Source organism: Microbacterium sp. NPDC057741 (assembly GCF_042798735.1).
Classification (GTDB): domain Bacteria; phylum Actinomycetota; class Actinomycetes; order Actinomycetales; family Microbacteriaceae; genus Microbacterium.
This window is the reverse complement of the sequence record NZ_JBHVJW010000004.1, coordinates 54316-424051: the sequence shown is the minus strand read 5'-3', so window position 1 is coordinate 424051 and position 369736 is coordinate 54316. Positions and strand designations below refer to the sequence as shown.

The following is a 369736-nucleotide window of genomic DNA, read 5'->3' as shown; positions in this document are numbered from 1 at the left end:
CGCCAGATGTCGGACGGTTCCGCAGAACGCGTCCGACATCTGGCGTGTCGGCCCCCGAAGTGTGTTCGCCGCTTCAGCGACTGAGCGTCACCGCCAGGTCGAGGAACAGCGCGGCCGACCAGCCGAACGCCGTGGTCGCCCGCTCGGCCTTGAAGCCGGTGCGCGGGTTGTAGTACTCGTGCGGCCCGCCGCCGTGGACGACAAGACGCACGGTCTGCTCGCGCAGCTGACGCGCGCGCTCCGCAAAGCCGGATGCCTCCAGCCCCTCGGCGACGAGGGCGCTGGTGTTGATCCAGATCGGCCCGCGCCACATCCGTTCCGGCGAGAAGTCGGGATCGGATGCCGCGACGGTGGGCAGTCCCCACTCCAGCGCGAAGCGGGCCGCGTCGTCGACCGCCGCGCGCAGGGCGTCGCGGATGCCGTCCGGCAGCGTGCCGGTGAGCAGCGGCATGAGCCCGACCACCGTGTCGCTGTCGATGCGCTGGCCGTCGCCGAAGGCGAGGAAGCGCCCGGCCTCGGCATCCCACATGCCGTGCAGCAGCTGCTCGGTGCGCTCCGCGCGCTCGGAGAAGCGGCCGGTCGCGGCAGCCGGCTCGTATCGCGAGAGCAGGTCCGCGATCTCCCTGTCCTGACGCACCAGGTACGCACCGAGATCGGGTGCCGCCGTCGGGATGGGCCCGTCGAAGATCGGGCTGTCGTCCAGCCCCGACGAGTACGGATGCCCGTACTCCGGCATCCCGTCGCCGTCGAGGTCGGACCCGGCGAACCACCAGTCCTGCGATCGGATGACGGTGGCGAGCTGCGCACGCGCCCACTCCGGAGCATCCTCGGCCTCGAGCACCTTGCGCAGCGCCCACGCCGCCAGCGGCGGCTTGGTCAATGGCACCGGCGCGCTCGGGTCGGCGACCGCCGAACCCGTGCGGCGCAGCTTCGCCCTGTCGCCCTCGGGCAGGTCATCGCTGGATGCCAGCACGCCGAGTTCGTGCACGACGTCGGGCAGCTGCCCGTCCGCACCGGGGAAGCGGAACGCGATGTCGAGCTGCTCGCGGGCGAGCTCGGGGTCGCCGTGACGCAGGCCGACCGCGATGAAGTACGCATCCCACTGCCAGACACCGACGTAACCGATCTTCGACGGCACGACGCCGCGCGCGTCGCCGAGGGCGGGCAGCGAGACGATGTTCGCCCCGAGCACCCACCAGCAGAACGCCGCCATCTGCTGCAGGTCGTCGCGCACGACCGGACACTTCGCGAACCAGGCATTCCACTGCGCCGCGCATGCGGCGAGCGCTGCCGCATGGTCGCCGGACTCGACCACCACCGAGCGATCCGCGGCGACGACGATGCGCAGTCCGGCGCCGAGGGGATGTTCCTCCACACGGCCGTCCGGACGGGTCAGCCGCACGCGCGCATCCGATGAACCCCCGAGGCTCAGCGCACCCGGCCCGTCGAAGGTCAGTGACGCGTCGTCGCCGAAGGCGATCCGGTGCGGGAGCACGTCCGTCACCGGAAGCACGGCGCCCGCGGCATCCAGCACCGTGAGGCCGTCGAGCACCCGGCAGTCGTCCAGCCAGCGCTCGTACTCCGAGGTGTGCACGCGCAGCGCGCCGTCCGCGGCATCCTCATCCCTGAACACGAGGATGCGCGACTTCGGCAGCGTGAACGGGGAGGTGACCAGGTCGAGGTGACGGCCGGCGAGTTCGGCGAAGCTCATCGTCCCCCCAGTCCCGACGCGGCCATGCTGTTCAGGATCTTGCGCTGACCGATCACGAACACGATCAGCATCGGCACGGTCGCGATCGCAGATGCCGCCATCACCAGCCCGTAGTTGATCGACCCGAACTGGCTCTGGAACGAGGTCAGCAGCAGCGGCACGGTGAACAGGTCGGGCGAGTTCAACAGCACCAGCGGGAACAGGAACGCGTTCCAGACGCCCAATGCCGTGATGATCGCGAGCGCCGCCAGACCGGGCTTCAGGTTCGGCAGCACGATGCTCCAGAAGATGCGCCAGCGGCCGGCGCCGTCGACCAGTGCGGCCTCCTCGAGCTCCTTCGGCAGCCCGAGCACGAACTGCCGCATCAGGAACACCGCGAACGGGTTGGCGATCATGCCGGGCACGATCAGCGCCAGGTGCGAGTCCACCCATCCGAACTGCGTCATCAGCAGGTAGAACGGGATCAGCGTGACCTGCGAGGGGATCATCTGCGTCGCGAGGAAGATGATGAACAGCGTCTTGCTGCCCTTGAACCTGATGCGCGCGAAGGCGTATCCCGCCATCGACGCCGTGATCAGCGTGCCGATCACGACCAGCACGGTGATGTAGGCGCTGTTCAGGTAGGCCTGCGCGAAGGGCACAGCTTCCCAGGCATCGACGTAGTTCTGATTCGTCCACGGATTCGGGAAGAACGACAGCGGGTCCTTCAGCAGCTGCGGCAGCGTCTTGAACGACGTCAGCAGCATCCAGATGAACGGGAAGACCATCGACAGGCCCGCGATGATCAGCAGGATGTGCAGCACGATGCTGCCGCTGCGGCGTTTTCCGCCGCCGGTCGGGCGTCGGCGCTGCTTGCGACCGGGGGCGATCAGCGCGACGGTCGAGTCGGTCGCCGGGAGCAGGGTGCCGTCGGAGAGGCTGGGGGTCGTGGTGCTCATTCGGGATCGTCCTCGTAGTGCACGAACTTCTTCTGCGCGCCGAACTGGATCGCTGTGATGATCAGCGTCAGGATCAGCAGGATGATGGATGCCGCGCTGGACGGCCCGAACTCGAAGCGCCCGAAGCCGAGATCGTAGATGTGGTAGACGATCGTGCGGGTGGCGTTGTCGGGGCCGCCGCCGGAGACCAGCACGTAGACGATGTCGAACGTCTGCAGCGACGAGATGAACGCGATCACCGACGAGAAGAACATGATCGGCGACAGCAGGGGCAGGCGGATGCTCCAGAACAGCCGCCAGGCGCCGGCGCCGTCGATGCGCGCCGCCTCGATGACCGAGGGCGAGATATTCTGCAGGCCGGCCAGGAAGATGATGACGTTCAGGCCGAGCGACGACCAGATCGCGACGATGCACACGGCGATCAGGGCGAGCTTCGGGTCCTCCAGCCACGCGGGCGGAGCGATGCCGAACACCTTCGAGATGAGCGCCGACATCACACCGTCGGAGCGGAACATCTGCTGCCAGATCATCGCGATCGCGACTGTGGAGGTCATCACCGGGGCGAAGAACAGCAGCAGGTAGAGCGTGCGGGTCTTGAGCTTCTCCAGCGCCACCGCGACGACGACCGCCAGAGCGAGGCCGACGGGCACGGTGATCACGGCGATGATCATGGTGTTCAGAATGGAGCGCCAGAGCAGGGCATCCTGGAACTGCGACGTGAAGTTCTCGAAGCCGACCCATTCCAGGTCGCTCAGGCCGTCCCAGCGCGAGAACGCCAGCACCAGGCTCGCCGCGAACGGCAGCACCACGAACAGGAACATGCCGATCAGCTGGGGGCTGACGAAGAAGTACCCCCACAGTCGATCGCGGCGGCGCCAGGCCGCCTCCTTGCGCATCACAGGGGCGGATGCCGCAGGCGTGACCTGCGGCATCCCCCCATCCGTCAGAAGAGCGGACATGTCACTTGGCCGAACGCTTCTTCACCAGGTCGGCGACGTTGTCCATCGCCTTCGGGGCGTCTTCCTTGCCCTCGTAGAGCTTCTGGAACTCCTCGGCGATCGCGACCGGCAGACCGGGGATGCGAGCTTCGGCCGCGTAGTTCACGAAGCCGATGTCACGCATGTCGAGGAAGGTCTGGGCGTGCGCGGGGTAGTTGTCCTCGAGCACGACGTCGTCGGCGCCCTTGATGGACGGAACGGCGTTGCCGTTGCCCTGCAGGCGGAAGGTCTGGCCCTCCGCGCTCAGGAACTCGGTCCAGAACGTGAACGCCGCGTCCTTCACCTTGGTCTTGCCGTTGATCGCGAGGAAGCTGGTCGCGACGCCGGTCGGGGCGGCCTTGCCGTCAGGAGTGGGCCAGCGCACGATGTCGTAGGAGTCGTTCTTCACGTCGGCACCCTCGAGGGAACCGATCGTGTAGCGCCCCTGCACGAAGAAGCCCGCCTTGTGGGTGACGAACTGGCTGTCGGCTCCGGCGGTCTCGGGCATGGTGTCGGCGACCACGAACGTCTTGCTCTGGAACAGGTCGCCGAACTCCTGCATCAGCTCGACCGACTTGGCGTCCTTGTTGGCCGTGAACTCGCCGGCGTCGTTGTAGGGCTGCTCGGCGCCCTGCGACGAGAGCCAGCTCCAGTGCGTCGCCCAGTAGTTCCAGAACATCGAGCCGATCAGACCCTTGTCGTGGAGCTTCTTGTTCATCTCGAGGTACTTGTCGGTGGTCCACTCGCCCTTCTCGGCGAGGGCGGCCGGGTCGTCGGAGATGCCCGCGGTCTTCAGCGCCTCCTTGTCGTACCAGAGCACGTCGGGGTTGGAGTCGTTCGGTGCGGCGTAGTACTCGCCGTCCTTCTCGGCCGCGCCGAAGAGGCCGGGGAAGAAGTCGTCAGGCTTGGTCTTGCTGGTGTCCGACTCCATCAGCTTCTTCAGGGGCATGAGCCGCTTGGAGTCGACGAACTGGCCCACCATGTCGTCGCCGACGTAGAACACGTCCGGCGCGGTGTTGCTGGTGAGCTGGGCCAGCAGCTTGGAGTGGTAGTCGCCGTAGCCGGCGACCGGCTGCAGCTTGACGGTGATGTCGGGGTGACGCTTCATGAAGTCCTGGTTGAACTCCTTGTACCGGCTGAGCTCGTCAGCCGAGCCCCAGGTCGACCACACCACGGTCGCCTTGCCGTCGGCGCCGACGCTGCCGCCGCCCGAGTTGCCGCCGCTGCACGCGGCGAGTCCCACGCCGAGCGCGAGGATCGCGCCGAGAGCGAGGGATTTCCTGATCGTTGCACGTGAGATGGCCAACGCTCTACCTCTTTCGTCCTTGGAAGGGGCCGGTCGGGATGCCCGGCGGTGCATCAGTATTCTGTATACAAAACGCAATCCCTGTCAAGAGGCCGAGATCAAGTCGTGACGAAGACAGGGTGGGCGGCATGCCGCCCACCCTGTTCAGAGCACTTTGGAGAGGAAGCGCCGGGTGCGCTCGTGCTCCGGTTCTGCGAGCACGGATGCCGGATCGCCGCGCTCCACCACCACACCACCGTCGATGAAGGTGAGCGAGTCCGCGACCTCACGGGCGAATCCGATCTCGTGGGTCACGAGCACCATCGTCATTCCGCCGAGCGCCAGGGACTTCATCACCTCGAGCACCTCGTCGACGAGCTCGGGATCGAGTCCGGAGGTGGGCTCGTCGAACAGCATCACCGACGGCTCCATCGCCAGCGAGCGGGCGATCGCCACGCGCTGCTGCTGGCCGCCGGAGAGCTGGTTCGGGTACTTTCCGGCATGGGCCGCCATGCCGACGCGCTCCAGCTGGTATTCCGCGTTCCCGCGGGCGTCGGCGCGCGACATCCCCTTCACCTTGACCTGCGCGCACACGACGTTCTCCAGCGCGTTCATGTTGTTGAACAGGTTGAACCGCTGGAACACCATGCCGATGTCACGGCGGAACCGGGCGAACTCCTTCGGACGCCACTCGTGGAAGCGGTCGCCCTTCCGGGTGTAGCCGACGTCGTCTCCGTTCACGCGGATCAGGCCGGAGTCGATCCGCTCCAGTGCATTCAGGCAGCGCAGGAACGTCGACTTGCCCGAGCCGGACGGCCCGATGATGCATGCCACCTCACCCCGCGCGACTTCGAAGTCGATGCCGCGCAGCACCTCGGCATGCCCGAACGACTTCCGCACACCCTCGGCGACGACGATCGGCTCGGACCCGGTCATTTCAGCTCCTCCGTGGTCGTGGTGCGGATCACACCGGTGCGGAACAGGCCGCCGGTGCCGGACGGGAGCGGCGATCGCCGCCGGGTGCCGGCCGGAGGCAGGTTCGCGTTCCCGAATCGCTTCTCGAGCTTGCTCTGGAAGTAGGTGGCGATGGCGGTGAGCAGCATGTACCAGAGGCTCGCCACGATGAGCAGCTCCATGATCTTGCTGTTCTCCTTGTAGATCTGGCTGGCGTTGGTCATCAGGTCGTTGCCCGCGACGACGTAGACCAGCGAGGTCGTCTTCAGCATGCCGATGAACTCGTTGCCGAACGGCGGGATGATGATCCGCAGCGCCTGCGGGAGCACGACGATCCGCAGCCGCTGCGACGGCGTCATGCCGACCGAGCTCGCGGCCTCGGACTGCCCGATGTCGACGGCCTGGATGCCGGCTCGCACGATCTCCGCGGCGTAGGCGCCGAGGTTCAGCGCCAGACCGAGCACGGCGGCGTTGAACCCGGTCATCAGCACGTTCGTGTCCCACTGGTACCCGATCGAGGTGCCGGGGATCGCGATCACCAGCTTCGGGAACAGGAAGGCGAGGTTGAACCAGAAGATCAGCTGCACCAGCACCGGGGTGCCGCGGAAGAACCAGATGTACAGCGTGCTCAGCCAGCGTGCGATCGGGTTCGACGAGAGCTTCATCACCGCCAGGACCACGCCGATCGCGATGCCGATCACCGTCGAGATGATCGAGAGCGCGATCGTCACGGCGACGCCGGAGAGGATCTTCGGGAAGAAGACGTAGTACGCGACCGAGGACCAGGACAGGTTCGGGTTCGTCGCCAGCGCGTAGACGAACCCGGCGAGCGCCGCGATGCAGACGAGGGCGACGATCATCCGCCCCGGATGCCGCAGCGCGACGATGTTCGCGGGGTTGGGCCAGCTGCCGGCCCGGGGGTCGGCCGTGTCGGCGGGAGCCGTGGTCATGGTCAGTTCCCCTTGTTGATCGTGGCCTCGTCGATCGCCATGCCGCCGAGGTCCCACGCCCCGAGGATGTCGCCGTAGGTGCCGTCCTCCATCAGGCCGTTCAGGGTGTCCTGCGTGAGCGCGATGAGGTCCTCGTCGTCGGGTGCGATGCCGATGCCGAACAGCGCCTCACCGGGGATCTCGATCGCCTCCAGCGCACCCTCGGACTGGCTCACGCGGTACTGCGCGACCGGGAAGTCGTTCATGCCGGCATCCGCCCGGCCGTTCTTCAGCTGCAGCAGCGCCTCAGGATCGTTGGCGAAGCCCATCACCGTGATCTTGCCCTTGCCCGCCTTCGTGCAGTCCTCACTGAACTGCTGCGCGAGCTGCATGTAGTAGCCGTTGTCGAGGACTGCCATGGTCTTGCCGCACAGGTCGTCCGGCCCCTTGATGCCCTTCGGGTTGCCCTTGGGCACGACGATCGCGCCACTGGACTTCGCGTAGTCGACGAACGACACCTTCTCGCGGCGGGCGGCCGTGTCGTTCAGACCGGAGATCACGACGTCGTAGCGCCCGGAGGCGACACCGGGCACCATGGCGTTCTGGTCGGAGTTCTCGATCTTCACCTCGACTCCCCAGAGCGCGCCGAGGGCGCGGGCCAGCGACATGTCGACGCCGATCATGGTCTTGCCGTCCTCGTCGAACATCTCCATCGGCGGGTATCCGTCGGCGGTCGCGACGGTGAGACCGTCCTTCTTGATCGAGTCCGGGACGCGATCGGCCAGCTTCTGGTCGACCTCGAGCGTCTTCAGCACATCGGCGGCGAGGTCGCCCGCGGGAATCTCGACGGTCGCAGCGGCCTTCGAACCCGACCCGGCATCTGCGGCCGCACCGCCGATCGGCTCACCGCCGCATCCGGCGAGGGCGAGGATGCCGGTGAGGGCGATTCCGGTCAGGACGACTCTGGCCTGGGTGGACTTCATGATGCTCTCTCTTCTTCCTGTGTTCGGGCGATGCGATCTGCGGCATCCCAGCGGATGACCCCGCCGGTGATGGTCTTCTGCACCCGGGCGTCCGGGTCGCGCGGGCTCCCGTCGAGCACGATGAGGTCGGCGAGCATGCCGGGTGCGATGCGGCCGCGATCGGCGCGGCCGGCAGCCGTGGCGGGGGCGACCGTGTACGCGCGCCACGCCTCGGATCTGCTGATCCGCTCGTGCGGCTGCCAGCCGCCGGCGGGTGTGCCGTCCGTGCGGGTGCGGGTGGTCGCGGCGCGGATGCCCTCGAGCGGGTCGATGCCCTCCACCGGGGCATCCGAGCTGAACGCGATCTCGACGCCGCGCTCGCGCAGGCTGCGCCAGCCGTACGAGATCACGTCGCGGTCGCCGAGCCGCCGCTGCACGGAGGCGATGTCCGAGATGCAGGACTCCGGCTGCATGACGACGAGAACGCCGGAGCGCGCGAGCACGCGGAGGTCCTCGCGACGGATGTGCTGCCCGTGCTCGATCCGGTGCGGGATGGTCCCCCTGGGCGCTTCGGCGATCGCGCCGGCGGCGTTGCGCACCGCCGCGTCGCCGATCGCGTGGATGGCGACGGTGAAGCCGTGGTCGGCGCAGCGCCGGATGGCATGTCGCAGTCCGTCGGGATCGATCGCCTCGATGCCGGTGACACCTGGCAGGTCGGCGAACGGCTCGGTCATGTGGCAGGTGTGCGACCCGAGGGACCCGTCCGAGAACAGCTTCACCCCGCCGTAGTCCAGCCAGTCGTCGCCGCTGCCGGTGCGGACGCCCTGCGCGGCGACCTGCTCCAGCTCATCGTGCAGAGTCAACTTGTGCACGCGCAGCGGAAGTGCCCGCTCCCGGTGCAGGCGACGGAAGAAGTCGGTCGCCCGGTGGTCGTCGATGTCGTGGATGCCGGTCACCCCGACGGCGAGGAAGCGCTGCAGCACGTCGGTCATCCGTGCCTCGAGTGCGGCGCCGATCTGCCGCTCGATCTCGTGCTGCGCGGCGAACGCCGGCTCCTCGGAGATCAGTCCCTGCGGGGCGAGCCGCGGATCGATGCCCAGTCGCGCGATCGCCGCGGAGTTCAGCCAGTAGGTGTGCAGGTCGGCCGCGTGCAGCGCGACGGCCCGCGGCCCGGTCAGTGCATCGAGGGCGGCGGGGTCGGCGGGGCGGCGGTCGCTCCAGTCGCCCGCGTTCCATCCGCCGGCGAGGAACCAGCCTGACCCGGCATGGCCCGGGGCGGCGAGGTCGCCCAGCGCGGTGTGCACGCGGGCGGCCATCGCCTCGAAGCCGTCCGCGGCCGCGACGTCGAGTTCGAGGGACCTGGTCGCCATCTGCACGGTGTGCACGTGCGCGTCGACGAACCCCGGCGCGAGATGCCCGCCACCCAGATCGATGCGTTCCTGCGGACCCGAGACGAGGTCTCGGCACTCGGCGACCGTTCCGACAGCCGTGATCCGTCCGTCCGAGACGACGACGGCATCCGCGGTCTCACCGATCGCTGCGTTCTCGAAGATCGTCGTCGTCATGCGCCTCATCCGTCGAGCGGGCCGCCGCGTCCATGCGCCGACCTGCAGTCATGGTGCGGCGGGTCGCCCCGAGCACCCTTGCTCATCTGAATGCAGAATACAGTATTCGATTCCGAAGGCAACCGCTCGCCGGCCGGGACTACGCTCGGAGCCATGCCCCTCGTCGTGACCGTCCCCACTGCACGTCTCGCCACCGACATCGGCGCCCTGCCCGACGGAGTCGAGCTGCATGTCTGGGACTTCACGACGCCGCCGCCGGCATCCCGGCTCGACATCGTCGTGCCGCCCTACATGGGGTCGGCGGGGGCACTCGAGAAGCTCGCGGGCCTGGACGTCGGGCTCGTGCAGAGCCAGTCGATCGGCTACGACGGCGTCGCCGATCGACTGCCGGCCGGGATGACGTTCGCCAACGCCGCGTCGGTGCATGAGGCGTCGACCGCCGAGATCGCGGTCGCGCTGATGCTCGTCGCGCAGCGGCAGTTCCCCAGGTTCGTGCGCGCGCAGGACCGCGGCGAATGGTCGCCGGTGTTCACCGAGAGCCTTGCCGACCGGCGCGTGCTGCTGGTCGGCTTCGGCGGCGTCGGCACCGCGACCGCGCGTCGCCTCGTGCCGTTCGAGGTAGAGCTGACCGCGGTCGCGAGCAGTGCACGGACCGAGCAGGTCGACGGTGTCGGCGAGGTCGCGGTGCACGGCATCGAAGAGCTGCCCGCGCTGCTTCCGGATGCCGAGATCGTCGTGGCCTCGCTGCCCGACAACGATGCGACCCGGCATCTGTTCGACGCCGACATGCTGGCGCACATGGCCGACGGAGCCCTGCTGGTCAATGTCGGCCGCGGACCGCTGATCGACCCTTCTGCACTTCTCGCCGAGCTGCAGGCCGGACGGCTGCGCGCCGCCCTGGACGTCTTCGAGCCGGAGCCGCTGCCCGCCGGGCATCCGCTCTGGTCGGCGCCCGGCCTGGTCGTCAGCCCGCACGTCGGCGGCGCGTCGACCGCGATGAACCCCCGCATGGCGCGCCTCGTGCGCTCGCAGATCGAGCGGATGCTCGCCGGCGAGGCGCCGCGGAACGTGGTGCTCCCGGCATCCTGACCCCCGGGCCCGCCCCCGAGTCGCACTTCGTCACGCTTCCGTACCGCCCCGCCCGTTCGGGTCGCACTTCGTCACGCTCTCTCGCCCGCATTCCGGGACCAACTGCCACCTGAACGAGAATGCGACCGCCATTCCAGGACCAACTGCCACCTGAGCACCGAGGACGTCGGCGCCGAGTCCAGGTCGCACTTCATCACGCTCACCAGCCGCATCCGACAGCCGAGTCGCACTTCGTCACGCTCTCCCGCCCGCATTCCGGGACCAACTGCCACCTGAACGAGAACCCGACCGCCATTCCAGGACCAACTGCCACCTGAGCACCGAGGACGTCGGCGCCGAGTCCAGGTCGCACTTCATCACGCTCACCAGCCGCATCCGACACCCGAGTCGCACTTCGTCACGCTCTCCCGCCCGCATTCCGGGACCAACCGCCACCTGAACGAGAACCCGACCGCCATTTCGGGACCAACTGCCACCCGAGCGCAGTGGCGGGCGCCGCGGCCGGGCGGAGCGGGCACCCGCCCGCCGTTACGGTTGAAGGATGACGATCACCGCCGCCGCAGACGGCTCCGCCCTGGGCAACCCCGGCCCGAACGGCTGGGCCTGGTACATCGACGACGCGAACTGGGCGGCCGGCGGATCACCGCACGGCACAAACAACCAGGGCGAGCTGCAGGCGGTGCTCGAGCTGCTGCAGTCGACCGCCGACACCTCCGAGGACCTGCTGATCCTGTGCGACAGCAAGTACGTGATCGACTCGATCACCAAGTGGATGCCGGGCTGGAAGCGCCGCGGCTGGCGCAAGTCCGACGGCGGCGCCGTGCTCAATCAAGACCTGATGAAGGCCCTCGACGAGGCGATGTCGGGGCGCGACGTGCGCTTCGAGTGGGTCAAGGGCCACGCCGGTCACGACCTGAACGAAGCCGCCGACGAGCGCGCGAACGCCGCGGCGAAGGCCTACCAGCAGAAGCAGGAGCCCCGCCGCGGGCCGGGCTTCACGATGAGCACGGCGGGCGCGGCAGCCGCGACGTCCACGAACCGGATGCAGGGAGATCCGACGGATGCAGGGCGACACGCCGCCGATTCGCCCACCCTCCCCGCATCCACCCCTGCAACTGCGCCGGCCGCCACCGCCGTGGCCCCCGCGGCGATGCCGCTCTGGGCCGAGGCATCCGATCTTCTCGAGGGACTCGACGACAGCCCAGCTCCCGCTCCCCTCGAACTGCGCATGACGCTCTCGGCACAGGAGCACGCTCGCCTGCGCGATCGCGCCGACGCCCAGGGCGTCTCGCTCGAAGAGGCTCTCCGCCGCCTGATCTGAGCGCGCCGCTCCGGCCACCTGCAGGGCGAGACGACATCGGCAGGGCGACACGCCGCGCAGCGGCCCTGCATCCGGGCATCCGCCCTGCAAGTGTCGCCGAGAATCCTGCATCCGAATCGATTCGAAGGCACCCCTGGCGCGACTGTAAGCGTTTGCAGTAGCCTGAGTGCATGACCCTCGAGCAGATCGCCGCCCCCGGTTCCGAATGGTGGCGCAGCGCCGTCATCTACCAGATCTACCCCCGCTCCTTCGCGGACGCGTCCGGTGACGGCATCGGCGATCTGCCCGGCATCACCAGCCGGCTCGACTCCCTCGAGGAGCTCGGCGTGGACGCCATCTGGCTGAGCCCGTTCATGACCAGCCCGCAGCGCGACGCCGGCTACGACGTGGCCGACTACCGCGACGTCGACCCCCTGTTCGGCACTCTCGCCGACTTCGACGAGATGCTCGCGCAGGCGCATGCCCGCGGCATCCGGGTCATCGTCGACCTCGTGCCGAACCACTCCTCCGACCAGCACGTCTGGTTCCAGGAGGCGCTGAAGGCGGCGCCGGGAAGCCCCGAGCGCGCGCGCTACATCTTCCGCGACGGCAAGGGCGAGAACGGCGAGCTGCCCCCGAACAACTGGGAGTCGGTCTTCGGCGGCGGCCAGTGGACCCGCGTCACCGAGGCTGACGGCACGCCCGGCCAGTGGTACCTGCACATCTTCGACCCGTCCCAGCCCGACTTCGACTGGACCAACGAGGAGGTGCGCGAGGAGTTCCGCAGCATCCTGCGCTTCTGGCTGGACCGCAGGGTCGACGGCTTCCGCGTCGACGTCGCCCACGGCATGATCAAGAAGGACGGTCTGCCCGACTACACGCCGCCGGCCGACGCCGACTCGATGGGCGGCGGCGAGGACGACGTGCCGTACTGGGGCCAGCCCGGCGTGCACGACATCTACCGCGACTGGCACAAGGTCATGGCCGAGTACGACGGCGACCGCGCACTGTGCGGCGAGGCCTGGCTCCCCACGCTGAAGCAGACCTCGCTCTGGGTGCGCCCCGACGAGATGCACCAGACCTTCAACTTCCCCTACCTGATGACGCCGTGGGATGCCGCGCAGCTGCGCGCCGTGATCCGAGAGTCGCTCGACGAGTTCGGCGGCGTCGGCGCCCCGAGCACCTGGGTGCTCTCGAACCACGACGTGGTGCGGCATGCCTCGCGCCTGGCGCTCACCGCGGACAACCCGCAGGGCGAGGGCATCGGCCCGAAGTCGGCAGGCAAGCCCGACCCGGTCATCGGCCTGTCCCGCGCACGCGCGGCGACGACGCTCATGCTGTCGCTGCCCGGCTCGGCGTACCTGTACCAGGGCGAGGAGCTCGGCCTGCCCGAGGCGATGGAGATCCCGGACGAGTTCCGTCAGGACCCCACCTGGTTCCGCACGAACGGCGAGCGCTACGGCCGCGACGGATGCCGCGTGCCGCTGCCCTGGACGGCGGATGCTCCGGCCTACGGCTTCAACGACAGCGGAGACTCCTGGCTGCCGCAGCCCGATGAATGGGCGCGCTTCGCCCGCGACGTCGAGGAGGGCGATGGCGGCTCGACGCTCAACCTGTACAAGCAGCTCATCGAACGGCGCCGTGAGCACGGCCTCGGCACCGGTTCGCTGGTCTGGGAGGATGGCGGTGAAGACACCGTGGCGTTCCGCCGCGGCGACATCCACGTCGTTGCCAACCTCGGCACCGCGCCGGTGGAACTCGGCGACGACGCGACCTTCCTGGTGCAGAGCGAGGTCTTCACCGGCACGGCTCTGCCCCCGAACACGGCCGCCTGGTTCACGAAGGCCTGACCGGCTGCCGAGAAACCACTTCCCGCGCGAGAAACTGTTCAGTGAACGTTTTCTCGCGCGGAAGATGGTTCCTCACCGACGATTGAGAGTGCGATGACGAGTATCGACGAGGTCGCGAAGCTCGCGGGCGTCTCCACGGCGACCGTGTCGCGGGCGCTGAGCGGACGAGGGCACGTGTCCGCCGCCGCGCGCGAGCGCGTGCAGGAGGCTGCAAATCAGCTCGGCTACGTCGTCTCATCACGGGCATCGAGCCTGGCATCCGGCCGCACGCGCAACATCGGCGTGATCGTGCCCTACCTCGATCGCTGGTTCTTCGCGACCGTGCTGTCGGGTGTCTCGTCGGCCCTGATGAAGCAGGGCTACGACATCACGCTGTACAACATCACGGCGGATGCCGCGGTGCGGCGCGAGGTGTTCCACACGGCACTGCGCCGCCAGCGCGTGGACGCCGTGATCGCCGTGTCGATCGAGCTGGACGACGACGAGTCGGCCCAGCTGCTCGCGCTCGGCCTGCCGGTGATCGCGATCGGCGGCCCGAACCCGCAGCTGAACACGCTCACCGTCGACGACACCGCCATGGCGCGGCTCGCCACCGAGCATCTGCTCAGCCTCGGCCACCGCGACATCGCGCACATCGGCGCGAACCCGGAGTTCGACCTCGACTTCCATGTGCCCAGTCAGCGCCGGCTCGGTTTCGAGCAGGCGCTGGAGGATGCCGGGGTACCGGTCAACCACGCCTTCCTCGAACCGGCGGACTTCACCGTCGACGGCGGCTTCCGCGCGGCGAAGCAGCTGCTCGGGCGGCCCGGCCCCCGGCCGACCGCGATCTTCGCGGCATCAGACGAGATGGCGATCGGCGCGATCCTCGCCGCCCGCGACCTGGGCTTCCGGGTTCCGGAGGACCTGTCCATCATCGGGATCGACGGTCACGAGCTGGGCGAGTTCTTCCAGCTCACGACGGTCGACCAGTTCCCGCTCGGCCAGGGCGAGCGGTCGGCCGCAGCCGTGCTGTCGCGGCTGGAGGAAGACCCGGGGCAGACCCCGCAGACGGCGCTGCCCTACGAGCTGATCGTGCGCGGCACGACTGCGCTTCTGCATCCGCGCACCCCGTCGTCCCGGCGCTGAGCGGACCTGAACGCCGGCTCCGGTCCCACCCGATGCGGGTCGGCGCCTGAAGCCCGGGCCGCCCGCCCGGCTCCGGTCGCAGTTGATGCGGGTACCACGACGAGACACACCCGCAAGCGGTGGGACCGGAGCAGCAAGACACAGCCCCTTCCCCCAGCTCAGGTCCCACCCGATGCGGGTGCGGACGCCGCCTCACCCGCAACTGATGAGACCGGAGCAGAGGAGGAGTGTCAGAGCACCGGCTTCTTGTCGCCGCGCCGGATCAGGATCAGGTGAACCGTGAGCGACATCGCCAGGAACACGGATGCCAGCGGGATGAGCATGTCGGCGGGCAGGCCCGCGGCGAGCGCCGCGCCACCGGTCGCGCTTCCGATCGCAGAGCCGAGCATCATGCCACTGGTGTTCAGCGCGACGACGAGCGCGACCGAGTCCGGCGCCATCATCGCGAGCCGTGACTGCAGCGAGACACCCGATCCGCCGTTGAACGTGGCGGTGCCGAGGAACCACACCAGAATCGAGATGACTCCCCAGACACCGGGCAGGGCGAGCCCGGCGGTGCCGAGCAGCATGAACCCGATCAGCGCGATGATGATGGTCGTGATCACGCGGTCCGGGCCGCCGCGGTCGATCGATCGTCCGGCGATCATGTTGCCGACCAGGCTGAACACGCCGTAGCCGAACAGCGCACCGACCATGGGCAGGCCCAGCCCGGTGCGCGGACCGATGATCAGCGCCGCATAGGTGAAGCACAGATAGCTCGCGCCCATCAGGCCGATCGGAACCAGCAGAGCGGCGAGGATCGGCCCGCGGGTCAGCGGGCGCAGCGTCTCGCGCAGCGGTAACGAGGGCAGGTGCAGCTTTGGCACGAAGGCCAGGATGCCGATCAGCGCGACCGTGCCGATGCCGGCGACGATGAACAGCGGGATGCGCCAGTTCGCCTCACCGAGGAGAAGCCCGACCGGCACGCCGAGCGCCGTGGCCGCGAGGAAGCCGCCCATCACGATCGACAGGGCCCATCCGCGGCGCTCGGGCGGGGTGATCGCGATGACGTACGCCGCGACGACCGCACTCAGCAGCGCGCCGCCGATCGCCGAGATCACTCGCCCGGACATCGCCCAGGCGTAGGTCGGCGCGAGCCCGACGATCACGTTGCCGACCACGAAGACCGCGAGCGAGATCGCGATGGTGGCCCTGCGCTCGAACCGTCCGGTGAGCGCGCCCAGCACGGGGCCGGTGAACGCGCTGGTCAGCGCGAACACGCTCATCAACTGTCCGGCGGCGGCCTCTGGCACGTGCAGGTCGCCGGCGATCTGCGGCAGCAGCCCGGTCAGGACATAGCCGTCGATCCCCATGGAGAAGTTCGCCAGGAACAGCCAGAGCAGGGCGCCGATGCCGGCGGCGCGCCCGGCGCCGCGGTTAAGTGAGTGCACCTGACAATCCAACCAGCATCCACCGACACTGATTCCCGCCAGGCGGGCGGAAGACGTCAGATTGCGCGCAGCGCGGCGGCGGCGGCGTCCAGCGCCGGCTGGACGACGCGGAAGTACGCCCAGCGGCCGCGCTGTTCACGCGTGACGAGACCCGCGTCGGCGAGCAGCCTCATGTGATGCGACACGGTGCCCTGCGACAGTCCGACGGGTGCGGTGAGGTCGCAGATGCAGGCCTCACCGCCATCTCCTGCCGCGATCAGCGAGAGCAGCCGCACCCGCGTCGAGTCACCGAGCGCCTTGAACACCGTGGCGACGCGTTCGGCCTCCTCGGCGGAGGGCGCGTCGGTGACGCGCGGCATGCAGCACGCGGTCTGTTCGATGGTCGCGGGAAGAGTCACGTCGATAGTCTTACACGTATTGACATTCTTCGATAGGTACGGGAGTGTTCTCGTATTGAAGTTCTTCAATTTGAGGAGATGCCAGATGTCCGAGCTGCCTGTCGTCGTCATCGGAGCAGGGCCCCAGGGCCTCGCCGCTGCAGCACACCTGACCGAGCGCGGTCTTGATGCGATTGTCGTCGAGCGCGGCCCATCCGCGGGCGCAGCTGTGTCCGAATGGGGGCACGTGCGCTTGTTCTCCGGCTGGCCGGAACTGACAGATGCCGCGGCGCGACGCCTGCTCGAGCCCTCCGGCTGGACGGCTCCGACGAGCGGCTATCCGACCGGAGCCGAGTGGGCCAGTGACTACCTCGTGCCGCTCGCTGACGCGCTGGCAGATCGGGTCCACTACGGCATGACCGTCACCGGCATCGCTCGCCAGGGGCGGGACAAGGTGGTCGCGAGCGGCCGCAGGGCTCAGCCGTTCGTCGTGCACACGGTCGACCAGGACGGCAGGGACGGCCGCATCCTCGCCCGCGCCGTGATCGACGCGACCGGCACCTGGGCGCTCCCGAATCCGGCCGGCGCCGACGGATATCCGGCGGTCGGCGAGGCAGCAGCGACGGAGCGAATCTCGTACCGCATCCCGGATGACGTGTCCGAGCTGGCCGGCTCGCACGTGGTCGTCGTCGGCGCCGGCCACTCCGCGACGCATGCAGTGCTGCGCCTGAGCGAGCTTGCGCGTCGCGAACCGGGCACCAAGGTGACCTGGCTGCTGCGCCGAGGGAGTGCGACGAACGTGTTCGGCGGCGGAACGGGGGATGAGCTGCCCGAGCGGGCCGCGCTCGGCTCCCGCGCGCGCAAGGTCATCGAAGCAGGCGTGGTCGAGGTCGTCACCGGGTTCCGCGTCGCCGAGTTCCAGCAGGACGGCGACACGCTCACGATCCTCGCCGAGAACGGCCAGGAGATCTCCGGCGTTACACGCGTCTTCGCCCTCACCGGGTTCCGCCCCGACACCAGGATCCTGCGAGAGGTGCGCATCGACCTCGACGGATCGCTGGACGCGGTGGCCGGGATCGCGTCGGACATCGACCCCAACATCCACTCCTGCGGCTCGGTCGGAGCGACCGGAGCGCGCCAGCTCGCACAGCCGGAGAAGGATCTGTTCATCGTCGGTGCCAAGTCCTACGGCCGCGCCCCCACGTTCCTCGCGCTCACCGGCTACGAGCAGGTCCGCAGCGTGGTCGCGCACCTCGCGGGCGACCACGAAGCCGCGGACCGCAACGAGCTCGTCCTGCCGGACACCGGGGTGTGCGGCGGCGCCGGCGGCTTCGACGCCGAGGATGCCGGATGCTGCGCGGCGCCGGCGGTGCTGCAGATCGGATCGCGCCCCGTCACCGTCGGCTGAACCGCGACACAGAGAGGCGACCGCCCCACGGGCAGGTCGCCTCTCTGGTGAACGGCGGGTGAACCTTCACCTCCGGGATTGCAGTCTGATTCGATGACTATCAATATAGAAGTGTGTCTATTCAACCGGGAACGGCGCGCATGACCTCGTCGACCACGCCCGCCAGGGCAGCAACCCGGCGGCTCTCCACACTGGACAGGTGGCTGCCGCTGTGGATCGGTCTCGCCATGGTCGCGGGTCTGCTCCTGGGGCGCTTCGTCCCCGCCCTCTCCGGGCTGCTGACGAAGCTCGAGGTCGGCGGCATCTCGGTGCCGATCGCGCTCGGTCTCCTCGTGATGATGTACCCGGTGCTGGCGAAGGTCCGCTACGACCGGATCGCCGCCGTCACGGGAGACAAGAAGCTCCTGATCTCCTCGCTGGTGCTGAACTGGCTGGTCGGCCCGGCGGTGATGTTCGCGCTGGCGTGGATCTTCCTGCCCGACCTGCCCGAGTACCGCACCGGCCTGATCATCGTCGGGCTCGCCCGCTGCATCGCGATGGTCGTGATCTGGAACGACCTCGCCTGCGGTGATCGTGAGGCGACCGCCGTGCTGGTCGCGATCAACTCGGTGTTCCAGGTGGTCGCGTTCTCGCTGCTGGGGTGGTTCTACCTGACCGTGCTGCCCGGGTGGCTCGGGCTGGACACCCAGGGGCTGGAGATCTCGGTGTGGCAGATCGCGCTGAACGTGCTCGTCTTCCTCGGCGTGCCGCTGGTCGCCGGCTTCGCGTCCCGGTGGCTCGGCGAGCGGCGCCGCGGCCGCGACTGGTACGAGGAGAAGTTCCTGCCCGCGATCGGCCCCTGGGCGCTGTACGGTCTGCTGTTCACCATCGTGCTGCTGTTCGCTCTGCAGGGAAAGCAGGTGACGTCCCATCCCCTGGATGTCGCGCGCATCGCCATCCCGCTGCTGGCGTACTTCGCGATCATGTGGTTCACCGGCATCCTCACCGGCAAGGTGCTCGGGCTGAATTACGCCCGCTCCACGACGCTCGCCTTCACTGCAGCGGGCAACAACTTCGAACTCGCGATCGCCGTCGCCATCGGCACCTTCGGCGCCGCCTCCGGCCAGGCTCTCGCGGGGGTGGTCGGCCCGCTCATCGAAGTGCCCGTCCTGGTCGGGCTCGTCTACGTGTCACTCTGGGCGGCCCGAGCCTGGTTCCACACCGATCCGTACACCGGCGAAAGGATCACCTCATGAACCTCACCCTCACCGGCACGGCCGACGCCTGCAGCCCGGTCGCCACGCACGCCATCGGACAGGAGGCCGCCGGCACGGTGGCCGCGACCCTGAAGGCACTCGCCGACCCGCTACGGCTGCGGATGCTGTCGGCGATCGCGTCGGACCCGCGCGGCGAGTCCTGCGTGTGCGACCTCGCCGAGCTCGCGGACGTGTCACAGCCGACGGTGTCGCACCACCTGAAGGTGCTCAAGGACGTCGACGTGCTCACCTCGGAGCGTCGAGGCACCTGGGTCTGGTATCGCATCGCCCCGAGCCGACGCGGCGCCGTCACCGCACTGCTGGAGTCGTTCGCCCCTGCCGCCGTCAACCGTGCCGAGGGCCCCGAAGCGACCGCGCGGCCTGACTTCGACATCCGGATCACTCACCTCGCAGCCGAACTGGCGGCTGAGTCCCCCGACCTGAAGCCGGAGACGGTGCTCAGCATCGTCCGTGAGTCCTACACCTCGCTCGCGCGGACTGCGAAGATCACCGGCTCGCTCGTGCCGCTCACCGAGCGCTTCGCCCGGCAGCGCCTCGCCGACATGGCCCGTGACCGCGACACGTCTGTCCCGCAGGTGCTGTTCGTCTGCGTCGCCAACGCCGGCCGCTCGCAGCTCGCCGCTGCCCTCGTGAATCAGATCGCCGGTGGCCGGGTCGTTGCCCGTTCGGCCGGCTCCAGCCCAGCCGACGTGATCCACCCGCACGTGCGCTCGGTCCTCGCCGAGATCGAAGGCGATGCCGCGGCCGCGCGCTTCCCGAAGCCGCTCACCGATGACGCCGTCCGCGCGGCGGATGTCGTCATCACCATGGGCTGCGGCGACGTCTGCCCGATCATCCCCCGGGTTCGCTACGACGACTGGGCCGTCGGCGATCCCGCCCTCGCCTCGCGCGAAGGCGTCGAAGCCATCCGCGATGACCTCGCCGCACGTGTCCACGTTCTCGTCGACGACCTCACAACTGCCGCTGAACAGGAGCAGTCATGACCAAGCCCTCCGTCCTCTTCGTCTGCGTGCACAACGCAGGCCGCTCGCAGATGGCCGCCGGATTCCTGCGCGACCTCGCAGGCGATCGCATCGAGGTCCGCTCCGCAGGCTCGATGCCTGCCGAGCAGATCAACCCGGTCGCCGTCGAGGCCATGCGCGAGGAGGGCATCGACCTCGCCACCGAGCAGCCCAAGGTCCTCACCACCGAAGCGGTGCAGGCCTCCGACGTCGTCATCACCATGGGCTGCGGGGACGCCTGCCCGTTCTTCCCCGGCAAGCGCTACGAGGACTGGAAGCTCGATGACCCGGCCGGGCAGGGCCTCGATGCCGTCCGTCCGATCCGCGACGAGATCCGCACCCGCGTCGCCGCACTCGTCGACGAACTGCTCGACTGACCGGCCGATGGCCGTATTCCGCGTCGGGATACGGCCATCGGCGACCTGACTCGGGCAGAGCTCAGCGCACCGTGAAACCCGCCCGCAGCAGGACGTCGTCACGGGAGGATGGGCCCACCAGCAGCTCGAAGTCTCCGGGCTCGACGACGCGTCGCCCGCGGGCATCCACGATCGAGCAGACCTCGACGGGCAGCTCGATGCGCACCCGCTGCGACTCCCCTGGCGCGAGCTCCACCTGGCGGTAGGTCTTCAGCTCCTTGTCGGTCCAGCTGACGCTGGTGACCTCGTCGCGCACGTAGACCTGCACGGTCTCGCGCACCGGCCGGGTGCCCGTGTTCGTCACCGTCACGTCCGCGACGAGCGTGTCGTCGAGCCCGACCGATGTCGACACCAGCCCCAGCCCGGAGTACTCCACGGTCGTGTACGACAGGCCCTCGCCGAACCTCCAGGCGGGCGCCTGAGTCAGGTCGGCGTAGCGGTGCCCGTGCTGCCCTCGGATCTGGTTGTAGTACGTCGGCTGCTGACCCACGTGCCGTGCGAACGAGATCGGCAGGCGCCCTGAGGGCTCGATCGCCCCCGAGATCAGCTCGGCGACCGCACGGCCGCCGTGCATGCCCGGGTTGGCCGCCCAGATCACCGCGGCGGCCTGCCCGGCGGATGCCGGCAGCACGAGCGGCTTGGAGGCGAGCAGCACGATCACCACGGGCTTGCCCGTGGCGATCATCGCGTCGAGCAGGGCGTTCTGGCCGCCGACCAGCTCCAGCGTCGCGGTGGAGCGGCCCTCGCCGACCAGCTCGATGCGGTCGCCGACCACGGCGACGATCATGTCGGCGGCGTTCGCCGCGCGCACCGCGTCGGCGATCATCCGCTGGTCCGGCTCCGCAGGCACGACCACCGGCGGGCGCGGCTGCCCGTCGGGGAAGGTCGCGCCGAGCGGGTCCTGCTCGAGGGTCAGGATGTCGGCGCCCTGCGCGTACCGCACGGCGTAGGCGTCCACCTCGCGCAGCCCGTCCAGCACGGTGGTGATCATCCCGCGCGGCTGTCCGTCCAGCCACCCTGCCTGGCCGGATCCGCCGGCCCAGTCGCCGAGCTGGTTCTGCGCGTCGTCGGCGAGCGGGCCGACGACGGCGACGCGGATCGGCTCAACCTCTGCGAGAGGCCCGGATGCCCCGAGCGGCAGCGTCCCGTCGTTCTCGAGCAGCACCAGCGATCGCCGCGCCACCTCGAGATTCAGCTCGCTGTGCGCGCCGCTGCCGACCACCGTGTCCATCTCCGAGGAGGGCAGACGCGGGTCCTCGAACAGCCCGAGGTCGAACTTCAGGGTGAGGATGCGCGCGACCGCCGCATCGAAGGCGTCAGCCGGCAGCATCCCCTTCTCCACCGCCTCGAGAGCTCCCTCGAAGAAGTGCGGCGTGGTCATGGCCATGTCGTTGCCGGCCTTGACCGCCGCGGCAGCGGCGTGCGCGTAGTCGGGCTGCACGCGCTGCTCCCACACCATCCGGCCGACGTTGTCCCAGTCGGTGACGAGCGTGCCGGTGTAGCCCCACTCGCCGCGCAGCACGTCGTTCAGCAGCCAGTCGTTGACCGTGACCGGCACGCCGTCGGTGGTCTGGTAGCCGAGCATGAAGGTGCGGCACCCCTCGCGGGCGACGCGCTCGAAGGGCGGCAGGAACCACGACCGCAGCTTGCGCTGTGAGATGTCCGCCTCCGAGGCATCCCGTCCGCCCTGCGTCTCGGAGTAGCCGGCGAAGTGCTTCGCCGTCGCGAGGATCGCTGTCCTGTCCTCCAGCCCATCGCCCTGGTACCCGCGCACCATGGCGCTGGCCAGCTCGCCGATGAGGAACGGGTCCTCGCCGAAGGTCTCGTCCACGCGTCCCCAGCGCAGGTCGCGGGCGATGCACAGCACCGGCGAGAAGGTCCAGTGGATGCCGGTCACGGCGACCTCTTCGGCGGTCGCGCGCGCGACCCGCTCCAGCAGATCGGCATCCCAGGATGCCGCCATGCCGAGCTGGGTCGGGTAGATCGTCGCGCCAGGCCAGAACGAGTGGCCGTGGATGCAGTCCTCGGCGACCAGCAGCGGGATGCGCAGGCGGGTCTGCTCGGTGAGCTCGCGGGCCTGCAGGATGCGCTCCGGGGAGGTGTGCAGGATCGATCCGGTGTGCCGGGTGTGCACGGCGTCCACGAGATCCTCGCGGGCGTCGAGCTGCAGCATCTGGCCGACCTTCTCCTCGAGGGTCATCCGCCCGAGCAGGTCGGCGACCCGTTCGGCGGTGCTCAGTGTTGCGTCGCGGAACGGCACGGTCTCGGAGATCTGGATGGTCATGACTTCGCGTTCTCTTCTGCTGCGGAGGGGGCGTCGGGCTGGTCGATGCGCACGGCGGTGACGGCGTCGTTGACCTTCAGCCCCTTCTTCTTCATCGCGCGGGCCCGCTCGCCGGCCGACCGCAGACGCGGGTTGACGTACTCGTCGATGCCGAAGTTGATCAGCGCCAGGCCGACGCCGAGCAGCGAGATGCACAGACCGGCGGGCACGTACCACCACCAGTAGTCCGGGAACGCGCTGTTCTGCTGCGCCCAGAACAGGATGGTGCCCCAGTTCAGATTCGACACCGGGATGACCCCGATGTACGCGAGCGTGGTCAGACCCAGCACCGCGGCGGTCATCGTTCCGACGAAGCTCGAGGCGATCAGCGCCATCAGGTTCGGCAGCATCTCGACGAGGATGATGCGGTGCAGCGGCTCGCCGTTGGCACGGGCCGCCTGGATGAAGTCGCGGTTGCGCAGCGACATCGTCTGCGCGCGCAGCACGCGCGCGCCCCAAGCCCAGCCGGTCAGGCCCAGCACGATCGCGATCAGGAACAGCGGCGGATCCTCGAACTGCGAGGCGATGATGATCATCAGCGGCAGCGCCGGGAGCACGAGGAACACGTTCGACAGTGCCGACAGCGCCTCGCTCTTCCAACCGCGCAGGTAGCCGGCCGTCACGCCGACGACGATCGCCAGGACGGTGGCGATGATCGTGGCGAGGAACCCCACCACGAGCACGCCCCTGGTGCCGTAGACCAGCTGGCTGAAGATGTCCTCGCCGATGTGCGTGGTGCCCATCAGGTGCTGGAATGACGGCGGCTGCAGGGTCGCATCCAGGTTCTGCTCGGTCGGGTCGTACGGCGCGATCCACGGCGCGAAGATCGCGACGAGGGTGAAGACGCCGAAGATGATGAGTCCGGCTGCCGACTTGCGGTTGCTGAACATCGCCATCGAGGCCTTGAACTGACCCCAGAAGGTCTTCTTCTTCGGCGCTGCACGGTCGGCGGTCAGCACGACCGCCGTCTCGGGGGCGCCCACACCCGCGGGCTGCACCGTCTGCGGCGACTTGTCTGCAGGAGCGTTCATGGTCAGGCCTCCGTCTGACGGGTACGGGGGTCGAGGATCGCGTAGACGATGTCGGCCAGGATGTTGGCGACCAGCACGGCCAGGACGAGCACCAGGAAGATGCCCTGCATCAGCGCGTAGTCCTTCGCGTTGGTCGCGCTGAGCAGCAGCAGGCCGATGCCGGGATAGGAGAACACCATCTCCATCACGATCGTGCCGCCGACGATGAAGCCGAGGGCGAGGGCGAAGCTCTGGATCTGCGGCAGCACCGCGTTGCGTGCGGCGTACCGCCACAGCACCCGGTTGTTCGGCATGCCCTTCGCCTGCGCGACCGTGATGTAGTCCTCGTCGAGCACGGTGAGCATCATGTTGCGCATGCCCAGCAGCCAGCCGCCGATCGAGGCGATCACGATCGTGATCACGGGCAGGACGGCGTGCGAGATCACCTGTGAGATGAACTCGGCGTTCCAGCCCGGCTCGACGCCGACCTCGTAGGCGTGCCCGGCGGGGAACCAGCCCAGCACCGACGAGAAGATCGCGATGAAGATCAGGCCGAGCCAGAAGTACGGCACGGTGCCGAAGAACGTGGTCACGGGGATGAGCACGTCCAGCTTTCCGCCGCGCCGCCAGCCGACGATCGCGCCGAGGACGGTGCCGACCACGAACGAGATGATCGTGGCGACCCCGACGAGGCCGAGCGTCCAGGGCAGTGCCGCGGCGATCGCGTCGCCGACCGGCGCCATGCCGGTCGAGATCGACACCCCGAGGTCGCCGTGCAGCAGCATCCCCCAGTAGTCGAGGTACTGCTGCCAGAGCGGGACGTCGGTGCCGACGCCGAACAGGGCGCGCAGCGCCTTCTCGGCCTCGGGCTGCAGCTGGCCCTGGCTGCGGGCCATGTAGGACGTGACCGCGTCACCCTTCATCATCCGGGGGATGAAGAAGTTGATCGTGATCGCCGCCCACGCGGTGAACAGGTAGAACGCGACGCGTCCGCCGATGAAGCGCCACGGCACCCGCACACCCCGCCGTTCGGCGGTGGTCGCGGTCGTGCCGACCAGCGTCGGATCGACCGGTGCGGAATCGGGGGATGCCGGATCAGCGGATGCCGGATCGGTGGATGGCGCCGTGCTCGTGCCGGCGCGCGTGGTGTCGGTGCTCATCGCGTGCCTCCGGGGGTCTGGGCGGCGAGGGTTCGGAAGAACTCCTCCGGGTCGGGCGAGGCCGCACGCAGCTCGCGCGTGTAGGGGTCGGTCGGATGCAGGATCACGTCGTCGGCGGGTCCGTGCTCGACGATCCTGCCCTGGTTGAGCACGATGATCTCGTCGCTGAAGTGCCGCGCGGTGGCCAGGTCGTGCGTGATGTAGAGCACGCCGAGCCCCTCCTCGCGCTGCAGGTCGGCGAGCAGGTTCAGCACGCCGAGGCGGATAGACACGTCGAGCATCGACACCGGTTCGTCGGCGACGAGCAGGGCGGGGCGGGAAGCAAGGGCGCGGGCGATCGCGACACGCTGGCGCTGTCCGCCGGACAGCTCGTGCGGGCGCCGCTCCATCACGGCATCCGGGTCGAGGCGCACGCGCTCGAGCAGGCGTCGAACCTCGGCATCGATCTCCTGCTTCGGAACGACATGGTCGAGCCGAAGCGGGCGCTCGACGTGGTGCCGGATCGAGTGGTACGGATTCAGCGAGGCGAACGGGTCCTGGAACACCATCCGCAGCTGCTGCCGGTACTTGCGCAGCCCCTTCCCGCCGCGCGGGATGGGCTTGCCGTCGATGAGCACCTCACCGCGGGTCGGCGTCTCGAGCTGGGTGAGGATCTTCGCGATCGTCGACTTGCCGCTGCCAGACTGGCCCACCAGGCCGATGGTCTGGCGCGAGTGCAGGGTGAAGCTGACGTCGTCGAGGGCCTTGATCTGTCCGGATCCGCGGACGTTGTAGATCTTGGTGACGTTCTTGAACTCGAGGGTCGTCATCGCGCGACCACTCCCCTCTCTCCGGTCAGGCGCGGGAACGAGGCCAGCAGGCTTCGGGTGTACTCGTGCCGCGGGTTGGTCCAGATCTGCTCCGCGGTGTCGAGCTCGACGATCTCGCCCTCGCGCATGATGGCGATGCGGTCGCTGATCTCGAGCAGCAGCGGCAGGTCGTGGGTGATGAAGACCACCGAGAAGCCGAACTCGTGCCGCAGCTGCGAGATCTGCCGCAGGATCTCGCGCTGCACGAGCACGTCCAGCGCGGTGGTGGGCTCGTCCATGACCATCAGCTGCGGGCGCAGAGCGAGCGCCATGGCGATCATCACGCGCTGGCGCATGCCGCCGGACAGCTCGTGCGGGTAGGACCGGTAGCGCTGCCGGCCGACCTTGACGATCTCGAGCAGCTCGTCGACGGCGGCGCGACGCTCCTTCTTGCTCATGCCGGGGCGGTGGATCACGAACACGTCGTCGAGCTGCGAACCGATCGTCGCGACGGGGTTGAGCGCGTTCATCGCACCCTGGAACACCATCGAGATGCGATCCCAGCGGAACTTCCGCATCTGCTCGGCATCGAGCGAGTGCAGATCGATGTGCTCGCCGCTCTCGTCGTGGAACACGACGCTGCCGCTGGTGATCACGGCCGGGGGCTTCAGCAGCCGCTGCACGCCGTAGGCGAGCGTGGTCTTGCCGCTGCCGCTCTCGCCGGCGAGGCCGACGATCTCGCCGCGCTGGATGTCGAGGGTGACGTTCGATACGGCGCGGACCGGCGGGTCCACGTCGTACACGACGGAGAAGTCGCTCACGGAGAGGAGGGATTCAGTCATTGCTGGCCTTCAGCTCGGCGGTCGTTGAGCGCCCCCATCCGCGGCTCCTGAGCGAGCGGAGCGAGACGAAGGGCGCCCAACGACCGGAGGGGATTACTTGACGGGCTTCAGCTTCATGACGACCTGGACCGCGGACGGCTGGGTGGGGTCAGCCGTCGCGTACTGGTCGTCCTCGCTAGGCCATCCGGTGTAGTTCCGGGTGTTGTACTCGGCCAGCTGCGGGTGCGTCCCGATCGGGATGGCCGGCACGTCATCGACGAAGATCTTCTGGATCTTGTTCAGCGCGTCCGTGCGGGTCGCGTCATCGGATGCCTGCTGGTACTGCTTCAGCAGGGCGGTCGCCTCGGGGTTGTTGTAGCGCCCGAAGTTGTCGGACACCTTGCCGCCGGAGGCCTGCTCCAGGTACGCGCCGTTCATCACGTCGTCGTAGATGTGCCACGGGTTCGAGCCGGAGCCCGACCAGTGCAGCGCCGCGTCGAAGTTTCCGGTGGCCATGTTGCTGAACCAGGTGTCGGCGTCAGGGGTGGCGACCTTCGCGTCGGCACCGAGAGTCTTCTTCACCTGCGTGGCGACCAGCTGGATGCCGGTGACGTAGTCGTTCCAGCCCTGCGGGTCCTGCAGGGTGAAGGTGACCGGCTTGCCGGACGGGTCGATCAGAGCCTCGCCCTTCCAGGTGTATCCGGCATCCGTCAGCACCTTCTTGGCGCCGTCGACGTCGATCGAGAAGTTCTGGTCCTTGTACTCCGGGGCGATGTACTGGTCTCCGGTCGGCTGCGGGATGCCGGTGACGTTGGTCAGCTCGGGTCCGGCGTTGCTGCGCGCCTTCTCGGCGTGCGCCTTGCGGTCGACGACCATGTTCACGGCCTTGCGGAACGCGACATCGTTGAACGGGGCCTTCGTGGTGTTGACCAGGATCATGTCGGGGCTGAGCACGTTGGCACCCCAGAACACGTTGTGCTTCGGGTCCTTGTCGACGTAGTTGGTCTGGTAGTCGGTGATGAAGATCTGCGCCCAGTCGGTCTCGCCGCTCTGCAGCGCCCGGAGCAGGCCGGTGTTGTCGTTGTACTCCAGGTACTTCAGCTGCGGCACCGGCACTGCGCCGCCCCAGTAGTCCTTGCGCGCGTCGAGCACGACGCCCTGCGACGAGAAGGTCTTGATCTTGTACGGGCCGGTGCCGATGGCGTCCTTGACGGCGTCCTTCGACGGGTCGGCGATGTCCTTCCACTGATGCTCGGGCACGATGCTGATCTGCAGCACGTCGCCCTGCTTGACGAACTTCGACTCGCTGAAGGTCATGACGACGTTGTCGCCGTCCTTCTTGATGTCGGCCAGCTTCAGACCGCCCAGGTCGAGTGCGGGCGTGTTCTTGATCAGGTTGAAGGTGAAGATGATGTCATCGGCGGTGAAGGGCTCGCCGTCGTTCCACTTCACGTCCTTGCGGGGCGTTACCGTGAGCTGGGTGTAGTCGCTGTTCCACTCCACCTTCTCGGCCAGCCACGGGGTGGTCTCGTTCTTGCCGACCGGATTCACCATGGCGAGCGGTTCGTAGATCATGCGGTCGTAGCCGAGCGACATGCCCGACCCGGTTCCGATGAACGGGTTGTTAATCTGCGTCGAGAGGACGCCGGCGCCATCGGGTTTGGCGACGGTGAGCGCGGGCGAGGCACCGCTGCTCTTCTCGCCGGAGCCACCGCCCGACGAGCATCCGGTCAGCACCGTGGCGCTGAGGGCGGCGATCGCGGACACCGCGATCAGGGTCTTCCTGAGCTTCATTGCATCTCCTTGGCACGGTCCGTTGTGCTGTAGGTCAACCGGTGCGGGGGCATCCGGCCATTTACTTACTTACGAGAAAGTAAGCTAGCGTGAGATTACTCATCAGTAAGCTGAACGCGCAAGTGCAGGACGACGTCAAACGAGGAGGTGTGACCGGAACGTGATGAAAGAGAGCACCCGCCTCCGCCGTGAGGAGGAGCGTGCGCGCAAGCGCACCGAGATCCTGAAGGCTGCCGTCGAGACCTTCGGAACGAAGGGGTCCGCCAACGGCACCCTCGCCGACATCGCCCAGCAGGTCGGCATGACGCACGCCGGCGTGCTGCACCATTTCGGCTCGAAGGAGAACCTGCTGCTCGAGGTGCTCGAGTACCGCGACCGCACCGACGTCGAGGGTCTCGCCGAGAAGCACATCCCCGGGGGTCCGGATCTGTTCCTGCACCTGGTGCGCACGGCCTTCCTGAACGCGCAGCGACCGGGCATCGTGCAGGTGTTCACCGTGCTGTCCGCGGAATCGGTCACCGAGGAGCATCCGGCGCGGGAGTACTTCGAGAGGCGCTACCAGAACCTGCGGAGCGACGTGGATGCCGCATTCCGCGCGCTCTGCGCGCAGGAGGGCGTGACCGATCAGTCCATGATCGGCATGGCCTCGGCGTCCATCCTCGCCGTGATGGACGGCCTGCAGCTTCAGTGGCTCCTCGATCCCCAGACGGTCGACCTCGGAGAAGCCAGTGAGTTCGCCATCCGCTCGATCGTGAACGGGGTTCTGAACCCGGGGGCGCAGCTCGGCACGTACAAGCACTGACGCGCTCTAGGCTCTGACCTATGACGATCGACCTCGACGCGCTGTACACCGATCTGCACCAGCATCCTGAGCTGTCCTTCCAGGAGACGCGCACCGCCGCCATCGCCGCCGGCCACCTGCGCGCCCTCGGCCTGGAGGTGCACGAGAACATCGGCGTCACCGGAGTGATCGGAGTGCTGGCCAACTCCTCGTCGGACTCAGGGACCGAAGCGCCCGTCGTCTGGGTGCGTGCAGACATGGACGCGCTGCCCGTCAAGGAGGACACCGGCCTGCCCTACGCGTCGACCGAGACCGGCGTCGACCCGGACGGCGAGACCGTGCCGCTCATGCACGCGTGCGGCCACGACATGCACGTCACCGCGATGATCGGCGCCGTCGAGCGCCTCATCGCCGACCGCGAGCAGTGGCGTGGCACCCTCGTCGTCGTCATCCAGCCCGCCGAGGAGTACGGACAGGGCGCCAGGGCGATGCTCGACGACGGCGTCCTCGATCGCTTCCCCCGCCCCGACGTGGTGCTCGGACAGCACGTCGGACCGCTGCCTGCGGGCACGATCGGCATCCGGCCGGGCCCGCAGATGTCGGCATCCGACGGTCTGCATGTGGTGCTGCACGGGCGCGGCGGCCACGGCTCACGCCCTGACTCCACGATCGATCCGATCGTGATGGCCGCGGCGACGATCATGCGTCTGCAGACCGTCGTCTCGCGCGAGGTCGACCCGACGGAGCCCGCGGTCGTGACCGTGGGGTCGGTGCACGCCGGCACCAAGAACAACATCATCCCCGCCGAGGCGGTGCTGGATCTCAGCCTGCGCTACCCCGACGACGCGGCCCGCGAGCGGGTGCTGGCGAAGGTCGAGCGCGTGATCCGCGCCGAGGCCGCGGCATCCGGCGCCGAGCGCGAACCCGAGATCACCACGCTGCACACCCTGCCTGCGACGATCAACGACGCAGCCGCCACCGCGCGGGCCACCGCGGCGTTCCAGACCGCCTTCGGCGAACAGGCGGTCATCGACACCGGTCTGATCACCGGCAGCGAGGACGTCTCCTGGTTCGCGCGGGATGCCGGTGTGCCGCTCGTCTTCTGGTTCTGGGGCGGGATCGACCCGGCGAAGTTCGCAGCGGCCGCGCAGAACGGCACGATCGAGCGCGACATCCCGACCAACCACTCGCCGTTCTTCGCGCCGGTGCCGCACCCGACCATCGAGGTCGGCGTGGATGCGCTGGTCACTGCGGCCAGGGAGTTCCTGGCTTGAACGGACAGCGGCGCCGGCGCCGGCTCGCGGCGGCGGTGCTCGCGTCCGCCGCGCTGCTCACGGGATGCGGCGACGTCAACGCCGGCACGGGAGCGGAGGCGAGATTCGTCGCCTACATGGCCGGGACGCCCGGTGTGACAGCCGTCGAGGGGTACATGAGCAACAACCTGCCGTTCATGGGATCCGGCGACCTCATCGTGGCCCTGGACGCGTCCGCCGACGAGCGAACCCTCGACGCCGCCCTCGATCACGCCGCGGCGTTCCCTGTTCCCTCCGGCGTCAGTATCGACCGCCTGGTGACGCGTATGGCTGGAACGGGTGGACCGGTCGAGGACCTCGATGACCGCACGCCCGGCATCCGGATCGAGACCCTCTGGGGCGACGAGACAGACGGCATCGCCGGACGGGCACTCGACCTCAGCCGCGTGCCGGCCCTGTACTCCTACGACGAGGAGCTCGCTGATCTCTACGGCGACGATCCGACGTCGACCACTCACACGGTCATCATCGGAGAGACCGACTACCCCTGCCTCATCGTCCACGCGGTCGCAGCCGCCGCCGGGGCCGACGTGAGCGACATCTCGGCGCAGCAGGGCGACGAATGGCAGAACGAGGACCTCATCTGCGGCTGATCACGCCTCGAGCACACGGTGGTTGATCTCGTGCGCTTCGCGGTGCAGCCGCTCCATCCGCTGATCGAGTTCGCCGGCCGCTTCGGCGGCGTCCGTCAGGCTCTGCACCAGGTGCCCGGGCACGCGGCCATCGAACTTGTAGTGGATCTTGTGCTCGAGGCTGGCCCAGAAGTCCATCGCGATGGTGCGGAACTGCACCTCGACGGGCACCGGCACGGGGCCGGTGGAGAGGAACACCGGGATCTCGGCGATCACGTGCAGGCTGCGGTAGCCGTTCGGCTTCGGGTCTGCGATGTAGTCCTTGATGACCTTGACCGTCACGTCGTCCTGCTTGGTGAACAGGTCGAACAGCCGGTACACGTCGCTGACGAAACTGCAGGTCACGCGCACACCGGCGATGTCGGTGATCTCACGACGGATGCTGTCGAAGTCGGGGTCGATCCCCTTGCGAGCCACCTTCTCGACGATGCTGTCCGGCGACTTCAGACGGCTCTTCACGTGCTCGATCGGGTTGTAGGCGTGGTTGTAGAGGAACTCGTCACGCAGGATCGAGATCTTCGTCTCGACCTCGCGCATGCCGAACTCGTACTCGCGCAGGAATCGCTGGAACTCGTCGCGCAGCTGCTTGGCCTCTTCGATCGTCTCGTCCGAGACGGGTGCCGTGCTCATGGCTTCGACGTTACGCATCCGTCTTCAGAGTCGGCTGGGTGTTCCGGATGCCGCGGGCACGAGCGACCGCGACCAGCGAGACTTCCCCTCCTGCAGGGCGCGGCGTCGCCGCGATGCAGTCTCGTGTCGGCGGGGAAGTCTCGCGGATGCAGAACGATGCGATCAGTTCGCGGGACCGGCGGGCGCCTCGGCGGCCGGAGCGTCCGCGACCGGAGCGGCCGGGGCCGCGGCATCCACGGGAGCAGCCGGCGCCTCGGCGACCGAAGCCTCGGCGACCGGAGCCTCGGCAACAGGAGCGGCCGGGGCCGTGGCATCCGCTGCCTGAGCCGGTGCCGGCGGAACCGGGGTGCCCTGCGCCTCGTAGCCCGGGGGCACGGGCTGGTAGCTCTCCGCCGGCGGGACCCGGGAGAAGCCTTCGCCCTGCACGGCGCCGAAGGTCGACGGGTCGTTGGGGTCGTAGGCTGCTGCCGAGCCCTCGCGACGAACCTTGCCTGCGGCGATGAAGTACTGGATGACGCCGACGATCGAGAGCACGACGCCGATGGCGAGCGGGTACCAGAAGATCCGGATCTCGTACTGCCCGCTCGCGTCGGGCTGGGCGAAGACGATCTGGAAGAACGGGATCGCCGCACCGACGACGAACACGGCCGCCCACAGCACGACCATCCAGCGCAGCTTCTTCAGCGACGACTGCTGGATGTTGCCCTTCTTGTCGGCCTTGGCCGGCAGCAGGCCCTGCTGCTTGCGGGTCAGCAGCGCGAAGAGAAGCGCGAGGATCAGGAAGACGACGGCCACGATCAACACGATCAGCCAGCCCATGTAGGTGGGATCACCGGCGGTCTTGAGGTACTCGTTGAGCTTGTCGGCGGTGGCGTCGTAGTCGTCGAGTGCGTCGCTCATCTTCGCGTCGGCCTCGGTCAGCGCTGCCTGATCCTGGTTGGTGATCCCGTCGGCGATGGCACCGGCAGCGTCGGCCATCTCACCAGCGTCCTTGGCGAAGTCCTTCGCGTACTCGGCGACACCGCTGTTGCCGTCGGCGAGCGCCTGGAACTCTTTTTGAGCGGCCTCTGCCTCGGACTGGAACGTTTCCGCGGCCGCCTGGATGTCCTCCGCGGTCGCGGACTGGTCGTTCAGAGCGTCGCTGAACGTGGTCAGCGAGGTGCCGAGCGCCTTGTCCGCGGCGAGCACGTCATCCGCCTCGTCGGCCGATGCCGGTGCAGCCGCACCGAGCGCGAGCGCCATGGCCGCGAGGATCGCGATGATCCACACGCGGGCGCGTGTCATTGTCAGAGCCATCAGGCTTCTCTCCCTCATCCGCTCATCGCGGGCAGTCGTCGGCGGCATTCGCCGCCCGTAGAACCCTATGCGATAGCTGGGAGTTTCCCGAACAGGTTGCATGGGGAGAACTGCCCATGCCGGACCGGTTCGAAGCGGATGCCGCTACGCGTCGCGCGAGCGCCAGAGCAGCCAGACGAAGTACGGGGCCCCGATGAGGGCGACGACCAGTCCTGCGGGCAGCTGGGCGGGAGCGAGCACGGTGCGGCCGATCGCGTCGGCGACGCCGACGAGCACGGCGCCGAGCACGGCGGCGACCGGGATGACGCGGGCGTTGCGCGCGCCGACCAGAGCGCGGGCTGCATGCGGGGCGACGAGTCCGACGAACCCGATCACGCCGACCGCGACGACGCTCAGTGCAGCGAGCACGGCGGCGGTGATCAGCAGCCCGAGCCGCACCGGCTCGAGGCGCACACCGACCAGGCGCGGGGTGTCCTCGTCGAGGGCGAGCACATCCAGCTCACGATGTCGCATCATCGCGAACGGCAGCGCGATCACCAGCGCGATGGCGAGTGGGATGACCTGCTCCCAGATGCGCCCGTAGGTGGTGCCGGAGAGCCAGGTGTAGACCTTCGGGGTGTCCCAGGGGTTGCTGCGCAGCAGCACGAACGTGGTCAGCGCGGTCGTGCCGTACCAGACGCCGATTCCGATCAGGATGAAACGATCGGCGCCCAGTCCGCCCTTCCAGGCCAACAGGTAGACCAGCGCGAAGGCCAGCAGTGCGCCGGTGACGGCTGCGGCGAGCATCCCGAATGTGGAGGCGGTGGCGCTGGTGATCACGAGTACGGCGCCCAGCCCGGCGCCGCCGGTGATGCCGAGCAACCCGGGCTCCGCCAGCGGGTTACGGCTGACCGCCTGCGTGATTCCGCCGGCCACGGCGAGCGCGGCTCCGGCGAGCACAGCGGCGATCACGCGCGGGGCGCGCTCGTCGAGCGCGAAGCCGATCTGGGGCGGCGCGAGTCCCTGCAGCCAGAGCAGGATGTCTCCGGTGAGCAGCGGCGTGCTGCCGAGCAGCAGGCCGCCGATGATGACGACGACGAGCACGGCGATGCCGACGAGCAGCGTGACCCGGTAGCGCACCGCTCCGCGGGTGCGGAAGCGGATGCTGGGCGGCTGACGCGTGGGGCCCGAGTCGCGCAGTCGTCGGGCCATGACGATCAGCACGATCGCGCCGAGCACGGTGGTCGCGACGCCGGTCGGCACGGCGATCGCGCCCTCGGCGCCGATCAGCAGGCGCAGCACGGCGTCGGAGCCGATCACCACGATCGCGCCGATCAGCCCTGCCGTGGGCAGCAGCAGGACGTGCTTGCCGAGCGCGGGCACCAAGCGGGACAGCAGGCGGGCGAGCACCGGCGCACACAGGCCGATGAAGCCGATCGGGCCGGCGAGGGTCACGGCGGTCGCCGTCAGCACGACGGCGAGCAGGATGCCGGATGCCCGGGTCGACCGGATCGGCACGCCCAGCGACGAGGCCGTGTCGTCGCCGAGCGCCAGCACGTCGAAGCGGCGGGACATCACGAGTGCGAGCACGGTCGCGATGACGACGACCGGCGCGGCACGCAGGAACGACTCGAGTCCGAGCTGCGACAGGCTGCCGCTGCCCCAGGCCAGCAGGCCCTTGGTCTGCTCGGAGAACAGGATGAGCATGGTCGCGGTGCCGGCCTGGAAGGCCATCGCCAGCGCGGAGCCGGCCAGCACGAGGCGTGTCGTCGAGGTGCCCGCTCCCCCGGCGAGGCCGAGCACGAGCACTGCGGCACCGAGTCCGCCGGCGAACGCGACGAAACCCGAGGCCCAGAACGGCACCGAGATGCCGAACGCGGCCACCGCCGTCACGGCGAAGTACGACCCTCCTGTGACGCCGAGGGTGTCGGGCGACGCGAGTGCGTTGCGCGACAGCGACTGCATGATGAGCCCCGCGACGCCGAGCGCGAACCCGACCGCGACGCCGGCCGCGAGCCGCGGCACGCGCGACCCCCACAGCACGTCCCCCTGCGGCCACACCGCCCCCGACGTCCCCTGCGTCAGGTGCCACGCCGAGACCCCCAGCAGCACCACGACGAGCCCGACCAGCACACCGAAGGCAGTCAGCTTCCCGGCGGCAGGGCCGCCGACATCCCTCGATGGGATGCCGACGGCCTCCTGCACCTCGCTACTCGCGTTCACGACTACTTCTCACCTTCCGAGCGAAGCGATGGACACATCCGGGGAGCTGGCATCGGGTCTGGCGGGAGCCCGGAGCCCCAGCGGAGGGCGGGGGCATGTCTCCCCGGATGTGTTCATCGCGTAGCGCACGCGACCCGACCTACCGACATTTCGTCTCGCTCCGCTCGCTCAATGTCCGGGGAACGAGCTCAGCCGACCGCCTTGGCCGCCGCCACGAAGCCGTCGACGATCTGCTCCGCAGAACGCGGGCCGCCGAAGGTCCAGATCCCCGCCGGGAACGCGAAGGTACGGTCGTCCTTGACTGCCGGGATCGACGCCCAGGCGGGGTTCTTCTTGGCGGCGTCGATGAAGTTGTCCGAAGCGGTGTCCTCGGTGCCGGTGTAGAAGAGGTTCGCGTCGCCGATGGTGGTCATGCCCTCGATGTCGGTCTTGCCCAGGCCGTAGGCCGGGTCGACCTCGCCGGTCCAGGCGTTGGTGAGGCCGACTGCCTCGCCGAGCTCACCGATGAGCGAGCCCTGGCCGAAGGGGCGGATGGAGACGTTGCCGCCGTCGACCCAGCCGTCGATGTAGACGAAGTCGGTGCTCGCGGGCTTCGCGTCGGCGATCTCTGCCTTGGCATCCGCGAGGTGCTTCTCGAATTCGGCGGTGACGTCCTCGGCACGAGCCTCGCGGCCGGTGGCCTTGGCGATGAGGTCGAAGGTCGACAGCATCTGCTTGATCGGGTCCTTGGCGTCGGCACCGAGGGTGGCGAGCACCGGCACGCCGTACTTCTCGAGCTGGCCGATGATCGCGTCGTCACGGGTGTATGCCTCGACGATGACGAGGTCGGGCTTGGTGGCGAAGATCGCGTCGAGATTCGGCTCCTGGCGGGTGCCGACGTCCTTGACGTCCTCGGGGAGCTTCTCGGCGGTGTCCCAGGTGCGGTAGCCGGCGGCATCCGCGACGGCGACGGGCGTGACGCACAGCGTCAATGCGTCCTCGACCTGCTGCCACTCGAGCACGGCGACCCGCTCGGCGGGCTTGTCGAGCTTGACGGTGCGGCCGAAGGCATCGGTCAGCTCGACCGGACCGGTCGAGGTCTTCACATCCTTGCACTGGTCACCCGCTGCGGCAGGTGCCTTCGATGAGGTGGGTTCGTCCACGGACGTGGTGCCGCACCCGGCGAGTGCCAGGGCCAGGGTTCCGAGGACGGCGACGGCGGCGAGGGACTTCTTCATTCGGGTTCCTTTGCGTGAGAAGTGCAGGTCGTGGTCGGGCATGGTTCGCCGGGGCCTTGAGCTGTCAGGGCCCCTTCGCGGCGGCGCGGTCAGGCGGTGGCGTGGATGCTGGCGGGTGGCGCGGATGCGGCGCGCTCGCGGTGCCGGCCGCGCGGGATGACCCGCACCCGGCCGGTTTCGGCGTCGAGCACGGTGTCGATACGCAGGCCGTACACCTCGGTGAGGTGCTCACCGGTGAGCACGTCGGCCGGGTGTCCGGCCGCGTGCACGCGCCCCTTGTGCAGCAGTACGACACGGTCGGCGACGGATGCCGCGTGGTCGAGATCGTGCAGCACGACGCCGAGCGCGGTGCCGTTGTCGGCCAGATCGCGCACCAGGTCGAGGGTCTCGATCTGGTAGCGCAGGTCGAGGTGGTTGGTGGGCTCGTCCAGCAGCAGGATGCCGGTGCTCTGCGCCAGCGAGGTCGCCAGCCAGACGCGCTGCAGCTCACCACCGGAGAGCTCGTCGACGGGGCGATCGGCCATCTCGGCGAGTCCGGTCAGCTCGAGGGCGCGGGCGATGGCCGCGCGGTCGGCGTCGGCGAAGCCGGAGAACCGGCTGCGGTGCGGGTGCCGGCCGTAGGCGACGACATCGCGCACCTCGAGTCCGGAGGGGTGCGGACGCGACTGCGACAGCATCGCGACGGTGCGGGCGAACTCCTTGGCGGAGAGGGATGCCGCGTCACGGGCATCCGTCTCGGAGCCGGTGCTCGTGCCGACGCGGACCGTGCCCGAGTCGATGCCGTGCAGGCGGGCGAGGGCGCGCAGCGCCGTCGACTTACCGCTGCCGTTCGGGCCGACGAGGGCGGTGACAAGGCCGGGCTCGAGGTGAAGGGAGACGCCGTGCACGACCTCGGTACGGCCGTAGCTGAGCACCAGGTCGTCGCCGCGCAGTTCGTCGGCGAGAGCGTCTCGGGAGTTCTCGTGGTCCTTCACGTTAGGGAAGCCTAACCTATGATGGAAGAGTGAGCCACCCCGCCTACCGGACTTATTCCACGACCGTCAGCCGTGTCACCGCCCTCTCTCCGAATTTCACGCGCATCACGCTGACCGGAGACGACCTGGTGCACTTCGCCACCGACGGGCTCGATCAGCGCATCAAGCTGATCCTCCCCCTGCCCGACGGCACCATCACCGACGTGGGCCAGTTCGATGAGGGGTTCAACGGGGACTGGTACAAGCGCTGGCGGCAACTGCCTGATGAGAAGCGCAATCCGATCCGCACCTACACCGTTCGCGCAGCCCGCCCCGAGGCGCGCGAGATCGACGTGGACTTCGTGCTGCATGGAGTCGAGGGCCCGGCATCCGCCTGGGCGAGCGGCGCGGCCGAGGGCGACGCCCTGCAGGTCGTCGGACCGGACGCCCGCGCCGTGGAGCGCGGCGGGCTCGAGTGGAAGCCCGGCGACGCCGGCACCGTGCTGATCGCCGGCGACGAGACCGCCGCTCCCGCGATCTGCGCGATCGTGCAGTCCCTTCCCGCGGAAGCGCGCGGCGAGGTCTTCGTCGAGGTGCCGACGGCCGCGGATGCTCTCGAGCTGGACGCTCCGGATGGCGTGCGCGTGACCTGGCTCGGCCGCGACGGCGCCTCTCACGGCGAGCGGCTGACCGTCGCGGTGCACGCCTGGGGCGCGAGGCGTTCTTCGACACACCCAATGCCGGCTGCTTCGGTTCCTGAGCGCCCTTCGTCTCGCTCCGCTCGCTCAGGACCCGCGGGAGACGAAGGACGCTCAGTACCCGCGGGAGACGAAACGACCGAGGGGGAGGAGTCCGACGACATCCTCTGGGAGGTCCCCGAGGCGGCATCCGGAACCGAATACGCGTGGCTCGCCGGAGAAGCCGGCACGATCACGTCGCTGCGCCGGCACCTCGTGCGCGACCTCGGCATCGATCGCCGCTCGGTCGCGTTCATGGGCTACTGGCGGACGGGCCGCGCCGAGGCCTCCTGACGAGGCTCGCGGGCATCCTGCAACTGCTGGCCGGAGAGGATGCCGGGCAGGCCCCGGCCGTTCCGGGTGAAGAACAGCATCACCACGGCGACCACTGTGAGCAACCACGACACCGTGTCGAAGAATCCACCGAGGAGCCCGATCGCGGAGAGGCCCGCGATGCCGCCCAGCCAGCGCAGCAGCCGGGGAAGCGGCTGCGGCATCCGGCTGCCGGAGTACCGCAGCTGCACCGCGAAGTCGCCGATCGACTGACCCGTCACCAGGATCACGAACAGCCACAGCACGACCGCCGCGGCCGTGCCGATGAAGCCCGAGACCACGCCTTCGGTCATCGTCTGCCGGTCGCGCAGCACGTAGCCGATGAACAGCTGCGCGCCGATCGAGACGCCCACCGTCACGAACCAGAATCCGAGGCCGTCGCACAGCATCGCCAGCGCACGGCGACCGCGGGTGACCGGTCGCGGCATCCCGGCATCCGCCGCCGGTGTCATCCCGCGATACGCCCGCGGCACGATCAGCCCGGCGATCGAGCCGAGCACGGCCCCGGTCGTGTTGGTCATCAGGTCGCCGACGTCGAAGAAGCGATAGGCGCAGGGGTACAGCCCCCACACGCCGGTCAGCTGCGTGGTCTCGATGAACAGTGACAGCCCGAATCCGATGAACAGGGCGACCAGGATGCCGCGCCCGCCGATCACCCGCACGAAGAAGCCGAGCGGCGCGAACAGCAGCACGTTGAACACCGGTTGCAGGATCGCCGGGTTCGTGATGGTGCGGCCCGGCGCGGCGATCGCCTTACGGACGTCTCGCACCACCGACATAGGGTCGGTGATCGCGCCCACGCAGCGGATCGTGTCGGGATCGGGCAGCGGCAGCAGCGTGTAGGTCCAGATGGCCCAGAAGTAGATCAGCGCCGCCAGCCAGAGCAGCAGACGACCGGCGGACAGCCGTCCGCGACGCCGATAACTGACCGCGACGAACGGCACGAAGAGCAGGATGCCGATACCCAGCCCGATGGCGATGGCGAGCACGCCGAGCAGAACCTGATCCCCCATGGGACGAGTCTATTTCGAGGCCTTCCACCTCCCGGATTGCACGGCGCCCCGCGCAGGCGTAGTGTCGCCGTTCGTGGCAAATGACGAACGCCCGGCGGAACAGACCGCCAAGCGCCTGCTTCTGGGTGAGCCGCTCACCACTGAGGCGGCCAACGAGCAGCTGCTCCCGAAGCGCATGGCGCTGCCGATCTTCGCATCCGATGCGCTGAGCTCCGTGGCCTACGGGCCGCAGGAGATGCTGATGATCATGCTGATCGGCGGCACCGCGTTCCTGACGCTGAGCCCGTGGATCGCGGCGGCCGTCGTGCTGCTGCTGATCGTGGTGGTGCTCAGCTACCGGCAGATCATCAAGGCGTACCCGTCGGGCGGCGGCGACTTCGAGGTGACGCAGAAGAACCTCGGCGAGATCCCGTCGGTGATCGTCGCGGCCGCGCTGCTGGTCGACTACGTGCTCACGGTCTCGGTGTCGATCGCGTCGGGCGTCGACAACATCATCTCCGCGGTGCCGGGGCTGAACCCCGCGCGCGTCGAGCTGGCGGTCGGATTCGTCATCCTGATCGTCATCGTGAACCTGAGGGGCGTGCGCGAGGCATCCGCCGTCTTCGCCATCCCGACGTACATCTTCATCGGCTCGGTGCTCGTGATGATCGTCGCCGGCCTGGCGCGCACCGCCTTCGGTGACGCGCCGGTCGCGGCGAGCGCGGCGTACACGGTGCACGCCGACAGCCTGGGCCAGGCGGCGATGGTGCTGCTGCTGCTGCGCGCGTTCTCCAGCGGATGCTCCGCCCTGACGGGCGTGGAGGCCGTGTCGAACGGCGTTCCGGCGTTCCGCATCCCGAAGATCCGCAACGCGCAGACCACGCTCGCGATGATGGGCTCGATCGCCGCCTGCCTGTTCGCGGGGCTCACCGCACTGGCACTGATCTCGGGTGTGCAGTACGCCGAGAACGCCTGCGACCTGATCGGCTTCGACTGCTCGAACCCGCAGCCCAGCCTGATGGCTCAGGTCGCGGCCGCAACGTTCGGCCCTGGCAGCATCATGTTCTTCATCATCCAGGCGGCGACCGCCTGCGTGCTGCTGCTCGCCGCGAACACCGCATTCAACGGCTTCCCGCTGCTGGGCTCGGTCCTGGCGCGCGAAGGGTATGCACCGAAGGCGCTGAACACCCGCGGCGATCGTCTGGTGTTCTCGAACGGCATGATCCTGCTCGGCATCGCCGCGGTGGGCGTGCTGGTGGTGTTCCAGGCGAACCTGACCAACCTCATCCAGCTGTACATCATCGGCGTGTTCGTGTCGTTCTCACTGGGGCAGATCGGCATGGTGAAGCACTGGCGCCGGCTGATCCGCGAGCACCGGGGACGCGACGAGGCCGTGCCACGGGACATCTTCGTGAGCATGGGCGTGAACCTGGTCGGCGCGATCATGACGGTGTCGGTGCTGGTGATCGTGACGATCACCAAGTTCACGCACGGAGCCTGGCTGGTGTTCCTCGCGATCCCGCTGCTGGCCCTGCTGATGGTCGGCGTGAAGCGGTACTACCGCGACGTCGAGCACGAGATCGCGATCGACGACACCACGCACTTCGGCTCCGAGGGCGATGTCGCGATCGTGCTCGTGAACCGGCTGCAGAAGCCGGTGATCAAGGCCGTCGACTACGCGATGGCCGCCCGGCACGAGAAGACCGTGGCGCTGCACGTCGCGACCGACGCGCACGACGGAGAGCAGCTGCAGAAGGACTGGATCGAGCACCGCATCCCCGTGCCGCTGGTCATCGTGGAGTCGCCCTACCGCACCTACGCGCAGCCGGTCGAGGCGTACATCAAGAAGTACCGCGAGAAGCACGGTCCGTCGGTGATCACCGTGTACCTGCCGCAGTACATCGTCGGGCACTGGTGGGAGAGCGTGCTGCACAACCGTCGCGCCCGCCGCATGGCGAACCAGCTGATGCTGATCCACGGCGTGACCATCACGCTGGTGCCGTGGCTGCTCGACTCGTCTGAGCTGATCTACGGCCGCCGCTCCCGCCCGGTTCCCGGCCAGGAGCGCGCAGGCCGCCCCGTCACGCAGGCCGCCGGACGGCGCGCGCATCGGGATGCCGGGCCGCCGGACGACGACGCGAAGAACTGAGCCGAGATCGCGGCGAACCCCCGAGATCCCACTGAGACCCACGTGCTGCACGTGGGTCTCAGTTCGTTCCCGGGGACTCGCGCGGATCTGCTGCGAGCCCCGCTCCGTGAGTACCCCGTATGGGTCGTGAGGACGCCCGTAGGGATTCCGTGAGGATCCGGATGCCGGCCCCGTGAGAGCGGTGTGATCGGTGACGTGCTCGATCTCATCTATCTCGCGCTGACCGCGCTGATCTTCGTCCTGGTGTCGCTCGTCGCGACCGGGCTCGAACGTCTGTCCCCCCGCCCCCGCGCGTCCGCCGCACCTGAGGCGCTGAACCGGGAGGACCAGGCATGATCGTCTTCGACCTCGCCGCCGTGGTCCTCGGCCTGATCGCCGTCGGCTACCTGCTGGTCGCCCTCATCGCCCCGGAGAAGTTCTGATGAGCGCCGCGGACATCTGGCTCGGCGTGCTCCAGGCCGCCACACTGGTGGCCGTACTCGTGCTCCTGTACCGCCCGCTCGGCGACTACATCGCGCACGTCTACTCCGCCGCCCGGCATCTGCGCGTCGAGCGCGGGCTCTACCGCCTGATCGGCGTCGACCCGGCATCCGAGCAGACCTGGCGCTCCTACGCGCGCGGCCTGCTGCTGTTCTCGGTGGCCGGCATGCTGCTGGTCTACCTGCTGCAGCGGATGCAGCAGTTCCTGCCCCTCTCCCTCGGCCTTCCTCCGGTGCCCGAGGGCCTCGCGTTCAACACCGCGGCGTCCTTCCTGGCCAACACCAACTGGCAGTCGTACACCCCGGAGCAGACCGTCGGACACCTGGTGCAGATGGCCGGCCTCGCCGTGCAGAACTTCACCTCAGCCGCAGTCGGCATCGCCGTGGCGATCGCCCTGGTGCGTGGCTTCGCCCGACGCGGCTCGGCCACGATCGGCAACTTCTGGGTCGACCTGACGCGCGGCACCATCCGGCTGTTGCTGCCGATCGCCGTGATCGGCGCGATCGTCCTGATCGCCGGCGGCGTCGTGCAGAACCTGTCCGGCTTCACCGAAGTGCACACTCTCGTCGGCGGCACCCAGCAGATCCCCGGCGGCCCGGTCGCCTCGCAGGAGGTCATCAAGGAGCTCGGCACCAACGGCGGTGGCTTCTACAACGCCAACTCCGCGCACCCGTTCGAGAACCCCACCCCGTGGACCAACCTGTTCGAGATCCTGCTGATCCTCGCCATCCCGTTCGCCCTGCCGCGCGCCTTCGGCCGGATGGTCGGCGACGACCGCCAGGGCTACGCGATCGTCGCCGTCATGGGGGTGCTCTTCCTCACCTCGCTGACCATCCTCTCGGTGCTGGAGGCGAACGGCCAGGGCCCCGCCCCGCAGTTGGCGGGCGCCGCGATGGAGGGCAAGGAGCAGCGCTTCGGCATCCTCGGCTCCACGCTGTTCGGCAGCGCCTCGACGCTGACCTCGACCGGCGCCGTGAACTCGATGCACGACTCGTACACGGCGCTGGGCGGCATGATGCCGATGCTGAACATGATGCTCGGCGAGGTCGCCCCCGGCGGCGTCGGATCGGGTCTGTACGGCATGCTCGTGCTCGCCGTGATCGCGGTGTTCGTCGGCGGCCTGCTCGTCGGGCGCACTCCCGAGTACCTCGGCAAGAGGATCGGCCCGCGCGAGATGACCCTCGCCAGCCTGTACATCCTCGTCGTCCCGGCACTGGTGCTCGGCGGCACGGCTCTGAGCTTCGCGATCCCCGCCATCCGTGCCGACGTCGAGGGGTCCAGCATCCTCAATCCGGGCACGCACGGTCTCAGCGAGGTGCTGTACGCGTTCACCTCGGCGGCGAACAACAACGGCTCCGCATTCGCCGGACTGACCGCGAACACACCGTGGTTCAACACCGCCCTCGGCATCGCGATGCTGCTCGGCCGATTCGTGCCGATCGTGATCGTGCTGGCGCTCGCCGGTTCCCTGGCCTCGCAGCAGCACGTGCCCGAGACCGCGGGCACCCTGCCCACGCACCGGCCGCTGTTCGTCGGCCTGCTGACGACCGTCGCCGTCGTCATCACCGCACTCACCTACTTCCCCGTGCTCACGCTCGGGCCGCTCGCAGAAGGACTGGTCTGATCATGACCCTCACCGAAATCTCCCCGGCAGACACCACCCCGGATCCTGAGCGCCCTTCGTCTCGCTTCGCTCGCTCAGGATCCGCGACACGCCCGCGCGCCTTCGGCACCGCGCAGCTGATCGCGGCCCTCCCCGGCGCGCTGCGCCGCCTCAACCCCGCACGGTTGCTGCGCAACCCCGTGATCCTGCTGGTCTGGGCAGGCGCGGCGTTCACCACCGTCCTCGCGATCGCCGAGCCTCTGCTCGGGGCATCCGACCCCAGGATCCCCGCCGGGTTCACCTGGGCGATCGCAGGCTGGCTGTGGCTGACCGTGCTGTTCGCCAACCTCGCAGAGGCCGTCGCGGAGGGCCGCGGCAAGGCGCAGGCCGCGAGCCTGCGCAAGACCCGCACGACGACCATGGCGCGACGGGTGGCTTCCGGCGATCCGCTGGACGCGGTCACCGAGGAGGTCGCCTCCTCCGACCTGCGCCTCGGCGACATCGTGATCGTCACGGCCGGCGAGCTGATCCCCGGCGACGGCGACATCGTCGCCGGCATCGCGACCGTCGACGAGTCGGCGATCACGGGCGAGAGCGCCCCGGTCATCCGCGAGTCCGGCGGCGACCGCAGTGCTGTCACCGGCGGCACTCGCGTGCTCTCGGACCGCATCGTGGTGCGCATCACGTCGAAGCCCGGCGAGACGTTCGTGGATCGGATGATCGCCCTCGTCGAGGGCGCGAACCGGCAGCGCACGCCCAACGAGATCGCGCTGAACATCCTGCTGGCGAGCCTGTCGATCGTGTTCGTGTTCGTCGTGCTGGCGCTGAACCCGCTCGCCGGGTACGTCGCCTCACCGGTCGGCATCCCGGTTCTGATCGCCCTTCTGGTCTGCCTGATCCCGACGACGATCGGCGCGCTGCTCAGTGCGATCGGCATCGCCGGCATGGACCGGCTGGTGCAGCGCAACGTGCTCGCGATGTCGGGCCGTGCGGTCGAAGCCGCCGGCGACGTGTCGACCCTGCTGCTCGACAAGACCGGCACCATCACCTACGGCAACCGCCGCGCCGACGACGTCCGCCCCGTCACCGGAACGGATGCCGCGGAGCTGCTGCGCGCCGCCGCACTGTCGTCTCTCGCCGACCCGACGCCGGAGGGCGCCTCGATCGTGGAGCTGGCCGAGGCCGGCGGCATCCGGGTCTCGTCCCCCGAGGGAGCCGTGGCGGTGCCGTTCACCGCGCAGACCCGGATGAGCGGCATCGACCTGCCCGACGGGACGATGATCCGCAAGGGCGCAGGCTCCGCCATCCGCGCCTGGCTCGATTCCTTGGGATCGGATGCCGGTGACGCGGCCGACGAGGCGACCCGATTCGCCGACGACATCGCCGCCTCCGGCGGCACGCCCCTCGTGGTGGCCGTGGCAGTGGACGGCACCGCCCGCATCCTCGGGGTCGTGCACCTCAAGGACATCGTCAAGGACGGCCTGCGCGAACGGTTCGACGAGCTGCGCACGATGGGCATCCGCACCGTGATGATCACCGGCGACAACCCGCTGACCGCTGCGGCGATCGCGAAGGAGGCCGGCGTCGACGACTTCCTCGCCGAGGCCACTCCGGAGGACAAGCTCGCGCTGATCCGTCGTGAGCAGGAGGGCGGCCGGATGGTCGCGATGACCGGTGACGGCACGAACGACGCCCCGGCGCTCGCTCAGGCGGATGTCGGCGTCGCAATGAACACCGGAACCTCGGCGGCGAAGGAGGCCGGCAACATGGTCGACCTCGACTCCGACCCGACCAAGCTCATCGACATCGTGCGCATCGGAAAGCAGCTGCTGATCACCCGCGGAGCGCTCACCACGTTCTCGCTGGCCAACGACATCGCGAAGTACTTCGCGATCATCCCGGCCATGTTCATGGTCGCGTTCCCCGGGCTGAGCGTGCTGAACATCATGCAGCTGCACTCCCCGGCATCCGCTGTTCTCAGCGCGATCGTCTTCAACGCGATCGTGATCGTGTTCCTCATCCCGCTCGCGCTGCGCGGCGTGAAGTACCGGCCCGCGAGCGCCGCACGGATGCTGCAGCGCAACCTGCTGATCTACGGCGTCGGCGGCGTGATCGCACCGTTCCTCGGCATCAAGCTCATCGACCTCGTCGTGAGCCTCATCCCCGGCTTCTGAAAAGGACATCCCATGTCGAACCTTCGCACCAACCTCCGCAGCACCGGGGTCGCGGTTCGCGCCGTGCTCGTGATGACGCTGCTGCTGGGCATCGCCTACCCGCTCGTCATGACCGGCATCGGGCAGATCGCATTCCCGTGGCAGTCGAACGGCTCGGTCGTCACCGAGAACGGGAAGGCCGTGGGCAGTTCGCTGCTCGGGCAGTCCTTCAGCGACGAGAAGGGGAACCCCCTGCCGCAGTACTTCCAGCCCCGCCCGTCCGCCGGCGGCTACGATCCGACGGCCTCCGGCGGCAGCAACCTCGGCCCGTCCAATCCCGACCTGGTGAAGCAGATCGAGCAGCGCCGAGCGGAGGTCGCCGCATTCAACGGCGTCGCGCCCTCGCAGGTTCCCGCCGATGCGCTGACCGCCTCGTCATCCGGACTCGACTCCCAGATCAGTCCCGCGTACGCCCTGCTGCAGGTGCGGCGGGTGGCCGAGGCACGCGACATGCGCGAGGATGACGTGCGGGCGATCGTCGAATCGCACATCCAGGGGCCGGACCTCGGCTTCCTCGGAGAGGAGCGGGTGAACGTGCTGGAGCTGAACCTCGCCCTCGACCAGGCATCCGGGGCATCCCGATGACCCGAGGGCGACTGCGCGTGCTGCTCGGCGCCGCACCCGGCGTCGGCAAGACGTTCGAGATGCTCGCCGAGGGGCACCGCCTGGTCGCCTCGGGGCAGGATGTCGTGGTCGCCATTGTCGAGACCCACGGCCGCACCGCCACGGCGGCGCAGCTGATCGGCCTCGAGCAGGTGCCGCTGCGCACCGTGCAGCACCGTGACGTCGAGCTGCACGAGGTCGACCTCGAGGCCGTCCTGACCCGCGCACCGCAGGTCGCCCTTGTCGACGAGCTCGCGCACACGAACGCGCCGGGGTCGCCGCACGAGAAGCGCTGGCAGGACGTCGAGTCGATGCTGGATGCCGGCATCGACGTGATCACCACGGTCAACGTGCAGCACATCGAGTCGCTGAACGGCGTCGTCGAGAAGATCACCGGTGTCGCCCAGCAGGAGACCGTGCCGGATGCGGTGGTGCGCGCCGCCGACGACGTCGAGGTGGTCGACCTCGCGCCGCAGTCGCTGCGCGACCGGCTTTCGGCGGGGTACGTCTATCCCGCCGAACGGGTGGATGCCGCGCTGTCGAACTACTTCCGGCTCGGCAATCTCACCGCGCTGCGCGAACTGGCGCTGCTCTGGCTGGCCGACGAGGTCGACTCTGCGCTGCGCACCTACCGGGTCGAGCACGGCATCGACAGTGCCTGGCAGACCAGGGAGCGCGTGGTCGTCGCCCTCACCGGCGGACCAGAGGGCGAGACGCTGCTGCGCCGCGGCGCGCGGATCGCCGCCCGCACGGCCGGCGGCGAGCTGATGGCCGTGCACGTGCTCGCGCAGGATGGCCTGCGCGGCGGCGCGCCGGGAGCGCTGGCCGCGCAGCAGCGCCTGGTGGCCTCCCTCGGCGGCAGCTATCACCAGGTCGTCGGCGACGACGTGCCGAGCACGCTGGTCGAGTTCGCGCAGTCGGCGGATGCCACGCAGCTGGTCATCGGCGTGAGCCGCCGCGGCCGGCTCGCTGCGGCGCTGACCGGGCCGGGCATCGGCGCGGAGGTGATCCGCCGATCCGGCGACATCGACGTGCACATCGTCAGCCATGCCGCCGCAGGGGGTCGCGCCGTGCTGCCGCGAATCACCGGCGGGGCGCTCGGCTGGCGGCGGCAGCTGCTCGGGCTGGCGATCGCCCTGGTCGGCGGGCCGCTGCTGTCCTGGCTGCTGTACACGCTGCACTCCCCTGCGGCGATCACCTCCGAGGTGCTGGCGTACCAGCTGCTCGTCGTCGTGGTGGCTCTGGTGGGTGGGCTGCGGCCGGCGCTGTTCGCGGCCGTGCTGTCCGGCCTGACGCTGGACTTCCTCTTCGTCGAGCCGCTGTTCACGGTGACCATCGCCGACCCGCTGCACGCGCTCGCGCTGGTGCTGTACGTCGTGATCGCGGTACTCGTGAGCATCGTGGTGGACCAGGCCGCGCGGCGTGCGCGCGCCGCGCGGCGGGCATCCGCCGAGGCCGAGCTGCTGGCCGGCGTCGCCGGCAACGTGCTGCGTGGCGACAGTGCGCCGCTGGCGCTGGTCAGTCGCGCCCGCGAGGCGTTCGGATTCAGCGGCGTGCGGCTGCTCGACCGGGACGGCACGGTGATCGCGACCGACGGCGAGCCGGTGCCGGATGCCGCACCCGAAGTCGTGCGTGTCGGCGACCGCGCGACGCTCGAGCTGTACGGACCAGCGTTGGATGCTCCCGCGCGCAGGCTGCTCGATGCGATCGTCGCGCAGCTCTCGGCGGCGATCGAGCACGCCGACCTCGCCGCGACGGCTCGGCGAGCCGAGGTGCTCGACGAGACCGACCGGGTACGCAGCGCGCTGCTCTCGGCGATCAGCCACGACCTGCGCCGCCCCCTCGCCGCCGCGATGGCCGCGGTCGGCGGACTGCGGCAGGCGGATGCCGCCGACGCCGCCTCGGGTCCTGGGCAAGCTTCACACCCCACGGATCCTGAGCGCCCTTCGTCCGGCTCACGGACCCTGAGCGAGGAGCGCAGCGACGAGACGAAGGGCGCTCGCTCAGGACCCGGAGCCTTCCCCGCCCCGGATCCTGAGCGAGGAGCGCAGCGACGAGACGAAGGACGTGCTCCCGGCATCCTGTCTCGCGAAGACCGTTCCGCCCTGCTCGAGACCGCCGACGAGAGCCTCGGAACCCTCTCGAAGCTCGTCACCGACCTGCTCGACGTGAGCCGGGTCGAGGCCGGGGTGCTCGCGGTCTCGCTGGCTCCAGTGGATGCGGCCGGCGCCGTGCTCGCCGCCCTCGACGAGTTGGGCCTCGGTCCCGATGAGGTCGAACTCGGGCTGGATGCCGACCTCCCACCGCTGCAGGCCGACTCCGTGCTCCTTCAGCGCGTTCTCGTGAACGTGCTGGCCAACGCGAATCGGCACTCCCCGGCTGGCGGGCGGGTGCTGGTGACCACGAGCCGTCTCGGCACGACGGCCGAGATCCGTGTCGTCGACCGCGGCGTCGGCGTGCCCGCCGACCGTCAGCAGACCATGTTCGCCCCGTTCCAGCGCGAGGGCGACAGCGACAACACGATCGGCCTCGGCCTGGGCCTTGCCCTGTCGCGCGGATTCACGGAGGGCATGGGAGGTAGCCTGACCCCCGAGGACACCCCCGGAGGAGGGCTCACGATGGTGATCGCGCTGCCCGTCGCCGCGGACCCTGAGCAGACTCCACACCCCACGGATCCTGAGCGCACTCCACACCCCACGGACCCTGAGCGCACTCCACACCCCACGGACCCTGAGCGCACTCCACACCACGCGGATCCTGAGCGCACTCCACACCACGCGGACCCTGAGCGCACTCCACACCCCGCGGACCCTGAGCGCACACCACACCCCACGGATCCTGAGCGAGCGAAGCGAGACGAAGGGGCCACCTCATGAAGCTGCTCATCGCGGACGACGATCCGCAGCTGGTCCGCGCGCTGCGGATCACGCTCGCCGCGCACGGCTACGACGTGGTCGCCGCACCCGACGGCGCCGCCGCGATCCAGCTCGCCGCGCAGGCGCATCCCGACATCGTGCTGCTCGATCTGGGCATGCCGCACCTCGACGGGGTGCAGGTGATCCACGCGCTTCGGGGCTGGTCGAACGTGCCGATCCTCGTGGTCTCCGGGCGCACCGGGTCGGCCGACAAGGTCGACGCGCTCGACGCCGGAGCCGACGACTACGTCACCAAGCCGTTCCAGATCGACGAGCTGCTGGCGCGCCTGCGCGCGCTGTCGCGTCGCGCGGCTCCGGCATCCGGTGAGTCCACCGTCGCCTTCGGCGACGTGCTCGTCGACCTGGTCGCCAAGTCGGTGACCCGCGCCGGAGCGCACGTGCATCTCACTCCGACGGAATGGCGGATGCTGGAGCATCTGTCCCGGCATCCGGGTGCACTCGTGACGCGGCAGGAGCTGCTGCGCGAGCTGTGGGGCACCGAACAGGTCGCCGACACCGGCTACCTGCGCCTGTACATGTCGCAGCTGCGCCGCAAGCTCGAGCAGGATCCCTCGAACCCGGTGCACCTGCTCACCGAACAGGGCATGGGCTACCGCCTGATGGTCTGACCTTCCGAAGCTCCGATCTCACTCGTTGCGGGTGTTTCGGCTCAGAACCCGCATCCGTTGAGACCGGAGCAGGCGAGCCCCCGCATCCGGTGCGACCGGAGCTGGGAAGAGGGCATCCGCCCGCCTGCCCGGCTCCCCCGAAGCTCCGGTCTCACTCGTTGTGGGTGTTTCGGCTCAGAACCCGCCTCCGTTGAGACCGGAACCAGGGGAAAACTGGGATGTCGGTCAGAGGCCGCCGCTCGTAAGGTCGCCACCGCTGCGGGCGCGGGCGACGCGGATGCCGCGCTGGGATGCCGGGAAGCGGTCGAGCATCGCGCGCAGCTCGGCCGCGTCGACGTCGGCGCCGAAGGCCTCCGCGCCCGGCTCGAGCATGATGCCGGCGCTCAGCGGGCCCGCGATGACGGGATCGAAGCCGAGGGCGTCCACGAGCTGGGCGACGGTCTCGAGATCCGCCGGGTCGTCGCCGGCGATCGCGATCGCCTTGCGGTCGGCGGAACCGGATGCCCGGGTGTCGTCCTCCAGGTCGTGGAAGCCCATGTGGCTCAAGGCCTTCACCACCCGAGCATCCGACAGGTACGCCTGCACGGTCTCGCTGGTCGTGGTCCGCAGATCATCGAGCTCGGGGCGGATGCCGTCCGATCCCCACCAGTAGTTCATCGCGTCGATCACGAGCTTGCCGCGCAGAGCATCCGCCGGGATCGTGCGGTACTTGCCGAGCGGAAGCGCGAGGATCACGGCATCGGCCTGCTCGGCGACCTCGCGCGCGGTGAGCGCGGTCGCGCCGACGCCGCGTGCGGAGGGTCGGATCAGTGCGGGATCGCCCGACCCGGCCAGAAGCACCCGGATGCCGGCATCCGAAGCGAGCCGCGCGAGCACGAGACCGACCCGCCCGGCACCGAGGATTCCGAGCGTGCCGATCATGCCTCGATCGTATTGCCGCGGCGGAGTGTCGGGAGTAGACCTGTTCCCAGCACCACCTCCCCAGTGATCGGAGCAGGCCATGTCATACCGCATCGGATACCTCGTCGGAAGCCTCGCGAGCGACTCGATCAATCGGGTGCTCTCGAAGGCGCTCGTGAAGCTCGCGCCGGACGACCTCGACATGTTCGAGATCCCGATCCGCGACCTGCCGCTGTTCAACCGCGACGACGAATACAGCCCGACGCCTGCGGTCACGGCCTTCAAAGAGGCGCTGGCCGGCGCCGATGGGCTGCTGTTCATCTCGCCGGAGTACAACCGCTCGATCCCCGGCGCTCTGAAGAACGCGATCGATGTCGGGTCACGTCCGTGGGGGCAGAACTCGTTCGCGCGGAAGCCCACCGGCATCATCGGCGCCTCAGCCGGCGCGATCGGCACGGCGGTGATGCAGTCGTCGATGCGCGGTGTGCTGAGCTTCCTCGACGCCCCGCAGCTGAACGCGCCGGAGGCGTACATCCACTTCAACCCGGAGATCTACGGCGCCGACGGCACGGTCTCGGACGAGAGCACCGCGCAGTTCCTCGGGCACTACATGTCGGAGTACTCGGCCTTCGTCGCCCGCGTGCTCTCCAGCGCGCTGCCCGGCCACATGGGCGACTCCGACCCGGACGTCATGCACTGAGCCGTCCGGTTCGAGCTCCCGGCATCCTCGACCTCGCACCCGGAACAGAGCCTCCTTCGTCGCTCCGGTCTCAACGGATGCGGGTTGCGAGCCGTGAACACCCTCAACGAGTGAGACTGGAGCAGGGTTCGGCCCCGGCAACCTCGCGGGATACCCTGGCCGGATGAGCGACGACGCCTGGCCGATCCGCACCGCCCGCCTCGAGATCCGCCCGTGCGGCGCCTCCGACCTCGACGCGGTGTGGGAGTACCGGCGCCTGCCTGAGGTCAACCGCTGGCTCGGCCGGGCGCCCGCGACCCGCGAGGCGTTCCACGAGACATACACCGACCCCGATCGACTGGCGATGACCTTCGTCATCGAGCTGCTGCCCGGTGACGAGCAGGAGCGGCCGGTGATCATCGGTGACGTGATGGTACGCGTCGAGGACGGCTATGCGCAGGCCGAAGTGGCCGACGCCGCCCGCGCCGTGCAGGCGGAACTCGGCTGGGTGCTGCATCCCGAATTCGTCGGCCGCGGGTACGCGACCGAGGCGATCCGCGCGGTCATCGACACCTGCTTCGGTGCACTCGGCCTGCGCCGCGTGCATGCCGGATGCTTCGCGGCCAACGAGCCGTCCTGGCGCCTGATGGAGCGGCTCGGGATGCGTCGCGAGGAGGACAGCCGCAAGACCGCCCTGCACCGCTCCGGCGAGTGGATGGACGGCCTGAACTACGCGCTGCTCGCGGAGGAGTGGCCCGTGGCGACCGACCCAACCGTGTAATGCCAGTCACTCCCTCCGACGACAGGACGGTCGTAGCGTCGAAGGCATGACCAGCGACCACTTCACCCTGAACAACGGCGTGACGATGCCCGCCCTCGGTTTCGGCGTCTTCCAGACTGCGCCCGCGGAGACGGCGGACGCCGTGACCACAGCGCTGTCGACCGGGTACCGCCTCATCGACACCGCCGCCGCCTACGCGAATGAACGCGGAGTCGGCGACGCGCTGAAGTCGTCCGGACTGCGGCGCGACGACGTCTTCCTCGAGTCGAAGGTGTGGATCAGCGACTACGGCTACGACGAGACCCTGCACGCGTTCGAGAAGAGCGCCCGGAAGCTGCAGGTCGACGTCATCGACCTGTTCATCCTGCACCAAGCGCTCCCCAGCGACTTCGAAAGGACGCTCGCCGCCTATCGGGCTCTCGAGAAGCTCCTCGCCGACGGCAAGGTGCGCGCCATCGGAGTGAGCAACTTCATGACGTCCCACCTCTCGGAGCTGCTCGCCCAGACGGATGTCGTTCCGGCGGTGAACCAGATCGAGGTGCACCCCTACTTCGCGCAGCGCGATGTGCAGGAGCTCGGCACACAGCACGGCATCCTGACTCAGGCGTGGTCCCCGATCGGCGGGATCACGTCGTACCGCGGTGACCACAGCACCAGCACGTTCGCCGACGCGGCGATCCTCGAGATCGCCGAGGCCCATGACCGGAGCGCTGCTCAGGTGATGCTCCGCTGGCACCTGCAGCAGGGACGTTCGGCGATCCCGAAGTCGACCAGGCCGGAGCGCATCGCCGAGAACTTCGACGTGTTCGACTTCGAACTCACGGGCGACGAGATCGCCAGGATCGATGCGCTCGACACCGGCGTCCGCGGGGGCCCCGAGCCCGAGGCCGTCACGCTGGAGACATACGGCCGCGACATCCCCGAGGAGTGAGACTCGGCTCCGCAGGAGGAATACCGTGGCAGACATGAGCCACCAGAGCGAGGTGCGCGAGTTCCTCACCACCCGGAGGGCCCGGCTGACGCCCGATCGTGCGGGCATCATCGGTGGTCCGCGCCGACGGGTCCCCGGCCTGCGCCGCGAAGAGGTCGCGATGCTCGCCGGGATGAGCGTGGACTACTACGCGCGGATGGAGCGCGGTGACCTGTCCGGCGTCTCGGCCGAGGTGCTCGACGCACTCTGCCGGGCCCTGCAGCTGGACGACGCCGAGACGGCCCATCTCCACGATCTCGCTCGTAACGCGTCGCCGGCCGGACCGGGGAGGAGACGTCCGCGCGCGGAGAGCCCCGAGCTTCGGCCGGGGCTGCACCGGCTGCTCGACACGATCACCGCTCCGGCCTACATCGCGAACGCGCGGAAGGACTTCCTCGCGGTGAACGCGATGGGCCGGGCCGTGTTCGCCCCGATCCTCGACGACCCCGCCAACCGCAGCAACAACGCGCGCTTCACCTTCCTGAACCCGGCCTCCCACACCTACTACCCGGATTGGGAATCGGGAGCGAACAGCATCGTCGCCACTCTGCGCACGGCAGCAGGACGCGATCCGCAGGACCGGGGCCTCACTGACCTCATCGGCGAGCTCGCCACGCGCAGCGATGTCTTCCGCACACGATGGGCGGCGCACGATGTGCGCTTCCACCGCGCCGGCAGCAAACGCATCCATCATCCCGACGTCGGCGACCTCGAGTTCGACTACGAAGGGCTCGAGCTCCCCTCCGATCCCGATCTCATCCTCTACGTGATGACGCCTTCGCCCGGCACTCCGACGGAGGAGCGCCTGCGCCTGCTGGGCAGCCTGGCCGCCACGACCGCGTGAAGGACTCGCCCCTCGAACACCGCCGGCGCTGCCCCGGTTCCGGTCTCAGCGGATGCGGGTTCGAAGGCCGAACACCCGCAACCGTTGAGACCGGAGCACGGGAAGGACCGGGTCAGCGGCCGGTCATCCGCTCCGGCCGCAGATCCAGACGGCGCAGGGACTGGGCGTTGAGCGCCACGACGATCGTCGAGAGGCTCATCAGCACCGCGCCCACCGACATCGGCATCACGAACCCGATCGGCGCGAGCACGCCGGCCGCGAGCGGCACCGAGATCAGGTTGTAGCCCGCCGCCCACCACAGGTTCTGCTTCATCTTGCGATAGCTCGCCCGCGACAGCTCGATCACGGAGAGCACGGAGCGGGGGTCGTCGGATGCCAGGATGACGCCGGCCGAGGCGATCGCGACATCCGTTCCGGCGCCGATCGCGATCCCGACATCCGCCTGCGCGAGTGCCGGAGCGTCGTTCACGCCGTCGCCGACCATCGCGACCTTCTTGCCCTCGCGCTGCAGCTCGGCGACCTTCGCGGACTTGTCCTCGGGGCGCACGCCCGCGAACACCCGCTCGATACCCAGCTCGGATGCCACGGAGTGCGCCACAGCCTCGGCATCGCCGGTGATCATGACCACCTCGACGCCCTTCGCCCGCAGCGCCTCGACGGCCTCGCGCGACTCGGAGCGGATCTCATCGGCCAGCTTCAGCCCGCCGATCACCTGTCCGTCGCGCACGACGTGCAGGATGATCGCGCCGTCTGCGCGCCAGTCCGCGGCATCCGGCACCTCGACGGCCCCGATCTCGTCGAGCAGCCGAGGGCCGCCGACGCGCACCTCGTGACCCTCGACCGTCGCGGTCACGCCGACGGCGGGCGACGAGGCGAACCCTGTCGCGGTGGCCACGTCGAGGGCGGATGCCGCGCGCACGATCGCCTTCGCGAGCGGGTGCTCGCTGTCGGCCTCGGCGGATGCCGCGAGCGCCAGCACCTGGTCGGAGGTCCACTCCCCGACCGGTGCGACGCCGGTGACGGTGGGCTCGCCCTTGGTGAGCGTTCCGGTCTTGTCGAACAGCACCGCGTCGATGTCGCGCATGCTCTCGAGCGCCAGGCGGTCCTTGACGAGCACGCCCGCGCGGGCCGCACGCTCGGTGGCGATCGACACGACCAGCGGGATGGCCAGGCCCAGCGCGTGGGGGCAGGCGATCACGAGCACTGTGATGGTGCGGATGACGGCCTCGTCCGGCAGCCCGATGAACGACCAGACGATCGCGGTGATCGCCGCGGCGCCGAGCGCGAACCAGAACAGCCACGCGGCGGCCCGGTCGGCCAGACGCTGCGCGTGGGAGCTGGACGCCTGCGCATCGGCGACGAGCTTGCGGATGCCGGCCAGCGCGGTGTCGTCCCCAGTGGCGGTGACCTCCACGCGCAGGCCGGAGTCGGTCGCAACCGTACCCGCGGTGACGGAGTCGCCCATGCCGCGGGAGACCGAGCGGGACTCGCCGGTGAGCATCGACTCATCCATGTCTGCGCGGCCGTCGACGATCCGCCCGTCGGCCGGGATGCTGCCGCCGGGGCGCACGATGACGACGTCTCCGACGCGCAGGTCGGACGGCGAGACCACGGTGCCGTCCACCAGCTCCGCCTCATCGGGCAGCAGCGCGGCCAGCGAGTCGAGCGCCGAACTGGTCTGCGCGAGCGAGCGCATCTCGATCCAGTGCCCGAGCAGCATGATCACGATCAGCAGCGCCAGCTCCCACCAGAACTCGAGCTCGTGGTGCAGCAGACCGAGGCTCGCGCCCCAGGATGCCAGGAAGGCGACAGTGATCGCGAGGGCGATCAACAGCATCATCCCGGGCTTGCGTGCCTTGAGCTCGGAGACGGCGCCGGTCAGGAACGGCCGGCCGCCCCAGACGTACATGACCGTACCGAGGACAGGGGCGGTCCATCGCGCCCAGCCCGGGACCTCGTAGCCGAGGATCATCGCGAACATCGGCGAGAGAGCGACCACCGGGACGGCGATGATCAGGTTGATCCAGAACAGCCGCCGGAACTGTCCGACGTGATCGCCGTGGCCGGCGTGGCCGGCGTGCCCTGCGTGGGCGCCGTGCGCCTCATGTGCATCATGTCCCGCGTGGGCATCGTGACCCGCGTGGGCATCATGTCCCGCGTGGGCATCGTGACCCGCGTGGGCATCGTGACCCGCGTGGGCGTCGTGACCGGTGTGATCCCCATGCGCGTGCTGGGACTGTTCCGCCACTTCACTCAACGACCCGGTGGCGTGCCCGGTGTGCGTGTCGTGGCCCTCGTGCTTCTCCATGTTCACGACAACGAACATACCCCCCTGGGGTATTCCCTGACAAGGGTTCCCAGAGGGGTCTGGCCGCGAGCCGCTCAGCGGAATCGGCGCAGCCGCAGGCTGTTCCCCACTACGAAGACGCTCGAGAAGGCCATCGCCGCGCCCGCGATCATCGGGTTCAGCAGCCCCAGCGCCGCGAGCGGGATCGCCGCGGTGTTGTACGCGAACGCCCAGAACAGGTTGCCCTTGATCGTGCCGAGCGTGCGCCGCGACAGACGGATCGCGTCCGCCGCCGCCCGCAGGTCTCCGCGGACGAGAGTGATGTCGGATGCCTCGATAGCGACATCTGTACCGGTGCCCATCGCCATGCCGAGGTCGGCCTGCGCGAGCGCCGGAGCGTCGTTCACGCCGTCGCCGACCATCGCGACGATCCTGCCCTCATCCTGCAGGCGGGCGACGACCGAGAGCTTCTCAACCGGCAGAACCTCGGCGATGACCTCGGTGATGCCGACCTGCGCGGCGATGTGCCGAGCGGCCGCCTCGTTGTCACCCGTGAGCAGGATGGGCGTCAGCCCGAGCTTCACGAAGGACGCCACGGCCTCGGCCGAGGTCGCCTTCACGCGATCCGACACGACGATCACGCCGCGGGCCTCGCCGTCCCAGGCCACGAGCACGGCGGTCTGGCCGGATGTCTCGGCCTGCGCCTTCGCGTCGAGCAGGTCCCTCGACGGGTGCACGGCCCAGTCCTCGAGCAGCGAAAGCCGGCCGACGAGCACCGCGTGCCCGTCGACGACGCCGGTGACGCCGCGCCCCTCGACGTTCTGGAAGGACTCGACCTCGGGGAGTGCGACCGCACGCCCTTCGTCCCGCGCGTCCGCGGTTCCTGAGCGCCCTTCGACTCGCGGGTCCGCGGTTCCTGAGCGAGCGGAGCGAGACGAAGGGCGCTCAGGAGCCGGAATCGCGGGCGCCTCGGCTGCGGCCTTCGCGATCGCCTGGGCGATCGGGTGCTCACTGGCATCCTCGACTGCGCCGGCAAGGCGCAGGAGTTGCGCAGCATCCGTGCCCTCTGAGGGGATGACGGATGCCACCGACATGCGACCCTCGGTCACGGTGCCGGTCTTGTCGAGCACGATCGTGTCGACGCGGCGGGTGGACTCGAGAACCTCGGGTCCCTTGATGAGGATGCCGAGCTGCGCACCCCGGCCGGTGCCGACCAGCAGCGCGGTCGGGGTCGCGAGACCCAGCGCGCACGGGCAGGCGATGATCAGCACGGCCACCGCGGCGGTGAACGCCATGCTCCAGTCGCCGGAGATCAGCGCCCAGGCGACGAGCGTCACCAGGGCGATGCCGATGACGATCGGCACGAAGACGCCGGAGATGCGGTCGGCCAGGCGCTGCACCTCGGCCTTGCCGGACTGCGCCTCCTCGACCAGCTTCGCCATCTGCGCGAGCTGCGTGTCGGAGCCGACCCGCGTGGCGCGCACCACCAGTCGCCCGCCGGCGTTCACGGTGGCGCCGGTCACCGCATCCCCTGGCGCGACTTCGACCGGCACGGACTCGCCGGTGATCATCGACGCGTCGACCGCGGAGGTGCCGGTGGACACGACGCCGTCGGCGGCGATCTTCTCACCGGGGCGCACGACGAACTCGTCACCGACGCGGAGCTCCTCGATCGGGATGCGGGTCTCGACGCCACCGCGCAGCACCGCGACATCCTTCGCGCCCAGCTCGAGCAGTGCGCGGAGCGCTGCCCCCGCCTGCCGCTTGGCACGCTTCTCGAAGTAGCGCCCTGCGAGCACGAAGGTGGTCACACCGGCGGCGACCTCGAGATAGACGTTGCCCGCGCCGTCCGTGGGCGTGACCGTCCATGAGAAGCCGTGCGTCATGCCCGGCATGCCCGCGGTGCCGAAGAACAGCGCATACAGCGACCACAGGAACGCGGCCGACGTGCCGAGGCTGATCAGGGTGTCCATCGTCGCGGCGCCGTGCCGCAGATTCACCCACGCGGCGCGGTGGAACGGCCAGGCGCCCCACACGATCACCGGTGCGGCGAGGGCGAGGGACGCCCATTGCCAATAGGTGAACTGCAGCGCCGGGATCATCGCGAGCAGGATGACCGGCACGCTCAGCACGGCCGAACCGATCAGGCGCTGCCGCAGCGATCGCAGCTCCGGATCCTCGGCATCCGCCTCGTCGTCCGCGCGCTCCTTCTTGGTCGCCGGCACCTGCGCCGTGTACCCGGCGTTCTCGACCTCGGCGATGAGCACCGCCGGGTCGAGATCGCCGTCGACGCTGACCTGCGCCTTCTCGGTCGCGTAGTTGACCGTGGCGATAACGCCGTCGAGCTTGTTGAGCTTCTTCTCGATGCGCATCGCACAGGACGCACACGTCATCCCGCCGATGGCGAGTTCGATGCGGTTGTCTGCTGCTGCGGTGCTCATGTTCCGAATGCTCCGGTCTCGATGGTTGTGGGTGTCAGGCGGCGACGGCCGCGTAGCCGGCCTCGTCGACGGCGGCGATCACGGCTGCCGCATCGACGGATGCCGCAGAGGTGACGATCAGCTTTCCGGTCTGCGCACTGACGTCGACGCCCTCGACGCCGGCGACCTGCTGGACCTCCTTGCGGACGGACATCTCGCAGTGCCCGCAGGTCATCCCGGTCACCTGGAACTCGGTCGTGGTCATGGTTCGCACCTTTCTGTTACTGACTCCAGAGTACCCCCCTGGGGTACCGCTTCATCAGCATACAAGAAAATACCCCCCTGGGGTATTCCCAGAGGGGCACCAACCGCTCGCGCTCATTCCACGAGCTTGCCCTCCACCGCATCCGACGCCGACTCCTCGGCGAGCCCGCGGAACGATTCCGGCGCATCGGGGAGCGGCTCGAACTCGACGCCCCCGCCCGGAGTCCAGATCATGTTGCCGCGCAGCGCCGGGTCGGTCTCCGGAAAGTCGGCCCGGTTGTGGCATCCACGGGTCTCCCGCCGCTCGATCGCCGACTCGAGGGTGGCGCGCGCGGCGAGAAGCGATCCGAGCAGGTCGAAGGCATGCGCGAGATCGTCGAAGCCGGCGATGTCGGGATGCGCGGTGACGTTCTTCGCGCGCTCCTCGAGGACGGCGAGCTCGGCCAGTCCCTCCCGCAACGACTCCTCGGTGCGGATGACGCCGGCGTGCTCGGTCATCAGGTCGCGCACGGCGCGCTGCAGCCGCCGGGGCGTCTCGGTGCCGGTGCTGTGCAGGAATCCCTCCAACTCGGCGCGAGCCGCGGCCACCGCTGCCGGATCGCGACGCACCTCGGTGCGGCCGCGGACGTACTCGGCCGCGGTCTCGCCGGTGATCCGGCCGTAGACCATCAGTTCGATCAGCGAGTTGCCGCCCAGCCGGTTGGCACCATGCAAGCCACTGGAGGCCTCGCCGATCGCGTACAGCCCCTCGACGCCGGTGCCGTGGTCCTCGGCGCGCACCCACACACCGCCCATCGAGTAGTGCGCCGTGGGCGACACCTCCATGGGCTGCTCGGTGATGTCGAGCATCTGCAGATCGATCATCGCGCGGTACAGCCGCGGCAGCTTCTCGAGGATCTGCTCGCGCGGCAGGTGGGAGACATCCAGCCAGACGCCGCCCTTCTCGGTGCCGCGCCCCTCGGCGATCTCGGTGTAGTTCGCCAGCGCCACGCGGTCGCGGGTCGACAGCTCCTTTCGCTCGGGGTCGTACCGCTCCATGAACCGCTCGCCCTGCGCATTGGTGAGGATGCCGCCCTCGCCGCGCGCCGCCTCGGAGACGAGCGTGCCCGCGGCGTCGTCGGGCTCGAGCAGCCCGGAGGGATGGAACTGCACGAGTTCGGCGTCGCGGATGCGTGCGCCGGCCAGTGCGGCCAGACGGAACGAGTCGCCGGTGTTCTCGTCGCGCCGCGAGGAGGTGTAGCGCCAGATGCGGGTATGCCCGCCGGCGGCGAGGATGACCGCGTCGGCGTGGATGACGATCGGCGTGCCGTCGACGATGTCGAAGCCGTAGGCGCCGAACACCGTGCCGTCCGCGGTGAGGATGCGGGTGATGTAGACGGTGTCGATGATCGGCACCGCAAGCTCGGCCGCGCGACGCACCAGCGTGCGCTGGATCTCGAGACCGGTGTAGTCGCCGGCGTAGGCGGTGCGGCGGTACGTGTGCGCACCGAAGAAGCGCTGGCTGATGCGGCCGTCGGCCTCGCGCGCGAAGGGCATCCCCCATCGCTCGAGGTCTTCGATGCCGCGGGCCGCGTTCCGCGCGACGACCTCGACGATCTCGGGGTCGGCGAGGAAGTACGACTCGCGCAGCGTGTCGGCGGCGTGCTGCTGCCAGGAGTCCTCGGGGTCCATGGTGCCGAGGGCTGCATTGATGCCGCCGGCCGCGAGGGTGGTGTGTGCGTCGTGCTTGCGCCGCTTGCCGACGGCGAGCACCTGGATGCCACGCTCGGCGAGTTCGATGGATGCGCGGAGGCCCGCGCCGCCGGTGCCTATGACGAGGACGGAGGTGGTGAGGTGACGTTCTGCGTGCGGGGAGGAGAGCATGCGTTCCACGCTAGGAACGCCAGATCGATCCCGCCAATGCATAGTTTCTCTGCCTTCGATACGCTTTCTGCATGAGACTCGAGGAGCTCCGTTCATTCGAAGCCGTCGCGCGGCTGGGCCACTTCACCCGCGCCGCCGACGAACTGTTCCTGACTCAGCCCTCACTGTCGCGGCAGATCCAGGCGCTGGAATCCGATCTCGGCGCCACGCTGTTCCAGCGCGACCGCACCGGCGTCGCGATCACCACCGCCGGTGAGGCGCTGCTGCCGATCGCCCGGCGGATGCTGGCCGACGCCGACGCCGCACGGCAGGAGATGGACGAGCTGGCCGGTCTGCGGCGCGGTCGCATCCGCCTGGGCGCCCCGCCGACGCTGTGCGTCTCGGTGGTGGCGGAGGTGATCGCCGAGTTCCGGCGCGCGCACCCGGGCATCGACCTGCACATCACCGAGGCCGGGTCGCGCGCGCTCGTCGAGGCTCTCGGCGAGGGTGCACTCGACCTCGCCCTCACGATCACGCGGCCGAACGTGCGCGAAGACCCAGCGGTCGAGCGGGTGCCGCTGTTCACTGAGGAGCTGGTCGTCGCCTCCGCCGCCGACGCGGGCGACGTTCCCGACCACCTCACCATCACCGAGCTGGCCGCGCTTGCGCAGGTCGCGTTCAACCGCAGCTACGACCTGCGGGTCGCGACGGATGCCGCGTTCGAGGCATCCGGACTGACTCCCGCGATCGCCGTCGAAGGCGCCGAGATGGACGCGGTGCTGCGCTTCGTGGCCCGCGGGATCGGCGTGGCGGTGGTTCCCGCGACCGTGCTCCTGGGCAGGCCGGAACTGCAGGGCTCACAGCTGCGCGCTCCACAGCTCACCCGTACCGTCAACCTGTCACGCCGTACGGCTGTACGACCGAGCGCCGCCGTCGCCGCCATCGAGAAGACGATCTTCGACGTCGTGGCCGGCCTGATGCACGAGGACAGCGCCCTGCGCGACAGGATCACGCCGGTCTCGTGAGCGCCGCGAGAAACCACTTCCCGCACGAGAAACGACCTGGCGCACGGTTTCTCACGACGGAAGTGGTTCCTCACGGACGGCGGAACAGGGTGGGTTCAGACCCCGGCGCGCAGGCGCGCAGCGGCCTCGGTGCGCGACGAGGCGCCGAGCTTGCGCAGGATCGCCGAGACATGCACGCTCACCGTCTTGATGCTGATGAACAGCTCATCGGCGATCTCGCGGTTGCTGCGGCCCTCGCCGATCAGATCGAGCACCTGCCGCTCGCGCTCGGTGAGCTCGGCGCCGTCGCCGCGCGCGTGGCCGTTCGCCAGACCGGATGCCGCAGTGAAGTCGGCGACGTCGCGGGCGAGACGCGCATGACCGACGCGCTCGGCGATCGCGGATGCCTCGGCCAGCACTTCCGCGGCCTCGGTTCGGTCGCCGCGCTCGGCCACGATCGCGCGGGCCAGCTCCAGCCGCACCAGCACGGCGTGCAGCGCCTGGGCGTCCTCGTCTTCGGCGTGCACGAGCGCCGCCCGCAGCGCGGTGCTCGACGGCTCGAACAGGGCGCGCAGCACCGGATCCCAGTGCGGATGCCGAAGCTCGCCGGGCAGCGCGTCCCACGCGGCCAGCAGACGCTCCGCAAGCGCGACGGCCCGGGCGCTCTGTCCCTGTGCACGCAGCGCGACCACGGTCCACGGCGCCTCGCTGAGCGTCCGCGCCAAGTGCGCGGGCAGCCGCACCGGGGCGTCGAGCAGACCGTCGAGCAGGTCGGCCGCCGCCTCTGCACGTCCGGCGTTCATCTCGATCTCGAGTGCCGACAGCAGTCGCCCGTACCAGACCTGCGTCTCGACCTCGGCGGCGGCGTCGATCCTGGTGCGCCACTCGTCGCGCAGCGCCCTGGCTTCGTCGATGCGTCCGCGCCAGGCGAGCGCCTTGATGCGCGAGGCTGTGGTGTACACCCGGAAGATGCGGTGCGTGGGCATCGCCAGGTCGCCGGCGAGCAACTCTTCGGCACTGTCGATCCGGCCCAGGTGCAGCAGCGGCTCGACCAGGTTCTGGGTGAGGATCGATCCGCTGGTGCGCTCGAGGCCGAGCGCGCGGGCGTGGGCGACGCCCTCCTCGGCCACCCGGATGGCATCGCGATGCCGCCCGAGCAGGCAGAGCGCATCGGAGTAGTTGACCCGGTACCGCAGCTTCGCGTCGTTGTTGATCGCGTGCTGCTGCGCCCGCTCGAACCAGGCGTAGGCGCCGTCGAGATCGCCTCGCTCCATGGCGCAGATGGCGATGGTGGTCGCCGCCATCGAGATGACCGAGTCGACGCCAAGGCTCTCGCCGATGCGGATCGCGTCGGAGGCCGCGACCTCGCACTCGTCGAAGCGCGCGCTGATCATCAGCCGCCCGGCCAGCTGCACCAGCACCAGCGCCCGCAGCCGCTGATCGTCGAAGTCGTCGTCCATCAGCGCGAGGGCCTGCTCGGAGTACTCGATGGACCCGTGCCGTCCGGCGTTCTGCAGGTACATCGCCTTGTCGCGCAGCAGCCGCACGCGAGCGCCGAGCTCGATGCCGTCGTCGTTCTCCGCCTCTTGCAGCGCGAGGTCGACGACACTGAGCGCGCGCTCGCTGTCACCCGCGTTGCGCATGATCGATCCGAGCCTGGTGAGCAGCGTGATCCGAGGCATGCCCACCAGCTCCGCGGCATCCGGAACCTGATCCCAGAGCTCCAGCGCGAGTTCGCCGAACCGCGCAGCAGAGGAGAACGCGAAGTCGGTGCGCGCCTGCGTCATGGCCTGCACGGCCGCGGCGAGTGCGCGCCTGGCGTCGTGCGCCTGGTGCCAGTGGTAGGCCAGTTCGGACGCCCGGCTGCAGGTGCCCGGCGGACGCGCCTCGAGCGCCTCGGCATAGGCGCGGTGCAGCCGGCCGCGCTCACCGGGGAGCAGGTCGTCGTGCACGGCCTCGCGCAGCAGCGCGTGCCGGAAGGAGTAGGCGTCGTCGTCGCGCACCGCGAGGATCGACGCCGCCATCGCCTCACGAAGGGCGCCGTCGAGCCGCTCGTCCGGCAGCGCCGAGAGCGTCGTGAGCAGATCGTGCGACACCGAGCCGTCGGAGGCCGATGCCAGGCGAACGACCTTCTTCGCGTCGTCGCCGAGCCCGTCGAACCGCGCGAGCAGCACATCGCGCAGCGTCTCGGGAATGGGGCCCTCGGCGTTGCAGGCGAGCTCCTCGACGAAGAACGGCACCCCCTCGGAGCGCTCGAGGACGCGGGCGAAGGAGGCGTCGTCGACGCCGCCGTGCAGCGACTCCGCGAGCACGCGCACCGCCGCCGCGTCGAGCCTGTCGAGACTGATCCGGTCGAGCAGCCTGGCGCGCTCGGCGGCGACCAGGAACGACCGCACCGCACCGCCGCGGCCGATCTCGTCGGTGCGGCAGGTGAGCACGAACATGACCTGCTCGCGTGCGAGCGCGCGGAGCAGGAAGGAGAGGATCGAGAGGGTCGCCGGGTCGGCCCAGTGCAGGTCTTCGACGACCACGACCAGCGGATGCCGTCGCGCGGCGGCCTCGAACACATCGGCGATCGCCTCGCCCAGGCCCTCGGGCGGAATGGCGGCCCGATCGATCGGCCCCTCGCCCAGCTCAGGCAGCAGCAGTCGCAGCGCCGCCCGGCCCGGGCCCGCTGCTTCGGCCGACGGGTCGTCGAGCGCCTGGAGCGCGCCGCGCACGATCGCCGGCAGGGGCCCGTAGGGCACGGGGATGGAGCCGTAGTCCAGGCACCATCCGGTCAGCAGCGTGGCACGACCGTCGAGCCGCTCCGCGAACTCCGCGAGCAGCCGGGTCTTGCCGATGCCGGCCTCGCCGCCGATGAGCACGGATGCCGGCTCGCTGCTGCCCGCACGGTCGAACGCCCGCCCGAGCAGCCCGAGCTCGATATCGCGGCCCACCATCGTGGCGGACGGCGTGACGAGAGGCATGCCCCCATCGTGCCACCGGCCACCGACATCGGGCCCCGTGGTGACGACGCTCACAGCGGAACCGGCATCCGGGGTCGCCCGACGCGGCCATCCCGACGCCGGCCGGCGCCGTCCAGGTCGCGATTCGCCCCGAAGACGACGCCCCACCGGCATCCGGATCGCACTTCGTGACGGAATCCGCCCGGCAGAGCGGGACGAACTGCGACTCGAGCGGGACGAACTTCCCGCAAGCGACCCGACCGCCCGCGCCGCGGTGCGCGGCCTTCCCGCCACCCGACGCGGCCGTCCACCTCGCGTTTCGCCCCGGAAACAGCACCCCACCGGCATCCAGATCGCAATCCACTCCACAGAGCGGGACGGATCCCGACCCGAGCCGAACGGGCTCCGCGGTTCCGGGATGAACGGCGACGGGAAGCCGCCGCAACCGCGCGGAACGCGCGAGTCATGCGGCCGCCGGGCAATCCGCGCACGGCGTGATGTCGCGCGCCGGCGCCGGACGGACAGATGCCGGACGACCCGGCGCCTGCCCGGCGGCACTCGGGGCTGCGGCCGGCACCGCGGCGCGCGCGGCACGGCGGGCGGCGCGGGCCGCGCGCATCCGCCGGATCAGACCGTCCTGGTACTCCGGCACCCCGAGCCGCTCACGCAGCATCCGGTCGCGCTCGGCGGCGCGGGTGGCGTGCTCGGTCTCGATCGCGGTGATGCGGCCGTGGAAGAAACTCTGCTCGTACATGGCAACTCCTCTTTCGTGTGCATCCCTACACTCCGCTCTGAGGCGGGTGGGCAGCATCGGGAGGAATCCCTATTTCGCGACGGCCTCGTCTTAGAGGCCCCATCGCAGGACCGGGCCCGACGGTCCGCGCCCGTGACTAAGGTGTGAGACGACATGCGCATCGCAGTGCTGGGCCCCGTCCGCATCGTCGACGACGACGGTGCGGAGGTTCCCCTGCCGGGCAGGCTGCAGCGCCTGCTGTTCGCCGGGCTGCTCACGGCCGACGGCCGTCGCGCCCGCCTCGATGCCCTCACCGAACTGCTCTGGCCCGGAGACACCGGCGCGGGGGTCACACGCCGGGTCCGCGTGCAGATCCACCGTCTGCGAAAGGTGATCGGCGCGGCGCGCATCGAGTCGGATGCCGATGCCTACCGTCTCGTGCTGGACGACGACCAGGTCGACGCCGATGCACTCGAGGCCGCCGTCTCCGGTCACGGCGATCTCGCCGAGGCGCTGGCCGCCTGGCGCGGGGACCCCTACGACGGGCTGGAGCAGGAGCTGTTCCAGCGCGAGCGCCTCCGGCTGCGGGAGCTGCGGCTGACCGGTGCCGTGCAGCTGTTCCAGGACGGTCTCGACTCCGGTGAGGGAGGAGCGCTGGTACCGCAGATCCAGCGGCTCCTCGCCGAGGAGCCGCTCAGCGAGCGTCTCAGGGCGCAGCTGATGCTCGCCCTGATCCGCGCCGGACGATCCGGGCGGGCGGCCGAGGTGTTCCGAGAGGGGCGCCGACTGCTGATCGACCAGATCGGCGTCGAACCGGGCGCCGAGCTGCAGGCCGCGCACCGGTTGGCCCTGCGCACCGGCATCGCTGCCGGGTCGGCTCCGGCGGAACTCCCTCCGGCGGCCACGACGCTGATCGGACGTGACCCACAGCTGGCCGAGCTGGATCACCTGCTGCGGGCCGGGGAAGGCGCGCGAACCGGACTGATCTCCGGTCCGGCGGGCTCGGGCAAGACAGCGCTCGCGCTCGCCTGGGCACGCGACCTCCGCGTCGAGTTCCCGGACGGGCAGGTCTATGTCGACCTCGCCGGATTCAGCCCCGCCGGCCCCCGTTCCGCGGAGTCGGTGCTCGCGCACCTGCTCACGTCTCTGGGAGTCCAGCCCAGCGCCGTGCCGCAGCGGCTTCCGGAGCGCAGCGCGCTGCTGCGCACCCTGGTCGCCTCGCGCCGGATGCTGATCCTGCTCGACGACGCGGTGGACGGCGAGCAGCTGCGCCCTCTGATGGTCTCCGCGCCGGGCGTCGTGACGGTGGTCACCTCGCGCCGGGAGCTGACATCGCTGGCCGCCGGGATCTCAGCACGGCGAGTGCGCCTGGGGCCGCTCTCGCCCCGCAACGCCGCAGCGCTCCTCGGCGGGACCACCGACGGTGCGGGGCCCTCGACGGGTCGGGCTCCGGCCCCGGCCTTCGCACGACTCGCCGCGCTCTGCGGGCACCTGCCACTGGCCCTGCGCATCGCCGCCGAGCGCCTGCGCGAGTACGGCGGCTCCACGGAGGTCGCGGTCGCGGATCTCATCGCGGAGCTCGAGGACGAGCGCCTCCGCCTCGATGCGCTGGCGACTCCCGATGACGACGGCCGCGATGTCCGGGCCGTGCTGCAGGCTTCCTATGACGCTCTCACCCCGGACGACGCCTCGCTGTTCCGGCGGATCGGGGTGCTGGAGCATCCGTCTGATCTCGACACGATCGCGGCGGCATGGGGGCGCGATCCGCGCGACACCAGGCGTGCCCTGCAGACGCTCGTCGGGCTGCACCTCGCCGAGCGTCACATGGGGAACAGGGTCGGCCAGCACGACCTGCTCGCGGCGTTCGCCCGTGAGCTGCTGCACCGGGTCGACGGTGCGGACGTCGTCTCGGGCTCGCTGCGCCGCATCCAGTCGCTCTGGCTCTGGGGAGTGATCGACGCCTGCCGAGTGCTCGGCCTCGACGTCCCGCTGCGCGAGGATGATCTGCCGGATCCTGCCCTCAGGTCGAAGGCCGCGGGCTTCGCCGATGCCGCGGCGGCGGTGACCTGGCTGCAGGACATGTGGCCGGCGCTGATGTCGATGGCGGAGGGCGACGATGCTGCGAGCGGCTTCCGCACGGTACTCCTCGCCGAGCTCTCCGTCTACGCGACGATGCAGGGCGATGCGCAGACGATGCGCAGCCTCGGCGAACGGGTGCGCGACGACGCCGGCGCCGAGGGCGACGATCGCGCTCTCGCGTTGGCCGAGTGCGCTCTGGGCATCCTGATGGATCACCTCGGCGACCCACAGGCGTCCGTGCACCACCAGGAGCGCGCGCTGCATCTGAATCACCGGCTCGGCGACGTACGAGAACAGGCGATATCGCTGAACAACCTCTCCCTGGTCCTTCGCAGGATCGGGCGCGCTGCCGACGCCCGCGCACGCCTCCTGCAGTCGCTCGAACTGCTCAGGAACGGGCTCGAGGCCCGCGATCCGCGGGACGTCCGCCTGATCGCCGCCTGCACGGCGAACCTCGCCTCGGTCGAACTGGATCTCGCCCACCGGGACACCGCCGCGACGATCGCGGAGGCGCTCCGGCTCGCTCGAGCATGCGCGGATGCCAGGTCGGAGGGGACCGCACTTCTCGTCCTCGCCCTGCTCGAGCTGTCTCGCGGACGTTGGGATGCGGCAGCGGACGCCGCCCGACGGACGATGTCGCTGAGCCGGGACTCTGGACTGCGGCGACTCGAAGGCGCCGCGACCGAGGCATTGGCCGAGTGCGCCAGGGAGAACGCGGACTTCCCTGCCGCCCTCGACCTGCACGAACGCGCACTGTCGATCGCGCAGGAGGTGCAGAACGTGCAGTCACGGCTCGACGCGATGCTCGGCTGCGGGCTCACGCATCAGCGGATGGGCGACGGTTCAGGCGCCGCCGTCTACCTCCGTGAGGTGCTCGCCCTGGCGGAGGCGCGCGGCTACGACGCGCACGCGGACCGCGCCCGGCGTGCGCTGGGCGTGGAACGACCGATGCGTGTGCCCTGAGCGCGGATCACGCGTTTGTCTCGGATTCAGCGAATCCACTTCCCCTGCACAGGACTTTCACGGTAAAAGTGATCTTGCGCGCCTGATCGGCGCGCACCGCTCGCGCCGTTGCGACACCCCTTTCGCGCGGCGCGCGAAGGGAGAAGCAATGTCAGAACCAACCGGCCGCACGCGAAGGCGCGTAGTGGCGACGACCTCGGCGTTCGCGCTCGCGGTCGCCGGCGTCACCACTTTCGGCGTGATACCCGCCAGCGGCGCCCCTGCAGCAGCGGAGGCGGCACCGTCCTCACCCACGATCGGCGCCGACGAGTACTACATGAATTACGCCGCGCCGAACGTTGAGGGTGCTTTCGACGCATCCGTCGACTCGCCGGTCGCCAGCGCGAAGGGCTCGACCAAGGGTTTCAGCGGCGCCAAGGCGCTCGACCGCGCCAAGGCCTACGACCAGAAGTACGCGCAGGGAAACCCGAAGGCGGCGAAGCAGCTGGCGAAGGGTGAGGCCAAGGCGCAGAAGACCGGCAAGAGCCCGAAGAACCTGAAGCACTCCAAGAGCACTCAGCAGGCGAAGCTGCTCACGATCCTGGTCGAGTTCGACGGCACCGAGGACTTCAGCGACCTGTACGTGCCGACCGAGTTCGGCGCCACGACGTGCAAGCCGGGCGACGTGCAGGGACCCGTCCTGCACAACAACATCCCGAACCCGGCGGATGCCGCTCACAAGGACAACAACACCATGTGGGTGAAGGACTTCTCGAGCGACTTCTACAACAAGATGCTGTTCTCCGAGAAGGGCATCACCGAGCGCGTTCGCCCCGATCTGACCGGCCCCGACGGCAAGCCGGGCTTCGACATCTCGGGCTACACGATGAAGAACATGTACGAGGAGATGTCGCGCGGCGCGTACACCCTCACCGGTTCCGCCACGGCGTGGGTCAAGGTGCCGCACTCCGAGGCGTACTACGGCGCCACCGTCTGCCACCAGGACGAGAGCGGCAACTGGGTCGCCGGCCCCATGCAGGACATGCAGGGCCACCCCGACAACCCGCTCGGACCTGGCCAGCTGCCGATCGACGCCGTGGCGTCGCTCGCCGCGCAGAACCCGAACTTCCCGTGGGCCGACTACGACATCGAGGACCAGGGAGACCGCGACGGCGACGGCAACGTCAACGAGCCCGACGGCGTGATCGACCATGTCGTCCTGGTGCACGCCGGTGAGGACAAGTCCGGTGGCGGCGGCGCCCAGGGCACCTACTCGATCTGGGCGCACTCCTCCTCGGTCGCCGGCGGTGCCAGCATCCCCGGCACGAACCTGAAGCTGTCGAACTACATCGTGCAGCCGGAGAACTCCGGCGTCGGCGTGTTCGCACACGAGTACGGACACGACCTCGGCCTGCCCGACCTGTACGACACCTCGAACGCGGGCAACTCCGACATCGACTTCTGGGATCTGATGAGCTCCGGCTCGCACTCCGGCCCCATCTTCCAGTCGATGCCGACCCACATGGGCCTCTGGGACAAGTGGGTGCTCGGATGGGCCGACCCGCAGGAGATCAACCCCGGCGACAAGCCGACGACGGTCAAGGTCGGCCAGACCTCGCGCCCGAAGAAGGGCACGGAGGACGGCATCAAGGTGAACCTGCCCGACAAGAAGATCGTGCTCGCCGAGCCGCACAGCGGTTCGGAGATGTGGTACTCCGGTGCAGACCAGGACTGGGCTGACTCCCGTCTGACGCGCTCCATCGCAGGCGTGCCCGCCAACGGCAAGTTCTGGATGTGGAACAACTACATCATCGAGGAGGACTGGGACTTCGGCTTCGTCGAGGTCTCGACCGACGGCGGCAGCACCTGGACCGAGCAGAAGGTCTACAACGAGGCGGGCGCGCTGGTCTCGACGAGCGACACCTACGCCGACCCGAATGGTCGCATGAAGGACTTCGGCGGCAAGAAGTACGGTCTGACCGGCTCGTCGAACGGCTGGGCGCACGACTACGTCGACCTGTCGGCGTACGCCGGACAGAACATCCAGATCCGCCTGCGCCAGGCGACTGACGCGGCGTTCCAGGAGCGCGGCTGGTTCTCGGACGACTTCTCGCTCACCAGCGGCACCGAGTCGGTGTGGAGCGACGACGTCGAATCCGGCGACAACGGATGGACGGCGACCGCCGGCACATTCACCGACACGAGCGGCTCGGGCTGGACCCGCGACAGCGGCACCCAGATCAAGTCGCAGTACTACCTGGTCGAGTGGCGCAACCTGGACGGCTTCGACGAGGGCCTCAAGTACGGCTACACCACGGTGTACAGCGACGAGGCCTGGAAGGTCGAGAAGGTTCCCTACAACGCGCCCGGCGCGCTGGTCTGGTACCGCGACGCGGTCTACGGCACCTCGAACCAGGTCACCTCGAACCTGACGAACCTGCCGAGCTACGGGGCGAAGGGCGGTCTGCTTCTGGTGGACAGCCACTTCGATCCGCTGCGCCGCACCGGTGCTGAGGCCGCGCTCGACCCGTCTGTTCAGAAGAACATCTCGAGCCGTGCGCAGTCGTCGAACGCCGCGTTCGGCCTGCAGCCGACGTATCAGTTCAAGGACTGCCTCGTCGACGCCGCGTACAACGAGGCCTGCACCGTTCTGAAGCCCCAGGCGCCGGTGAGCACCTTCACCGACGACAAGGGCTGGGTCGCGGGCATCGAGCCGCTCACCGTGAACGGCAAGGTCGGGCTGTACAACCGTCTGCGCGACGCCTCGGTGGTCGTGCCCTCGGTCGGCGGTGCTCCGTACACCACGCGCGTAGTCAACCCCGACGGCACCCCGGCGACGGCGTACTACGGCACCGACCTCGGGTTCACTGTGCTCGGTACCGGCAACCCCGCCGACTCCGGCGTGGGCTACGGCACCGTCATCTCGGTGAAGAAGGCCATGCAGGGCAACACTGCGGCGCTCATCTCGGTGACGCCGCCGAAGAAGGGCTGATCGCCTGCTGAGCAGAACGCCGGTGCCCGACGAGAGTCGGGGCCGGCGTTCTCGTCCATCCGGTCAATCATTTCGCCCACTGGGAATGAACCTCGGATGGTAGCCTCGACAAATCGCATCGACCGGGGGGGGGTAATGATGAAGACATTGATGTCTGTTGCTCTGACGACGTTGTTGGCACTAGGCGGAGGCCTTCAGGCACTTGGCGGCCCTGACGCAGCAGCGACCCTGTCCAACGTCCCGCAGACTGTCGTCACACCGATGATGACCAAAGCTCAGTGCGATGCCCAGCTCGACCGAGACGGAGACATCTGCCGAGCGAAAGCGTCGTCACGAGATCGCGCACTGTGCTGGGAACGGGCGAACGAACGCTACGCCACCTGCCTGCGATACGCGGACTAGACCATGTCATCCTCACTGCTCGTGCGTGAACTGGATTCCGATCTCGGTGTTCTGCGCCTCGAGGTCCGTTCCGTGTCCGTGCCGGTCGACTACTGCTTCGAGTACCATTTGCTCGACTCGTCTGGACAACTGATGACGTCGACCGCGCTACACGGTGCGGACGAAATCCAGGCGCTGACCTTCTGCCTTGCCGCCGCAGGCGATTACATCGCGAAGTTCATCCCTTCGGCCCGGTGGGGAGCATTCGACAACGCAAAGCTCTTCGTAACTGTTCCTGACACATCGCCTTGGCGGGCGACAACCCAGTAACTCGAACGACGCCTACTGCAGCCGCGGGTCGTATGTCGGGTCCGGGTAGGCCCGCGGGCAGCCGTCCTGCGAGGCGGATACCCGGTACTCGAAGTGCCAGCGCTCGTTCGCGTGAATCTGGCACAGCCCGAAGTCGCTGCCGTGGTCGCCCATGGCCGCCTCGGCGCGTGATCCGTACGTCGCGATCACCTCGACGAGCAGTTGCTCCTGGTGCGCCATCCGCCGGCATCCGTCGTTCCGGCCCGGCATCCGGCTCCCAGTCATCCCAAAGAATGCAGTCGTGTAATATTGCGCGTCTGCAAAAATTCTTGACTCTCTGAAGGGCCGGTACATGACCGTCGCCTCCACCACCGGCTCCGCGCCGGTCTCGCCCCCCGAGGGCGCGAACCCGATCATGACGCACCGTCAGATCCTCTTCGTGATCTACGGGCTCATGGCAGGCATGTTCCTGTCGTCTCTCGACCAGACCATCGTCGGCACCGCCATCCGCACCATCGGCGACGATCTCAACGGGCTCGACCAGCAGGCCTGGGTGACCACCGCGTACCTGATCACGTCGACGATCTCGGTGCCGATCTACGGCAAACTCTCCGACATCTTCGGGCGCCGCCCGCTGTTCATCTTCGGCATCTCGGTGTTCATCATCGGCTCAGTGCTGGCCGCATTCTCGACGTCGATGCTCATGCTGGCCGGCTTCCGTGCGATCCAGGGCCTCGGCGCCGGCGCGCTGATGTCGCTGCCGCTCGCGATCATGGCCGACATCCTCGCTCCGCGCGAGCGTGCGAAGTACCAGGGCTACTTCTTCGCCGTCTTCGGCGTCTCCGCGCTGATCGGCCCGCTGGTCGGCGGCATCTTCGCCGGAGCGAACGAGATCCTCTGGGTCGCCGGCTGGCGCTGGGTGTTCCTCATCAACCTGCCGGTGGGCCTGATCGCGCTCGGCATGGTCATCGCGTTCCTGCACCTGCCCAAGGTCGGCGTGCACAAGAACCCGCGCATCGACTGGTGGGGAGCATCCGCCGTGATCGTGGCACTGGTGCCGCTGCTGCTGGTCGCCGAGCAGGGTCGCGAGTGGGGCTGGGGGTCTGTCGCCGCCATCTCCTGCTATGTGATCGGTGGTCTCGGCGCGATCGCGTTCGTGCTCATCGAGATCGCGATGAAGGACGACGCGATCATCCCGATCCGCCTGTTCCACTCGCATGCGTTCTCGTGGGCGACGCTCATCGGTGTGCTCGTCGGCTTCGGCATGTTCGGCGCCATGATGACCATCCCGCTGTACATGCAGATCGTCGCCGGGCTCACCCCGACCGAGTCCGGCTTCGCGATGCTGCCGATGGTCGTCGGCCTGATGATCTCGTCGATGGCCGCGGGTCTGATCACGTCGCGCACTGGCAGGTACGGCTTCTTCCCGCGCATCGGCACGATCACCACGGCGCTGGGCTTCCTCATCCTCACCTTCGTCTCGGCCGAGACCCCGATCTGGTTCATGATGATCGGGATGCTGGTGGTCGGCCTCGGCCTCGGCCAGCTCATGCAGTCGCTCACGATGGCCAGCCAGAACGCGGTCGAGGCGCCCGACATGGGCGTGGCGACCAGCGCGGCGACCTTCTTCCGTCAGATCGGCGGAACGCTGGGCACCGCGATCATGCTCTCGCTGCTGTTCACGCTGCTGCCGACGAACATGATGAACAGCATGGCCGACGAGGACACACTCACCGCGGCCCTGGACGCCGCTCTCGATCCGGCCGTCGCCGGCGCCGAGCAGAATCAGGCCGTGATGGATCAACTCTGGACGCCGATCGTCGAGCCGCTGCAGGAGAACATCCAGAAGCAGCTCGACACCGCGTCCCAGAAGGCCGAGTCCGCGGCATCCGCAGCCGTGACGAAGGCTGTCACCGACGGCGTGAACCAGGCCGTCGCAGCGGGACAGGTGCCGGCGGCCGCCGCGCAGACCGTGATCGACCAGAAGGTGGCCGAGGCCCTGCCCGCTGCCCAGGAGAAGGCCCTGCAGGCCGTGGCCGACAAGGCCCACGCATCCGTCATCGACGGCACCGTGTCGGTCGACTGGTCGAACGACGCTCAGCGCAGGTACTGGGTCGAACAGCTCGCACCCGAGATCTCGAAGAAGATCGACGAGGGCGACTCGAAGGCATCCAGCGGATCGAGCAGCTCGGTCAGCGACACCTCGTTCCTGAACGGTGCCGACCCGGCGCTCACCAAGCCGTTCATGGTCGGCTTCACGCAGGCCATCGACGTCATCTACTGGGTCGGCTTCGGGGTGCTGATGCTCGCGTTCGTGCTGAGCTGGTTCTTCCGGGCACCACCGCTGCGCACCCGCTCCGCGCTGCAGGAGCGTGCGGACACGGCCGGGGTGAGCGAGACCGGAACGATCAAGGTGCACAGCTGACATGACCGACGACCAGGCTGCAGGGGAGCCCGCTGCCGGACTGCGCGAGCGGAAGAAGAAGCAGCGCAGGACGGCACTGCATGAGGCCGCCCTGCGCCTGGTCGAACTGCAGGGGCTCGACGGCACGACTGTCGAGCAGATCTGCGAGGAGGTCGGCGTCTCTCCCCGCACCTTCTTCAACTACTTCCCCTCGAAGAGCGCGGCCACGCTCAACCTGCCCGAGCAGATCATCTCCCCCGCGACCGCCGAGCGCTTCCGCACGTCGGAGGGCGAGCTCATGCCGGCCATCTGCGATCTGCTCGCCGACACGATGAGCTCAGGCATGGAGAGACGGCGGCTGAAGCGGCTCATCTCGGAGCAGCCGCAGCTCGTCACGGAGTTCACTCAGTGGATGAGTGCGCTGAAGGCGGAGTTCCAGGAGCTGGTCGCCGAGCGCGCGGAGTCGGAGGAGGCCGCCGATGCCGCGATCATGCTCGCGCTGGCGTCCTTGCGCATGCTCATGCACCGGCCGTCCGATGACATCCGCCCCGACTCCGTCCGCCTGCTGGCGGCGATGGATCGGATGCTCGCCGTCCGGCACGCCGGGATGACGACTCCGCAGGGCTGATCCGCCTGTGAACCGGAACGCCGGTCCCCGACGCGCGTCGGGGACCGGCGTTCTCTGCTGTCGTCACATCCACTGCACCAGCTGCCAGATCAGACCGTTGGGGTCGGCGAACTGGCAGTAGCGCTCGCCCCATGGTTCGGTCTCGGGCGGGGTGACGACCCTCGCCCCCGCGGCCTGGATGCGCGCGAACTGCTCGTCGAGGTCGTCCACGACGAACACGAGCAGAAGGCCCTGCCCGGCTGAGCCGGCGATCTCGGCGGGCTTGAATGTGCCGAGCCCGGTGGCGAGGAAGATGAGGTTCGTCGCCACGGCGGGATGCTGCAGCGACACGAACCCCTCGGCGGCCATCGCCTCCTGGTATCCGAAGTGGGTCTTGGCGAAGTCGGCGGAGGCGTCGACGTCCGCGACGTTGAGCGAGATGGCGGTCTGGGTGATGTTCATGGTGTCTCCCGTCATAACTTCGTACAACGTACACTATTATTGAGATGTTCCCGAGGAGGTTCCGCGATGCCGAGGCCGTTGATCGATCTGCTGTGGCGTGACGCTCCGGGTGCGCCGTCGGGCGGGCGCCGCGGTCCGCGGCCGAAGCACTCCGTCGGCGAGGTCGTCGACCGGGCGGTCTCGCTGGCCGACGACCTCGGCCTGGCCGGCCTCACCGTGCGCGGCCTGGCCGATTCGCTCGGCATGACGACGATGTCCGTGTACACGCACGTCGGCAGCCGCGACGACCTGCTCGTGCTCATGGCGGACAGCGCGCACGCGCAGATGGCCTCCACGCCCTTCTCCGGCGCGGACTGGCCCGACCGGGTGCGCACCGTCGCCGAGGACAACCTGGCACTGCTCCGCCGTCATCCGTGGCTGCTCGATGTGCACGATCCTCGTACCGCGCTGGGTCCCGGCACGATCGCGAAGTACGACCACGAGCTGCACGCGTTCGATGGCACGGCGGTCGATGACGTCGCGCGGGATGCCGCCCTGTCGTTCGTCCTCGACTTCGTGCGCGCCGCCGCTCCCCGGATCGTGCGGATGCCGGACGACACGGGCTTCGGCGAGGCGTGGGAGCAGTCCGCCGGAAGCCTCGCGCGCTACCTCGGCGAGGACTTCCCGCTCGCGCGCCGTGTCGGCGGAGCCGCCGGAGAGGCGATGGGCGCCCCGTACGACGCCCGGCGCGCCTGGAAGTTCGGACTTGACAGGGTGATCTCCGGCCTGGCCGATCTCGACCGCTGAGAACGGCGACCCGGCGGGCTCGCCGGGTTCGCGTGTGCGGCCCTCGCCGCTGGGGCGATCTCGCACAGCACCTCCACCCCGACTTCACTGCCGTCACGTGCACACCGGGGAGTCCTTCGACAAGGACGGCTGGGTGCGGCGGATGACCGAGGTGTAGACCGACATCGCCCAAGTCGCGCCGGCGGGCACCCGACCGGCGGCCTGAGCCCGGGCGCGGTCGTCACTGCAGCCTGGGGTCGTGAGTCGCATCGAGGTACATCTCGGGGCATCCGTCCTGAGGAGCGGATGCCCGGTACTCGAAGTGCCATCGCTCGTTGGCGTAGGTCTGACACAGACCGTACTCCGCCCCGTTCTGCCCCAGCCAGATCGCGGCATCCAGATCTCCGACGTCGACGGCCTTGCCGTGCACGTGCGAGGACTTGTCGGCCGGGGCCACCCATTTGGCCGCCTCCTCGCGCGAGCCGTAGGTCGAGATCGCCTCGACCAGCAGCTGCTCCTGACGCTCCGGAGTGCGCCATCCACTGTTGACGACCATCTCGTACCCCTCCTTCTGCGCAGCCGTCGCGGCCTCGCGCAGCGCCCCGCGCAGCTCAGGAACGAGCTTCGCGACGGATGCATTCCGGTCATCGAACGGTGACGCCGGGCCGTCGACGAGCTCCGGCTCGGCGGACGCCGCGGCCGCCGGCGGTGCCGGGTCCCCACCCGGCATCCCGGCGCCCGGCGTCCCGCCGGCGACCTGCGCTATCACCCCGGCCATCACGACGCCCATCCCCAGCAGGGCGAGGCCGAGAGCCGAGACGAGGACGAAGGGGGCCCGAGGGCGCTGCGCGAGAGTGCTCATGCCCTCCACGCTCCCGAACCCGACGTTGCCGGGGCGTATGCGGGGGCGCATACGTTTTCGATACGTCCCGCTTTGTAGACTGCGAGCGTGCGGGTGCTGATCCTTGAGGACGAGCCGCTTCTCGCCGAGGCCGTCCGCGACGGCCTGCGGCTGGAGGCGATGGCCGCCGACATCGCGGCGGACGGGAACACCGCGCTCGAGCTGCTCTCGTACAACACCTACGACGTCGCGGTCCTGGACCGCGACGTGCCAGGCCCCAACGGCGACGAGGTCGCGCAGTGGATCGTGGCATCCGGCTCGGGCACCCCGATCCTGATGCTCACCGCGGCCGATCGGCTCGATGACAAGGCATCCGGGTTCGAGCTCGGCGCCGACGACTACCTGACCAAGCCGTTCGCGCTGCGCGAGCTGGTGCTGCGGCTGCGCGCGCTCGCGCGGCGCACCGCACATGCCGCGCCGCCGGTGCGCGAGCTGGCCGGGCTGCGCATAGATCCGTTCCGCCGCGAGGTGTTCCGCGATGGCAGGTACGTGCCGCTGACCCGCAAGCAGTTCGCGGTGCTCGAGGTGCTGGTCGCCGCCGGCGGCGGAGTGGTGAGCGCGGAAGAGCTGCTCGCGCGGGCCTGGGACGAGAACGCCGACCCGTTCACCAACGCCGTGCGCATCACCGTGTCAGGGCTGCGCAAACGGCTCGGTGAGCCGTGGGTGATCGTGACCGTGCCCGGCGTCGGATACCGGATCGACGATGACTCGTAGTCGCGGGATGTCGGTGCGGATGCGGCTCGCGCTGAGCTACGCGGGCGTCATCGTGCTCACCGGCGCGCTGCTGCTCGCCGTGGTCTGGCTGTTCCTGCTGCGGTACGTGCCGGACGGATCGGGGTGGATGCAGGGCTGGAACGGCCAGCCGCAGCGCGTGCCGAGCCAGCGCGACCTCGTTCGCGCGTTCACCCCGCCGACCGTGGCGATGTTCGCCGTGCTGGTGGTGTGCGGGCTGGTCGGCGGTTGGCTGCTGGCCGGGCGGATGCTGCGTCCGCTGGGCAGGCTGCACGAGGCGGCGGGGCTCGCCGCCTCCGGCTCACTCGCGCATCGCGTCTCGCTGCCGGGTCGCCGCGACGAGTTCACCGACCTCGCGGACGCGTTCGACCGGATGCTGGCCGAGCTGGAGCGGCATGTCGGCGAGCAGCAGCGGTTCGCGGCGAACGCCTCGCACGAGCTGCGAACGCCGTTGGCGATCACGCGGACGATGCTCGAGGTGGCATCCGCGGACCCCTCCACGGACCGCGACGAGCTGCTGGCACGGCTGGCGGCCGTGAACGCCAGGGCGATCGCCCTGACCGAGTCGCTGCTGATGCTGTCACGGGCCGAGGGCGCCGTGCGGTCGTCCGAGACGGTGGATCTCGCACTGCTCGCCGAGGATGCGGTCGAGACGCTGTCCCCGCTGGCGGCGAGCCGTTCGGTGGTGTTCGACACCGACCTGACGCCCGCGGTCACGACGGGCTCGCAGGCTCTGCTGCAGCAGCTCGCCACGAATCTCGTGCACAACGCGATCGTGCACAACCGGGCATCCGGCGGTGGGGTCGCCGTGCGCACGGCGGCGGCGGACGGCTCGGCCGTGCTCGTGGTCGGCAACGACGGAGCCTCCCTCACCGAGGCGGACGTCGCGCACCTGACCGAGCCGTTCCAGCGCGGAGCCCGTACGACCGAGCACGGTGACGGGGTCGGGCTGGGGCTCGCGATCGCAGCATCCATCGTCCGAGCGCATGCCGGGACGCTGTCCCTGGCGCCGCTCGACGGCGGCGGCCTGATCGTGACGGTGCGCCTGCCGGCCTGACGCTGCGCCTCGGATGCTCCGGTCGCACTCGTTGCGGGTGCACGCACCCGCATCCATCGAGACCGGAGCAGGAGGCGGGCGCGACCGGAGCGGGCGCCACACTTCGCGAGGGTGCGTAGGCTGACGGCATGACGGATGCCACGGTCGACAGCGTTCTCGCGGAGCTCGCCGCCCTCGACGACCCGAAGGCGCGCGCCGTCAACGAGCGGCACGGCGACGACCACGGCGTGAACCTCACGAAGCTGCGCGGCGTCGCGAAGGCCGCCGGAACCTCGCCTCAGCTGTCCCGCGAGCTGTGGATGACCGGCGAAACCGCCGCGCGGCTGGTCTCACTGCTCATCGTGAAGCCGAAGGAGTTCTCCGCTGACGACCTCGACCGCATGATGCGCGAGGCGAACGGCCCGAAGGTGTCCGACTGGCTGGTGAACTACATCGTGAAGAAGTCGCCGCTCGCCGAGGAGATGCGGCAGCGCTGGTTCGACGATGCAGACCCGGATGTCGCGGCATCCGCCTGGTCGCTCACCTCGACGCGCGTGATGAAGAACCCCGACGAGCTCGACCTCGACGCCCTGCTCGATCAGATCGAGCGCGAGATGAAGGATGCCCCGGAGCGTCTGCAATGGGCGATGAACGAGACGCTCGCGTACATCGGCATCTACGATCCGTCTCGCCGCGAGCGCGCTCTTGAGATCGGCGAGCGCCTTCAGGTGCTCGCCGACTATCCGACGGCGCCCGGCTGCACGAGCCCGTTCGCCCCGAGCTGGATCGCGGAGATCGTGCGGCGGCGCGAGGGCTGACGCCGCCGCTGACACTCAGGGATGCTGCCCGCCGAGCCGGCCCTCGAGCACCTCGGTCCAGGCCGCTCGCAGGGCGGCCTCGGTGGCCCCGCGGACGACGGTGTCCTCCATGAACGGAGACAGCTTCACCGACAGCGGCCCGAGTCCGAACAGCCCCAGTCGCCGCTCGAGCGCGGCGGTGAGCACTTCGCCACCCCTGGCCATCCCACCGGTGATGAAGACGTCGTGCAGGTCGAGGGCCAGCAGCACAGGAGCGAGAGCACCTGCGGCGACGCCCACCACCTCGTCGAGGACGGCTGCCGCGCCGGTCTCGCCCTGCGTCACCGCGTCGAAGAGGCCGACGATACCTTTCCCATGCCCCGCGACCTCACTCACGCGATTCGCCCCGACGACCCTTTCGAGCTGTGACGGCGCCCCGGACCAGGGGTCCTGAACCGGCAGGCCACCGAGCTCGCCCGCCGCACCGGCCGGACCGCGATACAGCCGCCCGTCGAGTACGAGGCCCGCTCCGAGCCGTTCCCCCCACTGCACGGTGAGGAACGACATCGGGGCCCCCGCGAGCCGGGTCATGGCCACGGCGGCGAGGTCGGCGTCGTTGTCGAGGTCGACGCTGGCCATCCCCCGCCCCAGCTCGTCGGGGAGGTCCACTTCGGTGAGCGCGCTCATCCCGCGCACCTCCCGCACCCGGCCGGCCCCGCGGTCGATCATCCCGACCGCACCGACCGTCATGCGCCGGATGTCCTCGCGGGCGAGTCCTGCCTCAGCGAGTACCGCGTCGATGTTCGCGCCCGCAAGGGCCACGAGAGACGCTCCGTCACGCAGCGCGTGCGGCGTGCTCCGTCTCGCGAGCACCGTGCCTGCAGCATCAGCCAGCTCGACGACAATGCGATGGAGACCGAGGTCGAGCCCGACGACATGGATGCAGGACGCATCTACGCCGTACCGCAAAGCGGGTCGCCCAAGGGCACCTTCGGGCGCGTGCCGCGACACCCATCCATCGCGCTCCAGCGCATCGACGATCGTCGCGACGGTCGACCGGGTGAGCTCCGTCGTTAAAGCGACCTCAGCGATGCGCAACGGACGGTCGGCCGCGCGCAGCGTGCCGAGCACGAGACCAGTGTTCTGGCGCTTCAGTCGAGCCGTGCCGACGATCGTGGAATCCATACGCCTCCGTTCTGGGAAGACTTTAGCGATCTCTTTACGATAAGACCTTGCGTAAGTGGCGCGGGCGCGGGACGATGGCAGCGCAAACACTGCATCCGCGGTGTTTCCTCCCCTTGGCGAAAGGCCCGATGATGCACCCCACGCCCCGAAGATTCCGACGAACAGCGCTCTCATTGGCGGCCTGCGCGACCGCAGCTGTGCTGATACTGACCGGTGCCACGGCCGCGAACGCGGACGCTCCCGCCCGGTTCGCGAAGCTCAATGTGCCAGCGCAGACGGCGGCGGGCTTCGATTCCGCCCGCGCTTCGCTCGAGCGGCTGCTCGGTCGAAACGCCGGCGGTTTCGACCTCGTCGCCCTCCCCGACGACGGAGCGGATCGCTACGAGATCACCAGCAAGCGCAACCATGTCCGGATCGCGGCCACCGACCCCGCAACCGCGATCAGCGCCGTGAACGCATACCTCGGCACCATCGGACAGTCCATCTCCTGGAACCAGCACAATGTCGACGAGTCGGCCCCGCTGCCCCTGCCCGCGAAGAAGCTCTCCGCCGAGGCGAACGTGTCGCACCGCTACTACGGCAACGACACCGAGGACGGGTACACCGGCGCCTATCGCAGCTGGGCGGAGTGGGAGCGCGAGATCGACGAGCTCGCCGCGCTCGGCTTCAACGAGCTGTTCATGCCGGTCGGCTCCGAGGCCGTCTATGCCGAGGTGCTGCAGCAGTTCGGCTACACCGACGCCGAGGCACGCGCCTGGATCCCGCTGCCCTCGCACCAGCCCTGGTGGCTGCTGCAGAACATGTCGGCATACCCGGAGGGCACCAGCGATGCCCTACTCGCGGAGCGCGCTGAGCTGGGCCGCAAGATCGCCGACCGTCTGCGCGAGCTCGGGATGACTCCCGTGCTCCCCGGCTACTTCGGCACGGTCCCGGCAGACTTCGCCGCCCGCAACGCCGATGCCCGGGTCGAACCGCAGGGCGGATGGACCGGTTACCAGAGGCCGGGTTGGCTCGATCCGAACAGCGCAGCGTTCCCCAAGGTGGCCTCGGCCTTCTACGACGCGTCCGAGCGCATCCTCGGCACCTCCGACGCCTACAAGATGGACGTCCTGCACGAGGGCGGCAAGCGCGGCTCCGTCGACGTGCCCGCGGCCACGCACGCCATCGAGGACGCGCTGCAGACCGCGCACAAGGGCGCGACCTGGGTGCTGCTCGGCTGGCAGAACAACCCGCCGGCGGACGTCGCCGCGGCGGTCGACCCCGCCACGACGTTCATCGTGGACGGGCTCTCGGACCGGTACGACGACCGCGGCGGTCTGGAGAAGCAGTGGAGCGGAGTGCCGTACGCCTTCGGCACGATCTGGAACTTCGGCGGCCACACGACGATGGGCGCTGAACTGACCACGTGGAACCAGCGCTACTACGACTGGCTGCGCAAGGACGGCAGCAAGGTCGACGGCATCGCCGCGATGCCCGAGGGCGGCCTCAACAACCCCGTCGCCCTGGACTTCTTCGCCGGCCTCGCCTGGCGCTCCGGACCGGTCGACGTGAACGACTGGTTCGACCAGTGGACCGAGCGCCGTTACGGCGTCGACGACCCCGACCTGAAGGCCGCCTGGCGCATCCTCGCCGAGACGGCGTACACGCTGCCGGACAACCCGAGCTACAGCGAGGCGCAGGACGGCCTGTACGGCGCGAAGCCATCCCTCAGCGCCTCCCGCGCGGCGTCCTGGTCGCCCGGAACCTTCGCCTACGACCCAGCGCGCTTCGCGGAGGCGCTGGATCACCTGCTCGCCGGGGCCTCGAAGGTGCGCGACTCGGCGACGTACCGATACGACCTGATGGACGTCTCGCGACAAGTGACCTCGAACACCTCCCGGCTGCTCCTTCCGCAGCTGCAGGAGGCATACGGGATGCGCGACCGGGAGCAGTTCACCGCGCTCAGCGAGAAGTGGCTCGCGAACATGGATCTGCTCGACGACATCGTCGGCACCCAGCCGCAGATGCTGTTGGGCCGCTGGATCGCTGATGCCAGGGCGGCAGCAGCGGACGATGCCGAGGCGGACCTCTTGGAGTACGACGCCAGGGCGATCGTCTCCACGTGGGGCGCCCGCAACGCGGTCGACGGCGGGCTGAACGACTACGCCAATCGGGAATGGCAGGGCCTTGTCGGCACCTACTACAAGGATCGCTGGTCCCGCTTCTTCCAGAGCATCCAGACGTCGTTCGACACCGGTAAGGCACCGGCGTCCATCGACTGGGCCGCGGTCGGCGCCGAGTTCACCGGTTCGACTGACACGTCCTCGTTCCGCACCGAGCCGACCGGCGACATCGTCACACTCGCGGCTGAGGCGCAGGCCGCGAACAAGGCGACCGCGCGGGAGCTTCCCGAGCCGCCGACCGCGGGCAGCCACTACCTGTCCGACCTGCGGTTCGCGTCGGCCTCGATCAACCCGGCCTACGGCCCGATCGAGCGCGACACCGAGATCGGAGAGGCGGCTGCCGGCGACGGCGCGCCGATCCGCCTCGCCGGCGTGCAGTACGAGAAGGGTCTCGGCACGAACTCGCCGACGACGATCGAATTCAACCTCGGCGCGAAGTGCACGGCGTTCCGAGCGACGGTCGGGATCGACGACATCATGAACAAGGCCGGCGCGTCGCCCAATGTCATCTTCCGCGTGTACACGGATGACGACCTGCGCTTCGACAGCGGCGCGATGACGAAGGGACTGGCCAAGGAAGTCGCGATCGACGTCACCGGGGCGAAGATCCTGCGGCTCGTGGTCGACCCGAACGCAGCCGGCTCGCCCGCGGGTCAGGCGGAGTGGTGGGATCGGGCTGACTGGGCCGACGCCCACGTCACCTGCGACTGACCCGCCTCGCGCGGGACTGCCCTCCCTCATCCGGGGAGGGCAGTCCCGCGCTCAGAGCACGCGCAGCGGCGAGCGCACCTCGGACGGGCGCGACACGTCGGGCGCGAGGATCGCGAGCAGACGCACGAGCGTCGACATCCACAGCAGGGCGAGGCCGATGACGACCGCCTCGAGCGCGGTGATCGGGAACAGGCGCAGCGCGAACGCGAGCACGACCGCGAGGATCACCAGCGCCACGACGGCGACAGTCGTCGCCCGCAGGGTGCGCGAGCACTCTTTCGGAAGCACCAGCGCCGTCGCGACTGCGGCCACCACGAACAGCACGAGCGCGGCCGTCGCGGCGATGAAATGCGGGGTCGGCACGCGAGTGATCGGCAGCAGCCCGACCGCGGCGAGCGCGGCACCGGCCAGCGCCCAGGCGATCACCACGAAGGCGATCCGGCGCAGTGCCCCGTCGCCGAGCAGCCGGTGCAGGTCGCGGCCGATGTACGAGCCGACCGTGGCGATCAGCAGGCCGGCGACCATGAGCGTGCCGTTGAACGCCCAGGCACCAACGCCGCCGCCGAGCTGCGAGAAGTTCTTCTGCCACCAGAGCGGATCGGCCGCCGTGATCATCGCGAACAGCGTGCCGATGATCAGGAACCCGAACATCAGCGCGGCGAGGTCGGTGGTGCGCAGGTCCACACCGGCCGCGTATGCCAGTCGCCCGCCGACGGCGGATGCCACGCCGGTGAACACTCCGCCGGCCAGTGCGACGAGGGAGACGCCCTGCAGGCCGCTCGCGAAGACTTCTGCGCCGAGCAGCACACCGAGGGCGGTGACACCACCGAACGCGATGGTCACGGCGACGGACGACACATCAGAGACCACGGTCTGCCAGCGCGGCATCCCACTGGTCTCGCCGCGACGGTGCTGCAGCGTGCTGACCACGAACGCCGCAGCAGCGACGACGCCGGCGACGAGCGCCGCAGGCATCATGATCGAGCCGGGCCCAGCCAGCGGGCGGGGCGGGCCGATCAGCAGCAGTGTGCCGAAGGCGGCGCCGAGCACGAAGCAGATCGTCGTGGCCCACAACCCGCGGTCCTGCTCCCGCAGCGCCTGCTCCTTCGCCTGCCGCTCCATGCTCCCATCGAACCATCCGTCGCCGACATGACCGCGAGCGGCGCTCCGGCGCGCTCTCGTCGCAATTCGTCCCGGAAAGACCCGCCCCGGGTCCGCTCAGGGCGCCGTCTGTCCCGCATCCACGCGCTCAGAGCGGGACGGATCGCAACCCGGATGCCTGTGGAGCGACCGATCGCGGAGCATCAGTTCTCGTCGCAGTTCGCCCCGGAAAGGCTCGACTCCGTCTTCCGGGTCACAGTTCGTCCGGCATCCGCCCGACGAGAACGTGATCACGTGCGACCCGGATGCCCGTGGAGCGGCGAAAACGGGACGAGCTGCGACCCGAACGGCGCGCACCGCCCCGCCACACACCGCGGCGCCGAATGCCGGGCCTCCGGCATCCGGCGCTGCGGATGTGCGATCACGCGGGCGCGACCTCGATCCCGCCGGAGGCGGCCGGGCTGTTCCCGGCCGTGACGACGACCTTCTGCTCGGCCCTCGTCCCGTCGGGGCCGGTCGCGACGAGCAGGTAGGTGCCCGGCGCGACTCCCGCGATGCGCAGCGACACCGAGCCGGCGCCATCGGCGTCGGTCGTGATGGTGCCCTTCGGGCGCGCAGCGCCGTCGAAGCCGACCTTCACGGTCGCCTCGGCGGGGAAGTCGGCCACCGAGACGGTCACCAGGGCCCCGACCTTCACGGCGTCCTTCCCGACCGTCACGCTGGGCGCCTTGTCGTGGAACGCGAGCTGCCAGCCCTGCGCCTCGAGGCCTGCGAAGACCTCCCGCGCGGTGCGGTCGCCGAAGGTCGGCGCCTCGTTCCCGCCGTACAGGTCCACGACGATCGGCTTCTCGTCGGTGCCGTAGCCCCAGAACGGGGTGTCCGAGTCGGCGCAGGTCGTACCGGCCTTCAGGTGCACGGCGGCACCAGGCGCCAGCTCGGTCTCGCGGAACTGCTCGAGCGAAGAGAACGGACGCGCCTCGGAGCCGTCGCCGGCCCGCTCCGCCGTGCAGTCCAGCCACACCTCGGCGATGCGGCCCGGATCCTGCGCCAGAGTCGGGTGCACCTTCAGGGCCGCGAGAGCGAACGCTCCGCGGGCCGAATCGATGACGACCCGGAACCTCTGAGCCGTGGTCGGGGCGGTCAGCGTCACGATGCGGCTGACTCCGATCGTGCCCGCGGCGCCGACCTTCTTCCAGGCGCCGTCCACCTCGGCCTCGATGTGGAACGCGTCGACCGACTGGCCTGCGACATCCACGCCCTCGGCGAGCGTGAGGCGGGTGACCGTCTGCGGCGACCCGAGGTCGACCGTGAAGGTGGCACCCGCACCCTCGCCCTTCCAGGCCGAGCGGCGGCTGCCGTCGGTGAGCGCGGCGGTGGTGCCGTCGGGCGCCTCGACCGGCAGGCCGAGCGCGAAGTCGGTGCCGAAGGCCTTGCGGCGCTCGGCGGCGAACGACTCCAGCGCCGACACGGATGCCGGAGCGAACGACCCGTTCGTCGTGGGCGGGTTGTTCAGGAGCATCACCGAGTTGCGGCCCACCGTGTTCAGGTAGTGGTTCAGCAGCGTCGGACCGCTCTTCGGGGTGTCGGTGGGGTGCGCGAACCAGCCCGGCGTGAGCTTCATGTCGGACTCGGTCGGCCACCAGTGCAGGGCGTTCGCCCCGCCTGCGGCACCGGCGATCAGGGTGGGCGCGGAGCCGACCTGCTCGAACGAGCCTCCGCCGACCACGCCGATCTTGCCGCCGTCGTCGGGCACGCTCACTGCCATCGGCGCCCACTCGTCCTGGCGGGCGGTGCCGGACTCGTTGCCGACCCAGCGCACGTCGCGCCCGCCGACGGCCACGACGGCGTTCGGCTGCAGCTTGCCGATCAGATCGTAGAAGGCGGGGTAGTCGAACAGCTCCTGCTTCTCGGTGTTGCCGTTCGATCCGTCGAACCAGACCTCGTCGATCTGGCCGTACTGGGTGAGGATCTCGTACAGCGAGTTCAGGAAGTAGGCGCCGTAGTCGGTCGCGTCGTAACTGAAGGTGGGGAGGTCCTTGCCCGCGCGGTCATCGCCCTCGACGAGGGTCGGGATGGTGCGGGCCGACTTGGGGCTGCCGTTGCCGAAGCGGCCGGTGAGCTCCTCGTGCGAGTCGGCGGGCGACATGTACAGGCCGACCTTCATTCCGTACTTGCGCGCCGCGTCGGTGAACTCCTTCACCAGATCGCCCTTGCCGCCCTTCCACGGCGTCGCGGCGATGTCGTAGTCGGTGTAGCGCGACGGGTAGAGCACGAAACCGTCGTGGTGCTTCAGCGTGAGGATCGCCATGCGGTGACCGGAGTCGCGCAGGGTCTTCATCCAGCCGTCCACATCGACGTCGCCGGTCGGGTCGAAGCGCGCCGGGTCCTCGGTGCCGTGGCCCCACTCCTGGTCGTAGAAGGTGTTGATGCCGAAGTGCACGAAGGCGGTGAGGCCCATCTCCTGCCAGCGCAGCTGCTGCGGGGTCGGGCGCACGAGCGTGGACTTCGCGATCACATTGGCGGGGCAGTCGTCGGCGGAGATCTGCACGTAGTTGCCCGGCTTCACGTCCGACATGTCGGTGCACGGGATGACGGGCTTCAGCTGCTGGTACTCGAACGACTTCGCACTGAACGGCTCGGTGAGCAGGGCGAACCGGGCACGGTCGATCTTGCCGACGAACGCACGGCCGCCGATGCTCGGAACCTCGTTGCCGAGGGATGCCGTGACGGTGACCCCCGTGTTGCGGGTGGAACGCTCGGCGGCCTTCACCGCCGGAAGCTCGACGCCGTCGAGCCAGGCGGTCAGCTGCGCGCCGCCACCGTCGGTCGGCTGATAGGCCACCGACACGATGTGCGCCTTGCCGTTCGCCGGCAGGCCGGTGATCGCCATGTGGTCGACCCACTTGCCGGACTGGTTCGAGCTGAAGCCGTACTGCAGGCCGTCGTTGCGGTATCGCACCGAGAAGTTGCCGCCGACGGCGGCGAGGGTGGCGAGGTCCTTCTGCGCCGCATCCGCGGTGAACTCCAGTTCGACCACGAACCCGGCATCCAGGCTCGCACCGGTGAACGGAGCATCGGATGCGGTGAAGTCGGCCGCCTGCGCGGCCGAAGTCAGCGCGAGGGCGCCGGACGAGACCGTCGCGCCGCTGCGCATCGCGAGCGCGCCGGTGAGGACGTCCCCGGCGGCGGCCTTGTAGGCGGTGCCGTCGAGCGTTCCGGAGAATCCGGCGTTCAGCAGGGTCTTCGTGACCGGCGCCGGCTGGTAGGTGTTCTGCGCCGGGTCGTAGGCGGTGAGGCCGGATGCCACGCGGATGCGACTCAGGTCGCCCTTGTAGCCGCGGCCGGTGGCTGCAGGATGCACGTCGTTGCCGAACCCGAACGAGGCGGCCACCACGTCGTTGATCGCCGCCGGCGCACCGGAGACGACGGGAGCGAGCTCGACGCCGTCGACGGCCAGGTGCAGCTCGGCGCCCGCGCCCGCGCGGATGTACTGCACCGAGAGGTCGTGACCGGTGCCGCCGGCGGGAGCCGGAGCAGTCAGTCGGTGCTTGGACCAGGTGCCGCCGGAGACGGAGTCGAAGCCGTAGACCAGCTGCCCGCCCTCGAGCCGCACGAACAGGTTGCCGCCGGCGCCGAAGAGCGTCGCCATGTCGGCCTGGCTCGCCTGCGGGGTGACCGAAAGCTCGGCGACGAAGCCGGTCGTGGCACCAGGGTCGGCGAGCGTGAACCCGGAGGCGTCGAAGCGGATGCCCTGGGTGCCGCCGCCGAGCGACACTCCGCCGCCGGGGAGCTGCTCCTCGGCGCCGTTCGTGCGATGCACGACGCCGCGCATCGTCTCGCCCTCGACGGTCGTGTAGGCGGTGGTGCCCACGAGCGAGCCGCCGAAGGCGATGTCGAGGTCGTCGGTCTCTGCGGCCGACGCCGCGCCGGGCGTCACGAGAGCTCCGGCGATGACCGCTGCGCTGAGCACGGCCAGTGATCTGTGCTTGAGAGTGCGGGGAACACGCATCCTTCTGCTCCATTGCGTCGAGGGTGGGGATCACGCAGGACGCTAACAGAGATCGGATGTCTCAACAAGGGATTCCCTTTCATTTGCTGAAACCGCCCGAATGTTTGCGCTTTCATCGGGTCTCTCTTCTGATGATACTCAGTGCCGGAACAGCCGCAGCCCGGTCTGCACATGCACGATGCCGTGCTCCGCCGCGGCCGCGGCGACCTCGTCGGTCCGCGCCGATCCGCCCGGCTCCACGATCGTCGAGACGCCGAACTCCGCGGCGTGATCCACGTTGTCTCGGAACGGCAGGAAGCCGTCCGACACCAGCGTGATCCCGTCGAGGCCCTCGCACCAGGCGTCGCGCCATCCGGCATCCGCGTACCGATCGGATGCCTCGGGGCCGAACAGTCCCGCGAACTCCGCGCGCTGCGCGCGGGTCATCTCGGCACCCGCGAAGCGGATCTGCCAGTTCAGCCGGTCCTGGCGCCGCATGCCGGTGACCTCGGGCAGCTCGCGCACGAACGGATGCCGCCGCAGCCACCACACGTGTGCCTTCGACCCGGCCAGGCGCACACAGTCGACACGGTTCTGCTGGCCGGCTCCGATACCCACTGCGGCGCCGTCCCGCACGAGCACGACCGAGTTCGACTGGGTGTACCGCGCGGCGATCATGCCCAGCAGCGCATCACGGCGCCCCGCCTCGTCGAGTGCGCCCTGCGGCAGCGCGGCGGCGACGTCGGCGGCATCGCGATCCTGCTCGAGCACCGCGCCGAGCAGCTCCCGTCGCTCGCGGAGCGGCGACTCGGCAGCATCCGCCTCGAACACGAGGAACCGGCCGCCGCGCTTCTCGCCGAGCAGCGCGAGCGCACCCTCCTCATAGCCGGGAGCGATCACGGCGTCGCAGATCACGGTGCGCAGGAACTCGGCCGTCGCGGTGTCGACGGGGCGAGAGAGCGCCACCACGTCGCCGAAGGACGACTTCGGGTCGGCGTCGCGGGCGCGCACGTAGGCGGAGATCAGCCCGCCGTCATCCGCCACCCGCCAGGTCTCGGATGCCACGTCGTCGATCGCCCCGGCGACGGCGGCGCCGGCCGGCGAGACGTGCTTGAAGGATGCCGCGGCGGGCAGTCCGGTGGCGGCATCCGCCTCACGCACCAGAGCCGACGCGTTCAGCGCGTCGAGGTAGTTGATCATCGACGGCTCGCCGTTCAGGACGGCCGGACCTCCGGTGACCTCGGCGGCCTGGTGCGGATTCATCCCGTATCGCATGTGTGCTCCCATCGTTCCGATGGGCACCCAGGCGGTCGATGCCGTACTCCACGCTCCCCGCCGGTCACCCGGCCACGCCAGTCGCGGTTCCAGGCTACGGCCTACGCTGACACCATGAGCACTCCGCACATCGCCGCAGCCCCGGGCGAGATCGCCCCCATCGTCCTGTTCCCCGGAGACCCGCTGCGGGCGAAGTGGATCGCCGAGACCTTCCTCGACGACGCCGTGCTGTACTCGCAGACCCGCGGGATGCTGGGCTTCACCGGCACCTGGGAGGGACACCGGGTCTCGGTGCAGGGCTCGGGCATGGGGCAGCCGTCGATGTCGATCTACGCCAACGAGCTGTTCGACCAGTACGACGTGCAGACCATCGTGCGGGTCGGATCGTGCGGCGGGCTCACCGAGCGGGTGGGCATGCGCGACATCATCATCGCCAACGGCGCCTGCACCGACTCGGGTATCAACCGGGTGCGCTTCCACGGGCTCGACTACGCCCCGGTCGCGGACTTCGGCCTGCTGCGGGCAGCCGTCGAGGCATCCGAATCGATGGATCTCGAGAGCGCCGTGCACGTCGGACTGCTGTTCTCGAGCGACCAGTTCTACACGACCCGCCCCGAGCTGAACGACCCGTTCATCGAGCACGGCGCGCTCGGCGTCGAGATGGAGACCAGCGCGCTCTACACGCTCGCGGCCTACCGGCAGCGCCGCGCGCTGAGCATCTGCACGGTCTCGGACCACCTCGTCACGCACGAGGCGACCACCGCGCAGGAGCGCGAGCAGACCTTCGGCGACATGATCGAGATCGCGCTGCGCGCCGCGACGGCCTGACCCGCGCGGCTTTCTCAACCGCGAGGTCGGAACGGGCGCCGCAGCGTCGGCGCGGCGGTGAAAGTGACCGGCTCGCTCAGGTCGCAGTTCGTCTCGGAAAGGCCGGCTCCCCGGCATCCGAGTCGCAGTTCATCCCGTTCTCCGGCGGAGAAGGCGGGACGAAGCGCGACCCGGATGACAGCGGATGCCGCGTCGCGGGACGAAGTGCGACCCCAACAACCACGGATGCTGGGACGCGGGACCAACCGCGACCCGAACGACCGACCGCCGCCAGGACCCGGCCCGTGTCTCCGGTCGCAGTTCGTACCGCTTTCCACACGCGAGAGCGGGACTGACTGCGACCTGAGCCGTGGCGGATGCGGGAGAAGGTGACCAATTGCGACCCGAACGACGGGGATGCCGCGGCGCTAGGCGCCGATGAACTCCTCGGACGCACCGAAGTCGGGCTGCTCGCGGATCTCGACCGTCGCGCCGAGACGGTCGGTGTCGAGCACGACGATCTCGTTGCGCCCCTCGCGCCACAACGGGCCGGGAGCGTAGAGCGTGACCTGCGGGCCGCGCTCCCAGTACCGGCCGAGCAGGAAGCCGTTCAGCCAGACCATGCCCTTCGCGCCGCCGGGGAAGGCGAGCCAGGCATCGGCCGGGTCGGTGACGTCGAAGGTCGCGGTGGCGAGGCCCTCGGGGCGCCCTCCGTCGCGCGGATCGGATCCTGAGCGTCCTCCCTCGCGCGGAACGGATCCTGAGCGAGCGAAGCGAGACGAAGGGCGCTCAGGACCCGGGGCAGGAGCCGGGGCGTCCTGCGGCACGACACGGTGCGTCCAGCCGTGCGCGAATCGGCGCCCGATGAGCACGCCACCGAGGATGCCCTTGTGCTGCCCGGTGAACGCGCCGTAGTTGATGCGGCCGAGGCTCTCGACGACGATCGTCAGCAGGCCCTCACCGCCCGCGGCGGGCAGCGGCAGCGACTGCTCGCCGTCGTGTTCGATCGTACCGAGCCGCTCTCCGTCGAGGAACACCGTCGCGCGGTCGTGCAGCTCGCGCAGGCTCAGCGTCGAGGACGCCGGGTACGACACGGATGCCTCGTATGCGACGAGCCCGTCCTCGACCCCGAGCTCCTCGAAGCTCAGCGGCATCGGCGCAGTCGCCACGACCGGCTGAGCACGCACCACGTCGAGCAGCGACGCCACCGGCTCGAGCACAGCGGATGCCGCGGACTGCCGCTTCGGGGCATCCGGAACCGCCGGCAGCGGCGACGAGTAGAACGGTGCGAATGCCGCACGCAGCGCGTGGAACTTGTCGTTCACGGTGCCGTCCTCGCCGATCGGAGCATCCGAGTCGTAGGAGGTGATCGTCGGCTGGATGACGCCGTCATGGTTGGCGCCGGCCCACAGCCCGAAGTTCGTGCCGCCGTGCGCCATGTAGATGCTGACCGACCCGCCCTCGTCGAGCAGCTCCTGCACGGTGCCGATCATGCTCCCAGCCGAGCGCACGTGGTGCTGCTCGCCCCAGTGGTCGAACCAGCCGCCCCAGAGCTCGCTGCACATCAGGTGGTGGTCGTCGCGGCGCAGCGCGACCGCATCCTGCACGCCCGTGCCGAAGGTGAAGGTGCCCATCGCGCCCTCGACACTGCCGTTACGCACCATGTCGGGCAGGGTGCCGTCGGCGGTGGTGAGCATCTCGACCATGCCGCGCGAGCGCAGTCCGTCGCGGAGGTGCGTCAGATATGCGGCATCCGATCCGAAGGAGCCGTACTCGTTCTCCACCTGGATGAGGCGGATCGGACCACCGTGCGCGGCCTGCAGCGGCTCGAGCTGCGGCAGCAGCGCGTCGTACCAGGCGTCGACGGCGGCGAGGAACCCGGCGTCCGAGGTGCGCAGCGCGCGCACCCGGCCGGACAGCCAGAACGGGATGCCGCCGTTCGACCACTCCGCGCAGATGTAGGGGCTGGGGCGCACGAACACGTCGAGCCCGACCTCGCCGGCGATGCGGATGAAACGGGCGACGTCGCGCCATCCGGTGAAGTCGTACTCGCCCTCCACGCGCTCGTGGAAGTTCCACGCGACGTAGGTGTCGACGGTGTTCGCGCCCATCGCCGCGAGGCGGCGCAGGCGGTCCTCCCACTGGTCGGGATGGATGCGGAAGTAGTGCACGGCACCGGACAGGATGCGGTGCGGTTCTCCGTCGCGGAGGATCTGGCCGTCGTGCCAGGTGAGCGAGGGTGCGGAACTGGTCAAGACGTCTCCCCGAAGTCAAACATGTTTGCGTTCACATCATCGCACATGTTCCTCGGGGGAACCCCGGAATCAAGGGGACGGGGCGCTACCATTGCCCCATGTCGCCCCGTCGCCCCAGCGCCACCCGCGCGCCCAATCAGATCGACGTCGCGCGCGTCGCCGGCGTCAGCGCCCAGACCGTCTCGCGCGTGCTCTCCGGCCAGCAGAACGTGCGCCCCGAGACCGCGCAGCGCGTGCACGCGGCCGTCGAATCGCTGGGCTATCGCATCCACGCCGCCGCCGCGTCGCTCGCCTCGGGCCGCACCCGCATCCTCGGCATGATCCTGGTCTCGACCGACCGGTACTCGTCGGCCGCTCTCGCCGCCGGCGTCGAGCAGGCCGCGGCCGCGAGCGGCTACACGGTCACGATGGCGGCGGTGCCCGACCACGCCTCGCCGGCGGCGTTCGTCGACGCGTTCGACCGACTGGAGCGGCAGGGTGCCGAGGGCATCGTGCTCGGCGTCCCGGTCGAGCTCGACTCCCCCGCCATGCGGATGCGCACCGAGCGCACGCCCTCCACGCGCACCGAGCGCACCACGCTCGACCTGGACGCCCCGCTCATCGTCGACCAGCACGCGATCGCCCGACTCGCCGTCGAGCATCTGCTCGATCTCGGGCACCCCACCGTCTGGCACGTGCCCGCCGACGACTACTGGCTCGAGTCCCGCCAGCGCCGCGAGACCTGGGAGCAGGTGCTCACCGAGCGCGGCATCACTCCGCCGCCGGTGATCCCCGGCGACTGGACGCCGGAGTCCGGTTATCGCGCCGGCCGTACGATCGCCGCGATCCCGGATGCCACGGCCGTGTTCGTCTCGAGTGACGAGATGGCGTTCGGGCTGATCCGCGCCCTGCACGAGGCCGGGCGACGGGTGCCCGAGGACGTCTCGGTGGTGAGCGTCGACGACATCGCGCTCGCGGCGTTCGCGTCGCCCGCGCTGACCACCGTGCGCCAGCCCTTCGAGGGCATGGGCCGCGCCGCGGCGCAGCGCCTGATCGCGCACATCGAGGGCCACCCCGAAGAGGCGGCCGATGACCTGCATCCCGAGCTCGTGATCCGCGCCTCCGCCGCACCGCCGCGCGCCTGACCCCGGCATCCCCCTGCCGAACCCGCGTGAGACCCCGAGATCCGCGCGAAACCCTGACGCCCGCGCGAGTTCCGCGCGAGACCCCGGGACCCGCGCGAGGCCCGCATCCGCACCGCGGGTCTCACGCAGAACTCGGGGTCTCACGAACTGACCGCGCCGGCGCCGCGCACATGAAGGAGCGGATGCCGCATCGCGGCATCCGCTCCCGGGTATCACCTGGCGTGTCGGGCCACCGTCATGTTGCGCAGGTGAACTTCGCGTCCGCCCAGTCGGCGTGATCGTTGCCGTTGCCGTCGCCGCCGTCACCGACGACGAGCTCGACGAACTGGCCACCGGTCACGTCGGCCGTGAGGTCGAACGTCTCGCTGGTCGGCTTCATCAGCGGCGAGGTGACGACCGTCTTGCCGTCGACCTTCACCGAGAACACGACCGATCCGCGTGAGGGCTGAGCGTCGTCGACGCCGACCTTCGCGGTGAAGGCGGTGCAGTTGCCGCCGAGGAAGTACTTCACGTTGCTCGGTGCGTGCGCACCCAGCCCCTTCGCGAAGACGACCCCGTTGAGCGTCAGCGGCGTGCCGTCGCCCTCGCCCTGCTCGCCGTTGGACAGGTCGCGCTCGACCGGGCCCCAGCCGTTGCTGGAGGTCACCCAGTCGTGGTCGCTGGCGTAGACCGTCTTCGTCGGCGGAGCCGGAAGGGTCTTCACCGTCACCGTGCCCGACGCCGTGCGCGGTCCGACCGGCTCCACCGTGGTGCTGTAGGAGCCCTTCACGGTGATGTCGAAAGAGCCGTCGGCCTCGGTCGGGGCGTACAGGTTCCACTTCGTGGTGAGCGTGCCCTTGGCGGGCAGCGTCGCCGCCGTAGCCGGGGTCACCGCCTCGGCCGTCCAGCCCTCGGGGAGGCCGAGGGTGACCGCGACATCCGAGATCGGGGCGCCCTCGTCCGAGGTGAAGGTGGTCGTGAACGGCGTGGCCTTGCCCTGCTGGATCACGTCCGCACCGAGCTTTCCGCTGACCTGCGCGCAGGCCGGGATCGCGTCGGAGGCGCCGAGGTCCTCGACCAGGAAGTCGTCCAGGATCATGTCCGCGCTGCCGCCGCCGACCCGCTCCAGGCCGACGAAGGTGTCACCGCAGGCGCTGGCGTCGATGACCTGCTCGAAGCGCGTGGTCTCGTGCACGGCGCCGATCGAGGTGCGCTGCGTGACCCGAGGGCCGTTCGCCGCGTCGTACCCGGTGACCCAGGCGTACTCGCCGGCGCTCGTGGACTGGTGATCGAACGACACCCTGTAGCGGTGCCCGGCCTGGAACGGCACGGAGTACTCGGACGTGCGGTACACGATCCCCGAGTTCTCGTCGTGCGCCATCAGCGAGTACTGGCCGTTCAGGATGTTGTCGATCTGACGACCGTTCCATCCCTTCTGGGTGTAGTCGTTGCGCTTGGCGATGTGCGTGCGCGGGTCGGTGCTGCCTCCGGCGGCGCCCTTGTAGAACGGACCCCATCCGGCATCCACGTCCTCGAAGTCCTCGCGGGAGATCACGCCGTCGCCGAGCTTCGGGGCCGCCGCCTTGATGATGCGGACGTCGTCGATGCGCACGGCGGCGTCTCCGGCGCCCGCCGCGATGGTCAGCGTGGTCTTGCCGTTGCCCTGCTTCGGCACCGTGAAGTGCACCTTGAGGCGCTGCATGGTGGTGCCGTGCCATTCATCGGCGGCCACATAGTTCTGCGCATTCGAGGAGTCGACCCGAACTGCCGCATCCGTCCCCTTCGGCACACTCACGCCGAGCTTCACATCGCGGGTCTTGTTCTTGTCGATGCCGACCCAGGCGCTGGCGGTGTACTGGCCCGGCTCGAGCTTGCCGAGCTGCTGCGAGATCGAAGCCTCGCCGGCGCCGATCTTCGCCGAGCGGCGACCGAGGCCGTCCCGCTCGATCGTGACATCACCGGCAGGATGCCAGGCATCCAGCGTGGTCTCGTTGAAACCGGGGTCGCTCACCGGGGTGTCCTGACCGAAGTCGGCGCTGCGCGGCAGCGCGCTGCCGGCATCCGCCTTCTTGCCTGCGGCAAGGACGTACGGCTGCCCCGCCTTGGCGTCGATCGTGACCTTGCCGTCCACGACGGGGACGTCGGCGACCTTGGTGCGGCCGCCGTCGCCGAGCTCGAACAGCTGCATGGTGGCGTTGCCGGCGAACTCCTTCGTGAGGGTCCACGTGGTGCTGCCGCCGGCGGGGTTGTAGTGGTACAGCTTGTCGATCTTGCCGCCGTCCTTCGAGGCCCACGGCAGCAGGTAGTTCGCGCCGTGCAGCACCTCGGTGCCGTCGACCGTGATCGACCGGCTCGCCGCATCCGTGCCGGTGACCCGGACGCCGTCCTTCAGGTCGATCGCCTCATCGGTCCAGCGGGTGATCTCGTGGTGCTGCAGGAACTTGGCCGGAACGTTCGCGGTCCACACGTTCTTCAGGAACCCGTTGAAGTCGTTCTGGTTGGTCCAGCCCTCGAACTCGACGATGTGGCTGGTGCCGAGCCGGGGGTCGGGGTTCCAGACGTCGGCTTCGGTGTTGTTCACGAAGCGCAGGATCTTCGAGTTGATGCCCTTGTTCGTCGAGCCGCCGTAGCTCTCGTCGTTGGCCCAGTGCGACCAGGTGTTGTTGGCCGGCAGCTTGTCGGCCCACTCCGAGCCGACACGGAAGCCGTGGTCGATCAACGACTCCTGGATCTTCTTCGCCAGCCATCCGTACTGGTAGTAGACGTCGACGTAGACGAAGTCGAGGTTGTCGTTCGTGGCGTCGGCGAGCTCGCCGATGCGCTTGTCGAGGCTGCCCGAGTTCGTGTCAAAGCGCTGGTCGATGTAGTACGACTGGTCGAGCCAGTTCCAGCCCTTCGACTTCGGGTTCATGATGTCGTCGCTGAACGAGTTCGCCTCGGGGTAGATCTCGGTGGCATTGATGTGCACGCCGAACGAGGCGTTCCACTTCTTGCCCGCCTCGAGCGCGTCGTTGAGCTCGTCCAGACCGCCGGCGCGCTCGTTGAAGTTGTCGCCGTAGTCGGTGTTGGCCGAGTCGTGACCCTCGCTGGTGTAGCCCTTCAGCATCGCGACCTGGCCGAGTCCGTCGGTGTTCAGCGCGATGCGCTTGACGTCGTCGAGGGTGCGCAGGAACGGGTGCGTGGCCTGCGATGCGAAGTTGAACGGGATGTGGGTGACCACGTTGTCGGGGGTCTGGTCGCCCTTGAAGGGTGCGACGCGCAGGTCGCGCAGGGCGGTCGCGCCGTCCTGCCAGTCGACGGTGCCGTCGCCGTTGGCGTCGGGGGTGATCGCGACCTTGACCCAGGGCAGCTCCTCGGGCTCGGGCGCGCCCTTGGCCCGGTACAGCCACTGGCCGCTCGAGATGCCGACCTCGACGTTCTCGCCGTCCTTCACGGCCTGGCGCCAGAAGTTGCCGCCGTCCTTGTTCGCCGGACCGCTGGATTCGTCGTACATGGCGTTGGTCGTGAACGCGGCGGCGAGCTGCCCGGTGTTCGCGATCACGGTGTTGGAAGCCACCGGCGACGCGTTGAGCGGGGTCTGCGGCGTGACAGGGATGAACGTGTCGCCCGAGACCGCGCGGTCGACCGAGAGGTTCGCCGCAGCAACTGCCGAACCGGCATCGGCCGACGAGACGGTCACCAGGTTCTGACCAGGGATCCGCAGGGTCGCGACCTTCTTGTCGGGATCCTGGATCTCGGTGAACTTCAGCGTGACGACGTTCTTCTTCACGCTGAGTCGCGCGGTCAGGAGCACGCCGTCGAGCGCGGTCGGCGTGAGCCGGTACTCGACCGTGCTGTCGTCGATCTTGGTGGATGCCACGGACACGGGCTGCGCTGTGCCGTTGATCTCGATCGAGGTCAGTGCGCTGTCGTTGCCGCGCATGGTCGCGCCACTCGCGCGGTCGATGTACTGCACGACCTGCGGGAAGGCGCTGGAGGCGCGCACCTCGAGCACGCCGGTGCGCAGCACCACCTGTCCGTCGTCCGCCGCTAAAGCGGGAGCGGTGCTGAAGGCCGAGAGGCCGGCCGCGACGACCGCACAGGTCAGGCCCACCCCCGCCCAGCGTCTCTGCGTTGTCTTCACCCTGGTTCTCCTTCGAATCGGCGTTCGGTCACGATGATCGCAGAGAATGTTTGCGGAAACAAGACTTGTTTCATGTTCATGTCCTTGCGAAATAGCGCAACGATCCGCGCCATGGGTCGAGGCCTGTAGAACGCAAACACGCCCGGGACGGGAAATCCCGCCTGACCAGGGGTGAGCACCGGGCCCCCACCGTCATGCATCGGATGATTGGCTCGGTTCGTTTAGGAATCTGCCAATCCTCCCTACCCGACTTGCCCTAGACATCGGATGAATCTGTGCGTAAGAATGCCCAGAGCGCCCCTCTGCGTGCGCCTCTCACTCCCCGATCGATGAAGCTCCGGAGGCATCCGTGCTCGACATCCCCCTCTCCCGCCGCCAGGCGCTCCAGGTCGGCGGCTTCGCCGCTCTGGCCGCCATGGCTCCGACGTTCCTGACCGCGCGACCGGCATCCGCCGCGATGGGTGCGCCGCACTCTGCGGCATCCGTCGCCGGGTCGCTCGCCCGTCCGCAGCTCTCCCCGTACGCGCTCTGGTACGGCACACCGGCCGCCGACTGGGAGTCGCAGGCGCTGCCGATCGGCAACGCCCGGCTCGGCGCGAAGCTGTTCGGCGACCCCGTATCCGACGTCGTGCAGTTCAACGAGCAGAGCATGTGGGGCGGCGTCAACGACTACGACAACGCCCTCGCCGGCCAGGGCGACGGCGCCTACGACACCTCGGTGACCGGGTTCGGCTCGTACCGCGACTTCGGCACCGTGACCGTCTCGTTCGGCGGCCGCACGGCAGTGACCTCTCCGGGCGGACCCTACAAGACCTCGGGCTCCGAGGGCGTCGACCGCAGCTATGACGGCGACTCCCGCACCAAGTGGTGCATCGACGGCCCGCCCGCACAGGTGCTCTGGCAGGTCGAGCTGGCGTCGGCGACCGAGGTCGCCTCGTACTCGCTGACCAGTGCGAACGACGTCCCCGACCGCGACCCGCAGCAGTGGACCTTCCAGGGTTCGGCGGACGGCGCGTCCTGGACGACGCTGGACACCCGCACCGGAGCACCCTTCGAGAGCAGGTTCCAGACCAAGAGCTACACAGTGGCGACGCCGGGATCGTACCGGTTCTACCGCTTCGTGTTCGTGCCGAAGGTCGGAGTGAGCCACTTCCAGCTCTCCGAGATCGGGCTGACCGGAGTCGCCCTCGCGGGCGGAGACGGCTGGTACGTCTCATCGCCGAGCGGCCACACCGACTCGCTGCTCGGCAGCGTCGACGGCGACGCCGGAACGGTCTGGCAGGCCGACGGCGCCGGTTCCGGCGCCACCTGGCAGCTCGAGTCCGCCGCGAAGCGGGCCTTCACCGGATACTCCCTCACCTCGTCCGCCGACGCCGGCCACGACCCGCGCGACTGGACTGTCGCGGGCTCCGACGACGGGCTCACCTGGACGACGCTGCACCAGGCGGCCGGCGAGACCTTCGCCGAGCGGGGGCAGACCCGCACGTTCGCGTTCGCGAACACCAAGGCGTACGCGCTGTACCGCATCGTCTTCACGGCTCCGGCGGCGTTCCGCATCGCGGGCATCGCGTTCACCGCCGGCGCGTTCAGCACCGCGGGCGCCCGCACGGTCGTCGACTATCGTCGCGCGCTCGACATCGCCGACGGCACCTACAGCACGCACTTCGCGACCACGGCGGGCACCGTGCTGCGCGAGGCGTTCGCCTCGCGGCATTCCGACGTGATCGTGCTGCGGTACTCGACCGACCGGGCGGGCTCGCTGAGCGCCGAGATCGGGATGAGCTCCGCTCAGGAGGCGAAGACCACGGCGGATGCCGCGAAGCGACGCCTGTCCTTCTCGGGAAAGATGGCGAACGACCTGAGCCACGCCGCCGTGCTGCAGGTCGCCGACACCGACGGCGAGGTCGCCGCCTCCGCCGACGGCCTGCGCATCACCGGGGCGACGTCGGTCACGCTGCTGCTCGACGCGCGCACCGACTACCTGATGGATGCCGCGAAGGGATGGCGCGGAGCCGCGCCGCAGCCCGGGATCGAGAAGGCCCTGTCCGCGGCATCCACCCGTTCCTTCGACGACCTGCGCGCGGCGCACGTCAAACAGGTGTCCGCACTGATGAAGCGGGCATCCGTCGACTGGGGACGCACGACGGATGCCGTGCTGGCGATGCCCACGCAGCGCCGACTGGTGCGCTATGCGAAGGGCGAGTCCGACCCGACGCTCGAGCAGACCATGTACGCCTACGGGCGGTACCTGCTGCTGAGCTCGTCGAAGCCGGGCGGCCTGCCGGCCAACCTGCAGGGGCTGTGGAACAACAGCAACCAGCCGGCCTGGGCCAGCGACTACCACACCAACATCAACATCCAGATGAACTACTGGGGCGCCGAGACCGCCGATCTGCCCGAGGCGCACGAGGCGCTCGCCGCCTTCATCGAGCAGGTCGCCGTGCCCAGCCGCGTCGCCACCCGCAACGCCTTCGGCGACGTGCGCGGCTGGACGGCACGCACCTCGCAGAGCATCTTCGGCGGCAACTCCTGGGAGTGGAACACCGTCGCCAGCGCCTGGTACGCGCAGCACCTCTACGAGCACTGGGCGTTCACGCAGGACAAGCGCTACCTGCGCGACCACGCCTACCCGCTGATCAAGGAGATCTGCCAGTTCTGGGAGGACCGGCTGAAGGAGCTCCCCGACGGCACCCTGGTGTCGCCGGACGGCTGGTCGCCCGAGCACGGTCCCCGCGAGGACGGCGTGATGTACGACCAGCAGATCATCTGGGACCTGTTCCAGAACTGCATCGACTGCGCCGAGGCCCTCGACATCGACAAGGACTACCGGGCGAAGATCGCCGACATGCAGTCCCGGCTGGCGCCGAACAAGATCGGCAAGTGGGGGCAGCTGCAGGAGTGGCAGACCGACCGCGACGACCCGAACGACATCCACCGGCACACCTCGCACCTGTTCGCCGTGTACCCGGGCCGCCAGATCACGACGGATGACGAGGAGTTCGCGGCGGCCGCACTGGTGTCGCTCAAGGCGCGCTGCGGCGAGAAGGAGGGCGTGCCCTTCACCGCCGGGACGGTCTCGGGCGACAGCCGGCGCTCGTGGACCTGGCCCTGGCGCACCGCCCTGTTCGCCCGTCTCGGCGAGGCGGAGCACGCGGGCATCATGGTGCGCGGCCTGCTCACCTACAACACGCTGCAGAACCTGTGGGCGAACCATCCGCCGTTCCAGTTGGACGGCAACTTCGGCATCACCGGCGCGATCGCCGAGATGCTGCTGCAGAGCCACGACGGTGCGATCCGGCTGCTTCCCGCCGTGCCGGCCTCGTGGGGCGAGAAGGGCTCGTTCCAGGGGTTGCGCGCCCGCGGTGGATACTCCGTCAGCTGCCAGTGGCGTGACGGCAAGGTGGTCTCGTACGACGTGGTCGCCGACCGTGCGCCGAACATGAGCAACGTCGTGGTCGTCGTGAACGGCAAGCGCCGCAAGGTGAAGCCCGCCAACCCGAAGGCCGGCAAGCCGATGCGCGACCTCGGCCCGGCCTGAGTCGCGCTCGCAGAGAGACACTTCGGGGGCCGACACGCCACATGTCGGACCGATCCTGGGATTCGGTCCTGCATCTGGCGTGTCGGCCCCCGATCCGTGCACCGCCTGCACGGTCCGGCACACGGCCCCGCGGCGCGTCGCGAGTACCGTTGTCGGCATGCGCATCACCGCCGCGATCCGCTCCGCGAAGCGCGCTCCCCTGCTGCAGGTGATCAAGTCCGCCGTCGCGACGATCGTCGCGTGGCTGCTCGCGGGCTGGCTGATCCCCGGCCCGCTGCCGATCTTCGCGGCGATCGCCGCCCTGCTGGTCGTGCAGCCGAGCGTCAATCAGTCGCTGTCGAAGGCGCTGGAGCGCAGTGTCGGAGTGATCGCGGGCGTCGTGATCGCGGTGCTGCTGACCCTGCTGCTCGGACCGCAGAGCTGGGTGGTGCTCGCCGCGGTCGTGGTGGCACTGGCGATCGCCTGGGCGCTGCGCGCCTCACCGGGCACGGGCAACCAGGTGGCGATCTCGGCGGTGCTCGTGCTGGCGCTCGGCTCCTCGAACCCCGACTACGCGCTGGATCGCATCCTCGAGACGCTGATCGGCGCCGCGGTCGGCTTCGTCGTGAACGTCTTCATCGTGCCGCCGGTGCTCAGCGGCCCTGCCCGGCAGGACGTCGGGATGCTCGGCCGCGAGGTAGCGGCGAGCCTCGACCGACTGGCCGCAGCGCTGCCCGTGACGCGCACGCCCGCGCAGCGGCAGGAGCTCATGCTCGAGGTGCGGCTGCTGCGCCCCATGAAGGATGCCGCCGAGGCATCCGTGAAGGCCGCCGAGGAGTCGCTCGCGCTGAACCCGCGCGGATCCTCGCATCGCGAGGAGCTGCGACAGGTGCGCGCACTGCTCGACACGGTCTCGCCGATCGTCACGCAGGTGATCGGCATGACCCGCGCCTACTTCGACCACTACGAGGACTCGCTGTCATCCGACCCGACGGTGCGCGCGATCGCCGAGCAGCTGCGCCGCGCCGGGCACGACGTGCGGCTCGCCGTGCAGGATGCGGATGCCGCACCCGAGCCTGATTCGCTGACGACTGCCATCCCGGCGCTGACCACTCCGCTCGTCGTACGCGCACCAGCATCAGATCACTGGATCCTGGTCGGATCGCTGATGGAGGATCTGCGCCGCATCCACGGCGAACTCGCCGGCGAGGCGTAGGCCCGGGCGGCGCCGACGCGCGCATGCCGCATCGCGACCTCCCGACTTCTGCACGAGACCCACGTGCTGAACACGGGCCTCACGCCGGAAGCCGTGTCTCGCCGCGATCTCGCGACGGAAGCCGGGGCTCACCGCGAACCAGACGCTGCCTCCTGCGACCCTCGCCGCGGGAACGACGCGCGCTTGCCGCATCGCGACCTCCCGACTTCTGCACGAGGCCCACATGCTGAACACGGATCTCACGCCGGAAGCCGGGTCTCGCCGCGATCTCGCGACGGAAGCCGGGTCTCGCCGCGATCTCACGCCGGAAGCCGGGTCTCGGACCGACGTCAGGCCGCGCCGCGCAGGATGGCGTCGACGGCGTAGCGCAGCTCGGCGCGCACGTCGGTGACATCCTGCTGCTCGGCTCCTGCGAGCCGCGGGAAGCGCTCGGCGACCGCCTGTCCGAGCCAGGCCGGCGGAGGAGTGCCGTTCGTGCTGCGCTCGAGCATCGCGTAGGTGCGGATCAGGCTGTCCAGCAGCATCGCGAGGCGCAGCGCGTCGACCGGCGCGTCGTCGGCGATGGCCGCGAGCAGCGCGTCGATCCATGCGTACGCGCGCGGCTGGGTGGGCATGCCGATCGGCTTCACGTCGCAGAGCCATGGATGCTGCGCGTACCTGTCCGCGAGCAGCTCGATCCACGCCCGGCAGCGGTCCTGCCATCCGTCGCCCTCGATGGCGGGCGGGTCGCCGACCGCCGCATCCACCATCAGGTCGATGAGCGTGGCCTTGGCGTCGACGTAGCGGTAGAGCCCCGTCGTGGTCATGTCGAGACGCGCGGCCACGCGGGCGAGCGAGATGGCGTCGAGGCCGATCTCGTCGGCGAGCTCGACGGCCGCGGCGGCGACCTCCGCGAGAGTCCAGCGCGCCTTCGGCCCCTTCGCCGCGGGCGGTTCGATCCCCCAGAGCTGACGAAGCGCGCGATCCCCTTGACTGTGCATGACATTCACTGTAACGTCTTCCTTCAGTGAACGACATTCACAGTAAGGCTTTCCAGATCAAGGAGCAGATCATGACGAACTTCCTCATCACCGGCGCATCCTCCGGCATCGGCGCCCGCGTCGCCGCGATGCTCGCCGCCCAGGGCCACAACGTCGTGGGCGCCGCCCGCAGCACCGCAGCGATCGCCGAGATCGACGGCGTCATCCCCGTGCCACTCGACCTCACCGACGACGCGACCATCACTGCGGCAGTCGCCATGGCCACCGCCGAGATCGGACCGATCGACGTGCTGATCAACTGCGCCGGCTACGGCGAGTTCGGCAGCGTCGAGGAGACCTCCCTCGACGACGCCCGCGACCAGCTCGAGGTCAACGTCGTCGGTGCCGTCGGCATGATCCAGGCCGTGCTGCCGGCCATGCGCGACGCCGGTCACGGACGCATCGTGAACGTCTCCTCGCTCGCCGGAGAGTTCGCCGCGCCGCTCGGCGGCTGGTACCACGCATCCAAGTTCGCCCTCGAGGCGATCTCCGACTCGCTGCGCGGCGAGGTCGGGCAGTTCGGCATCGACGTCACGCTGGTGCAGCCGAGCTACGTGGCCACCGACTGGCACGACACCGCGATGGACCGCCTCGGGCAGGCATCCGGCCGCGGTCCGTACGCGGCGATGGCGGCCGCGATGCGCAAGTACTTCGCCAGCCCCGCGCTGGCCAAGCAGATGTCGAGCGTGGATGCCGTGGCCGAACTGATCGTGAAGGCCGCGACCGTCTCCCACCCGAAGACCCGCTACCGCATCGGCCCCGGCGCAGGCATCGCCGTCGCCCTCGCCACGGTGCTGCCCGACCGCGCCTTCGACGCGCTGACCCGCAAGCAGTTCGGCTACGCCGCCTGAGACGCCGGTCACGGCATCCCGTCATCCCGGCATCCGCTTCTTCGACGCTCCGGTCTCAACGGATGCGGGACGTCGGCCGAAACACCCGCATCCATCCGAACCGGAACCCACGGGGCAAGCACGCGCCCGCGGCTCCGGTCTCAACCGATGCGGGTCTTTCGCGTGAACACCCGCATCCGTTGGGACCGGAGCCGCGGGGTCAGGCCGCGAGGCGCCCCACGGCGCGGGCACGGATGAGCACCTGCTGCCCGTCGGAGTACGCGGCGGGCAGCTCCTCGACCGCGACGACCTCGATCGATGCCGGGTCGGCGCCGGCCGACTGCGCACGCGAGACGGCATCCGCGGAGGCATCGGCACGGGCATCCCGGCGTCCCTGCTCCGTGCCGTCGACCCGGTAAATCTTCTCCACCTGCCCGGCGACGTCGCCCAGGGCGGCGCCCACCGCGTTGGCCGCGCCGAAGTGGTCGGGCTTGATGAGATCGCTCACGCCGTCGAGCGAGGCCGGGGCGATGATGCCGCCGCCGCCCACGAGGATCACCGGCACCGGCGCCGCACTGGGCTTCATCCGGTCGACGCTGTCCTCCAACAGGGCGCGGATGCCGGCCCAGGCCGCCTCGGCGACCTCCTCATCCACCGGCGGGGCGTCGACGCCCTCGATGCTGGCCGCACCGATGCGCAGCGCGATGTCCGTGGCCGTCAACGTACCGCCGCCGAACGCGAGCCCCTCCTGAGGCAGCCGGTAGCCGACACTGTCCGGACCGATCCGCTCGCCGCCGTCGCGCACGATCGTGCCGCCGCCGAGTCCGACCGAGAGCACGTCGGGCATCCGGAAGTTCGTGCGGATGCCGCCGATCTCCACCGCGTGCGCGGACTGACGCGGGAAGCCGTCCACGAGCACGCCGATGTCGGTGGTGGTGCCACCGATGTCGACGACGAGGGCGTCAGTGGCGCCGGAGAGGTGCGCGGCTCCGCGGATCGAGTTGGTCGGCCCGCAGCCGATCGTCAGCACCGGGAACTCCAGCGCATACTCCAGCTGCATGAGCGTGCCGTCGTTCTGCCCGAAGTACGGCGTCGCCGGGATGCCGCGGTCGCGCAGCGCGGCCACGAACCCGGAGGCCATCTGGGTGAGCGTGCGCATGAGCGCGGCGTTCAGCACGGTGGCGTTCTCGCGCTCGAGCAGGCCGAGCGATCCGATCCTGGCCGAGCGCGACACCGGAACGCCGAGCTCGGAAACGACGATCTCGGCGACGCGCTCCTCCTGGCTCTCGTCGATGGGCGAGAACACGCCGACGACGGCGACCGCGTCGACCTCACCGCGCATCCGCTCGCAGGCGGTGCGCACGGCGTCCTCGTCGAGCGGCGACAGGGTGCGCCCGTCGACCTCGAACCCGCCGTCGAGCACGTACGCGTGCTCGCCGATGGCGGCGCGCAGGTCATCCGGCCAGCCCTCCAGCGGCGGCACCGCGGTGGTCGCCGGCGCACCGAGGCGCAGGATTCCGACGCGGCCGAGACTCCGGCGCTCGACGATCGCGTTCGTGCAGTGCGTGGTGCCGAGCATCGCATGCGACACGCGCGCCGGGTCGACGCCGGATGCTGCGAGCACCGCGTCGATCGCGTCGGCCACACCGTCGCCGGTGTCGGTCGTGGTCGGCCGCTTGACGGAGGCCACCACGGCCAGGTTCTCATCGAGCACGACGGCGTCGGTGTTCGTGCCGCCGACGTCGATGCCGATCCGGTATCCGCTCATCGTGCGGCCTCCATCTTCTGCACGGCCAGTTCTTCGACCGGCATCCACTCCACGTCGTACCCGAAGTGCGCGGGTCCGGCGGTCTCCAGCCCCATCGGGGTGCGCCACTTGTCGTGGCAGGGAATCGCGATCACCGCGACGCGGGCGCCGTAGCGCACGGCGTCGGTGGTCATCGGCATGCCGGTCGCGAGATCGAGCACGGCGATGAGGTCGGGGGTGACCGCGGCGACCTCGCCGTCACGGCGGGCGAGCAGCATCTCGTTCTGGAAGTCGAGGCGGAAGGATGCTCCGCGGTCGGCGCCGATTCCGTCGAGCTCGGCGGCACCTCGGGTGAACCCGCCGTCCACCTCGCGCTGCAGGTCGCGCACCTTTCCGTCGAACAGCCGGTGCGCGCCGAGGTCAGAGCACAGGGCGTCGATGCGCTCGTCGTCGCGAAGCTCGCGCCCGTCGGCATCGTGGCCGCGCAGGATCGCGCCGATCCGCTTCGCGAGGGTGAGCGTGCCGGGGATCGCGCATTCGCGTGCGACGACCCCGCCGTAGGCGTAGTCGATCATGGTCGCCCCGCCGCCCATCTCGACGGTGATCGCGCGGGCCAGCCGCTCGGACCACTCGCCGTTCACCGGACGGCTGATCACCTCGTTGCCGAAGTGATCGACGAGCACCGTGGTGCCCGGTCCGTAGCCGGCGAGGTGGAACGTGACCATCTGCGCCTCGGGGAAGGCGCGGCCCATCGCGTCGCCGTCGACCACCGGGAGTCCGGCGAGCGCCGCAGCGGCGATGGGGATCATCGAGTTGCCGCCGCCGACCTCGATCGGCATCACTGCGGTGGGCTTCCGGCCGGTGCCGCGCTCGATCGCCTCGAGTGCGGCGAGCAGTTCCGACTCGGCCATGATGCGCTCCACGCTCACCGACGGAGCGCCGATGCCGCCGACCGGCACGACGAAGTCGTCGTCGGTGAGCTCGTCGACGGCGAGCATCCGCACCGGCCCGTGCAGGCGGATGAGACGCTTCGCGATCAGGGACCCGACGTGCGGGTCCCCGCCGCCGCCCGTGCCGAGCACGGCGGCGCCGAGCGCGATCTCGTCGATGTCGGCCTCGGTGATGAGGACGCTCATGCGTTCACCTCGTTCGCGGGGGTCTCGGCAGCGGCATCCGTCGGCGCGACCGAGCCGATCAGGCGACGCACGCCGAGCAGCAGCAGATAAACGACGAAGCCGACGATCAGGCCGTCCAGCGCCGAGATCGTGGTGAGCGTGAACCAGCCGAAACCGGGCCCGTCCTTCGGGCTCGTGGTGCCGAACGCCACCAGCACGCCCGCCGCCCAGGCGAGGATCGACCAGACGTCGACAGTGGGCACGGCGGCGCCGTGCGCCCAGCGCGCGGTGCGCCGGCCGGTGAAGAACGATGCGAGGTATACGCCGCCGTACGGGGCGATCAGGGTGCCGATCACGAGGATGAACGAGACGAAGACGTCGGCGGCGCCGATCACGCCGACCACGATGCCGATCACGGCAAGAACGGCGGTGACGGTACGACGGCCCAGTTTCGCCGAGATCGACGAGAACGCGAGACCCGCCGAGTAGAGGTTGGTGGTGTTGGTGGTCCACTGCGCGAGGATCAGCACGACCACGGCGACACCGCCCATGCCGAGCGTGAAGTACATCGTCATCAGTTCGGTCTGGTTGAGCACGCGGGCCAGCAGGATCGCCACGATCAGGATGATGGAGTTGCCGAAGAAGAAGCCCACGAAGCCGGCGGCCATGGCCTGCTTGGGGGTCTTCGCCCAGCGGGCCATGTCCGGCGAGAGCACCACGCCCAGGATGAAGATGCCCATCACCAGCGACACCGCGCCGCCGAAGGTGTAGGTCGCGTCGACTGGTGCGTCGAGTCCTGCCGTGCCGTGCGTGACGAACGCCACCACCACGCCGACGACGAGCAGCAGGAGCAGCAGCGGCACGGCCAGCGAGCTCAGCCGGTTGATCGAGCGGTATCCCCAGAACGCCGTGATCGCCATCAGCACTCCGCCGATCGCGTTGAAGATCTGCACCGGCACGTCGATGCCGGTGAACTCGGTGAACGCGATCTGCGCGTTCTGGCCGAAGAATCCGGTCTGCACGGCGAACCATCCGACCAGGCTGATCGTGATGGCGATTGCGAGCACGGATCCGCCGATCTTGCCGAACACCGCGCGGGAGATCATCGCGGTGGACAGGCCGGTGGAGGCGCCCACGTAGGTGCAGGCCATCGCGAGCAGCCCGAGCAGCAGCGATCCGAGCATCGTGGCCCAGATCGCATCCCAGAACGCCATGCCGGAGGCGAGTTCGATGCCGAGGAAGGCGCCGGAGAGGTCGATGCCGATAGCGATCCAGACGGCCGCGATCGACAGCCAGCCCTTGCGCTGGTCCTGTGGCACGACGCCGTGCTCGTAGTCGGTGGTTTCCATGTGTGTGTCCTTGCGGTGGGGAGAGGTCTCAGGGGCGGGTAATGGTCTCGGGCCAGGCGCTCGTGGCGCCGGCCCGTCGGGAGTAAGTGACGCGGCTGGGGCGCAGGCCCATCGAGACGGTGGCCTCGAGCAGACGCGTGGCCGCGGCGGACGGGTCGATGACCGGCACGTCGATGCCCTCGTCGGCGAGCAGACGCTGCACCTGGGCCGCCTGACCGGCCAGTCCCGTGCAGCCGAGCACGATCGCCTCGGCATGGTCGAGCTCCACGGCCTGACGGGCGCGCAGCACCATCACCTCGAATGTGCGGTCGGGGTCGTCCTCGAGTTCCAGCACGGGGATGTCGAGGGAGCGGACGGATGCGAGTCGCTGCTCGATGCCGAACCGGCGGGCCTGCTCGATCATCAGGGTGCGGTGGTGCTCGGCGACCGAGATCACCGAGAAGGCGTGCCCGAGCGTGGCCGCCAGATGCATGGATGCCTCGCACGGCCCGAGCACGGGGATGCCGACCACCTCGCGCGCGGCATGCACGCCGGGGTCGAGCATGCAGTCCACGGCGATCGCGTCGCAGCCCTCGGCCTCGGCCTCACGAGCCGCGAGAAGCACCCAGGGAGTGACGAGAGCCTCGTCACGGCGGCTCTCGATCGAAGGCGTGCCGGCGGGAATGGTGGCAACGCTCACACGGGTGCCCGGCGAGGCTGCGGCCTCGAAGAGGGCGAGCGTGTCGGGCACCCAGGAGGTCGTCGTAGTGGGGTTGATCACGCGCAGGTGCATCAGCCGACCCTCCTCTCGAAACGCAGCCCCGAGTCGGGCCAGGTGATGTCCTTCCGCGCGGGTGCGGGGTAGCCGGCGCCGCTGTGCGAGACACCGAGCCGCACCAGGGTGAGCGCGTGGTGCAGGGCTGCGGCGAGCGGGTCGATCACCGGCACTTCGACGCCCGCCGCGGCGAGGCGCGCGGCGGCGGTCTCGGTGCGGCCGCTGAGCATCGTGCAGCCCGCGATGATCGCGGCGGCGCCGTCCTGCATGACCGCGGCGAGCGCAGCATCCGAGAACAGGGCGACGGTCGCGTCCTCGTCATCGTGCAGGCCGAGCGGCCGCACGCCGAGCGCGCGCACCGACGCGCAGCGATGCTCGAGGCGGTTGCGCTCCACGAGCTCGCGGACGACCGGGATATCCTCGGCGAGGGTCGTGATGATCGCGAAGCGGTCGGCGAGGGTGAGCGCCAGGTGCATGCTCGCCTGCGCGGGGCCGACGACGGGGATCCGGACCACTTCTCGGGCCGCATCCAGCCCGGGGTCGTCCATGCAGTCGATCACGATCGCGTGGGCGCCCGATTCCTCTGCACGGATCGCCGCATCGAGGATGCCCGGGACGGCGAAGGCGTCGTCCCAGCGGCTCTCGATCGAGGAGGTGCCGGCGGCGAGGCTGAGGTATTCGGTGACGGCACCGGGGATGTCAGGTGCGGGCTCGAGCTGCTGCTCGCCCAGCACGACCGGCGCGATGATCGTGATGCGCACCGGGTCGGAGGGGTCGGGGTGGGGCATGGCGCGTGCTTTCGGGGCGCCTGCCGGGCCGCGTCGCGGCGGGGTCAGGCGGAGAGGATGGTGGACAGGTGCCGCCACGCGTCTTCGAAGCGCGCGCGGTAGACGTCCGGGGAGTAGTGCGTGAGCTGGAGGAAGAGCCCCTCCATGATCACGAACACCAGCGCGGTGAAGCCCTCGGGGTCGCCGGGCGCGAACGCTCCGGCGGCGACGCCGTCGTCATAGGCGCGACGCACGGCGGAGGCGAGGTTCGTCTCGGAGGTCAGGAAAATCTCGCGGAGCGTCTCGCCTGTGGGCCCGTACTCGGCCACGGCGGCGCGAAGGCTGAACTCGGCCAGCTCCGTGCGGTCGTGGTAGTAGGCCTCGATACCGCCGAGGAGGTGCCGCAGGCGAGGCAGCGGCTCCAGGTCGGTGCTGGTGCGCACGAGCTCATCGAAGAAGGCGGTGTGATCCACGATGACCTCGGCGTAGACCGCCTCGTACAGCGCTTCCTTGCTGGGGAAATGCGCGTACAGAGAGGGCGTCTTGATTCCGACGGCCTCGGCGATCTCGCGAAGACTGGCCTCGGCGTACCCCTTGCGCGCGAAGACCGTACGGGCTTCGGCGAGGATGCGTGCCTTGGTCATGTCTTCCTAACGATCATTAGTTAGGCAGAGATTAGCCGCAGAATCCCGGCCGCGCAAGCGCGGAGGACGGACGACGCGGTCAGCCGCGTTTGTCGTGGTACATCTCACGGTCGGCGCGGGCGAGGATGCTGTCGACCGTGTCGTCGCTCTGCAGCTGCGCGACCCCCCACGACCAGGGGTGGCTCGCGTACTCGCGGAGCCGACGCATCAGGGCGCGCGCCTGCTGGGCATCCGTGTCAGGGAGCAGCATGGCGAACTCGTCGCCGCCGAGACGACCGACGATGTCGGTGCTCCGCGACAGCGACATCCACTGCGACGAGACCGACCGGAGGATGTAGTCACCGGCGGCATGGCCTGCATCGTCGTTGACCGACTTGAACTTGTCGAGATCGAGCACGGCGACACTCAGCGGATTCCCCCGCCGGGTGGCGCGACGCATCTCCATCTGCGTCTTGGCGAGGAAGCCGCGACGATTCAGCGCACCGGTCAGCTCATCGGAGTGCGACTCCAGCCGGACACGGTGGCGCATGAAGATGCCGGCCTCCAGACACATCCAGGTGAACAGTGCCGCGCCGAGGAGGTTGACCGCCCCGAACAGTCCGTCGTCGCCGATGAACGGGCCGTACACGGCCGCCGCGCCCCCGAACACGAGGATCGCCAGCATCGCGATACGCACCGTTCTGGCGGGGTAGAACCAGGAGAAGTACATCGCCATGATCGGCAGCTCCTGCAGCGCCGCGATCGCGTTCTGCCGCTCGTCGGAGAAGCCGAGGTAGTACACCGACACCACCGCGTGGGCGATGATCATCGCGAATCCCACCCAGTGCGGCAGCGAGATGCCGAACGCCACGACGATGAGGAAGATCGCAACGCACACCAGTGTGGTGCCCGCGGAGAGGATCTGTTCGAACAGGGTCAGATCGTTCTCGAACAGTTCGAACACACCGAGCAGGCCGAAGTAGAGCAGCAGCGCCGACGTGACCACTGCGTAGGTCGAGGTGCGCTCCCGGATGGACTTCAGCCAGCCCAGACGCAGCCAGCGCAGATCCTCGGCGTCCTCCGCCCGGATGTCTTGAACGACCATGTGGTCCCCCGATCACTGTGCGGCGTTCGTCCGACCAGGTTATGGCCCCGCGCCGATAAGGTGAATCGTGATCAGGAACGGGCAAGAGGACAAGGCGGAGGTTCTCGCCGCATTTCGGAGCGCCCGGATCGTGTTCCAGCCCATCGTCGACCTGCACGCCTGGCGGATCAGCGGCTTCGAGGCACTGGCACGGTTCGCAGACGGCGCCCCGCCTCCGGTCTGGCTCGGACGGGCGGACGCGGTCGGCGCACGCGAGCAGATGGAGATCGTCCTCATCGAGTCGGCGATCCGCGCCGCGCACGCGCTGCCTGCCGGACTCGCGGTCGCCTACAACGCTTCAGGCGGAACGATGCTCCGCCCCGAGCTGCACGCCCTGTTCGCCGATCATGACCGGCCGTGGGGTCTCGAACTGGAGGAGCGCAGGACCACGGCGAATCTCCGAAAGGTGCGCGCGACGGTCACACGGCTCGGGGGCAGCCTGTACGTCGACGATGCCGGCGCGGCGAGCGCCGACGAGTCGCGGGTGGCGACACTGCGCCCCGACGTCGTGAAGATCGACCGGGATCTGTTCTGGCGGATCATCGAAGCCAACGACGAACCGTTGGTGCTCCTCGGGGGCCTGCTCGCGACGGCGCGCGCGACCGGAGCGAAGGTCCTCGTCGAAGGGGTCTCGGATGCCCCTCGGCTCGAGCTGGCACGCGCGCTGGGCGCCGACTACGCGCAGGGCTTCTATGTCGGCGTGCCCACCCCGCCGGAGGACATCCCTGCGCTGTTCGCCGAACTACACCGGCGCGTCGGGATGAATGCTCCGGGTCTCTGATCTGCGGCTCGCGCCGGTGTGACGTCGACGCGGGCCCGCCTTCGGCAGGGTCTTGATGATGCCGAGCACGACGTAGATCAGAGTGTTGATCGCGACGAAGGTCGCCAGCACACTGAACCAGTCGCTGTACAGCAACGACTCCGGCAACAGGATCCCCGCGTGCACGCCCCCGGTCATGCCGCCGCCTCCTTCGTCGCACCGTGGTCGACGTGCTTCCAGGTCGCACTCCGGCCGAACGCGATCTCGAAGACGCCCTTGAGGAACGCCAGGTTCAGGAAGCAGTCGTAGACGAGTTCCGGAAAGACCAGCGCGGCGACCACTCTGGCGCGCGGCCCGCCGCGCCACGCCGTGATCACCCGCTCGATCGAGAAGAGCACGCCGATGCCGAGCCAGAACGGGAACCACACCCAGGTGTCCATCGCGAGGATCATGAGTAGCAGCAGAGCGAAGTAGGTGAACAGCGCCAGCACGCCGTAGCCGATCGCGATCTGCTGCGACCAGTACCGCAGCGTCTGCGGGGTGAGCCCGTAGGCCCCGAGGTTCTCCAGGGCGCCGCGCTGCCAGCGCAGACGCTGCGCCCAGAGCATCCGCCAGGTGGGCATGAGCTCGGTGACCACGGTGCATTCGCTCGGTGAGATCGTGAGGGCGCCGAGCGACTTGAGCGCGATCGTCAGCTCGTTGTCCTCGGTGAGGGCGAAGGTGTCGTAGACCTCGCCCTTCCGTCCAGGGAGTTCGCTGCCGCGGGCATCCGCCACCGCGCGCAGGCCGGCCGCGCGGAACACGGATGCCGTGCCGGTGAGCACGAACACCCTTCCACGGCGGCGGCGGATCTCCCGCTGGTAGCGGATGTACTCGTTGCGCTGGAACTGGCCGAGCAGGCCGTGCCCTTCCTCCCCCTCGAACAGCCCGCCGACCGCCATCAGCGCCCGGTCCGCGGTGAACCGTCGGACCGCCTCGGTCAGGAAGTCGTCCCCGATCTGGCTGTCGGCGTCCATCACCATGACCGTGTCGTTGTCGCCGAGGCTCGGCAGCAGGTCCTCGAGCGCCTGATTGAGGGCGCCGCCCTTCTTGTGGGTGTTGCCGACCGTCTCGAAGACGTCGGCGCCATGCGACCTGGCGACCTCGACCGTGCGATCGGTGCAGTTGTCTGCGACCACGAGCACGCGATCGGGCGCCGTGCTCTGCTGCTGCAGCGACAGCAGCGTCGCGGGAAGAGAGGATTCCTCGTTGTGAGCGGGGATCAGCACCGTCACGGTCACCTCGCCGGCGAACACGCCACGGGTGCGCTCCATCACGGCGCGCGGGGCCAGCGGGAGCCTGGTGACCTCGATCCCCGCGCGCCGGTAGCGACTCGCGACGATGCGCTCGCTCACGACCACGAACAGCACGAGCAGCAGTGCCACAGCGAGCGCAACCGCGAGTACGCCCAAGTTGGGCAGCTCCGAGCTGTACAGCACCTGCCAGACCCCGGCCAGGGTCACGTGCACGGGATCCCACAACGTAGGCGGATCCGTCACGGCGATGCCCCACCACAGCAGTCCGGCGGCGAGCAGAACGATGAGAATCACGGCCAGCCCGACCGTGCGCTGAAAGAACCTGTTCACGACACCCCTCGCATGCGGCGCCTCCGCGCCGCCCCTCGCGAGCAACGATGCCATGCCGACGCCGGTCCCGGCCACCCCGGCCGCGACTCAGCCCTCGATCAGCCCGCAGCCCGAGCGACGTGGTCGCGGGCGTGTGCGGCCGCCGCGTCGAGGTCTTCGAAGAGGTGGTTCTGGTGCCGCAGGGATGCCAGCACGCCGACCCGCTCCGCCACCCGCAGGTGCTGCGGCTGGATGCCCTTGACCAGCACCGTGATCCCGCGCCGCTCCAGCGACACGATCATGTCGGTGATCACCTGGGCGCCCGTCGCGTCGAGGATCTGCAGTTGCGACATCCGGATCACGACGACCTCGATGCCCTGCAGGGTGCTCACTCGTTCCAGCATCCGCTCGGCCGCGCCGAAGAAGAGCGCGCCCTCGAGCCGGAACACGGCGATGCGCTCGTCGCCCGGTCGGGCCGCGCCGGGCAGCTCCTCGCGGCGCACGCCGCTGGCCTCGGCCAGTTGACGCAGCGCGAAGAAGCCGGCCGCGAGCAGGCCGATCAGCACGGCGTAGATGAGGTCGACGCTCACGGTGACGATCGCGGTGATCACGAAGACGACGGCATCCGACCTAGTCGACCCCATCACGGCGCGCACCGTCGACGGCGCGATCATCCGGCACGAGGTGACCATCAGCACGCCGGCCAGGGCGGCGAGGGGGATGTGCGAGACCACGGATGCTCCGACCAGCACGATCAGGAGCAGCAGCAGCGCGTGCACGATGGCGGCCACGCGCGTGCGCGCGCCGGCGCGGATGCTGACCGCGGTGCGCGCGATGGCGCCGGTGGCCGGCATCCCGCCGAAGAGCCCTGCGGCGATGGATGCCAGGCCCTGTCCGACCAGCTCGCGGTCGGCGTCGTACGGGCCCGTGTCGGAGATGCTCGCGGCGACGCGGGCGGCCAGCAGCGACTCGATCGCGGCGAGCGCGGCGACGGCCAGCGCCGGGCCGAGCAGGGAGCCCGCGTGCGAGAAGTCGGGCAGCGTCGGAGCGGGGAGGCCCGACGGCAGCTCACCGATCACGTCGACGGGAAGTCCGAGCAGAGCGGCGAGGAATCCGGTCACGACGATCGCCAGCAGCGAGCCGGGGAACTTCGGCGCGACCTTCAGCGAGACGAGCATGATCGCGACGACGATCGCGACCAGCATCAGCGACCAGCCGAGCTTCGGCCACCCCACCGTCATCAGCGACTGGACCGCGGCGACTGCGGCGTTCGTGCTCTCGCCCGGCTTCGTGCCGGTGGCGGTCGGCACCTGCTGCAGGAAGATGATCACCGCGATGCCGAGCGTGAACCCCTCGATCACCGGCCACGGGATGTAGCTGATCGTGCGGCCGAGCCGAAGGATGCCGGCGAGCAGCACCATCACACCGGCGATCAGGCAGATCAGCGCGAGCGCACCGGTGCCCTGCGACGCCATGATCGGCGCGAGCACGACCACCATCGCGCCGGTCGGGCCGGACACCTGCACGTTCGAACCGCCGAAGATCGCGGCCACGATGCCCGCGATGATGGCGGTGACGAGGCCACTCTCGGCGCCCGCTCCCGAGCTGACGCCGAACGCCAGTGCGAGCGGCAGCGCGACGATGCCGACCGTGACGCCGGCGAGCAGGTCGCCGCGCCAGGTGCGCGGCACCGCACGGTAGTCGGCGCGCGAGGGCAGCAGCGCGAGGAGTCCCCGGGGGTTCATGACGCGCGGGCTCCCGCGAGATCGGATGCCGCGGCATCCGGGATCTCGGGCAGCGCCTCGGCACCGGCGAACTCCTGCTGCGCGGTCTGCACGATCTCGCCGAGCAGCGCGCGGGCGACGCGCAGCAGGTCTGCGACCTGCGGGTAGGCGAGCCGATAGTAGACCAGACTGCCGCGGCGCTCGGACACGACGAGGCGGTTGCGGCGCAGCACGGCGAGGTGCTGCGAGACGTGCGATGCCTCGAGTCCGGTGTCGTCGAGCAGTTCCGAGACGGATGCCTCGGGCGCGGCCGACAGCACCTCCAGGATGCGGATGCGGATCGGGTGCGCGAGCCCCTTGAACAGGCCGGCCTTCACCTCGTACAGCGGACGGGTCGGGTCGCTCAGCATCGACGCACCTCCTGAAATGATGAATTCATCATATCGCGATATCATGGAGTCATGGCCGATCTGCTTCCCCTGTGCCCCGAGTGCTCCAGCGACCTCGCCTACGAGATGGGTGCGCTGCTCGTCTGCCCGATGTGCGGGCACGAGTGGTCGCCTGCCGAAGCAGCACCTGTCGACGAGGCCCCGGCCGAGAACGTCGTGAAGGATGCCGTCGGCAACGTGCTCGCCGACGGCGACACCGTCGTGGTCACCACGACGATCAAGGTGAAGGGCTCCCCGCAGGGCATCAAGGCCGGCACGAAGGTGCGCGGCATCCGTCTGATCGACCCGGTGAACGGCCACGACATCGACTGCAGGGTCGACGGCTTCGGCGCGATGCTGCTGAAGTCGAGCCTGGTCAAGAAGGCCTGACCGGCCGACGTGAAAGGATCGAGACATCATGACTCTCGATCCGAAGGCAGTGCGCGGCGCAGACCCGGATGCCGTGTACATGGCGTTCGTCGAATGGGCTGAGAGCACCGGCATCCAGCTGTATCCGGCGCAGGACGAGGCGGTCATCGAGATCGTCTCGGGCAACAACCTGATCCTCAGCACCCCGACCGGAACCGGCAAGTCGCTCGTGGCCGTCGGCGCGCACTTCGCGGCCATGGCCGAGGGCCGCCGCACCTACTACACCGCTCCGATCAAGGCCCTGGTCAGCGAAAAGTTCTTCGCCCTGGTCGACGTGTTCGGCGCCGAGAACGTCGGCATGGTCACCGGCGACTCGGCCGTGAACGCCGACGCCCCGATCGTGTGCTGCACGGCCGAGATCCTCGCGAACCTCGCGCTGCGCGAGGGGCCGGATGCGGTTGTCGGCCAGGTCGTGATGGACGAGTTCCACTTCTACGGCGACCCCGACCGCGGTTGGGCATGGCAGGTGCCGCTGCTCACGCTGCCACAGGCGCAGTTCATCCTGATGTCGGCGACCCTCGGCGACGTGACCGAACTGGCCGCCGACCTCACCCGGCGCACCGGTCGCGAGACCGCGGTCGTCACCGGTGTCGAGCGCCCTGTGCCGCTGCACTACTTCTACGAGGTCACGCCGATCCACGAGACGATCGATGATCTGCTGCACACCGACCGCTCGCCGATCTACATCGTGCACTTCTCACAGGCCGCCGCGATGGAGCGCGCGCAGGCGCTCGCGAGCGCCAAGGTCGCCAGCCGCGAGCAACGCGACGAGATCGCGGCACTGATCGGCGACTTCCGGTTCACGACGGCGTTCGGCAAGACCCTGTCGCGGCTGCTGCGGATGGGCATCGGCGTGCACCACGCCGGCATGCTGCCGAAGTACCGCCGGCTCGTCGAGCAGCTCGCGCAGCGCGGGATGCTGCGCGTCATCTGCGGCACCGACACCCTGGGCGTCGGCATCAACGTGCCGATCCGCACCGTGCTGCTCACGGCGCTGACGAAGTTCGACGGCACCCGGATGCGGCAACTGAACGCTCGCGAGTTCCACCAGATCGCGGGGCGCGCCGGCCGTGCGGGCTTCGACACCGCCGGCACCGTGGTGGCGCAGGCGCCGGAGCACGAGTCCGAGAACATCGCCGCGATCCGCAAGGCCGGCGACGACCCGAAGAAGAAGCGCAAGATCATCCGCAAGAAGGCGCCGGACGGCTTCGTGTCGTGGGGAGAGCCGTCGTTCAACAAGCTCATCGAGGCCGAGCCCGAGACACTGACCTCGCACATGCAGATCACCAGCGCGATGATGCTGAACGTGATCGGCCGCGGCGGCGACGTCTTCGGCAATATGCGCGCGCTGGTATACGACAACCACGAGCCGCGTGCGAAGCAGCGGATGCTGGCCCTGCGCGCCCTCGGGATCTACCGGACCCTTCGCGAGTCGGGCATCGTCGAGGACGGGCCGGACGGCATCAGACTGACCGTCGACCTGCAGCCCAACTTCGCGCTCAACCAGCCGCTCTCGCCCTTCGCGCTGGCCGCGTTCGAACTGCTCGAGCCCGACCCTTCGTCAGGCTCAGGGACCGGTCAATTCGCTCTGGACATGATCTCGATCGTGGAGTCCACCCTGGACGATCCGCGCGCGATCCTCTCGCAGCAGGAGTTCATCGCCCGCGGCGAGGCCGTCGCCGCGATGAAGGCCGAGGGCATCGAGTACGACGAGCGGATGGAGCTGCTCGAGCAGATCACCTATCCGAAGCCGCTCGACGAGCTGCTGTCGGCCGCGTTCGACACGTTCAGCGCCGCGCAGCCGTGGATCCGCGACTTCCAGCTGCGTCCGAAGTCCGTCGTGCGCGACATGTACGAGCGCGCCATGTCGTTCGGGGAATACGTCGCCTTCTACAAAGTCGCCCGGTCGGAGGGCGTCGTGCTGCGGTACCTCTCCGACGCCTACCGCGCCGCCTCGCAGACCATCCCCGAGCATCTCAAGAGCGAGGAGCTGCGCGACCTCATCGAATGGCTCGGCGAACTGGTGCGCCAGGTCGACTCCAGCCTGCTCGACGAGTGGGAGACCCTTCGTCTCGCTACGCTCGCTCAGGGACCGGTCGCACTGAAGCACGAGGAGGAACCGGTGGTGCCGCCTGCGCCGAAGCGCCTCACCACGAACGTCCGCGCGTTCCGCATCCTGGTGCGCAACGAGCTGTTCCGGCGGGTGCAGCTCGCCGCCCGCGAGGACCTCGACGCCCTCACCGAGCTCGACCCGGGCTTCGACGGCTGGGAGGCCGCGCTGGACGGCTACTTCGCCGAGCACGACGAGATCCTCACCGGGGCGGATGCCCGCAGTTCGGCGCTCCTGATGATCGAGGAGGGCTCATCTTCGTGGAGCATCCGGCAGATCCTGGACGACCCCCAGGGCGACCACGACTGGGGCATCTCCGCCACCGTCGACCTCGCCGAGTCGGATGACGCCGGAGAGGCCGTGATCACCGTCACCGCGGTGAACCGGCTGTAGCCGCCCTCACCATGCGTGCGACCAGTTCGGGATAGCCGATCCCCACGGCCTGGAACATCCGCGGCACCTGCGACTGCGCCGACATCCCCGGCGTCGTGTTCACCTCGTTGAGCACGGGGCCGTCCGCGGTGAGGAAGAAGTCGATCCGGGCGACGCCCGAGCAGCCCAGCGCATCGAACATGCGCACCGCCGCTGTGCTGAGCACTCTGCGCTCGGAACCGGTGAGGTCCGCAGGCGTGGTGAAGCGGGCCGAACCGTCGTATTTCGTCGCGGTGTCGAACATCGCCGACCCGTCGGCCGCCGCGGCATGGATCTCCAGCGGCGGGCTTGCCCATCGCGCCCCGTCCTCGCGCAGCACCGAGACATCGACCTCGCGCCCGTGCACGACCTCCTCCACCAGGATGCGGTCATCGAAACGCGCGGCCCGGTGCAGGGCGTCCTGCAGCTGAGCGGCCTCGGTCACCAGCGTCACACCGTGACTGGACCCGGCCGCGACGGGCTTCACGACCACCGGACCGTCGAACTCCACGTCGCCGATGTCTGCGCGACTGACCAGCACGCCCCGCGCGGTGCGGATGCCGACGGCCTCTGCGACCAGCTTGGTCGCCCACTTGTCCATCCCGATCGCCCCCGCCCGCAGATCCGAGCCGACCATCGGCACCCCCGCCAGCGCGCACAGGGCGGCGAGCGCGCCGTCCTCGCCGTTCGGCCCGTGCAGCACGGGGAACACGACGTCGACGCCACCCATCGTCTCCAGTGCCGGGCCCATCGACTGCACGGCCGACGCCCCCAGCACGGCGGCGCCGCGCCGCCAGCATCCGTCGCGGCCGATCGTGAGCTCCTCGACGCCGAACCCCCCTTTGCGCAGCGCCGCCGCGACGCCGGCGGCGCCGGCCAGCGACACGTCGTGCTCCGCGCTCTGCCCTCCGCCGATCACCAGTACTCGGGTCATGCAGTTCTCCTCACTACGCGTGATCCGATTCCGGTCACGATGGTGTGCGGGATGGTCCCCGCCCATTCGGCCCATTCCTGCACGCTCGGCGCCGCCCCTCCCGGCCCAAACACGGTGGCGATGCTCCCGCGCGGGCAGGAGAGATCGCCGGTGTCCACGACGATCTGGTCCATAGAGACCCGCCCGACGATGCGATGCCGCCTGTCGCCGATCTCCACGCAGGCCTCGCGCGACAGCTCTCTCGGAATGCCGTCGGCGTAGCCGAGTCCGAGCACCGAGATGTTCGTGCGCCGGTCGGTCAGATGCGTGCCTCCATACCCGATCCGGGTGTTCTCCTCGACCTGGCTGCTGTGCACCACCGGTGCGGTCAGGCGTCCTGCCTGCGCAAGCTCGACGGTTCCGGAGGGGTCGATCCCGACCAGCCCCGCCCCGACCCGCATCAGGTCGAATCGGGTGGACGGGTCGGTGAGCGCGGCCGCGGTGGCTCCGAGATGCGTGATCAGCGGTGCCAGCCCCGCCCTCAGCGCGGCGTCGCGCGCATGCCGCATCCGCATCACCCAGGGCACGTTCGCCGTCGGATCGGCGAGATCCGCGTCGGGCAGATGCCCCATCACGCCGACGACCCGCAGGCGCCCGGCGTCGCTGCCGCTGCGCGCGAGCGACAGCATCCGCTCCCAGTCCCGCACGGGGCATCCGCCGCGGGCCATGCCGGTGTCCAGGTGCAGGTGCACTCGAACGGGATCCGCCGCCCCGACCGCGGCATCCTCGATCAGCTCCGCCAGCTCGTCCGCCGATGCGACGGCCACATCCACCCCGTACGCGGCCGCGAGCGCTGCGTCGATCCCGGCGGGGTGCAGCCAGGCGAGGACGGGCGTCTCGATGCCGCTCTCCCTGAGCAGGACCCCCTCGGCCACATCGGTGACGCCCAGCCACTCGGCCCCGGCATCGACGGCCGCGGTCGCCACGGCGACCGCACCGTGTCCGTACCCGTCGGCCTTGACCACCGCCATGACCGGCCCACCGGCGCGCATCCTGCGCACGTTCTCGGCGACGGCGCCTCTGCTCAGATGCAGGGTGGGGCGTTCGAAGCTCATGCTCACCAGTCCACCTGCGCGCCTGTTGCAGGGGCGTATGCGCTTCTCGATACGCTCCCGATATGCCCGGAGCCGATGTCCGCGGCGACGCGTATCGTCGGGAACAACGACAAAGGTGATGAAGAAGATGATGAAGATGACGAAGACGTTCCCGCCCCCCATCCACCACAGCATCGTGCCGGCCTACCTGCTGGCCAGGCTCGCGCAGTCCGAGCGGTACTCGACGGCGGCGGATGCTGCGCGGCAGACGCTCATCGCCGGACGGCCACCGTTCCGTTCGCGGCTGGAGCTCTCGATCGATGAGTCCGGCGCGCTGGTCGCCGAGGTGACCGCCGCTCCCGATCGCACGATCTCGGATGCCAAGGGCACCGAGACCCTGCCCGGCACGGTCGTGCGCAGAGAGGACGACGCACCCGTCGCCGATGAGTCCGTGAACCAGGCCTTCGACGGCCTGGGCGCCACGTTCGACCTGCTGCTCGAGGCGTTCGAGCGCAACTCGCTCGACGGCGCAGGCGCGCCCCTGAACGCCACCGTGCACTACGGCCAGAAGTACGACAACGCCTTCTGGGACGGCGCCCGCATGGTCTTCGGCGACGGAGACGGCGAGGTGTTCCAGGGCTTCACCGGCTCGGTCTCGGTGATCGGCCACGAGCTCGGGCACGGGGTCATCCAGACCGCCTCCGGCCTGGAGTACCAGGACCAGCCCGGCGCCCTGAACGAGTCGATCGCCGACGTGTTCGGCGCCCTCACCGAGCAGCACCTGCTCGGGCAGACCGCCGATCAGGCCAGCTGGCTGATCGGCGCCGACCTGTTCACCCCGGCGGTGCAGGGCAGGGCGCTGCGCGACATGCTGCACCCCGGAACCGCCTACGACGACGACGAGCTCGGCAAGGACCCGCAGCCCGCCGACATGGCGCACTACGTGACCACCACCGAGGACAACGGCGGGGTGCACATCAACTCCGGCATCCCGAATCGTGCGTTCGCCCTCACCGCGACCACGCTCGGCGGGCACGCCTGGGAAGAGGCGGGCACGGTCTGGTACCGCGCACTGACCGGCGGGCTGTCGACCACGGCCACCTTCGCGCAGTTCGCCGACGCGACACTGGTTGCGGCGCGCGAACTGGGCGCTACCGTGGAAGAGGCGGTCCGCAACGCGTGGATCACCGTCGGAGTGATCAAGGATGGATCCGCAGGAACCACAGCCGGATGACGCGCCCGTCGGCGTGCTCGCGGTGCTCGTCGTGCGCACCGGCGGCATCGCCGGCATCCGCCGTCGGTGGCGGGTGGACCCCGCGCCCGATGACGAGCAGCGCTGGCTGGAACTCATCGAGAGCTGCCCGTGGGATGACCCGGAGCCGGAGTCGCCGCTCGGCGCGGACCGGTTCACCTGGCTGATCCGGGCCACCACGCTGCACGACGAGCGGCGGCGTGAACTGCCGGAGTCGGCGCTGGTCGGCGCCTGGCGCAACCTCGTCGATGCCGTGCGCGAAGAGCCTCGCGCCGACAGCGTCAGCGCAGAGGGACAATAGCGACATGGGTCTTTTCCAGCAGCGCCCCGAAGAGGAGCAGAACGAGTGGGCCGGGCTTCCGTCCGAACCACTCGATCCGCAGAGCGCTGCCGAGCAGCTCGACGCGCCGCCGACCGCGTCCGACATCTTCGGCCTCGGTGGCGGACCGCTCTACACGACCGTGGTGTTCCCCGTCGCGCCTCCGGCGCCCGAGGCCGCGGACGTCACGGCGAGCGGCGAGGACGAGGACGAGGACGACTAACCCCTCTGCCTCCGCAGGACCGCGGACAGCGCCGCCCCGACCACGCCGATCGCGGCGGCGACGACCACCGGCAGCCATCCGACCGCGAGTGCAGCCGGGAACACCTGCATGCCTGCGGCGGCCATCTCGCTGAGGTCGCCCGCCAGCACGCGTGAGCCGAGGGAGTACTGGATCGCGGTGAACGCGGCGGGCACGATCCACAGTGCGCTCAGCCCGAGCAGCCAGACGATCAGGCGCGTCGCGGGTCGCACCCCGCACCAGGCCAGGGTCAGACCGACCACGATCGCCGGCAGCCAGCGCAGCAGCAGGATGACGCCCTGCGGGACACCCGTCGTGCCCGCGAGCAGCTGCGCCCACATGCCGACCCAGCCTGCGAACGGCACGGCGGCGAGCGCGATGCCGAGGGCGGCCGGCCCATTGGACGGCCGAGAGATCAGCCAGAACCCGACCTGCGCGAAGCCGACCGCGATGATCGCCCCGAACAGCAGTCCGCCGAGGTACCACCAGGCCCGGCTGTCGTCGAGGTCGAGCCCACGGGCATCCGCGATGAAGCTCTGGACGACCGCGACGACGTGCCCGATCAGCACGCCGAGGGCTATCGGCCAGGCGCTCCAGGTGCGGGCGAGCAGGCGCCTGGCGACGCCGGCGAAGACGCCGCCCATCACGATCAGCACGAACATGCTGGTCGCGTAGTACTGGCTCACCGGCAGCAGTGAGAAGGGCATCTGGAAACGCTGCACCTCGGTGCGCCACAGGTTCTGCACCGGCAGGATGCCGCCGGCCGCGATCCACGGTGCGACGCCGGCGGCGACGGCCACGACTCCGAGCGCGGTGCCCGCGAGAGCATTGCTCTGCTGCGGGGCGTGCGCCGGGGCGTGGACACTCATGCCATCAACGGTGTCATGCCTGGCTGGGACGGGGCTGGGTCGCGCCGCCCTGGCCCCACGTTCGGGGCGCGGCTTGTCCCGCTTTCCGTGGCTCCGAGCGTGATCGATTGCGACCTGAGCGGATGATTCGGCTCAGGGGAGCTCCCCCGGGCTCGGCATCCGTTCGTCTCGGAGCGGCTGCGAACTTCACGGCCAGCGGCCGGTGCGCTCCTTGACCGAGATCGCGGCGAGCGCCGGCGACATGTCGAACACCATCGGGTTCACGCGAAGGCGGGTGCCGTCGGCGGTGCGCAGCTGCAGACGGGAGCGCCATCCCGCTTCCGCCACCGCGTAGGCAGTGACGTCGCGGTACGCGATCTCGTGCTGACGGCCGAGGAAGGTGCGGAACCGCACCTGCTCGGCGTCGGGCTGCACGTACCGGTTCCGGTGCAGCAGCAGCACGATCAGGCCGAGGACGAGTGCGACCACGGAGCCGATCCGCATCGGCACCGGATCGGTGCCCGCCCTGGCCGAGAAGCCGGCGAGACCCATGCCCACACCGGCGATCAGCAGCAGCCATCCGATGAGGGGCACGATGAGCGGCATCCGCTGCTTCTTCGGGCCGGTGTCCACCGGCCTGGTGGGCTTGCGGAACAGCCGCACGATCATGCCGATCGCCAGCGCGACGACCAGCAGGATCAGCAGGAACTTGACGACGATGCCCATGTGCCGGATCAGTCCCGGTCTGCGGTGAGGAAGTCGGATGCCGCGTCGCGGAACCCGCGCGAGGCCGGGGTGTTGAAGTGGTGCCGTCCCGGGACCTCGATCAGCCGGCCCTCCGGCGTGACCTCGGCCAGGCGTCGGGAGCCCTCCAGGATGGTGTCCTCGGTGCCGGTGACGAACAGCACGGGCACCTGCGGGGCGTTCTCGGGGTGCGCGATGATCGCGTCGTTGCGCATGCCGCGGGCGAGTGCCAGCAGGGCGCGCAGGTCGTTGCCCGGCACCCGCTCGGTGAGCTCGATGTAGCTCTGCGTGACGGGATCGTTGATCGGGGTGCCCTCATCGAGGTGCGCCTGCACCTCTTCGAGGACGATGCGGTCGAGGGCGGTGCCGTCGGGCACGCCGCCGAGCACGGCGCGGTCGATGCGGTCCTCAAGGTCGAGCATCACGTGCCATCCGACGCGTCCGCCGAGCGAGTATCCGAGGTACGAGGCGGTGTCTACCAGGTAGGTGTCGAGCACGGTCTCGACGTCGCCGGCGAGGGTCCGGAGACTGTACGCACCGGCCTCGTGCGGCTTCTCGCTGCGGCCGTGGCCGCGCTGGTCGATGCCGATCACCCGCAGACCGGACGCCGCGAGTCGGCGCTCCAGGCCGGTGAGCACCCAGTTGTCGTGGGTGTTCGACGCGAACCCGTGCACCATGACCACGACCGGGGCGTCGAGATCGCCCCAGGTGTAGGTCGCCAGGCTCGTTCCGTCGGCCGTGTACACGCGCTGGGGTTCTGGCATCTGCAGTGCGGAGATCGGAAGGGCCATGACATCATTCTGCCCCTGCGCCGGTCGGGCCGGCGGCAGGGGCAGAAGGGACAGCGGATGCTACGGCACGAGCACCGTGCGCTCGAGGCGGTCGTACCCGGCCTCCATGCCGTCGATCATGCCGGTGGCGAGGATCATGTCGCGAGTGTCCTTGTCGGGGTACTCGATGAGCAGAGTGATGAGTGTGGCGCCGTCCTCCTCGTAGAGGTTGAGATCGTTGAGCGTCGACGGGCCGTCGGTGCCGATCATCATCTCGGTGGTGACCGCGCGGCGCGGTTCGTCGATGAGCAGCACGTCGCCCTCGAAGCCGAACGGCTCACCCTCGGTGTCGCCGACCGGCGCCCATGAGGTGCGGTAGTGCTTGCCGACCGTGTCGGCCGGGACGTCCTCGGTCATCACCCAGCCGTCGGGTCCGGTCATCCACTGCTTGGTGAGCTCCGGGTCCATGTGGGCTCGCCAGACCACCTCGCGCGGACCGTTCACGAGACGCGTGATGCGCACGTGGGTGTCGTCCATCAGCTCGAGGCGGGTGCCCTTGCCCTGCGCGTACTCGCGCAGGTCCTGCAGCACGGCGTCGATCTGCGCCATCGCCATGCGGGTGCCCTCGACCATGCCCATCTCGACGGACTGCTGCAGCGCCTCGACCGAGTCGAAGTGCGTGACGCAGGTCATGCGGGTGGCACCGCCGTCCTCGGCGAAGCCGAAGACCATGCGCATCGCCGGGAACCCGCCGATCGGTTCGCCGGCCTCATCGACGAAGCAGTCCAGAACCTCGAAGCCGTGCGGCTCCTCGATCTTCAGGAACTCCCAGCGGCCGGAGGACTTCTCACCCTGCGGACTGGTCATGTGGTACTGCGCGAACCCGCCGGGCCGGTGGTCGAAGCTCGTGAAGCTCGCCGGCCAGCCCGGAGGGCCCCAGAACCGCTCGAGCTGCTGCGGGTCGGCGTACGCGTTCCAGACGCGCTCGACCGGAGCCGCGAACTCGGCCGTCACGGTGAGGGTGAGTGCCTCGGGGTCGTTGGTGATGTAGATGACGGGCATTGTCAGTCTCCTTGATCAGGTCGTGCGGGGTCGTTGCGGGGATCGGGCTCGGCGAGCAGGTCGTCGAGACGGGCGATGCGTGCGCGCCAGAGTTCCTCGTAGCGGGCGAGCAGCGCCTTGGCGCGGGCGATCATGTCGGGATTCGCGCGGACCAGCCGCTCGCGTCCCTCAGCGCGCTTGATGACGAGCCGCGCCTCTTCGAGGACGGCGACGTGCTTCTGGACCGCGGCGAACGACATGTCGTAGTCGCGGGCCAGCTCGGAGACGGACTGTTCGCGATCGATCGTCCGACGCAGGATGTCGCGCCGGGTCGACGTCGCCAGTGCGTGGAACACACGGTCGATCTCCGTCTCGCTCAGTTCTGTTTGTGCAACCATTTGGTTGTACGTTACGACGGGCGGATGCCGGTGTCAAGAGGTTCCTGCGCAGCATCCCCGTTGATGCCGAGCCGGGCCACACGCACGACGCCCCCGACCGGAGGGCCGGGGGCGTCGGATGCGAGGTTCAGGCGATCGCGGTGCGCTCCTTCGCACCGCGGATGACGAAGGCGACGACGGCCAGCGCGGCCAACCCGGTGATCGCGTACACGGGCGTACCGAGGGCTGCGTACTTTCCGGGAGTGCCGTGCTCGACGGCGAAGACCGAGAAGTCCCACAGTCCGTGCAGCACCATCGCCCAGATGAGGCTGCCGGTGGTGCGACGCAGGATGTAGAAGATCGTGCCTGCGATGAAGGCCATGCCCACCTGCTGCAGAGTGGTGAGCAGATCCTGCCCGGTCAGTGCGTTCATCAGGTGCATGAGCGCGAACAGTGCCGAGCTGAGGAACCACACCCAGCCCTCACCGAGCCGGCTGCGCAGTCCCACGATCAGCAGACCGCGCGTGGCCATCTCCTCGGTGAAGCCCACGAGCAGCAGTACGAGGGACGCCGCAAAGAAGCCACCGTCATAGGAACCCCAGTCGGTGTTCATGAGGTTGATGATGAGGGCGACCACCATCAAGATCGGCACGAAGATCGGCCAGCGCACGCTGCGGTGACGATCGAACAGCGCCGGACGCCACCAGCCCAGCAGGGTGGCAGTTATCACGAGGGCCACCGCTCCGACGATCAAGGAGAGGCCTGCGCCGAAGAACAGGTTCGAACCGCTGTCGCCGAGTGCACTGTAGGGCACGGAGGTGATCAGCTGCACGAGGAAGACGAGGAGTGCGTATCCGGCCCAGATCACGAGGCCGATCCACACCCGGGGGCGAACCTTCAGCGCCGGCCCCACCGTTGTCTCGGCGGGGGTTGCGCTGCGCTCTTTGTTGGTCATGGCTCAATATTGGCGAGAACCGCGCCGAGGCGGGAGCATCCGAGGTCTGTGTCGACCCCCGACTTTGGTCTACACCCGCGCGGCTCGCCCGCAAGCCGATCCGCTCGCCCGCGGCCCCGCGATCGGCAAGGATGGATGCATGCAGGTGGTCTTCGATGGATCGGTCTGGACGTCGTACGCCCAGGCGGCCCTGACCACCGGCGAGCTGGAGCCGCCGCTGCCCGACGACGCCTTCCGCGGCCAGAGCAACGGCCTCTGCGGCGCCGCCGTCGACGGGACGCTCTTCCTCATCACCGGCACGCACACCGGTCAGGTGCCGATCCGGGTGAGCCTTCACGATGAAGCACCCGACCTCGGCGACTGGGAGGAGATCGTCGAGGCCAGTCTGCTCCCGGCATCCGGTACCGCCGCGCTCGCGGGGTGGGCCGAGAACCCGGCCGTGCGCTTCGCCGTCCCCGAGCCGAGCTATCGCGCGCGCTGGAATGCGACCGGAATGGATGCCGGGCATCAGCAGGATGTCGCCGACGAGGCCGACCCGGCACCCGACTCGTACGAGCTGATGCTGTGGCCCGCACCGGCCGCGCCCGACGCGATCCTTCGGCGCACCTCGGCGCAGGCGTCGTACTGGCACGACCAGGGCTTCAAGAAGTTCGGCTGACGGGTGGCAGAGTCTCGCGGGCGGGTGTGGACGGGCGTCATTCGGGTGGCCCCGTCTCGCGGTGACCACCGCGTCGCGCTGCGGGCCGCCGTCAGTGTCGGCGTGCCGCTGCTGATCCTGTGGGCGATCGGGCGGCTCGACCTGAGCATCTACGCCAGCTTCGGCGCCTTCGCGGCGCTCTACGGACGCACCGACGGCTTCGGAGATCGTCTGCGCATGCAGGCGGGCGCCGGAGGCGTCCTGATCCTGGCGATGCTCGCCGGCACCGGATTGTCCTTGTCTGGAGCACCATCGCTGGTGTCGGTGGTCTCGGTCGCCGCGGTCGCGTCGGTGGTCACGCTGCTCGCCTACGTGATGCGGTGGCATCCGCCGGGAGGACTGTTCGCGGTGTTCGCGATCGGAGCGACCGCCAGCATCCCCGCATCCGGTGTCTCGTTCGCGAACGTGCTCGTCGTGGGAGTCGGGAGCGTGCTCTTCTCGCTGCTGGTGACCGCGACGCTCGCGGCGGCCGGCGTGCGGCGCCTTCCCGCGATCGAGATCACCCGAACCCGGCAGCCGATCGGCGACGTGGCCTGGGAGATGGCGGTCACGGTCGGTGCCGCCACGCTGCTCGGCGGCGTGCTCGGGCTGCTGCTGGTGGGATCGCACTGGTACTGGGCGATGGTGGGAGCGGCCGCGGCGGTCAGCGGCGCGCACCTCACGGCCCGGGTGATCCGGGGACTCCAGCGCCTGGTCGGCACGCTGCTCGGCGTGCTGGTCGCGGCCGGCATCCTCGCCCTGCACCTGCCTCCGCTGGCCGTCATCCTGATCGCGATCGCCTTCCAGGCCTGCGCGGAGATGTTCGTGGGCCGCAACTACGGCATCGCCATGGTCTTCATCACGCCGCTCGCGCTGCTCATGGTCGAACTCGCCGCTCCGACCTCACCCGACGTGCTGCTGCGGGACCGGATGCTGGAGACCGTGATCGGCGTGGCCGCGGGAACCCTGATCGCCGTCATCTCGGCGGCTGTTCGTCGCCAGCAGGTTGCACGCGGCTGAGCCGCGGCGATCCACTCCGAGGGTCGGCGTCGCTCCGAACCGATGCCGCGGTCGACCGCGTCGGCGCCGGTCCCCCAGACTGGGGAGATGGATGCCACGCTCGCCGCGCTCCCGGAGGACGCCGACCACCGCTCTGCCGAGCGCGCCTTCACGGATGCCGGATGGACGCGGGCCGGCGCCGGGGACTGGGCCATCGCGCTGCGCGCGCCGGACGGGTCGGCGGCGGTGCGGATCAGTCCCTTCGATCCGACCGGGCCGTACTCGGCGGAGCTGTACCGCGCGGCCGCGCGCACCCGGCTGGTCCCGGAGCTGTTCGCGCATCGGCGGCTGACCGGCGGTGGAGACCTGCAGCTGATGGAGTGGTTGACTCCGGTGGATGAGTCGGATGCGCACGCCTTCCACGGGTTGATCGCCGATCGTGACGAGGCCGTGGCCGAGCTGGTGGACATCATCGACGGCGTCCACGCCAGGGCGCTGCGCGAGCTGCCCTGGTGCGGCCCACTCGACACGAACCCGTCGAACGTCATGCGCGGGGCCGACGGGCGGCTCGTCGTGACCGACCTGTTCTACGCCGACGGACCGGCGCTGTACGCGACGGCGGGCAGCGATCCGGATCTGCTCGTCTCCCGCATCCCGGAGCCGGAGCGACGCTTCCTCACGGAGATCCCGCTCGCGGCATCCGGTCCATGGCCTGAGGAGTCGCGCGAGGAGATGCGCCGCGGCATCGCGGCGGCGGATGCCCGTGCCGCGCAGTCCGGGTCCTGAGCGCCCTTCGTCACTTCGTCTCGCTCCGCTCGCTCAGTACGGCGCTCGTCGCTGCGCTCCTCGCTCAGGATCCGCGAAGCGGCAGTCCGGGTCCTGAGCGAGCGAAGCGAGACGAAGGACGCCCAGCGCCTCGGAAGGTCCGCCATTCCGGGTCCTGAGCGCCCTTCGTCTCGTCGCTGCGCTCCTCGCTCAGGATCCGCGAAGCGAGACGAAGGACGCCCAGCATGTCGCGACGCTGCATCCCCGCTCCTTCGTCGCTCCGCGGGCGACCCCGCAGCCCGCGTCGCCCATACTGATGGAGTGAGGCTCGAGGTCCCGACGATCCGCGGCGATGCCGTGACGCTCCGCCCGTTCCGGGTGGACGATGTCGACGCCGTGCTCGACGCGTCCTCCGACCCGCTGATCCCCCTCGTCACGACCGTGCCCGCCATCGCCGACCCTGCGCTGGCCGCCGCATTCATCGAGAGGCAGCACGAGCGCGCGGCATCCGGCGCCGGGTATTCGTTCGCGATCGAGGCGGATGCCGCCTGCGTCGGTCAGATCGGACTCTGGTTGCGCGACGTGGACAGGGGGCGCGCGACGATCGGCTACTGGATCAGGCCGAGCAGCAGGCGCCGCGGCCACGCCTCGGCGGCCCTACAGACCCTCACGAAGTGGGCGTTCGAGACACTCGACGTCCCGCGCCTGCAGCTGTACGTCGACCCCGACAACACGGGTTCGTGGCTGACCGCCGAGAAGTGCGGCTTCGAGCGAGAGGGCCTGCTGCGGTCGTGGGAACGGGTCGGCGACGACCGCCGCGACATGTATTCGTACGGGTTGACTCGGGATGTCGGCGGTGAGGCGTAGCCTCGGCCGGGTGTCAGGAGACGAGATGCGCCGGCCGCGGGTCGTGATGATGTGCGGACCCGGTGGTGCCGGCAAGACCACCCATGCCAAGGGCCTTGAGCGCGAGGGCTGGATCCGCCTGTCGTTCGAGGTGGAGTTCTGGGACCGCGGGATCACGACGATGCCCTCCGCCGAGGTCGTCGCCGAAGTGGCCGCGGAGCTGAAGGACCGGCTGCTGCGCCATGTCGAAGCAGGGGACGATGTCGTGCTCGACTTCGGGTTCTGGTTCCGGCGACAGCGCGATGAGTACCGCGCACTGCTCGCACCGCGGGGTATCGTGCCGGCGACGGTCTACATCGCGACGCCGCTCGAGACCATCCTGAGCCGGGTCGGCGACCGGCACGGCAGGCAGGCGGACGACTGGCCGCTCACCGCACAGACGGCGAGGGAGTACTTCGAACGGTTCGAACCGCCGACTCCCGAGGAGGGACCGCTCGAAGTGGTCGGCTGCGCACCGCTCGGCGACACAGCCCTGTGATGGACTGTCACGCATGGGTTCGGAACAGCAGTTCGTCATTCCCGCGGAGGTCATCGGCGGCTTCGATTCCGGAGATGACACGACCCGAGAATGGCTGCGACTGCTGCCGTCGGTCGCCCGCGACCTTCTTCAGAAGTGGGATCTTCGCCCGGACGGTATGGTCCGGGCCGGCGAAGCGGGAGTCCTCGTGCCGGTGCGGCGCGCCGACGGGACGCCGGCCGCGCTGAAGCTGCAGCCGCCGAAACCGGAGACGAGCGCCGCGATCCTCGGCCTCATCGCCTGGAGCGGCCGGGGCACGGTTCTGCTCTTGGACAGCGACACCGATGCGGGCGGGATGCTGCTCGAACGGCTCCACGAGGATCGCAGTCTCGAAGCGGTCGATGACGACGACGATGCGGTTCACGTGGTCGGCGGCCTCCTCACCCGCCTGCACGACGCGCCCGCACCGGACGGACTCCCCCGGCTCGGCGCGATCGTCGCACAGATGATCGGTGACGCTCCTGCAGCGATGCGGGTTCTCGAAGCCGACGATCGGTCGCGCATGGATCGATGGGCCCGCCAGGTCGCCGAGGTGGAGACCGAGGCCGGTGATCGCCTCCTGCACTGGGATCTGCACTACGGCAATGTGCTCTCAGCCGACCGTGAACCCTGGCTCGCGATCGACCCGGAGCCTCTCGTCGGGCATCCCGCGTTCGACCTCTGGCCCGCTCTGGACAGCGAGTGGAGCACCGACCACTCCGTCTCGGACGCGCCCCGCATCGTGCGGCGGCGCTTCGACATCCTCACCGAGATGCTCGCCCTCGACCGCCACCACGCGGCCGCATGGACGGCGGCACGGCTGCTGCAGAACGCGCTCTGGGACATCGAGGACGGGCATCACGTCATCAGCGCATTGGCGAAGACCGTGGACGACGCCCTCGCATCGTTCAGCGGATAGGCCACGTCCCGCGACTCCCTGCGTTCAGACGCGGCGCAGCCGTTCCGCGCGACTGTCGTCGACGCCGCCGCGCCACCCGGACAGCGGCGGGGTGATGTCCGACCGGGGCCCGCCGGACCATGCCTCTTCGACCTCTCGGCGGGAGACGAATCTGTCCCAGCTGGGCGCGAGCGTGCTGGGCAGCACCCCGATCTCTGCGAGACCGATGAGGATGCCGTAACGCTGATACTTGTCGGTGCCAGGCACGATCCTGGCGCGGGCCACCGCCTTCTCCAACGCACTCGCAGTCGTCCCCGCGGGCTGTGCGGCCACCACCTCCAGCAGTGCCCCCATCCGTTCGCGATCATCCGCCGTCGGCGCAGGAAGCCCGGTCGCGGCCGCCGCCTCGAGATCGGGCAGGTACTTGTACGGCTGCTCGTTCCACGCCCATCCGAGCGCGATGCGCAGGAGCACCTCGGTCGTATCGATGGCGAATGCGTCTCCGTCGCGGGGCTCCAGACCGCAGTCCGGCAGGCCCGCGCCTGCGGCGACGGCGGCCGGCAGATGGCGGGCCCACCCGAACGAGATCGCGATCTGACGGCCGGACGGCGCACTGCCGAGCCCCGCCACGAACGCTCCCAGCACGGCCTCCTCGTCGAGCGCGGATGCCGCGGCGACCGACCTCTCGAAGATCTCGACCGGGGCGAAGCGCTCGACGGCGTGGATCGGCCATCCCGAGGACTCAGCGACGTCCACGTCATCCGCATCGAGTGTCGGCTCGGCGCCGGCCACCCCGCCGGTGCGGGTGAAGCGGTAGCCGTACAACCGCATCAGGCTGTCGAGTTCATCTCCGCGAGGAATGCGGCGCGGTGCAGTGGTCACGCCTCCAGGCTAGATGCGATGGGTGGCGGCCGAGACGCGATCAGGCCCGATCGATGAGCAGCTGCTCCAGCCGCGCGACCTCGTCGGCCGGCATCCCATACGTGTGCTCCACCGCGGGGTACGCCCGTGAGCGGACCTCGTCGGCATACGCCCGCACCCCGTCGATCGCGGCGCCGCGCAGCTCGGCGTAGCGCTTCACGAACTTCGCCTGCGGGCCGTCTGACAGGCCGAGCAGGTCGTGGAACACGAGCACCTGGCCGTCGGCATCCGCTCCGGCGCCGATGCCGATCGTGGGGACGCGCAGCAGCGGCCGCAGCGCCCGCGTGATCTCGGCGGGCACCGCCTCGAGCACGATGAGCGAGCATCCGGCATCCTGCAGGGCGAGAGCATCGTCGATCACGGCCAGCGCGCCCTCGGCAGTGCGGCCCTGCGCACGGTAGCCGCCGAGCGCGGTCGCGGTCTGCGGCGTCAGTCCGACGTGCCCGACCACCGGGATGCCCGAGGCGACGATCGCCCGCGCGCGGTCGACGGTGGTGCCGCCGCGCTCGATCTTCACCAGGTCGACCCCGGCCTCCTTCACGAAGCGCTGCGCGGTCTCGATCGCAAGGGCATCGGATGCCTCGTACGATCCGAACGGCAGGTCGCCGACGAGCAGGGCACGAGACAGCCCGCGCCGCACCGCGCGCGTGAGCATCAGCATCTCGTCGATCGTGACCGGCACAGTGCTGTCGTAGCCGAGCACGGTCATCGCTCCGGAGTCGCCGACCAGCACCATGTCGACGCCGGCCTCGTCGGCGATCTGTGCGCCGGGGTGGTCGTAGGCGGTGACCATGACGATCGGGTCACCGGCATCCTTCTTCGCCGCGAGGTCGCCGAGCGTCAGCCGGCGGCTCGCGGCGGGCGCGGCACTCATGCCGCCACGTCCGTCAGCAGCGCGTCCACGACGTCGTCGACGCGGATGATCCGGTTACCGCGGTCCACGTGTACGACGGTCGGCTCGTACTCCGCGAGGTCCTTGCGGGAGTACTCCGCATAGGAGATGACGATGATGGTGTCGCCCGCGTGCACGAGCCGCGCGGCGGCGCCGTTGACCTGCATCGCGCCGGAGCCGCGCTCGCCCGCGATCGTGTACGTGACGAAGCGCGACCCGTTGTCCACGTCGACGACGTGCACCTGCTCGTGCGGCAGGATATCGGCGGCCTCAAGCAGGGTGGGGTCGATCGTGATCGAGCCCACGTAGTTCAGGTCGCTGCCGGTGACCGTCGCGCGGTGGATCTTGGACTTCAGCATGGTGCGTCGCATCACGCGCCGCCTTTCAGGATGTGGTTGTCGATCAGGCGCGCGGATCCGACCTTGGCGGCGACGGCCAGCAGGGCCTCGCCGTCGAGCCGGTCGACCTCTCGCAGGTCGTCGTTGTCGCGCAGTTCCAGATAGTCGGGACGGATGCCGGCATCCGCCAGCACGCGGGATGCCGCGGAGACGAGCGTCGCGCCATCGCGCTCCCCCGCGTCGGCGAGAGCGGATGCCGCATCGAGAGCTCTGTTCAAGGCAGTGGCCCGCCGCCGGGCATCCGCGTCGAGGTAGACGTTGCGCGAGCTCATCGCGAGTCCGTCCGCCTCGCGGACGATCGGGCACGCCTCGATGCGCACGTCGAGGTTCAGGTCGCGCACCAGGCGGCGTACGACGAGCACCTGCTGCGCGTCCTTCTGACCGAAGTAGGCGACGTCGGGCCGCACGATGCCGAACAGCTTCGTGACGACGGTCGCGACGCCGTCAAAGTGGTGCGCGCCACGGCTCGCGCCGTCGAGCACGTCGGTGACGCCCGAGATGTGGATGCTGGTCGCGAATCCGTCGGGATAGATCTCCGCGCCATCCGGGGCGAAGAGGATATCGATGCCCTCGGCCTCGGCCATCGCCGCGTCGCCGGCCTCATCGCGCGGGTAGGAACCGAGGTCCTCGTTCGCGCCGAACTGCGTCGGGTTCACGAACAGCGAGACGACGACGAGGCCGTTGTCCTGGCGGGCCCGGCGCATGAGCGAGAGGTGACCCTCGTGGAACGCGCCCATGGTCGGGACCAGCCCGACGGATGCTCCGTCACTGCGGGCGTCGGCGACCGCGGCGCGCAGCTCGGCGATGGTGCGGATGATCCTCATGCGGTGGTGCCTTCCTCGGGTCCTGAGCGAGCGGAGCCCTCGCCCCCGGGTCCTGAGCGAGCGGAGCCCTTGCCCTCGGGTCCTGAGCGAGCGGAGCGAGACGAAGGACGCTCAGTCTCAGACCCTTCGTCTCGCTCCGCTCGCTCAGGGTGCGGGGCAGGGTGCGGGGCGGAGCCCGCCCCCACGGGGCGCGGGGTGAAGTTCGCTCGCTTAGTCTCAGACCCATCGTCTCGCTTCGCTCGCTCAGGGTGCGGGGCGGCCAGCGCACGGGTGGCGTCCGCAAGCTCGTCGAAGAGCGGGACGAGCTCGGGCCGGAGCGCCGCGCGCTGGCGAGCGACCGTGGCCTCGTCGCCACGGACGATCGGGCCGGTCAGAGCGGACGCCGCACCCTGCGACACCCAGTTGTCGACGGTGCGGCGCACCAGCGGGGCGAGCAGTTCACGCGCATCCTCGACCCCGGCATCCCGCGCGAGCTGCTCCGCGGCATCCAGCACGGTGAGCACGAAGTTCGACGCGAACGATGCCGCCGCGTGATAGCCCGCGCGGTCGTCGACTTCGAAGGGCCGCGCCCCGAGTCGCTCGGCGAGAGATGTCGCGACGGCCAGGGCCTCGGGCGTCCGCCCGGCGACGGCAGCGCCGATGCCGTGGAATGCCTCCGGCCCCTCAGACCCGGTGAAGGTCTGCAGCGGATGCAGGCTGAAGTCGACATCGTCCAGGCCCGTCGCTCCCGAGACATGGCCCACCAGACCGGCATCCATTCCGGTCGCGACTTCAGCGATCGCGGCATCCGGAACGCACAGCAGCACGAGGTCGCTCGCGGGCGCCTTCTCGCCGCGGCGCAGCGGCCCGTGCACGGTCAGTCCCGTCGCGCGCAGCGCGCCGACGAGCACGCCGCCGAGGCGTCCGGCACCGATGACGGCGACGGTCGGAGAGGGTTCGGGAGAGGTGCGCATGGCGCGTTGAGTATGACGCCGAAGGCCCGTCCCGTGCAAATTCAGAGATCAGATTGCCCGATGTAATCGGATCAGATCACGCAGTTAACTCAATGAATACGAAATCAAGCGTGCAGATCGCTCCCGCGCTATCTCCCGCCGCCACCGAACACACCCGCGGCCAGCGCATACAGCAGGGGCACGGCCGACACTCCCATCAGCACTCCACCCCAGGCCGCGCTCGTCGGCAGCAGCAGGATGCCACCGATCAGCAGTCCGGCGAAGAGCACTGCTCCGACCGCCCGGCGCACAAGCAGTTCGAGACGTCCCATCCGGCGCTCCAGCCGACTCAGGTCGAAGGTCAGACTGCCCTGTTCGAGCCTGGTGATCGCGGAGTCGATGCGTGCCGGCATCCGCCACAGCACGGCCGCGTTCTCGAGCGTCTGCTTGGCGAAGTCCTGCACGACATTGCCGCTCTCCTCGCGCAGCAGGCGCTTGGCGTAGGGCTCGACCGCGTCCCACACGTTGAAGGCGGGGTCGAGTCCGCTGCACATGCCCGAGGTCAGCGAGACCGCGCGGAACAGCATGAGCAGCCCCTCGGGCAGCTGGAACGGCATGGTGCGCATCACCTCGCCGAACTCGACGGCGAAGCCCTGCAGCTCCTGCGGGTCGACGTCGCGCAGCTCGGCGAAGCCCATGCCGCCGAAGCGCGAGAACAGCGTGGTGAGGGCGCGCTCGAGCTCGGCGTTCTGCGCCGAGGGCAGCAGCACACCCATGTCCTGCGCGGCGGCGACGAGCTTCTTGCCGTCGCGCGCGGCGACGGCGATCACGAGCGCCCGCAGGCCGTCGCGGATGCCGGGGGGCACCTCGCCCATCATCCCGAAATCCACGAACGTGAGCCGCCAGCCGGGCCCGTCCCCTCCCTGCTCCGGTCTCACTCCTTGTGGGTGTTCATTGGCGTAACCCGCATCCGTTGAGACCGGAGCTCCGGGGGCTCCAGCACGCAGGGGCGTCACGAAGACGTTGCCGGGGTGCGGGTCGGCGTGAAAGAAGCCGTGCGTGAAGAACTGGTCGAACATCACGTCGGCGAACACGCGCGCGACCTCGGCAGGGTCGATGCCGGCGGCGCGCAGCGCGTCCGTGTCGTTGATCTTGATCGCGGTGACGTCGGCGAGCGTGAGCACCCGACGGGTCGTCCGCTCCCAGGCGACCGCGGGCGCAGCGACCCGCGGGTCGCCGTCGAAGTCGGCCGCGAACCGCTCGCCGTTGGCGGCCTCGTGCAGGTAGTCGACCTCTTCGAGACTGGTACGGGCGAACTCCTCGACGAGCGCCGGGGCGTCGACGCGCTCGCGCACGATGCGGATGCGGCGCAGCCATCCACCCACCTTCCGCAGCGCGGCGAGGTCGGTGTCGATGATGCCGTCGATGCCCGGGCGCTGCACCTTCACGACGACGTCGGCGAAGCCGGCATCCTGCGCTGCGGCGGGCGAGAGCCGCGCGCGATGCACCTGGCCGAGGGATGCCGCGGCGACCGGCGTCTCGTTGAACCGCTCGTACGCGAGAGCGAGGGTGGTGCCGAGCTCGGCCTCGGCGAGCGCGCGGATGTCGGGGAACGGCACCGCCGGCACCTCGTCCTGCAGACCGGCGAGCTCCTGCGTGACCTCGGGCGGCAGCACGTCGAGGCGCGACGAGAGGAACTGCCCGACCTTGATCATCAGGCCGCCCAACTCGACCGCCAGGTCGTGGAAGCGCCGCGCGATGCGCAGCATCCGCGTCTCGCGCGTGCGATCCGCGGTTCCCGAGAACCCGATGCGCGGCAGCACGAGTTCGTACCACCACACCTGCACGAGCACGCGGGAGGCGAAGGCCAGGATGCGTCGGTAGCGACGGCGATGCGCCGACTGCGCCATGCGGGCTCCGATCAGTCGGCGGCGAGAATCGCGTACAGCTTACGTCGGGCATCCTCCAGGACGGCGACCGCCTGCTGCACCTGCTCGGGCGAGCCGGTGCGGCCCACCTGCGCGGCTGCCGCGGCGAGCTCCATGCCCGCCTTGGGCAGCGCGGCCAGGTGCGCGCCGGGGCGGGAGGCGGATGCCTCCCACGGTGCCTGCTTGTCCTCAGCAGTGGCCTCGCGACCGGCCTCGGTCAGCGAGTACGTCTTGCGGCCGTTGTCTTCGACCGCCTCGATGAGGCCCTCGTCGGCGAGCAGCTGCAGCGTGGGATAGACCGAACCGGCGCTCGGCTTCCAGGTGCCGCCGCTGCGCTCGGAGATCTCGTTGATGATCTGGTAGCCGTGCATGGGCTGCTCGGCGAGCAGCGCGAGCACGGCGGCGCGCACGTCACCGCGGCCCATGCGCGGGGTGGGGACTCGCTGCTCGAAGGCGTTGCGGAGCTGGTCCATGGCCTCCCAGATCGCGCCGCCAGGGCCGCCGCGGCCGCCAGAGCCGAAGTCGAAGGGGTTTCCGAACCCGTTGGAAGAGAACGAACCGTTCATGATGGCCTCCTCGGTTCTGCCTGAACGATGGTTAACGATATATCGGTAACCATCGTTCGGGAAGAGGTTCGCGGTCAGTTCTCAGGCTGCCGTCGCCCCTCGAGCACGCCCGCGAACAGGATCGCGACGAGGCCGGCGATCGGCACGACGAGCAGGCCGGCACGCAGGCCCGCGTTGTCGGCGATGAGGCCGACCAGCGGAGGGGCGAGCAGAAATCCGAGGCGCAGCAGCCACGACACGATCGTGAGGCCCGCGCCGTGCCGCAGGCCGGGCAGCGCGTCGGCCGCCTGCAGCGCCGCGGGGATGAGGGTGGCGACGCCGAACCCGGCGGCCATGAAGCCGACGATCGTGCCGGGCACCGTGGGGAACGCGAGCGCCAGCCCCATGCCGACCGCGACGATCGCGCCGCCCGCCCGAGCGATGGCGCGCTGCCCGAAGCGGTCGACGAGGCGGTCGCCGACGAGGCGTCCGACGAACTGCGCGCCGACAAGGGAGATGTAGCCGACGGCGGCGAGCGCCGCAGGCGCACCCAACGAGCTGCCGAGGTAGAGGGTGGCCCACGACATCCCGGCATCCTCGACGACGGCGCCGGCGATCGCGATGAGCACGAGAGCGAGCAGGACGAAGACGGTGCGGGCGCTGACGCGCGGCTTTTTGTCTGCCGCGGCGTGAGGCGCGTCGGGTGCCTCCCCCGCCTCGTCGCGGCCCGGCAGGCAGAGCCGGGCGGCGACGAGCGAGACGATCACGAAGATCACGGCCGAGATCGACAAGTGGATGCCGAGGGGCAGCCCGAGCGCGATCGCCGCGGCCGCCATCGCGCCGCCGAGCACCGCGCCGGCCGACCAGATCGCGTGGAAGGAGTTGATGATCGAGCGGGCGTAGCCGCGCTGCACGCGCAGACTGTGCGCGTTCTGCGCGACGTCGGTGATCGAGTCGGCGGCTCCGCCGAGCAGCAGGGCGAGGGCGAAGAGCACGGCCGAGGGCGCGAGCCCGGCAGCGAGCAGACTCAGGCTGACGATGACCGTGCCGACCACCGCGACCTTCGCCGACCCGAAGCGCCGGACGAACATCGCGGCGGTGAGACCGGCGGCGATCGCCCCGGCGGGGAACGCGGCGATCGCGAGGCCGTAGGTGGCGGCATCCAATCCGAGAGCGGACTTGATCTCGGGATAGCGCGGCAGGATGTTGGCGAGCAGCGCACCGTTCGTGAGGAACAGCAGCGCCGTACCGACGCGGGCGCGACGCAGGGCGAGGGACGGGGAGGAAGGCATCCGTTCCACGCTACCGACGAGTATGCCCGCCGATCAGACCGCGACCAGCTCCTGCAGGCGGTTCAGGGTGCGGCGCTTGTCGTCGAGTTCGTCGATGCGCTGCTGAACGACGTCGAGGTGCGCGCGCAGGGCATCGGCGACGCAGGCGTGCAGGCGCGCGCCGTCGTCGACGAAGCACTCCACGACCTGGGCAACGGCGGCCAGCGGCATCCCGGCGTCGAGGAAGAGGCGGATGCGGCGCACGTCCTCAACAGTCGACGGCGCGAAGCGCCGGTGCCCTGCGGTGGTGCGTACGGCGGCGATGAGGTCGTGCTGCTCGTAGTGGCGCAGGGCGCGCACGCTCACTCCCGTGCGCACGGACAGCTCGCCGATGGTGATCGCGTCGTTCGACATGGATTCCTCCGCGGGACTTGCATCTGACACTGGTGTCAGCTCCTACCGTCGTGGGCATGAGCACTGAAACCATCACAACGCGAACCGCCGACGACTTCTTCCTGCTGGGCGGTGATCTGCCGGTGCGGCGGATCGGCCTGGGCACGATGCGCCTCACCGATGCCACCGGCGACCACTCCCGCACCGGCGCGCACATCTGGCGCGGAGCGGAGGATCCCACCGAGCAGATCGCGCTGCTGCGCGGCGCCGTGGAGGCGGGCGTGCAGCTCATCGACACGGCGGATGCCTACGCGCTGGGCGACAGCGAGGAACTGGTGGCGCGGGCGCTGCATCCCTACGCCGACGACGTGCTGATCGCGACGAAGGTCGGCAACGTGCGGCCCTCACCGACCGTGTGGGTGCCGCTCGGGCATCCGGCGTATCTGCAGCAGCAGGTGGAGTTGAGCCTGCGGCGCCTGCGACTGGACCGGATCGACCTGCTGCAGCTGCATCGGCTCGACCCGAACTTCCCGATCGCCGACCAGGTGGGCGCGCTCGCCGAGCTGCGCGATCAGGGCAAGATCCGACACATCGGGCTGTCGGAGGTGACGGTGGATCAGCTGGACGAGGCGCGGCGCACCGCGCCGATCGCCTCGGTGCAGAACCTGTACAACCTGTCGGCGCGCGGGCACGACGCGGTGATCGACCATGCGGATGCCGCGGGCATCGCGTTCCTGCCGTTCTTCCCGCTCGCGATCGGCGAGCTTTCGGCGCCGGGCGGGGCTGTCGCCGATGTGGCGGTTGAGATCGGCGCGGAGCCATCGCAGATGGCGCTGGGGTGGCTGCTGCGACGCTCGCCGAACGTGCTGCCGATTCCGGGGACGGGGTCGCTCGCGCACGCGGTGCAGAACCTGGGCGCGCTCGAGGTGGAACTGAGCGAGGAGCAGTTCCGGCGGATCTCGGAGGGGTGAGCCACGTGGCCTCGGTGCGTGCCAGACTGGCGGCGTGTGGATCGGGTGGATCGAGTTCGACGTCCTGCTCGGCGACGTGCAGTCGCTGAAGGAGAAGCGCAGCGTGATCCGTCCGATCATCGCCGAGCTGAGCCGCCGCACCGAGGCCTCCTGCGCCGAGGTCGGCGCGCAGGACCTGCACCGCCGCACCGAGATCGGCATCTCGGTGGTCGCCGCGCACGCGACGCACGTGCGCGACGTGCTCGATCAGGCCGAGCGGATGCTGGTGGAGAAGCATCCGGAGGTGACGGTGCTTTCGGCGCGGCGGGGGTTGCGGTCGAGCGGGGACTGACCCGCTACCCGGCAGCATCCAGCGTGCTTCTCAAGAAAAGAGGATGCATGCATACTGTAAGCATGCCGAACGTGCTGATCAGAGACCTCGACCCGGCGGTGCACTCCGTGCTGTCGGCACGGGCCGAGGCGCGCGGGCAGTCGCTGCAGCAGTATCTGACTGCCGAGCTGACTGAGATGGCGTCGAAGCCGACGCTGGCGGAGCTGTTCGCTGAGATCGAGGCGCGCGACCCCGGCCCGGCGATCTCGCGGGAAGACATTCTCAAGGCGATCCACGAGGGGCGCCAGGGTCGATGATCGTCGTCGACGCCTCCGTTCTCGTCGAGGCGCTCCCCGCCATGGGGGAGCCCAATGCGCTCCGAGACCGTCTGGCCCATGAGCAACTGACCGCGCCTGACGTCCTGCCCCTTGAAGTCGCGTCCGCTCTTCGAGGTCTGAATCGCGCCGCCAAGCTGCCCGATGCCAAGCTCGACGCCGCGGTGAGGGACCTGGCCCGCCTGCGCATCGGACTGCATCCGTCGATGCCGTTGATCCCGCGCATCATGACGCTGCGACAGAACTTCTCCGCCTACGACGCGAGCTACGTTGCGCTCGCAGAGCTGTTCGGATGCCCGCTGCTCACCTTCGACAAGCGGCTGGCGAAGGCTGCGAAGAAGCATTGCATGATCGAGATCGCGCTCGAGTGACCCTCAGCCCGCGAGCGCCTTCCCCCACCGGGCGTCCAGCCCCGCCGCGCCGATCATGTCGAGGCACTTCCAGAGCGTGACGGCGACGGAGTCGTAGACGCGGGCTTCGGCGCCGGCCTCCAGCGACTCGACGATCGGGGCGCCGTAGAGGTTCGTGCACAGCACGGCCGTGCCCTGCACGCCGGCGTCGAAGGTCTGCTGCACGAGCGGCGCGAGTTCTTCGGGCAACACCCGCCCGAACGACTCGTTGTCCTCCAGACCGAGGTGCCGCTCGACGGTGACCTCGAGGCCGTGCCGGGCATACTCCGCCGCGACGCCGAGGTTCACGTCGGGTGTGTACGGCGTGACCAAACCCAGCTGCGTGACGCCGTTGCGCGCGAGCGCGTCGACGAGAGCGAGCGACGAGGTCGTCGCCGGGATGCCGGTGGCGGCGGTGATCGCGTCGGTGATGGCCTCGTCGTGCTCGAGCCCCAGCCACGACCCGGAGGTGCCGTTCCACGCGATGGCATCGACTTTGGCGGTGGCGAGCAGCTTGGCGGCATCCACCATGATCTGCTCGTCGAACTGCGCGTCGGCGTCGCCGTCGAGGGCGATGCGAGTGACCTCGATGCGGGCGAAGTGCACGGTGACGTCGGTGCGGTCGCCGAGCATCCGGTACGTCTGCGGCTCAAGACAGGTGTTCGAGGAGGGCACGATCATGCCGATGCGCCTGCTCATGCCGAGGCCGCCTCACGCGCGACGATCGACGAGGGCGACGTGGCGCCCGGGCGCTCCGAGAACGGCGCCTGGCCGATGTAGCGGCCCACGGGGCCCGGGTCGGCGAACTCGCCGGTATCCACCACGACGTGGCCGCCGCTGACGACGTAGCGCGGCCAGCCGGCCAGCTCCATGCCGTCGAACGGCGAGAAATCGCTGTCCTGGTGCAGGTCGGATGCCCGGACGACGCGACGGTCTTCCGGGTCGAACAGCACGATGTCGGCGTCGTTCCCGACGGCGACGGCGCCCTTGCGGTGCAGGCCGTTCACGCGCGCGGGGTTGGTAGAGAACAGGGCGACGAAGTCCTCGATGGGCAGCCCCTCCTCCAGCACCATGGCGGTGTAGCCGGCCGGCATCCGGGTGCCGGCGCCGGGCAGTCCGTGCGGCATGTGGCGCACGTCGTCGCTGTGCTCGCGCTTCTGCGCGAGGTCGTAGCTGGTGTGGTCCGAGGAGAGGGTGTCGACCAGGCCGCGGCGCACGCGCTCGCGCAGCCCCGCGACATCCGAAGAGCTGCGGAACGGCGGGCAGCAGGCGAACTTCTCCGGCGCTGAGCCGGCGTACACCGACTCGTCGTGCAGCAGGTAGTGCGGGCACACCTCCGAGAAGGCGTTCAGGCCGCGGCCACGCGCCTCGGCGACGGCATCCACCGCGGCCGGCGTGGACTGATGCACGAAGTAGACGGGGGCGCCGGTGTACTCGGCGACCGCGAGGATCTCGCGCACCGAGGCATCCTCCGAGATCTGCGGTCGGGACTCGTGCAGGTGCTCGATGCCGATCGCGCCGCGGTCGGCGCAGGCGGTGGTGCGGTCGTGGATGATGCCGTCGTGCTCGGAGTGGATGTAGGCGAGGCCGTCGAGGCGCACCATCTCGTGCAGGACCCGCACGATGGTGTCGTCGTCCGACATCGTGGAGCCGCGGTTGGTGGTGTACATCTTCACGGAGTGCACGCCGAGCTCCGCCATCCGCTCGAGCTGCGCCGAGGTGCTGTCGTCCCAGGTGATCACGGAGCCGTGCAGGGCGACGTCGCAGCGGGCGCCGTTCTCGGAGATGAGGCGGATCTTGCGCTCGAGGGCCTCGATCGGCGTCTGGCCGGTGCCGTCGGGGATGCCGAAGTCGATGATCGTGGTCGTGCCGCCGCGCAGTGCGGCCGAGGTGGTCGAGGCATAGGTGTCGAGCGACCGGTAGGCGCCCGTGGTCTGCTCGGCGTGGCAGTGCCCGTCGACGCCGCCGGGGATGGCGACGAGTCCGTTCGCGTCGATGGTGCGGACGGCGTCGGGCACGACGGCATCCGGCGCGAGCAGCGCGGTGACGGTGCCGTCCTCGATTCCGATGGATGCGCGCACGGCGCCGTCGGCGTTGACGATCGTCGCGTTGGTGATGAGGAGGTCGAAGGTCATGGTGACTCCGCTCAGGTCAGGTGGGGCTCCCGGCAGTGCGGCGATCGACATCGATCACCGCTTGGGATCCCAACTGACGTTAGCTGGCCGAATCGGCTGCGTCAACACCGGATGCCGGAGAACCGGCATCCTGCCCCTCGTCGAACAGGAACTTCATCGTGTAGGCGCGGTAGGCGAGCACGTGCGAACGGGCGAGGGTCGCCGCCCATTCCCCGTCGCCCGAGGTGACGGCCTCGGCGATTCTGGCGTGCTCGTCGACCACGTATCCCACGTCGGAGACCTGCCGGAACAGCCAGTGCAGCCGCCCGACGACCGGGGCGAGCATCTGCTGCAGCGTGACGTTGCCCGACAGCTCAAGCAGCTCGTCGTGGAAGCGGGCGTTGGCCTCGTGCGCGGCCTCGATGTCACCGCGCGCCACAGCGTCCCTTGCGTCGGCGATCGTCTGCGCGAGATGGTTCGGCTCGCCCGCCCTGATGCGGATCGCGGCCTCTCGCGTGGCCACGGATTCGAGGGCCTCGCGGATCGTGTAGAGGTCGAGCACCTGCTGCTTGGTGAGCGAGCTGACGACGAGCCCGCGCGACTCCAGCGAATCGACGAGTCCCTCCCGCTGCAGCACCCGCAGCGCCTCCCGCACCGGATGCCGCGACACCCCGAACTGCTCGGCGAGCTCACGCTCGACCAGGCGCTCGCCGTCGGTCAGCCGGCCGTCGAAGATCTGCGCGCGGATCTCCTCGGCGACGATGTCTCGCATCGGCCTGTCGTTCTGGTACAGCCGCGTCGATGCATTCTTCGACATGCCCCCCACCTTTCCCTCCGTGATCCCAGATTATCCGTGCGATTTGGTTTGGGACCGTTGACACGCATTTGGGATCCCGTTACTGTGTCGAAGCACGGGATCCCAAACGCCCTCGATCCCGCATCCAATCGGCCACCCGCCGTTTCCCTAGCTCGAAGACGCGCATAGGAAGGCGCCACCCTCATGAACCTGCCCACGCAGCAACCCGAGGCGACGACAGACGTCGCCAAAGCCCTGGACAAGATCGGCCTGACCAGGGCGCACAAGATCATTCTCATCGTCGTCATGCTCGGCGGCTTCTTCGATGTGTTCGAACAGAACGCCGCGGCGGTCACCGGCCCCGCGCTGAAGGATGCCTGGGGCCTGACAGCCACGAACGTCAGCCTGATCGCGTTCACGACGTTCATCTCCATGGTCGTGGGCGGCATCGCCACCGGCATCCTGGCCGACCGAGCCGGACGCAAGACGCTGTTCGCCTTCAACCTGGCCATCTACAGCGTGGGTGGGCTGATCTGCGCGTTCTCGCCCGACTTCGGCTGGCTGCTGGTCGGCCGCGTGATCGTCGGGCTCGCACTCGGCGGCGAGCTGACGATCGCCCTGCCGTACTTGTCCGAGCTGATGCCGACCCGGTTCCGCGGCACTGCGGTGTCGCTGTTCAACTTCGGCGCCGGCGGTCTCGGCAACCCGATCTCGTTCCTGTTCGGTGCGCTGATCATGGGCGTACTCGGCCCGGTGCTGGCGAACCTCGGCGGCGCATGGCGCTGGTACTACGGCCTGCTGGCCCTGCCTGCTCTGCTGGTGCTCTACATCCGGCGCCACCTGCCCGAGACCCCGCGCTTCCTGGTGTCGCGCGGCAAGATCTCCGAGGCCAACGAGGCGCTCGCCCGGCTCGACACCGGCAACCTGCGCACCATCCCGGCCGCTCAGGTGCCGGAGTACCTGCCCGCCGACACCGCGTCGATCGCGCTGCACACCGGCAAGCACTCGCTGTGGAGCGACCTGAAGCTGCTGTTCACCGGCCGCTACCTGCGCAACACCCTGACCGTCGGCATCGCGTCGTTCGTGTCATTCGGTGCTCACGTCGGCGTGCTGACGATGGTTCCGCTGATCCTCATCGAGCGCGGCTTCGACATCGGCTCCAGTCTGGGCTTCACTGCGGCCATGCAGGCCGGTGCTCTCGCCGGCGCGCTCGCCTCGGCCTGGACCAGCCGTCGCTTCCCGCGCCGCATGGTGATGCTGGTCGCCGGATCGATGGCCGGCCTGTTCGGACTGCTTTTCGGCCTGCTGGGCACGAGCGTGTTCCTGATCATCACGTTCGGCATCCTGTTCAACTTCTTCGTGATGCTGTCGAACACGACGATCTGGGCCTGGGCTCCCGAGCTGTTCCCGACCCGGGTGCGCGCCACCGGTACCGGCATCATCGTCAACGGCGGGATGCTGGGACAGGCGATCCTTCCGGTCATCGCGGCCGGGGTGTTCACCTCGATGGGTGTCGGGCCGATGTTCACGATGATCGCGCTGCTGTTCGCCGCCCTGGTCGTGCTGAGCCTGCTGGCTCCCGAGACCCAGGGGCGCAGCCTCGAGGAGATGCACGGCGAGTGAGCCGCGCCTCGCACTGAAAGGAACACGATGTCTTCTCTGATGTCCCTCACCGCCACCGAGCTGGCGAGCCGGCTCCGCGCCAGGGAGGTCACCGCACGGGATGCGGTGGATGCCTCGCTCGCCCGCATCGCCGAGCGCGACCCGCACCTGCACGCGTTCATCCGCGTGGATGCCGAGGCGGCCGCCGCCGCGGCATCCGCTCTGGATCGGGTGCCGGCGGGCGAGCGCGGCCCGCTGCACGGCGTGCCGGTGTCGGTGAAGGACGTCACGGATGTCGCGGGCATGCCCACAACGCACGGGTCGCTGCTGTCGGACACGGAGCCCGCCGCGGCGGATGATGTGTCGACGGCGCGACTGCGTGCGGCGGGTGCCGTGATCGTCGGGAAGACGAACACCCCGGAGTTCGGGTTCGGCGCGGTGTGCACGAACAGGATCTGCGGTCCGACGCGCAACCCGCACGACCTGTCGCTCACCTCTGGTGGGTCGAGCGGCGGGTCGGCGGTCGCTGTCGCGGCAGAGCTGACGTCGCTCGCGCAGGGCGCCGACTTCGGCGGCAGCGTTCGCACGCCGGCGGGCTTCACCGGCACGGTGGGCTTCCGGCCGACGCCGGGGCGCATCCCCGAGCCCGGTCGCCCGCTGGCGTGGAACGCGCTGGCGACGCAGGGCGTACTGGCGCGGACGGTGGATGATGCCGCCCTGATGGCCGCCGTGATGAGCGGACCGGATGCCCGGGACCCGCTCTCCCTGCTCGGGGCGCCCGCGATCGACGCATCCGATCGTTCGCTGGTCCCAGTCGGTGGCGTACGCGTCGCGGCGAGCGCGACGCTGGACGGCTCGTACCGGATCGACCCCGAGGTGCGGTCGCGGTTCGCCCGTGCAGTGGATCAGGTGTCGGGCATCCTGGGCGGTGTCGACGAGACCGGCCCGTCGACGGCGGGCGCCGAGGGCGCGTTCCGCACGCTGCGGGCCGCGCAGAGCTGGGCCGCGCACGATGATCGGGTGACGCGGTTCCCCGAGCAGCTGACGGAGTCGTTCGTGTGGAACGTGCGGCAGGGCCAGAGCATCACGGCGGAGGAGTACCTGTCGGCGCAGGCGACGCGCAGCTCCGTGTACCGCCGATTCCGGGCGTTCTTCGACGAGTACGACGTGCTGATCCTGCCGACGGCGAGCGTGATGCCGTTCCCGAATGAGCAGGGCGAGGTGGAGTGGATCGACGGCGTCGCGACGACGTCGATCATCGACTACCTGGCGTGCACGTTCCTCATCTCTCTCGTGGGCTTCCCGGCGATCTCGATCCCGGCTCCGAGCCTGCCCGGCGAGCTGCCCTTCGGCCTCCAGCTCGTCGCGCGTCCGTACGACGAGGCCACGCTGCTGCGCGTCGCGCGCACCCTCGAAGCCGGGGGTTTCGCGTACACCGCGCCGCGGGCGATCGAAAGCGCGCTGTCGGCTGTGCCGGCGGCCGGGTTGTCGGCCGCTCAGGCGGCCGGAGGAAGGTGAATCAATGAAGGTCAGGATGTTCGTGAACGGGCAGGCCATGTCTGGAGGGTCGCTCAACGACGCGCTCTCGGAGGCGCAGCTGGTGGGCCGGTTCCGCACGGCACCGCGGTACCGGTTCTTCAACGTGCGGGACGAGTTCCCGGCGCTGTACCCGGTGGCATCGGGTGGGTCGTCCGTCTCGGGCGAGATCTACGAGGTGGAGGATGCTGTGCTGCGCGAGAAGCTGCTGCCGCGGGAGCCTCGGGAGCTGGAGCTGACGTTGATCGAACTCGAGGACGGAAGCGGCTCGCTGTGCATGAGGCTGCGCGAGGAGTGGGTGGGCCACGAAGACCTCACCGACATCAGCGAGCACGGAGACTGGCGGCTGGTGGGCGCCCGCTGACCGCCCGGGACGCCGCCCGGAGTGATGCCCGGGTGGGCGGGCCCGAACGGACCCCGTGACCGAGGAAGACGGTTGCGGGGTCCGTTTATCGTGCGCGTCAGGTTAGCTTCTCGAACACCATCGTCGCCTGGATGCGGTCACCTCCGCCGAACCCGCTGCTGCCGGATGCTGCCGGATGCTGCCGTGGAGATCGTGTGCAGGCGATAGCCGAGCGATGCCTGCTTGTTGATCACCTTCTCGAGCTCCGTGAGGTTGCCGGAGCCGGTGCCCCAGAACTTCTCCTTGAGCACGACCTGCAGCACGACGTAGCTCATGCCCTGCGGTGCCGGACGCGGCTGGGCGCCGGCCTCGGCATCCGCCTTGGCCCTGTTGACGAACCCGTCGAAGCCGGGCTCCTTCGGGGGCGGAGGCTGGATCTGGTCGGTCCAGTGCTGGCCGTCCCACCAGCGCATCGCGCCGGATCCGTCGTCGTACCAGCCCGCTTGTGCGTCGGACATCAGATCCTCCCTCTCCCGTGGTCGTCCCTCGGATGCTACGGGTTTCGGAGGGCGTCCCCGCCCTCTGCTACTGTCCTTCTCAGGTTCAAGAGCTGCAGTCATCGGTACCTGGCCGGCTGCACGGCAACCCTCCTTCATCGAGCGGGGTGCCCCAGGGGAAGAACCGGTCCGGCGCGATCGCGTGCGGGCAAGTCGATGGGCGGGTGCTGTGAGCGCCGCCCTTCTCCTGAAGGGATACGAGCAATGGATTCTCAGCACGATGAGCGCACCGGTGGCGACGGATGGCCGGCTGACGAACACCCGATCTTCATTGACGCCGGGGGCGGGCACGTCCAGCCGTCGGCGCCGGTGAACGACAGGCTCGGCGCGCGCCGCCGGCTCACGCCGGGCGCGACGATACGCACGGATGCCGGGGGCGCGGAGTTCGCGACGACATGGGCCGAGGTTCTCGGCGAGAAGCCGACGGATGCCGATCGGTGGGAGTACGCGGTCGAGGAGCCGCAGCCCGAGGAGGACCCATCTGTGTCGGGGGTCCTGCCTCTCGATGTCGCGCTGGAACGTGTGCGGCTGACGCCGGGTGCGCGCCTTCGACGGCGCGCCGACGGGCGCTGGCAGATCGCGCCGACGCCGTTCCCGATGCTCGCGAAGTCGGGCTGGGGCGAACTGGAAGCCGACAGGCACGCCTGGCACGCGGCGATGAACGAGTTCGGGCCCAGCTACAGAGGCATCTACAGCTGGATGGGCGGCCTGGATGCCGTGCCGCACGCGTGGATCGAGTTCGCCCGTCGCGCCGCTGCCGCGAGCTTCACGCCGAACGCGTATCGGATGCTGGGAACCGCGCATCTGGCGTGGGGCGCACGCGCAGCGAGCGGGACTTGGATGGGTCAGCGCGAGATCCCGGCACTGGCGTCGATCGAGGTTTGGGCGCCGTTCCCGGGTTTGCTCGAGGAGGGGCTGAGTCCGCTGGAGGCGATCGGGAGGGTCGTGCGGGTCACGCGGTGAAGCGACGGAGGGGCGCCGGGTGTGCGGCGCCCCTCCGTCCGCCGTCACCCGAGCTCCGGACCTCCTGCGTCTGCAACCTCGCGAAGCACACTGATGGTCTCATCCGCATCGTCGGCGGCTTCCGCCGTGACCGACACGGGCACTTCCTCGTCTGCGAGCGACGGATACTTCTCAAGTAGGAAGCGCCGACGGTAGGCGATGTTTGCAGCGTCGACGATGGCCTCAAGCGTGGTCCAGTTGAACGTGCTGCCGAGGAGGATCCCGGCCACAGGCACGACTTTGCCCAGGGACTGCTTCGTGAAGCGCACGCCGAACGCCTTCGCGAACTGCTTCGACACTTGAGAGACGACCGATTTGTCGAGGACGCTCCAAAGCTTGCCGCGCACCAACGCTTGAGTGAGTCGCGAGACATCGGCCATCGCGGCGGTCTTCGCCGTGGCCGACAGCGCTGTGCCGGCGTTCACCACCGACATGATGAACAGCTTCTCGGCGGCGTCTTCCGGGTCATAGCCGTAGTTCAGGGATACCTGGCCGACGCAGCGCGATGCTAGGCCGAGCACGATAGTTGCATCGCCGACCATTGCGCCCGCAATGACCACCCCCGAAGGCGCTGCGGCGACACCCCCAGATACGGGGACAGCGAACTCCCCACCGGTGATCAGGAAGCCTGCACCAGCGCCGGAGAGCGCGGCCGCGGCCGGGTAGTACCAACTTGCCGCACGTCCATGCACGAGATCGACCTGCTTCAGGTCGAGGCGGCGCACGTCGGCGAGCTCGCTCACGTCGTGACCGCGCTTCTGATGCAGCTTGACCACCCGTGCCGGCGAGAGCGCCACGCGAGAAACTCGACCGACACTGCGCCGCATAGAGTCGAAGGCAGCTCCGCTCCAGTCAGTTACGCCGTCGGGGATCGCCGAGACTGCCTTCTTCGCTCCCGCGCCCACAACCTGCGCCGTCTTGACGACCGCGCCCTGCCCTTTAGCAACGGCGGAATGTGTTTTCGGGTGGTTATCCAAGAACCTCGACGACTGCGCACCGACTGCCGAGAGGCCAAGCGTGATCTGCTCGCCCGCTCCGTGCATCACTCGAGAGAGCGGACGTCCTTTGAAGCGCTGCACGTCGCGCCACGCGGCGAGCTCATACTCGGAGGGTTCAGCCATTCCGCAAGAGTAGCGGTCACCACGGACGCCACTGTAAACGCAGGATGTCACCCCTCGGACAACCCGAGCGGCCGTACCCCTGACGGTGACATTGCAAGCGCCCACGGCCCCGGGCCGAGCTTGATGATTTCGCGGCGAAGCCGGGCCTCGAGCTTGAGGAACATGTCCACTTGGTCCTGAGGCCGAAGATCCTGCTTGGCGCCGACCCACACCGAGCGGATTCCGTGCTCCCGATAGGCGCGAAGCTCTGCAGGCCGCGTACGGATGCGCCGGTCGCGCGTCACGACGATCATGCCGAGTCGGCCGACGATCGGCATCCACTCGAGGTCCAGGCTGCCGAGCGGCACCTCGGCAAGATCCGGATGCCCGGGAAACAGGATGTCCTCGCGCCCAGCTCGACGCATGAGCTTGCCCATGCCCAGCGCGTTCTCGTCGGTGAAGTACACCGGGGAGAACGCGGCAGACATCATGCTGCCCGGTCGCTGCCCGTGATCAATTCGAACCGGATGGCTTCATCGACCTGCGAAGCTGTCAGGTCGTACAGTTCTGCGATCTCGTCGCGCGTGGAACCTGCACGGAAGTCTTCTGCGAGAACCTCGGTGCGGACGTTCCGGATCGCGGGCTGGCCGAAGGTGCGAGCCGGGTCCATCGTGACGAACGGGGTTCGGTTGTCGGGCCGAAACCTACCGACGACACCTGCTTCGTATTCGACGGCCTCGCTGAAACGCTCGGTCGCCTCCGCCATCATCAATTGACCGTTGCGGACGACCACGAGCTGCAAGGGCCGTTCGAGCCCGACCTTTGCCTGCACGACCCGCACGAGCTCGCGACCTTCCACATCGAGGAACGGATGCGCGTGCGCGAGCGGGTACTGACCGAACTCCTCGCGCAGCAGCTCGATGGCCGGTCGAAGCTTCTGCACGGAGACTTCGCGGCTGCGGAACTCGGCGAGCAGGCGCGCTTCCACCATCTCGCCCCACGTGACGACGTCATCGCCGGTGGGCGCGTCTCGAAGCACAGGGTCGTAGAATTTCCCAGAGCGCGAGTACCCCTCAAGCCACCGCTTCGATGTGCCCGCGTGCAGGCCGACCAGCCGATCGACATCTCCATAGGAGTAGATCGCACGGTCGAGCAGGGATTCCATGGGTCAATCATGGCACCAGCCTTCGACACGTTCTCGGAGGCTGTGGATGAATCTGTCGCCCCAGCCCGATCAGCAGTAGTCGCAGACTCCACTCGGCGGTAGCACCATTCCGCATCCGGGAGTCGGGCACAGGTTCACGGCTTCCTCGTGCTGTCGCCGGCGGCCGTCGCCTCCGCGGCGCCCGCCGTTGTATGGCAGGGTAATCCGGTTGATCGTGCGATCCGCGTTGCGGATGTGGATGTAGCCGATGTGAATCCACGCGTCCGGGCTCGTCGCGCCATGCGGCACCAGGGCGATGTAGCTCTTCGCAGGCGGTAGGTAGTACTCGCCGATGTCACGTCCGGTCACGAACTCGCGGACCGCGGGGAGGTTCTCGACCGGAAGACGGAACTCCTTCAGCGCGGCCTCGAGCGAGTCGAAGGTCTGCCGCCTGGCATCCGGGTCGAGACCCTCGATCGAGTAGCCGAGCTGCGCGAGGCGGGCCGCTGCTCCGGTCTTCCCGCCGGAGAACTCGTCGTTGGCGAGCGGTGTTCCGTGCTGGTTGCCGTAGGCGACGCCGAAGATCACCTTGGAGTCGTACACACCGTCGTCGGTGACGAGGAAGTACTCGGTCGCCTCTCCGAAACCGTACTTCTCAAGGAAGGCGAACCGGCCGATCCGATCGAATTCGGCGATGGCTTCATCGACCGCGTTCGGGTCGGTAAGGGATGAGTAGGAAACCATGCCCGAATGCTATCGGCGGGCACGGACACCCGGCATCCGCGCTCACACTAGGGCGTCAACGTCCTCGGAGACAGCCTCGTCGATGAAGTCTTCTTCCTCATCGTTCGCGCTCTCCGGAACGACCCGCTGTCCCGTTGCCTCCTCGATCAGAGCGACCAACTCGGCCTGGCGGCTTGCCATGAACGCGTTGTAATCGTCCGCGCGAACGGCAGCGACGTCAATGAGATGCGTACGAAGACGCCCATCGAGTTCGTCCGGGACCGACGCGTCGTCCGCGTGTTCCAACTTCGAGAGGTACTCCGACGGGGCATCCCCACCGATGATGCGGTTCGTCCGCGCCGAAAGCGGCGTCTTGTTGATTATCGAGTCGTAGCTTTCCCGCGGGATCCCCGCGTGGCGGCACCACGCCTGGGGGAAGATGTGGTGGATGTCAACATTCTCATCGAAGAAGACGGTGTTGGTGAATGGCTGTCCGGTTCGGAAGTCCTGAGCGCCCTTCCGCATCAGAAGCGCATTCAACCCTTTGTATGCTGCGGACTGCCGAGCGCGTAGCGTCCAAAGTCGATCGGCTCGGAAAGTCGCATCGTGCACCGTAGCTGGTTCGGGCCCGCCATCGATCCATGAAAGAACTTCAGTGAAGTCCCGCGCGACCCGTGTCTCCGTCGACGAGCCGTAAAGCTCTCCGAACACGCCGCTCCAGAACCATCGCGTGAGTTTCTGGTGCACGCCCGAGGCCTCGGCCCGCTGACCGAGCTCAGCCAGGATCGCCGCGAGAGGTACGACCTGGCTTTGGTAAGGCAGGTCGTACACCCTGAAGATACCGAGCCCGATCAGGAACTTGGCTGCCGCGATGAGGCCGGCCTCCGCGTGCTCCTGGTATTCGAGGTACGCGGAAAGCGGGAGATTAAGCAGCGTCTGGCGTTTGACTGACACCTGCGGTAGTTCCCGTCCCGTCCGCCCGGTCTCGGAAGCGCCGACACGAAGGTCCCGCGTATGGAAGAGAGCGATGATCTGCAGGAAGTCGGTGTTACCGACCCCGCTGAGCACACCCGCATTCGCCGACGGCATCCGCAGCACCTCACGCAACCGCGCCTGGCGACCGACACCGATGTCATCGCCGTACCAATCTCGACGCAGCTCATGGCCATCTGCCGCGTACATCGCGGTGATCAGCTCGAACGCGTCCAGCGCTTTGCCTCCGGTGTTGACCTTCTCGAAGACCACGCACACTGCTTCCTTCGAGGTGTCCTTCCCAAGTTCAATAACCGGCAGAAGGTAGTTCGTGAACTGTTCGATCACGTCATGGCGGAAGCGTTCCATGCGCCGCAGCGCAGTGATCACATCTCCCGCATGCGCGGTGAGATAGCCCTGGTGCCAGTCGTCCCACTTCAGGAGCTGGTTCACGGGAAACATCTCAGCCGCAATCTCTGCCTCACGCGAGGACACATCGAGCTCGATTACACGGCCGAACTCTCTTGTGATCCGTTTCGACTCTGGAACGATCACAATCGCCTCATCGCGATCCTCGTCCGGGTCCAGCGCCTTCTCGATATCAATGTAGAACCAGCGGTTCACTCGCTGCTTCCGCGGCGTGACGGTCTTGATAACCTCACCCCGCAGCAGGACCTGAAACAGAGAAGTGATTCGCTGCTGACCGTCCAAGAGCAATGAGTCTGGGGTGACGTGCTTGGTGGATGCAGCAGCGCCTTCGACCGGTCGCGGCCGAAAACTCACGTCCCCGCCGGTCTCAAGGGTCATGACTGCGCCGACCGGGAAGCCACGAGAAATGGACGAGATCAACCCGCGGATACGCTCTTCATCCCACACCCAGGACCGCTGGAAGTCTGGCAACTGCAACGCACCCGACTGCGCGTCGCTGAGTAGTTTCGTCAGGTGGATCGGGGATGCCGTGAACATCGAACCGGGCATGTTTCAACCTCTCCATCGCTTTCCAGATCACGATAGCTGGCGGAGTTCACAAGTGGGCACTCGCAGATCTACGCTGTCGCATTCCTCACAGCGTGTTCGATGCGTTCCGCGACCTGGGCAGCCGGCTCGTGCTCCCAGAACCGCAGGACCTGCCACCCTGCTTCCTCGAGTCGTAGGTCGGTGTCCCTGTCCCGTGCGACGTTCGCTGCGAGCTTCGGGCCCCAGTAATCAGCATTACGTTTCGGCGCCGTGGCGTGAACCGGGCATCCATGCCAGAAACAGCCATCGATGAAGACGGCAATCCGTGCGCGAGTGAAGACGATGTCGGCTCGCCGCCGCAATCCTGGAACGGGTGCGTAGTCCACGCGATAGCGGAGGCCTCGTGAGTGCAATGCCCGGCGCACGGCCATCTCCGCCGAGGTGTCACGACGTTTGTTCGCCAGCATCGACTTCCTCGTTCCTTCAGACGAGGCCCAGGAGTCGTTCGTCACCTGCTCATCCCAGATCGGTGATCGCTCCGTGTTGCCAGAGTTTGGTGAATCGCTGTCGCATGCTCGACGCGAACTCGACGTCGTGGATGACAACTCCGGCTTCGAGATTCGATTCGGCGCCGGCGGTCGACAAGTTCGCGCTGGTGACGAACGCGGCTCGAGAATCCACGATCACGACCTTCGAATGCTGAACGGCATACTTCCCGTGCGGCGCGTCGTACGTCCAGAACCGCGCTCCAGTGAGCTTGCTGCGAAGCATCGACGCGGTCTTGCCGTCGTTCACTGTCGAGTCGACGAGAAGCGTGGTCTGGACTCCACGAGCGATCGCCCTCCACAATGCCTTCACGAACTCCGAGTCAGGAGTGGCCGAGTACGTGGACGCGAAGACATCCTCGTTGGCGTCATCGATGAGATGCGCGAGTGCCGAGGTGGTGTGGTCGCCGTCCCCGTCGAAGGTCGGTCCGCTCCATACCGCGCGGATATCGACCGTGTTCGCTTGAGCCGCAGTGGCGAATCCGCGCAGGATCGCTGCGAGTGTGGTGCTCCCGACCTCTTTGTACCCTTCCTTCAGCGGAGCAGCAGCAGGCGAGTCCTCCGGCAACTTGTCGAGAGCCTTGGACAGGCGCCCGTCGATCTCCAGGCTGGACGCTACCTTCAGCGCAGTCGCCGGCGTCAGCGTGGACGCGAGTTCGACGAGCGGCTCGGCCATCAGCTGAAACTCGCCGATACGCTCGCGAGCAGCGGCCCGACATCGAGCGATCCGGCGTGGAGATCGAGAACGAACCGCCGATCGACGAAACGGTTCGCACGTTCGCACGACGTTTCCGACAGGAAGGCGCAGAAGTGACATGCTGCACCGTGAAGGAAGTCCTCCTGGTTCTTCGGCACACGATGCGCGCAGATCGGATCGGATGAACACCGCTGCGCACGATGAAGCGCCTCTTGCATCACCGACTCGAGGCGATCGGTACGGGCGAGATCCACGAGGCCGCCGAGCGTACCCTCGCTATCAGGCGAGGTGGTCGTGATCAGAATGCCTGCTGCTGCATCACGGTCCTCCGTTTTCCGCCAGGCGTAAATGCGCTCCGCCAATGACGCTGAGCCGTATCCACTTGACATCGCCATTTCTCGGATCAGCAAGTGCGACAAGGTGTGCAGCGCCCAGTATCGCGGCGGCGGCATCGGGTCCTCCGCGGCGACCACGACAGCGGTGCTGCTCTCGCGCCTGCCAAGGTTACGCACATGAGCTGCGCAGTGGTCCGCCCACACATCGCTCGCGAGAACGTTGGCTTCCCACTTTTCGATGACGTCTTCATCGAAACGAAGGAAGACCCCTTCACCGCGGTCCTCGGTCGCCGGCACCCATTTCGGCTTGCCGGAAAGCGCAATCGGCGCGATACGCGCCGCGTCGTCCCCGACGCGATCAAGCGCATCGATTCGAGTGAAGCCAATGAACGCGTTCGCCTTCCGGATGCGGTCGACTGCCACCACGTCGCTGATCGCGGGGGTAAGGGGCGCAGCAACGGCAACGGGGTGCACCTTGAAGCCGTTACGAGGGTCCTCCGCGAGAAACTCCTTCGGGTGGGTCAGAGTCTCCCACTCCGGGACCAGCAGATAATTGGGGTCGTACCCAGTCGGCTCCGCTACGACCGTTGCCAGCGGCGGCAGATCGCCCTTTGCGATCTGGATAGCCGTCCAGAGGTCTTCATCCGAGATGCCCGCGAAGCGCTCCGTGACGTTCTCGGCAGCGAACATGCGCCAGCTCGCCACAGCGGCGAGTGAGGTGAGTTTCGCAACCTGCGCCGGAGGAAGCCCCAGTACCTCGGTGACAGTATCGGCGGGCTGCGGCACCTTGCGCGAGGGGAGAACCAGCACACTGACCGTAGCGGGGAACCACTGGTTGGCGGCACCGAGCAGCATGAGTCGAACTTCGCCCTCGCACGGCTCATCCGCCGATGCGTACGAGGGAAGATGCGGATGGCGCCCCCGGCAGTCGGGAAGCGAGTCCTCGCCTCCTGCGCGGGTCAGCTCGGCGATGTTGCGGGACGATCCGCAAGCGGTGCACTTGATCGACACCTGCGGTCCGAGGTTCGACCGCCATTCGAGCATCCGCATCTTCGGCTGTGCGACGCACTCGGTGCGGTGGCCATCGGCGCCGTGCACCCAGTCGTCATAGGGGAACTCGTCGAGATGACCGTTCGTGCAGGCGATCAGATAGCGAGCCGGTACCGCCACGCGCACTTTGGCTTTGCCACCAGCAAATCGTCCGGGACAGTTCTTGTGCACGAAGCGCGCCATGTCCGGCCGGTGCTTACGTGTGTTCTCGAACTCGAAGGGACTCCCACTCGAAACCGAAGCGAGCAGGTCGCACCCTGTGCAACGGAGCCACTGCGGGAATACTCGAGTGGGGATCCCGATCGGCGTGGTGTCTCCCCCGAGAGCATCAGGCAACCAGGGCGGCTGTCGGAGTTCCCCGACCTGCTGGCCGAGTTGGCGGCGAACCGCTTCGATCAGGCGAGGGACGAGCACGAGCGGAGGATCGCCGCCCATCCTCGCGTATGCCTTGTCCCAGGAGTCGATGCCCTGCGGCATGACTGCGATCTGCGGCAGGTCGACGGTCGCTCCGATACCGGACGTGTAGAGCATCGCGCTCGGCCGGATCGAACCGATGCGGGCGCGGTTCTTCGGCTCCCCCGCACCCGTGTAAGGATCTGCAACGTCACCTGGGACGCCGATGACGGGCTGCTCGGCATCGGCGGGTGCTTGCTCAGCCGTCACGTGTTCGTCGGTCACTTCGCATCCTTCTTCGACTTGGCGGTGAACGTCCACTTCGGCGTCGTCGCGGTCACCGCCTCGGCGAGTTTGCCTGGGAATGGAGACACGAGCAGGTCGATCTCAGGCTGCACTTCGCGCATCGAGTTCGCAACTTGGAAAAGACGGTCACCTTCTTCCCCGATGGAGTCCTCGGGACTGACCAGCAAGGGCTCGACGATCTGCTTCGGGAGTTTCTTCTTCGTGTACGTGAGCGCGCCCGATGCTGCTGTCGCGCGGTCCGTCCATTTGTCGAGTCGCAGCACGAGCTTGCTCTTCATGCTCGACGCAGCCCCGGTGTCTGCGGCGATATCGACGCGGGCGACGAGCTTGTCTACGAGAGCGTCGCAGATCTTGCGGCGGGTGCTGATCCGTCCCGCTCCAGCGTTGGCTTCCGCCGAAAGGGACTCGGAGGAGGCCGCCGTGGCCTCGATCACACGTGCCGCAGAGACGATGAGCGCGGTCAGCCCGCGTTCGAGCGCCGCCTCCGAGAACGGAGTGACGGACAGCGCTTCGACGTTCGCGTAGAAGGTGTCGTGAAAGTGCTCGAACTGTTCGTAGTGCGCCATGTCACGCGGCCGCGCTCGGTTCGCGAGCGTCACGACAAGTCCGGGCTTTCCCCCGTCACGCCCGACGCGCGAAGACGCCTGGATGTACTCGGCGGTGTTCTTCGGCTGACCAACGATCATCATCAGCCCGAGGCGCGGCACGTCGACGCCCACCTGCAGCATGGATGTGGCGAGGACTACGTCGTATGGCAACTCTCGTGGGGCGAGTTGCTCACCGGCTTTGAGTTTGGCGGCTATGGCGGCGCGGCCGACCGTGGTGTCCGTGTCGGCATCGAACGGCGCTGCCAGGTGGGTGAGCGTCTTCCCGATCTCCGAGGAGGAGATGCGCGAGGTCAGTTCGCCCAGCTTGAGCGGCGTCCGCCGTTTCGAATAGCCCGTCGCCTTGTCGGGGTTGCTGACTCGTGTCGTCACATCGTCTTCGAGGTAGCGGCGCATGCCCGCAAGTTCGCGAGTTGCGGAGAAGTAGTCCACAAGCGTCAGGTAGGGCTCCGCGGCCGTCCCGTGCTTGTCGAACAGCTTCTGCCCGGCGAGCAGGAGGATCTCGCTGAGACGGATCTCGGCCAGCGTCAGTCGGGCGCCGTGGAGGCAGACCCCAAGATAACGCCGCCCGGGAGCTTCGTCGAGCGGCACCTCTTCGGAGAAGAAGGTGTCACTCACGCTCAGTACTTGTGGCGGGAAGACTTCGACATCGCGGGCATACAACCGCTGAACCTGCTCGGCCGCCTTGCGAACGGTTGCCGTCGACGCGATGACTACGGGCTTCACCGGTTTCATGTTTCCCGGCATGCCGAGCTGCCAGCTCGAGAGGACGTCGATCGCGCCCTCGAAAAGGCCGACGGCGGTTCCGAGGGCCCCGGTGATGAGGTGGAGCTCGTCCTGAATGATCAGATCGGGCGGGCGCAGCCGGCCCACGGTCGTGACTTGCGTCGCGGGGTAGGTGCGCCCGTTCGCCGTCTTCGCGTTGTGTGTGTCGGCGCCGCACACGTTGCCGGCTGTGTCGAGGTGCTTGTAACCGTGTCGCGGACACTTCCTGGCCACGTAGCCGAACAGACTCGCAGCCTCTCCTTCGCGCGCCAAGCGGGCGAACTTGTCGACGGTCGCCAGCAGGAATGTCGGCGGATGCCGGTAGATCTCGTCGTCGACGGTGAGCACTGGCAAACCGACCTCGGCGCTCCCTCCGGACGCGAAGGGGCAGCGGGCACGACGATCCCCGCAATACACGCGGATGCGCTTCTCGACATCGTCGGCTTCTACATTCGACTTGGGGTTGATCGCTGTCCCGCACCAGGGGCAGTGATCGAATTGGAGGACGGTGAGCCCGTATGCGGAGTTGCCTTCTCGCTCCCGCACGTCCTTGACCTGCTCGGCCGCCTCGGAGTACCGCTTCGGGCTGACACTCGAGCCGACCCAGAGTCCGATCGTGAACGGTGCGGCTCCCCACGTGGAGGGGTCTTCTCGGCGCACCACCTCGGCGGCGCACATCAAGGTCGTTGCGCGCAGGAACTGCTGTGACGTGAGCAAGCGCAACGTGTACCGCATGAGCACTGCTACGCCATCGCCGCCGTCCAAGAGCCCTTCGGGCGTCTCGACTTTCCCCTGCAGACGACGGATGCCGAAAGTGAACGCGGCCAGGCCGAGGTAGGCCTCGGTCTTTCCACCACCCGTGGGGAAGAAGAGCAGTTCGGCGCGTGCATAGTCCGTCGAGCGACGAACGTGAGTCAGGTCGACGACCGAGGGCAATTGCATGAGGATGAACGCGAGTTGGAATGCGCGCCACGATGCTGCCTTGTCGCCGCGCGCATCGACCTTGGCAACGGCTTCCGCGATCGACAGCTCCTTCTGTTCGATTCGAAGCGCGGCAACCTGGGACCGGAGGCGCTGATCACGCATAGTGCGGTTCATGAACCAGAACGCACGTTGCGCCTGCTCGTTGGAGACGAGCAGCTCGAGCCCGGCGCGCAACCGGTCAAGCGCCGCGGCGCCGTCCTCCAGGCCGATCTGCCCTTGCTCCTGCAGCCATTCCGGCAGTTCCGCATTGTCTTCTTCGCGGTCCTCCAGCCAGATCGAGTATCCGTCGATGAGCGGTTGCAGGCCCGCTTCGAGCTCCGCGGGGGACGCCTCCATGAGGGCCCTCATGCTCAGAACGACCCCCTCGACCGCCGGAGCTTGCGTCTGCGGTACCTCGGCGGTCGGCAGCCACGTCGTTCGAACCGACGTAGCACGTCGAGCGTCGTTCGCCGACAGGTCCCAGCTTACTGAGGCCGTACGGCCGACGGCGAACTCGAGGCGATCGCGGTACAGGAGATCGAGCCGGCGCACCTCAGGGTCGCGAGAGCCGCGATCGAACTCCATTGCGTCGCGGGCAGGCAGGAAGATCGCGTCCCCATCCGGCGAGGTCACTTCGAGCCCGGCCTGGAACATCCAGAGCTTGGGCGGCAGCTCGCGACCCGTGACAGCCGTATTGAGAAGCGCTGCCTCGACGACTCGACGCCCCTCCACGTCGAAAACCTCGACGGTGATCTCAACGTCCCCAGGCAGCGCTGCCCGCTTCGACCCACCGCTCGCGATCTCGGAGAGGTTGATCTCGACGGGTTCTTGGAACGGAGTGCGGTCGTAGTAAGTCTGGATCTTGCCCTTGTCGTCCGCCTCGCGTCGCGCCTTGTACTTTCCCCAACGAGCCGTGAATCGAAGCACCCCAGTCTGCGCCGGCACCTGGAACCGCAATCCCATGGATGACGGGGCGATGATCTTCGATTCAGGGCCGCGGTCCTCGTCGGGTTCGCTCGGTGAGGCTTCGGAGATCGCTTCCCCCTCATCGGCAGGTACGCCGTCCACGTCGCGCGCGCCGCTCAGATCCGTGACCGCGAGAGAGTCGTCAGCACGAACATCGGCAAGGGTCGCATCGTTTGCGCCAGACGAGGATCCTGGCGCCGGCGTGGTCCCGTCGAGAAGCGAAATCGGAGCGAGCGCGCCAGCGAGGTAGCGGGCTCGAGGCGTGCCCACAATCGTCTCGTTGGGCCCATCCCATGGTCCGACGAGGTCCCGGGCGATGAGGTCGATCAGTTCTTCGCGGACCTGCGCCGAGGTTACGACGGGTTCATACACCATTAGAACATCGCTCCTTCAGGTACGGCTGATTCCTCGAATCTCCGACCTCGCTTCGACTTATTCAACGGTGCGATCTCAGCTTCGGACTCCGCGCGCCGGTGGTTCTCCTGAATAAGTCGGTCGAGAATCTCTCGCTGAGACCCTTCATCGACCGTGAACCGAGTCAGATTGCGGATAGTGACAAAATCATACGCAGGGGTGAGATCAGACCAGCCGAACGCCCGAAATACCTCAGAATCCAGGTTGACGAAGAGCTCTCGCAGGTCGCTGATATCAGGAGAAACACAAGTGTGATCGTTCATGGAGTTCATCACTGGACGCAGACCGCCATTCTTGACGCAAAGCTCCGCAAGTTCTTCTGAGAACTCCCTCGATGCCGCACCAATCTCACTCGACGGTGTCCACGGAAACGTGTTGGCGAGTCGCTTCGGAGCGTAGCTCGGATCATCTCGTGTGGTGGCAGCGTACTCAAGCACCCAGTGGTAATGCAGACTAGACGCGATCTGCGCGTACGTTGCCAGGTCACCGCCCGGGAAGACAACAACACCCATATCGAACATGCTCCGAGGATCGACCCAAAGCGGCATCAAAAGGTTGCTGGTTCTGGGAATCGCTATTGCAGTCGTGGCGTTCGACAGCTCGCTGTACAGCGCGGCTGCTGCGCTCTCAAAATGCCACCAGTTTTGCTGAAGTCGCGGTTTCACGCTAGGTCGCGACCGCCACGGACGCTGGAAGGCCTCCAAGTGGCGCCAGAGGGTGGCATATTCCCGAGCTTCGACCTCTGGGAGTCCGTCCAAATCAATCAAGTACTCCCCCGGCCGTGAAGGATCACCCTGCGACAGGTCGGCTGCCCTTATGTATGGGTGCACGCGAGAAGCAAGCCGTTCATCGTCTGCCAACCATCTCAAAGCGCGGTCCGCCGGAACGCGGAACCCGTCACCGTTCGGGTAGGTCCCAACATACGACCGCACAGGCAGAAGGCCGAGCGGCTGCTTTGGTTCGGCAGCCAAGTGTGAAGTTGTGGCCGCCTCGGGCAGTTTCACGAGCCAGGCCTTCACGACAGAGACGTCAGCGCCGCGGGGCCCCCAGTCAAACGGATCACTCACCTCGATCAGTCGCGCTCCTGCAGCGAGCACCTGGTCCAGGCCCACGACCTTTGTATGAGATTGCATGATCGATTTGGTGATCACGACGCCGATGCAGCCCATCTGGCGAAGGAGAGCCGCCTGGCGGAGCAAGAAGTATGCTGCCAGGTCAGCGTCACCTCGCTTGCCAAATGCGACGGTAGATTGCAAAGTGTCTCGATAATTCTTTCCAAACCCGGTTGTGATCTTCTTGCTGTGATAAAAAGCCGGGTTCCCGACTATCGCGTCGAACCCCCCATGGTCGTGGATAACGTCGGGCGCCGCGAGGATCCAGTGGAGTGGTGCCCAACGGGCGTCACCGATATCGACGATCGGGGTGAGACCAACTTCGATGATGGCGTCGAGGGCCGCGCGATCCGGCTCAGTGCCGTCATCAGGGTACGCGGCACGGAGAGCGTCGGCCAGGTCGTCGTACCGGTCATCTAGCTTCTTACCCGGTTTGCCGCCTTCGAGCAGCCCAACGGCCACAATGCCGTCGGCGACATCGCGGAGCTTTAGGGTGACCCGCTCAGCCTGACGAAGCAAGGCTTGCTTCGCTTTGGTAGACCGCATGCGATCGGCGTCGTCGACCTGTCCAGAGGCGAGCTCGCGGCGGATACGGGCCGCGTCATCGAGATCCTTGTCAACGTCGAACCAAGGCAGCTGCTCCCGCCCGCGACGTCGCTCGGGGTAGATGTGCTGGGCCTTGAGCTGCTCTTCAGTAGTGACACCCAGCAGGGAGTTGCCGTGGAAGACGCGGTCGTCGACGAACGAGAACGGCTTGCCAGCATCCATCGAGATGAGCCAGAGCGAGAGCTTGCACATCTCGACAGCCATGCCGTTGATGTCGGCTCCGTAGAGGCAGCGAGCGACGACTTCGCGCACAGCCCATCGTTTCAGATCGGACTCGTGACTCACATCGAGACCTTCGTTCGCGCGAGCTTCGATGAGCCGGTCGGCGAGGTAACGAGCGGCGGCGACGAGGAATGCGCCGGACCCGGCGGCGATGTCCGCGATCTTGAGATCGAGGATCTCCGAGGACGACTTGAGCCTCCAGTCGCTGCGGTTCTCGGTGTCCAGCGGTCCCGGACTGTAGACGAGGGGCTCCAGTGCATGCAGCACGACCTCTTCCGCGAGAGAGCGGGGTGTGTAGTGAGTCCCGGTATTTGCACGCTGCGGTGACTCGGTCATCACGAGCCCGCCGGCAGGAATGGCATAGGGGAACCCCCGCAGATCGTTGCGAATCAGCCCATGGAAAGGCTCCAGCCTGGTAGCGAGCTCGTCATCGCCGAGTAGGGCGTGGCGGAGCCGGGTTCGGGCGTCCGCAGCCGCCGCCAGGTCGCCGGCGCCATACGCTTTCGCGATCTGATTCGGGGTTCGGGGCTTGGATTGCTCTTGCGTCTTCTTCAGATGGTCGACGAGGCGCTTCGCGAAATCCGCTGGCGACGAGGCAGCGTCCTTGATCTCTTCAAGCTCGGCGAGAGCGATCTCGGGCTCGAACCCGCTCCTCCCGTCGAGGCCGACGGTGACGTCGGGAACATAGGCGGCGGAGTAGCCGAGCAGCCCCTCGTAGACGTATCCGATCTGCTCGACGTCGAGATCGCGGAACGACAATTGCATCGCCCCGTCCTCGATCGTCTGCACGGCGCGGAGAACGGCGAGCATCGCCCGATCGGTGAGGCGTACCCGCAGTCGGCCCTGCTGGTCGGTGGCGTGCAGCCAAGGGAAGCGCGCGGGGTCGAACAGAGAGCCGCCGTAGGCGGGCATCCTCATGTCCTGGAACGATGCCCCGCCGAAGACCGCATTGCTCGCAGCGAGAAGACGGTGCCATGCCTCCCACGAGTGATCGAGTGCTTCTTCGGACGTCGCCTGTGCATCTTGCTGCAGCTGCTCGCGCAATTGAGCGATCGCGTACGAGGAACGATAGAGGTCATGTTCGGGAAGCAGCCCGCGTTCTTCCGCGAAGAGGAGGAAGACGATGCGCATCAGCACCGTCACGGCCCCCTCGTAGACGGTCTTCGGGTCCTCCGGCAGCGGCGTGCGGTCTCCCTGGGAGACCGCACGCAGGTGCGTGTCGGACATCGACTGCAGCACGAGCTCGACGGCTCGCCTGACCTGGTCGCCGAGCGCCTCGGTGATCTCCTCTGCGCTGGCGACGCTCTTCGCGAAGACCAAGGGCAGGCGCATCTCCGCGGCACCTCCAGCAATCGAGCTGTAACTGGCGAGGGCTAGGAATGCATCACGGCTGGGCCGTTCCTCTCGCCAGAGCAGCGCATCCCACACACCGCTCGCGGTCGTGACGTCCTTCGCCGCGGACACAAGCGCCCACCAGCGGCCGTCGGTGACGATGCCGATCGTCACCCCGGTCTCCCGCAGAAGCACCGCCATCCGGTCAATCGCGTTCGCCGACCAGCCGTCCGTGCCCGCCGAGCGAAGATCATCAACACGATGCACAAGCGTCACCAGAGCAGCGGGGCCGTCGTCACTCGTCAAGGCTGCCCATGGCGTCACTGTGACGGCGCCGTTAGGGGACTGCGCCGCGAGCCCCACAGGGGACAATTGCAGGTCGTCAGACCAGTCGAGGAGGCGACGCAACACGGCCGCTACCCAACGATCACGCGCCGCGCCGTAGACCTCCGCCGTTGCAGACCAGGCGGCTGACCAACGAACGAACTCGTCGACGAACACGTCCCCGGTCTCGTCCACCGCGGGTCGGGGCAGCCCCGACGGGTAGAACGACTTCAACGCCGCCTTCGATAGAAAGGGGCCATCGTGGTCGATCAGCGACAACCACTCCCACACATCAACGGCCACGGCCGGCCTCCAACTTCTCGGCGTCCTCGGGAGTCAGCGCGAACACGAGCGCAGCAACAAAGCTGTGCGCCTGCACATCGCGGTAGCGGCGTTCAACAGCGTCGCGTTCGGCGTGCAGCTCGTCGTCGAGGTGCACCAAACGCGTCCGCACTCGGGTGAGGTCCCGGTCGCGTTGCTGCTTCTCCTCCGGGAGTTGGAAGAGCATCTCCTCGCCCGATCGACGGGCTTCCTCAGCGCCCGCGAGGGTGCTCTCCAGCGTGCTGCGGAACCGGGCGAAGATCTCCTCGACCGCGCCGAGATCGGCGTCGCGTCGATCCCTCAGGTCGGATTCGACGCCGCTCCGGAGACGTTCCGCTCGGCGCTGGATGGCCGCGTTGACTCTGCTTCGGATGCCATCCACGGCATCCGACTCCAGGCTCCAGTCGGCGGCCAGATTCTCGAGTACGCGCTCGCTCGGCCGGGTGAGGCGAGTTCCGTCCAGCGCAGAGGCCAACAGGTCTTCCGCTCTCTCCATGCCGAGCTCCTGCCTGCGGGAGAGACGGGTACCCGCGAGGAAGACCTCTTCATGCAGGCGAGTGCCGCCCTCGCCAACGAGCACGAGGCGGGCGACCCCGGCCGCGAACGACTGTTCCAGGCCCTCGACGACCACAGCGCTCACGCCGCTGACGTGCTCGGTGCGCGTCCACACCTGTCCACGCAACTCGCGCGCCGCGCGTTGAATCAGCGGGTGGCCGAGGTGCGCGTACACGACGTCGGTCTGGTTCCGTGCGCGTTGCTCGTCGAAAGTAATGGGACGCAGCACGCCTGGCGCGAGCCGTGTATCAAGGCCGTCGAGAGCTGGCACCCAGGTCTTGGAAAGCCCAGGCGGCACGTCGAACAGGCGCGCTTCGTCGCGTGGATCGCCGACCTCGATCAGACCGGGTTGACCCGAGATACGCAATCCCTCCTCGAAGACTCGGAGGAGGTTGCCCTCGTGGAGGTGCATACGGTCGCGCGAGCCCTCGAGCCGCTCAGCGAGGCGGGTCAAGTGCGCCCCCAGCGTGTGCTCCGCCTGCAGCACCCGGTTGATCACCTGGCCACCGGCATCCGTCTTGATCTTGCGCGCCGGGCCCTCCCCGAACCCGAGCTCGCGCTGCAAGTCCGGAGCGATGATCTCGTTCGCGGAAACACCGTCGTGCTCGGAGTTCGCGATCTTGCTCGCAAGCCGGGCGAGCAGATCGTTGTCCTTCGCGTAATCGGAAGTGTTCTGCTTATCGGCACGCGGATGCCAGACGAGGGGAGTCTCGTCCTGTCCGTACCTGTCGATGCGACCGATCCGCTGCTCGAGCCGGTTCGGGTTGAACGGGATGTCGAAGCTGACCAGGCGGTGGCAGTAGGTCTGTAGGTCGATGCCCTCGCCAGCCGCATCCGTGGCCAGCAGGATACGAACGGGCTCGTCGCCCGGAGGAGCGGTGAACCGAGCACGGATCTCCTCGCGGGTCTCGGCGTCGGTTGAACCATCGATCACTGCGAGCCTCTCCCCGCCGTAACCGCGAGACTCAAGCACGTCGCGAAGCCAATCCAGGGTCGTGACGTACTCGGTGAAGATGACGATGCGCTCGTCTCCCCAGCCGGTCCCCGGGACGATCAAGTCCCCCTCGATGAGCCGCAGGAGTGCCTCGAGCTTCGAATCGGGGCGGCCGTCGTAGCGGCGGCCCCAGGTGATGAGATCTTGGAGATCGGAGATGTCGCCATCGGTGAGGGCGACCTGTGCTCGTTTGGCAGTACGAAGCGCCTCCAGCTCGGGTTGCTCGGCGCGACCTTCCTCCTCGTCAGATGCCTCGTCACCGAGAATATCGTCGTAGTCAGGGAGCTGGACGTCCTCGTCACCGCGCGCCTCAAGGTACGTCTCCGCGGTCGCCGCGAAAGCGACGGGGGAAGAGAAGAACCTTTTCTTGAGGATCACCGTCGCGAGGTCGGATGCACGCTTGCCACGTTCCTGCTGCACGGCAGTGTTTCGGCGTCGGGTGAATGCGATGAGCTTGTCGTACGCCTCGGCCTCGTCGTCGGCAGGATCGAACACCAGCGGTCGAACCTCACGAAGCTGGAAGCCCTCATCCGGCAGGTCGCGCTTCAGGCGGCGCACCGCCACCTGCTTCAGCGCGTCTTCGTCGAGATCAGCACCGCGCGCGAACCGCTGGGGGTCGATCATCTCCAATAGCGCGGTGAACGATTCGGTATATCCGTTGTGCGGCGTCGCGCTGAGGAACAGACGATGCTCGCAGAGCTCCGCGAGGCGACGTACCGCGATCGTGCGCTGGCTGTCCACTGCGTAGCGAGCTCTGTCGGTACCGGAGCGGCTCGGGGTCGCCGGTGCGACGTGGTGCGCCTCGTCGACCACGAGCACATCGAACGCGCGGCGGTCTGCCGTGCGGGCATCCTTGACGCTCGCGTAGACCTCTTCGAGCATCCGCTCTGCGCGCGGCGAAGGCAGCCATGACATCGACACGATCACTCGTGGGTACACACGGAAGGGATTGGCGTGCACGCCGAAAGTGCGGCGGAAGGTTTTCATCGTCTCGGAGTTGACGATCTCGAAGTCCAGGCCGAACTTGTCGCGCAGTTCTTCCTGCCACTTGATCACGAGGCCTGCCGGACACACCACGATCACCGAACGAGCGCGGTGACGGAGGAGCAGCTCCTGGATGACGAGACCGGCTTCGATCGTCTTACCGAGGCCGACGTCGTCCGCAAGGAGCATGTTGGCCCGCGGGGAGTCGATGGCGCGACGGAGCGGCTCGAGCTGGTAGGCCTCGACGGATGCGCTGCTGCGGAAGGGCGCCTGGAGCGTCTTGGGGTCTGCGCTTGTGAGAGCTCCCCAGCGAAGCGCGTCCACATACGCGGCGAAGGTCGTCGGTTCGTCGAACCGTTCGGGGTTCAGGGTCGAGGGCAAGCCCTGTTCGTGGATGACGCTGCGGCCCGGCTCGAGTTCCCAGATCACGGTGAGTCCGCGGCCGTAGTAGTCCTCCTCGACCGACTGCATCGTGACCGCGTGCTGCACCTCGGCCCGGCCGTCATCAGCGCTGCTGCGCGGCAGCGACTGCGCAGTCACATCGGTGACCGACCAACGCGCACCTCGCACATTGACCAGACTGCCGATCTCCGGCACCTCGATCGTGCCGGACGTCGTGTTCACGATCACGCTCGAATTCATCCCTGTTCCCTCCTCCCAGAGCAAAGCCTTTCAGTATGTCGCATACCACCGACACTTCATGCCGATTGCGGCTCGCCTGTGCTTTCCGCTGCTTGCGACTGCGACGAGAGAGACTGGAAAGCCGTCAAGATCGCAGCGCCCAACTGCGGTGGGACAGCGTTGCCGATCATCGTCGCCAGAGCGCTCCGCGTGGGGCATGCCGAGAAATCGAAGTAGTCCGGGAAGCCCTGGATGCGAGCCGCCTCATGCGCGGTCAGCGCACGCGCGCGATCCGGATGCATGTAGCGGCCCTGGCCGATACTGCCGAAGCCGCTCGTGATCGTCTGCGCCGGCTCGGTCCATCGCAAGCGGCCGTACATCGATCTGTAGGAGTGCACTCCCTGTTGGCAGGTCGGGCGCAGCGCATTCGGCAGGTCGTAGATGTCGTTGTCCAGTAGGAACTGCATCCGCTCCTTGTTCATCGCCGTGGCCTGAGGTTCGCGGTCGATCATCGAGTCAGACGTCGCGCCAGCCAAGTCACCGATCGCCCAACGCAAGTCATGCGAGGTGTCCGGAGCTTCGATCGCATCGAAGAGGAGTGCTGGATCCGGCTCGCCGCGATCAGTCGCCAACAGGACATGCCGTTGTCGCGTCTGCGCCACACCCAGGCGAGCGAGCGCAACGACCCGATGCTCCGCTTGGTAGCCGATTCGCGCGAGGTGCTCGACTGCCTTCTCAACTACACCAACGCCGTTGTGACGGTCACGCAAGACGGCCGGCACGTTCTCGATCACCAGGACATGCGGACGGAGGATCTCAGCCGCCCGCACCATTCGCAGATACAGCGCGTTCTTCTCGTCGACACGTCGGGTGTGGTTATTCAGATTGCTGTGCCCCTGGCACGGTGGCCCGCCCACCAGAACGTCTACGTCTGCCACGGATGCGGCGGTGCGCTGCTCCACGAAAGTGGCGGCCGCGCCCAGCTCTCCGTCGAAGAACGCCTCGACCGGCGCGGTCTCGATGCGCTCCGCGAACGGGAAGTTCTGTTCGTACACTGCGGTTGCCAGGGGCTCGAAATCCACCGCGAGGGCGATCTGCAGCGCACTACCCGCAGCGTGACTCGCCTGCGCGAGGCCGAGGCTGATGCCGCCGCAGCCAGCGAACAGATCGACGATCCGTGTTACTCCGGAGCCCTTATCGAACGCGGGGCGCCGTCGCGCGCGGAGGGGGTGGTTGGAGCGCGGCAACTTAGGGCTCCTCGGACTTGGTCTCGGACGATGCAGCGTCAGCGTGCAGGAAGGGACTAGGCGATCCACTCCACGTCACTGCGAGTGCGTCTCGCGCTCGGCTAGCTGCGACGTAAAGCAGTGAGCGCTCCTGAAGCATCACCTGGTCGCGCTCCTCTGGGGCGGCGTTCTCGAGCGTCCACTTGAACGGGACAACTCCATCACTCACGTCGAAGAGCACGACTCGGCTGAACTCCATCCCCTTCGCCGTATGCATCGTGAGCGTCAGCACGCGGTCGCTCTTCGACTGGGCGCTCTTCGCGTGGTTCGCCGGGATACCGCGGCTGATTAGTGCATCGCGGGCGGCGAGCGCTCGCTCATTCGTCCTTGCGAGCACAGCGACTGTTCCTGCATCCACCGCTTCATCGCCGACCCACCCCTCGACCAGATCGCAGACGTGAGCGAGTTGCTCCTGTTCGTCTCGCGCGCCGAGGACCACCGGAACCGGACCACGACGAGCCGAGTGGTATCCCGCGACCTCCGTCATACCACCCTCCGCATCGACATAGTCGCCATCCTCGAGCGAACGGACGGCGAACGCAAGATTCTCTGCGGTCGTGCGGTAATTGAGCGTGAGCCGGCGGGATCGCCCGACGATCGCGATGCCGCAGTGAGCGAGGACGACCGGATGGCCATAGATCCGCTGGTGCGCGTCTTCGGCGATGAACAAGTCGTTCCGCGCGGGGCGAGCGAGTGCTCGCAAAAGCTTCCACTGCGAGGGCGAGAGATCCTGCCCTTCGTCGATGAGGACATGATCAGCGAGGACTTTCGCCTCCTCGCCGTAGAGATCGAGCCACGCTGCGCTGATCTCCGCGACCTCGGCGTAGGACATCGATGGCGCCGACCGCGCGTTCTCCCGATAACGTTCGATGATCGTCCACACCGCGTCGCGCTTCTTCCGGTCGAGCGCTACTCCACGGCCGGGGCGCCGGATCGAGAAGTACTCCTCGCGCGTCGTAACGCGGGCGGGCAGGACGACTTGGAGGTACTCGCTCTCAAGGAACGTGTCAGTCGTCACTGCGGAAGGCAGATCTGCCGAAGTGCCGGCCGCAGCTGAGGCCCAACCGTCGCGGTTGCCGGTGACCTGCCCAACACCGCCGCGGGCTTCCCCGAGGATGATGCCCGCGACCTGCCCGAATCCTGAGCCAGCCTTCTGACGGACCGCTGCCCCCAGTTGGTCGACCCCCCGGATCAGCACACCGGCCTCACCGAGCCCGGATGCGATGCCGATTTCGGGATCGAGGGCGAGGAGGTCGCGCTTGAGGTTCTCGGCAAGAGCGCGCGTGTAGGTCGTCAGGACGATGCGAGCATTCGGATTCTGCGACATCAAGTGCCGCGCTCTGTGGAGAAGCACGACGGTCTTACCGGTACCGGCACCGCCGCTGAGCCGGAACGGGCCGGAGTAGTCACCTGAGGCGTACATCGCCTGCTCCGGGTGGAGGAAGACCCGCCAGGCAGCGAAGTCGCCTTCCTCGATGATCTTCCGCAATTCCTCGTTGTCTTCGACGAACGTGAACTGCATCTTCGACACATCGCTCTCGAGCGCCCGAAGAATCTGTTCGTCCTCGCTAGCGTCATCGTCGATGACGGGCGCCCGGAGGCGAAGCTCGTCGATGATGTCCTCGATCGACACGCCCGCCGCGAGGCTGACCACGGCGTCCTGCTCCCACGCGTTCTCCAGCCCCTCTGCGATAGTAAGGACCTCGTCCTCAATGGAGGCATCGAGAAGTCTCTGCGCAACGGAATGCGTGAACCCCAGATCACCGACGAGCCGCGCCGGAGAGTGGTTGAACTGCTGTAGGAACTTCGGAGCGGCCGGTGCGCTTTGAGCGGGAGGCGAAGCAGGGTAGGACGGCCGAGGACCGGCAGGCATCGTCTCGGCGATCAGCTCGACAGCGCCGTTCACCTCATTGAGGTTCACTTTGAGAGTGCTCGCCCGTTCGATCGCGACGTCGTGCTCCCACGCGCCAGCGAAGACCCAGGTGCGTTCCTGATGCTTGTCTTCCAGGAGGTACAGCACTGCACGCCAGCTCTGATCGATCCTGGCCGTGCGCGCACGAGGATCCACCGCGTTGTTCATCTTCTTGACGCGGAGGCCGTAGGTGGAGTCGTCCTCGGCCAGCTTCTCAAGGAAGTCAAAGATCTTCAGGCGGACGATCTTGTCCTTCGGCTGATTCTTCAGCTTCGTCATCACGATGTTTGGCATGCAGGTTCTCCGAGGCTCGAGTACAGGCTACCGGTGAGCTTGAGACGGAGGGCGACGGCTGGTGCAGCGACCAGCGCCGTGTGATCCGGCATTCCGCCGGACCTGCGTAAGCCGCGTGATCACCGTCCAAATCCCGCGTCGCGGGTGCCGGCGAGCATCGCGACGTTCGGCGGACGACGTCTGTGTCGTCATTCACTCGCTAGATTGGTTGCCAAACACCGCGGAAGAATTCCGTGTCGAACCGTAACGGCGACGCCTCGTGCCTTGTGATGGAGACCAGTGAAGCTTTCCGCAGATTTATTGAAGCGCCTCGATCTGAGTGCAGCAGCCACGCAGGTTACGACGGAGTATCTCGATCGCTTTCCCGTCCTGATATCAGACCGCTGCCTTGCCGACAGCACCAACAAGCTAGTCCGCTTGGTTGCCTCCGACTTCTCCTCGGGAACCAGCGTCTCCACAAGCACACTGAGCATGCCACGCAAGGGGTTTGGTCCCCGTCCAGTGACAGTGTTGTCGGCACGGGACAGAGTTCTCTACGAGGCGCTCGTCAACCACCTGCGCCCCAGCTTGGCTGCGGAATCTCGAGCCAAGGACAACTGGGTAGCATTCAAGGAATTTGGTCTGTCTCAAGATCCAGATGCACCCAAGTATGTAGTTTCGCTAGACATCGCGTCGATGTACGAGTACGTGGATCACCAAGTCCTCAAGCGCGAGCTGCTCGTGCAGACGCTGGAACGCCCGCCCGTCGAAGCGCTGATCGACCTCCTCGGAGAAGCTTTCGGTTTCGCGCGGGCTATACCCCAGATGATGTCCGCCAGCGACCTACTCGGTGACGTCTACCTAGGGATGCTGGAACGCGATCTTCTCCGATACGGCTATCACTTGGCACGCTATGCCGATGACTTCCGCGTGCTCGCTACGTCCTGGGGCGAGGCACATCGGATCATCGAACACGCCGCAGAAGCCGCGCGCTCCTTAGGTCTCGTGCTCTCCTCGGAGAAGACCACGGTGCGCCTAGCATCCACGCTTCTAGAGGAAGAAGCAGGACTACAAGACCTTGTTGATAAGTACTTCAAAGAGGCTCGAGCGGACCTCACAGTCTTCGATGACCTCATGGACTGGTACGGCGAGGCCAATCAAGTAGAGATCGATCCGGAAGATTCGGAAGCGATGCAGGAAGCTTTCCGTCGTGTTCTCCACGATTGGGCCGCGCCTTCCACACGATCTTCAATTCCAACTCGACTCACGTCGAAGGCCATCCGTTCTCTTGGTGCAGCCAGTGAGCGGGTCGGAGACGATATTCTCCGAGCACTGATCGACGCCGATCCTCTGAAGCTGAGTAGCGTTATCTCCTACTTCAATTCACGTGCTACGGAGGCCGACGCGAATTTGCGTTCCGTTAAGATGCTGACAGAGATGGAACGCCAAAGCCCATGGGCGAAGATCTGGCTCCTAACCGCAGTAGACACCTGGTCAGATGACGACTCAGCTGACGCCAAGGCACTTACGACCTGGGCATCAGCACAAATCACGGATGAGCATGAGGTTGTCCGCGCCGAAGCTGCATGGGTGCTGGCACGTTCACGCTCGCTGGAAGAGCGGGGGCTCGGTGAACTGTTCGGCCGCGCAACTCGGACCACGCGCCCCGGCTTGGCAGCAGCTCTCGGGCGTCTGGGAGTGCCTCCGTCCAACGCTTTGACTCGCTCGATCGTCGGCGCGTCACCAATACACAAAGAAGCGTATGAATGGGGGCAAGGTGTCGACGCGCCCGGTTCTCAGTAGATTGGCGGAGCGTGCTCTTAGCGGCGTGGCGGAGACCGACTTAACCGCCGAGCCGGATTATGCAGTACTTCGCGTGAGCTCAATCGCGGAAGTCTACGTCGATGAGCTCCTCAATGAACTCACTTCACGCTACCTCAAGGGCACCAGCGACTTCGAAATTTCGGTGGCGGACATGGTTAGCACACAATTTCGGCAGAGCTGGCCCGAACGGCGTAAGTGGCTTAGCAATTCTTTCGGAATTTCTCTCGCCGGGACCGCGATCGAACAAGATTTCCAGCTCGTCATCGACTTACGCAATGCGATCGCACATGGCGGCGGTCGAATGACTTTCAATCAAAGGAAGGACCTGTCCAAACAACTCGCGCTACAAGATTCATTGATGCGTAGACTGGGAACAGACTGCGATGGCGATCGCATTGTTTGCACTGCAACAACGATTACAAGTGCTATCCACATCACCAGCCAGTACATCCGTGAGTTGGACGCAGCCGCCACCGGCCACAACTGACCCGCGCCGCGCCGACCACTGATCCGTCGTCGCCTTCCAATCTCCTGGTCCGACTCGCAGGCAGCCGGCCGAGCTCGCCGATGCATATCGCCATTGTCAGACCTGGGGAGTTCTCCTCTGATAGACGACTTCCGGCCAGAACACCAAGTCGTCGACAGCATCAAAGCCAAGCCGTCTACGCAATTGCTGCGTCAGCGGTCACCTCCTACGGCCAGGGTAACGGGATCGCGCTCGACTCGCCGCTGCCGCAAGATCACGTCGACCTGCCGGCCGCACGCGGTCAGAGGCCCAGGTCGTCGAGAAACTGCTTCTCCGCGTCATCCAGTCTCATCTTGGAGCAGGCCACCGACGCTCTCCCGGCTCGGAAACGCCATCCGCCTTGGTGGTGCGGAGCCTCAGGTCTCGCGATCTGGTGGTCGTGTTTGGGCTAGCTGTACTTCCCCGTGAGGTTGTGAACGCGGGCGGAGGGGACTTGGCCGCCGATGCCGGTGTGGGGTCTGTGGTGGTTGTAGTGATGTAGCCAGGTCTCGTAGGCGGCGGCGCGTTCGGTTTCGCTGGCGTAGGGGTTCGCGTAGGCCCATTCGGTAGCGAGGGTGCGGTTGAATCGCTCGACCTTCCCATTGGTCTGTGGCCGGTAGGGCTTGGTCCACCTGTGTTTGACGTCGCCGAGCGCGTCGGCGAATGCCTGTGATCGGTAGCACGCGCCGTTGTCCGTCATCACGGCGGTGACGGTGACGCCGATGCCGGCGAAGAACGCGTTCGCGCGAGTCCAGAACGCGGCGGCAGTCTCCTTGCGTTCATCGTCGAGGATCTCCGAGTACGCCACCCGTGAGTGGTCGTCGACGGCGTGGTGCAGGTATCGGTACCCGCGGGAGCCCGTCGCGCCGGCGCGTGCCGCTCGTCCTCTTGCGACGCCTGCAGCTCGGTATTGCACGGACCCTTTCCCGTGGATACGCCAACCCCCGCCGTCCGGGATCCGGCCCTGCTTCTTGATGTCCACATGGACCAGCTGACCCGGCGAGGCGACCTCATATCGTCTCGGCTGAGGCTTGCGGACCGGCAAGCCGGTGGACTGATCGATGGCGGTCAGCTTCGGCATCCCGTACCGGGCCAGTACCCGTCCGACCGTCGAGCGATGCAACCGCAGGTGATATGCGATCCGGTGCGGCCCCCACCGACGCGTGAACCGCAACGCGACGATGCGCCGCTCGGTCTTGCGTGGCAGCTGGTTCGGGGATGTCCGCGGTTTCGAGCTGCGGTCCGTCAGCGGCAGGCCAGCCCGACACCGATCCACCCACCGTTTCGCGGTCGCCGGCGAGCACTGAAACCGCTCCGCAGCGCGCCGAAGCGACCATCCATCCCGAGTTATCAACAGGGCAAGACGCCGGCGCCCCTCAGGCGTCAACGGAGCATTAGCGTGGGTCATGGAGGCCTCCGGTTTAGAGATGCGAGTGTGGTAACCCACATCCTTGCCGGAGGTCTTCTCTATGTCACGCGTTCACAACCTCCCGAGGAACTACAGCTAGCGAAGGAACAGTGCGGCGAGCGCGGCGCCGAGGGAAGCGATGGCAACGCCGAGAGAGCACCATGCCATCGCCCGAGTGAACCGCTCCGACTTCTCCGCGTCGGCCCGCGCAGCCCTAGTCAACTCCACCTGTGCTTTCGAAGCAGCGAGCTGATCTTTCGACAGCCGGAGCATCTGGTCGACACTGCGGGCTGTCGCCTTCGCGGAGTCGGCAGACATTTTCAATGAACGCTCGTTACGCCGATCCTGCGACTTCTCGGAGACCGAACGCTGATCTGACATGGGAACGAGAATGTCACATTCCTATGGCGTTCCAACGGCGGGATACTCGCACCGGACGAGAGTATCCGGCTACGCGCCGTCCGTCGCACCCAGTGGGGGCATCAAGCGCGCGTCGCTCGGCCCCCGATCCCCCGCAGGATCACATCGACCATCCCGTCGACCTTCCCCGCGCCCATCGGCCCGCCCACCAGTGCCGAGTACGACCCAATAGCGATCAGCTGATCCGCCACCACCGCCGCATCGACGTCCGCACGCACATCCCCGGCATCCACCGCCTGCGCCAGCCGCAATGCAGTCCACTCGCGGAGCGGCGCGGCCAGGCGCGCGTTGAGCTTCAGGCCGAGCTCTGCGTCCGTCGCGGTCACCTCGATCAGGGCACGGGCCAGAGCGACAGCATCCGGGCTCTGGGCCGAGAGCACCGCGCGCAGGTCAGCGCGCAGATCTGAGGTGACCGGCAGATCGAATGCGGGCATCTCCCCTTCGAGCAGCGCCTCTCCGAGGATCGCGGCCTTCGACGGCCACCAGCGGTAGATCGTCTGCTTCGAGACCTCCGCTTCCAGCGCGAGGCCTTCGATCGTGACGTCCGAATAGTTCGACTCCGTCAGGGCACGTCGCATCGCCGCCAGCACCGACTGGCGGGCTTTCTCACTGCGAGGACGGGCCACGCTCACAGATTAGCGGCTCCACTGGAATAACGAGACGATGCGTTGCATTATTAGTAGTGAGCGGGTTTGACGCCCTTCGTCTCGCTTCGCTCGCTCAGGACCCGGGAAGAAGCCCCCGAGCTCAGGGGCCAAGACGCAAGGAGAAGAAATGGCACTGACCGCACACTCCACCATCGGCGACTGGCTGAACGACCCCACGGGCAGCGAGCTCATCAAGGGCCTGCTCGCGCAGTCGGGCGGCGACCCGTCGCAGCTCACCCCCGTGCTCGGACTGCCCCTGCAGCAGCTCGTCGTCATGAGCCAGGGCGCCATGCCGCAGTCCGTCGTCGACGACCTGGTGCGCGCCGCCAACGGCGGAGAAATCCCCGCCGACGACGAGACCGCCGGCTGGACCGAACAGGTCACCACCGGACGCTTCGCCGGCAAGACCGTGATCGTCACCGGCGCAGCATCCGGAATCGGCAAGGCCACCGCCTCGCGCATCGCCCGCGAAGGCGGCCGCGTGATCGCCGCCGACATCTCGGCCGAGAAGCTGGATGCCCTGGCCGCGGAGCTCCCGGGCATCGTCACCGTCGCCGGAGACCTCACTCAGCAGGCATCCATCGACGCCGTCATCGCCGCCGCCGGCGACCGCATCGACGGCCTCGCCAACGTCGCCGGCATCAACGACGACTTCTCGCCCGCCGGCGAGACCCCCGACGCCGTCTGGGACCGCGTCATCGCGATCAACCTCACCGCGCCGTTCAAGCTCATGCGCGCCGTGCTGCCGATCATGGAGGCCGCCGGCCGCGGCGCGATCCTCAACGTCTCGAGCGAGGCCGGCCTGCGCGGCAACGCCTCGGGCAACGCCTACACCGCCAGCAAGCACGGCATCATCGGCGTCACCAAGTCGGCCGCGTTCATGTACGGACCCAAGGGAATCCGCGTGAACTCCGTCGCACCCGGCGGCGTGGCCACCGGCATCCCGATGCCGCCGAACATGTCGGAGGCGGGGTCGGCACGGCTTGCGCCGTTCCAGCAGGCGATCCCGACCGTCGCCACGGCCGAGCACCTCGCCGCGTCGATCACGTTCCTGCTCTCGGACGACTCGGTGAACATCAACGGCGCGATTCTCGCGTCGGATGGAGGATGGTCGGTGCAGTAAGCACCAGCTCGGATGCTGTGAGACGAGACGCCCCTGGGGAACTGGGGGCGTTTCGTCTGCCACCAGGTCCTGAGCGGGCGAAGTGAGGCTAAGGGCGCCCTTCGTCTCGTCGCTGGCGCTCCTCGCTCAGGACCCGGGAGGGTGACGGGCGCCCTTCGTCTCGTCGCTGGCGCTCCTCGCTCAGGGTGCGGTGGCGGCGAGCTCCCAGAGCCGGCGCCCGGCGGCCGGGTCGCGCAGCGCCCGGAGCAGCGGACGCTCCCGCGGAGCGCCGGCCAGCCCGAACCAGCCTCCGGGGGCGAAGAAACTCCCTGGTGCGGCATCCCGCTCCAGCGCCATCAGCGCGGGCAGCGCGCCCTGCGCCGGACTGTTGCCCGGCACCCAGCGCAGCCACCGCTCCTCACCGCCGGGCAGGCGACTGCGCAGCGTCGGCGCGATGTGCGTCGCCGGCGCGACACCCGGATGGCACAGGTTCACGCTGATGCCCTCACTGCGCCGCGCGAGCTCCAGTGCCCACAGCCCCAGCGCGCGCTTCGACCCGGCATACGCGCGCCAGGCGCTGTACCGACGCTCGCCCTCGAGGTCGTCGAGCCTGCCGCGAGTCGCCGCGATGCTCACCTGCACGGCGACGCGGGCGTGCGCGGCGACCAGCAGCGGCATCAGCTCGCGCGTGAGAAGGGCGTGGCCGAGGAAGTTCGTCTGCAGATGCAGCTCGTGCCCGTCGACCGTCACGTGCCGAGTGCGGTCGCCGAGCAGCACGATCCCGGCGTTCATCACGAACAGGTCGATCGGGGTTCCGTCGCTCCGCAGGCGCTCGCCGAGCGCGGTGATCGTGCCGAAGTCGGCCAGGTCGAGATCGCAGATCTCGAGGGAGGCATCTGGAACCGACTCACGGATGCTGCGCACCGCAGCGTCCCCGCGGGCGCGATCGCGCACGGGGAGGAGCACGTGCGCACCGTCTGCGGCGAGCGATCGCGCGATCTCCAGGCCGATGCCGCCGGTCGCGCCGGTGACGAGAGCGCGGGGAGAGGGCATGGGGACAGCGTGGCACCATCTTGAGCGCTGGGCGAAGATGTGCGCGTCCTTCGTCTCGCTTCGCTCGCTCAGGAGCCGGGGAGCGGAGCGTCCTTCGTCTCGCTTCGCTCGCTCAGGATCCGCGGATCCGGGGATCCGGGGAGTGGAGCGTACGCGACAATGGCACCATGACCCAGCGCACCGTGATCCTGCACGTCTCCGACCGTCCGGAAGACATCGTGCGCGCCGTCGGCATCGCGAACACGCTTCATGCGGGGCGCCCCGACACCGGCATCCGGATCATCGTGAACGGTCCGGCGATCCCGGGCGTCGCCGCGGGCGCGGCCCCCCTGCCGAGCACGGATGTCGCCACGATCGAGGCCTGCGAAGGCGGGCTGCGCGGACACGGCATCCCGATCGATGCTCTGCAGCCGGGCATCCTCACCGTGCCGGCCGCCGTGGTCGCGCTCAGCGATGCGCAGTTCGACGGGGCGGCCTACATCCGCATCTGACCGGGGCTACACCTCGACAAGCGGCGAGCCCTGACGCTTCGCGCGATATCCGTCCGCGGCTGGAACCCAGCGCTTCCAGTGCTTCTCCGACAGCGCGAACGGCAAGTGCTGCTGCACATGCTGCGCCGCGGCCGCAAGGCGCCCGTCGCCGGGCAGGCTGACGAACAACGAGAGCCTCGCACTGTGCTGCCCGAGCGAGACCCGCGTCGACACCGCACCCAGCGGGGTCCGATAGCCGTCCACGACGAACCCGCCGCAGGCGTCCGGCGACACCCCGGCGTATCCGCGGCCGGTCTCGGGGTCGCGCGCGACACCCGACACGGTGCCCATGAGCGTCACGCGCAGGTGCGGGGGCGCCTTGAGCTCGGGCGAGCGCTTCACATCGAGCAGGGCCAGGGCGTCGTCGAGTTTCCGCTCGGGAACGTTCCAGCCGTCGATCACCGTGTCGCGCGAACTGCGGTTGCCAAGAGCGCCCACGATCGCCTGCTCGACCGGGCTCATCTCCGCCGGCCGTGCGGAGAAGATCGCCGTGAGCTCCCACCTCACCTCGGCATCCGTCACCACGGATGCCGCGAGGAACTCCTCGAACTGGGCGAAGCCGCGTGCCGCCTGACGAGTGCCCATCGAGTGAGCGCCACCCTTCGAGATCGGCAGACCGTCGTACGTCACGATGTCGATGCTCTCCCCAGCCATGCGTGCGACGCTATCAGCGCGATGACTCCTCGCCCGCCGGGCGATACCACCCCACACGACGCACCCGCCCCGGTACCCTGACGGCATGACCGACCAGAGCACTGAGATCCGCCGGCTGCGCGAGCGCGTCGACCTGCTCGAGCGGATGCTCGCCGGCACGTACTCCTTCATCGTCGCCGTCGTGCTCATGCTGGGCCTGACGCTGCCGCTGTTCACCGCGCATGCCGACGGCGAGGACCAGAAGTACTGGAGCATCATCACCGCGAGCCTCGCGCCGTTCAACAGCACCGACGTGCCGATGGAGGCCGCCGACTGGATGCTGACGACACTGTTCGTCGGCCTGATCATCATCACCGTGCTGATCCTCGCCACCACTCTCATCCCCGCCGCGCTCAGCTCGCTCTCCGACGGGCTGCGCATCTTCGGCACGATCCTGACCGCCCTCGGCACCGTCGGCGCGGTCACCGTGATGATCCTGATCGGTACGTCGCTGCACACCCGGTCGTACGACTTCGGCTGGGGCGGCCCCGTGCTGCTGCTCGGCATGATCGCCGTGCTGCCGCTGCTCAGCGGGGCGCTGCGCCCGCTCGTCGGGCAGCGGCGCTGACGCAGAATCCCCGTCCGCGGCATCCGCGGACACCTCGGGCCGACTCCGGGAGACCGGCGCGGGCCGTGCCTAAACTCGTCCCCATGCTGTACGCCGACGTCACGACCCCGAGCGAGGCTGAAGCTCTCGCGATCCGCATCCTCGCGATACGGCCGCGGCCGCTGGTGCTGGTCTCGGCGACGCCGGAGGGCGAGTTCGCGTTCGACGGCGAGCGGCTGCGGCAGGAGCTCGGCGATGTCGCCGACGTCGTCACCATCGCGACCGGCAGGGCCACGCACGCCCTCGAAGAGCTGCTGCCGCCCAAGACGCACGCCTTCGGTGGCGCCGCGCGCTCGTACCCGGTCGACTTCGGTCAGGACCCGGACTGGTCCCGCTCCCGGCTGCGATTTCCCGGCCAGGCCGACACCGACGACCTCATCGCCGACGCGATGGCGCAGTCGGTGCAGCAGGTGCGGCGCACCGTCGAGTCGGCGGCGCCGGCAGCGATTCGGCGCGCGACCGGAGTGGTGAAGGGGTTCATCGCCGACGACACCCGCGCCCTGGTCGAGCTCGGCGACGGCACCACCGTCACCGCGACCGGCGATCTGCTGCCCGACACCCTTCCGCTGGCCTTCGCACTCGTGCCAGGATCGCCCGTCAGCGGCATCTTGCACGGACAGGAACTGCACCCCGAGCCGTTCCCGGCCGACCTCGGCACTCTGACCGACGGCGCCAACACGCTCGCCCTCGTCGTCAAGGTCACCGAGCTGCGCGCGACCGTGCACCTGCATCCCGACCACGCGTTCGTGCTGCGCCGCCGTGACGTCAGCACCGACGAGAGCCCGGTCAGCGACGTGCTCGCCGTCGGCGACGTCATCCGCGTGCGCATCGGCCACGGCCCGAGCGGCGAGGTGCTGCTCAGCCACGCCGCGCGCGACGACGACGCCCTGCTCACGCCCGCCTTCCCGCTCGTCACCGGCGGGGCGCCCTGGCTGAGCGAGGATCGCAAGGTCGCCCGAGCGGATGCTGCGGAGCAGACGCTTCCGGATGCTCCGGCGCCCGCGCTTCCCGACGACTACGCGACCCGCGACGACGTGCGGATGCTGGCGCAGGCGATCACCGCCCTGCGCGGCGACCTGCTCGCGGTGACCAGCCGCGTCGGACGCGGCGGTGACCCGGCATCCGGCTCGTCCTCCGCAGAACTCGAGCAGCTGCGCGCCGAGAACGCGCGCCTGCGCAGCGAACTCGCGGACGAGCGCGCAGAGCGCGCGCGTGCCGAGGCGCGACTCAGCGAGACCGCGCAGGACCAGCGCGACAACGCCCGAGCGCTGCGCGACGCGCGCCGTGCCGCGGAGCGCGCGCACGTCGACCCGACCGAGGACGGCATCCGGTTCGAGATCGAGCGCACCTGGGGCAACCGCACTGCACCCGGCGAGCGCGGACGCTGGCCGCTGCGGGAGTTCCGGTTCGGAGCAGACTTCATCCGCTCGCTGTCCAAGCTCGACGAGAACCAGCTGAGCAAGGCCGTGCGCGCCTGCGTCGACGCGATCACCGGACGCGACCGCGAGATTCCCGCCCGCGACCTGCACCGGCTGCGCACCGGCGAGGGCGGCGACGACGCGTACGTCGTGCGGGCGGATGGCGCGAAGTGCTGGCGCTCCGCGATCGAGCAGAACACTCCGGGCGCGCGGCGCCTGCACTACTGGGAGCTGCCCGGCGACCTCATCGAGCTCAGCCGCATCGTGACCCACGACGACACGAGGCCGTAGGGCGCGCACTGGGCCCCAGCCGCTCGGACTGGCCACCGCATCCAGAGCGAGGAGCGCCAGCGACGAGACAAAGGACGCCCGCCAAGGAAACGCCCTTCGTCTCGCTCGTTCCTCGCTCGCTCAGGGTCCGGAAGACCGACCACCGCATCCTGAGCGAGGAGCGCCAGCGACGAGACGAAGGACGGCCCTGAGACGCCCTTCGTCTCGCTGCGCTCGCTCAGGACCCGAAAGGAGAGGCCCGGGAGAGGGACCCGCATCCTGAGCGAGGAGCGCCAGCGACGAGACGAAGGACGCCAGTCCGCTGACACGGGCCGCTCCGGCCCCGTGTGGCTCAGCGCGTCGCTGCCCGAGCCCGCCTCCGGACGGAGGCTCCGACCGTGACAGCCGCCCCGCTCAGCAGGAGCCCGGCGGCGATCCATGCCAGGCCGCCCCCGTCGCCCCCGCCGGTGAGAGCGAGCGATGCTGCGGGCGACGTCGCAGACGGTGCCGGCGGCACGACGGACCCCGGGGTCTTCTCATTGACGATCTGCCCGAAGCTCACCGCACGGTGCTCCGCGTCGATCGTCAGCGTGAACGACTTGTCCGTGCGTTCGTAGCCCGCCGGAGCCTTGGTCTCGGTGAGCGTGTAAGTACCCGCCGGCAGCCCGGTGACACTCATGACGCCCTCGGCCGCAGCCTCGTCACCCTGCCCTCCGTCGACCACCGTGATGTCACCCTGCGGGCCCGAGACGAGCCACTCCGAGCCCGCGAGCACGGCACCGCCCCGGTCGACCTTCTGCCAGGACAGGCTGCCGACGACCGGCGTCGTGTTCGCCTGGTTCGTGAGGGTGAGCTGCACACCGGCCGTCGTCGACGGGGTGACCTCGTAACGGCCGTCGCCGGCCGCCGCGACGCCCTCCCCAGTGATGCTCCACTCGCCCCAGGTCACGCCATCGATCACCGGGAGGTCGATCTCCTCGATGAGGAACGTCGAGCCGAGCGGTGCGCGGTCGCTGCGCACGGCCTGCCCGACCGGAACAGACAGCGTCTTCGCCGGAGCATCCGACCCCTTGACGGAGTAGCGCACCGTGAAGGTCGCGCCGCGCGCAGCATCCGCCTGCTCGCCGGACAGCGCCTTCGTGATCTCGAACCTCGTGTACCGCGCGCCGGATCCGTTGCCGCCACCGGCCTCCGTCACGACGACCCGCGCCGATGTCTCGGAGGAGTTGACGGTGGCGTGGTTGCCGAACACGTCACCGGCCTGAACGATTCCATCTGCCTGCGTGTAGTACTGCAGGCGGTAGGACATGCCGGAGGACGGCAGACCCGACGCCGTGAACTCGAAGGAGAGGCGGTCAGCGGCGAACACCATCTGATAGCGGGATGCGTCGACCTCGGTCCAGCTGCCGACGAGCACGCCGTCCTGGACGGGACGCTGCAGTAGCCGGGCCTCGCCGGTGTAGTGGTGGTACTCGAGGTCGCGATCGAGAGAGTCGCGCACCACGAAGCCGCCGTCTCTGACCGCGCTGCTCGGAATTCCGACCACCCAGCTCAGCAGTCCGTCGGTCGCCGTCGGCCCGCCGTACTTGTACGGCTGACCGGCCTCGGTCAGGTCCTCCGGGGTGATCCCGCCGCCGCCCGGGAGAGTCACGATCTCGACCTTGCTGCCCAGATCGAACTCCACCGTCGTGCTCGAGGTCGACTGGGAGGCGGTCACCTCCACCCAGAACGATCCGCCCGGATTCTCCATGTCCTCGATGGCCTGCGTCAGCGTGCAGACGAGCTCAGGACCGTTGCCGCCGGCGATCTGGCACTGCGCGAGCACCACTCCGCTGGCAGGATCGGCGATGTCGAAGGCTCCGCCGCCGCTGCGGCTGAACTCGTCGGGCAGCGTCATGCCGAAGGTGTCTCCGGCCTTGGATCCGGTGGGCACGGACCAGTCGCCCGTGATGCGGACCTTCTCCCATTGCGCCACCGGTCCGGTGCCGTTGCTCTTCTCGATCGCAAGATTCGAGATCGCGTCGGCATGCGTCACCGTCGGTGCGGCCGCCGCGGTCTGCGCGGCGCCGAGCAACGCTGCAGCGACGAGAGTCACCCCCGTCAGCGCCGATGTGAGGCCGCGCCACCAGCGCCTGCCCCGTGGTCGTATCGACTTCTGCGCACGCTGAACGTGCTGTCCCCGAGCCATCAATGCATCTCCCCAGAATTCGTGCGCTCGGCCCGCGCCGAGCTCTTTCCCCAGTACTTGAGAGACGGCGTGACACGCCGGTCATTACGCGACTCCGTGAGAATGGGGAATGTCCGACCCCGGTGCGAGACTGACGGGATGAAGCTCGAAGAGCTCACCGACACCGCCGACGAGGTCGCGGCGACATCATCGCGGCTCGCGAAGATCGACGCCCTCGCCCGGCTGCTCTCGCGCGCCGATCCCGGCGAGCTGCCGGTGCTCGCGGGCCTGCTGCTCGCCTCGCCGAGGCAGGGCCGGCTGGGCGTCGGATGGCGCGGGCTCTCGACCCTGCAGGTCGACCATGCGGATGCCGCGACGCTGACCATCACCGACGTCGATGATGCCCTCGACGCCCTCGCGCACGCGGGCGGAGCCGGATCGGCGGCCCAGCGCACCGCGCTGCTCGAAGACCTCGCCTCGCGTGCCACGCCCGGCGAATGGGACTTCCTCGCCCGCGCGATGCTCGGCGAACTGCGCACCGGCGCACTCAGCGGCGTGCTGCTCGATGCGATCGCCCGCGCCGCCGACCGCCCTGCGGCATCCGTCCGCCGCGCGGCCATGCTCTCCGGCGATCTCGGTGAGACCGCCGTGATCGCACTGACAGGCACGGCCGACGATCTCGACGCCGTCGGCCTGCAGGTCGGTCGCCCCGTGCTGCCGATGCTCGCCGCCACCGCCGCGACACCGACCGCGGCGCTCGAGACCACAGGACGCGCCTCGGTCGAGTACAAGCTCGACGGCGCGCGCATCCAGGTGCACCGGCACGGCGACGAGGTCGGCGTCTACACCCGCAGCCTCGCCGACATCACGCATCGCGTGCCCGAGATCGTCGAGATCGTGCGCGGGCTGCCCGCGCACGACATCATCCTCGACGGCGAGACGCTCTCGCTCGACGAGGACGGCGGGCCGCGCCCGTTCCAGCAGACGATGTCGCGGTTCGGCGCCGATGTCTCGCGCGAGCTCGTGCTGCGGCCGTGGTTCTTCGACATCCTGCATGTCGACGGTCGCGACCTCATCGACGAACCGCTCGCCACGCGGCTCGCAGAACTCGAGAGAGTCGCCGGCGACTGGCGGATGCCCGGCATCGTCACCGACGACGCGGATGCCGCGGAGCAGCTGTCCCGAGAGGCGTTGGCGGCCGGTCACGAGGGAGTGCTCGTCAAGGCGATCGACGCGCCCTACGCGGCCGGCAGGCGCGGCAAGTCCTGGGTCAAGGTCAAACCCGTGCTGACCTACGACCTCGTCGTGCTCGCCGCCGAGTGGGGCTCAGGCCGGCGTCGGGGCTGGCTGTCCAACCTGCACCTCGGGGCGCTCGATCCGGCAGGAGAGTTCGGCGAACCGGGCGGCTTCGTGATGGTCGGCAAGACCTTCAAGGGCCTCACCGACGAACTGCTGAAATGGCAGACCGAGACCTTCCCCGAGTACGAGACCGAGCGGAGCTCGTACGCCGTGCACCTGCGGCCGGCGCTGGTCGTCGAGATCGCGATCGACGGCGTGCAGAACTCACCGCGCTACCCCGGCGGGATCGCGCTGCGCTTCGCACGGGTGAAGGGGTACCGGCCCGACAAGAGTCCGGCCGAGGCGGACACGATCCAGACACTGCGGGGGCTGTTGCGAGGGTGAGCCGAACCCACCCCAACTACTAGAACTAGTACATGAGTTGTAGAATGGAGACGTGGCCACCGTGACGAAGACCGAGCTCAACCAGCAGACCGCGCGTGTGCTGGCGCGCGTCGCTGCCGGCGAACGACTCACGGTGACAGATCGCGGTCGCCCCATCGCCCAACTCTCCCCGCCTGAAGAGGACGTCTGGAGCGACCTCATCGCGGCGGGTCGCGTCACGCTGCCGACGAAGTCCGGTCCGCTGCAGCATCCACCGGCCAAGATCACGAAGACGAGCACCGAGATCCTGGATGACCTTCGAGCGGATCACCTGTGATCTACCTCGACACCTCCGCCGCTGCCAAGGCGTTGCTGGACGAGGACGGCAGCGCGGATGTCCGCGCGCTGATCGCCGGCGGGGCCGAGTTCGTGTCGTCGCGGCTGCTGGCCGTCGAGCTCCACGCTGTCGCTGACCGTCGAATGTTGGATGCCGATGCCGTCCAAGAGCTGCTCGACAGGGTGGCTCTCGTCTCCCTCGACGATGAGATCGCCGCGCAGGCGATCGCTATGCACTCACGCCTGCGCACCCTGGATGCGTTGCACCTGGCCACTGCCGTGCGCATCGAAGGCGTGCTCGACAGCATCCTCACTTTCGACGGCGAGATGAAAGTCGCCGCAACGGCCGCCCGAATCCCACTCCACGGCTGACCGGGCAACGCTCCGGACTCCCGCATCACCACGGATGATCCTTGCGCGCCCGCATCCGCAATTCTGCAGAAATCCGAGATCGTGCGGCGGGACGCTCGATGCATCTCAGCTCGAGGGACGCCCCACAACGGCCCGCGCAGCCGCGGCGAGCGCTGCCACCCGGGCCGTCGCCTGCCCGCGCTTCCAACACAGCACCCAGCGCACCGGCGGAGAGCCCTCCTCGAACGGCACCATCACCAGGCTCGGCCGGGCGAAGAAGTCGCCGGCGTGCGCGGCCAGCGGCACGACGCCTTCGCCGGCCGCGATCACGGTCAGCAGGTCGAGGAACGTCGGCGCCGTGCGATCCGGATCGGGCCGGTACGGCGCGGCTCGACGCCCGGCACGGAACACGGTCTCGCCCGCCAGATCCTCCACCGACACCGTCGTCCGCGCGGCCAGCGGATGCTCCCGCCCGACCGCCAGCACCACCGGCTCGGAGTACACCAGCGGCCCTTCCTGGAAGCCCTCCTCATCGACCGGCCCGTTCGTCACCGTCACGTCGACCTCGCCCGCCCGCAGCAGATCGAGCGGATCCGAGAACCCGGCTTCCCGGAACACCAGCTCGACACCCGGATTCGCCGCGCGGAACCGGTCGAACACGGGCGCGGCGAGCTCGGCGAGCGCCGGCGCCTCCAGTCCGATCCGCAGCGTGCCCACGACTCCGCGCCCGGCGGCGATGGCCGCGGTGATCCCGCGCTGGATGCGATCGTGCCCTGCTCGCACGTCCGCGTACAGGGCCGCACCCACCGGCGACAGCTCCACGCGGCGGCTGGTGCGATCGAACAGGGTCACGCCGAACCGGCGCTCGAGGCTCGCGATCGTCTGACTCACCCGCGACGGCGAGATCAGCAGCCGCTCGCCCGTCCGCCCGAAATGCAGCTCCTCGGCGAGCGTGAGGAAGATCTCGATCTCACGACGTTCCATGCGCTCTATGTTAACGATCCATCCGCGTTCTGTCCTTGTTCGGCTGTTTTCCCGCGCCGACGATGGATACATGACCGATTACCTCACCGCAACGGATCCCGCCTACGACACCGCCCGCAGCGGTTACAACCTCGCCGTCGAGCACCGCCCCGCCGCCATCGCCGTCGCCCGCACCGCCGACGACGTCGTGCACGCCGTGCGCGAGGCCCGCACCCGCGGACTCGGCATCGCCGTGCTCGCCACCGGGCATGGCCCGTCCCGCGCCGCCGACAGTCAGCTGCTCGTCAACACCTCCGCCATGAAGGGCATCACCCTCGACCCGGCGATGCGCTGGGCGCGCGTGGAGGCCGGCGTCCGCGGCGGCGAACTCGTGCAGGCCGCCGCGATCCACGGCCTCGCCCCGCTCTCGGGCTCCTCCCCCGAGGTCGGCGTCGTCTCGTACCACCTCGGCGGCGGGCTCGGCCTGCTCGGCCGCAGCCTCGGCTGGGCCGTCGACCACGTCCGAGCGATCGAGGTCGTCACCGCCGACGGCGTGCTGCGCCGCACCACCCCCGACACCGAACCCGACCTGTTCTGGGCGCTCCGCGGCGGCGGCAAGGGCACCCTCGGCGTCGTGACCGCGCTCGAGATCGACCTGCATCCGATCGCCCGCCTCTACGGCGGCGGCATGCACTTCCCCGCCGACCGTGTCGAAGAGGCGCTCACGCTCTGGGCCGACTGGACGCGCACCGTCCCGGAGCAGATGGCTTCCTCCGCCCTGCTCATCCGGATGCCCGACATCCCGTTCCTGCCCGAACCGCTGCGCGGACGGTACGTCATGCACCTGCGCATCGTCTTCACCGGCTCGGCTGAGGAGGGCGAGCGGCTCATCGCGCCGTTCCGCGCGCTCGGCCCCGTCACCGACACGGTGACCGAGATGCCGTACTCGGCCGTCGGAGCCATCCACGCCGAGCCGACGACGCCGGTCGCATTCCACGCGCGCAATCGGATGCTGCGAACGCTCGACGCCGACGCCGTGCAGGCGGTGCTCCGGCACGCCGGACCTGATGCCGACGCGCCCTTCCTGCTCGAGCTGCGGCACACCGGCGGGGCACTGTCCCGGCCGGCGGAACGACCCAGCGCCCTCGGCCGACGCGACGGGGAGTTCGTGCTCTACGCCGGCGGTGCCGCAGAGGCGGATGCCGCGCCGGCGCTGCAGGCGCGGTTCGCGGAGCTGTTCGCCGCGATCGAGCCGTGGACGACTGGCGGCGTGGCGGTGAACTTCCTCTCCGGACCGGATGTCACGGCGGCGGAGCTCGCCAGCGGGTACCTGCCCGAGGACATCGAGCGGCTCGCACGGATCAAGCGGGAGTACGACCCGGCGAACCTGTTCCGCACGCACCACGGGCTGGCGTGACACCAGCTCACATCCCGCATCCTGAGCGAGGAGCGCCAGCGACGAGCGCCGTGCTGAGCGAGCGCCGGCTCACCGCATCCTGAGCGAGGAGCGCCAGCGACGAGACGAAGGACGCACACACGCGACACGCCCTTCGTCTCACTCGTACCTCGCTCGCTCAGGACCCGGGCACGCGGAAGGCCAACTCACCGCATCCTGAGCGAGCGAGGACCAGCGACGAGCGCCGTGCTGAGCGAGCGCCAGCGAGACGAAGTGACGAAGGACGCACACACGCGACACGCCCTTCGTCTCGCTTCGCTCGCTCAGGACCCGGGGGGGAGAGAGAAGCGCCCGGGAGGCGAAACGCCTCACACGACCGGAGACGCGCCCTCCGGGTAGAACGGCAGGCCGCGGGCCGAGACCGACCAGACCTCGACGATGCGTCCGCACTCGCAGCGCAGGATGTCGGTGCCGCTGACGCGGACCGGGGCGCCGCCGTCCGGATCGGGGATCGTCGCGAGATACGGCCGCGCCACGTGGCCGGTGCCCTCGTCATCGAAGTCGACGACGCCGGGGCCCTCGGCCTCGTAGAGGATGCCCGGCCGCGCGGCGCGGAACGCACCGACCGCTCCGGCGAAGGAGTCGACGTCGGTGATCTCGTTGAAGTGCTCAGCGCCTGGTTGGGCGTAGCGCAGGCGGATGCTCGAGGCCATGATCGCCCGGGCCGGAAGCGTGCCGCTCCACAACTGCGCCCATCGGTCGTAGATCTCGATCCCCGCAGAAGTCGTGTCCATGGACGCAGACGGTACGCCGAGGGACGGACATCGCCCTTCGTCTCGCTTCGCTCGCTCAGGACCCGAGACGTGGGCCGGAGACACCACGTGGCCGGCGGACCTCCACGGAACCGCCGGCCACGTTCACCAGGGACGTCCTTCGTCTCGCTTCGCTCGCTCAGGACCCGGAGAAGAGGAAGACACTCAGGATCCGAGAAGGAGGAAGACGCTCAGGACGCGGAGGAGTGCAGGATGCGCTCCACCTCTTCGACGGTCGTGGGGCGTCCGAACGGTGCCAGTTCGAACGTCTCCGCGTACCGCACATCTGCGGCGGCATCGCCGTATGCCCGTGCGAGCGCAGGCCGTGCGGCATCCTGCGTCTCGATGTACTCGCTCCAGTACTTCACGATGAACTCGTCGACGGCGGCCGTGTCCGCGGCATCCGGAACGAGGTGCAGCAGGTCGCGCTGCGCCGGCGCGAACTCGAGGAACTGCGACGCGTGCGCGGCGCAGGCGCGCAGCTTGCGGTCGATCACCGAGTCGACGGCGACCGCGACGTCCGCACGGTGATCCGCGATCGAGCCGTAGTCGATCATCCGCAGCACGACCGGCTGCTGCGCCAGCGGCGGGATGTCGCGGCACGGGTTCGGCAGCGTCGTCAGCCCCATCACGTTGCGTACAAGGCGCCCGGCGAGGCGGTTGTCGTTGTGCCCGTCGCCCTCGTCAGTGAACGTGATGATGACGTCGGTGCGCCACTGGCGGATCGCGCGCAGCATCCGCTGCCGCAGCGCCTGCGTGTCGACCATGTCGCCGTCGTGCTCGTCCCAGACCTCGTAGTCGGCCAGGCCGATGATCTCGGCGGCGGCGTGCGCCTCGCTCACGCGGCGGCGCACGAGATCCTCGGGGCCGAGCTCCATGTGCCCGGCGTCGCCGTTCGTCGTCGAGAGCACCTTCACGTGGTGCCCGGCGTCCGCCAGCAGGGCGAGCGTGCCAGAGACGTACTCCTCGGCCTCGTCGGGGTGCGCGACGACGACCAGAACCTTCAGATGCTTCTTCATGGGTGCCTTTCGAGAGGGATGCCGGATACCGGCATGCAGTGACGGCTGCAGATGACGGACGCTTCAGAGCGCCGAGACCGGCAGGACGACGTCGGCAAGGCTGCCGGCGCCCACCAACCGGGCCCGCGCGCTGCGCTGCGACAGGCACACCGCGCCGCGCACCTGCGCCCGCGCGCCGAGCTCGCCGCACCGCACATCCGGGCGGTCGTGCGGCAGGAAGCCGAGCCGCTCCTGAACCGCCTCGGCGAGCGCCGTGCCGTATGCATCGGACAGCGACCCGGCGATCACGACGCGCTCCGGGTCGAGCAGCGCGGCCGCCGACGACGCCGCGACCGCGAGCCGGTCGGCGATGGCGGGCAGCTCCAGCCCCTGCAGTGCGGACGGCTGCAGCAGCTGCTCGAGCAGCACACCGCCGCCGGGCACCGCGCGGGTGCGCTCGGTCGAGCGGTCGGGCACCGTGTCGAACGCCGGCACGATCACGCTGCCGATCTCGCCGGCGGATCCGTGCGGACCGAGCATCAGCTCGCCGTCGCGCAGGAACGCCGCCTTGATGCCGGAGCCGACCCACACCAGCACGACGGACGCCGCATCGCGGGCCGCTCCGAACTCCGCCTCGGCGATCAGCACCAGGCCGACGTCGTTCGCGGTGTACACCGTCGTTCCGGGCAGCTCCGCGGAGATCAGGCCGATCACGTCGACGCCCACCCAGGCGGGCAGTCGGCTGCTGTGCCGCAGCACACCGGGGAGCGGGTCGATCACGCCGGGAACGCCGAGCGTGACGTCGCGCACCTGCGCGACATCCGCATCGGTGCCGGCGAGCGCCTGCGTGAGCAGTCCGCGCAGCGCGGGCGCGATCTGCGCGGCATCCGTCACGGAGTTCTCGGCGGATGCCTCGCCGAGCAGCGTGCCGTCGAGATCGCAGACCTCGGCGGCGATGCGCTCCGCCGTCACCGTAATGCCCGCGACCAGTGCGGCGCGCGGGTTCGCCCGCCACACCTGGGCCGGCGGGCCGGACCTGCTGGCCCGCTCGCCGTCGCGCACCACCACGCCCGCCTCTTCGACGCGCAGCAGCAGCCGCGCGGCGGCGGGCTTGGACAGCCCGGTGATGTGCTCGAGCTCGGGCCGGGTCATCGGGCCGTGCCGGAACAGTGCGTCGAGCACCGCGCCCTCATTGAGGGTGCGGAGCACCCGCGGCGTCCCCGACTTCATCATGAGCGATCCTGCCAGACCTGCGCCCCCACGCGCCGCAGGTGTGCGGCGCTGGTGGCGATGAAGCCGAGCTGACCCGACACCGGATCGGGGTCGGCGTAGTAGTCGGCGCTCGCCGGCCGCTCGCCGCGCGCGATCCGGCCGGCGAACTCGTCGGCAAGCCGCATCAGCTCGAGCACCTCGTTCGTGTGCAGGTCGGGGTGCGCGGCCTGCCAGTCGGGCCGGTACAGCGGGATGTCGTTGTGGTCGTGCCAGGAGTTCTCGATCGTCCAGGTGGCGGTGCTGCCGGCATCCGCCAGCGCGCCGAGCACGGCGGTCCAGTCGATCACGCCGTCGCCGACCGCGCGGATCTGCCTGCGCAGCCCCTGCGGGGTGGTGAACAGCGCCACGTCGCGCATGTGCGTCTGCCGCACGAACGGCGCCATGCGTCGGGCCGCCGCGACGGGATCCTCGCCGCGCACGACGACGTTGGCCAGGTCGAGGGTCACGCCGAACCGCTCGCCGACCTCCTCGCCCATGCGGGCCAGCTCGTCGGTGGTGATCTCCTCGTGCGTCTCCACCGCGAGGTGCGCGTCGTGCGCGTCGAGCACCGGCACCAGCTTCTGCACGAACTTCGTGGTCATGCGCAGCTGGTCGTCCCACTCGACGTCGGTGCGGAACCGGTCGATCGCGAACAGCCCCCAGGAGTGCCCCTGGTAGTTGGCGGTGTCGGCCCACAGGTCGGTGCATCCGATCTCGGCGGCTGCCTCGATCATCCGGGTCATGCCGAGCAGGTAGTCGCCCTCGCCGATGTCGCGGATGCCGCGCTCCTCGGAGATGTTGAACGGATTGATCTTGCCGAGCCCCATCTCGAGGTAAAGGCCGAGCTCGTCGGCGAGCGCGCGCACCTCGTGCAGCAGGCCCATGTCGAGCGACGGCGTCACATCGAGGATGGTGCGGAAGAACACCCCGTCGTAGCCGTCGTCCGCGCAGCGTCGCAGCAGCCCGAGCGGACCGAGTTCCCCGGCCAGCGGATACTTGCGCGCGCAGAGCCCGACACGGACGGGCGTGGTCATGTCAGTCATTCTCTTCCTCTGTCTGCGCCGGCGCGGCGCCGTTCGCGAGTTCGAGCTGCAGCCCGGGCGACGCCGCGGCCAGCTTCTGCGTGTACGGATGCTGCGGATCGCCGAGCACCTGGTCGGGGCTGCCGTCCTCGACGATCTCGCCGTGGTGCAGCACCACCACACGGTCGGCGAGGTACCCGGCGCTGAGCAGGTCGTGCGTGATGTAGACGATCGTCACGCCGTCGGTGCGGAGCCCTGCGAGCAGGTCGAGGATCTCGCGGCGCACCGACACGTCGAGCATCGACGTCGGCTCGTCGGCGACGATCACCCGCGGGTCGGTGGCGAGCGCGCGGGCGATCCCGACGCGCTGCCGCTGCCCGCCGCTGAGGTCGTCCGACCGGCGGCTCAAGTAGTCGGATGCCGGCCGCAGGCCGACCCGCTCGACGAGGTCCGTGATCGCGGCAGTGCGCTCGACGCGCGAGACGCGCGGGTGCGCGGCGCGATGCACCTCGTTCAGCTGGAACCCGATCGTCTGCGAGGGGTTCAGCGACCCGTAGACGTCCTGGAACACCATCTGCGCAGGGCGCTCACGGCCCTTGCGACGTCGGCTCACCGGCTCGGGCGCCTTCCCGTCGACGAGGATCTCCCCGGCCGACGGTGTGGCCAGCCCCACCAGCAGCTTGCCGAGGGTGCTCTTTCCACTGCCCGACTCGCCGACGACGGCGACGATGGTGCCCGCCGCGATCTCGAGATCGACCCCGGCCAGGGCCGGCGGGCGGCCGCGGTGGTACGTCTTGCCGACGCCCCGCAGCACGATCATCGGCTCACTCATGCGGCACCTCCTTCGGTTCTCTTCGCGACGCTCGGCCGCGGCAGCGCGGCGAGCAGCTGCCTGGTGTACGGATCGGAGCCGCCGGTGGTGCGCAGCTGCTCGGTCGTCGCCTCCTCCAGCACGCGTCCGTCGCGCATCACCACGGCGCGATCGGCGTGCCGCAGCAGCAGGGGCAGGTCGTGCGTGATGAACAGGATGCCGAAGCCCTGCTCCCGCTGCAGCCGCCGCACGGTCAGCAGGATCTCCTGCTGCACGATCACGTCGAGCGCGGTGGTCGGCTCGTCCATGATCAGCAGCTCGGGCTGCACGGCCAGCGACATCGCGATCGCGGCCCGCTGCCGCATCCCTCCGGAGAACTCGTGCGGGTACGATCGCGCGCGGTCCGCGTCGATGCCGACCATCTCGAGCAGTTCGCCGACCGAGCGCCCCGCCCCGCCGCCGTGCGCCTTCTTCGCCTCGGCGATCTGCTTGCCCACGCGCTGCACCGGGTTGAGCGCGGCGAGCGAGTTCTGCATCACGATCGACGCGCGCGACCAGCGGATGCCGCGCAGCCGGCGCGCGTCCGCCGCCAGGACGTCCTCGCCGGAGAGCTCGATACTGCCGCCGGTGATCACACCGGGCGACCGAAGCACGCGCAGGATCGACTGCGCGATCGTCGACTTTCCGCATCCGGACTCGCCGACCAGGCCGACGAACTCGCCGGGCTCGACTGTCAGGCTGACGCCGCGCACCGCGGGGGCGAGGCCGGTCGAGGTCACGTAGCCGATCTCGAGATCGGTGATCCTCAGATCGGGGGCGGTCATCGTGACCCCTCCTTCCCGGCATCCGCCGTCCGCGAGACGGGGGTGATCAGCGCGGCGCTGCGCAGGCCGCTGCCAAGGAACCGGTGCAGCATCTCCTGCGCCTGCAGGCGCGGGTTGCTCGCCCAGTCCATGGCGAAGTTGATGAGCACCAGCGACGAGGCCGTGATGGCGATCGCCAGGCCGGGGATCACGAACTGCCACCAGTAGCCGAGCAGCAGCGAGGAGTTGTTCTGCGCCCAGTAGAGCATCGTGCCCCAGGAGACCATCTGCGGGTCGCCTAGTCCGAGGAACTCCAGTGAGGCCTCCGCGGTGATCGCGAACACGACCTGGTTCACGAAGAACGCGGCGAGCACCGACGACAGGTTCGGCAGCAGCGACGTCGTCATGATCCGGATGCGTCCGACGCCGGCGCACTCGGCTGCGGCGACGAAGTCGCGGGTACGAAGGCTCAGCGCCTGGGACCGGAACAGGCGGGCGCCGAACGCCCAGCCGGTGATGCTCAGCACGGCCACGATCGTGAGCGGCCCTGCCGGCAGGAACGCCGCCAGCACCACCATGAGCGGCAGGCCGGGCAGCACCAGGAACACGTTCGTGATGACCGAGAGGGTGCCGTCGACCCCGCCGCCGAAATAGGCGCTGGTGAGTCCGACGATCAGGCCGATCACGGTGGTCACCGCGGCGACCAGCAGGCCGATGCCGAGCGAGGCCCGCCCGCCCTGCAGCAGCTGCGCGAGGGTGTCCTCGCCACGACCCGAGGTGCCGAGCAGGTGCTCGCCGCCCGGGGGCAGGTTCGGGGTGAAGCTCGCGTCGAAGGCCGAGTACGGCAGCAGCCAGGGGCCGACGATGGATGCCAGGGCGAGCAGCCCCAGCACGACGACACCGATGATCGCCGTCGCCGGCAGTTTCGGCATCCGTCGCCGGCTGCGCACGTTCGGGCTGACGATGAGCTCTGTGGTGGTCATGATCCGCTCCTCTGCAGCACCCGGGGATCGAGCACGGAGTAGACGAGGTCGACGAGAAGGTTCGCTGCCAGCACCGTCAGGGTGATGATGAGGAACAGCGCCTGGATGAGCGGATAGTCGTGCGCGGTCACCGCCTGCATCAGCGTGTATCCGACGCCGGGGTACGAGAACACGATCTCGGTCATGATCTGGCCGCCCACGACGACGCCGATCATGCCGCCCAGCAGGGTGACCGACGGGAGGAGCGCGTTCCTGGCCGCGTGGCGCAGGGCGATCCGCGGCTGCGAGAGGCCCTTCGCCTCGGCGAGGGTCAGGTAGTCCTGGCCCAGCTCGCCGATCATCGCGTTGCGCATGTTCAGGGTCCACGTTCCCAGCGAGACGATCACGATCGTCAGCACCGGCAGGAACAGGTGCACCGCCACGTCGCCGAAGAACTCCGGCGTCGGGGCCGGATCACTGTACTCGTAGGCCTGCCCGATGGGCAGCACCCCCAGCTGCACGCCCAGCCAGTAGACCAGCAGCAGTGCGAGGAAGAAGTACGGGAACGATCCGATGAACAGCAGCGTCGCCGGCACGATCCGGTCGAACCAGCTGCCGCGGAACCAGGCCGCCACGATGCCGAGCACCGACCCGATCACGTAGCTCAGCACCAGCGCCGTACCGCCGAGCAGCAGCGACCAGCCCAGGGTCCCCGAGATCACCTCGGTGACGGGGCTCGGGAACCGCGAGAACGACAGACCGAAGTCGCCGTGCAGAAGGTCGCCGAGGTACTGGAAGTACTGCACGATCAGCGGATCGTCGGTGATGCCGTACGCGGTGCGCAGCGATTCGATCGCCGAGGGGTCGACCGAGCCCAGCCGCGCGAGCGCGGCCGTGGCCGGGTCGCCCGGTGCGAGCCGTGGGATCAGGAAGTTGATCGTCACGGCCGCGAAGGCGGCGATGAGGTAGAGCCCGATGCGGCGGGCCAGGAACGCGAGTCTCATGTCGTCGGGGCGTCAGGCCTTGGTCAGATGCGGGAACACCAGGTAGCCGCTGTAGTCCAGGCTCAGCGAGAGCGGCGCGTACGGGTTCTTGTCGTCGGGGAAGCCCGTGTAGCGGCGCGTGCTGAACAGGCCGTAGTCGGGCGATTCGTAGAGCGGAACCACGGGGAACAGCTCGGCGAAGCGCTTCTCGATCTGCTGCATCGTGGCCACCTGCTCGCCCTCGTCGACCAGGCCGGTGAACTTCTCCAGCAGCGCGGTCGCCTCGGGGTCGCCGAAGCGGTGCGCGTTGATCGTGGACTGGGTGCCGACCGGCTTGACCGTGTGCGTCGACATCGACTCGTAGTAGAAGCGGTACGGCGTGGAGCTCTCGACCATGCCGACGAGGGTCACCTCGAACTCGCCGCCGTAGACCTGCTCGGCCCAGGAGTCGTAGGCGAGCGTGGACATCTTCACCTCGACGCCGACCTTCTTCAGGTCGTCGGCGACGCTCTGCGCGGCGGTGATCCAGTCCGTCCATCCGGTCGGGATGATCATCGCGTAGCTCATCTTCTTGCCGTCGGGGCTGACGCGGATGCCGTCCGAGCCCTTCTTGTACCCCGCCGCGTCGAGCGCGGCGCCGGCGGCATCCGGGTCGAGGGCGACGGATGCGGCGGTCGAGTCGACCAGGCCCTGGTCGATCCATTTCTGGAAGTGGTCCGGCGGCAGCGAGACCGCGTTGGCCGGGTCGCTCTTGCCCCAGTAGGCGACGTCGACGATGCGCTGCCGGTCGATCGCCAGGCTCAGCGCCCTGCGCACCTTCACGTCGTTGAAGACGGGCAGCGTGGTGTTCAGCTGCAGGTTGACGGTTCTGGTGCGCGGCCACCAGTAGTGGTTGTTCTTGGGGTCGCGGGCCACGTAGGTCTTGTCGGGGTCGGGGATGATCCCGCCCCAGTCGATCTTGCCGGCGAGCACCTCGGCGCTGATCTGGTCGTTGCCGGAGTACGAGCGCAGTGACAGGCCGTCGACGGCGATCTTCTGCCAGTAGTGCGGGTTCTTGGTGACGCGGTACACCTGGCTGGAGAAGCTCTCGACCGTGGTGAACGGACCGGTGGCGACCGGGTCGGGGTTGTCGAACGTGGTGGGGTCCTTGATCTCGTTCCACACGTGCGCGGGCACGATCACCTGCGACAGCACGGCTTCGAGCGCGGTGGCGCTGGGGCGGTTGAAGGCGATCACGACGGTCTGCGGATCCTTGGCCGTGACCGAGACGATCTCGTCGCGGACCTGGGCCGAGGTGGCGACGAGCCCTTCGTTCTTGCGGACCAGTTCGAAGGTGGCGACGACGTCGTCGGCGGTGAACGGCTTCTTGTCGGACCAGACGACCTTGTCGCGCAGGGTGATGGTGAGCTCGGTGGCGTCGGCGTTCCAGGCGAACTCGGTCGCGAGCCACGGGTCGGTCTTGCCGGTGACGGCGTTCGAGATCATCAGCGGCTCGTACATCGCGTTGCGCGAGACCCAGCGCGAGGTGGCGGAGAACGGGTTGAACGTACGGGTCATGCCGCTCGGCGGCTCGGCGACGAGGCTGAGGTAGCGCGAGCCGTCGCCGCCACTTGCGCCTCCTGCGGGAGTGCAGGCAGTGAGCGCGACGAGGCCGCTCAGTCCGACGGCGCCGACCAGGAATCCACGGCGGCTGACCCGGATGCGATCGGTGGTGGAGGTGATGTTGTTCATGCCGCGCTCCTTCGGGCGGGTGAAACTGCGGAATAGGTAACGTGAGAGACAGTATCTGAACGAGACAGTATGGTCAAGGGTTTTACCGAAGGGGGTCCTGCCCTCGGTCAGACCGCGTCGGCGGCGAGCCGGAAGCCGACACCGATCGCGCGAAGATCCGCCTCGTAGGCGCCGTGTCGTCGCGCACAGCGCGCGAGGTCGCGATCGTGCCGGAAGGCGCCGCCTCGGGTGATGTGCGGGTCGGCCGCCCAGCCCTCGAGGGCGGGCACCTCGGCCGGAGCATCCGGGTACGGCGCGTACCGCGTCGAGGTCCACTCGTCGACGTTGCCGGCCATGTCGAGCACGCCGAACGGACTCGCGCCCTCGGGGAATGAGCCGACGGCGGTCGTCGTGCCGACACCGAGATCCCAGAGATTCGCGAGCCCCGGCCGGTACTCGTCGCCCCAGGGGAACTCGCGGTCATCGTCGCCGCGCGCCGCGCGCTCCCACTCGGTCTCGGTCGGCAGCCGCACCTCGTGACCGAGGCGCTCCGTCATCCAGACGCAGAACTCCGTGGCATCCGTCCAGGTCACGCCGAAGACCGGATGCTGCGCCGGCTCCGCCGGCACGGGCCGGCCGGTCGCTGCGGCGAACGGCGTCCACTGCGCGACGGTCACCGGCGTGCGCGCGATCCGGAAGGCGGGGACCGGAACGGAGGCCCGCGGCACCTCCTTCAGGTACCAGGCGGCGGGCACGCCGGTCTCTGCGTGGCGCGCGACGACGGCGTCCAGCTGCTCCGCGGGTGTGCCGCGCTGCAGCACGCCTGCGGGGATGTCCACCCAGTCGATCGGCGCAGCGGTCATTCGTCCTCCTCGTCATGCGGACACCGGCGGCGAGCGCCGGACGAACCGTGCTTCCATCCTTCCCGGATCCTGAGAGCCGAGGGCCGCTGCATCCGGTTCCTCCCCGGTAAACTGGCCTGCGGAGTGTCGGGAAGCCTGGTCGACGTCGTTGTCCGTCGACCGGAAGGCCGCCATGTCGCCCACGCTCTCCCCCGCCCGAATCCGCGCCGTCTTCCCGGTCGCCTCCCGCGCCGAGGCGCGCAGGATCGGCGAGATCCTGCGCAAGGAGACCATCGGCGGGATGCTGCTGGTCGCCTTCGCCGCTCTCGCGCTGGTGTGGGCCAACTCGCCCTGGGCGGACGCATACTTCGCGCTCCGCGACGCCGAGGTCGGCTACGAGCCGTGGCACCTGAAGCTCTCGCTGGGCGACTGGGCGACGGACGGCCTGCTGGCGATCTTCTTCTTCCTCGTCGGCCTGGAGCTCAAGCGCGAATTCGTCGCGGGTGACCTGAGATCGGCGCGCACGGCCGTCGTGCCCGTCGTCGCCGCGATCGGCGGCGTGGCGGTGCCCGCTCTGCTGTACCTGGTCGTCGTCGGCGCGTCCAGCAGCGAGGCGAGCGGCTGGGCGATCCCGACGGCCACAGACATCGCCTTCGCCGTCGCGGTGCTCGCCCTCGTCGGGTCGCACCTGCCGGGTGCCCTGCGGATCTTCCTGCTCACTCTCGCGGTCGTCGACGACCTGATCGCCATCGCGATCATCGCGGTGTTCTACACCGACTCGATCGACCTGGTCCCGCTGCTGCTGGCCCTGCTGACGATCGCCGTCTACGGCGTGATCGCGCAGCTGTCGCGGCGGCTCTTCCACGCCCGGCCGGTCGCGGCCTGGCTGATCCTGCTCCCGATCGGATTCGTCGCCTGGGCGCTGATGCACGCCTCGGGGATCCACGCCACGATCGCCGGCGTGCTCCTCGGCTTCACCATCCCGGTTCTGCACCGGAGGGCGGATCGGGCTGACGACTCCGGACCCGGTCTGGCCGAGACCTTCGAGCACCGGTTCCGCCCGCTCTCGGCAGGATTCGCCGTGCCGGTCTTCGCGTTCTTCTCCGCCGGCGTCGCCGTCGGCGGTGGCGACGGGCTCCTGTCGGCCGCGGCCGATCCTGTCGTCGTGGGCATCGTCATCGCCCTGGTGCTCGGCAAACCGCTGGGGATCACCGCGGCGACCTGGATCGTGACCCGCATCCGGCGCATCGACCTCGACCCCGCGCTGCGCTGGATCGACATCGCCGGCGTCGGCGTGCTCGCCGGCATCGGGTTCACCGTCTCGCTCCTGGTCACCGAGCTCAGCTTCGCCGCCGGCAGCGAGCATGCCGATCACGGCAAAGTCGCCGTGCTGACCGCATCCGTCATCGCCGCGCTCGCGGCCGCGACGGTGCTGGGCATCCGGAACAGGCGATACCGGCGCCTGGCCCGGGAGATCGACGGCGCGCGCTGACCCGCGAGGCGCCCGGCAGTCCAACACCGGCTTCGGATGCGAGGCGACGCCCCGCCGCGCTCACGCCATACGAGCGCAACTTCGGATGCGGCGCGAAACCCGCCGAACGACCCCGTTCGACACGCGGCACGTCGCCCGCACGCTCCGCAGCTGGGCCCGGCCGGGACGCGGTGCCGCACGGCTGCTGCTCGACCGGCGCGAGGGCGACGGAAAGGATGCCGCACCCCGCGACGTCGAGCTGCCGGTGTCGTTGCGCCTCGGCGTGCGCTGAGGCGGGCGGGCGCGGGGCGCCGGGCATCAGTCCGCCTCTGCCGTCGCCCTCGTCAGCGAGTGTCTCGCGAGGAGCATGATGACGAGAGCGGCCGCCGTCAGCGCTGTGGCGATCCAGACCGGCGCGAGCAGCCCCGCCCCGGTCGCGAGCCCGACCGCGCCGAGCACCGGCCCCACGGCGGCTCCGAGATTGAGCGCCGATGTCGCATACGAGCCGCCCATCGTCGGCGCACCTGACGCCGAGTACAGCACGAGTGTGATCAGAGTGCTTCCGACGCCGAACGCGAGCAGGCCCTGGACGAGGACGAGGGTCAGGAGCGCGACGGGGTGGGACGCGATCACTGCCAGCGCGATCCAGCCGAGCAGCAGGAGCGGAATTCCGATCGCGAGCACGAGGCCAGGCCGACGGTCGGAGAGCCGTCCGGCGATGGTGACGCCGAGAAAGGATCCGAGGCCGAACATCACCAGCGCGACGGACACCCAGGCTTCGGCCAGGCCCGCCGACTCCGTCACGACGGGCGCCAGGAAGGTGAACGCGGCGAACGTCGCTCCGTTGATCAGCGCCCCGAGCGCCATCGTCAGGACGAGCCGCGGTGCCTTCATCTGCCGGAGCTCCGCGCCGAGGTCCGGCGAGGACGCGCTCGTCGCCGATCGACCGGCGTCGTCCGGGATGCCCCGGATGACGCCGATCAGTGCGGGAACACAGAGGATAGCGATCGTCCAGAACGTCGCACGCCAGCCCATCGCCGTACCGAGCAGTGCTCCGGCGGGGACGCCCGCCACGGTCGCGATCGTCGTGCCGGAGAGCAGGATCGCCAGCGCGCGCCCCTTTCGGTCCGCGGGTACGAGCGTCGCGGCCGTGCTCAGCGCCACGGCGAGGAAGCCGGCGTTCGCGAGGGCGCTGAGCGCCCGGGTGGCGAGAAGCACGGAGAACACGGGGGTCGTCGCGCCGATGACGTGACTCCCCGCGAACACCAGCAGGCAGACGCTCAAGGTCACCCGTGGTGGCCAGCGTCGAGCGAAGGCGGCCATCAGCGGCGCGCCGATGACCATCCCGACCGCGAATGCGGAGGTCAGCAGGCCCGCGGTGCCGACCGGGATGTCGAGGTCGGTCGCGATCGCGGGGAGCAGCCCCGCAAGCATGAATTCGGACGTGCCCATGACGAAGACGGCAAGGGCGAGCATGTAGAGAGCTAAAGGCATCGAGTGCTCCGAGGTGAGGGGTCAAGAAACGGTTCTTCTTGTCACCACGGCCGGCGCCCGGGTGCGTCAGACAGCCGCCTGCATCGCGGGCGGCGTGATCAGTGGTTCACGGGGCTGGCGGTGTGACCGACAACCCCTGACCTGTCCGATTCGGGACTCGACATGCTCGGAACTCTACGCGGTCCGTGGCGAGCAGGCGTCGTTCTCGACCAAGGCGCCCCTCCGGAACCACGTCCACCGGAGGGGCGCCGGCGTTCAGGCGCCCAATCGCACGTCCATCACCCAGGTCACGCCGAAGCGATCGGTGAGCATGCCGAATCCCGGCGACCAGGCGGATGCCGCGAGCGGCTCGACGATCACGGCGCCGTCAGCGAGCCGTTCCCAGTAGCCGGTCAGCTCGTCGAGCGACTCGGCCTGCAGCGACTGGAAGAACGTGCGATCGGTGAGGGTCACGCCGTTCTCCCGCCTGGTGGAGCCGGCGGTCGCCTCGGCGTCGTCCGCTCCCGGGATGTCATACGCCATGAGCCGGATGCCCTCCGGTGCCTGCAGCTGCCCGAACACGATCCTGTCGAACCCGGGCACCCCCTCCGGCATGCCGAACTGCCCGTAGGTCGCAGCCGTGACCTCGCCGCCGAACACCCCGCGGTAGAAGTCGAGCGCCCGCCGCGCCGTGCCGCGGAAGTTGAGGTGGGTGGTGGTGGTGATCATGTCGTTCTCCCTGTCCGCGTCCTGCCCTTCAGGACGCTGTGGAACCACAGTCACAGGAGTAGAGGTCTGCTCCTGTCCTCTACCCGACGCACAATGGACGCATGACCACTCCGACCGCACGCCTGCTCACGCTGCTGTCGCTGCTGCAGACCCCGCGCGACTGGCCGGGGAAGGAGCTCGCCGACCGGCTCGGCATCGCCCCGCGCACCGTCCGCCGCGACGTCGATCGCCTGCGCGCGCTGGGCTACCGCATCGCCACGGCCAAGGGTCCGTACGGCGGGTACCGGCTCGAGGCCGGGTCGGAGCTGCCGCCACTGCTGTTCGACGAGGAGCAGGCCGTGGCGATCGCGGTGGCCCTGCAGGGCGTCCGGGCAAGCGGCATCGATGTCGGTGAGGCCGCCGACCGAGCGCTCGCGACCGTGCGCCAGGTGATGCCCTCGCGACTGAGGCACCGCGTCGACGGCATCCGCTTCTCCGGCGCCGGCAATGACACCCGGGTCGATCCGGCCGTGCTCGAGGCCGTCAGCACCGCCGTCCGCCACCGGCACGTGCTGCGCTTCGACTACCGCGACGAGGACCATCCGCCCCGTCGCACCGAGCCGCACGCGGTGGTGCTGCGGAGCGGCCGCTGGTACCTGCTGGCCTGGGATCTGGATGCCGGCGACTGGCGCATCTTCCGGCTCGACCGGATGTCTCCGCGCATCCCGACCGGGCCGTCCTTCGTCCCGCGCGCGCTTCCTGGCGCAGATGCCGCGACGTATCTGGCGGCCAGGGCCAAGGGGTCCGACACCGAGGACCGCTGGCCCTGCATCGGCGAGTTCGTACTGAATCTGCCCGCCGACGAGGTGGCCCCCTGGGTCGCCGACGGAGAACTCGAACCGCTGACCGCGGACTCGTGCCGCGTGACAGTCGGCTCCTGGTCGTGGACCGGTGTGCTCGCGGCGGTCGCCCGCTTCGACGCACCGTTCACGATCGTCGGACCCGACGCGCTCCGAGAGGCATCCTCCGCCCTCGCCGAGCGCTTCGCCCTGGCATCCGTCACCGCACGCCGGCCCTCCGGACGCCAGGGCTGAGCAGCCCGGAAGCGCCGGTAGACTGGAGCCGCCCCGCTTCTCCCTTCTCTCTGGAGCCCGCGTGACCACCACACACATCCCCGACTCCGTCGAGAACGCCCTCGCGACCCCCGAGAAGGAGCAGCCCTACGCGGCGCTCGGCCTCAAGGACGACGAGTACGCCCGCATCCGCGAGATCCTCGGCCGCCGCCCCACCTCGGGCGAGCTGGCCATGTACTCGGTGATGTGGTCGGAGCACTGCTCGTACAAGTCGTCGAAGAACTACCTGCGCCGCTTCGGCCAGAAGGTCTCCGACGAGATGAAGGAGCGGCTCATGGTCGGCATGGGCCAGAACGCCGGTGTCGTCGACGTCGGCGAGGGCTGGGCCGTCACCTTCAAGGCCGAGTCGCACAACCACCCCAGCTACATCGAGCCGTTCCAGGGCGCCGCGACCGGCGTCGGCGGCATCGTGCGCGACATCATCTCGATGGGCGCCCGCCCCGTGGCCGTCATGGACGCGCTGCGCTTCGGCGCCATCGACCACCCCGACACCGCCCGGGTGGTGCACGGCGTCACCGCCGGCATCAGCTTCTACGGCAACTGCCTCGGTCTGCCGAACATCGGCGGCGAGACCGTGTTCGACTCCGTCTACCAGGCCAACCCGCTGGTCAACGCCCTCGCAGTCGGCGTCCTGCGCCACGAGGACCTCAAGCTCGCCAACGCCACTGGCACGGGCAACAAGGTCGTCCTGTTCGGCGCCCGCACGGGCGGCGACGGCATCGGCGGTGCCAGCATCCTGGCATCCGACTCCTTCGACGACGGTGGTCCCACCAAGCGGCCGGCCGTGCAGGTCGGCGACCCGTTCGCCGAGAAGGTGCTCATCGAGTGCTGCCTCGAGCTGTACCGCGACGAGCTGGTCGAGGCCATCCAGGACCTCGGCGCGGCCGGTATCTCCTGCGCGACCAGCGAGCTGGCCGCCAACGGCAATTCCGGCATGCACGTCTCGCTCGACAACGTGCTGCTGCGCGACCCCACCCTGACCGCTGAGGAGATCCTCATGTCGGAGTCGCAGGAGCGCATGATGGCGATCGTCGCCCCCGAGAAGCTCGACGCCTTCATGGCCGTCGTGAACAAGTGGGAGGTCGAGACCAGCGTGCTCGGCGAGGTCACCGGAGACGGCCGCCTCATCATCGACTGGCAGGGCGAGCGCATCGTCGACGTCGACCCGTCGACCGTCGCCGTCGACGGCCCGGTCTACGACCGCCCGGTCGCCTACCCGACGTGGATCGACGCACTGCAGGCGGATGCCGCGGAGGAGCTGCCCCGCTCGTCGGACCCGGCCGTGCTGCGCGAGCAGTTCCTGCAGCTGATCGCGAGCCCGAACCTGGCCGACGTCAGCTGGATCACCAACCAGTACGACTACTACGTCGGCGGCAACACCGCCCTGGCCTTCCCCGACAACGCGGGCATGATCCGCGTCGACGAGGAGTCCGGGCTCGGCTTCGCGATCTCCACCGACGCGAACGGCCGCTACAGTCAGCTCGACCCGTACCGCGGTGCGCAGATCGCACTGGCCGAGGCGTACCGCAACGTCGCCGTCACCGGCGCGACCCCCACCGCGATCACGGACTGCCTGAACTTCGGCTCCCCGGAGAACCCCGAGGTCATGTGGCAGTTCGGCCAGACCGTCGACGGCCTCGCCGACGGCTGCTACGCCCTCGGCACCCCGGTCACCGGCGGCAACGTGTCGTTCTACAACCAGACCGGCGACGTGCCGATCCACCCCACCCCGCTGGTAGGCGTGATGGGCATCATCGACGACGTCTCGCGCCGCATCCCTTCCGGCTGGCAGGACGAGGGGCAGAACATCTACCTGCTCGGCGTCACCTCGACCGAGCTGTCCGGCTCGGCCTGGGCCGACGTCGTGCACGACCACCTCGGAGGCCTGCCGCCGCAGGTCGACCTCGAGGCCGAGCGCCGGCTCGCCGGGCTCCTCGCCGCCGCGCGCGACGAGTGGCTGATCTCGTCGGCGCACGACCTGTCCGAGGGCGGCCTGGCCGTCTCGCTCGCCGAAGCCGTCTCGCGCTTCGGCGTCGGCGCGCGCGTCTGGCTCACCGAGCTGATGGAGCGCGACGGAGTGGATGCCGCATCCGCCCTGTTCTCCGAGTCGACCGGCCGCGTCATCGTGACCGTGCCCCGAGAGGACGACGTGAAGTTCCGCGGCCTGTGCGAAGGGCGCGACTACCCGGTGCTGCGCATCGGCGTCACCGACAGCGAGCCCGCCCTCGAGGTGCAGGACGTGTTCACCGCCACCGTCGCCGAGCTGCGGGAGAGGTCGCGCGCGACGCTTCCGGCCGCCTTCGGCCCCACCGTCACCGAGCCCGTCTCCTGAGGACCTCATGAACAAGCATGACGAAGCCGAAGACCTCTCCGTCTACAGCGAGCGCCGGCAGCGCCGCATCCGCGTCACCGCCTGGGTGACCATCGTCGCGCTCATCCTCGTCGGCGGCGGCGCCACGGTGATCGGCCTCATCCTCAACTGAGTTCCGGCGCCGCGCCGCGGCATCATTTCGGAGTTCTGCAGAATCCCGGATGCTTCGCGACCGCGGCATCCGAAATTCTGCAGATCTCCGAGATTGTGCGGCCGTTGAACACGGCCGGCACGCTGAGCACGCGCGGCAGCGCCGCGGAGATCTGCAGAATCCCGGAGGGTATCCCACCCAGACATCCGAGATCCCGCAGATCTCCGAAGTGCTGCCGCAGCTCCGGATGCCGCGACTCCGGATGCCGCGGCATCAGCCGGAGGGCTCCGCAACCCAGAACCGCGGGTCGCCCCAGCCCAGCTCGCCGTGCCCGGCGGCGTTCAGCGCCAACAGCACCAGCGTGCGCCGATAGGCGGCGAAGGTGAGGATGTGCGCGAGGTTGCCGCCGTAACTGATCACCTCGACCGGGTCGCCGGATGCGTCGACGAACGTCTCGTCCAGACGTTCCCCGGAGGTCACCTCGCGGACGTGCTCATAGAACGCCGGCCCTTCGACCGCGAGGATGTCCCTCAGATCGCCGAGGGACTGATGCTGCTCGATGGACAGGTCGTACGACCTGCCCGCCATGACGGCGTTCCACATCGCCAACTGTCCGACCATCCGCGCCAGGAGTGACCTGACGCTCTGCTCGTCGTCGTCGACGTCGATCTCGATGGGCCGGTTCAGTTCGTCGTCGCCGAGCTCGCCGGCCACGCGGATCATCTCCCCGGTCAGCCAGATGTGATGCGCTGTCATGCGCTCCAGAAGTTCCATCTCGCTCTCCCTGTCTCTCATGGGAAGCCGGATGCTCCCCGGTGGATGGAAATGCACTCCGTTGCCGGCCGGCAGTCGGAACGTCGCCGCGCTGTGCCGCCAGTGCGCCGGCGCGGCCCCGAACTCGCGCGTGAACGCGCGGGTGAAGGCCTCGTGCGACGAATAGCCCGCATCGACGGCGACGTCGAGCAGCGGCATCCGCGTCGTCAGCATCCGGAACGCGGCGCGCTCCAACAGGATGCGGCGACGGAACGCCCCAGGGTTCTCGCCCGCCACCGACCGGATGATCCGGTCGAGGTGGAACCTCGAGAATCCGACCCGTGCGGCCAGCTCGGCGCCGTCGATCGCACCGGCCTCGTCGTCGCGCAGGGCGTCGGCGAGCCGGTCGACGAAGGTCGCGAAGGTGTCCGCGGGGCTGCTCATGTCCCCATGGTGCTCCTCCGCGGCATCCGGCGCTTGATCGTTGTTGCGCAGTTGCGCGCTACCGCGGTTGGCGCGGCAACATCGCGGAGAACTGCCGAATCGCGGAGAGTCTCGCGCCCGCGAATCCGGGATTCTGCAGATCTCCGAGATTGTGCGGCTGGCGCCGCGCCGCGGCCACCGCGCGAGCGCTGGGCGGCCGTTGTTGCGCAGTTACCGCGCCGCTGCCTTCCGCGCTGCGACCACCCGGGTGAGGAACGCCTCGACGCCGTCGATCACGGCCGTGAACCGCCAGGACTGCATGGCGTCGAAGCCGTGCTGGCCGCCGGGCAACTCGGCGTACCAGACCTCGTTCGGCGACCCTGCGTCGAGGTGGTCGCGCAGGGCACGGGCTTCCTCGACCGGCACGAAGTCGTCGTGGTCGCCGTGGGTGAGGAAGAACGGCGGCGCCTGCGAGGCATCCAGCGCCATCGCCGTGGAAGGCTGCGCCTCATCCTCGCCTCGCCCGTAGTACCGGCCGTAGTAGGCGTACAGCGAGACGGCCGCGTCGACGCGCGGACGCTCGGGATCGCCGGCATCCTGGGTCAGCGCGCAGAGCGCGGTCAGGTGTCCGCCGGCCGAGCTGCCGGCCATGGCGACCATGTCGGTGTCACCGCCGTGGACGTCGGCGCGGGCGTGCGCCCAGGCCAGCACCGCCCTGGCGTCGGCGAGATGCTCCTCGAAGCCGAACTCCGGTCGCATCCGGTAGGTCGCGCTGATGCACGTCCAGCCCTGCGCGGACAGCCGGTGCAGCAGGCCTCGCCCTTCCCTTCGGTTGCCGCCGCCGCCGTAGCCGCCACCGTGGAAGTACACCAGCACGGGCCCGGAGGCCTCGGGATCCCGCGGCCGGTAGACATCGAGGCGCTGTCGCGGATGGTCGCCGTAGAAGATCGGACCGGTGCGGATGACCGAGCGGGGCCGCCAGGGCAGCGGGAAGATCAACGGCCGCAGCCACCAGAACGGTCGTCTCGCCGGCGGCTCCGCGCCGTGCTCGCGCACCATCGCGTCGATCACCGGACGCGCGCGCAGCGCGCTCACCAGCAGTGCGAGCAGACCCAGCTGCACGAGGACGGCGATGATGAGCAGCACCGTCCCGGGCCCACCGGCGAGGTCGCCCTCGTCCCAGGCCAGCAGCGAGATCAGCAGCAGGTAGACGAAGAGGATGTGCGGGATCTCACTGGCTGGCAGCGCCACCGCGAACAGCACGTTCCCCCAGCGACGGATGCGGATCAGCGCCAGCACCGTGGTGATCGCGATGAGCGCGAGCGGCAGTACGTATCCGAACGGCATGTCGATGCTCTCCTCAGCTGTGTACGGCGTTCACAGACAACCGACCCTACGGTGAACGCCATTCACGGTCAAGGGATGCGGATCTCACGGGGTCTCGCGCCGGAGCGGATCGCGGCGTACCCTCGGCCGGAAGTGCACCGGGAGGCACAGCATGACGATCCAACCGATCGACGTCGCACGCGACGCGAACATCGAGGGCCACCTCATCGGGTCGCCCGTCAGCATCATCCGCGAGTACGCCTCGCCCGGCGACGGGCCGCGACTGCACCGGCATCCCTATTCGGAGACGTTCGTCATCCACCATGGCAGAGCCCTGTTCACGGTCGGTGACGAGCGGTTGGTGGGCGTCGGCGGCCAGGTTCTCGTGGTCCCCGCGCTGATCGCACACCGCTTCGAGGTGCTCGACGGCGGCATCTACGAGGCGACCCATATCCACGCCAACGATCGCTTCATCACGGAGTGGCTCGAGTAGGACCCGACGTCGGCACCCGGGGCTAGGCTGACGGGATGCCTGATCAGCGCGAGAATCTGCGGCGCCTGCGCGCCGAGGCGGCCCTGCGCGCCGAGTCCGCGGCATCCGCTCTGCAGGAGCTCGTGCACGATCGCGAGAGCTCGAATGACGACGACGAGCACGACCCCGAGGGCGTGACGCTGTCGTCGGAGTGGTCGCGACTGTCGGCGCTCGCCGACGCCGCAGCCGACGAGCTGCAGCAGGTCGACGACGCACTGGCACGGGTGGATGCCGGCACCTACGGCATCTGCCTCGGATGCGGAAAGCCGATCCCCGCGGCGCGACTCGAGGTGCGCCCGTTCGCGGATCGGTGCGTGGCATGTGCGGAGGCCGGACGCTGACCGCATACCCTCACGCAACGCTCAGGTCCGAGGCCGCGGCGACAGGAATAGGCTGAACGCATCATGCAAGACTTCTGGGACTTCGTCGGTCGATTCTGGTGGCTGATCTTCCCGATCATGGGGATGGCCGGTGGCATGGCGCGCCGGTGGCAGGTCATGTCTCGGCAGCGGCACGAGCAGCGCCTCGAGATGCTCCGGCTGAAGGGCGAGATCAAGGCCGCGCAGATCGCCGCGCGCGGCGGGCAGACCGCTCCGGTGCCGACGAAGAGGCAGCGTGAGAAGCAGGAGGCCGCGGACCACGCGGAACTGCTCACCCGGCTGTTCTCCGAGCACGATGAGATCACCGCGCGCTGGCTGGACTACGAGCTCGACGTCGCGAAGCTCATCGCCTTCCCCGCCATGAGCGACGGGCGGCAGCCGCTGACGGCCGCGTTCCTGAGGGCCAAGAAGACGGCGGACGCCCTTCGTCCGGCATCCGCCGATGCGAAGGTGAGCGAGCAGCAGGTCACCGAGTATCTGGACGCCGTCGGCAACTACTCGGTCGCCTTCGAGATCGCCGAGCAGGAGGCGCGGCGCCTGCGCAACTCGACCTTCACCGAGGACGAGCGCAAGCGCCTCGACCGCGCGCAGCAGCTGCTGAAGGTCGCCGTCGACGAGTCGGCCACGCAGGCCGAGCGCAACGTCGCGTACAAGCGCGTGCGCGAAGAGCTCGACGGGCTGATCGTGCTCTCGGAGCAAGCCGTGCAGGTGCTCGAGAAGCAGGTCGCGCGGGAGCTTCCTGCCCACCCGGATGCCACGCCTGCGGCGCAGCCCGAGCCGGAGCGGATGCCGCTGCGCAACCCTCTCCCGGGCGAGTAGCCCCAGGGAGGCCCCGGCTCCTGAGCGAGCGAAGCGAGACGAAGGACGCCCGCTCACCGCGCGGGACGCCCCGGCTCCTGAACGAGCGAAGCGAGACGAAGGACGCTCCTCACCACGCGGGAACGCCCCGGCTCCTGAGCGAGCGAAGCGAGACGAAGGACGCCCGCTCAGCACGCGGGAACGCCCCGGCTCCTGAGCGAGCGAAGCGAGACGAAGGATGCTCCCTCACCACGCGGGAACGCCCCGGCTCCTGAGCGAGCGAAGCGAGACGAAGGACGCCCGTCAGCTCAGCGCCGCGGCCCCCATCCCGGTGCAGATCGCGCCGGTGATCAGCAGGATCGGCCCGCCGAGGATGCCGCACCAGAAGCTGCGCGCCGCGATCTTCAGCGACGGTCGCGTGGCGAACGCGGCCACGATCGTGACCAGGACGCCGGCGATCACGTAGACCGGCTGCGCGAACACCCAGGCCAGCGGCACGAAGTGGATGCCGACCACGGCGAGGATCAGCGGGGCGATCAGGTCGGAGCGCTTGCGTCGCGCCGCGATGATCGACAGCACGATCATGACGATCACCTCGACCCAGAACACCACGACGTAGGCGATGAAGGCCGGCCCGCCGACCTCGATCGCGGTCGGGCCGTTCCAGTTGCGGATCGCGGCGGGCAGGCTCAGGCCCACGAGCGCGAGACCGCCGAGACCGATCACTCCGAGCAGCACCCGCCAGATCACCTGCTTCGGCGGACGCTCCTGCGCCCAGCCCGCCCAGATGAACGCCGCCATCCCGAAGATCACTCCGGTCATGAGCAGGTCGCGGGGGAACTCCGTCGCGATCATTTCGACCTCCTGTCCCGGAACACCCTATGGGACGGGCGGAGGCTCGGGCCCGCCGCCCCCTGAGCGAGGAGCGCAGCGACGAGACGAAGGGCGCCCTTCGTCACTTCGTCTCGCTGCGCTCGCTCAGCACGGCGTTCGCTCCGCTCGCTCAGGATCCGAGTGCCTTGGCGGCCGCGGTAGCGTGAGGCACGTGAAGGCTGCGCGGGACGAGATCGTCGCGTTCCGGCTGGGTGCGCATCACCTGGCGGAACGCCTCGGAGAGGGGCGCCTGCTCCAGGCGGCCGCCGCGTGCGGCGTGCAGAACAGCCCGCCTGGTTCGGCGCTGCTCGCTCTGAACGCGCGCGTGCAGTCCGTCACACCGCGGAGTCTGGATGCTGCGATCGACGACCGCTCGATGCTGCAGACCTGGGCCATGCGCGGCGCGCCGTTCTTCTTCCCCACCGCGGATGCGGCGACGTTCACCGCCGGAGTGCTCCCGACGACCGAAGCCGCGCTGCGCCGGTTCGTCCTGGGCGTCGGGCCGTCGGCCGACGATCTCGGTCTCACCGTCACGCAGGCGGTCGACCGGGTCGACTCTCATCTCGACGAGGTCCTCGCCGGACGTCGGCTCGCGATCGATGAACTCGGCGCGGCTCTCGCGCAGCGGACGGCCTCAGACCTCACGCCCGCACAGAAGGAGGTCTGGGAGCGCGGGGGCCCGCACGCTGCGGGCCAGCCCGTCGGCGAAGCGGTCGCGCACTTCTGCCTGCGCATCCTCATGCTGCGCGGGAGAATCTGCTTCGCGCCACGCGACGGTGAACGGGCGCCGTTCGTGCTGGTCGAGGAGTGGCTCGGGCGCCCGCTCCCCGCAGTCGAGCCGGAACGAGCCCGCGCCGAACTGCTGCGCCGCTATCTGCACTGCTACGGCCCGTCCACGCGTGCGGACTTCGCAGCCTGGCTCGGCGTGCGCGCCGGCGATGTCGCGCCGTGGTGGGACCTGCTCACGGATGAGCTCGTCGAGATCGACACCGGTCGACGCACGTGGATGCTGGCTGCCGATGTCGACACGCTGCGCGCCGCGTCCATGCCCGAAGGCGTGCGGCTGCTGCCTCCGCGTGATCCATACACGCAGGCCCGCGATCGCGGCACGCTGGTGGATCCCGCGCATCAGCGCGAAGTCTGGAAGACCGTCGGCGATCCGGGGACGCTGCTGGTCGACGGTGAGATCGTCGGTGTCTGGCGTCCGCGAAAGAGGGGCGAAAGGCTCACGCTGACGGTCACTCCGTTCTCGGCGCCGACTCAGCGAACCAGGATGCTTCTGCAGAACGAGGCCGAACAGGTCGCGCTTCTGCGTGGGGCGACGACCGTCGACATCGTGCTCCGAGAATCGTGAGCCCCGGGCCCGGCTCCTGATTCCCCGCGACTGAGTCCCGCAACCGAGTTCCCACCGCCCGACTCCTTGCGTCCGGCGGACGATTCTGCAGTCGGCGGACTGGCCACAGGCGCGTCGCCCGCCAGTCGCAGATTCATCCGCCACCTGCAAGACAGGCGAGACGGGCTTTGCGGCTCCCGGGGCCACCGGCCTCGAGCACGGGGCGCGGCGACGAGCGCCGCTCCGAGTGAGCGCGGCGAGTCGAAGTGACGACGGGTGCCACGACAACGCCCTTCGTCTCGCTGCGCTCGCTCAGGATCCGGGTGGGAACGCCCCGCCCACTCAGCGTCCGGGCCAGAACGCCCCGCCCACTCAGCGTCCGGGCCGGAACGCGCCGCTCGCTCAGTTGCCGGGCGAATCGGACTTCCGGCCGCCCGCCTCGAGCACGTCGCCTGCGGGCAGCTCCTGGTGGCCGCCGAACTGCAGGCGCATCGCGGAGAGCACCTGGTTCGCGAAGTGATCCTCGTCGCGTGAGGCGAACCGCTCGAACAGAGAGGCGGCGAGCACCGGCACGGGCACGCCCACGTCGACGGCGGCCTTGACCGTCCAGCGGCCCTCTCCCGAGTCGGACACGCGCCCGGCGAGACCGGTCAACGTGGGGTTCTCGTTCAGCGCTGCGGCGGTCAGGTCGAGCAGCCATGACGAGACCACCGATCCTCGCCGCCACAGCTCGGCGACCTTCCCGGTGTCGATGGGGAACTGGTAGAACTCCGGCTCCTCCAACGGAGCCACTTCGGCCGAGTGCTCGGCCTCGCGCACCCCGGCATCCGCGTTCTCGAGCAGGTTGAGCCCCTCGGCGAGCGCGGCCATGATGCCGTATTCGATGCCGTTGTGCACCATCTTCACGAAGTGCCCGGCGCCCGACGGGCCGCAGTGCAGGTAACCCTGCTCCTCGGGCGCGAGCGCGCCGGTGCGACCGGGCGTGCGCTCGATCTCGCCGGCACCCGGGGCGATCGTCTTCAGCAGCGGCTCGATGTGGTTCACCGCGGTGTCGGTGCCCCCGACCATCAGGCAGTAGCCGCGCTCCAGCCCGAAGACGCCGCCGCTCGTTCCGGCATCCACGTATTCGATACCGCGCTCGCGCAGCGCCTTGGCGCGGCGCACGTCGTCGCGGTAGTTCGAGTTGCCGCCGTCGATGATGATGTCGCCGGGCTCGAGCACGGCGGCGATGTCGTCGACGACCTTGCCGGTGAGCGAGGCGGGCACCATCAGCCAGACCACGCGCGGCGTCTGCAGCTTCGACGCGAAGTCGGCGAGATCGGATGCTCCGGTCGCACCCTCCGCGGCGAGCGCGGAGACCGCGTCGGGGCTGACGTCGTAGACGACGCAGTCGTGGCCGTCGCGCATCAGGCGGCGCACGATGTTGGCGCCCATCCGGCCCAGTCCGATCATTCCCAGTTGCATGGTCTCTCCCTCACTCAGGTCCGATTACATCGTCCTGCACCACCGGCGGCAGGGCAATGATCCTCGCGGATGCCGGTCAGTTCAGGCCGGTGCCGGCATCGCCGGTCGGGATCTCCATGGGCACGTCGTAGCCGAACTCCTCGCGCAGGGCGGGTCCGATGCGCTCCAGCCGCGTCCGCAGCCAGACCAGCAGAAGCATTCCCAGCAGCCAGAGGATGAGGATGCCGGGGCCCGCGACGCCCGCCGCGAAGAGCGCGACGAGAGTCCACGCCGCCATCGTCGCAACCGCCTGCCTGCGCAGATCGATCGTGAGGGAGCGCCCGCGCTCCTTCTCGGCGTCGGTCGGCGACGGGCCGCGCAGCCGCTGCGGCAGTCGGCTGAGCTGCACCCAGCGAGCGGCGTGCAGGACGAGCAGCGTCGCCACGCAGACGGCCAGGAGCAGCCAGGCGACAGTCAGCGGCACTCCCCCGATCGTGTCGCGAAGCGCTCCAGCCGCGCCTGTGATGACGAGCGCAGCGACCAGGCACCACACCGCGGCGCGCGACGCCCGGTCCAGCGGCGTGCGCAGCCGACGGTCGCGTTCGGCCAGCCTGTTGCGACTGGCCTTGTCATCCGGCAGGTACACCGTGGCAGGGCCGTGCACGCCGCCGGCACCCTTCGGCAGCCCCGCGACCTGCGCAGCGATCCGTCCACGGGTGAGGGCGCGTGCTACCAGCACTGCGAGCAGGAGGACGATGACGAGGGCGATGCCTCCGAGGGCCAGCACCGGGAAGACGGGCGCCTGCGACCACAGCACTCCGCAGACGATCGCCATGGTCGCGGCGAATCCGGCGACGCAGAACAGGCTCACCTGCAGCGGGAAGAGGGGCGTGGCTGTGGCCTGCCCGCGGAACTCGACGGCATTGCGCAGCTCAGCGGATCCCGCCGCCGCGCCGTCGTACATCCGCATCCGCGCGAGATGCGCCGCGGTGAACGCCGGTCCGAGCAGCACCAGGAAGACGGCGACGGTCACCGCTGCGATGAGAAGCAGGCGGAGCCCGGCTGCGTTCATCGAAGCGCCCGCCCCGCTCAATCCGCCGAGCAGCATGAGCACGCCGGTGAGTCCGACGCCGAGCCCACCGGCGATCGCCCCCGCGATCACGGCATCGAGGATGCTGCTCGACCAGACCACGCCCGTGGTCGGTGGCAGTTCGGGCCTCCGTCGAGTCATCCTGCTCCTCCGAACTTCTCCACAGCGAAGTCGAGCACTGCCGACGCGCGCGGTGTCAGGGTCATGTCCGCCGGCCAGAGTCCCACGACGTGCGACCGGGTGACCGGTGGATCGAGGGGCCGGATCACGAGTGGACGCCCCTCGGTGCTCATCGGGAGGGTGTTCGGCCGCGACATCAGCAGCGCGTATCCCAGGCCGCGTCCGACGAGCGCGTCGACGAGGGTGAGCTGCGTGGCCTTCGCCACGATCCGCGGCTCGAGGCCCCGGGCGGCGAAAGCGTCCGTCACGTTGCGCGTGCCAGGGGCGACGTCGTAGAGGATGCACGGCTGGTCGGCGAGATCCGCGAGATCGATGGACTCCGCCGACGCCAGCGGATGGTCGGGAGGCAGGTGCACCTGCAGCTCGGTCGGGTAGATCCTGCGACGCCGGTAGCCGACCGGCAACGAGACATCGAAGATGAGCGCCACGTCGAGGCGTCCGGCCTCCAGGGCCGCGAGCAGCTCTTCGTTTGTGCCGACCATGATCTCGAGCTCGACTCCCGGATACCGTTTCGGGAAGCCCTCCAGAAGCTCGGGGACGACGTGGGTGGCGAAGCTCGAGTAGCAGCCCAGCTTCACCGGACCGCGCAGCTCCCGCCCCTTCCCGACGCCCAGCACCAGCTCCTGGGTGTCGGCGATGATCTTGCGGGCCTGCTCGGCGAACTGCTGGCCGGTCGGTGTCAGAGTCAGCCCACGCGCCTTGCGCCGCACGCACAGCTGCTCGCCCACGGCCTTCTCGAGACTCGTGATCGCCTGGGACAGCGCGGACTCCGAGATGTGCAGATGAGCCGCTGCCGCGCTCAGGGTGCCGAAGTTCGGCAGTGCGGAGAAGAGCTCCAGCTGCCGCAGGCTCACATCGGCCATGAGCACTCCCGTCTCACCATCGCTTCTTCGATTCACTCGAACTATATCCGCGGATAACCGTGATTTACACACAGACATGAGTGTCCGACGATGAGAGGACCCGATTCCCCCGGCCCTCTTCATGGAGGGCAGAACAATGACGTTAGGGATGCTCATGACCGCCTCGACTGCCGCAGTCACCTCTCAGCGCCGGATCGCCTTCGCGACGATCATCGGCACCACCATCGAGTGGTACGACTTCTTCATCTACGCGACGAGCGCCGGTCTGGTGTTCGCCCAGCTCTTCTTCCAGCCCGCAGGCAAGGACATCGCGCTCCTGCTCTCGTTCGCCACCGTCGGCATCTCGTTCCTGTTCCGACCGCTCGGCGCCTTCCTCGCCGGTCACTTCGGCGACGTGATCGGACGGCGCGCGATGCTGGTCGCCACCCTCGTGCTGATGGGCACGGCGACGACCCTGATCGGCGTGCTGCCCACGTACGCCCAGATCGGCATCGCCGCGCCGATCCTGCTGCTCCTGCTCCGCATCCTGCAGGGCCTGTCCGCCGGCGGCGAGTGGGGCGGCGCGGTCCTGATGGCCGTCGAGCACGCCCCGTCGGACCGTCGTGGCCGCGCCGGTGCGTGGCCCCAGCTCGGCGTCCCCCTCGGCTTCCTGCTGGCTTCGGGCATGACCGCATTGATGACCGGCGTCATCTCGCCCGGGGAGGCGTTCCTGCAGTGGGGCTGGCGGGTGCCGTTCCTGCTGAGCGTCGTACTCATCGTCGTCGGCTTCGTCATCCGCCGCTCCGTCTCGGAGAGCCCGGTGTTCGCGGAGATCGCTGAGCGCGGCAAGCAGGCGAGCCTGCCGATCGTCACGCTGTTCAAGCGTCACTGGAACCTCGTCGTCCTCGCCGCCCTCGTGTTCGTGGGCAACGGCACTCTGGGCTACATGACCACGGGTGGCTTCCTCAACAACTACGCGATCAGCGTGCAGCACCTGGACACCACCTCGGTCCTCGTGGCGGCGGTCTTCGCCGCCACGGTCTGGTTCTTCTCGACGCTGCTCGCCGGTTACCTCGCCGACGTGATCGGCCGCCGGAACACCTTCCTCATCGGCTTCGGGCTGCAGGCCGTCATCGTGTTCCCGGTCTTCTGGCTCGTGGACACCGCCGGGCTGCCGGGGCTCTACATCGCACTGCTCCTGATCTCCACCGGCCTGGGACTCACGTACGGGCCGCTGGCCGCCTGGTACGCGGAGATCTTCCCGGCATCCATCCGCTTCTCGGGCGTCTCGATCACGTACGCGATCGGCGCGGTGCTCGGCGGGGCGTTCGCCCCCATGATCGCGCAGATGCTGCTGGGCGCCACCGGCACCGTCGCCGCCGTGTCGGCATATCTCCTCATCGCCACCCTGCTGGGCGCGGGAGCCACGCTGTGCCTACGCGATCGCTCCGGAATTCCGCTCGGACCGGACCATGAGGCCGAGCAGGCGACGGGGGCCACGATCTTCGAGCCCCAGACCACCGCCGGTGCGCTCGCAGGAACCCGGTAAGGCACGCACGGCGTGCGCAGTTCAGTCAAGGAGAATCAATGCTGAGTCGTAACACCAGGATCGCGATCATCGGCGGGGGGATGGGCGGACTCACCGCCGCCATCGCCCTAACGAAGATCGCGGGAGTCCAGGTCACCGTGTTCGAGCAGGCGAGCAGGCTCGGAGAAGTGGGCGCGGGCGTCACGGTCGCTCCGAATGCCGCGCGCGTCCTCGAGCGGCTCGGGGTGTTGGATCGGATCCGCAGCCTCGGCGCGGTCCCCGACGGCCACGGCGTCTACCTGGATGCAATGGGCCGCATGGTCACCGACGCCGCCTGGGAGGACACAGCGAAGCAGTACCAGAACATCGGGATGTACCGGCCCGATCTCATCGGAGCCCTGGCCGACGAGGTCGACCCCGACACGGTCCGGCTCGGCCACCGTCTGGCGTCGGTGGAGACCGTCGACGCCGGAGCGCGTCTGGAGTTCGAGGGCGGCACGGAGGAGGTCTTCGACGCCGTCATCGGCGCGGACGGCATCCACTCGGTCGTGCGCAGGGCCGTCGACCAGCATCCGGAGCCCGTGTACTCGGGGTACATCGTGTACCGCGGAGTGATGGACGCCTCCCGCCTGCCCGCGGACTGGCCGATGATCAGCCAGGTGTGGATGGGGGACAGCCGGCACTTCATGTGCTATCCGCTGCAGCAGCGCAGGCTCTTCAACTTCGTCGCCGGCGTCCCGAGCGACCGTCCGCTGAACGGGCCGTGGTCGGGTCCGGCCGAGGTCGGCGAGCTCGCCGCCGAGTTCGCCGGCGAGAGCTGGGATCCCCGGCTGCAGAACTTCATCTCGCAGATCGAGAAGACGTTCTGGTGGGGGCTGTTCGACCACGAGCCCCTCACGAACTGGTCGCGGGGGCCGATCACGCTGCTCGGCGACGCCGCGCACACGATGCTGCCGCACCAGGGGCAGGGTGTGAACCAGGCGATCGAGGACAGCATGGCCCTCGCCACATTCCTCGCGGCGGCCGACGACGTCGGCGACATCCCAGAGGCGTTCCGCCGGTACACCGCCGTCCGCATGCAGCGCACAGCGATCCTGCAGAACGGCTCCCGTCGCGCAGGGGCGATGTTCGACGCGCAGTACGAGTTCGCCGACCTCATGAAGCGCGACGCCGACATCCGCGTCGGCCGCGACTTCCGCCGAGGAGCGGTGTTCGACTACGACGCGCAGAAGGTGGCCGAGCAGGCGCTCGGCCGGTTCAGGAAGGTGCAGTACGCATGACCTCGATCAGCATCATCGGCAGCGGCAAGATGAGCGGGGCGATCGCCGAGGTCGCGACGCGCGCCGGCGCCCACGTCCAGATCGTCAAGCGCAGCCCGACCAGCATGTCGGCGGCGCGCCCCGGACTCGACTACGGCGTCATGGGCGACGAGCTCACCGGCGACCTCGTGGTGCTCGCCGTTCCGTACAGTGCGTACACCGGCATCCTCGAGCAGTACCGGGATCAACTCGCTCGGAAGGTCATCATCGACATCAGCAACCCGATCGACTTCTCGACCTACGACGAGCTGAGGTCGCCGGCCGACTCTTCGACCGCCGCCGAGCTCGCGAAGATGCTCCCCGAGGGCGCAGCGGTCGTGAAGGCGTTCAACGTCAACCTCGGCGACACGCTCGCCAGCGGCACGAACGGAACGACCCCGACGACTGTTCTCTACGCCGGCGACTATGCCGATGCGAAGATGCGAGTCGCGGCGCTCATCGAGGCGTCGGGAATGCGCGCGGTCGACGTCGGTCCGCTGACGCGTGCACGCGAACTCGAGGCGATGGGCTTCCTGCAGATCATCATGGCCGCACTCGGGAAGACACGGTACGAGTCCGGGTTCGCGCTACTGCCGTAGCGCGCGGATGCAGGGACATCGAACCGCTTGGCGGCCGGCTGCTCGGGCGATCGGCGCCAGACGTTCGACCCGTCTGCGATCCGCGCCGGATCGCAGACGGACCGGATCAGCCTCGATCAGCGCGGAAGCCGACGAACGGATGCCGCGGGGATACCCGACCTCGATCCGTGCTCGCCGGGACGCTGCGGCTCAGGACAGCAGCGGTTCCGCCGCCGCGATCACGCGCTCCAGCGAGCCGCGCGCGAAGGGCGCCGGCATCCCGTAGTAGCGGTGCGCGTCAGCGGCTTCATACCCGCCGTGCTCGTACTCGTCCTCATCGGGCAGATAGCCGGCGACGCCGTCGCAGTACCCGAGCACGAGGACGGGTCCGTCGTATGCGGCGCGCAGACGTTCGGATGCCGCCAGGAAGGGCTCACAGGGCAGGCACACGATGCGCAGCGCACCGACCGCGATGACCGACACACGTCCGTCCCAGTGGGCGCCGTGCGGGCGGTGCTCTGCCCACCGCAGCCATTCCTCGAGCAGCGCCGCGCGGGCGGTGCCACGGGCGAGTTCATCCTGCCATGCGCGCACGTCGGCCGCGACGTCGACGTCGGGCTGCAGGTCGAGCGTGACCGCGGCGGTCGCGACCGCCGCATCCTGGGCCTCGATCCGGCGATCGGTCGCGTCGAGCACGGCGTCGGCCAGGATGCTCCCGATGCGCTCCGCGTCGGTGAAGCCGCGCCCTGCAGCGCCCGGCACGTATGAGGACTCCGGGCTGAAGTCGCCCGGGTTCACATCACCCGCGGCGCCGGTCGCATAGACGCACACGCTGCCCGGGAACGTCTGCTCGATCCGGTCGCGCAGCGGGCCGACGAAGTCGGCGCTGATGAGTGTGTTCGGCGAATCCAGCACCACCGGGTGGCATGCGTAGGTCACGAGCGTGGCGACCCGGCGGCCGTCGTGTTCGAAGCCGATCGCCTGCACCGGCGGGTCGATGCGGCGCTCCGGGTGCCGGCGATTCCGCGCGACGCCCGCGCCGAACGCCTCGGCGAACCACACCGCGCACGGCGCCCGCTGCGCGGCGGCCTCGGCGATCACCTGCGGGATCGCCGCCGTGACTGCGGCGCGCACGCGCGCGTCGTCCGCGCCGGCGCGGCCCGCCCCGATGCAGGGTCCGGAGTGCGTGTGCGTCGCGTGCACCACGAGCTCGTCCACGTCGCCTCCGGTGACCGCAGCGGATCGGGCGGCGGCGCAGGTGTCCTCGTGCAGCACGCAGCAGTCCACGGCGACCAGGGCGATCCGGTCGATCACCAGGGCGCGGACGGTGAGCGGGTCGTGGGTCCCGGTGCTGCCTGCGATGCGGGCGGCGTAGCCGGACATCGCCGTGCCGCGCGGCACGGCCACGGTGCGGACGGCGGCGCCGACCAGGAGCGTCCCCGCCTGCGGCATCCGCGGCCTCCCCTTCGTTCAGGTCGCAGAATACGTCAGATCCGGGGCGTCGGAGCGACGAGTATCGCGACCCGAAGCAGCGTCGACGGGAATCCGGAACGTGTCGTAGGGCACGCGACGCACGAGGTCGTCCGCGATCTGCGACGCGTCCTCCTCGTCGAGGCGGTGCGTGGCCACCAGCGACGCCAGGTAGCCGGCATCCACGCGCCGGGCCATGTCGTGCCGCGCGGGGATCGAGCAGAACGCCCTGGTGTCGTCGATGAACCCGGACGTCTTCTCGAAGCCCGCGCTGTCGGTGATCGCGCGCCGATACCGCTCCATGGCGTCGGGGGTGTCCAGGAACCACCACGGTGCGCCGACGTACACGCTCGGGTAAAAGCCGGCGAGCGGGGCCAGCTCGCGCGAGAACGAGGTCTCGTCGACAGTGAACAGCACCAGCCGCAGCCGGGTGCCCGTGCCGAAGTCGTTCAACGCCCGGCGGAGCGGCTCGGTGTACGTCATCGGCACCGGCAGATCGTGCCCGGTGTCGGCGCCGAAGCGCTCCAGCGTCGGCCGGTGGTGGTTGCGATGGATGCCGGGATGCAGCTGCATCACCATCCCGTCTTCAGCGGACATCTCCATCAGCCGGTACAGGATGTCGCGGCGATAGGCCTCGCCCTCGGCATCCGTCGCCTCGCCGCGCAGCCCCGCGGCGTGGATGCGCTCCGCCTCCGCCGCCGGCAGCGGGAGCGCCCACGCATCCGCCACCCCGGTGTCGGTGGCGGTGCCGCCGGCCGCGCGGAACGCGGCGCGGCGCTGGCGCAACGCCTCGAGCATGCCCGCATACGTGGTGCACGGGATGTCGGCGGATGCCTCGAGCCGGTCCAGTGCGGGGCGCCATCCGTCCGCCGCGGAGTCCATGATGCGGTCGGCGCGGAAGGTGGGCAGGACGCGGCCGTGGAACGACGGATCGGCGGCGAGAGCGCGATGCGCGGCTAGGTCGGACGCCGGATCGTCGGTGGTCGCGAGCACGTCGACGCCGAACCTCTCGAAGAGAGCGCGGGGCCGGTAGTCGTCGTCGATGAGGCGCTCGGCGATCTGGTCGTAGATGCCGTCGGCGGACTCCGGCGTCAGCCGCTGATCGATGCCGAACACCTCGGCGAGCTGGTGCTCGAACCAGTACTGCACCGACGTGGCGCGGAACAGGTGCCAGTGCCGCGCGAGCACGTTCCACGCATCGCGCGGGTCGATCGGCGGCAGCCCCGCCGGCGCCTGCACTCCCCCGAGCGAGACCCCGGCGCCGTGCAGCACTCTGGTGACGTAGTGGTCGCCGGTGAGCAGCAGCTCGGTCGGCGATGCGAAGGGCTGGTCCGCGGCGAGCATCTGGGCCGGCACGTGTCCGTGCGGGGAGCAGATCGGCGCATCGGCGACCCGTCGATAGAGTCCGCGGGCGATCTCGCGCACGGCGGGGTCGGCGGGCAGCAGCCGGTCTGGATGCATCCTGAGGTTGCGCATGTGGTCCTTCTGGGTCGTGCGTCGCGTCGGCCTCGGCCGGTCGTCCTGATGCACGCTACTCGGATGTGCAACCGTTTGGCAACCGCTTGCCACTAGGATTACTTCAGAGGCGCGATCGTTCCGTCTCGAGAGGGGGCCGGCAGTGCCGGATGAACCGTGCGATGACGGACCGACAGTCGTGCACATGGGCGTCGGCGCCTTCCACCGCGCACACCAGGCCTGGTACACGCACCGGGCTCCGCACGATGGCACCCCCTGGGGCATCGTCGCCTTCACCGGGCGCAGCCCCGACCAGGCGCACCTCCTGCAGAAGACCGGATGCCGGTACACGCTCGTCACCCGTGGCGCCGACGGTGACGCCTTCACCCTGGTCCGCAGCATCCGGTCCGCCCATGACGGGGCGAGCCGCACCGCGTGGCTGAGCGTGCTGGAGCATCCGCGCACGCACGTCGTGACGATGACCGTCACTGAGTCCGGCTATCGCACCGACCGCCTCGGGCATCTCGATCTCACCGACCCGCAGGTCGCCGCCGATCTGCGCCAGGTCCACGCCGGAACCGATGCACCACTCGCGACAGCGCCCGTGCGCCTCGCCGTCGGGCTGGATGCCCGCCGCCGCGCCGGCGCCGGGCAGCTGACCGTGATCAGCTGCGACAACCTCGCCGGCAATGGCGAGGTCGCCCGCCGAGTGGTGCTGGCCGCGGCCGCCGAGGTGGACGCCGCCCTGCCCCGCTGGATCGATGAGAACGTGGCGTTCCGCTCGTCAATGGTCGACCGGATCACGCCGCGCACCCGCCCGCAGGACATCGACGAGGTCGAGCAGGCCACCGGCATCCGCGATGAGGCAGCCGTGGTCGCCGAGCCGTTCTCGGAGTGGGTCATCGAGCACGGCTTCGCGGGCCCCGCACCTGACTGGCAGGGCGCCGGCGCGCGACTGGCAGCCGATCTCGCGCCCTTCGAGCAGCGCAAGCTGCGCATCCTCAACGGCGCGCACTCGCTGCTCGCCTACCGGGGCATCCTCGCCGGGCACCGGGATGTCGCTGCGGCGTTCGCCGACCCCGCCATCCACGACGCCGTCGAGGCGTACTGGCGGGTCGCCGGTCCGAGCTGCGTGCTGGCGGCCGGCGAGATCGAGGAGTCGATCGCCGCGACCCGGACCCGGTTCGCGAATCCCCGCATCCGGCACGAGCTCGCACAGATCTCCGCCGACGGCGAGCGCAAGCTGCGCGAGCGGATCCTGCCCGTCCTCGCCCACGCGATCCTGGCGGGTGACGACGCCTCCGCGCCGGCGGGCGCCGTCGCCGCCTGGCTGGTGACGCAGGGCCGGCATCCGGATGCCCTGGACGACCTGCTCGCAGGCGTGACGGATACCGGGATGTCCGACGCCATGAGCGCTGCCATCCGTCTCGGGATCCGTAGGCTGGGGGACATGCCCGTCGGCGCCGCAGCGCGCCCCGCGCAGTGAGGAGCATGCCGATGGCTGAGGACGGAACCGGCGACGCCGTGATGCCCGGCGACGAGACCGACCAGGGCGCGCAGGTGCGTCCTGGCGAGAGCGTCACCATCTACGACGTGGCGAAGCTCGCCGGCGTGAACCCGTCGACCGTCTCGCGCGCGCTGAACCGCCCAGGCCGCGTGAGCGCAGCGACGGAGAAGCGCATCCGCGCCGCTGCCGAAACGCTGAACTACCAGGTGAATCCGATGGCGCGCGCGCTGCCGACCGGGCGCACCTCGATCATCGGCCTCGTGGTCTCGGACATCACCAACCCGGTGTTCTTCGACATCGTCCGCGGCGCCGAGACCGCGGCGACGCGCAGCGGGTACACCCTGGTGCTCACCGAGTCGGAGGAGTCCGAGGAGCGCGAGTACGAGCGGGCCGAGCGGATGATGCGCATGCTCGACGGCCTGCTCCTGGCCACACCCCGCATGTCGGACGAGCACATCCGCGCGCTCGCAGGGCAGAAGCACGTCGCGGTGGTGAACCGCGAGGTGTCCGACGTGCTGTCGGTCGTCCCCGATGCCACGGAGGGGATCGCGGAGGCCGTCCGGCATCTGCGCGGCCTGGGGCACAGCCGCCTCGCCTACGTGCCGGGCCCCGCGCTGTCATGGATGGCGCGCCGCCGCGGCGAACTGCTCGCGCGGCGCTGCGAGTGGGCGCACATCGAGCTGATCGAGCTGGACCCGGTGGCGCCGACCGTCGCCGGCGGCCGCACCGCCGCACGCGCGGTCCGCGACAGCGGCGCGACCGCCGTGGTCGCCTACAACGACCTGATCGCGATCGGCCTGATGCAGGAGCTGGTGGAGGCCGGGGTGCGCATCCCCACCGACCTGAGCGTGATCGGCTTCGACGACATCTTCGGCGCGGACTTCACGTCGCCCTCGCTCACCACGATCAAGTCGCCGCTGCGCGAGACCGGCGACCACGCGATGACCGCCCTGCTGGCACTCGTCGCCGGCGATCGCGTGCCGCGCCTGGGCATCGACCTCGACACGACCCTGGTCGTTCGCGGCTCGACAGGCGCCGCGCCGGCCTGACCACGGGCCCGACCGGGACTCGACTGCTCGCCGCCCGCCGCCCGCCGCCCGCCGCCCGCCGCCCGCGTTATGATCCCGCGGCGGCGCCGCATCGCCTCCTGTGCCGTGCAGTCCTCACGCATTGATGCGCTGAGCGGGTCAACGCGTGAGGGCTCCGGTACCGCACCGATGCGGGGCGGCCCGCAGGTCTGGCAAGCGGTTGCCAGATCAGGGCGCGAGAGGCCCGACGTCCGCCGTGGTGAGCGGCTCGCGCCTCGGCCGCGCCCTGCTCACCTCGTGCGCACCGACATCCGCCTTCACAAGGCGCTGCTTCCCGTCGATGTCATCGCGCACCCAGGCCGAGTGATCCTGCGTCGAGGCGTTCACCGCGGGGCTGCCCGCACCGATCCGCCACACGTCAGCGGCATCCTTCGCGAGCCGCGGATCGACCCGCGTGAACCCGGTCGCCGGCATGTCGCCGTCGGATGCCGCACCCCAGAACATGTTCCCCGCCCAGGTGAACCCGATCGAGTTCGAGACGACGCTCTGCGTGCCCGCGTCGCCCTGGAAGATGTTGTCGACGATCACGCAGTCCATCGGCGTGATCGGGCGATGCGTCTCGCACGAGATGCCGCCCGCCGCGTTCACCACGGTGTTCAGCGCGATCCGCACCCGATCGGCGGCGTCGTTCTTCGTGCGCGACGACGACGGCTCTCCCTCGTAGTGGTCGCGCACGGTGCCCGCACCGAGCACGAACGCGGTGTCGGCGTTGTCGCCGATGTAGTTGTTCACGATCACGTGGTCGTTGCCGTAGATGCGGATGCCGCGCTCACCGCGGATGATGTGGTTCGACTCGACCCTGGTGCGGTTGCCGTGCCGCAGCACGATGCCGCCGCCGCTGTCGCGGAAGGTGTTGTACCGCACGATGTTGTCGCTCGACTTCACCGAGATCGCCTCGGGATCGCCGTTCGTGCGCTCGAACAGGTTGTGCTCGACGACGGCGTGCGCACTGCTCAGCGCGCGCGGGCTGACGCCCAGGCGGATCGGCTCGCCGCCGTTGTCGCCGGCGAAGCTGTGGTCGGAGAAGTAGTTGTGGTGGATGTGCACCCGCTGCGCCATGTCGGTGCTGCCGCCGCCCTCGATCGCGAGGAGCACGCCGAGCGTCGACTTGCTGTGGAAGTGGTTGTACTCGACGACGGTGTCGTCGGCGCGCACCATCGCGTGGAACAGCCCCTCGATGTCGGCGAGCACGAACTCGTTGCGGCTCAGCGTGATCGCCTGGCAGTCCGCGGGGATCTCGAGTGTGGTCGACTGCGTGAACACGAAGCCGCGCAGGGTGACGTGGTGCGCACCGGAGAGCACGAAGCTCTGCGCGCCGGTGAAGGTCACGCCGCCGACCGTGGCGGCGGTGATCGTCAGGTGCTTGTTCCACCGGCCGCCGACCCCGTCGAGACGGATCGGGGCGCCGTCCGGCACCGCGTAGGTGCCGTCGGCGAGGATGATCGTCGCACCCTCGACCGCCGTGTCGATCGCCTTCTGCAGTGCGGACAGCGACGAGACGGTGGTGTACGGGCCGGTGCCGACCAGCGTCGGGACGACTCCGCCCGTCGGCCCGACCGCCGCACCCGCGGCCTGCACGCCGACGAACGCGGTCGCCGCTCCCGCCAGTCCGGACAGGATGAACGTTCTTCTCTTCATGGGTTTCCTCCTCGTTGAGGCCCTTCGTCGAGGTCGCGGTCGCGGCCTGGCTCAGGAACCGGGGTGTTGGTCCAGGAACAGCTCGATCACCGGCACCGCCGTGTCGGGACGACGCACGGGCAGTTGCAGGGTGAGCGTGCCCTCTGGCAGCCCTCCCATCAGCGTGTTCTGCGCGGTGCGCTTCGGGTCGATGTGCAGCGGCAGGATCTCCGAGGCATCCGTCATCAGCTGCGCGTACCGCACCTTCCCCGCGAGACCGGGCAGGTGCAGGTGCCGGAACGGCCAGTCGAACAGGTGCACGTACAGCCGGTCGCCGCGCAGCGTGTACCGGGTGTCGGTCGGCGCCTGCCAGGGCGCGGGGCCCGCGCCCTGGATCGAGCGCGCGTGCGCGTCCATCCACTCCGCGAAGCCGGCGAAGGTCTCGCGGGCCACCTCGTCGAGCCTGCCGCGCCCGTCCGGCCCGACGTTCAGCAGCAGGTTGCCGTCCTTCGACACCCCGTCGATGAGCAGCCGGATCAGCGCATCCGTGCTCTTCCGATCCAGGTTGTCGCGGTCGTAGCCCCAGCTGCCGTTCAGCGTCTGGCACGCCTCCCAGGGGACGGGAACGCCGTCGCGTCGCATCGGCTCCAGCGGCTGGTACTGCTCGGGTGTGACGATGTCGCCGGGGATGCCGAGCCGGTCGTTCACGATCACCTCGGGCTGCAGCTCGCGGATCAGCGCCATCAGCTCGTCGGCCGCCCAGTCCTCGGCACCCTTGCCGCCCCAGTAGTCGGGACGGTGCGTGTACGAGAAGTCGAAGAACAGATAGTCGATCCGCCCGTAGCGGGTCAGCAGTTCGCGCACCTGACCGTGCAGGTACGGCTGGTAGTCGCGGACGTCCCGGTCGGCTGTGGCCGCCTTGAACTCGTCGTCGTCGCGCTGCGGGTGCGTGCCGTCCACGGGGAACCCCTCGTGGTGCCAGTCGATCAGCGAGTAGTACAGGCCGACGCGGAGGCCCTCGGCGCGGCACGCCTCGACGAACTCGGCGACGACGTCGCGCCCGTAGGGCGTGTTCATCACGGTGTAGTCGGTGAGCTCCGAGTCCCACAGGCAGAACCCGTCGTGGTGCTTGGCGGTGAGCACGACGTACCCCGCGCCCGCCTCGCGGGCGGTGCGCGCCCAGGCTCGCGGGTCGTAGCGGTCGGGGTCGAAGTGCTCCCGATACCGGTCGTACTCGGCATCCGTCATGCGCTCGTGGTTCTTCACCCACTCGTGCCGCGCGGCGAGCGAGTACAGCCCCCAGTGCACGAACATGCCGAGGCGCGCCTCGGTGAACCAGTGCAGATCGGCGGTCGTCACAGGGATGCTCCTTCGGGATCGGATGCAGGGATGCCGGGCGCTCCCGGTTCGACGAGCGCGCGCCGCAGCGCGGCGAGCTCGTCGGCGGTCAGGCCGTGGGTGCGGAGGTAGCCGTCCGCTCCGCCCCACCGCTCCTCGATGCCGGTGAGGGTCTCGCGCATTACCGGCGCCGGCGATTCGGTGACGAGGGACGCCGCATTGCGGGAGTCCGGATACTTCGCGCGCAGCCGCACGACCTCGGCCGAGCGGCGCTCGTGCGAGATGAGCGCGCCGGTCAGGGCGTAGTCGGTGATCACGGCGCCTCGATCGGTGCCGACCGCCGACAGGGCCAGCGCGATCGTGAGCCCGGTCCGGTCCTTGCCCGCGGTGCAGTGCACCAGCGTCGGCTCGCCCCGCGCGATCATCCGCACGGCCGTCACGAGGGATGCCGCGGACTCGGCCAGCATCCGCTCGTACACCTCGCCCAGGGTGAGGTCCTCGAAGAAGAACGACGCGGGTGAGCCGAGGAACAGCGGGACGCGCACGATCTCGACGCCCGGCACAGCCGTCGCCGCGGAGGCGACCTCGTCGTCGGAGCGCAGGTCGACGATCCGTCGGACGCCGCTGCGCAGCATCCTGGCGCCGTCGTCGTCCACGCCGGACAGCTCGCCGGAGCGGAACAGCCGCCCGCGGCGGGTGCGCCCGCCGGCCGCGGGCATGCCTCCGATGTCCCGGAGGCCGAAGACCCCCGGGATGCTCTCGATCGTCATCGCCGCGTCAGCCCTTCAGCGCACCCGAGGTCAGGCCGCGCGCGAACGAGCGCTGGAACAGCAGGAACACGACGACGGACGGCAGCAGTGCCAGCAGCGACGCGGCCATGATCACGCCGGGCGTGACGGCGGGGTCGATGCGCAGCGTGCGCAGCGCGAGCGGCAGCGTGTACGTGTCGCTGCTCTGCGAGACCAGCAGCGGCAGCAGGTACTGATCCCAGATCATGGTGAACCCGAACACACCGACCACGCCGAGGGCCGGCTTGCACAGCGGCACGATGATCTGCGCGAACACGCGCAGCTCGCTCGCGCCGTCGATGCGGGCGGCCTCCTCGAGCTCGAGCGGGACGTCCTTCATGAACTCGGTCATCACCAGGATCGAGAACGCCCACGCGCCCAGCGGCACGATCATTCCGGCCAGCGTGCCCATCAGGTTGATGTGCAGCAGCGGGATGTCGGACAGCAGGATCGACAGCGGCAGCGCCAGGATCTCCTCGGGCAGCATCATGGTCGCGAGGATCGCCACCATGACCAGCGCCGAGAAGCGGAAGCGCTTGCGGGCGAGGGCGTAGCCGGCCAGCACCGACACGATCACCTGCAGCAGCAGGCCGAAGCCGACCACGAAGAACGAGTTCGCCAGGTAGCCGAGCACGCCGTAGTCGAACGCGACGCCGAAGTTGTCCAGCGTCGGACGGTTGGGGATCACGCTGAGCTCGGTCGGGTCGGAGACCTGACTGAACGCGCCCACGAGCAGGGCGATCAGCGGGCCGGCGAACAGCACGACGACGAGGGCGTACAGGAAGACCTTGACGGCGATGCCGGCGAAGCTGCGGCTCTCGGTCAGGCCGAGGGCGGTGTCTGTTCCGACGCTCATGCGTCCTTCTTCCTCCGGGTCAGGATCTGCACGACCAGGGTGAGTATCAGGGTCGCCAGGAACAACAGCACCGCGCCGGCCGAGCCGACGCCGAGCTTGCCCTGTTCCAGGCCGAGCTTGTAGAGCAGGGTCATGATCACCTCGGTGGCGCCGTTCGGCCCGCCGTTGGTCATCAGGAACACCTCGGTGAACACCCGGAAGCCGCGCACGGCGGCGAGGATGAAGAGGATGGTGAACACCGGGCGCAGTCCGGGCAGGGTGACGTGCACGATGCGCTGCCAGCGGTTGGCGCCGTCGACCGTCGCGGCCTCGTAGAGCCCGCGGTCGATTCCGGCCAGGCCGGCCAGGATGATCATCATGTCGTAGGGCGCGCCGCGCCAGATGCCCATCAGCATGATGGAGCCCATCGCGGTGTCCGGGCTGTTGATGAACTCGCTCGGCCCGAGGCCGAAGACCACCAGGATCGAGTTCAGGAAGCCGTCCGCGGCGGGGTAGTACATGATCCGCCACAGCTCGGCGACCACGGCCATCGGCACCACGACCGGCAGGAACGCGGCAGAGCGGATGAAGGAGAGCTTGCGGGTCTGCCCCTCCAGCAGCAGGGCGAGGACGAAGCCCAGCAGCAGGCATCCCGCGGTCTGGCCGATCGCGAGGACGACGGTGTTGATCGCCGCGTCGCGGAAGTCGGCCGAGGAGAGGATCGTCTGGTAGTTCTGCATCCCGACGAACTCGTTGCCGAGGTACGGCCGCACGTTCTCGACCGACATCGAGACGGCCTGGATCATCGGGATGTAGCGGAAGACCAGGAACAGCAGCAGCGCAGGCATCAGGAATGCCCAGGGGATCCACCAGGAACCCTGTACACGATGACGGCGCCGCCTGGCCGGTGGCGGAGACACGCGGGTCTCCGCCACCGGACGGGATGCGTCGGCCACAGGAGCGGCGTCGGCGGTGTTGAGTGTCACTGCTTGAGGATTCCCTGCGTCTTGAGCTCGTCCGCCAGCTTGGCGTCGAGCTTGGCGAGCTCGTCGTCGAGGTCGAGCGAGCAGTCGGCGAGCAGCGCGTTGATGGTGTCGGCCGTCATCTGGCGCACCGGCGTCCAGCTGGGGATGGTCGGCGCGTAGGTGCCGCTCTTCTGGTAGGCGTCGGCGAAGGTCTGCCAGCGCGGGTCGTCGCGAACATCGGTGATGTCGACCTTCTCGTTGACCGGGAGCTGGATAACGAACGCATCCGTGCCCTTCATGCCCTCGGTCTGCGCCTCGGGGCTGACGTACCAGTCCGCGAAGGCGGACTGACCCTTGACGTTCTCGGAGCCCGCCATCAGGTACACGGTGCCGCCCTCGGCGAGGACCGACTGGTCCTTCGGGCCGGTCGGCATGGTGACCACCTCGTACTTGTCCTTGCCGAGCACCTCGTCGAAGCGCGGCATCATGTACGGGCCGGTGACGTACATGCCTGCGACCCCGGACTCGAAGGCCTCGTTGGTCGGTGGGGTGTCCATGCTGACGGCGCCCGGCTGCATCACGCCCGCCTTGCACTGCAGGTCGCGGAACCACTGCGTCGCGTAGACCGACTCGTCGGTGGTCATGGCCGGCTTCCACTGGTCGCCGGATCCGGTGATGAAGTCGCCGCCGCCCGACCACAGGAAGTTGGAGAAGTACCACGACGCGTAGCCGCGCTTGGTCGATCCGGGCACGGCGAGACCGTAGGTGTCGGCCTTGCCGTTGCCGTCGGGGTCGTTCTTGGTGAACGCGGTGGCCACGGCGAGCATCTCGTCCCAGTCCGTCGGCGCCTGCAGGCCGAGGTTCTTCAGCCAGTCGCTGCGGATGTAGAGGGCGTTCGCCTGTGCGGAGTACGGGATGCCGTAGGTCTTGCCGTCGATCGCCTTGCCCGCCTCGAGCGCCTGCGGGGTGAGGTTCTTGGCGTTGGGGACATCGCCGAGGTCGATCTCGCGCAGGATGCCCTGGGTCTGCATGGTTCCGAGCTGGCTGACGTCGTTGAGCACGACGTCGGGCAGGTCCTTCTGCCCGGCGCGCTGAGCGAGCTTGGTCTCGAAGTCGTCGAAGATCGCGGTGACCTCGGCCTTGTAGCCGGTGGCCTTCTCGAACGCCTCCACCTGCTTCTTGGTGGCGGCCTCGCTGGCGCTGCCGGGGGTGGTGCGGGTCCAGATCTCGAGAGTGGCCTTCTCGTCCTGCTCGACGTTCGATCCGCCCGCTCCGGGGGCGGCGCTCGAGCAGCCCGCGAGGGCCAGCGTGGCGACGCCGATCAGTGCGGCTGCTTTCATCCTTGTGTGCATGAGACTCTCTCCGGGTTGGCAAACGCTTGCCACTTTGCAAGACGCTGTTCGCGAATCTAACCTAGGGGCGCGGGGACTGTCAACAAATCATCGGATGTCTGGCTGAGGCGCTCCCGCAGGAGGAGACGACGTGGACGTGGCGAACGAGCGCATCAGGGTGCGCCTGGTGATGGAGGAGGACCGCCGGGGCGAGGTGTATCCCCCCGACGTTCTTGCGGCAATCGACCGTATCGCGGACAGCACCCTCCCCCCGCTCACCGCGGAGCAGCTCGCACAGGATCCGCGTGCCCTCGAGGACGTGGACGTACTGCTCACCGGCTGGGGAGCACCGGTGCTGGATGCCGCGCTGCTGGCCCGAGCTCCCCGGCTGCGCGCACTGCTGCACGCCGCGGGGTCCGTGAAGCACATCGTCACCGACGAGTCCTGGGATCGGGGCATCGTCGTCGTCTCCGCCGCCGCCGCGAACGCCGAGCCCGTGGCCGAGATGACAGCGGCGCAGATCATCCTGTCGGCCCGCGGCGTCCCCGCCTCGCGCCGCGCCTACCGCGCACGCCGCGATCTCGACGCGCGGGACGCGGCGTACGGCGCGTCAGGACGCACCGTCGGGCTGCTCGCGCTCGGCGAGATCGGCCGGCGCGTGGCAGCGCGCCTCCGCGGAACGGCACTGACGCTGCTCGCGCACGACCCCTATGCGGATCCCGCGCAGGCGGCGGGCCTCGGCCTGGAGCTGATGGATCTCGAGGAGCTGTTCGAGCGGTCGGACGTGGTGAGCCTGCACGCCCCCCTGCTCCCCGCGACGACGGGGATGGTCGGCCGGGAGCTCGTCGAGCGGATGCCGCACGGCGCCACGCTCATCAACACCGCACGCGGCGGCCTGGTCGACGAGGACGGCCTCGTCACGGCACTGCGGCGCCGCCCTGACCTGACCGCTCTGCTCGACGTCACGGTCCAGGAGCCGCCGGCGCCCGACTCGCCCCTGTGGGACCTGCCGAACGTGGAGCTCACGCCTCACGTCGCGGGGTCGATGGGCGGCGACAGGGCGGCCATGGGATGGCTGGTCGCCGACGAGCTGGAGCGCCTCGCTCAGGGGGTTCCCCTGCAGCACGAGGTGCCCCGCACCCGAATCGATCTCCTGGCCTGAACTGGCAACCGCTTGCCAGAGTCGCCGGACTGTGATTGCATGACGGTGCCCACCCGTCGCGCCCCCGCGCCCTGCATCCGGAGATGAAATGACCATCGACAAGGCCGAGGTGATCGTCACCAGTCCCGACCGCAACTTCGTCACGCTCAGGATCACCACCGCCGACGGCGTGACCGGGCTGGGCGACGCGACGCTCAACGGCCGCGAGCTGGCCGTGGTCGCGTACCTGCGCGAGCACGTGGCACCGTTGCTGATCGGCGCGGACGAGGACCGCATCGAGGACACCTGGCAGTTCCTGTACCGCAGCGCCTATTGGCGCCGAGGACCGGTGACGATGGCGGCGATCGCCGCCGTCGACATGGCTCTGTGGGACATCAAGGGCAAGAAGGCGGGGATGCCCGTCTACCAGCTGCTCGGCGGAGCGTCCCGCACCGGGCTGCTCGCCTACGGGCACGCCTCCGGCAAGGAGCTGCCCGAGCTGTTCGACTCGGTGCGCTCGCACCTCGAGCAGGGGTACCGGGCCATCCGCATCCAGACCGGCGTGCCCGGTCTGAAGGCGATCTACGGCATCGCCTCGCAGTCCGCTGACACCGGCGGCGGCGAGGCCCGCTACGACCACGAGCCAGCGCGCCGTGGCGCCCACCCCGTGCAGGAGGACTGGGACACCCGTGCCTACCTGAACCATCTGCCCGGCGTCTTCGAGGCGGTGCGGAACGAGTTCGGGCCGGACATCCCGCTGCTGCACGACGGGCACCACCGCATGACGCCGATCCAGGCCGCGCGTCTGGGCAAGGACCTCGAGCCCTACGACCTGTTCTGGCTCGAGGACTGCACGCCGGCCGAGAATCAGGAGGCGCTGCGCCTGGTGCGGCAGCACACCACCACCCCGCTGGCGATCGGCGAGATCTTCAACACCGTCTGGGACTTCAAGGACATCATCCGCGAGCAGCTGATCGACTACGTCCGCGGCGCGGTCACCCACATGGGCGGCATCAGCGCGCTGAGGAAGACGCTCGACTACGCCGCGATGTACCAGATCAAGTCGGGCATGCACGGACCCACCGACATCTCCCCCGTCGGCATGGCCGCCGCCATGCACCTGGGCCTGGCGATCCACAACTTCGGCATCCAGGAGTACATGAGGCACGGCGCGAAGACCGACCAGGTGTTCCAGCAGTCCTTCACCTGGCGCGACGGCCTGCTGCATCCCGGCGACCAGCCGGGACTCGGCGTCGAGCTCGATCTCGACGAGGCCGGGAGGTACCCCTACGAGCTGGCCTACCTGCCCTACAACCGTCTGGCCGACGGCACCGTCCACGACTGGTGAGCGCCGCTCTGCCGCCGATCGTCATGATGGGCGTCTCGGCGGTCGGGAAGACCTCGGTCGGGTTGGAGCTGGCGCGCCTGACCGGCGGGGTCTTCCGTGACGCCGACGACCTGCACAGCGCGGCGAACGTCGCGAGGATGCGGGCCGGCATCCCTCTCGACGATGACGCCCGACGCCCCTGGCTGGAGGCCGTCGGCGCCGAGCTCGCACCCGGGACGGTCATGGCCTGCTCCGCGCTGGCTCGGCGGTACCGCGACGCACTGCGCCGACACGCGCCCGACGCGGTGTTCGTGCACCTCGACGCCGACGTCGAGCTGCTGACGGCGCGGGCCCGAGAACGGGCGGGGCACTTCATGCCGCCCGCGCTGCTGCAGTCGCAGCTCGATGCGCTGGAGCCGCTCGAGGCGGACGAGGCGGGGATCACCGTGCGCGTCGACGCCGCGCCACGGGAGATCGCGGTGCAGGCGGTCGACGCGCTCTGCACCTTCGTTCGGGTCGCGGAAAGTGTCGGAGCTACGACCCCGGAGCGACGGGAATTGCGACCTGAACGCGTGCGCCCGGCAGGATGAGTCCATGACGACGAAATTGCGGGTCGGTCTTATCGGAGCGGGCGGGATCTCCGTGCCGCACATCGAGGCGCTGCTCGCGCTGGGCTCCGAGGTCCGGATGCTGCGCCGCACCGACGCCCCGGTGCTGGCGGAGGTCTATGGCATCGAGATCGTCGACGATCTGGACGCCCTCCTCGACGCGGTCGACGTCGTCGACATCATCAGTCCGACGCGCACGCATCCCGACATCGCGCTGCGCGCGATCGCCCGCGGACGGCACGTGATCTGCGAGAAGCCGCTGGCCGCGACATCCGAGGATGCCGCGCAGATCGTGCGCGCGGCGGCGGATGCCGGAGTCAGGCTGTTCCCCGCACACGTCGTGCGGTACTTCCCGGAGTACTGGCGCATCAAGCAGGCGGCGGATGCCGGTGAGATCGGCGACGTCACCTCGTTGACGCTCAGCCGCGTCGGAGCGGGACCCGCCGGGGCCTGGTTCTTCGACGAGAACGTCGGCGGGGGCCTCATCCGCGACCTGATGATCCACGACATCGATCAGGCACTGTGGCTGGCGGGCCCCGTGGCATCCGTGTCGGCCGTCCAGACGCCGCCGTCGGCGGCGGGAGTAGCGCCGCGCGAGGTCACGGCCGTCGTCACGCTGACCCACCGCGGCGGCGCGGTCAGCCGCATCCACGGCGGCTGGCTCGGGCCGGGCACGCCGTTCCGAACCGCGATCGACGTCACAGGCACGACGGGTCGGCTGCAGCACGACAGTGCCGATGCCGCGGTCGACGGGTATCTGCCGCCCGCGACCGGCGGCCAGAGCCCGTATCTGCTCCAGCTCGCCGACTTCCTGTCGGCGCTCGAGGCCGGTGCGGATGCCCGCATCCTGCCCGCCGAGGCGGTCGACGCCGTGGCCGTCGTCGATGCCGCCTACGCATCACTCGCGGCCCGAGCGCCGGTCACACTCTGAGAAACCATGTGCAGCTCGAGAAATCACGTGACGCATGGTTTCTCACGCGGATGATGGTTTCTCACCGACACGGAAGAATGAACGCATGACCACCGCCGAGACCGCCAGGCTGCAGGCCGCCCTCACCGCCGAAGAGCCCCTGAACTGGGTGATCACCGGCGACTCGATCACGCACGGACTCGTGCACACGCAGGGCGGACGCAGCTACCCGGAGCACCTGCACGAGCTGATCCGCGGCGAGCTGGCCCGCACCCGCGACATCGTGATCAACTCCGCGATCAGCGGCCACAAGATCGTGCAGATCCTCGCCGACTTCGACCGCCGGGTCGCGTCGTGGAACCCCGACGTCGTCACGCTGATGATCGGCACCAACGACTGCTCGACCGCGGTCGCGACGCTCGAGCCGGCGGACTTCGGGGCATCCGTCTCCGAGTTCGTGACGCGCGTGCGCGCACTCGGCGCCGTGCCCGTGCTGCTGACGCCGCCCTCGGTCGACGTCGCCGCCGCTCCCGAGCGTGCGCGGATCGGCGCGTTCGCACAGGCGATCCGCGATGTCGCCGCACGCGACGACGTGCTGCTCGTGGACCAGCACGCCCGCTTCGCCGAGATCGGCCACGGCGGGGTGCCCTGGGGCCTGATGAACGACCCGTTCCACCCGAACGGGGCCGGCCACGCGCTCCTCGCCCTCGAGGTCGCCGCCGCACTCGGCATCCGTCCGGAACCCTCGCGCGCGCTCACGCTGCTGCGCGCGCAGGTCGCCGCCGCCTCGCTCAACCCCTGAGCGCCGCCGAGGCGTTCACCCCCTCCGTCTCCTCGTCTCGCTCCGCTCGCTCAGTACGGCGCCTCTCGCTCAGGGCCCCAGAGGCTCCGGACCCGGAGCGAGCGGAGCGAGACGAAGGGCCGCCCCGGCCACACCCGCACGCCCCGGATGCCCGCCATCCGCTCCCTGACCGTGCGTCCGCACCGACCTCTTCGTCACTTCGCGCTTCGCTCGCCAGTACTGCGCTCGTCGCTCCGGGCCCAGAGGCTCCGGCCCCTGAGCGAGCGAAGCGAGACGAAGGGCCGCCCCGGGCACACCCTGCACGCCCCGGCCACACCTGCACGCCCCGGCCACACCCGCACGACCGGATGCCCGGAATCTTCGCGCATCCTCCCTGATCGTGCGCCCGTGTCCAGCATCCTTCGTCACCTCGACTCGCTTCGCCCACTCAGTACGTGGCTCCTCGCTCAGGACCCCAGAGGCCCCGGACCCTGAGCGAGCGGAGCGAGACGAAGGGCCACCCCGGCCACACCCGCACGGCCCGGGCACACCCGCACGACCGAATGCCCGAATCCGTCGTGCATCCGTTCCCAGATCGTGCATCCGTGACCAGCATCCCTCGTCACATCGCGCTGCACTCGCCGGCACGACGCTTCTCACTCAGGGCCAGAGAGACTCCGGCCCCTGAGCGAGCGAAGCGAGCGCCGTGCTGAGCGAGCGAAGCGAGACGAAGTGACGAAGCGCCGCCCCGAGCACACCCTGTACGCCCCGGATGCCCGGACCCATCGTGCATCCGTTCCCTGAGCGTGCATCCGCTCCGAACCCTGCCACCGCGCTCCCGACCGTCCTAGGCTCGGAGAACTGACGAAGGGAACGCGTATGCGCATCGACCTCAGCGGCAGGACCGCTCTCGTGACCGGATCGACCCAGGGCATCGGGCGGGCGATCGCCGCCGCGCTCGCCGACGCCGGCGCGCGCGTCGCCGTGAACGGCCGAAGCGTGGCGAAAGTGGATGCCGCCATCGCCGAGCTCGCGGCCGACGGACGCGAGTTCGTCGCGGCGCCCGGCGATGTCACGACCGAGGAGGGCGCAGCGGCCGTGCTCGCCGCCGCCGGCCGGATCGATGTCCTCGTGAACAACCTCGGCATCTTCGGCGCTGAGGAGCCGCTCGCGATCACCGACGACGAATGGCGACGCTACTTCGACGTCAATGTGCTCGCCGCCGTGCGCCTCATCCGTGCGGCGCTGCCCGGCATGACCGAGCGCGGCTGGGGCCGCATCTTGAACATCGCGAGCGACTCCGCGATCGTGATCCCGGCCGAGATGATCCACTACGGCATGTCCAAGACGGCGCTGCTCGCGGTCTCGCGCGGCTTCGCGAAGGCCGCTGCCGGCACGGGCGTGACGGTCAACTCGGTGCTGGCAGGGCCGACGCACACCGGAGGTGTGGAGGATTTCGTCTATCAGCTGGTCGACAAGGACCTGCCGTGGGAACAGGCGCAGCGCGAGTTCATGATCACGCACCGGCCGCAGTCGCTGCTGCAGCGGCTGATCGAACCCGAGGAGATCGCGAACATGGTCGCCTACCTCTCGTCGCCGCTGGCGTCGGCGACGACCGGCGCCGCGGTCCGCGTGGACGGCGGCTACATCGACTCGATCGTGCCGTGATGCGCGCCGATCACTACGACGAGTTCGCGGACGGCTACGACGCCGAGAATTCGGCCAGCCTCGTCAACGCCTATTACGAGCGTCCCGCGATGATCGAGCTCGCCGGAGATGTCCGCGGCCGCCGCATCCTCGACGCGGGGTGCGGCTCCGGTCCGCTGTCGGCCGCGCTGCGCGAGCGCGGGGCGGAGATGACGGGCATCGACGGCAGCCCGGCGATGCTCGACCTGGCCCGTGCCAGGCTGGGCGCCGACGTGCCACTGCAGCTGGCCGACCTCGCCGAGCCGCTGCCGTTCCCCGACGACTCCTTCGACGACGTCGTGGCGTCGCTCGTGCTCCATTACCTGCCGGACTGGTCCGCCACACTGGCGGAGCTGCGGCGGGTCCTGAAGCCCGGCGGCCGTCTGATCGGATCGGTCAATCATCCGTTCGCCCGCGCCTACAATTACCCCGATGAGGACTACTTCGCCGTGGAGCAGTTCTCGGAGGAGTACGACTTCGCAGGCACCCCCGGGGTGCTCACGTACTGGCATCGGCCGCTGCACACCATCATCGAGGAGTTCGTCTCGGCCGGGTTCGAGATCAGGGTGATCGACGAGCCCGCCCATTCGCCGGACACACCGCCCGAGCTGCTGCCACCGTTGATCCGCAGCGGGGAGCGCACGCGGTTCATGTCGTTCCTGTTCTTCGTGCTGGTCGCACCCTGACGTCCTTCGTCACTTCGTCTCGCTTCACTCGGTCAGCACGGCGCTCGCTTCGCTCGCTCAGGACCCGGAGCCGGAGCCCGTCCGGATCCTGAGCGAGGAGCGCAGCGACGCACGCCGTGCTGAGCGAGCGTCTCGAAATGACGAAGGACGCCGCAGGTCAGCCCTGGAGCATCCCCTTCATCTCGGCGATCTCGTCGGTCTGCGCGTCGATGATCTTCTGCGCGAGGGCCGTGGCATCGGGGTTCTTCCCGTTCCGGGCCTCGTCCTTCGCCATGTCGACGGCGCCCTCATGGTGCACGATCATCTGCTCGAGGAACAGCTTTCCGGCATCCGCTCCCGAGGCCGCCTCGAGGGCGGCCATGTCGTCGGCGCTCATCATGCCGTCGTCGTGACTCATCGAGCCGTCGGCGGCCGGCACGCCCCAGTCGTCGAGCCAGCCCTTGAGCTGCTCGATCTCGGGGCCCTGCGCCTCCTTGATCCGGGTGGCGAGGTCGGCCACCTCCGGGTCGAGGCCCTCCTTGCCGAGCACGAGATCGCTCATCTCGATGGCCTGCTCGTGGTGGCCGACCATCATGCTCGCGAACATCGCGTCGGCGTCGTTCGCCACGGCGTCGGATGCCGGCGACTGCGACATCCCCGGCATGCCCTCGTGACCCGACGGCGCCGGTGTGCACGCGGCGAGGGTGGTCAGCGACAGGACTGCTGCGCCCGTGATCAGGGCGCGACGAATGGTGTTCATGGGTTCTCCTTCAGTGTTCGATGACGATGCTTCGGCGCGCGGGCGCGCCAGAGCGCGGGTCATCTGCGACTGATGCAGAGAACGTCGAGAGAGGGAGGCTGCGGGGCGACGGGCACCGCGGCGAGCGCGCGCAGCAGGACGCCGGGCGCGGGCAGTCCCCGCGCAGCACCGGTGCGCGCAGCAGCAGGATGCCGGCGAGCAGCGCGAGCACGCACATCGCCGCCATCGCGCCGTCGGCGCCCGAGCCGTGCTCGGTGGGAGCCTGCAGGACTGTAGGCGCTGGGGCGGACATCGGCGGCGGAGCATCTGCCGGGATCGCGGCATCCGTCGTCATCGCGTGGGTCACCGCGGTGTCGGACATGGCGTGGTGCTCGGAAGTGCCGTGCAGTCCGAGCACATGCATGCCGAGCAGGCCTGCGAGCAGCACGATGACGGCGATCAGCCGTCCCGTCCGCAGCGAATACCCCACCTGGGTATCATACGCGGCGGCCTCGTGTCGCGCACCTGAAGCCGGGCGGCCGCGCCGGTCAGGGCGTGTCCGCGCGCCCGCTCCTGCGCCGCCGGACCAGCGCCCGACCGCAGCCCGCGAGGGCGAACACGCCGAGCGTCGCCGTGATCATGCCGAGGAGCGCGAACGCGACGGGCGCCAGTCCGTCGGCCGGGCTGGCATCGACCGTGCGTCCGCCGATCGACCACAGCCCGACGAAGATCGGGCCCGATGCGCGGAGCCCGACGCCCAGGATCACGATCCCGACCGCGGTGATCGCCGTACTGAGGGCGAGAGTGCTCAGCGGTCGCCTGGCGGATCTCTCCGCACTGATCCCGAACGCTCCCCGCCCCAGGAATCCGGCCGTGAGCACGACGGCACACGCCATCCAGGCGATCCGCGTGACCGGAACGGCGCCCGCGGCATCGAGAACGGCGAAGTACATCACGCCGCCGACCGCGAGCGATGAGCAGATGAACACCCACTGCGGCTCGACCCCGAGCATGCCGACGATCCCGGCGGCAGCGAGAAGGCCGGAGATCCCCGCAGTGAGCACCCCGGTCGCGATGGCCATGACCGGGTCGGCCTCGGGCATCAGTGCCGGCGTCGCGATCCAGCCGATGCCGGCGCCGATCAGCGTCGCCGCGACGAGGATCAGCGCGGTTACACCGGCGGGCTGCCTCCGGCGGGCCTCGTCACGCTCTCGCGCCTCACGCACCTGGCGACGGGCCTGGCGCGCCTTCCGGCGCTTCTCCTGCTCCGCTCTCGACACCTGCTTCGCCATGCACGTCCTCCCGCCGACCCACGCTACCCGCCACCCATGCGCATGGCAGCCGGGCTGGCGACTCGCGGATTCGCAAGTCTCCAGCTCGGCGGCTTCCGACCGGGCGCACCCGCACGACCGGGGAACGCCTGCACGAACGGATGCCCGGATGCGCCGTGCATCCGTTCCCGGGTCGTGCATCCGTTCCCGCGGGTCAGCCCTGGAGCATCCCCTTCATCTCGGCGATCTCGTCAGCCGGCGCGCCATGTGTGAGCATCGTTGCATGGACATCAGAGACGATTCTCCGCAGGTGGGGCCGGCAGACGTCGACGAGGACGCGCTCAGAGAGCGTGGAGTCGCTCTGGTCGAACTCATCACCGAATTGGGCGTCAGATTGGATGATTCATCCGCCGAGGACGCGCCACGGGGTGGGTGGCGCGTCCTCAGGCGATACGCGACTGGTGCGGCGGTGATCGGCGCACCAGCCGAGCCGGAGGGCCGCGCGTGGCGCGTGGCTCACGTCGGGGCCCACCCGGAATCGGTCGTGATGGTGCAACCGGATCCGATGCCGCTTCGCCCCAGTCGCGTCGAGCGACGGCAAGGTCTGGAATTGCGATGGCCGACGGTGATGACCTCGTCGCCCTCGCGCGACGACTTCGTGGTCGACATCGTGAACACCGGTTCAGCACGATGGGAATCAGACGCGGACGGGTTCCATGTCGTCGGTGTTTTCACCGAGCCGGGAGCGACCCGCTTCAGTTTCGGTTGGGTGTCGAGCAGTCAGCACAAGGCCGTTCCCCTGGATCCGGGCGAGTACGCCCGAGTCGGCGTCTCGATCAATCCCGGCGCGTGGGACAACCTGGAAGCCGGCACATACGACTTGCACGCCGTCCTGGTCAGCCTCGGCCTGCGTACGCTCCACCCGCTGACGGTCGAGCTGACCGCGGACCTCCTTTCGCGGAAGCGGGCTGCGCGTTCCCACACGAGTCCCGTGAACCGCCGGCGAATGCTCGACCAGCAGATCGAACAGGCACGAGCGCAGATCTCTGCCAGCCAGTCCCTTGACCTCGTCTTTCACGCCGTCATGACCGCAAATACCGACGACGATGCGATCACCGGCATCAGCCGCGCACTCAGCGTCGACGAGCAGTGCGCGGCTTCGATCTACCATTCGCCGCTACAGGCACTCAGCCCCCACAGCGAGCGCATGGGCCGGCATCTGGCGCACCTCATCGCCGAGCGCGACCGCGTGCATTGCCCCGGCTCCCCTTACCCCTTTGGCCGGACGTGACGCAACGAGTACAGGCCGGCAACCCCCTCAGCCGGCGGTCGGCGCGTTGAGCGCGGCGAAGTATCGCGCCACGACCTCGAGCTCCGCGAGTGTGAATCCGGCGTGTACGCGTTCCATGTGCGCGGAGACCTCGGCGTAGGGCGACCCCTCGGCGGGGGAGCTGATCCGCGCGAGCTGCTCCTCGTCGACCTGCACCACCACGCGGCGACGGTCGGCGGGATCGGAGACCCGGCTCACCAGCCCCTGCTTCTCGAGTCGGTCGATCACCCTGGTGGTCGTGCTGCTCGGCAGCTCGGTGCGCTGGCTGAGCTCACCGGCGGTGAGCGGGCGCCCGGCACGGGCGAGCACACCGAACGCCTGCAGGTCGACGACGTTGAGCCCCAGCGTGCGCGCGATCCGCTCGTTGCGCAGCACGACGTCCGCGATCAGCACCTGCATGTCACCGTTCAGACGGCCGATCACCTCGGACCTGCTTGACATCGCTTCCTCCCACGCTTATTCTCTCCGTTGTGGAATTATCCCGATTCGGAAATATTCCATGAAGGAGACATCAACAGTCTAGGGAAGGACACCTCATGGCCACCACAACGCGACGAGGGCTTGCCATCGGCATCCTCCTGTTCGCCTCGTTCATGGACCTGCTCGACGTGACCATCGTGCAGGTCGCGCTCCCGTCGATCGGCGCCGGGCTGAAGACCGGCCCGGCCGCCCTCGAATGGATCGTCTCGGGCTACATCCTCGCCTTCGCCGTCGCCCTCATCACGGGCGGGCGCCTGGGCGACATCTTCGGCCGCAAGCGAATGTTCCTGATCGGCATCATCGGCTTCACCGCCGCCTCGGCCTTGGCCGCCTCGGCCTGGTCGGGCGAGGCGCTCGTCGCCTTCCGCGTCGTCCAGGGCCTGTTCGCCGCGCTCATGGTGCCGCCGCTGCTCGCCACCATCCAGGCGCTGTACTCCCCGCGCGAGCGTGCACCGATCTACGGACTCGTCGGTGCCGTCACCGGTTTGGCCGCCGTGATCGGGCCACTTCTCGGCGGCTGGCTCGTCGACGCCGACATCGCCGGGCTCGGCTGGCGCTCGATCTTCTTCATCAACCTGCCGGTGGGCATCGTGATCGCCGCGCTCGCGCTGCGCTTCGTGCCCGAGACCCGATCGGAGCGTCCCCTGCGAACCGACCTCTGGGGCGTCGTGCTGCTCACCGCGACGCTGCTGTGCCTGATGATCCCCCTGATCGAGGGACGCTCGCTGGGCTGGCCGGTCTGGCTGTGGGCCGTCGTCGGCGCGGGCGTGGTGCTGCTGGCCCTGTTCATCGTCCACTCCCGCCGCCGGATGGCGCGGGACGGATCGGCGCTGCTGCCCCTGCCGCTGTTCCGCAACCGCGGCTTCTCGGCCGGACTCGTCACCCAGGCGATGTTCCAGGGCGCGATGAACGCGTTCACACTGCCGTTCCTGCTCTACCTGCAGCTCGCGCTCGGGTTCGACGCGCTGACCGCGGGCCTGAACCTGCTGGCCTTCAGCATCGGCGCCCTATTGGGAACCGGCCTGGCCGTGCCGCTCACCGCGAAGCTCGGCAAGGCGCTGATCGCCGCGGGCTGCGTGCTGATGGGCGCTGGCATCTGGTGGACCTACGCCGTGCTGGTCGCGTCGGGCGCCGGGTTCACCGGCTGGGCGGCTGTCGGCGGCATGCTGACCGCCGGCCTCGGCCTCTCGCTGATCATCATCCCGCTCGTCGACGTCGCGCTCGCGACCGTGCCGGTGCAGGATGCCGGTGCCGCATCCGGCACGTACAGCACCTTCCAGCAGATGGGAGCGGCCGGCGGCATCGCGGTGTCGACGACGATCTTCTTCGCGCGGATCGGCGACGACTGGAGCCGTACGTCCATGGTCGACGCCCTCGGCGCGTCGGTGTCCGTCGCCCTGATCGGCCTCGCGATCGCGGCCGCGGCGAGCCTGCTGCTGCCCGGCGTGCGCGCGGTGCGCGCACACTTCGCCGAGGAGAAGGCGCTGGCCGAGGCGGATGCCGCGGAGCCGGTCACGGTCCCCGGCCGTTGAGCGAGCGAAGCGAGACGAAACGCCCCGAGCGGGTCACGCCAACAGCCTGGCAAATGGTCAGCATGCACTGTATGGTCAGTGCATGCTGACCGTTGCCTCGCGAACGGACGTGATGAACCGCCTCGGGCGGGCCATGTCCGACCCGACCCGCTCGCGCATCCTGCTGTCCCTGCTCGATGGCCCGGGATATCCCGCGAAGCTCGCCCGCGACCTCGATCTCACGCGCACGAACGTGTCGAACCACCTCGCCTGCCTGCGCGGATGCGGCATCGTCGTCGCAGAGCCCGAGGGCCGGCAGACCCGCTACGAGATCGCCGACCCGCACCTCGCCGCCGCGCTCAGCGCGCTGGTCGAGGTGACGCTCGCCGTGGACGAGAGCATTCCCTGCATCGACCCCGCCTGCACGGTTCCCGGCTGCTGCGACACGGAGCAGCCGTCATGACGACCGCAGTGCTGACCCCGGAGCGGACGGCGGTGCTGCGGCGACGGATCAGGATCGTCGTCGCGATCACGATCTCCTGGAACGTCATCGAGGCGATCGTCGCCCTCGCGGCAGGAGGAGCGGCCTCCTCGGCGGCACTGATCGGGTTCGGGCTGGACTCCATCGTGGAGGTGCTCTCCGCCGCGGCTGTCGCCTGGCAGTTCGCAGCGCCCGATCCCGAGCGGCGCGAGAAGACCGCCCTGCGGGTGATCGCCGTCTCGTTCTTCGGACTCGCGGCCTACGTCTCCGTCGACGCCATCCTGTCGCTGGCCGGACTGCGCGAAGCGGAGCACTCGCCCGTCGGCATCGCCATCGCCGCGCTGAGCCTGCTGGTGATGCCGTTCCTGTCCTGGTTCGAGCGCCGCACCGGCCGCGAACTCGGTTCGGCGTCCGCGGTGGCGGACTCCAAACAGACCCTGATCTGCACCTACCTCTCTGCCGCTCTGCTGGTCGGACTCCTGCTGAACAGCCTGCTCGGGTGGGCATGGGCCGATTCCCTCGCCGCGCTCGTCATCGCCGGCTTCGCGATCCGTGAGGGCATCGAGGCCTGGCGTGGCGACGCGTGCTGCGCAGCGCCCGTCGCCGTGCTCACCGGAGAGCGCGAGGCCGACCACTGCGACGACGGCTGCTGCAGCCCGAGCTGAGCACCGGGTCACCGGCCGATCGGGTGCACCACGATCCGGCGCCGGTCGCGCACCCAGACATCGCCACTCCGCCGGTGCTCGGCGCGCGTGCTGAAGCGGTAGCGGTACGAGACCGCGCGCACCCAGCGGGGGTTCTGCCCGCCGAAGGGATCGCGGGCGAGCAGGCGAAGCGTCGGAGCATCCGCCTCGAGCAGCCGCACCAGGAAGACCAGAAACCAGTCGTCCAGCGAGTAGCCGAGCGGCAGGAACCACATCAGCCAGTCCAGGCGCAGGTGATACGGCGCGAACTGCCGCGGCACGCGGTCAAGCGCGCCGGGCTTGCCCTTGAACGCGTACTCGACCCAGTCCGCGGCATCCGGATCGTCGTCGAGCGTGCCCTCGACGACGATCTCGATGCGCTGCTTCGTGACGGTGCCGAACGCGCCGTACGCGTTCGCGAGCTGCCACGGGTTGAAGCTCGCGTTCATCAACTGCCGGCGCGCGAACAGATTGCGCATCGCCGGCCAGCTGATGATGACGTAGAGGATGCCGACGAGTGATGTGATCACGAGCCAGTAGACCGGGGACGTTTCGTCTCGCTCCGCTCGCTCAACGACCGGGATCGCCGAGAAAGCCAGCACGATCGTCGCCCAGTTCAGCCAGGCGAAGTTGCCGGTGATCACCAGCCAGCACTGCGTGGCGATCACGATCGCAGCGGCGGCCGCCCCGACGATGAGCGGCGCCGGTCCTGGAATCCACAGCGACAGGATCGGGGCGAACAGGAAGAACGGCACCACCAGCTGCGCGAAGTGGTTGCCGATCACCTCCCCCTTGTGGAACCAGCGCGGCAGGAGGTGCGCCTGCCGGCTGAGCGGGCCCGGCATCGGCTGCGTCTCGTGGTGGAACGTCAGCGCGGTGAGGTCGCGCCACTCCCGTCCGCCGCGGATCTTGATCATGCCGGCACCGAACTCGAGGCGGAACACCAACCACCAGAACAGCACGATCACCACGGTCGACGGCGGCTGGTCGCGCGAGCCGAGGAACGCCGCGAGGAACCCCGCCTCGAGCAGCAGCATCTCCCACCCGAATGAGTAGAAGGTCTGCCCGATCGTGACGATCGACATGTATCCGAGCCAGAGCAGCAGGAAGGCGATCATCGGCACCCACGGCGGGCCGAGCTGCGGGATGCCGGCGACGAGCGCGGCGGAGAGCGCGATGCCCGTCCAGCACAGGGCGACGAGGCGCCGGTCGGTGTAGCGGATGAAGCGGAACAGTGTGGGCCGCCGCATCCGATGCTTCCCGGCGGCCACCCAGGCGAGTAGTTCGGGTGCCGGCAGCAGCCCGTGCTCGCCGAGCAGCGGACGGAACTGGTTCAGGGTCGAGGCGAACGCGACGAGGTACAGCGCCGCGATGCCGCGCTGCAGCACCTCGCGCGCGAAAACGAAGTCGACGGCGGCGAACCCGTCCATGGGGACAGGCTACGCCGCCGTCGAGGGCCACGCCCTTCGTCACTTCGTCTCGCTTCGCTCGCTCAGTACGACGCTCGCTTCGCTCGCTCAGGGTCCGCGGAGCGAGCGAGGGCCTGACCGGATGCTGTCAGGCCTGGGGCAGCGCAGCGACCACGTCGATCTCGACGAGGATGTTCGCCAGCTGCGAGCCCACCGTGGTGCGCACCGGATACGGAGCGTTGAAGAACTCCTCGTAGGCGGCGTTGAACTCGGCGAAGTCGGCGAGGTCCTGCAGGTGCACGGTCGACTTGACCACGTCGTCCATGGTCAGGCCGTGCACGGCGAGCACCTTCTGGATGTTGCGCAGCACCTGGCGGGTCTGGTCGCCCACGTTGTCGGCGATGGCGTGGTCGTTCGCGGCGTCCTGCGGGCCGAAGCCTGCGGTGTACAGGAATCCGTTCGCGACGACCCCGTGGCTGTAGGGGCCTGCGGGGGTGGGGGCGCCTTCGGCGTAGAAACCGATCTTGTTCGGCATGTTGTTCTCCTTCTTCTCGGTTCGGTCGGTTCGGTTCATCCCAGCTGGTGGGAGATCTCTGCGGCGGCCTCGCGCAGCACGGGCACGCGCTGCTCCAGCTGCTCACGGTTCTGGGCAGCGCGCAGCGCCGTGAGCGACAGCGCTCCGACGACACCCGCTGATGTCACGATCGGCACGGCCACGCAGCCCACGAAGTCCTCGAACTCCGCGTCGTCGAAGGCCCAGCCGCGGCGGGCGGTCAGGGCGAGGTCGGCGTCGAGGGCGGCGCGGCTGGTCAGGGTGTTCGCCGTGTGCCGATGCCAGTCGCAGCCCGCGAGCAGTGCGTCACGGCGGTCCACCGGAAGCTCCGCCAGCACGGCCTTGCCGATGCCGCTGCAGTACGGAAGCACAGCGGCGCCGACCCTGGAGTACATCCGCACGCCCGCGGCATCCTCGACCTTGTCGACGTAGACGATCTCGTCGCCGATCAGCGCTCCGACGTGCACGGTGTTGCCGACGATGCGGTGCAGGCGCCGCACCTGCGCGAAGGCCGCGCCGCGCAGGTCGAGCTGCTCGAGGGCGGCGCCGCCCAGCACGGCGAGCTGCATGCCGACGGCGTAGCGACCGTCGGGCTGCTTGCGCACGAAGCCGACCTGCTCCAGGCTCTGCAGCTCGCGGAACATGGTGGTGCGGTGGATGCCGAACTGCGCAGCCAACTCGGCCGCCGTGGTCGGCCCTTCGGCGATGGAGGCCAGCACGGCGGCTGCCCGGGTGACGCTCTGCGACATCAGGCTTCCCCTCTGCGCAGTCCGCGGCCCGGCAGCGCCCCGGTCGGCTCGCCCCCGGCGAGCACGCGGATGCCGGCGACGAACACGTCGTCGATGCCGACCGCGAGTTCACGCGGGTCTTCGTAGGTGGCGCCGTCGGCGACGGTCTCCGGGTCGACGAGCATCACGTCGGCGACCGCGCCGGGCTCGATCGTGCCGCGCCTGCCGAGACCGAAGCGCTGCGCCGGGTGGGCGGACAGGTGCGCCACGGCATCCGGCCATGACCAGGTGCCGAGTTCGCGGACGAACTCGCGCAGATACCGGGCGAACGAGCCGGCCGCGCGCGGGTGCGGATGCTTGCCGATGAAGATCCCGTCCGACCCGCCGAGGTGGCCGGGGTGCGCGAAGATGCGCGCCAGCTCGGTCGCCGGGCGGGGGTTGTGCACCGCCATGACGGCGCTGCTCTCCATGCGGCATGCCGCGAGCAGGTCGAGTGCGAAGTCCATCGGGTCGGCTCCGGCGCGGGCGGATGCCTCGCGCAGGGTCAGCCCGTGCGCCCAGTCGTAGTCGGGCGCCGCGATGTGCGCGAGCGTGATCATGTCGGGCCAGTCCGGGCCGAGGCTGGGGCTGTTCGACGCGCGCTGCACGCATGCCGCGCGCAGCGCCTCACGGCCGGCGGCGTCGGTGAGGCGGGCGACGGCCTCGTCCACGGTGAGCGCCGACACCTCGGGCGGCAGCAGCGGCATGCCGAGCAGCGTGCAGCCGCGGATGTAGGGGTAGGCGTCGAAGGTGGCGTCGACGCCGGCCGCGGCGAGCGCGTCCAGCTGGCCGAGCACGATGTCGGCGTCGGCGTGCAGGTGCGAGACGTGCACGGGCAGCGGGGCACCGGCATCCGTCGCGGCGAGCCGCGAGATCTCGGCCATCTCGGCGATGCCGGCGGCGCTGTTGTTCTCGTAGCCGCCGCGCATGTGGCTGACGTAGACACCGCCTGCGGCGGCGACCGGCACGCACAGCGCGGCGATCTCGTCGGCGGCCTGGAAGATGCCCGGCACGTAGTCGAGTCCGGTCGACAGGCCCAGCGCGCCCTCCGACATCCCCTGCGCCACCAGCTCGGCCATCCGGGCGCGCTCGTCGGCGGATGCCGGGCCGGTTCGCCGCCCGCAGACCTCGAAGCGCACGGTGCCCGCGGGCACGAGGTATCCCGCGTTCAGCGGCGATGCGCCGTCGACGGAGGCCAGCAGCGCGGCGACGCCACCGCCCCGGTAGGTCGGGTGCGGGCCGTTGATCGCGGCGAAGTAGCCGCTCGCGTACGCGCCGTCGCCGGGCGCGTACGAGATGCCGTCCTGCCCGCCGATGACGGTGGTGACCCCCTGGCGCAACAGCGAGGTGGTCACCTCGGGGTCCTGCAGCAGGCCGTCGGCGTGGGCGTGCGCGTCGATGAAGCCGGGCAGGATCAGTCGGCCGGTCGCGTCGATGACGACATCGCCAGACTGGAGCGCGACGTCGCCGACCGCGGCGATCATCACGCCGTCGATGGCGACGTCGGCGCGCGTCACGCCGTCGGACGTGACGACCGATCCGCCACGGAGAACTGTACGACCGGACATGGGGCTCCTCAGAAGTACGTGCGGACGAGGCCGGTGACCACGCCGGACTCGAGGGAGTCGATCACGGGAAGCACCCGCCATTTGTCGAAGGCGGTGCACGGGTGCGAGAGGCCGAACCGCACGACCGAGCCGACCACGAGCGGATCGGCCGGGCGCACGTAGGAGTGCTGGTCGTTCATCGCGGAGAGGGTCGCATCGACGGGATGCCACTCCCCTGTGAGATCGTCGGCTGCGGCGCGCGGGATGGGCAGGCCCTCGTCATAGGGGAAGTCGCGCTTGCCGGCATCCACCAGTGCGAGGCCCGGCTCGGGGCTCGAGACGACCCGTGCGATGCCGTGCATGGCATTGATGAAGTGCGGGCCGACGCCCGTGCCACCCTCGTCGAAGGGCGAGATGCCGCGGTAGAAGCCATCGTCGTGCACGATATAGGCGCCGGAGCGCAGCACGAAGCGGGTGCGTCCGTCGCGCTCGGCGCCGGCCCAGACGTCGGCGACGATCTCGAAGTAGGCGCTGCCGCCGGCGGTGACGTACACGTCGCCGTCGCTGTAGAGCGATGTGATCGTGCGGTGCAGCGCGAGCTGCGCCTCGAGGTAGGAGCGCACGGCGGCGAGCCCCGCATCGGAGCGGTCGTGCGCGAGGCTGCCCTCATAACCGGCGACGCCGGCCAGGCGCAGGACGTCGGACGCGGCGATCCGCTCCGCGACCGCGACGGCGTCCTCCGAAGAACGGGCGCCGGTGCGTCCGCCCTCGGCGCCGAGCTCGACGCACACGTCGACCGGACGAGGCACGCCGACCGCGCGCAGGCCACGCTCCATGGCGTCGATCGTGGCGAGCGAGTCGGCCCAGCACACGAACCGGAAGCCGGGGTCGGCGAGCTCGCCGGCGAGCCAGGCCAGCGAGCGGGCGTCGACGGCCGCGTTCGCGAGCATGATCGAGTCGAAGCCGAGGTCACGGGCGGTGCGCACCTGCCCCATGGTCGCGAGAGTGATTCCGAGTGCGCCGGCGTCGAGCTGGCGCTGCCACAGGTCGGGGGCCATCGTCGTCTTGCCGTGCGGCATGATCGCAAGGCCGCGCTCCGCGCACCACGCGGCCATGGTCGCCACGTTCGCCCGCATCGCGGCGTCGTCGAGCACGATCAGCGGCGTCCAGAACTCGTCGAGGCGCGGCTTCGTCGCGAGGAAGGCGGATGCGGTCATGCCGATGGCGCGCACCGGGATGCCCTTGTCTCGGGCGGTCAGCAGCTCTGCGTTCAGGTCGTTCATCTCACACTCTCCTCACGTTGTGCATATGTTGCAACGTCAGTTGCAATCTGCGCACATGCCGTCTCATCATGGTAACCATGCCCGCCGCCTCCGCACCACGCCTCATCACCATCGGTGAGACCATGGCCCTCGTCACCCCCGCGCTCCCTGAGCCACTGGCCACCGCCGTGGACGTGCGGCTGCTCGTCGGCGGAGCCGAGTCGAACGTCGCGATCCACGCCGCCCAGTTGGGCGTGCCGACCGCCTGGGTCAGCGCCCTCGGAGACGACGCCCTCGGCGTGCGCGTGCGCAATGAGGTCGCCCGCCACGGTGTCGACATGCGCTGGGTCACGACCGACCCGCATGCCCCGACCGGCGTCTACTTCAAGGACCCGGGGCGCGGGGTGCTGTACTACCGCCGCGGATCGGCGGCCTCGGAGATGAGCCAGGCGACCGTCGCCGAGATTCCGCTCGAACAGGCCGAGATCGTGCATGTCTCGGGCATCACGCCCGCGCTTTCGGCCACCTGCTTCATGCTGATCGACGCCGTCATCGACCGCGTCGACGCCGGGCCCGGCGTCCTGAGCTTCGATGTCAACCACCGGGCGGCCCTCTGGGAGCCCGACGCGGCAGCCCCGGTGCTGCTCACCCGCGCGCGGCGCGCGGGCATCGTCTTCGTCGGGCTCGACGAGGCCGAGGGCCTGTGGGGAACCTCCGACGCGGATGCCGTGCGCGCCCTGATCCCCGAGCCGGAACTGCTCGTCGTCAAGGACGGCGACGTCGGCGCGACCGAGTTCCAGCGCAGCGGCGACGCCGACGTACGCACCTTCGTGCCCGCGATCAAGACCGAAGTGGTCGAGGCCGTGGGCGCCGGCGACGCCTTCGCCGCCGGCTATCTCGTCGCCCGGATGCAGGGCGCGGATGCCGCCGAGCGACTCGCCGCCGGCCACCACAGGGCGCACCTCGTGCTGCAGTCCACCGGCGACCTCGTGCCCGACAACGACTGACCCGCCAACGACTGGGAGACCCCGCATGACCGACAACTCCGTGTTCGAAGAGATCTTCCGCGACGTGCCGCTGATGGCGATCCTGCGCGGCATGGGGGTCGAGCGCACGCTCGCCACCGCGACCCGCGCGTGGGATCTCGGCATCACCGCCGTCGAGGTTCCCGTGCAGACGCCGAACGACGTCGAGGCGCTGCGGGTGCTCGCCGCGGCGGCCCGTGAGCGCGGTCTGACCGTGGGCGCCGGCACGGTTGTGTCGCGCGAGCACGTGCGACAGGCCGCCGAGGCGGGCGCTGCGTTCACCGTGAGCCCCGGCTTCGACGTCGACGTCGTGCGCGCCTCGCACGAGGCGGGGATGCCGGCTCTGCCCGGCGTCTCCACCGCTTCCGAGGTGCAGCACGCGCTCGGTGAGGGCCTCACCTGGCTCAAGGCTTTCCCCGCATCGCTGCTCGGCACCGGCTGGTTCCCCGCCATGCGCGGGCCGTTCCCGCAGGCGCGGTTCGTCGCCACCGGCGGCATGGATTCCGGGAACGCGCAGGCGTACCTGGATGCCGGGGTGCGGGTCGTCGCCGTCGGCTCCGCCCTCGAGGACGAGACGCAGCTGCCCGCTCTGGCCGCACTGCTGCGCTGACCGCGCGGGAGCAGCATCCGCTTGCTCAGACCGTGGTCTTCACGGTCGCCGAAGACTTGCACCCGTGCGACGGCCGACCCGATCGGAGATGTCCCGGCAGCGGGTGACAACGATCTGCAGCAGGCCGACACTCATCGTTCCGGACACCGATCAGAAAATCAGAGCCCCTATGGCGGACGTGGTTGGCGCCTGCTATCGTGGCGGGTTCAACGCTCCCTGTCGGACTCTATGAGCCTGAAGCGAGCATCCACGAACTCAAGACCTTTCAATTCCCTACTGAACGACAACGGGGTTCAGCGGGGCAGCACACAACAGCTGAGAGGAGGTGAGTTCATGAGGATCAAGACAAGACTGCGCGCGACATTGATGGTCGCTGCAGCTGTTGGGATATCTGTGTTCGGGGGGACGCAGGGCGCCTTTGCCGCGACAAGCGGGGAAGCCCCGGTCGCCACAAGAATGGTTCAGGCATGCGGGTTCGATTTCTGGGGCCAGAGCTATCAGAACTGTGGAGGATCCCGCATGGCAATCAACGCCCAGTACATCGGCGGTGACCCGTGGCTGGGCTGGCAATACATGGGAAAGGAATTCTGCGTTAAGCCGCACAGCACGAAGTCAGTACTGATTCCGGGCGGATTCTGGATCGCCGAGGCCGTGATCGATAACGGACCGGCCCACGGGCCCGGAAAGTGCTGAGGATCTGCACCCAACGCACCACTTGAAACGCTGATGCCCCGGTTCGCGAAAGCAGACTGGGGCATCGGCTCGTTGTTATGAGGGGTCATTCGCCCCGGTCTCGCGACGCTCCCCCGCGACCGCACCCTGGTCGTCTACGGCTGGGGTCCCGGCTGCAACGGCGCCACCGCCACAGCCCGCATCCTGCTGGCTGCGGGGCTCGACACCCGCGAGCTCTTCGGCGGGTACGAGTACTGGGCCCGCAACGGCTTCCCGACCGAGGTGGGCGGCGTCATCACGCACCGGACGCCCGATCCGCTCGTCACCGCCGAGCACTGACGCACCGACGCCCCCTCCGAATCCACTGATTCGGAGGGGGCGTCGGCGAACAGGCGCGGAGGGTCAGCCCTTGACGACCCAGTCGAACTGGTCGCCGTTCTCCTTCAGCCAGGCATCCACTGCCTCGGCCTCCTTGCCCTTGCCGTACTCGTTCACGACCATGTCCTCGAGCGAGCCGTACTGGTCGTCGTCGAGCTTGATCTTGCCGGCCAGCTCAGCAGCCTCGGGGAACTTGTCCGCGAAGCCCTTGTGACCCATGAAGTTCAGGGTCTCCGGGGTGCCCATGGCGCCCTTCGGGTCCTCGAGAGTCTTGACGTCGTACGCGGTGTTCGCCCAGAACGGCTTCCACAGCGTGACGACGACGTCCTCCTTCTTGTCGATCGCCTCGCCGAGCACGGTGAGCATCGCCGCGGTCGACGACGTCTCCAGCTTGTACTCGCCGTCCAGACCGTACTCCGGCATCATCTTGTCCTGCGTGACGCCGGTGAGACCGGCACCCGGCTCGATGCCGATGATCTTGCCGTCGAACATGTCTGCCTTGCCCTTGAGATCGGCGATGGAGTCGATCTTCGTGTAGCTGGGCACCGCGATCGTCAGCACGGCGTTCTCGTAGTACGCGCCGAGGTCTTCGAGGTCCTTGCCGTACTTCTTCATGTACTCGGCGTGCGTGACCTCGGGCCAGGCCGACGGATACATGTCGACGTCGCCCTGGGCGAGACCCGCGTACAGCGGGCCGGCCTCGGTGAGCGTGGTCATCTCGACGTCGTAGCCGAGCTTCTCGTACTGGTCCTGCAGCAGGTAGGCCATGCTGAGGCCGTCGGTCCAGGACGGGATGTAGCCGAGGACGATGGTGCCCTTGGCGTCGCCGCCATCCGAGCCGCCGGCCGTGTCGGAGTTGCCGGCGCAACCGGCGAGCACGAGTGCCGCGGTGGCACCGAGCGCCGCGATTGCGGCGATGCGGGTCTTCTTCATGGTGAAAGTTCCTTCCGTATGTTCTGCTGTGTTCCGTATGGGTCAGTGGTGAATCTCAGCCGCCGATGATCGGCGCCCGATGAGGGGAGGCCGTCTCGCGCTCGGCCTGTGCCGCGGCATCCGCCCGCTGGTTCCGCTGCGCGGCCTGCCGACGTGAGACGGAGCCGAGCAGGGACGAGGGGTACTCGGCGGGTGTGCCCAGTGCGGCGGTGACCCGGTCGAGGTAGACGGCGATCAGCACGACGCCCAGGCCCGCCTCGACCCCGAGCGGGATGTCGACGGTCGAGATCGCCTGAACGACGTCCTTGCCGAGGCCGTCGGCGCCGGCCATGCCGGCGATGACCGCCATCGACAGGGCCAGCATGATGACCTGGTTGACGCCGGCCATGATCGTCGGCATCGCGAGCGGCAGCTGGATGCCGCGCAGGATCTGCCCCTTCGTCGCGCCGAAGGCCTGTCCGGCCTCGACCGTCTCGGAGTCGACACCGCGGATGCCCAGCTCGGTGAGCCGCACGCCGGGCGGGAGCGAGAAGATCACGGTCGCGACCAGCCCCGGCACGACGCCGATGCTGAAGAACACGATCGCCGGGATCAGGTACACCATCGCAGGCATGGTCTGCATGAAGTCCAACACGGGCTTCATGACCGCCCGCACGGTGGAGCTGCGGGCCGACCAGATGCCGAGCGGGATCGCGATGGCGATCGCCACGATGGCCGAGACCAGCACCAGGGCGAGGGTCTGCATCGCCGACACCCAGACGCCCATCCCCACGACGAGGACGAACGAGATCACCGTGCCGACGGCGAGCTGCCAGGAGCGGACCAGCCACGCGATGAGCGCGAAGATCACGATCATCAACGGCACCGGGGTGTTCACCAGGATGTCGGTCAGGCCGTTCACCAGGAACTTCACGACGAACGAGATGACGTCGAGGAGACCCTCGAGGTTGTCCTTGACCCAGTTGATGACGTTCTCGACCCAGGTTCCGATCGGAATGCGGAAACCGTCCATCAGAGCACCTCACCCTCGTCGGCGGATGCAGCGAAGGCGCCGCCGCCGCCCGCCACCGGCGTGCCGACGGTGTCGGCGGGCTCGCCGAGCACCTCGTTGATGGTCGCCTGCGGCATCGGCTGCAGCGGCAGGGTGAGCTCCTCGGTCGCGGTCGTTCCAGGGCCGAGAGCGGCGAGCAGGGTGATGCGCGGGATGACGCCGACCAGGCGGTTCTGCTCGTCGGTGACCGCCAGCGGAAGCACCGACTCGACGGACGGCACGAACAGGTCCATCAGCACGGAGCCTTCGTCCACGCTCTGCGGGACGGGTTTGAGCACCGAGCGGAGATCGTTCGACCCTTTGCGCACCAGCTTCACGGCATCCCGGTCGGTGACCATGCCGAGCAGCGTGCGGTCGCGACTGACGACGTAGGTCGCCGACATGTAGGCGTCGCGCATCTGGCGCAGCGCGGTGCGCGGACCCGCCGACTCGGAGATCACGGGGCGCGGACGCTCCATGACGTTCGCGGCGGTGAGCACGCGGGCACGGTCGACGTCCTGCACGAACTGCTCGACGTAGTCGTTCGCCGGGTCGGTGAGGATGTCCTCCGGAGTGCCGATCTGCACGATGCGGCCGTCCCTCATGACCGCGATCCGGTCGCCGAGGAACATCGCCTCGTTCAGGTCGTGCGTGATGAACACGATGGTCTTCTGCAGCCCTGCCTGCAGCTCGACGAGCTGCTCCTGCATCTCACGGCGGATCAGCGGATCCAGCGCCGAGAAGGCCTCGTCCATGAGCAGGATGTCGGTGTCGGCGGCGAGCGCGCGGGCGATGCCGACGCGCTGCTGCATGCCACCGGAGAGCTCGCCGGGAAGTTTGTCTCCCCAGCCGCCGAGACCCACCAGGGCGAGGATCTCCTCGGCTTTCTGCAGGCGCTCGGTCTTGCCGACGCCGCGCAGCTCGAGCGGGTAGGCGACGTTCGCCGAGACGGTGCGGTGCGGCAGCAGCGCGAAGTGCTGGAACACCATCGAGATGCTGTCGCGACGGATCTCGCGCAGTCGCGACGAGGACGCCTTGGTCAGCTCCTCGTCTCCGATGAGGATCTCACCGGAGGTGGTGTCGTGCAGGCCGTTGAGCATGCGGATGAGTGTGGACTTGCCCGATCCGGACAGGCCCATGATGACGAAGATCTCGCCTCTGTTGACCGTGAAGCTCGCGTCGATGACGGCTGCCGTTCCGGCATCCTTCACATCGTCGCGGCTCTCGCCGGCATTCAGCCGCTTCACGGCCTGGTTCGGGTTCTTCCCGAACACCTTGTACAGATGACGCGCTTCAAGAGCGGTTTCAGACACGCTTCCCCCGTGGCTCACCTCGGGTGGGTGAGCCCACTTCGGTTACGCCCGGGTGGTGATCACGAGGCCGTTCGACTGCGTCGTGCTGGCGGCACTGGCCTGGATTTCGGATCCGGGCAGAGATCACCGACCATACGCCCGCATCTCACACCAGTAATAAGCACAAAGTTCGAAGGAAGACACGGTCGCGGACTGGTCTTCGGGCCGTCAGGCCCGCGTTCCAACGTAACGAGTGGCTGATCGGGTGGCAAATTCTGTCACCCGATCGTGACCCGGTCAACGCCTCGTCGACTTTGTGACGATGAATTTCGAGGTGCGCTCGATCTGCTCGGTGGGCCCCACCTCGCGCTGCAGGATGCGGCGGTGATCGAGGTGCGAGTTGAACACGGTCCACACCTCGCCGCCCGGTCTCGTCAGCCGCGCGGCCGCCTGGATCAGACGGTGTCCTGCTGCCTCATCGACGGCGTTTCCGAGGTGGAACGGCGGGTTCAGCAGGATGAGGTCCGCCTCGTGATCGGGGAGCTCGGAGCCGGCGTCGTCGAGGGTCACGGTCACGTTCTCGAGGCCGTTCGCGGCCATGGTCGCCCGTGCCGAACGGACCGCCGCGGCCGAGCGGTCGGTCGCGATCACGCGGGATGCCGGGTGGGCGAGGGCGTAGGCCGCGGCGAGCGCCCCCGTGCCGCAGCCGAGGTCGATGACCGTCAGTCCCCGGTCGTTGAGCGAGCGCCCGCGAGCGCCGTGCTGAGCGAGCGGAGCGAGACGAAGTGACGAAACGTCGAGCAGCACGCGCGTTCCGATGTCGATGCGGTCGCCGGCGAACGCTCCACCGAACGCGCAGAGCGTGAGCCCGTGCGCCGACGTCCCGACTTCCCCGCGAGATCCCGCCGAGACCCCGGCTTCCGCGCGAGACCCCTGTTCAGCACGTGGGTCTCGCGCAGAAGTCGAGGTCTCGCCGGGGAGCGCGTGCCGGGTCGAGACCGGGAACGGCGGCGGGGCGGCGGGGCGGCGCGGACCGCGAGCGATGAGCAGGCGCGACTTCCGCTCGGCGCGCTGCGGCTGCACCTCACCGAAGTACCGCCCGAGCACGTCGTTCTGCCCGAGAGACATGTGCTTGACCCGACCGCCGGCGATGAGCACGGCGTCCGGCGCGGCCCAGCGGGCAATCGCATCCGCGATCTCCTCCAGCTCGGCGAGCGACTTGGGCAGCTGCAGCAGCACGAGTCGGATGCCGGTGAGCAGGCCCTCGTCGAGTTCTCGAGACTCGAACCCGTCCAGTCCGAGGGATGCGGCGTTGCGCGCGAGCGCGCGGCGGCCGGTCACGAGGTCCTGATGCACGCGGATGCCCCGCATCCCGGCATCCGCCAGGGCGAGCGTGATCGCACCGTAGCCCTCGCCGATCACCGCGATCTCGTCGCCGGGCAGGCCGGCGTCGAGGGCCGCACGCACGAGCAGATCGTCGGTGGCGTCCCAGGCCTGCAGGTTCGGCGCCTCGACGTCTGGCGCGCGGCGCAGTCGCGCGAAGTCGAACTCTGGCACACGCTCAGCGTATCCGGCACCCACTGTTGACACCGTCAAGGTTAGGTGGTTAATTAGTCGAGTAACTAACCACCTAACCGGAGGCGATGTGATCGACGAAGGCCGGCCCCTGTTCCTGCAGATCGCCGAGGCGATCGAGGAATCCATCCTCGACGGGACTCTCCACGAGGACGGACAGGCTCCCTCGACCAATGAGCTCGCCGCGTTCTACCGCATCAATCCGGCCACGGCCGCGAAAGGCGTCGCCATGCTGACCGACAAGGGCATCCTGCTCAAGCGCCGCGGGATCGGCATGTTCGTGGCCCCCGGCGCCCGCACCATCCTGCTCGGCGAGCGTCGCACGACATTCGCCGAGCGCTACATCGACCCGCTCATCGCCGAGGCCCGCACGCTGGGTCTCGGCCCCGACGATCTCACCGCGCTGCTGCGCGAGCGCACCACGCTCGCCGAGGGCGCGCCCACCACACCATCCACCGAAGGGAGCCGCTCATGACCACGGTCATCGACGTGCAGAACCTCACCAAGCGATACAAGGACAAGCTCGCCCTCGACGACGTCTCGCTGACGATCGAGGAGAACACGATCTACGGCCTGCTCGGCCGCAACGGCGCGGGAAAGACCACGCTGATGTCCATCCTCACCGCGCAGAACTTCGCCTCCTCCGGCGATGCACTGCTGTTCGGCGAGCATGCGTACGAGAACGCGCGCGTGCTCAGCAGGCTGTGCTTCGTGCGCGAGAGCCAGCGGTACCCGGACGAGTCCACCCCCACGCATGCCTTCCGGGCGGCGCGGCTGTTCTTCCGCAACTGGGACCAGAAGTTCGCCGAGCGGCTGATCGAGGACTTCCAGCTGCCGATGCGCACCCGCATCAAGAAGCTCTCCCGCGGCCAGCTGTCCGCCGTGGGCGTGATCATCGGGCTGGCGGCCCGTGCCGAGATCACCTTCTTCGACGAGCCCTACCTGGGGCTGGACGCGGTGGCACGGCAGATCTTCTACGACCGGCTCATCGAGGACTACGCAGAGCACCCGCGCACGATCATCCTGTCCTCGCACCTGATCGACGAGGTGGCGAACCTGCTCGAGAAGGTGATCGTCATCGACGACGGCCGGATCCTGCTGCACGAGGACACCGACGTCGTACGCGGTCGCGCCGCGACGATCGTCGGCGACGCCGCGAAGGTCGACGCCTGGGCGCAGGGCCGAGATGTCATCCACCGGGAAGGCCTCGGACGCGTGGCATCGGTCACCGTCGACGGACGTCTCGATGCCGCGGAGCGCGCAGCGCTCACCGCGGACGGGCTCGATGTCGTCCCGGTCTCGCTGCAGCAGCTGATCGTTCGTCTCACCCAGAACGCCGCGGCGCCGGCATCCATCGCCGCGAATGTCACCGAGGAGGTCCGCTGATGCGACGCACACTCAACGTGGTCAGGCTCCAGATGATCAACAAGTCCACGTTCATCTGGGTTCCGCTCATCGTGCTGGCCAGCGCCGTGGTGGTCTCCGTGCTGATCTACGCGATGATCCCGGTAGACACCCCGAAGTACGGTGGCGGCGGTCAAGCCCCGCTGTGGGTGTTCTTCGCCGTCGGCATCTCGGCGATGACGTTCACCTTCCCGTTCTCGCAGGCGATCAGCATCACCAGACGCGAGTTCTTCATCGGCACGATGATCGCGGCGGTGCTCGGCAGCGCGTTCATGGGGGCACTGTTCCTCATCGGCGGCGGCATCGAGAAGCTCACCGACGGATACGGCGTGAACGGCTGGGTGTTCTACCTTCCGTGGCTGTGGGAGGCGGGCCCCGTGGGCGCCTTCACCGTGTACTTCACGCTCGCACTGTTCTGCTTCGTCCTGGGCTTCACAGGAGCCACCATCTTCAAGCGCTGGGGATCGCTCCTGCTCACCGTCGCAGGCGTAGGAGTGCTGGTCGTCCTCGTCGGAGTGGTGTTCCTGGTCACGCGCCTGGAGCTGTGGGATCAGGTGTGGACCGGGGTGATGCAGCTCGGCGCGTTCGGCCTGGCGCTGTGGGGGCTGGCCCTGACCGTGCTGCTGATGGGCATCTCGTTCCTGACGTTCCGCAGGACGCTGCCCTGATCCGAGTCGAAGACGGGGGCTCGCGGTGCGGGCCCCCGTCGTGCAGGGTACGGCTTCGGATGCCGGATACTTGTGCGCATGGCCTCATCGCTGACCATCGCCGACCACACCCTGCCCACTGCCCCGGTCGGAGGCGTGAACCCGCTGCCGCCCGTGGCGAACATGCCCGAAGCGCCGTACCAGGCGTCCACCGACGGGCTCCCTGAGCGCATCGTGCGCGGCATCGCGTACGGGCGGGTGAGGTCGATCCATCCGTACCTGCTGCAGGATCAGTACGGCCGCGACCGCGCGGATGCGCCGATGCAGCTAGCCGTGCTCGAGAACGAGCACCTGCGCGCCGAGTTCGCCCTCGGCCTCGGCGGCCGGCTGACCGGGCTTGTCGACAAGGCCACCGGCCGCGACCTCGTCTACCGCAATGAGATGCTGCAGCCGGCGAACCTCGCCCTGCGCAATGCCTGGTTCTCGGGCGGTGCGGAGTGGAACATCGGGATGCGCGGGCACTGGCCCCTGACCTGCGACCCGATGTATGCCGCAGCCGTGATGGGACCCGACGGCGAGCCCGTGCTGCGGATGTGGGAGTACGAACGCGTTCGCGGCCTGATCGTTCAGATCGATGCGACTCTCGCGTCGGACGCTCCGGCCCTGCACGTGCGCGTTCGCGTTCGGAACCCGAAGGATGCCGAGACCGGCATGTACTGGTGGACGAACATCGCCGTCGCTCAGTCCGCCGGCAGCCGGGTGTTCGCCCCTGCGACGATCGCCTACAAGACCGACTACGACGGCTCGCTGACCACCGTGGACTTCACGGCGACGGATGCTTCGCGGCCGGCCTCCGCCCCTGCAGCCGCCGACTACTTCTTCGAGGTTCCCGAGGGCGAGACGCCCTGGATCGCGGCGCTGGATTCTGCCGGCGAGGGCCTGGGGCACATCTCCACGGCCCCGCTGACGGGGCGCAAGCTGTTCGTGTGGGGCGACACCGCCGGGGGGCACCGCTGGTGCGACTGGCTGGGCGGTGAGACAGGCGAGTACTTCGAGATCCAGGCGGGACTCGCGACCACTCAGTACGAGCACCTGCCGATGCCGGGCGGCGCCACGTGGGAGTGGACCGAGACGTTCCTTCCGGTGCAGGCCGACTCCGGGTACGAGGAGGACTGGGCCGCGGCGACCGCGGCCGTCGGCGAGGTGGTGCACTCGGCGTACGGGGCGCTCGGCTCGGCCGGGATCGATCGGTTGGACGCTGTAGCGGATGTCGAGCCCGGCGAGCTGCTGTCATCCGGCTCGCCCTGGGGTGCTCTGGAGCAGGAGATCGCAGAACGGGCCGGGGAGGCATTCGCGGAGCTGCCCGGGGTGCGGTTCGATCGGTCGGGTGCGGAAGGCGCGTACTGGGCGGGGCTGCTGGACACGGCGATCGACGGCGAGGATGGCACTGATGCCTCGACTCGCGCCGGGGACGGGCACCCGGACGATGCGGATCGTCCCGAGCATCCGACAGCTCCTGCCTCGTACGTCACGGGGGATGCATGGGATCGGCTGCTCGCCGACGCCACGCAGACCTGGCTCACGTCGTATCACCGCGCCGTGATCGCGCATGCGGCCGGCGACCTCGACCGCGCGCTCGATCTGTACGCCGAGTCGGAGGCCCTGTCGCCGACGGCCTGGGCGGCGCGCGGCGCCGGACAGGCCCTGCTCGCGCGGGGCGGAGAGCACGACGAGCCCGCCGCGATCGCCGCGCTGGAGCGAGCGCACCGACTCGCCCCCGACAGCATCCCGCTGGCGCTCGAGTTCGGCAGCGCACTGCTGGCCTCGGGCCGCGCGCGACGTCTGCGCGGCCTGCTCGGCGGACTGCCGGATGCGATGCTCACGCTCGGACGGTTCCGCGTGCTGGCGGTGCAGGCGGCACTCGCGAGCGGCGATCGCGCCGAGGCCGGGCGGATCCTCGAGGCCGGTTTCGAGGTTCCCGACCTGCGCGAGGGCGAGCTCAGCATGTCGGCGCTGTGGCACGAGGCGTTCCCCGGCCGCCCGGTGCCCGCGCACTACGACTTCGAGATGGCGCCGGAAGCGTCCGGGGCCTGAGCGCGCCCGGGAGCTGGGCGAGCCAAGCGACGCGAAGAGGGACGTTGGCGCCCTTCTTCTCGTCGCTGGCGCTCCTCGCTCAGGGGCCGGAGTGCGGGCGGAGCCCCGGACGGATCAGATCGTCTCGTCGGCCGCGACGATGTCGATCTGCCAGAACCGGGAGTCCGGTGCGGAGCGGTCGTGCGCGGCCTCGGCCTCGGAGATCCGGCGGCTCAGCGACTTGGCGAGCTCCTCGTACTCCGCGCTCGTGAGGCGCAGGTTGTGGATGGCGAGGGTGCCGTGCTCCGATGCCTCGCCGCCTGCCATGTTCTCGACGGCGTACGCCACGACCCGCTGCAAGAGTTTCTGATGGTCCTCGGCGAGCGCGGCGATCACGACGTTGCCGAGCGCCGCATCGGCGACCGGATGCCCCGGTGAGCCGACGTTCAGCGATTCCTTGATCGGCGTCCAGACCCGATCCCGGCCGTCGCGGGCCTTCTCCGGCGCCTCGACGATGAGGCCCGCATCCGCCATCACCCGCAGGTGGAAGCTGATCTTGTTGGCGGGCTGGCCGAGTTCTTCGGCGATGTCGGCGGCGCGGACGAACTCGCGGCGGGCGAAGACGCGCATCATGTCTCGGCGCAAGGGGTTCGCATACGCCTTGAGCATGGCGGTGGTCATCGTCCGCGACGGGCGTTCCTCCTGCTCGGCCATGCCCGCAGTATATCCAGAATTATTTGCGCGATTTTACTTGCGCAAGTTTGATTGCGGGATTATCGTCATCCTCATGACCTCCCTGCGGCGCAACCTGCGATACGTCTCCTGGCTCGTGAGCGACACGAGCAAGGGACTGGCGCAGACCCTGTTCAGCTTCGCCATCCCGCTGCTCGCACTCATCGTCACGGACGACCCCGCACTGGCCGGGATCATCGGCGCGGTCGGTCTCACGATCCGAGTCGTGCTCACCCTCTTCGGCGGCGTGCTCGCCGACCGTCATCGGCGCATCACGCTGATGGTGCTCGGCTCGGCGATCGGCGTGGTGCTCTCCGTCGGCTTCACCCTGCTGGCGCTCGGCGACGCCCTCACCTTCGGCATCCTGCTCGTCGCCGACGCGCTGCTCGCGGCCCGCACCGGACTCTTCGACTCGGCGGGCGAGAGTGCCCTGAAAGACATCGTCACCTCCGACACCATGGGGCGGGCCCAGGCGGCGAACTCCGCCCGCGACTCAGTGCTGCAGCTGGCCGGCGGACCGATCGGCGGCGCACTGCTCGTCGTCGGCGGCTGGCTGGTCGGCGCCGTGATGGCGCTCTGCCACCTCGTCGCCGCCGTCTCCGCAGCCCTCATCCCCCGCCTGCGCGGACCCGAGATCGAGGCGGTGCCGCAGGCCGCCGTTGCAGCGCCCAGCCCCCGGCCGAACGCGCTCCGCGAGATCCGCGAAGGCTTCTCCTGGCTGTTCTCCCGCCCCGACCTGCGCGGTGTACTGCTGATCCTGACCATCATCAACCTCGGCATCAACACCGTGATGACGACGATCGTCTATTCCCTGCAGCAGTCCGGCGAGTCCCCTGCCGTCATCGGCCTGATCAGCGCCGGCCTCGGCGGATCGATGCTCGTCGGCGCCCTGCTCGCATCCGTGGTGGTCACCCGAGTCGGAGCCGGCCTGCTGATGATGATCGGCCTCGTCGCCCTCACCGTCGGCGCGGCGGCGACGACACTCGTGCAGGCGCCGCTCTGGATCGTGGCCGTCATGGCGATCCCGGGGTTGACCCTCGGTCCTCTGAATGCCGCGATGGGCGGTTACTTCATGGTCGCCACCCCGAGCGGCATGATGGGCCGAGCGAGCAGCGCCTCCAACGTGTTCGCGATGGGGGCGATGCCGCTGGCCCCGCTCATCGCCGGATTCGGATTGAACTGGTTCGGGCGCAGCGGCAGCATCCTCATCGGTGCCGGCCTGTGCGCTCTCGCCGCTGTGATGGCGCTCAGCAACCGTGGCCTGCGCTCCCTGCCGGCTGAGGCGGACTGGGCGGCGCACGCCGCACGGTTCGCGGATGCCGAGGCCGACGCCGTCGCCAACACCGACGCCGAGGCGCCCGTCCGCTGACCGGGCCAGTCACACCTGCAGGCACGAATCACAGTTGCAGGCAAGACCCCGCCGGATCCGCCCGCATCCGTCGCATCCCCCTGCAGACGTGACCGAACTCAGCCGAGTTCGTCGAGCAGCTCCACCGCCGCGCGCGCGTACTCCCCGATCCATCGATCGTGGATGCGCTTGATCGGCAGCGGAGCGAGGATCAGGCGACGCTCGCGGCCGCGCTTCTCGCCGATCACCAGCTCGGCGCGCTCCAGAACCCGCAGGTGCTGCAGCACGGTCGTGCGATCGAGTTCGGGGAAGCAGGCGCAGAGTTCGCCGGTGGTCCTGGGCGCCTCGCGCAGCCGATCCAGCATCCGCCGTCGAACCGGAGCGGCGAGCGCCTTGAAGACGAGATCGTCACTGTCGGAATCGGATGACATGTTGTAATCTTACAACATGTCTGAGAATGAAACACCCCTGAGCACCCTCTCGTTCACCGTGTCCGGTCGCATCGGGCGACCGGCATCCGAGGTGTACGAGGCGGTGGCCGACCCGGCGCAGCTGTCGCGCTACTTCACCACCGGCGGAGCGCGCGGGCGTCTCGAAGCCGGCGCCGACGTCTCGTGGGACTTCGCCGACTTCCCCGGCCGGTTCCCCGTCGAGGTCGTCGAGGCCGTGCCGCATGAGCGGATCGTCATCGAATGGGACGCCGCGCCCGGCTCGAACCCGACCGGTCGCACGCGCACCACGTTCACGTTCGCGCCGATCGACGACGACGCGCGCACGCTCGTCACGATCACCGAGGAGTCATGGAGCGCGACCGATGCCGGCGCGAAGGGCGCGTTCGGCAACTGCGAGGGCTGGACCGGCATGCTCGCCGCGATGAAGGCCTGGGTCGAGCACGGCGTCAACCTGCGCGAGGGCTTCTACGCCTGACCGGCCCAGGCGCCGTCCCGGGCATCCGCCCGGGAGCAGGAGAACGCCCGAGAACAGGACGGATGCCACGAAATCGTCCTGCGCCCGCCGAATCTCCTGAGCTCAGCAACGCCTCGGCGCCTCGCACCCCGCCCGAGAACAGGAGAACACCCGAGAACAGGACGGATGCCGCGAAATCGTCCTGCCCTCGCAGAGTCTCCCGTTCTCGGCAGCACGGCCGGCGCAACGATGGCGCCGCGGACTCAACCCATCGGGTACGCGACGTACGCGAACGCGCTGGAGTCGGGCGCCCAGCTGTTCACGTTGATCGTGCCCTGCCCGCCGGGCAGGGGGATGCGGGTGAGCGGCGTGCTCCAGTCGGCGGTGGAGACCACGACCAGCGACACCGGCAGGTCGGCCGGGTGCCCCTCGGTGCCGGCCGGGTATTCGAGGTAGACGGCTCGTCTTCCGTCGGGCGAGAGGTGCGGGAACCAGTCCACGGTCTCGCTGCGATGCACGCGCTCGACCTCGCCGCGCGCGATGCGCGCGAGCTGCGCGTGCCCCCAGCGCTCGGTGTTGAAGTAGAGCCAGTGACCGTCCGGCGACCACTCCGGCCCGTCGATGTGCCCCGGCCCCGTGTCGACGACGGTCACGTGACCACCGGTTGCCGGAATCAGAGCGAGCCTGCCCGGACCGGTGCCGTCCATCCGCACGAAGGCGAGCAGCTCGCCGTCGGGCGAGATCCCGTGCAGGTAGTGCCGCACGCCGTCCTCGCCGGTGATGCGCGTGACCGCTCCCCCGCTGAGCAGACCGCGGTAGATGTGCCCGTCCTCGGCGGACAGGTACACGGCGGGGCCGGCCGGGTCGAGCACGTGGTCGTTGTTGATCGGCGGCAGCCCGGTGAAGGCGATCGGATGCGGCTCGGCACCAGACTCGACACTGGGCTTCAGCCGCCACAGCATCCCCTCGCCATTCAGATACAGGGCGCCGTCGCGCCCCCAGTTGGGCGCTTCGAACAGGACCTTGTCGGATGCCGCGACAATGCGCGACTCCGCAGCATCCAGGTCGTGGATCTTCACCTCGCAGCGCTGACCCTCTGCAAGAACACGGTAGTCCGGCATCCGATGCCTCCTGTCCGAGGTCAGGATAGACCCTGCCAATCGTGTGAGTGAATGTGAGTGAATTGATTTGTTGAGTTCACTAACGATCACTTCTATGCTTCGGGAAAACCCCTTCCCATCCCCAGGAGGCCGATGATGTCCCCCCTCGATCTGAACCGCCGGTCGTTCCTCGCCGTACTCGGAGCCGGAGCGCTGATCGCCGCGAGCGGGCAGTCCGCTGCGGCGAGCACGGGCCCCGGCCTGTTCGCAGCCGCCGACGATCCGCTCGCCGCACTCCGCGCCCGCCGCCGCACCATGCTGGTCGGTGACGGGAGCGCGGCGTCGATCCCCGAGCTCGCCGACGCCCTGACGAGCATGAGCACCGCAGCCGCAGCCAGTTGGCAGGGAATGGTGCGCCCGGCAGCCGCCCCCGGCATCTGGGCCGACCTGCCCCTCACCGGTGTCAGCGGCACGACCCTCTCGGGCAACATGGGCGTCACATTCGACCGCCTGTTCAGCCTGTCGCTCGCGCACGCGACGGTGGGCGCCGAGCAGTACGCCGACGAGACCCTGGCATCCGACATCGCCGGCGCGCTCGCCTGGCTGAGCGCGAACATCTACGCCGTCGGCAAGGCGGCCGTCGGCAACTGGTGGTTCTGGGAGATCGGCGTGCCCCGCAAGGCCGCCGACATCCTGGTGCTCATGTACGACGCGGTCCCGGCCGAGGTGCGCACCGCCCTGATGGCCGCCGCCCGCTACTTCACCCCCGACCCGAACTGGCGCGGCCGCGGCACCAGCTTCGCCGAGACCGGCGCGAACCGCACGGACAAGGCGCTCTCCTGCATCCTGCGCGGAGCTCTCGACGCGCGCCCTGACGAGATCGCCCTGTCCCGCGACGCCCTCAGCGACACCGTGCGCGGCGGCAAGAACAGCGTGTTCGGGTACGTCACCAGCGGTGACGGCTTCTACGCCGACGGCTCGTTCGTGCAGCACACCTACCTGCCCTACGTCGGCACCTACGGCGTGGTCACGCTCGGCGGCATCGCCGAGATCCTCGGCCTGCTCGGCGGCAGCGAGTGGGACGTCACCGACCCGAAGAAGGCCGTCGTGCTGGACGCCGTCGAGGCGGCGTACGCGCCGTTCATCTGGAACGGCCGCATGATGGATGCCGTCCGCGGGCGTGCGGTGTCGCGCCAGAAGGCGCCCGACTACGTCGACGGCGCGGCGGCGCTCACCGCCATCCTGCTTCTCGCACCGGGTGCCGGCGAGCCGTATCGCAGCCGCTACCTGTCACTCGTGAAGGGCTGGCTGCAGCGCTGCACCGACCAGACTCTGTACGGACTGCCGTCGCAGACCGTGGCGAAGTCGCTGCTGGTGACGTCGGTGCTGGGCGACGCGTCGGTCGAGGCCGCTCCCGCCCCGGTGTACACGAAGGCCTTCGGCGATCAGGACCGCCTCGTGCACCACCGCCCGGCGTTCAGCTCGGTGGTGAACATCTCGTCGAAGCGCATCGGTCGCTACGAGTGGGGCAACAAGGAGAACAACCTGGGCTGGTACCAGGGCGACGGTCTCACGTTCTTCTACACGCCGAAGGACCCCGGGCAGTACAGCGCCGACTTCTGGCCCACCGTCGACCCGTACCGGCTGCCGGGCACCACCGTCTCGGCCGAGCCGAGGGCCAACGGCGCCGCCGACGGCACAGGCATCCCGCGGGCGTACCAGGCCTTCGCCGGCGGCCTCGATCTGGACGGGCGCTGGGGCATCCAGGGTATGGACCACCTGAACCACAACAAGACGCTCAGCGCGCGGAAGTCGTGGTTCTTCCTCGATGACAAGGTGGTGTGCCTCGGAGCGGCGATCACCGGCACCACCGAGCACGAGGTGTTCACCACGATCGACAACCGCTCGTTCGCGGAGGGGACGGTGCCGAGGATCCGCACCGACAACCGCAATCGGGTGATGGCGGCAGGCGGCCCCGCCGTCACGGTGGCGCGCAATGTGCACATCATGGGCCACGGCGGGTATGTGTTCCTGGCCGGCGAGAACGTGAGCGGCACGGTCGACGTGCAGGTGGTGCGCCGCACCGGCGACTGGCAGACGATCAACTCCGGCTCGGACACCGGCGGATCGGCGGATCCGAAGACCCGCGACTTCGTCACGGTCACACACCGGCACGGCGCGACGCCGGCCGGTGGTGGCTACGCGTACATGGTGCTGCCGAACGTGGAGCACTCGGTCACGTTCACCGAATCGGATGCTCCGACGGTGAAGGTTCTCGCCAACAGCGCCACCGCCCAGATGATCGGCGTGAGCCGTCAGGGCCTGACCCTGGCGAACTTCTTCGCCGCAGGATCTGCCGCCGGCGTGACAGCGAGCGGGCCGTGCTCGGTCGCGGTGCGCACGGACAGCGGGAAGACCACCGTCGCGGTCTCCGATCCGAGCCGCACCCAGAAGGTCGCCACGGTGACTCTCGCCGACGTCACAGGCTCGGTGATCGAGGCCGACGACGGCGTCACGGTCGTGTCGACCTCGCCGCTGACTGTGGAGTTCGCGCTCGACGGGCACGGCCACTCCAAGCGGGTCGTCATCGGCTGACCCGCCCGGCCGCTTCCTGCAGGCGGCGGACGATCCGACGGATGGCGGGAGAACGCACGGCGTTCTCCCGCCATCCGCATATCGGTCCGCCATCCGCACGTCGACAGCGACGGATACTTGACTCTGACACCGTGGAAGACGGGAGAACAGTCACATGTTGTCCATCGGAGCGTTCGCGCAGATCGGCCAGGTGACCCACCGCATGCTGCGGCACTGGGACACCTCGGGGCTGCTCGTGCCCGCACACGTGGACGAGTTCAGCGGCTACCGTTCGTACGATCCGTCGCAGCTCGCAAGGCTGCACCGGATCGTCGCGCTGCGCCAGCTCGGGTTCGGGCTGGACGACGTCGCCTCGATCCTCGATGAGGGTGTCTCCGCCGAACGGCTCGCAGAGCTGCTCGAGGAGCGCCGCATCGAGGTCGAGGAGGAGCATCGGATCGCCGCCGCGAGGCTCGTCGACGTGGAGCGGAGGCTCCGTCTCATCACAGAGGAGAATCACATGTCCCGTATCGAATCCGTCGAGAAGCCCCTTCCCGCCGTACGACTCGCCGCCCGTACCGCCGTCGCCCCTGATCAGCCATCGGTCGGCCCGCTCGTCGGCCCCCTGTTCGACGCGGTCGCCGACGCGCTCGCCCCCACCGGCGCCGCGCTGACCACGCCGATCGCCACGTACGAGTCGCGCGAAGACGGCATGCACATCACCGTCGGCTTCGCCTACTCCGGCGATCCGGTCGACGGCGTCGAGATCATCGAGCTGCCGGCCGTGGCATCCGCCGTCTGCGGCGTGCACCTCGGCACGATGGAGGGCATCGCCGACAGCTGGATGGCGCTGCACGAGGAGATCCTCGGCCGCGGTTCCGTTCCGTCCGGCCCCTGCCGCGAGCTGTACCTGCGGTCGGAGTCCGAGGACCAGCGGGACTGGGTCACCGAACTGCAGCAGCCCGTCGCATCCGCCTGATCCGCCTCCTGCTCCGGTCTCACTCGTTGCGGGTGCCGAGGTCCGCACACCCGCATCCGTTGAGACCGGAGCAGACGAACGGTCGTGCCGATCGCAGGTGGCGGACGATCTTGCGGATGCCGGCATCCGCTCCGGTCTCAGGAGAGCGCCGACCCCGGCCTACCGCAGCGGGTCGAAGGGCTTGATCGCAGGGTCCACCCGACCTGTCACGATCTGCTCGGCGAGCAGCTTGCCCGTGACAGGGCCGAGCACGATGCCCCACATGCCGTGTCCGCCGCCGACGTAGACGTTCGGGGCCTTGGTCGCGCCGACCAGCGGCAGCCCGTCGGGCGTCACGGGGCGGGAGCCGACCCACTCGTCCTGGCGGTCGTCGAGGTCGACGCCGGTGAACATCTCGCGCGCCTGCTCAATGATCGCCTGGACGCGGCGGTGCTGGAACGGCTCGTCGGGCCGGCGGAACTCCATGGTGCCGGCGATGCGGAACCGGCCCTGGTAGGGCGTGCAGGCGATGCGCTGGTACGGCAGGTACACGGGGTGCTCCTGCGGCTTCTCGGTCTCGACCGTGAAGGAGTATCCGCGGCCGGCCTGCACGCGGGTGCGCACTCCGAGCTTCCGGGCCAGCTTCGGCATCCAGGCACCGGTGGCGATGACGACCGAATCGGCCTCCATGCGCTCGCCGTTGGACAGCAGCACGACGGGCTTGCGGGTGGATGCCACGTCCATGACCTCGAGGCCGGTGATCAGCTTCGCACCGCGGGCGACCACGGCCGCGCCGAGCGCCTCGACGTAGGGCGCCGGCTCGAGGAAGCGCTGGTTGTCGAGCCGGTAGACCACCTTCACGGCGTCCGACAGCACCGGCGCGAGGTCGGTGGGGGTGTCGAGGCGCTCCATCGGCACGTCCTGACCGTGCCGCACGACGCCGGCGACCTCGTGCAGGAAGCCCTTGGAGTGCGCCTCCTCCTTGAACCCGATCACGAACGGACCCTCGCGGGTCCAGGACTCGACGCCGCCGGCCTGCAGCTCGTCGAATCCGGCGAGCGCGATCCTGTCGATGGGCGTGAGATCGGCCATGGTCCTGTCCCAGGCCTTGCTGGTGCCATGGGCCGCGAACTGGGCGAGGAAGCTCCACAGCCCGGCATCCACTCGGAAGGGCACGTGCAGCGCGGCATCCGGATCGAGCAGGGCCTTGGGGCCGTAGGTCCAGAGCGAGGGATCGGCCAGCGGGATGGTCTTGCCGGGGGTGAGCCAGCCGGCGTTGCCCCACGAGGATCCTGCGGCGACGCCGACCCGGTCGACGACCGTGACCTCCACACCGCGCTCCTGCAGATGCCAGGCGGTGGCGAGACCCACCATGCCCGCTCCGATGACGATCGACCGCGACATTGCGTACTCCTTCTCTCACCAGAGATTATGAGGATTCCGAGGGTCACCTTGGGTCACTGACGAAGATTCTTCGTAGGATGCTGTGGAACCTGTCGGAAACTGCGCGTCGGAGCGAGGAACTGCCCATGCCGGAGATCGAATCCTCGGGACCCCTGGATGCCGTCGACCGCACCCTGCTGTCGGAGCTCAGCCGCAACGGCCGCATCTCCAACACCGAACTCGCCGCGCGGGCCGGGATCGCCGAGTCGACGTGCCTGAAACGCGTGCGCGCGCTGCAGGCGCGCGGGGTGATCGTGGGCTTCCACGCGGAGATCTCCCCGGCCGCGATGGGGCTGCATCTCGAGGCACTGATCACCATCCGGCTGCACGCGCACGCGCGCGGTGACCTGCGCCGGTTCCAGGCATACCTCGAGGATCTGCCCGCGACGCAACGGGTGTACTTCCTCGCCGGCGACCGCGACTTCATGGTGCACGTCGCGGTGGCGGATGCCCCGGCGCTGCGCGAGCTGGTGTCGGACACCCTCAGCCTGCAGCCCGAGGTGGCATCGACATCGACGTCGCTGATCTTCGCGCAGGCCGCGGGCAAGCGCGGGCTGTAGCGCGGCGCGGGATGTCCCCGCTGTCCCTTACGCCAACATGCTCGTCGGAGGGATGTTCTCGGGGCTCGGCGACCTCAAGTCCTTCGGTCAGAGTGCCCGCGATCTGAACAGTGATGCTGAAGACTACGGGGCGGGAAAGGCCATGACCATCGCGTGGTACGGATACGACTCGCCAGATCTCCTCGGTGAGACCGCGATGGGAAGCGCTGAGGAGGGCGCCGCCACCTTGACCTCTTCGCTACGCGGACTCGACCTGGCCGTCTCGCCCCGCGTGACCACCACCGTGATCGGGCACTCGTACGGCAGCACAACGGCATTCCTAGCGGTCGGGTCAGCCGCGGACAACCTCGGCGTCGACAGGCTGGTCTCGGTGGGTTCGGCCGGAGTGCCCGACCAGCTCTATGCGCAGAACCGGGAGTACGCACCGGTGTCGGGCACCATGACTCTCGATGTCAACATGGACTACTCCGGCACCCAGGCGTATGGCACCCGCGCTCCCTGGGATCTCGTCGCCAGGTTCGGCCAGTACAGTTCTTCCGGACACACCGTCAACCCCGAATCGCTTCCGGGGGCCATTTCATTCGAGAGTGACGGCGGCTACGTACCGGCACTTGACGGAGCGGGAGAGGAATGGGCCGTGGAGACCCCCGGTCATGCCTCGCACAGCGGGGGGGGGAACACTGGACTCGAATCGTGGCAGAAGGACAACGGTTACCTGAGCGAGGGAACTGAGTCGTTCCGCAATGTGGCGAGGATCGTAGCGACCGGCGAGCCGGTGAACTGAGGATGGGTTCGAAGATGCGTGCGCTTGCCGTGGCGGCGTCGATCGGCATGTCGGTCGCGTTGCTGGCCGGGTGCGCGCCGAAGGAGGAGCACGTGCCGACACCGACAGGAGACGCCCTGTACTCGCAGGCCGAACAGCACTACCGCGACTACCGCCAAGTCACCAACGGCATCCAGAAGCAGATCTACGACGGCCCCTGGGAGGTCGGCGACGGGGGCTACGGCATGGTTCCGGAGGACGGAGGTTGTGAAGCCGGCAGTTACGCCTTCGAACTCTCCCGCGCCACAGACATCGCTCCGGATGACATCCCGGCCATGCGTGACAAGCTGCGCACTTACCTCACCGAGCAGGGCTACGACATCGGTGAATGGGGTCTCGGCTCGGGTGAGAGCGAGTCCCTCGACCTCATCATCGAGAAGCAGGGCGACTTCTCCGATCTGCGCATCATCTCCCACGCGAGTGGTGCTGTACGCGTACGTGCGACCTCCGCGTGCTGGCCAGGAAACATCGACGACCTGGACGCCAGGCTGTTCGGCGACGTCTACCTGTCGGATGGCTACCTCCCCGACGAGGAGTCCCCGTCCGATCCCCTGTTCTGGGGAATCACCCCCGGAGACCCGCAGTTCCTCGAACCCGGACAGGTGCCCCAGAGCTGACCGGGCTCAGTCGGCGACGCGGACCTCGTAGCCCAGTGCCTCCAGGTCGGTACGAGCGGACTCCGGCGCGCCGACATCCGTGATGATCATGTCGAACAGCTCCGAATCGCCGACGGCGGCGAAGGTCTCGACGCCGATCTTCGACGAATCGGCGACGATCGCGGCACGGCGCGAGCGCTCCGCCATGATGCGGTTCACGTCGGCCTCGGCCTCGTCGTGCGTGGTGGCGACGCCGGCCGGCGACAGGCCGTTGATGCCGATGAACGAGATGTCCAGCCACAGGCCCTCGAGCAGCTGCTCGACGAACGGCCCGACCAGCTCATAGCTGCGCGAGCGGATCACGCCGCCGGTGACGACGACCTTGATCTCGGGGCGCATCGCGAGCTGCGCCCCGATGTTCACGGCGTTCGTCACGACCGTGAGGCCGTGCTCGGCCAGGTCGTCCCGTGAGGCGAGCGCCGCGGCGATCGCCGTGGTCGTGGTGCCGCCAGACAGACCGACGATCGAACCCGGCGCGACGAGAGCGGATGCCGCCGCGGCGATGCGCTCCTTCTCGTCGGTCCGCAGGTGGCTCTTGTACCGGATCGGCAGCTCGTAGGCCACGGACTGCGCGACCGCGCCGCCGTGCGTGCGCGTGAGCAGTCGCCGCTCGGCGAGGCTGTCCAGGTCGCGGCGGGTGGTCGCAGCGGACGCACCGAACCGCTCCACGAGGTCTTCGACGCTGACCTCACCCTGCTCTCCGAGCAGCTCGAGGATCGCATTCAGTCGGGATGCGCGGTTCATGCCGTCCCCTCGGCGTCTGGTTCCAGCGCGAACAGCCGCAGCATCCGTGCTGCCTCCCCAGCCACGGCATCCCGCGCCGGCGAGATGTACTTTCGCGAGTCTACGAGTTTTTCATCGGCGGCGAGCCGTTCGCGCACGGCGCGGGTGAAGAACCCGTTCAGGTGCGTGGACACGTTGATCTTCGTCATGCCCGCGCGGATCGCGTCGGTGATCACGCTGTCGGCGACGCCCGAGGACCCGTGCAGCACCAGCGGCACGTCGGTGGCGTCGCGCCCGCATCCGCGCAGCGCCTCACGCAGCCGAAGGATGAGATCGATGTCGAGGGATGCCGAGCGGTCGAGCATCGCGTGCGACGATCCGACAGCGACGGCGAGCGCGTCGACACCGGTCTCGGCGACGAACGCGCGGGCCTCGTCGGGGTCTGTGCGCACGCCGGGCGCGTGCGCGCCGTCCTTGCCGCCGACCTCGCCCAACTCTCCCTCGACGTACACGCCCGCGGCGTGCGCGCGGTCGACGACGGCGGCGGTCAGCGCGACGTTCTCGGCGTATTCGAGCTTGCCGCCGTCGAACATCACCGAGCCGAAGCCGAGGTCGATCGCCTCGTGCACGAGCTCGGGTCGCTCGGCATGGTCGAGGTGCACGGCGACCGGCGTCTCGGCACGGCGGGCGATCGCGAGCGTCGCCAGCGCGATCGGCTCGAGGCCGCCGTGGTAGTCGGCGCAGTTCTGCGAGATCTGCAGGATCACGGGCAGCGCGGCACGAGCGGATGCCTCGACCAGCGCCTCGGCGGTCTCGAGGTGGATCACGTTGAACGCCCCGATGCCGTTGCCGTTCCAGGCGGCATCCGTCACGAGGTCGCGGGCGGAGACGAGGGTCATGCGGTGTCCGTTCGTTCGATGATGACGGCGGCCTCGAGTTCGGGCCAGGAGGGGTGGATGTCGCCGGCCAGCGGCATCAGCACTGCAGCCGCCGACCATGCGGTCGCGCGGCGCAGGATCGCCTCGGGATCGCGGATGCCGGATGCGAGCAGCACGGCGGCCGCGGAGACCGCGGCGTCTCCGGCGCCGGTCGGGTTGCCGGCGAGGGCTTCGGGGAGGCGGGCGGACACGGTCTCGGAGTCCGAGACCGCGAGCATGCCCTCGGCGCCGCGGGACAGCAGGATCAGCGAGGCGCCGCGGCGGAGCAGTTCGCGGGCGCCGTCGATCGGGTCGGCGATGCCGGTGGCCTCGGCCAGTTCGGCCGCGTTCGGCTTGAGCACGTCGGCACCGGCATCCGCTGCCCGCAGCAGCGCCGGACCGGAAGTGTCGGCGATCACGATCGCTCCGGCCGCGCGGCCGATGCCGATCAGCGACGAGAGGAGGTCTTCGGGCGTGCCCGGGGGGACGCTGCCGGAGATCACCAGGACGGGGCGTCCTTCGTCTCGCTGCGCTCGCTCAGGAGCCGGGGCGGACTGCGCACGCTCAGGAGCCGGAGCGGACTGCGCACGCTCAGGAGCCGGGGAGTGTTGCGCACGCTCAGGAGCCGGGGAGGGCTGCGCTCGCTCAGGAGCCGGAGAAGTCTGCGCTCGCTCAGGATCCGGGGCGGCCAGCGCCTCCGCGACGGCGCTCCGAAGGGCATCCCGCTCGGCATCCGTCGGGGCGATGCCGCGCTCGTTCACGATCGTCGTGTCGCCGAGCGCCTCATCGACCAGGGCGATGCTGCGCCGCGTCGCGGCGGCGACCGGCACCAGCACGGCAGGCACGCCGGCGGCGGTCAGCTCGGCCCGGAACTCAGCGCCCGTGGCCCCGCCGACGGTCGTCACGGCCACGACATCCGAACCCGCGGCATGCGCCACCCTGGCGACGTTCAGCCCCTTACCGCCTGCGCGCGCAGCGCCGGCATCCGCTCGGTGCGTGCCGCCTGGCACGATCCTCTCGACGTGCCAGGTGAGGTCCAGTGCCGGGTTCGGCGTGACGGTGACGATCATGCGCTCACCGCCGCCGGGCACACGTGCACGACCCGGGCACAGATGCACGGCGCATCCGCCCGTCCGATCGTGCGGGCGTTCCGGGATCGTGCGTCCGTGCCCGTCACGCGACCACCCGCCTCGCACGCAGCGCGGAACCGAGGATGCCGGCGTTGCCGGACAGCTCGGCCGGGACCAGCTCGGGGATGCGATGGAAGCTCAGCCGATCCGCCAGCCGCGTGCGCAGCTCGTCGAAGAGCGCCCCACCGGCGCGAGAGAGCCCGCCGCCGATCACGACAGCCTCCGGCGCGATCACGGCGGTGATCTGCGCGATCGACATCGTGAGCGCGTCGAGCGCCTCGTTCCAGACCCGGGCGGCGATCTCATCGCCGCCCGCGGCGCGTGCGATCACCTCGCGAGCCCCGTCCACCTCGGTGCCCGTCGCCTCCTCGTAGCGCCTCTCGATCGCGCCGGCCGAGGCGACGGCCTCGAGGCACCCTCGCGCCCCGCAGGGGCACGGCCATTCGCCGATCGGGGAGTGGCCGATCTCGCCGGCGTAGCCGCCGCCGGTGTACAGCTCGCCGCCGACCAGGATGGTTCCGGCGATGCCGGTGCCGATGATGATCGCGACCACGTCCGCGTAGCCGCGAGCGGCACCCATCTCGAACTCGGCCCAGCTCGCCGTGCCGACGTCGTGATCGAACGCGACCGGCAGCCCGAAGCGCTGCTCGGCCAGCATCCGCAGCGGCGCATTCCGCAGACCGAGGTTGCTGGAGAACACGGCGACCCCGGTACCCGCGTCGACGATTCCCGGCACCACGAAGCCGACGGCCTGCGGCACGATCTCCGGATGCTGCGCGCGCAGTGCGTCACCCAGCTCGCCGATGCGCTCCACGAGCCGCGCCGGCATGTCGTCACCGGCATCCGGGGTCGGCGTGCGCCGCAGTCCCACGGCGTTGCCCTCGGCATCGAACAGCGCCGATTTGATGTCGGTGCCGCCCACGTCGAACGCGAGCACCGGTGCACCCGCGCCGATCGACGCGGCGCGGGCGAGGCGCTCGCCCGACGCGTCGGTCACGACGTCGGGGATGTCGGCCGCCGAGACTGCATCCCCGCGCCCAGACCCGGCCGCACCGACGTCTCGGAGCGGTCGTGCGGTCTCGGCGGCCCCAGGCAGGGACTCATCGCGGGGTGCGGTCATGCTCAGGCCTCGAGGATGACGGAGCGGGTCAGGTTGCGCGGCTGGTCGGGGTCGAGGCCCTTGGCGACGGCGCGCTCGAGGGCGACGTTGTGCAGGCGCACCAGGTCGGCCATCGGGTCGATCGGGTGCTGCACGAAGCGCGCGCCCGTGGCGAGCACCTGGGCCTCCAGGCCCTCGGGCACCTCGCCGAAGGCCCACGTGATGCGGCCGGGAGCGGCGATCGCGATCGGACCGTGGCGGTACTCCATGGCCGAGTACGACTCGGTCCACGACTGCGACGACTCACGCATCTTCAGCCCGGCCTCGTGCGCCAGACCGATGGTCCAGCCCATGCCGAGGAAGCTGTACTGCTCGGCCTCGCGGAGGGCGGGGTCAGTGGATGCCGCGTCGGACAGCACTCCGGCAGCATCGGCGACCGCCTTGTCGAGCGACTCGCCCAGCGAGGCGCGGAACAGCGCGAGCGCCGTGGTCGCGAATCGGGTCTGCACGACCGACTTCTCGTCGGCGAAGGGCAGGCCGATCACGGTGTCGGCCAGGTCGACGAGCGGCGAGGTGGTGTCGCCGACGACGGCGATCACCGGGGTCTTCCCCTTCACGCGCTCGGTCAGCTCGAGCACCTCGGTGGTCGTGCCGGAGCGGGTCAGCGCGACGATCGCATCGTAGCCGCGGCCGTACGGGAACTCCGAAGCGGTGAAGGCGTCGGTCTCACCGTGCCCGGCGGCCTCGCGAAGAGCGGCATAGGACTGTGCCATGAACCAGCTCGTGCCGCAGCCGACGACGGCGACGCGGGCGCCGGATGCCGGCAGCAGGGCCTGCTCGTCGCGCATCGCGGCCGCGCGGGCCCAGGTCTCGGGCTGGGAGAACAGTTCGGCGCGCATGTGCGCACCGGCGGCGGGGGTCTCGGTCATGTCTGTCTCCTCGAAGGCGATCCGATCACGAATCGGATGCAGTTTTATGATTGTTTGTCACGAATAACGCTCATGTTACGGCATTTCGAGTTGATCCGACAGTCCTACTCGGCGAGCTGCGCCGCGGCCCAGCGCACGCCGAGCGCGGCGCCCAGCGCGAACTGCGCAGCCCCCGCGTAGGGCGCGATCCCTCCGGCGGCGGCGCGCACCGGCACCCGAACAGTGCCGCTGGGCGGCAGCTGGGTCTCGGCCCGCACGAGGTCGAGGAAGTCCTCACCCAGCCCGGCCGCAGACCCGCCGATCACCACCTCGCCCGGATCGAGCATCGCGGTGAGCATCGTGATCACGCGCCCCAGGGCGACCGCGCCGACCGCGAGCCGTTCCGGATCGGCCCCATTCACGAGGGCTTGCACTGCAGCAGCATCCATTCCCTCGGTGAACGCGGGGCCGAGCATCGCCGGCATCGAAGCCGCCGACTCCAGGCATCCGCGCCGCCCGCACGGGCACTCCCGTGCTTCTTCACCGAACACCACCTGCACGTGCCCGATCTCACCGACCCGCGCGTTCGGACCCGGTGCCGGCTCTCCGTCGAGCGTCACCGTGCCACCGATCCCGATGCCGAGGTGCAGGAACAGCCGACGCCCGGTCGACGCACCGCTCGCAATCGTCTCGGCGACAGCCTCGGCGTCGACGTCGTTCACCAGCAGCGCGGGCGCGCCGAGCAGGTCGGTCAGCTCGTCGGCGAGCGGCAGGTCGGCCCACTCCAGCTGCACGCTCTCGAGCACCACCCGCCCGTCGGTCGCGCCGGGCAGCTGCACGGCGGCCGCGAGCAGACGCGGTGCGAAGCGGTTCGCGATCCTGCCGAGCATGGTCCGGATCACGGCGTCGCGATCCGCGGAGGTGTACACGACGCGCTCCTCGTAGACGGACGAGCCGTCCAGAGCGATCAGCGCGGCGTGCGCGTCGGTGTACCGCAGCACCACCACGAGGAACAGGTGATGGCTCGCATCGATCGCCAGCACGGTGGCGCGCTTGCCTCCGGTGCTGGCGGCCTGCCCCACCTCGGCGACGAGGCGCTGATCGATCAGCTCGGCGACGAGGGATGACGCGGTCGCCGCCGTGAGACCGGTGGCGCGGGCGATGCCGGCGCGAGTTTCGCTTCCCGAGTTGTCGAAGACGAGCTGAAGGGCCCGCCGAAGGTTGCTCCGGCGGACGAGGGCCTGACCATCGAGCGCATCCTCGGTGTGCAGCATCCACCGTTCCTTTTCGTGATCCGGCCGGCCCGGTTGACAACGACCGAGCCCGAGCCTACGCTCACACTCGTAAGTTTAGTCGATGAACTAAGTAAATCGACGGACCACCGACCAGCAAGGGAGCACGATGGTCACTGCGACGCACATCCCGGTGCAGGGGGCGCGACGGCACAACCGCGGTGTCGTCCTGCAGGCGCTGCTGCGCGAGACCTCCGCGAGCCGGGCCGACCTCGCCCGCCTGACCGGACTCGCGCGCCCCACCATCACCGAGGTCGTCCGCGACCTGCTCGCCGACGGCGTCGTCATCGAGACGGGCCAGAGCCAGGAGACCCGCGTCGGCAAACCCTCCGTGCTTCTCGAAGTCGACGGCGACGCGGTTCAGACGATCGCCGTCGACCTGACCGCCCCGGAGTGGGTCGTCGGCGCCGTATGCGCGCCCGACGGCCGCATCCTCGTGCGACAGGAGATCGCACGGGAATCCACCTCCGACCTGCCCGCCGCCGTGGCCGCGCTCGTCGCGCGGCTCGCCGCGCAGGCCGGATGCCCGGTGCTCGGCGTCGGGTTCGGGGTGCCGATGAACGCCGCATCGGGGGATGCCGCTGCGTTCATCGGCGCCCTCTCGAAGCACGCCGAGACCGCTCTTCTGCCGGCCTACGCGGCCGCCGAGGCCGACCTCGCCGCCCGCGCGGAAGCCGGCTACGGCGACTCGGAGTTCCTGCTCGTGCGGCTGGGCGAGGTCGTGAGCACGGCGATCGTCACCGGCTACACGGCCGGCACCGACACCGCCCGCGAGCTCGCTCACCTCGACGTGGGCGGCGACACCGGTCGGGACTGCCGCTGCGGCAACTCCGGCTGCGTGCACGCCTGGATCGCCGTACTCGAGGAGCGGATGGATGCCGCGACCGATGACCAGACCCGTGAGGCGCTCCGCGTCGAGGCAGGCGAGCGACTCGGCACCCCGCTGGCCGCGATCGCCTCGGCGCTCGACCTGCCGCAGGTCGTGCTGAGCGGAACGTCGTCGCTGATGGGCCCCGAGCTGTGCGGCGCCGCCGAGTCGGCCCTGACGGCCGCACGCCTGCGCAACGCGCACGTCGAGGTGCGCTGCGGGCAGACCGAGGATGCCGTGCTGCGCGGCGCTGCGGCCCAGGTGCTGGCGGCCGAACTGGCCTGAACAGCGATGAGTGGCGGGAGGGACGAGCCGGCTTCGGTGCCCGCCCCTCCCGGGGTTCACGACGCCGGGATGAACCCGTAGCCGTCGAACACGGCGTAGGTGCCGCTGCGCTTGGTGATCGTCACGGAGTGCGGCCCTGCCGCCAGTTCGTCAGCCGCGAAGATGACGACGTTCGCCTGCCGTGAGCCGGCGTAGGTGTCGACCGAGGCCGGCGCGCCACCGTCGATGCTGACGTCGACGAGGCCCTGATCGCTGTTCTTCTCTCCGTAGAGCCGCAGCGCGGTGCCGGTGAAGGTGATCGTCACGGTCGATCCGTTGTTCTTGGCGAACAGGATGTCGCCGTTCAGGTCGCCGTACGGACGGCCGGTGCCGGCCGACCAGCCCGAGGCTGTGACGCTCGGGTCGGTCTCGTTCACCCGGACCCACGGGTCGGGCTGCCCGACCGTGATGGTGCGCCCGGCGAGCTCGTCGGGCACGATCACCTCGGCGAACGTCGTGCCGACCCGGCGCACATCCAGCTGCTGAGCGCCCGCGTACACCTTTGTGTCGTCGGTCAGACCGCTGATGCCGAGCACGACGCGTCCGTCGGCGGCGCGGTCGGACACGTAGCGCAGCTGCTCGTCGGCGACGGCCGACAGGCCGGCGTATGCGGGCTCGAGCCCGGCATCCGTGAACACCCGCTCGGGAACGTCGGCGAAAGTGGGCTTCTTCGGGATGACGATGTTGTCCTCGGCGGTGACCGCGAGCGCCGGCGGCGAGCAGGCGTACCGGCCGATCTGACCGGAGAACCAGTTGCGCACCGTCCACAGGTAGCCCGCCGGCGAGCATCCGCCCTGCGATGCGCCGGACGTGGCCATCGCGACGTTGCCCTCCCAGCGGATGAACTGCGATCCGGCGTCGTCGTAGTAGGTGTAGTTCGTGTCGGGACGGTCGTTGAACGCGATGTTGCCGGTGGCTCGCATCCCGTTCTCGAGCGTCTTGGCCACGTCGAGCGAGCCGTCCTCCTTGTGGATGTACCGCCCCTGGTGGCTCTCCAGGTAGATCGCGCCGCCGTCACGCAGGTACTGCATGTAGTTGTAGATCAGGTTGTTGCTGATGTTGTTGCGGGCGTTGGCGTTCTGGTTGTTCTCCGGATTGTCGGCATCCGTCGCGTGACCCTGCACGATGCCGCCGGTGATGCCGGTGTACGGAGTGTCGAACACCTCGTTGTGCACCAGGTTCAGGTCCTGCCCGAACAGCAGGGTCACGCCCGGGGCGGCCTTGTAGTCCAGCCCGACGGAGTGGATCACGTTGTTGCGCACCGTGGTGTCGCGCACGATCTCGTTCTCGCCGATCTCGTCGCCGGCGACCAGGTCGGGGTCAGGAGTGCAGTTCTGCTTGATGCCGTCGTGCGTCGTCGCATCCCACGGCTGCGGATCGAACGTGCAGCCCAGGTAAAGGCCCGTGCTGGAGGTGTCGGTGATGTGATTGCCCTCGATCAGGGTCCCCGCAGCGCCGTAGCGGACGCTCAGCCCCGCGCCGCCCAGCGCCTTGAAGGTGTTGCCGACGAAGGCGACGTCGCGGCTGCCCGAGACGTCGACGTTGCCGAGGGGCTGGGTCAGTGCGCCGTAGGGGCAGGTGCCCGGAGTGGGGGTGACGGTGCACTTGCCCTGGTTCGGCGCACCGGTGATGTGCAGGTTGGACTGCACCTCGGCGAAGCCGGTGCGCGAGGGCGAGAGCCAGGTGGCGTAGGAGAACTGCAGTCCCTCGAAGCGGATGTCGTGCACCGGATCGGCGAGGGAGCCCGCCACGGTCATCACGCGTTCGAGGTGCGGCAGGGTGATGTCGAGGTCGTCGATGTCGACGCTCTCGGCGGGCTGGTAGTACAGCTTCCCGGCATCCGAGTCGAGATACCACTCCCCCGCGGACAGCAATGCGGGGTGGTTCTGCACGCTCGTCGGGATGGTCGAGGTCGACATGTTGGGCAGGCCGCCGCTCTCGATCGGCGCGCGGGCCGGCCGCTTGGTCATGCCGTCCCAGCAGGTGGGCAGCATGGTGACGGTGGCGGCGGCGTCATCGACGGACAGTCCCTCGACCAGGCAGCGGGACTGGGTCCAGGCTCCGGTCTTCCCGTCGTAGACGAACTCCAGGCCGGCAGGGTCGCCGAGACCGGCGAGCCAGGACTTCGCCTTCGCGTCGGTGACCGAGTACCCGGTGGAGCCGCCCTTCCAGCCGGCGGTGAATCCGAGCTCGGCCGTGGTGGCCTGCGCGATCGGGGCCCATTCCCCGTCGACGTAGAGCTGCCGGGACTCGCTGCCGGCGGGCACGTCCGCGACCCAGACGCCGTCACGGTCGGCGGCCCGTTGCCACCCGGTGATGCGCGACCCGCCGGAGACGACGACGGTTCCGGGCTTCTGCGCGCGCCACACGGTCGGTGCGCCGGCGGTGCCGGAGTCCTTCGCGGTGAGCGCGAGTGTGTCCGCGAGATCATAGCGACCGGGCGTCAGGGTGACGGTGACGGCCTTGCCCGCGCCGAGCATGATGCGCTCTCTGGCCTGCGCCTGCGGCAACGCGCATGGGGCCGCCGCAGTGCATCCCATGCCCCGTCCGTCCGGTGCGGCGAAGAGTTCGATCCCGCTGCCTGCCGAGGCCGGTGCGGCCGAGATCAGCGCACCGGCGGCGACCGCGATGGCGACAAGTGCGGCTCGCACGGCTCGCACCCTTGAGTTCGGATGTCTGATGCCCATTGCTGCTCCTTTGCATGCGCGATGTCGCTGAAAAGCGGGGATCGCCGGCTCGTCTCATTCTGATAGATCCGATGTTTAGGCGCAAGAGTTTGTGCAAAGGTGATCGGATCTCATTTCGAGGGCATCGACATGTATCATCACCTCTCTTGCCCGCTCCTGGTCGGTATGGCCACAATGAGCATCATGAGCGATGCCGTACCCGAAGGCACCGCCGAACAGCCGCCTGCACCGAGCAGGTGGCAGTTGGCGGCGCAGCATTTCCGCGCCTGGCAGGACGGCGAGACGCGGGCGATGGACGACCTGGTGCGGTTGATGACCCCCGTGCTCTGGCACGTCGTGCGCGCGTACGGCATCGAGCGCACCCTCGCCGAGGACGTCGTGCAGACCACCTGGTTGCGCCTCGTGCGCGGTCATGAATCCATCCAGGACCCCGCCGCGGTGTCGGCCTGGCTGACCGTGACCGCCCGCCGCGAGGCCTGGCGGGTCAGCAAGCATGAGAACAGGGCGGATGCCAAGGAGGACATCGACCTCGAGCCGCTGCTGCCCACCGCGGCGTCCGCCGAGGATGAGGCGGCCGAATCGGACGGCGCGGCCCGGCTGTGGGCGGCGGTGCAGCGCCTCGACGAGCGCTGCCGCAGGCTGATCCGGGTGGTCGCGTTCGAGCAGCGACCGGACTACAGAGGACTGGCCGAAGACCTGGGCATGCCGATCGGCAGCATCGGCCCCACCCGGTCGCGCTGTCTGGGCAAACTGCGCACGCTGCTGGGCGGCACGATCGACGGACAGGTCGCGACATGAGCGGGGGCGACATGAGCACCGACGACGAGCTGATGGCGGCATTGCGCACCATGTGGCAGGTGACCGATCCCGTCCCGGACGACCTGATCGAGCGGATGGTTGCGGCCGTCGCATCCGACGACCTGTCCCGGGAGTACGCGCTGCTCACGCTGGTGGAGGATGCCACTGCGGCCGTGCGCAGCGATGCCGAGACGCTGATCCTGCAGTTCAGCGACGGACGGGTGTCCGTGCTGCTGCACATCTCGAAGTCCGGAAAGGGCAGTCGCCGGGTGGACGGCTGGGTGGATGCCGCGGCCAGCGAGATAGTGCTGGAGCAGGGCACCCGGTCCTGGACCACCGAGCCCGGCGAGCACGGTCGCTTCGCGTTCACCGATGTGCCGCCCGGTCTGTGCCGTGTGCGCCTGACCGTGCCTGACGAGGAGGGCGGTCGCGGATTCGCGACCCCGCAGTTCGAGGCATAGCGGGACTGCCCGCGCACGCGGGAGGGGAGACGTCGTCGCAGGGGTGCGGCGGCGAGGGATGCCGCTCCGGCGGCTCTGAATGGGAGGACAGACGATGGAGCAACCCCCGGGATGGACATGGCAGGATCGCGCGGAGGGCTCGATTCCGCGCGGCACGGCGCTGGATCCGAGCGTCGATCCGATCGAGGGCGTTCGGGCGTACCCGACCGCGTACCTGCCGGACCGGATGCTGGTGACCAGGCTTCTGGACGATGAGGACCACGGCGCCTATGACCGCGACATGAAGACGATCTCCGAGGCGGCGGAGTCGTTCGGGTGGCGGGCCCGGTTCGGTCCGGTGGATGCCGCCGTGGCCGGGGCGAATGCGCCGGATGCCGACGCCGCTCCGGCCGGCTCGGCGCGAGAGCTCGCCCCGGGTGTGCCCGGCCTGATCCGGGTGCTGCTGACAACCCCCGATGAGGCGGGCCGTGGCGAGTCGCCGGCCCCGCCGGACGCGTGGCGGGTGCTGCAGCGGGCGCGCCGCATCACCCGGTCGCCGATGCCCAGGGTGGGACTCGAGCATGTGCTGTCGGTCGACCCGGTGGGGCTCAATCCGTTCACCCAGACGAACCCGTTCACGCAGACGAACCCGTTCACCCAGACGAACCCGCTGCGAGGAGCAGGTCCGGTGGGCACGGACGACTACCTGCAGCCGGGACGCGGCGCACGGCAGCCGGTGGCCTGGATCGGCGCGGAGCCGATCCGCGGCGAGGAGCCGAAGCGCGGACGGCGGCCGGTCGTCGCCGTGCTCGACACCGGATGCGGCGAGCACCCGTGGCTGCCGCACGACATCGTCACCCGCGGCGCCGAGCTCGATGGCGTGCCGATCGGTCTCACCGGCCACGACGACCCGGAGATCTACCCCGACCTGTACGGGCAGCTCGACGGTGAGATCGACGCGGTGGCCGGGCACGGCACGTTCATCGCGGGCCTGATCCGGCAGACCGCTCCCGATGCCGACATCCTGGCGATCCGAGTGGCCGGCTCTCTGGGTGTCGTCGACGAGACCGCTTTCGTCAGGGCGCTGTCCGACGTGATCGAGCTGAAGCGGCGATACCTGCGGGATCCGGGCACGGGTCACGCGATCGACGTGATCAGCCTGTCGCTCGGGTACTACCACGAGACTCCAGTCGACGGTCAGTTCTCGCTCACGCTCTACGGACTGCTGCGCTCGGCGCGCGAACTGGGCATCGTCGTCGTGTGCTCGGCGGGCAACGACGCGATCGACCGGCCCTCGTTCCCGGCGTCGCTGTGGGCCTGGGACGGCGCCGACAACGGCATCCTGCCCGACCACTTCGCTCCGCTGGTGTCCGTCGGCGCTCTGAACCCCTCGGGCCGCTCAGTGGCGCTGTTCTCGAACGTGGGGCCGTGGGTGCGGGTCTACGCACCCGGAGCACTGGTGGTCAGCACGACACCGCCGTTCACCGGCGGGATGCAGCCCACCACCCGGTCGGACTTCGATCGCCTGCCTCGTGAGACCGTCGACCCCGACGACTACCGCGGCGGGTTCTCGGTGTGGAGCGGCACGTCGTTCGCGGCACCGTTCGTCGCCGGACGGATCGCGGCCGCGCTGGGGCCGGTGCTCGCCAAGGGCAGCGCACCCACCCGGAAGGCGCTGCACAAGGCGGTGGACGAGGTGCTGAAGGCGCTGCCGGACCCGGTGCGCTGACCGCACGGATCGGCGGCGGGAGTGACAGCCCGCTCCCGCCGCCGATCCCCGGAGGTGGCGTTCGCCCGCGGATCGGGACATGCTGAGGGGATGCGTCTGGGTGCGGCCGAACTCCATCGGCGGGGAGTGGATGAGGCGAATCGCCGACGCTTCGCCGCGGCCACGCGCTCGTTGACGACCGCGACCGCGCGCACCGACGATCCCGACCTGCGCGCGCGCATCGCCGGCACGCGAGCCTACGTGCTCGGACAGACCGGCCAGCCGGATGCCGCCGAGCGGATGTGCCGCGACGCCCTCGCCGGAACCGGGCTGAGCGACGGCACGCGGGCTGTGCTCGCCGGCCAGTTGGGCGTGCTGCTGATGCATGCCGGTCAGGCGGACGAGGCGGAGCGCTGGCTGACCGACGCGGTGGACGGCCTGGCCGACTCTCCTGGTGAACGTGCCTCCTGCCTGGTCAACCGATCGGTCGGAAGGATGCAGCGGCACGACCTCGATGGCGCCACCGCAGATCTCGAGGCGGCCGTGGTGCTCTACCGCGAGCTGGACAAGACGATGGCGAGTGCCGAGACGCAGCACAACCTCGGCTACGCCGCGCTGCTCCGGGGCGACCTGGTCACAGCTTTGGCCCTGATGACCCGCTCCCGGCCGGTCTTCGTGGAGACCAGCGAACTCAGCACCGCGATCGCCGACCTCGATCGCGCCGAAGTGCTGAGAGAGGCCGGACTCACCGCCGAGGCCGAGGAGCTGCTCGCCGAGGTCGCGGTGCGGTTCGGCGCGCAGCGGATGCGGCAGGCACGCGGCGAGGCCGAATTCCAGCTCGCCCGCTCGCAGCTGCATCACGACCCCGCGGCCGCACGGCGCACGGCGGCGCAGGCGCGGCGCCGGTTCGAGGCACTGCACAGCGAGGGATGGGCCGCACGCGCGGCATCCGTCGAACTGGAGGCGCGCCGGCTCTCCGGCCGTCCGCCGTCCGCCGGCGAATACGACGAGACCGCGCGCCGACTGCGCGCGGTCGGCCTGGACAGCGAAGCCGCGGCCACGGCCCTCGGGGCGCGTCTCGCCGATCCGACCCGGCGTCCGCCGCGGATCAGCCCGCGCGCCCCCACGCCCGTGCGACTGCGCGCCTACGAGGTGCGCGCCGCGCACGCGCTCGGCGCCGGGCGCCGCGCCGACGCGCGACGTCTGGCCACGGAGGGACTGGACCTCTTCACCGCCTGGCAGGGATCGTTCGGAGCGCTCGACCTGCAGGCATCCGTCACCATGCACGGCACGGGTCTGCTGGCCGCCGGCCTCGCCGCGGCGGCCGACGTGGACGACCCCGCCGTGCTCTTCGACTGGGGCGAGCGCGCCCGGCGGATCGGCCTGCAGGTGGTTCCGGTCCGTCCGCCGCACGACGCGGATGCGGCATCCGATCTCGCAGAGCTGCGGATGCTGCGCGCCGACCTCGCCGGTGCCGACTGGCTGTCCGATCCGCGCGTGCGCGCCGTTCGCGACCGCATTCGCGAAAGGCAGTGGAGCACGACGACCGGTGCCGGCGCCCGGCAGCAGGTGGCCCTCGAAGAGCTGCGCCGAGGACTCGACGAGGACGTCGCGGTGCTCACCTGGGTATACACGGGTGATGCGCTTCGGGCCGTGGTCGCGACCCGGACGGATGCGACGATCGTGCGGCTAGCCTGGTACCGCGTGCAGCCCCTGCTCGACGGCATGAGGGCCGATCTCGACGCCGCAGCCCTCGCTCATGGATCCCGCATGGCCGCGGTGGTCGAACGCTCCCTCGCGGATCGGATGTCGCGGCTCGACGATGAACTGCTGCAGCCGCTGCTCGCGCGGGCGCCACAGGCCCGCAGGCTCGTCCTCAGCGTGCCCGGCATCCTCACCGGTGTGCCATGGGCACTGCTGCCGGGTCTCGCCGGGCGGCCTTTCACCCTCGCGACCTCGGCCACCCGCTGGCGCGAGGCGGCACCGCGTCCACTGCTTCGCGCCAGCGTGGTCGCCGGCCCCCGCGTCGCGCGCGCCGCTGACGAAGCGGACGCTGTTGCACGCGCCCACGGCGCGATCCGGGTACTCACCGGCGAGGAGGCCACGGTCGAAGCCGCCGCAGCCGCAGCGGGTGAGGTCGACCTGCTGCACGTGGCAGCGCACGGACGCCACAGCGCCGACAACCCGATGTTCTCCGGCCTCGAACTGGCCGACGGCACCCTGTTCGGCTATGACGTCGATCTGATCGAGACGGTGCCCGACACCGTTGTGCTCTCGGCGTGCGAGCTGGGCCGGTCGACCGTGCGCTGGCGCGAAGAGGCGGTCGGTATGACCAGGGTGTGGCTGCACGCCGGCTCGCGATGCGTGATCGCGTCGCCCGTGCTGGTCCCCGACGAGGCCGCGGCAGCTCTGCTCCCCGCCGTGCACGCGCGGATCGCCGCCGGCCTCGCGCCGGCAGTCGCGCTGTCGGATGCGGCGGAGGACACCGGCATCCGGGTGCCGCTGCATGCCCACGGAAACGGATTCTGAGAAATCTTCCGCGTCCGTGTATCAGCCGACAGGGTGCGGTCTCTTCTGTCTGCGGGAGGTGTTCTCATCGATTCGCCGATTCTGGGGAGAGCGACGGATCAACGAGGAACAGCCGACAGGGGACCGGGCGCTGGGGAGTCCGGGCGGGGAGGCACCGACCACTCCGGGGCGCCGCGAGCCGACGCGGCGCCCCGGTAGGGGGGGTCAGCGACCTTCAGCTGCCTCGGTGTGGTGCCGGATGACCTCGGCGACCACGAAGTTGAACCACTTCTCGGCGAACTCGGGATCCAGGTGCGCCTCCTCGGCGAGCGCGCGCAGGCGCGCGACCTGCTGTTCCTCGCGGCCGGGATCGGATGCCGGCATCTCGTGCTCGGCCTTCAGATGACCCACCTGCTGCGTGGCGCGGAACCGTTCGGCGAGCATGAAGATCAGTGCGGCGTCGATGTTGTCGATGCTGGCTCGCAGGCGCAGCAGCTCGGTACGGGCGGCTTCGGCGTCAGACATGAGGCTCCTCGATCGGCGACACTACGACGATAGCCCGAACCGGCCCACGCCCTAGAGTGTGACCATGAGTTCTGACGAGAGCGCGCAGATCCCGGCTGAGGGCAACGGATACGCGGAGAAGACGCCTGCCGAGACGGCGGCATCCGCGAAGCCGGCGGCCACCGCGAAGCCGAGCAGAGCCGAGCGTGCCGCGGCGGCGAAGGCCGCGGAGGCGGCGGCCACAGAGCGCCACGCGTACCCCAACCCCGTCGTGATCGAGCCGATGACCCCGAGCCGGTCGTTCTGGACCCGCATCGACAAGCCGTTCGTGTTCGGCATCCTGGTCACCCTCGGCGCGCTGACCGCGCTGCTGTTCGGCCTGATGCTCGCCAACCTCGCCACCGTGCTGATCTACATCGCGCTGGCGGCGTTCGGCGCGCTCGGTCTCGACCCGGCGGTGCGGATGCTGGAGCGACGAGGCATGCCGCGCGGCTGGGGCGTGCTCACCGTCATCCTCACCCTGCTCGCCCTCATCGTGCTGGTGCTCTGGCTGATCGTGCCGGTCATCGTGAAGCAGATCACGCTGTTCATCACGTCGATCCCCGGCATCATCCGCGACTTCCAGACCACCGAGCTCTACGCATCGCTGCAGAAGCAGTTCGGCGACCAGGTCGGCGAATGGGTCAAGCAGATTCAGGCCTTCCTCACCGATCCCGGCACCGTGCTCTCGATCGGCGGCGGCGCCCTGCAGGTCGGCACCTCGATCGCGACCGGCATCTCGGGCATGATCATCGTGCTGGTGCTCATGCTCTACTTCGTCGCGGGCCTCCCGAGCATCAAGACCTCGATGCTGCGTCTGGCCCCGGCGCGTGACCGTGCACGTGCCGCCGACATCACCGACCAGATCACCGACTCGGTCGGTGGATACATCATGGGCATGGTCGTCCTCGCGTTCGCGAACTCCATGGTGACCCTGGCGCTGTTCTTCTTCCTCGGCCTGCCGTTCCCGCCGCTGATGGCGGCGATCTCGTTCCTGTTCACGCTGATCCCGCTGATCGGATCGGTGCTGTTCTGGATCGTGGGCTCGGTGATCGCCCTGTTCAGCAACCCGCTGATGGCTCTGGTGTTCGCGGCCTGCTACCTGGTGTACATGCAGATCGAGGCGTACTACCTCACGCCCAAGGTGATGAACCGGGCAGTCGCGGTGCCCGGCGCCCTCGTCGTCATCGGCGCGATGGCGGGCGGCACGCTGCTCGGACTGCTCGGCGCGCTGGTCGCAGTGCCCGTGACGGCATCCATCCTCATCATCATCAAGCAGATCTGGATCCCCCGGCAGGACGCCCGGGAATGATCCGCTGACACGCGAAGGCGGCCGGTCCCAATAGGGGCCGGCCGCCTTCGTCTGCGATGAGGGCGTCGCGAGTCGTCAGCCGGCCAGGCCCTGGGCCGACAGCCAGGCCTTCGCGATCGCGGGCGCCTCCTGCTTGTCGACGGTGGACTGCACGTTCAGGCCGATCAGCTCGTCGACGGTCAGCTTCGCGCTCACGGCGTCGATCGTCTTCGCGATCTTGTCGGCGATGTCCTTGCTGGCGATCGGGACCACGTTCGACGACAGGATCATGTTCTTCGGGTCCTTCAGCGCCACGATCTTCTCGGTCTTGAACGCCGGGTCGGCGCTGTAGATGTCGGCGACGTCGATCTTTCCGGCCAGCAGCGACTCGAGCGTCGTCGGTCCGGTGGCGGAGAACGCCAGGTCGACGCCGTAGTCAGCCTTCGCCGCCGCGGGCCCGTAGGGGCGCTGCTCGAACTCGGGCGCCGCACCGATCGTGAGCTTCTTGTCGGCCTTCGCCAGGTCTCCGATCTCGACCAGACCGTACTTGTCGGCGGTTGCTTTGGTCACCGTGTAGGTGTCCTGGTCGGTCGCCTGCGCGTAGTCGAGGGCGACCAGCCCGCTCGGCAGCGCGTCCTTCAGCGCCGCGTAGACCTCGTCGGGGCCGGTGGCCTTGGCGCTCTTGTCGAGGTACTCCAGCAGGTTGCCGGTGTACTCCGGGAACAGGTTGATCTGACCCGATTCGACCTCGGGCATGTATGCGTCGCGCTGCCCGATGTTGAACTGGCGCTTCACCGTGAAGCCGTCGTTCTCGAGTGCCTGCGCGTAGATCTCGGCGATGATCGTGTTCGAGTAGTACGCCTGGGACCCGACGACGATCGTCTCGGCGGTGCCGCCGGATGCGGCGGGCTCCTTGCTGGGTTCGTCGAGCGGGTTGCTGCCGCAGCCGGCGAGCGCCAGCGCGGCGAGCGCGGCGATCGCCGTGGCGGCGATGGTGCGGGTGGTGCGTCCGGTGAACATGATGTTCCTCTCTGACGGTGGTTTCGTTTACAGGTTCAGGTGGCGGATGCCGCGACCCGTGCGCTCTCGCGCGAGGTCGCGGGCCGAAGCCCAGACGGGACGGATGCCCGCTGCACGAGCGCGAGCAGGAGGTCGGCGAGCAGTGCGAGGACGGCGACGAGGATGGCGCCGGCGAGGACCATGTCGAAGCGGTGCAGGGGGATGCCCTGGATGATCGGAGCCCCCAGTCCGCCGAGTCCGATGTAGGCGGCGATCGTCACCGTGGCGATGATCTGCAGCACCGCCGAGCGCAGGCCGGCGATCAGCAGCGGCATGCCGAGCGGCACCTCGACCTTCCAGAGCAGCTGCCAGCGGGTCATCCCGAACGCGCGGGCGGCATCGATCACCTGCCGATCGATCGCCTCGAAGCCGGTGTACGCCCCGGCGAGCAGCGGCGGGATGCCGAGCAGCACGAAGGTGATCACTGCGGCCTCCGGCTGATGCAGCACTCCGAGGAGCAGCACCAGCAGGATCATCAGGCCGAACGAGGGCAGCGCCCGCGCGGCGCCCGCGAACGCCACAGCGACCTCGCGCCCCTTGCCGGTGTGCCCGATCGCCCAGCCGATCGGCACGGCGATCAGCACCGCGACCAGAACCGAGACTCCGGTGTATGCGAGGTGCTGGCCGAGCATGGCCGGGATGGAGTTCGGGCCCTGCCACTGCGCGGGCGCGAACAGCCACGCGAAGGCCTCGGCGAAGACGTTCATCTGCGCTCCCCCTTCGTCAGTGCGAGGGCGCCGGGGTCGATCGGCGCCGGGTCGTCGGCGGGGTCGATGACGGGTGCTGCACGATTCGCAGCTTCCGTGTCGCTGCCCCGCCCACCGCGCCGTCGCGAGCCGAGCCGCGTCCACGGCATGAGCATCCTGCCCAGCAGCACCAGCAGCACGTCGACGATCAGTGCGATCACGAGCACGGCCACGACGCCGGCGAGCACCTCTTCGATCAGTCGGCGCTGCAGACCGTCGGTGAACAACAGGCCCAGGTTGGTCACGCCGATCAGGATGCCGACGGTCGCGAGCGAGATCGTGCTGACCGCGGCGACCCTGAGCCCGGCGAGGATGACGGGACCGGCGAGCGGGAACTCCACGGTCAGGAATCGGCGCATCGGGCCGTAGCCGAGCGCTGTCGCCGACTCGCGCACCATCGGATCGACGGAGTCGAGGCCGTCTGCGACCGCGCGCACCAGGATCGCGATCGCGTAGATCGTCAGGGCGATCACCAGGTTGAGCTCGCTGATCGCCGAGTAGCCGAACACCGCCGGGAGCAGCATGAACAGGGCGAGTGAGGGGATCGTGTAGAGCAGCCCGGTGGCGACGATGATCCAGCCGCGCAGGCGCGTGTACCGCCAGGCGACCCAGCCGAGCGGCACCGACAGCACGAACCCGATCACGATGGCGATCACGCTCTGGCGCAGGTGCACGACGGAGAGATCGAGGATCATCCCGATGTTGTCGACGATCCAGTCCACGTCAGCCGCCTTCGACCACCGGTGCTGCGGCATCCGGGATGATCGATCCCTGGGTGCGCCCGAACTCGTCGACGACGACCGTTCCGCGCGGCGTCTGCTTCAACCGCAGCGCGCGCTTGCCGCGGTCGCCGCCGATGAATGCGGTGACGAAGTCGTCGGCCGGGTTCTCGATGATCTCGCTGGGCGTGCCGCGCTGCACGATGCGCGCGCCCACGTCGAGGATGACGACCTGGTCGCCGAGCAGGAACGCCTCGTCGATGTCGTGCGTGACGAACACGACCGTCTTGCCGAGCTCGCGCTGCAGGCGCAGCAGCTCCTGCTGCAGATCCGCGCGCACGATCGGGTCGACGGCGCCGAACGGCTCGTCCATGAGCAGGATGTTGGGATCGGCGGCGAGCGCGCGGGCGACCCCGACGCGCTGCTGCTGCCCGCCGGACAGCTGGGCGGGGTAGCGGCCGGCGAGCGACTGCGCCAGGCCGACCGTGTCGAGCAGCTCGCGCGCCCTGGCGTGCGCCTCGGTGCGGCCGACGCCGGTGATGCGCAGCACGGTCGAGACGTTGTCGATCACGGTGAAGTGCGGCATCAGGCCGGAGTTCTGCAGCACGTACCCGATGCGACGGCGCAGGGCGACGGGGTCGCCGGTGAGCACGCTCTCGCCGTCGATCTGCACATCACCCGAACTGGGCTCGACCATGCGATTGATCATGCGCAGCAGCGTGGTCTTGCCGCAGCCGGACGACCCGACGAACACGGTGGTCTTGCGGGCAGGGATCTGCAGACTGAAGTCCCGCACGGCGGAGGTGCCGTCGGGGAAGGTCTTCGAAACCGATCGGAACTCGATCATGGGCGGCCCCTAGGAGCGCACCTCCACCTCGGGGCTGAAGGCGACGTAGCCCGAGAAGTCGGTGCCCACCTTCTCTAGTGCCGACGAGTGCGGCTCGGGGTAGCTCCAGGCGAGGTCCTCGTGCTTCTCGTCGTCGACGATCACCGAGTAGTACTGACGGACGCCGTTCTCGGGGGAGGTGTGCGGCGTGGGGCTCTCGACGAGCGCCGCCGGGTGCACGGTGGAGGGCGGAAAGTAGTAGTTGCCCTCGATCTGCACCACCTCGGACTCGTCGGCTTCGGCGAGCACGGTTCCTGCGAACACTGCCTTCATCAGGCCTCCTCCGGGATCTGCTCCGAGCCTAGAGTCTGCCGCCGACATCCGGCCCGGTTTCCCACGGAACCGTGAGAAACGCGCCATCCGTTGCCCCGGCATCCGGCGGCGCGGATACTTTGTGCATGGCCATCCGGGAGACCCCGGTCATCGACTGGACCGGGCGTTTCGACTCCCTCATCGCGAACGAGGCCTCCCTCGACGCGCGAGAGCTGGACGAACTCGGTCAGGCGGCCTGGTTCACCGGCCGTGACGACGTCTGCGAGCGCGCCTGGGAGCGCGCCCTGGTGCGCTTCCTCGACGACGGATCGGGCCCCGACGCCGTGCGGTGCGCGTTCTGGCTCGGATTCACGCTCGGCGAGCACGGGGATGCGGTGAAGGCCAGGGGCTGGATGGCGCGCCTGTTCGACCTCTGCGAGCGCTTCGCCGGCGACGCGCGGGCGGACGCCTTCGCCGCGCTGTGCCGGGCGCAGTCGGTCTACCTGCGGGGCGAGACTGCGGAATCAGCCGCTCTGTACCGCACGGCCGGTCGGAGCGCCGCCGGCGTCGATCCCGACGTGGAGGTGCTCGCCGTGATGGGCGAGGGCCGGGCGCTCATGCAGACCGGACGCATCGATGAGGGCGTCTCCTGCATGGACCGGGTCATGCTGCTGATCGGTACGGGACATGTCAGCGACCGGGGCGCGGGCCCGGCGTACTGCGCGGTGATCGCGAGTCTGCTCGCCCGCGGTGACATCGAGCGGGCCAGGGTGTGGACCAGGGACCTGGGCGACTGGTGCGACGCTCAGCGAGGGCTCGAGCCGTTCCGCGGGGAGTGCACCCTGCACACGGCCACCGTGATGCAGTTCGGCGGCGAGTGGGCCGCCGCCCTGGACGCGGCAGACGGCGTCTGCCGAACGGAGGAGCGGAAGGACACCCTCGGCAACGCCTGGTACCGGCTCGGCGAGCTGCACCGGGTCGCCGGCCGGGCGGAACCTGCCCGTGACGCCTACCGCCGGGCCGCCGCCCTCGGCCGCGAGGTGCAGCCGGGACTCGCACTCGTGCACCGCGATGCGGGCGAGCTCGAGACCGCGTGGGCGGGACTCGATCGCGCCCGCGGGGCGGCGCGGGAACCGGCGGTGCGCGCCGAGCTGCTCGCGGCCGCCGTGCTCGTCGCGCTGGACCGTCGCAGGCAGGCGGATGCGGCGGCTGCCGCCGACGAGCTGCGGTCGCTGGCCGCGGGCGGTGACCTGCTCTACCTGCGGGCGCTCGCCTCGCACGCCGACGGTCTCGTCGCCCTCGCGGCGGGAGCGGATGCGCAGACTCCGCTGCGCGCGGCATGGGCGGCGTGGCGGCGACTGGATGCCCCCTACGAGGCCGCGCTGGCCCGCATGGCGCTCGGCCGCGCCGCTCGCGATGCCGGCGACGAGGAGGGCGCGCAGCTCGAGTTCGACGCTGCCCGCACGGTGCTGGACGCCCTCGGCGCGATCCCCGACCTGGCCCGGCTGGAGCGGATCGCCGCGGCCGCCGGCAGCACCGCTCCTGTTCGCGGCCTGAGCCCGCGGGAACGTGAAGTGCTCGACCTCGTCGCGCACGGGTGGTCGAACCGGCGCATCGCCGAACGTCTCTTCCTCAGCGAGCGCACGGTCGCACGTCACGTCGGCAACATCCTCGCGAAGCTCGGCGTGCCGAGCCGCTCCGCGGCGACGGCCTACGCGTTCGAGCACGGCCTGGTCTCCCCCTCCTGACCCGATTGGTCATTTCTGCCGATGCCGGCCGGATGCCGCGTGCGTAGCGTCAGCGGAAAGGAGGAGATCATGTCCACCACAACGCTCGATCTGGCCATCATCGGAGCCGGCGCTGCCGGCCTGCACGCCGCTGCCCTCGCTCACGAACGCGGCATCGCCTTCGAGGTGTACGACGACCATCCGCGCGTCGGAGACAGCTGGCGGGAGCGCTACCGGTCGCTGCGCCTGTTCACGCCGCGACGCTGGGCGAAGCTGCCTGGGATGCCGCTCGACATCGGCTTCTTCGACTATCCGACCGGCGCCCAGCTCGCCGACTACCTGGAGCGGTACGCGGCAGCATCCGACCTGCCGGTGCGCACATCGACGCGCGTCACCCGGCTGACGAACGACAGCGGGGGCTTCTGCCTCGCGCTGTCCGACGGTCGGGAGGTCACTGCCGCCCGCGTGATCGTCGCGGCGGGAGCCCACCATCGGCCCATCACGCCGCCGTTCGCGACGGACCTGGATCCGAGCATCCGGCAGCTGCACTCCCTCGACTATCGGGGGCCGGAGGACCTCGCCGACGGACCGGTGCTGGTGGTCGGCGCGGCGAACTCGGGAACGGACATCGCCCTGGAGGCCGCCGCGGCGGGGCACCCGACGACTGTCGCCGGACGCAACCCCGGGCAGGTCCCCGGACGCATCGACACCCCGATCGGCAACCTCATCTCGAGCATCTTCATCCGCCGGCTGCGAAACACCACGATCGACACGGAGAAGGGCAGGCGGTTCATGCAGGAGCATCAGGGCCACGGTGTGAACCTGGTGCGCAACCACGAGTCGGACCTCGAACGGAAGGGCGTGCGACGAGTCGGACGGGTCGCCGGGGCGTCGGAGGGTCGACCCGTTCTCGAGGACGGCTCGGTGCTGGACCCTGCGACCGTCGTGTGGTGCACCGGATCGCTGCCGGTGCTGGAGTGGCTGGAGATTCCCGCCGCATTCGGCCCGAACGGCCGGCCGGCACACGCGCGCGGCATGGTGACGGCCGTGCCGGGCCTCGCGTTCGTCGGACTGCCGTTCCAGTACTCGGCGGCATCGCCCACCCTGATGGGGATGGGCCGAGACGCCGCCTACGTCATGGATCGGCTGTTCGCCGCGCAGCCCGCCGCCCTCGCGGCGGCGTGACGCTGGTCCGCGATACGGATCGGGGAATGTCGCGTCGCGGATGCGGGCGCGGTGCGCCCGGCGGTCAGCGCACCAGCACGAAACAGGTCGGCGCGGGAGCTGGAGCGGTGTGCCGGATGTCGCGCGGAGCGCCCGTGCGCTCGTCGAGATCGAGCACCGAGACCGTGTCGGACCGCTGCCCTGCGACCAGCAGCGCGCCCTCGTGCACGAGGTGGTGCCGAGGCCAGTCCACTCCCGAATCGGCGAGCGCGAGCGGCTCGACGATCTCACCACCGCCGCGCACGCGGAGAGCGGCGATCGTGTTGCTGCCGCGCAGCGCCGTGTAGAGCGTCTCACCGTCGCGCGATCGCGCGAGCTCGGCCGGGTAGTCGTGACCGGGCGTCGCGATCGCCGAGACGACCACTCCCGACACGAGACCCCAGCGGCCCTCGCGGTCGGCGGCCAGCGTGAACACCTCGCAGGAGTACTCGGTCACCACGTGCAGATGGCCGCTGGGGTGCGCGACCATGTGCCGCGGGCCCGAGCCGCGTGGCAGCACGACCTCGTGATCGAGCTGCAGCCCCGTCGCACCCGGTCGCCAGATGCGCACCAGGTCGAAGCCGAGGTCCGTCGTCGCGATCCGCCCGTCGCGCAGGAACACCGCGGCGTGCGCATGCGAGACCCGCGGATCGGTGCCGGTGGGGGTCGGGTACGGGTCGGATGCCTGCCCCGGCTCGGCCCCGGGAGTGTGAGGGTCATCTCCGAACAGCGCCGCCCGCAGCGCTGCGGCCTTGTCCGCGGCATCGGGAACCAGACGTCCCTCGGCGTCCAGCCCGATGCGCACCACCTTGCCGTCGCCGTAGCAGCTGGCGACGAGGTACCGGCCGTCGGGCGAGACGGCCAGGTGGCAGACGGCGGAGCCGGCGGGCACCGGCGCGCCCAGCGGGCGCAGCGCCGACTCCCCGGAGCGCACGAAGGCCGCGACCTCGCCGGATCCCTCCAGCGCCGCGTACACGACGTCGAGAGACGGATGCTGCGCCAGCCACGACGGCGACCCCGCCGGCGCGACCGTGCCGCGGTAGGCCAGGGTCGTCTGCGGGCGCGCCTCGTCGCCCGCGAGCAGGCCGATGCCTGCGGCATCCCCGTCCATGTCGGGGCCGTAGCCGCCGAGCCAGAACCGCGTCATGCGGTCATCCTCTCTGTCGCCGAGCGCACCGCTCGTCGCCGAGTGCACCGGTCACGCATGTGGGCGACCGGCGCACTCGTCGCGCGGAGCTCAGTCGAGCAGGTCGTGGCGGACGATGACCTCGTCGCGCTCCGGGCCGACGCCGATCACCGAGATGCGCGTGTTGCTCATCTTCTCGAGCGCCAGCACGTAGTCCTGCGCGTTCTGCGGCAGATCCTCGAACCGGCGAGCGGTGGAGATGTCTTCCTTCCAGCCCGGGAAGCTCTGGTAGATCGGCTTCGCGTGGTGGAAATCGGTCTGGTTCACCGGCACGTCGTCGAAGCGGACACCGTCCACGTCGTAGGCGACGCAGACCGGGATCTGATCCAGGCCGGTGAGCACGTCGAGCTTGGTGAGAACCAGGTCGGTGATGCCGTTCACGCGCGTCGCGTATCGGGTGATCGGCGCGTCGTACCAGCCGGTGCGGCGCAGACGACCGGTGGTCGTGCCGTACTCGAAGCCCGTCTTGCGCAGCCACTCGCCCATCTCGTCGTTGAGCTCGGTCGGGAACGGACCGGAGCCGACGCGGGTCGTGTACGCCTTGACGATGCCGACGATGCGATCGAGGCTGTTCGGCCCCACACCCGAACCGGCGGCCGCACCCGCGGCCGTCGCGGTCGACGAGGTCACGAACGGGTAGGTGCCGTGGTCGACGTCGAGCATGGTGGCCTGACCGCCCTCGAACACCACGACCTCGCCCCGACCGAGGGCCTCGGCGATCAGGTGGCCGGTGTCGGCGACCATCGGACGCAGCCGCTCGGCGTAGCCCAGCAGCTCGTCGACGATCTCGTCGCAGGTGATGGCGCGGCGGTTGAAGACCTTCACCAGCAGGTGGTTCTTCTGGTCGAGGGCGCCCTCGACCTTCTGCCGCAGGATGTTCTCGTCGAAGAGGTCCTGCACGCGGATGCCGACACGGTTGATCTTGTCGGCGTAGGCCGGGCCGATGCCGCGGCCGGTGGTGCCGATGTTGCGCTTGCCGAGGAAGCGCTCGGTGACCTTGTCGAGGGTGCGGTGGTACTGCGTGATGAGATGCGCGTTCGCGCTGACCTTGAGCTTCGAGACGTCGACACCACGGGCCGAGAGCGCCTCGAGCTCGCTGAAGAGCACTTCGAGGTCGACGACCACGCCGTTTCCGATCACGGGCGTCACACCCGGAGTCAGGATGCCGGAGGGCAGCAGGTGCAGGGCGTACTTCTCGTCGCCGACGACGACGGTGTGACCGGCGTTGTTGCCGCCGTTGAACTTCACCACCCAGTCGGTGCGCTCGCCGAGCAGGTCAGTCGCCTTGCCCTTGCCCTCATCGCCCCACTGGACGCCGACGATTACTAGTCCTGGCATGGGTGGACCCCCTGGATTTCGCTGTTCGCCGGGCTTGCACCGGCCGATGAGCTGGCCCTGAGCGGGCTTTTCCATCCTACCGGGCGGGCCCCGCGCTACAGTTTCGCCATGACGACATGGTGGCCGTGGGCCCGACTGGCCGCCGCCGCGCTGACCGCGGCCGCCATCATCGCGCAGCTGATCCGCACCGTCGAGCGTGCGCTCGCGGCATCCGATCCCTGGGCCGCCCACCTGTCCACCGTGATCTGGAACTTCTTCAGCTTCTTCACGATCCTGTCGAACGTCGGCGCGGTTGTCGCGCTGACGATCGCCGCCGTGTGGATGCTGCGCCACGCGGCCGGATCCGTGCCGCGATGGCTGGCCACGCTGCTGCTGTGCGTCTCGACCTACATGATCGTGACCGGCATCGTCTACAACGTCCTGCTGCGCGGCATCGCCCTGGATCAGGGGTCGACGGTGTGGTGGTCGAACGAGGTTCTGCACGTGATCACGCCGCTGTTCCTGCTCGCCGACGTGCTGTTCGCACCGCGCCCACGGGCACTGCCGTGGTCGTCGCTGTGGATCGTGGCCGCGTTCCCGATCGTGTGGGTCGTCTACACGCTGCTCCGCGCGAACTTCATCACCGCGCCCGCCACAGGGGATCCGTGGTGGTACCCGTATCCGTTCCTGAACCCGCACCACGTGCCCGGCGGCTACCTCGGCGTGGCCGGCTACGTCGTCGGCATCGCGATCGCGATCATCATCGTCGCGGCCGGAGTGCTGTGGATCGGGCGGCGGCGCGCGGCATCCGTCGTACCGGCCGTCGAGGATGCCGCGCTCACCGGTCGGTGAGCATGCTGCGGGTCAGCCCCAGCTCGCCGAGCGCCGCGTCGGCCTGCTCCCGTCTCATGTCGAGCGATTCGCCGATCTCGGCTGCCAGCCGGGGCCGGGCTCGCACCAGGGCGTCCACGGTCTCGAGCGGCACGGTCAGGACCGTGAGCATGCCCGCGGCCGTGGTGACCGCCTGACTGCGCTGTCGGGTCAGGGCGGTGTGGCCGATCAGGTCGCCGCGCTCGGCGCCGGCGAAGTCCAGCCGGCTGCCCTGCACCTCAAGCGAGAGGGTCACCCTGCCCTCCACGATGAACTGCACCTCATCGGGCACGACACCGCTGCCCAGCACGGTCTCGCCGGCGCCGTACCGCTGCAGTCGTGACGTCGTGCGCAGCAGGTCGCGGTCCTCGTCGGCGAGGTGCAGCATCGGCGCGAGGTCTTCGATCGCGGCATCCAGTCGCGCCGGCTCGGCGATCGGATCGGTCGAATCGCCGTCGAGCGCGAGCCCGCGCCGGCGCGCGGCGTACCAGAGCCAGGAGAGGTACACGGTGAGCGCTCGCGAGGCGTCGGCGGGGGATGCCACGGGGATCGACACCGAGTACGCCCCCTTGCCCGAGTACTCCACCGACACCCGTTCGCGCTGCAGCCGCAGCGGCAGCCCCTCGGCCACGTCGACCAGCAGCGCGACCACCTCGTGCGGCGGGTCGTCCGTTGTGAACGACACGTCGGCGGTCGCCGCGAAGGGTCCCTCCGGCTCGCTCAGGTTGGTGAACGAAGCCCCGGACAGCGTGGAGTTCGGCACGATCTGGATGCCGGAGCCGGTGTCGATGTGCACAGCACGCCAGTTCACCTCGGTGACCCGGCCCCTCGCGCCGCCGGTGTCGAGGTGGTCGCCGATCTTGAAGGGCTGCTCGAACAGCAGCAGCAGGCCCGAGATCACACCGCCGACGGCGTTCTGCAGGGCCAGGCCGATGACGATGGAGGTCACCCCGAGCGCCGCGAAGAGCCCGCCGACGTCAGCATCCCACACCCACGCGAACAGGATCGCAAGGCCCACCACGACGAGCACCAGGCGCGCGATCTCGATGAAGATCGTCGGGATGCGCTTGCGCCATGAACCCTCCGAGGCGTTCGCGAACAGCACGACGTTGAACGCGGACAGCACCAGCAGGATCAGCAGGAAACCGAACACGGTGGCGACCACGCGCACCCAGACCTGATCGGCGGGCGACCGGATCGCGAACACGAGCAGCGCCAGCAGCGCCCCGGCGGGGATGACCCAGTTGCGCAGAATCGCGACCGGGCCGGCGAGCGGGCTGTTGCGCCGGCGCAGGGCCCCGAGCAGTTCGGTGATGCCGACGAGCAGGATGGGGAAGCCGATCGCGATCCCGATCACCCACCACGCCCAGCCGTCGGCGAACGCCTCAGCCATGTCAGGCCACCTTCCACACGGTCTCGGGCCGGCCCTTGACGTCGACCGTGCCGGCCTCGACGTAGGAGAACAGCTCCTGCGTGCGGTCGCGCACATCCTGGCTGACGTAGATGCCCGGCTCGCCGGTCACCGAACGCACCCGGTAGGCGAGGTTCACCGCGTCACCCCAGAGGTCGTAGGCGAGCGTGGTCCTCGCGACGAGACCGCTGGTCACCGTTCCGGTGTCCACACCGACCCGCAGCGCGACCTCCGCCCCGTTCTGGGCGTTGAACCGCTCGATCACGCCGAGCAGACTGCGTGCGAACTCCACCGAGCGCCGCACGTTGTCGACGCGCGGCACGATCAGACCGGAGGATGCCAGGTACCCCTCGTGCAGGGTGCGCACCTTCTCGACGCCTGCCTTCTCGGCGGCCTCGTCGAACCCGCGCATGAGCACGTTCAGCTGGGCGACCTCGTCCTCCGGCGAGAGGTCGGTGGCATATTCGTCGAATCCGACGAGCTCGGCGAACACCACCGACACGTTGTCGTGCGCCTCGGAGATCGCCTCTTCGCCGTTGCGGTACTTCGCCGCGACACTCTCCGGCATGAGGGTGTGCATGAGCTTCTCGTTCTCGGAGCGCTGCTCGTCGATCAGCTGCTGCTTGATCCGCAGGCTGGAGGCCATGTCGTTGAAGGCGCTGCCGAGGTCGCCGAACTCGTCGCGCGACCCCTGCGGCACCTGCACGTCGAGGTCGCCCTCGGCCACTCTGTTGACTGCCCCCACGAGCCTGTGCACGGGCCTGGTGAACACCTGGGCGAGCAGCAGCGAGAGCAGGGCCACCGCGAGCATGATGCCCAGCAGCCAGATCAGCACCGTGCGGGTGAAGTCCGCGGTCGGCGCGAACGCCTCATCGGCGTCGATGCGTGCGATCACGACCCAGTCCAGGTCGGGGACATCGAGCGGTCCGTAGCTGACGACCGTGTCGCCGCTGAGATAGCCGGGGCCGACGAGGGTGCCCTCCTTGCCACGCTGTGCTCTCTCCACACTCTCGGCCTTCGCCGGCTGCAGCAGGACCGTGCCGCCGACTTCGACGACTCGCTTGGCCGTCCGCGGCGGGGTGCCTGCGTCGATCACCTTCTGGGCGTACTCCTTCGGGTGCTGGACGAGCGCGCGCGAGTTGCTGCGCATCAGGTCGTCCCTACCGACGAGGTACACCTCACCGGTGTCGCCGAGCCCCTGTCCCTTCCAGTTCTCATCGCCTGTCATGACGTCGTTCACGAACGACAGCGGCAGCTGCATGGCGAGCACGCCGGTGATGCCGGAGTCGTTGCCGATCGGGGACAGCACCCACATGGTGGGGATGTCGAGCGAGGGGATCCAGCGCTCGAAGTCGGTCAGCTCCGTGGTGTTGACCGAGTTCGTGGCGACCGCCTTGCGGTAGGCGCCGGCCAGCGCGCTCTCCTCGTAGGGGCCGTCGTTGAGGTTGGTGCCGAGGTCGACGCCCTTGTACGCCGAGAACACGACGTCGCCGTCCAGGTTCAGCAGCAGCACGTCCTCATAGCCGGCCTGCTCGACGAGGCGCGCGAAGTAGTCGCCGTACCGCTCGGCTGCGGCCGAGTACGCCGTGCCGTCGCCGGCGTCGTTCGCGCGGAGGACCTGGTCGTAGTCCTTGTCGAAGTCCTCGTTCTTGAGGGAGTAGTGGGCCTGCAGCCACCTGCCGGCGTTCGATGAGGGGATGAAGGCGGCGTCGCCGTACTCGTCGGTGGAGCGCTTCTCCAGCTCAGGGATGAAGACGTCTCGGTGATAGGCCTCGAGCGCGTCGGCCTGGGCGGCGTCGAGCTCCCGGCCCTGCAGATCGTCGAAGCCCGCGTTGATCGCCTTCGAGGCGTTCTGCGCGCTGAGGTTGCGGGAGTTCAGCGCGGCGCTGCGCTTGGCATCCTCGATCGCGGTGACCATCTCGTAGCTGCGCATCTCGCGGATGGTGGTGAGCTGGTCGATCGCCGATTCATGCAGCGATTGCCGGCCGTTGATGAATCCCACGGCGCCGACGATCACCGACGACACCAGGCTCACCCCCAGCAGCATGATGAGCAGCTTCGACTGGATGCTGAGTCCGCCGCGCCTCCTGCGCTTCGTCCTCGCCCGTTCCTCCGTCACCTGGGTAGCGTCGGCCACCGTGATCCCCCCGTCCGAGGGGTCGTCACGATCACCCCCCGATCATGACGCTATCGGTATACCGAAACCGAGGGGAAGAGCGAGATCGAGTTCCGGCGGCCGGATGCCGCTCCCGCATCGCTCGTGCGGGAACGGCCTCCGTGCTCAGACGGCGAGCAGCCCCTCGCGGTCGTCGGCCGGTGTCGACAGGTAGCGCGCGAGCGAGTCGTCGAGCTCCTGCAGCCACGGCGTGTGGTGCTCGACGGCCATCGTCCCGGTCATCACCGAGCGGTACGCCCGGTCGCGGTAGCCCATGATGTCGGCCTTCTTGTCGTGCTTCCACTCCAGGAAGATCTCCACCACGCGGTCGATGTCGAACTCGGGGTAGTCGGTGCTCTGCATCAGGTCGCGCACGTAGTCGGCCTGGAAGCGGATCTCGTCCGCCGCGGTCCCGATCGCCTCGAAGCGCCGACGCCATTCCGCGATCGACGCTGCGCGCTCCGCGGCATCCGGCAGCTCGATCCGGCCCAGGATGAGGTCGCGCACGTACCAGGCCTGCACGTCGAACATGTTGAAGGTGAACCACTGGTCCTGGGCGCCCAGGTAGGCCAGGCGCGGGTTCTGCTGCCACACCACGCCGCGGTGCAAACCCTCGGGGTACACGTTGTTCGGCGACGTGAGCGACAGGTCGTCGGGCAGGAACGGGTACTTGTGCAGGTAGCCCGTGCAGAGGATGACGGCGTCGAAGTCCTTCAACGAGCCGTCGGCGAAGTGCACGGTGCTGCCGTCGAAGTGCTCGACGACCGGACGCTCCTCGAAGCCGTCCGGCCAGTCGTACCCCATGGGTGCGGAGCGGTAGCTCGCCGTCACCGAGCGCGCACCCATCTTGAACGCCTGGCTGCCGATGTCCTCCGCCGAGTAGCTGCCCCCGATGACCAGCACGTCGCGGTCCGCGAAGCCCTCGGCCCCGCGGAAGTCGTGGGCGTGACTGAGGTAGCCGGGGAAGGTCTCGATACCGGGGAAGTCCGGCACGTTCGGGAACGAGAAGTGGCCGCTGGCGATGATCACCCGGTCGAACTCCGAGGTGGTGGATTCACCGGTGGGCAGGTGCTCACTGGTCAGGGTGAACACCTCGCGGTCGGCGTCGTACTCGACCCAGCGCACGATCGTCTGGAAGCGGATGCGGTCGCGCACCGTGGTCTTGTCCAGGCGTCCGGCGATGTAGTCCCACAGCACGGGGCGCGGCGGGTACGACGAGATCGGGCGGCCGAAGTGCTCGTCGAAGGAGTAGTCGGCGAACTCGAGCGCCTCCTTCGGTCCGTTCGACCACAGGTTGCGGTACATGCTGGAGTGCACCGGCTCGCCGAACTCGTCCAGTCCGGTGCGCCAGGTGAAGTTCCACTGGCCGCCCCAGTCGGCCTGCTTCTCGAAGCACACCACGTCCGGGATCTCAGCCCCGTCACGGGCCGCGGACTCGAAGGCCCGCAGCTGCGCCATGCCCGAGGGGCCGGCGCCGATGATCGCTACTCGTTCTCTGCTCGTCACGTATCAGTCCTCTTCTTGCGTCATGTATGAATCGCAGCCGCGACCGTTCGGCGGAACAGGGCTCCGCCGGGCACCGGGAGCATCGTGCTCGACCGGCCCGCGGAAGCGGCTGTCCTTCGACCGTATCAGGAGGAGTGTGCGCCCGTGACGGGCCCGAGTCACCAGCGGTTGTGCACGTCCTCGGCCCACCCGAAGATGCCGTCGAAGGCGATCTGATCGCCGCTCGCGGTGCGGAATGTGCCCGCCCAGTCGCCGAAGCACTGGTCTGTGGACGACGCCAGGATGCCGAGGTCGGTGCGGGTGACCTTGTCGTGGACAGGCGTGAATGAGGCATCCAGTCCGCCGCCGGTGATCCGCCAGGGGCGGCGCCAGTCGGCGATGTCGTAGTCCCAGTGCAGTTCGTCGCTGATCTTGTGCAGCCTGCCGTCGATCACGAATGCGTTCTCGGTCGACCCGGTGCCGTCGGTCCACTGCCCGCCGACCTGGATGCCGATCGTGCGGCCGTGCGAGACCCCCGAACCTGCGCCCCAGTTCCAGCGCACGTCGTAGGGCCAGCGCCCGCGGCCGTGATCGAGCACGGCCCACGACGCACCCTGCGGCAGCTCGTGCTCCACGCCGTCGAGGACGAGGATGCCGGATGCCGGGCGCGCGACGTCCTTGACCGTGGACTGGAACCTGGTGTCGCTCCATGGCACGACGACCGCGAGTCGCTCGTGCCCGTCGGGGAGCGCCGCCACCACGTCGATCTCGGCGCCGGGGATCCGCGCGCACAGCCGGGTGCCGGCATCCGTCTCGTCGATGTCGATCTCGAGGTCCTTCGCCCGTGCTCTGCTCGGCCCTGCCTCGAGCCGTGCCGGCAGCCGCACGCCGCGCGACGGGATGTTCGTGACCGACCGGTGCCAGGTCTGATCCGTCAGGCGGTCCCACACCCACACCTCGTGCACCGCGGCGTAGTCGATCGACGAGACCGTCAGACCGACGACATGCGTCGGCGTCGCGATGTTCCAGTACTCCCAGCGCTTGTTCCGGCCTCGCCCGCGGCCGATCCCCGCGGTGTCGACCAGCGGATGCCGCGCCCAGCCGACCGCGTCCGGGTTGAGCCGGCCGTTCGGCAGCGTCAGAGGGACGGGAACGGTGAGCTCGCGCTCTGCAGGCATGGGGACGACTCTCTCTCGGGGTGCGATCACCCTACTGGAGCGGCCGAATGGGTCGTTCTGCCCATGGCGAGGACGGCGAACTCGGCTAGGTTCGGATCATGGTGGAGATCGCTGACTTCGTCCCGCACGCGCCGGTACCGGCGGAGATCATCGACGAGTACCGCGGTCGCGTCCCGGATGAGCTCGTGGAGATCTGGGAGACCTACGGGTACGGAACCTTCGGCGCGGGGATTCCTGCGGATCATCGACCCGAAGCTCTACGAGGCCGAGGTCGGGGACTGCATCGGCAAGACCCAGGGCGACGGCATCGCGATCCCGATCATGGTCACCGGTCTTGGAGATCTGATCACCTGGGAGCCCAGCCACCCGGGGGCGGTCGGCATCATGTACCGCCTCGGGGACACCGTCGGACTCGGGTCGCTGAAGACCTTCCTGCTCCTGGTCGCGGTGGGGACCGCGCAGACCTTGTCGCGCACGTTGAAGTGGGACATCTTTCCTGAGGCCGTCGCCGCGCACGGCGAACTGCCCTATGACCAGTCGTTCATCTTCGTCCCGCTGCTGTCCATGGGCGGCTCGGCGAAGGTCGAGAACCTGCACAAGCGCGACACCATCCCCGCCATCCAGGTCGCCGTCGACCTGCAGGGCGCCATCGGCCACTGACGCTCCACGCCACGGTGATACGACGGATGATGCGAACCGGGGAGGTGCGGGGATGCCGCATGACGACTTGACTGTGGACGACGTGCTCGAACTGGTCATCGAACGGCGCCCGGCCACCTCTCAGGCCCGAAGGACGTCGGAGGGCGAACTCGGGTTCGTGCTCTATGACGCGTTCAGCGTGCGCGGCCACTACGACGACTACGGCCGAGGCAACTGGGGTTTCTCGATCGCCGTGGGCGACGACTCCGTGGCGAGGGTGCTCGGGCAGCGACTGACGCTCTGCGGCACCCGAGCCGAAGTGCGTGCAGCGCTCGACGCCATCGACGGATACGCGAGGCTGCGGCTGGGGCCGGAATACCTCGCGGCCTTCGCAGCCGCCTACGGCGAGCGACTCGGCTAGGTTCGGATGACGATGGAGCTGGGCTGAGCATGGAGGATCAGGCGCTGGACGAGGCGATCGTCGCCTACCTCGGAAAGGGCCGTTCGTCCTTTCCGCGATCCGACGAGGAGGCCGTCGGTCCTGTGGCATCCGCGCACGGCATCGACGAGGCGGTTCTGCTGAATCGCGTGCGTGCCGTGGTCGACGAGCTGATGGCTCTCACGATCGACTGGCCGGCCAAGTCCCTCTCCGAGGGCGGCCGAGAGGCGCAGCAGATCATCGCCGTCCGGCATCCTGAACTCGGGCCCGACGCGCTCGACGCGCTGCGCTGGATGTTCACGTACAACTGGCGCTGAGCGTCGGTCCCGACGCCCGACGTCCTGGAGGCTGTCAGGCGGATGCCGGGTAGGGTGATCCAACGGCCGCCTCCCCACCGGCCGTGCACCCGAACCGATCGGTGACCCTGATGTACCGCAGCAGCTACGAAGCCCCCGACGTAGCGCCCTCCGACGACGCCGTCGTGCTGCCCGACGCGCTGAATCTGCCCGCGCACGAGCTGCCGGCGCCACCCGCGCCCGTCGATCTCACGCCCGTCGAGCCCGCCGGAACAGTTCCGCCGGTCCCACCGCGGCCTCCCGTGCCTCCTGCCGCGCCGGTGGCCGAGACGCCGACCGTGCCGTTGCCGATGTCGCCGCAGGTCGCGCGCGTCCGCAACGAGAGGAGACTGCCCCTCCGCGCGCTCGCCTTCGCAGGAGGCGCGATCGTCGTCATCGGCATCGTCGTGGGCACGATCGCGATCGTGAGCGGCGACGGCGAACCGGCACCCGTCGCTCGTGACCAGGCGTCGATCTCCGCACCGTCCGACTCCGTGCTCCCCGGGGAACGCGGCGGGCCGGTGCCGGTCCGAACGGCGCCGCCGACCACCACACCGACACCGACCGCGGCGCCCGTGGTGCCGCCGGCACAGGCAGAACCCTCGGAGCCGCCCGTGACGCAGGCCCCGGCTCCAGCACCGAAGCCCGTGCCGAGGCCCTCGGCACCGTCGGCGCCGAAGCCCAGGCCGTCTGCGCCCGCCACACCGGCGGCGCCCGCGCCGCTCGCCTTCCCCCTCATCAAGGAGAACCGCGGCGAGAACTGGCTCGGCATCGAGGTGCTCCAGAGCTACACGCTGTCGATCACCGGTCAGCCGGGTTCGACGGCCGACGTGAAGTACGGCTGGAAGGATGCGGGGACGGTGACGTTCGACGCCGCCGGCCGCGCAACCATCGACATCGGACGATCCGTGCTGGACCTCATCCCAGGGAACGCACTCGTGCGCGCGGAGTACTCAGACGGCACCGAGGGCGACGCGATCGAGATGCGCCGCAAGGACATCCCCACCTGAACCGCGCTCCGAGCCGCGGCGACTACCCTGTAGCGGGGCCGCCGCATGGCCCGCTGTGAGGAGACCGACGATGACCGAATCCTTCCCCGCCGCAGGCGGGGCGTCCGCCGCGCCCCCGCCGCCGCCCGCACCGCCGATCTCTTCCGTGCCGAGTTCCCCGACGCCCTCGGCGCCCGCAGCGGCACCCGCTCCCCAGGCGACCCCGCAGGGCGCCGGAGCCGACGTCGACATCGCGCAGGCGCGCGAGATCATCCGCGTCATCTCCGACTCGTACGGGGTCAAGATGGTCGGCCAGGAGCGCCTGCGCACCAGCCTGCTGATCGCGCTGATCGCGGGCGGGCACATCCTGCTCGAGAGCGTGCCGGGCCTCGCCAAGACCACCGCGGCGAGCACCCTCGCCGACACGGTGAAGGCCAGCTTCAAACGCATCCAGTGCACCCCCGACCTGCTGCCCGGTGACATCACCGGAAACCAGATCTACGACGCTTCCTCGGGCACCTTCCGCACGGTGCTCGGTCCGGTGCACGCGAACTTCGTGCTGCTCGACGAGATCAACCGCTCGAGTGCGAAGACCCAGTCGGCCATGCTCGAGGCGATGCAGGAGCGGCAGACCACGATCGGCGGGGAGATGCATCCGCTCCCCCGGCCGTTCCTCGTGATCGCCACGCAGAACCCGATCGAGCAGGAGGGCACCTACGAGCTGCCCGAGGCGCAGATGGACCGCTTCCTGCTCAAGGAGATCGTGGAGTACCCGAGCCCGGCCGAGGAGTTCGAGATCCTCGGCCGCATCGACTCCGGCGTGCTCGACCCCGACCGGCACGTCCCCGGCGCGATCAGCCTCGACGACGTGCGGATGCTGCAGGAGACGGCCGCCCGCATCTACGTCGACCCGTCGATCCGCAACTACATCGTGCAGCTCGCGTACGTCACCAGGAACCCCGCACCGTACATCGGCGAGGAGCGCGCCCGATACATCAAGTACGGCGCGAGCCCGCGTGCGAGCATCGCCTTCCTGCAGGCATCCCGCGCACTCGCACTGCTGAACGGTCGTGCCCACGTGCTTCCCGAGGACGTCCGCGAACTGCGTCATCTGGTGCTGCGGCACCGCGTGCTGCTGACGTTCGAGGCCGACGCCGAGGGCGTGCGCAGCGAGGAGATCATCGACCAGATCTTCGCCGCGGTGCCGACGCCCTGACCCGCATGGCCAGCCTGATCACGCAGGTGAAGAGCAAGCTCTTCATCCACTCCTCGAAGAAGTCGATGCACGCGCTCGACGGCGCGTACGCGTCGCTGCTGCGCGGCCGCAGCCTCGACTTCGAGGACCTGCGTCCGTACGAGTACGGCGATCAGGTGCGCGACATCGACTGGCGCGCGACGGCCAAGCACAACGAGCCCCTGGTCAAGCGCACGAAGGCCACGCGCATGCACACGGTGCTGTTCGTGGTCGACACCGGGCGCGGCATGAGGGCCCTCGCCGAGGACGAGCGACCGAAGTCGGAGCTGGCCGTGCTCGTCGCCGGTGCGCTGGGCATCCTCACCGTGCGTCACGGCGACGACTTCTCGATGGTGCACGGCGACGCATCCGGCATCCAGCGCATCGCGCCGAGCGGAACCGAGGGCGGCCTCGAGCACGCCCTGCGGCGTATTCAGCGCTCCGTCGGCGCGAGCAGCGCGCCGAACGACCGCGACGGGCTGCTCGGCTACGTCGCGCGCACCATCTCGCGCCGCATGATCATGGTGATCGTCACCGACGAGCAGCCCACCACCGACGAGACCGAGCGGATGCTGCGCCGGCTGAAGGTGCAGCACGACGTGCTGTGGGTGACGCTGCGCGATGCCGATCCGGTGCTGCACGCCCACCCTTCGTCTCGCTTCGCTCGCTCAGGGTCCGGGGGCGGGCGGCGCGACGTGGACACCAGCTGGCGCGTGCCGGACTTCGCGCACGGCGACCCCGAGATCATGGCCGAGCTGGCCGCGCAGGAGGCCGCCGACATCGCCCGCCGCGACGAGATGCTGCGCCGCCTGGAGATCAGCCACACCGAGATCGAGGGTCAGGACTCCGCTGTTCCCGCGCTGCTGCGGATGCTGAACCGGAGGTCGCATGCCCGCCTCTGACGACCTGTATCCTCCGGCGCAGTACGGCTGGGGCTGGATCCTGCTGGCCGTCGCCGTGCTCGTGGTGATCGCGCTCGGCGCATGGCTCGTGATCGCCGTCACCAGGCCGAAGCGCAGCCTGACGATCGCCGGCGCCCCGGCATCCGCCCCGCTGTTCGTCGACGTGCTGGGCGCCCTGCGGACCGACTACCTCGGCCGCATCCAGCAGATCGAGGATGCATACCGCTCGCGGAATATGGATCCGCACACGGCCAACCTCGAGCTCAGTCGCACCGTCCGCGCCTTCGTGAACGAGTACTCCGGGCTGGAGGCGCCGGTGCTGTCGCTCGACGACCTGGAGCACCGCGGCGTGCATCCCGCCCTCATCGACGCGCTGCGCCGGCACTACTACCCGAGCATCTTCCAGCGCGGCCGCCCGATCGACCCGGTCGCCGGAGCCGAGGCGGCCCGCAAGGTGGTGACGTCATGGCACTAGCGAACAGCTGGATGATCATCGTCGCGGCCGTCATCATCGTGCTGGCCGTCGGGATCGGCGTGCTGCTCGGCCTGCGCCGAGGCCGCATCGGCGACGGCGAGGGCGCCCTGGTCTCGCGCGCCGAGCGCCTGCGCAGGCTGCCGTCGTTCCGCACCGCCGTGCGCCGGCGGATCACCGCGCTCACCGGCATCCTGGGCCTCGGTCTGATCGCGGCCCTGCTCGGTGGTGTCGTGGCGGCGCGGCCGATGGCGGCGCAGACGATCCAGCCGGTCAACACCAGCCGCGACATCGTGCTCTGCCTCGACGTGTCGGGCTCGATGACCGACGTCGACCGCGAGGTGATCGACGTGTTCGACAACCTGCTCGACGGGTTCAAGGGCGAGCGCATCGGACTGACCATCTTCAACAGCTCGCCGGTGCAGGTCTTCCCCCTCACCGACGACTACGCGTTCATCCGCGAGCAGCTGGCCGAGGTGCGCAAGGGCTTCGACTACCAGACCGACACCCCCGATCACTGGGTCGGCACTCTGAACGGGCCAGGCGCCTCGCTGATCGGCGACGGTCTCGCCGCCTGCACGATGCGGTTCGACCATCTCGACGACGAGCGCAGTCGCTCGGTGATCCTCGCCACCGACAACGAGGTGAACGGCGCGCAGATCCTGACTCTGGACGAGGCATCCGCATACGCTGCCTCGCAGAAGGTCAAGGTGTTCGCGATCGACCCGGTCGGCGACGCGAAGAAGCAGACCAGTGCCGGGCTGACGAAGGCAGCGCAGGCGACCGGCGGCCAGGCGTACGGGCTGCGCGAGACGACGACGGTCGCCGACATCGTCGCGCAGATCCAGAAGCAGGATGCCGCCGCGCTGCGCGGACAGGCCCAAGTGGTCTGGGCCGATGCCCCGAACCTGTGGATCGCTCTGCTCCTCATCGCGGTGCTCGGCTTCCTGGTGCTGCTCTGGGTGGTGAGACTGTGATCCTCCAGCCCGTCCTGAACCCGCTGCTGCTGGTGCTGCTGTGCGCACCGGTCGCCGCGGCGATCGTGTGGGCGCTGGTCAAGTCCAGAGGCCCGCGCTGGATCTGGGCGCTGCGCATGCTGATGCTGCTCGCCGCCTTCGCGATGCTGCTGCGCCCCGGCATCCCCGGCGGCAGTTCGCAGACCCTCGCCACCGACACCGACGTCGTGATCGCCGTGGACACCACGGCCAGCATCGTCGCCGAGGACTGGGACGGCGGCAAGCCGCGGCTCGACGGGGTGCGCGCCGACGTGCAGAAGATCATCGACGAGTACCCCGGCGCGCGTTTCGCGCTGATCACCTTCGATGCGACGGCGCAGCTGCGCCTGCCGCTGACCACGGATGCCACGGCGCTGCTCTCCTCGCTCGACGTGCTGCGCCCCGAGGTCACCGCGCAGTCCCGCGGCAGCTCGATCGGCGTCGCGAACGAGCTGCTCGCGAAGACCCTTCAGTCGGCCGCGAAGGCAGCGCCGGATCGCGCCCGGATGGTGTTTTACCTGGGTGACGGCGAGCAGACGTCGCAGAACGAGCCGGAGTCCTTCGGCACCGCGCAGAAGTACGTCGACGCCGGTGCCGTGCTGGGGTACGGCACGAAGGATGGCGGGGCGATGAAGATCACCACCGGCCGCGGCACCACGAACTCGGGCTACATCGAGTACCAGGGCGAGAAGGCGCACTCGGTGATCGACGAGAAGAGCCTCGAGAAGATCGCCGACCAGCTCGGCGTGACCTACGAGCACCGCACCGCGGATGCGAAGATCACGCTGCCCGAGGCCCCGAAGACGACGACCGACTACGCCGAGTCCGGCGAGGTCGGCGACGTCACCGAGCTGTACTGGATCTTCGCCCTCGTCATCGTGCTGCTGCTCGGCGTCGAACTCGCCCGCGCGACGATGCTCGTGACCCGGATGCGGGGTCTCGCGGTGTCTGAGGCACGCCCTTCGTCTCGCTGGGTCGCGGGTCCTGAGCGAGCGAAGCGAGACGAAGGGCGCTCAGGACCCGGGGCTCGGCCCCTGAGCGAGGAGCGCAGCGACGAGACGAAGGGCGCTCCTCGCTCAGGACCCGGGGCTGAAGGGGGTGCCCGATGACCTCCGTGCTCGAACGTCCCCCCGCGCAGACCGACCCGGCATCCGCTCTCCTCGCCGCGAACCGGCGGCGACGCCGCATCCGCCGTTGGATCGCGATCTGCAGCATCCCGTTCGTGATCGCCGGGCTCGTGCTGGTGGCGAAGCTGCTCAGCATGTACGCCTTCGCGCACCAGTCGGTCAGCGCCTATGTTGCGGGCGACTACGCGGGGTCGGAGTCGGCCGCGCACGGCCAGTCGTGGTGGAACGTGTTCGAGCCGTACAAGGCGCCGTTCAACGCCGGCACTGCTCTCGCGGGCGCCGATGAGCTGCCGAAGGCCCGCACCGAGCTCGAGGACGCGCTGAAGCTCGCGCACGGCCTCGAGGTCTGCGATGTGCGGATCAACCTCGCGATCGTCGTGGAGCGGATGGGCGATGCCGAGCAGGCCGGCGGCGATCCGGCGAAGGCCGCGCAGCTGTACGGCGAGGCGCTCGAGATCACCGTGGACACTCCGAAGGAGTGCGACAGCGAGCAGGCGCAGCAGCAGTCGTCCGACCCGAGCCGCGACATGGGCGGCACGCTCGACGATCTGAAGGGCCGCCTGCAGCAGAAGCAGCAGCAACAGGAGCAGCAGCAGCCGCAGCAGGGCCAGGGCGGCGAGGACAAGACCGAGCAGCCCGGTCAGGGCAAGCTCGACGACATCGAGGGCAAGCTCGGCCAGGGGCAGCAGGACCGTGAAGACCAGCTCGGCGGCGGCTCCGGCGGCGACGACGGCTCCGGCAGCGGAACGGACAAGCCATGGTAGACGAGCAGCGCTCCCGCTATCTCGGCGGCGACCAGGGTGCACCGCCTGTGCCGCCTCCCGGCGGCTACCATGGCGCGCGACGCACGAACTCGGCCCCTGCCGAGCCCCCGGCGGCTCAGGTCGTGCAGCTCGATGTTCCGAAGGCGAAGCCGAACGGGCTGGGCTGGGCGGCGCTGGTCGCATCGATCCTGTTCGCTCTGATCCTGCTCGGCGCGATGATCGGCGGCGGGGCCGACCCGGTGTACTCGCTCACGGTCGTGGTGCTGCAGCTCGTCGTGGCCGGCGTCATCATCGCCGCGCTGGTGACCGCGAAGGGCCGCATGCTGGGTGCGATCGCTCTCGCCATCGCACTGCTGTTCAATGTGGCCACCGTCGGCGCTGTGGGTGCTGTCGTGGCATCCGCGACCCATTCCTACGACGGCGTGAAGAGCGACAAGCAGAAGCACGAGGAGGCGTACCCCGGGGTGAAGGGCACCTCGAACGCCGAGGTGCTGTCCCAGTCCTCTCTCGAGGAGGTGCAGGCGAACGGGGACGAGCTGATGGCGGAGATCCGCGCGCGACTCACCGACGACTTCGGCTACACCTGGAAGAAGTCCGGAGCGCCGGACACCCGGCACGAGCGCAACGGCTACGGCGGCGAGTCGATGCTGCAGCAGTACACCTCCGAGCAGTGGACGACGAATGAGCCGGTGCGCGACAACGACCGCAAGCGTCAGGTCGCCTCAGTGATCGATGAGGTGCTCGCCGAGCGCAACATGTACGCGCTGTACCCACTGAACTCGGCGGAATCAGGCATCTCGTCAGACATGGTGGCGAAGCTGTACGGCTCGGCCGATGTCGAGGAGCAGCACACCTGGGAGTGGTACTCGGACGCCTATCCCGATCCGATGATGCTGTACGTGGACGCGTTCGACCCGTCGAAGGACACGACCGGCGCAGCACAGGCCGACCGTGAGGCGAAGCACCAGGCGACCGGCGAGCCCGTCGAGGGTGTGCAGCTGACGATCATCGCCCGGAAGGTGCTCAGCGAGAAGGACCGCGCCGCATTCGAGAAGCGCATCGGGGAGTACCCGGGCTTCTGATTCGCGTGACGCGCGGCGAGGTGTTTCCTCTGCTGCCGGGCGCTCCTAAACTCGCGAGAATGACTGAGCAGAAGGCATCGCTGATCCGCCCGCTCTCTGATCTCGGCAGCGCCGACGTCCCGATCGCCGGCGGCAAGGGGGCGAATCTGGGGGAGCTCGTGCGCGCCGGGTTCCCCGTTCCGGACGGGTTCGTCGTCACGACGGCCGCGTATGACGCGTTCGTCGCGGCGGCGGGCGTGGATGCCGCGCTCGGGAGGCTCACGGCGGACACCGAGCCCGCCGCTGAAGCCGCGGCACTCTTCACCGCGTCCGGTCTGCCGACCGACATCGCCCTGCAGATCGCCGCCGCGTACGCCGCGCTCGGCGAGGGACCGGTCGCGGTGCGCTCGTCTGCGACCGCCGAAGACCTGCCAGGGGCGAGCTTCGCCGGTCAGCAGGACACATACCTCAACATCGAGGGCACCGACGCCGTCGTGGATGCCGTGCGCCGCTGCTGGGCGTCGCTGTGGAACGCCCGTGCCATCGCCTACCGATCGCGGGTGGGGCACGAGGCCGCCGCAGGGCTGAGCATCGCCGTCGTCGTCCAGCGACTGGTTCCGGCCGAGGTCGCCGGCGTGATGTTCACGGCGAATCCGGGCAACGGACACCGTGACGAGACCGTCATCACGGCCTCGTGGGGACTCGGCGAATCGGTCGTCGGCGGTCTGGTCGAGCCTGACGAGTACACCGTGCACGGCGATGCCGTCGACCGCCGCATCGCGACGAAGAAGGTCATGACCGTGCGCGTCGACGGCGGCTCGGAGCAGTCCGAGGTCCCGTCGTCGCAGGCGGATACCGCTACCCTCACAGACGCTCAGGCACGCGAGCTCGCGGAGATCGGCGCCGGTGTCCAGGACCATTTCGGCGCCCCGCAGGACATCGAGTGGACGCTCTCCGACGGCGGATTCCAGATCGTGCAGGCGCGGCCGATCACGGCTCTGCCCGAGCCCGTCGGCGACGTTCCGGCCGACTGGACGCTGCCGCGCGAAGGCAGCCTGTACTTCCGCGCCAGCATCGTCGAGCAGATGCCCGACCCGCTGACCCCGCTGTTCTCCGATCTCGTGCGCGACGCAGTGCCGTTCGGTCTGCGATCGATGCTCAGTGATGTCGCGCCCGACCTGTCGACGCTGGACATGGCGTTCCCGACGATCAACGGCTACGCCTACTACGACTATCCGAAATCGACCTTCATGGCCATGCTGAAGGCCACGCCGCCACTGATGCGCTTCCTGCTGCGCAAGGGCTACGTGATGGACAAGTGGCGCGATGAGGCGCTGCCCGCCTATCGCGCCGTCGTGGCCCGCCATGCGGACGAGGATGCCTCGCAGCTGTCGGCGCCCGAGCTGATCGCCGGCGTTCGTGAACTGCTCGACGCGGCGTGTGCGTACTACAGCATCGTGCAGATGGTGATGCCGCTGGCCGGCATGAGCGAGGTGCTGTGGACGAAGCTGTACGACTCCACGATGCGCCGTGAGGGCGATCCGCAGGCATCCGACTTCCTGCTCGGGTTCGACTCGGCGCCGATGCGTTCGGAGCGCGCGCTGCACGAACTGGCCGAATGGTGCAGGACGCAGCCCGGTCTGGCGGAGCAGCTGGATGCCGGGGACGATCTGCCGGCGTCGTTCCGGGAGCGGCTCGATGCGTATCTCGCCGAGTACGGCCACACCGTCTACAACCTCGACTTCATCAATCCGGTGCCTGCCGACGATCCCGCACCCGTCATCGAAACGCTCAAGCACACGATCGCCGGCAAGGCCGCCGATCCGGGCGAGCGGCAGCGGGCATCCGCGGCGAGACGCGAGCGCATCACGCGCGAACTCGTCGCGCGGCTGGATCCGGTGCGCCGCGGTCTTGCCGAGCGCCGTCTTCGCTCTGCCCAGCTGTGGGCTCCCGTGCGCGAGGATGCGCTCGCGGCGATGGGACTCGCCTGGCCGGTGCAGCGAAGGCTGCTGCGCGAGTTCGGGGCTCGGCTCGCGGCATCCGGCTCACTGGTCTCCGCCGAGGACGTGTTCTGGATCACCGCGGCAGAAGCGGACGCCGATGCCGCGGCGCTGGACAAGGGGGATGCCTCGCTGCCCGACCATCGCACCGACGTCGACGAGCGCCGCCGCACCTGGCGCGGCCGACGGCTCGCGACCCCGCCGCAGTATCTGCCGAAGAGCGGAATGATGACGTCGATGGAGCGCTTCATGCCGGCGAAGGAGAGCGACGACTCGGGCCCCGTGCTGCACGGCACAGGCGGATCGGGCGGGCAGGTGACCGCCCCGGCGCGCGTGCTCAGCGGCACGGCGGATTTCGCGAGCTTCCAGCCCGGCGAAGTGCTCGTGGCGTCCATCACCACCCCGGCGTACACACCGCTGTTCGCTCTGGCCTCGGGGGTGGTCACCGACATCGGCGGCGTTCTCAGCCATGGTTCGATCGTGGCGCGGGAATACGGGATTCCCGCGGTTCTCGGCACCGGCAGCGCGACCAGGCGGATCTCCACCGGGGACGTGCTGACCGTGAACGGCGCGACCGGAACGGTGCGGCTGGACGGAGCGCCGGACGACGCCGATGCCGCGGGCGCGCCCCCGAAGCGCGGCAGGCTGGTCGCCATCGGGCTCGGCATTGCCGCCGCCACCGGGGTCGTGCTCATCGTCGCACGCCGTCGACGGCGCTGAGCAACGAGTAGCCCGTCCGACACTCACCCCACGAACGACAATCCCGCGGCGACCGTGAACCCGAGCACGGTGAACAGGCCGGTCGACTCCTTGGCCTTGGACTGCGCCTCGGGCACCATCGAGTCGACCAGCATGACGAGCAGTGCGCCGGCGGCGAAGCCGTCGACTGCCGCCTGGAAGGCCGGGCTGACCGCATCCGTGATCGCGTACCCGGCCACGGTCGAGAGCATGCAGACCACGGCGACGGCGGCCCACAGCAGCAGCATCCGCGACTTCTTCATGCCGGACTCGAGCAGGTCGGACGCCGAGCCGATCGACTCCGGCAGGTTCGAGACCAGGATGGCGACGACGAGCGCCAGGCTGACGCCGTCGCCCGACGCGAGGCCGATGCCCAGCACGAGCTGCTCGGGGATGCCGTCGAGCAGAGCGCCGATCGCGAGCGGCATGCCGGACGGGCCCTTCGCCGCCGCAGCCCTGGCGTCGACGATCCGGTCGGCGACGTAGTAGGTCAGCGCACCGACGGCGAGCCCGGCGACCAGCGGCACCGGTCCGCCGAGGCCGAGCCCCTCCTGCACCAGTTCGAACGAGATCGACGAGATCAGCGCTCCGGCGCCGAACCCCAGCACGATGCCGAGCAGTCTCGGCGACCAGTGTCGCAGCGTCGCGAGCCACGCGCCGACGAACAGCGGCGCCGCGGCGACGGCGCCCCACAGGAAAGCACCACCCATGCGGTCAACCTAGCTGGCGCGCGGGCTGTTGCGGCGTCAGCGCACCGAGCAGGTGTTCGTGCCGGTCACCTGATTGCCGTTACCGTCGGCGCGCACGCTGTCACAGGTCAGGTCGCCGGCGACGGTGTTCTTCACGAGGGTCGCATGCTGTGCCTGCGAGATGGCGAGCGTGCCGTCGATCTGGGACACCTTCACGACGACGCCCTGCGTGCGCGTCACCGTGAGGTCGCCGCCGAAAGTCGAGTCCGTCACGACGAGTTCACGGACGCCGCCGACGGCGACGTTCCCGTCGAAGCTCGAGTCGATGAGCTTGACGACGTCGTAGCCCTCGAAGGAGAGGTCGGCTGTGGACTGCTGCCCGGTGATCACGCAGGCGCGGTCGTCATCGGCGTCGCCTGCTCGACACAGGGCGTCCGCCGCCTCGACGGGGGTCAGCGTGGCGACCGGTGTCCCGTCGTCCAGCGTGGGCTCGACGGCCGGGGCATCCGCGGCGTCCGTCCGAGTGGCGGTCGGCGCCGTCGTCGCGTCCTGGGTCGGTGCACAGGCGGCCAGTCCGATCGCGAGCAGGCCGGCGGCGAGCAGGATGCCGATCGTTCGGGGCATGATGATCCTCCGATCTCGTCGCGGGAACATCCACCGTACCCCTGTCATCTTCCGAGCGGCTCGCACTCCGATGACCAGCTCGGTACGCGTAACGGGTCGGGCGGATGATCCGCCCGACCCGTTACGCGGGTGTCAGACCTGCTTGCTGCGGCGCCTGCTCATCAGCAGCAGACCGCCGCCGATCAGCGAGACCACCAGCACGATCAGTCCGCCCGAGACGTACCCGCCGGTGGTGGCGAGATCCGGGATGCGGTGGAACTCGTTGTCGAGCGACAGCGATGCCCGCGCGCCCGGCTCAGCGGTGACGGTGACCACGGCCGTCGCGCCGTCGGCCGAGACGGTGACGTTCTCGTCCTCGGTCGACCAGGTCGCCTTCAGCCACTGCAGGTTCACCGGCAGACCGCCGACCCTGTCCTCGGTCAGGGTGACCTCGGTGCCCAGCGGCAGCTCGTCGAGCATTGCGGGCTCACCGGGGGTGAGCTGCAGCTCGGCGCGCTGCTCCTGTCCGAGCAGGTCGGTCCAGGTCGCGGTGACGGGGAAGACGGTGCCGTCCGGCACATCCGTCGCCCCGTCGCCCGAGAGCGTCTTCAGCAGGGTCAGGCTGCCGAGTGACGCGGTGGCGTTGTTCGTGAGCGTCACGGCGAGGTCGGTCGCCGCGCCGATCGTGATCGTCGCCGTGCCGTCCTCGTTCGCCACGATCCCCTCGGCCGCCCACGCCGGGGTGTCCCACGTGAACGCGGCGCTGCTGCCGGGAGCCGCCTCGGACAGGGTGACCTCGGTGCCGTGCGGCAGATCACGCCCGAACGACGTCACTGTGCCGTCCGTCGCGATCCGGACCTCGGTCGAGACCTGCTCGTCGCCCTCGAACCAGGACGCGGTCACGGTGACGGCATCCGGGACATCCGGGTTCTCGAGCAGCACACCGGTGACGTCCTTCGAGAGCGAGAACGTGCCCGGCGCCCAGGTCGCCTCGTTCACCACGGTGATCAGGGTGGAGTCGTCCTGCTGGTCGGAGACCACGACGGTGGCGCTGCCGTCGCCGTTGTCGGTGACGGCGGTTCCGGAGATCGTGATCGACCCCCAGATCACCGTGTCGATCCCGGGGCGCTCGCCCTCGGTGATCGTGACGACGGTGCCCGCCGGCAGGTCGACGCCGAGCGGCGTCGGCGAGGTCGCGTTGATGTTCAGCTCGACCGAGTGGTCGCCCTCGTCGTCGGTCCAGGTGGCGGTCACGGGGAACTCCGTGCCCTCGGCGACCTCGCCGGCCGCCTCACCGGCGACACCCTTGAGCAGGCTGATGCCCGCTGTCGAGGTGGCGGCGTGGTTCTCGACGGCGACCTGCGCCTGAGCGTCACGGCCGATGGTCACGACGGCGGACTCGCCGTCGACGACCACGCCGGTTCCGCTCCAGGTCGGTGCGCCCCAGTCGATGCTGGATCCGTCGGCCAGCGGCGTCTCGGTCAGCGTGACCTCGGTGCCGATCAGCAGGTTCTCGCCGAACGCGACAGGGGTGCCGTCGGTCGGCAGCGTGAGCACCTTCTGCTGCGGCTCGCCGCCCTCCTCGGTCCAGGTCGCGGTGACGGTGACCGTGTCGGGAACCGCCGGGTTCTCGGCCTGGTCTCCGGTGACGTTCTTCACCAGGGAGAACGTGCCGACCGTGCGCTCGACGCTGTTGGTCAGAGCCTCTGCCGCCGGCGTAGTGGCGTTCGCCGGCTGCACCGTGATGGATGCCGGGTTGAAGACCGGTGCGCCCCACGTGAGCTGGTCGTCATCGGCCGGGACCGCCTCCGAGAACGTGACGACCGCGCCGATCGGCAGGTCGCCGAGCGCGTAGGGCTGGCCCGCGGTCAGCAGGAAGGTGCGGTCCGGCTGCGCCGGGAACCCGGCACCGAGAGCGCTGGTGTCGATGTGCGCGGTGACCTGGTAGGTGCGGTCAGGGTCGACCAGGGCGGCCGCGCCGCCCGTGACGCTCTTGACCACGTTCACCGATCCGAGCTGCGCCGTGTTGGTGAGGCTCACGCTGACGTTCGTGTTCGGCGAGACGGAGGCGACGGCCGTCCTGCCGTCCTCGCTCACCGTGACGCCCGGCCCACTCGCGAACTTCGGAGTGCCGAAGACGACACCCGGGTAGGTCGGGAGCGTGGGCTCGGTGATCTCGACCGTCCAGCCCGTGCCGCGCGCGTTGAGACCGCTCACCGGGGCGCCGTTCAGCGGCACCCGCAGGTCGTACTCGTTCTGCACGACCTTGTTCGGGTCGATCTCCTTGATTTGCACGGTGAACATGGCGTCATCGGGCACGAATGCGGCGCCGGAGGTGTCGGCGAGCACCTTGTCGATCGCGACGGTGCCGCGGGGCATGCCCTGGCCGCTGCCGGAACCCTTGTTGTTCTGGGTGACGCTCTTCTCGTAGGTCTTGCCCGCGACGACGGCGGTGTTCCCATAGCTGGTGCCGGGAGCATCCATTCCGCCGCTGGTGGTGCACGTCGTGTAGCTGATGACGTACTGGTACTCGCGGCTGAAGCCGGTCTCGGTGCCGCCGCCCGGCTGCGGCAGAGTCGGCTGCGCGATCGTGAACGTCAGCTCCTGGCCGTCCTGAGCGACGGTGGTGCCGCCGGTGAGATCCACGGTGGCCAGGCCACCGTTCTGGATCTGGTCCCTGGCCTCGACCTTCAGCCCGAGCTGCGCGGCAAGCCCGCCGGTGGGGTCACCGGCCGTGCACACCTGGTGCGCGCCCGAGAGCGTGTCCGTGATGGTGAGTGCGCTCTGGATGTCGGCGAGGCGCTCACCGGGCACGACGATCGACCAGTTCAGCGTGGTCTGCGGCAGGTGCTCGACGCCGTCGATCGTGACCGTGGAGGAGTTGAGCGCACCGTTCTTCTGGTCGGTGCGGCCGGGAACCTTCGCCTCGTTGCCGGTCACCTTGCCGTCGACGTTCGCCTCGTTGGAGTACCCGGTGCCGCCGGCCGGCAGGTCGGTCGACGTGACGCACGTGTTGTACGTGATCACGTAGCGGTAGTCGGATGCCTTGAACTGCAGCGCCGGGTTGTTGACGTCGTAGCGGATCTCGAAGCCCTGAGCGGACTGGGAGACGACGGTCGGGGTGAGCATGCCCGTGACGTCCCGCTGCATCTGGTTGCTGGGACCGTAGCGCTCGGTGATGCGGATGCCGCTGATGGTGTCGGTGCAGAGCTCGTGTCCGGCGCCGAGCGCCTCCGAGAACGTGAAACCGTCCTTGCCGACGAGCTGGTCTCCGGGCACGACGACGGTCCAGGCGATCTTGCCGTTGCGGTCGGCTCCGCCGAGCACCGAACCGGACTTGGTGAGGTCGATCTGCCAGGGCCTGTTCGTGACATGGCCGACGCCGTGACCGGCCTCGCCCCAGCCCTCGATCTGCATCGAGTTGTCGTAGCTGGTGCCCGAGGGGTCGATCTGCCCGTCGGAGGTGCAGGTCTGGTAGGTGACCCGGTAGGTGACGTTGGCGTCGAAGCCGCCCTGCGGGGCGTTCAGGTCGAGCTGGAACGACGAGTCGCCCGGCTCACCGGAGAGAGTCGCCAGATCGGTCACGTCGACGACGGTGCTGCCGCGCACGGTCTGCACCTTCAACCCGATCGGATCGCACAGCACGTGGCCGGCGCCGAAGGTGTCCGTGATGTGCGCGACATCGCCGCCGGCGGCGACGAGGTTCGCGCCGGGGATGTCGACGGTCCAGGTCATCGACCAGTTGTTGGCGTTCATCTCGCCCGACTTGGTGACCTCACCGGGCAGGTCGATGCCGTCGTCGATCCCGCCGGTGCCGGGAAGCTCGACCATGACGTCCTGGCCGTTCAGGTCGAATGCGAGCTCCTCCTCGGTTGTCGCCTCGACAGCCTCGACGTCGAAGCTGAACTCGCCCTTGACGAACTCCGGATCGGTCGCCACCGCGTCGGTGAGCGTGCATGTCACCACGCCGGTGCTCGCGTCGGCGAGACAGGTGGCGAAGGTGACGACATCGCCGTTGCCGTTGGGCCCGTCCAGGTTGAACGGGATGTCGGCCGGGATCTTCAGCTCGGGCGGCAGCCCGATCGTGAAGGTGTCGCCGGACTGCGGGTCGGCGTCACTGGCATCCCAGGTTCCGCTGATCGAGATCGTGTCGCCGACGACGAGCTGGCCGTCCTGGCCCGTGCCCCCGCCGATCACCACGTCGTCGACGACGATCGCTGGATTCGGTGCCGCGCTCGCGGCCGCCGGCATCGCGACGATGCCGAGTACGGCGAGCAGACCGACGGTCAGCATCGCCAGAACATTCCTGATGGCGCGCCAAAATGGGCGCGCTTGAACAGCGCTTTGCGCAGTGCGCATACTTCTCCCCCGAAAAGTAGTGGTTCCCCTTCGCCCGGTTCCCCGCGGCGGGTAACCGCATTTCCGGGCGCGCGCCAAATGGCGCTCAGTGCCACCATAGCGAACACTCGGTACGGATCAAATCGAGGGTGCGCGAACCCCGCCGAAAGCCGCGACGCGCCGCCGATAGACTTGATCGCATGTCCAAGGTCCTGCAGTCCCTCCCCGTCGGCGAGCGCGTCGGCATCGCGTTCTCCGGAGGTCTCGACACCTCCGTCGCCGTCGCCTGGATGCGCGACAAGGGTGCGATCCCCTGCACCTACACCGGCGACCTCGGTCAGCCCGACGAGGACGACATCGAGTCGATCCCCGGCCGCGCGCTGGAGTACGGCGCCGAGGTCTCCCGCCTGGTCGACGCGAAGACCGCCCTGGTCGAGGAGGGCTTCGTCGCCCTGCAGTGCGGCGCCTTCCACATCCGCTCCGGCGGCAAGACCTACTTCAACACCACGCCGATCGGCCGCGCCGTCACCGGCACCATGCTGGTGCGGGCGATGAAGGAGGACGGCGTCGACATCTGGGGCGACGGCTCCACCTACAAGGGCAATGACATCGAGCGGTTCTACCGCTACGGCCTGCTGGCCAACCCTCGCCTGCGGATCTACAAGCCCTGGCTCGACGCCGACTTCGTCACCGAGCTCGGCGGCCGCCAGGAGATGAGCGAGTGGCTCGTCGAGCACGGCTTCCCGTACCGCGACTCGGCTGAGAAGGCCTACTCGACGGATGCCAACATCTGGGGCGCCACGCACGAAGCGAAGACCCTCGAGCACCTGAACGTGTCGCTCGAGAGCGTCGACCCGATCATGGGCGTCAAGTACTGGGACGACTCGGTCGCGATCGCCACGGAAGACGTCACGGTCACCTTCGAGGCCGGCCGCCCCGTCGCCCTGAACGGCCAGGAGTTCACCGACCCGGTGGCGCTGGTGTTCGAGGCCAACCGCATCGGCGGACGCCACGGTCTGGGCATGAGCGACCAGATCGAGAACCGCATCATCGAGGCGAAGTCGCGCGGCATCTACGAGGCGCCGGGCATGGCGCTGCTGTTCATCGCCTACGAGCGTCTCGTCAACGGCATCCTCAACGAGGACACCCTCGCGACCTACCACGAGCAGGGCCGCCGCCTCGGTCGCCTGATGTACGAAGGACGCTGGCTCGAGCCGCAGTCGCTCATGCTGCGCGAATCGATCCAGCGCTGGGTCGGCCTCACCATCTCGGGCACGGTCACGCTGCGACTGCGCCGCGGCGACGACTGGACCATCCTCGACACCGTCTCGCCGAACCTGTCCTACGGCCCGGAGAAGCTCTCCATGGAGCGCGTCGGCGACGCGGCCTTCGGCCCGGTGGACCGCATCGGCCAGCTGACCATGCGCAATCTCGACATCGCCGACTCGCGCTCGCGCCTGGAGCAGTACGCGGGCCTCGGCCTGGTCGGCGGCGCCACCGGCGAGCTGGTCGGCCGCGTCACCGCGGGCGAGGCCGCTGAGATCACCGAGGCCGTCGAGGGCTCGGTCTCCGAGGCCGATGAGAAGCTGACGGATGCCGTCGACGTGGCCTCCGAGGGTGCCGCGTTCGACTTCGGCACCGACTGAGACCTGTCTTCTTCACGAAGCCCCGACCCGTCTCGACGGGTCGGGGCTTCGTCGTCGGCGGTACACCCGCACGATCCGGGAACAGACGCACGACCGAACGACGGATGAGGTCGTGCGGGCGTTCCCCGATCGTGCAGGCGTTCCCCAGCGGCGCGAGCGCCCTGCATCCAACGCGTCCGCGGGCGCAACTGCACGATCCCGGCACAGCTGCACGACGGACACGGGCATCTGGTCGTGCAGATGTTCCCGAGTCGTGCAGCTGTGCCCGACGAGACCCGGATGCCGGGAATCCCCTGAACTAACTTGCACAACAGTGTGCATGTTCGTAGACTGGGGCGCATGACCACCACCCGTGTGCCCCGCAGCGACGCCCGAGCGAACCGTGCCGGCATCCTCGAGGCGGCGCGCACGGCGCTCGCGGCCGACCCGCATGCCTCCGTCGACGTCATCGCCCGCACCGCCGGGCTCTCCCGTCGCACCCTGTACGGTCACTTCGATGATCGCGACGCCCTCATCCGCGAGCTGATCCTCATCGGCGCGCAGCGCTTCAACGCGATCGCCGAGTCCGTCACCGACACCGATGCCCGGCTCGCCCTCGCGCGCCTGGCCGCCCGCTTGTGGCAGGAGGCCGCGCACGTGCAGTTCGCCGCAGTGATCGCCCTCGACGAGGCGCACGTCGAGCACACCGCCGAGGCGCTCGCACCGCTGCGGCTCACGGTAGCCGGCCTGGTGCGCCGCGGCCAGGACGACGGCAGCTTCCGCACCGACCTCGCCGCCCCCGCAGTCGCCCGGCTGATCGAGGAGATGGCCCGCACGGTGGTCGCCAGGACGGATGCCACCAGCGCGGACGCCGCGGACGTGGCTGTCCGCACGGTACTGAGCATCGCCGGTCTGTCCTGGCGCGAGGCGGATAGTCTGCTGGCAGCACATCCCGACATCGCGGAGGCGGCTGCATGAGCTCGGTCGGCACTCCCAACGCCTGGACCGTCTTCCGTCGCGACCTCGGTCGTCTGGCACGCGTCAGCAAGGCGTGGATCATCATCATCGGCGTCATCGTCACGCCGTCGCTGTACGCCTGGTTCAACATCATCGCGTTCTGGGACCCGTACTCCAACACGCAGAACGTCAGCGTCGCCATCGTCAACCAGGACGAGGGCGCGACCTCCGATCTGACCGGCCCTATCGACGTGGGCGGCGAGCTCGTCGCAGAGCTGAAGAAGGATCATCAGCTCGGCTGGACATTCCTCGACGAGGACGAGGCGATGGACGCCGTGCGCAGCGGCGACAGCTACGCCGCCATCGTCATCCCGCCGGACTTCAGCCGCGACTTCCTCAGCGTCACGACCGGCGACATCACCCGCCCGCAGCTGAAGTACTACGTCAACGAGAAGGCGAACGCGATCGCCCCGAAGATCACCGACGTGGGCGCGTCGACGCTCGACAAGCAGATCAACAGCACCTTCGTCTCGACGGTCTCGCGAGTGATCACCGAGCAGTTGAAGGCCGCCGGCATCGACGTCGAGGGCAGGCTCACCGAGGCCCGCGACGGCTCGATCACCGCCCTCGACGACGCGACCGCGAAGCTCGCTGCCGCTCGGACGAACCTCGCCGATCTGCAGTCCGCGCTGACAGATGCGCAGGGCCGACTCGACAGCGCCGGCGGCACGCTGAGCAAGGTCGACCGGACGCTCGCCGACGTGCAGCGCTCGATCGCCCAGGCGCAGACCCTCGCCAAGGAGGCGCAGCAGGAGCTGCTGACCGTCACCGACAAGGTCACCTCGGCGTACGTCGAGGGTGCGGGCCTGCTCGCCGACGCCTCCGGAAAGATGAGCGCGTCGATCGCGACGCTCTCGGCCGGACTGCAGCAGGCGAACGTCGCTGTGGGCACCGCGATCGACGACATGACCGCCGTCATCAAGGCGAACAGCACGGCACTCGACGAGCTGCAGGCGGCGCTGGATCAGCTCGACCCGGCATCGGATGCCGCGCAGAAGCTGCGTGCGGCGATCGACGCGCTGCAGCAGCGCAATGCCGCCGATCAGCAGGTGCTCGCGCAGCTGAAGACGCTGAACGGCGATGTCTCGAACACCCTGAAGTCCCTCGACGCGGCATCCGGCAAGGTCGATGCCGCAGTCAAGCAGGCGGCGACCTCGGCCGGCGACATCCGCAAGGCGCTGATGAACAACGTCCCCGAGCTGAACCGCGCCATGTCAGCGCTGTCCGCCAGCGCAGAGGGCTTCTCGGCGGCCGTGGGCGCGCAGCGCTCGCAGGTGGCGCAGGCGCAGAACCTGCTGGCCGGGCTGAAGACCCAGCTCGCCTCGACGGCCACCGCGCTCACCGCTCTGGACGGCAACCTCGCCACCGCCGAAGAGGGCCTCGGCACCGTGCGCACCGACGTGCTCGCACTCGGCTCGGCCGACCTGTGGAACAGGCTCAGCGAGATCAGCGGGCTCGACCCCGAGCAGATCGCCGCATTCATGGCGTCGCCGGTCGAGGTGCACGAGAACGTGATGTTCCCCACGCAGGCCTACGGCTCGGCGATGGCTGCGCTGTTCACGAACCTGTCGCTGTGGATCGGCGCCTTCGTGCTGATGGTCATCTTCCGCCTCGAGGTGGACACCGAGGGCGTCGAGGGCGTCTCGGTGCGGCAGGCCTACATGGGCCGCTGGATGCTGTTCGCCGCGATCGTGTTCTTCCAGTCGCTGCTCGTGTCCATCGGCAACCTGGTGATCGGTGTGCAGACCGCGAACGCCTTCGCATTCGTGGGCAGCAGTGTGCTCATCGGCCTCGCCTACCTCAGCATCATCTACGCGCTCTCGGTCGTGTTCGGCTACGTCGGCAAGGGGCTGTGCATCCTGCTGGTGATCTTCCAGATCCCCGGGGCATCCGGGCTGTATCCGATCGAGATGATGCCGGACTTCTTCCGCGGTCTGTATCCGTTCCTGCCCTTCACCTACGGCATCGACGCGCTCCGCGAGACCATCAGCGGCTTCTACGACGGCACCTGGTGGCGTGCGATGGGAACGATCTCGATCTTCGTGATCCTCGCCTTCGTGCTCGGCCTGGTCCTGCGCCGGTGGCTGGGCAACTTCGCGCTGCTGTTCAACCGCAAGCTGGCCGAGAGCCGGCTGCTGGTCAGCGAGGACGTGCAGATCATCGGCCGCCGCCGCACTCCCCAGATCATCCGCGCCCTGACCGACGGCGACGGCTTCCGCGCCGAGAACGCGGCACGCGCGCGCCGTTTCACCGAGCACTACCCGACCCGGCTGCGGCTCACGGTGATCGTCGGCGTCGCGGTGATGGCGGTGATCGGCGTCGCGGCCTGGCTGCTGCCCGATGCCAAGGCGACCATGCTCGGCCTGTGGGCGCTGTGGTGCCTGATCCTCATCGCCGCCCTGGTGACGCTGGAGTACATCAAGCAGAGCATCGAGCAGGCATCCGAGCTGGGCGCGATGCCCGAAGCCGACCTGCGCCAGGCGCTGATCGACGAGACGACGGAGGCCGGCATCCTGCACACGTCCGCGCCGGCGGGCGCGCCGGAGGAGGCGGATGCTGCGGCGAGCGCCGCACCGGCCACGGCCACCGTCGCGACCGCGGTGCTCGAGCGGCCCGAGCCGGATCCCGAGCCGGACGACGACACGGTCTCTCTCGAGGAGCTCTTCGATACGGATGCCGGTGACGAGCCGAGCCCAGAAGAAGAAGAAGAAGAAGCGCCCGACACCGAGGAAGAGGAGGAGCAGAAGTGAAGAACATCCTCGCCGTGCTCCGCTTCGACCTGCGTCGGGCGACCAGCAGCGTCATGGCCGTCATCGTGCTGTTCGGCCTGGTCGTGATCCCCTCGCTGTTCACCTGGTTCAACGTGATCGCGAGCTGGAACCCGTTCGAGAACACCAAGAACCTGAAGGTCGCCGTCGCGAGCGTCGACGAGGGCTATCAGAGCGACCTGGTGCCGATCCGCCTGAATGTCGGGGATCAGGTGCTGTCGGCGCTGCGCGCCAACGACGACCTGGACTGGGTGTTCACCTCGAAGGAGGATGCGATCGACGGCACCCGCTCCGGTGCGTACTACGCCGCGATCGTGCTGCCGCCCACGTTCAGCGAAGACATGATGACGTTCTACTCGAACGGCGCCGAGCCGACCCGCATCGAGTACTACACGAACGAGAAGAAGAACGCCCTCGCCCCGAAGATCACCGAACAGGGCGCCGGCGAGGTGTCCACGAGCATCAACGAGGTCTTCACCGAGAAGCTCAGCGAGGCCGGGCTGAACATCATCACCTCGCTGTCGTCGTACCTCGATGACGCCGACACCCAGGCGGCGCTCTCGCGGCTGCAGGCGCACGTCGCCTCGGTCTCGGCGCAGCTGCGCGCCGGGGCGTCGACGGCCGACATGTTCACCGCTCTGCTCGAGTCCAGCCGTCCGCTGCTGGACAGCGCGTCCGGCCTGGCCTCCTCGTCGGCCGACGCCCTGCGCAGCGCGAAGGGCGCGATGGGCGACGGCAAGCAGGCCGCGAAGTCGTTGAAGCAGACGCTCTCCACCACCACCGCTGCGCTGGGCAAGGCGCTGTCGGCCACGGCCGACAGCTACCAGGCGGTCGCCGACAGCGTCGACGACGTGTTCGCCTCGATGGATGCGCAGTCGGCGAGCTCGGCGGACGCACTGCGCTCGATCGGCGCACGCGTGCAGACCCAGGTCGACCAGCAGCAGAAGGTGCGCGACGACCTCGTGAACAACGTGCGGCCGCTGCTGCCCGACAGCGCGCTGGATGCTTTCGACGCGACCATCTCGCGGATCGACTCGGCGATCGCGCGCGAGCAGGCTCTGCAGGTGCGCCTGGACGACGCCGCCGACCAGGTCGTCGCCGGCAACGCCGATCGTCAGGCCACGCACGCCGAGATCTCGAAGCTGATCGCCCAGGCGAAGGCCGCGGTGAAGGACGCCGGCAGCGCGTTCGAGAAGAGCCTGCAGCCCAAGCTCGACGCCCTGGCCTCCACGCTGGCCGACATCGGCCGCGACGTGGACTCGATCGGCGACGACCTGTCGGCGGCGGCGAAGTCGCTGTCGGGCTCGGATTCGCTGAGCAGCGTCCTCTCGAAGGGGGAGACGCTCACCTCGGGGATCTCGGCCTCGCTCTTCGAGACCGCCGACCGCTTCGACGAACTCGACGCAGCGCTGAAGAAGGCCGTAGACAGCGGCGACCTCAGCGACCTGCGCGAGCTGATCGGCTCGAACCCCGAGGCCCTCGCCACATTCGTGTCCGAGCCGGTCGAGCTGGACCGGGTGCCGGTGTACTCGGTGGTCAGCTTCGGCGCCGCGATGACCCCGCTCTACACGGTGCTGGCGCTGTGGGTCGGCGCGCTGCTCACCGCGGTGGCCATCCGCGTGGACCCGCCTCAGGGCGAGGCATCCGGTCTTCCGCCGCTCTCCCCCGCCCAGACGTACCTCGGCCGGTTCGGCATCTTCGCGATCGTCGGCTTCCTGCAGAGCTCGCTGGTCTGCCTGGGCAGCATCCTGTTCACGCAGGTGCAGCCGCAGCATCCGTTCCTGCTGATCCTGGCGGGCTGGGTGAGCTCGCTGGTGTTCATGCTGATCATCTACACGCTGGTGGTCACGTTCGGCAACGCCGGCAAGGCCCTCTCGGTGCTGCTGCTGGTGATCCAGATCTCCAGCTCGGGCGGCGCCTACCCGCTGCAGGTGCTGCCGCAGTGGTTCCAGAACATCAGCCCGTGGCTGCCCGCAACGCACGCGGTCAGCGCGATGCGCGCGGCGATCGCCGGCATCTACCGGAACGACTACTGGGTGCAGCTGGGCTGGCTGGCGCTGTTCGCCGTTCCGGCGCTGCTGCTCGGCCTGGTGCTGCGCCTGCCGCTCATCCACGGCAACCAGAAGATGCTGCGCGCGCTGGAGTCCACGAAGCTCATGTGAGCGACGTCACCCAGGCATCAACGTCGACGACCTCGGCCTGCCTGGGGAACACCTTCTCGGTCAGCACCCGGTGCACCTCGGGGTCCATGTCGGCGCAGGCATCGGCGAGAACGGTGAGCCCGAAGTCGAGATCGGCCGCGGCGCGCAGCGTGCTGAGCACGACGCCGCTGGTCGAGACGCCGGCGAGCACCAGATCGGTCGCGCCCAGTCCGCGCAGCACGACGTCCAGGTCGGATGCGAACGCGCCGATGCGGCGCTTCACCACGACGGGCTCCGTCGCCTGCGGGGTCAGAGCCTCGACGATCTGCGTGGCCTCGGCCGTCTCGGTCATGTGCGCGGCCATCGGCGAGTCGGCGATCGCGCCGAAGGAGCGGTTGCGGCTCGCGGCCTCGGGAAATCCCTCGCGGAACGCGACGCGCACGAACACGACGGGCAGGCCGGCCCCTCGCGCAGCGGCGAGCGCGCGCTGCGCGTTCGGGATCACGTCGGTGCCCTCCGCGTAGCGGCCGGCGATGCCGTTCTGGAAGTCCATCAGAAGCAGTGCAGTGGTCATGCCGGCATCATCGCACAGAATAGACAGTTTTACCTGTGCAGTTTAGGCTGTCGATATGACGGATGCTCCCACTCCCCCGCAGACGGCACTCGATCTGCGCGCCGTCGTCGCCCGGATGCTGCGCCGGTTCCGCGAGGCGGGAGCCGACGACGCGCTCACGCCGTCGCAGGCATCCGCGCTCGCCCGCCTCGGCAAGGGCGGTGTGTCGACGGTGAGCGCCCTCGCGACCGCCGAGCGGGTGCGTCCGCAGTCCATGGCCGCGACGGTCGAGGCGCTGGAGCGCGCCGGATTCGTGACCCGCAGTCAGGACCCGAGCGACGGGCGCCGGCAGATCATCGACCTCACCCCCGCGGGCTCGGACCGCATCGAGGGGCAGAAGGATGCCGCAGCCGCGTGGCTCGAGCAGGCTCTCGCTGCGCTCGACCCCGACGACCTGCGCACCGTCTCGTCGGCGATGGCCGTGCTCGAGAAGATGCTGCGCTGATGAGGATGCGAAACCGATGAGGCTCGGCGGCGCCGCCCCCGCCGGCCGCTTCGATCGGCGGCTGTTGGCCCCGATGATGATCGGGACGATCCTCAACCCGATCAACACCGCGATCATCGCCGTCGCGCTGACCCCGATCGGCATCGCGCTCGGCGCCCCCGCCAGCGAGACGGTCTGGCTGGTGTCGAGCCTGTACCTGGCGACCGCGATCGGCCAGCCCCTGGTGGGCCGTCTGGTCGACATCTTCGGGGTGAAGACTCTGTCGCTCATCGGGGCCGCGCTGGTCGTCGTCGCCGGGGCGATCGGCCTGCTCGCCCCGGAGAGCCGCGACAGCATCTGGTGGCTGGTCGCCGCCCGCGTCATCCTCGGCCTCGGCACCTGTGCCGGCTATCCCGCCGCGATGCACCTGATCCGGTCGGAGGGCGAGCGCACCGGACGCGCCTCGCCCGCCACCATCCTCACGCTGCTCTCGGTCACGACTCAGACGATCGCCGTGATCGCTCCCGCGCTCGGCGGCCTGCTCATCGGCGCGTGGGGGTGGCGGGCGACGTTCGCGGTGAACATCCCGCTCGGCATCGCCACCTTCCTGCTCGCGACGCTGTTCTTCCCCCGGCGCACCGGTCTGGAGCCGGCGCCAGAGAACCGGCCGCGGATCGACGGACTCGGCATCGTGCTGTTCGGCGTCGCGATGCTGGCGCTGCTCGTGTTCCTGCAGAACCTCTCCTCCGGCCTGTTCTGGCTTCTGCCGATCGCACTGATCGCCGGGGCGGGTTTCGCCTGGTGGGAACTGCGGGCGACGGATCCGTTCATCGACGTCCGGGTGCTCAGCGGCAACGTTCCGCTGCTGCTCAGCTACCTGCGCTCGCTGCTGACGGCGACGATCTCGTACTCGTTCGTGTACGGCTTCACGCAGTGGCTCGAGGACGGACGCGGACTGGACCCGACGGCGGCGGGGCTCGTCCTGGTGCCGGTGTTCGCGGCCGGCGTGGCCGTCGCACTCGCGTTCGGGCGGCGGCCCGAGGTGCGCTGGAAGCTGCTGCTCGGCTCCGCCGCCCAGCTCGTCGCCGGCATCCTCGTGCTGTTCATGACCGGCTCCTCACCGATCTGGTTCCTGGTGCTGACGATGCTGGTGCTCGGCATCCCGCAGGGCCTGAACAACCTCGCGATCCAGAACTCGCTCTACTTCCAGGCGGAGCCTGAGCGCATCGCCTCATCGGCCGGGCTGCTGCGCACGTTCTCGTACATGGGCGCGATCGTCTCGTCGGTGATCTACGGCAACCTGTACGGCGCGCGGGCGTCGACTGAGGGGCTGCACGATCTCGGCTGGGTCGTCGTCGGGATCGCCGTGCTGTTCCTGCTCATCACCGTGTTCGACCGGTCCCTGGCACGCATCGGCCGGTAAACGTTTCACCACCACGGCGGGCGGGTTAGGATGCCAAGGCGTGCGTCTTCCCCCCGGACGCCGGCCCTTGATCGAGTGAGCCCCCGACTCACCGCCCCGACCTGTATCGAGAGTGTTCCCTCTGATGTCCACAGAGACCCCGGCATCCGCCGTACGCCCCTCCGCCGGAGTCCGCTTCGGCCGCGCGCTGTTCGTCATCGTCGCGATCATCCTGGTGATCGCCACCGCCGCCGCATTCTTCCTGGCCTGGACCGCGCAGCGGTCGTTCCCGCAGACCGACGGGCAGACCTCACTGAAGGGTCTGCAGTCGAAGGTGCTGGTACAGCGCGACGACCGCGGCATCCCGACGATCACGGCGGACTCGACCGACGATCTGTTCTTCGCCGAGGGGTACACGCACGCGCAGGACCGGTTCTTCGAGATGGACTTCCGCCGGCACACGACAGCCGGGCGCCTGTCCGAGATGTTCGGCGAATCGCAGGCCGGCACCGACGCGTTCCTGCGCACCCTGGGCTGGCGCAAGGTCGCCGAGCAGGAGGTCGAGAACCTCGACGAGACCACCCGCGGCTACTACGAGGCGTACGCGAAGGGCGTGAACGCCTATCTCGCCTCGCGCAGCGGTGCGGACCTGTCGCTGGAGTACGCCGTCCTCGGCGTGCAGAACCCCGGCTACAAGCCCGAGCCGTGGGAGCCTGCGGACTCCGTGGCATGGCTGAAGGCGATGGCCTGGGACCTCCGCACCAACATCGAGGACGAGACCACGCGCGCGCAGCTGGCCGCGACGCTCGACCCGGCCGAGGCCAAGCAGACACTCGAGCAGCTGTACCCGTCGTACCCATTCGACCGTAACCCGGTGATCGTGCCCACGATCGCCGCGGCACCGCCGGTCACGGGCCCCTCGGCCACGACCACCGCCGACACGGCGGCTTTCACCGGCAGCGAGGGCAAGGATGCCGCTCAGACGCTGAACTCGGTGGAGTGGAAGCAGGCCGACAGCGTCATCGAGGCCGCGAGCCTGCTGCTCGGCAATGTCGGCGAGGGCATCGGCTCGAACTCGTGGGTCGTCTCGGGCGCTCTCACCGGCACCGGCAAACCGCTGCTCGCGAATGACCCGCACCTGGGCGCTGCACTGCCGTCGGTCTGGTACCAGGTGCAGCTGAAGTGCACGAAGGTCAGCGAGAAGTGTCCGTTCGACGTCGGCGGCTACTCGTTCTCGGGTCTGCCCGGCATCGTGATCGGCCACAACGCGAAGATCGCGTGGGGCTTCACCAACCTGACCACCGACGTGACCGACATGTACATCGAGAAGGTCGAGGGCGACCAGTACTGGCGCGACGGCAAGCTCGTGCCGATGGACGTGCGCGAGGAGACGATCAAGGTCGCAGGCGGGAAGGACATCCCGCTGACGATCCGGTCGACCGTGCACGGCCCGATCATCTCCGGGCTGACGCCCGACTTCACCGGCATCGCGAAGAAGCCCGAGCTGGAGCAGGGCAAGGTGACGGATGCCGGGACGGTGGTGTCGGGTGACGAGGCCGGCGCTCCCGCGACCGGCGACTACGCGGTCAGCCTGCGCTGGACGGCGCTGGATGCCGGCAGCACGGCGAGCGCGATCTTCGCGCTGTCCGAGGCGCAGGACTTCGGAGAGTTCCGCTATGCGGCATCCCTCTTCGACGTGCCGGCGCAGAACCTGATCTACGCCGACAAGGACGGCAACATCGGCTACCAGGCACCGGGTCGCCTGCCGATCCGCGGTGCCGGCGACGGCTGGCTGCCGCAGCCCGGCTGGGACAGCAGCTACGACTGGACCGGGTACATCCCGTTCGAGAAGCTGCCGGTGTCGTACAACCCGGCATCCGGGTACATCGTGACCGCGAACAACGCGATCGTCACCGACGACTACCCCTACTTCCTCTCCAAGGACTGGGACTACGGCTATCGCGCAGGTCGCATCGCGCACCTGATCGAGCGGAAGGCGGCCGCAGGCCCGCTGACGGCGCAGGATCTGCGCGACATCCACATGGATGACGAGATGTGGATCGGCAAGCAGCTGACCATCGCGATGCAGGACATCACTGTCGACGGCAAGGGCCCGAAGGCGGCCGTCGAGCTGCTGCGCACCTGGGACGCGCAGAACAGCGCCGACTCCTCGGCCGCGGCGTACGCCAACGTGCTGTGGTCCAACCTGGTGCAGAACATCTTCTCCCGGCGCGAGAACCCGATGCCGATCACCGGCCAGGGCCGCCTGTTCACCGTGGTCGGCGCGATGCTGGAGAACCCGGACGACCCGCTGTGGACGAACAAGAAGCTCGGCGTCGACGGTATGGACGAGATGCTCGCCTACTCGGCGGAGCAGGCGTACACCGAGCTGGCGAAGCTGCAGGGCGAGAACATCGCGCAGTGGAACTGGGGCAGCCTGCACGCTCTGACGCTGCGCAGCGCCACGCTGGGCAAGTCGGGCATCGCCCCGATCGAGATGCTCTTCAACCGCGGCCCGTACCGGGTCAGCGGCGGATCGTCCGTGGTGAACGCGACCGGCTGGAACCTCGGCGAGTCCTACGCGACCACCACCGTGCCGTCGATGCGGATGGTCATCGACCTGTCGGACTTCGACCGGTCGAGCTGGATCCACCTCACGGGCGCCAGCGGGCACGCCTTCAACGAGCACTACACCGACCAGACCGAGGACTGGGCCGCGGGGCGCCAGGACCGCTGGGTGTTCTCGAGGAAGGCCGTCGCGAAGGCGACCGTCGACACGCTGGTGCTCACGCCGAAGGGATAGATTCGCGGTATGCCGGAACGTCTGCTCGCGCCCGAGGGGACGGCCGCGGCCATCGCGGAGTTCTCCTACGGCGGCGCGGTCCTGGTCGCGGAGGACTTCGGTGAGGGCTCACGACCCTTCGTGCTGCTGCACGGGATCGGGATGGGCCGCAGCGTCTACGTCGACCTGGTCGCGCGGCTGCGCGGCCGGGTGATCGGCGTCGACCTGCCGGGGTTCGGCGAGGCGCCCGAACCGCCGCGCACCCCAACGATGGAGCGCCACGCCGACCTCGTGGCCGCCTTCCTCCGCGATCGCGGCATCTCGGATGCCGTGCTGATCGGCCATTCCATGGGCAGCCAGATCGCCGCCGAGGTGGCCGCGAGGCATCCGCAGCTCGTCGCCGGGCTCGTGCTCGCCGGGCCGACGGTCGACAGCGCCGCCCGCAATGTGCTCGCGCAGGCGCGGTACCTGCTCGTCGATCTCCTCGGCGAGAGACCCGAGGTGCTGTGGCGCGGGGGACGTGAGTACCTGCGCGGCGGCCCGCACCTCAGGCGCAAGATCCGCGCGACAGTCGTGCACGCGCCCGAGGACGCGTACCCGCGAGTCGCCTGCCCGACGCTCGTGGTGCGAGGCGAGCGCGACCCGCTCGCGCCGATGTCGTGGTGCCGGCAGATCCTCGACGCCATCCCTGACGCCCGGCTCGTCGAGATCCCCGATCACGGTCACGGCACGCTGATCAGCGACTCCGAGCTCGCCGCTGCCGCGATCATGAACTTCGCCGACGACGCACTCTGAGCCGGGGTGACCGAGGTCACTTCAGCGGGGCTGCCTTCGGCAGGATGAGGGCGTAACGACGCAGCCACACGCTGACCGCCATGAATCCGGAGAGGATCAGCAGGAGCACGCCGAGGACGATGGTCATCGGCGTCGCTTCCTCGTCACCGGCGGCGCCCAGCACGACGGCAGTTCCGATCAAGCCCAGAGCGAGCGCGGCAAGGAGCGCGAAGAGGATCATCGCCGAAACGTAGGCCCGCGGCCCCGTGTGCGTGGGACGCACCTTGCCCCGGTCCATGGCGTAGGTGGCCCAGCGCGCCCCCGTCCACCAGCGGTACACCTGTGTGCTCGACACGGGCTTCCAGCCTGCACCTTCCGCCTCGACCTCACCGGGAAGTGGGCGCAGGATGCCATCGGCCAGAGGGGCAGTCGAGGGCGCGGGAAGCTTCCGCCGCGCGACATCCTTCGCCGAGCCGACCAGCACCAGCGTGCCGAGAACCAGGCACGGCACGCTGATCACGAGGAGGAACGGGTCCTCCAGGGTGCCCAGCAGGGTCAGCAGTCCGCCGAGCAGCATAAGGCCGCCGAGCACCCAGCCGATGGGAGCGGGCTCGATGACGAACGCGTCCGCGCCGGGCCTCCCGTTCTTCACCCGGTAGACGGTCCAGTCCTGGCCATCCCACCAGCGCGGCTCCCCCGACGTCGGCAGCGCGTACCAGCCCACCGCGCTCGGCTGCGGCAGGGTCGCGGTCTGCACAGCGGATGCCACGGCATCCCGCTCGTACGCCGTCCACTGCACGCCGTCCCACCAGCGCTCCCTGCCGGGTTCACCTGCCGGATACCACCCCGGTGCTGCTGCCATCTCGTCCCTTTCCGCTCTCACCCTATTGGCTCGCGCGGGCCCTGCCTGTCCCGCGCAGACGGATGCCCGGGGGCGCGAGTCCCCGGGCATCCGTCTGTCTCATGCGCTCAGCCGCAGGTGCCGAACGACTCCCAGGCGCCCCAGGTCTGCGAGCCGGGTGCCTCGCCCTGGGTCCACCACTTGGCCTTGTACTGCCGGCCCTGGTATGTGACGGTCGCGCCCGCGGAATAGGCCGCGCTCGCGCTCCAGGCTGCGGCGCAGGTGCCGGGATTCGTCCCGGGATCCGTGCCGCCAGTGCCCGGCGCGCAGTCCGAGACCTTGTTCCAGACGGCGTTGCTGCCAGGGGCGTCACCCTGGGTCCACCACTTGGCGGTGTACTCGACGCCCTTGTACGAGACCTTCGCGCCGCCGTTGTAGACGGCCGAACTCGACCAGGCCGGTGCGGCGCAGGTGCCGGGATCCGGAGTGGGATCGGGAGTCGGCGTGGGGTCAGGAGTCGGCGTCGGATCAGGCGTGGGGGTCGGGTCAGGCGTCGGCGTCGGGTCGGGATCCGGCGTGGGCGTGCCCGAGCCGCTGCCCAACCGTGCGCCGATGGTGTTCGCGACCGCCCAGCCGCCGGTCTTGTCCCAGTTGATCGACCAGGTCATCACGCCGCCGATCGGTCCGTAGGGCTTGGCCGGCACGAACGATCCGCAATTCGCTCCGGTCTCGAGGCAGTCGACCGCCTTCACGACGTTCGACATCGGCTGGTAGCCGCCGCCCGCCGCCTTCTGCACCGCGGGAACTCCGATGCCGACCTGGTCGGGCCGCAGGCCCATGTCGAGCTGGATCGCCGAGAGCGCGGTAAGGAAGTCGACACTGCCCTGGGAGTACACCTTCTGGTCGGCGCCCATCATCGTGCCGGAGTTGTAGTACTGCGTGTTGACGATGGTGAGGATGTCCTTCACCTTCAGCGTCAGCTGGTAGTACGGCATCGTCGTGGCCTGGTAGTCGATGGTCTGCGGCGCCATCGTCAGCACGAACCCGGCACCTGCCTTCGCGCGCAGCTGGTGCAGGGCGTCGCTCATGTACTGCGCGTTGATCCCGTGCTCGAGATCGACGTCGATGCCGTCGAAGCCCCACTCCTGCATCAGCGCGTATGCCGTGTCGGCGAAGTTCTTCGCCTCGGTCGCGTTCGACACGATCACGTTGCCGCGCTCACCGCCGACCGACAGCACCACCTTGCGCCCCTCGGCGCGGATCGCCGCGACATCCGCCTTGAACTGCGCGGCCGTGTAGCCGCCGAGCTCGGCGCTCGCGACGTCGAACGTGATGCCGCCGGGCGTGGTCGCCAGGCTGTCGGCGAACGCGATCGCCACCAGGTTGTACGCCTTGGGGATCTCGCTGACCTTCATCGTCACCGAGCCGTTGTCGAAGTTGTGCCAGTAGCCGGTCAGCCACTGGTGGGCGGTGCTCGTCGCCGCCGCCGGCGCGGGGGCGGCCGCAGGGGCGGAGGCCGCGTTCGCGATGGGAACGGTCAGCAGCGCACCGGCGATGACGGTCGCCGCGGCGGCGATGCCGGCGGCCACCCTCTCTCGCGGGTTGCGCAGTGGATTGTGCACTCTGGCCACGGGGTCTCCTCAGGGGCTCGGGGGGAAACCGTCACGCTACGCGGACGCTCCGCTCCCCCGCATCCGTGATTTCCACATTCCCGCGAGGCGGCCGGATATCTCCCTCACCCCGCGCCGGGCGGCGTGGTCTTCGACTCGGCGTACTCGTCGACCACGAGCTCACGCTCGTCGACCGACCCGTTGCGATACGCCTGCCGGCCCACGATGTGGGCCGACAGCGGCGCGGTCGCGAACTGCATGAGCACGATGGGCGCGACGATCACCAGCCCGATCAGAATGCCTCCGACGCTGCGCTGCCCCAGGGCGATCGCGATGCAGATCAGCAGCAGACCGAGCACCTGCGGCTTCGTCGCCGCATGCAGGCGCGACGGCACGTTGCGGAAGTGCAGCAGCCCGACCGCGGCAGACAGGCACAGGATCGCGCCGATCAGGATCAGCACCAGCACCACGACGTCGAGCACGGCGTCGGGGATCTCGAGTCCGAACACGTTCATGAGGGGGTGTTGTCCCTTCGTGCCACGAATCGCGCCACCGCGATCGACCCGAACACGCCGATCATCGCGATCACCAGCAGCACCGGGATGTTGCGGGTGTGCCCGTTGATCGCCATCTCGGCGCCCAGCACGCACATCACCTCGGTCAGCAGCACGTCGCTCGCGACGGCACGGTCGAGGATCGACGGCCCCCGCACGATGCGGACGACGGTGAGGATGGCGGCGATCCCGAAGATCACCAGAATGATGCCCAGCAGAATGTTCATCGGGCCTCCCTCCGCGGTTCCTGAGCGAGCGAAGCGAGACGAAGGGCGTCCGCGCGCAGCGCGCGGTACTGCGCGGGCGTGCCCAGCGCACGCACGATGCGGCGCTCCCAGGTGAGCACCTCGGCGCGGAACTTCTCGACGTCGGCCTTCGTGTGCACGCCGATGACGTGCAGATAGAGGATGCCGCGGTCGCGATCTGCCTCGATCACCAGCGATCCGGGGATGAGGGATGAGGTCACCGCGACGTGCGTCATGATCAGGTCGTCGGCGTATCGCAGCGGCACGGCGATGATCGCCGCCCCGGGCTGGCGGCGGAAGTCGAACACCTGGATGGTCACGCTGAGCGCGCCCATCACCACGGCCCAGAGGAACTGCACCACGAACAGGAACGCGTACCAGAGGTTGATCCGGCCGGACAGCTCGACGGTCGGCAGCCGGAACACGCGGGTCACGAACACCGCCACGATCAGGCCGGTCACGAAGGCCAGCGGCGTGAACTGGTGCCAGAGCAGCATCCACAGCACGACGAGCCAGGCGAGGAAGGGCAGCTGCACCCAGATGTCGTGGGCGAGGCCGCGGCGCGTTTCAGGACTCATCCGCCCGCCTCCTCATCCAGCTGCACGAGGGTCACCGGCTGCAGCAGGCCGCTGCCGATGCGGTCGCACAGAGCGTACAGCGGGCCGGCGAAGATCGTCAGAACCAGTGTCACCCCGACCATGCCCCCGGTGGCGATCGTCATGATCGCGGGGATGCGGCGGCGCTCCTGCTGCTCGTCCGCGGCCGGCGCGCCGGCCAGATAGCCGTGCCTGCTCTCGCCCTCTTCGGCGGCGTCGTCGTCCTCGCGCCAGAACGCGAGGTTCCAGGCGCGCATCAACGCGTACAGCGTGAGCAGAGACGTGAGGATGCCGCCGCCGATCAACACGTACAGCAGCGGTGTGCCGACATCCGCCGCGGCCTGGAACAGTCCGATCTTGCCGATGAATCCCGAGAACGGCGGCAGGCCGCCGAGGTTGATCGCCGGCACGAAGTACAGCACCGCGAGCAGCGGCGCCGCCTTCATCAGGCCCTTCACCCGCAGGATGCTGGTACTGCCGGCTCTGCGCTCGATGAGGCCGACGGCCAGGAACAGGGTCGTCTGCACGACGATGTGGTGCACGATGTAGTACACCGTGGCGCCCACGCCGGCCTCGGTAGCGATCGCCAGACCGAAGATCATGTAGCCGACATGGCTGACCAGGGTGAACGACAGGATCCTCTTCAGCTCCGCCTGCGCGACCGCGCCGAGGATGCCGATGATCATCGTCGCCAGGCCCACGATCATCAGCAGGGTGTCGATGCTGTTCTGCGCGAACAGCTGCGTCTCGGTGCGGATCAGCGCGTACACGCCGACCTTGGTCAGCAGGCCCGCGAACACCGCGGTCACCGGTGCCGGTGCGGTCGGATACGAGTCGGGCAGCCAGAACGACACCGGGAAGATCGCGGCCTTGATGCCGAACGCGATCACCAGCAGCAGGTGCAGCACCAGCTGGGTCTCCTGCGGCAGCTGCGCCACCCGCTCGGCCACCTGCGCCATGTTCACGGTGCCGACCGCGCCGTAGATCGCCGCGATCGCGGCGAGGAACAGGATCGACGACACCAGCGAGACGACGATGTAGACCGACCCGGTGCGGATGCGGGACTCCGTGCTGCCCAGGGTGATCAGCACATAGGAGGCGACCAGAAGGATCTCGAAGCCCACATAGAGGTTGAACAGGTCGCCCGCGATGAACGCGTTGAAGATACCCGCCGCGAGGATCAGGTACGACGGGTTGAAGATCGACGTCGGGGTGTCCTCGGCGCCGTCGGCCGCGCCCTGTCCGATCGAGAACAGCAGCACCGCGAGCAGCACGATCGCCGAGGTGAGCACGAGCAGCGCCGCGAGCCGGTCGACGTAGAGCACGATGCCGAACGGGATCGGCCAGCCGCCCACCGACACGGCGATCGGCGTGCCGCTGCGGTCGACGACCACCAGCAGGATGGCGGCGATCACCGAGACGGACGCCAGCGTGATCGCCGACACCAGCACCTGCAGGCGCGGACTGCGACCGAACACGAGCGTGATGGCCGCGCCCAGGAGCGGCAGCGCGACGAGCAGCGGGACGAGCGCGGTCATGTGCGATCTCCCTCGTCGTCCGGCCCTTCGTCTCGTCGCTGCGCTCCTCGCTCAGGATCCGGAGCATCCCCTTCCCCGAGTCCTGAGCGAGCGGAGCGAGACGAAGGACGCTCAGAGTCCGGAGCGTCCCCTTCCCCGGCTCCTGAGCGAGCGGAGCGAGACGAAGGACGCTCAGAGTCCGGAGCGTCCCCTTCCCCGGGTCCTGAGCGAGCGGAGCGAGACGAAGGGCGTGCATCCGGAACATCCACCGGCGCGTCATCCCGGATGCCGGGCACGTCGCGCATGTGCAGCACGGTGATCGGCGCGGTCTCCTCGCCGACGAAGTCGGTGGTCGCGTCGTCGTCGCCGGTGTCGGACTCGTCGTCGAAGACCTCCTCCTCCGAGATGGTGCGCTCGCGGATGGCGATGTCCTCCTCGTCGTCCTCGACTGTGTCGGCCTGGCCCAGTTGCCAGGAGCGGTAGATCAGTGCGAGCAGGAACGCGCTCACGGCGAAGGTGATGACGATCGCGGTGAGGGTCAGGGCCTGCGGCAGCGGATCGCTGAGGTCGCCCTCCTCGCCGAAGAACGGTGCCTTGCCGGGCACACCCATCACGATCAGCAGCAGCAGGTTCACGGCGTTGCCCAGCAGCAGGAACCCGATCAGCACCCGGGTCAGCGAGCGCTCCATCATGGCGTAGACGCCGCAGGCGAACAGCACGGCCATCACGATGATGAGGGTGAGCGACACGTCCATCAGATGCGCACCCCCCGCTCGCGGAGCACGGCGGTCTGCCTGTCGACCTCGGCGCCGAGGCTGCGCAGCACGTCGAGCACAAGGCCGATGACCACGAGGTAGACGCCGATGTCGAAGATCGTGGACGAGACGACCTCCAGGTGGCCCAGCACCGGGACATCCGCCTCCCACACCACGCTCTGCAGCGGCGCGAGACCGAAGAACAGCGGAACCACGGCATCGCCGACGGCGAGGATGAGGCCGGCGCCGAGCAGGCGACCGGCATCCGTCGGTGCGGCGGCGCCCAGCTCCCAGCGTCCGCCCGCGATGTATCGCATAACAAGTGCCATACCGGCGACCAGGCCGCCGGCGAAGCCGCCGCCGGGGCCGTTGTGCCCGGCGAAGAGCAGATAGATCGAGACGACGATGACCGTGTGGAACAGGATGCGCACGATCACCTCGAGCAGGATCGAGCGGTTCTCGGGCTTCTGCTGCTGGCTGCCGATCAGCCAGGCACGGTTGCCGGAGCGGTTCTCGGGGGTCTGGAAGCGCACGCCCTCCGAGGTCTCGATCAGCGGCCTGCGGTCGCCGCGGCGGCGGGTCGCCGCGGGCAGCGCGCGGGTGCTGGAGAGCAGGTCGGCGCGGTGCGAGACGAACACGAGGGATGCCACGCCGGTCGCCGCCAGCACGAGCACGCTGAGCTCGCCCATCGTGTCCCAGCCGCGCAGGTCGACCAGGGCGACGTTGACGACGTTCTTGCCGTGGCCGAGCTCGTAGGCCAGTTGCGGGAACGCCACCGAGATCGGTTCGGCGATGCGCGCCTGCGTGGCGACGATCGCCACGAGGGCCATCGTCGCTCCGGCGCCGATCGCGAGCAGCGCGCGGGGCAGCCGGCTGACCGAGGCATTGTGCTCCCCCATCCGCGACGGCAGCCGGCGCAGCACCAGCGCGAACGTGACCATCGTGACCGTCTCGACCAGGATCTGGGTCAGCGCGAGGTCGGGGGCGCCGCTGGTCGCGAACAGCACGACCATGCCGAGGCCGGTGACCGAGACCAGCACGACGCCGGTGTACCGCTTGCGCGCGCGGACCGCGACGATGCCTGCGGCCGCCATGATCGGGGCGACCACGATCTGTGCGGGGGTGTGCCAGGCCGAGAGCTGCATCGCCTGCGGAGTGCCGGTCATCACCAGGGCGGTCGCCTCGGCCGCGATGAAGACCACGAAGATCGTGCCGACGTAGATCGGCAGCGAACCGCGCTGGGTCAGCGTGGTCGTGAGCACCGAGAGCCGGTCGACGCCGCGCATGACCAGGTAGTACACGTCGGCCGCGGTGAACGGCAGCAGTCGCGGCTTCGCGTCCCAGCCGGTGCGGCGGGAGAGCAGGAAGATGCCGATGCCGATCAGGATCGACAGGATCGAGATTCCGAGCGCCGGTTCGAAGCCGTGCCAGAGCGCGAGGTGGCCGGTGCCGGTGCCGTCGTCCGGGGCGGTCACGGCGTAGGCGTGCACCATGATGTCCAGCGCCGGAGCGGCGATGCCGACTCCGATCGTCGCGCCGGCGAGCAGGATCGGCGCCGACAGGAAGCCCACCGGAGGGTCGGGCCATGCCGTGTCGGGCATCCGATCGCCGCTTCGGTCGCGCTTGGTCCAGAACGCACCCCAAAGGAAGCGCGTGCCGTATGCCGCGGTCAGCATGGACCCGAGGATGACGCCGATCAGCGCAACAAGGCCCCAGGGCTCCCCCGCCTGCGCGGCATCCAGCAGGGCCGTCAGCGACGACTCCTTCGCGACGAAGCCGATCGTCGGGGCGATGCCCATCATCGAGGCGACCGAGATGAACGCGGTCGTCGCCATCACCGGCGCCTGCCGGCCCACGCCGGACAACTCTCGGATGTCACGGGTGGACAGCTGACGGTCGATCACGCCGACGATCAGGAACAGCGCCGACTTGAACAGCGCGTGACCGATCACCAGGGCGAGGCCGCCGAGGGCGGCCGCCTGCGTGCCGAACCCGATCACGACGGCGAAGAACCCCAGCTGACTGACCGTTCCGAACGCGAGGATGCGCTTCAGGTCGGTCTCGCGCAGGGCCTGGATGCCGCCGAGCAGCATCGTGAACACACCGAGCGAGACCACGATCGGGCGCCAGGGGCCGGCGTGCCCGAACACGGGAGCGAACAGGGCGATCAGGTAGATGCCGGCCTTGACCATCGCCGCGGCGTGCAGATACGCGCTGACCGGGGTGGGCGCGGCCATCGCGCCGGGCAGCCAGAAGTGGAAGGGGAAGATCGCCGACTTGCTGATCGCGCCGACCAGCAGCATGACGATCGCGGCGTTGACCAGGGCGCCGGACGGCGGGTCGGCGAGGAGTGCGGTGATGCTCGAGGTTCCGGCGACCACCGTCAGGATGATCGCGCCGACGAACAGCACCAGGCCGCCGAGAGTCGTCACCAGCAGCGCCTGCAGGGCCGCACGACGGCTGGCGGCTCGGCGCCGGTAATGGCCGATCAGCAGGTACGACAGGATGCTCGTGATCTCCCAGAACATCACGAGGATGATCAGGTCGTCGGTCAGCACCAGGCCGTACATCGCTCCGGCGAAGCCGAGCAGCACACCGGCGAACTGGCCGACGTCGCGGCCCTCGCCGGCGAAGTACCAGCGGCAGTAGAGCAGGACCAGTGCGCCGACGCCCGTGACGATCAGGGTCATGATCCAACTCAGCGGAGTCATCCGCATCGAGAGGTTCAGCCCGAGCTGCGGGATCCAGGGGTAGGTCTCGTAGGGGATGCTCGCCGGATCGAGCACCTGCGGGGTGAGAAAGAGCGCGTGGACGAAGGCGATCGCGGGGATGAGGGCTCCGACGGCGAACGCCCGGGCTCCCAGCCAGCGGATCAATGCGGGAAGCAGAAGTGAGCCCGCAAGGAACACGGCGAGGAGCAACGTCATAAGCGGCTCCTCACGCTCGTCGGGCCTTCCGGCCTAGGCGGGCTGTACTTTCCCAGTGTATCGGTCGCGAGTTCGCCGCTGGGTGGTCGTCGAGACCGGTCGTTGAGCGAGCGAGTCTCCCGGTCGCCCCGCGAGCCGAGGAACGAGCAGACGAAACGCGTCGTCCGTGCAAGAGTGGTCACGTGCGCGGGGGATGGCGTGAGGCGGCGGGATGGGCTGCCGCACTGGGGGCGGCGGTGTTCGTCGCTGCCCAGCTGGCGGCGTCTGCGCGCTCCGAACTGCTGTTCCGCGACGGCGACTCGCTGGTGGTCGCGATGTACGTGCGCTCGGTGCTGGAGGGGCAGCCGCAGGACTGGGCGTTCTCCAGCGTGCTCTTCATGCCCGAAGCGGCATGCTTCGCGCTGCTCAGGCTGGCGCTCCCCTGGCTCGGCATCGGCGCACTGTTCGCGGTGAATGCCGTCGTGAACCTGCTGGCCTTCTACGGTGCGCTGCGCCTCACCGCCGGCCGTCGTCGTGAGGGTCGCTCACCTGTCACTTGGACGCTCCTCGCGTTCGCGGCCTTCTGCCTGCTCGTTCTGCTCGAGACCTCGCCCTCCCGCGATGCTCTGGAGCCGGCATCCCTGCTGCTGACCACGACGTACTACTCCGCGACCGTCATCGCCGTGGTCGCCGTGGTCGGGCTGATCCGACGGTACGTCGACGGCGGCTGGGCCGGCATCCCCTACGTCCTCGGCGTGATCGCCGCGGTCTCGACACTGTCGAATCCGCTCTTCGCGGCATGGGCGACCGCGCCCCTCGGAATGCTGCTCGGACTCGGCGCGCTGCGCCGCCGCCCACACGCCCTGGCACTCCTCCTGGCCCTCGTCGCAGGGACTGGCGCAGGCCTCTTCGCACGCATTCCATTATCGGAATGGATCGCGAACACAGGCGCCGGCTACGCCCAGCCGTCCCAGTGGACGCAGTCGCTGCAGTATTACGCGGGCCTCGCCGGCGAGCGGCTCACCGCACCGGGCGGCGTCGCAGGCGCGCTCGTGATCGTCGCGCTGCTGGCGTTCTGCGTTCGCCGCACCTTGCGCTGCACGGGCGGGGCGCGCATCGTGGGAACCGCCGGATGGCTGATCCCCCTGCTCGTGGTGATCGGAGCGATCGCGCTCGGCACCCATGCCGCGCGATACCTGCAGCCGATCGCGTTCGCGCCGGTGCTCTCGCTGGTCGCACTCCCCCGCACCGTTCGGATGCCGCGGGCCGCAGCGCGCATCGCGATCGCCGCATCCGCTGTGGTCCTGCTGGTGCTGACCTTCGTCTCGGCGCCCCGTCTGGTGACGTCGGTGAGCGCCGACGACCGCGACCTGGGCTGCGTGACCGACTGGGTGGATCAGTCCGGACGCACCGGTGCCGGGCAGTTCTGGACCGTTCGGCTGCCGAAGCTGCACCTGGAGGACCCTGCGCGCCTGGTGCAGGTGGACAACACACTGCGCGGCTATGCGTGGCTGGTGAACCGCACCGACTTCGACGTGGGCGAGGTCACGTTCCTGGTCGAGGATGCGCAGACCCAGGCGTGGGAGCTGCCCCCGCCAGGCGCTGTGCCCGACGCCGTGATCCCGTGCGGCCGGTACACCATCCTGGACTTCGCCCGGCATCCGCTTCCGATCGGCCCGCAGCGGTCCTGATCCGCGGCCCGATCGGGGAACAGATGCACGATCCGGGAACAGTTGCACGACGGATTCGCCCGCACGGTCGTGCGTCCGTGCCCGACTCATGCAGGTGTGCCGGCTGACGGGCCTCAGGCGCGAGCGGGCGGAGCCGTCGTCGAACCGGAGCGGAATCGGCAGGTCAGATGCACGGACTCCCCCGGCTCACCGTCGAGCATGCGCACGATCTGCTCGCCGGCGGCACGCCCCTTGCGCACGGCGGGCTGCACGGTGGTCGTCAGGCGGTAGTCGCCGAGTCCGTCCACGGCGATGCCGTCGAAGCCGGCGACACTGACGTCCTCGGGCACGCGCAGCCCGAGCTCCTCCGCGGCGCGGATCACGCCGACCGCGAGCAGGTCGCTCTGCGCGAGCACCGCGGTCGGCCGGGTCGCCGGGTCGGAGAGCAGCTCGCGTCCCGCGATCACGCCCTCGTCGATCAGGCTCCCCGCGGCGCTGATGGCCGGGGCGTCCGGATAGACCTCGCGCGCCCCCGCCAGGCGATCGAGCGTCACGTCGACAGTCGCCGTGGCGATGTGCTCGGCAGTCACCGGACCGCGCCGCCGCTCGGCATCCAGCGCGAGCGTCACCAGCGCGACATTCTCATGCCCCAGCTGGAATACATGCCGGGCGACGCCTGCCTCGGCCTCGCGGTTGTCGAGCGTGATCTGGGGAATCCCCTCCCCCGCGTCGCCCTCGATGACGACGACCGGCAGGCCGCGCCCTCGGACGATCTCCAGGGCCTCGCGCGTCCGTGCCGAGCATCCGATCAGCACGACGGCGTCGACCGGCGCCTCGGTGACGGGGTGAGCGCCCTCGCCCTCCGGGTCGTCGCGCAGCAGCAGCAGACCGGCACCGACGCCGGCGAGCGCGTCGGTCAGGCCGTCCATCATCGCCGTCGTCACCGGGTCGAGGAAGGCGTGCCGCAGGTGCCCGCCGAGCACGACGGCGACGATGCCGCTGCGGCCGAGCCGCAGCGAGGCCGCGCGCGGGTCGGGTCCCGTGTAGCCGAGTTCGGATGCCGCGGCGAGAACCCTCTCGCGGGTCGCGTCGGCGACGTTGACCTTGCCGCTGAACACCACGGATGCCGTGGATGTCGACACCCCGGCGGCGTGCGCCACGTCGGCGAGGGTGGCTCGGCGGTCGTTCATGCCTCCGAGCATAACCCGGCGGCTCTCAAGCTTCGAATCGATTCGATACGATGGGGGACATGGACTCCGCCCTGACCCGCTCGCAGTTCGTGCGCTGGCGCGCCGCGATCTTCGCCATCTTCCTCGCCAGCGGCCTGTCGATCGCGACCTGGGCGTCCCGCGTGCCCGACATCAAGATCGCCCTCGACATCGACAAGGCGCAGGTCGGCATGCTGCTGCTCGCCGCGGGCATCGCCTCGATCATCGGCATCTCGACCAGTCCCGCGATGATGGCGCGCACCGGCGCACGCCGAGGGATGCTGCTGATGATGCTGATCTTCGGGGTCGGCGTGGCCCTCATCGGCCTCGGCACCAATGTCTTCGGGTCGGTGCCCATGGTCATCGCGGGCCTCGCCATGTTCGGGTACGGCAACGGCAGCCTCGACGTGATGATGAACGTCGAGGCGACGGCCATCGAGCAACAGATGGGCAAGACGATCCTGCCGGTGTTCCACGCCTTCTTCAGCCTCGGCACGGTGCTCGGCGCCGCCGCCGGCTGGCTGGCCGCGAGGCTGCACGCCGACGTCGCCACGCACTCGATCACGATGGCCGCGGTCATCATCGTGGCCGCGGTGGTCTGCTATCTCAACGTGCCCGTCCGCGAGGCCGCCCTCGACCCGGAGCCGCAGGAGAAGCCGCACTGGCGCGAGCGCATGCACGTCGCGCTGTCGGCCTGGCGCGAGCCGCGCACCTACGCACTCGGCGTCGTCATGCTGGGCATGTCCTTCGCCGAGGGCGGTGCGAACGACTGGCTGGCGCTCGGCACGGCCGAGGACCACGGCGCGGGGGCGGCTGCGGGAGCTGCGGCACTGGCCGTGTTCTCCATCGCGATGACCGTGGTGCGCGTGTTCGGCGGCCCGCTGGTCGACCGCTTCGGCCGTGTGGTCGTGCTGCGCGTGCTCGCGGTCACCGCCGCCGGCGGCATCCTGCTCTTCATCCTCGCGCCGAACACCCCGCTGGTGTTCGTCGCCGCCGCGCTGTGGGGGATCGGCGCCTCGCTCGGCTTCCCGCTCGGCATGTCTGCGGCGGCCGACGACCCCGCCAAGGCAGCCGCCCGAGTGAGCGCGGCCGCGACCATCGGGTACGTCGCCTTCCTCGGCGGCCCTCCGGTGCTCGGCTTCATCGCCAACCACGTCGGCCTGCTGAACACGCTGTACATCCTGGTCGTGCTCGCGGCGCTCTCCGGTCTGTTCTCAGGTGCGGCCCGCCCGCTGCGCAGGGACGAGATGACTCCGACCCGCTGACGGCGGCCGGTCCGAACCCGTGAGCCTGGCGAGTCGTCGAGAACCAGGCCGGATCTCGACGACCGGCCACGGCGGGACTCAGACGGGGGAGAGGCGGCGCGCGTGCTCGCGCACGCGCGCGGTCAACTCCGCGTCGGCAGCGAGGCGCGGATCGAGGGCGGCGAGCATCGCAGCGACATGGTCGCCCTCCCTCAGGGCACGCTCCGTCTCCGAGGCGCGCGCGTCCGCGCCGAGGATGCCGGCTTCCGCCGCGACGATCCAGGCGGCGATCGCCTGTGCCGCACCGTCTGCAGTTCGGCCCGCGTGACGTTCGCGCAGCGCCACCGGCACGATCCGCACCGCGATCTTGGTCAGCCCGTCGCGTGAGATCTGCTCGAGCCGGTGCTCGATGCGAGGGTTCCGGAAGCGCTGCAGCAGCGCGGCCCGGTACTCCTCGATGCGCAGTGACCGATCCAGGTTCCGTGTCGCGTCGTCCCACCAGGCCTCGACGGATGCCGCGCACTCACGGTCGGCGATCGCCTCAGCGATGGTCGTGCGACCGCGCAGCAGCCCCAGGCAGGCGAGGATGCTGTGCGCCCCGTTGAGCAGCCACAGCTTGCGCAGCTCGTAGGGCTCGGCGTCGTCGACGAACAGTGCGCCCGCGGACTCCCACTCGGGCCGACCGGCCGGGAACTCGCCGCAGAGGGTCCAGTCCGAGAACGGCTCGGCGGCGACCGGCGCAGCATCCGTCCATCCCGTCGCCTCCTGCACCTCGGCGGCGAGAGTGTCCGAGACCCGCGGCGTGATGCGGTCCACCGAGGTCGACACGAAGCATGCCAGCTGCGGCATGTCGCGTGCGAGCGCAGGCAGGGCGTGCTCGGTGAACTCCGTCAGCACGTCCCGGAGCACGGCCCCGTTGGCCGGCAGGTTGTCGCACGGCACGACGGCGATCGGTCCCGCACCGCTGAGCCGCCGCAGTTCGAGACCGAGCGCCAGCCGGCCGAGCATGGTCGTCGGGCGGGCGTCGATGCTGAGAGCGCGCAATCGAGCGGCGTCCGAGGCGACGCCCGGTGCGCTCAGGTCGAGCCCGCCACTCGGCGCCACGGCGTATCCGGCTTCGGTCACGGTGATCGTGACCACACCGGTGCCCGCCGCTGACATCACCCGCCGGAAGGCCACGTGCTCGTCCGCCGCATTCACCGTCGAGATGCTCGAGACGACTTCGAACCTGTCGCCCTCCGGACCGCGCTCGACGAGCGTGTACAGCCCGTCCTGCGGGCGCAGCAGCGCCGGCAGCTCACCCGAGCGCCCCGCGACTGCGGCGATGCCCCAGTCGGCCCCATCGGCGGCATTCGCCGTGTACCAGGCCTGATGCGCGCGGTGGAAGGCGCCCAACCCGAGATGCGCGATGCGCACGGGCGCGGCGGGTGCCGGCGTCCCGCGCTTCGCCAGCAGTGCGCGCGACAGCCTCACAGTTTGAACGCCCGCCGCGGGATGGCGTCGACAAGATCGACCATGATTCGCTCGGCTGCATCCCGGCGAACGCGCCCCTCGCGCACCAGGCGGGCGAGGAACCCGGCGTCCACGCGTCGCGCCGTGTCATGCCGCGCCGGGATCGACAGGAACGCCCGAGTGTCGTCGACGAAGCCCGATCCTCGATAGAAGCCCGCGGTCTCGGTGACAGCCGAACGGAACCGTGCCATGGCGTCCGGTGCATCGAGGAACCACCACGGTGCGCCGATGAACACGCTCGGATAGAACCCCGCCAGCGGGGCGATCTCGCGCGAGAAGGTGGTCTCGTCGACCGTGAACAGCACGAGATGGAAGTCCTTCTCGAGACCGAAGCTCTCCAGCAGCGGATGAAGGCCCGACACGAAGGCTGTCGACACCGGGATGTCGTGACCGGTGTCCGGCCCGTGCCTGCGCAGCGTCGCCGAGCTGTGATTGCGATGGATGCCCGGGTGCAGCGTCATCACCAGCCCGTCGTCGACACTCATCCGCGCCATCTGCCAGAGCATGTGCGCTCGGAACCGGCGGTGCTCGTCGTCCGTCGCCCTTCCGGTGAGCACCCGATCGAAGAGCACCGCGGCATCCGCCGGATCGAGAGCGAGAGCCGCCGGCTCGAGCATGCCGTGGTCTGCCGAGACCGCGCCGCTCGCGACGAAATGCTCACGGCGTGCCTCGAGGGCGTGCAGATAGCCGTCGAAGGTGGCTTCCTCGGAGCCGGCGGCGAGCAGCCGCTCGACCCTCGTCACGAAGTCCTGGCCGGACGGATCGAGGTAGGCGTCGGGGCGAAAGGTCGGCAGCACCCGGAACCCGTCGGCCTGCAGCCGCCGGTGCGCGGCGAGGTCGTCGAGCGGGTCGTCCGTCGTTGCGAGCACCTCGATCCCGAAGGAGCGGAACAGCGCACGCGGCCGGAAGTCCGCATCGCGCAGGCGCGCGGAGATCGTGTCGTAGATGCGATCGGCGGATGCCGCGGACAGCACTTCTTCGACGCCGAAGAGGCTCCGCAGCTCTTCGTCGATCCAGGCTCCGGTCGCCGTGCCGTCGAACACGTGCCAGCGCTCGGCGACGACGCGCCAGGCCGCGCGCGGATCGGCCGTGGCAGCGCCGACCCCGAGGTCGGCGAGATCGACGCCGAACGCGTGCAGCATCCGGGTCAGATAGTGATCCTTCGTGATGAGGAGCTCGGTCGGGTCCTGGAACGGAACGTCATCGGCGAGGGACAGCGGATCGACGTGGCCGTGCGGCGAGATGATCGGCGCGTGCTCGACCAGCGCGTGGAGTTCGCCGGCGATCTCACGGGTGGCCGGGTCCACCGGCAGCAGACGAGAGCTCATGCGCCCTCCTCTTCGAGCAGCGCCGACACCGCCAGCTCGACCCCGCGCAGCTGCGCGAGCCCCTTGAGGCGCCCGATCAGCGCATAGCCGGGATATGTCGGCCGCGCGAGATCGTCCAGCAGGAAGTGCCCATGATCAGGCCGCATCGGGATGGGCGCCGCGTCGCCCGAAGCCGCCCGGCGGCGCTCCTCGCGAACCAGCGCGCTGATGACGGCGACGATGTCGCTGCCGCCGTCGAGGTGGCCATCCTCGAAGAAGCTCTTGCCGTCCTCCTCGATGGTCACGTTGCGCAGGTGCGCGAAGTGGATGCGGGTCGCGAAGCGCTCGGTCATGGCGACGACGTCGTTCGTGGGAACGGAACCGAACGAGCCGACGCACATCGTCAGCCCGTTGGCCGCGCCGGGCGCCGCATCCAGCAGCGCCTGCACGTCGTCGGCCGTCGACACGACGCGGGGGAGTCCGAACAGCGAGCGCGGCGGGTCGTCGGGGTGGATCGCCAGACGCACACCCGACTCCTCCGCCGCAGGCACGACCTCGCGCAGGAACGACGCGAGATTCGCGCGGATGCTGCCGGCATCGAGCCCTTCATAGGGTTCGAGCCCGCGGCGCAGCGTGTCGAGATCGTAGGACTCCTCCGAACCGGGCAGCCCGATCAGGACCGTCTCGCTGAGCGCGGCGCGTGCCTCGTCATCGGCATCCGCGTACCAGCGCGCGGCCCGTTCGAGGTCCTCCGGGCTGTAGTCGCCCTCCGCCCCCGGCCGCTGAAGAACGTATATGTCGAAAGCGGCATGGGCGGCGAAGTCGAAGCGCATGGCGTAGCCGCCGTTCGGCAGCTTCCAGCGCTGATCGGTGCGCGCCCAGTCGATCACCGGCATGAAGTTGTAGCAGACGGTGCGCAGCCCGGCCCGGCCCAGGTTGTGCAGGGTCTGCGCGTAGTTCGCCACCGCCTCGTCACGCCGCGGCCCGCCCCATTTGACGTGCTCGTGCACCGGCACCGACTCGACCACGGACCAGGTCAGGCCCGCGCCCTCGATCTCCGCCTTGCGCCTCTCGATCTCGTCGAGGGTCCAGACCTCGCCGTTGGGGACGTGGTGCAGGGCGGTGACGATGCCGATCGCATCCGTCTGCCGGATCTCGGCCAGGGTGACGGGGTCGTTCGGACCGAACCAGCGCCAGGTGTGCTCCATGATGTCTCGCTCTCAGTCCACAGACGTGCGCAGCACGATCACATCGGTCGGCTGCAGCGTCACCGTCTCGCCCCGCCGCAGCTCCCTGCCGGTCAGCAGGTCTGTGCCGCTCGCGTGCAGCGCGACGTCCACGGCAGCCGCGCCATGATGCAGCAGGAAATGGAACTCCTGCCCCTCGCCGGACACCCGCACCGCGTGCTCGAGCCCCGCGGCGTCGGCGTACGGCCCCACGGCGCCGTGGCGCTCCAGGGCCGTTCGCACGATCGCGCTCAGGCCGTCCTGCGCGAGCTCGGTGCCGAGGTACCAGACCTCGCCGCCGTCGTCGAGACGCCGCCGTGTGACCGCTGGCTCGCCGGCGTAGAAATCGTCGCCATATCGGGCGACGACGTCGGCATCGTCCGGGATCAGCACCTCGAAGAGCATCCGTCCCTGCGAGTGGCGGATGCCGGATGCCGGGCCCGCCGCGCCGCCGGCGAACTCGACCCGGTTCACGACATCCGGCTCTGCGGCATCCGTCTCGGCGACGCGCACGCCGGCGAGAGCGGCGAGCGGACCAGGGGCATCCGCGAGGAAGCGGCGGTCGTCCTCGTCGACGCGCCCGGACAGATAGCCGGTGAGCACGCTGCCGCCACGCGCTGCGACGGCGGCGAGCCGCTCGGTGATGTCCCCCTTGATCAGGTGCAGGAGGGGAGCAGCGACGACGTCGTAACCGTCGAGATCGGCGGTGACGGGCACCACGTCGAGCTGCGCGCCGGCATCCCAGAACGCCCGGCTCCACTGCTGGATCGCCGGCAGGTATCGCAGCAGTCGATTCGGTCCGTCGGACATCTCCAGGGCCCACCATGAGTCCCAGTCCACGACCAGCGCGCAGCGCGCCGGCGTCCTGGCACCCAGCAGCGAATCGCCAACACCCGCCAATTCGGCCCCGAGCCCCGCGACCTCACGGAACGTTCGAGTGTCGAGCCGTCCGGAGTGGTCGAGCACCGCACCGTGCGTCATCTCGCAGGCTCCGCGGGACTGCCGCATCTGGAAGAACAGCACCGAGTCGGCGCCGTGCGCCACGGCCTGCCACGACCACAACCGCATCACGCCGGGCCGACGCACCGGGTTCACGTCGCGCGACGCGGTCACGGACGGCGTCTGCTCCATCAGCCAGAACGGCGCGCCGCCCTTCAGACCGCGCATCAGGTCGTGGGCGAGCGCAGTGCTCCACGGCTCGTCCATCGCCCGCGGGTAGTTGTCCCAGGAGGCGAAGTCGAGGTGGTCCGACCAGCGCTGGTAGTCGAGCGGTTCGTAGAAGCCCATGAAGTTCGTCGTCGCCGGCAGGTCGGAGTGCGCGCGGATCGCTGCCTTCTCCTCGTCGAACTGGCGGATCGCGTTGTCGGTCGAGAAGCGGGCGTAGTCCAGCGTGATGCCCTGGAACGCGGTCTTGCCCGGACCGCCCCAGTGCTCGGTAAGGGCGCTGGGCGGCTCGATCTCGTCCCAGTCGGTGAAACGGTGCGACCAGAACGTCGTGTTCCAGGCCTCGTTGAGCTCGTCCAGCGTGCCGTAGCGGCGGCGCAGCCAGAGCCGGAACTCCGCCGCGCACAGGTCGCAGTAACAGCGCCCGCCGTACTCGTTGCCGATGTGCCAGGCGACCACAGCCGGGTGCGAGCCGTAGCGCTCGGCCAGCCGGCCCGCGATCTGTGCGGCCAGTCGCCGGTAGTGCGGCGAGCTCCAGCAGGCGTTGTGGCGCTGCCCGTACCGGTGCCGCCGCCCCTCGAAGTCGGTGCGTGTGACCTCGGGGTACTTCTTCGCGATCCAGGGCGACAGCGCGCCGGTGCCGGTGCCCAGGCACACCGTGCGCCCCTCGGCGGCGGCGCGGTCGATGATGTCGTCGAGCACCGAGAAGTCGAAGGTGTCCTCATCGGGCTGGGTCAGCGACCAGCTGAACACGCCGACGGTGAGGGTCGTGATGTGCGCGGCGTCGAAGGCCGCGTAGTCGGCGGTCCACACCTCGCGATCCCACTGCTCGGGCGAGTAGTCCCCTCCGAAGGCGATCCGATCGAGAACGGGCAGGTCAGTCATCGGTGGTGAACCTCTCGGTGACGTCGGCGATCAGGGGGCGGGCGAGCAGGGCCAGGAACAGGGCGAACGCCCACGCGAACAGCAGCAGGGTGAACTCGGAGGCGACCAGCACGACGGTGCCGGCCACGAGCAGCAGGGAGAGGATGCCGAGCGTGTAGCGCCACTGCGGCATCAGCTGCGAGAGCGCGATGCGCGCGGCATCCCGTGTGCGCAGGTGGAATCCCGCGGTCAGCGCGACCATGTGCCCCTGCCAGACGACGAGCACGGCGGCGAAGAACACCAGCAGCGGACGGATGACCGCGGCGCCCGCGACCGCGTCGAGGTGCACGAGGTTGAAGACGAGCAGTGCGACGAGCCCGGTCGACGGCGCCGACCATCTCAACGTCGCCACGACGTCACGGCGATAGGCGAGCAGGAAGGCCCGCGCGGGCGAGAGGTCGGGCGTGCGTCGCCAGGCGCCGATGGCGGCGACCGCGGCGACCAGGCCGGGGGCGAGCGGCAGCAGGGCGAGCACGAACAGCGGAACGTTCGATGCGTCACGGCCGAGCAGCGCCATCACGATCACGGTCGGCAGCATCGCGACCAGGAGCAGGCCCTCCAGCACCAGCATCCGGTAGACGGCGGCCGTCACCCGCGACAGCGGCCCGCGGCCGATCTCGCCGGCGTCGTCGCTGCGCGCGGTCATGTCCGTCATCGCGCGGCCTCGCCGAGGCCGAGCAGGCGGCTCTCGTCGGCCCATTCCGGCGCCTGGTCGCGCGAGCCCGTGATCTCCACCAGCGCGATGCCGTGCCTGCCGAGGCGGATGTCGAGATCCCAGCGTCCGTCCGCCGGCTGCACGCGATGGATGTGCACGGACGGCCGGGATGCATCGTGCAGATCGTCGAGCGCCCGGCGGTCGGGCGCCAGCGGGCTGCCCATCGCCTGCCATCCGGCGCGCACGTTGCCGCGCTCGGCATCGACGTGCCGCTCCACGACGTGCGCAGCACCGGATGCCGGCACCGAGAGCCGCACGCGATGCCCGGCGTCCGCCACGGCCGTGCCGTCCAGCGGCTGCCAGAGCAGCATCGAGATCCGGCCGTCCGGGTGCCGGGTGACCAGATGATCGGCGCCGTTGGCCAGCACGTCGTCGCCGAGACGCGCCATGAACGCGTAGAGGTGAAAGGCGGGCTTGCGCAGCTGGCGGTGCCCGAGCAGGCCGAATCCGCCGTGCAGCGGGGCGGTGGGCACGCCGATCTCCTCGAACACGTCGCACAGTGTCCAGTACGAGAACGATGCGACGTGGTCACCGCCCTCGGCGAGCACCGGGGCGAGGTAGGCAGCCTGGTACGCAGTGTCGTGGATCGGGTTGTCGGGTCGGTACGAGGACGAGAACTCGGTGATGTGCACCGGCAGTCCCTCGAGCACCGACCCTGCGAGCAGCGGACCGGGGCTGGCGAACTGCTCCAGCAGATCCTGCGGCGGCCGAAGGGTCTGGTGCACACCGAAGGGAACGGGCTGCGCGGGGCCGGTCGTGTAGGCGTGCTTAGAGACGAAGTCGCAGGGCGCGCCGTCGCGGGCGACGAAGTCGGCGAAGCGCGGCAGCCAGTCGTCGGCCCCGGGCGAGATCGCGGGGCCGCCGACCTGCAGTCCCGCGTCGACGTCCTTGACCGCCCTCGCCGTGGTCGCGTACAGCCGGTGATAGGCCGCCTCGTCGGCATCCCGCCAGAAGGTCGTCAGATTCGGCTCGTTCCACACCTCGATCGGCCAGGTGCGCACCTGCTCCAGGCCGTACCGGTCGATGAGGTGGGTGAGCAGCGCCCGCACCAGTGCGGCCCACTCGCCGTGGTCGCGCGGCGGCGTGATGTTGCCGCGCCACCAGAACACCGAGTCGGGGCCCGAGGCGAGGGCCTCCGGCATGAACCCCAGTTCCAGGAAGGGCGCGACACCGGCATCCAGCCAGGTGTCGATCACGAGGTCGACGTAGGAGAACCCGTAGCGGGTGCGCGCTGCACCCGCGTACTCGTACGCCTGCACGAGTCCCATGTCGTCGTGCAGGATGCCGTGCGCTCTGGTCGCCGCGAAGCCGATCTCGTCCTGGACGACCTCGAGGCTGTCGCGGTAGTCGGCGTGCAGCACCTCGCGGGTGCGGCCGGTGCCGACGCAGGCGCGCCAGGCGGGCGAGAGGGTGCTGATCGGATGCGCGGGGACGTGGATCATGACGGGCTCCTGCGGGGATGGCGGAGGGTGGCCGGGCACAGCGTGCCCGGCCACCCGTGGAGGGTTACTTCGACTTCTTCAGGGCGCCGTTGATCGTGTCGATCAACTGGTCGGAGCCGAGCGTCTTCAGTTGGGTGACGTAGGCGTCCCAGTCCTTGTCGATCGACTTCTGACCGGTGATGAACGCGGCGGTCGCAGTCTTCACCGCGTCGGTCAGCTGGGTCTGCTGCAGCGAGGTCTGCTCCAGCTCGGCCTCGCTCAGGCTCGCCGCCGGCGGCACCGGAACCTGCTTGTGCGTGTCGATCTGAGCCTTCGTCCAGTCCTTGATCTCGGGCGTCATCATCGACTGGGTGAGGTCGGCCGACGAACCGTTCGCGAGCGAGAACACGCCGTTGCTGTAGCCGAAGTCGGCGTTCAGCTTCTTCGGGGCATCCGGGTTGATCGAGCTCCAGTTGACGTCGGAGTTCAGGGTGCGGGTGCCGTCGGAGGCCTTCGAGTAGGTCTCGCCGTCGACGCCCCAGAGCGCGAACTCGAGACCCTCATCGGAGTAGTACTGCCAGTCGATGTACTGCAGCAGAGCCTTGAAGTAGGGCTGCTTCGCCGCCTCGCTGCCGATCATCAGCCCGGACGTGAAGCGGCCGTAGGCGAGGTTGTCTCCGGCGGGGCCGCCCGGCACGTTCAGAAGGCGGATCTTGACGTCGTTCCTGCCTGCGTCGGCGAGTTTGCCGCGGTACTCGGCGAGCGCCTGGGTGTTTCCGGAGATCGCTGCGGACTTGCCGCTGATGAACTTCTGCGCCGCGGCGTCATCGCTCTGCGTGATCTCGGGGTCGAGCACGCCGTCCTTGACCAGTCCCGATGCGTACTGCATCAGGCCCTTGTAGCCGTCGCCGGTCGCGTTGAAGACGAACTTGCCGGCATCCGCGTCCCAGAGCGGGTTGGCGTAGCCCCAGCCGGCCTGGGTCCCGTAGCTCGGGGCGGCGACGTTGAGGAAGGCGCCGAGCGGGGTCTGGTCGGTCCAACGGTCGCTCAGCGCGTAGGAGATGTCGGGGTTGGCCTGCTTGACCTTGGCGAGGTCCTCGGCGAGCTCGTCGTAGGTCTTCGGGTCCTCGGTGATGCCTGCCTTGTCCCACATGGCCTCGTTGATCATCACCGAGTACTGCACGTCCGGCACCTCGCGCAGGCCGGGCAGCATGTAGATCTTGCCGTCCTCCTGGCGGTGCGTGTCGAGCTCGTCCTGCAGGTCCCAGTCCTTGATCTTCTTCTGGAAGTTCGGCATGTACTGGAAGTACTCCGAGACCGGCAGGATCGCACCGCCGGCGACGAACTGGGTCTCCTGGCCCGGGTAGGTCACAGAGATGATGTCCGTCGCCTCGCCGCCGCCGATCAGCAGCGCCTTCTTCTTGTCGAAGTCGGCGAGCGGGATGTCGGTGCGCTTGAACGACACGTTCTGGTTCGCCTTCAGGTTCGTGAAGATCGACCAGTCGTCCTGCACCGGGTAGTTCGGGTGGTCGCGGTACATCAGCGAGAAGGTGGTCGGTTTGGTGGCCTTGAACGTGGTGCCGGCGGCGAAGTCGTCCATCGCGCCGACGGATTGCTCGGCGGCGATCGTGGCGGAGCCTGCGGAGTCCGTCTTGGGCGCCTCTCCGCCGGAACAGGCGGAGAGCACCACGGCGGCGACGGCGAGGCCGGCGACCGCTGCGAGGCGGGTTCGTGTGGGGGACATGGATTCTCTCTTTCGGTGTGAACGTCGTCGTTCGACGTGCCGGGGATGGGGAGGGACTGCTGGGAGCGACCGCGGCGATCAGCCCTTGACGGAGCCGAGCATCACGCCCGACACGAAGTAGCGCTGGATGAAGGGGTAGAGGCAGACGATCGGCAGCACGGTGAGCAGCATGGTGACCGACTGGATGTTGGCCGAGATCTGCACGGCATCCGCTGCAGCACCGGCCTCCGGCGCCCCGGTGGCCGCGGCGATGAGGTTGCGCAGATACACCGTGACCGGGAACAGCTCCTTGCTGTCGAGGTACAGGAAGGCGCTGAACCACGAGTTCCACATCGCGACGGCGTAGAACAGGGTGATCGTCGCGAGCACCGCCTTCGACAGCGGCAGCACGATGCGGAAGAACACCCCGTACGTGGACAGGCCGTCGATCGCGGCGGCCTCCTCGAGCTCGGCGGGGAAGTTCTCGAAGAACGACTTCATCACGAGCAGGTTGAACACGCTCAGCGCGCCCGGCACCACGACGGCCCAGATCGAGTTGCGCCAGCCCAGGTAGCTCGCGATCAGGATGTAGTTCGGGATGAGGCCGCCGCTGAAGAACATCGTGAACACGGCGATGCCGACGAAGAACGTCTTGCCCTTGAGGTGCGGGCGGCTGAGCGCGTAGGCGAAGGTCGTGGTCAGCGCCATCGAGATGAACGTGCCGACCGCGGTGTAGAGCACGGTGTTGCCGTAGTTCGTCCAGAACAGTCCGTCGCCCAGCACGACGCGGAACGTGTCGATGTTGAAGCCGACCGGCAGCAGGTTGACCTCACCGGCGGAGATGGCGCCCTCGGAGGAGAACGCCTTTGCGACGAGGTTCACGAACGGATACAGCGTGACCACGCACACGAGCACCAGCACCAGAGCGTTCGCGACGCGGAAGGTGCGGTAGCCGAGCGACTCCTTGATGATGCCGGTCTCGGAGCGGACGTGCGCGAGGTCGGGCTTCGCGGGAAGGGCTTCGGTCACCATAGCGAGGTACCCACCAATCGACGGGAGATGAAGTTCGCGCAGAGCACGAGGACGAGACCGATCAGCGCCTCGAACAGGCCGATGGCCGTGGCGTACGAGAACTGCGACGACTGGATGCCGACCCGGTAGAGGTAGGTGGAGATGACGTCGGCGGTGGAATAGATCAGCGGGTTCTGCAGCAGCAGCACCTTCTCGAACCCGACCGCCATGAACGAGCCGATGTTCAGGATGAGCAGCACCATCATGGTGGGACGGATGCCGGGCAGCGTGATGTGCCAGGTCTGCTGCCAGCGGTTCGCGCCGTCGATGCGTGCAGCCTCGTAGAGCTGGTCGTCGATCGTCGTGAGCGCGGCCAGGTAGAGGATCGTGCCCCATCCCACGGTCTGCCAGACCTCAGACGAGACGTACACGGTGCTGAACCACTCGGGGCGCTGCATGAACGGGATGGCCTCGCCGCCGAACGCACCGATGATCTGGTTGATGGTGCCGTTCAGCGAGGTGAGCTGCAGCACGAGGCCGGCCACGATCACGATCGACATGAAGTGCGGCAGGTACGAGACGGTCTGCACGATGCGCTTGAACCGGCTGGAGCGCAGCTCGTTCAGCATGAGCGCCAGCACGATCGGCAGCGGGAAGCAGATCACCAGTGTCAGCCCGCCGAGCCAGACCGTGTTCCAGAACACCGTCCAGAACTGCGGATTGTTGATGAACATCTCGAAGTAGTAGAAGCCGACCCATTCGTCGCCGAGGATCGATCCGCCGGGGCGGAAGCGGCGGAAGGCGATGATGTTCCCGATCATCGGGATGTACCGGAAGATCAGCAGGAACAGGATCGGGGCGATGAGGAAGGTGTAGAGGCGCCAGTCGCGCGTGAGGGCGCGCTTCCAGGTCTGCTTCCCTGATGCTGCGGGGTCCAGGCGGTCGCGGCGCCGCCGTCGCCCGCGCCGGGCCGGCTCGGTGACGAGCGCTCTGGTCTCGCTCATCCGGGGATCCGGGCCCGCGGGCAGTGCGCTGCGGGTTGGGGTGGAATCGAGCATGGTCTCACTTCGTTGTGCGGAGGGGCTGCTGGACCTCGAAACTTTCGGAATGACTTCCGATATGTTGTTGACGGCAACAGTAAACATTCCGGGGCATCCACGTCAATCCCTGGCGTGATATTCGTGATCCGAAGGTGACAACATGAGGTCACCGCAGTTACGCTGACCGATAGTTTCGAGGAGGATGCATGGCCAGAGGGCGTTCCACGATCGCGGAGATCGCGGCGGAGGTGGGGGTGTCGGCACCGACCGTGTCGAAGGTGCTGAACGGGCGCACCGATGTGGCCGAGTCGACCCGGCTGCGCATCGAGGCCGCCCTGTCGGCGCACGAGTACCGCAAGCCCGTGGCGACCCGCGCCGACGGTGCGCGCAGCACCGCACCGCGTCTGCTGGACGTGGTGTTCCACGAATCGGACAACCTCTGGGCGCAGGAGATCATCAGCGGCATCGAGCGGGTCGCCGGCCCGGCCCGCATCGGCGTCGTGCTCTCCGAGCTGGGCGGCTCGCACCGCCCGACCCAGGAGTGGATCGACGACGTCATGTCCCGCCGGCCGCTCGGCGTGCTGCTGGTGCTCTCCGACCTCGACCAGACGCAGCGGCACCAGCTCAGCTCGCGATCCATCCCCTTCGTCGTCCTCGACACGCAGGGCAAGCCACCCACCGACGTGCCGACGGTCGGGTCGAACAACTGGAACGGCGGGCTGGTCGCCACCCAGCATCTGCTCGCCCTCGGGCACACCAGGATCGCCGTCGTGATGGGCCCGGCCGACGTGCTGTGCTCACGCGCCCGGGTCGACGGCTTCCGCAGCGCACACGACTCGGCAGGAATCCCGTGGGACCCGGCGCTGGTGCGCTGGGGCGACTTCGACGCGGCATCCGGCTATGAGCACGGAATGGACCTGCTCTCGCGGCCCGACCACCCGACGGCGGTCTTCGCCGGCTCCGACTACATCGCCCTCGGCATCGCGCGCGCGGCGCGCGAGTGCGGCCTGCGCATCCCCGACGACCTGTCACTGGTCGGCTACGACAACCTGCCGATCACCGAATGGCTGAACCCGCCGCTGACCACGGTCAACCAGCCGCTGCGCGAGATGGGCGCACTGGCCGCGCAGATGCTGATCGCCTCGGCCGACGGCCAGCAGCCGTCCTCGATGAAGATGGACCTGATGACCGAACTGGTCGAGCGCGAGTCCACGGCCGCCCCCGCGGTGAAGTGACGGAGCCGATGACCGACCGGCTGCCCACCCGCGCGCCCGAGCTCGCCGGACTGCCCTCCGCCGCTCTGCTCAGCCTGATCGATGAGTTGGAGCGGGCCGGGCTCGACCCGCACGCGCTGCTCGTCACCCGCGACGGCCACGAGCTGTTCCGTGCCGCGTGGACGCCCTGGTCGGCCGAGCAGCCGGCCCTGGTGTACTCGGTGTCGAAGACGTTCACCGCCCTGGCGATCGGCCTTCTCGAGGCTGACGGGATGATCGACTTCGACGCTCCGGTTGATCGCTATGTCGGCGGCGAGAACCCGAACGGGCTGACCGTGCGGCATCTGCTCACGATGAACACCGGGCACAGCCGCGAACAGACCCTGGACCTGCCGTTCTCGGTGCCGGCGCTGCTCACGACGCCACCGGCATCCGCTCCGGGCAGCGGCTTCGCGTACAACTCACCGGCGAGCTACGTGCTCTCCGCGATCGTCACGGCGGTCAGCGGCAGGTCGCTGACCGCGCTGCTGCGGGAGCGGGTGTTCGATCCGCTCGGCATCGGGGAGCGCTGGTGGATCCCGCTCGGCGGCATCGATCAGGGCTTCTCCGGGCTGCACCTCGACATCGAGGATCTGGCCAGGGCCGGGATCATGCTCGCCGACGGTGGGCGGTTCAGCGGGCGGCAGGTCGTGCCCGCCGAGCTCGTGCAGACGATGGCGCAGCCCTGGTCGGACACCGGCGCCGCGGGCGAGCACGGCGACTGGTCGCTGGGCTACGGCTTCCAGATCTGGCGCAGCCGGCACGGCTTCCGTCTGGACGGCGCGTACGGTCAGTTCGTCCTCGTGATGCCCGACACCGGCATCGTCATCGCCTATCAGGGCGCCACCACGCAGACGCAGGACACCCTGGAGGCGCTCTGGCGCCTGGTCGAGTCGTTCCACGACGACGCCGTCCCTTCCGTGCCCGCCGACGCCGCCCTGCTCGCCGAGCGCGCGGCCGTGCTGGACTCATGGACGTCCCGCGACGCCCTCGCCGCGGCATCCGATCCCGTGCCGGACTCGGAGTCGTGGGCACTGGTGGATGCCGTCAGCGGGGGCTGGCTGCTGAGCACGCCGCTCGGCGAGGTGACCGTGCCGCAGGATCGCTGGCAGCACGCGGTGCTCGGTTCGGGCGACCGCTGCCTCGCGGTCGCGACCCGCGGCGAGCGCCAGGGCCGTGCCGTCCTCGTGCACCTCGTGGTGCCGACCTCGCCGCATCGTGCGATCGTCCGCCGCGACGCCGACGGACTGACCGTGTCCTGGCACACCGAGCCGCTGTGGCATCCGTCCCTCGGCACGCTCGTCGTGCCGGAGCCCTTCTCACACCCTCTCTGACCCTCGGAGCACCCATGTCGTCACCCGCGCCCGCCGTCCACCCCGCCTGGCTGCCGGATGCCGCTTTCGCCGCGTTCCTGGGCGGCTCCGCCGCCGTGCTCGGCGAGGGCGCTCCGCTGGACACGGTCCGCGCGGAACTCTCCGCCGCTTCTGCGGCGGACCCGTCCGCGGCCGACCTGGTGGTCGCGACGGCGTCCTCGGTGAGCGCACCGGCGATCGTCGGACTCGAAGAGCTGCCCGACGTGCCGTCCGCCGGCCACACGATCGTGCGCACCGGCGGCCGGACTGTCGTGCTGGGCGCGAGCCCGGCCGGGGCGCTGCGCGGGTTCTACGCCGCGGTCCGAGGGACCGCCGCGGCCCGGGCGACCGGCGAGATCCTCGAGCAGGTCGAGATGTCGGCCCCGACGGAGCCGCTGCGCATGCTCGACCACTGGGACAACATCGACGTGCATCCGTGGATGGGGCAGGTCGAGCGCGGCTACAGCGGCGGGTCGATCTTCTACGACGCGGGCGAGGTGCGGGCCGACCTCGGCCGCGTGCGCGCCTACGCCCGGCTGGTGGCGAGCATCGGCATCGACACCGTGTCGATCAACAACGTCAACGTGCACGCCCGCGAGGCGCGGCTGCTGACCGACGGGCTGCCGGATGTCGCGCGGATCGCCGCGGAGTTCCGCGCCTTCGGCATCCGCATCCTGCTGTCGGTTTCGTTCGGTTCACCGATGCTGCTCGGCGGGCTGCCGACCAGCGATCCGCTCGACGACGCCGTCGCCGCCTGGTGGCGGGATGCGGCGGATGCCGTGTACGCGGCGGTGCCCGATTTCGCGGGCTTCCTGGTGAAGGCCGACTCGGAGGGGCAGCCGGGCCCCTTCGCCTACGGCCGCAGCCACGCCGA

318 protein-coding genes, 1 pseudogene and 1 riboswitch (1 of these 320 cut by a window edge) are annotated in these 369736 nt (G+C 69.3%); of the genes and pseudogenes, 144 read left to right on the top strand and 175 right to left on the bottom strand.

Annotated features, from left to right (window positions below; genetic code table 11):
* Positions 1–73: 73 nt before the first annotated feature.
* From ACFVDO_RS15205 to ACFVDO_RS15170, 8 genes are all read right to left on the bottom strand, one after another.
* A complete protein-coding gene (locus tag ACFVDO_RS15205) occupies positions 74–1711 on the bottom strand; it encodes an amylo-alpha-1,6-glucosidase (protein ID WP_378858031.1) in 1638 nt (545 codons plus the stop codon).
* Positions 1708–2649: a carbohydrate ABC transporter permease gene (locus ACFVDO_RS15200; RefSeq protein WP_378858030.1), complete on the bottom strand. Its 942-nt coding sequence runs from the start codon at positions 2647–2649 to the stop codon at positions 1708–1710. The genes ACFVDO_RS15205 and ACFVDO_RS15200 overlap by 4 nt, the downstream gene beginning before the upstream one ends.
* Positions 2646–3581, bottom strand: a complete 936-nt coding sequence (locus ACFVDO_RS15195; RefSeq protein WP_378858029.1) for a carbohydrate ABC transporter permease — start codon at positions 3579–3581, stop codon at positions 2646–2648. The genes ACFVDO_RS15200 and ACFVDO_RS15195 overlap by 4 nt, the downstream gene beginning before the upstream one ends.
* A gap of 28 nt (positions 3582–3609) precedes the next feature.
* Entirely contained in the window at positions 3610–4932 is a 1323-nt protein-coding gene (locus ACFVDO_RS15190) for an ABC transporter substrate-binding protein (RefSeq protein ID WP_378858028.1), read from the bottom strand.
* Between the two features lie 144 nt (positions 4933–5076).
* Positions 5077–5847 (bottom strand): amino acid ABC transporter ATP-binding protein, encoded by a 771-nt coding sequence (locus tag ACFVDO_RS15185; RefSeq protein WP_378858027.1) that lies wholly within the window; start codon positions 5845–5847, stop codon positions 5077–5079.
* Positions 5844–6815 (bottom strand): amino acid ABC transporter permease, encoded by a 972-nt coding sequence (locus ACFVDO_RS15180; protein ID WP_378858026.1) that lies wholly within the window; start codon positions 6813–6815, stop codon positions 5844–5846. Before ACFVDO_RS15180 ends, ACFVDO_RS15185 begins: the two co-directional genes overlap by 4 nt.
* Positions 6816–6817: 2 nt before the next feature.
* Positions 6818–7777, bottom strand: coding sequence for an ABC transporter substrate-binding protein (locus tag ACFVDO_RS15175; protein ID WP_378858025.1), 960 nt, complete (start codon positions 7775–7777; stop codon positions 6818–6820).
* A complete protein-coding gene (locus tag ACFVDO_RS15170) occupies positions 7774–9321 on the bottom strand; it encodes an amidohydrolase (RefSeq protein WP_378858024.1) in 1548 nt (515 codons plus the stop codon). Before ACFVDO_RS15170 ends, ACFVDO_RS15175 begins: the two co-directional genes overlap by 4 nt.
* A 153-nt stretch (positions 9322–9474) precedes the next feature.
* Here ACFVDO_RS15170 and ACFVDO_RS15165 point away from each other — a divergent pair, with 153 nt between their 5' ends.
* From ACFVDO_RS15165 to ACFVDO_RS15150, 4 genes are all read left to right on the top strand, one after another.
* Positions 9475–10410, top strand: a complete 936-nt coding sequence (locus ACFVDO_RS15165) for a 2-hydroxyacid dehydrogenase (RefSeq protein WP_378858023.1) — start codon at positions 9475–9477, stop codon at positions 10408–10410.
* A 541-nt stretch (positions 10411–10951) separates the two neighbouring features.
* Positions 10952–11731 (top strand): ribonuclease H, encoded by a 780-nt coding sequence (locus ACFVDO_RS15160; RefSeq protein ID WP_378858022.1) that lies wholly within the window; start codon positions 10952–10954, stop codon positions 11729–11731.
* 170 nt (positions 11732–11901) lie between these two features.
* Complete coding sequence (locus ACFVDO_RS15155) at positions 11902–13560, top strand: glycoside hydrolase family 13 protein (protein ID WP_378858021.1); 1659 nt, start codon at positions 11902–11904, stop codon at positions 13558–13560.
* 93 nt (positions 13561–13653) lie between these two features.
* A complete protein-coding gene (locus ACFVDO_RS15150) occupies positions 13654–14685 on the top strand; it encodes a LacI family DNA-binding transcriptional regulator (protein WP_378858020.1) in 1032 nt (343 codons plus the stop codon).
* Between the two features lie 230 nt (positions 14686–14915).
* Here the strand turns inward: ACFVDO_RS15150 and ACFVDO_RS15145 are convergent, their stop codons facing one another.
* Together ACFVDO_RS15145 and ACFVDO_RS15140 are read right to left on the bottom strand one after the other, a co-directional pair.
* Positions 14916–16115, bottom strand: a complete 1200-nt coding sequence (locus ACFVDO_RS15145; RefSeq protein WP_378858019.1) for an MFS transporter — start codon at positions 16113–16115, stop codon at positions 14916–14918.
* Positions 16116–16171: 56 nt separating this feature from the next.
* The gene (locus ACFVDO_RS15140; RefSeq protein ID WP_378858018.1) at positions 16172–16513 is read right to left on the bottom strand and encodes an ArsR/SmtB family transcription factor; all 342 of its coding nucleotides are present in this window, start codon (positions 16511–16513) and stop codon (positions 16172–16174) included.
* Positions 16514–16598: 85 nt separating this feature from the next.
* On the opposite strand from ACFVDO_RS15140, the gene ACFVDO_RS15135 reads away from it, so the two are divergent.
* The 4 genes from ACFVDO_RS15135 (at position 16599) to ACFVDO_RS15120 (ending at position 20534) form a co-directional block, all read left to right on the top strand.
* Positions 16599–17900 carry an FAD-dependent oxidoreductase gene (locus tag ACFVDO_RS15135; RefSeq protein ID WP_378858017.1) on the top strand — a complete coding sequence of 434 codons (1302 nt, stop codon included), beginning with the start codon at positions 16599–16601 and terminating at the stop codon, positions 17898–17900.
* A 140-nt stretch (positions 17901–18040) separates the two neighbouring features.
* Positions 18041–19135, top strand: a complete 1095-nt coding sequence (gene arsB / locus ACFVDO_RS15130; protein ID WP_378858016.1) for an ACR3 family arsenite efflux transporter — start codon at positions 18041–18043, stop codon at positions 19133–19135.
* Entirely contained in the window at positions 19132–20139 is a 1008-nt protein-coding gene (locus ACFVDO_RS15125) for a metalloregulator ArsR/SmtB family transcription factor (RefSeq protein ID WP_378858015.1), read from the top strand. The genes arsB and ACFVDO_RS15125 overlap by 4 nt, the downstream gene beginning before the upstream one ends.
* A complete protein-coding gene (locus ACFVDO_RS15120; protein WP_378858014.1) occupies positions 20136–20534 on the top strand; it encodes an arsenate reductase ArsC in 399 nt (132 codons plus the stop codon). Before ACFVDO_RS15125 ends, ACFVDO_RS15120 begins: the two co-directional genes overlap by 4 nt.
* Before the next feature lie 61 nt (positions 20535–20595).
* Here the strand turns inward: ACFVDO_RS15120 and ACFVDO_RS15115 are convergent, their stop codons facing one another.
* The 6 genes from ACFVDO_RS15115 to ACFVDO_RS15090 all read right to left on the bottom strand — a co-directional run bounded on the left by ACFVDO_RS15115 (position 20596) and on the right by ACFVDO_RS15090 (position 28469).
* Positions 20596–22857 (bottom strand): glycoside hydrolase family 3 N-terminal domain-containing protein, encoded by a 2262-nt coding sequence (locus tag ACFVDO_RS15115; RefSeq protein WP_378858013.1) that lies wholly within the window; start codon positions 22855–22857, stop codon positions 20596–20598.
* On the bottom strand, positions 22854–23927 hold the full coding sequence (locus ACFVDO_RS15110; RefSeq protein ID WP_378858012.1) for an ABC transporter permease: 1074 nt from the start codon (positions 23925–23927) through the stop codon (positions 22854–22856). The genes ACFVDO_RS15115 and ACFVDO_RS15110 overlap by 4 nt, the downstream gene beginning before the upstream one ends.
* 2 nt (positions 23928–23929) lie before the next feature.
* Positions 23930–25066 (bottom strand): ABC transporter permease, encoded by a 1137-nt coding sequence (locus ACFVDO_RS15105; protein ID WP_378858011.1) that lies wholly within the window; start codon positions 25064–25066, stop codon positions 23930–23932.
* Positions 25063–25875, bottom strand: coding sequence for an ABC transporter ATP-binding protein (locus tag ACFVDO_RS15100; protein ID WP_378858010.1), 813 nt, complete (start codon positions 25873–25875; stop codon positions 25063–25065). Before ACFVDO_RS15100 ends, ACFVDO_RS15105 begins: the two co-directional genes overlap by 4 nt.
* Positions 25872–26696 carry an ABC transporter ATP-binding protein gene (locus tag ACFVDO_RS15095; protein ID WP_378858009.1) on the bottom strand — a complete coding sequence of 275 codons (825 nt, stop codon included), beginning with the start codon at positions 26694–26696 and terminating at the stop codon, positions 25872–25874. Before ACFVDO_RS15095 ends, ACFVDO_RS15100 begins: the two co-directional genes overlap by 4 nt.
* 93 nt (positions 26697–26789) lie before the next feature.
* Entirely contained in the window at positions 26790–28469 is a 1680-nt protein-coding gene (locus tag ACFVDO_RS15090; protein WP_378858008.1) for an ABC transporter substrate-binding protein, read from the bottom strand.
* Positions 28470–28632: 163 nt separating this feature from the next.
* On the opposite strand from ACFVDO_RS15090, the gene ACFVDO_RS15085 reads away from it, so the two are divergent.
* From ACFVDO_RS15085 to ACFVDO_RS15075, 3 genes are read left to right on the top strand one after another with little or no spacing between them, the layout of a single operon-like run.
* Positions 28633–29271: a TetR/AcrR family transcriptional regulator gene (locus tag ACFVDO_RS15085; protein ID WP_378858007.1), complete on the top strand. Its 639-nt coding sequence runs from the start codon at positions 28633–28635 to the stop codon at positions 29269–29271.
* A gap of 20 nt (positions 29272–29291) precedes the next feature.
* Positions 29292–30524, top strand: a complete 1233-nt coding sequence (locus tag ACFVDO_RS15080; protein WP_378858006.1) for an amidohydrolase — start codon at positions 29292–29294, stop codon at positions 30522–30524.
* The gene (locus ACFVDO_RS15075) at positions 30521–31156 is read left to right on the top strand and encodes a hypothetical protein (RefSeq protein ID WP_378858005.1); all 636 of its coding nucleotides are present in this window, start codon (positions 30521–30523) and stop codon (positions 31154–31156) included. The genes ACFVDO_RS15080 and ACFVDO_RS15075 overlap by 4 nt, the downstream gene beginning before the upstream one ends.
* On the opposite strand, the gene ACFVDO_RS15070 is transcribed toward ACFVDO_RS15075, so the two are convergent.
* From ACFVDO_RS15070 to ACFVDO_RS15050, 5 genes are all read right to left on the bottom strand, one after another.
* Positions 31157–31825, bottom strand: coding sequence for a GTP pyrophosphokinase family protein (locus ACFVDO_RS15070; RefSeq protein WP_378858004.1), 669 nt, complete (start codon positions 31823–31825; stop codon positions 31157–31159).
* Positions 31826–31987: 162 nt separating this feature from the next.
* Entirely contained in the window at positions 31988–33109 is a 1122-nt protein-coding gene (locus tag ACFVDO_RS15065) for a hypothetical protein (RefSeq protein ID WP_378858003.1), read from the bottom strand.
* Positions 33110–33265: 156 nt separating this feature from the next.
* A complete protein-coding gene (locus ACFVDO_RS15060) occupies positions 33266–35323 on the bottom strand; it encodes an iron ABC transporter permease (RefSeq protein WP_378858002.1) in 2058 nt (685 codons plus the stop codon).
* Positions 35324–35511: 188 nt separating this feature from the next.
* A complete protein-coding gene (locus tag ACFVDO_RS15055) occupies positions 35512–36540 on the bottom strand; it encodes an ABC transporter substrate-binding protein (protein ID WP_378858001.1) in 1029 nt (342 codons plus the stop codon).
* An 89-nt stretch (positions 36541–36629) separates the two neighbouring features.
* Complete coding sequence (locus ACFVDO_RS15050; RefSeq protein WP_378858000.1) at positions 36630–37514, bottom strand: ABC transporter ATP-binding protein; 885 nt, start codon at positions 37512–37514, stop codon at positions 36630–36632.
* A 29-nt stretch (positions 37515–37543) separates the two neighbouring features.
* Between ACFVDO_RS15050 and ACFVDO_RS15045 the strand changes: the two genes are divergently transcribed.
* The gene (locus tag ACFVDO_RS15045; RefSeq protein ID WP_378857999.1) at positions 37544–38524 is read left to right on the top strand and encodes a siderophore-interacting protein; all 981 of its coding nucleotides are present in this window, start codon (positions 37544–37546) and stop codon (positions 38522–38524) included.
* Here the strand turns inward: ACFVDO_RS15045 and ACFVDO_RS15040 are convergent.
* Complete coding sequence (locus tag ACFVDO_RS15040; protein WP_378857998.1) at positions 38491–39576, bottom strand: VanZ family protein; 1086 nt, start codon at positions 39574–39576, stop codon at positions 38491–38493. The genes ACFVDO_RS15045 and ACFVDO_RS15040 overlap by 34 nt on opposite strands.
* A 61-nt stretch (positions 39577–39637) precedes the next feature.
* On the opposite strand from ACFVDO_RS15040, the gene ACFVDO_RS15035 reads away from it, so the two are divergent.
* The 8 genes from ACFVDO_RS15035 (at position 39638) to ACFVDO_RS15000 (ending at position 50147) form a co-directional block, all read left to right on the top strand.
* Positions 39638–41704: an APC family permease gene (locus tag ACFVDO_RS15035; RefSeq protein ID WP_378857997.1), complete on the top strand. Its 2067-nt coding sequence runs from the start codon at positions 39638–39640 to the stop codon at positions 41702–41704.
* A 195-nt stretch (positions 41705–41899) separates the two neighbouring features.
* A complete protein-coding gene (locus ACFVDO_RS15030; RefSeq protein WP_378857996.1) occupies positions 41900–42040 on the top strand; it encodes a hypothetical protein in 141 nt (46 codons plus the stop codon).
* Positions 42037–42126 (top strand): potassium-transporting ATPase subunit F, encoded by a 90-nt coding sequence (locus ACFVDO_RS15025; RefSeq protein WP_378857995.1) that lies wholly within the window; start codon positions 42037–42039, stop codon positions 42124–42126. The genes ACFVDO_RS15030 and ACFVDO_RS15025 overlap by 4 nt, the downstream gene beginning before the upstream one ends.
* Complete coding sequence (gene kdpA / locus ACFVDO_RS15020) at positions 42126–43808, top strand: potassium-transporting ATPase subunit KdpA (protein WP_378857994.1); 1683 nt, start codon at positions 42126–42128, stop codon at positions 43806–43808. The genes ACFVDO_RS15025 and kdpA overlap by 1 nt, the downstream gene beginning before the upstream one ends.
* A 2-nt stretch (positions 43809–43810) precedes the next feature.
* On the top strand, positions 43811–45961 hold the full coding sequence (gene kdpB / locus ACFVDO_RS15015) for a potassium-transporting ATPase subunit KdpB (protein ID WP_378857993.1): 2151 nt from the start codon (positions 43811–43813) through the stop codon (positions 45959–45961).
* A gap of 12 nt (positions 45962–45973) precedes the next feature.
* On the top strand, positions 45974–46585 hold the full coding sequence (gene kdpC, locus ACFVDO_RS15010) for a potassium-transporting ATPase subunit KdpC (RefSeq protein WP_378857992.1): 612 nt from the start codon (positions 45974–45976) through the stop codon (positions 46583–46585).
* A complete protein-coding gene (locus tag ACFVDO_RS15005) occupies positions 46582–49479 on the top strand; it encodes a DUF4118 domain-containing protein (protein WP_378857991.1) in 2898 nt (965 codons plus the stop codon). The genes kdpC and ACFVDO_RS15005 overlap by 4 nt, the downstream gene beginning before the upstream one ends.
* Positions 49476–50147 (top strand): response regulator, encoded by a 672-nt coding sequence (locus ACFVDO_RS15000; protein ID WP_378857990.1) that lies wholly within the window; start codon positions 49476–49478, stop codon positions 50145–50147. Before ACFVDO_RS15005 ends, ACFVDO_RS15000 begins: the two co-directional genes overlap by 4 nt.
* Positions 50148–50372: 225 nt before the next feature.
* Here ACFVDO_RS15000 and ACFVDO_RS14995 read toward each other — a convergent pair whose 3' ends face one another.
* On the bottom strand, positions 50373–51068 hold the full coding sequence (locus ACFVDO_RS14995) for an NADPH-dependent F420 reductase (RefSeq protein WP_378857989.1): 696 nt from the start codon (positions 51066–51068) through the stop codon (positions 50373–50375).
* 79 nt (positions 51069–51147) lie between these two features.
* Here ACFVDO_RS14995 and ACFVDO_RS14990 point away from each other — a divergent pair, with 79 nt between their 5' ends.
* The 4 genes from ACFVDO_RS14990 (at position 51148) to ACFVDO_RS14975 (ending at position 54321) form a co-directional block, all read left to right on the top strand.
* Positions 51148–51747 (top strand): NADPH-dependent FMN reductase, encoded by a 600-nt coding sequence (locus ACFVDO_RS14990; protein WP_378857988.1) that lies wholly within the window; start codon positions 51148–51150, stop codon positions 51745–51747.
* A 163-nt stretch (positions 51748–51910) separates the two neighbouring features.
* The gene (locus tag ACFVDO_RS14985) at positions 51911–52507 is read left to right on the top strand and encodes a GNAT family N-acetyltransferase (RefSeq protein WP_378857987.1); all 597 of its coding nucleotides are present in this window, start codon (positions 51911–51913) and stop codon (positions 52505–52507) included.
* A 46-nt stretch (positions 52508–52553) separates the two neighbouring features.
* Entirely contained in the window at positions 52554–53438 is an 885-nt protein-coding gene (locus ACFVDO_RS14980; RefSeq protein WP_378857986.1) for an aldo/keto reductase, read from the top strand.
* A 34-nt stretch (positions 53439–53472) separates the two neighbouring features.
* Positions 53473–54321 (top strand): helix-turn-helix transcriptional regulator, encoded by an 849-nt coding sequence (locus tag ACFVDO_RS14975; protein ID WP_378857985.1) that lies wholly within the window; start codon positions 53473–53475, stop codon positions 54319–54321.
* Positions 54322–54433: 112 nt separating this feature from the next.
* Here the strand turns inward: ACFVDO_RS14975 and ACFVDO_RS14970 are convergent, their stop codons facing one another.
* The 4 genes from ACFVDO_RS14970 to ACFVDO_RS14955 all read right to left on the bottom strand — a co-directional run bounded on the left by ACFVDO_RS14970 (position 54434) and on the right by ACFVDO_RS14955 (position 61155).
* A complete protein-coding gene (locus ACFVDO_RS14970; protein WP_378858032.1) occupies positions 54434–56629 on the bottom strand; it encodes a copper-translocating P-type ATPase in 2196 nt (731 codons plus the stop codon).
* Between the two features lie 74 nt (positions 56630–56703).
* On the bottom strand, positions 56704–59049 hold the full coding sequence (locus tag ACFVDO_RS14965) for a heavy metal translocating P-type ATPase (RefSeq protein ID WP_378857984.1): 2346 nt from the start codon (positions 59047–59049) through the stop codon (positions 56704–56706).
* A 34-nt stretch (positions 59050–59083) separates the two neighbouring features.
* Positions 59084–59293, bottom strand: a complete 210-nt coding sequence (locus tag ACFVDO_RS14960) for a heavy-metal-associated domain-containing protein (RefSeq protein WP_378857983.1) — start codon at positions 59291–59293, stop codon at positions 59084–59086.
* Positions 59294–59406: 113 nt separating this feature from the next.
* Positions 59407–61155: an L-aspartate oxidase gene (locus tag ACFVDO_RS14955; protein WP_378857982.1), complete on the bottom strand. Its 1749-nt coding sequence runs from the start codon at positions 61153–61155 to the stop codon at positions 59407–59409.
* Between the two features lie 71 nt (positions 61156–61226).
* On the opposite strand from ACFVDO_RS14955, the gene ACFVDO_RS14950 reads away from it, so the two are divergent.
* The gene (locus ACFVDO_RS14950) at positions 61227–62159 is read left to right on the top strand and encodes a LysR family transcriptional regulator (RefSeq protein WP_378857981.1); all 933 of its coding nucleotides are present in this window, start codon (positions 61227–61229) and stop codon (positions 62157–62159) included.
* A gap of 95 nt (positions 62160–62254) precedes the next feature.
* On the opposite strand, the gene ACFVDO_RS14945 is transcribed toward ACFVDO_RS14950, so the two are convergent.
* Both ACFVDO_RS14945 and ACFVDO_RS14940 read right to left on the bottom strand, forming a co-directional pair.
* The gene (locus tag ACFVDO_RS14945; protein WP_378857980.1) at positions 62255–65107 is read right to left on the bottom strand and encodes an AAA family ATPase; all 2853 of its coding nucleotides are present in this window, start codon (positions 65105–65107) and stop codon (positions 62255–62257) included.
* A 442-nt stretch (positions 65108–65549) separates the two neighbouring features.
* On the bottom strand, positions 65550–65840 hold the full coding sequence (locus ACFVDO_RS14940) for a hypothetical protein (RefSeq protein ID WP_378857979.1): 291 nt from the start codon (positions 65838–65840) through the stop codon (positions 65550–65552).
* Between the two features lie 153 nt (positions 65841–65993).
* Here ACFVDO_RS14940 and ACFVDO_RS14935 point away from each other — a divergent pair, with 153 nt between their 5' ends.
* From ACFVDO_RS14935 to ACFVDO_RS14925, 3 genes are all read left to right on the top strand, one after another.
* The gene (locus tag ACFVDO_RS14935) at positions 65994–68861 is read left to right on the top strand and encodes a BTAD domain-containing putative transcriptional regulator (protein ID WP_378857978.1); all 2868 of its coding nucleotides are present in this window, start codon (positions 65994–65996) and stop codon (positions 68859–68861) included.
* 148 nt (positions 68862–69009) lie between these two features.
* Positions 69010–71832 carry an immune inhibitor A domain-containing protein gene (locus ACFVDO_RS14930; RefSeq protein ID WP_378857977.1) on the top strand — a complete coding sequence of 941 codons (2823 nt, stop codon included), beginning with the start codon at positions 69010–69012 and terminating at the stop codon, positions 71830–71832.
* A gap of 405 nt (positions 71833–72237) precedes the next feature.
* Positions 72238–72543 (top strand): hypothetical protein, encoded by a 306-nt coding sequence (locus tag ACFVDO_RS14925; protein ID WP_378857976.1) that lies wholly within the window; start codon positions 72238–72240, stop codon positions 72541–72543.
* Positions 72544–72555: 12 nt separating this feature from the next.
* Here ACFVDO_RS14925 and ACFVDO_RS14920 read toward each other — a convergent pair whose 3' ends face one another.
* Positions 72556–72762 carry a hypothetical protein gene (locus ACFVDO_RS14920; RefSeq protein WP_378857975.1) on the bottom strand — a complete coding sequence of 69 codons (207 nt, stop codon included), beginning with the start codon at positions 72760–72762 and terminating at the stop codon, positions 72556–72558.
* Positions 72763–72874: 112 nt separating this feature from the next.
* Here ACFVDO_RS14920 and ACFVDO_RS14915 point away from each other — a divergent pair, with 112 nt between their 5' ends.
* Together ACFVDO_RS14915 and ACFVDO_RS14910 are read left to right on the top strand one after the other, a co-directional pair.
* Positions 72875–74947, top strand: a complete 2073-nt coding sequence (locus ACFVDO_RS14915; RefSeq protein WP_378857974.1) for an MDR family MFS transporter — start codon at positions 72875–72877, stop codon at positions 74945–74947.
* 1 nt (position 74948) lies between these two features.
* Complete coding sequence (locus ACFVDO_RS14910; RefSeq protein ID WP_378857973.1) at positions 74949–75554, top strand: TetR/AcrR family transcriptional regulator; 606 nt, start codon at positions 74949–74951, stop codon at positions 75552–75554.
* A gap of 63 nt (positions 75555–75617) precedes the next feature.
* Here ACFVDO_RS14910 and ACFVDO_RS14905 read toward each other — a convergent pair whose 3' ends face one another.
* Entirely contained in the window at positions 75618–75995 is a 378-nt protein-coding gene (locus ACFVDO_RS14905) for a VOC family protein (protein WP_378858704.1), read from the bottom strand.
* A gap of 66 nt (positions 75996–76061) precedes the next feature.
* Between ACFVDO_RS14905 and ACFVDO_RS14900 the strand changes: the two genes are divergently transcribed.
* The gene (locus tag ACFVDO_RS14900; protein WP_378858705.1) at positions 76062–76781 is read left to right on the top strand and encodes a TetR/AcrR family transcriptional regulator; all 720 of its coding nucleotides are present in this window, start codon (positions 76062–76064) and stop codon (positions 76779–76781) included.
* Positions 76782–77001: 220 nt separating this feature from the next.
* Here ACFVDO_RS14900 and ACFVDO_RS14895 read toward each other — a convergent pair whose 3' ends face one another.
* The gene (locus ACFVDO_RS14895) at positions 77002–77622 is read right to left on the bottom strand and encodes a M15 family metallopeptidase (RefSeq protein ID WP_378858706.1); all 621 of its coding nucleotides are present in this window, start codon (positions 77620–77622) and stop codon (positions 77002–77004) included.
* Positions 77623–77709: 87 nt separating this feature from the next.
* Here ACFVDO_RS14895 and ACFVDO_RS14890 point away from each other — a divergent pair, with 87 nt between their 5' ends.
* The 3 genes from ACFVDO_RS14890 (at position 77710) to ACFVDO_RS14880 (ending at position 80247) form a co-directional block, all read left to right on the top strand.
* Positions 77710–78375: a response regulator transcription factor gene (locus ACFVDO_RS14890; protein WP_378858707.1), complete on the top strand. Its 666-nt coding sequence runs from the start codon at positions 77710–77712 to the stop codon at positions 78373–78375.
* Positions 78365–79450 carry a sensor histidine kinase gene (locus ACFVDO_RS14885; RefSeq protein WP_378858708.1) on the top strand — a complete coding sequence of 362 codons (1086 nt, stop codon included), beginning with the start codon at positions 78365–78367 and terminating at the stop codon, positions 79448–79450. Before ACFVDO_RS14890 ends, ACFVDO_RS14885 begins: the two co-directional genes overlap by 11 nt.
* A gap of 128 nt (positions 79451–79578) precedes the next feature.
* On the top strand, positions 79579–80247 hold the full coding sequence (locus ACFVDO_RS14880; protein WP_378858709.1) for a DNA alkylation repair protein: 669 nt from the start codon (positions 79579–79581) through the stop codon (positions 80245–80247).
* A 15-nt stretch (positions 80248–80262) separates the two neighbouring features.
* Here the strand turns inward: ACFVDO_RS14880 and ACFVDO_RS14875 are convergent, their stop codons facing one another.
* Complete coding sequence (locus tag ACFVDO_RS14875; protein ID WP_378858710.1) at positions 80263–81411, bottom strand: ROK family protein; 1149 nt, start codon at positions 81409–81411, stop codon at positions 80263–80265.
* 263 nt (positions 81412–81674) lie between these two features.
* On the opposite strand from ACFVDO_RS14875, the gene ACFVDO_RS14870 reads away from it, so the two are divergent.
* A complete protein-coding gene (locus ACFVDO_RS14870; protein ID WP_378858711.1) occupies positions 81675–84284 on the top strand; it encodes an alpha-N-acetylglucosaminidase TIM-barrel domain-containing protein in 2610 nt (869 codons plus the stop codon).
* 51 nt (positions 84285–84335) lie between these two features.
* Here the strand turns inward: ACFVDO_RS14870 and ACFVDO_RS14865 are convergent, their stop codons facing one another.
* From ACFVDO_RS14865 to ACFVDO_RS14855, 3 genes are all read right to left on the bottom strand, one after another.
* A complete protein-coding gene (locus ACFVDO_RS14865; protein WP_378858712.1) occupies positions 84336–85406 on the bottom strand; it encodes a DUF998 domain-containing protein in 1071 nt (356 codons plus the stop codon).
* 400 nt (positions 85407–85806) lie between these two features.
* Positions 85807–89394: an alpha-L-fucosidase gene (locus tag ACFVDO_RS14860; protein ID WP_378858713.1), complete on the bottom strand. Its 3588-nt coding sequence runs from the start codon at positions 89392–89394 to the stop codon at positions 85807–85809.
* 138 nt (positions 89395–89532) lie between these two features.
* Entirely contained in the window at positions 89533–90648 is a 1116-nt protein-coding gene (locus tag ACFVDO_RS14855) for a phosphoribosylaminoimidazolecarboxamide formyltransferase (RefSeq protein WP_378858714.1), read from the bottom strand.
* Positions 90649–90762: 114 nt separating this feature from the next.
* Here ACFVDO_RS14855 and deoD point away from each other — a divergent pair, with 114 nt between their 5' ends.
* Positions 90763–91476, top strand: a complete 714-nt coding sequence (gene deoD / locus ACFVDO_RS14850) for a purine-nucleoside phosphorylase (RefSeq protein ID WP_378858715.1) — start codon at positions 90763–90765, stop codon at positions 91474–91476.
* A 407-nt stretch (positions 91477–91883) separates the two neighbouring features.
* On the opposite strand, the gene ACFVDO_RS14845 is transcribed toward deoD, so the two are convergent.
* Positions 91884–93710, bottom strand: a complete 1827-nt coding sequence (locus tag ACFVDO_RS14845; protein ID WP_378858716.1) for a beta-galactosidase family protein — start codon at positions 93708–93710, stop codon at positions 91884–91886.
* A 98-nt stretch (positions 93711–93808) separates the two neighbouring features.
* Between ACFVDO_RS14845 and ACFVDO_RS14840 the strand changes: the two genes are divergently transcribed.
* On the top strand, positions 93809–94834 hold the full coding sequence (locus ACFVDO_RS14840) for a LacI family DNA-binding transcriptional regulator (RefSeq protein ID WP_378858717.1): 1026 nt from the start codon (positions 93809–93811) through the stop codon (positions 94832–94834).
* 235 nt (positions 94835–95069) lie between these two features.
* Here ACFVDO_RS14840 and ACFVDO_RS14835 read toward each other — a convergent pair whose 3' ends face one another.
* The gene (locus tag ACFVDO_RS14835) at positions 95070–98936 is read right to left on the bottom strand and encodes an endo-alpha-N-acetylgalactosaminidase family protein (protein ID WP_378858718.1); all 3867 of its coding nucleotides are present in this window, start codon (positions 98934–98936) and stop codon (positions 95070–95072) included.
* A gap of 349 nt (positions 98937–99285) precedes the next feature.
* Here ACFVDO_RS14835 and ACFVDO_RS14830 point away from each other — a divergent pair, with 349 nt between their 5' ends.
* Both ACFVDO_RS14830 and ACFVDO_RS14825 read left to right on the top strand, forming a co-directional pair.
* Positions 99286–102474 carry a glycoside hydrolase N-terminal domain-containing protein gene (locus ACFVDO_RS14830; protein ID WP_378858719.1) on the top strand — a complete coding sequence of 1063 codons (3189 nt, stop codon included), beginning with the start codon at positions 99286–99288 and terminating at the stop codon, positions 102472–102474.
* 157 nt (positions 102475–102631) lie between these two features.
* Positions 102632–103669, top strand: a complete 1038-nt coding sequence (locus tag ACFVDO_RS14825) for an aromatic acid exporter family protein (protein WP_378858720.1) — start codon at positions 102632–102634, stop codon at positions 103667–103669.
* Positions 103670–103998: 329 nt separating this feature from the next.
* Here the strand turns inward: ACFVDO_RS14825 and ACFVDO_RS14820 are convergent, their stop codons facing one another.
* Positions 103999–104649 (bottom strand): TetR/AcrR family transcriptional regulator, encoded by a 651-nt coding sequence (locus ACFVDO_RS14820; RefSeq protein ID WP_378858721.1) that lies wholly within the window; start codon positions 104647–104649, stop codon positions 103999–104001.
* Positions 104650–104720: 71 nt separating this feature from the next.
* Here ACFVDO_RS14820 and ACFVDO_RS14815 point away from each other — a divergent pair, with 71 nt between their 5' ends.
* On the top strand, positions 104721–105539 hold the full coding sequence (locus ACFVDO_RS14815; protein ID WP_378858722.1) for an SDR family NAD(P)-dependent oxidoreductase: 819 nt from the start codon (positions 104721–104723) through the stop codon (positions 105537–105539).
* Between the two features lie 199 nt (positions 105540–105738).
* On the opposite strand, the gene ACFVDO_RS14810 is transcribed toward ACFVDO_RS14815, so the two are convergent.
* The 7 genes from ACFVDO_RS14810 to ACFVDO_RS14780 form a co-directional block, all read right to left on the bottom strand.
* The gene (locus ACFVDO_RS14810; protein WP_378858723.1) at positions 105739–107286 is read right to left on the bottom strand and encodes a hydantoinase/oxoprolinase N-terminal domain-containing protein; all 1548 of its coding nucleotides are present in this window, start codon (positions 107284–107286) and stop codon (positions 105739–105741) included.
* Positions 107283–108401 carry a DUF917 domain-containing protein gene (locus ACFVDO_RS14805; protein WP_378858724.1) on the bottom strand — a complete coding sequence of 373 codons (1119 nt, stop codon included), beginning with the start codon at positions 108399–108401 and terminating at the stop codon, positions 107283–107285. Before ACFVDO_RS14805 ends, ACFVDO_RS14810 begins: the two co-directional genes overlap by 4 nt.
* Complete coding sequence (locus tag ACFVDO_RS14800; protein ID WP_378858725.1) at positions 108398–109729, bottom strand: cytosine permease; 1332 nt, start codon at positions 109727–109729, stop codon at positions 108398–108400. The genes ACFVDO_RS14805 and ACFVDO_RS14800 overlap by 4 nt, the downstream gene beginning before the upstream one ends.
* A 28-nt stretch (positions 109730–109757) precedes the next feature.
* The gene (locus ACFVDO_RS14795; protein ID WP_378858726.1) at positions 109758–110501 is read right to left on the bottom strand and encodes an aspartate/glutamate racemase family protein; all 744 of its coding nucleotides are present in this window, start codon (positions 110499–110501) and stop codon (positions 109758–109760) included.
* Positions 110501–111271, bottom strand: a complete 771-nt coding sequence (locus ACFVDO_RS14790; protein ID WP_378858727.1) for an aspartate/glutamate racemase family protein — start codon at positions 111269–111271, stop codon at positions 110501–110503. The genes ACFVDO_RS14795 and ACFVDO_RS14790 overlap by 1 nt, the downstream gene beginning before the upstream one ends.
* A 44-nt stretch (positions 111272–111315) precedes the next feature.
* On the bottom strand, positions 111316–111894 hold the full coding sequence (locus ACFVDO_RS14785; protein WP_378858728.1) for a TetR/AcrR family transcriptional regulator: 579 nt from the start codon (positions 111892–111894) through the stop codon (positions 111316–111318).
* A 79-nt stretch (positions 111895–111973) separates the two neighbouring features.
* Complete coding sequence (locus tag ACFVDO_RS14780; RefSeq protein WP_378858729.1) at positions 111974–112978, bottom strand: diguanylate cyclase; 1005 nt, start codon at positions 112976–112978, stop codon at positions 111974–111976.
* Between the two features lie 67 nt (positions 112979–113045).
* Here ACFVDO_RS14780 and ACFVDO_RS14775 point away from each other — a divergent pair, with 67 nt between their 5' ends.
* Positions 113046–113798: an EAL domain-containing protein gene (locus ACFVDO_RS14775; RefSeq protein WP_378858730.1), complete on the top strand. Its 753-nt coding sequence runs from the start codon at positions 113046–113048 to the stop codon at positions 113796–113798.
* Here ACFVDO_RS14775 and ACFVDO_RS14770 read toward each other — a convergent pair.
* The 4 genes from ACFVDO_RS14770 to ACFVDO_RS14755 form a co-directional block, all read right to left on the bottom strand.
* Positions 113760–113975, bottom strand: a complete 216-nt coding sequence (locus ACFVDO_RS14770) for a hypothetical protein (RefSeq protein WP_378858731.1) — start codon at positions 113973–113975, stop codon at positions 113760–113762. The two genes, ACFVDO_RS14775 and ACFVDO_RS14770, sit on opposite strands and share 39 nt — an antisense overlap.
* Positions 113972–115402, bottom strand: coding sequence for a glycosyltransferase (locus ACFVDO_RS14765; protein ID WP_378858732.1), 1431 nt, complete (start codon positions 115400–115402; stop codon positions 113972–113974). The genes ACFVDO_RS14770 and ACFVDO_RS14765 overlap by 4 nt, the downstream gene beginning before the upstream one ends.
* Before the next feature lie 98 nt (positions 115403–115500).
* A complete protein-coding gene (locus ACFVDO_RS14760; RefSeq protein WP_378858733.1) occupies positions 115501–117126 on the bottom strand; it encodes a SulP family inorganic anion transporter in 1626 nt (541 codons plus the stop codon).
* The gene (locus ACFVDO_RS14755) at positions 117123–117515 is read right to left on the bottom strand and encodes an ArsR/SmtB family transcription factor (RefSeq protein ID WP_378858734.1); all 393 of its coding nucleotides are present in this window, start codon (positions 117513–117515) and stop codon (positions 117123–117125) included. Before ACFVDO_RS14755 ends, ACFVDO_RS14760 begins: the two co-directional genes overlap by 4 nt.
* Before the next feature lie 51 nt (positions 117516–117566).
* On the opposite strand from ACFVDO_RS14755, the gene ACFVDO_RS14750 reads away from it, so the two are divergent.
* Both ACFVDO_RS14750 and ACFVDO_RS14745 read left to right on the top strand, forming a co-directional pair.
* Positions 117567–117923 (top strand): zinc ribbon domain-containing protein YjdM, encoded by a 357-nt coding sequence (locus ACFVDO_RS14750; RefSeq protein WP_378858735.1) that lies wholly within the window; start codon positions 117567–117569, stop codon positions 117921–117923.
* Positions 117924–117951: 28 nt separating this feature from the next.
* A complete protein-coding gene (locus ACFVDO_RS14745; RefSeq protein ID WP_378858736.1) occupies positions 117952–120465 on the top strand; it encodes a DEAD/DEAH box helicase in 2514 nt (837 codons plus the stop codon).
* Here the strand turns inward: ACFVDO_RS14745 and ACFVDO_RS14740 are convergent.
* Both ACFVDO_RS14740 and alr read right to left on the bottom strand, forming a co-directional pair.
* Positions 120443–121417 carry a D-alanine--D-alanine ligase gene (locus ACFVDO_RS14740; RefSeq protein ID WP_378858737.1) on the bottom strand — a complete coding sequence of 325 codons (975 nt, stop codon included), beginning with the start codon at positions 121415–121417 and terminating at the stop codon, positions 120443–120445. The two genes, ACFVDO_RS14745 and ACFVDO_RS14740, sit on opposite strands and share 23 nt — an antisense overlap.
* On the bottom strand, positions 121414–122511 hold the full coding sequence (gene alr, locus ACFVDO_RS14735) for an alanine racemase (RefSeq protein WP_378858738.1): 1098 nt from the start codon (positions 122509–122511) through the stop codon (positions 121414–121416). Before alr ends, ACFVDO_RS14740 begins: the two co-directional genes overlap by 4 nt.
* Before the next feature lie 136 nt (positions 122512–122647).
* On the opposite strand from alr, the gene ACFVDO_RS14730 reads away from it, so the two are divergent.
* From ACFVDO_RS14730 to ACFVDO_RS14720, 3 genes are read left to right on the top strand one after another with little or no spacing between them, the layout of a single operon-like run.
* A complete protein-coding gene (locus tag ACFVDO_RS14730) occupies positions 122648–123724 on the top strand; it encodes a M4 family metallopeptidase (protein ID WP_378858739.1) in 1077 nt (358 codons plus the stop codon).
* A complete protein-coding gene (locus tag ACFVDO_RS14725; protein ID WP_378858740.1) occupies positions 123696–124043 on the top strand; it encodes a protealysin inhibitor emfourin in 348 nt (115 codons plus the stop codon). Before ACFVDO_RS14730 ends, ACFVDO_RS14725 begins: the two co-directional genes overlap by 29 nt.
* Positions 124044–124047: 4 nt before the next feature.
* A complete protein-coding gene (locus ACFVDO_RS14720) occupies positions 124048–124284 on the top strand; it encodes a hypothetical protein (RefSeq protein WP_378858741.1) in 237 nt (78 codons plus the stop codon).
* Here the strand turns inward: ACFVDO_RS14720 and ACFVDO_RS14715 are convergent.
* From ACFVDO_RS14715 to ACFVDO_RS14690, 6 genes are all read right to left on the bottom strand, one after another.
* The gene (locus ACFVDO_RS14715; RefSeq protein ID WP_378858742.1) at positions 124281–125171 is read right to left on the bottom strand and encodes a hypothetical protein; all 891 of its coding nucleotides are present in this window, start codon (positions 125169–125171) and stop codon (positions 124281–124283) included. The genes ACFVDO_RS14720 and ACFVDO_RS14715 overlap by 4 nt on opposite strands.
* A gap of 186 nt (positions 125172–125357) precedes the next feature.
* Positions 125358–125876, bottom strand: coding sequence for a hypothetical protein (locus ACFVDO_RS14710; protein WP_378858743.1), 519 nt, complete (start codon positions 125874–125876; stop codon positions 125358–125360).
* 8 nt (positions 125877–125884) lie between these two features.
* The gene (locus ACFVDO_RS14705) at positions 125885–126685 is read right to left on the bottom strand and encodes an alpha/beta fold hydrolase (RefSeq protein WP_378858744.1); all 801 of its coding nucleotides are present in this window, start codon (positions 126683–126685) and stop codon (positions 125885–125887) included.
* 60 nt (positions 126686–126745) lie between these two features.
* Positions 126746–127726: an SRPBCC domain-containing protein gene (locus ACFVDO_RS14700; RefSeq protein ID WP_378858745.1), complete on the bottom strand. Its 981-nt coding sequence runs from the start codon at positions 127724–127726 to the stop codon at positions 126746–126748.
* A gap of 2 nt (positions 127727–127728) precedes the next feature.
* Positions 127729–128103: an ArsR/SmtB family transcription factor gene (locus ACFVDO_RS14695; protein WP_378858746.1), complete on the bottom strand. Its 375-nt coding sequence runs from the start codon at positions 128101–128103 to the stop codon at positions 127729–127731.
* Between the two features lie 127 nt (positions 128104–128230).
* The gene (locus tag ACFVDO_RS14690) at positions 128231–129037 is read right to left on the bottom strand and encodes a CPBP family intramembrane glutamic endopeptidase (protein WP_378858747.1); all 807 of its coding nucleotides are present in this window, start codon (positions 129035–129037) and stop codon (positions 128231–128233) included.
* Positions 129038–129176: 139 nt separating this feature from the next.
* Between ACFVDO_RS14690 and ACFVDO_RS14685 the strand changes: the two genes are divergently transcribed.
* The 6 genes from ACFVDO_RS14685 (at position 129177) to ACFVDO_RS14660 (ending at position 133798) form a co-directional block, all read left to right on the top strand.
* Positions 129177–129695, top strand: a complete 519-nt coding sequence (locus ACFVDO_RS14685; protein WP_378858748.1) for a hypothetical protein — start codon at positions 129177–129179, stop codon at positions 129693–129695.
* A gap of 3 nt (positions 129696–129698) precedes the next feature.
* Positions 129699–130733, top strand: a complete 1035-nt coding sequence (locus tag ACFVDO_RS14680; RefSeq protein ID WP_378858749.1) for an FUSC family protein — start codon at positions 129699–129701, stop codon at positions 130731–130733.
* A gap of 87 nt (positions 130734–130820) precedes the next feature.
* Complete coding sequence (locus ACFVDO_RS14675) at positions 130821–131498, top strand: hypothetical protein (protein WP_378858750.1); 678 nt, start codon at positions 130821–130823, stop codon at positions 131496–131498.
* A 300-nt stretch (positions 131499–131798) separates the two neighbouring features.
* Positions 131799–132344, top strand: coding sequence for a GNAT family N-acetyltransferase (locus ACFVDO_RS14670; protein WP_378858751.1), 546 nt, complete (start codon positions 131799–131801; stop codon positions 132342–132344).
* Between the two features lie 10 nt (positions 132345–132354).
* Entirely contained in the window at positions 132355–132861 is a 507-nt protein-coding gene (locus tag ACFVDO_RS14665) for an AAA family ATPase (RefSeq protein ID WP_378858752.1), read from the top strand.
* Between the two features lie 13 nt (positions 132862–132874).
* Positions 132875–133798 carry an aminoglycoside phosphotransferase family protein gene (locus tag ACFVDO_RS14660; protein WP_378858753.1) on the top strand — a complete coding sequence of 308 codons (924 nt, stop codon included), beginning with the start codon at positions 132875–132877 and terminating at the stop codon, positions 133796–133798.
* Between the two features lie 24 nt (positions 133799–133822).
* Here ACFVDO_RS14660 and ACFVDO_RS14655 read toward each other — a convergent pair whose 3' ends face one another.
* The 9 genes from ACFVDO_RS14655 to ACFVDO_RS14615 all read right to left on the bottom strand — a co-directional run bounded on the left by ACFVDO_RS14655 (position 133823) and on the right by ACFVDO_RS14615 (position 141902).
* The gene (locus tag ACFVDO_RS14655; RefSeq protein WP_378858754.1) at positions 133823–134659 is read right to left on the bottom strand and encodes a hypothetical protein; all 837 of its coding nucleotides are present in this window, start codon (positions 134657–134659) and stop codon (positions 133823–133825) included.
* 40 nt (positions 134660–134699) lie between these two features.
* Positions 134700–135572, bottom strand: coding sequence for a 3-methyl-2-oxobutanoate hydroxymethyltransferase (gene panB / locus ACFVDO_RS14650; protein WP_378858755.1), 873 nt, complete (start codon positions 135570–135572; stop codon positions 134700–134702).
* The gene (panD, locus tag ACFVDO_RS14645; protein WP_378858756.1) at positions 135569–135961 is read right to left on the bottom strand and encodes an aspartate 1-decarboxylase; all 393 of its coding nucleotides are present in this window, start codon (positions 135959–135961) and stop codon (positions 135569–135571) included. The genes panB and panD overlap by 4 nt, the downstream gene beginning before the upstream one ends.
* Entirely contained in the window at positions 135961–136812 is an 852-nt protein-coding gene (panC, locus tag ACFVDO_RS14640) for a pantoate--beta-alanine ligase (protein WP_378858757.1), read from the bottom strand. The genes panD and panC overlap by 1 nt, the downstream gene beginning before the upstream one ends.
* Positions 136809–137765, bottom strand: a complete 957-nt coding sequence (locus tag ACFVDO_RS14635) for a DUF2520 domain-containing protein (RefSeq protein ID WP_378886869.1) — start codon at positions 137763–137765, stop codon at positions 136809–136811. Before ACFVDO_RS14635 ends, panC begins: the two co-directional genes overlap by 4 nt.
* A gap of 128 nt (positions 137766–137893) precedes the next feature.
* On the bottom strand, positions 137894–139654 hold the full coding sequence (locus ACFVDO_RS14630) for an ABC1 kinase family protein (RefSeq protein WP_378859939.1): 1761 nt from the start codon (positions 139652–139654) through the stop codon (positions 137894–137896).
* Positions 139655–139665: 11 nt separating this feature from the next.
* Positions 139666–140238 (bottom strand): PadR family transcriptional regulator, encoded by a 573-nt coding sequence (locus ACFVDO_RS14625; protein ID WP_378859940.1) that lies wholly within the window; start codon positions 140236–140238, stop codon positions 139666–139668.
* A 74-nt stretch (positions 140239–140312) separates the two neighbouring features.
* Positions 140313–141509 carry an MFS transporter gene (locus ACFVDO_RS14620; protein WP_378859941.1) on the bottom strand — a complete coding sequence of 399 codons (1197 nt, stop codon included), beginning with the start codon at positions 141507–141509 and terminating at the stop codon, positions 140313–140315.
* 33 nt (positions 141510–141542) lie between these two features.
* The gene (locus tag ACFVDO_RS14615; RefSeq protein WP_378859942.1) at positions 141543–141902 is read right to left on the bottom strand and encodes a MerR family transcriptional regulator; all 360 of its coding nucleotides are present in this window, start codon (positions 141900–141902) and stop codon (positions 141543–141545) included.
* A gap of 56 nt (positions 141903–141958) precedes the next feature.
* Here ACFVDO_RS14615 and ACFVDO_RS14610 point away from each other — a divergent pair, with 56 nt between their 5' ends.
* From ACFVDO_RS14610 to ACFVDO_RS14595, 4 genes are all read left to right on the top strand, one after another.
* Positions 141959–142852 (top strand): aldo/keto reductase, encoded by an 894-nt coding sequence (locus tag ACFVDO_RS14610; protein WP_378859943.1) that lies wholly within the window; start codon positions 141959–141961, stop codon positions 142850–142852.
* 34 nt (positions 142853–142886) lie between these two features.
* Entirely contained in the window at positions 142887–143183 is a 297-nt protein-coding gene (locus ACFVDO_RS14605) for a DUF503 domain-containing protein (RefSeq protein WP_378859944.1), read from the top strand.
* 62 nt (positions 143184–143245) lie between these two features.
* Entirely contained in the window at positions 143246–143479 is a 234-nt protein-coding gene (locus ACFVDO_RS14600) for a hypothetical protein (RefSeq protein ID WP_378859945.1), read from the top strand.
* Positions 143476–143868, top strand: a complete 393-nt coding sequence (locus ACFVDO_RS14595) for a type II toxin-antitoxin system VapC family toxin (protein WP_378859946.1) — start codon at positions 143476–143478, stop codon at positions 143866–143868. The genes ACFVDO_RS14600 and ACFVDO_RS14595 overlap by 4 nt, the downstream gene beginning before the upstream one ends.
* A 3-nt stretch (positions 143869–143871) precedes the next feature.
* On the opposite strand, the gene ACFVDO_RS14590 is transcribed toward ACFVDO_RS14595, so the two are convergent.
* The 3 genes from ACFVDO_RS14590 to ACFVDO_RS14580 all read right to left on the bottom strand — a co-directional run bounded on the left by ACFVDO_RS14590 (position 143872) and on the right by ACFVDO_RS14580 (position 146817).
* Complete coding sequence (locus tag ACFVDO_RS14590; protein WP_378859947.1) at positions 143872–144585, bottom strand: Asp/Glu racemase; 714 nt, start codon at positions 144583–144585, stop codon at positions 143872–143874.
* Entirely contained in the window at positions 144582–146021 is a 1440-nt protein-coding gene (locus tag ACFVDO_RS14585) for a dihydroorotase family protein (protein WP_378859948.1), read from the bottom strand. Before ACFVDO_RS14585 ends, ACFVDO_RS14590 begins: the two co-directional genes overlap by 4 nt.
* A gap of 79 nt (positions 146022–146100) precedes the next feature.
* Positions 146101–146817: a GntR family transcriptional regulator gene (locus ACFVDO_RS14580; protein ID WP_378859949.1), complete on the bottom strand. Its 717-nt coding sequence runs from the start codon at positions 146815–146817 to the stop codon at positions 146101–146103.
* Positions 146818–147000: 183 nt separating this feature from the next.
* Here ACFVDO_RS14580 and ACFVDO_RS14575 point away from each other — a divergent pair, with 183 nt between their 5' ends.
* From ACFVDO_RS14575 to ACFVDO_RS14565, 3 genes are read left to right on the top strand one after another with little or no spacing between them, the layout of a single operon-like run.
* On the top strand, positions 147001–148419 hold the full coding sequence (locus ACFVDO_RS14575; RefSeq protein ID WP_378859950.1) for an MFS transporter: 1419 nt from the start codon (positions 147001–147003) through the stop codon (positions 148417–148419).
* Between the two features lie 27 nt (positions 148420–148446).
* Complete coding sequence (locus ACFVDO_RS14570; protein WP_378859951.1) at positions 148447–149916, top strand: amidase; 1470 nt, start codon at positions 148447–148449, stop codon at positions 149914–149916.
* 4 nt (positions 149917–149920) lie between these two features.
* Positions 149921–150298 carry a gamma-glutamylcyclotransferase gene (locus tag ACFVDO_RS14565; protein ID WP_378859952.1) on the top strand — a complete coding sequence of 126 codons (378 nt, stop codon included), beginning with the start codon at positions 149921–149923 and terminating at the stop codon, positions 150296–150298.
* 137 nt (positions 150299–150435) lie between these two features.
* Here ACFVDO_RS14565 and ACFVDO_RS14560 read toward each other — a convergent pair whose 3' ends face one another.
* Positions 150436–150795 carry a DUF2510 domain-containing protein gene (locus ACFVDO_RS14560; RefSeq protein ID WP_378859953.1) on the bottom strand — a complete coding sequence of 120 codons (360 nt, stop codon included), beginning with the start codon at positions 150793–150795 and terminating at the stop codon, positions 150436–150438.
* A gap of 83 nt (positions 150796–150878) precedes the next feature.
* A riboswitch (SAM riboswitch) is annotated at positions 150879–150996 on the top strand.
* A gap of 42 nt (positions 150997–151038) precedes the next feature.
* Here ACFVDO_RS14560 and ACFVDO_RS14555 point away from each other — a divergent pair.
* The gene (locus tag ACFVDO_RS14555) at positions 151039–151797 is read left to right on the top strand and encodes a hypothetical protein (RefSeq protein ID WP_378859954.1); all 759 of its coding nucleotides are present in this window, start codon (positions 151039–151041) and stop codon (positions 151795–151797) included.
* A gap of 44 nt (positions 151798–151841) precedes the next feature.
* On the opposite strand, the gene ACFVDO_RS14550 is transcribed toward ACFVDO_RS14555, so the two are convergent.
* From ACFVDO_RS14550 to ACFVDO_RS14490, 13 genes are all read right to left on the bottom strand, one after another.
* The gene (locus ACFVDO_RS14550) at positions 151842–152957 is read right to left on the bottom strand and encodes an EcsC family protein (RefSeq protein WP_378856440.1); all 1116 of its coding nucleotides are present in this window, start codon (positions 152955–152957) and stop codon (positions 151842–151844) included.
* A gap of 47 nt (positions 152958–153004) precedes the next feature.
* Positions 153005–153424: a hypothetical protein gene (locus tag ACFVDO_RS14545; RefSeq protein WP_378856438.1), complete on the bottom strand. Its 420-nt coding sequence runs from the start codon at positions 153422–153424 to the stop codon at positions 153005–153007.
* Positions 153424–154101: a DUF433 domain-containing protein gene (locus ACFVDO_RS14540; protein ID WP_378856436.1), complete on the bottom strand. Its 678-nt coding sequence runs from the start codon at positions 154099–154101 to the stop codon at positions 153424–153426. Before ACFVDO_RS14540 ends, ACFVDO_RS14545 begins: the two co-directional genes overlap by 1 nt.
* 69 nt (positions 154102–154170) lie before the next feature.
* A complete protein-coding gene (locus ACFVDO_RS14535) occupies positions 154171–154824 on the bottom strand; it encodes a hypothetical protein (protein WP_378856434.1) in 654 nt (217 codons plus the stop codon).
* A 42-nt stretch (positions 154825–154866) separates the two neighbouring features.
* Complete coding sequence (locus tag ACFVDO_RS14530) at positions 154867–156753, bottom strand: DUF262 domain-containing protein (RefSeq protein ID WP_378856432.1); 1887 nt, start codon at positions 156751–156753, stop codon at positions 154867–154869.
* A gap of 68 nt (positions 156754–156821) precedes the next feature.
* Complete coding sequence (locus tag ACFVDO_RS14525) at positions 156822–157244, bottom strand: very short patch repair endonuclease (protein ID WP_378856430.1); 423 nt, start codon at positions 157242–157244, stop codon at positions 156822–156824.
* A gap of 4 nt (positions 157245–157248) precedes the next feature.
* Positions 157249–157953 carry a DISARM system phospholipase D-like protein DrmC gene (gene drmC, locus ACFVDO_RS14520; protein ID WP_378856428.1) on the bottom strand — a complete coding sequence of 235 codons (705 nt, stop codon included), beginning with the start codon at positions 157951–157953 and terminating at the stop codon, positions 157249–157251.
* Complete coding sequence (drmB, locus tag ACFVDO_RS14515; RefSeq protein ID WP_378856426.1) at positions 157953–160037, bottom strand: DrmB family protein; 2085 nt, start codon at positions 160035–160037, stop codon at positions 157953–157955. The genes drmC and drmB overlap by 1 nt, the downstream gene beginning before the upstream one ends.
* Positions 160034–163732, bottom strand: a complete 3699-nt coding sequence (gene drmA, locus ACFVDO_RS14510; RefSeq protein ID WP_378856424.1) for a DISARM system helicase DrmA — start codon at positions 163730–163732, stop codon at positions 160034–160036. Before drmA ends, drmB begins: the two co-directional genes overlap by 4 nt.
* A complete protein-coding gene (locus ACFVDO_RS14505) occupies positions 163732–167670 on the bottom strand; it encodes an Eco57I restriction-modification methylase domain-containing protein (protein WP_378856422.1) in 3939 nt (1312 codons plus the stop codon). The genes drmA and ACFVDO_RS14505 overlap by 1 nt, the downstream gene beginning before the upstream one ends.
* On the bottom strand, positions 167660–170863 hold the full coding sequence (drmD, locus tag ACFVDO_RS14500) for a DISARM system SNF2-like helicase DrmD (RefSeq protein ID WP_378856420.1): 3204 nt from the start codon (positions 170861–170863) through the stop codon (positions 167660–167662). Before drmD ends, ACFVDO_RS14505 begins: the two co-directional genes overlap by 11 nt.
* Before the next feature lie 56 nt (positions 170864–170919).
* The gene (locus tag ACFVDO_RS14495; RefSeq protein ID WP_378856418.1) at positions 170920–172089 is read right to left on the bottom strand and encodes a DNA cytosine methyltransferase; all 1170 of its coding nucleotides are present in this window, start codon (positions 172087–172089) and stop codon (positions 170920–170922) included.
* 1 nt (position 172090) lies between these two features.
* A complete protein-coding gene (locus tag ACFVDO_RS14490) occupies positions 172091–174334 on the bottom strand; it encodes a 3'-5' exonuclease (RefSeq protein ID WP_378856416.1) in 2244 nt (747 codons plus the stop codon).
* Between the two features lie 279 nt (positions 174335–174613).
* On the opposite strand from ACFVDO_RS14490, the gene ACFVDO_RS14485 reads away from it, so the two are divergent.
* Positions 174614–176116: a reverse transcriptase domain-containing protein gene (locus tag ACFVDO_RS14485; protein WP_378856414.1), complete on the top strand. Its 1503-nt coding sequence runs from the start codon at positions 174614–174616 to the stop codon at positions 176114–176116.
* Between the two features lie 25 nt (positions 176117–176141).
* The gene (locus tag ACFVDO_RS14480) at positions 176142–176624 is read left to right on the top strand and encodes a hypothetical protein (RefSeq protein ID WP_378856412.1); all 483 of its coding nucleotides are present in this window, start codon (positions 176142–176144) and stop codon (positions 176622–176624) included.
* Between the two features lie 427 nt (positions 176625–177051).
* Here ACFVDO_RS14480 and ACFVDO_RS14475 read toward each other — a convergent pair whose 3' ends face one another.
* From ACFVDO_RS14475 to ACFVDO_RS14465, 3 genes are all read right to left on the bottom strand, one after another.
* Positions 177052–178050: an IS481 family transposase gene (locus ACFVDO_RS14475; protein WP_378856410.1), complete on the bottom strand. Its 999-nt coding sequence runs from the start codon at positions 178048–178050 to the stop codon at positions 177052–177054.
* Positions 178051–178146: 96 nt separating this feature from the next.
* Positions 178147–178431, bottom strand: a complete 285-nt coding sequence (locus tag ACFVDO_RS14470) for a hypothetical protein (protein ID WP_378856408.1) — start codon at positions 178429–178431, stop codon at positions 178147–178149.
* Between the two features lie 101 nt (positions 178432–178532).
* On the bottom strand, positions 178533–179096 hold the full coding sequence (locus tag ACFVDO_RS14465) for a TetR/AcrR family transcriptional regulator (RefSeq protein WP_378856406.1): 564 nt from the start codon (positions 179094–179096) through the stop codon (positions 178533–178535).
* A 148-nt stretch (positions 179097–179244) separates the two neighbouring features.
* Here ACFVDO_RS14465 and ACFVDO_RS14460 point away from each other — a divergent pair, with 148 nt between their 5' ends.
* Positions 179245–180240, top strand: coding sequence for an SDR family NAD(P)-dependent oxidoreductase (locus tag ACFVDO_RS14460; protein WP_378856404.1), 996 nt, complete (start codon positions 179245–179247; stop codon positions 180238–180240).
* A gap of 180 nt (positions 180241–180420) precedes the next feature.
* Here the strand turns inward: ACFVDO_RS14460 and ACFVDO_RS14455 are convergent, their stop codons facing one another.
* Positions 180421–181272 carry an SDR family NAD(P)-dependent oxidoreductase gene (locus ACFVDO_RS14455; protein WP_378856401.1) on the bottom strand — a complete coding sequence of 284 codons (852 nt, stop codon included), beginning with the start codon at positions 181270–181272 and terminating at the stop codon, positions 180421–180423.
* Positions 181273–181439: 167 nt separating this feature from the next.
* Between ACFVDO_RS14455 and ACFVDO_RS14450 the strand changes: the two genes are divergently transcribed.
* A complete protein-coding gene (locus ACFVDO_RS14450; protein ID WP_378856399.1) occupies positions 181440–181763 on the top strand; it encodes a hypothetical protein in 324 nt (107 codons plus the stop codon).
* A 6-nt stretch (positions 181764–181769) separates the two neighbouring features.
* On the opposite strand, the gene ACFVDO_RS14445 is transcribed toward ACFVDO_RS14450, so the two are convergent.
* The gene (locus ACFVDO_RS14445; RefSeq protein WP_378856397.1) at positions 181770–182456 is read right to left on the bottom strand and encodes a hypothetical protein; all 687 of its coding nucleotides are present in this window, start codon (positions 182454–182456) and stop codon (positions 181770–181772) included.
* Positions 182457–182541: 85 nt separating this feature from the next.
* Between ACFVDO_RS14445 and ACFVDO_RS14440 the strand changes: the two genes are divergently transcribed.
* Complete coding sequence (locus ACFVDO_RS14440; protein WP_378856395.1) at positions 182542–183063, top strand: hypothetical protein; 522 nt, start codon at positions 182542–182544, stop codon at positions 183061–183063.
* Positions 183064–183146: 83 nt separating this feature from the next.
* A complete protein-coding gene (locus ACFVDO_RS14435; RefSeq protein WP_378856393.1) occupies positions 183147–184811 on the top strand; it encodes a hypothetical protein in 1665 nt (554 codons plus the stop codon).
* Between the two features lie 331 nt (positions 184812–185142).
* Here the strand turns inward: ACFVDO_RS14435 and ACFVDO_RS14430 are convergent, their stop codons facing one another.
* Positions 185143–186885, bottom strand: coding sequence for a SpaA isopeptide-forming pilin-related protein (locus tag ACFVDO_RS14430; protein WP_378856391.1), 1743 nt, complete (start codon positions 186883–186885; stop codon positions 185143–185145).
* Between the two features lie 231 nt (positions 186886–187116).
* Here ACFVDO_RS14430 and ACFVDO_RS14425 point away from each other — a divergent pair, with 231 nt between their 5' ends.
* The 3 genes from ACFVDO_RS14425 to ACFVDO_RS14415 are packed head-to-tail and all read left to right on the top strand — an operon-like array spanning position 187117 to position 189327.
* Positions 187117–188640 (top strand): ATP-dependent DNA ligase, encoded by a 1524-nt coding sequence (locus tag ACFVDO_RS14425; protein ID WP_378856389.1) that lies wholly within the window; start codon positions 187117–187119, stop codon positions 188638–188640.
* A 52-nt stretch (positions 188641–188692) separates the two neighbouring features.
* Positions 188693–188956, top strand: coding sequence for a type II toxin-antitoxin system Phd/YefM family antitoxin (locus ACFVDO_RS14420; RefSeq protein ID WP_378856387.1), 264 nt, complete (start codon positions 188693–188695; stop codon positions 188954–188956).
* Complete coding sequence (locus ACFVDO_RS14415) at positions 188953–189327, top strand: type II toxin-antitoxin system VapC family toxin (RefSeq protein ID WP_378856385.1); 375 nt, start codon at positions 188953–188955, stop codon at positions 189325–189327. Before ACFVDO_RS14420 ends, ACFVDO_RS14415 begins: the two co-directional genes overlap by 4 nt.
* A gap of 105 nt (positions 189328–189432) precedes the next feature.
* Here ACFVDO_RS14415 and ACFVDO_RS14410 read toward each other — a convergent pair whose 3' ends face one another.
* A complete protein-coding gene (locus ACFVDO_RS14410; RefSeq protein WP_378856383.1) occupies positions 189433–190290 on the bottom strand; it encodes a LysR family transcriptional regulator in 858 nt (285 codons plus the stop codon).
* 70 nt (positions 190291–190360) lie between these two features.
* Between ACFVDO_RS14410 and ACFVDO_RS14405 the strand changes: the two genes are divergently transcribed.
* On the top strand, positions 190361–191686 hold the full coding sequence (locus tag ACFVDO_RS14405; RefSeq protein WP_378856381.1) for an FAD-binding protein: 1326 nt from the start codon (positions 190361–190363) through the stop codon (positions 191684–191686).
* Between the two features lie 347 nt (positions 191687–192033).
* Here the strand turns inward: ACFVDO_RS14405 and ACFVDO_RS14400 are convergent, their stop codons facing one another.
* From ACFVDO_RS14400 to ACFVDO_RS14355, 10 genes are all read right to left on the bottom strand, one after another.
* Positions 192034–192459 (bottom strand): hypothetical protein, encoded by a 426-nt coding sequence (locus tag ACFVDO_RS14400; RefSeq protein ID WP_378856379.1) that lies wholly within the window; start codon positions 192457–192459, stop codon positions 192034–192036.
* A 209-nt stretch (positions 192460–192668) separates the two neighbouring features.
* The gene (locus ACFVDO_RS14395; protein ID WP_378856377.1) at positions 192669–193496 is read right to left on the bottom strand and encodes a PIG-L deacetylase family protein; all 828 of its coding nucleotides are present in this window, start codon (positions 193494–193496) and stop codon (positions 192669–192671) included.
* A 63-nt stretch (positions 193497–193559) separates the two neighbouring features.
* Positions 193560–194708, bottom strand: a complete 1149-nt coding sequence (locus tag ACFVDO_RS14390) for an ROK family protein (RefSeq protein ID WP_378856375.1) — start codon at positions 194706–194708, stop codon at positions 193560–193562.
* The gene (locus ACFVDO_RS14385) at positions 194705–195760 is read right to left on the bottom strand and encodes a sugar phosphate isomerase/epimerase family protein (protein WP_378856373.1); all 1056 of its coding nucleotides are present in this window, start codon (positions 195758–195760) and stop codon (positions 194705–194707) included. The genes ACFVDO_RS14390 and ACFVDO_RS14385 overlap by 4 nt, the downstream gene beginning before the upstream one ends.
* Position 195761: 1 nt before the next feature.
* Positions 195762–196580: an ABC transporter ATP-binding protein gene (locus ACFVDO_RS14380; protein ID WP_378856371.1), complete on the bottom strand. Its 819-nt coding sequence runs from the start codon at positions 196578–196580 to the stop codon at positions 195762–195764.
* Positions 196577–197383, bottom strand: coding sequence for an ABC transporter ATP-binding protein (locus ACFVDO_RS14375; protein ID WP_378856369.1), 807 nt, complete (start codon positions 197381–197383; stop codon positions 196577–196579). Before ACFVDO_RS14375 ends, ACFVDO_RS14380 begins: the two co-directional genes overlap by 4 nt.
* Positions 197380–198345 (bottom strand): ABC transporter permease, encoded by a 966-nt coding sequence (locus ACFVDO_RS14370; protein ID WP_378856367.1) that lies wholly within the window; start codon positions 198343–198345, stop codon positions 197380–197382. The genes ACFVDO_RS14375 and ACFVDO_RS14370 overlap by 4 nt, the downstream gene beginning before the upstream one ends.
* Complete coding sequence (locus ACFVDO_RS14365; RefSeq protein ID WP_378856365.1) at positions 198342–199328, bottom strand: ABC transporter permease; 987 nt, start codon at positions 199326–199328, stop codon at positions 198342–198344. Before ACFVDO_RS14365 ends, ACFVDO_RS14370 begins: the two co-directional genes overlap by 4 nt.
* 12 nt (positions 199329–199340) lie before the next feature.
* Positions 199341–201038, bottom strand: coding sequence for an ABC transporter substrate-binding protein (locus ACFVDO_RS14360; RefSeq protein ID WP_378856363.1), 1698 nt, complete (start codon positions 201036–201038; stop codon positions 199341–199343).
* A 107-nt stretch (positions 201039–201145) separates the two neighbouring features.
* Positions 201146–201880, bottom strand: a complete 735-nt coding sequence (locus tag ACFVDO_RS14355; protein WP_378856361.1) for a formylglycine-generating enzyme family protein — start codon at positions 201878–201880, stop codon at positions 201146–201148.
* A gap of 172 nt (positions 201881–202052) precedes the next feature.
* Here ACFVDO_RS14355 and nhaA point away from each other — a divergent pair, with 172 nt between their 5' ends.
* Entirely contained in the window at positions 202053–203351 is a 1299-nt protein-coding gene (nhaA, locus tag ACFVDO_RS14350; RefSeq protein WP_378856359.1) for a Na+/H+ antiporter NhaA, read from the top strand.
* 85 nt (positions 203352–203436) lie between these two features.
* The gene (locus ACFVDO_RS14345; RefSeq protein WP_378856357.1) at positions 203437–203622 is read left to right on the top strand and encodes a hypothetical protein; all 186 of its coding nucleotides are present in this window, start codon (positions 203437–203439) and stop codon (positions 203620–203622) included.
* Between the two features lie 26 nt (positions 203623–203648).
* Here the strand turns inward: ACFVDO_RS14345 and ACFVDO_RS14340 are convergent, their stop codons facing one another.
* On the bottom strand, positions 203649–204824 hold the full coding sequence (locus ACFVDO_RS14340) for a Cmx/CmrA family chloramphenicol efflux MFS transporter (RefSeq protein WP_378856355.1): 1176 nt from the start codon (positions 204822–204824) through the stop codon (positions 203649–203651).
* Between the two features lie 255 nt (positions 204825–205079).
* Positions 205080–205532, bottom strand: a complete 453-nt coding sequence (locus ACFVDO_RS14335) for a VOC family protein (protein ID WP_378856353.1) — start codon at positions 205530–205532, stop codon at positions 205080–205082.
* Positions 205533–205633: 101 nt separating this feature from the next.
* Here ACFVDO_RS14335 and ACFVDO_RS14330 point away from each other — a divergent pair, with 101 nt between their 5' ends.
* From ACFVDO_RS14330 to ACFVDO_RS14320, 3 genes are all read left to right on the top strand, one after another.
* Positions 205634–206605, top strand: coding sequence for a helix-turn-helix transcriptional regulator (locus ACFVDO_RS14330; RefSeq protein WP_378856351.1), 972 nt, complete (start codon positions 205634–205636; stop codon positions 206603–206605).
* A 61-nt stretch (positions 206606–206666) separates the two neighbouring features.
* Positions 206667–208976, top strand: a complete 2310-nt coding sequence (purL, locus tag ACFVDO_RS14325) for a phosphoribosylformylglycinamidine synthase subunit PurL (protein WP_378856349.1) — start codon at positions 206667–206669, stop codon at positions 208974–208976.
* 7 nt (positions 208977–208983) lie between these two features.
* Complete coding sequence (locus tag ACFVDO_RS14320; RefSeq protein WP_378856347.1) at positions 208984–209127, top strand: hypothetical protein; 144 nt, start codon at positions 208984–208986, stop codon at positions 209125–209127.
* 252 nt (positions 209128–209379) lie between these two features.
* On the opposite strand, the gene ACFVDO_RS14315 is transcribed toward ACFVDO_RS14320, so the two are convergent.
* On the bottom strand, positions 209380–210303 hold the full coding sequence (locus tag ACFVDO_RS14315; RefSeq protein WP_378856345.1) for a helix-turn-helix domain-containing protein: 924 nt from the start codon (positions 210301–210303) through the stop codon (positions 209380–209382).
* A gap of 210 nt (positions 210304–210513) precedes the next feature.
* Positions 210514–211629 carry an alpha/beta hydrolase gene (locus ACFVDO_RS14310; RefSeq protein ID WP_378856343.1) on the bottom strand — a complete coding sequence of 372 codons (1116 nt, stop codon included), beginning with the start codon at positions 211627–211629 and terminating at the stop codon, positions 210514–210516.
* A gap of 151 nt (positions 211630–211780) precedes the next feature.
* On the opposite strand from ACFVDO_RS14310, the gene ACFVDO_RS14305 reads away from it, so the two are divergent.
* The 3 genes from ACFVDO_RS14305 to ACFVDO_RS14295 all read left to right on the top strand — a co-directional run bounded on the left by ACFVDO_RS14305 (position 211781) and on the right by ACFVDO_RS14295 (position 213339).
* Complete coding sequence (locus ACFVDO_RS14305; protein ID WP_378856341.1) at positions 211781–212101, top strand: cupin domain-containing protein; 321 nt, start codon at positions 211781–211783, stop codon at positions 212099–212101.
* Between the two features lie 35 nt (positions 212102–212136).
* On the top strand, positions 212137–212481 hold the full coding sequence (locus ACFVDO_RS14300; protein WP_378856339.1) for a TraR/DksA family transcriptional regulator: 345 nt from the start codon (positions 212137–212139) through the stop codon (positions 212479–212481).
* 63 nt (positions 212482–212544) lie between these two features.
* Positions 212545–213339 carry a hypothetical protein gene (locus ACFVDO_RS14295; RefSeq protein ID WP_378856337.1) on the top strand — a complete coding sequence of 265 codons (795 nt, stop codon included), beginning with the start codon at positions 212545–212547 and terminating at the stop codon, positions 213337–213339.
* Between the two features lie 282 nt (positions 213340–213621).
* On the opposite strand, the gene ACFVDO_RS14290 is transcribed toward ACFVDO_RS14295, so the two are convergent.
* Complete coding sequence (locus ACFVDO_RS14290) at positions 213622–214173, bottom strand: hypothetical protein (protein ID WP_378856335.1); 552 nt, start codon at positions 214171–214173, stop codon at positions 213622–213624.
* Positions 214174–214363: 190 nt separating this feature from the next.
* Here ACFVDO_RS14290 and ACFVDO_RS14285 point away from each other — a divergent pair, with 190 nt between their 5' ends.
* Positions 214364–215545 carry a winged helix DNA-binding domain-containing protein gene (locus ACFVDO_RS14285; RefSeq protein WP_378856333.1) on the top strand — a complete coding sequence of 394 codons (1182 nt, stop codon included), beginning with the start codon at positions 214364–214366 and terminating at the stop codon, positions 215543–215545.
* 381 nt (positions 215546–215926) lie between these two features.
* Here ACFVDO_RS14285 and gnd read toward each other — a convergent pair whose 3' ends face one another.
* The 3 genes from gnd to ACFVDO_RS14270 form a co-directional block, all read right to left on the bottom strand.
* Entirely contained in the window at positions 215927–216988 is a 1062-nt protein-coding gene (gene gnd / locus ACFVDO_RS14280) for a phosphogluconate dehydrogenase (NAD(+)-dependent, decarboxylating) (RefSeq protein ID WP_378856331.1), read from the bottom strand.
* A gap of 76 nt (positions 216989–217064) precedes the next feature.
* Positions 217065–218198, bottom strand: a complete 1134-nt coding sequence (locus ACFVDO_RS14275) for a hypothetical protein (protein WP_378856329.1) — start codon at positions 218196–218198, stop codon at positions 217065–217067.
* On the bottom strand, positions 218195–219100 hold the full coding sequence (locus tag ACFVDO_RS14270; protein WP_378856328.1) for a LysR family transcriptional regulator: 906 nt from the start codon (positions 219098–219100) through the stop codon (positions 218195–218197). Before ACFVDO_RS14270 ends, ACFVDO_RS14275 begins: the two co-directional genes overlap by 4 nt.
* 154 nt (positions 219101–219254) lie before the next feature.
* On the opposite strand from ACFVDO_RS14270, the gene ACFVDO_RS14265 reads away from it, so the two are divergent.
* Genes ACFVDO_RS14265 through ACFVDO_RS14255 form a run of 3 tightly spaced genes read left to right on the top strand, consistent with a single transcriptional unit; the run spans position 219255 to position 222504 of the window.
* Entirely contained in the window at positions 219255–220628 is a 1374-nt protein-coding gene (locus tag ACFVDO_RS14265) for an MFS transporter (protein WP_378856325.1), read from the top strand.
* 38 nt (positions 220629–220666) lie between these two features.
* Positions 220667–221887 (top strand): FAD-dependent monooxygenase, encoded by a 1221-nt coding sequence (locus ACFVDO_RS14260; protein WP_378856323.1) that lies wholly within the window; start codon positions 220667–220669, stop codon positions 221885–221887.
* Positions 221884–222504, top strand: a complete 621-nt coding sequence (locus tag ACFVDO_RS14255; RefSeq protein WP_378856321.1) for an NADPH-dependent F420 reductase — start codon at positions 221884–221886, stop codon at positions 222502–222504. The genes ACFVDO_RS14260 and ACFVDO_RS14255 overlap by 4 nt, the downstream gene beginning before the upstream one ends.
* 189 nt (positions 222505–222693) lie before the next feature.
* Here ACFVDO_RS14255 and ACFVDO_RS14250 read toward each other — a convergent pair whose 3' ends face one another.
* Both ACFVDO_RS14250 and uxaC (ACFVDO_RS14245) read right to left on the bottom strand, forming a co-directional pair.
* A complete protein-coding gene (locus ACFVDO_RS14250) occupies positions 222694–223935 on the bottom strand; it encodes a hypothetical protein (RefSeq protein ID WP_378856319.1) in 1242 nt (413 codons plus the stop codon).
* Positions 223936–223953: 18 nt separating this feature from the next.
* A complete protein-coding gene (gene uxaC / locus ACFVDO_RS14245) occupies positions 223954–225429 on the bottom strand; it encodes a glucuronate isomerase (RefSeq protein WP_378856317.1) in 1476 nt (491 codons plus the stop codon).
* A gap of 142 nt (positions 225430–225571) precedes the next feature.
* Here uxaC (ACFVDO_RS14245) and ACFVDO_RS14240 point away from each other — a divergent pair, with 142 nt between their 5' ends.
* Entirely contained in the window at positions 225572–226894 is a 1323-nt protein-coding gene (locus tag ACFVDO_RS14240; protein WP_378856315.1) for a mannitol dehydrogenase family protein, read from the top strand.
* Positions 226895–226905: 11 nt separating this feature from the next.
* Positions 226906–227964, top strand: coding sequence for a LacI family DNA-binding transcriptional regulator (locus tag ACFVDO_RS14235; protein WP_378856313.1), 1059 nt, complete (start codon positions 226906–226908; stop codon positions 227962–227964).
* A gap of 207 nt (positions 227965–228171) precedes the next feature.
* Here ACFVDO_RS14235 and ACFVDO_RS14230 read toward each other — a convergent pair whose 3' ends face one another.
* The 6 genes from ACFVDO_RS14230 to ACFVDO_RS14205 are packed head-to-tail and all read right to left on the bottom strand — an operon-like array spanning position 228172 to position 234886.
* Positions 228172–229641: a polysaccharide lyase 6 family protein gene (locus tag ACFVDO_RS14230; protein ID WP_378856311.1), complete on the bottom strand. Its 1470-nt coding sequence runs from the start codon at positions 229639–229641 to the stop codon at positions 228172–228174.
* A 51-nt stretch (positions 229642–229692) separates the two neighbouring features.
* Positions 229693–230979: an alpha-L-fucosidase gene (locus ACFVDO_RS14225; RefSeq protein ID WP_378856310.1), complete on the bottom strand. Its 1287-nt coding sequence runs from the start codon at positions 230977–230979 to the stop codon at positions 229693–229695.
* Entirely contained in the window at positions 230976–231728 is a 753-nt protein-coding gene (locus ACFVDO_RS14220) for a tyrosine-protein phosphatase (RefSeq protein ID WP_378856308.1), read from the bottom strand. Before ACFVDO_RS14220 ends, ACFVDO_RS14225 begins: the two co-directional genes overlap by 4 nt.
* Before the next feature lie 7 nt (positions 231729–231735).
* Positions 231736–232602, bottom strand: a complete 867-nt coding sequence (locus ACFVDO_RS14215) for a carbohydrate ABC transporter permease (RefSeq protein ID WP_378856306.1) — start codon at positions 232600–232602, stop codon at positions 231736–231738.
* A complete protein-coding gene (locus tag ACFVDO_RS14210; protein WP_378856304.1) occupies positions 232599–233567 on the bottom strand; it encodes a carbohydrate ABC transporter permease in 969 nt (322 codons plus the stop codon). The genes ACFVDO_RS14215 and ACFVDO_RS14210 overlap by 4 nt, the downstream gene beginning before the upstream one ends.
* Positions 233564–234886: a hypothetical protein gene (locus tag ACFVDO_RS14205; protein WP_378856302.1), complete on the bottom strand. Its 1323-nt coding sequence runs from the start codon at positions 234884–234886 to the stop codon at positions 233564–233566. Before ACFVDO_RS14205 ends, ACFVDO_RS14210 begins: the two co-directional genes overlap by 4 nt.
* 142 nt (positions 234887–235028) lie before the next feature.
* Between ACFVDO_RS14205 and ACFVDO_RS14200 the strand changes: the two genes are divergently transcribed.
* The 7 genes from ACFVDO_RS14200 to ACFVDO_RS14170 all read left to right on the top strand — a co-directional run bounded on the left by ACFVDO_RS14200 (position 235029) and on the right by ACFVDO_RS14170 (position 242016).
* Entirely contained in the window at positions 235029–236039 is a 1011-nt protein-coding gene (locus tag ACFVDO_RS14200; RefSeq protein WP_378856301.1) for a hydroxyacid dehydrogenase, read from the top strand.
* Positions 236040–236127: 88 nt separating this feature from the next.
* On the top strand, positions 236128–237366 hold the full coding sequence (gene manD / locus ACFVDO_RS14195; RefSeq protein ID WP_378856299.1) for a D-mannonate dehydratase ManD: 1239 nt from the start codon (positions 236128–236130) through the stop codon (positions 237364–237366).
* Positions 237363–237935, top strand: a complete 573-nt coding sequence (locus ACFVDO_RS14190) for a gluconokinase (protein WP_378856297.1) — start codon at positions 237363–237365, stop codon at positions 237933–237935. Before manD ends, ACFVDO_RS14190 begins: the two co-directional genes overlap by 4 nt.
* Before the next feature lie 4 nt (positions 237936–237939).
* Positions 237940–238884, top strand: a complete 945-nt coding sequence (locus ACFVDO_RS14185; protein WP_378856295.1) for a Gfo/Idh/MocA family protein — start codon at positions 237940–237942, stop codon at positions 238882–238884.
* Between the two features lie 85 nt (positions 238885–238969).
* Entirely contained in the window at positions 238970–239665 is a 696-nt protein-coding gene (locus ACFVDO_RS14180) for an SGNH/GDSL hydrolase family protein (RefSeq protein WP_378856293.1), read from the top strand.
* A gap of 858 nt (positions 239666–240523) precedes the next feature.
* Positions 240524–241312 carry an SDR family NAD(P)-dependent oxidoreductase gene (locus ACFVDO_RS14175; RefSeq protein WP_378856291.1) on the top strand — a complete coding sequence of 263 codons (789 nt, stop codon included), beginning with the start codon at positions 240524–240526 and terminating at the stop codon, positions 241310–241312.
* Positions 241312–242016 (top strand): class I SAM-dependent methyltransferase, encoded by a 705-nt coding sequence (locus ACFVDO_RS14170; protein WP_378856289.1) that lies wholly within the window; start codon positions 241312–241314, stop codon positions 242014–242016. Before ACFVDO_RS14175 ends, ACFVDO_RS14170 begins: the two co-directional genes overlap by 1 nt.
* 157 nt (positions 242017–242173) lie before the next feature.
* Here the strand turns inward: ACFVDO_RS14170 and ACFVDO_RS14165 are convergent, their stop codons facing one another.
* The 3 genes from ACFVDO_RS14165 to ACFVDO_RS14155 are packed head-to-tail and all read right to left on the bottom strand — an operon-like array spanning position 242174 to position 244026.
* Positions 242174–242755: a DUF305 domain-containing protein gene (locus tag ACFVDO_RS14165; protein WP_378856287.1), complete on the bottom strand. Its 582-nt coding sequence runs from the start codon at positions 242753–242755 to the stop codon at positions 242174–242176.
* Positions 242756–242765: 10 nt separating this feature from the next.
* On the bottom strand, positions 242766–243224 hold the full coding sequence (locus ACFVDO_RS14160; protein WP_378856285.1) for a hypothetical protein: 459 nt from the start codon (positions 243222–243224) through the stop codon (positions 242766–242768).
* Positions 243225–243282: 58 nt separating this feature from the next.
* A complete protein-coding gene (locus ACFVDO_RS14155) occupies positions 243283–244026 on the bottom strand; it encodes a hypothetical protein (RefSeq protein ID WP_378856283.1) in 744 nt (247 codons plus the stop codon).
* Positions 244027–244288: 262 nt separating this feature from the next.
* Between ACFVDO_RS14155 and ACFVDO_RS14150 the strand changes: the two genes are divergently transcribed.
* Positions 244289–245296 (top strand): hypothetical protein, encoded by a 1008-nt coding sequence (locus ACFVDO_RS14150; protein ID WP_378856281.1) that lies wholly within the window; start codon positions 244289–244291, stop codon positions 245294–245296.
* Between the two features lie 27 nt (positions 245297–245323).
* On the opposite strand, the gene ACFVDO_RS14145 is transcribed toward ACFVDO_RS14150, so the two are convergent.
* Positions 245324–245776: a MarR family winged helix-turn-helix transcriptional regulator gene (locus tag ACFVDO_RS14145; protein WP_378856279.1), complete on the bottom strand. Its 453-nt coding sequence runs from the start codon at positions 245774–245776 to the stop codon at positions 245324–245326.
* Between the two features lie 95 nt (positions 245777–245871).
* Here ACFVDO_RS14145 and ACFVDO_RS14140 point away from each other — a divergent pair, with 95 nt between their 5' ends.
* The 3 genes from ACFVDO_RS14140 to ACFVDO_RS14130 all read left to right on the top strand — a co-directional run bounded on the left by ACFVDO_RS14140 (position 245872) and on the right by ACFVDO_RS14130 (position 248472).
* Entirely contained in the window at positions 245872–247347 is a 1476-nt protein-coding gene (locus ACFVDO_RS14140; protein ID WP_378856277.1) for an MFS transporter, read from the top strand.
* An 82-nt stretch (positions 247348–247429) separates the two neighbouring features.
* Positions 247430–247789, top strand: coding sequence for an ArsR/SmtB family transcription factor (locus tag ACFVDO_RS14135; protein WP_378856275.1), 360 nt, complete (start codon positions 247430–247432; stop codon positions 247787–247789).
* Complete coding sequence (locus ACFVDO_RS14130; protein WP_378856273.1) at positions 247786–248472, top strand: cation transporter; 687 nt, start codon at positions 247786–247788, stop codon at positions 248470–248472. The genes ACFVDO_RS14135 and ACFVDO_RS14130 overlap by 4 nt, the downstream gene beginning before the upstream one ends.
* A gap of 8 nt (positions 248473–248480) precedes the next feature.
* Here the strand turns inward: ACFVDO_RS14130 and ACFVDO_RS14125 are convergent, their stop codons facing one another.
* The 5 genes from ACFVDO_RS14125 to ACFVDO_RS14105 all read right to left on the bottom strand — a co-directional run bounded on the left by ACFVDO_RS14125 (position 248481) and on the right by ACFVDO_RS14105 (position 254049).
* Entirely contained in the window at positions 248481–249920 is a 1440-nt protein-coding gene (locus ACFVDO_RS14125; protein ID WP_378856271.1) for a lipase maturation factor family protein, read from the bottom strand.
* A gap of 127 nt (positions 249921–250047) precedes the next feature.
* Positions 250048–250434 (bottom strand): RidA family protein, encoded by a 387-nt coding sequence (locus tag ACFVDO_RS14120; RefSeq protein ID WP_378856269.1) that lies wholly within the window; start codon positions 250432–250434, stop codon positions 250048–250050.
* Between the two features lie 35 nt (positions 250435–250469).
* Positions 250470–251201, bottom strand: a complete 732-nt coding sequence (locus ACFVDO_RS14115; RefSeq protein ID WP_378856267.1) for an IclR family transcriptional regulator — start codon at positions 251199–251201, stop codon at positions 250470–250472.
* Positions 251201–252787, bottom strand: coding sequence for an amidohydrolase family protein (locus tag ACFVDO_RS14110; protein WP_378856265.1), 1587 nt, complete (start codon positions 252785–252787; stop codon positions 251201–251203). Before ACFVDO_RS14110 ends, ACFVDO_RS14115 begins: the two co-directional genes overlap by 1 nt.
* Positions 252788–252795: 8 nt before the next feature.
* Positions 252796–254049 (bottom strand): alanine racemase, encoded by a 1254-nt coding sequence (locus ACFVDO_RS14105; RefSeq protein ID WP_378856263.1) that lies wholly within the window; start codon positions 254047–254049, stop codon positions 252796–252798.
* A gap of 77 nt (positions 254050–254126) precedes the next feature.
* On the opposite strand from ACFVDO_RS14105, the gene ACFVDO_RS14100 reads away from it, so the two are divergent.
* The 3 genes from ACFVDO_RS14100 (at position 254127) to ACFVDO_RS14090 (ending at position 256356) form a co-directional block, all read left to right on the top strand.
* Entirely contained in the window at positions 254127–255035 is a 909-nt protein-coding gene (locus ACFVDO_RS14100) for a sugar kinase (protein WP_378856261.1), read from the top strand.
* A gap of 25 nt (positions 255036–255060) precedes the next feature.
* Complete coding sequence (locus ACFVDO_RS14095) at positions 255061–255663, top strand: bifunctional 4-hydroxy-2-oxoglutarate aldolase/2-dehydro-3-deoxy-phosphogluconate aldolase (RefSeq protein ID WP_378856259.1); 603 nt, start codon at positions 255061–255063, stop codon at positions 255661–255663.
* A 519-nt stretch (positions 255664–256182) separates the two neighbouring features.
* Positions 256183–256356: a hypothetical protein gene (locus ACFVDO_RS14090; RefSeq protein WP_378856257.1), complete on the top strand. Its 174-nt coding sequence runs from the start codon at positions 256183–256185 to the stop codon at positions 256354–256356.
* Between the two features lie 381 nt (positions 256357–256737).
* Here the strand turns inward: ACFVDO_RS14090 and ACFVDO_RS14085 are convergent, their stop codons facing one another.
* The 4 genes from ACFVDO_RS14085 to ACFVDO_RS14070 all read right to left on the bottom strand — a co-directional run bounded on the left by ACFVDO_RS14085 (position 256738) and on the right by ACFVDO_RS14070 (position 261525).
* Complete coding sequence (locus ACFVDO_RS14085) at positions 256738–257646, bottom strand: glycine betaine ABC transporter substrate-binding protein (protein ID WP_378856255.1); 909 nt, start codon at positions 257644–257646, stop codon at positions 256738–256740.
* Positions 257647–257701: 55 nt separating this feature from the next.
* Positions 257702–258658 (bottom strand): ABC transporter permease, encoded by a 957-nt coding sequence (locus ACFVDO_RS14080; protein ID WP_378856253.1) that lies wholly within the window; start codon positions 258656–258658, stop codon positions 257702–257704.
* A complete protein-coding gene (locus tag ACFVDO_RS14075; protein WP_378856251.1) occupies positions 258658–259989 on the bottom strand; it encodes a glycine betaine/L-proline ABC transporter ATP-binding protein in 1332 nt (443 codons plus the stop codon). Before ACFVDO_RS14075 ends, ACFVDO_RS14080 begins: the two co-directional genes overlap by 1 nt.
* Positions 259990–260265: 276 nt before the next feature.
* Positions 260266–261525, bottom strand: coding sequence for a class I SAM-dependent methyltransferase (locus ACFVDO_RS14070; protein WP_378856249.1), 1260 nt, complete (start codon positions 261523–261525; stop codon positions 260266–260268).
* A gap of 88 nt (positions 261526–261613) precedes the next feature.
* Here ACFVDO_RS14070 and ACFVDO_RS14065 point away from each other — a divergent pair, with 88 nt between their 5' ends.
* The 4 genes from ACFVDO_RS14065 (at position 261614) to ACFVDO_RS14050 (ending at position 265688) form a co-directional block, all read left to right on the top strand.
* Positions 261614–262018 carry a GntR family transcriptional regulator gene (locus ACFVDO_RS14065; protein ID WP_378856247.1) on the top strand — a complete coding sequence of 135 codons (405 nt, stop codon included), beginning with the start codon at positions 261614–261616 and terminating at the stop codon, positions 262016–262018.
* Complete coding sequence (locus ACFVDO_RS14060; RefSeq protein ID WP_378856245.1) at positions 262015–262929, top strand: ABC transporter ATP-binding protein; 915 nt, start codon at positions 262015–262017, stop codon at positions 262927–262929. Before ACFVDO_RS14065 ends, ACFVDO_RS14060 begins: the two co-directional genes overlap by 4 nt.
* Positions 262929–263615: a hypothetical protein gene (locus tag ACFVDO_RS14055; protein WP_378856243.1), complete on the top strand. Its 687-nt coding sequence runs from the start codon at positions 262929–262931 to the stop codon at positions 263613–263615. Before ACFVDO_RS14060 ends, ACFVDO_RS14055 begins: the two co-directional genes overlap by 1 nt.
* Positions 263616–263693: 78 nt before the next feature.
* Entirely contained in the window at positions 263694–265688 is a 1995-nt protein-coding gene (locus tag ACFVDO_RS14050) for a DUF5107 domain-containing protein (RefSeq protein ID WP_378856241.1), read from the top strand.
* Between the two features lie 114 nt (positions 265689–265802).
* Here the strand turns inward: ACFVDO_RS14050 and ACFVDO_RS14045 are convergent, their stop codons facing one another.
* Positions 265803–266381, bottom strand: coding sequence for a helix-turn-helix domain-containing protein (locus tag ACFVDO_RS14045; RefSeq protein ID WP_378856240.1), 579 nt, complete (start codon positions 266379–266381; stop codon positions 265803–265805).
* A 73-nt stretch (positions 266382–266454) separates the two neighbouring features.
* Between ACFVDO_RS14045 and ACFVDO_RS14040 the strand changes: the two genes are divergently transcribed.
* Complete coding sequence (locus ACFVDO_RS14040; protein WP_378856238.1) at positions 266455–267768, top strand: MFS transporter; 1314 nt, start codon at positions 266455–266457, stop codon at positions 267766–267768.
* A gap of 98 nt (positions 267769–267866) precedes the next feature.
* On the opposite strand, the gene ACFVDO_RS14035 is transcribed toward ACFVDO_RS14040, so the two are convergent.
* Positions 267867–268178 (bottom strand): ArsR/SmtB family transcription factor, encoded by a 312-nt coding sequence (locus ACFVDO_RS14035; protein ID WP_378856236.1) that lies wholly within the window; start codon positions 268176–268178, stop codon positions 267867–267869.
* 16 nt (positions 268179–268194) lie between these two features.
* Here ACFVDO_RS14035 and ACFVDO_RS14030 point away from each other — a divergent pair, with 16 nt between their 5' ends.
* A complete protein-coding gene (locus ACFVDO_RS14030; RefSeq protein WP_378856234.1) occupies positions 268195–268674 on the top strand; it encodes an SRPBCC domain-containing protein in 480 nt (159 codons plus the stop codon).
* A gap of 242 nt (positions 268675–268916) precedes the next feature.
* On the opposite strand, the gene ACFVDO_RS14025 is transcribed toward ACFVDO_RS14030, so the two are convergent.
* On the bottom strand, positions 268917–269774 hold the full coding sequence (locus tag ACFVDO_RS14025) for a biopolymer transporter Tol (protein WP_378856232.1): 858 nt from the start codon (positions 269772–269774) through the stop codon (positions 268917–268919).
* A gap of 135 nt (positions 269775–269909) precedes the next feature.
* Between ACFVDO_RS14025 and ACFVDO_RS14020 the strand changes: the two genes are divergently transcribed.
* Positions 269910–272348 (top strand): polysaccharide lyase 8 family protein, encoded by a 2439-nt coding sequence (locus ACFVDO_RS14020; protein ID WP_378856230.1) that lies wholly within the window; start codon positions 269910–269912, stop codon positions 272346–272348.
* A gap of 154 nt (positions 272349–272502) precedes the next feature.
* On the top strand, positions 272503–273306 hold the full coding sequence (locus ACFVDO_RS14015; RefSeq protein ID WP_378856228.1) for a MerR family transcriptional regulator: 804 nt from the start codon (positions 272503–272505) through the stop codon (positions 273304–273306).
* Between the two features lie 159 nt (positions 273307–273465).
* Here ACFVDO_RS14015 and ACFVDO_RS14010 read toward each other — a convergent pair whose 3' ends face one another.
* Complete coding sequence (locus ACFVDO_RS14010; protein ID WP_378856226.1) at positions 273466–274689, bottom strand: NAD(P)/FAD-dependent oxidoreductase; 1224 nt, start codon at positions 274687–274689, stop codon at positions 273466–273468.
* A 125-nt stretch (positions 274690–274814) separates the two neighbouring features.
* Here ACFVDO_RS14010 and ACFVDO_RS14005 point away from each other — a divergent pair, with 125 nt between their 5' ends.
* The 3 genes from ACFVDO_RS14005 to ACFVDO_RS13995 are packed head-to-tail and all read left to right on the top strand — an operon-like array spanning position 274815 to position 276728.
* Complete coding sequence (locus tag ACFVDO_RS14005; RefSeq protein ID WP_157311004.1) at positions 274815–275288, top strand: Lrp/AsnC family transcriptional regulator; 474 nt, start codon at positions 274815–274817, stop codon at positions 275286–275288.
* 52 nt (positions 275289–275340) lie between these two features.
* Positions 275341–276072 carry an alpha/beta hydrolase gene (locus ACFVDO_RS14000; RefSeq protein WP_378856224.1) on the top strand — a complete coding sequence of 244 codons (732 nt, stop codon included), beginning with the start codon at positions 275341–275343 and terminating at the stop codon, positions 276070–276072.
* A gap of 14 nt (positions 276073–276086) precedes the next feature.
* Complete coding sequence (locus ACFVDO_RS13995; protein WP_378856222.1) at positions 276087–276728, top strand: hypothetical protein; 642 nt, start codon at positions 276087–276089, stop codon at positions 276726–276728.
* A gap of 6 nt (positions 276729–276734) precedes the next feature.
* On the opposite strand, the gene ACFVDO_RS13990 is transcribed toward ACFVDO_RS13995, so the two are convergent.
* The 6 genes from ACFVDO_RS13990 to ACFVDO_RS13965 all read right to left on the bottom strand — a co-directional run bounded on the left by ACFVDO_RS13990 (position 276735) and on the right by ACFVDO_RS13965 (position 282818).
* Positions 276735–277511, bottom strand: a complete 777-nt coding sequence (locus tag ACFVDO_RS13990) for a DeoR/GlpR family DNA-binding transcription regulator (protein WP_378856220.1) — start codon at positions 277509–277511, stop codon at positions 276735–276737.
* Positions 277508–278389, bottom strand: coding sequence for a ketose-bisphosphate aldolase (locus ACFVDO_RS13985; RefSeq protein WP_378856218.1), 882 nt, complete (start codon positions 278387–278389; stop codon positions 277508–277510). Before ACFVDO_RS13985 ends, ACFVDO_RS13990 begins: the two co-directional genes overlap by 4 nt.
* Positions 278386–279477 (bottom strand): PfkB family carbohydrate kinase, encoded by a 1092-nt coding sequence (locus tag ACFVDO_RS13980; RefSeq protein WP_378856216.1) that lies wholly within the window; start codon positions 279475–279477, stop codon positions 278386–278388. Before ACFVDO_RS13980 ends, ACFVDO_RS13985 begins: the two co-directional genes overlap by 4 nt.
* 103 nt (positions 279478–279580) lie before the next feature.
* The gene (locus tag ACFVDO_RS13975) at positions 279581–280657 is read right to left on the bottom strand and encodes an ROK family protein (protein ID WP_378856214.1); all 1077 of its coding nucleotides are present in this window, start codon (positions 280655–280657) and stop codon (positions 279581–279583) included.
* Positions 280658–280659: 2 nt separating this feature from the next.
* The gene (locus ACFVDO_RS13970) at positions 280660–281565 is read right to left on the bottom strand and encodes an SIS domain-containing protein (protein WP_378856212.1); all 906 of its coding nucleotides are present in this window, start codon (positions 281563–281565) and stop codon (positions 280660–280662) included.
* Between the two features lie 104 nt (positions 281566–281669).
* The gene (locus tag ACFVDO_RS13965; protein WP_378856210.1) at positions 281670–282818 is read right to left on the bottom strand and encodes an ROK family protein; all 1149 of its coding nucleotides are present in this window, start codon (positions 282816–282818) and stop codon (positions 281670–281672) included.
* Positions 282819–282945: 127 nt separating this feature from the next.
* On the opposite strand from ACFVDO_RS13965, the gene ACFVDO_RS13960 reads away from it, so the two are divergent.
* Positions 282946–283989, top strand: coding sequence for a winged helix-turn-helix transcriptional regulator (locus tag ACFVDO_RS13960; protein ID WP_378856208.1), 1044 nt, complete (start codon positions 282946–282948; stop codon positions 283987–283989).
* A gap of 56 nt (positions 283990–284045) precedes the next feature.
* On the opposite strand, the gene ACFVDO_RS13955 is transcribed toward ACFVDO_RS13960, so the two are convergent.
* Positions 284046–286679, bottom strand: coding sequence for a hypothetical protein (locus tag ACFVDO_RS13955; RefSeq protein WP_378856206.1), 2634 nt, complete (start codon positions 286677–286679; stop codon positions 284046–284048).
* Positions 286680–286898: 219 nt separating this feature from the next.
* On the opposite strand from ACFVDO_RS13955, the gene ACFVDO_RS13950 reads away from it, so the two are divergent.
* From ACFVDO_RS13950 to ACFVDO_RS13935, 4 genes are all read left to right on the top strand, one after another.
* Entirely contained in the window at positions 286899–287513 is a 615-nt protein-coding gene (locus ACFVDO_RS13950; protein ID WP_378856204.1) for an RNA polymerase sigma factor, read from the top strand.
* A gap of 11 nt (positions 287514–287524) precedes the next feature.
* Positions 287525–287974: a hypothetical protein gene (locus ACFVDO_RS13945; protein ID WP_378856202.1), complete on the top strand. Its 450-nt coding sequence runs from the start codon at positions 287525–287527 to the stop codon at positions 287972–287974.
* Between the two features lie 94 nt (positions 287975–288068).
* Positions 288069–289682 (top strand): S8 family serine peptidase, encoded by a 1614-nt coding sequence (locus ACFVDO_RS13940; protein ID WP_378856200.1) that lies wholly within the window; start codon positions 288069–288071, stop codon positions 289680–289682.
* A gap of 90 nt (positions 289683–289772) precedes the next feature.
* Positions 289773–292190, top strand: a complete 2418-nt coding sequence (locus tag ACFVDO_RS13935; protein WP_378856198.1) for a CHAT domain-containing protein — start codon at positions 289773–289775, stop codon at positions 292188–292190.
* Positions 292191–292394: 204 nt separating this feature from the next.
* Here the strand turns inward: ACFVDO_RS13935 and ACFVDO_RS13930 are convergent, their stop codons facing one another.
* Positions 292395–292694, bottom strand: a complete 300-nt coding sequence (locus ACFVDO_RS13930) for a chorismate mutase (RefSeq protein ID WP_378856196.1) — start codon at positions 292692–292694, stop codon at positions 292395–292397.
* Between the two features lie 64 nt (positions 292695–292758).
* On the opposite strand from ACFVDO_RS13930, the gene ACFVDO_RS13925 reads away from it, so the two are divergent.
* Complete coding sequence (locus tag ACFVDO_RS13925) at positions 292759–294024, top strand: AI-2E family transporter (RefSeq protein WP_378856194.1); 1266 nt, start codon at positions 292759–292761, stop codon at positions 294022–294024.
* 75 nt (positions 294025–294099) lie between these two features.
* On the opposite strand, the gene ACFVDO_RS13920 is transcribed toward ACFVDO_RS13925, so the two are convergent.
* From ACFVDO_RS13920 to ACFVDO_RS13900, 5 genes are read right to left on the bottom strand one after another with little or no spacing between them, the layout of a single operon-like run.
* Positions 294100–295023 (bottom strand): ABC transporter substrate-binding protein, encoded by a 924-nt coding sequence (locus ACFVDO_RS13920; protein WP_378856192.1) that lies wholly within the window; start codon positions 295021–295023, stop codon positions 294100–294102.
* 35 nt (positions 295024–295058) lie between these two features.
* Positions 295059–295769, bottom strand: a complete 711-nt coding sequence (locus tag ACFVDO_RS13915; protein ID WP_378856190.1) for an ABC transporter permease — start codon at positions 295767–295769, stop codon at positions 295059–295061.
* Entirely contained in the window at positions 295766–296530 is a 765-nt protein-coding gene (locus ACFVDO_RS13910) for an ABC transporter permease (protein ID WP_378856188.1), read from the bottom strand. Before ACFVDO_RS13910 ends, ACFVDO_RS13915 begins: the two co-directional genes overlap by 4 nt.
* 1 nt (position 296531) lies before the next feature.
* Positions 296532–297374, bottom strand: coding sequence for an ABC transporter ATP-binding protein (locus ACFVDO_RS13905; protein WP_378856186.1), 843 nt, complete (start codon positions 297372–297374; stop codon positions 296532–296534).
* A 9-nt stretch (positions 297375–297383) separates the two neighbouring features.
* Positions 297384–297686, bottom strand: a complete 303-nt coding sequence (locus ACFVDO_RS13900; protein ID WP_378856184.1) for a DUF427 domain-containing protein — start codon at positions 297684–297686, stop codon at positions 297384–297386.
* A gap of 125 nt (positions 297687–297811) precedes the next feature.
* Between ACFVDO_RS13900 and ACFVDO_RS13895 the strand changes: the two genes are divergently transcribed.
* Positions 297812–299413, top strand: a complete 1602-nt coding sequence (locus ACFVDO_RS13895; protein WP_378856182.1) for a LuxR C-terminal-related transcriptional regulator — start codon at positions 297812–297814, stop codon at positions 299411–299413.
* A 69-nt stretch (positions 299414–299482) separates the two neighbouring features.
* Positions 299483–300577: a flavin-containing monooxygenase gene (locus tag ACFVDO_RS13890; protein ID WP_378856180.1), complete on the top strand. Its 1095-nt coding sequence runs from the start codon at positions 299483–299485 to the stop codon at positions 300575–300577.
* A gap of 64 nt (positions 300578–300641) precedes the next feature.
* Here the strand turns inward: ACFVDO_RS13890 and ACFVDO_RS13885 are convergent, their stop codons facing one another.
* On the bottom strand, positions 300642–301742 hold the full coding sequence (locus ACFVDO_RS13885) for a lactonase family protein (protein WP_378856178.1): 1101 nt from the start codon (positions 301740–301742) through the stop codon (positions 300642–300644).
* A gap of 90 nt (positions 301743–301832) precedes the next feature.
* Positions 301833–303119 (bottom strand): adenylosuccinate synthase, encoded by a 1287-nt coding sequence (locus tag ACFVDO_RS13880; RefSeq protein ID WP_378856176.1) that lies wholly within the window; start codon positions 303117–303119, stop codon positions 301833–301835.
* A gap of 108 nt (positions 303120–303227) precedes the next feature.
* On the opposite strand from ACFVDO_RS13880, the gene ACFVDO_RS13875 reads away from it, so the two are divergent.
* Positions 303228–303950: a Pr6Pr family membrane protein gene (locus ACFVDO_RS13875; RefSeq protein ID WP_378856174.1), complete on the top strand. Its 723-nt coding sequence runs from the start codon at positions 303228–303230 to the stop codon at positions 303948–303950.
* On the opposite strand, the gene ACFVDO_RS13870 is transcribed toward ACFVDO_RS13875, so the two are convergent.
* From ACFVDO_RS13870 to ACFVDO_RS13855, 4 genes are all read right to left on the bottom strand, one after another.
* Positions 303937–305361, bottom strand: a complete 1425-nt coding sequence (locus ACFVDO_RS13870; protein WP_378856172.1) for a mechanosensitive ion channel domain-containing protein — start codon at positions 305359–305361, stop codon at positions 303937–303939. The genes ACFVDO_RS13875 and ACFVDO_RS13870 overlap by 14 nt on opposite strands.
* 1 nt (position 305362) lies before the next feature.
* The gene (locus ACFVDO_RS13865) at positions 305363–307516 is read right to left on the bottom strand and encodes an adenylate/guanylate cyclase domain-containing protein (RefSeq protein WP_378886868.1); all 2154 of its coding nucleotides are present in this window, start codon (positions 307514–307516) and stop codon (positions 305363–305365) included.
* A 144-nt stretch (positions 307517–307660) separates the two neighbouring features.
* Positions 307661–309040 (bottom strand): NAD(P)-binding domain-containing protein, encoded by a 1380-nt coding sequence (locus ACFVDO_RS13860; RefSeq protein WP_378856167.1) that lies wholly within the window; start codon positions 309038–309040, stop codon positions 307661–307663.
* A gap of 158 nt (positions 309041–309198) precedes the next feature.
* A complete protein-coding gene (locus ACFVDO_RS13855; RefSeq protein ID WP_378856165.1) occupies positions 309199–310197 on the bottom strand; it encodes a DUF2804 domain-containing protein in 999 nt (332 codons plus the stop codon).
* Positions 310198–310295: 98 nt separating this feature from the next.
* Between ACFVDO_RS13855 and ACFVDO_RS13850 the strand changes: the two genes are divergently transcribed.
* The 13 genes from ACFVDO_RS13850 (at position 310296) to ACFVDO_RS13790 (ending at position 321874) form a co-directional block, all read left to right on the top strand.
* Complete coding sequence (locus ACFVDO_RS13850) at positions 310296–310697, top strand: GAD-like domain-containing protein (RefSeq protein ID WP_378856163.1); 402 nt, start codon at positions 310296–310298, stop codon at positions 310695–310697.
* Positions 310582–310857 carry a T6SS immunity protein Tdi1 domain-containing protein gene (locus tag ACFVDO_RS13845; protein ID WP_378856161.1) on the top strand — a complete coding sequence of 92 codons (276 nt, stop codon included), beginning with the start codon at positions 310582–310584 and terminating at the stop codon, positions 310855–310857. Before ACFVDO_RS13850 ends, ACFVDO_RS13845 begins: the two co-directional genes overlap by 116 nt.
* 52 nt (positions 310858–310909) lie before the next feature.
* Positions 310910–311257 carry a hypothetical protein gene (locus ACFVDO_RS13840; protein WP_378856159.1) on the top strand — a complete coding sequence of 116 codons (348 nt, stop codon included), beginning with the start codon at positions 310910–310912 and terminating at the stop codon, positions 311255–311257.
* A 29-nt stretch (positions 311258–311286) separates the two neighbouring features.
* Complete coding sequence (locus tag ACFVDO_RS13835) at positions 311287–311592, top strand: hypothetical protein (protein ID WP_378856157.1); 306 nt, start codon at positions 311287–311289, stop codon at positions 311590–311592.
* A gap of 83 nt (positions 311593–311675) precedes the next feature.
* Positions 311676–312620, top strand: a complete 945-nt coding sequence (locus tag ACFVDO_RS13830) for a hypothetical protein (RefSeq protein WP_378856155.1) — start codon at positions 311676–311678, stop codon at positions 312618–312620.
* A gap of 70 nt (positions 312621–312690) precedes the next feature.
* Positions 312691–313815: an AAA family ATPase gene (locus ACFVDO_RS13825; protein WP_378856153.1), complete on the top strand. Its 1125-nt coding sequence runs from the start codon at positions 312691–312693 to the stop codon at positions 313813–313815.
* Positions 313816–313820: 5 nt separating this feature from the next.
* Complete coding sequence (locus tag ACFVDO_RS13820) at positions 313821–314735, top strand: DUF58 domain-containing protein (protein WP_378856151.1); 915 nt, start codon at positions 313821–313823, stop codon at positions 314733–314735.
* Positions 314722–315210, top strand: coding sequence for a hypothetical protein (locus ACFVDO_RS13815; RefSeq protein WP_378856149.1), 489 nt, complete (start codon positions 314722–314724; stop codon positions 315208–315210). Before ACFVDO_RS13820 ends, ACFVDO_RS13815 begins: the two co-directional genes overlap by 14 nt.
* Complete coding sequence (locus tag ACFVDO_RS13810; protein ID WP_378856147.1) at positions 315201–316184, top strand: VWA domain-containing protein; 984 nt, start codon at positions 315201–315203, stop codon at positions 316182–316184. Before ACFVDO_RS13815 ends, ACFVDO_RS13810 begins: the two co-directional genes overlap by 10 nt.
* Positions 316181–317311: a VWA domain-containing protein gene (locus ACFVDO_RS13805; RefSeq protein ID WP_378856146.1), complete on the top strand. Its 1131-nt coding sequence runs from the start codon at positions 316181–316183 to the stop codon at positions 317309–317311. Before ACFVDO_RS13810 ends, ACFVDO_RS13805 begins: the two co-directional genes overlap by 4 nt.
* Entirely contained in the window at positions 317308–318093 is a 786-nt protein-coding gene (locus tag ACFVDO_RS13800) for a hypothetical protein (protein ID WP_378856144.1), read from the top strand. The genes ACFVDO_RS13805 and ACFVDO_RS13800 overlap by 4 nt, the downstream gene beginning before the upstream one ends.
* Positions 318087–319175, top strand: a complete 1089-nt coding sequence (locus ACFVDO_RS13795; protein ID WP_378856142.1) for a hypothetical protein — start codon at positions 318087–318089, stop codon at positions 319173–319175. The genes ACFVDO_RS13800 and ACFVDO_RS13795 overlap by 7 nt, the downstream gene beginning before the upstream one ends.
* Positions 319176–319234: 59 nt before the next feature.
* A complete protein-coding gene (locus ACFVDO_RS13790) occupies positions 319235–321874 on the top strand; it encodes a PEP/pyruvate-binding domain-containing protein (RefSeq protein WP_378856140.1) in 2640 nt (879 codons plus the stop codon).
* A 23-nt stretch (positions 321875–321897) separates the two neighbouring features.
* Here ACFVDO_RS13790 and ACFVDO_RS13785 read toward each other — a convergent pair whose 3' ends face one another.
* The 3 genes from ACFVDO_RS13785 to ACFVDO_RS13775 all read right to left on the bottom strand — a co-directional run bounded on the left by ACFVDO_RS13785 (position 321898) and on the right by ACFVDO_RS13775 (position 327477).
* Positions 321898–322602, bottom strand: a complete 705-nt coding sequence (locus tag ACFVDO_RS13785; protein ID WP_378856138.1) for a ZIP family metal transporter — start codon at positions 322600–322602, stop codon at positions 321898–321900.
* 36 nt (positions 322603–322638) lie between these two features.
* Complete coding sequence (locus tag ACFVDO_RS13780; protein ID WP_378856136.1) at positions 322639–323205, bottom strand: hypothetical protein; 567 nt, start codon at positions 323203–323205, stop codon at positions 322639–322641.
* A gap of 132 nt (positions 323206–323337) precedes the next feature.
* Entirely contained in the window at positions 323338–327477 is a 4140-nt protein-coding gene (locus ACFVDO_RS13775; protein WP_378859417.1) for a DUF5979 domain-containing protein, read from the bottom strand.
* Between the two features lie 245 nt (positions 327478–327722).
* Between ACFVDO_RS13775 and argG the strand changes: the two genes are divergently transcribed.
* From argG to ACFVDO_RS13755, 4 genes are all read left to right on the top strand, one after another.
* On the top strand, positions 327723–329168 hold the full coding sequence (gene argG, locus ACFVDO_RS13770) for an argininosuccinate synthase (protein WP_378859416.1): 1446 nt from the start codon (positions 327723–327725) through the stop codon (positions 329166–329168).
* A gap of 339 nt (positions 329169–329507) precedes the next feature.
* Positions 329508–330125: a TetR/AcrR family transcriptional regulator gene (locus ACFVDO_RS13765; protein ID WP_378859415.1), complete on the top strand. Its 618-nt coding sequence runs from the start codon at positions 329508–329510 to the stop codon at positions 330123–330125.
* Positions 330122–332914, top strand: coding sequence for a YhgE/Pip family protein (locus ACFVDO_RS13760; RefSeq protein ID WP_378859414.1), 2793 nt, complete (start codon positions 330122–330124; stop codon positions 332912–332914). The genes ACFVDO_RS13765 and ACFVDO_RS13760 overlap by 4 nt, the downstream gene beginning before the upstream one ends.
* Complete coding sequence (locus ACFVDO_RS13755; RefSeq protein WP_378859413.1) at positions 332911–335094, top strand: YhgE/Pip family protein; 2184 nt, start codon at positions 332911–332913, stop codon at positions 335092–335094. Before ACFVDO_RS13760 ends, ACFVDO_RS13755 begins: the two co-directional genes overlap by 4 nt.
* On the opposite strand, the gene ACFVDO_RS13750 is transcribed toward ACFVDO_RS13755, so the two are convergent.
* Positions 335087–335647: a cysteine hydrolase family protein gene (locus ACFVDO_RS13750; protein ID WP_378859412.1), complete on the bottom strand. Its 561-nt coding sequence runs from the start codon at positions 335645–335647 to the stop codon at positions 335087–335089. The genes ACFVDO_RS13755 and ACFVDO_RS13750 overlap by 8 nt on opposite strands.
* Positions 335648–335702: 55 nt before the next feature.
* Between ACFVDO_RS13750 and ACFVDO_RS13745 the strand changes: the two genes are divergently transcribed.
* The 4 genes from ACFVDO_RS13745 (at position 335703) to ACFVDO_RS13730 (ending at position 341089) form a co-directional block, all read left to right on the top strand.
* On the top strand, positions 335703–336131 hold the full coding sequence (locus tag ACFVDO_RS13745) for a MarR family winged helix-turn-helix transcriptional regulator (RefSeq protein ID WP_378859411.1): 429 nt from the start codon (positions 335703–335705) through the stop codon (positions 336129–336131).
* 16 nt (positions 336132–336147) lie between these two features.
* On the top strand, positions 336148–337533 hold the full coding sequence (locus ACFVDO_RS13740) for an MFS transporter (protein ID WP_378859410.1): 1386 nt from the start codon (positions 336148–336150) through the stop codon (positions 337531–337533).
* A gap of 124 nt (positions 337534–337657) precedes the next feature.
* Positions 337658–340315 carry a penicillin acylase family protein gene (locus ACFVDO_RS13735; protein WP_378859409.1) on the top strand — a complete coding sequence of 886 codons (2658 nt, stop codon included), beginning with the start codon at positions 337658–337660 and terminating at the stop codon, positions 340313–340315.
* Between the two features lie 9 nt (positions 340316–340324).
* Positions 340325–341089, top strand: coding sequence for an alpha/beta fold hydrolase (locus ACFVDO_RS13730; RefSeq protein ID WP_378859408.1), 765 nt, complete (start codon positions 340325–340327; stop codon positions 341087–341089).
* A 16-nt stretch (positions 341090–341105) separates the two neighbouring features.
* On the opposite strand, the gene ACFVDO_RS13725 is transcribed toward ACFVDO_RS13730, so the two are convergent.
* The 8 genes and pseudogenes from ACFVDO_RS13725 to ACFVDO_RS13690 form a co-directional block, all read right to left on the bottom strand.
* The gene (locus ACFVDO_RS13725; RefSeq protein ID WP_378859407.1) at positions 341106–341930 is read right to left on the bottom strand and encodes a DUF2510 domain-containing protein; all 825 of its coding nucleotides are present in this window, start codon (positions 341928–341930) and stop codon (positions 341106–341108) included.
* Between the two features lie 107 nt (positions 341931–342037).
* Positions 342038–343540: a carbohydrate-binding protein gene (locus ACFVDO_RS13720; RefSeq protein ID WP_378859406.1), complete on the bottom strand. Its 1503-nt coding sequence runs from the start codon at positions 343538–343540 to the stop codon at positions 342038–342040.
* Positions 343541–343644: 104 nt separating this feature from the next.
* Positions 343645–344034, bottom strand: a complete 390-nt coding sequence (mnhG, locus tag ACFVDO_RS13715; RefSeq protein ID WP_378859405.1) for a monovalent cation/H(+) antiporter subunit G — start codon at positions 344032–344034, stop codon at positions 343645–343647.
* The gene (locus ACFVDO_RS13710; RefSeq protein WP_378859404.1) at positions 344031–344300 is read right to left on the bottom strand and encodes a monovalent cation/H+ antiporter complex subunit F; all 270 of its coding nucleotides are present in this window, start codon (positions 344298–344300) and stop codon (positions 344031–344033) included. The genes mnhG and ACFVDO_RS13710 overlap by 4 nt, the downstream gene beginning before the upstream one ends.
* Positions 344297–344896 carry a Na+/H+ antiporter subunit E gene (locus ACFVDO_RS13705; protein ID WP_378859403.1) on the bottom strand — a complete coding sequence of 200 codons (600 nt, stop codon included), beginning with the start codon at positions 344894–344896 and terminating at the stop codon, positions 344297–344299. Before ACFVDO_RS13705 ends, ACFVDO_RS13710 begins: the two co-directional genes overlap by 4 nt.
* The gene (locus ACFVDO_RS13700) at positions 344893–346452 is read right to left on the bottom strand and encodes a Na+/H+ antiporter subunit D (RefSeq protein WP_378859402.1); all 1560 of its coding nucleotides are present in this window, start codon (positions 346450–346452) and stop codon (positions 344893–344895) included. The genes ACFVDO_RS13705 and ACFVDO_RS13700 overlap by 4 nt, the downstream gene beginning before the upstream one ends.
* Before the next feature lie 236 nt (positions 346453–346688).
* A pseudogene (locus ACFVDO_RS13695) lies at positions 346689–347186 on the bottom strand (Na(+)/H(+) antiporter subunit C); the annotation flags it as partial.
* Positions 347186–350113 carry a Na+/H+ antiporter subunit A gene (locus ACFVDO_RS13690; RefSeq protein WP_378859401.1) on the bottom strand — a complete coding sequence of 976 codons (2928 nt, stop codon included), beginning with the start codon at positions 350111–350113 and terminating at the stop codon, positions 347186–347188. The pseudogene ACFVDO_RS13695 and the gene ACFVDO_RS13690, both read right to left, overlap by 1 nt.
* A 182-nt stretch (positions 350114–350295) precedes the next feature.
* On the opposite strand from ACFVDO_RS13690, the gene ACFVDO_RS13685 reads away from it, so the two are divergent.
* Complete coding sequence (locus tag ACFVDO_RS13685; protein WP_378859400.1) at positions 350296–351783, top strand: hypothetical protein; 1488 nt, start codon at positions 350296–350298, stop codon at positions 351781–351783.
* 113 nt (positions 351784–351896) lie between these two features.
* On the opposite strand, the gene ACFVDO_RS13680 is transcribed toward ACFVDO_RS13685, so the two are convergent.
* The gene (locus ACFVDO_RS13680) at positions 351897–352952 is read right to left on the bottom strand and encodes a LacI family DNA-binding transcriptional regulator (RefSeq protein WP_378859399.1); all 1056 of its coding nucleotides are present in this window, start codon (positions 352950–352952) and stop codon (positions 351897–351899) included.
* Between the two features lie 59 nt (positions 352953–353011).
* On the opposite strand from ACFVDO_RS13680, the gene ACFVDO_RS13675 reads away from it, so the two are divergent.
* Positions 353012–354235: an MFS transporter gene (locus ACFVDO_RS13675; protein WP_378859398.1), complete on the top strand. Its 1224-nt coding sequence runs from the start codon at positions 353012–353014 to the stop codon at positions 354233–354235.
* A 78-nt stretch (positions 354236–354313) separates the two neighbouring features.
* Here the strand turns inward: ACFVDO_RS13675 and ACFVDO_RS13670 are convergent, their stop codons facing one another.
* The 9 genes from ACFVDO_RS13670 to ACFVDO_RS13630 form a co-directional block, all read right to left on the bottom strand.
* Positions 354314–355687, bottom strand: a complete 1374-nt coding sequence (locus ACFVDO_RS13670; protein ID WP_378859397.1) for a mannitol dehydrogenase family protein — start codon at positions 355685–355687, stop codon at positions 354314–354316.
* The gene (uxaC, locus tag ACFVDO_RS13665; RefSeq protein ID WP_378859396.1) at positions 355684–357054 is read right to left on the bottom strand and encodes a glucuronate isomerase; all 1371 of its coding nucleotides are present in this window, start codon (positions 357052–357054) and stop codon (positions 355684–355686) included. Before uxaC (ACFVDO_RS13665) ends, ACFVDO_RS13670 begins: the two co-directional genes overlap by 4 nt.
* Positions 357051–358241, bottom strand: coding sequence for a mannonate dehydratase (gene uxuA, locus ACFVDO_RS13660; RefSeq protein WP_378859395.1), 1191 nt, complete (start codon positions 358239–358241; stop codon positions 357051–357053). Before uxuA ends, uxaC (ACFVDO_RS13665) begins: the two co-directional genes overlap by 4 nt.
* Positions 358242–358253: 12 nt before the next feature.
* Complete coding sequence (locus ACFVDO_RS13655) at positions 358254–360308, bottom strand: beta-galactosidase (RefSeq protein ID WP_378859394.1); 2055 nt, start codon at positions 360306–360308, stop codon at positions 358254–358256.
* Positions 360301–361002, bottom strand: a complete 702-nt coding sequence (locus ACFVDO_RS13650) for a hypothetical protein (protein WP_378859393.1) — start codon at positions 361000–361002, stop codon at positions 360301–360303. The genes ACFVDO_RS13655 and ACFVDO_RS13650 overlap by 8 nt, the downstream gene beginning before the upstream one ends.
* Positions 360999–362504 carry a xylan 1,4-beta-xylosidase gene (locus ACFVDO_RS13645; protein WP_378859392.1) on the bottom strand — a complete coding sequence of 502 codons (1506 nt, stop codon included), beginning with the start codon at positions 362502–362504 and terminating at the stop codon, positions 360999–361001. The genes ACFVDO_RS13650 and ACFVDO_RS13645 overlap by 4 nt, the downstream gene beginning before the upstream one ends.
* Before the next feature lie 64 nt (positions 362505–362568).
* Positions 362569–364227 carry a sugar ABC transporter substrate-binding protein gene (locus ACFVDO_RS13640; protein WP_378858703.1) on the bottom strand — a complete coding sequence of 553 codons (1659 nt, stop codon included), beginning with the start codon at positions 364225–364227 and terminating at the stop codon, positions 362569–362571.
* 78 nt (positions 364228–364305) lie between these two features.
* Complete coding sequence (locus tag ACFVDO_RS13635; RefSeq protein ID WP_378858702.1) at positions 364306–365238, bottom strand: carbohydrate ABC transporter permease; 933 nt, start codon at positions 365236–365238, stop codon at positions 364306–364308.
* Positions 365232–366221: an ABC transporter permease gene (locus ACFVDO_RS13630; protein WP_378858701.1), complete on the bottom strand. Its 990-nt coding sequence runs from the start codon at positions 366219–366221 to the stop codon at positions 365232–365234. The genes ACFVDO_RS13635 and ACFVDO_RS13630 overlap by 7 nt, the downstream gene beginning before the upstream one ends.
* Before the next feature lie 242 nt (positions 366222–366463).
* Here ACFVDO_RS13630 and ACFVDO_RS13625 point away from each other — a divergent pair, with 242 nt between their 5' ends.
* The 3 genes in view from ACFVDO_RS13625 to ACFVDO_RS13615 are tightly spaced (at most 14 nt apart) and all read left to right on the top strand, a layout consistent with a single transcriptional unit that may run on beyond the window.
* Complete coding sequence (locus ACFVDO_RS13625; RefSeq protein ID WP_378858700.1) at positions 366464–367492, top strand: LacI family DNA-binding transcriptional regulator; 1029 nt, start codon at positions 366464–366466, stop codon at positions 367490–367492.
* Positions 367493–367500: 8 nt separating this feature from the next.
* Complete coding sequence (locus ACFVDO_RS13620; RefSeq protein WP_378858699.1) at positions 367501–368844, top strand: serine hydrolase domain-containing protein; 1344 nt, start codon at positions 367501–367503, stop codon at positions 368842–368844.
* Between the two features lie 14 nt (positions 368845–368858).
* Positions 368859–369736: the beginning of an alpha-glucuronidase gene (locus tag ACFVDO_RS13615; RefSeq protein ID WP_378858698.1), read on the top strand. The gene runs 1159 nt beyond the window's last position; 878 of the gene's 2037 nt are visible here — the first part of the coding sequence; it begins with the start codon at positions 368859–368861; the stop codon falls past the right edge of the window.

Coding starts and splice junctions, on each gene's coding strand:
- ACFVDO_RS14005 (WP_157311004.1), top strand. CDS start 274,815: ATGCCGGAGATCGAATCCTCGGGACCCCTGGATGCCGTCGACCGCACC.
- ACFVDO_RS14030 (WP_378856234.1), top strand. CDS start 268,195: ATGTCTGAGAATGAAACACCCCTGAGCACCCTCTCGTTCACCGTGTCC.
- ACFVDO_RS14140 (WP_378856277.1), top strand. CDS start 245,872: ATGGCCACCACAACGCGACGAGGGCTTGCCATCGGCATCCTCCTGTTC.
- ACFVDO_RS14970 (WP_378858032.1), bottom strand. CDS start 56,629: ATGGAGAAGCACGAGGGCCACGACACGCACACCGGGCACGCCACCGGG.
- ACFVDO_RS14375 (WP_378856369.1), bottom strand. CDS start 197,383: ATGACCGCCCCCGATCTGAGGATCACCGATCTCGAGATCGGCTACGTG.
- ACFVDO_RS14110 (WP_378856265.1), bottom strand. CDS start 252,787: ATGTCCGGTCGTACAGTTCTCCGTGGCGGATCGGTCGTCACGTCCGAC.
- ACFVDO_RS14770 (WP_378858731.1), bottom strand. CDS start 113,975: ATGACCGGGGGCGTGCACGCGGGGATCCTGTTGCCGGAGTCGTTGCTG.
- ACFVDO_RS14740 (WP_378858737.1), bottom strand. CDS start 121,417: ATGACCCGAGTACTGGTGATCGGCGGAGGGCAGAGCGCGGAGCACGAC.
- ACFVDO_RS14620 (WP_378859941.1), bottom strand. CDS start 141,509: ATGCCTTCCTCCCCGTCCCTCGCCCTGCGTCGCGCCCGCGTCGGTACG.
- ACFVDO_RS14100 (WP_378856261.1), top strand. CDS start 254,127: ATGCCCGCCGCCTCCGCACCACGCCTCATCACCATCGGTGAGACCATG.
- ACFVDO_RS13745 (WP_378859411.1), top strand. CDS start 335,703: ATGACGGATGCTCCCACTCCCCCGCAGACGGCACTCGATCTGCGCGCC.
- ACFVDO_RS14985 (WP_378857987.1), top strand. CDS start 51,911: ATGAGCGACGACGCCTGGCCGATCCGCACCGCCCGCCTCGAGATCCGC.
- ACFVDO_RS14980 (WP_378857986.1), top strand. CDS start 52,554: ATGACCAGCGACCACTTCACCCTGAACAACGGCGTGACGATGCCCGCC.
- ACFVDO_RS13705 (WP_378859403.1), bottom strand. CDS start 344,896: ATGAGTCCTGAAACGCGCCGCGGCCTCGCCCACGACATCTGGGTGCAG.
- ACFVDO_RS14330 (WP_378856351.1), top strand. CDS start 205,634: ATGACCACTCCGACCGCACGCCTGCTCACGCTGCTGTCGCTGCTGCAG.
- uxuA (WP_378859395.1), bottom strand. CDS start 358,241: ATGGAGCACACCTGGCGCTGGTTCGGTCCGAACGACCCCGTCACCCTG.
- ACFVDO_RS15155 (WP_378858021.1), top strand. CDS start 11,902: ATGACCCTCGAGCAGATCGCCGCCCCCGGTTCCGAATGGTGGCGCAGC.
- ACFVDO_RS14725 (WP_378858740.1), top strand. CDS start 123,696: ATGGATCCGCAGGAACCACAGCCGGATGACGCGCCCGTCGGCGTGCTC.
- ACFVDO_RS14915 (WP_378857974.1), top strand. CDS start 72,875: ATGACCGTCGCCTCCACCACCGGCTCCGCGCCGGTCTCGCCCCCCGAG.
- ACFVDO_RS13785 (WP_378856138.1), bottom strand. CDS start 322,602: ATGGGTGGTGCTTTCCTGTGGGGCGCCGTCGCCGCGGCGCCGCTGTTC.
- ACFVDO_RS14400 (WP_378856379.1), bottom strand. CDS start 192,459: ATGGACACGACTTCTGCGGGGATCGAGATCTACGACCGATGGGCGCAG.
- ACFVDO_RS14675 (WP_378858750.1), top strand. CDS start 130,821: ATGGATGCCACGCTCGCCGCGCTCCCGGAGGACGCCGACCACCGCTCT.
- ACFVDO_RS14965 (WP_378857984.1), bottom strand. CDS start 59,049: ATGAGCACCGCAGCAGCAGACAACCGCATCGAACTCGCCATCGGCGGG.
- ACFVDO_RS14785 (WP_378858728.1), bottom strand. CDS start 111,894: ATGACCAAGGCACGCATCCTCGCCGAAGCCCGTACGGTCTTCGCGCGC.
- ACFVDO_RS15000 (WP_378857990.1), top strand. CDS start 49,476: ATGAAGCTGCTCATCGCGGACGACGATCCGCAGCTGGTCCGCGCGCTG.
- ACFVDO_RS14755 (WP_378858734.1), bottom strand. CDS start 117,515: ATGCTGAGCGACCCGACCCGTCCGCTGTACGAGGTGAAGGCCGGCCTG.
- ACFVDO_RS13775 (WP_378859417.1), bottom strand. CDS start 327,477: ATGCTGACCGTCGGTCTGCTCGCCGTACTCGGCATCGTCGCGATGCCG.
- ACFVDO_RS14115 (WP_378856267.1), bottom strand. CDS start 251,201: ATGTCGCAGAGCGTCACCCGGGCAGCCGCCGTGCTGGCCTCCATCGCC.
- ACFVDO_RS14235 (WP_378856313.1), top strand. CDS start 226,906: ATGGCTGAGGACGGAACCGGCGACGCCGTGATGCCCGGCGACGAGACC.
- ACFVDO_RS14255 (WP_378856321.1), top strand. CDS start 221,884: ATGACCTCGATCAGCATCATCGGCAGCGGCAAGATGAGCGGGGCGATC.
- ACFVDO_RS14575 (WP_378859950.1), top strand. CDS start 147,001: ATGAACCTGCCCACGCAGCAACCCGAGGCGACGACAGACGTCGCCAAA.
- ACFVDO_RS14820 (WP_378858721.1), bottom strand. CDS start 104,649: ATGCACAGTCAAGGGGATCGCGCGCTTCGTCAGCTCTGGGGGATCGAA.
- ACFVDO_RS14540 (WP_378856436.1), bottom strand. CDS start 154,101: ATGGAATCCCTGCTCGACCGTGCGATCTACTCCTATGGAGATGTCGAT.
- ACFVDO_RS14565 (WP_378859952.1), top strand. CDS start 149,921: ATGAAGGTCAGGATGTTCGTGAACGGGCAGGCCATGTCTGGAGGGTCG.
- ACFVDO_RS14300 (WP_378856339.1), top strand. CDS start 212,137: ATGCCTGATCAGCGCGAGAATCTGCGGCGCCTGCGCGCCGAGGCGGCC.
- ACFVDO_RS14410 (WP_378856383.1), bottom strand. CDS start 190,290: ATGGAACGTCGTGAGATCGAGATCTTCCTCACGCTCGCCGAGGAGCTG.
- ACFVDO_RS14745 (WP_378858736.1), top strand. CDS start 117,952: ATGACTCTCGATCCGAAGGCAGTGCGCGGCGCAGACCCGGATGCCGTG.
- uxaC (WP_378859396.1), bottom strand. CDS start 357,054: ATGAGCTCTCGTCTGCTGCCGGTGGACCCGGCCACCCGTGAGATCGCC.
- ACFVDO_RS14855 (WP_378858714.1), bottom strand. CDS start 90,648: ATGCGATACGGGATGAATCCGCACCAGGCCGCCGAGGTCACCGGAGGT.
- ACFVDO_RS15170 (WP_378858024.1), bottom strand. CDS start 9,321: ATGACGACGACGATCTTCGAGAACGCAGCGATCGGTGAGACCGCGGAT.
- ACFVDO_RS14450 (WP_378856399.1), top strand. CDS start 181,440: ATGACCCAGCGCACCGTGATCCTGCACGTCTCCGACCGTCCGGAAGAC.
- ACFVDO_RS14470 (WP_378856408.1), bottom strand. CDS start 178,431: ATGTCAGATCAGCGTTCGGTCTCCGAGAAGTCGCAGGATCGGCGTAAC.
- ACFVDO_RS14660 (WP_378858753.1), top strand. CDS start 132,875: ATGGGTTCGGAACAGCAGTTCGTCATTCCCGCGGAGGTCATCGGCGGC.
- ACFVDO_RS13655 (WP_378859394.1), bottom strand. CDS start 360,308: ATGACTGACCTGCCCGTTCTCGATCGGATCGCCTTCGGAGGGGACTAC.
- ACFVDO_RS14440 (WP_378856395.1), top strand. CDS start 182,542: ATGACCGACCAGAGCACTGAGATCCGCCGGCTGCGCGAGCGCGTCGAC.
- ACFVDO_RS14840 (WP_378858717.1), top strand. CDS start 93,809: ATGTCGCCCCGTCGCCCCAGCGCCACCCGCGCGCCCAATCAGATCGAC.
- arsB (WP_378858016.1), top strand. CDS start 18,041: ATGACCTCGTCGACCACGCCCGCCAGGGCAGCAACCCGGCGGCTCTCC.
- ACFVDO_RS14995 (WP_378857989.1), bottom strand. CDS start 51,068: ATGATCGGCACGCTCGGAATCCTCGGTGCCGGGCGGGTCGGTCTCGTG.
- ACFVDO_RS15065 (WP_378858003.1), bottom strand. CDS start 33,109: ATGACACGCGCCCGCGTGTGGATCATCGCGATCCTCGCGGCCATGGCG.
- ACFVDO_RS14120 (WP_378856269.1), bottom strand. CDS start 250,434: ATGCCGAACAAGATCGGTTTCTACGCCGAAGGCGCCCCCACCCCCGCA.
- ACFVDO_RS13790 (WP_378856140.1), top strand. CDS start 319,235: ATGACTGAGCAGAAGGCATCGCTGATCCGCCCGCTCTCTGATCTCGGC.
- ACFVDO_RS14585 (WP_378859948.1), bottom strand. CDS start 146,021: ATGACCTTCGACCTCCTCATCACCAACGCGACGATCGTCAACGCCGAC.
- ACFVDO_RS14800 (WP_378858725.1), bottom strand. CDS start 109,729: ATGGAAACCACCGACTACGAGCACGGCGTCGTGCCACAGGACCAGCGC.
- ACFVDO_RS13890 (WP_378856180.1), top strand. CDS start 299,483: ATGTCCACCACAACGCTCGATCTGGCCATCATCGGAGCCGGCGCTGCC.
- ACFVDO_RS15090 (WP_378858008.1), bottom strand. CDS start 28,469: ATGAAGCTCAGGAAGACCCTGATCGCGGTGTCCGCGATCGCCGCCCTC.
- panC (WP_378858757.1), bottom strand. CDS start 136,812: ATGAGGATCATCCGCACCATCGCCGAGCTGCGCGCCGCGGTCGCCGAC.
- ACFVDO_RS13885 (WP_378856178.1), bottom strand. CDS start 301,742: ATGACGCGGTTCTGGCTCGGCGGCTACGGCCCCGACATGGACGGGGAT.
- ACFVDO_RS14920 (WP_378857975.1), bottom strand. CDS start 72,762: ATGGCGCACCAGGAGCAACTGCTCGTCGAGGTGATCGCGACGTACGGA.
- ACFVDO_RS14555 (WP_378859954.1), top strand. CDS start 151,039: ATGGATTCTCAGCACGATGAGCGCACCGGTGGCGACGGATGGCCGGCT.
- ACFVDO_RS14825 (WP_378858720.1), top strand. CDS start 102,632: ATGCGCATCACCGCCGCGATCCGCTCCGCGAAGCGCGCTCCCCTGCTG.
- drmA (WP_378856424.1), bottom strand. CDS start 163,732: ATGGTGTATGAACCCGTCGTAACCTCGGCGCAGGTCCGCGAAGAACTG.
- ACFVDO_RS13935 (WP_378856198.1), top strand. CDS start 289,773: ATGCGTCTGGGTGCGGCCGAACTCCATCGGCGGGGAGTGGATGAGGCG.
- ACFVDO_RS14710 (WP_378858743.1), bottom strand. CDS start 125,876: ATGGGCATCGTCGTCAAGTTCCTGCTGATCCTGCTGGTCGTCGCGCTG.
- ACFVDO_RS13690 (WP_378859401.1), bottom strand. CDS start 350,113: ATGACGTTGCTCCTCGCCGTGTTCCTTGCGGGCTCACTTCTGCTTCCC.
- ACFVDO_RS14000 (WP_378856224.1), top strand. CDS start 275,341: ATGTTCTCGGGGCTCGGCGACCTCAAGTCCTTCGGTCAGAGTGCCCGC.
- ACFVDO_RS15160 (WP_378858022.1), top strand. CDS start 10,952: ATGACGATCACCGCCGCCGCAGACGGCTCCGCCCTGGGCAACCCCGGC.
- ACFVDO_RS14060 (WP_378856245.1), top strand. CDS start 262,015: ATGACCACGGTCATCGACGTGCAGAACCTCACCAAGCGATACAAGGAC.
- ACFVDO_RS14715 (WP_378858742.1), bottom strand. CDS start 125,171: ATGAGTGTCCACGCCCCGGCGCACGCCCCGCAGCAGAGCAATGCTCTC.
- ACFVDO_RS14310 (WP_378856343.1), bottom strand. CDS start 211,629: ATGCCGTTCGGATACGTACTGCCGCTCGCGCTCATCGCGATCACCACG.
- ACFVDO_RS14560 (WP_378859953.1), bottom strand. CDS start 150,795: ATGTCCGACGCACAAGCGGGCTGGTACGACGACGGATCCGGCGCGATG.
- ACFVDO_RS13735 (WP_378859409.1), top strand. CDS start 337,658: ATGTCCACAGAGACCCCGGCATCCGCCGTACGCCCCTCCGCCGGAGTC.
- ACFVDO_RS14090 (WP_378856257.1), top strand. CDS start 256,183: ATGGCAATCAACGCCCAGTACATCGGCGGTGACCCGTGGCTGGGCTGG.
- ACFVDO_RS14530 (WP_378856432.1), bottom strand. CDS start 156,753: ATGCCCGGTTCGATGTTCACGGCATCCCCGATCCACCTGACGAAACTA.
- ACFVDO_RS13640 (WP_378858703.1), bottom strand. CDS start 364,227: ATGTCCCCCACACGAACCCGCCTCGCAGCGGTCGCCGGCCTCGCCGTC.
- ACFVDO_RS14370 (WP_378856367.1), bottom strand. CDS start 198,345: ATGACCACCACAGAGCTCATCGTCAGCCCGAACGTGCGCAGCCGGCGA.
- ACFVDO_RS13630 (WP_378858701.1), bottom strand. CDS start 366,221: ATGAGCGAGACCAGAGCGCTCGTCACCGAGCCGGCCCGGCGCGGGCGA.
- ACFVDO_RS14490 (WP_378856416.1), bottom strand. CDS start 174,334: ATGCCAAACATCGTGATGACGAAGCTGAAGAATCAGCCGAAGGACAAG.
- ACFVDO_RS13965 (WP_378856210.1), bottom strand. CDS start 282,818: ATGCTGCACACCGAGGATGCGCTCGATGGTCAGGCCCTCGTCCGCCGG.
- ACFVDO_RS14705 (WP_378858744.1), bottom strand. CDS start 126,685: ATGGCCCTTCCGATCTCCGCACTGCAGATGCCAGAACCCCAGCGCGTG.
- ACFVDO_RS14295 (WP_378856337.1), top strand. CDS start 212,545: ATGCAAGACTTCTGGGACTTCGTCGGTCGATTCTGGTGGCTGATCTTC.
- ACFVDO_RS15025 (WP_378857995.1), top strand. CDS start 42,037: ATGATCGTCTTCGACCTCGCCGCCGTGGTCCTCGGCCTGATCGCCGTC.
- ACFVDO_RS14795 (WP_378858726.1), bottom strand. CDS start 110,501: ATGCACCTGCGCGTGATCAACCCCACTACGACGACCTCCTGGGTGCCC.
- ACFVDO_RS14135 (WP_378856275.1), top strand. CDS start 247,430: ATGCTGACCGTTGCCTCGCGAACGGACGTGATGAACCGCCTCGGGCGG.
- ACFVDO_RS14435 (WP_378856393.1), top strand. CDS start 183,147: ATGCTGTACGCCGACGTCACGACCCCGAGCGAGGCTGAAGCTCTCGCG.
- ACFVDO_RS14380 (WP_378856371.1), bottom strand. CDS start 196,580: ATGAGTGAGCCGATGATCGTGCTGCGGGGCGTCGGCAAGACGTACCAC.
- ACFVDO_RS14260 (WP_378856323.1), top strand. CDS start 220,667: ATGCTGAGTCGTAACACCAGGATCGCGATCATCGGCGGGGGGATGGGC.
- ACFVDO_RS14015 (WP_378856228.1), top strand. CDS start 272,503: ATGTTGTCCATCGGAGCGTTCGCGCAGATCGGCCAGGTGACCCACCGC.
- ACFVDO_RS14215 (WP_378856306.1), bottom strand. CDS start 232,602: ATGAGCGTCGGAACAGACACCGCCCTCGGCCTGACCGAGAGCCGCAGC.
- ACFVDO_RS13850 (WP_378856163.1), top strand. CDS start 310,296: ATGGTGGAGATCGCTGACTTCGTCCCGCACGCGCCGGTACCGGCGGAG.
- ACFVDO_RS14750 (WP_378858735.1), top strand. CDS start 117,567: ATGGCCGATCTGCTTCCCCTGTGCCCCGAGTGCTCCAGCGACCTCGCC.
- ACFVDO_RS14945 (WP_378857980.1), bottom strand. CDS start 65,107: ATGCCTCTCGTCACGCCGTCCGCCACGATGGTGGGCCGCGATATCGAG.
- ACFVDO_RS14390 (WP_378856375.1), bottom strand. CDS start 194,708: ATGATGAAGTCGGGGACGCCGCGGGTGCTCCGCACCCTCAATGAGGGC.
- uxaC (WP_378856317.1), bottom strand. CDS start 225,429: ATGCGCAACCTCAGGATGCATCCAGACCGGCTGCTGCCCGCCGACCCC.
- ACFVDO_RS15185 (WP_378858027.1), bottom strand. CDS start 5,847: ATGACCGGGTCCGAGCCGATCGTCGTCGCCGAGGGTGTGCGGAAGTCG.
- ACFVDO_RS14150 (WP_378856281.1), top strand. CDS start 244,289: ATGGACATCAGAGACGATTCTCCGCAGGTGGGGCCGGCAGACGTCGAC.
- ACFVDO_RS15180 (WP_378858026.1), bottom strand. CDS start 6,815: ATGACCACGGCTCCCGCCGACACGGCCGACCCCCGGGCCGGCAGCTGG.
- ACFVDO_RS14955 (WP_378857982.1), bottom strand. CDS start 61,155: ATGCTCTCCTCCCCGCACGCAGAACGTCACCTCACCACCTCCGTCCTC.
- ACFVDO_RS14580 (WP_378859949.1), bottom strand. CDS start 146,817: ATGTCGAAGAATGCATCGACGCGGCTGTACCAGAACGACAGGCCGATG.
- ACFVDO_RS14345 (WP_378856357.1), top strand. CDS start 203,437: ATGCGGCGCGAAACCCGCCGAACGACCCCGTTCGACACGCGGCACGTC.
- ACFVDO_RS13780 (WP_378856136.1), bottom strand. CDS start 323,205: ATGCCCCGAACGATCGGCATCCTGCTCGCCGCCGGCCTGCTCGCGATC.
- ACFVDO_RS13740 (WP_378859410.1), top strand. CDS start 336,148: ATGAGGCTCGGCGGCGCCGCCCCCGCCGGCCGCTTCGATCGGCGGCTG.
- ACFVDO_RS13750 (WP_378859412.1), bottom strand. CDS start 335,647: ATGACCACTGCACTGCTTCTGATGGACTTCCAGAACGGCATCGCCGGC.
- ACFVDO_RS13870 (WP_378856172.1), bottom strand. CDS start 305,361: ATGGCTGAGGCGTTCGCCGACGGCTGGGCGTGGTGGGTGATCGGGATC.
- ACFVDO_RS14130 (WP_378856273.1), top strand. CDS start 247,786: ATGACGACCGCAGTGCTGACCCCGGAGCGGACGGCGGTGCTGCGGCGA.
- ACFVDO_RS13895 (WP_378856182.1), top strand. CDS start 297,812: ATGGCCATCCGGGAGACCCCGGTCATCGACTGGACCGGGCGTTTCGAC.
- ACFVDO_RS13675 (WP_378859398.1), top strand. CDS start 353,012: ATGGACTCCGCCCTGACCCGCTCGCAGTTCGTGCGCTGGCGCGCCGCG.
- ACFVDO_RS14360 (WP_378856363.1), bottom strand. CDS start 201,038: ATGAACAACATCACCTCCACCACCGATCGCATCCGGGTCAGCCGCCGT.
- ACFVDO_RS15095 (WP_378858009.1), bottom strand. CDS start 26,696: ATGACTGAATCCCTCCTCTCCGTGAGCGACTTCTCCGTCGTGTACGAC.
- ACFVDO_RS14805 (WP_378858724.1), bottom strand. CDS start 108,401: ATGAGCGTCCTCATCACCGAGGCCGACATCGACGAGATCGCGCTCGGC.
- ACFVDO_RS14290 (WP_378856335.1), bottom strand. CDS start 214,173: ATGATCGCGACGGAGTTCCCCCGCGACCTGCTCATGACCGGAGTGATC.
- ACFVDO_RS14930 (WP_378857977.1), top strand. CDS start 69,010: ATGTCAGAACCAACCGGCCGCACGCGAAGGCGCGTAGTGGCGACGACC.
- kdpB (WP_378857993.1), top strand. CDS start 43,811: ATGACCCTCACCGAAATCTCCCCGGCAGACACCACCCCGGATCCTGAG.
- ACFVDO_RS13815 (WP_378856149.1), top strand. CDS start 314,722: ATGCCCGCCTCTGACGACCTGTATCCTCCGGCGCAGTACGGCTGGGGC.
- ACFVDO_RS15110 (WP_378858012.1), bottom strand. CDS start 23,927: ATGAACGCTCCTGCAGACAAGTCGCCGCAGACGGTGCAGCCCGCGGGT.
- ACFVDO_RS13875 (WP_378856174.1), top strand. CDS start 303,228: ATGACGACATGGTGGCCGTGGGCCCGACTGGCCGCCGCCGCGCTGACC.
- ACFVDO_RS14165 (WP_378856287.1), bottom strand. CDS start 242,755: ATGAACACCATTCGTCGCGCCCTGATCACGGGCGCAGCAGTCCTGTCG.
- ACFVDO_RS14600 (WP_378859945.1), top strand. CDS start 143,246: ATGCCGAACGTGCTGATCAGAGACCTCGACCCGGCGGTGCACTCCGTG.
- panD (WP_378858756.1), bottom strand. CDS start 135,961: ATGCGACGCACCATGCTGAAGTCCAAGATCCACCGCGCGACGGTCACC.
- ACFVDO_RS14270 (WP_378856328.1), bottom strand. CDS start 219,100: ATGGCCGATGTGAGCCTGCGGCAGCTGGAGCTCTTCTCCGCACTGCCG.
- manD (WP_378856299.1), top strand. CDS start 236,128: ATGACCATCGACAAGGCCGAGGTGATCGTCACCAGTCCCGACCGCAAC.
- ACFVDO_RS14925 (WP_378857976.1), top strand. CDS start 72,238: ATGTCATCCTCACTGCTCGTGCGTGAACTGGATTCCGATCTCGGTGTT.
- ACFVDO_RS13960 (WP_378856208.1), top strand. CDS start 282,946: ATGGTCACTGCGACGCACATCCCGGTGCAGGGGGCGCGACGGCACAAC.
- ACFVDO_RS14315 (WP_378856345.1), bottom strand. CDS start 210,303: ATGAGCAGCCCCGCGGACACCTTCGCGACCTTCGTCGACCGGCTCGCC.
- ACFVDO_RS15055 (WP_378858001.1), bottom strand. CDS start 36,540: ATGAAGAAGTCCCTCGCCGCCGTCGCCGTCCTCGGAACCCTGGCCCTG.
- ACFVDO_RS15125 (WP_378858015.1), top strand. CDS start 19,132: ATGAACCTCACCCTCACCGGCACGGCCGACGCCTGCAGCCCGGTCGCC.
- ACFVDO_RS13730 (WP_378859408.1), top strand. CDS start 340,325: ATGCCGGAACGTCTGCTCGCGCCCGAGGGGACGGCCGCGGCCATCGCG.
- ACFVDO_RS14760 (WP_378858733.1), bottom strand. CDS start 117,126: ATGAACCCCCGGGGACTCCTCGCGCTGCTGCCCTCGCGCGCCGACTAC.
- deoD (WP_378858715.1), top strand. CDS start 90,763: ATGAGCACTCCGCACATCGCCGCAGCCCCGGGCGAGATCGCCCCCATC.
- ACFVDO_RS14385 (WP_378856373.1), bottom strand. CDS start 195,760: ATGACCACGCCCGTCCGTGTCGGGCTCTGCGCGCGCAAGTATCCGCTG.
- ACFVDO_RS14905 (WP_378858704.1), bottom strand. CDS start 75,995: ATGAACATCACCCAGACCGCCATCTCGCTCAACGTCGCGGACGTCGAC.
- ACFVDO_RS14275 (WP_378856329.1), bottom strand. CDS start 218,198: ATGACTCGACGGAGGCCCGAACTGCCACCGACCACGGGCGTGGTCTGG.
- ACFVDO_RS13970 (WP_378856212.1), bottom strand. CDS start 281,565: ATGACCGAGACCCCCGCCGCCGGTGCGCACATGCGCGCCGAACTGTTC.
- drmD (WP_378856420.1), bottom strand. CDS start 170,863: ATGAATTCGAGCGTGATCGTGAACACGACGTCCGGCACGATCGAGGTG.
- ACFVDO_RS14405 (WP_378856381.1), top strand. CDS start 190,361: ATGACCGATTACCTCACCGCAACGGATCCCGCCTACGACACCGCCCGC.
- ACFVDO_RS14250 (WP_378856319.1), bottom strand. CDS start 223,935: ATGCCGCAGGCGGGGACGCTCCTGGTCGGCGCCGCCGTCCGCACCGTG.
- ACFVDO_RS14170 (WP_378856289.1), top strand. CDS start 241,312: ATGCGCGCCGATCACTACGACGAGTTCGCGGACGGCTACGACGCCGAG.
- ACFVDO_RS14425 (WP_378856389.1), top strand. CDS start 187,117: ATGAAGCTCGAAGAGCTCACCGACACCGCCGACGAGGTCGCGGCGACA.
- mnhG (WP_378859405.1), bottom strand. CDS start 344,034: ATGAACGTGTTCGGACTCGAGATCCCCGACGCCGTGCTCGACGTCGTG.
- ACFVDO_RS13760 (WP_378859414.1), top strand. CDS start 330,122: ATGAGCTCGGTCGGCACTCCCAACGCCTGGACCGTCTTCCGTCGCGAC.
- ACFVDO_RS14460 (WP_378856404.1), top strand. CDS start 179,245: ATGGCACTGACCGCACACTCCACCATCGGCGACTGGCTGAACGACCCC.
- ACFVDO_RS13845 (WP_378856161.1), top strand. CDS start 310,582: ATGTACCGCCTCGGGGACACCGTCGGACTCGGGTCGCTGAAGACCTTC.
- ACFVDO_RS14020 (WP_378856230.1), top strand. CDS start 269,910: ATGTCCCCCCTCGATCTGAACCGCCGGTCGTTCCTCGCCGTACTCGGA.
- ACFVDO_RS13645 (WP_378859392.1), bottom strand. CDS start 362,504: ATGATCCACGTCCCCGCGCATCCGATCAGCACCCTCTCGCCCGCCTGG.
- ACFVDO_RS14185 (WP_378856295.1), top strand. CDS start 237,940: ATGACGACGAAATTGCGGGTCGGTCTTATCGGAGCGGGCGGGATCTCC.
- ACFVDO_RS13725 (WP_378859407.1), bottom strand. CDS start 341,930: ATGGCAGCAGCACCGGGGTGGTATCCGGCAGGTGAACCCGGCAGGGAG.
- ACFVDO_RS14455 (WP_378856401.1), bottom strand. CDS start 181,272: ATGCCCTCTCCCCGCGCTCTCGTCACCGGCGCGACCGGCGGCATCGGC.
- ACFVDO_RS14685 (WP_378858748.1), top strand. CDS start 129,177: ATGCAGGTGGTCTTCGATGGATCGGTCTGGACGTCGTACGCCCAGGCG.
- ACFVDO_RS13800 (WP_378856144.1), top strand. CDS start 317,308: ATGACCTCCGTGCTCGAACGTCCCCCCGCGCAGACCGACCCGGCATCC.
- ACFVDO_RS14395 (WP_378856377.1), bottom strand. CDS start 193,496: ATGAAGAAGCATCTGAAGGTTCTGGTCGTCGTCGCGCACCCCGACGAG.
- ACFVDO_RS14045 (WP_378856240.1), bottom strand. CDS start 266,381: ATGGCCGAGCAGGAGGAACGCCCGTCGCGGACGATGACCACCGCCATG.
- ACFVDO_RS13620 (WP_378858699.1), top strand. CDS start 367,501: ATGACCGACCGGCTGCCCACCCGCGCGCCCGAGCTCGCCGGACTGCCC.
- ACFVDO_RS14365 (WP_378856365.1), bottom strand. CDS start 199,328: ATGAGACTCGCGTTCCTGGCCCGCCGCATCGGGCTCTACCTCATCGCC.
- ACFVDO_RS14010 (WP_378856226.1), bottom strand. CDS start 274,689: ATGTCGCGGTCGATCGTCATCGGAGCGGGCATGGTGGGTCTCGCCACC.
- ACFVDO_RS13940 (WP_378856200.1), top strand. CDS start 288,069: ATGGAGCAACCCCCGGGATGGACATGGCAGGATCGCGCGGAGGGCTCG.
- ACFVDO_RS13680 (WP_378859399.1), bottom strand. CDS start 352,952: ATGAACGACCGCCGAGCCACCCTCGCCGACGTGGCGCACGCCGCCGGG.
- ACFVDO_RS14635 (WP_378886869.1), bottom strand. CDS start 137,765: ATGCGCACCTCTCCCGAACCCTCTCCGACCGTCGCCGTCATCGGTGCC.
- ACFVDO_RS13765 (WP_378859415.1), top strand. CDS start 329,508: ATGACCACCACCCGTGTGCCCCGCAGCGACGCCCGAGCGAACCGTGCC.
- ACFVDO_RS14590 (WP_378859947.1), bottom strand. CDS start 144,585: ATGAGCAGGCGCATCGGCATGATCGTGCCCTCCTCGAACACCTGTCTT.
- ACFVDO_RS13840 (WP_378856159.1), top strand. CDS start 310,910: ATGCCGCATGACGACTTGACTGTGGACGACGTGCTCGAACTGGTCATC.
- ACFVDO_RS13880 (WP_378856176.1), bottom strand. CDS start 303,119: ATGCCAGGACTAGTAATCGTCGGCGTCCAGTGGGGCGATGAGGGCAAG.
- ACFVDO_RS13980 (WP_378856216.1), bottom strand. CDS start 279,477: ATGATCGTCACCGTCACGCCGAACCCGGCACTGGACCTCACCTGGCAC.
- ACFVDO_RS14595 (WP_378859946.1), top strand. CDS start 143,476: ATGATCGTCGTCGACGCCTCCGTTCTCGTCGAGGCGCTCCCCGCCATG.
- ACFVDO_RS14910 (WP_378857973.1), top strand. CDS start 74,949: ATGACCGACGACCAGGCTGCAGGGGAGCCCGCTGCCGGACTGCGCGAG.
- ACFVDO_RS13810 (WP_378856147.1), top strand. CDS start 315,201: ATGGCACTAGCGAACAGCTGGATGATCATCGTCGCGGCCGTCATCATC.
- ACFVDO_RS13975 (WP_378856214.1), bottom strand. CDS start 280,657: ATGACCGCACCCCGCGATGAGTCCCTGCCTGGGGCCGCCGAGACCGCA.
- ACFVDO_RS14265 (WP_378856325.1), top strand. CDS start 219,255: ATGACCGCCTCGACTGCCGCAGTCACCTCTCAGCGCCGGATCGCCTTC.
- ACFVDO_RS13995 (WP_378856222.1), top strand. CDS start 276,087: ATGCGTGCGCTTGCCGTGGCGGCGTCGATCGGCATGTCGGTCGCGTTG.
- ACFVDO_RS14175 (WP_378856291.1), top strand. CDS start 240,524: ATGCGCATCGACCTCAGCGGCAGGACCGCTCTCGTGACCGGATCGACC.
- ACFVDO_RS14570 (WP_378859951.1), top strand. CDS start 148,447: ATGTCTTCTCTGATGTCCCTCACCGCCACCGAGCTGGCGAGCCGGCTC.
- ACFVDO_RS14885 (WP_378858708.1), top strand. CDS start 78,365: ATGACTCGTAGTCGCGGGATGTCGGTGCGGATGCGGCTCGCGCTGAGC.
- ACFVDO_RS14220 (WP_378856308.1), bottom strand. CDS start 231,728: ATGACGATCGAGAGCATCCCGGGGGTCTTCGGCCTCCGGGACATCGGA.
- ACFVDO_RS15165 (WP_378858023.1), top strand. CDS start 9,475: ATGCCCCTCGTCGTGACCGTCCCCACTGCACGTCTCGCCACCGACATC.
- ACFVDO_RS13950 (WP_378856204.1), top strand. CDS start 286,899: ATGAGCGATGCCGTACCCGAAGGCACCGCCGAACAGCCGCCTGCACCG.
- ACFVDO_RS14180 (WP_378856293.1), top strand. CDS start 238,970: ATGACCACCGCCGAGACCGCCAGGCTGCAGGCCGCCCTCACCGCCGAA.
- gnd (WP_378856331.1), bottom strand. CDS start 216,988: ATGCAACTGGGAATGATCGGACTGGGCCGGATGGGCGCCAACATCGTG.
- ACFVDO_RS14960 (WP_378857983.1), bottom strand. CDS start 59,293: ATGACCACGACCGAGTTCCAGGTGACCGGGATGACCTGCGGGCACTGC.
- ACFVDO_RS14700 (WP_378858745.1), bottom strand. CDS start 127,726: ATGCCCGTCATCTACATCACCAACGACCCCGAGGCACTCACCCTCACC.
- ACFVDO_RS14305 (WP_378856341.1), top strand. CDS start 211,781: ATGACGATCCAACCGATCGACGTCGCACGCGACGCGAACATCGAGGGC.
- ACFVDO_RS14340 (WP_378856355.1), bottom strand. CDS start 204,824: ATGCCTTTAGCTCTCTACATGCTCGCCCTTGCCGTCTTCGTCATGGGC.
- ACFVDO_RS14880 (WP_378858709.1), top strand. CDS start 79,579: ATGACGGATGCCACGGTCGACAGCGTTCTCGCGGAGCTCGCCGCCCTC.
- ACFVDO_RS15135 (WP_378858017.1), top strand. CDS start 16,599: ATGTCCGAGCTGCCTGTCGTCGTCATCGGAGCAGGGCCCCAGGGCCTC.
- ACFVDO_RS13900 (WP_378856184.1), bottom strand. CDS start 297,686: ATGAAGGCAGTGTTCGCAGGAACCGTGCTCGCCGAAGCCGACGAGTCC.
- ACFVDO_RS14355 (WP_378856361.1), bottom strand. CDS start 201,880: ATGACCGCTGCGCCGATCGACTGGGTGGACATCCCCGCAGGCGTGCTG.
- alr (WP_378858738.1), bottom strand. CDS start 122,511: ATGAGCTTCGAACGCCCCACCCTGCATCTGAGCAGAGGCGCCGTCGCC.
- kdpC (WP_378857992.1), top strand. CDS start 45,974: ATGTCGAACCTTCGCACCAACCTCCGCAGCACCGGGGTCGCGGTTCGC.
- ACFVDO_RS13990 (WP_378856220.1), bottom strand. CDS start 277,511: ATGAACCGCGCATCCCGACTGAATGCGATCCTCGAGCTGCTCGGAGAG.
- ACFVDO_RS14730 (WP_378858739.1), top strand. CDS start 122,648: ATGACGAAGACGTTCCCGCCCCCCATCCACCACAGCATCGTGCCGGCC.
- ACFVDO_RS14720 (WP_378858741.1), top strand. CDS start 124,048: ATGGGTCTTTTCCAGCAGCGCCCCGAAGAGGAGCAGAACGAGTGGGCC.
- ACFVDO_RS14085 (WP_378856255.1), bottom strand. CDS start 257,646: ATGAAGAAGACCCGCATCGCCGCAATCGCGGCGCTCGGTGCCACCGCG.
- ACFVDO_RS15205 (WP_378858031.1), bottom strand. CDS start 1,711: ATGAGCTTCGCCGAACTCGCCGGCCGTCACCTCGACCTGGTCACCTCC.
- ACFVDO_RS14095 (WP_378856259.1), top strand. CDS start 255,061: ATGACCGACAACTCCGTGTTCGAAGAGATCTTCCGCGACGTGCCGCTG.
- ACFVDO_RS15120 (WP_378858014.1), top strand. CDS start 20,136: ATGACCAAGCCCTCCGTCCTCTTCGTCTGCGTGCACAACGCAGGCCGC.
- ACFVDO_RS14335 (WP_378856353.1), bottom strand. CDS start 205,532: ATGATCACCACCACCACCCACCTCAACTTCCGCGGCACGGCGCGGCGG.
- ACFVDO_RS14145 (WP_378856279.1), bottom strand. CDS start 245,776: ATGTCAAGCAGGTCCGAGGTGATCGGCCGTCTGAACGGTGACATGCAG.
- ACFVDO_RS14125 (WP_378856271.1), bottom strand. CDS start 249,920: ATGGACGGGTTCGCCGCCGTCGACTTCGTTTTCGCGCGCGAGGTGCTG.
- nhaA (WP_378856359.1), top strand. CDS start 202,053: ATGTCGCCCACGCTCTCCCCCGCCCGAATCCGCGCCGTCTTCCCGGTC.
- ACFVDO_RS14625 (WP_378859940.1), bottom strand. CDS start 140,238: ATGAACGGTTCGTTCTCTTCCAACGGGTTCGGAAACCCCTTCGACTTC.
- ACFVDO_RS14155 (WP_378856283.1), bottom strand. CDS start 244,026: ATGGCGAAGCAGGTGTCGAGAGCGGAGCAGGAGAAGCGCCGGAAGGCG.
- ACFVDO_RS15070 (WP_378858004.1), bottom strand. CDS start 31,825: ATGAGCACGGCACCCGTCTCGGACGAGACGATCGAAGAGGCCAAGCAG.
- ACFVDO_RS14630 (WP_378859939.1), bottom strand. CDS start 139,654: ATGGCGCAGTCGGCGCATCGCCGTCGCTACCGACGCATCCTGGCCTTC.
- kdpA (WP_378857994.1), top strand. CDS start 42,126: ATGAGCGCCGCGGACATCTGGCTCGGCGTGCTCCAGGCCGCCACACTG.
- ACFVDO_RS14940 (WP_378857979.1), bottom strand. CDS start 65,840: ATGTACGAGCAGAGTTTCTTCCACGGCCGCATCACCGCGATCGAGACC.
- ACFVDO_RS14895 (WP_378858706.1), bottom strand. CDS start 77,622: ATGAGCACTCTCGCGCAGCGCCCTCGGGCCCCCTTCGTCCTCGTCTCG.
- ACFVDO_RS13915 (WP_378856190.1), bottom strand. CDS start 295,769: ATGAACGTCTTCGCCGAGGCCTTCGCGTGGCTGTTCGCGCCCGCGCAG.
- ACFVDO_RS14815 (WP_378858722.1), top strand. CDS start 104,721: ATGACGAACTTCCTCATCACCGGCGCATCCTCCGGCATCGGCGCCCGC.
- ACFVDO_RS15175 (WP_378858025.1), bottom strand. CDS start 7,777: ATGAAGTCCACCCAGGCCAGAGTCGTCCTGACCGGAATCGCCCTCACC.
- ACFVDO_RS14545 (WP_378856438.1), bottom strand. CDS start 153,424: ATGTCTGCCGCGTTCTCCCCGGTGTACTTCACCGACGAGAACGCGCTG.
- ACFVDO_RS13835 (WP_378856157.1), top strand. CDS start 311,287: ATGGAGGATCAGGCGCTGGACGAGGCGATCGTCGCCTACCTCGGAAAG.
- ACFVDO_RS13625 (WP_378858700.1), top strand. CDS start 366,464: ATGGCCAGAGGGCGTTCCACGATCGCGGAGATCGCGGCGGAGGTGGGG.
- ACFVDO_RS14050 (WP_378856241.1), top strand. CDS start 263,694: ATGGCCTCATCGCTGACCATCGCCGACCACACCCTGCCCACTGCCCCG.
- ACFVDO_RS13710 (WP_378859404.1), bottom strand. CDS start 344,300: ATGAACATTCTGCTGGGCATCATTCTGGTGATCTTCGGGATCGCCGCC.
- ACFVDO_RS15115 (WP_378858013.1), bottom strand. CDS start 22,857: ATGACCATCCAGATCTCCGAGACCGTGCCGTTCCGCGACGCAACACTG.
- ACFVDO_RS13635 (WP_378858702.1), bottom strand. CDS start 365,238: ATGGTGACCGAAGCCCTTCCCGCGAAGCCCGACCTCGCGCACGTCCGC.
- ACFVDO_RS15150 (WP_378858020.1), top strand. CDS start 13,654: ATGACGAGTATCGACGAGGTCGCGAAGCTCGCGGGCGTCTCCACGGCG.
- ACFVDO_RS14535 (WP_378856434.1), bottom strand. CDS start 154,824: ATGGTTTCCTACTCATCCCTTACCGACCCGAACGCGGTCGATGAAGCC.
- ACFVDO_RS14790 (WP_378858727.1), bottom strand. CDS start 111,271: ATGCCCCACCCCGACCCCTCCGACCCGGTGCGCATCACGATCATCGCG.
- ACFVDO_RS14695 (WP_378858746.1), bottom strand. CDS start 128,103: ATGGTTGCACAAACAGAACTGAGCGAGACGGAGATCGACCGTGTGTTC.
- ACFVDO_RS14550 (WP_378856440.1), bottom strand. CDS start 152,957: ATGGCTGAACCCTCCGAGTATGAGCTCGCCGCGTGGCGCGACGTGCAG.
- ACFVDO_RS15040 (WP_378857998.1), bottom strand. CDS start 39,576: ATGGGGGATCAGGTTCTGCTCGGCGTGCTCGCCATCGCCATCGGGCTG.
- ACFVDO_RS13650 (WP_378859393.1), bottom strand. CDS start 361,002: ATGACGGACATGACCGCGCGCAGCGACGACGCCGGCGAGATCGGCCGC.
- panB (WP_378858755.1), bottom strand. CDS start 135,572: ATGAGTGCCGCGCCCGCCGCGAGCCGCCGGCTGACGCTCGGCGACCTC.
- ACFVDO_RS14230 (WP_378856311.1), bottom strand. CDS start 229,641: ATGAAGAGAAGAACGTTCATCCTGTCCGGACTGGCGGGAGCGGCGACC.
- ACFVDO_RS14810 (WP_378858723.1), bottom strand. CDS start 107,286: ATGAGCGGATACCGGATCGGCATCGACGTCGGCGGCACGAACACCGAC.
- ACFVDO_RS14610 (WP_378859943.1), top strand. CDS start 141,959: ATGAGCACTGAAACCATCACAACGCGAACCGCCGACGACTTCTTCCTG.
- ACFVDO_RS14900 (WP_378858705.1), top strand. CDS start 76,062: ATGCCGAGGCCGTTGATCGATCTGCTGTGGCGTGACGCTCCGGGTGCG.
- ACFVDO_RS15100 (WP_378858010.1), bottom strand. CDS start 25,875: ATGACGACCCTCGAGTTCAAGAACGTCACCAAGATCTACAACGTCCGC.
- ACFVDO_RS13825 (WP_378856153.1), top strand. CDS start 312,691: ATGACCGAATCCTTCCCCGCCGCAGGCGGGGCGTCCGCCGCGCCCCCG.
- ACFVDO_RS14205 (WP_378856302.1), bottom strand. CDS start 234,886: ATGAAAGCAGCCGCACTGATCGGCGTCGCCACGCTGGCCCTCGCGGGC.
- ACFVDO_RS15005 (WP_378857991.1), top strand. CDS start 46,582: ATGACCCGAGGGCGACTGCGCGTGCTGCTCGGCGCCGCACCCGGCGTC.
- ACFVDO_RS14055 (WP_378856243.1), top strand. CDS start 262,929: ATGCGACGCACACTCAACGTGGTCAGGCTCCAGATGATCAACAAGTCC.
- ACFVDO_RS15105 (WP_378858011.1), bottom strand. CDS start 25,066: ATGAGCACCGACACCACGCGCGCCGGCACGAGCACGGCGCCATCCACC.
- ACFVDO_RS13925 (WP_378856194.1), top strand. CDS start 292,759: ATGAGTTCTGACGAGAGCGCGCAGATCCCGGCTGAGGGCAACGGATAC.
- ACFVDO_RS14475 (WP_378856410.1), bottom strand. CDS start 178,050: ATGACCCACGCTAATGCTCCGTTGACGCCTGAGGGGCGCCGGCGTCTT.
- ACFVDO_RS13930 (WP_378856196.1), bottom strand. CDS start 292,694: ATGTCTGACGCCGAAGCCGCCCGTACCGAGCTGCTGCGCCTGCGAGCC.
- ACFVDO_RS14035 (WP_378856236.1), bottom strand. CDS start 268,178: ATGTCATCCGATTCCGACAGTGACGATCTCGTCTTCAAGGCGCTCGCC.
- ACFVDO_RS15085 (WP_378858007.1), top strand. CDS start 28,633: ATGAAAGAGAGCACCCGCCTCCGCCGTGAGGAGGAGCGTGCGCGCAAG.
- ACFVDO_RS13855 (WP_378856165.1), bottom strand. CDS start 310,197: ATGCCTGCAGAGCGCGAGCTCACCGTTCCCGTCCCTCTGACGCTGCCG.
- ACFVDO_RS14690 (WP_378858747.1), bottom strand. CDS start 129,037: ATGACCAACAAAGAGCGCAGCGCAACCCCCGCCGAGACAACGGTGGGG.
- ACFVDO_RS14615 (WP_378859942.1), bottom strand. CDS start 141,902: ATGTCGAACGACGCGATCACCATCGGCGAGCTGTCCGTGCGCACGGGA.
- ACFVDO_RS14105 (WP_378856263.1), bottom strand. CDS start 254,049: ATGAACGACCTGAACGCAGAGCTGCTGACCGCCCGAGACAAGGGCATC.
- argG (WP_378859416.1), top strand. CDS start 327,723: ATGTCCAAGGTCCTGCAGTCCCTCCCCGTCGGCGAGCGCGTCGGCATC.
- ACFVDO_RS14040 (WP_378856238.1), top strand. CDS start 266,455: ATGACCTCCCTGCGGCGCAACCTGCGATACGTCTCCTGGCTCGTGAGC.
- ACFVDO_RS14860 (WP_378858713.1), bottom strand. CDS start 89,394: ATGCGTGTTCCCCGCACTCTCAAGCACAGATCACTGGCCGTGCTCAGC.
- ACFVDO_RS15195 (WP_378858029.1), bottom strand. CDS start 3,581: ATGCCGCAGGTCACGCCTGCGGCATCCGCCCCTGTGATGCGCAAGGAG.
- ACFVDO_RS14780 (WP_378858729.1), bottom strand. CDS start 112,978: ATGGTCGTTCAAGACATCCGGGCGGAGGACGCCGAGGATCTGCGCTGG.
- ACFVDO_RS15080 (WP_378858006.1), top strand. CDS start 29,292: ATGACGATCGACCTCGACGCGCTGTACACCGATCTGCACCAGCATCCT.
- ACFVDO_RS14025 (WP_378856232.1), bottom strand. CDS start 269,774: ATGCCGGACTACCGTGTTCTTGCAGAGGGTCAGCGCTGCGAGGTGAAG.
- ACFVDO_RS14320 (WP_378856347.1), top strand. CDS start 208,984: ATGAACAAGCATGACGAAGCCGAAGACCTCTCCGTCTACAGCGAGCGC.
- ACFVDO_RS14975 (WP_378857985.1), top strand. CDS start 53,473: ATGAGCCACCAGAGCGAGGTGCGCGAGTTCCTCACCACCCGGAGGGCC.
- ACFVDO_RS14445 (WP_378856397.1), bottom strand. CDS start 182,456: ATGGCTGGGGAGAGCATCGACATCGTGACGTACGACGGTCTGCCGATC.
- ACFVDO_RS13795 (WP_378856142.1), top strand. CDS start 318,087: ATGGTAGACGAGCAGCGCTCCCGCTATCTCGGCGGCGACCAGGGTGCA.
- drmC (WP_378856428.1), bottom strand. CDS start 157,953: ATGGCCGAGCCGCTCGTCGAACTCGCGTCCACGCTGACGCCGGCGACT.
- ACFVDO_RS13905 (WP_378856186.1), bottom strand. CDS start 297,374: ATGATCGAGTTCCGATCGGTTTCGAAGACCTTCCCCGACGGCACCTCC.
- ACFVDO_RS14950 (WP_378857981.1), top strand. CDS start 61,227: ATGAGACTCGAGGAGCTCCGTTCATTCGAAGCCGTCGCGCGGCTGGGC.
- ACFVDO_RS13985 (WP_378856218.1), bottom strand. CDS start 278,389: ATGACCCTCGTCTCCGCCCGCGACCTCGTGACGGATGCCGCCTGGAAC.
- ACFVDO_RS14080 (WP_378856253.1), bottom strand. CDS start 258,658: ATGGACGGTTTCCGCATTCCGATCGGAACCTGGGTCGAGAACGTCATC.
- ACFVDO_RS14990 (WP_378857988.1), top strand. CDS start 51,148: ATGTCATACCGCATCGGATACCTCGTCGGAAGCCTCGCGAGCGACTCG.
- ACFVDO_RS14935 (WP_378857978.1), top strand. CDS start 65,994: ATGCGCATCGCAGTGCTGGGCCCCGTCCGCATCGTCGACGACGACGGT.
- ACFVDO_RS15200 (WP_378858030.1), bottom strand. CDS start 2,649: ATGAGCACCACGACCCCCAGCCTCTCCGACGGCACCCTGCTCCCGGCG.
- ACFVDO_RS13945 (WP_378856202.1), top strand. CDS start 287,525: ATGAGCACCGACGACGAGCTGATGGCGGCATTGCGCACCATGTGGCAG.
- ACFVDO_RS13920 (WP_378856192.1), bottom strand. CDS start 295,023: ATGTTCACCGGACGCACCACCCGCACCATCGCCGCCACGGCGATCGCC.
- ACFVDO_RS13700 (WP_378859402.1), bottom strand. CDS start 346,452: ATGACCGCGCTCGTCCCGCTGCTCGTCGCGCTGCCGCTCCTGGGCGCG.
- ACFVDO_RS13820 (WP_378856151.1), top strand. CDS start 313,821: ATGGCCAGCCTGATCACGCAGGTGAAGAGCAAGCTCTTCATCCACTCC.
- ACFVDO_RS14875 (WP_378858710.1), bottom strand. CDS start 81,411: ATGGATTCCACGATCGTCGGCACGGCTCGACTGAAGCGCCAGAACACT.
- ACFVDO_RS14865 (WP_378858712.1), bottom strand. CDS start 85,406: ATGGAGCGGCAGGCGAAGGAGCAGGCGCTGCGGGAGCAGGACCGCGGG.